The organism is Granulicella aggregans (assembly GCF_025685565.1).
Classification (GTDB): Bacteria; Acidobacteriota; Terriglobia; order Terriglobales; family Acidobacteriaceae; genus Edaphobacter; species Edaphobacter aggregans_B.
Map to the genome: position 1 here is coordinate 1840833 of NZ_JAGSYE010000001.1, position 461373 is coordinate 2302205.

Annotated in this window: 347 protein-coding genes, 3 tRNA genes and 5 pseudogenes (2 of these 355 running past the window's edge); 142 read left to right on the top strand and 213 right to left on the bottom strand. The window is 59.6% G+C overall.

What is annotated here, in order from left to right; genetic code table 11:
* On the top strand, window positions 1-1425 hold the 3' portion of the coding sequence (locus OHL18_RS07320; RefSeq protein WP_263374159.1) for an alpha-L-arabinofuranosidase C-terminal domain-containing protein. It extends 552 nt beyond the left edge of the window; 1425 of the gene's 1977 nt are visible here — the last part of the coding sequence; its start codon lies off the left edge, out of view; it ends in the stop codon at window positions 1423-1425.
* A 282-nt stretch (window positions 1426-1707) separates the two neighbouring features.
* Here the strand turns inward: OHL18_RS07320 and OHL18_RS07325 are convergent, their stop codons facing one another.
* Both OHL18_RS07325 and OHL18_RS07330 read right to left on the bottom strand, forming a co-directional pair.
* Window positions 1708-2781, bottom strand: a complete 1074-nt coding sequence (locus tag OHL18_RS07325) for a 3-deoxy-7-phosphoheptulonate synthase (protein ID WP_263374160.1) — start codon at window positions 2779-2781, stop codon at window positions 1708-1710.
* Between the two features lie 289 nt (window positions 2782-3070).
* Window positions 3071-4420, bottom strand: coding sequence for a M24 family metallopeptidase (locus OHL18_RS07330; RefSeq protein WP_263374161.1), 1350 nt, complete (start codon window positions 4418-4420; stop codon window positions 3071-3073).
* A 282-nt stretch (window positions 4421-4702) separates the two neighbouring features.
* Between OHL18_RS07330 and OHL18_RS07335 the strand changes: the two genes are divergently transcribed.
* The 4 genes from OHL18_RS07335 (at window position 4703) to OHL18_RS07350 (ending at window position 9507) form a co-directional block, all read left to right on the top strand.
* Window positions 4703-5452 (top strand): alpha/beta hydrolase, encoded by a 750-nt coding sequence (locus OHL18_RS07335; protein WP_263374162.1) that lies wholly within the window; start codon window positions 4703-4705, stop codon window positions 5450-5452.
* A gap of 216 nt (window positions 5453-5668) precedes the next feature.
* Window positions 5669-7846, top strand: a complete 2178-nt coding sequence (locus OHL18_RS07340; RefSeq protein ID WP_263374163.1) for a hypothetical protein — start codon at window positions 5669-5671, stop codon at window positions 7844-7846.
* A 360-nt stretch (window positions 7847-8206) separates the two neighbouring features.
* Window positions 8207-8944, top strand: a complete 738-nt coding sequence (gene cmk / locus OHL18_RS07345) for a (d)CMP kinase (RefSeq protein WP_263374164.1) — start codon at window positions 8207-8209, stop codon at window positions 8942-8944.
* Between the two features lie 362 nt (window positions 8945-9306).
* On the top strand, window positions 9307-9507 hold the full coding sequence (locus OHL18_RS07350) for a cold-shock protein (RefSeq protein ID WP_013581125.1): 201 nt from the start codon (window positions 9307-9309) through the stop codon (window positions 9505-9507).
* A 342-nt stretch (window positions 9508-9849) separates the two neighbouring features.
* Here OHL18_RS07350 and OHL18_RS07355 read toward each other — a convergent pair whose 3' ends face one another.
* Window positions 9850-10722: a hypothetical protein gene (locus OHL18_RS07355; protein WP_263374165.1), complete on the bottom strand. Its 873-nt coding sequence runs from the start codon at window positions 10720-10722 to the stop codon at window positions 9850-9852.
* Window positions 10723-10746: 24 nt separating this feature from the next.
* Entirely contained in the window at window positions 10747-11703 is a 957-nt protein-coding gene (locus OHL18_RS07360) for an MBL fold metallo-hydrolase (RefSeq protein WP_263374166.1), read from the bottom strand.
* A 360-nt stretch (window positions 11704-12063) separates the two neighbouring features.
* On the opposite strand from OHL18_RS07360, the gene OHL18_RS07365 reads away from it, so the two are divergent.
* From OHL18_RS07365 to OHL18_RS07385, 5 genes are all read left to right on the top strand, one after another.
* Window positions 12064-14580 carry a 2-oxoglutarate dehydrogenase E1 component gene (locus tag OHL18_RS07365; RefSeq protein WP_263374167.1) on the top strand — a complete coding sequence of 839 codons (2517 nt, stop codon included), beginning with the start codon at window positions 12064-12066 and terminating at the stop codon, window positions 14578-14580.
* Between the two features lie 355 nt (window positions 14581-14935).
* A complete protein-coding gene (locus OHL18_RS07370; protein ID WP_263374168.1) occupies window positions 14936-16306 on the top strand; it encodes an OmpP1/FadL family transporter in 1371 nt (456 codons plus the stop codon).
* Between the two features lie 499 nt (window positions 16307-16805).
* Entirely contained in the window at window positions 16806-17255 is a 450-nt protein-coding gene (locus OHL18_RS07375) for a hypothetical protein (protein ID WP_263374169.1), read from the top strand.
* 14 nt (window positions 17256-17269) lie between these two features.
* Entirely contained in the window at window positions 17270-17749 is a 480-nt protein-coding gene (locus tag OHL18_RS07380) for a hypothetical protein (protein WP_263374170.1), read from the top strand.
* A gap of 158 nt (window positions 17750-17907) precedes the next feature.
* Window positions 17908-18504: a Uma2 family endonuclease gene (locus tag OHL18_RS07385; protein ID WP_263374171.1), complete on the top strand. Its 597-nt coding sequence runs from the start codon at window positions 17908-17910 to the stop codon at window positions 18502-18504.
* 178 nt (window positions 18505-18682) lie between these two features.
* Here OHL18_RS07385 and OHL18_RS07390 read toward each other — a convergent pair whose 3' ends face one another.
* From OHL18_RS07390 to OHL18_RS07435, 10 genes are all read right to left on the bottom strand, one after another.
* Window positions 18683-19726 (bottom strand): NAD(P)-dependent alcohol dehydrogenase, encoded by a 1044-nt coding sequence (locus tag OHL18_RS07390; protein ID WP_263374172.1) that lies wholly within the window; start codon window positions 19724-19726, stop codon window positions 18683-18685.
* Between the two features lie 194 nt (window positions 19727-19920).
* Window positions 19921-20958, bottom strand: a complete 1038-nt coding sequence (locus tag OHL18_RS07395) for an energy transducer TonB (protein ID WP_263374173.1) — start codon at window positions 20956-20958, stop codon at window positions 19921-19923.
* A 138-nt stretch (window positions 20959-21096) separates the two neighbouring features.
* On the bottom strand, window positions 21097-21642 hold the full coding sequence (locus OHL18_RS07400) for an adenine phosphoribosyltransferase (protein WP_263374174.1): 546 nt from the start codon (window positions 21640-21642) through the stop codon (window positions 21097-21099).
* Window positions 21643-21924, bottom strand: coding sequence for an acylphosphatase (locus tag OHL18_RS07405; RefSeq protein ID WP_263374175.1), 282 nt, complete (start codon window positions 21922-21924; stop codon window positions 21643-21645).
* 3 nt (window positions 21925-21927) lie between these two features.
* Complete coding sequence (locus tag OHL18_RS07410) at window positions 21928-22305, bottom strand: hypothetical protein (RefSeq protein WP_263374176.1); 378 nt, start codon at window positions 22303-22305, stop codon at window positions 21928-21930.
* Window positions 22284-22640: a DNA-binding protein gene (locus OHL18_RS07415; protein WP_396274072.1), complete on the bottom strand. Its 357-nt coding sequence runs from the start codon at window positions 22638-22640 to the stop codon at window positions 22284-22286. Before OHL18_RS07415 ends, OHL18_RS07410 begins: the two co-directional genes overlap by 22 nt.
* 70 nt (window positions 22641-22710) lie before the next feature.
* Window positions 22711-23268: an elongation factor P gene (gene efp, locus OHL18_RS07420; protein ID WP_263374178.1), complete on the bottom strand. Its 558-nt coding sequence runs from the start codon at window positions 23266-23268 to the stop codon at window positions 22711-22713.
* A gap of 294 nt (window positions 23269-23562) precedes the next feature.
* Window positions 23563-24618, bottom strand: coding sequence for a hypothetical protein (locus OHL18_RS07425; protein ID WP_263374179.1), 1056 nt, complete (start codon window positions 24616-24618; stop codon window positions 23563-23565).
* Window positions 24615-25214: an anthranilate synthase component II gene (locus tag OHL18_RS07430; RefSeq protein ID WP_263374180.1), complete on the bottom strand. Its 600-nt coding sequence runs from the start codon at window positions 25212-25214 to the stop codon at window positions 24615-24617. Before OHL18_RS07430 ends, OHL18_RS07425 begins: the two co-directional genes overlap by 4 nt.
* 492 nt (window positions 25215-25706) lie before the next feature.
* Window positions 25707-26018 carry a UPF0175 family protein gene (locus OHL18_RS07435; RefSeq protein WP_263374181.1) on the bottom strand — a complete coding sequence of 104 codons (312 nt, stop codon included), beginning with the start codon at window positions 26016-26018 and terminating at the stop codon, window positions 25707-25709.
* Between the two features lie 130 nt (window positions 26019-26148).
* On the opposite strand from OHL18_RS07435, the gene OHL18_RS07440 reads away from it, so the two are divergent.
* Both OHL18_RS07440 and OHL18_RS07445 read left to right on the top strand, forming a co-directional pair.
* Window positions 26149-26433, top strand: coding sequence for a hypothetical protein (locus OHL18_RS07440; RefSeq protein ID WP_263374182.1), 285 nt, complete (start codon window positions 26149-26151; stop codon window positions 26431-26433).
* A gap of 143 nt (window positions 26434-26576) precedes the next feature.
* Window positions 26577-27671 (top strand): hypothetical protein, encoded by a 1095-nt coding sequence (locus OHL18_RS07445; RefSeq protein ID WP_263374183.1) that lies wholly within the window; start codon window positions 26577-26579, stop codon window positions 27669-27671.
* A 16-nt stretch (window positions 27672-27687) separates the two neighbouring features.
* Here OHL18_RS07445 and trpE read toward each other — a convergent pair whose 3' ends face one another.
* The gene (trpE, locus tag OHL18_RS07450) at window positions 27688-29205 is read right to left on the bottom strand and encodes an anthranilate synthase component I (RefSeq protein WP_263374610.1); all 1518 of its coding nucleotides are present in this window, start codon (window positions 29203-29205) and stop codon (window positions 27688-27690) included.
* A 303-nt stretch (window positions 29206-29508) separates the two neighbouring features.
* Here trpE and OHL18_RS07455 point away from each other — a divergent pair, with 303 nt between their 5' ends.
* Window positions 29509-30765 carry a Glu/Leu/Phe/Val family dehydrogenase gene (locus OHL18_RS07455; protein ID WP_263374611.1) on the top strand — a complete coding sequence of 419 codons (1257 nt, stop codon included), beginning with the start codon at window positions 29509-29511 and terminating at the stop codon, window positions 30763-30765.
* Between the two features lie 52 nt (window positions 30766-30817).
* On the opposite strand, the gene OHL18_RS07460 is transcribed toward OHL18_RS07455, so the two are convergent.
* The 3 genes from OHL18_RS07460 to OHL18_RS07470 all read right to left on the bottom strand — a co-directional run bounded on the left by OHL18_RS07460 (window position 30818) and on the right by OHL18_RS07470 (window position 36339).
* Window positions 30818-32344: an Ig-like domain-containing protein gene (locus tag OHL18_RS07460; protein ID WP_263374184.1), complete on the bottom strand. Its 1527-nt coding sequence runs from the start codon at window positions 32342-32344 to the stop codon at window positions 30818-30820.
* 383 nt (window positions 32345-32727) lie between these two features.
* Window positions 32728-33753: a hypothetical protein gene (locus OHL18_RS07465; RefSeq protein ID WP_263374185.1), complete on the bottom strand. Its 1026-nt coding sequence runs from the start codon at window positions 33751-33753 to the stop codon at window positions 32728-32730.
* A gap of 162 nt (window positions 33754-33915) precedes the next feature.
* Entirely contained in the window at window positions 33916-36339 is a 2424-nt protein-coding gene (locus tag OHL18_RS07470; protein WP_263374186.1) for an ABC transporter permease, read from the bottom strand.
* 448 nt (window positions 36340-36787) lie between these two features.
* Between OHL18_RS07470 and OHL18_RS07475 the strand changes: the two are divergent.
* A pseudogene (locus OHL18_RS07475) lies at window positions 36788-38010 on the top strand (alginate export family protein).
* A 101-nt stretch (window positions 38011-38111) separates the two neighbouring features.
* On the opposite strand, the gene OHL18_RS07480 reads toward OHL18_RS07475, so the two are convergent.
* Window positions 38112-39800, bottom strand: coding sequence for an Ig-like domain-containing protein (locus OHL18_RS07480; protein WP_263374187.1), 1689 nt, complete (start codon window positions 39798-39800; stop codon window positions 38112-38114).
* A gap of 246 nt (window positions 39801-40046) precedes the next feature.
* Between OHL18_RS07480 and pgsA the strand changes: the two genes are divergently transcribed.
* Window positions 40047-40766, top strand: coding sequence for a CDP-diacylglycerol--glycerol-3-phosphate 3-phosphatidyltransferase (pgsA, locus tag OHL18_RS07485; RefSeq protein WP_263374188.1), 720 nt, complete (start codon window positions 40047-40049; stop codon window positions 40764-40766).
* Window positions 40767-40865: 99 nt separating this feature from the next.
* On the top strand, window positions 40866-41042 hold the full coding sequence (locus OHL18_RS07490) for a hypothetical protein (protein ID WP_263374189.1): 177 nt from the start codon (window positions 40866-40868) through the stop codon (window positions 41040-41042).
* Between the two features lie 12 nt (window positions 41043-41054).
* Here OHL18_RS07490 and OHL18_RS07495 read toward each other — a convergent pair whose 3' ends face one another.
* The 4 genes and pseudogenes from OHL18_RS07495 to OHL18_RS07505 form a co-directional block, all read right to left on the bottom strand.
* Window positions 41055-42593 (bottom strand): fumarate hydratase, encoded by a 1539-nt coding sequence (locus OHL18_RS07495; protein WP_263374190.1) that lies wholly within the window; start codon window positions 42591-42593, stop codon window positions 41055-41057.
* Window positions 42594-42658: 65 nt separating this feature from the next.
* Window positions 42659-42853 carry a hypothetical protein gene (locus tag OHL18_RS23255; RefSeq protein ID WP_396274077.1) on the bottom strand — a complete coding sequence of 65 codons (195 nt, stop codon included), beginning with the start codon at window positions 42851-42853 and terminating at the stop codon, window positions 42659-42661.
* Between the two features lie 89 nt (window positions 42854-42942).
* Window positions 42943-43200: pseudogene (locus OHL18_RS23260) on the bottom strand (Uma2 family endonuclease); the annotation flags it as partial.
* A 37-nt stretch (window positions 43201-43237) separates the two neighbouring features.
* The gene (locus OHL18_RS07505) at window positions 43238-43978 is read right to left on the bottom strand and encodes a hypothetical protein (RefSeq protein WP_263374192.1); all 741 of its coding nucleotides are present in this window, start codon (window positions 43976-43978) and stop codon (window positions 43238-43240) included.
* Window positions 43979-44148: 170 nt separating this feature from the next.
* Here OHL18_RS07505 and OHL18_RS07510 point away from each other — a divergent pair, with 170 nt between their 5' ends.
* The gene (locus OHL18_RS07510) at window positions 44149-44694 is read left to right on the top strand and encodes a c-type cytochrome (RefSeq protein WP_263374193.1); all 546 of its coding nucleotides are present in this window, start codon (window positions 44149-44151) and stop codon (window positions 44692-44694) included.
* 203 nt (window positions 44695-44897) lie between these two features.
* Window positions 44898-45149: a PIN domain-containing protein gene (locus tag OHL18_RS23265; RefSeq protein ID WP_396274081.1), complete on the top strand. Its 252-nt coding sequence runs from the start codon at window positions 44898-44900 to the stop codon at window positions 45147-45149.
* A gap of 39 nt (window positions 45150-45188) precedes the next feature.
* Here the strand turns inward: OHL18_RS23265 and OHL18_RS07515 are convergent, their stop codons facing one another.
* Window positions 45189-46355, bottom strand: a complete 1167-nt coding sequence (locus OHL18_RS07515) for a DUF481 domain-containing protein (RefSeq protein ID WP_263374194.1) — start codon at window positions 46353-46355, stop codon at window positions 45189-45191.
* Window positions 46356-46443: 88 nt separating this feature from the next.
* Between OHL18_RS07515 and OHL18_RS07520 the strand changes: the two genes are divergently transcribed.
* On the top strand, window positions 46444-46596 hold the full coding sequence (locus OHL18_RS07520) for a hypothetical protein (protein ID WP_263374195.1): 153 nt from the start codon (window positions 46444-46446) through the stop codon (window positions 46594-46596).
* A gap of 9 nt (window positions 46597-46605) precedes the next feature.
* On the opposite strand, the gene OHL18_RS07525 is transcribed toward OHL18_RS07520, so the two are convergent.
* The 4 genes from OHL18_RS07525 to OHL18_RS07540 form a co-directional block, all read right to left on the bottom strand.
* Window positions 46606-47229, bottom strand: a complete 624-nt coding sequence (locus tag OHL18_RS07525; protein ID WP_263374196.1) for a cupin domain-containing protein — start codon at window positions 47227-47229, stop codon at window positions 46606-46608.
* Window positions 47230-47253: 24 nt separating this feature from the next.
* Complete coding sequence (gene treZ, locus OHL18_RS07530) at window positions 47254-49020, bottom strand: malto-oligosyltrehalose trehalohydrolase (protein WP_263374197.1); 1767 nt, start codon at window positions 49018-49020, stop codon at window positions 47254-47256.
* A 2-nt stretch (window positions 49021-49022) separates the two neighbouring features.
* Window positions 49023-51686, bottom strand: coding sequence for a malto-oligosyltrehalose synthase (gene treY / locus OHL18_RS07535; RefSeq protein ID WP_263374198.1), 2664 nt, complete (start codon window positions 51684-51686; stop codon window positions 49023-49025).
* A gap of 155 nt (window positions 51687-51841) precedes the next feature.
* A complete protein-coding gene (locus tag OHL18_RS07540; RefSeq protein ID WP_263374199.1) occupies window positions 51842-53716 on the bottom strand; it encodes a glycoside hydrolase family 15 protein in 1875 nt (624 codons plus the stop codon).
* Between the two features lie 240 nt (window positions 53717-53956).
* On the opposite strand from OHL18_RS07540, the gene OHL18_RS07545 reads away from it, so the two are divergent.
* Window positions 53957-56011, top strand: coding sequence for an alpha-1,4-glucan--maltose-1-phosphate maltosyltransferase (locus OHL18_RS07545; RefSeq protein WP_263374200.1), 2055 nt, complete (start codon window positions 53957-53959; stop codon window positions 56009-56011).
* 6 nt (window positions 56012-56017) lie between these two features.
* Here OHL18_RS07545 and OHL18_RS07550 read toward each other — a convergent pair whose 3' ends face one another.
* A complete protein-coding gene (locus tag OHL18_RS07550; RefSeq protein WP_263374201.1) occupies window positions 56018-56335 on the bottom strand; it encodes a BrnA antitoxin family protein in 318 nt (105 codons plus the stop codon).
* A pseudogene (locus OHL18_RS07555) lies at window positions 56310-56573 on the bottom strand (BrnT family toxin); the annotation flags it as partial. The pseudogene OHL18_RS07555 and the gene OHL18_RS07550, both read right to left, overlap by 26 nt.
* 139 nt (window positions 56574-56712) lie before the next feature.
* Between OHL18_RS07555 and treS the strand changes: the two are divergent.
* From treS to OHL18_RS07570, 3 genes are all read left to right on the top strand, one after another.
* Complete coding sequence (gene treS, locus OHL18_RS07560) at window positions 56713-60114, top strand: maltose alpha-D-glucosyltransferase (protein WP_263374202.1); 3402 nt, start codon at window positions 56713-56715, stop codon at window positions 60112-60114.
* A gap of 101 nt (window positions 60115-60215) precedes the next feature.
* Window positions 60216-61430, top strand: a complete 1215-nt coding sequence (locus OHL18_RS07565) for a hypothetical protein (protein ID WP_263374203.1) — start codon at window positions 60216-60218, stop codon at window positions 61428-61430.
* 82 nt (window positions 61431-61512) lie between these two features.
* On the top strand, window positions 61513-62343 hold the full coding sequence (locus OHL18_RS07570; protein WP_263374204.1) for a hypothetical protein: 831 nt from the start codon (window positions 61513-61515) through the stop codon (window positions 62341-62343).
* A 23-nt stretch (window positions 62344-62366) separates the two neighbouring features.
* Here the strand turns inward: OHL18_RS07570 and OHL18_RS07575 are convergent, their stop codons facing one another.
* Window positions 62367-62909 (bottom strand): GNAT family N-acetyltransferase, encoded by a 543-nt coding sequence (locus OHL18_RS07575; RefSeq protein WP_263374205.1) that lies wholly within the window; start codon window positions 62907-62909, stop codon window positions 62367-62369.
* A gap of 134 nt (window positions 62910-63043) precedes the next feature.
* Between OHL18_RS07575 and OHL18_RS07580 the strand changes: the two genes are divergently transcribed.
* From OHL18_RS07580 to OHL18_RS07600, 5 genes are all read left to right on the top strand, one after another.
* Entirely contained in the window at window positions 63044-64756 is a 1713-nt protein-coding gene (locus OHL18_RS07580; RefSeq protein ID WP_263374206.1) for a S53 family peptidase, read from the top strand.
* An 86-nt stretch (window positions 64757-64842) separates the two neighbouring features.
* Entirely contained in the window at window positions 64843-67191 is a 2349-nt protein-coding gene (locus tag OHL18_RS07585; RefSeq protein WP_263374207.1) for a xanthine dehydrogenase family protein molybdopterin-binding subunit, read from the top strand.
* 226 nt (window positions 67192-67417) lie between these two features.
* On the top strand, window positions 67418-67882 hold the full coding sequence (locus OHL18_RS07590) for a (2Fe-2S)-binding protein (RefSeq protein WP_263374208.1): 465 nt from the start codon (window positions 67418-67420) through the stop codon (window positions 67880-67882).
* A gap of 12 nt (window positions 67883-67894) precedes the next feature.
* The gene (locus tag OHL18_RS07595; RefSeq protein ID WP_263374209.1) at window positions 67895-68092 is read left to right on the top strand and encodes a hypothetical protein; all 198 of its coding nucleotides are present in this window, start codon (window positions 67895-67897) and stop codon (window positions 68090-68092) included.
* A 247-nt stretch (window positions 68093-68339) separates the two neighbouring features.
* Window positions 68340-69209 (top strand): FAD binding domain-containing protein, encoded by an 870-nt coding sequence (locus OHL18_RS07600; RefSeq protein ID WP_263374210.1) that lies wholly within the window; start codon window positions 68340-68342, stop codon window positions 69207-69209.
* A 70-nt stretch (window positions 69210-69279) separates the two neighbouring features.
* Here the strand turns inward: OHL18_RS07600 and OHL18_RS07605 are convergent, their stop codons facing one another.
* Both OHL18_RS07605 and OHL18_RS07610 read right to left on the bottom strand, forming a co-directional pair.
* A complete protein-coding gene (locus tag OHL18_RS07605; protein ID WP_263374211.1) occupies window positions 69280-69843 on the bottom strand; it encodes a nucleotidyltransferase family protein in 564 nt (187 codons plus the stop codon).
* Complete coding sequence (locus tag OHL18_RS07610; RefSeq protein WP_263374212.1) at window positions 69840-70991, bottom strand: XdhC family protein; 1152 nt, start codon at window positions 70989-70991, stop codon at window positions 69840-69842. The genes OHL18_RS07605 and OHL18_RS07610 overlap by 4 nt, the downstream gene beginning before the upstream one ends.
* A gap of 200 nt (window positions 70992-71191) precedes the next feature.
* On the opposite strand from OHL18_RS07610, the gene OHL18_RS07615 reads away from it, so the two are divergent.
* The 10 genes from OHL18_RS07615 (at window position 71192) to OHL18_RS07660 (ending at window position 92469) form a co-directional block, all read left to right on the top strand.
* A tRNA-Pro gene (locus OHL18_RS07615) sits at window positions 71192-71268 on the top strand.
* Between the two features lie 308 nt (window positions 71269-71576).
* Window positions 71577-72497, top strand: coding sequence for a tetratricopeptide repeat protein (locus tag OHL18_RS07620; protein ID WP_263374213.1), 921 nt, complete (start codon window positions 71577-71579; stop codon window positions 72495-72497).
* 148 nt (window positions 72498-72645) lie between these two features.
* Complete coding sequence (locus OHL18_RS07625; RefSeq protein ID WP_263374214.1) at window positions 72646-74778, top strand: family 43 glycosylhydrolase; 2133 nt, start codon at window positions 72646-72648, stop codon at window positions 74776-74778.
* A gap of 467 nt (window positions 74779-75245) precedes the next feature.
* Window positions 75246-79106: a TonB-dependent receptor gene (locus tag OHL18_RS07630; RefSeq protein ID WP_263374215.1), complete on the top strand. Its 3861-nt coding sequence runs from the start codon at window positions 75246-75248 to the stop codon at window positions 79104-79106.
* A 132-nt stretch (window positions 79107-79238) separates the two neighbouring features.
* Window positions 79239-80192, top strand: a complete 954-nt coding sequence (locus OHL18_RS07635) for a tetratricopeptide repeat protein (RefSeq protein WP_263374216.1) — start codon at window positions 79239-79241, stop codon at window positions 80190-80192.
* A complete protein-coding gene (locus OHL18_RS07640) occupies window positions 80189-81289 on the top strand; it encodes a tetratricopeptide repeat protein (RefSeq protein WP_263374217.1) in 1101 nt (366 codons plus the stop codon). Before OHL18_RS07635 ends, OHL18_RS07640 begins: the two co-directional genes overlap by 4 nt.
* Before the next feature lie 115 nt (window positions 81290-81404).
* The gene (locus tag OHL18_RS07645; RefSeq protein ID WP_263374218.1) at window positions 81405-82574 is read left to right on the top strand and encodes an arabinan endo-1,5-alpha-L-arabinosidase; all 1170 of its coding nucleotides are present in this window, start codon (window positions 81405-81407) and stop codon (window positions 82572-82574) included.
* Between the two features lie 323 nt (window positions 82575-82897).
* A complete protein-coding gene (locus OHL18_RS07650) occupies window positions 82898-87424 on the top strand; it encodes a hypothetical protein (protein WP_263374219.1) in 4527 nt (1508 codons plus the stop codon).
* Between the two features lie 39 nt (window positions 87425-87463).
* Entirely contained in the window at window positions 87464-91441 is a 3978-nt protein-coding gene (locus OHL18_RS07655) for a hypothetical protein (RefSeq protein WP_263374220.1), read from the top strand.
* Window positions 91442-91470: 29 nt separating this feature from the next.
* The gene (locus tag OHL18_RS07660) at window positions 91471-92469 is read left to right on the top strand and encodes a glycoside hydrolase family 5 protein (RefSeq protein ID WP_263374221.1); all 999 of its coding nucleotides are present in this window, start codon (window positions 91471-91473) and stop codon (window positions 92467-92469) included.
* Window positions 92470-92630: 161 nt separating this feature from the next.
* On the opposite strand, the gene OHL18_RS07665 is transcribed toward OHL18_RS07660, so the two are convergent.
* Window positions 92631-93527, bottom strand: coding sequence for a hypothetical protein (locus OHL18_RS07665; RefSeq protein WP_263374222.1), 897 nt, complete (start codon window positions 93525-93527; stop codon window positions 92631-92633).
* Between the two features lie 229 nt (window positions 93528-93756).
* On the opposite strand from OHL18_RS07665, the gene OHL18_RS07670 reads away from it, so the two are divergent.
* A complete protein-coding gene (locus OHL18_RS07670) occupies window positions 93757-95943 on the top strand; it encodes a winged helix-turn-helix domain-containing protein (RefSeq protein ID WP_263374223.1) in 2187 nt (728 codons plus the stop codon).
* A 39-nt stretch (window positions 95944-95982) separates the two neighbouring features.
* Here the strand turns inward: OHL18_RS07670 and OHL18_RS07675 are convergent, their stop codons facing one another.
* Complete coding sequence (locus OHL18_RS07675; RefSeq protein WP_263374224.1) at window positions 95983-98832, bottom strand: UPF0182 family membrane protein; 2850 nt, start codon at window positions 98830-98832, stop codon at window positions 95983-95985.
* Window positions 98833-99015: 183 nt separating this feature from the next.
* Here OHL18_RS07675 and OHL18_RS07680 point away from each other — a divergent pair, with 183 nt between their 5' ends.
* Window positions 99016-100722, top strand: coding sequence for an amidase (locus OHL18_RS07680; protein ID WP_263374225.1), 1707 nt, complete (start codon window positions 99016-99018; stop codon window positions 100720-100722).
* Window positions 100723-100850: 128 nt separating this feature from the next.
* Here the strand turns inward: OHL18_RS07680 and OHL18_RS07685 are convergent, their stop codons facing one another.
* From OHL18_RS07685 to OHL18_RS07705, 5 genes are all read right to left on the bottom strand, one after another.
* Window positions 100851-103163, bottom strand: coding sequence for a xanthine dehydrogenase family protein molybdopterin-binding subunit (locus OHL18_RS07685; protein ID WP_263374226.1), 2313 nt, complete (start codon window positions 103161-103163; stop codon window positions 100851-100853).
* A gap of 25 nt (window positions 103164-103188) precedes the next feature.
* Window positions 103189-104193 carry an FAD binding domain-containing protein gene (locus tag OHL18_RS07690; protein ID WP_263374227.1) on the bottom strand — a complete coding sequence of 335 codons (1005 nt, stop codon included), beginning with the start codon at window positions 104191-104193 and terminating at the stop codon, window positions 103189-103191.
* Between the two features lie 29 nt (window positions 104194-104222).
* Entirely contained in the window at window positions 104223-104879 is a 657-nt protein-coding gene (locus OHL18_RS07695; RefSeq protein ID WP_263374228.1) for a (2Fe-2S)-binding protein, read from the bottom strand.
* Window positions 104880-105047: 168 nt separating this feature from the next.
* Window positions 105048-108458, bottom strand: a complete 3411-nt coding sequence (locus OHL18_RS07700; protein WP_263374229.1) for a Ca2+-dependent phosphoinositide-specific phospholipase C — start codon at window positions 108456-108458, stop codon at window positions 105048-105050.
* A 104-nt stretch (window positions 108459-108562) separates the two neighbouring features.
* The gene (locus tag OHL18_RS07705; protein ID WP_263374230.1) at window positions 108563-112180 is read right to left on the bottom strand and encodes a TonB-dependent receptor; all 3618 of its coding nucleotides are present in this window, start codon (window positions 112178-112180) and stop codon (window positions 108563-108565) included.
* Between the two features lie 339 nt (window positions 112181-112519).
* On the opposite strand from OHL18_RS07705, the gene OHL18_RS07710 reads away from it, so the two are divergent.
* Window positions 112520-114007: a hypothetical protein gene (locus tag OHL18_RS07710; RefSeq protein WP_263374231.1), complete on the top strand. Its 1488-nt coding sequence runs from the start codon at window positions 112520-112522 to the stop codon at window positions 114005-114007.
* 85 nt (window positions 114008-114092) lie between these two features.
* Entirely contained in the window at window positions 114093-115181 is a 1089-nt protein-coding gene (locus OHL18_RS07715) for an aldo/keto reductase (RefSeq protein WP_263374232.1), read from the top strand.
* An 81-nt stretch (window positions 115182-115262) separates the two neighbouring features.
* On the opposite strand, the gene OHL18_RS07720 is transcribed toward OHL18_RS07715, so the two are convergent.
* On the bottom strand, window positions 115263-116396 hold the full coding sequence (locus OHL18_RS07720) for a patatin-like phospholipase family protein (protein ID WP_263374233.1): 1134 nt from the start codon (window positions 116394-116396) through the stop codon (window positions 115263-115265).
* A 315-nt stretch (window positions 116397-116711) separates the two neighbouring features.
* On the opposite strand from OHL18_RS07720, the gene OHL18_RS07725 reads away from it, so the two are divergent.
* From OHL18_RS07725 to OHL18_RS07740, 4 genes are all read left to right on the top strand, one after another.
* A complete protein-coding gene (locus OHL18_RS07725) occupies window positions 116712-118406 on the top strand; it encodes a hypothetical protein (RefSeq protein WP_263374234.1) in 1695 nt (564 codons plus the stop codon).
* A 46-nt stretch (window positions 118407-118452) separates the two neighbouring features.
* A complete protein-coding gene (locus OHL18_RS07730) occupies window positions 118453-119352 on the top strand; it encodes a M48 family metallopeptidase (protein ID WP_263374235.1) in 900 nt (299 codons plus the stop codon).
* 11 nt (window positions 119353-119363) lie between these two features.
* Complete coding sequence (locus OHL18_RS07735) at window positions 119364-119894, top strand: zinc ribbon domain-containing protein (protein WP_263374236.1); 531 nt, start codon at window positions 119364-119366, stop codon at window positions 119892-119894.
* Between the two features lie 132 nt (window positions 119895-120026).
* The gene (locus OHL18_RS07740) at window positions 120027-121745 is read left to right on the top strand and encodes a DUF2610 domain-containing protein (protein ID WP_263374237.1); all 1719 of its coding nucleotides are present in this window, start codon (window positions 120027-120029) and stop codon (window positions 121743-121745) included.
* Between the two features lie 218 nt (window positions 121746-121963).
* Here OHL18_RS07740 and OHL18_RS07745 read toward each other — a convergent pair whose 3' ends face one another.
* From OHL18_RS07745 to OHL18_RS07770, 6 genes are all read right to left on the bottom strand, one after another.
* Window positions 121964-122932 carry a sugar phosphate isomerase/epimerase family protein gene (locus OHL18_RS07745; RefSeq protein ID WP_263374238.1) on the bottom strand — a complete coding sequence of 323 codons (969 nt, stop codon included), beginning with the start codon at window positions 122930-122932 and terminating at the stop codon, window positions 121964-121966.
* A 165-nt stretch (window positions 122933-123097) separates the two neighbouring features.
* Complete coding sequence (locus OHL18_RS07750; RefSeq protein ID WP_263374239.1) at window positions 123098-126598, bottom strand: TonB-dependent receptor; 3501 nt, start codon at window positions 126596-126598, stop codon at window positions 123098-123100.
* A gap of 143 nt (window positions 126599-126741) precedes the next feature.
* A complete protein-coding gene (locus tag OHL18_RS07755) occupies window positions 126742-127197 on the bottom strand; it encodes a cupin domain-containing protein (protein ID WP_263374240.1) in 456 nt (151 codons plus the stop codon).
* Between the two features lie 34 nt (window positions 127198-127231).
* Window positions 127232-128110, bottom strand: coding sequence for a sugar phosphate isomerase/epimerase family protein (locus OHL18_RS07760; RefSeq protein ID WP_263374241.1), 879 nt, complete (start codon window positions 128108-128110; stop codon window positions 127232-127234).
* Window positions 128111-128148: 38 nt separating this feature from the next.
* Window positions 128149-129468 (bottom strand): Gfo/Idh/MocA family protein, encoded by a 1320-nt coding sequence (locus OHL18_RS07765; protein WP_263374242.1) that lies wholly within the window; start codon window positions 129466-129468, stop codon window positions 128149-128151.
* A gap of 82 nt (window positions 129469-129550) precedes the next feature.
* Entirely contained in the window at window positions 129551-130555 is a 1005-nt protein-coding gene (locus OHL18_RS07770) for a YncE family protein (RefSeq protein WP_263374243.1), read from the bottom strand.
* Window positions 130556-130673: 118 nt separating this feature from the next.
* Here OHL18_RS07770 and OHL18_RS07775 point away from each other — a divergent pair, with 118 nt between their 5' ends.
* Together OHL18_RS07775 and OHL18_RS07780 are read left to right on the top strand one after the other, a co-directional pair.
* Window positions 130674-131768, top strand: a complete 1095-nt coding sequence (locus OHL18_RS07775; RefSeq protein ID WP_263374244.1) for an FAD:protein FMN transferase — start codon at window positions 130674-130676, stop codon at window positions 131766-131768.
* 3 nt (window positions 131769-131771) lie between these two features.
* Entirely contained in the window at window positions 131772-133037 is a 1266-nt protein-coding gene (locus OHL18_RS07780) for a Gfo/Idh/MocA family protein (RefSeq protein WP_263374245.1), read from the top strand.
* Between the two features lie 71 nt (window positions 133038-133108).
* On the opposite strand, the gene OHL18_RS07785 is transcribed toward OHL18_RS07780, so the two are convergent.
* The 7 genes from OHL18_RS07785 to OHL18_RS07815 form a co-directional block, all read right to left on the bottom strand.
* Window positions 133109-134950 (bottom strand): ABC transporter ATP-binding protein, encoded by a 1842-nt coding sequence (locus OHL18_RS07785; protein ID WP_263374246.1) that lies wholly within the window; start codon window positions 134948-134950, stop codon window positions 133109-133111.
* Window positions 134951-135278: 328 nt separating this feature from the next.
* Window positions 135279-137561 (bottom strand): TonB-dependent receptor, encoded by a 2283-nt coding sequence (locus tag OHL18_RS07790; RefSeq protein ID WP_263374247.1) that lies wholly within the window; start codon window positions 137559-137561, stop codon window positions 135279-135281.
* 231 nt (window positions 137562-137792) lie between these two features.
* The gene (locus tag OHL18_RS07795; protein WP_263374248.1) at window positions 137793-138188 is read right to left on the bottom strand and encodes a hypothetical protein; all 396 of its coding nucleotides are present in this window, start codon (window positions 138186-138188) and stop codon (window positions 137793-137795) included.
* 23 nt (window positions 138189-138211) lie between these two features.
* Window positions 138212-139249, bottom strand: coding sequence for a flagellar motor protein MotB (locus OHL18_RS07800; protein ID WP_263374249.1), 1038 nt, complete (start codon window positions 139247-139249; stop codon window positions 138212-138214).
* 43 nt (window positions 139250-139292) lie between these two features.
* The gene (gene motA / locus OHL18_RS07805; protein WP_263374250.1) at window positions 139293-140174 is read right to left on the bottom strand and encodes a flagellar motor stator protein MotA; all 882 of its coding nucleotides are present in this window, start codon (window positions 140172-140174) and stop codon (window positions 139293-139295) included.
* Window positions 140162-141166: a sensor domain-containing diguanylate cyclase gene (locus tag OHL18_RS07810; protein WP_263374612.1), complete on the bottom strand. Its 1005-nt coding sequence runs from the start codon at window positions 141164-141166 to the stop codon at window positions 140162-140164. Before OHL18_RS07810 ends, motA begins: the two co-directional genes overlap by 13 nt.
* A gap of 109 nt (window positions 141167-141275) precedes the next feature.
* Window positions 141276-143258: a DUF2339 domain-containing protein gene (locus OHL18_RS07815; RefSeq protein WP_263374251.1), complete on the bottom strand. Its 1983-nt coding sequence runs from the start codon at window positions 143256-143258 to the stop codon at window positions 141276-141278.
* A gap of 120 nt (window positions 143259-143378) precedes the next feature.
* On the opposite strand from OHL18_RS07815, the gene OHL18_RS07820 reads away from it, so the two are divergent.
* The 3 genes from OHL18_RS07820 (at window position 143379) to OHL18_RS07830 (ending at window position 145972) form a co-directional block, all read left to right on the top strand.
* A complete protein-coding gene (locus OHL18_RS07820; protein ID WP_263374252.1) occupies window positions 143379-144149 on the top strand; it encodes a response regulator in 771 nt (256 codons plus the stop codon).
* Between the two features lie 71 nt (window positions 144150-144220).
* Complete coding sequence (locus OHL18_RS07825) at window positions 144221-144913, top strand: response regulator transcription factor (protein ID WP_263374253.1); 693 nt, start codon at window positions 144221-144223, stop codon at window positions 144911-144913.
* A 42-nt stretch (window positions 144914-144955) separates the two neighbouring features.
* A complete protein-coding gene (locus OHL18_RS07830; protein WP_263374254.1) occupies window positions 144956-145972 on the top strand; it encodes a YpdA family putative bacillithiol disulfide reductase in 1017 nt (338 codons plus the stop codon).
* A 9-nt stretch (window positions 145973-145981) separates the two neighbouring features.
* On the opposite strand, the gene OHL18_RS07835 is transcribed toward OHL18_RS07830, so the two are convergent.
* Complete coding sequence (locus tag OHL18_RS07835; protein ID WP_263374255.1) at window positions 145982-146848, bottom strand: ABC transporter permease; 867 nt, start codon at window positions 146846-146848, stop codon at window positions 145982-145984.
* Window positions 146849-146941: 93 nt separating this feature from the next.
* Window positions 146942-147883, bottom strand: coding sequence for an ABC transporter ATP-binding protein (locus OHL18_RS07840; RefSeq protein ID WP_263374256.1), 942 nt, complete (start codon window positions 147881-147883; stop codon window positions 146942-146944).
* Between the two features lie 155 nt (window positions 147884-148038).
* On the opposite strand from OHL18_RS07840, the gene OHL18_RS07845 reads away from it, so the two are divergent.
* Entirely contained in the window at window positions 148039-148287 is a 249-nt protein-coding gene (locus OHL18_RS07845; protein WP_263374257.1) for a hypothetical protein, read from the top strand.
* 180 nt (window positions 148288-148467) lie between these two features.
* On the opposite strand, the gene OHL18_RS07850 is transcribed toward OHL18_RS07845, so the two are convergent.
* From OHL18_RS07850 to OHL18_RS07860, 3 genes are all read right to left on the bottom strand, one after another.
* Complete coding sequence (locus OHL18_RS07850; RefSeq protein WP_263374258.1) at window positions 148468-149244, bottom strand: SDR family NAD(P)-dependent oxidoreductase; 777 nt, start codon at window positions 149242-149244, stop codon at window positions 148468-148470.
* Between the two features lie 113 nt (window positions 149245-149357).
* The gene (locus tag OHL18_RS07855) at window positions 149358-151010 is read right to left on the bottom strand and encodes an OmpA family protein (RefSeq protein ID WP_263374259.1); all 1653 of its coding nucleotides are present in this window, start codon (window positions 151008-151010) and stop codon (window positions 149358-149360) included.
* Between the two features lie 231 nt (window positions 151011-151241).
* Window positions 151242-151979, bottom strand: a complete 738-nt coding sequence (locus tag OHL18_RS07860) for a GvpL/GvpF family gas vesicle protein (RefSeq protein WP_263374260.1) — start codon at window positions 151977-151979, stop codon at window positions 151242-151244.
* Window positions 151980-152487: 508 nt separating this feature from the next.
* Here OHL18_RS07860 and OHL18_RS07865 point away from each other — a divergent pair.
* Both OHL18_RS07865 and OHL18_RS07870 read left to right on the top strand, forming a co-directional pair.
* Entirely contained in the window at window positions 152488-153771 is a 1284-nt protein-coding gene (locus OHL18_RS07865; RefSeq protein WP_263374261.1) for a KOW domain-containing RNA-binding protein, read from the top strand.
* Between the two features lie 197 nt (window positions 153772-153968).
* Window positions 153969-156920, top strand: coding sequence for a TonB-dependent receptor (locus OHL18_RS07870; RefSeq protein ID WP_263374262.1), 2952 nt, complete (start codon window positions 153969-153971; stop codon window positions 156918-156920).
* 59 nt (window positions 156921-156979) lie between these two features.
* Here OHL18_RS07870 and OHL18_RS07875 read toward each other — a convergent pair whose 3' ends face one another.
* Genes OHL18_RS07875 through allB form a run of 8 tightly spaced genes read right to left on the bottom strand, consistent with a single transcriptional unit; the run spans window position 156980 to window position 164828 of the window.
* A complete protein-coding gene (locus OHL18_RS07875) occupies window positions 156980-158344 on the bottom strand; it encodes an NAD-dependent succinate-semialdehyde dehydrogenase (protein ID WP_263374263.1) in 1365 nt (454 codons plus the stop codon).
* A 2-nt stretch (window positions 158345-158346) separates the two neighbouring features.
* Window positions 158347-159624 carry a M20 family metallo-hydrolase gene (locus OHL18_RS07880; protein WP_263374264.1) on the bottom strand — a complete coding sequence of 426 codons (1278 nt, stop codon included), beginning with the start codon at window positions 159622-159624 and terminating at the stop codon, window positions 158347-158349.
* Window positions 159625-159632: 8 nt separating this feature from the next.
* Complete coding sequence (allE, locus tag OHL18_RS07885) at window positions 159633-160367, bottom strand: (S)-ureidoglycine aminohydrolase (RefSeq protein ID WP_263374265.1); 735 nt, start codon at window positions 160365-160367, stop codon at window positions 159633-159635.
* The gene (locus OHL18_RS07890; protein ID WP_263374266.1) at window positions 160360-161646 is read right to left on the bottom strand and encodes an allantoate amidohydrolase; all 1287 of its coding nucleotides are present in this window, start codon (window positions 161644-161646) and stop codon (window positions 160360-160362) included. The genes allE and OHL18_RS07890 overlap by 8 nt, the downstream gene beginning before the upstream one ends.
* Before the next feature lie 9 nt (window positions 161647-161655).
* Window positions 161656-162525: a factor-independent urate hydroxylase gene (gene pucL / locus OHL18_RS07895; protein ID WP_263374267.1), complete on the bottom strand. Its 870-nt coding sequence runs from the start codon at window positions 162523-162525 to the stop codon at window positions 161656-161658.
* A 57-nt stretch (window positions 162526-162582) separates the two neighbouring features.
* Window positions 162583-162921, bottom strand: a complete 339-nt coding sequence (gene uraH / locus OHL18_RS07900; protein WP_263374268.1) for a hydroxyisourate hydrolase — start codon at window positions 162919-162921, stop codon at window positions 162583-162585.
* A complete protein-coding gene (uraD, locus tag OHL18_RS07905) occupies window positions 162922-163434 on the bottom strand; it encodes a 2-oxo-4-hydroxy-4-carboxy-5-ureidoimidazoline decarboxylase (RefSeq protein ID WP_263374269.1) in 513 nt (170 codons plus the stop codon).
* A gap of 8 nt (window positions 163435-163442) precedes the next feature.
* A complete protein-coding gene (gene allB, locus OHL18_RS07910) occupies window positions 163443-164828 on the bottom strand; it encodes an allantoinase AllB (protein WP_263374270.1) in 1386 nt (461 codons plus the stop codon).
* 62 nt (window positions 164829-164890) lie between these two features.
* Here allB and OHL18_RS07915 point away from each other — a divergent pair, with 62 nt between their 5' ends.
* From OHL18_RS07915 to OHL18_RS07925, 3 genes are read left to right on the top strand one after another with little or no spacing between them, the layout of a single operon-like run.
* Window positions 164891-165364: a nucleoside deaminase gene (locus tag OHL18_RS07915; protein WP_263374271.1), complete on the top strand. Its 474-nt coding sequence runs from the start codon at window positions 164891-164893 to the stop codon at window positions 165362-165364.
* 1 nt (window position 165365) lies between these two features.
* Window positions 165366-166703: a homoserine dehydrogenase gene (locus OHL18_RS07920; protein WP_263374272.1), complete on the top strand. Its 1338-nt coding sequence runs from the start codon at window positions 165366-165368 to the stop codon at window positions 166701-166703.
* 38 nt (window positions 166704-166741) lie between these two features.
* A complete protein-coding gene (locus OHL18_RS07925; RefSeq protein WP_263374273.1) occupies window positions 166742-168010 on the top strand; it encodes an alkaline phosphatase family protein in 1269 nt (422 codons plus the stop codon).
* Between the two features lie 2 nt (window positions 168011-168012).
* On the opposite strand, the gene OHL18_RS07930 is transcribed toward OHL18_RS07925, so the two are convergent.
* Window positions 168013-169050 (bottom strand): 6-phosphofructokinase, encoded by a 1038-nt coding sequence (locus tag OHL18_RS07930; RefSeq protein ID WP_263374274.1) that lies wholly within the window; start codon window positions 169048-169050, stop codon window positions 168013-168015.
* A gap of 71 nt (window positions 169051-169121) precedes the next feature.
* Entirely contained in the window at window positions 169122-169667 is a 546-nt protein-coding gene (locus tag OHL18_RS07935) for a hypothetical protein (protein ID WP_263374275.1), read from the bottom strand.
* A gap of 162 nt (window positions 169668-169829) precedes the next feature.
* Between OHL18_RS07935 and OHL18_RS07940 the strand changes: the two genes are divergently transcribed.
* Window positions 169830-170882: a hypothetical protein gene (locus tag OHL18_RS07940; RefSeq protein ID WP_263374276.1), complete on the top strand. Its 1053-nt coding sequence runs from the start codon at window positions 169830-169832 to the stop codon at window positions 170880-170882.
* A gap of 6 nt (window positions 170883-170888) precedes the next feature.
* On the opposite strand, the gene OHL18_RS07945 is transcribed toward OHL18_RS07940, so the two are convergent.
* The 3 genes from OHL18_RS07945 to moaA all read right to left on the bottom strand — a co-directional run bounded on the left by OHL18_RS07945 (window position 170889) and on the right by moaA (window position 175017).
* Window positions 170889-172694: a tetratricopeptide repeat protein gene (locus OHL18_RS07945; RefSeq protein ID WP_263374277.1), complete on the bottom strand. Its 1806-nt coding sequence runs from the start codon at window positions 172692-172694 to the stop codon at window positions 170889-170891.
* A 19-nt stretch (window positions 172695-172713) separates the two neighbouring features.
* Window positions 172714-173838, bottom strand: coding sequence for a sensor domain-containing diguanylate cyclase (locus OHL18_RS07950; protein WP_246408794.1), 1125 nt, complete (start codon window positions 173836-173838; stop codon window positions 172714-172716).
* A 126-nt stretch (window positions 173839-173964) separates the two neighbouring features.
* The gene (gene moaA, locus OHL18_RS07955; RefSeq protein ID WP_263374613.1) at window positions 173965-175017 is read right to left on the bottom strand and encodes a GTP 3',8-cyclase MoaA; all 1053 of its coding nucleotides are present in this window, start codon (window positions 175015-175017) and stop codon (window positions 173965-173967) included.
* A 203-nt stretch (window positions 175018-175220) separates the two neighbouring features.
* Between moaA and OHL18_RS07960 the strand changes: the two genes are divergently transcribed.
* The gene (locus tag OHL18_RS07960) at window positions 175221-176861 is read left to right on the top strand and encodes a hypothetical protein (protein WP_263374278.1); all 1641 of its coding nucleotides are present in this window, start codon (window positions 175221-175223) and stop codon (window positions 176859-176861) included.
* Window positions 176862-176873: 12 nt separating this feature from the next.
* Here the strand turns inward: OHL18_RS07960 and OHL18_RS07965 are convergent, their stop codons facing one another.
* The 6 genes from OHL18_RS07965 to OHL18_RS07990 all read right to left on the bottom strand — a co-directional run bounded on the left by OHL18_RS07965 (window position 176874) and on the right by OHL18_RS07990 (window position 183540).
* On the bottom strand, window positions 176874-177857 hold the full coding sequence (locus OHL18_RS07965; RefSeq protein ID WP_263374279.1) for an electron transfer flavoprotein subunit alpha/FixB family protein: 984 nt from the start codon (window positions 177855-177857) through the stop codon (window positions 176874-176876).
* Window positions 177854-178615, bottom strand: coding sequence for an electron transfer flavoprotein subunit beta/FixA family protein (locus tag OHL18_RS07970; protein WP_263374280.1), 762 nt, complete (start codon window positions 178613-178615; stop codon window positions 177854-177856). The genes OHL18_RS07965 and OHL18_RS07970 overlap by 4 nt, the downstream gene beginning before the upstream one ends.
* A 95-nt stretch (window positions 178616-178710) precedes the next feature.
* Window positions 178711-180678 (bottom strand): (Fe-S)-binding protein, encoded by a 1968-nt coding sequence (locus OHL18_RS07975; RefSeq protein ID WP_263374281.1) that lies wholly within the window; start codon window positions 180676-180678, stop codon window positions 178711-178713.
* A 103-nt stretch (window positions 180679-180781) separates the two neighbouring features.
* The gene (locus OHL18_RS07980; RefSeq protein WP_263374282.1) at window positions 180782-181066 is read right to left on the bottom strand and encodes a hypothetical protein; all 285 of its coding nucleotides are present in this window, start codon (window positions 181064-181066) and stop codon (window positions 180782-180784) included.
* A 169-nt stretch (window positions 181067-181235) separates the two neighbouring features.
* Window positions 181236-182861, bottom strand: a complete 1626-nt coding sequence (locus OHL18_RS07985; protein ID WP_263374283.1) for a hypothetical protein — start codon at window positions 182859-182861, stop codon at window positions 181236-181238.
* A gap of 406 nt (window positions 182862-183267) precedes the next feature.
* The gene (locus OHL18_RS07990; RefSeq protein ID WP_263374284.1) at window positions 183268-183540 is read right to left on the bottom strand and encodes a hypothetical protein; all 273 of its coding nucleotides are present in this window, start codon (window positions 183538-183540) and stop codon (window positions 183268-183270) included.
* 118 nt (window positions 183541-183658) lie between these two features.
* Here OHL18_RS07990 and OHL18_RS07995 point away from each other — a divergent pair, with 118 nt between their 5' ends.
* Genes OHL18_RS07995 through OHL18_RS08015 form a run of 5 tightly spaced genes read left to right on the top strand, consistent with a single transcriptional unit; the run spans window position 183659 to window position 187574 of the window.
* The gene (locus tag OHL18_RS07995; RefSeq protein ID WP_263374285.1) at window positions 183659-183841 is read left to right on the top strand and encodes a hypothetical protein; all 183 of its coding nucleotides are present in this window, start codon (window positions 183659-183661) and stop codon (window positions 183839-183841) included.
* Window positions 183842-183884: 43 nt separating this feature from the next.
* Window positions 183885-184607 carry an SIMPL domain-containing protein gene (locus tag OHL18_RS08000; RefSeq protein ID WP_263374286.1) on the top strand — a complete coding sequence of 241 codons (723 nt, stop codon included), beginning with the start codon at window positions 183885-183887 and terminating at the stop codon, window positions 184605-184607.
* 56 nt (window positions 184608-184663) lie between these two features.
* Window positions 184664-185359, top strand: coding sequence for a site-2 protease family protein (locus OHL18_RS08005; protein WP_263374287.1), 696 nt, complete (start codon window positions 184664-184666; stop codon window positions 185357-185359).
* A gap of 47 nt (window positions 185360-185406) precedes the next feature.
* On the top strand, window positions 185407-186516 hold the full coding sequence (gene trpS / locus OHL18_RS08010; protein WP_263374288.1) for a tryptophan--tRNA ligase: 1110 nt from the start codon (window positions 185407-185409) through the stop codon (window positions 186514-186516).
* Window positions 186517-186518: 2 nt separating this feature from the next.
* Window positions 186519-187574: a segregation and condensation protein A gene (locus tag OHL18_RS08015; RefSeq protein WP_263374289.1), complete on the top strand. Its 1056-nt coding sequence runs from the start codon at window positions 186519-186521 to the stop codon at window positions 187572-187574.
* A 56-nt stretch (window positions 187575-187630) separates the two neighbouring features.
* Here the strand turns inward: OHL18_RS08015 and OHL18_RS08020 are convergent, their stop codons facing one another.
* Window positions 187631-188176, bottom strand: coding sequence for a DUF2911 domain-containing protein (locus OHL18_RS08020; RefSeq protein ID WP_263374290.1), 546 nt, complete (start codon window positions 188174-188176; stop codon window positions 187631-187633).
* 130 nt (window positions 188177-188306) lie between these two features.
* Here OHL18_RS08020 and OHL18_RS08025 point away from each other — a divergent pair.
* The 3 genes from OHL18_RS08025 (at window position 188307) to OHL18_RS08035 (ending at window position 190174) form a co-directional block, all read left to right on the top strand.
* Window positions 188307-188383 (top strand) — tRNA-Arg (locus OHL18_RS08025).
* Window positions 188384-188705: 322 nt separating this feature from the next.
* Window positions 188706-189221 (top strand): SRPBCC family protein, encoded by a 516-nt coding sequence (locus OHL18_RS08030; RefSeq protein ID WP_263374291.1) that lies wholly within the window; start codon window positions 188706-188708, stop codon window positions 189219-189221.
* Window positions 189218-190174: a TIGR01777 family oxidoreductase gene (locus tag OHL18_RS08035; protein WP_263374292.1), complete on the top strand. Its 957-nt coding sequence runs from the start codon at window positions 189218-189220 to the stop codon at window positions 190172-190174. Before OHL18_RS08030 ends, OHL18_RS08035 begins: the two co-directional genes overlap by 4 nt.
* A 104-nt stretch (window positions 190175-190278) precedes the next feature.
* On the opposite strand, the gene OHL18_RS08040 is transcribed toward OHL18_RS08035, so the two are convergent.
* The 15 genes from OHL18_RS08040 to OHL18_RS08110 form a co-directional block, all read right to left on the bottom strand.
* Window positions 190279-190827: a serine O-acetyltransferase gene (locus OHL18_RS08040; protein WP_263374293.1), complete on the bottom strand. Its 549-nt coding sequence runs from the start codon at window positions 190825-190827 to the stop codon at window positions 190279-190281.
* 18 nt (window positions 190828-190845) lie between these two features.
* Entirely contained in the window at window positions 190846-191883 is a 1038-nt protein-coding gene (locus tag OHL18_RS08045) for a glycosyltransferase (protein WP_263374294.1), read from the bottom strand.
* Complete coding sequence (locus OHL18_RS08050) at window positions 191880-193031, bottom strand: glycosyltransferase family 4 protein (protein ID WP_263374295.1); 1152 nt, start codon at window positions 193029-193031, stop codon at window positions 191880-191882. The genes OHL18_RS08045 and OHL18_RS08050 overlap by 4 nt, the downstream gene beginning before the upstream one ends.
* 14 nt (window positions 193032-193045) lie before the next feature.
* Complete coding sequence (locus OHL18_RS23165; protein WP_317890471.1) at window positions 193046-193657, bottom strand: acyltransferase; 612 nt, start codon at window positions 193655-193657, stop codon at window positions 193046-193048.
* A gap of 16 nt (window positions 193658-193673) precedes the next feature.
* The gene (locus OHL18_RS08060; RefSeq protein ID WP_263374296.1) at window positions 193674-195086 is read right to left on the bottom strand and encodes an oligosaccharide flippase family protein; all 1413 of its coding nucleotides are present in this window, start codon (window positions 195084-195086) and stop codon (window positions 193674-193676) included.
* A 59-nt stretch (window positions 195087-195145) separates the two neighbouring features.
* Window positions 195146-197236 (bottom strand): GumC family protein, encoded by a 2091-nt coding sequence (locus tag OHL18_RS08065; protein ID WP_263374297.1) that lies wholly within the window; start codon window positions 197234-197236, stop codon window positions 195146-195148.
* Window positions 197237-197316: 80 nt separating this feature from the next.
* Window positions 197317-198357, bottom strand: coding sequence for a polysaccharide biosynthesis/export family protein (locus OHL18_RS08070; protein ID WP_263374298.1), 1041 nt, complete (start codon window positions 198355-198357; stop codon window positions 197317-197319).
* The gene (locus tag OHL18_RS08075; RefSeq protein WP_263374299.1) at window positions 198354-199679 is read right to left on the bottom strand and encodes a glycosyltransferase family 2 protein; all 1326 of its coding nucleotides are present in this window, start codon (window positions 199677-199679) and stop codon (window positions 198354-198356) included. The genes OHL18_RS08070 and OHL18_RS08075 overlap by 4 nt, the downstream gene beginning before the upstream one ends.
* 265 nt (window positions 199680-199944) lie before the next feature.
* Complete coding sequence (locus OHL18_RS08080) at window positions 199945-201126, bottom strand: WecB/TagA/CpsF family glycosyltransferase (protein WP_263374300.1); 1182 nt, start codon at window positions 201124-201126, stop codon at window positions 199945-199947.
* Between the two features lie 669 nt (window positions 201127-201795).
* Entirely contained in the window at window positions 201796-202863 is a 1068-nt protein-coding gene (locus OHL18_RS08085; RefSeq protein WP_263374301.1) for a glycosyltransferase family 2 protein, read from the bottom strand.
* A 40-nt stretch (window positions 202864-202903) separates the two neighbouring features.
* Window positions 202904-204181 (bottom strand): glycosyltransferase family 4 protein, encoded by a 1278-nt coding sequence (locus tag OHL18_RS08090; RefSeq protein ID WP_263374302.1) that lies wholly within the window; start codon window positions 204179-204181, stop codon window positions 202904-202906.
* Between the two features lie 297 nt (window positions 204182-204478).
* Window positions 204479-205399, bottom strand: coding sequence for a dTDP-4-dehydrorhamnose reductase (gene rfbD / locus OHL18_RS08095; protein ID WP_263374303.1), 921 nt, complete (start codon window positions 205397-205399; stop codon window positions 204479-204481).
* Between the two features lies 1 nt (window position 205400).
* On the bottom strand, window positions 205401-206276 hold the full coding sequence (rfbA, locus tag OHL18_RS08100; RefSeq protein ID WP_263374304.1) for a glucose-1-phosphate thymidylyltransferase RfbA: 876 nt from the start codon (window positions 206274-206276) through the stop codon (window positions 205401-205403).
* On the bottom strand, window positions 206273-207403 hold the full coding sequence (gene rfbB / locus OHL18_RS08105; RefSeq protein ID WP_263374305.1) for a dTDP-glucose 4,6-dehydratase: 1131 nt from the start codon (window positions 207401-207403) through the stop codon (window positions 206273-206275). Before rfbB ends, rfbA begins: the two co-directional genes overlap by 4 nt.
* Before the next feature lie 140 nt (window positions 207404-207543).
* Window positions 207544-208917: an O-antigen ligase family protein gene (locus OHL18_RS08110; RefSeq protein ID WP_263374306.1), complete on the bottom strand. Its 1374-nt coding sequence runs from the start codon at window positions 208915-208917 to the stop codon at window positions 207544-207546.
* A 295-nt stretch (window positions 208918-209212) separates the two neighbouring features.
* Between OHL18_RS08110 and OHL18_RS08115 the strand changes: the two genes are divergently transcribed.
* Together OHL18_RS08115 and OHL18_RS08120 are read left to right on the top strand one after the other, a co-directional pair.
* The gene (locus tag OHL18_RS08115; RefSeq protein WP_263374307.1) at window positions 209213-210649 is read left to right on the top strand and encodes a glycosyltransferase 87 family protein; all 1437 of its coding nucleotides are present in this window, start codon (window positions 209213-209215) and stop codon (window positions 210647-210649) included.
* Between the two features lie 4 nt (window positions 210650-210653).
* On the top strand, window positions 210654-211373 hold the full coding sequence (locus tag OHL18_RS08120) for a glycosyltransferase family 25 protein (RefSeq protein ID WP_263374308.1): 720 nt from the start codon (window positions 210654-210656) through the stop codon (window positions 211371-211373).
* A 4-nt stretch (window positions 211374-211377) separates the two neighbouring features.
* On the opposite strand, the gene OHL18_RS08125 is transcribed toward OHL18_RS08120, so the two are convergent.
* The 8 genes from OHL18_RS08125 to OHL18_RS08160 all read right to left on the bottom strand — a co-directional run bounded on the left by OHL18_RS08125 (window position 211378) and on the right by OHL18_RS08160 (window position 227174).
* A complete protein-coding gene (locus OHL18_RS08125; RefSeq protein ID WP_263374309.1) occupies window positions 211378-213816 on the bottom strand; it encodes a hypothetical protein in 2439 nt (812 codons plus the stop codon).
* A gap of 233 nt (window positions 213817-214049) precedes the next feature.
* The gene (locus OHL18_RS08130; protein ID WP_263374310.1) at window positions 214050-219491 is read right to left on the bottom strand and encodes a beta strand repeat-containing protein; all 5442 of its coding nucleotides are present in this window, start codon (window positions 219489-219491) and stop codon (window positions 214050-214052) included.
* Window positions 219492-220299: 808 nt separating this feature from the next.
* Window positions 220300-220701: a DUF2237 family protein gene (locus OHL18_RS08135; RefSeq protein ID WP_263374311.1), complete on the bottom strand. Its 402-nt coding sequence runs from the start codon at window positions 220699-220701 to the stop codon at window positions 220300-220302.
* Window positions 220702-220761: 60 nt separating this feature from the next.
* Window positions 220762-222399 carry an ABC-F family ATP-binding cassette domain-containing protein gene (locus OHL18_RS08140; protein WP_263374312.1) on the bottom strand — a complete coding sequence of 546 codons (1638 nt, stop codon included), beginning with the start codon at window positions 222397-222399 and terminating at the stop codon, window positions 220762-220764.
* A gap of 381 nt (window positions 222400-222780) precedes the next feature.
* Complete coding sequence (locus OHL18_RS08145) at window positions 222781-223293, bottom strand: VIT1/CCC1 transporter family protein (protein WP_263374313.1); 513 nt, start codon at window positions 223291-223293, stop codon at window positions 222781-222783.
* A 98-nt stretch (window positions 223294-223391) separates the two neighbouring features.
* Window positions 223392-224951, bottom strand: coding sequence for a DEAD/DEAH box helicase (locus OHL18_RS08150; RefSeq protein WP_263374315.1), 1560 nt, complete (start codon window positions 224949-224951; stop codon window positions 223392-223394).
* 523 nt (window positions 224952-225474) lie between these two features.
* Window positions 225475-225951: a peptide-methionine (S)-S-oxide reductase MsrA gene (gene msrA, locus OHL18_RS08155; protein ID WP_263374316.1), complete on the bottom strand. Its 477-nt coding sequence runs from the start codon at window positions 225949-225951 to the stop codon at window positions 225475-225477.
* A 263-nt stretch (window positions 225952-226214) separates the two neighbouring features.
* The gene (locus OHL18_RS08160) at window positions 226215-227174 is read right to left on the bottom strand and encodes a pseudouridine synthase (protein ID WP_263374317.1); all 960 of its coding nucleotides are present in this window, start codon (window positions 227172-227174) and stop codon (window positions 226215-226217) included.
* A gap of 258 nt (window positions 227175-227432) precedes the next feature.
* Here OHL18_RS08160 and OHL18_RS08165 point away from each other — a divergent pair, with 258 nt between their 5' ends.
* Together OHL18_RS08165 and OHL18_RS08170 are read left to right on the top strand one after the other, a co-directional pair.
* A complete protein-coding gene (locus OHL18_RS08165) occupies window positions 227433-227945 on the top strand; it encodes a PadR family transcriptional regulator (RefSeq protein ID WP_263374318.1) in 513 nt (170 codons plus the stop codon).
* Window positions 227946-227975: 30 nt separating this feature from the next.
* Window positions 227976-228311: a DUF2218 domain-containing protein gene (locus tag OHL18_RS08170; protein WP_263374319.1), complete on the top strand. Its 336-nt coding sequence runs from the start codon at window positions 227976-227978 to the stop codon at window positions 228309-228311.
* Between the two features lie 94 nt (window positions 228312-228405).
* Here the strand turns inward: OHL18_RS08170 and OHL18_RS23270 are convergent.
* The 6 genes and pseudogenes from OHL18_RS23270 to gcvH all read right to left on the bottom strand — a co-directional run.
* Window positions 228406-228606 (bottom strand): annotated as a pseudogene (locus OHL18_RS23270) (DUF3592 domain-containing protein); the annotation flags it as partial.
* A gap of 27 nt (window positions 228607-228633) precedes the next feature.
* Window positions 228634-228846 (bottom strand): hypothetical protein, encoded by a 213-nt coding sequence (locus tag OHL18_RS08175; RefSeq protein ID WP_263374320.1) that lies wholly within the window; start codon window positions 228844-228846, stop codon window positions 228634-228636.
* A 95-nt stretch (window positions 228847-228941) separates the two neighbouring features.
* Window positions 228942-230177, bottom strand: a complete 1236-nt coding sequence (gene scpB, locus OHL18_RS08180) for an SMC-Scp complex subunit ScpB (RefSeq protein WP_263374321.1) — start codon at window positions 230175-230177, stop codon at window positions 228942-228944.
* 185 nt (window positions 230178-230362) lie between these two features.
* On the bottom strand, window positions 230363-231997 hold the full coding sequence (locus OHL18_RS08185) for an inorganic phosphate transporter (RefSeq protein ID WP_263374322.1): 1635 nt from the start codon (window positions 231995-231997) through the stop codon (window positions 230363-230365).
* Between the two features lie 381 nt (window positions 231998-232378).
* On the bottom strand, window positions 232379-232729 hold the full coding sequence (locus OHL18_RS08190; RefSeq protein ID WP_263374323.1) for a hypothetical protein: 351 nt from the start codon (window positions 232727-232729) through the stop codon (window positions 232379-232381).
* Between the two features lie 2 nt (window positions 232730-232731).
* Entirely contained in the window at window positions 232732-233121 is a 390-nt protein-coding gene (gene gcvH / locus OHL18_RS08195) for a glycine cleavage system protein GcvH (protein WP_263374324.1), read from the bottom strand.
* A gap of 118 nt (window positions 233122-233239) precedes the next feature.
* On the opposite strand from gcvH, the gene OHL18_RS08200 reads away from it, so the two are divergent.
* A complete protein-coding gene (locus tag OHL18_RS08200; protein ID WP_263374325.1) occupies window positions 233240-234295 on the top strand; it encodes an alpha/beta hydrolase in 1056 nt (351 codons plus the stop codon).
* A gap of 1131 nt (window positions 234296-235426) precedes the next feature.
* On the opposite strand, the gene OHL18_RS08205 is transcribed toward OHL18_RS08200, so the two are convergent.
* The 3 genes from OHL18_RS08205 to OHL18_RS08215 form a co-directional block, all read right to left on the bottom strand.
* Window positions 235427-236854 (bottom strand): MATE family efflux transporter, encoded by a 1428-nt coding sequence (locus OHL18_RS08205; protein ID WP_263374326.1) that lies wholly within the window; start codon window positions 236852-236854, stop codon window positions 235427-235429.
* A gap of 218 nt (window positions 236855-237072) precedes the next feature.
* Window positions 237073-237495 (bottom strand): putative quinol monooxygenase, encoded by a 423-nt coding sequence (locus tag OHL18_RS08210; RefSeq protein ID WP_263374327.1) that lies wholly within the window; start codon window positions 237493-237495, stop codon window positions 237073-237075.
* Window positions 237496-237573: 78 nt separating this feature from the next.
* Entirely contained in the window at window positions 237574-237948 is a 375-nt protein-coding gene (locus OHL18_RS08215) for a tautomerase family protein (RefSeq protein ID WP_263374328.1), read from the bottom strand.
* A 185-nt stretch (window positions 237949-238133) separates the two neighbouring features.
* On the opposite strand from OHL18_RS08215, the gene OHL18_RS08220 reads away from it, so the two are divergent.
* The gene (locus tag OHL18_RS08220) at window positions 238134-238670 is read left to right on the top strand and encodes a TetR/AcrR family transcriptional regulator (RefSeq protein ID WP_263374329.1); all 537 of its coding nucleotides are present in this window, start codon (window positions 238134-238136) and stop codon (window positions 238668-238670) included.
* 30 nt (window positions 238671-238700) lie between these two features.
* Here OHL18_RS08220 and OHL18_RS08225 read toward each other — a convergent pair whose 3' ends face one another.
* The 4 genes and pseudogenes from OHL18_RS08225 to OHL18_RS08240 form a co-directional block, all read right to left on the bottom strand.
* Entirely contained in the window at window positions 238701-239930 is a 1230-nt protein-coding gene (locus OHL18_RS08225) for an MFS transporter (protein ID WP_263374330.1), read from the bottom strand.
* Window positions 239927-240256 carry a hypothetical protein gene (locus tag OHL18_RS08230; protein ID WP_263374331.1) on the bottom strand — a complete coding sequence of 110 codons (330 nt, stop codon included), beginning with the start codon at window positions 240254-240256 and terminating at the stop codon, window positions 239927-239929. Before OHL18_RS08230 ends, OHL18_RS08225 begins: the two co-directional genes overlap by 4 nt.
* A 133-nt stretch (window positions 240257-240389) precedes the next feature.
* A pseudogene (locus tag OHL18_RS08235) lies at window positions 240390-240848 on the bottom strand (cysteine hydrolase family protein); the annotation flags it as partial.
* Between the two features lie 38 nt (window positions 240849-240886).
* Window positions 240887-241339: a MarR family winged helix-turn-helix transcriptional regulator gene (locus OHL18_RS08240; protein ID WP_263374332.1), complete on the bottom strand. Its 453-nt coding sequence runs from the start codon at window positions 241337-241339 to the stop codon at window positions 240887-240889.
* 210 nt (window positions 241340-241549) lie between these two features.
* On the opposite strand from OHL18_RS08240, the gene OHL18_RS08245 reads away from it, so the two are divergent.
* On the top strand, window positions 241550-242500 hold the full coding sequence (locus OHL18_RS08245) for a S1/P1 nuclease (protein ID WP_263374333.1): 951 nt from the start codon (window positions 241550-241552) through the stop codon (window positions 242498-242500).
* 17 nt (window positions 242501-242517) lie between these two features.
* Here the strand turns inward: OHL18_RS08245 and OHL18_RS08250 are convergent, their stop codons facing one another.
* The gene (locus OHL18_RS08250; RefSeq protein WP_263374334.1) at window positions 242518-242913 is read right to left on the bottom strand and encodes a nuclear transport factor 2 family protein; all 396 of its coding nucleotides are present in this window, start codon (window positions 242911-242913) and stop codon (window positions 242518-242520) included.
* A gap of 109 nt (window positions 242914-243022) precedes the next feature.
* Here OHL18_RS08250 and OHL18_RS08255 point away from each other — a divergent pair, with 109 nt between their 5' ends.
* Entirely contained in the window at window positions 243023-243637 is a 615-nt protein-coding gene (locus tag OHL18_RS08255; RefSeq protein WP_263374335.1) for a nitroreductase family protein, read from the top strand.
* Between the two features lie 119 nt (window positions 243638-243756).
* Here the strand turns inward: OHL18_RS08255 and gcvT are convergent, their stop codons facing one another.
* The 3 genes from gcvT to OHL18_RS08270 form a co-directional block, all read right to left on the bottom strand.
* Window positions 243757-244911 carry a glycine cleavage system aminomethyltransferase GcvT gene (gcvT, locus tag OHL18_RS08260; RefSeq protein WP_263374336.1) on the bottom strand — a complete coding sequence of 385 codons (1155 nt, stop codon included), beginning with the start codon at window positions 244909-244911 and terminating at the stop codon, window positions 243757-243759.
* Window positions 244912-244971: 60 nt separating this feature from the next.
* Window positions 244972-245547, bottom strand: a complete 576-nt coding sequence (locus OHL18_RS08265; protein WP_263374337.1) for a mitochondrial ATPase complex subunit ATP10 — start codon at window positions 245545-245547, stop codon at window positions 244972-244974.
* 115 nt (window positions 245548-245662) lie between these two features.
* Entirely contained in the window at window positions 245663-246190 is a 528-nt protein-coding gene (locus OHL18_RS08270; RefSeq protein WP_263374338.1) for a hypothetical protein, read from the bottom strand.
* Between the two features lie 277 nt (window positions 246191-246467).
* Between OHL18_RS08270 and OHL18_RS08275 the strand changes: the two genes are divergently transcribed.
* From OHL18_RS08275 to glgC, 3 genes are all read left to right on the top strand, one after another.
* A complete protein-coding gene (locus OHL18_RS08275; protein ID WP_263374339.1) occupies window positions 246468-246611 on the top strand; it encodes a hypothetical protein in 144 nt (47 codons plus the stop codon).
* Between the two features lie 238 nt (window positions 246612-246849).
* A complete protein-coding gene (locus OHL18_RS08280) occupies window positions 246850-247209 on the top strand; it encodes a hypothetical protein (RefSeq protein WP_396274131.1) in 360 nt (119 codons plus the stop codon).
* Between the two features lie 268 nt (window positions 247210-247477).
* Window positions 247478-248740: a glucose-1-phosphate adenylyltransferase gene (glgC, locus tag OHL18_RS08285; protein ID WP_263374341.1), complete on the top strand. Its 1263-nt coding sequence runs from the start codon at window positions 247478-247480 to the stop codon at window positions 248738-248740.
* A 69-nt stretch (window positions 248741-248809) separates the two neighbouring features.
* On the opposite strand, the gene OHL18_RS08290 is transcribed toward glgC, so the two are convergent.
* Window positions 248810-249502 (bottom strand): hypothetical protein, encoded by a 693-nt coding sequence (locus tag OHL18_RS08290; protein ID WP_263374342.1) that lies wholly within the window; start codon window positions 249500-249502, stop codon window positions 248810-248812.
* Window positions 249503-249698: 196 nt separating this feature from the next.
* Here OHL18_RS08290 and OHL18_RS08295 point away from each other — a divergent pair, with 196 nt between their 5' ends.
* Window positions 249699-249911 carry a Sec-independent protein translocase subunit TatA/TatB gene (locus tag OHL18_RS08295; RefSeq protein ID WP_263374343.1) on the top strand — a complete coding sequence of 71 codons (213 nt, stop codon included), beginning with the start codon at window positions 249699-249701 and terminating at the stop codon, window positions 249909-249911.
* A gap of 41 nt (window positions 249912-249952) precedes the next feature.
* On the opposite strand, the gene OHL18_RS08300 is transcribed toward OHL18_RS08295, so the two are convergent.
* Both OHL18_RS08300 and OHL18_RS08305 read right to left on the bottom strand, forming a co-directional pair.
* The gene (locus OHL18_RS08300; protein WP_263374344.1) at window positions 249953-250894 is read right to left on the bottom strand and encodes an EamA family transporter; all 942 of its coding nucleotides are present in this window, start codon (window positions 250892-250894) and stop codon (window positions 249953-249955) included.
* 13 nt (window positions 250895-250907) lie between these two features.
* Window positions 250908-252266, bottom strand: a complete 1359-nt coding sequence (locus OHL18_RS08305; protein ID WP_263374345.1) for a VWA domain-containing protein — start codon at window positions 252264-252266, stop codon at window positions 250908-250910.
* A 251-nt stretch (window positions 252267-252517) separates the two neighbouring features.
* Here OHL18_RS08305 and OHL18_RS08310 point away from each other — a divergent pair, with 251 nt between their 5' ends.
* Window positions 252518-253573, top strand: a complete 1056-nt coding sequence (locus OHL18_RS08310) for a VWA domain-containing protein (protein ID WP_317890472.1) — start codon at window positions 252518-252520, stop codon at window positions 253571-253573.
* A 95-nt stretch (window positions 253574-253668) separates the two neighbouring features.
* Here the strand turns inward: OHL18_RS08310 and OHL18_RS08315 are convergent, their stop codons facing one another.
* From OHL18_RS08315 to OHL18_RS08375, 13 genes are all read right to left on the bottom strand, one after another.
* Window positions 253669-254343 carry a 1-(5-phosphoribosyl)-5-[(5-phosphoribosylamino)methylideneamino]imidazole-4-carboxamide isomerase gene (locus tag OHL18_RS08315; protein ID WP_263374346.1) on the bottom strand — a complete coding sequence of 225 codons (675 nt, stop codon included), beginning with the start codon at window positions 254341-254343 and terminating at the stop codon, window positions 253669-253671.
* A gap of 147 nt (window positions 254344-254490) precedes the next feature.
* Window positions 254491-255282, bottom strand: coding sequence for an imidazole glycerol phosphate synthase subunit HisF (hisF, locus tag OHL18_RS08320; RefSeq protein ID WP_263374347.1), 792 nt, complete (start codon window positions 255280-255282; stop codon window positions 254491-254493).
* A 4-nt stretch (window positions 255283-255286) separates the two neighbouring features.
* Complete coding sequence (locus OHL18_RS08325; RefSeq protein WP_263374348.1) at window positions 255287-255808, bottom strand: YcxB family protein; 522 nt, start codon at window positions 255806-255808, stop codon at window positions 255287-255289.
* A 9-nt stretch (window positions 255809-255817) separates the two neighbouring features.
* Entirely contained in the window at window positions 255818-256429 is a 612-nt protein-coding gene (gene hisH / locus OHL18_RS08330; RefSeq protein ID WP_263374349.1) for an imidazole glycerol phosphate synthase subunit HisH, read from the bottom strand.
* Between the two features lie 54 nt (window positions 256430-256483).
* Window positions 256484-256705 (bottom strand): hypothetical protein, encoded by a 222-nt coding sequence (locus OHL18_RS08335; RefSeq protein ID WP_263374350.1) that lies wholly within the window; start codon window positions 256703-256705, stop codon window positions 256484-256486.
* A 135-nt stretch (window positions 256706-256840) separates the two neighbouring features.
* Window positions 256841-257443, bottom strand: a complete 603-nt coding sequence (hisB, locus tag OHL18_RS08340; protein WP_263374351.1) for an imidazoleglycerol-phosphate dehydratase HisB — start codon at window positions 257441-257443, stop codon at window positions 256841-256843.
* 86 nt (window positions 257444-257529) lie between these two features.
* Entirely contained in the window at window positions 257530-257862 is a 333-nt protein-coding gene (locus OHL18_RS08345; RefSeq protein ID WP_263374352.1) for a GIY-YIG nuclease family protein, read from the bottom strand.
* Window positions 257863-257929: 67 nt separating this feature from the next.
* Window positions 257930-259039, bottom strand: coding sequence for a histidinol-phosphate transaminase (gene hisC / locus OHL18_RS08350; RefSeq protein ID WP_263374353.1), 1110 nt, complete (start codon window positions 259037-259039; stop codon window positions 257930-257932).
* A complete protein-coding gene (gene hisD / locus OHL18_RS08355; RefSeq protein WP_263374354.1) occupies window positions 259036-260295 on the bottom strand; it encodes a histidinol dehydrogenase in 1260 nt (419 codons plus the stop codon). The genes hisC and hisD overlap by 4 nt, the downstream gene beginning before the upstream one ends.
* Before the next feature lie 45 nt (window positions 260296-260340).
* The gene (locus tag OHL18_RS08360) at window positions 260341-260649 is read right to left on the bottom strand and encodes a DUF3592 domain-containing protein (RefSeq protein ID WP_263374355.1); all 309 of its coding nucleotides are present in this window, start codon (window positions 260647-260649) and stop codon (window positions 260341-260343) included.
* Window positions 260650-260691: 42 nt separating this feature from the next.
* On the bottom strand, window positions 260692-261570 hold the full coding sequence (gene hisG / locus OHL18_RS08365) for an ATP phosphoribosyltransferase (RefSeq protein ID WP_263374356.1): 879 nt from the start codon (window positions 261568-261570) through the stop codon (window positions 260692-260694).
* Window positions 261570-261938: a phosphoribosyl-AMP cyclohydrolase gene (gene hisI / locus OHL18_RS08370; protein WP_263374357.1), complete on the bottom strand. Its 369-nt coding sequence runs from the start codon at window positions 261936-261938 to the stop codon at window positions 261570-261572. Before hisI ends, hisG begins: the two co-directional genes overlap by 1 nt.
* Window positions 261939-262198: 260 nt before the next feature.
* Entirely contained in the window at window positions 262199-262729 is a 531-nt protein-coding gene (locus OHL18_RS08375; protein WP_263374358.1) for a GNAT family N-acetyltransferase, read from the bottom strand.
* 141 nt (window positions 262730-262870) lie between these two features.
* Here OHL18_RS08375 and OHL18_RS08380 point away from each other — a divergent pair, with 141 nt between their 5' ends.
* Both OHL18_RS08380 and OHL18_RS08385 read left to right on the top strand, forming a co-directional pair.
* Window positions 262871-263128 (top strand): ComEA family DNA-binding protein, encoded by a 258-nt coding sequence (locus OHL18_RS08380; protein WP_263374359.1) that lies wholly within the window; start codon window positions 262871-262873, stop codon window positions 263126-263128.
* A 233-nt stretch (window positions 263129-263361) separates the two neighbouring features.
* Window positions 263362-263997 carry a DUF4397 domain-containing protein gene (locus OHL18_RS08385; RefSeq protein ID WP_263374360.1) on the top strand — a complete coding sequence of 212 codons (636 nt, stop codon included), beginning with the start codon at window positions 263362-263364 and terminating at the stop codon, window positions 263995-263997.
* A 169-nt stretch (window positions 263998-264166) separates the two neighbouring features.
* On the opposite strand, the gene ahcY is transcribed toward OHL18_RS08385, so the two are convergent.
* The 4 genes from ahcY to OHL18_RS08410 form a co-directional block, all read right to left on the bottom strand.
* Entirely contained in the window at window positions 264167-265627 is a 1461-nt protein-coding gene (ahcY, locus tag OHL18_RS08390) for an adenosylhomocysteinase (protein ID WP_263374361.1), read from the bottom strand.
* Window positions 265628-265785: 158 nt separating this feature from the next.
* Window positions 265786-266397: a Uma2 family endonuclease gene (locus OHL18_RS08395; RefSeq protein ID WP_263374362.1), complete on the bottom strand. Its 612-nt coding sequence runs from the start codon at window positions 266395-266397 to the stop codon at window positions 265786-265788.
* A 50-nt stretch (window positions 266398-266447) separates the two neighbouring features.
* Window positions 266448-267758 carry an MFS transporter gene (locus tag OHL18_RS08400; protein WP_263374363.1) on the bottom strand — a complete coding sequence of 437 codons (1311 nt, stop codon included), beginning with the start codon at window positions 267756-267758 and terminating at the stop codon, window positions 266448-266450.
* Window positions 267759-267887: 129 nt separating this feature from the next.
* Window positions 267888-269015, bottom strand: coding sequence for a bifunctional transcriptional activator/DNA repair enzyme AdaA (locus OHL18_RS08410; protein ID WP_317890473.1), 1128 nt, complete (start codon window positions 269013-269015; stop codon window positions 267888-267890).
* Between the two features lie 156 nt (window positions 269016-269171).
* Between OHL18_RS08410 and OHL18_RS08415 the strand changes: the two genes are divergently transcribed.
* Window positions 269172-269591 (top strand): DUF3455 domain-containing protein, encoded by a 420-nt coding sequence (locus tag OHL18_RS08415; RefSeq protein WP_263374364.1) that lies wholly within the window; start codon window positions 269172-269174, stop codon window positions 269589-269591.
* Between the two features lie 42 nt (window positions 269592-269633).
* Here the strand turns inward: OHL18_RS08415 and OHL18_RS08420 are convergent, their stop codons facing one another.
* From OHL18_RS08420 to OHL18_RS08435, 4 genes are all read right to left on the bottom strand, one after another.
* On the bottom strand, window positions 269634-270050 hold the full coding sequence (locus OHL18_RS08420) for a hypothetical protein (RefSeq protein ID WP_263374365.1): 417 nt from the start codon (window positions 270048-270050) through the stop codon (window positions 269634-269636).
* A 126-nt stretch (window positions 270051-270176) separates the two neighbouring features.
* A complete protein-coding gene (locus OHL18_RS08425; protein ID WP_263374366.1) occupies window positions 270177-271073 on the bottom strand; it encodes a transglutaminase-like domain-containing protein in 897 nt (298 codons plus the stop codon).
* Between the two features lie 212 nt (window positions 271074-271285).
* A complete protein-coding gene (gene metK / locus OHL18_RS08430) occupies window positions 271286-272461 on the bottom strand; it encodes a methionine adenosyltransferase (RefSeq protein WP_263374367.1) in 1176 nt (391 codons plus the stop codon).
* A gap of 163 nt (window positions 272462-272624) precedes the next feature.
* A complete protein-coding gene (locus OHL18_RS08435; protein WP_263374368.1) occupies window positions 272625-273119 on the bottom strand; it encodes a helix-turn-helix domain-containing protein in 495 nt (164 codons plus the stop codon).
* A gap of 261 nt (window positions 273120-273380) precedes the next feature.
* Between OHL18_RS08435 and OHL18_RS08440 the strand changes: the two genes are divergently transcribed.
* The 4 genes from OHL18_RS08440 (at window position 273381) to OHL18_RS08455 (ending at window position 278784) form a co-directional block, all read left to right on the top strand.
* Window positions 273381-274910 carry a hypothetical protein gene (locus OHL18_RS08440; protein WP_263374369.1) on the top strand — a complete coding sequence of 510 codons (1530 nt, stop codon included), beginning with the start codon at window positions 273381-273383 and terminating at the stop codon, window positions 274908-274910.
* Window positions 274911-274985: 75 nt separating this feature from the next.
* Entirely contained in the window at window positions 274986-276053 is a 1068-nt protein-coding gene (locus OHL18_RS08445) for an acyltransferase family protein (RefSeq protein WP_263374615.1), read from the top strand.
* A gap of 61 nt (window positions 276054-276114) precedes the next feature.
* Window positions 276115-277206, top strand: coding sequence for an ABC transporter permease (locus tag OHL18_RS08450; protein WP_263374370.1), 1092 nt, complete (start codon window positions 276115-276117; stop codon window positions 277204-277206).
* A gap of 33 nt (window positions 277207-277239) precedes the next feature.
* On the top strand, window positions 277240-278784 hold the full coding sequence (locus OHL18_RS08455; protein ID WP_263374371.1) for a hypothetical protein: 1545 nt from the start codon (window positions 277240-277242) through the stop codon (window positions 278782-278784).
* Here OHL18_RS08455 and OHL18_RS08460 read toward each other — a convergent pair.
* Window positions 278781-279812 (bottom strand): hypothetical protein, encoded by a 1032-nt coding sequence (locus tag OHL18_RS08460; RefSeq protein WP_263374372.1) that lies wholly within the window; start codon window positions 279810-279812, stop codon window positions 278781-278783. The genes OHL18_RS08455 and OHL18_RS08460 overlap by 4 nt on opposite strands.
* Window positions 279813-279949: 137 nt before the next feature.
* On the opposite strand from OHL18_RS08460, the gene OHL18_RS08465 reads away from it, so the two are divergent.
* The 8 genes from OHL18_RS08465 to OHL18_RS08500 all read left to right on the top strand — a co-directional run bounded on the left by OHL18_RS08465 (window position 279950) and on the right by OHL18_RS08500 (window position 288748).
* Window positions 279950-281656: a hypothetical protein gene (locus OHL18_RS08465; protein WP_263374373.1), complete on the top strand. Its 1707-nt coding sequence runs from the start codon at window positions 279950-279952 to the stop codon at window positions 281654-281656.
* A 28-nt stretch (window positions 281657-281684) separates the two neighbouring features.
* Complete coding sequence (locus tag OHL18_RS08470) at window positions 281685-282977, top strand: hypothetical protein (RefSeq protein ID WP_263374374.1); 1293 nt, start codon at window positions 281685-281687, stop codon at window positions 282975-282977.
* A gap of 160 nt (window positions 282978-283137) precedes the next feature.
* Window positions 283138-283650 carry an ImmA/IrrE family metallo-endopeptidase gene (locus tag OHL18_RS08475; protein WP_263374375.1) on the top strand — a complete coding sequence of 171 codons (513 nt, stop codon included), beginning with the start codon at window positions 283138-283140 and terminating at the stop codon, window positions 283648-283650.
* Between the two features lie 836 nt (window positions 283651-284486).
* Window positions 284487-284951 (top strand): 50S ribosomal protein L13, encoded by a 465-nt coding sequence (gene rplM / locus OHL18_RS08480; protein WP_263374376.1) that lies wholly within the window; start codon window positions 284487-284489, stop codon window positions 284949-284951.
* Between the two features lie 102 nt (window positions 284952-285053).
* Window positions 285054-285449 carry a 30S ribosomal protein S9 gene (gene rpsI, locus OHL18_RS08485; RefSeq protein ID WP_184214416.1) on the top strand — a complete coding sequence of 132 codons (396 nt, stop codon included), beginning with the start codon at window positions 285054-285056 and terminating at the stop codon, window positions 285447-285449.
* A gap of 201 nt (window positions 285450-285650) precedes the next feature.
* Window positions 285651-286592: a 30S ribosomal protein S2 gene (rpsB, locus tag OHL18_RS08490; protein ID WP_263374377.1), complete on the top strand. Its 942-nt coding sequence runs from the start codon at window positions 285651-285653 to the stop codon at window positions 286590-286592.
* Between the two features lie 155 nt (window positions 286593-286747).
* Window positions 286748-287413 (top strand): translation elongation factor Ts, encoded by a 666-nt coding sequence (locus OHL18_RS08495; protein ID WP_263374378.1) that lies wholly within the window; start codon window positions 286748-286750, stop codon window positions 287411-287413.
* Window positions 287414-287566: 153 nt separating this feature from the next.
* Window positions 287567-288748, top strand: a complete 1182-nt coding sequence (locus OHL18_RS08500; protein WP_263374379.1) for an RtcB family protein — start codon at window positions 287567-287569, stop codon at window positions 288746-288748.
* 64 nt (window positions 288749-288812) lie between these two features.
* On the opposite strand, the gene OHL18_RS08505 is transcribed toward OHL18_RS08500, so the two are convergent.
* From OHL18_RS08505 to OHL18_RS08520, 4 genes are all read right to left on the bottom strand, one after another.
* The gene (locus OHL18_RS08505) at window positions 288813-290675 is read right to left on the bottom strand and encodes an APC family permease (RefSeq protein WP_263374380.1); all 1863 of its coding nucleotides are present in this window, start codon (window positions 290673-290675) and stop codon (window positions 288813-288815) included.
* A 103-nt stretch (window positions 290676-290778) separates the two neighbouring features.
* Window positions 290779-290988, bottom strand: coding sequence for a hypothetical protein (locus tag OHL18_RS08510; RefSeq protein WP_263374381.1), 210 nt, complete (start codon window positions 290986-290988; stop codon window positions 290779-290781).
* Window positions 290989-291711 carry a response regulator transcription factor gene (locus OHL18_RS08515; protein ID WP_263374382.1) on the bottom strand — a complete coding sequence of 241 codons (723 nt, stop codon included), beginning with the start codon at window positions 291709-291711 and terminating at the stop codon, window positions 290989-290991.
* 2 nt (window positions 291712-291713) lie between these two features.
* A complete protein-coding gene (locus tag OHL18_RS08520; protein WP_263374383.1) occupies window positions 291714-293156 on the bottom strand; it encodes a sensor histidine kinase in 1443 nt (480 codons plus the stop codon).
* Window positions 293157-293391: 235 nt separating this feature from the next.
* On the opposite strand from OHL18_RS08520, the gene OHL18_RS08525 reads away from it, so the two are divergent.
* Window positions 293392-296676: a TonB-dependent receptor gene (locus OHL18_RS08525; RefSeq protein WP_263374384.1), complete on the top strand. Its 3285-nt coding sequence runs from the start codon at window positions 293392-293394 to the stop codon at window positions 296674-296676.
* Window positions 296677-296761: 85 nt separating this feature from the next.
* Here the strand turns inward: OHL18_RS08525 and OHL18_RS08530 are convergent, their stop codons facing one another.
* Complete coding sequence (locus OHL18_RS08530) at window positions 296762-297109, bottom strand: hypothetical protein (protein ID WP_263374385.1); 348 nt, start codon at window positions 297107-297109, stop codon at window positions 296762-296764.
* A gap of 218 nt (window positions 297110-297327) precedes the next feature.
* On the opposite strand from OHL18_RS08530, the gene coaBC reads away from it, so the two are divergent.
* The 5 genes from coaBC (at window position 297328) to OHL18_RS08555 (ending at window position 302635) form a co-directional block, all read left to right on the top strand.
* Window positions 297328-298605, top strand: coding sequence for a bifunctional phosphopantothenoylcysteine decarboxylase/phosphopantothenate--cysteine ligase CoaBC (coaBC, locus tag OHL18_RS08535; protein WP_263374386.1), 1278 nt, complete (start codon window positions 297328-297330; stop codon window positions 298603-298605).
* Window positions 298606-298727: 122 nt separating this feature from the next.
* Window positions 298728-299615, top strand: a complete 888-nt coding sequence (gene panB / locus OHL18_RS08540; RefSeq protein ID WP_263374387.1) for a 3-methyl-2-oxobutanoate hydroxymethyltransferase — start codon at window positions 298728-298730, stop codon at window positions 299613-299615.
* Between the two features lie 6 nt (window positions 299616-299621).
* On the top strand, window positions 299622-300461 hold the full coding sequence (gene panC, locus OHL18_RS08545) for a pantoate--beta-alanine ligase (RefSeq protein ID WP_263374388.1): 840 nt from the start codon (window positions 299622-299624) through the stop codon (window positions 300459-300461).
* 104 nt (window positions 300462-300565) lie between these two features.
* Window positions 300566-301270, top strand: coding sequence for a UMP kinase (gene pyrH / locus OHL18_RS08550; protein WP_263374389.1), 705 nt, complete (start codon window positions 300566-300568; stop codon window positions 301268-301270).
* 201 nt (window positions 301271-301471) lie between these two features.
* Window positions 301472-302635 carry an acyltransferase family protein gene (locus OHL18_RS08555; protein WP_263374390.1) on the top strand — a complete coding sequence of 388 codons (1164 nt, stop codon included), beginning with the start codon at window positions 301472-301474 and terminating at the stop codon, window positions 302633-302635.
* A 104-nt stretch (window positions 302636-302739) separates the two neighbouring features.
* Here OHL18_RS08555 and OHL18_RS08560 read toward each other — a convergent pair whose 3' ends face one another.
* From OHL18_RS08560 to acpS, 5 genes are all read right to left on the bottom strand, one after another.
* Complete coding sequence (locus OHL18_RS08560) at window positions 302740-303954, bottom strand: lactonase family protein (protein WP_263374391.1); 1215 nt, start codon at window positions 303952-303954, stop codon at window positions 302740-302742.
* Window positions 303955-304120: 166 nt separating this feature from the next.
* Window positions 304121-305374 (bottom strand): lactonase family protein, encoded by a 1254-nt coding sequence (locus tag OHL18_RS08565; RefSeq protein WP_263374392.1) that lies wholly within the window; start codon window positions 305372-305374, stop codon window positions 304121-304123.
* Between the two features lie 143 nt (window positions 305375-305517).
* The gene (locus tag OHL18_RS08570) at window positions 305518-306729 is read right to left on the bottom strand and encodes a lactonase family protein (RefSeq protein ID WP_263374393.1); all 1212 of its coding nucleotides are present in this window, start codon (window positions 306727-306729) and stop codon (window positions 305518-305520) included.
* A 390-nt stretch (window positions 306730-307119) separates the two neighbouring features.
* On the bottom strand, window positions 307120-308205 hold the full coding sequence (locus OHL18_RS08575) for an MlaD family protein (RefSeq protein WP_263374394.1): 1086 nt from the start codon (window positions 308203-308205) through the stop codon (window positions 307120-307122).
* Between the two features lie 287 nt (window positions 308206-308492).
* Entirely contained in the window at window positions 308493-308870 is a 378-nt protein-coding gene (gene acpS, locus OHL18_RS08580; protein WP_263374395.1) for a holo-ACP synthase, read from the bottom strand.
* 134 nt (window positions 308871-309004) lie between these two features.
* Between acpS and OHL18_RS08585 the strand changes: the two genes are divergently transcribed.
* Window positions 309005-309370: a hypothetical protein gene (locus tag OHL18_RS08585; RefSeq protein WP_263374396.1), complete on the top strand. Its 366-nt coding sequence runs from the start codon at window positions 309005-309007 to the stop codon at window positions 309368-309370.
* Window positions 309371-309377: 7 nt separating this feature from the next.
* Here OHL18_RS08585 and OHL18_RS08590 read toward each other — a convergent pair whose 3' ends face one another.
* From OHL18_RS08590 to OHL18_RS08600, 3 genes are all read right to left on the bottom strand, one after another.
* On the bottom strand, window positions 309378-310895 hold the full coding sequence (locus tag OHL18_RS08590) for a UbiA family prenyltransferase (RefSeq protein ID WP_263374397.1): 1518 nt from the start codon (window positions 310893-310895) through the stop codon (window positions 309378-309380).
* Window positions 310896-311011: 116 nt separating this feature from the next.
* Entirely contained in the window at window positions 311012-311299 is a 288-nt protein-coding gene (locus tag OHL18_RS08595; RefSeq protein ID WP_263374398.1) for a hypothetical protein, read from the bottom strand.
* Between the two features lie 57 nt (window positions 311300-311356).
* Window positions 311357-312985, bottom strand: a complete 1629-nt coding sequence (locus tag OHL18_RS08600) for an adenosine deaminase family protein (RefSeq protein ID WP_263374399.1) — start codon at window positions 312983-312985, stop codon at window positions 311357-311359.
* 287 nt (window positions 312986-313272) lie between these two features.
* Between OHL18_RS08600 and OHL18_RS08605 the strand changes: the two genes are divergently transcribed.
* Window positions 313273-313347 (top strand) — tRNA-Phe (locus OHL18_RS08605).
* A 536-nt stretch (window positions 313348-313883) separates the two neighbouring features.
* On the opposite strand, the gene OHL18_RS08610 is transcribed toward OHL18_RS08605, so the two are convergent.
* The 10 genes from OHL18_RS08610 to OHL18_RS08655 all read right to left on the bottom strand — a co-directional run bounded on the left by OHL18_RS08610 (window position 313884) and on the right by OHL18_RS08655 (window position 331656).
* Complete coding sequence (locus tag OHL18_RS08610; protein WP_263374400.1) at window positions 313884-314090, bottom strand: hypothetical protein; 207 nt, start codon at window positions 314088-314090, stop codon at window positions 313884-313886.
* A gap of 297 nt (window positions 314091-314387) precedes the next feature.
* Window positions 314388-315509, bottom strand: coding sequence for a pyridoxal phosphate-dependent aminotransferase (locus OHL18_RS08615; protein ID WP_263374401.1), 1122 nt, complete (start codon window positions 315507-315509; stop codon window positions 314388-314390).
* Between the two features lie 24 nt (window positions 315510-315533).
* Entirely contained in the window at window positions 315534-318989 is a 3456-nt protein-coding gene (locus tag OHL18_RS08620; protein WP_263374402.1) for a TonB-dependent receptor, read from the bottom strand.
* A gap of 626 nt (window positions 318990-319615) precedes the next feature.
* Window positions 319616-321661 (bottom strand): M1 family metallopeptidase, encoded by a 2046-nt coding sequence (locus OHL18_RS08625; protein WP_263374403.1) that lies wholly within the window; start codon window positions 321659-321661, stop codon window positions 319616-319618.
* 195 nt (window positions 321662-321856) lie between these two features.
* On the bottom strand, window positions 321857-325084 hold the full coding sequence (locus OHL18_RS08630) for a TonB-dependent receptor (RefSeq protein ID WP_263374404.1): 3228 nt from the start codon (window positions 325082-325084) through the stop codon (window positions 321857-321859).
* 230 nt (window positions 325085-325314) lie between these two features.
* On the bottom strand, window positions 325315-326700 hold the full coding sequence (locus OHL18_RS08635) for a TlpA family protein disulfide reductase (protein ID WP_263374405.1): 1386 nt from the start codon (window positions 326698-326700) through the stop codon (window positions 325315-325317).
* Window positions 326701-326735: 35 nt separating this feature from the next.
* Entirely contained in the window at window positions 326736-328109 is a 1374-nt protein-coding gene (locus tag OHL18_RS08640; RefSeq protein WP_263374406.1) for a hypothetical protein, read from the bottom strand.
* A 1003-nt stretch (window positions 328110-329112) separates the two neighbouring features.
* On the bottom strand, window positions 329113-329562 hold the full coding sequence (locus tag OHL18_RS08645; RefSeq protein ID WP_263374407.1) for a c-type cytochrome: 450 nt from the start codon (window positions 329560-329562) through the stop codon (window positions 329113-329115).
* Between the two features lie 89 nt (window positions 329563-329651).
* A complete protein-coding gene (locus OHL18_RS08650; RefSeq protein ID WP_263374408.1) occupies window positions 329652-330095 on the bottom strand; it encodes a CHRD domain-containing protein in 444 nt (147 codons plus the stop codon).
* 49 nt (window positions 330096-330144) lie between these two features.
* Entirely contained in the window at window positions 330145-331656 is a 1512-nt protein-coding gene (locus OHL18_RS08655; RefSeq protein WP_263374409.1) for a lanthionine synthetase LanC family protein, read from the bottom strand.
* Window positions 331657-332509: 853 nt separating this feature from the next.
* Here OHL18_RS08655 and OHL18_RS08660 point away from each other — a divergent pair.
* Window positions 332510-333931, top strand: a complete 1422-nt coding sequence (locus OHL18_RS08660) for a sulfatase family protein (protein ID WP_263374410.1) — start codon at window positions 332510-332512, stop codon at window positions 333929-333931.
* 34 nt (window positions 333932-333965) lie between these two features.
* On the opposite strand, the gene OHL18_RS08665 is transcribed toward OHL18_RS08660, so the two are convergent.
* Window positions 333966-335477 carry a sulfatase gene (locus tag OHL18_RS08665; RefSeq protein ID WP_263374616.1) on the bottom strand — a complete coding sequence of 504 codons (1512 nt, stop codon included), beginning with the start codon at window positions 335475-335477 and terminating at the stop codon, window positions 333966-333968.
* Between OHL18_RS08665 and OHL18_RS08670 the strand changes: the two genes are divergently transcribed.
* Window positions 335443-335730, top strand: a complete 288-nt coding sequence (locus tag OHL18_RS08670) for a hypothetical protein (protein WP_263374627.1) — start codon at window positions 335443-335445, stop codon at window positions 335728-335730. The genes OHL18_RS08665 and OHL18_RS08670 overlap by 35 nt on opposite strands.
* On the opposite strand, the gene OHL18_RS08675 is transcribed toward OHL18_RS08670, so the two are convergent.
* From OHL18_RS08675 to OHL18_RS08690, 4 genes are all read right to left on the bottom strand, one after another.
* Window positions 335727-337094, bottom strand: coding sequence for an arylsulfatase (locus tag OHL18_RS08675; protein ID WP_263374411.1), 1368 nt, complete (start codon window positions 337092-337094; stop codon window positions 335727-335729). The genes OHL18_RS08670 and OHL18_RS08675 overlap by 4 nt on opposite strands.
* 47 nt (window positions 337095-337141) lie before the next feature.
* Window positions 337142-337612, bottom strand: coding sequence for a GlcG/HbpS family heme-binding protein (locus OHL18_RS08680; RefSeq protein ID WP_263374412.1), 471 nt, complete (start codon window positions 337610-337612; stop codon window positions 337142-337144).
* Between the two features lie 23 nt (window positions 337613-337635).
* Complete coding sequence (locus OHL18_RS08685; RefSeq protein WP_263374413.1) at window positions 337636-338076, bottom strand: rhodanese-like domain-containing protein; 441 nt, start codon at window positions 338074-338076, stop codon at window positions 337636-337638.
* 464 nt (window positions 338077-338540) lie between these two features.
* Window positions 338541-339722: a hypothetical protein gene (locus OHL18_RS08690; RefSeq protein WP_263374414.1), complete on the bottom strand. Its 1182-nt coding sequence runs from the start codon at window positions 339720-339722 to the stop codon at window positions 338541-338543.
* A gap of 1119 nt (window positions 339723-340841) precedes the next feature.
* On the opposite strand from OHL18_RS08690, the gene OHL18_RS08695 reads away from it, so the two are divergent.
* The 6 genes from OHL18_RS08695 (at window position 340842) to OHL18_RS08720 (ending at window position 350599) form a co-directional block, all read left to right on the top strand.
* Window positions 340842-344210, top strand: coding sequence for a carboxypeptidase regulatory-like domain-containing protein (locus OHL18_RS08695; RefSeq protein WP_263374415.1), 3369 nt, complete (start codon window positions 340842-340844; stop codon window positions 344208-344210).
* A 44-nt stretch (window positions 344211-344254) separates the two neighbouring features.
* Complete coding sequence (locus tag OHL18_RS08700) at window positions 344255-346582, top strand: arylsulfatase (protein WP_263374416.1); 2328 nt, start codon at window positions 344255-344257, stop codon at window positions 346580-346582.
* Between the two features lie 138 nt (window positions 346583-346720).
* Window positions 346721-347905, top strand: a complete 1185-nt coding sequence (locus OHL18_RS08705) for a pyridoxal phosphate-dependent aminotransferase (protein WP_263374417.1) — start codon at window positions 346721-346723, stop codon at window positions 347903-347905.
* A 60-nt stretch (window positions 347906-347965) separates the two neighbouring features.
* Window positions 347966-348970, top strand: a complete 1005-nt coding sequence (locus OHL18_RS08710) for a formylglycine-generating enzyme family protein (RefSeq protein WP_263374418.1) — start codon at window positions 347966-347968, stop codon at window positions 348968-348970.
* 3 nt (window positions 348971-348973) lie between these two features.
* Complete coding sequence (locus OHL18_RS08715; RefSeq protein ID WP_263374419.1) at window positions 348974-350101, top strand: sulfatase-like hydrolase/transferase; 1128 nt, start codon at window positions 348974-348976, stop codon at window positions 350099-350101.
* A 54-nt stretch (window positions 350102-350155) separates the two neighbouring features.
* The gene (locus OHL18_RS08720) at window positions 350156-350599 is read left to right on the top strand and encodes a sulfatase/phosphatase domain-containing protein (RefSeq protein WP_263374617.1); all 444 of its coding nucleotides are present in this window, start codon (window positions 350156-350158) and stop codon (window positions 350597-350599) included.
* Window positions 350600-351106: 507 nt separating this feature from the next.
* Here the strand turns inward: OHL18_RS08720 and OHL18_RS08725 are convergent.
* Window positions 351107-351604 (bottom strand): Lrp/AsnC family transcriptional regulator, encoded by a 498-nt coding sequence (locus tag OHL18_RS08725; RefSeq protein WP_263374420.1) that lies wholly within the window; start codon window positions 351602-351604, stop codon window positions 351107-351109.
* Between the two features lie 232 nt (window positions 351605-351836).
* Here OHL18_RS08725 and OHL18_RS08730 point away from each other — a divergent pair, with 232 nt between their 5' ends.
* Both OHL18_RS08730 and OHL18_RS08735 read left to right on the top strand, forming a co-directional pair.
* Window positions 351837-352754, top strand: coding sequence for a family 2A encapsulin nanocompartment shell protein (locus OHL18_RS08730; protein WP_263374421.1), 918 nt, complete (start codon window positions 351837-351839; stop codon window positions 352752-352754).
* On the top strand, window positions 352741-354621 hold the full coding sequence (locus OHL18_RS08735; RefSeq protein WP_317890474.1) for a family 2A encapsulin nanocompartment cargo protein cysteine desulfurase: 1881 nt from the start codon (window positions 352741-352743) through the stop codon (window positions 354619-354621). The genes OHL18_RS08730 and OHL18_RS08735 overlap by 14 nt, the downstream gene beginning before the upstream one ends.
* Before the next feature lie 264 nt (window positions 354622-354885).
* On the opposite strand, the gene OHL18_RS08740 is transcribed toward OHL18_RS08735, so the two are convergent.
* From OHL18_RS08740 to OHL18_RS08750, 3 genes are read right to left on the bottom strand one after another with little or no spacing between them, the layout of a single operon-like run.
* On the bottom strand, window positions 354886-355362 hold the full coding sequence (locus tag OHL18_RS08740) for a DUF6644 family protein (RefSeq protein WP_263374422.1): 477 nt from the start codon (window positions 355360-355362) through the stop codon (window positions 354886-354888).
* Between the two features lie 19 nt (window positions 355363-355381).
* Entirely contained in the window at window positions 355382-355879 is a 498-nt protein-coding gene (locus OHL18_RS08745; RefSeq protein WP_263374423.1) for a DUF6644 family protein, read from the bottom strand.
* A 51-nt stretch (window positions 355880-355930) separates the two neighbouring features.
* A complete protein-coding gene (locus tag OHL18_RS08750) occupies window positions 355931-356374 on the bottom strand; it encodes a DUF6152 family protein (protein WP_263374424.1) in 444 nt (147 codons plus the stop codon).
* 560 nt (window positions 356375-356934) lie between these two features.
* Here OHL18_RS08750 and OHL18_RS08755 point away from each other — a divergent pair.
* Together OHL18_RS08755 and OHL18_RS08760 are read left to right on the top strand one after the other, a co-directional pair.
* Complete coding sequence (locus OHL18_RS08755) at window positions 356935-357813, top strand: hypothetical protein (protein ID WP_263374425.1); 879 nt, start codon at window positions 356935-356937, stop codon at window positions 357811-357813.
* A gap of 51 nt (window positions 357814-357864) precedes the next feature.
* Window positions 357865-358653 carry an OmpA family protein gene (locus OHL18_RS08760; protein ID WP_263374426.1) on the top strand — a complete coding sequence of 263 codons (789 nt, stop codon included), beginning with the start codon at window positions 357865-357867 and terminating at the stop codon, window positions 358651-358653.
* 87 nt (window positions 358654-358740) lie between these two features.
* On the opposite strand, the gene OHL18_RS08765 is transcribed toward OHL18_RS08760, so the two are convergent.
* The 6 genes from OHL18_RS08765 to OHL18_RS08790 all read right to left on the bottom strand — a co-directional run bounded on the left by OHL18_RS08765 (window position 358741) and on the right by OHL18_RS08790 (window position 366324).
* Complete coding sequence (locus OHL18_RS08765) at window positions 358741-359283, bottom strand: peptide deformylase (RefSeq protein WP_263374619.1); 543 nt, start codon at window positions 359281-359283, stop codon at window positions 358741-358743.
* A 27-nt stretch (window positions 359284-359310) separates the two neighbouring features.
* Entirely contained in the window at window positions 359311-360264 is a 954-nt protein-coding gene (locus tag OHL18_RS08770) for a rhodanese-like domain-containing protein (RefSeq protein WP_263374427.1), read from the bottom strand.
* Between the two features lie 1091 nt (window positions 360265-361355).
* The gene (locus OHL18_RS08775) at window positions 361356-362762 is read right to left on the bottom strand and encodes an NAD(P)/FAD-dependent oxidoreductase (RefSeq protein ID WP_263374428.1); all 1407 of its coding nucleotides are present in this window, start codon (window positions 362760-362762) and stop codon (window positions 361356-361358) included.
* A 132-nt stretch (window positions 362763-362894) separates the two neighbouring features.
* Window positions 362895-363956: a sulfite exporter TauE/SafE family protein gene (locus OHL18_RS08780; RefSeq protein ID WP_263374429.1), complete on the bottom strand. Its 1062-nt coding sequence runs from the start codon at window positions 363954-363956 to the stop codon at window positions 362895-362897.
* Window positions 363957-364033: 77 nt separating this feature from the next.
* Window positions 364034-365107, bottom strand: a complete 1074-nt coding sequence (locus tag OHL18_RS08785) for a DUF3179 domain-containing protein (RefSeq protein WP_263374430.1) — start codon at window positions 365105-365107, stop codon at window positions 364034-364036.
* A 170-nt stretch (window positions 365108-365277) separates the two neighbouring features.
* Complete coding sequence (locus tag OHL18_RS08790) at window positions 365278-366324, bottom strand: 4Fe-4S dicluster domain-containing protein (protein WP_263374431.1); 1047 nt, start codon at window positions 366322-366324, stop codon at window positions 365278-365280.
* A gap of 182 nt (window positions 366325-366506) precedes the next feature.
* Between OHL18_RS08790 and OHL18_RS08795 the strand changes: the two genes are divergently transcribed.
* Both OHL18_RS08795 and OHL18_RS08800 read left to right on the top strand, forming a co-directional pair.
* Complete coding sequence (locus OHL18_RS08795) at window positions 366507-367019, top strand: hypothetical protein (RefSeq protein ID WP_263374432.1); 513 nt, start codon at window positions 366507-366509, stop codon at window positions 367017-367019.
* 6 nt (window positions 367020-367025) lie between these two features.
* Window positions 367026-368309 carry a cation:proton antiporter gene (locus OHL18_RS08800; RefSeq protein ID WP_263374433.1) on the top strand — a complete coding sequence of 428 codons (1284 nt, stop codon included), beginning with the start codon at window positions 367026-367028 and terminating at the stop codon, window positions 368307-368309.
* A 272-nt stretch (window positions 368310-368581) separates the two neighbouring features.
* Here OHL18_RS08800 and OHL18_RS08805 read toward each other — a convergent pair whose 3' ends face one another.
* Window positions 368582-369646 carry a cobalamin-independent methionine synthase II family protein gene (locus OHL18_RS08805; RefSeq protein ID WP_263374434.1) on the bottom strand — a complete coding sequence of 355 codons (1065 nt, stop codon included), beginning with the start codon at window positions 369644-369646 and terminating at the stop codon, window positions 368582-368584.
* Between the two features lie 212 nt (window positions 369647-369858).
* Between OHL18_RS08805 and OHL18_RS08810 the strand changes: the two genes are divergently transcribed.
* The 9 genes from OHL18_RS08810 (at window position 369859) to OHL18_RS08855 (ending at window position 384054) form a co-directional block, all read left to right on the top strand.
* Entirely contained in the window at window positions 369859-373005 is a 3147-nt protein-coding gene (locus tag OHL18_RS08810; protein ID WP_263374435.1) for a TonB-dependent receptor, read from the top strand.
* A 218-nt stretch (window positions 373006-373223) separates the two neighbouring features.
* Window positions 373224-373877, top strand: a complete 654-nt coding sequence (locus OHL18_RS08815) for a carboxymuconolactone decarboxylase family protein (RefSeq protein WP_263374436.1) — start codon at window positions 373224-373226, stop codon at window positions 373875-373877.
* Window positions 373870-375150, top strand: a complete 1281-nt coding sequence (locus tag OHL18_RS08820; protein ID WP_263374437.1) for an MFS transporter — start codon at window positions 373870-373872, stop codon at window positions 375148-375150. The genes OHL18_RS08815 and OHL18_RS08820 overlap by 8 nt, the downstream gene beginning before the upstream one ends.
* A 166-nt stretch (window positions 375151-375316) precedes the next feature.
* Window positions 375317-378493 (top strand): TonB-dependent receptor, encoded by a 3177-nt coding sequence (locus OHL18_RS08825; protein WP_263374438.1) that lies wholly within the window; start codon window positions 375317-375319, stop codon window positions 378491-378493.
* A gap of 1026 nt (window positions 378494-379519) precedes the next feature.
* Window positions 379520-380195, top strand: a protein-coding gene (locus OHL18_RS08830; RefSeq protein ID WP_263374620.1) for an IS6 family transposase whose coding sequence is annotated in 2 segments (ribosomal slippage) — window positions 379520-379644 and window positions 379643-380195 — 678 coding nt in all. Because the reading frame shifts where the segments join, the coding sequence is not laid out codon by codon here.
* A 715-nt stretch (window positions 380196-380910) separates the two neighbouring features.
* Window positions 380911-381474, top strand: a complete 564-nt coding sequence (locus tag OHL18_RS08840) for a hypothetical protein (RefSeq protein WP_263374439.1) — start codon at window positions 380911-380913, stop codon at window positions 381472-381474.
* Between the two features lie 288 nt (window positions 381475-381762).
* Entirely contained in the window at window positions 381763-382977 is a 1215-nt protein-coding gene (locus OHL18_RS08845; RefSeq protein WP_263374440.1) for a Fic family protein, read from the top strand.
* 162 nt (window positions 382978-383139) lie between these two features.
* Window positions 383140-383475 carry a hypothetical protein gene (locus OHL18_RS08850; RefSeq protein WP_263374441.1) on the top strand — a complete coding sequence of 112 codons (336 nt, stop codon included), beginning with the start codon at window positions 383140-383142 and terminating at the stop codon, window positions 383473-383475.
* Window positions 383476-383661: 186 nt separating this feature from the next.
* Window positions 383662-384054: a hypothetical protein gene (locus OHL18_RS08855; RefSeq protein WP_263374442.1), complete on the top strand. Its 393-nt coding sequence runs from the start codon at window positions 383662-383664 to the stop codon at window positions 384052-384054.
* Window positions 384055-384121: 67 nt separating this feature from the next.
* Here OHL18_RS08855 and OHL18_RS08860 read toward each other — a convergent pair whose 3' ends face one another.
* The 3 genes from OHL18_RS08860 to OHL18_RS08870 all read right to left on the bottom strand — a co-directional run bounded on the left by OHL18_RS08860 (window position 384122) and on the right by OHL18_RS08870 (window position 386290).
* The gene (locus OHL18_RS08860) at window positions 384122-384514 is read right to left on the bottom strand and encodes a hypothetical protein (protein ID WP_396274164.1); all 393 of its coding nucleotides are present in this window, start codon (window positions 384512-384514) and stop codon (window positions 384122-384124) included.
* A gap of 123 nt (window positions 384515-384637) precedes the next feature.
* Window positions 384638-385639 carry an amidohydrolase family protein gene (locus OHL18_RS08865; RefSeq protein ID WP_263374444.1) on the bottom strand — a complete coding sequence of 334 codons (1002 nt, stop codon included), beginning with the start codon at window positions 385637-385639 and terminating at the stop codon, window positions 384638-384640.
* A 195-nt stretch (window positions 385640-385834) separates the two neighbouring features.
* Entirely contained in the window at window positions 385835-386290 is a 456-nt protein-coding gene (locus OHL18_RS08870) for a VOC family protein (protein ID WP_263374445.1), read from the bottom strand.
* A gap of 656 nt (window positions 386291-386946) precedes the next feature.
* Between OHL18_RS08870 and OHL18_RS08875 the strand changes: the two genes are divergently transcribed.
* Together OHL18_RS08875 and OHL18_RS08880 are read left to right on the top strand one after the other, a co-directional pair.
* Window positions 386947-387639, top strand: coding sequence for an RNA polymerase sigma factor (locus OHL18_RS08875; RefSeq protein WP_263374446.1), 693 nt, complete (start codon window positions 386947-386949; stop codon window positions 387637-387639).
* Between the two features lie 15 nt (window positions 387640-387654).
* Window positions 387655-391362: a CHAT domain-containing protein gene (locus OHL18_RS08880; protein WP_263374447.1), complete on the top strand. Its 3708-nt coding sequence runs from the start codon at window positions 387655-387657 to the stop codon at window positions 391360-391362.
* A gap of 44 nt (window positions 391363-391406) precedes the next feature.
* On the opposite strand, the gene OHL18_RS08885 is transcribed toward OHL18_RS08880, so the two are convergent.
* Together OHL18_RS08885 and OHL18_RS08890 are read right to left on the bottom strand one after the other, a co-directional pair.
* A complete protein-coding gene (locus OHL18_RS08885) occupies window positions 391407-392744 on the bottom strand; it encodes a clostripain-related cysteine peptidase (RefSeq protein WP_263374448.1) in 1338 nt (445 codons plus the stop codon).
* A 149-nt stretch (window positions 392745-392893) separates the two neighbouring features.
* Window positions 392894-394078, bottom strand: a complete 1185-nt coding sequence (locus OHL18_RS08890; protein ID WP_263374449.1) for a phosphoserine transaminase — start codon at window positions 394076-394078, stop codon at window positions 392894-392896.
* 315 nt (window positions 394079-394393) lie between these two features.
* Between OHL18_RS08890 and OHL18_RS08895 the strand changes: the two genes are divergently transcribed.
* Window positions 394394-397066 carry a bifunctional YncE family protein/alkaline phosphatase family protein gene (locus tag OHL18_RS08895; protein ID WP_263374450.1) on the top strand — a complete coding sequence of 891 codons (2673 nt, stop codon included), beginning with the start codon at window positions 394394-394396 and terminating at the stop codon, window positions 397064-397066.
* 71 nt (window positions 397067-397137) lie between these two features.
* Here OHL18_RS08895 and OHL18_RS08900 read toward each other — a convergent pair whose 3' ends face one another.
* Entirely contained in the window at window positions 397138-400749 is a 3612-nt protein-coding gene (locus tag OHL18_RS08900; RefSeq protein WP_263374451.1) for a TonB-dependent receptor, read from the bottom strand.
* A 524-nt stretch (window positions 400750-401273) separates the two neighbouring features.
* Here OHL18_RS08900 and OHL18_RS08905 point away from each other — a divergent pair.
* Entirely contained in the window at window positions 401274-402650 is a 1377-nt protein-coding gene (locus tag OHL18_RS08905; protein ID WP_263374452.1) for an FAD-containing oxidoreductase, read from the top strand.
* 29 nt (window positions 402651-402679) lie between these two features.
* On the opposite strand, the gene metH is transcribed toward OHL18_RS08905, so the two are convergent.
* From metH to OHL18_RS08920, 3 genes are all read right to left on the bottom strand, one after another.
* The gene (metH, locus tag OHL18_RS08910; RefSeq protein WP_263374453.1) at window positions 402680-405409 is read right to left on the bottom strand and encodes a methionine synthase; all 2730 of its coding nucleotides are present in this window, start codon (window positions 405407-405409) and stop codon (window positions 402680-402682) included.
* Window positions 405406-406521, bottom strand: a complete 1116-nt coding sequence (locus OHL18_RS08915) for a homocysteine S-methyltransferase family protein (RefSeq protein WP_263374454.1) — start codon at window positions 406519-406521, stop codon at window positions 405406-405408. Before OHL18_RS08915 ends, metH begins: the two co-directional genes overlap by 4 nt.
* A 124-nt stretch (window positions 406522-406645) precedes the next feature.
* Window positions 406646-407077 carry an MGMT family protein gene (locus tag OHL18_RS08920; protein ID WP_263374455.1) on the bottom strand — a complete coding sequence of 144 codons (432 nt, stop codon included), beginning with the start codon at window positions 407075-407077 and terminating at the stop codon, window positions 406646-406648.
* Between the two features lie 418 nt (window positions 407078-407495).
* Here OHL18_RS08920 and OHL18_RS08925 point away from each other — a divergent pair, with 418 nt between their 5' ends.
* Window positions 407496-409835, top strand: a complete 2340-nt coding sequence (locus tag OHL18_RS08925) for a putative bifunctional diguanylate cyclase/phosphodiesterase (RefSeq protein ID WP_263374456.1) — start codon at window positions 407496-407498, stop codon at window positions 409833-409835.
* 13 nt (window positions 409836-409848) lie between these two features.
* Here OHL18_RS08925 and hflX read toward each other — a convergent pair whose 3' ends face one another.
* The 3 genes from hflX to OHL18_RS08940 all read right to left on the bottom strand — a co-directional run bounded on the left by hflX (window position 409849) and on the right by OHL18_RS08940 (window position 413938).
* Window positions 409849-411345: a GTPase HflX gene (gene hflX, locus OHL18_RS08930; protein ID WP_263374457.1), complete on the bottom strand. Its 1497-nt coding sequence runs from the start codon at window positions 411343-411345 to the stop codon at window positions 409849-409851.
* An 89-nt stretch (window positions 411346-411434) separates the two neighbouring features.
* On the bottom strand, window positions 411435-412286 hold the full coding sequence (locus tag OHL18_RS08935; RefSeq protein WP_263374458.1) for an NAD-dependent epimerase/dehydratase family protein: 852 nt from the start codon (window positions 412284-412286) through the stop codon (window positions 411435-411437).
* A 2-nt stretch (window positions 412287-412288) separates the two neighbouring features.
* On the bottom strand, window positions 412289-413938 hold the full coding sequence (locus tag OHL18_RS08940; protein ID WP_263374459.1) for a GMC family oxidoreductase: 1650 nt from the start codon (window positions 413936-413938) through the stop codon (window positions 412289-412291).
* A gap of 59 nt (window positions 413939-413997) precedes the next feature.
* Between OHL18_RS08940 and OHL18_RS08945 the strand changes: the two genes are divergently transcribed.
* From OHL18_RS08945 to OHL18_RS08960, 4 genes are all read left to right on the top strand, one after another.
* Entirely contained in the window at window positions 413998-416007 is a 2010-nt protein-coding gene (locus OHL18_RS08945; protein WP_263374460.1) for an ArnT family glycosyltransferase, read from the top strand.
* 41 nt (window positions 416008-416048) lie between these two features.
* Entirely contained in the window at window positions 416049-417233 is a 1185-nt protein-coding gene (locus tag OHL18_RS08950; RefSeq protein ID WP_263374461.1) for a glycosyltransferase family 2 protein, read from the top strand.
* Between the two features lie 172 nt (window positions 417234-417405).
* Window positions 417406-418503, top strand: a complete 1098-nt coding sequence (locus OHL18_RS08955; RefSeq protein WP_263374462.1) for a glycoside hydrolase family 88/105 protein — start codon at window positions 417406-417408, stop codon at window positions 418501-418503.
* A 71-nt stretch (window positions 418504-418574) separates the two neighbouring features.
* On the top strand, window positions 418575-419711 hold the full coding sequence (locus OHL18_RS08960; RefSeq protein WP_263374463.1) for a DUF4861 domain-containing protein: 1137 nt from the start codon (window positions 418575-418577) through the stop codon (window positions 419709-419711).
* Window positions 419712-419824: 113 nt separating this feature from the next.
* Here OHL18_RS08960 and OHL18_RS08965 read toward each other — a convergent pair whose 3' ends face one another.
* The 7 genes from OHL18_RS08965 to OHL18_RS08995 all read right to left on the bottom strand — a co-directional run bounded on the left by OHL18_RS08965 (window position 419825) and on the right by OHL18_RS08995 (window position 430691).
* Window positions 419825-422197: a GH92 family glycosyl hydrolase gene (locus tag OHL18_RS08965; RefSeq protein ID WP_263374464.1), complete on the bottom strand. Its 2373-nt coding sequence runs from the start codon at window positions 422195-422197 to the stop codon at window positions 419825-419827.
* Between the two features lie 22 nt (window positions 422198-422219).
* Complete coding sequence (locus tag OHL18_RS08970) at window positions 422220-423104, bottom strand: sugar phosphate isomerase/epimerase family protein (protein ID WP_263374465.1); 885 nt, start codon at window positions 423102-423104, stop codon at window positions 422220-422222.
* Window positions 423105-423114: 10 nt separating this feature from the next.
* Window positions 423115-424689: a GMC oxidoreductase gene (locus OHL18_RS08975; RefSeq protein WP_263374466.1), complete on the bottom strand. Its 1575-nt coding sequence runs from the start codon at window positions 424687-424689 to the stop codon at window positions 423115-423117.
* A gap of 30 nt (window positions 424690-424719) precedes the next feature.
* A complete protein-coding gene (locus OHL18_RS08980) occupies window positions 424720-425421 on the bottom strand; it encodes a gluconate 2-dehydrogenase subunit 3 family protein (RefSeq protein WP_263374467.1) in 702 nt (233 codons plus the stop codon).
* Between the two features lie 170 nt (window positions 425422-425591).
* Window positions 425592-426932, bottom strand: coding sequence for a DUF1501 domain-containing protein (locus OHL18_RS08985; protein WP_263374468.1), 1341 nt, complete (start codon window positions 426930-426932; stop codon window positions 425592-425594).
* Window positions 426933-426943: 11 nt separating this feature from the next.
* Window positions 426944-429148, bottom strand: a complete 2205-nt coding sequence (locus OHL18_RS08990) for a DUF1800 domain-containing protein (RefSeq protein ID WP_263374469.1) — start codon at window positions 429146-429148, stop codon at window positions 426944-426946.
* A gap of 187 nt (window positions 429149-429335) precedes the next feature.
* On the bottom strand, window positions 429336-430691 hold the full coding sequence (locus OHL18_RS08995; RefSeq protein ID WP_263374470.1) for a hypothetical protein: 1356 nt from the start codon (window positions 430689-430691) through the stop codon (window positions 429336-429338).
* 459 nt (window positions 430692-431150) lie between these two features.
* Between OHL18_RS08995 and OHL18_RS09000 the strand changes: the two genes are divergently transcribed.
* Window positions 431151-438974 carry a beta-1,3-glucanase family protein gene (locus OHL18_RS09000; RefSeq protein ID WP_263374471.1) on the top strand — a complete coding sequence of 2608 codons (7824 nt, stop codon included), beginning with the start codon at window positions 431151-431153 and terminating at the stop codon, window positions 438972-438974.
* A 15-nt stretch (window positions 438975-438989) separates the two neighbouring features.
* On the opposite strand, the gene OHL18_RS09005 is transcribed toward OHL18_RS09000, so the two are convergent.
* Genes OHL18_RS09005 through OHL18_RS09030 form a run of 6 tightly spaced genes read right to left on the bottom strand, consistent with a single transcriptional unit; the run spans window position 438990 to window position 445313 of the window.
* Complete coding sequence (locus OHL18_RS09005) at window positions 438990-439844, bottom strand: glycosyltransferase family protein (protein WP_263374472.1); 855 nt, start codon at window positions 439842-439844, stop codon at window positions 438990-438992.
* On the bottom strand, window positions 439841-440956 hold the full coding sequence (locus tag OHL18_RS09010; protein WP_263374473.1) for a radical SAM protein: 1116 nt from the start codon (window positions 440954-440956) through the stop codon (window positions 439841-439843). Before OHL18_RS09010 ends, OHL18_RS09005 begins: the two co-directional genes overlap by 4 nt.
* Window positions 440957-440966: 10 nt before the next feature.
* Entirely contained in the window at window positions 440967-442124 is a 1158-nt protein-coding gene (locus tag OHL18_RS09015) for a hypothetical protein (protein WP_263374474.1), read from the bottom strand.
* A 38-nt stretch (window positions 442125-442162) separates the two neighbouring features.
* A complete protein-coding gene (locus OHL18_RS09020; protein WP_263374475.1) occupies window positions 442163-443239 on the bottom strand; it encodes a glycosyltransferase family 9 protein in 1077 nt (358 codons plus the stop codon).
* 3 nt (window positions 443240-443242) lie between these two features.
* Window positions 443243-444277: a glycosyltransferase family 9 protein gene (locus tag OHL18_RS09025; RefSeq protein ID WP_263374476.1), complete on the bottom strand. Its 1035-nt coding sequence runs from the start codon at window positions 444275-444277 to the stop codon at window positions 443243-443245.
* 58 nt (window positions 444278-444335) lie between these two features.
* Window positions 444336-445313: a tyrosinase family protein gene (locus OHL18_RS09030; RefSeq protein WP_263374477.1), complete on the bottom strand. Its 978-nt coding sequence runs from the start codon at window positions 445311-445313 to the stop codon at window positions 444336-444338.
* 244 nt (window positions 445314-445557) lie between these two features.
* On the opposite strand from OHL18_RS09030, the gene OHL18_RS09035 reads away from it, so the two are divergent.
* Together OHL18_RS09035 and OHL18_RS09040 are read left to right on the top strand one after the other, a co-directional pair.
* Complete coding sequence (locus OHL18_RS09035; RefSeq protein ID WP_263374478.1) at window positions 445558-445935, top strand: hypothetical protein; 378 nt, start codon at window positions 445558-445560, stop codon at window positions 445933-445935.
* Window positions 445936-446127: 192 nt separating this feature from the next.
* On the top strand, window positions 446128-446622 hold the full coding sequence (locus tag OHL18_RS09040) for a hypothetical protein (protein WP_263374479.1): 495 nt from the start codon (window positions 446128-446130) through the stop codon (window positions 446620-446622).
* A gap of 641 nt (window positions 446623-447263) precedes the next feature.
* Here OHL18_RS09040 and OHL18_RS09045 read toward each other — a convergent pair.
* The 4 genes from OHL18_RS09045 to OHL18_RS09060 all read right to left on the bottom strand — a co-directional run bounded on the left by OHL18_RS09045 (window position 447264) and on the right by OHL18_RS09060 (window position 453214).
* Entirely contained in the window at window positions 447264-449438 is a 2175-nt protein-coding gene (locus tag OHL18_RS09045; protein ID WP_263374480.1) for a glycosyltransferase family 4 protein, read from the bottom strand.
* A 12-nt stretch (window positions 449439-449450) separates the two neighbouring features.
* Window positions 449451-450221 carry a glycosyltransferase gene (locus OHL18_RS09050; protein ID WP_263374481.1) on the bottom strand — a complete coding sequence of 257 codons (771 nt, stop codon included), beginning with the start codon at window positions 450219-450221 and terminating at the stop codon, window positions 449451-449453.
* 107 nt (window positions 450222-450328) lie between these two features.
* A complete protein-coding gene (locus OHL18_RS09055; protein WP_317890476.1) occupies window positions 450329-451357 on the bottom strand; it encodes an NAD-dependent epimerase/dehydratase family protein in 1029 nt (342 codons plus the stop codon).
* Between the two features lie 45 nt (window positions 451358-451402).
* Window positions 451403-453214: an aspartyl/asparaginyl beta-hydroxylase domain-containing protein gene (locus OHL18_RS09060; RefSeq protein WP_263374482.1), complete on the bottom strand. Its 1812-nt coding sequence runs from the start codon at window positions 453212-453214 to the stop codon at window positions 451403-451405.
* Window positions 453215-453849: 635 nt separating this feature from the next.
* Between OHL18_RS09060 and OHL18_RS09065 the strand changes: the two genes are divergently transcribed.
* The 4 genes from OHL18_RS09065 (at window position 453850) to OHL18_RS09080 (ending at window position 459890) form a co-directional block, all read left to right on the top strand.
* Window positions 453850-456408 (top strand): L,D-transpeptidase, encoded by a 2559-nt coding sequence (locus OHL18_RS09065; RefSeq protein ID WP_263374483.1) that lies wholly within the window; start codon window positions 453850-453852, stop codon window positions 456406-456408.
* A gap of 8 nt (window positions 456409-456416) precedes the next feature.
* Window positions 456417-457427, top strand: a complete 1011-nt coding sequence (locus OHL18_RS09070) for a hypothetical protein (RefSeq protein WP_263374484.1) — start codon at window positions 456417-456419, stop codon at window positions 457425-457427.
* 999 nt (window positions 457428-458426) lie between these two features.
* Window positions 458427-459581 (top strand): hypothetical protein, encoded by a 1155-nt coding sequence (locus OHL18_RS09075; protein ID WP_263374485.1) that lies wholly within the window; start codon window positions 458427-458429, stop codon window positions 459579-459581.
* 66 nt (window positions 459582-459647) lie between these two features.
* Entirely contained in the window at window positions 459648-459890 is a 243-nt protein-coding gene (locus tag OHL18_RS09080; protein ID WP_263374486.1) for a hypothetical protein, read from the top strand.
* 345 nt (window positions 459891-460235) lie between these two features.
* On the opposite strand, the gene OHL18_RS09085 is transcribed toward OHL18_RS09080, so the two are convergent.
* A protein-coding gene (locus OHL18_RS09085) for a tyrosinase family protein (RefSeq protein WP_263374487.1) crosses the window boundary here: on the bottom strand, window positions 460236-461373 show its 3' portion. The gene runs 437 nt beyond the window's last position; the window shows 1138 of its 1575 coding nt (coding positions 438-1575); the start codon falls outside the window, past its right edge — the gene reads right to left on this strand; the stop codon is at window positions 460236-460238.

Genomic DNA, 461373 nt, shown 5'->3' on the forward strand with positions numbered 1-461373 from the left:
ACCGTCATCACCCCCACCGCCACCGTGGACAACGCCCGCCTCACCCTCTACGTCGACGACATCGGCGACATCGACATGGACATGGTCTCGCTCTTCCCCGTCGACACCTGGAAGAACCGCCCAAATGGTCTTAGGAGGGACCTCGTCCAGCTCCTCTACGACATGCACCCCGGCTTCGTCCGCTTTCCCGGCGGCTGCATCGTCGAAGGCCGCCAGCTCATCACCCGCTATCGCTGGAAGACCACCGTCGGCGACATCTCCGAGCGCAAGACCATCATCAATCGCTGGAACGACGAGTTCGACTTCCGCCCCGCCCCCGACTACTTCCAGTCCTTCGGCCTAGGCTTCTACGAGTACTTCCAGTTAGCCGAAGACCTGGGCGCAAAGCCGCTGCCCATCCTCAACTGCGGCATGGCCTGCCAGTTCAACTCTAGCGAGACCGCCGCGCTCGGCCAGCTCGACGAGTACGTCCAGGACGCCCTCGACCTCATCGACTTCGCCAATGGCCCCGTCACCTCGCCCTGGGGCAAGCTCCGCGCCCAGATGGGCCACCCCGAACCCTTCCACCTCGAGATGCTCGGCGTCGGCAACGAGCAGTGGGGCCCGCGCTACGTCGAGCGCTACAAGATCTTCGCCGCCGCCCTCAAATCGAAGCACCCCGAGATCAAGCTCGTCGTCGCCGCCGGCCCGGCCCCATCGGGCGAACCCTTCGAGAGCATGTGGAAGACCTGGCGAGAGCAGCACGCCGACTTCGTCGACGAACACTACTACATGAGCCCCGACTGGTTCCTCACCAACACCCACCGCTACGATCACTACGACCGCAACGGCCCTAAGGTCTTCGCCGGCGAGTACGCCGCGCAAAGCTCCGGTCAGACCAGCCCGGAGAACCACAACAACTGGCAGACCGCCATCGCCGAAGCCGCTTTCATGACCGGCCTGGAGCGCAACGGTGACGTCGTCCGCATGGCCTCCTACGCGCCTTTGCTCGCCAACAAGAACGCCTGGCAGTGGAAGCCCGACGCCATATGGTTCGACAACCTCCACTCCTACGGCACAACCGACTACTACGTCCAGAAGGTCTTCGCCAACAACGCCGGCACCCGAGTCATCCCCATCACCCCGCTCGCAACCGACGGCCTCTTCACCAGCGCCGTCCTCGACGAACGCACCCACGAACTCATCGTGAAGGCCATCAATAACACCGCCTCCGAGATGCCCGCCGAGATTCAGTTGAAGGGAATCAAGCCTTCAGGCGAAGCTAACGTCACAACCCTCGCAAGCACTGATCTGAAGGCCGAGAACACCTTCGATGCGCCCACTAACGTAGCCCCGCAGCCATCCACCCTAGCAGTAACTTCGCCGACGGTCGCTGTAAAGCTGCAGCCCTACTCCCTCACCGTCTACCGCTTTCCCATGCAGTAGCCAAGGCCATTTTTTTGTCATTCCCGCAGGGAATCTGCTTCTGTCCTCAACGAGGCAAGCCTGCTCGTTTCGCCGGGCACCCACATCTCGCTTCTGAAATGTGGGGTGCCCGTGCGCAGCTCGAACCACATCCTCGCTGCCACCCAAACTCCGTCATCCTGAGCGAAGGCGCGAAGCGCCGAAGTCGAAGGACCCCGAGCGATCACACATCACCCATGCCTCCCGCACCTTTCAGCCCCGAACCGTGCGTCAACCATGACTTGCTCTTTGCCGTGGTTGGATCTAACTCCCTTGCACCCTCAAGTTCCGCCGAGCCCTCACCGCCCCGGCCAGCTCCCGCAACAACCCCACCGTCTCCGCCCAATCGATACACGCATCTGTGATGCTCTGCCCATACACCAGCGCCTTCCCATTCACCAGCGTCTGCGACCCCGCCACCAGATTGCTCTCGATCATCGCGCCCATAATCCGCCGGTCCCCGCCCGCTATCTGCCCCGCAACATCCCGGCAAACCGCACCCTGCTTGCGATAGTCCTTTCCGCTGTTCGCATGGCTTGCGTCGATCATGATCCGCGGCAGCACCCCGGCCTTCTCCATCTGCTCGGCTGTAGTCTTCACCGAGGCCGCATCGAAGTTCGTCGTCTGCCGTCCGCCCCGCAGAATGATGTGGCAATCCGGGTTTCCCGTCGTCAGCAGGATCGAAGCCTGCCCCGTCTCCGACGTCCCCAGGAATGTATGCGAGTGGTTCGCCGACAGGATCGCCTCAACCGCAATCTGCGTATTCCCCGATGTCCCATTCTTGAAACCAACCGGGCACGACAGCCCCGATACAAGCTGCCGATGCACCTGGCTCTCCGTCGTCCGCGCCCCGATCGCTCCCCAACTCACCAAATCCGCCACATACTGCGGCGAGATCATATCCAGATACTCCGTCCCCGCCGGAACGCCCATCTCCGCCAGGTCCAACAGCAGACGCCGCGCGATCCTCAATCCGTCGCTGATCTTGAACGACTCATCGAAGTATGGGTCGTTGATCAGCCCCTTCCATCCCAGCGTCGTCCGTGGTTTCTCGAAGTAAACCCGCATCACGATCATCAGTTCATCGGAGAGCTCAACGATCGCCTCTTTCAACAGCGCCGCATACTCCCGCGCCGCATCCGTATCGTGTATCGAGCACGGTCCCACCACGACCACCAGCCGGTCATCGACGCCATTCAACACATCGACAATCTGACGCCGCGCCTCGAACACCGTCCGCGAGGCGTTCTCTGTAATCGGCATCTCTTCTTCAAGAAAAATAGGTGGAAGAACAATGCGGCTGGACTTGATGCGGAGATTATTGGTTTGGTATGCCATGGTCGCTCATCAGGATACTAGGTCTACCTGATGTTGCGACAAACCGGGTGCCCCACATCTCGCTTTTGAGATGTGGGAAGAAGCGCCACAACTTTATCGCCCCTCACAAGACCCGTCATCTCGACCGGAGCGCAGCGCAGTGGAGAGACCCCCTATTGGCCTTTGCACTTGCACCTGCACTTTCTTTTGTCCTTGCCGTCATCCTGAGCGAAGCGAAGGACCCGCCACACCGCCCACATCACCACTCCCGCTCGAACCTTTCACCCGGCACTCGTGAGGTGACCATCTCCTAAGGCCGTACCAGATAAAACTCCATCTGCCGCGGCAAAAACGTCTTGAACCCGTCATCGGTCAGATAAGCATCATCCTCCTCCATGATGAACACCTTCTGCCCATCCCACTCCGGCACCGCCGTCGCCGAGTTCAGCTCAATCGAGATATACGACCCCTTCCGCATCTGCTTCTGCTCACTCGTCGTCGCCTGCGCCGCGCGATAGTCCAGCCCCGCACCCAGCCCATGCCCCTGGTCGCCAATCGGGTGCGAGTACACCTTCGCCTCGATCCCATCCGCCTTCATGTCCGCCATGATGTCGTTGTACACATCGCCCGCAAACCGCCCCGGCCGCGACCGCGTCATCAACGACTCCTGCAGCGTATTCGTGTTCTTCATCGCAGCCTTCAGACCCGCCGGAACATCCTTCTCCCCCGGCAGCAGAACATACGCCTCCTTCTGCCAGTCCGTGTTCAGCCCCATGCACGTAATCCCAAAGTCCAGATGCAGCACATCCCCCGGCAGGATCACGGTCGACTCCGGCTCCACCCCCAGGAATCCCCGCGAGGTCTTCGGCACCCGCCCCTTCCGCTGCAGCCGGATATCCGGCTGAAACCACGTCGTCACATCGTGGTATCCCATCTGGTCATAAAGCCATCGCCGAACGTCGCCCACGGTCGTCTTGCCCGGCGTAATCACCTCGTTCGAAAACGCCCGCTTCGTCAACTGGTCGGTCAACTCCACCAGCGTTTTATAAGTCTCGAACTCCTCCGGAATCCGCGTGTCCGAATACTCCTCGATCAGATCCGCCGCCGGAACGAAGTGCGCCTCCGCATCGCTCCCCAGGGTCTTCGCCAGAAACAGATAGCTATCATGCGTCAGCGACCGCTGTACCCCACGCCGCGCCCCAATCGAAAGCCCAATATGCGCCGGCTTGTATTGCTCATAAAGCGCCGGCAGCACCTTATCCGCAGGCTTCGGATCATCCTCCGTCTCGAAGAACCGCTTCAGGTTGTCTTCCGCGTACCCGGTCACTGCGATCTTCCGCAACGACGTCCCGGTGTCGATAAACACAAAGATGTCGCGATTCCCCGTATAAGGCCGAGGCGGCGCAATGTACTCGGTCAGCGGATCGTTATGAAACTCCTCATTCACCACGATCCACATCTCGATCTTGTGCCGCCGCATCATCTCGAGGATCATCCCCTGCCGCTTCTCGAGCCACCCCTCGCGAATCGCAATCTGCTCCGACCACGAAGGCAGCTTTACAACCGGCCAATCCTCGGCCGACTTGGTCGGCGTCTCCGCCGAGGCCACAGAAAGAACACCCAAAAGAGCGAGAACAGGAAACACAGAAGATGCACGCATGATCGCCAGTGTAACCGCGCCGCGCGACGAAAGGGGGATTCGACTGGTTGCCCCACATCTCGCCTCTGAGATGTGGGAAGCAGCGCCACAGACTTCGGGTGCCCCATCCATGGCTCGCCTTTGGCCATGGGTGGGACATTCGTGCGAAGCACGAACCGCCTTCATCTTCAGGGCAGCGTCATCTCGACCGACCAGCGGGAGTGGAGAGACCCCCGCATTGTCTTTCCCGCTCTGGTAATTTCGTCGGAGGGGCCTCAAGGTATGCGGAGTTTTTTAAAAATCATGGCAACACTCTGCGCCGTCTCCATCGTTCTCTATCTCGGCATCTGCGCTGCCCTCTTCATCTTCCAGCGATCGCTGATCTACTATCCCCAGCCGCGTTCCAATCGAAGCTCCAGCACTCTTCTCTCCGTGCACATGGGCGACACTACCTTCAACGTCTCAGCGCGAGAGAAGCCCGGTCCCAAGGCTCTCATCTACTTCGGCGGAAACGCCGAAGATGTATCTCTCGACATGCCGGATCTCTCAGCGACATTTCCTGATCGAGCCATCTACCTCATGCACTATCCCGGATATGGAGGAAGTCCAGGGACGCCCACCGAGAAGGGAATCATCGCCGATGCTCTTGCTCTCTTTGACCACATACATTCCCAGCATCAGAATGTCCTAGTCATAGGCCGCAGCCTTGGGACAGGCGTTGCCGTTCAACTAGCGAGCTCTCGCCCCATAGAGCGGCTCGTTCTGGTAACACCCTACGACAGCCTCACCGACCCGGCGGCCCAGAACTATCCCTACTTTCCCGTCCGCTGGCTGCTGAAGGATAAGTTCGACTCCTGGCGCTACGCCCCTACAATCACCGTGCCCACGAAGATCATTGCGGCCGGACAGGACGAAGTGATTCCGCGAGCGAGTACCGAGCGCCTCAGAACCCGCTTCACAAAAGCTGCAGTCTCTTACGTCTTCGTCCCCGGAGTTGGCCACAACACGATCTCGGACGACCCGACCTATCTATCACTGCTCAAAGCGCAGTAGGCCTGTTACCGCCGCGCCTTTCGCAGTCCGGCATCCGGCAAATGCGGTATCCTCATAACAGTGTGTCGCGCGCGTTCATCGCATCCCGCCCCCCACGGTTTCCCAAAAGAAACGTTCCGTTTTTGAAAATCTAGTTGTCCCCAGCGCCCCTGTTTCAGCCGCGCGAAGGAATGCTGTAGCCCGCAGACGCCGGTTATCCAGCAGGAAGGCACCACCTTGAGCACCCCCGCAATCCCAACCTCCGAACAGCTCGCCCAAGCCCGCCTAGCGCAGTGGCATCAAAATGGCGAAGCTCTCCTCACCTTCGAAAACCTTCGCAGCTGGATGAACGTCGCCGGTCTCGTCCTCTTCACTCCCCGCGCATCGCAGCTTCCGGCACCCGCGCCGTCCATGGTCGAAGCCGTCCTCGGTGCCCCATCGTCCGAGCCGACGCTCGCCGACATCGACCAGGCCCGCACCCTCCTCGCCCGCCTCATCGCCGAAGGCATCGCCGTCCCGCTCAACCTGCTCGGCACCCCCGGCGAGACCCCCGACTTCGTCGCCACCGCCCCCGTCTTCTCCTACATCTTCACCCTCCGCGGCGATAAGGCCTGGAAGCAGCCCCCGGCCACCAGCGGCGCGGTCAAAGTCTCCCCCCTCGCCGCCGCTGCCCACGAGATCCTCACCAAGCGCCCCGCGCTCTCCGCCTACGACCTCACCACCCAGCTCGGCAAAGAAGTCACCGAGTCCGCCGTCCTCCGCGCGCTCAACGAGCTCTGGGCGCACCTCCGTGTCATCCCCGTCCCCCAGCCCGACGGTCAGGCCACCCTCTGGGAGCTCACCAGCGCGCGCTTCACCAAGCACATCAAGGCAGGCGCGAACGCCGGACAGCCCTCCGCACTCTCGGCTCTCATCTCCCTCTACCTTGGCTCCGCCATGCTCGCCAGCGAAGAGGAGATTGAAACCTTCCTCTCCCCGCTCGCCGCCCGCTCCCGCATCCGCGACGTCGTCCACGCCCTCATGGGCGCCCGTGAACTCGAAACCCTAGCGCTAGACGGCCGCACCGTCCTCCACGTCTCCGGCTCCCTACCCGCCTTCGCTGTTCCCGAAGATCTCGCGATCGACGTCCACGCCAAGCCGCTCGGTGAGATCGAAGTCGACGCAGCCGCCCCGAACCTCCAGGACACCGACGCCCCCCGCATCAAGAAGTTCGTCGCCAAGCCCCGCAAGCTCGGCACCGGCTTCCCCTCGGACTACGGCCGCAAGTTCTCCGGAGCCCCGCTCGGCGAAAACGACCGCCCTACACGCGCTCCTCGCGCCGCGAAGCCAGACGGCACCCGTGGCTCTGATCCAGCCCGTCGCCCCTTTACCCGATCGGCCAAGCCCTTCGGCGACCGTCCCGCGAAGCCCGCATTCGACAAGCCCTGGTCCGAAGACCGCCCCGCCCGTAAGCCCCGCACCGACTCGGACGCGCCAGCAGCGGATGGTACCTTCACCCCGCGCCCTCGCCGCACCTCCAGCGACCGCCCCGCCTTTGGCTCCAAGCCCGCATTCGGCCGCAAGCCAGCCTTCGGAGCACGTTCCGGCTCCAACGATCGTCCCGCCCGCCCGTCGTTCGGCGACAAGCCCCGCTACTCCCCGCGTAGCACCGGCGACGACTCTCGTCCACCACGCCGCGAGTTCACCCCGCGCCCCGAAGGCGCAGAAGGCGACTCCCGCCCTCCGCGCAAGACCTTCTCCAAACCCGGCACCTTCGGCCGCAAGCGCGAAGGCGGCTTCGAGTCCCGCCCGCCGCGCCGCGACTTCAACGCCGGCCCCTCCGATCGCCCTGCACGCCCGTCGCGTTCGTTCGACAGCGGCGACCGCCCATCTCGCCCCGCCCGTTCCTTCGACGGTGGCGACCGCCCCGCGCGTCCGTCCGCCCCGCGCACTCCCGGCTCCTTCAGCGCACGTCCCCGATCTGCATCGGGTACCGGCTTCGGCAGCAAGCCCAGCTTCTCTCGTGACCGCGATAGCTCCGCAGGCTCAGGCGACCGTCCAGCGCGTCCAACCTACCGCAAGTTCGACGCCCCGCGCGAGCGGCCAAGCGGCCCGCGCAGTACCGGCGACCGCCCGGCACGTCCTTTCAGCAAGCCCCGCAGCGAAGAAGGCGGCTCCGACCGTCCCGCGCGCAGCTCCAGCTTCTCCGGCGAAAAAAAGCCTTACAGCAAATCCCCCAGCAGCTTCGGAGCCAAGAAACCCGGCAGCTTCGGCCCCAAAAAGCCCGGCAGCTTCTCCGCAAAGCCCCCCGGAACCTTCGCCAAGTTTGCCGACGGCAACAACCCCTTCCGTAAGCCCGGCAAACCCGGCGGCAAAGCCAAGTCCTTCAAAGGCAAAGCCACCGAAAAGCCCCGCCGCCCCCGCTCCGGCGAATGATGCTTCTCTCCAAAAGAAGCGTCATCTCGACCGGAGCGCAGCGCAGTGGAGAGACCCCCGCATTTCGCTTTTGCTAAGCCACAACTCCGTGCCCCATTCATCGCAGCCTCCGGGGTCCCCGGCGAACGTTCTTTGTTCGCTGGGGTGATAGAGCGATGAGTGGGTCTGCCACAGACTTCACGCGAGCTGCACGAACCTGATGCCAAGAGGGCACAGCTCTACCTCTTACTGATACACTCCGCGTTGACAAAACCCACAGATGCGAAGAGTGCTGATACACTCCGCCTTGCTTAAGGGCACGGCTTCAGCCGTGCCACCAGCTTTCATTCGAAGCGCGGCTTTAGCCGCTGAGGTACGCTTTTGACCGCAAACTCCTTCGCCCCCACCGAAAAAGTCCGGCCCACCCCCCGCCAGCGCCCCGTCATCGCCATCGACGGCCCCGCCGGTGCCGGCAAGAGCACCCTGGCCGCCCATCTAGCCCGCACCTTCGGCTTCCTCAACCTCGAGACCGGAGCCATGTACCGCGCCCTCGCCCTTAAAGCCATTGAAAACGACTTCGGCTTCGACGAAGAAGAGCCCCTCCTCGAGCTTGCCTCCCGCACCCGCATCAAGCTCGAGCCCCAGCTCGAAGGCAACATCGTCCTTCTCGACGGCACCAACGTCTCCCGCCGCATCCGCGACAAAGATGTCACCTCTGGAGCCTCCCAGATCTCCGTCCATCCCCGCCTCCGCGCCTGGATGGTCGCCGAACAGCGCGCTCTCGGCCAGGCCGGCGGAGTCGTCATGGAAGGCCGCGACATCGGCACCGCCGTCTTCCCCGACGCCGAAGTAAAGATCTTCCTCGACGCCGACCCCGAAGTCCGCGGCAATCGACGCTACCAGCAGCTGCCCGGCACGCCCGACGCCCCAACAGTCACCGAAGCCACCCTTATCGCCGAGATGCGCGAGCGCGACCAGCGTGACCGAAACCGCACGGAATCCCCCCTGAAACCCGCGCCGGACGCCATCCTCCTCGACTCGACCAACCTCACCCTCGACCAGGTCCTCGTCGAAGCCGAAAAGATCGTCCGCAGCCATCTGCCCACGACCCCGCAATAAACCGAAGAATACGAGACGTCATCTTGACCGGAGCCGCAGACAGCTTCATCGTCTGCGGCGGAGTGGAGAGACCCCCGCATTGGCTTCTGTCTTTGCTTCCCCTCAGCCCTCGCATCCCAAGTCATGCCAACAGATGCCTTTTGTAACCTGTTCGTTTCTCCCATAAATGCACAAAATCGGCTCCATGGTGCACCTAAAACGGTGCAACCAAACGATTTATAAAAATATTTCCACACTTTTCTTGCCAGAGATGCTAACCTTCAGTCATCGTTTGAAACAGATTGGTTTTCTGCAACTGCTGTATGTACGAACCCCGATTTGGATCTTGCGGCAAATTCATCAGCACTAAGGAAATAACGAACATGGAACAGGGAACAGTGAAGTGGTTTAACGACGCCAAGGGGTTTGGCTTCATCAGCCGTCAGAACGGCGAGGATGTATTCGTACACTACTCGGCGATCAATTCGAACGGTTTCAAAAGCCTTCAAGAGGGCCAGGCAGTGCAGTTCAACGTAGTCAAGGGACCCAAGGGTTGGCAGGCGTCTGACGTCCAGCCTCTCTAGTCTTTTGCCTCAGCTGTAACTCCGGTTTCGAAGGAGCTCGCAAGATCCGACTCGAAACCTCGAAGTACGGCTAACGGCTGCATTTCGCTTCAAAAAGTTTTGCGGGAGGGACGGCCAAGGCTGTCCCTCTTCGCCGTTAAGCACCCCCACAGCCTAGTCCCTGCCAGAAACGTCATCTCGACCGGAGCATCGCGGCCTCATCGCGATGCGCAGTGGAGAGACCCCCGCATTTGTCTTTGCCGTTGTCTGTTTCTGCCGTCATCCTGAGCGAAGCGAACGATCCGCCACCCCGCTCACGCATCACGACCGCTTGAACCCTTTCGGCCACAATAAGAAAACACCTCACTCCTTCACCACCCCAACCCCCACAATCGCCGCACTCGTCTTGAACTTCCGGTAGTCCGAATAAGCCGCCGTCAGACTCCCATTGAACTTGAAGAACAGCAGCACCCGCGCCTCGCCCTTCCCCTCCACCCGAGCCGGCAGCCACACCTCGCCGTTCACCTTCGTCATTTGCAAGTTGAAGTTCGTCCCCTCGCGGATGCTCGCCATCAAGCCGCCACCCACCTTGAACGAATCCACAAATCGCCCTTCGATCCGAGAGATTGCCTTGTCCTGCTCGTCCACCCAAACTGTCCCGGCCATGTCCCGGATCACGCCCTCGAACCGGTTCTTCGTCTTAGCCTTCGGATCGCCCGTGTAGTCGACCGCGATCGTATCCCGCCCCGCCATCTGCACCCGCCGCGCATTGGTGAAGCTCCCCAACTCCAGCAGCCGCGACACCGTCACCTCGTCATTCCCGCGCGGATCGGTCTCTTTCCCTTTGGCGTCTTCCTTCGCCCGCCGCTCGCTCGCCTTCGCCGCCTCTTTGTCGATCCGTTCGGACTCCTTCTTGGCCTCGTCCGCCGTCAGCTCCCGCCCATCCTTCTTCACCAGCCGCTCGACCGGAACCCCTTTGATCCAGAAGTCGTCATACTCCTTCACCTCGGTCTTCTTCGGCGATCCCTTCCCATCCACCTCCACCTCCGTCACCACGGCATGAAAGATGTAGTCCTTCCGGGCTTCTTCCGCCGCCCGCTGCTTCGCCTCTACCTCATGCATCAGCGCCGGAATATCCGGCAGCGGCCGCTCCGGCTTACCTGTCTCCTGAGCGCCAGCGGTCACCGCTACCGCCAGCACCAGCCATCCTGCCCACCTCAACCCCGCACCCATCATCCCTCAACTATAGCGATCAGGACCTTACTTCATCGCCAGCGGAGGCAGCCGCTTCACCCCGCGCAACTCCTCATCCGTCCGCCGAATATCCGGCTCCATAAACTCCGGAAATGCCCAGTCACCGTACTTTGCCTTGATCTGCGGCAGCACCGCCTTCACCACCGCATCGCCGTTGACTCCACCCGTTTGCGCCTTCGCAATCGCCTCCCGCAGAAACGCCAGGTAGTCCCGAAACGCCTTCACATCTCCAGCGTCGCCCGCCTTATCTCCATGCCCGGGAACAAACTTCGCCCCTGGATGCTCCGTTACCAGCGCATCCAGCGTCTCCACCCACTCCTTCGTCGAGGCATCGATCAGATTCGGCAGCGTCTTATTCCAGAAGAGGTCTCCGCAGAAGACCACATTTGACTCCGCATCCCACACCACAGTGTCTCCGCCCGTATGCCCCTTCATGTACCGCAACTCCACGCCACGCTTCGGCCCAAGAAACGCCGTCGCGCCCCGCTCATACGTCACATCGGGCAGATAGAGCCCTTCCACCATAGCCCTCTGCTCAGCTGTCGGATTCTCGCCAAAGAACTTCAGGTTCTCCGTCCGCTCCCATCCGCGCACGTTCTCATGCGCCATCACCACCGCTCCAGCCCCTGCGAACACAGCGTTCCCAGCAACATGGTCCAGATGATAGTGCGTATTGACGACGTACTTCACTGGCAGCGTCGCCTTCTCGCGGATTGCCTCCAGCATCTTCTTCGCCGCCGCCGGATTCTCAAACGTATCTACGACCAGCACGCCATCCGCGCCAATCACAAACCCCGCATTCGACCCCGACTCATCCGCCTTCGCCGCCGCATTGTCGATCGCCGCCCAGGCCCCGCCGCCTAAATCCTGCAGCGTAAACGGCGGGACCGCCTGACCCCACGCACCCGCCCCAAACGCCGCGCATAAAGCCGCCGCAACACCCATCACCCGAGCTCTAGTCATGCCACCGATCTTACCGCCAGCACCCCATTTCTTTGTCATTCCCGCAGGGAATCTGCTTTTGCCTTGCCTTTGTCCTTCTCCCGCCCCAAACGAACCGTCATCTCGACCGAAGCATCGCAGCCTCATCGCGATGCGCACTGGAGGGCCCCCGCATTGGCCTTCGCACCTGCCGTGGCTTGTTCTGCTTACTCGTCGCATTCCGTCTTGCATCCCCGCAGAGTTGTACTTCCACGGCACACCTCTCCCCTTTTCCCGCGCGATTATCGAATTTCATCACTCAGCGCCCCGTTCAAAGGTCTAGCATTATTCATAGGGAAAGTTGTGTGTTCACCCGCCACAGCTCCCGCGAGAAAGGAAGTCATGGCGACCACCCCCGGCACCGAACCCCAAACCTCCCCTGAAAATCAAACCGAGCAGGCCCGCGAACGCGAAGACGTCTTCAACCTCTTTCGTACCTGGGGCCATCTCCAGGCCACGCTCGATCCCCTCGGCCAGTTCCTTCCGCCTGAGCCCTTCCCCATCGCTCCCCCCGAAGGCGAAGCTACGGCGGAAGCCCGCAGCTTCTACTGCGGCACCATCGCCGCCGAGTTCATGCACATCGGCAACATGGAGCGCCGCCAGTGGCTCCAGGCCCAGATGGAGCAGACCTACACGCCGAAGAACCAGGCCCACATCCTCACCCAGCTCATCCACGCCGAGCTCTTCGAGCAGGTCATCCAGTCCCGCTATCTCGGCACCAAGCGCTTCTCGCTTGAAGGTCTCACCGTCCTCATCCCGTTCCTCGACTCCATCTTCGAGACCAGCGCCTCACTCGGCGTTGAAAGCGCCGTCTTCGCCATGAGCCATCGCGGACGTCTCAACGTCATGACCAACACCGTCGGTCGCTCTGCATCCGAAGTCTTCGCCAAGTTCGAAGACGTCGACCCACGCTCGGTCCTCGGCGGCGGCGACGTCAAGTACCACGTCGGCGCGACCGGCACCTACACCTCGCCCGAAGGCAAGACCATCAATCTTCACCTAGCCTCGAACCCGAGCCACCTTGAAGCCGTCGATCCCGTAGCCCTCGGCCGCACCCGCGCCAAGCAGATGCGCCTCGACATCTACGGCGCCGACAACTCCTTCGGCAAGGAAAAAGTCCTGCCCATGATCATCCACGGCGACGCCGCATTCGCCGGCCAGGGCATCTTTGCCGAACTCCTCGTCCTCGCCGCTCTTCCCGGCTACGAAGTCGGCGGCACCATCCACGTCATCGTCAACAACCTCCTCGGCTTCACCGCTCTGCCGGAAGAGTCGAACGCCTCCCGCTACGCCTCCGACCTCGCCAAGCGCCTGCCCATCCCCATCTTCCACGTCAACGCCGAAGATCCTGACGCCGTCGTCCGCGTCGCCGCCATCGCCGCCGAGTATCGCCACAAGTTCCACTCCGACATCGTCATCGACCTCGTCGGATATCGCCGCCACGGCCACTCCGAGGTCGACGATCCCACCGTCACCCAGCCCCGCCGCTACGCCATCATCAAGGACCACCCCGTCCTCTACAACCTCTACGCGAAGCAGATCGGCGTCGACCCCTCCGCCGAAGTCGCAGAGGTCCAGCAGCACTTCCTCGAAGACCAGAAGGTCGCCAGCCACGCCGACCACAAGCCCCGCCTCGCCAGCAAGCCCGCCTACTGGGATCCCTACCACGGCGGCGACTTCGAGCCGGAGTATGAAGTCTCCACCGGCCTCCCCGCCGACCGCATCGCCGAACTCGTGCGCCTCTCCACGCAATCGCCAGAAGGCTTCCACATTCACCCCAAGGTGAAGAAGCTCTTCGAGCAGCGCCTCGAGATGGGGGCAGGGAAGCGCCCCTTCGACTACGGTATGGCCGAGCTGGTCGCCTATGCCTCGCTCCTGCTCACCGGCTTCCCCGTCCGCCTCAGCGGCCAGGACTCCCAGCGCGGAACCTTCAACCAGCGCCACGCTGTCATGGTCGACATCGAAACCGAGCAGCGCTACATCCCGCTCGCCCACATGTCGGCGGACCAGTCCCGCTTCGAGGTCTACAACTCCATGCTCTCCGAGGCCGCAGTCCTCGGCTACGAGTACGGCTACTCCCGCGACTACCCCGAGGCCCTCGTCCTCTGGGAGGCCCAGTTCGGCGACTTCGCCAACGGCGCACAGATCATCATCGACCAGTTCATCTCCGCTGGCGAAGCCAAGTGGGGACTGCTCTCCGGCCTCGTCATGCTCCTCCCCCACGGCTACGAAGGCCAGGGGCCCGAGCACTCCAGCGCTCGCCTCGAGCGCTTCCTCCAGCTCGCCGCCCACGACAACATCCAGATCTGCCAGCCCTCCACCGCCGCGCAGTACTTCCATCTCCTCCGCCGCCAGGTCATGCGCCTCTGGCGTAAGCCCCTTGTCGTCTTCACTCCGAAGTCGATGCTCCGTCACCCCGACGCATCCTCCACCCTCGCCGACTTCGCCGCTCCTCGCTACCTCGAAGTCCTGCCCGACAACGCCGTCTCCGGCCCTCGCCGACTCCTCCTGTGCTCCGGCAAGATCGGCCACAACCTCCGCGTCGAGCGCGAGAAGCGCAAGGACATGTCCGTCGGTATCATCTTCATCGAGCAGCTCTACCCCTTCCCCGAAGCCGAGATTCAGGCCGCCATCGACCAGCACCCCAGCGCGCAGGAGATCGTCTGGGTCCAGGAAGAGCCCGCCAACATGGGTGCCCACACCTACATCATGCCGCTTCTAAAACGCCTGACCGGCGACCGCGCTCTCACCAGCGTGAAACGTAGCGCAAGCGCCAGCCCCGCCACCGGCTCCGCCAAGGCCCACGAGCTCGAAGAAAAGACCCTCATCGACCTGGCCTTCGGCACCACCACGCGCTAACCGCGCGATCTTTGCCGTCGTCTGTTCTCTTGTTTGTCATTCCCGCAGGGAATCTGCGTCTCACCCGTCTCCCACTTCGTGCCCCATTCATCGCAGCAGTATCGCGATGAGTGGGACATTCGTGCCCAGCACGAACCGCCTTGCTCCCCTATCCAAATCCGTCATCTCGACCAAAGCGAAGCGTAGTGCAGAGACCCCGCATTGGCCTCTGCCGTTGTCTGTTCTTCGCCCCACCAAACATCAATGCCCGAATTTGCGACACCTCAAAACTTGATACGTCCTTCGTGTCAATGACATAGACCGATGCCCCCCATAGACTTTTCCTGACGTCGCCAACCCGGCAGACGAAAAAACTATGCCAAATCGCCTCTCACGACCTGCCTTTCTTGCATCTCTCGTCACCTTGGCTTTCTCGCTCTCGTTCGCGGCGAACGCTCAATCCGCCGGAGCCCTCGGCAACGGTCTCTCCGCCGCCGCCGTCGCCCGTGGCGGCACCATGGTCACCGAGCACGCCTCTCCCCTCGACGCGGTCGAAGGCAATCCCGCCGGCCTCGCCGGAATCCACTCCCGCGTCCTCGACCTCAGCGGCCTCGCCCTCGTCGCCCACGGCACCTTCACCAACTCCGCAAACTCAGCAGCCGACCCCGGCACCCTCCGCGCCTTCTCCGGAGCTTTGCCCTACGCCGCCTTCGCTGTGCCTCTCGGTAAGCGTTTCACCGCCGCTGCCGCCGTCACTCCTGAGTTCCTCATGCGCGCCGCCTGGCAGTACACCGACCCCGCCGGAACCGCCGGCGTCACCTACGGCTCCCAAAAGCAGGAGTCCCAGTTCATCGCCATCCGCAGCTCCGCCTCCATCGCCTACGCCCCCAGCCGCAAGTGGTCCTTCGGCTCCAGCATCGGCCTCGTCTACAACAAGAACCTCCTCCACGCCCCCTACATCTTCCAGGAAGAGCCCGCCCTCGCCGGCCTCAAAGTCCTCCTCGACCTCCACACCAAGGGCTGGGGCTGGAACGGCAGCGCCGGCGCTCAATACCAGCCCAACGATCGCCTCGGCTTCGGCTTCGCCTGGAAGAGCGGCACCTCCGTCCCCAGTCACGGCTACGCCCAGGGCAGCGCCTACGCTCTCTTCAACGCCCTCGGCGTAGGCGCCGACCCCACCTTCCACTACCAGGCCGAGGTCGATAACCACCTTCCCCAGGTCGTCTCCGCCGGCGTCCGCTGGCAGATCAACCCCCACATCCGCATAGCCACCGAAGGCGGCTGGACCAACTGGTCGAACTCCTTCAACCGCCTCCCCGTAAAGCTCAAGGAGGGCACCAACGCCGTCATCAACTCCGTCGCCGGAAGCTCCTCCATCCGCGACTACGTCCCTCTGAGCTGGCATGATCAGGGCACCTTCCGCGCCGGCGTCGAACTCCCCGTCAAGCACCAGTGGACAGCCCGCGCCGGCTACAGCTTCCTTTCAAACCCCGTCCCTAGCTCGACCATCACCCCGCTCACCGCGGCCATCCTCTCGCACGGCCTCGCTACCGGTCTCGGCTACCAGCCCGAAGCCGGAACGCCCCACAACCTCCTCTCACGCCTGCAGTGGGACGCCGCCTACCAGCTCCAGCTCCCCGCCAACCAATCGGTCGGCATCAGCTCGCTCCAGGCGGGCGAGTACTCCAACTCCCACATTCACGTCCTCACCCAGTCGGTCACCCTCTCCACCCGCCTCAACTTCTGATCACTCGACCCTTGTCATCCTTCGACGAAGTCGGAGGATCTGCTTTCCGGGGTACCGAGTACTGGGTGAACTGCCTTTCGCGCCTACTAACGAAACGTCATCTCGACCGAAGCGTCGGACAGCTTCATCGTCCGTCGCGCAGTGGAGAGACCCCCGCATTAGCCTTCTTCACCACGCGCTCAAAAAATCCTGTCAAGCCCCTCGGCCCTCCGTGTACCCCGCAACCAAAACATTCTAAGACACTTAGCGCAACCAGAAATTTGCCCATTTACCCCACTCGACCTGTTACGATTTAAATAGAAATCAAGAAAAAACCCGGCCAATGCCGGGTTTCGTGCTTAACCGCCTTTGTTTTGTCGACTTTAGGACTTAACCCCTTTCTTTTGACGACTTTGACCCCAGACGCGCCAGCTATACCGCTGATTCTAAGCAACTTAGCCGTATCTACCCCCCCCTTTTTTCGCCAACTTTTCCACAGCCTTCCACAGGAGCATTCACCATGCCCTACGAACTCTGCCGCCACATTAAGTCCAACGGTCGCCGCTGCGAATCGCCCGCCCTCCGCGAAAAATCCTGGTGCTTCTACCACGAGCGTCTCCACACCCGCCATCGCTACATCCGCGAAGCCAAGGCCACTCTCCCCGACTCCCCGCTCCGTATTCCCTCCCTTGAAGACCCCGAGTCCATCCAGATCGGCCTCTCCCTAGTCGTCGAAGCCCTCGCCACCGGTCGCCTCGACGACAAGCGCGCCTCCGTCCTCGTCCGTGCCCTCCAGGCCGCCGCCCGCAACGTCGCCCACGTCAGGAACAGTCCTTACTACAAGTCGGTCGTCCGCGAGTTCACTCCCACACTCGACGGCCTTGCCCTCGCACCTGCCAAAATGAGCGACAAGACCAATAGGACCGACGTCATCGCCGACAACATTGCGGCAAAACTCTTTGGCGAATGAGATAAGCTAAACCCATGTACGAAGACTTCCACGTCACCGACCGCTGGACCGGCGAAGACCTCCACTGCTCCTGGAAGGGAACCGTGGTCGCCATCGCCACCCGCCACGCCGACGCCACCGACATCCGCTTCTCCGTCAAGGCCGGCTCCGAGCACCCCCGCGCCATCTGGATCGCCATGCCCAACATGGCATGGGTCGAGCAGAAGCGCCGCACCGGCAAGGTCATCACCGACTACCTCGCCGCCCAGACCGCCGGCCGCTACCTCAAGTCCATCATCGAGACCGGCTACGACAACGGTCGCGAGATGTACACCATGACCGTCGAAGAGGTCCTCCAGCACGCCGAAGCCGTAGTCCGCGAAGCCGGCAGCACCGACAACCTCCCCTCGCTCCCGGTGATTAACGAGAACATCAGCCCCGAGCGCGTCTTCGGCCGCCTCCCCGCCGACAACGCCGGCCCCGTAGTCATGCCCCCCGAGCACACCGTCCTCTAGCTCGGCGCATCGTTCGTCTACCATCCTTTGTTTGTCATTCCCGAAGGGAATCTGCTTCTGTGCCGGTTCGGCAACCGGGTGCCCCATATCTGGCAGCTTCATCGCCAGATGTGGGTTCTCGAGCCACCCATCCCCTCTCCGTGGCGTACACTCTCCCCATGAACCTCGCGTTCACTGAGTCCCAACTCCCCGTCCGCATCCGCTTCGAGCAACCGCTCTCGGACGACGCCCTCGCGCGCTTCTCCTCCGAAAATGACCCCCTCCGGATCGAACGCGACTCCAACGGAGAACTCATCGTAATGACACCCCTACACTCCGATAGCGGAGCCATCGAAGGCGAGATCCTCTTCGAACTCGCGCGCTGGGCACGTACCGACGGTCGCGGCAAAATATTCAGCTCGAGCGCCGGCTTCACCCTCCCCGACGGCTCCATGCGCGCTCCCGACGCCTCCTGGATCAGCCTCGCTCGCTGGAACGCCCTCACCCGCGCCCAGCAGCAAAGCTACGCTCCCATCTGCCCCGAGTTCATCATTGAAGTGCGCTCTAACTCCGACCGCCTGATCAACCTCGAAGCCAAGATGGAGATGTGGATCGCTAACGGCGCTGAACTAGCCTGGCTCATCGACCCTGAACGGAAGACAGTCTCCATCTACCGCCCCGGCGATAACCCCGAACTCCTTCACGACCCAACCTCGGTGCAGGGAACCGGCCCCGTAGCCGGCTTCGAACTCATCCTCTCCCGCATCTGGCAGTAGCCACCAATCCGCAGGTGCCCCACATCTCGACTCTGAGATATGGGAACGTAAAACCTGTCCCTCCCCAAACGAAAAGACCGCACCCAAAAGGGCACGGTCCTGTCGTGTTAAGGGCACGGCTTCAGCCGTGCCACAGAACTCGCTTTCGTATTGCGGCTTTAGCCGCTGAGGTACTTCTCTACTGCCCCAGCGACTTCAGATCGATCACAAACCGATACTTCACATCACCCTTCACCACCCGCTCATACGCCTCAGGCAGCTTCTGCACGCTCGTCAGCTCAATATCCGAAACGATATTGTGCTCCGCGCAGTAGTCCAGCATCTCCTGCGTCTCGGCCATGCCGCCAATCATCGATCCCGACAGCGACCTACGGTCCGCCACCATCGAGAACGCCGCAATCTCCAGCGGCACCTCCGGCAGACCCACCAGGCAAAGTGTCCCATTCAGCCGGAGCAGCGACAGGTAAGCATTCATATCGTGCGGCGCCGAAACGCAATCAATGATGAAGTCCAAGCTCCGAGCATGGGCCTTCATCGCCTGCGGATCCTTCGTCACAACAACCTCGTCGGCCCCCAGCTTCTTCGCGTCCTCCGCCTTGCCCGCCGAAGTCGTGAACAGCACCACATACGCTCCAAACGAGTGGGCAAACTTCAGCGCCATATGCCCCAGCCCGCCGAGACCCACCACGCCGACCTTCATCCCGGGCCCAACCTTCCAGTGCTTTAGCGGCGAGTACGTCGTAATCCCCGCGCAGAGCAGCGGGGCAACCGCCGCCAGATCCAGCTTGTCGGAGATTGTGAACGTGTACTTCTCATCGCAAACGATGTTGTTCGAGTACCCCCCGAACACCATCTCACCCTCATACGTCTTCCCGTTGTACGTCGGGACCATGCCCTTCACGCAGTAGGGCTGCGCCTCGGCCAGGCAGTTCTCGCACACCCGGCAGGAGTCGACCATCACGCCCACGCCCGCAAGATCGCCCACCTTGAACTTCGTCACCTCGGCGCCTACCGCTGTCACATGCCCGACGATCTCGTGCCCTGGAACCATGGGATAGATCGACCCGCCCCACTCGTCCCTGACCTGGTGAATGTCCGAGTGACAGATACCGCAAAAGTCGATCTCGACGACAACATCCTTCGGCCCCGGCTCCCGGCGCTCAAAGTCAAACGGCACCAATGCCGACTTCGGGTCATGCGCTGCATATCCATGCGACTTCATTGAACTCTTCTCCTCATTACGTTCTAAACCTAAACCCTTGTCATCCTTCGCCGCAGGCGGAGGATCTGCTGTTCGCACTCTTACACGGCATCAAGAAACGTCATCTCGACCGAAGCATTGCGGCTTCATCGCAATGCGCAGTGGAGAGACCCCCGCATTTGCCTGCGCCGCTGTCTCTTCAGATGCGAGACGTTCTATCCCGGCCCAAAGTTGTAATTCACTGTAATTGTAGTGTCGACCGAGCAGGGGACCCCATTCAACAAATACGGCTGATACTTCCACGTCCGCACCGCCACTAACGCCGAGATGGCCTCGGTAGCACTGGGAGCATCCAACACCGTCAGTTGATGAATTCGCCCATCAGTCCCGATGACAGCGTGAAGATGGACCGCTCCCGCAGTACGGCTCTGCTTATCTTCTACAGGAAAGACGGGCACATCTCCCGATAGCTTCTTGCCCGCGATCACACCGCCAGCCACCTTCGTCGCGCCGCCGCTGACCGGCTTCAACGTGCTGTCCGGATCGAAAAAATGCTCCTCCTCGATTGAGCCTGCGAGCGTCGCAATATGCCCTTTTGCCACGGCTCGTGCATCCGTGGAGATCAGGACATCCACGGGAACGCCCCGGCCCTGAAACGTCCCGATGCTGTTTCGCGCCACGTTCTTCGAGCCATACCGAAACGTATCGCGAAGCCGGTCCTTGTCCTGGTCGAGGCAGTAGGTCGGAAACAACCCCAGCGGAGGATAGGCGACATGCTTGATCGGGTGGTCCATCATGATGCAGTCGAGTTTCACTTTGCCAAAGCTCTCGACGCGCAGATCCGGCACGGCATCCTTCATCTCGTCCTCTGCCAGCGGATGCACGACCTCATCCCGCAGCCGTTCGAGTAGATAAGGGGCCGAAGGCTGGCCCTCAGTCCAGTAAATCTCTCCACCCCGCCGAAGCCTGGTTGCATTGTAGGAAGGCGACGTGTAGATCAGTTTGTCATTCTCAGGAGACCACCACTCTTCGATCGTCCCCTCTTCCGCGGTCGCGCCCTTCTTATCCAGCAGTTGAAAGGTTATCTTCAGATGCCAGGGCTTCAACGCCGGATCATCGATCGAGCTACTATTGGCCGCATCGTGCAGCCGCTTCGCCAGCGCCGCCGGATCAGCCGCAAACGCCGAGCTCGAAACAGCAACGAAACCCGCGGCAACCAGCCACTTCCAAAGGCAGTTCTTCTTCACTCTCACCCACTACGCTCCTAATGTCGTCCCTCTGAGTGAAACGAAGAGACCACGCATCTGCCTTTGCACGCCGTGCCCCACTCAATCGCAGCTTCATCGCGAATGAGTGGGACAGCCACGACTTTCTAAGTCAGGCCAACGACCCTACTCGTCATAGTGCAGCAAGCTGAACACGTCATACTCCTTGAACTTCGCCGCACCCTGCAGGAAGTCCAGCTCAATCGCAAACCCAAGCCCGACAACCTCGCCGCCCAGCTGCCGCACCAGCTTCACGGTGGCTTCCATCGTGCCTCCGGTGGCCAGCAGGTCGTCGACGATCACCACCCGCTGCCCGGGCTCAATCGCATCGAGATGTATCTCCAGCGAATCCGTCCCATACTCCAGGTCATAGGTCACCTTCGCCGTGGGAGCGGGCAGCTTCTTAGGCTTGCGCACGGGCACAAAACCAGCATTCAGCCGATAAGCGAGCGCCGGTCCAAAGATGAACCCACGCGCCTCGATACCCAGTACAAGGTCCACTTCCTTGCCAATGTAGTAAGCCGCAAACGCGTCGATCAACTGCGCGAACCCGGTCTTGTCCTTCAGCAGCGTCGTAATGTCGTAGAACAGAATCCCCGGCTTGGGGAAATCGGGAACGGTGCGAACCAGTTCCTTCAGCGGTTCGCAGTTGATCTTCTCTTTCAACACCATCTACCAGGCTCCTTCAATCTCAAATGGCCCCAGAGCCTCGCCTTCGCTCTCGGCCAGTTCATGTTCGATGACGGCATCGACGCGGCTGCCGCGCGAGCCCTTCTTCACCGCCGCCCGCAACTCCGCAAGCTCGGCCTCTGTCCCCATAGCGACAATCTCGACATGCCCCTCGGGAACATTCCGCACCCATCCGCGCAGCCCAATCTCCGCCGCCTCGCGATGGACGTACCAGCGGAAGCCGACGCCCTGAACGCGGCCTCTAACAAGAAAGTGAATCACCATAGGCTACGCGATCCGGTACACGTAGGCGGCCTCGATAAAGCGCCCGCCAATCATCTGCCCGCCGAGCCGCATTCCTTGCACGTTGGCAGTTTTTCCAAATATCTTGTGAAGCTCTCTGATAAAGGAATCTTTCGTCGTGAACAACATCAAAGGAGGCAGCAGGTGCGTAAAACGCCCCTGCAGAATCCCATAAATCTTCTCCGTGGCATCGAGTCGATTCATGGCATCAAGAGAAGGAGACGAAAGCACGAGCCGCCAGTCGCCGTACTCGGGAAACACGGCCAAAAGTGCCGTGATGCGCTTCAGGCCACCAGCGTCGAGCGCCGCCAGAACTTCGTTGCCCACGTTGATGTCGGGACCTACCAGCGTTGCTTGATCCATGGCAGCACTCCATCTCTCCGGCGTTCGATCGCCCGTATCAGGGTCTCCGCTTGATCTCTAGACCAAATGGCATAGCGGCTCTCTTCCGTCCATCGGCGCACTTCGTTCCAACTAGCCTCAAGCTTCAGATTCGCCTTCATCTCCTTGTCCAACTCGGCTTTCATCAACGCCAGATCGATAAGCTCAACAAGGCTATGAGTGAAGACCTTCCTTGAACTGATCCTATCGGGAAAGTCGTGCCGCCTAACCGCTTTTGCAAAGCATGCCTTCAATGCACATTCGATGGCATAACCGGCGAGGTAATAAGCTCCGCTAAATTCGCCAGCTTTCAGCAAAACCTTCGCCTCACGAATCCTTGCGTTGGACAATCTCTGGAGGTCGGTCCGATTCATGCACCAAAGACTACTACGCCCGGCTCATATACGAGCCTTCCGCCGTATCCACGCGAATCTTCTCGCCTTCATTGATGAACGGCGGCACCTGCACCACAAGGCCCGTCTCCATCTTCGCCGGCTTGGTCACGGAAGACGCCGTCGCCGACCGGATCCCCGGCTCGGTCTCCATTACCGTCATCTCAACGTGTGTCGGCAGTTCGATACCCACCGCCTTGCCATCATGGAAGCTCACGCTGATCGACAGGTTCGGCGTCAGGAACTCCACTGCGTCGCCCAGCGTCTCGCGCTTCAGCATCGTCTGCTCGAAGCTCTCGTCCATGAAGTAGTAGTCTTCGCCGTCGTTGTAGAGGAACTCCATCTTGACCTCGTCGACGTAAACGCGCTCGATCGGGTCGGGCGAACGAAAGCGCTCCACGAACATCGCTCCCGTGCGCACATTCTTCAGCTTCGCCTGGATGAACGCCCGCAGGTTGCCGGGCGTCCGGTGCTCCACCGAGAAGACCATGTGGAGGTCGTTGTTGTACTTGATAATCATGCCCGGGCGCATCTGCGTTGCGGGAATCGACATGGTGAAGGTACTCCTGATCTTGTGTATTTGTGGCGGCGGGCAGGTACTCGACAGCGCTCCAGTCGATCGCGCCAGAGCTCGATTTCAGCTCACGAACAGCACTCCAGCAACAAGCCCGCAACCTTACGATTGTAGCTCAACCGCTGCTGCCCGCTCCCCACAAGGCGGGTGCCCCACATCTCGATTCTGAGATGTGGGCTTCACCACGCCACGTCCACATCGAGGGCTCATACTCTGTGCCCCATTCATTTGCAGTCTCATCGCGAATGAGTGGGACTGCCCAGGAGCCTCGCTCTATCCGCCTCCAAACACCCGCTTGAAGAACCGCCCTATCCCGCCGAAGAACCCTGTCGACCTCTGCGCAGGCTTTGGCTTGGTATCCACCTTCGCAGCCTCTTTAGGATTCTCGTCTGCCGGCACGGGAGGCGGAGTCGGATTGTCTGCCTTGTACACCAGTGTCGTCGCCACCTGCGTATGAACCACCCCGGGCTCAGCCTGCGGCGGCGGTGGTGGTGGGGCAAGTCCCTGGCTCACTGCGGCAGGGAAGGGGTACTGCGCAGCAGGCTGTGGTGGCGTAGGTGTCTTCGTCCCCGGCAGCAACGAGAGATCCGGAGCTGCCTCGATTGTCTTCACCGGCTGGTCCGGGCAGCCGCAGGGCGAACTCTCGTTGTCCACCACCTCATGCAGATTGCCGTGCTCGAACAACACATGCTGTCCCGGAAGCACCCGGTAGTTGTCGTTGCCAAAGAGGCTGCCAATCTCCAACGTCGGGTGTTGCCCCATTCCCGCAACCCGGTTTTCGATACAGGTGTCCCCATTGTTCGCGACACGTACGCGCAGATCCAGTGGCCCGTCTTCGGAGAAACTCACCCGCAGATCCGGCGTCATCATTACGTCGCTCATCAGCACGCTGGTATGCAGCTCGGCCGCGCCACGATCCAGCGACACCATCAGCGGAAACCGTGTGGGGGCAACCGACGCGGCTGTTGCATCCGCCGTCGCCGGTTTACTGTCTGCAGATCCCGCAGGTCCAATCTCCTGCTTCGGCGGGGCCGAAACCACTGGATTCCCCGCCGTCAGATGAACTCCGCTGGTCGAACAAACCTTCACCGACCCGCCCCGGAACAACTCCACGTAAGCCGGATGGTCCTTCGCCGTCACCGTCACGTTGCCAAGCAGTACCGACCGCTGGTTATCGGTCGCCGTGGTTCCAGCAACGACTGCGTCCACCGTCGCCACGCTTCCGATCGGCATCTGAGCCCCGGCCTGCGGCGCTCCAGCGGCAAGAGCGAACGCCCCCGCCGCCATCCCTGTCCCTACAGCTCGCCGTGCCCCACGCCCAGCCTTCATTGCATCCTCAGGAAGTTCTCGATGATCTGCTTGCCATGCACCGTCAACACGCTCTCGGGATGGAACTGCACGCCCTCGATCGGCAGCTCGCGATGTCTGAGCCCCATAATCGTGCCGGGCTCATCGGCGTCCGTCGTCACCGCCCGCGCCGAGACCTCCAGCACCTCCGGCAGGTCCTTGTCCTCGACGATCAGCGAGTGATACCGGGTGCAGGTCATCGCCGAAGGTATCCCGGCGAAGATCGTCTTTCCGTCGTGCTCGACCTCGCTGGTCTTGCCGTGCATCAGCTTCTGCGCGCGGATCACATTGCCGCCAAACGCCGCCCCGATCGCCTGATGCCCAAGGCATACCCCCAGAATTGGCACCCGGCGCGGAGCATCCGGCCGCGCAAAGTGCTTGATCAGGTCCATGCTGATGCCCGCATCCTGCGGCGTACACGGCCCGGGCGAGATCAGGATCCGCTCGGGATTCAGCGCTTCGACTTCCTCGGGCGTCAGTTCGTCGTTGCGCCGGATCACCATCTCCGCGCCAAGCTCGCCCATGTACTGGACCAGGTTGTAGGTGAAGGAGTCGTAGTTGTCGAGAACGAAGATCATGGAATGCCTGTCTTTCTACGAATTGCGTCCTCACTCAGAAACCGCTGAAGTATCTCTTCATCCACACGGAAGCTTGTAGTACGCAATTTTATGAATGCTTCTTCTAGCGAGATCTCATCGATCTCTGCCGCGTCCGCCAAAACCCGCAGGGTTGAGATCGTTGCCACAGAATACATTGCGGCCACCCCTCTTGCCGCACGGTCGTCCGTCAATACAACCGCCGGTGCCATTTCAATCGCGAGCAGAATGGCCTCACGCTCGCCCCGGCCAAGAACCTCAATGTCTTTTGGAATGGGTCTGGCACCCAGTGGCGAAACGCGAACCCAGGCCGGAAGGTTTGTCGCAAAGTCCCGGACGGGCCCGGGAGCCCTGACATCCAGCAGTTCCGTGAGCACCCCTGGGGAAGAACGATCTCCGAATAAAGTATGGGCAAAAGACCGATCGCGCCGATCAACGTGAGGTAGTTGATCATTGTCGTATCCGCTATAACGATCATCCTTGTAGTTGTGCCGCCCGGCTTTCGCGCAGTGCCTGGCTCACCAGGCGCTCCTGTTCCAGCTCCTCGGGCGTGTACTCGATCCACACCTGCCGCGCCTTCAGAAAGCCGTCCAGCTCATAGCGCGTTGGGATGTCGAGCGCCTCCATCAACTGCCGCCCGGAGATGCGTTCCTCGCGGTACGCCTGCACCAGCGCGTCTTCCATCACCGCCCGCGCTGCGTCCTTGCCTGGGGGTAGGTACTGGCCGCAAGGCTGTCCGGAATGTCTATGGTGATCTGCACAGTCAAAGAATACACCCGCCTGCATCTCGACTGGACAGCTCAGTTGCCCCGCGCCCGCTCGATCGCGCCATCTTGACAGTCGTCACACAAGTTGATATTATTGATTTAATGGGTTTTTTATAGACTTCAACAGTGTCCGCCTCAGGAGGAGTGTTATGAAGCATAAGATTCTATTCGGCATCGCGCTCGCTTGCGCCTTGATCGGCACCTCAAGGCTCACCACACAAACCCAGCTTGTCAAGGGAAGCCCCGACTCGGCGAAGGACTCACTGTCCAAGCCACCCGAATCAGCGAAGGAGGACCTGTCCAAGGGTGACTCCAACGCGAAGGAGTCGTTGTCCAAGCAAACTTCAGATGCGAAGGAATCCCTGTCTAAGGGAACTTCAGATGCGAAGGAATCCCTATCTAAGGGAAACAGCGACGGTTTTGGCATTCTCTAAGTCAAGTCCTACAACCCTTCGCTTTCTGTATACGGACTGGCTGAGATCACACTCGAATGGCAAGACGAGGATCTCAGCCATATTTGCGTCTACGGTACCCAACGAACGATTGACCCTGACCGCAAACGGATTTTTCTGAGTCAATGATCGGCTCCCGCCATCTCTGGATCGCTCTCTGCCTCCTCGATTGGAGTCTCAGCTCCGTTCTTCCGGCCGCTGCACAACTCCATCGCTATTCGGGAGATGTTCCGGTCGTTGACAAGACGAGCGGAGATGAAGTTCTCGTCTACTATGCGAGCGAAACCGCCGCCCAAGGGCCGACCGTAGAGAACGCGCACATCATCGCCGGATGGTTGCGTCAGATTGACACCCCAGACGCACACTTGGAGTCCTCCGCGATACTCAAGGACATTGACGTGTTCCCAGGGGTCATTCAGGAAGAGATTGCAGCGCTACGGAAGGATCCCAACCATGGCAACTTCCTTCTCTTCTCCAACGATCTGACCCGTCAGGGCCATCTGTGGCTGGGTAGGCGCGGCAAACCCGCAGTTCTCGCCGACTTCCATTGTCAGGCCGTGGAGAACCCAGACCCCTTGATCGCATATAGCCCTCTGAGCACTTCCAATTGCCTGACGGCGGCCTTGCGGGAAGCGGCCACTCAGTTCCGGGTGGACCAGCACACCTTCACCGTCGTCTTGAATGGCCACGGCTATCAGGAGCGTTCCCTGGTTCCTCGTCTCTGTGTTTGGCACAACGAGATCACGCCTGACGTGCTTGCGCGCATCTTCCATCGAGTCGACCTTGCTTCAGCGCGAAACTTCCGTGCGCGCTATGGCATGTCGAAGCAGGAGCTGGTAGACACCTTGGGGACCTCAGTGCCTGACATGCACATACGGCTGGTCGAGCTGCACTCCTGCCACAGTTCGCTACCGCAAGGAGCGCATCTGCCCAAGAATGTCGATGTCCTGTGGGCTTATGACGGCAATGTCAACTACAAGACCATCGACTATGAAAGAGTTCTGGCCAACGCCCCGCAAGCAGGCCCTTCAGAAGCCTTCGACTCCTATTTCCTGCGAATTCAGCGCCGCGATACGTTGATCGACTGGTACAAAGGACACCGCGCGTTTCTGGCTACGGGGATTTGGTTCGTACCCCTGCTGGTCTATATCAGCGGGTATCTTTTCTTCCTCATGCGTAGATCTTTTGCCTCAAGACATCCGCTTCCACAGCAAGGTTAAGGTCCGAGCGTCTGCGTTACGCTCCCCGAGCCCGCTCAATCGCCCTCACCACCGCTCGCGCCTTGTTGCCGCACTCCACATACTCGTTCTCCGCCACGGAGTCCGCCACGATCCCCGCGCCTGCCTGGATGTGTCCCTGCTTGCCATCCATAAACAGCGTCCGGATGGCGATGCAGCTATCGAGATTGCCGTTGAAGTCCGCATACAGAATGCTGCCGCCATACACGCCGCGCCGTGTCGGTTCCAGCTCTTCGATGATCTCCATCGCGCGGATCTTCGGAGCGCCGCTGAGCGTCCCGGCAGGGAAGCACGCCTTGAACGCATCGATCGGCGCAAGCTCCGCCTTCAGCTTGCCCTCGACCGCGCTGACCAGGTGCATCACGTGGCTGTAGCGCTCGACGAACATCAGGTCCTTTACCTTCACGGAGCCGAACTCGCTTACTCTGCCTACATCGTTGCGTCCAAGATCGACCAGCATAATGTGCTCGGCGACCTCTTTTTCGTCCGCTCGCAGATCGGCCTCAAGCGCCCGGTCAGCTGCCTCATCCGCAGAGCGCGGACGTGTTCCAGCGATGGGACGGTACTCGACATTGCGGTCATGCACCCGCACCAGAAGTTCAGGCGATGCTCCCACAATGTGGCCAACGCTGGCCTTCTTCTTAGAACCCGCCACCGGTTCCAGACCGAAGCGCAGGAAGTACATATACGGCGACGGGTTCACGATCCGCAGAGAACGATAGACCTCAAACGCATCCACTCCCGGTTCGCAGTCGAACCGCTGCGAGAGCACGCACTGGAAGACATCGCCCGAAGCCACATACTCCTTCGTCTTCGCGACCGCCTTCAGGAACGCCGCCTTGGGCGTCCGCGCCGTGATCTTCAGCTTGCCCGCGATCTTCTTGCGACTCATCTTCGGCAGTGCCGAAGCTAACCGCTTCTCCAGCTTGTCCAGCCGCTTCGAAGCCCGTTCGTACGCGCCTTCCTTCGGCTGCCGCTTCAGGTCGGCGGTCACCATCAGGTGGATCTCTTTCTTGACGTGGTCGAAGGCGATCACCTGGTCGAAGAACATCAGGCACGCATCGGGCACGCCCAGCTCATCCTTCGCTAGCGAGGGCAGCTTTTCGATCTGCCGCACGACATCGTACGAAAAGAACCCTACCGCCCCAGCCGTAAACGGAGGCAATCCCGGCAGTCGTGCCGGGGTGTGTCCGCTGAGTGCCGACTTCAGCTCCTCGAAGATGTCGCCCTCGAAGCTCCGCCGCTTCCTGCCCTCTTCTGCAAAGATGGAAGTCCCCCGCGACACCATCTTCTTGTACGGCTCGATGCCGATAAACGTATAGCGGCCAACGCGCTCGCCACCCTCGACGGACTCGAGCAGAAACGCCTCGGGCGCCTCCGCCGCGATCCTCAGAAACGCCGAAACGGGAGTTTCAAGGTCGGCGGTAACAGTCCGGTAAACCGGAACCAGCGTATGAGATTTGGAAAGCGCTTTGAACTCGCGCGCGGAAGGGACGGTCTGATACTGGCTCGGCATGGCCTGTTCATCATAAATTGCCATGCCAATCTCATACTCCAAGCATCCAACTCTTGTGACGCAAAAGGGCCATCCGCGAGGATTGTAAGTCGTCTCCGCCGAGGCCTATACTGCGAAGTCGTCTCGCACCCATGACGCTGCGAGACGCAACTGCCGCACTTGAGGTGGACCACTATGGCCACGGAATCATTGATACCCACCAACGAAGTCAAAAGGAAAAAGGAAACGACCATGTCTGCAACTGCAACTACCGCTCAACCCACGACGCTTGAGCAAACCGCCCCCAAATCAAGCAAGAAACAGATGACCCTCGAACAGGAGACCAACCCCTGGGAAGCGCAGGCTTTCCGCTTCGACCTCGCTGCCAAGAAGCTCAACCTCGACCCCGGCATCTGGAAGGTCCTCCGCTACCCGCAGCGTGAGATCATCGTCCACATCCCCGTCGCCATGGATGACGGCACCATCGAAGTCTTCACCGGCTACCGCGTCCAGCACTCCATCTCGCGCGGCCCTGCCAAGGGCGGCATCCGCTACTCACCCGACGTCTCGCTCGACGAAGTCCGCGCCCTCGCCTCCTGGATGACCTGGAAGTGCGCCGTCGTCAACATCCCCTTCGGCGGAGCTAAGGGCGGCGTCATCTGCGACCCCAAGAAGATGTCTCATGGCGAGCTCGAACGCATGACCCGCCGCTACACCGCTGAACTGATCGAGTTCATCGGACCTGAAAAAGACGTCCCCGCCCCCGACATGGGCACCGACGAGCAGACCATGGCCTGGATCATGGACACCTACTCGATGCACATGCGCCAGACCGTCACCTCGGTCGTGACGGGCAAGCCAGTAAGTATTGGCGGTTCAAGAGGGCGTCGCGAGGCGACCGGACGCGGCATCTCCGTCGTCTGCGACTCCGCGCTGAAGTACCTCAACATGCCGGTGGAAGGCTGTCGCGTCATCGTCCAGGGCTTCGGCAACGTCGGCTCGAACGCCGCCAAGCTGCTGCACGAGAAGGGCTACACCCTCATCGGCATCACGGAGTTCGACGGCGCTCTCTACGACGCCAACGGCATCGACATCCCGTCGCTCACCTCGCACCGCAAGCGTGCTGGAACGATCAACGGCTTCGGCGGAGCGCAGGCCGTCGATAAGGACGAACTGATCACCCGCGAGTGCGAGATCCTCATCCCCGCCGCGACCGAGAACGTCATCACCAGCAAGAACGCGGCGCAGTTGAAGTGCCGCATCCTCTGCGAGGGCGCAAACGGCCCGACTACCGTCGTCGCCGACGAGATCCTCGCCGAAAAGGGCATCTTCGTCATCCCCGACATCCTCGCCAACGCCGGTGGCGTCACCACCAGCTACTTCGAGTGGGTGCAGGACCGCATGGGCTACTTCTGGACGGAGAAGGAAGTCAACGACCGTCTCGATACGATCATGTCCGCCAGCTTCGACGACGTCGTCGCCTACGCCACCGCGCACTCGGTCAACAACCGGATCGCGGCGTATATGCTGGCGATCGACCGCGTGGCCTACACCACCAAGCAGCGCGGAATTTACGCTTAGCTTCGTGCAATGATTGGTTCCAACAGGGCGTCCCTATGCAGGGACGCCCTTCTTATAGCTCTACCGTAAGCGCCACACTGGTTGAGACGTTCGACGTGGCCGTGCCGCCGGTGGTGCCTTGGGTATTGCTCGGAGCAGCACCGTTCACTTTGAAGGTGTAGTGACCCGGCGCGGTACCGAAGTCCGTGCAATTACCGCTGCAACCGCTCAGACCTGCGATTCCGCAGATAACCACCAGCCCAAGCAAGCGGTTGAACCATGTGCGACGCTTGCGCAGGAACAGGAGCACTCCGGCCAAAGCGCAGACGCCGCAACTCAGCACCCGACCCACGCCGGCTCCGGGCGTTTTTGACGCTGCCTGGCTGCCATAGGGTAGGTTCGAGCCGCAACCGTGCGGAAACGTCGTGCTCAGATTCAGCGTCGTCGACCCGCCACCGCTGGGGATCGTCGCATCGGTGAAACTGCAGGCGGACTCGTTGGGCATATCACTGCAACTCAGCCCGACCGGGCCCATAAACCCACCGAATGGCGTGACTGTTACTGTCAGCGTTGCCGTCTGGCCAATCAGCACAGAGACTGGCGTGGGGGTCACTGTAAGCGTGTAGCCATAAGGCGGCGAGGTGACCGCGTTGTTCACCTGCTGAACCAGAACAGGAGATACGCTGGACGAATTCGCGCTATCTCCGGAGTACATCGCCGTGATGCTGTGGGTCCCTACGCCGAGCGTCGAGATCGTCGTCTGCGCTACGTTTAGCGTGCCTTTGGAAGTCACCGGCACAGCTGCGAAGGTTCGGCTGCCATCCCGGAAGCTGACTGTTCCGGCCGGCCGATTGGTGGATGCGACGCTTGTTGAAACGGTCGCGGTAAAGGTAACGTTCTGGCCGGTAGCGGACGGATTGAGGTTCGACTCGATCGACGTCTCCGTGCCGGGAACGATCTGTTCTTCAATCGGGTTCGATTGCGATGCGAGGAAGTCAAGGCTTCCAGCGAACCTGGCGGTAATCGCATGTGGCCCCGGGGCCAGCGTGGAGGTAGTGAAGAACGCGGTTCCGGTCCCATCGAGGGCTGCGGTTGCTATCGGCGTCTCGCCGTCGTAGAAGACGACTGGACCTGTCGGCGGCGTGTACTTGCCTGAGAAGACGGCAGTAAAGGTGACCGGTTGCCCCTGCCCTGCCGGGTTGAGCGAAGATCGCAGCACGGCCGTCGTGACCTCGGGAAGCACGGTTACCTGGACTGCGTTTGAGGTCGATCCCGCATACACTGGATCGCCGGAGAAGACCGCCGTCAGGACGTGCGTGCCCGCATCAAATGGACCTCCAAAGCTCGGACAGTAGGTCTCCTGGAAGTAAGCCGGTATGGTGCAGAACGGTGTGGTGTCTTCGTAAAAGGTAAGCGTGCCTCCGATCGCCGAGCTGACCTGGGCGTCGCCGCTGACGGTCTGGCCGTATGTGATGACGATGTCGCTGATGATGGTGCGGTCAGAGATCGGTGGGTCCGGACACGGATAGTCGGTGGAACCCTTGACGCAGAGATAGAGTCCAACGGTGGTGGGGTAGAGGCCTGAATCCGCCGGATGCAAGGTTGCGCCTTCCGGACGAGGCGCGGGGGGGCGAACGCCGATCTGCGCGCCAGCTGAAGGTGAGGCAATGACTAACAGCAGAGAAAACCAGAGCAGACAGGCAATCGCAGGAACCCGTAAACGAGCGATAAGGCACCCCTTTGAGACTCAGCGTGTGAAGGTTGCGGGGACAATATCGCTTAGACGTGGCGAGACAAAGAAGGCAACGGATTCGGACTGCAATAGACCACGGACCTGCGGAGAGTCGATCCACAGCGACTCTCCGCAGGTAGGTTATAGCCTTACGCCGATGCCCGAAGAACTCATCCCTGTTTTGTGCCGCTGGGTATCAAATCCAATCTCCACCACCCATTCCCGCGTGAATACGCGGCCGGCAATTCTACTCACCACAGCGGCCCCACAGGAGCCTGGTTGAAGACCGGCTTCGGTCCCCCGCTGTTCGAGGTGTGGATCAGGGAAAGGTACGGTTCCACCGAGGGGTCGTAAGTCACCGTAATTCTTCCCGAACTTCCTGGAGATCCATCGAGGCCGTCCGTGCCGTCCGAACCGGCAAGGCCATCGCTGCCCGGTGGAATGCCGCTGCCGCCTGAGCCGCCGCGCCCGCCCTTGCCACCCTTTCCGCCCTTGCCACCCGCGCCGCCCTCGGCGCTGATCGTCAGCATGCCTCCCTGCGGATCGACCAGATAGAACTTATCTTTTCGTCCTGCTGCACTGACCTTGAACTGCAACAGCGGATGCGTGCCCGCGCGGAGCGTCGCCTGCACCTGGACGTCCGGCGCATCGCCTCCGTTGCCTCCGTTCCAGCCGCTGCCTCCGGGGCCGCCATTTCCGCCGCTGCCGCCTGGAGAAGGATTCGTCGCGTCACTCGAGCCGTCGCTCCCGCTGCTGCCGTCGGTCCCGTTCAGGCCATCGCCGCCGTTCGAGCCATCGGCTCCGTTGAAGTTCGCGGAAAACGCATAGTCATACCGCAGCGGAATGTCCAACTCCGCCTTGAGGTCCGGATGGCTGGGCACTGTAATCGTCACATGCCCGGTCTTGCCGTCTGTCTTCCTGGGATCATGCGGTGTGCTGACGACACCTTTCTTGTCGACGGAGACAACCGTGGGCACAACTACAAGGTCCTTCCACAACACCTTTCCCTTTCCCAGGCCTTCGGTAACGAGCACCTTGCCATCGGGCTGGGTGAACTTCACGACCAGCGAAGACTTCTCCCCGGGCGCTACGCCGGCAGGGTCCTTCGGCATGCTTGCGTCCATCGAGGAGACCGGGAGCTTTGCGATCTGAAGTCGCAAGCCCAGCTTGACCTTGATGCTGTTGCATCCGCTTAGAACTAGCGTTGGGAAAAGCACCATCAGAGAGAGCAGTCTTGAGGCGCGGCGGGGCGTTGGCAGGCAGGTACAGCTCTTCATTACTCTCCAATCAGACGAGGTGTAAGCGTTCAAGGCCGGGCTGTTCCACGCCCGATCGGCATGGTGCGTTTACGCGTGAGCCTCATGCAGAGTTTCGAGGCGACACCTCAAGAGGCTAGAGCTCTAAGGAAACCTGATCGCACCTTGAACTATCAGCACTGCTCACTCCGACCGCAAAGCCCGCATAGGCTGCACCGAAGCCGCTCGCTGGGCCGGTATCACGCAGGCGATCAACGCCGAAGCCACCAGCACCAAAGCAACCGACGCGAACACCGACACGTCGAACTTGCCCACGCCGTACAGCGTGCTCTGCATGCTGCGGTCCACGAAGACTGCGCCAATCAATCCCAGCCCCAGCCCGATCCCTGCGAGTACCAGACCCTCGCGAACAATGAGCCCCACGACGCGCGTTCGGTCCGCGCCCAGCGCCATCCGCAGCGCGATCTCATGCTTGCGCTGCGCCACTGAGAACGACATCACGCCATAGACGCCCAGCCCCGCCAGCAGCAGCGCAACTACCGAAAAGCAGACAAACAGCGTCAGCGTAAACCGGTCGTCCGACATCAGCCGGTCGCGCACCTCTTCCATCGAACGAGGCTCGGCCAACGCGATCTCCGGATCGACCGAATGCACCGCATCGGCAATACTCTTCGTCATCGTCGCTGGGTCATTCGCCGTCTTTACCGCGATGCCCGCGCCCGGCCATGGAATCTGCCAGAACGGGACCCGCATCTCCGGGTTGTCCTCGCGCAGGTCGCCGCGCCGGATGTTGTGATACACGCCGACGATCTGCCAATCCTGCGGCGGACCCAGCTTGGTCACGCCCGGGATCAGCTGCTCCACGGAGATGCGCTGCTGCAGCGGGTCGGTGCCGGAGAGATACTTCCGTACAAACTCCTCACTTACGACGGCGACCTTCACGCTCGATGCCGTGTCCTGCTCGGTGAAGCCGCGGCCCTTCACGATCCTGATGCCGAAGGTGTCGAAGAACGCCGGGGTCGCCATGCCGAAGCCCGTATTGGGCCGCATCGAAGGATCGTTGAAGGCAGGCTTGCCGACGATCGTGAACGGCATCCCAAAGCCGGCGCCGTAGAGCGGCAGTCCGGTCATCGCAGTGGACGAGGTCACACCCGGAACCGAGTTGATGCGATCGAGCATCTGGTGGTAGTAAGCGATGATCTTCTCCGGCTCCTTCGGCCGCGAGTCCGGCACCGGCAGGAAGAACGTCAGGATGTGGTCGGTGCGCACGCCGAGGTCGACGCGCAGCAGGTTCAGGAAGCTATGGATCGCGAGTCCAGCTCCGGCCAGCAATGTCAGGGCCAGCGCGAACTCGCCGATGACAAGGCCCTGCCGCAGCCGGTGCCGTCCCGCGCCGACGCCAGTTCGCCCACCCTCTTTCAGCGTCTCTGCGGGGTCGATGCGCGAGGCGTACCAGGCCGGAGCGCTGCCGAAGAGCACGCCCGCAATCGTCGTTGCGAGAAGCGTGAACGCCAGCACCGGAAGGTTCAGGTGCAGGTCGGCCTCCGTCGGCAGCGTGCCCTCCGGCATGATGGCGATAAAAGTCTGCAGCATCCCGTAGCCAACGCCAATGCCGAGCAGACCTCCGGCAAAGGAGAGCAAGAGGCTCTCCGTCAGAAGCTGCTCGAAGATGGTCCGGCGCGAGGCCCCCATAGCGCTGCGCACGGCCAACTCCTTCTGCCGCGCCATGCCGCGTGCCAGCAGCAGGTTCGCGACGTTCACGCAGGCTATCAGAAGGATGAAGACAACGGCTCCCAGTAGTAGCCAGAGCGTCTGCTTGCGCTCGCTCGGCAGGAAGTCGTTCTTCAGCGGTTCGACGAAAGCTCCCCATCCCTTGTTGCTCTTCGGGTTCTCCTCCGCGATGTGTACCGAGACGGCATCCATATCCGCCTGAGCCTGCTTGATGGTGACGCCCGGTTTCAGACGTGCGACCGAGAGTAGCCAATGAAAGTCATGGTTCAGTTGCTCCGGCTTGAACGCCAGCGGCACCGCAAGCTGCGGCTGTCCGCGATCGTAGGCTCCGGGTGGCAACACACCCACGACGGTGTAGGGCTCGCCGTTGATGCGCATGGACGTGCCGATGATCTTCGGGTCAGATCCCAGGTGCGCCCAGAGCTTATGCATCAGGATCACCTCGTGGTCGCTGCCGACTTTGCCTTCTTCCGGAAGGAAGTCCCGACCCAGGAGGAACGTAATGCCTATCATCTTGTAGTAGCCCGGCGTGACCTGCCAGCCGTCGATGTTCTCGGGCTGCTCCTTGCTGGCGATGTTGAAGGCCCCGCCGGTGAAGGCGTTGATGTCCGTGAAGCTGCGGTTCAGCCGCTTCCAGTCGGTGAAATCGCCCGCGGAGATGCCGTTGTGAAAGGTCTGGATCTTCGACCACACGACCACTAGTTGGTCCGGATTGGGGTAGGGAAGCGGAGCCAGCAACGTGGCGTAGTCCACGGTAAAGATCGCCGTGTTCGCGCCAATTCCCAGCGCCAGCGTAAGCAGTACCGTGATCGTCAGGCCCGGGCTCTTCCACAGCAGCCGGATCGTGAACTTCAGGTTGCGGGTCAACTTCTCCATCAGACGGCCTCGCGAGTCGTTCGAATCTGAGCGATTAGGGAATGCTTTGTGGGTGGACTGTTTGCCCGCTGGAACGATATCCGCCAGAACGCACTTATTTCAAGCCAGCGGCTGGGAATCCCCTACCTGCCTCGCGCCATGATTACTAAGTGGTACCCCGCTTCCTGCATATCCCTGGCGGTTTGACCGATAGGGAAGAGCTTGAAGACCATGCCCGCACGTTGGAGCATTCGACGGCTGCAACGTTGCAGCAACGGGAGACTCGACTATGAAGCACAACTTTCTATCCGCACACCCCGCTTCAAGGAGACGATTCGCTACCATCGCGTTCCTCCTTGCCCTCTTCGTTCTTTGCTGTGTCCAGGCCGGAGCCCAGACCTCCTACGCCGACTATCCGCAGAAGCGCGGAAAGACCCAGGGAATCGGCTGGGACGAGCTTCCTTCATGGATGACCCTCGCGGTTGAAGCGCGCAGCCGCACCGAAGGCCAGACATCCTTCAGCTACGTTCAGAATGCCGACCGTACCTACGACCTCACCCGGGTTCTTGGCAGCGTCGAAGTCCGGCCCACCAGCCACATCACCGGATATCTGCAGTTCATGGACAGCCACGCCCTCGGGCTTCCGCTGCACACCGTCTCCGCCAACATGCGTGATGTCTTTGACTTACGCCAGGGTTGGTTGAGCGCCCATGGCGACGCCGGTCGCGTTCCCTTGACCGCTCTTGCGGGGCGGCAGGAGCTCAAGTTCGGTAGCGAGCGCATCATCGGTATCAGCGACTGGACCAACATCAGCCGCACATGGGATGGCTTCGATCTCCGCATCGGCGACAAGAACCGCGTCGATCTCTTCAGCACCTCGGTCGTAACCGTTCATCCGTCCTCCCTGGACCTGCACGGTGCGGGCCTCACCTTCCACGGAGCCTATGCTTCGCTGACGCAATTCATACCCCATGTCCATCTTTCACCCTTCGTCCTCTTCCACGATGTTCGCGGCGTGACCGGTCTGCAGGGACTCAAGGGCAATGAGGTCGAGACGACGTTTGGATCAGAGGTCCAGGGCAACATGCCGGCGCACTTCTCCTACATGGCCAATGGGGCGCTGCAGCGCGGAAGCTACGCCAACGACTCGATTCACGCGGGCGAGGGCTTCGGCAAGCTCTACTACTCTGCCGAAGCGTTGCCGTGGCATCCGCGCCTCGGAGTGGAGATCGACTACGCCACGGGCAACGACCACAGCAATCCCCTGCGGTACGGGACCTACGACCAGCAGTATCATCGAACCACAACGCCTTCGGAAACGTGGACCTCTTCGGCTACCAGAACATTCGCCAGGAGCGGATCAACCTCGACATCGCCCCGGCACCCAGCTTCACCATCCTGGTGCAGGGCGGCTTCCTGAACGTCGCGGAGCGGAAGGACAGTCTCTACTCCAGTTCGGGCAGCGCGACCATCAAGGCCCCGACGGGGGGATTTGCCTCGAACGTTATCGGACAGGAGTTCGATGTCTCCGGCAAGTACGTCTTCCACGATTACCTCGTCGCCAACGTCGGCGCTGGGCACCTTTTCCCCGGAGCTCTGCTGCTCGAAAACAAACACGGTGCGGCAGAGACGATTGGATACTTCGGACTTACGTACCGCCTGCGGATCGATAAGGTCCGGGTGGATCGCTAGCCCGAAAAGGGTATTTGGGCTGGGAGACGCAAACATGCGCTCCCAGCCATTTTTCTGCCTTAAGATCGACCCGGACGATCGGGCACGATGATCGACCAGGGTTACAGCTTCACCGAGATCGCTACGCTGGTGCTTACGTTCACCGCATTTGAAGCGGTTGCGGAAGGCGCTCCGGTCGCGGTCCCGTTTGCCGACGAGGTTCCATTCACCTTCAAGGTGTAGCCGCCTGGCGGGGTTCCAAAGTCTGTGCAGTTGCCGCCGCAGCCGTTCAGCGCGAGTAGGCCGCAGGCAAACGCCAGCGCGAGAAGTGGCCGCATTCGCCTCATCCTGCGCCGCCGTCGCGGCAAGACAAGAACCAGCAGGCCTGCCAGCAGCGGAGCCGCATAACGCACTGTCGAAGAGGGATGGTGCAGCCCCGCCTGCCCGGTGAAGTAAGGTATGCTCGAGCCGCAGTCGTGCGGCGCCATGGTGCTGAAAGAGAGCGTCGTCGATCCGCCACCTGCCGGGATGACGGTCTCGCCAAAGGTGCAGGCGGACTCCGTCGGCAGGCCGGCGCAGCTCAATGTCACCGCCTGCAAGAAGCCGCTGACCGGAGTGACCGTCACCGTCAGGTCGACCGTCTGGCCCACGCCCATCGCCACGGGAGAGGGCGTTACCGTGATCCGGTATCCCGGCGGAGCCTGCGTCAGCGGATAGTTCACCTGTTGCACGTAAGGTGGAGAGACGCTCGCGGAGTTCGAGCCATCGCCGGAGTACGCTGCCGTGATGCTGTGCGATCCGAAGCCAAGCGTCGAGATCGTCGCTTGAGCCACGTACTGGCTGCCTCTCTGGACAATGGGCTGGGTTGCGAAGGCGATGTTGCCGTCTCTGAAGACGACCGTGCCAGAGAGACCTCCCGTCGCACCGGCAGCGGGCGCGATGCTCGCGGTAAACGTCACGCTGTCGCCGATGGCGGAAGGGTTCAGGCTTGAAGTGACAGCCGAGACCGTCGGCGGGGGCACGATCTGCTGCTTGAAGACGGGCGAATCGGCTGCGGGATAGAAGTCCAGCGCTCCGGCGTAAGACGCGCTGATGTTGTGGGTCCCGAGTGCCAGGGTCGATGTGGTGAAGCTGGCGGTGCCAGTGGCGTCGAGGGCGACCGGCGTTAGCGGCATACCGTCCACGGTGAAGACGACCTGCCCAGTGGGAATCGCTCCATAGCCGCCGGTTGCGGTAGCGGTGATCGTTACCGCTGAGCCGAGGGTTGCCACGGGCTGCGAACTGCTCACCGCAACCTCCGACGTGTCCTTCGACACCGAGACCGTAACGGGCAAGGCGCTCGAGGATGGGTAGGAAGGGTCTTGGGGAAACGTCAGCTCCGCTGTCAACGTGTAGTCGCCCACGTCGAAGATGGTGGCGTTGGACGGACAGGAGTTATCGATTCCGATCTTGAGCACGCAGATCGGCACTGGTCCCGTTCCCGGATCCTTATAGATGGTGATGGTGCCGAAGGTCAGGCTGGGCGGGCTGTAGGCGACGACACCATCGAGGATCTGGCCGTAGGTCAGTGTGATCGAGGGGATGTACCGGTTGTCGGAGAGGATCGGATTCGGGCAGGGGTAGGTGGTTGAATCGTCCACGCAAAGGTTAAGGCTCAGGCTCGTCATCTGCGGCGCGTCGTCGGGCAGAGTCGCTTCGGGCGTCGGCGCGGCGGCAGCGACTTGGATCTGGCCCGCTGCCGGAATCACGGCCGTCACGGCGAGCAATAGAAGAAGAAGGCGGCAGACGCAGATGGAGATTCGGGATTGCAAGGCGGGGAACCTTCCAACGATTCCAACCGTTTCAGACAGGTTGGCGAATGCGATCAGCACAACGGTATCACGCAGCCATGGCGCTGCAGCCCGTCAAATTCCCAGGACAGGGCTCCGCTGGAGGCAAACGCGTGAGGAAGTTGAACGGTCAACGCCGCGATGTGACAGAATGCTTCTATCTGCCTCCGTGCCTCCCGATCATTCTCCTCGGGCGGTGAGAGGGCGGACGCGGACCCTGATGACGCCATGAACCTCCCCAACTCCATCACGATGAGCCGGGTCGCCAGCGTTCCTCTGCTGATCTGGATCCTGTCGCCGGTCTTTCCTTTCACTGGCCACGGACACACCGGCCTGCTGGGCGGCGAGCAGGAGATTATCGCGTCCCTGGTCTTCATTCTCGCGAGCATCACCGATGGCCTGGACGGGTACCTGGCCCGTAAGCGCAAGCAGATCACAACCATGGGCATCCTGCTGGACCCGCTGGCGGACAAGCTGATGGTGTCCACCGCGTTCATCATCCTGGTCGCGTACACGCCCGGGCTGGTGCCGCCGTGGATCGCCGTGCTGGTCATCGGCCGCGAGTTTCTTGTCTCCGGCCTGCGATCGATCGCAGCCGCGGAGGGCTTCACCATTGAAGCCTCCGAGATTGGCAAGCTGAAGACGGTCATCCAGATCGTCTCGGTCGTCGCCTCCATCCTGGCGCACCGGTGGGACTACTGGCTCTGGTTCCCGAACTTCCATGGCGGATACGTCGTCGGCGTGCGCTTCATCGCGCTTACGGCCATCTACTGGATGTGCATCGTCTCCATCATCTCGGCGGTGGACTACTTCGTCGGCTTCTGGAAGAAGATCGACCACGCCTCGGACGACCGCCGCGCCCAGAAGAGCTTTGTGCTCTCGCGCAAGGCCAAGCCGGCGTCTCCGGCGGTTCCTTCAGGCCCGGAACGGACCTCGCATATCAGCTAACCGCTGCCGCGTCGGGATTTGCGAACGCGACGTGAAACGCTCTGTACGCTCCGGACACCATGAGACGAAAGCATCTCGAAACGATTCTGGAGAACGTCCATGTCTGAAGCCCTGCACTCTTTCCTGGTCTCTGTAAGCTGCATTATTGGCGCTGCAATCCTGATCCCAGGCATCGAGGCGCTGGTCAGGCGAATCCGTCGCACCGATGCGAGAACTGAATCTCCTCAGGTCATCCAGTTGACGCCAGTCCGGTCGCAGCGGCGTAGCACCTTCTAGGCAGCTGTCAAACTACTGCAGGATCGGAACGCCCGCCAGGCCCCCTGCGATGCGCGCCTTCCACTCCGCTGGCCCGGTATTGTGGACGCTGGTGCCCTTGGAGTCGACAGCCACCGTGACCGGCATATCGACCACCTCGAACTCGTAGATCGCCTCCATGCCTAGGTCTTCGAAGGCTAGCACGCGCGAGTGTTTGATCGCCTTCGAGACCAGGTAGGCTGCTCCGCCGACGGCCATGAGGTAGACGGCTTCATAGTCTTTGATGGCGGCGATGGCCTCGGGGCCGCGCTCCGCCTTGCCGATCATGCCAAGCAGTCCGGTCTGCTCGAGCATCTGCCGGGTGAACTTGTCCATGCGGGTCGCGGTGGTGGGGCCGGCCGGGCCGACGGCCTCGTCGCGGACGGCATCCACCGGGCCGACGTAGTAGATGAAGCGGCCCTTGAAGTCGACCGGCAGCTTCTCGCCACGGTTCAACATGTCGGTCAAGCGCTTATGGGCGGCGTCGCGACCGGTGAGCAGCTTGCCCGAGAGCAACACGACCTCACCCGGCTTCCATGTCTTCACGTCGTCGTGCGTGACCGTGTCGAGATTCACCCGCCGCGCCGTGTGGACGTCGTAGACCAGCTTCGGCCAAGCCTCGAGCGGAGGTGGGTCGGCCATCACCGGGCCTGATCCGTCGAGCCGAATATGCAGGTGGCGGGTTGCCGCGCAGTTCGGAATCATCGCGACGGGCAGGTTTGCCGCGTGGGTGGGATAGTCCATGATCTTGACGTCGAGAACTGTGGTGAGACCGCCCAGCCCCTGCGCCCCGATGCCGAGCGCGTTCACCTTTTCATAGAGCTCGATTCTGAGCGCTTCTATCTTTGATTTAGGCCCGCGAGCGATCAGCTCCTGCATGTCGATGGGGTCCATCAGGGACTCCTTCGCCATCACCATCGCCTTCTCCGCCGTGCCTCCAATGCCGATGCCGAGCATCCCTGGCGGGCACCATCCCGCGCCCATACCCGGCAGCGTCTTCAGCACCCAGTCAACGACTGAGTCGGAGGGATTGAGCATGGCGAATCGGCTCTTGGCTTCAGAGCCGCCGCCCTTGGCCGCGACGGTCACGTCCACCGCGCCGCCTTCGACCAGCTCGACCACGACCATCGCCGGCGTATTGTCGCCGGTGTTCTTACGGCTGAACGCGGGGTCGGCGAGCAGGCTGGGGCGCAGGGTGTTGTCGGGATCTTTCCAAGCCTGGCGGACGCCCGCGTCGACCATCTGCTGCATCGTCATCATGCCGTGCGCGGCGCTCGGCTCCCACTGGACGGTCATGCCGACCTTCACGAAGGCGGTGACGATGCCGGTGTCCTGGCAGATGGGCCGATGGCCCTCGAAGCACATGCGGGAGTTGATGAGGATCTGCGCGATGGCGTCCTTGGCCGCGTGCGACTGTTCGAGCTCATAGGCGCGGGCGAGGTTCGCGATGTAGTCGACGGGGTGGTAGAAGCTGATGTACTGGAGTGCGTCCGCGACGCTCTGGATGAAGTCGTCCTGCTTGATGAGTGCCATGAACCTAGAATCCTCAAGGAAGATTCTAGGCTGTGCTGGCTAGCGTTGTCGCTTCGGAGCGAGAACTAGGACCTTCGCTTGAGCGCCTTGAACGCCTCTTCTATGGAGACTTCGATTTCAGTTCCTTCGAGTCGGATTATGCCCTCGGCGTGCTCTGTCATTGAGTGGGCAGTGCAGATAAAGGCAGCGCGGGTCTGCGGATCGAAGATCCAGACTGCAGGCACAGCCATGTCGAAGTAGTCCTGCGACCGGCGGCGCATGGCGGCGACACTGTCGCGAGGCGAGAGGACTTCGATGCAAAGCAGCGGAGCCTCGGTGACGATCGGATCGTCAGAGCCGCCATGCGCACGACGCAGACATCCGGGATGCGGAATCGCGTAGGAGAGACCTGTACACGAACCTTGGGCAAGATGAGGACGCTCCAGGCTCTTTGCCGAGAACGCAGCAGGAAGTAGAGTTCGCCCTGCAGCTTTGAATGGTCCGTGTCGCCCAAGTTCCGCTCCTCGATCGCTCCATCAACATAGTCGACATCAGGCCGATACGTCGTGTTGAGGTACTGCTCGATCGAGAGGAGTCCGGGGACTTGGGTTGTGCTCGCTGCGGCCATGCTGCACCTCGCTGCGCCTTATTATGCTCCCAATTGCTTACTTGATTCGGCCAAACCTGTAGACCACGCCCATGTTGAAGCCAATGTTCGTTTGGAAGGTTCCGACATCGTGGCCACCGGTGGCCAGTGGGCCGATCGCCGACGTCCCAACGAAGGTGGTTCCCACGAAGGTCGGCGTGAACCGGAAGGCGAGGTTGGGGTAGAAGTTGTAGTCGAAGTTCACGCCGGCGGTGATGACCGGCCGGTTGGTGGACTTCCACATGCCGACCGTCTCCGACGCGACGCCCTTGTTGCCGCCGCTGAAGTTGCCAATGGCGAGACCGCCGGTGACGACGGCACTGATAGCGTACTTCTCGCGCATGCGGAGGCGGTACGTAGGGCCGCCCGAGAACATGTACTCGTTGATGAGCGGCCGGAACTGGCCGTTGAGCGCGAAGGCGTTGGGGATGTTGGCGTTGCCGTAAGAGCCGCGAACGTCGGCGGTGATGCCGAGCTTCGGGTTCAGGAAGTAGCTGCCGCTGGTCGCCCAGGTGACTTCATTATTGCGCTTCAGGTACTCGCCGGAGCGAAAGCGAAGATATCCGCCGCCGCCGGCTACTTCGTAGCGGTGCGTATAGGTGTCCTTGATGGTGCGGTTGATGCGTGCCTGCCGGTTCACGTTGGTCTCGCGCCGCTGCCGCTTGCTCTGCGCCTGTGCCGTGATGCTTCCTGTTGCCATGGCCGCGACGGCCAACACTGTGACAAACCACTTCGTTCTGCTTCCGAAAACAAACATCAAGAATGTACCCCTGCAAAAACCTTCGATTGAAAGCGGCATTTTATAGCCAGCTTCTTTTGATACGTTTGAGCGAGTGCCGCACTCCGGAGACCTATCTCCGTTGGGCCTGGACGCATACTTCAGACGCACACCTTCATTAGAACATCCCACAGCGGAAGGGCGGTAATCGAATGGCACGCAAAAAAAGCAGTTCCGGTGGCTTCGGCTGGGGATTTTTGCTGGGGCTGGTAGTGGCGGCTGCCGCAGCTTTCGCGTATTTCAAGTTTGGCATGACCCCTGCGCACGTGCCGGACAAGCCGCTTCCCTTTGAAAGAGCCGCCGCACCCGTATCTCCGCCGCCGGTTCCGCATCCCGAGCGCGCGATAAGGACGCCGCCATTCGGCACCAGCGAAGATGTCTTCGAGGCGGGCGCGCACATCTACAAAATCCGCTGCGCGAGCTGTCATGGCACCCCGGGTCATGATGGTGCTCTTGCCCTTTCCACGAACCCTCCCGCAAGGCAGTTATGGAAGCGGCACGGCGACGCTGCCGGTGTCAGTGGGCTGGAGCCGGGCCTGATCTACGGGAAGATCGCGGATGGGGTTCCCCAGAACGGTATGCCGGCTTACGCGGGCCAACTCTCCGAGACGCAGATATGGCAGGTGAGCCTGTTGCTGAAGAGCGCCGGGCAGCAACTGCCGGATCCGGTGATGGCAATATTGAAGGGGGCGAAGTAGATTTTGCGTCGTTGCAGCGATGGTTGACCGCGTGCGCCGGACGGCTACAAGTGGAGTAGCAGCGAGGCTGGCCATGACACTCGACCTTCCAGAGAACCTTGAAGCCGCGATCAAGCTGCACGCCAACTCGCTTGGTGTCTCTCCCGCTGGCTACATATGCGAACTGTTGCAGCGCGATCTCGCAGAATCGCTTTCGCCACAGGGTGCCGCTGTGCCGTTCAAGTCGGGGTTGGGAATGCTACGACGATCTGGTCGCCGCTCTAATTCACCCTCAGCATGTTTTTACAGAGGCGGCTCTTACTGTCGCTGTTGTTGAAGCCATGAAGCAAGTTCTGCGTGCTGAAGTTCCAGATATGCCTGACCGCATCATTGCGGCGACCGCTGCCTATCTCAACTTGCCTGTGATTAGCAGGGACAGACGAATCCTCACCGCGAAGTTGAAGACGATCTGGTGACGGGGAAGATTCCTGCGTCGCCAGATCGTCGTGATGCGACTACGGCAACGTGTACGTCACGCCCAGAACGAACTGGAAGCTGTTCTTCTTGAAGCCCGGTGCGGGGTCGTTGAGGAAGTTGTCGGTCGTGGTGAAGTTCGCTCCCAGCCGCTTGTAGACGGGTAGAACGATACCAGCGGTTGCGTCGGCCGAGTAGGCGTTGGAGTTGTTGAAGGCCGGGAGCGCGTCTGCGCTCTCGTTGAAGACGATGCCTCTGGGCAGGTTGCGGTGATAGATCTCCGAGATGGTCGAGCCGACCAGGTTCTGGTTGCTCGAGGCGGTCTCAAAGGTCTGTTTCTCATAGTGAACGTCGGCCTTCAGGTCGAGCTCCTGCTTGGGCTGCTGGATCACCGTCCATCCGATGCCACCGCCGTAGACCTGTTGCAGGTCGAGGCCCTGCGAGTAGTCGTGATTGAAGTTGAGGTGGCCGAGGCCGTAGAAGCGGGGCGAGAAGTACTCATCCTGCTCGAAGCCGGCGGCGAAGACGTTGGTCTTGATGACGGTATCGGGTGCGCCGGTTGGCGGATAGACCGGCTGAGTCAGCTTGCCGTAGGTCTCGGTGAAGTTGAGCAGGCTCTTGCTCTTCGTTGGCAGATACGTCACCTGAGGGATAGCGCGAACGAGCGCCGTGCTCGCAGTAAACGTCGAGCCGTTCTGCGTGGAGCGGACGAAGGTTGCGCCGCCGGTCACGTTGCCGTGCCAGCCCTTCCATAGCGGAACGTGGCCGAGCACCTGCTTGTCGTAGGTGGTCTTGTCGATGATGAAGTCAACGTTCTTCGGTTCAACGCTCTCAAGGGTGCCGGTGGAGCTGCTGAGGGTCACCTTGCTGTCGGCGTAACCGACAGTGCCCTCCAGCACATTAGTGGTCGGGGTCTTCGTGTCTTTGCGCAGCAGCGCGAACTGGCCATGCGTGCGGAGTTCCTTGATTTTGGCGAACGGCACGGTGATCTCTCCGGCCATGTCGCTCTTGAAGACGACAGAGTCGCCGGCGCCGCGCTCTACGGTTCCGGTAAGTTGATCGCCATTGGTGAAGATGAGCACGTCGGGTTCCGGCTTGGGCTTGTCCTGCGCGAAGGCCGCGGAAGCGAGCGACAGAAATACGACCAGCGAAGTAAGAGCGCGGGAGAGAATCAGCGATTGGATCGGATGTGGCGAAGTTGTCGTCATATGGGGTCCTTTCAAAGGTACAGTGCTGGCCGAGGCGAAGTGCCTGCGTGGAAGTAAAAGAGAGTAACCTGAGGCAGCGAGGGACAGCGTGCATCCAGTAGTGCGAAGCATTGGCAAGGTGTTGCGGCTGGTCGGGATCTCGAGCCCTGAAGACTCCGAGGTAAAGAAGACCTCTGCGGCTGATCCTCCCTCCTGGAAGACAGCGAAGCCGCCTGCCGAAGAGACGAAGCCGAACAAGTGAGGGCCACCACTATTTACCCGTCCAGTTCGGACCGATGAAGGCCCGCAGCGTCTCGCGGGTGGCCCATGGCGAGGAGCCTGCATACTTGATGATCCAATCGTCGCCCGCGCCAATCTTGACGCGGTCCGGTGTGAACTCCGGCGAGAGAACATTCGCCATCAGCGCATAGCTTGCGCCGTCATGCAGGCGCAACGCCTTCCAGCAACCTCCGGGCACGGCCACTAGAGGGTGTTCGCCAGCGGCGTAGTTGCGGCCAAGTGTGATCTTCTCCGTGCGGCCGTCGGGATGGAAGATGAAGTAATCGACGGGGCCGCCTTCGATCAGGATGTGGGTGTCGTCGCCCGCCAGCCAATGCAGGTAGTTGATGGGCCGCTCGCGCGTGAGCATGTAGTAGACCTGGCTCTGTACGGCGACCTTTTTCCCGTCTACATCGGTCGTCAATGCAGAGCTTCCTATCAAGCCGAGATAACCGGACTCCTTCGGCAGAACACTTAGTTTCAGGGTGCGGATGATCTCCGCCGCCCGCGCATCGCTCGTCTGCGCCGCGCACACAGAAGCCGTGCCAGCACAGAGACAAACCGCCGCCGATGAGATGGCCACAGCCGACAGGAGAGCGCGATAGGAAATCTTCATGGCTAAAGGGTATCGCGACGCGGTCTATTCAGGCGGCTGTTCTGAGCAGAGGATAGCGAAGGTGTTGGGAGGAAGCGTCACCTTCGCGTTGTTGATAGCAATCTCGTTCTTCGATTGCGCGAGGAGGTAGTAGCCTTCGGGCACGTCAAATTGCGCGTCCTTCAATCCGAGATTCGTCAGTACCTTTGCCTTGCCGCGTTCCATTACCAGCCACTTTTCGTCAGGCTCGAACAAGATCTCCGTATGAGCGGTATCGCCATCGTTCAGTGAAGGCGAGGCGCGGCGGATGTGGATGAGCTTCGTGAACCATGCCAACATCTCTGCGTGATAGCCCTCGTGGACCTCGTCCCAGTTGAGCTTCGAACGCTGGAAGGTCTCGGGATTCTCCGGGTCGGGGATCGCGTTCTCTTCCCATCCGAAGGCGGCGAACTCTTTCTTGCGGCCGGCGGAGACGAGCTTCGCCATCTCAGCGTCATCGTGATCGGCAAAGTACTGGAAGGGCGTTGTAGCAGCGAACTCCTCGCCTTGAAAGATCATGGGGATAAAGGGTGAGGTGAGGACGATGCCTGCTGCGACCTTGGCCTTGTCGAGACCTACGATGTGTTCCAGCCGGTCGCCGGTGGCGCGGTTTCCGATCTGGTCGTGGTTCTGGATGAAGCCGATGAAGTGATGGGCCGAGAGACCCACGACCGGCCTTCCGTGGATGCGCTTCCGATACTTTGAATACACGCCGTCGTATACGAAGATGTCCTTCAGCGACTTCACAAGCTTGTCCAGCGATCCGAAGTCGTCGTAGTAGCCCTTGCCGCCCGCCTCGCAGTGCAGGATGGTGAAGAGCGCATGATGGAAGTCGTCGCTCCACTGCGCATCCATGCCATAGCCTCGTGCCTCGCGTGGGGTGACGATGCGTGGATCGTTGAGGTCACTCTCTGCGATCAGGACGAGCCGGCGGCCGAGTGTCGCGCTCTCGACGTCGACCTCGGCCGATAGCTGCTCCATGAAGTGGAGCGCCGAGCGGTCCATGAACTCATGGACGGCGTCGAGCCGGAGGCCGTCGAAGTGGAAGTCACGCATCCACATCAGGGCGTTGTCGCAGAAGAAGCGGCGTACTTCGTCGCTGCCTGCCTCTTCAAAGTTGATCGCATCGCCCCAGGGCGTGACGTGCTTGTTGGTCACGTAGGGCCCGTACTTTCCCGTATAGTTGCCGACCGGGCCGAAGTGGTTGTAGACGACATCGAGCAGGACGGCGAGACCGCTGTTGTGGCAGGCATCGACGAAGCGCTTCAAGGCGTCCGGGCCACCGTAGTTCTCGGTCACGGCGAAGAGAGCGACACCATCGTAGCCCCAGCCGCGGTCTCCTGCGAAGGATGCGACGGGCATCACCTCGATGTGAGTGACGCCGAGCGCCTGCAGTTCGTGCAGCTTGGTGATGGCGGAGTCGAAGGTGCCTTCCTTGGTGAAGGTGCCGATGTGCATTTCATAGATGACCGCACCGGTAAGCGGCGGTCCCTGCCAGGTATGGTCGCGCCATTGGAAGGCTTTTTGATCGTAGATCCGGGAGAGGCCGTGGACACCGTTGGGCTGCCACTTGCTCCGCGGGTCGGGCCACGCTTGCGTCTCATCGTCAAGCACGAAGCCATAGTCGTCGCCAGGGCCGCAGGCGTCCACCGTTACGTGCCAGAATCCACGCTCGTCCGGTCCCTGCATGGGAACAAGGCGTGCTGTCTCGCCTGAGCCCATCTGGACGGATACTTTTTTCGGGCGCGGAGCCCAAAGCTTGAACTCGTGCATGCTTATTCTTCCTCTTTGGTGAGAAGGGCGACGGGGAACTCTGCAAGAAGCTTCGACAGCAGATGCGATCCGCCGAGCAGAGGCTCGTCGGTGAGGTGATTGTGCCAGCGTCCCTCGGGAAGCACGATCTTCGTGTCTGCCCAGTCGTTATTCAGGCTCATCGTCCACCGCGGAACGATGGTTGCTATGGAGTCTCCGCGCAGGAAGGCAACGGCGTGCTCTGCCTTCCTGCCGGTCGCGAGGATCGGGGTGTAAGCGGCAGTCTCGCCAAACCGCTCCGGATGCCGGCGGCGCAGGGTGAGCCCACGATGGATGGTCCAGAGCTTGGGCAGGCCTTCATCGATACGCTGCATGATCTGTTCAAGGCTGGCGACGTGAACTTCTTTGAGAAGACGGCGGCGAAGATCGTAGTTGACGGGGCGGCGGTTGTCGGGATCGACGAGGCTGAGGTCCCATAGCTCCGTGCCCTGATACTGGTCGGGAACGCCGGGGGATGTCAGCTTCAGCAGCGTCTGAGAGAGTGAGTTCATCCATCCTGCGCGCTTGATGCCTTCTACGAAGGTCTCCATCTCGGCGACGAAGCCCTTATCGGAGAGCGTGCCCTCGATGAAGGTGTTGACCGCGTCTTCGTAGTCCTTGTTGTTCGCGACCCAAGTGGTCTGCTCCTTGGCCTCGCGCATCGCCTTCTGCATATAGGCCTTCATGCGGTCAGGCGTGATGGGCCATGCCGCGATCAGCGTCTGGTAGTAGAAGTATTCCGTGCCCTTATCGAGAAACTTTGCGCGATAACGCGCGGTGTTCTCCGACCAGCGATAGATGGCATCGGCGAAGGCATCCGGTATCTCCGAGAGCACGGCCATGCGGGCGCGGACATCTTCGCTGCGCTTGGTGTCGTGGGTAGAGAGCGTGGTCATGGTCAGCGGATGGGTCGCCTGCATCTTCGTGTTGTAGGCGTGGAACTCCTCGATGGTCGAGCCCCCGTTTTTTTGGGATGAGGCCGAGGGATCTGCACCGACCTCGTTCATCGCGGTCAGCCGGTTGTAGCAGTAGAAGGCAGTGTCCTCGACGCCCTTCGCCATCACCGGCCCGGTGAACTGTTGGAAGCGGAGCACGAACTCGCTCTCTTCCTTGCCGGTCACCTGCATGGTGAGCACGTCGCGGAGGAAGTCGAAGAGGCCGCCATCGATGTCGCTTCGATTGGCCTTGGCGCACTCTGTGGCCGCGGTGATGATCTCGCGATCTTCCGTGGTCATCTCGTTGCGCGACGGCACGACGTAGGTGCGATAGACCTGGAAGCAGGCTGCAACCTCGCGGATGGCGCGGCGAATCTCCGCGCGGGTAAAGTCGCGCTGGTTGCGGTTGGTCTCGCAGATGTTGACGAAGATGGAGGTGAGGCGGTTCACGTCACTGCCCAGGGCCTCCTGGGTGACGGCCAGCTTTTTGTCGTGGGCGATGGCGTGGAAGTCGGTCGAGCGGTCGGTGAACTCGGCGTAGATCGTCGTCAGTTCGGCCACACCTTCGGGCTTCACCAGCAGGTTCAGCGCGACGTTTAGGAAGTCGTAGCCGCTGGTGCCGTCGACGGGCCACTCCTGGCGAAGGAACTCGCCGGGCTCCAGGATCTTCTCGCCTACGATCCAAGCATCGGGCGCGGCGGTACGAAGACGGCGGAAGTATTCGAGCGGGTCGCGGAGGCCGTCAGGATGGTCGACGCGAACTCCATCGAGCACGCCTTCCTTCAGCCATTCCAGCACCAACGCGTGGGTCTCTTCGAAGACGTGTTCGCGCTCGATGCGCAGGCCGATCAGGGTGTTGACGTCGAAGAAGCGGCGATAGCCGAGTTGCTGGTCGGCTGTCTTCCAGTAGGACAGCCGATAGTTCTGCTGGCTGAGGAAGTCGTCGAGGGCATCCTGGTTCGCGTTCAGTTCGGTGACAGCGCGTTCGATTGCCTCGCAGGCGGCGGGCTCCTCCACACAGAGGCGTCCAAGCATGCTGTTAAGCACGGTCTTGTCGCGATGCCGCGTCAGGATGAGGCGGCGATCCCAGTATTCGGGCACGGGAAGTCGGCCATACGAGGCGGCTAGAAAGCTGAGGACGTCGGACTTTGCGTACTCCGCGGCGCGGGGCAGGATGGCGGTCAGCGAGAGGGGCGAGGCAGGGAACTCCTGCTCCGCTGCGCAGACCAGGAAGCGGCTGCCGCTGCGAGAGACCTTGATGCCGCCCGATTGCAGAACGCGCCCGTACTGGTCTCTAAGAATCGGCACCAGAACCTTATCGCGAAGGCGTTCTTCCTGCGGCTGCCAGTCGATGTCAAAGAAGGAGGCGTACCGGCTCGAAGGGCCGTTCTCCAGAACGTCCCACCAATAGTGATTCTCTCGGCCAAGCGACATATGGTTGGGAACGATGTCGAGGACTTGCCCCAACTGCACCTCGCCGAGCTTCTCGCAGAAGCGCTTGTGCGCGGATGCTCCGCCGAGTTCCTCATTCACACGGCGATGGTCGACCACGTCGTAGCCATGTGTGCTTCCGGGGGCAGCCTGCAGGTAAGGCGAGCTATAGACATGCGAGACGCCGAGTTCGCGCAGGTAATCCGCGATGGATGCAGCGTTATCGAAGCTGAAGTCTTTGTGAAGCTGCAGCCGGTATGTCGATTGGGGAGTACGGGACATAATCTCACGCCTGAAGAGCAGGAAATGTTGATAGTGCGGGCATTTGCAAGCAGGATAGACGTTTAGACCGACGGCAGACGCACATCTGGCCCAGAGTTAATGTAAGAAGCTCAAACGCCGTTGGAGGTTGCATTCGCTTCGCAATGCCGGGAGGACTAGGATCGTTCGCCGGGGCTATTGGTCATCGCCGGGCTCCACTGCCCGGAGAGGGTAAACGCTGCGTGAATCTGTGCGATATGCGACAAAGCCTGGGGGAAGTTGCCGACCATTCTTTTTGCACGTGGATCGTACTCCTCTGAGAGCAGCCCGACATCGTTATTCAGTTTGAGCAGGCGTTCGAAGAGCTTTCTCGCCTCGTCTTTGCGACCGATGAGATAGAGGCTTGTGACCATCCAGTAGCTGCATGCGAGGAATGACCCCTCGCTGCCTGGAAGTCCATCCACCGACTTCTCCGTTTTGTATCGGAGGATGAACCCATCTTCCGTCAGCTCTCTTCCGATCGCATCGACGGTGCCGATGATTCTTGGATCGTCGGACGGTAGAAAGCCGACCATACCGATGCGCAGGCAGGAGGCATCTAGTTGCGTGGAACCGTAGGACTGAACGAAGCTGTTGAGCTTCTTGTTGAAGCCCTTTTTGATGACTTCGGCGTGAATCTCCGCGCGAACCTTCTTCCATCGCGGCAGGTCGGCGGCGTGGCCGTAACGGTCGACGGTCTCGATCGCGCGATCGACTGCGACCCAGGCCATTACCTTCGAGTGCACAAAGTGGCGGCGCGGCCCGCGGACCTCCCATATGCCTTCATCGGGCTGCTGCCAGACGTCGCATAGGTGATTGACGAGAGCAGCCTGTAGAGCACTCGAAGAGACACGAAGATCGTCATCGGCCTGCGGCGTGCGGGCAAGCGCGGCGGCGACTTCGCCGAATACATCGAGCTGAAACTGGCCGACCGCGCCGTTGCCGATGTTGACTGGCTTGGAGTTCTCATAACCCGGCAGCCAATCGGCCTGCCACTCCTTCAACTCGCGTTCGCCGCATATGCCGTAGATGGTCTGCACCTGTGCGGGATCGCCGGCGACGGCGCGCAGCAGCCATTTGCGCCACTCGATAGCCTCGTCACGGTAGCCGGCAAGCATCAGGACCAGAAGGGTGAAGGAGGTATCGCGCAGCCAGCAGTAACGATAGTCCCAGTTGCGAACACCGCCAAGGCTCTCGGGCAGCGACGTTGTCACTGCGGCGACGATGCCGCCGGAGGGACGGTAGGTCATCGCCTTCAGCGTCATCAGCGACCTCTTCACGGCGAGGGGATGATCGCCCTTGTAGGTGCACTGTGCCATCCAATTCTTCCAGTAGCGCAGTGTGCTGGCGAGGTTCTTCTCTACATTGAGCGGCCTCGGAACATTACCCAGGGAAGAACTATAGGTCAACGTAAAGGAGACGGTCTCGCCTTCCTTGACCGTGAATTCGCCCACGGTTGAAAGGTCCCTTCCCCTCAGGTGAATCTCGCCGTTACCTTCATGGCGGCCGCGGACCACGACCATGTCCGGGCCGGCGACTGCGCGCAGCTCGTGATCTTTGCGGGTCACCCAAGGCACGGTGCGGCCGTAGTCGAACCGAAGCGCGAGCGTCGTCTCCATCTTCACCTTGCCGCGCAGGCCACGCACGATCCGGATGACGTTGGAGTCTTCGCCTCGCGCGGGCATGAAGTCGATCAGCTTGACGGCCCCGGAACGGGTTTCGAAGGTGGTCTCGAGCACCATCGTCGGCCCGGCGTAGGTCCGATGAGTCGAGAGGATCGTGGCTGAGGGCGCAATCTTCCAGTAGCCGTGGTCGGCTGTGCCTAACAAAGCGGCGAAACATGCGGCCGATGAGAAGGTAGGTAGGCATAGCCAGTCGATGGATCCCGCCTTCGAGACCAGGGCCGCCGTCTCGCAGTCGCCGATGATGGCGTAGTCTTCAATGCGGGATCCGTGCAGCGGCAGTTTGCCTTCGGAATGGGAGCTTTTAGGGATGCGTCGTGCTTTCGGCAAGATTTCCTCGTTCAGAATCGTTCGGCGGGCGGTAATCGGGCGGCCTGTTCAGTCAGCAACCGGTTGGCGCGAATATGGCATCTCTAAAACGAGATACCGGTTCTTCCGTAGTTTGATGCAAACGGAGTGGCAGTCTCGAATACGGGATTTGAAGTCACGAAAAAGTAAGCTGCCCCGAAGTGAATGGAGCGAAGAGGCTCATAACCCAGTTGCACGCCCCCAGGCACTAAGGCATATCTGATGAAACCAGTAGAAGGCCGCAAGCGAGTTGTGATCGAGGCAGTGAAGCCGAACGTCGAGTGTGGGCGGTATCCGGTGCGGCGCTTCCTTGGCGATCGCGTGAGGGTGTCGGTCGCGATGTTTGGCGATGGCCACGACCATGTCGGCGGACAGTTGCTCTATCGGGTGAAGGGCGAGCGCAGATGGCGCACCGTTCCGCTCGAGGCCGAAGGGAACGACATCTGGTCGGCGAGCTTCGTCGTCGATCAGATTGGAGCGTGGCAGTATGCCGTGCAGGGATGGATCGATCACTTCGATACATGGAAGACCGACCTGCGCAAGCGGCTCGAAGCGCAGCCTGATCCGGCGAACCCCGTCTCTACGGACTCAGAGCAGGACATTCCTCTCGCCCTACGCTCAGGCGCGATCATTCTGGAGCGTGCCGCCAAGTTTGCGAAGGGGAAGGATTCCATTGCGATCCGCGAGGTGCAGTTGTCGCTGGAGTGGATGGCGGAACAGAAAGCGGCGGTCTACGAGTACCCCATTACGCCCGGCATCTGCGAGTTGGCGGCGAAGTACTTCGATCCGGAGCTGGCGACGCGAAGCGCCGATTTCGATCTATGGGTGGATCGGGAGCGGGCAAGATTCTCGAGCTGGTATGAGCTCTTTCCTCGTTCCGCGGCTGTGCTTGAAGAGGGCGAAAAACAGCGGCACGGCACCTTTGCCGATGTTCGTGAACGTCTTCCAGCGATTGCGGCGATGGGATTTGATGTGTTGTATCTGCCGCCTATCAGTCCCATCGGTGTGGCCTATCGCAAAGGTAAAAACAACAGCGTTACCGCGGAGGAGGGCGATGAGGGCAGTCCGTGGGCGATCGGTTCGAGCGACGGAGGCCACAAGGCGATCCACAAGAAGCTCGGAACGATGGAGGACTTCGAGGGGTTGGTCGCTGCGGCACGCGACCGTGGGATGGAGATCGCTCTGGACATCGCCTTCCAATGCTCGCCGGATCATCCCTGGGTGAAGGAACATCCTGACTGGTTCATCATCAGGCCTGACGGCACGATTCAGTATGCGGAGAACCCGCCCAAGAAGTATCAGGACATCTATCCGCTGAACTTCGAATCAGACGACTGGCGCAATCTCTGGGAAAACCTGCATGAAGTGTTCGAGCACTGGATACGGCATGGCGTGAAGATCTTCCGCGTCGACAACCCGCATACCAAGGCGTTGCCGTTCTGGGAGTGGGTGATCGCGGAGGTGCACACGAAGCATCCCGAGGTGATCTTCCTGGCCGAGGCGTTTACGCGCCCGCACGTGATGTACTCGCTGGCCAAGGCAGGATTCACGCAGTCGTATACGTATTTCACCTGGCGGAACACGAAGGCCGACCTGCAGCAATACTTTGAAGAGGTGACGAGGCCGCCGGTCAGCGACTTCTTCACTCCAAATCTGTGGCCGAATACGCCGGACATTCTTCACGCCTCTCTACAGGAGGGTGGACGTCCTGCTTTTATGCAGCGGCTGATCCTTGCGGCGACGCTGGGCGCGAGCTATGGCATCTATGGGCCTGCCTTCGAGTTGGGCGAAAATACTCCCGCAAAGAAGGTCAGCGAAGAGTATCTGAACAGCGAGAAGTACGAGATCAGGCAATGGGATCTCGATGTCCCCTATTCAATTGCGCCGCTGATTACGCGGGTCAATGAGATACGGCGTGAAAACGTGGCTCTACAGAGCGATCTTTCGCTCGAGTTCCACCCGGTCGATAACCCGATGGTGATGTGCTATCACAAGCGTGGAGGGGACAACATCATCCTGGTTGCGATCAATCTTGATCCGAAGAATGAGCAGGCCGGCTGGATCGATCTCAACTTGAAGTCTCTGGGCATTGCGCACGACGAGACCTTCGATGTGGAAGACCTGCTGACGGGGGTGCACTACAAGTGGCACGACCGAAGCAACTACGTGGCGCTAAGGCCGGATGTTATGCCTGCGCATGTCTTTCGGGTGACTCACGCGAAATCTGTCACGGGCGAGGTTACAAAAGCAGAACCAGCAGTTGATGTGTCCGAGTAGATTGCCTTACTTCGCTGAAGCTGATTTCGCTGCCTCCAGCATCTCGCGCCGGAGGATGGCGTTGATACGCGACTGATAGCCTTTGCCTTGGGCTTTGAGCCAATCCAGGACGTCCGCGTCGACGCGTGCTGTGATCTGGCGCTTTACGGGGCGGTAGAAGTGGCCGCGTTCAGCGGTGCGCCACTGCTCTTCGGTCATCTCGGGGGCATCCGTGGTGTCGATCTCGGTGTCAGGACGCGCTGCGAGTGCCTTGAGGTTCTGGCGCTGGGCCTCGGTGAGCGGCGGCATCGAGTTCAGTTCAAATCGAACGATCTTCGTCTTCATAGCGTCTCCTCTCTTTCGAGTTTGCAGCCCGTGCCAAGATGATACGGATTACCTCAATGAAGCCGTCGTCCTCTTCCTCCCGGATCGTATGGACGACCATAAGCAGAATCAGGCCAGCGACGATTCTGAAGGTCTGCCAGCGTTCCTCTCCGTCCACGATTCGCTCTTTGACCGAGAAGCAAAGCGGGTCGAGAAATGACTGTATGGCTTCCTCGAAGCTGAGGCCATGCTTCCGTTGATTCGCGGCGTTTTGGCTTCATCTTACTCAAATCGAACGCCAGTTACGAGTTCTCTTGTAATTACAAATTTGCAAGTATTCAACGATCGCGTTTGCGGTTGTTCCGCTAAGCGCATCTTATGGACTTTGGAGTGTGTACGTGAAGAAAGCCGGAAGCGCTACTGATCCACTTTGGTACAAAGATGCCGTTATCTACGAGATCCACGTCCGTGCGTTTCAGGACTCGAACGCGGACGGCATCGGAGACTTTCCGGGGCTGATGTCGCGGCTCGATTATCTGCAGGACCTTGGCGTGACGTGCCTTTGGCTACTGCCGTTCTTTCCTTCCCCGCTGCGTGATGACGGCTACGACATTGCGAACTATGTCGATGTGAATCCTTCCTACGGAACGATCGACGACTTCAAGCAGTTCCTCGACGCGGCGCACCTGCGCGGCATGCAGGTGATGATCGAGCTGGTCATCAACCATACTTCGGACCAGCATCCATGGTTTCAGGCGGCACGTCATGCGCCGCCGGGATCGCCTGAGCGCGAGATGTACGTGTGGTCTGAGACGGACAAGAAGTATGACGGCGTCCGCATCATCTTCACGGATACGGAGAAGTCCAACTGGACTTGGGACGATACGGCGAAGGCGTTCTACTGGCACCGCTTCTTCTCCCACCAGCCTGACTTGAACTTCGACAATCCGCGCGTCATGGACGAGGTGCTGAAGGCGATGCGGTTCTGGCTCGACATGGGTGTGGACGCGCTGCGGCTGGATGCGATTCCGTACCTCGTCGAGCGCGACGGGACGAACTGCGAGAACGTGCCGGAGACCCACGTCAAGATCAAGCAGATTCGCGCTGCTCTGGATGAGGAGTACAGCAACCGGCTGATTCTGGCCGAGGCGAACATGTGGCCGGCAGATGTGCGGCCCTACTTCGGCGATGGCGACGAGTGCCACATGGCCTTTCACTTTCCGCTGATGCCGCGCATCTACATGGCGCTGCGGCAGGAAGACCGCTTGCCCATTACGGACATCATGGCGCAGACGCCAGAGATTCCGGAGTCGTGCCAGTGGGGCTTGTTCCTTCGCAATCACGATGAACTGACGCTGGAGATGGTGACCGACGACGAGCGCGACTATATGTATCTCGCGTATTCGGCCGACCCGCGCATGCGTATCAATGTGGGCATCCGCCGCAGGCTCGCGCCGCTGGTCGATAACAATCGCCGCCGGATTGAGCTGTTGAACTCGCTCCTTCTTAGCTTCCCGGGAACACCGATTATGTACTACGGCGACGAGATCGGGATGGGCGACAACATCTATCTTGGCGACCGCAACGGCGTGCGCACGCCGATGCAGTGGAACTCCGATCGCAATGCGGGCTTCTCGAAGGCGGTGCCGGCGAAGCTATACTTCCCAGTCATCATGGACCCGATCTGGGGCTACCAGGCGATCAACGTTGAGGCGCAGCAGAGCGACCCTTCGTCGCTGCTGTACTGGACGAAGAACATGATCGCGCTGCGCAAGCTTTTCCGCGTCTTCGGGCGGGGCAAGCTGGAGTTTCTCGATCCCGAGAACCGCAAGATCCTCGCCTATGTACGCAGTCTCGAAGCGGATGGATTCGGCCCTTCGGAGACGGTGCTTTGCGTTGCGAATCTCTCGCGGTTCGCTCAGCCGGTGTCGCTCGACCTGCGGAAGTTCGAGGGAATGATGCCAGTCGAGATGCTGGGCTATGTCTCGTTCCCGCAGATCGGCAATACGCCTTACGCCATCACGCTGGCACCGTATTCCTTCTTCTGGCTGGAGCTGCAACCGGCTCCCGAGTTTGTTGAGACGCCGGTGGTGAAGAGCGACGAAGCGTCGCTTGCGAACTTGAATCTGATCGGCAAGAGTGAAGGCATCAATGCGATCCTCACCGGACCTGGACTGACGTTATTGCAGGAGCTTCTACCCAACCACCTGATTCGGCAGCGATGGTTTGGGGCGAAGTCCCGGACGCTTGAGCGTGTGCGCGTGGTGGACTCGGTTCCGCTGCCTCGTGCATCGGGTGCTCCTGCGGCCTCCACCTGCGCGATTGTCTTTCTCGAGATCACTTACGGGGACGGAGTGGTCGATACGTACCAACTTCCGCTCTGCATCAGCAGCGGCGCGGAGGTCGAGCGCATCCGGGAGAGTTCGGCATCGGCGATCATTGCGACGCTCGATACCTCGACCGGGCCGGCGATTTTGCACGACGGCGCGGCCGACGAAGGCTTCCGCCAGCGGTTGTTGACCCTGATCGAGCGGAGTGGCGATCTGCCGTCGGCGATGGGAAGAGTCAAGGGACGGAAGAGCGCGGCCTTCGACGCGGCGCGTGGCGAGGGGCCGTTGCCTGCTCGGACGGGATCGGCGGAGCAGTCGAACACGTCGATTCTGTATGACGGGAAGCTGATCATGAAGTTGTTTCGGCGTCTCCAGCCGGGCGAGAACCCGGATACGGAGATTGGCCGCTTCCTGACCGAGGTAGCGCACTTCACTCCCATCGCGCCGTTTCTTGGGGACATCACGAGTACCGGCGGACCTGATGAGGAGCCGACTACGCTGGCCATGCTGCAAGGGCTGGTGCAGAATGAGGGCGATGGTTGGCAATGGACGCTCGATGAGCTGTCGCGGTACTTCGATAGCTGCGCGACCTGTCCCACACCGCAGGACGTTGGGAGCTTTCCCGCGTTCGACCGCGACTCCGAGATGCCTGCGGCTGCGGACGAACACGCGGGCCTTTACCTGAAGAACGCAGCGCATCTGGGACGACGCACTGCGGAGATGCACCTCGCGCTGGCGACTCCGACCGATGACCCGGCTTTTCGAGCCGAGCCGTTCACTGCGGAGGGCCTGACGCGGGATGCGGCGAGGATCGAGACGCAGATCACCAGCAGCCTCGAGGCGCTGCGCCGCGGCATGGTTGGGTTTCCTTCGACGGCGAGCGAGTCCAGCGACAGCGAGAGCCTGTCCGATCTGGCCGCGCTGATCCTGAGCCAGCGCCGGGAGCTGCTGGCGCGGGCGCGGCGGCTTACAACCGTCGCACCTAATCTTGCTGGGAAGAGAATCCGCATCCATGGTGACTATCACTTGGGGCAGACGCTCCGGTCCAAGGCGGACTTCGTCATCCTGGACTTCGAAGGCGAGCCAGCGCGGTCGCTTGAGGAGCGGCGGATGAAGCAGTCTCCTCTGAAGGACGTCGCCGGAATGCTGCGGTCGTTCAGCTATGCCGCATACGCTGGACTGAGTGCGTTTACGCAGCGGAGACCGCTGGCCCAAGGGCAAGATGCGCGTCCGCTGGAGCAGTGGACGAAGCTGTGGGTGAACGCTGTCTCGACGGAGTTTCTGAACGCTTACAAGGAGACGATCGCGGGCGGCCCGGGCCTGATCGAAGATTTGGCCCAGGCGCAGGCGATGTTGAGTGCTTATTTGCTGGAGAAGGCGCTCTACGAGTTGCTCTATGAGTTGAACAACCGTCCCGCGTGGGTGCGGATTCCTCTGCTGGGCATTCTGGCGCTGCCGCAGTCGAGCTAGGGGAACAGAGCCGGCGGCCAACTGCGCTGTGCCGGATGACATCCATATTAGGATTAGCCAAAGTCCGTTGAGCAACACACGGCCGATTGCGGGAACGTTGAATGGCAGCCATATCGTCCGAAGTCAATACGAGCAGCACGGCAACGGCAGCGCCTACCAGTAAGTTGTTGGTAGTCCTGACTCCGCTGCCTCCCGAGGCTCTCGAAGCGACGCTGGGACGACTCAGTCTCGCGTTCATTGGCAACAACATTACCGTCTCAACGCCCGACCTGGGCACGGATGCGGCGAAGAGCCTGGGACAGGACTTCGCGAACCTCGACATTGTGAGCGACGCCCTGGCGGCGTCGCCGTCAGGCAGCTGGTTGTTGACCGCAGGGGACTTCGTGAACCTTTACAAGTCGCTTCAGGACCACAACGCCGTTGCCTGCCTGCTGCTGGGACCGGAGGCACAGACGCTCCGCGTCGAGGCGATGCGGGCGTTGGCCAGCGCTATCTCGAATGGTGGCGATCTTGCCGTGCCGCGTTACGCGACGGGCCCTCGTGAAGGCCTGGTCAACTCAGCGCTGCTTTATCCGGTCAGTCGCGCGATCTTTGGCGGACAGCCGCGGTTTCCGCTGGCGCTCGACCTGGGGCTTTCACGGCGGATGGTGGAGAAGCTGGCGACGGTTGCGCAACGCTTCACCGCCGCGAGCCAGGGCGATGCATTGATCTGGCCGGTTGCGGAAGCATGTTCCTCCGGATATAGCGTCATCGAAGTGGAAGCAGGAGCGCGCAGCCTGCCGCAGCCCGCCGGGGGCGACCTGAATGCGGTGCTCGCGCAGGTAGGAGCGTCGTTATTCGCCATGATCGAGACCAACGCCGCATTCTGGCAGAGGTCGAGAGTAGGTGGGGGACGCCAGGTGACGAAGTCTCCCATTGGTTCGGACGATATGCCTGATGTCGAGCCGATGATCGAGTCCTTCCGTGTGGCCTACAAGAATCTGCAGGAGATCTGGTCGCTGGTGCTGCCGCCGAATTCGCTGCTGGCGCTGAAGCGGCTCTCGCAGGCCCCCGCCGAGGCGTTCAAGATGGGAGATTCGCTGTGGGCAAGGATTGTGTACGACTTCATCCTTGCGTACCGGCTGCGTACGATCAACCGCGGACACCTGCTCGGCGCGCTGACGCCGCTCTATCTCGCTTGGGTGGCATCTCATTTCCTGCTGGCACGGACGGGCGTCGACCCGGAGGTGCATATCGAAGAGATGGCGCGCACCTTCGAGTCCGACAAGGCGTATCTTGTGTCGCGTTGGCGCTGGCCGGACAGATTCAATCCGTAGAGAAGTTGTACGTTCTGCGTTGTACGTTTTACGTAAAACCTACAACGCACAACGTGCAACCGTTTCACCAAGGAGTTCGCAAATGGCAACCATCTCGCTCTTGCTGCAGCAGACCTACCAGGAGCCCGCGTCTGATCCGACGGCGGGATACGTACCTTCGAGCGGGCAGTCGATCTGGGAGCATATGGGCGTGGCCCTGCACGACTCCATGTATCGCATGCTGTCATTCTTCAGCCGCCTGCTGCCTTCGCTGCTGGCGCTGATCCTGGCGATTGCGATTCTTACAGCGATCGGCGCTTTGCTGGCGTTTGTGCTGAAGCGAATCCTGGTCGCGCTGAAGTTCGATGAGCGGCTGGCGAAGAACCGGTCAGCGGATATCACTTCGTCGATCCAGGACTGGGCCCCGTCGCACAGCCCTACGGTGCTGGTAGCGCGGACTGTGTTCTGGCTGTGCGTGGTGCTTGGGTTTGTGGTGGGCATCTCGGCCTTCGATGCTTCCTATTCGAGCGCGTCGCAGATGTCTGCTTTCCTGTTGCCCTATCTGACACACTCGGTGGGGGCGATCATCCTTCTGCTCGTAGGCAATATTCTGGCGCGGTTCCTGGCGCGGTCGGTGCTGATCGGCGCGGTGAATGCGAAGCTGGGATACGCCCGGTTCCTCTCGCTTGGTGTGAAGTGGATGGTGCTAGTACTGACGGCGGCGATGGTGCTCGACCACCTCGGGGTGGGAGGCAACATTGTGGAACTGGCCTTTGGAATTCTCTTCGGCGGGATCGTGCTGACGCTCTCGCTCGCGGTTGGGCTGGGCTCGAAGGAGATCGTGACGCGGTCGCTGGAGCGGAGCGGGGACAAGCTTCCGCCCCGTCCGATGGAGATGCCGGTCAAGCCGTCGGAGCAACTGCGGCACTTCTAAGGACAGGGTGTAGGGGATAGGGTTTAGGGTGTAGGACGACCGCGGCCAAGAAGGATTGTGGGTTTGCCGCGGAAGTCGGTGCGGGCTTCTTCGGTGTAGCCGAGTTTCGCGGCGAGATTCAGGGATGCGGCGTTGCCGGGGTCGATAATGCAGACGCTTCGTGGGCTGCCAAAGTGTGCTTCTCCCCAGGCGAGGAAGGCGCTGGCTGCTTCAAAGCCGTAGCCCTTGCCGTGGGCAGCGGAGGCGAAGACCCAGCCAGCCTCCGGGATGCCGACGATGGAAGGTTCGATCCCGCGGTGGAACTCGGCGATTCCGGCTTCGCCGAGGAATGTGCCCGTGGCCTTTTCCTCGACGATCCAGTAGCCGTAGCCTTTCAGAACCCAGTGGCCGACGTGGCGAATCATGCGCATCCAGATCTCTTCTTCCGTAAGCTGCCGGCCCACGGTGAAGCGAGTGACGGCTTCCTCCGACCACATGGCAACGCAGTTTGCGAGGTCGTCTTCGCGATGGCCGCGAAGTCTCAGACGTTCGGTTTCGATGATCGGGGTGCAGGATTGCTTGAGCAAAACGGTGTCTCCAGAGTCTAAAAAATAATTTACGAAACTCGTCACTCGAGTGATGCGCTTCGGGGCTAACATTCACAGTTGTTTGGAAGCACCTAAATATTCTGACCTATGAAGATCGTGTGAGGAAGAAACCGATGGCAAAGTCGCCGCGTTTAGCTGAGCATCCCCGCAGCGTTCTACCCGGGAGCGAAAAGTCTCCCGTCGTCTCCATCTCGACCGATGGGGCTCCCGCAGCCAAACCGGCATCCGCCGCCGCGAAGATCACCGTCTCGGTAATCGTGAAGCGCAAGACCGCGCTGAAGACCAAGCGGCTGGGCAAGGACCGCGTAACCCGGGCCGAGTTCAACAAGCTGCATTCCGCTGACCCCGATGCGATCAAGCTGGTGAAGCAGTTTGCGAAGGAGTTCAACCTGAAGGTGGAGGCTGACCCGAAGCAGGTGTTGCGCCGCACGGTCCACCTGACGGGCACAACCGCTGATATGCAGAAGGCCTTCGGCGTGCAACTGATGCAGACGGTCATCAACGGCCAGAAGTATCGCGTGCGTGAGGGCTCGATCACGCTGCCGGCCGGGCTGATCGGCTCTGTGACGGCCGTGCTCGGCCTGGATAACCGTCCGCAAGCGGTGCCGCATTTTCGTGTTCGCAAAGCCATTGGCGCAGCCACCCCTGGGGACGGCGGCATCGAGCCTCATGCCGGATCCGCAGGCGTCTCCTACACTCCAGTCCAGGTCGCGCAGGCGTACGGCTTCCCCAGCGGTGCCAGCGGCACCGGCCAGACCATCGGCATCATCGAGCTCGGCGGAGGCTACCGGACAACCGATCTTACCGCCTACTTCAAGAGCATTGGGCAGACAGCTCCAAGTGTCACCGCGGTCTCGGTCGACGGCGGCAAGAACGCGCCCTCCAAGGCAAACTCCGCCGACGGCGAAGTAATGCTGGACATTGAAGTGGCGGCGGCGGTCGCGCCGGGGGCGAAGATCGTCGTCTACTTCACCCCGAACACGGACCAGGGTTTTATCGACGCGATTACGACGGCGGTGCATGACACGACCAACAAGCCGAGCGTGATCTCCATCAGCTGGGGCGGGCCGGAGTCGAGCTGGACTCCGCAATCCATGGCGGCGCTCGATGCGGCCTGCCAGACGGCGGCGGCTCTGGGCGTGACGATCACGGTGGCTTCGGGCGATAACGGATCGACCGACGGCGTAAGCGACGGGGCCAACCACGTCGACTTCCCGGCATCGAGCCCGCATGTGCTGGCCTGCGGCGGAACGATGCTCGAAGCGACCGGATCGACGATCACCTCAGAAGTCGTGTGGAACGAGCAGGCTTCGGGTGAGGGTGCGACCGGTGGCGGCGTGAGTAACGTCTTTCCGCTGCCAAGCTGGCAGTCGAGCGCGAAGGTCCCCGCACCTACGGTCGCCGCCGGCGGGCGCGGCGTTCCGGATGTCTCGGGCAACGCCGACCCCAACACCGGCTACATCATCCGGGTGGACGGGCAGACGTCGGTCATCGGCGGTACCAGCGCGGTCGCGCCGTTGTGGGCAGGGTTGATCGCTGTCGCCAACCAGATGAGCGGAACGACGGCGGGGTTCATCAATCCGGCGATCTACGCGGCGAAGGCGGCGTCGAGCTTCAACGACATCACCTTGGGCAATAACGGCGGCTTTACAGCCGGGCCGGGATGGGATGCCTGCACTGGCTTGGGATCGCCGAACGCTCCGGCGTTGATCAAGCTGCTCGGCGGGGTGATTGCTCCGCCAGCACCTCCCACCAAGCCTCCCAAGAAACCCAAGCCACCCAAAAAGCCAAAGGCCCCGAAGAAGCCAAAGGCCGCAAAGAAGTAGCGTGATCCGATCTGGGCGGGTTCGGTTTTGAGGGGTGGTTGCTTTGGCGAAATGCAAGTTTCGGTCTATGCTAACCAACAACCCTGATGAACCCAGCACTCAGCCAGATCGTCGGTACTTCCCCTATCCGTAAAGAGGGCCGCGCCAAGGTGGTTGGCGCGGCCCGCTATGTTGACGACATCACGATGCCGGGCATGTGGTACGGGGCGACCGTCCGCAGCACGATTGCGCGTGGACGGATTCTCTCGATTAGCTTTCCGCCAGGCATCCCATGGGATGAGTTCGTTATCGTCACGGCGGCGGACATTCCAGGCGAAAACTGCATCGTGCATCTGGCGAAAGATCACCTCTGTCTTGCCGATACCTTTGTCAATCATCCCGATGAGCCGATCCTTCTGTTAGCGCATTTCGATAAGGCTGTGCTTCCGGCTGCGGTCGCTGCGGTAAAGGTCATTTACGAAGAGCTGCCGGGAGTCTTCACCATCGACGAGAGCGAGGCGCCGGGAGCTCCGGTTATCTGGAGTGCCGAGAACCATCCTCCGAACACCTTCAAGACTTATCTGATGAACGCGGGCGATGCGGGCGACCCGGCGGTGATGGAAGAGATCTTCCGCACGGCGGACTTTGTGGTCGAAGGCGAGTATCGGACCGGAGCGCAGGAGCAGCTTTACATCGAGAACAACGGCGTCATCGGGGAGTACTCAGAGACCGATGGCGTTACCGTGACTGGGTCGATGCAGTGCCCGTTTTACGTCGTCCACGCGCTGGAGTTGGTCTTCAATCTGCCGGCGGAGAAGTGCCGCGTGATCCAGACCGAGACGGGCGGAGCGTTTGGCGGCAAGGAGGACTTTCCTTCGGTTATCGGATCGCATGCGGCGCTGCTGGCGATGAAGTGCGGACATCCGGTGAAGATCTGCTACGACCGTGGCGAGGACATGGCCGGGACGACGAAGAGGCATCCGAGCCGGACGCGGCATCGGACGGCGGTCTCGAAGGACGGCAAGCTGCTGGCGGGGGAGATCGACTTTGCGCTCGATGGCGGAGCGTACATGACGCTGTCGCCGGTGGTGCTTTCGCGCGGGACAATCCACGCTTCCGGGCCGTATCACTGGCCGCACCTGACTGTCCGGGCGAAGGCGATGGCGACGAACTTGCCGCCGCATGGAGCGTTTCGCGGCTTTGGAGCGCCGCAGAGCCTATTTGCGATCGAGCGGCATATGGACCAGATCGCGAAGGTCGTCGGCCTGACGCCGGAGGAGATTCGCCGCAGGAACTTCCTGGAGACGGGCGGACACACGGCGACGGGCCAGCATCTCGCCGACAAGGTCGACATGCAGGGGCTGCTGACGCGGGCTCTTGCGGAGTCCAGCTATCACGAGAAGCGGGAGCGCTTCGACCGCGAGAATCCTACGTCGACGATCAAGCGCGGAATTGGGTTTGCGGCGTTCATGCACGGCGCTGGATTTACGGGATCGGGCGAGCGGCGGCTGAACTCGCTGGTGGAGATTGAACTCACGCCGGAGGGGCAGCCGAGGATTCTGGTGTCGTCGACCGAGTTTGGGCAGGGGACGAATACGATCCTGTGCCAGGTCTGCGCGCAGACGCTGGGAATTCCGTATGAGGATGTTCTGATCGCGCAGCCGGACACGCATCATGTGCCGAACTCGGGGCCGACCGTGGCGAGCCGCACAGCGATGATCGTGGGCAAGCTGGTGGAGCGGGCTTCGCAGTCCCTTTTTGCGTCCCTCAACCCGTATCTGATTACGTCGCAACCCTTGTCATCCTTCGCCGCAGGCGGAGGATCTGCTTTTCGACAGGCCGCCATCGCCTATCTCGCCGAGCATGGATCGTTGAAGGCGAGTGCGAGGTATGAGTCGCCCGGCGACATCTTCTGGGATGACGACAAGTATCGCGGCGAGGCGTATCCGACTTACGCCTGGGCGGTTTATGTCGCTGAAGTGGCCGTCGATATGACGACCTACTTCCCTAGCGTGACCCAGTTCCATGCGCTGCAAGAGGTGGGCAAGGTGCTGCATCCGATCCTCGCGGCGGGGCAGATTGAGGGCGGCGTGGCGCAGGGCATCGGATATGCGATCTACGAGAAGTGCGTCTGGCAGAAGGGCCACATGGCGAATAACCAGATGACTAACTACATCATGGCGACGAGTGCGGACATTCCGCCGATCTATGTCCACTTCGAGGAGACGCCGACGATCCATGGAGCGTTTGGGGCTAAGGGGATTGGGGAGCTGCCGATGGATGGGCCGGCTCCGGCGATCCTGAATGCGATTGAGCATGCGACGGGAGTTTCGTTTACCGAGATTCCGTTGCTGCCGGAAGATATCTTTGAGCGGATGACGCGGACGCCTGCGGGTGGGACGGAAGAGCTTGAGCCTGCGATCGCGGGGCCTTACTTCAGCGAGGTGGGGGCGTGAGCGACCTTTATTTTTGGATTGCGATGGATGTCAACTTTCTTGCAGGCAGCATCTGGGCCTTTTGGGGCCCATCCAAACGCCACATCGATAGACTGCAAGCTAGTCGCCCAGAGTGGACGTATCCCTTTTGCCGTCAGTTCTTCTACGTGATGCGAACCCTGTTCGCGGCCCTAGCCATCGTCCTGACTTTCTATCTGGCTCTCCACGCGCGAGAGGTCGCGCAGTAATGACCATTACCCTAACCATCAACGGCGAATCGAAGACCATCACAGCACCGCCGATGAAGCGTCTCCTCGACGTTCTCCGCGAGGATCTGCAACTGACCGGCACCAAGGAAGGATGCGGCGAGGGGGAGTGCGGATCGTGCTCGGTGTTGATGAGCGGCGAGTTGGTGAATAGCTGCCTGGTGCCTGTGTTGCAGGCGGCTGGCGCGAGTGTCTGCACGATTGAAGGCGTGGCGGTTGAAGGACGGTTGAATGCTGTGCAGCAGTGCTTCCTCGAGGAGGGTGGAGCGCAGTGCGGCATCTGCACTCCGGGGATGATCCTGGCGACGCACCATTTGCTGGATAAGTACCCGCAGCCTGCGATGGCGCAGATTCAGGAGGGCCTGGCGGGAAATTTGTGCCGATGCACTGGTTACAAACGCATCTTCAACGCGGTAGAATCCTGCGCAAAGAAGTCTCATGCGTAGGAGGCATCTACGATGCATATCAACTATCTCCGCGACATTCCCCTGGCTGTTGGTGCGCTGATCCTGCTGGTAGGCTTTTATCGAAACGGGTTTGAGATCAAGGCGTGTTCTGATCCCGAGAGCCCGCAGTGGCTCTGTCGCCTGGTCTTCTTCTTTACCGGAACGGTGCTGGTTTGTTTTGGGGTGCTGGGGAATTACGCTCCTCACTAGGTGCTGAAAAGAACGTGGCATGAGCGTCTTACGTCTCATCCATGCTCTACCACCCCAGCGAACAAAGAACGTTCGCCGGGGACCCGGACGCCACATGGATGGGGCATCCGGGGTTTCATGTGGTTCTGAGAAGCAGGTCCTTCGACTGCCCCTTCGACAAGCTCAGGGTCCGCTCAGGATGACAGAGTTTCGGAAGTGCGCTGACCGAGAGTGGGCGAGGGGGAGCGCGGGGTGGTACAAGGTATTCATGCGATCGAATGTATTGCAGTATGACCTGATTGCGCCGGGCTCGCTTGCCGCGGTATTGAGCGCGATGGCAGGTTCGCCGGGAGAGTTCACGCCGATTGCGGGTGGCACGGAGTTGATGGTCGCCCTGGGTGCTGGGAGGTTGGGCGCAAAAAAGCTGGTCTCGCTGTGGGGTATACCGGAGCTTCGGTTCATTGAGGTCTCGGATGATACTGTGACGATTGGCGCGGGGACCACGTTTAGCGACCTGCGCAGGCATCCGGTGATTGCCGGTGATTTCACGCTTCTGGCGCAGGCGGCGAGTTGGACGGGTTCCATTGCGAACCAGAATCGCGGGACACTGGGCGGCAACTGCGTGAACGCCTCGCCTGCCGCGGATTCGCCACCGGCGCTGCTGGTGTATGAGGCGGAGTTGAGGCTGGTCTCGGCGAGTGGCGAGCGGATACTGCCTTATGGAGAGTTCCATCTTGGATACAAGAAGACGGCGCTGCGGCCCGATGAGCTGCTGCACAGCATCCAGATGAAACGTAACTTTGGCGGTTACGTTTCATATGCGCGCAAGGTGGGGACGCGGAACGCGCAGGCGATCTCGAAGGTGGCGATTGCGGCGCTGGCGCGGGTGACGGGTGGCGTGATCGAAGAGGTTCGGTTGGGAGCGGCGAGTCTTCGGGAGACTCCCGCGCGGCTGGCGGTGACAGAGGCTGCATTGACCGGCCGGAGCGTAGCTAAAGGCGATCTAGCGGAGACGATTGCGGCGGCGCGGACGGCATTGGCCGGAGAGTGCAAGCCGATCGATGACATTCGCAGCACGGCGAAGTATCGAGCGGCTGTGGCGGGGAACCTGGTCGAGGAGTTTCTGCGGGGGGTGTAGCGGTCGTGTACATCGCGATGCAGCCGCGATGAATGGGGCACAGGTTCTCGCTTAGCAAAGCTTGATGGGGTTATCGCTTTGCAGTGGAGTAGATCGTCTGTGCGCGTGCCAGGTCTTCTTCCGTGTCGATATCGAGGTCGCCGTTGGCAAGTTCCATTGCAGATACGTTCGAGATAAGTTGGCGGGCACCGATATCGCCGCGAAGCTCCAGCAGTTGCTCGAAAGTAGCCGCGGGAAAGTAGGCAGGAACACCTTTGCGTCCGGCATAGGACGAGGCCACGATGGCGGTTCTGTCTCCCACGATGGAACTCAGATGTTCTGGAGTCACTGCAGGCTGATCGCAGGCCAGGATGACCGCACCCTCAGCTCCGTCCCCGCCTGCTGCGAGGACGCCGGTTCTTATCGACGCCGCCATACCTTCGGGAGCGTTCGGATTGAACAGCATCGTAGCGAAGGGCAGCGAAGACAGTTCCTGGCCGGGTGCGACTACAACGTAAACGGGATCGAGGCCGGCGAGCTTCGCGACGCGAACGGTGCGCTCGAGCAGGGTCTCCCCGCCGAGCAGGATGTTTTGCTTGGGCTGGCCGAGTCGTCGCGATGCCCCCGCGGCCAGAACGATGGCAGCGACCTTCATGAGAGCGATGCCGTATCGAGAAGGGCCTGGGAAGCGGTGCCGTCGAAGGCGCACTGCGCCTGGAGGTAGCGTGAGGCTCCGCCCTGTTGGATCTGGGCGGCGACATCCCCTGCCGAGAGCCGTCGCGAGTCCCCAAGTCGACCCATGCAACGGGCGTGAGCCTCTGCGAGAACAGCGAGCGCGATAGCCTCCGGACCGTCGCCGCCGAGGTCGAGACCGACCGGAGCAAAGATTCGCTCGCAGCAGGTGGCGAGCGGCAGGCCACACAGGAGAGCGGCCTCGCTAACGAGGAGACTGCTGCGATGGCGTGCTCCAAGCACGCCGAAGTAGCGTGGAGCGATCGGCAGCAGGGCGGCCAACCACTCGCGATCCTGCTCGTAGCTGTGGGTCATCAGGACGACGGCGTCGTTTGAGGTGACGTGCAGCGACTCGAGGTTGCTGGGCGAGGCCGCGAAGACACGGACGGCGGCGGGAAATCTCTCCGGGCGCGCAAGCTGGGCACGGCCGTCGACGACGATCACCGTCCATCCCAGGAGCGCCCCCATGTTGACGAGAGGTTTGGTATCGTCGCCCGCGCCAAAGACGATCAGCCGCTGCGGGGGAGTAAGCCGTTCGCGGAAGATGCCCAGGATCTCGGGCTGCCCGGCGTCAAGAGAGCGGGCGATTTCGTCCGGCGAAAAGCCGTCGCTTGCGAACAAAGTCTCTCCGCAGCCGGAGATGACGGCGCGTGCAAACTGCGCCTGGTCGGAGGGAAGGCGGGTGAGGATGGTGAAGGAGTCGCCTTGCAAGGTAGCTGCCAAGGTCCGGACCAGGGAGTCGAACTCGGGAGTGCCGGCGGGCTCGAAGAGCAGGTCGACGGTGCCGCCGCAGCCGAGGCCGTAGGGAACTTCTGCGGTGTCGTCAAAGAGTGTGGAGTAGCGCTCGACTACTGGACCGCGACGGAGTTTCCAGAGGGCCTTGGTGACGACTTCGGCCTCGAGGCAACCGCCGCTGAGGGTGCCTGCGTAGGCTCCCGGAGTATTGGCTGAGAGCAGTAATCTTGCGCCGGGCTGACGGTAGGAAGAGCCCTCGACGCGAACGAGAGTGACCATGGGACCGGTCTCTCCCTGAGCTGCAAGGTCCACGATTTGTCGTCGTTCCATCATCATTGGATGTCATGGCCTGCGCACAGGTGGCGCGGTGCTTCCAGTGATCTTATCCTGACAGATAGGATGCGGCTGCAGGTGGCGCGTGCCGGGACGAAATCTCTGGTAAACTAAGGTGTCGGTTGGCGAGGCCAGCAGGTAGATTCCGAGTCTTCCTGAGCAGTGCGGCGGCGCACCTTTCACCGGCAAATTCCATCCATAGTCGGGGCGTAGCGCAGCCTGGTAGCGCACCTGCTTCGGGAGCAGGGGGTCGGAGGTTCGAATCCTCTCGCCCCGACCATTCAAAGAATCAACAAGTTACGCAAGTTGCGTCACTGCCTGGAATACGAAGGCAGGGGTCGACGTGTGCAAGCCCCGGCTTTGGCGCAGGTCATTTTTGGGCCTCTAGTTCAAACCAAGAATGAATGGCGCTGCCGTGATCAAAGGCCCGGATACCTACTTCACTTTGAAGCGTCTGCCCAAATCCGATTGAGCCTTGAGTGGGCACATGAAGTGACGCGTGGGAAGATGATGAGAATGACGGCCTGTACCTCACAATTTTCGCGACCTCCGGCACTGCTATTCGGATCGAGGTGCCTCTGGTTGGTCATGGCGACAGCTCTCCTGTTTAGTCGATCCATGGAAGGACAAGCCCGGACTGAACAACCCTCGTGGAAGCCAATCGACACTCCGGCTCCAATCGAAACTGCCCGGCGCCAGATCGGTGCGGGGGAGTTTCGCGACGCGGAGGCCGGCCTTCAAACTTATCTATCGACTCATGAAAGTTCGGCTGATGCCCACGCGCTCCTGGGTTATGCGGAGATGCGGCTGAATCAGCCGAAGGCGTCCTTACAGGAGTTCACTCGGGCAGCGCAGCTAAGAACACCTACAGCCCAGGAACTTCGCAGCGTTGGAGAGGACTACGCGCTGCTCGATGATTTCATCGACGCTGATCACTGGATGAGCCGGAGTCTTTCGCTCGATCCAAAGGATCCTGATACCTGGTACAGCCTCGGGAGGATCCGGTATTCGCTGCAGCGCTTTCAGGATGCGGTTCAGTGCTTCGAGAAGACGCTGGAACTGGTGCCGCAGAGTGTTAAAGCGGCGAATAATCTCGGGCTGGCCTATGAGGGGCTCAACCGGATCGACGATGCGGTGCGTGAGTATCGCCGGGCGATCGCGTGGCAGGCAGACTCCGCTCATCCTAGCGAGCAGCCGCTTCTGAACCTAGCGATCATCCTCATCCACCAGGACAAGGGTGGGGAGGCTCTTCCACTTTTGACACAGGCGGTCGCGATCGCTCCCGCAGATCCTCATATCCACGACCAGCTCGGTCATCTCTATTTGAATCGTGGTGCGCTGCCGGAGGCGCAAGCGCAGTTCGAAGAGGCCGTCTCGCTCGCTCCCCAGAACGGTGCCTATCACTTCCTTCTCGGGCAGGTATATCGGCGGAGAGGGATGTCCGCTGAGGCAAAAAAGCAATTCGACCTGGCGGCAGCGTCGGACGGGAATCACTCGTCACCGGAGTGAGCTTGCCGCGACAATATCGATTTAGCACTTCGACCGAGATTTGCGCGAAGTTTTTCGGCGCGAAAAGAATTGACAGCCGCGTGTGAAGTTGCGTAGAAACGTAGCGCCTTAGAGTAAACGTTTCCGCAACTTTCAAGGAGAAATTTCTATGCGCCTGTCTGCTCTTCGCATTGGCCTGATTTCCGCAATTTGTTTAGCTTTTATAGGGTGCGGAGGAGGCTCGAACTCGGCTTCGACGTCAACCCCGACAGTTGCCGTGACGCCGGGGACGGTGTCGTTGCCGGCGGGTGGGACGCAAACGTTTACCTCGACGGTTACTGGCAGTTCAAATCCCGTGATTACATGGTCGATCAGTCCCACGGTGGGGAGCATCTCGCTGAGCGGGCTGTACACAGCGCCCGCATCCGTCGCCACGCCACAGAGCGTGACCGTGACGGCGACGAGCGTGGCGAACCCGAGCGTGGTGGGAACGGCGACGGTCTTGCTGACGGTGCCCGCTCATCCGTCGATCACGATCAGCCCTGCGACTGTGACCCTGACCGACGCCCAAACGCAGGCGTTCACGGCCACGGTTCTGAGCGCGACCAATACCGCGGTGACGTGGTCGATCAGCCCGGAGTTGGGAAGCATCTCGACAGCCGGGCTGTACACGGCGCCATCCTCGGTCACGACGGCACAGACAGTGACAGTGACGGCAACGAGCGTGGCGGATACGACGGTCTCCGCATCAGCGACTGTATCGCTGGCTCTGCCAACCCCGGACCTGGGAACGTTGAGCTCGATCGATGACATCTACCAGTTCACCATGAAGAACGCGAGCAGCGGCTTGACGCTGGGGATCGCGGGGCAGAGCCAGGCGGCGGGTGCGGCGCTAGTGGACGAGAGTTCGACTGGTCCCGACACCCTGTGGCACGCCATGCCGATGGGGACGAACCAGCTTCAGTTCAACGTCGAGAGCATGCTGACCCACCAGGTGATGGGCATACAGTTTGCTTCCACGGCGTCGGGCGCTGCGGCACTGCAGTATGCAGACAACGGAACGAACGACCATCTTTGGCAGTATTTCAAGCTGAAGGACGGGAACTACCTGATCCAGAACGTGAACAGCAATCTTTACCTCCAGGAAGACACGACGGTCTCGCCGACGATCGTCGACCAGGGACCCCGCGCGGCCACAGGCACAGGCTGCGCTTGCCAGGAGTGGACTCTGACCAAGACCACGACGGCGGCTTACCCAGCGCCCAGGGCGGTCAATGGGACAGGCATCTATGTCCACGATCCCTACATGCTGAAGGACACAAACGGCACCTACTGGTTGTATGGAACTCACCAGACGATCGCTTACTCAACTGACTTGACGACCTTCACCTACACCACGTTGACCACGCCGAAGGGTGCCTGCACCGCGGCGGAAGGTACAGACTGGATCACCGATGCGAACCACTGCCCGATCATCGGGCCCGACTTCAGTTCGTGGGCAGGACTGCAGACACCGCCGGCAGGCATCGGCAATTTGGATATGGACGTGTGGGCGCCGAGCTTGATGTACAACAACGGAACCTACTATCTCTACTACTGCCTCCCCTATGAGCCTTCAACGGGCGCTGAGGCGATCATTGGAGTGGCGACGAGCACGACCCCCTACGGGCCCTGGACCGACAAGGGATTCGTGGTTTCGTCATGGACGAACGCGACCACGGCTCCTCCAAGCAACAGCTTGTGGAGCTTCAATGCCTCGACGACCTGGAACGCAATCGATCCGGCTCCGTTTGTAGATGCGAGTGGGAACTGGTGGATGTCGTTCGGGTCGTTCGAGGATGGTATCCACATCATCCAGCTCGATCCCTCGACGGGCCTCCCGCTGAGTTCGAATCCGACGCCTTACCCGATCATCGCTTCGCGAATTGGTGGTGAGGAAGGCTCCTTCATCTATCCGTGGGTGGTGAATGGGACGCAGTATTACTTCTACTTTGGCCCCATCAACGTATGCTGCAGCGCCACAAGCGCTTACCGGACAATCGTAGGGCGGTCGACCAGTCCGAATGGACCGTTTGTGGATCGGGGCGGACTAGATTTGAGGAACTCAGGCGGCACGATCATCCTGAGCACGCACGGGAATATCGTCGGCCCTGGAGGTGGGAGCGTGTTTACCGATACGGTCAACGGCACGCCGACTCCAACATTGGTATACCACTACTACGACGGCAACAATAATGGGACACCGACCCTTGGCATCAACCGGCTCAGCTTTACGTCGGACGGATGGCCCGTGGTGCAGTAAGGCAGCAAGCGGCGCAGCCCTGCTCCTCCCGACGAGAGGATCAGGGCTGCGTACGTACCCTGGCGAACAGGCTCGAGCCGGAGAGCTGCAGCCGATGGGCAGCCTTGTCACTTCATCCAAAGCGAAATCGATTAACTAGGGGTTGTGATTTGAGCAGGACGGATTGAGTGGGGTCAAAACCGGGGAAACGTTTCCCGCCGAAGTCTGCTCTCCGATAGGGGTGGACAGGAGCCTCAACCTTTCGGTGGAGATTTTCCTTGACAGTGCTTGTACAAGTGACCTATTGTTGCCCTCGTTTCCCTAGGTTTGGTTGCGGCAAGTTAAGTAAACGCTTGCTGAGCACTAGAACTTAGCGGCACACGCCAAAGCCGTAGAGGACTTGGACAGTTCGGACTCAACGATCGAAAACAAGTCCGAAAGTCACGAATGTAGAGGCGACGCTGTAGCAGGACTTTTAGGAGAGCCGAATGAAGAATCTCGCAAAAACCATCAAACTTATCTGCTGTGGGCTGGCTGCGGCGCTTGCCTTGGGAGCTCCCATGGCTCAGGCTCAGTCGACACGCGGCGTTCTGGCCGGCACTGTAACCGACGCGACGGGCGCTGTGGTACCCGGTGCCAGCGTCGTTGCTGTCAATGAAGCCAATGGAGGCCGGAACGAGGCGATCTCGACTTCTTCAGGCAGCTACCGTCTTCCCGAACTGCCCATCGGGGCATACACCGTAACCACCACGGCTGCAGGCTTCCAGATCGCCAAGGCGACCGGTGTCCAGGTGACCATCAACAGCGTGACCGCGCTCGATGTGAAGCTGCTGATAGGCTCCGCAACTGAATCCGTCACCGTGGACGCGAGCGGTCTGCGCATCGAGACGCAGTCTTCCGATATCAGCGGCACGGTTTCGAGCAAACAAATTGAAGACCTGCCGTTGTCGCTCGCAAGCGGTGTTGGCGGTCTTCGTTCGCCAGAGACCTTTGTATTTCTGCTGCCGGGTACGACGGGTCCTGGCAGTGGCACCTCAGGCAATACCGGAAACGGCGTGTTCTTCTCGCGCTTGAGCGGCGGACAGGCATATGGAGCCGAAGTCCTACTCGATGGAGCCAGCATCCAACGCAGCGAGAACGGCTCATCCTTCGATGAGACCTCACCGTCGATTGAGGCGCTCCAGGAGTTCAAGGTTACGACCTCAACTCCTTCTGCCGAGTTTGGACGTACGACCTCCGGTATTGAAAGCTTCTCGGTCAAATCGGGTACCAACAACTTGCATGGCACGGCGTACGCGATCATCAAAAATAACGTGTTCGACGCGAATAACTGGTTCAACAATGGCTATAAGGCACTCGATTGTCAGAATGTTGCCGAGATTAATTGCCAATACAAGAGACCGCAGGATAGCAAGTACGACTTTGGCGGAGTGTTGAGCGGTCCGGTTCGGATTCCAAAGTTCTATAACGGCCACGACAAGAGTTTCTTCCTCTTCGCCTGGGAGCAGTACAAGCTCAAGCTTGGTGCCGTCACCACCTCGACGGTTCCGACGGCTGCGGAGCGTGGCGGCGACTTCAGCGATATCCTCGGCGCCGCAGTACCTGGCGGAACGCCCTTCCCCGGAGTCGCCTATAACGTTCTCCTAAACCCCTGCACTGGACAGCCAGTTCTTTATAACCAGGTCTTCGACCCGTCGACGACGCAGCAGATCAGCCCCGGCATCTTCTGCCGCACGCCTTACGCTGGTAACAAGATTCCGACGGTTGCGTTGAGCCCAACAGCAGCGACCCTGATCAAAGGGCTTCCGCTGCCGAACCAGGCACCTACTTCTACCGACGTCTTCGGTTACACAAACAATTACTCTCAGGCGGGTGTCGCGCCGAACACCAATACCACCTATACGATCCGTATCGATCAGAACCTCTCCGATAAGAGCAAGATCTTTGCGACCTATAGCACGCGCCAGAATTCAAAGCTGACCGGTGCTCCGGACCTACCGGCACCGTTCAATAACAACGGCTACCCTCAGACCTTCACGACCCATTACACCCGTGCTGGCTGGGACTATACGATCAGCCCAAACCTGTTGAATCACTTAAACGTAGGCTATAACCGGACCAACAGCATCAACCTTGGCCCCACGCTCGGCTCAACGGATACCGCTGCGTCGGCCGGTGTGGCCAACGACTATTCAACGTTCTTCCCCGTCCTGGCGTTCCCCAGCCCGGACGCTCCCTCGAGCCTTGGCCAACAGCAGAACGGTCAGAACATCGACAACGGCATTCGCGGCAACGACAGCATCAACTGGCAGAAGGGCCGGAACAGCTTCAAGTTCGGCGTTGATGTCCGGTTCCAGCAGTACTCGGTAATCCAGTACAACCAGGACACGCTGAACTTCTACCGCGACCAGACGGCCGGCGTCAGCAATAGCTGCTGCGGCTCGGGTAACCCCTTCGCCAGCTTCCTTGTCGGTGAGGTTGGAAATGGCTATCAGGCAGTCTTCAACGACCATCCACGGTGGAACTCGCATTACCTCGCTGGATTCTTTGAAGACGACGTGAAGCTCACCAGCAATCTCACGCTGAACCTCGGAGTTCGCTACGACGTAGACCTTCCCCGTCATGAGGCACTTAACCGTACGTCCCATCTGAGCTTGACTGCACCGGATGCGGCGGCAGGCGGCTTGCCGGGTGCGCTTGAATTTGGCACCACCTGTCACTGCGACTCGTCGTGGACGCAGTCCTGGTATAAGGATGTTGCTCCCCGGCTCGGCTTCGCCTACTCCCTGCCAGGTACGAATGGCAAGGCAGCATTGCGCGGAGGCTTTGCGACGATCTTTGGTCCGCTTCAGTACAACGACTTTGGCAGCTCCATGGCCTTCGGTTACAACCAGAACAGGTCCTTCTTCCTGGGACAGACGGCTACAACGGGTGGCGCCTTCACCCCGGCCTTCCGCCTTGATTCAAACTCACCTGCGGACCCAACCAACTCGAACGTGGGCTTCCCGGCGGTCAGCTACGCACCGAATCTCGATCCAACGCAGTTGACGGCGCCTAACGGCCCCGGCAGCTTCGACGCGGTCGGCGGCGAGGTGATTCAGAAGAAGAATGGCCGTCCTTCGATGACCAACAACTGGAGCCTGCAGTTCCAGGATGAGCTCGCACAGGACTTGATCTTCACGCTTGGCTATATTGGCCAGGTGGCGCAGAACCTTCGTTCCGGCGACCTTTCGAACATCAACAACATCACCACGGACAAGTTCGCCCTCGGTGACCGGTTGGGCAACTCGGCCTACTACATTCCTCAAGGTGGATCGAACTCCGGTGTAAGTGCTCCATACTCCACCTTCCAGGGTTCCCTCGGCCAGGCACTACGTCCTTTCCCACAGTACGATTACATCGCGGGTGATTGCTGCCTCGAGAACCTTGGCCACTCCTCGTATAACGCCATGGTCGTCTCACTGGCTCGTCGCTTCCGCAACGGGTTCAACCTGCAGGCTTCCTACACCTGGTCGAAGACGCTTACCGATGCAGACTCGACGATTCCGTTCAGCTATGTCTCCGGCAATCAGTTGGAGCAGGCGCCCGGATCGGGCAATCTGAAGCTGGACAAGGCAGTTAGCGCACAGAATATCCCGCAGACGTTCTCGCTCAGCTATCTCTACCAATTGCCATTCGGTAAAGGCCGCAAGTTTCTCAACAACAACCGTCTCCTTGACTTTGCGATCGGTGGATGGCAAGTTGGCGGTATTCAGCGCTATCAGAGTGGACAGCCCATCGGCTTTGGTTGCGCGACTGGCATTCCTTACTACCAGAATTGCATCACGTTCACAGCTGGCCCTGCTGCCGCGACTGGATTTGCCAGTGCTGCGTACAAGGCGAAGAAGAACGGTCCCAGCGTCTTCAACGGCCAATCCTGGTTCAAACCTGCCTATCGTCCGCCATCGGCTCCAAACGGTCCGATTGGTCTCGAGAGCGCAGCGTTCATCGACCAGAACGCAGAAGGTCCAGGCAATCCACGTCCCTACTCCTCGGACTGCGGGAATCAGGCGGCGAATAACTACTGCTCGTTTGTTCCTTTCTCCTTCGGCAACCTGCCCCGCGAGACGGAAGCAATTACTGGACCGATGTACCTTTCGGAGGATGTCAGTCTGCTGAAAGACTTTGCAGTCACAGGGAAGATAAAGTTCCAGATCAAAGGTGAGGCCTTCGATGTGTTCAACCGGCATCGCATGGGGCTACCCTCTCTGAACCCGAATGACTCCATCTCGCAGACCGGTTTCGGTATACCTACCTATACCGACTATGGCCCGCGCAACATGCAGGTCTCTGGAAGGATCACCTTCTAGGGCTTGCATCGATAGATCACCGAAGTAGACGAGGGTGGAGCGATGCTTCACCCTCGCCTATTTCGACGCCAGGGTTTGCGGCAGGGGTTTGCCCCGCAAATCTTCGCAAAGATAGAATTCGCCTGTGCATCTATGTATCTAGCTATCCCGATACTTGCGGCGCTTCTCTTCGGCCAGGTCTCCGATGTCGCGGGAGTTCCGGGAGCCTTGGCGGAGGCACGGGATCTGCAAACGAATGGCAAGCTGGACAAGGCGCGAGACATCTATGAAAGAGTGCTTTTGCTGCGGCCGCAAGACTCTGAGGCACAGGACGGGATGTCTTTGACGAGCGAACAACTAGCCCTTCATGAGCGTGCTGCGGGACATATGGATATTGCTTTCAACATCCTTGTCCGAGCGCAAAGGGCTGAGCCGGACAATCCGCGAATTCTGCTCGATCTCGGCATTCTTGAAGACGAGATCATGCTCTACCTCGAAGCCGCGAAGACGCTCGAACACCTCGAGACACTTGGGGCGGTCGATCCCAACACGTACTACGCATTGGCTCGCACCGACCTGCATCTTGGCAGGCTCGAGCCGGCGGAGGAGCAGATGAAGCGGTACCTGAAGGTTCGGCCGGACGATGCTTCTGCCCACTATGGCCTGGGGAAGATCTATCTCCAGGGAGTTCAATTTTCCAAGGCTGAGACAGAGTTTAGAAGATCCATTGAGATCCAGCCAAAGCAGAGCGAGTCGTACTACGAGTTAGGTCAGGCGTTGCTGGACCAGAATGAGTTCGAGGCGTCGATGGCGCAGTACCAGAAGACTCTGGAACGAGATCCGCAGCACGGTGGCGCTTTGGCCGGGATGGGAATCGCCTATTTCAAACTCAAGCAATACGACGAGGCGAGGAAGTGGCTTGTGAAGGCGACCCTGGCTTCGCCTGACTACCAGCCAGGGCATTACTATCTAGGACTTACCTTGGGCCGCCTGGGGGATGCTTCCGCTTCGCGAAGAGAACTTGACCTTGCGACCCAGCTTGCAGCGAAAGACAATAAAGAAGCCGCAACGAGGATAACCATCCTCAATCCCGAGGCGCAGCCATGACCTTCCGCGTCTCCGTGTGCGCTTCCATCCTGACTGCTATCTTCCTTTCGACAGGCGCGACAGGCGCCGCACAAGACGCGCAGGAGATCCAATCGATGGATGCGGGCGCCGCCGCGCTTCGACGAGGAGATGCAAAAGAAGCAGAAGAGTCTTTTCGGCGCGCGCTTCAGGCGAACCCTGCCTCCGCGGACGCTTATCTCGGGATCGGACTAGCGGAGCTCCGCGAGAACCTGCTGGAGGACGCCGTCCGCTCTCTCAGCAAGGCGAGCGAGCTTAATCCCTCCCTGCCCAGCGCGCACATGTTCGACGGCATTGCGCTTTTTCAAATGAACTCTTTCGACGAAGCTGCGGATCAACTGCGGCAGGAGATCAAGCTTCAGCCGAAGAGTACAGAGGCGCTCACCTGGCTGGGGATCATCGAACTGCAGGCTGGCCATCCGAAGCAGGCGGCTGTGCCCTTCGATCAGGCAGGGACTCTTTCGCCTGCCAGCCCGAGTGTTTTGTATTACCAGGTGCGGGCACACACCCTCGCCGCCCAGGAAGCTTTCCGCGCGCTCGCGGCGATCGATGGCGACTCTGCGTATGTCCATCGCGCGCAGGCAGAGATCTATTCGGAGTCGCACCAACCTGATAAGGCCATCGACGAATACCAGGCTGCGATCAAGAAGGCGCCGCGAGACCCGGAGCTGTACGAGGCTCTTGGTGACGAGGAACAAAGAGTGAGTCATACAGCCGAGGCGGTAAAGGCCTACCAGGCGGAACTTGCACTCAATCCGGACAGCTCCATTGCTTTGTACAACCTGGGGAAGATTCAGGTTGAGACCGCCGATGCTGCTCAGGGAGTGGCGCTGCTGCAACGGGCCGCTGAAGCCCATGCTGCCGCGGCACCAACTCTCTTCTACCTGGGATTTGGTCTGGCGAAGCTGGGTAAATACGAGGAAGCAGCGAAGAGTCTGGAACAGTCTTTGGCCAGTTCGCCCTCGGAGATGATCCGGCAAAGAGATCTTTACGAACTCGTTCGGGTGTATCAGCGGCTGGATCGCAAGGCCGACTTACAGCGCGCTTTGGATAGCCTCAAAAGCCTGAAGAACAAGTGACCGGGGCGAATTAGTCGAATTTCAATATGCGTTGTCTCGGACGCAAATTGAGCCACGCCGTTTTTCCTGAGTTATTGAGATAAACCGAATGCGCCAAATGTAAGGGAGACATTAGATGGAAAAGATTGGAAAGTGCCGAAAGAACATTGCAACCATGGCTTTGAGCTTCCTGGCAGTGTTCGTAGTGCTCAGCATGTCCGGTCGACGAGCTCTGGCGCAGGATCAGAGCACAGCTCCTGAAGCCTTAATCCTTAGCGGACAGTTCGCAGGTACGCACGATCCCTCGATCGCCGTCGACCACGGAACGTACTATGTCTTCGCGACAGGGGCGGTCAGGCCAGATAAGAGCGAAGCTCCTCCCCCCGCGCCGGCCGCCGGACAGGCGCAGACGGAGTACGTCCGTCCTCATACAGCTCAACTGCCGCAGTTTCCCATTCGCTGCTCAAAAGACCTGCATGCCTGGAAGCGCTGTGGGGCTGTCTTCCCATCCATCCCGGAGTGGATCCAACAGATGAGTCCGAAGACCGAGGAGCTATGGGCGCCCGATGTCTCCTACTTCGATGGCTTGTACCACCTCTACTACGCCTTTTCTGTCTTCGGCAAGAACACCTCCGGCATCGCGCTCGCCACCAACGAGACGCTCGACCCGGCGAGCCCCAGGTACAAGTGGGTCGACCACGGGCTGGTGTTGCGCTCTCTCGCCACCAATGACTTCAACGCGATCGATCCGAACCTGATCCTCGATACCAAGGGCGAGGCGTGGCTTTCATTCGGCAGCTTCTGGACCGGCATCAAGATGCGGCATCTCGATCGGAAGACCGGTCTCCTGTCGACGAAGGACACCACGGTGTACTCGCTTGCCGCCCGCACACACGGCGGACTCACACAGCCGCGCAGCCCTGACCTGCCTCCCGATACCGAGGCCATTGAGGCGCCTTTCATCCTTCATCACGGAGACTTCTACTATCTCTTCGTATCCTGGGATCTTTGCTGCCGTGGTTTGAAGAGCACCTACAGCACCCACGTGGGTCGTTCCAAGAGCGTGACAGGGCCATACCTCGATCGCGCTGGGGTTCCGATGCTGGAGGGTGGGGGATCGCCGTTGCTGGCAGGGAACAAAGTATGGCTCGGCCCGGGCGGGGAATCGCTATTGCATCTTCCCGAAGAGGACATCATCGTCTTTCACGCCTACAGCGGAGAGGATGGCCATCCGGCGCTCCATATCTCCACGCTTGGCTGGACAGAAGGATGGCCGACAGCGAGGCTTGAGGGTGACAGGCCCTGAGTAAGGCAATGAAGTGAACATCGTGCAACACAACCCTGGTCGACCAGGTCGCCCACCAAGTCTTACTTGGGAGAGGATCTGGGATCACTATCGTCTCAAACAGCTGCCGCAAGCGGGCTCAGCCTGCTGACCGCGCGTCGCCGCCTCTCTAAACGAACCTCGGAACGCAGCCCGGCTGTGCCTGCGGATCCAGCTGCGGCGGCCTTTGCCGTTCTCGCACCGCGTTGAGAAAACATTGAGAAAATCTTGAGGCCGATTTTGAAGACCATTCTGCCTTGCGCTGTGTAGCTTTGCCGCACTGACAGGTTCGGATTGAGGCGCGAATGGCAGAGATTACTCCCAAGGCGAACACCAGCGTACAGATAGGCCCCTGTACCCTCGTCTACACCCCGACTTCAGCTCAGATGCTCAATGAGAATGGGATACAGGTGTGGGCCATCTCGGAGACCATGTTCCCTCCATCCGTGGTGGGGACGCCTCCAGTCGTCAGCGTGACGGTCAAGACGACCTCGCACACGATTCACCCGCCACCACCACCGCCTGGAGGCGGACTCCCACAGATCGAGCCGCCGGTCGCCGGTCTGACTCCTTCGCTGGCGCCAGCCACAACGATTACGAATACGACGATCACGATTACTATGAGCGGCGCTCGCTTCGCCGGAACCGACATTCCTGCTGATTGTTCGATGGTCATCATCCAAACTTCGAACAGCGACGACCCCGGCACAGGATTTCCCTCGATTAACTATTCGCAGACCTTTGGCGGCCTGTCCTTCGACGGAGAAGACGACGATTTTCTGGGATATCTAACAGTCACTGCGCCGATTCCAGCCGGGAACCTGAGCCTCCCGCAGTCAAGTTCGGCGACCCTCAACTCCGGAGCCGGGCTCACCGCTTCAATCGACATTGCCCCTGGATACATGAACATCTACTCCGGGCTGGACGGCAACCCGGTGGCTCTTGTCGACTCGACCGCAATCGGCAACTTCGGCGTGGCGACGCTGACCGTGGCGGCAACCCAGGGCAGCGTGGTCCTCAGTTTTCCGGCTCCAGCACCCGCTTTTCAAACGGCATTTACGATCCAACAGCCGGAGGGATGGCTGGTGCTGCCACCGGGGTCAGCGACTACGATTGGAACGCTGAGCGGGCCGGCAAGTGGCGGCAGCTTCGACACCGCTTTGATCCTGGCCGGCGAGGATGTCTCCGCGAATCTGAGCTTTGTCGGATTTCTTCAGCTAAGACTATCGGCGACCGCGGCGACCCAGACGCAGTACACGCTGAGTCTAGCCTCGGGACTTGCGCTTGCTGGCGATGCGACTGGCGCTCCGGTGCAGGTCTCGCTCATCGGCTGCCAGATAAATTTTGTCGATACGGGGACGACGTCCTCGCTCCTCCTGTCCGCGGGGTTCGCGACACTCAATCCGGCCCCGCTCACCACGGGGTCGATCGCACTTTGGCCGACGACCGGCAACATAGCCGGAGGGGTCACCCTGGATTTTTCGACGAGTCCAGCGACCGCAAGCAACGCGTTTCTCAATATCGCGCAGGCGCTTTGCTCGCTTCCCGACGCGCTTACGCGGCCGTTGGCGTGGACTGGAAATACCGGCCTTGCGCTGGTGACGACACCGCCGCCCATCGCCCCGGAGTATGCCAACTACGTCATTCTGGGAGGGGTCGCGGCCGGTGCGACCCAAGTGGTGCTGACGGGGATCAGCATGGAGGTGACGCGGACGGTCGACATGGCCATCGGGTCTATCACCTTCCAGAACTGCGGGGTGCAACAGGCTGGCGGAGGCGCGCTTTCCTTCGTGCAATGGGGCGGCGACCCGCAAAACTTGACGCCTTTCGTGACGGTCACTCTGCCGCCGCAGCACATCAGCGAGAATGCCTATCCACTGAACGATGACAACACGCCGCAGGGGACGCTGGGACCGCCGCCGGTGACCGCGCGTATGGCAGGGGCTACTTCGCTGCTGATGGAGTTGCAGCTGGAGGGTGCTGTTCCGCTCAGCGCGGAGACGTTGTTCGACTGGACGAGCAACACGCTGATCAGCCCACAGCCGGGATCGAACGCACAACCCGATCCGGCTTCGGCCATGGTGCTTGAACTGCCTTACCGGCTGGATCTGGCGCTTGATCCTGACGCGGGATGGGTACAGCCAACCGCCCCTGCGCCGGACGCAGCAACCAGTCCGCTTTGGCATGCGCGGCTCGGCGTGCAGCAGGGCCGCTCTGATGGCAGCGGCTTCTTCGTGAACGAGCGCAGCGGGCTGCAGAAGAACGCCCGCGCCATCTGGACCTATGACACCCCCGGCTCGGGATCAGCGTTTGCCGACGAAGCCTTGACGGCCACCAATCGCGAGGACATCGTCTACGAGACCGGGCAAACCAATCTCTCTGGCACAGGCATCGCGGTCGATCACCTGATCCTCAGTCCGCTCGGTGCGTGGGCAGACCTGCGCTCGGTCTGGCCGCTTGGCGTCCCTCCCGCAGGTCACTCCCTCTCGGCCTGGACGCAGCTCATCAGCCAGGGACGCGACCAGTACATCCGCGCCGTTACCGTTGGCTATCTGCTGCCGTGGGGGCACGTGGCTTCGGTGGTGGAGGTGGCCGAGCGGCGCTTCTCGAGCGATGCCGGCAACACGGCCTATCTCTCGACCAAGAAGTATATCGTCGTGGGCGAGGTCACGCGCACCTACATGCAGCAGCCGAGCGGCGCGCCCATGTTGCGAGACGCGGTGCTGACGCAGGTCGATTTGCTGACGCAGATCACGCCCGCGATTGACCAGGCGACCGGGGTCATCACGGTTCCCGGCGACGGTACGGGACCTGCCTTCGTGCCCTATGTCAATGGGCAGCCGTTCCTGTTCCACGCACGCGTCTATGATAACGACCAACTGGCGCAACCGCCGCGAAAGACCGCGGACACGTATCTGGCGGCCGTCTTCGTCGATGCAAGTTCATCGGACGCTCTGATCACCGCTGCGCTGAATGCCTTCAACACCGGCTCGACGGCTGCGGCTACAGCGCAAGTCACGCCCCATACCGATCCGCTGCCGACGGGCAGCCTTGTTCCAGGCCAGATATCTACGCTCTCGACGGCGGTGTTGAACGGCCAGAAGCTGGCACTGGCTACCTCAAACGTTCTGGGCGACACCACGCACGCTATCTCCAACCTGAGCATGCAGGTTTCGAGCCTGATCCCGGCGGGCGTTCCGTGGAACCTGGCCGCTCCCGTATCGAATTTTTATCCTTCGCTCAATCAGGCGCTGGTGACCCTCCCCGCAGTGGGCCTGCTGACCTCTGCCGCCCCGTCGAACGTGGCCGTCAGCTATCTTCCGCAGTACCTCAATCCACTGACCGACGGCAGCAATCCGGTCGATGCCTACATGGGGCTTGCAAGTCCAATCGCTGCGGCACTCTCAGGAGCGAAGGCGAATGGGCTGGTCGCACCCTCGCTCGCCATCAGCGGCCTGTCGCGTACCTTCGGGGCGCTTACCGGCGACCCCGGCAACCCCACCGCCCCGCTCGCCGGTCTGCTTGCCGGCGCTCTCAATCCGGCCAGCTTCTTCCCCAGCGACGCCAAGCTGTTGAACCTGATCCCATTCACGGATCTGGTCGGCGCGGTCGAAGGCCTCACGTCCTTCGATACGACGCACATTCCGCAGGTCAAGGTCGATACCAGCGATCCGACCAAGATCGTGGCGACGATGAACTGGCTGCCGACGCTGTCCTGGCCGCCGCAGACGTCAACTACGGGATTGACGACCGGCGGGGCAACCGTTGCCTCGCAGCAGAACACCTGGAACGTGCCGGGCGGTTTCGTCAGCCTGACGCTGAATGGCAACCTGGCCGGTAGCATCACGCTTAGCAGCACGATCACCACGCCGGTTACGCCTGGGCCGCTGCCAGGGCCAGTCCCGGCACCGATCCCTGCCGGTGCTCCGGTCAGCACGATGGTTGCGACCGTCAATAACTTCAGCCTCAACGTGCTCGATCTGGTCCAGATCAACTTCGACACGCTGACCTTCACTTCGACAACCGGCAAGAAGCCGACCGTGAAAGTAGGTCTGTCCGCGACGCCTTTCGTCCTGACCGGGCAGATCGACTTCCTGCAGGTCCTCTTCGATGCGATCGAAGCGCTGTTCGATAGCGGCCCGGCCATCTCGGTCGATGACGCGGCGATCACCCTCAGCTTCGAGTTCGCCGTGCCGGACGTGGGGATGGGGATCTTCGACCTGAGCGGCATCGCCATCGGCGTCGACGTGATCCTCTCGCTCAGCACCGATCCGGTGGAGTTCCACTTCCACTACGCCGGCCCCGATAACCCGTTCGATCTCGCGGTCGACCTGCTCGGCGGCGGCGGTTATTTTCTGGTGGATGCTTCAGACCTGCTCAACACCGCGATCACGCTTTCGGCACAGGCAGGGGCCAGCGTCTCGCTCGACCTCGGCGTGGCCAGCGGTTCGGTCTCGATCATGCTGGGTGCGTTCTTCCAGTCGTCCTCGACTTCGGGACAAGGTCCGCTACTCGGTGGCTACGTGCGTGCAGATGGCCAATTGAACATCCTCGACCTGATCACGCTGCACGTCTCTTTCTATCTCGGCGTCACGTACGCCCCGGAGGCGGGCATCTTGTGGGGCGAGTGCACGGTCACCGTGGAGGTCTCGGTCCTGTTCTTCCATCAATCCGTTTCGTTGAGTCTGCGCAAGCAGTTTCCCGTCAAGCTGCCGTCGGTCCCGCTGCTGGAGCACGCGCGGCCACTCGATGCGACTCCGCCCTGGCCGATTCCCCGCGACCAGATCATGAGTCCGGCCGACTGGACTACCTATACGCAGGCATTTGCCTGAAGCACCGAAGCGTTACCCGAATCAGAAAGAAGGCAGCCGATGGCAGTAGCAGCACCTGGGCAGATTACATGGACGGTCCTCCCCGCAGGGTGGGCGACGGACGGCTCTCAGAGCGTCAATCTTTCGCTGGTCGCCACACCGCAGCTAGTCTCCGCCGATCCGGTCGCGACCATGGCGGATTTTCCGCTCTTCAACGGTGCGACGCTGTGGCCGGACCTGATGGCGGCGTCGAGCTTCGTCGTCACCTTCGCCAGCATCGACAGCGCCACGCTGATACCCAATCCAGCGGCGATCGACTCAACGCTGTGGAAGCTGGTCTTTCCGGACACGCTGCCGGTTGCTGCGTTTTCGAGCGGAGCGGCCGCGGCTGTCGCGGCACAGACGACACAGAGCTACTCCGTCCAGACCAACCTGCGGTCGGTGCTGGGCGTGTACCACCAGACGCCCGTCTACGGCGGTGGCATCAACCGGGGCAAGAATCCGCCCGTGCTGGAGGCGGTTCCGGCCGCCGCGGCACGTACTGTTTCCAATGGCCCAAACGCCTCCCGGCTGGCCCACCTTGTCCCGGACACCGAAGCGGAGCGCGTGGAGCTGCGGACTACCATCCGCACACTGCGGGCCAAACACAAGGTACTGAAGCCGTCCCACTTTGAGGAGCATGCGGCGAAGTCCGCGGGCCGGTTCACGGCAGAGATGTTGCACTTTGCTGAGATGGATGACTACTACAGCCAGCTCTCGGCGGGTGCGGCGGCACGGTATAATGCCGCTACGCAGAACCAGACCGTACCTGCGCAGCCGCTGACCGCCCCTTCCTTTGATTTTCACGCGGCGCTTACCGCCATCTCTCGCTACCCAGCGCTGATGCGGGCCCTCGGACTCATCCTCGACTTCACGCTGCCGGTGAGCGACGTTGTGGCGATCGGCGTGGCCAACAGCCAGATGGCAATGTCTCCCGCTGCCAGTCCCGCGTTTGCTGGATACTCGTTTGTTACGCCGCAGACCCTTTATACCTACGATGCCGGAGCTCCGACGTTTTGCCTCGCCACGTCCGGCGCAATACCCGATCTCGCAGACGGCTACTTCGCCATCCCGCCGGACTACAGCGTTCCCCTGAGCCTGCGACTCGAGGCTCTGGCAAGCCTGCTCCCGGAGCAGGCGGCACAGTTCAAACGCGCGGTGGCGCTCGATGCGACGGCCACTCCCGCCCCGCTACCCGCGCCCAACACCGCAGGGCTCGGACTCGCACGCAGCGGCGAAAACGGCCTCGTCGTCACCCTCACCACCATGCTCCAGATGCAGGCGGCGCTGGCCACGTCGGCCACACCGCAGGCTCCGACAGTCAGTGCGGAGACGCTCGTACGCGGCTTCCGCGTCGACATGCAGCCGGCGGGCTCTACCACGTGGTACTCCCTGCACCAGCGCGTCGGGACCTGCACGTTCACCGCTAGCGGACGCCAACTGCAGTGGAACGATGAAGGCTGGGCGCAGTTGCAAGCCTTCAACCCCGCGCTCGACGGGCCTGCGGCAAGTCTTTGGACGCATGAGACGATCTTCCTCTGGCAGGGCTGGAGTCTCTCAGCACCGCGCCCAGGCAAGATGTCCGGCCAGGACGGCACGCTGCTCGACCAATCCGCTGCCGGCACGAGCAACCTGGAGTTCTCCGTTACGGCAGCGGCGCAGCCGGGGACGCTGCCGTTGCTCCGCTTCGGACAGAGCTACAACTGCCGCCTACGCACGGTGGATCTCGCCGGATACAGCCTGCCGCTTACGACGGCGACGGATGCACAGTTCACCACTAGCCTGGGAGCCTTCCTGCGCTATGAGCCGGCACCGCCGCCGGTGCTGCTGATGCGCGACTCCGCCGGGCCCGGGGAGACCAACGGGACGGTCGTGCTTCGCAGCGACTGGAACGCACCAGCACCGGGGGACGCTGAGCGCCTGATTGCGCCACCGTCCACCTCGCTGCACATGGCCGAATGGCATGGCGCACTTGACCTGAATGGCCAGCCCAATCCGGCGCTGTTCAGCGATCCAACCTTCGTGGCACGGCTGAATGCGTCGTTCTCCGCGCAGCCTTACGGGGCGACTCCGCCCGCTGTGCCTTATCTGCCGGACCCGACCGTGACCGGTGCGGTCCTCGACTTCACTCCAGCGACCACCACGCCCACCGATCCGGTAACAATGCTCGCCTTCGACGGGACGTGGCCTGCACTGAACTCGTCGCGGCTCATCCTGCAGGAGGGCGCGTTCAGTGTCGTCGTCGATCCGGTGGGTCACACGGTTACGGTGAGTCTGCCGAAGGCTACGACCTACAGCATCAATCTGACTGCGGGACTCTCGGCTACGAACCTGCTTTTGTTTGACTACTGGAGCCAGATCGCCTCGGGCAAGATCAATGTGGCCAGCATTCCGAACGCCATGACTGGAGCGCTGAATGGCCGGACGTCTCAGCTCACTCCGTCGCGCGTCGTCAACCTGGTCCACGCTGTGCAGCGGCCGCTGATCGTCTCCGCTTTCTCTGCCGGTACTTATATGACACGGCCGGGCACCTTCGCGCTTATGTTCAGCACGATCAGCCTCGACGCAGCCAGTACCGGCAAGGCCGAGGTTCTTGCTGCCTGGCAGGAGTGGGTCGATGACGGCGTCAATGCGCCCTATCAGCAGAGCTACCAGGGGAGCGTAACCCAGGGCATGGTGTCGTTAAGTGACGTGGCCTGGTATACCGCAGGGCAGTTCCCTTCTTCCGCGCTACCGTTCGTCGAGCACGAGTTCCATGACACCAAGGCTCGATTGGTGACCTATACGGTGGTGACCACGACACGCTTCATGGAGTTCTTCCCAACGTCCGTTACCGACGACCCGGCAAACGTGAGCCAGACCAGTCTGCCGCTGACCCTCAACGTGCCCACCGCCACCTGGCCGCCTGCGCCGAAGGTGCTCTACGTGGTGCCGCTCTTCGGCTGGCAGCAAAGTACCGACGGAAGCGGCAACCCGACGCAGACGAGGTCCTGTGGTGTTCGCGTCTATATGGATCGGCCCTGGTACGCGTCCGGCGACGGTGAGCAACTGGGTGTAGTGATCCCTGTGACGGCTCCGCCTCCGCCGGCGGATGGCGGTGGTGGCACGCCTATCCACGGCGGCGGGGGCGGAGGCGGCGGAGTTGGAGGAGGTGGCGGTCCGGTCGCTCAGACCACAGTCACCACTCCCCCTGCCCCACCGACCGCACCGCCCGAGGTCCCGGCTACCTATGTGCCCTATGTCACGCAGTGGGGCGCCGACCCAGCGATTGGTGGCGTTGCCATCCCTTCGCCGTTTACACCACTGCCGCAGCACTTTCCCGGGGGAACGCTCGCCCCGAGCGTCGACATCGGCTCGTTTCCCGGCTATCACTTTCAGGCTGCGGACACGGGTGTCGCCGTGGTTGCCTTTCCGGTTCAGTTTGAGCCACCCGATCCATCGAATCCGACTGCGCCGGCCGATCTGGGTGCGACCCCCAACAATGGCCGCTGGTACGCCGATATCGAGATCGACACGGGACAGGCTTACTTCCCATTTCTGCGGCTGGCGCTTACGCGTTACCAGTCCTATAACTCAGGCCAGGAGATCAATTCCTGCTCCGAGATCGTTCTTGCGGACTTCGTGCAGATCGCAGCAGACCGCAGCATGAGTCTGGTGTTTGAAACCACAGCGCCGCTCACCGCGAATATCGTCGTCACCGGTCCCGTGAATCCGAACGGCAACAGCTTCCAGGCCCAGCTTGAGATCGACCAGGGCACAAGCGGCTCACCTCTGTGGATGCCGGGCGAAGAGGTGGTTCTGGTGCCGGTGACCCGCTTCCCGAGCCCTGTAACTCACTGGATCAGGGCCATCACGCTGCCCGTCGCTCGCGGCACACAGCCCATGCGCATCGTGGTACGGGAGTATGAAAACTGGCCGGTCGATGCGCCGGGGCGAGTAGCGGGAGCGGCGCCCTCGTCTGCGCAAAGACTGGTCTTCGTCACCAGTTACACCTTATAGCGAAGATTCACAGGAGATACTGGAGCCCCATGCCCGAGCGCGACACGCTTTATACCTCAGGAAGATTCTTGCTAAGCCGCAGCGGAACCAAGGTCATACTTCGCGGAGTCAATCTTCCGCTGCTCGATGATTGGGCATTTCCTCCATCGAACTATCTCTCCGCAGTAGCGCAGAGCCATGCAAACGCCGTTCGCATCCAGTGGTATGTGAACTACGGGGATGCAGATCGCCCGGCCTACTCTCTGTCTGATCTCGACAACGTCCTGACGCAATGTGCGCAGGCAGAGATGATCCCGATCCTGATGCTGGCGGATCTTACATGCGCGGCGGATACGAGTCTGCTCAACTCGGAACTTGTTTCCTGGTGGACTTCGAGCGATGTGGTCGCGGTGTTGGCGAAACACGCCGCGTACCTCGTGATCAATCTGGCAAACGAGGTGGGCTTCTACCACTGGGCAGGGGATTCGCAGGCGGTTCTCGACGCGTATTGCGCGGACTACGCCACGGCCTTCCAGAGTATTCGGAGTCAAGGGCTGAACTGTCCGATCATGGTCGATGCGCCGGACTGCGGCACGTCGCTCGACGTCTTCCTCGCAGTTGGCCAACAGCTCATCGAGTCTGACCCGCAGCAAAATATCCTGCTCAGCGCACACGCCTATTGGGCCGGATACGATGGGATGCCCTTTATCCAGCAATGCGTCAATGCGGCGCTCCCCATCGTCTTCGGGGAGATCGCGAATCGGCAGGACGAGGTAGTAGACGGCCAGACGGTCTTTGGCTTCTACTGTCTGGATGGCACCGGCGAAGGTGTAACCCCGGCAAACGGATTCACCTACCAGGCGCTGCTATCTACGCTCTTCCATCACGAGACCGGTTGGCTCGCCTGGTCGTGGGGGCCGGACGAGTGCGCGGCGCGCATGTTGAGCACAGACGGAACCTCCGCGGCTCTATCGCCCTACGGAGAAGACATTCTCAACAACCCGAGCTATGGTCTTGCAACGACGAGTCATCGGCATATGCTGCTCTAAGGGCTAGTTGAAAGGCCCAATCACAGCCACGAACGAACGACCCCAGGGCTGAAGCCCTTTATTCCTTTAATCCTATTCGTGGGGCTGAATCCCCACGCTACTCCCAAAAGACTTCCCTCATAAGCTGTTAGAAATGTCGCCGAGAAATTGTGGTGTCGGCATCATCGAGAAACGGTGACGTCCATGTGCGCTGAGGGGTAGACGCCGCGTAGCGCAAGAACGGAGAAGTTGCTGAACGTATTGCCGCCGATCAGCTTGCCCAGCTCGGAGTCCGCTGCCGTGTAGAACGTAACCGACGAGGTGCCGAAGCTGATCGCTGGGAACAGCGTTTGCTGGCGCATCTTCAACCCCTCACGCGGGGCGTACCACCAATTGGCCAGAAATACAGTTGCAGAGTTTGCCGGCGGGGCCGTCTCCGGTCCATAGATGAAATAAGGTGGCAGGTTCCACGAAGCTGCTGAGACGAACAAGTTGCCGTTCCCGCTGGATGGTGCGGCGTACTCGTAGGTCAACTGCGGATCGAACCGCGCTGGCAGGCCTGCCGCAAGGAAACTCTCCACCAAAGCCGGGTTGTTGCTCACGTAGACGAGCGTGTAGTTATTGATGTCGCCGGTGCCGTCGGGTGCGACGATGTTGATCCCGATCTGCGAGAGATTGGTTGGCCGAGGACTGTGACCATTCACGGCGACCGAAGCGCAGCTGGTGGCGCGAATGACGATGTTTGCGGTTCCCTTGTCGGCACCGTTGATGACAAAGTCGCTCGGCACCAGGGGAGCTGCGTTCGCGAGCGAGATCGGACCTTCGCCCGCGAACTCCGAGCAGTTGGTAAAGTCCACCGAGAAGTCCGGCCGAGTCTGGGCGGAAGCCGTGAGTGCCAGAGTCGTTGAGATCAACACCGCGATCACTGAAGTCCGGGTCAGCATCCGACGGACAGGGTTGATCCGGGCGGGGGGACGGTCGCCAGCGGTCTGGGCGGCTCGCGCCTCAATGACACAGTGACAACCGTAACCCCAAAACGCAAGACCTGCGAGAATTCCGAACGAGATGAGTTCAGACATGAAGGTGTTCCTCCCTTGGATGAAGCGTGCTTCCGGTGCATGAGTCAGGCGTCGTCTACAAATACGGCATCTCGTGAGTGGACCACCGTCTGGACGACGAAACTGGTGGACGAAACGAAGTCCGGCTTGTCGTCACCATGAGGAATAGAGGAAAAGCGGCGGAAGATCTTCAGGGAATCCTCAATGTTTTCTCAAGGATTTCTCAAAGGTGTAGGAAACTGTTTCAAGCATGCGATTTGTATTCAACAACTTCATCCTCGACTCAGAGCAACGGGTGCTTTGGAAAGAGGGTGAGGCGGTCCCGGTATCGCCCAAGGTCTTCGAGACTCTCGAGCTGCTCGTCATGAACGAGGGCAGGATCGTGTCCAAACAGGAGTTTATGAAGGCGCTCTGGCCCGACAGCTTTGTCGAGGACGGGAATCTTACCCAGAACATCTTCATTCTGCGCAAGCTGCTCGGCACCTCAGAAGAGGGCCGATCTTATATAGAGACATTCTCCAGGCGCGGCTACCGCTTTGCCGGTACGATCCGGCGTGAGGATGTTCCCTTGGAGGGAGAGACATCAGCACCGGCCAGGGCGGTCTTCGAAGAGGGAAACTCCGATTCGACAAGCTTGCCGGGACTGGTCGACGACTTAGCGAGTCCGATCGAGGCCCAGGTATCTTCGCCGGCTGCAGGCCATCGCATGACGAAGCCTTTGTTACTGGTCTTCATCACAGCGTTCATCTTCCTTCTCGTCGCCGGATCTGGTCTCGCACTCCGCTGGAAGACTCGCATAAGAGTTGGAGCCTATCGACGCATCACGAATGATGGAAGAACCAAAGACCTGCTCAATACACCTTCGATTCTCGTGCCAGTCGGAAACGCGCTTTACTTCACGGAGGTGATCGGCGATCAGAGCATTCTGGCCCAGGTCTCAGCCGAAGGCGGCGAGATCGCGTACGGCATGGCTCCGTCGCCAAGGGTGCATGTGGTCGGGTTCCAGCAGGGCTCTCCCGGCACTCTCTTATTTGGCGCGAACTGGCCGATCGATGCCAACCAGCCGTTGCTGGGACAGGACATTTCGTCAGCAACAGGCTCGCCGGTCTTCAACCTTCGCGCACAAGACGCAAGCTGGTCGCCCGACGGCGGCAAGCTGGCCTACTCCCAGCTCGGCAATGTCTTTGTCCGCTCTTCCGACGGGAAGACGATCCAGGTCGCCACGGTCCGGGGACTGGCTTATTGGCCGCGATGGTCCCCGGATGGGAGCCGTCTCCGCTTCTCAGAGAGCTACCAGGGATTCCATGATCGGCTGTGGGAGGTAGACAGCGCGGGCGGAGGCCTTCACCAACTCTTCGCAGACCAGGCTGATAGTGATCACGTGTGCTGTGGCTCCTGGACGAAGAGCGGTCGAGCCTTCGTCTACCTCTCAGTTCAGACGAGCAATAGCAAGATCCGTATACGGACCGAAGACGGCGGGATCGGAAGCAGATGGACCCAGCAATCCCTCGATCTCTCCGCGGCTCCGCTCGATCGATGGATTGCGCCGTTGCCCGGTCCAGACGGCAAGCATCTTTTCGCCATTGGAGAGCAGCTCCACGGCCGCCTGGTGCGCATTGACCCCGCAACCCGTCGGCCTGAGCCTTTTATCGGCGGCATCTCCGCCGAGGGAGTCAGTTTCTCGCCGGACCACGAAAGCATCGTCTGGACGGCCTATCCTGAGGGGACGTTGTGGCGGAGCCGCAGCGACGGCTCTGGCCGGGTTCAACTTACGCAGGCACCGCTAGTCGCTCGCTTTCCGCACTGGTCGCCGGATGGCTCAACTATCGTCTTCACGGCAGCGAGCCCGGGATCGGACTGGCAACTCTACACCGTTCCCGCGAACGGAGGCGAGGTCAAGGTGCTGGTGCCCGAGTCGAGAGGTCAGGGGGTCGCATCCTGGTCGCCGGATGGTAAGGCCCTTGCCTTCGGACATCTCCTCGACCCGGCAGAGGCGCGAAAGCAGCCGCTCGATATCGAGATCTTTCACCTCGAAGATCGAAGCTCGACTCCCATACCGGGTTCGAAGGGTCTATGGACCGCGCGCTGGTCGCCCGACGGCCGGTATCTTTCGGCCGTGACCGAGGACAACCAGACGCTCCGTCTCTACGACATGCAGAAGGGCCTATGGAGCGATCTGGCGCACTCCAACATCAATGACGTCGTTTGGTCACCGGACAGCAAATCGCTCTTCTTCGATACCAACCTGGGTTCCGACCCGGCCCTTTACCGTGTGCGCCTGAGCGACCGGAAGCTCGAACTCTGGGCTACTCTCAAAGACCTTCGCCGAGCTGGCTTCTTCGCGCCCTGGCTGGGCATGGCACCGGACGGATCGCCCATCCTCCTCGAAGACGTAAGCATCCAGGAGTTGTACTCGATCGCATTGAACCTGCCTTGAGGCGCAACCGGCACGAGTAGGATATCTGCTTCTGTCACGCTATCGCTTCGCTGAATCAAGCCTGGCCAGATCGGACTTCAGGGCCTCAAGCTTCTGCCCCGCTTCAGCCAGCTTGCCCGCGGCAGTGAGCCGCTGATAGTCCCCGAAGTTCTTGTTTGCGTCAGCGATGAGGGCCTTGAGATCTGCCGGAAGCTGGCTGGACGTCTGATTGGTTTGCGGCAAGGTTATCGGCGAGGAGTTTGAGGAGCTTTGCGCAGGCAGAGGCGTTTCAGAGGCCGTCAGCGACGAGGCTTCGCCGCCAAAGAGAGCGGCAAGTGCAGCCTGGAAGGTGGTGCCGTAGGCGAGCTTATCCTGAAGTGCAAGCACAACAAGGCGCAGTTCCGGCATAGGGCTCTGTTGCGCCTGCAGATAGATAGGCTCGGCATACAGAAGGGCGCGACCCGTAGGAATCACCAGCAGGCTGCCGCGCAGGACGTGAGAGCCCTGCTGGTTCCAGAGTGTCAATTGGCCGGAGAGCTGTGCGTTCTGATCGATGCGGGCCTCGATCTGTTGCGGTCCATCGATAAGACGTGTCTTGGGAAAGTTATAGACGGCGGTGGTCCCGTAGGCCTCGCCATCGGAACGTCCCGCAATCCAGCCAATAAGATTGTTCCGATTCGCCGGGGTAAAGGGCAGTATCTGGACAAACTCCTCCTGCGTTCCACCGGGCAGCTTCATTAGGACGTAGTTAGGCTGCATCGGCTGCACAGACTGCTGGCCGTTCGCGTCGCTGCTGGTCTCCGTAGCGACGGTCCAAAGGTCTTCGCGATTGAAGAACACCTCTGGCCGGGTCATGTGATAAAGGCCGTAGACCTCTGCCTGGAGGCTGAAGAGGCCCTGCGGATAACGCGCATGGCGGCGCAGGTCGGCAGGCATCTTTGCGGCGTCGGTGAAGAGCGTCGGATAGATGCGGCGGTAGGCACCAAGCACTGGGTCTTCCGTGTCGAAGACATAGAAGGTTGTCGTACCGTTATAGGCATCGACCACAACCTTCACGCTGTTCCGTATGTAGTTAACTGGGTCGCCGCCCAGTGAGTAATGAGTGGAGTACGGGTAGCTGTCGGAAGTAGTGTAAGCATCGATGATCCATGACAGTCGGCCATCATCTCCAACCACCATGTAGGGATCCTGATCGAAGGTGAGGAAGGGCGCGAGCCGCGCAACGCGATCGCGGATGTTGCGGTGCATGAGCAAGCGGCTCTCCGGCGTTACGTCGTCGGAGAAGGGCAGCGTACCGAGGTCACCGTGATCGAAGGCGATGATGAGGCGACGGGCGAAGCCGCCCAGAGCGATGCCGCCTGTGCCCTGATACGAGGTAAGGTTGTTGGCCTGTCCCTGCGGATAGTCAAACTCCTGCTGTCGCGTTTTGACGTAGACGTCGGTGTCGGTGAGTTCGCCGAAGTAAAGTTCAGGGCGCGTCACCTTCAGGCCTGGCACCGTGCTCTGAACCGGCATGTTGCTGAGGAGCAGGTTCGGTAAGCCCTCCGGCGTGAATCCGTTGACCGGGTTCATGGTGATGCCGTAGCCATGGGTGTAGATCAGTTTTTCGTTGATCCAGTTGCGGCTGCTTACCGGCAGCTTCTCGACGTTGAGCTCGCGGACGGCGAGCATCTCCTCGCTGAGTTTGCCGTTCAGGACGTAGCGGTCGATATCGATGTCGGGAAAGTCGTAGTAAGTCCGGATCTCCTGGACCTGACGCAGCGTGTCCTGCAGCGCCCTCCAGTCCCAGAGGCGGATGTTCTGAAGCGTCGGCTGATTGTGGCTGGCGTCGGCGGCCTCGAGCGTCGCTTCGGCGGGAAACTCGCTTTGCGAAAAATGATCGAGGCCGTAGGCCTGCCGCGTCATCTCAATGTTGTGTGTGATGTATGGCTCTTCGCGGACAAGTTGATTGGGTTTGACGATGAAGTTCGCAACGTACCAGCCAACGACCGTCAACCCTCCATAGCAAAGGACCGCAGGCAAGACAGAGACAACGATCCCTGCGACGCGAGAGTCTCGCACGGCATTGATGGCAGCGATGATCGCGCCAAGAACAAGAGCACCTGCAACTAACAGAAGGCCGCCAGCCGTGATGTGGGCATCGGTGTAGTTGATGCCGTCGAAGAGCGTGTGATGGTCGAGAAGCAGCTCGAACCGCTCCACGAAGACGGTCATGGCAAGCACGAGGAGAAAGAAGGCAGCGGTGCAGGAGAGGCCGCGCCAAGGTGAGGGCGCAAGACTGAGCCGGCGATTATCCAGAGTTCGCGAGCCGCTGGTGATGATCAGGAAGAGAACAGCCACAGCACAGGTGGCGATCGCCAGGGTGAGAAGCCAGTCATCAATCATCCGCCAGGCCGGGAGAGTGAAGAGGAAGAAATTGAGGGGACGCGAGAAGATAGGGTCGGTGACGGGACCGGCGGCGTGCGGTGCGTACCAGAAGAGAGCCAGGGTGGGCCACTGCGACATCATCGTAAGGCCGGTCAGGAGCGCTACCACGATCGAGACGACGAGCGAGATCACACGCAAGGCAGGAGCAACGGAGAGGCTGACACGTTGGCCGCCGAGGACGATCGCATGGTTTGTGGGCAGATCCGCGTGATGTGAGCGGCGGATCAGGAAGAATGCACCATAGAGAACGAGGAAGGTGATCGCTGCCGAAAGCAGGAAGACGGAAGACTCGATGAGAAAGGTCTTCCAGAACACCTCGCCGTAGCCCAGCGACTCGAACCAGAGGAGATCGACCCAATCCGAGAGGACGATCCGGGCAACGATGAAAGTGACAAATAGCAGGGCGGCGATGACGACGAAGCGGCCACGACGACTGGGACGTTTTGGATTGAGATAGTCTGACGAGTCGATGAAGTCTGGCACCGGTCCTCCGCAATTGCCCTAAGGAACAGAGGCGATAGCGATTCTACAGGGCGCGATCAGGAGACGTTTTCGTGTGAGTCAAATTGCTCATCTCAGGACACGAGCAATCCTCCCAGATACCAGCAACAGAACGTAGGTCGAGTGTAGGCTAAGGTTCATCTAGCGTTTAAGGAGTCACTGCGCTTGTTCAAGAGCCTGCAATGGGTACTGCTCCTCTCTTTCTTCGCCGCCACTTCCTGCCTACGCGGCCAGTCGACACCTCCGTCCAAATCCGCTGACAGCGATCTCTTCGAGATTACGATTCCTCAACTTGAAGATCTCTACCGGTCGCACCGCTACACCGTGACGCAGGTGACTCGCTGGTATCTTGCACGGATCCATCGCTACAACGGAATCTACCGCGACATTGAGACCATCGATGAGCAAGGAGCCCTGGCAACCGCGGCTCGGCTCGACCAGCAGGGTCCGGGCGAACACCCCGCGCCGCTCTGGGGAGTCCCCATCGTCATCAAGGCCAATACCTCCATCCAGGGACTGGTGACAACCGACGGATGGAGGGGTTACACGATCCCTGGTCATGAACTGATTGCGCCGAAAGACGCGACGATCGTCGCCAGGCTTCGAGCAGCAGGGGCGGTTATCCTTGGCCATACCAACATGCCGGACTTTGCGGCATCGGACACCAACCGAAGCTCTTCGTTTGGTCGTACCGGCAATGCTTATGATGTCCGTTTCTCCCCGGGCGGCTCGTCGGGTGGAACGGTCACGGCGATCACCTCGAACGAAGCCGTCTTCGGTAACGGCACGGACACCGGCAACTCCATCCGCATGCCCGCTGCCACCAGTTCCGTCGTTGGACTCTTTCCTACGCGCGGCCTCGTCTCCATCTCCGGTATCGCTCCACTTGATTGGCTGCTCGACAACTCCGGACCGATCGCACGCGACGTAACGGATGCCGCCATCGCCCTCACCGTGATGGCTGGCCCGGACCCAGCTGACCCACGCACGGCTGACGCAAGATCAAAGGCCATGCCGGGGCCCTACACGAGATACCTCAAGCCAGATGCGCTCAAGGGTAAGCGATTTGGCGTCCCTGCCTTCATCCTTGCGGGTGCGGGTATTCCTTTTCAAGGCATCTGCCCGGAGTCGCCGGATAAATTCGCTGAGGATCGCAGGAGCGCCATCATCCCGCTTGAACCCGAGACTCGAGCAGCCTTCCTCAAATCGCTCGATGGTCTGCGTGCCGCGGGCGCTACGGTCGTCTTCTCGGACGACATCCTTCCCGACTCCTTCGCCGAGATCGCATCGCACGTCTGTACGTTTCCCTACATCAAGGAGGGAACGGAGAGGTTTCTCCGCACCTACGGTCCAGGCCAGTACCACTCCGCTGAAGAGTACGCCGCTGTCGTCGGTTCGCCACTGCCAAATACGATCCTGAATGGTATGAACGACGTCTCACGCAAAGATCGCGCACCCATCGTTGAGACGACACTCGAAGCCGATCCTAACGCTGAGGTCAATTACTTCAGGCCCCGTCGCGAAACCCTTGCCGCATACAATGAAGCGCTGAGCCGGTTCCACCTCGACGGCTTCGTCTACCCCGCCACACAGATGCCTCCGCCGGACGAGACCATGCCGCAGAAAGGCGAGTCCGGCATCATCAGCGGCGGCCCGCACTCCGACACATCATGGGTGAACATGATCGGTGTCCCTGCTATCGTCGTCCCCGGTGGCTTCTACCCGGACGGGCTACCTTTCGGACTAGAGATCTCTGCCAGCCCGTGGCGCGATGGTGATCTGCTCGGGTACGCCTACGCCTACGAACAGCAGACCCACCACCGGCGACCGCCTATTCTTGTCGAACAGGGTCTTCTGCCAAACGCGCGTTAGGTCCAGATCTTTGCGCTGCAACACCATTCCGGTCTCGTTCGAAGCAAGGATTCCAGACATCGTGGGAGACGTGAAAGTGGTTCTCGAGCGGCTCGGCGAGTGTGTTGGCGACAGGTCACAAGTAAGACTCAGGCATCACTGTATTTCGCGCCCAACAGGTCTTCGATACGCACCGGCACCTTGCGCACTCGAACGCCGGTGGCGTGATACACCGCAGCTGTGATTGCAGGCGCTACTCCAGCCATTCCGATCTCTCCAATGCCACGTGCGCCATATTCATTGATGACCACGTCGGGGATGTCGAGGAAGTGGACATCGATCTGCGGCGCATCGGCGATGGTTGGAACAATGTAGTCGGCGAAGTTGTCATTGATGGCGTGACCGTTTCGTTGGTCGTAGATGGTCTCTTCAAAGAGACCCATGCCGACGCCCATGACGATCGCACCCTCCATCTGATTCTTTGCCGTGCGCATGTTGAGGATGCGTCCCCCATCGACCACACTGACCACTCGGCTGACGCGCAGTCTCGCGATGCCCGGATCCCACTCGACCTCCACAAACTGCGCTCCAAACGAATGCGTGGAGTAGTCGCGTGCTTTGGGGTCGGCGCCGAGGCCGCCGCTCTTGCCATCTCCATTGGCGCTGGCGAGGTTGGCAAGCTTCAGAATTTCGCCGTAGGGAACACCGCTCGAAGCGGGTTGATCTTTGGCGTGTACACGTCCGGAGGTGAACGCAAGTGAAGCTGCTTCCGTTCCCTTGAAGGGAGAGCCCTTGGTATTGGAGGCGACTGTCAGGACTACCTTGGTGGCAGCGTTGGCGGCATCGATCACAGCGGGAATGATGGTCGATGTAGCGGTAGAGCCGCCGGAGGTCGGGCCCGGAGGTAAGGAACTGCTTCCGAGGACGACACTGATCTTGTCGACGGGAATGCCGGTCTTGTCGCTGACCATCTGGGCGATGACCGTATAAGTGCCCGTGCCGATGTCCTGCGTGCCGCAGCTCAGCCTTGCGGTGCCATCACTTTGCAGACTTAGCGAAGCTTCGCAGAGGCCGCGGTTCGCTCCCCATGAGGCAGCGGCGACGCCCCAGCCGAGGATCAGGTCGCCTTTGCGCATCGAGCCCACCTCGGGCGTGCGCTTCGACCAGCCAAATCGGTCTGCGCCGACCTGGAGACACTCCTTAAGGTGACGGGAGGAGAACGGCTTGTTCTTTTCCTCGTCCGTGAGTGTATCGAGCGAGATTCGAAGTTGAACGGGATCCATCTTGAGCTTGATCGCGAGCTCGTCCATCGCAGACTCGAGAGCGAAGAGACCCGGAACAGCGCCCGGGCCGCGCATGGGAGTTGGCGTGCCGACGTTGCGGCGCACTAGGGCGGAGGTCACCTTCAGGTTGGCGGTGCTGTAGAGAAACGGGGTTGCCTCTCCGCAGTTCTCGCGTATGTCGTCGCCGAAGCTGGTGTGGTTGCGGTAGTCCTGCTGCAACGAGAGGAGCTTGCCGTCGGCTGTCGCTCCCAGGCGCATCCGCTGTTGCGTGCGGGGACGATGGCCCGAGTTCGAGAACATCATCTTGCGGTTCAGCGTGAGCTTGACGGGACGGTTCAGCTTGCGCGAGGCAGCGGCCGCAATGGCCGAATGAGGCCACGGAAAGAGCTTGCCGCCGAATCCCGAACCGATGAAGCGGGAGATCACCTCGACGTTCTCTTTGGGCTCGCCGAGCACCTGGGCCAAGACCGTCCGGTGGTTCATGACGCCTTGCGAGGTCTCATAGAGCGTGTACTTCTTCCCGTCCCAGACTGCGACGGTGGCGTGCATCTCCATCGGGTTGTGGGTCTCGGCCGGTGTGACGTATACCTCATCGACCTGCACTGCCGCTGAGGCGAAGGCAGCATCCGTATCCCCGCGATGGCTGAGAACCTGCGGACCGCCGGGCTGGCCCTCGGGCGGCAGGGTGTCAGAGAGCACGGGACTTACGTTAAAGTTGGCCGGCTCGTAGTTCACGCGAACGGCGGCAGCGGCGGCCTGCGCCTGCTCGAAGGTCTCGGCGATGACGGCTGCGACGTACTGGCCCCAGTAAGAGACCGTCTCGTCTTCAAAGGCTGGCCGAGCCTCGCTGTTGCGGCCGCCCGAGGCGTTCCGGTAGAGCGGCATGATATTTCCGTGGTGCATGACGAGCAGGACACCGGGCATCCGCTCTGCTGCCGAGCTATCGATATTGCTGATCTTGCCGCTGGCGACCGAGGCGCGCACTGGCACCGCGTACACGAGTCCCGGGAAGTTATAGTCAGCGGCATAGCGTGCCGTTCCCGTCGTCTTCAGCGGGCCGTCGATGCGAGCAAGCGCTGCTCCGATGATGGCTGAGGGCGGGGGAGTTCCCGGCGGGACCACCTTGGGAGCTGCGCCTTCCTCACTGCCAATAAACTCGCCGAACTCTTCAAAGGTCATATTGAAACTCCTGCGGGAAAGGCTTCTAGGCGGTTTGAGTGGTGACGGTGAGAGCGCGCACAAGGCATCGTTTTGCGAGTTCCACTTTGAAGCCGTTCTCGCTGGCTGGTTGTGCGTCCTTCATCGCTGCTTCGGCCGCCTTGCGGAAGGTCGCGGCGTTGGCCGTCTGGCCTTGCAGTACATGCTCTGCTTCGTGAGAGCGCCACGGGACGGTGCCTACGCCGCCGAGCGCCACATGGGCTTTTTTGATCTTGCCGCTGTTTACGTTCACGACCACGGCTGCCGAGGTCAGAGCGAACTCGTAAGCGGCGCGATCGCGAAGCTTGAGATAGTGCGAGCGGGTGCCTGGCTCCAGAGGAGGAAGCGTGACACTGACGATCAAGTCACCTGGATCGAGAACTGTCTCCCGATGCGGGGTGTTACCAGGCTTGAGATAGAACTCCGCGATCGGAATGCTGCGCTTGCCCTTGGTGCCCTGCACCTGAATAGTCGCTTCGAGGGCAGTAAGCGCGACGTTTTGATCCGATGGATTGGTGGCAATGCAGTTCTTGCTGGTGCCTAAGATGGCAAGCATCCGATTGTGCCCGCCGATCGCCGAGCAACCGGTGTCTGGCTCACGTTTGTTACAGGCATGCGCTGTATCGCGGAAGTACACGCAGCGAGTGCGCTGCAGAAGATTGCCGCCGGTGGTTGCCATGTTGCGAAGTTGCGGCGACGCGCCCGAGAGCAATGCCTCTGAGAGCACCGGATAGTCACGCTGCACTACAGCATGGTGCGCGACCACGGCGTTGCGCGCTAGGGCTCCAATCACGAGGCCGCCACCTGGAGCCGGTTGAATCTGATCGAGCGGGAGACCATTGATATCCACGAGTTGATTCGGACGCTCCACATCCAGCTTCATCAGGTCGACAAGCGTCGTGCCGCCCGCGACGAAGCGAATGTCTGCGTACTGCTGTGCGGTCTTCGCCCGCGCCGCCGCTTGTATGGACTGGTCGATCGTCGTGGGCCGGCTGTACTCAAATGTCTGCATCGTTTACTCCATCCAGGGACGACCGTGCGTTACGCAAGACGACGCGCTGCCTGTACCGCGGCAACGATATTGGGGTAAGCCCCGCAGCGGCAGATGTTGCCGTACATGCCCTGCTTGACGTCGTCGTCTGTCGGGCCGATGGGTTCGGACTTTAGCGCGACGGCCGACATGATCTGGCCGGAGGTGCAGTAGCCGCACTGGTAGGCGTCGTGTTCGACGAACGAGGCCTGCATGGGATGCAGGTGATCTGGCGTGCCCAGGCCTTCGATGGTGTTGATCTCATCGGCGGAGTGCATGATGGCGAACGAGAGGCACGAGTTCACCCGCTGTCCGTTGACATGCACCGTGCAGGCACCGCACTGTCCGTGGTCGCAGCCCTTCTTGGTGCCGGGGAGGTTCAGGTTCTCACGAAGGCAATCGAGCAGCGTCGTGCGCGGGTCGAGATTCAGAGAGTGCTGCTCCCCATTGATCTTGAGCGTGACTGGAATGCTGCCAGCCGGTGGCGGGAGCACGTTCGTCTGGGCAGCTATTGGCGGCGCAGGCGCCGCTAGAACCGGCGAAGCGGTGGCCGCGAGACCGGCAGCGCCGAGGTGCGACAGGAAAGACCGGCGGCTTACCCGGTTCGCCGGGGCCGCCTCAGAGATTGATCTTTCCTCTTCGCCTTGCTCGGGGTTCGACGGGGGCAAGTGATCGTTGGCCAGGATGACACCTCACACAGAGAATACGTTCGCCGCTCCACGATAAGTTTCACTGAAAACTTTCAGGCTGTACAGGCAACACGGGGTCTAGAGAGAGCGTCATATGCGGCTCGTAAACACAAAGGGGCCTGCGTTTTCAACGAGTACATTGCCGATTTATTGTCGCTCACGAGGGATCTCATCATCGAGGTTCTGTTGGCTGCAAGCTGCAGGGGAGTTTACGGGATTGCATCGCGTCACCCTGGCACCTTCCGGCAGAGCTACTGAGAAGTGTCCGTCCCAACGCGCCGGCTCCGAGGACGGATAGTCAGTCGACAGGATCTGCGCTCCGCTGGCAGCCATCGTGTCGCGCCGCAGCGTGTCGTTGTTGCGTGCCTCGCGCGTGTCGGCGTCTGTGCGCGTGCGGATGAGGTAACCCTGGCGAACAAGAGCAGCGATGTCGCCCGCAGGCCCATCGTTGCGCTCGAGGAACGCGGCGTCAGGCTGGCCCGGTGTTGAGTTGGTGAAGAGTACACGGCCACGCAGCGAGGGGTGACCTTCGAGATAGAAGGGGCCGACATTCTTTTGATCCATGAGAAAGACGACCTTTCCCCGCGCACTTTCAAGGGAGGGCCAGCCGCCGGCAAGCACCGCCTGTTCGAGCGAGTCATAGGAGCCGCGCACGTCGTCCGGGGTGATGAGTTCATTGGCGGGGAAGACAGAGCGGATCTCGGCATCGAGCGCGTCGAAGGTAGAGGACGTGAAGGGCTCAGGTTCGGTTAACTTCAGGCCCTTCGGCAAGCCTTGCTTGGTCTCCACCAAGATGAAGATTGGGATGTGGCGCGGGTGAACGTGCGACCACTGGCGCACCTCTTCGAGGCACGCGGTGAAGGGCTGGCAAGTGCTGCGGTAGTCGATGTCCTGGACGTGCATGACCTTGAATCCGGGCTTCTCCATGATGTGGTCGGGATCGAACGGTGGGTCGGCTGGGAGACCTGCTGCTGCGGTCATCTGCGGACCTGCGGGATGCGCGTAGCGGCCGCCCTTGCTGTCGGCGAAGACATCCAGTTCAATCTGCCGCACACCAGCATCAAGTTGTTGGGTAAGCGGCGGGTGCTGGTAGTCGAGGCCCTCGAAGGCCTTGGCGTATTTGGCCTGCATCAGCTTCGCCTCGCTGGGCGCAATGCCGGCGTGGTAGCTGTTGTGGGTCCCGACGACCTGAATCTGGTTCAGCTTGACCGTGCCCGGAGGCAGGCTGGCGATAGTAGCCTTGTCCTCGGGCGCGTTCGAACGGAAAGGTTCTGTCGGAGCGGCCGCGCGGCAGAGAGGCGAATTTGCATCCGAGAGCGATGGTGGTGGCGTCTTGCGACCCCAGTCCGTGGGAGCTGAGCCCATCGTGAAGATCAATGTGCCACCCTCGGCGATCTGCGCGTGGCGGAACCATGCCTGGTCCAGCGGTTGTCCATTGAGCGTCGCCGATTGAATGTAGCGGTTGATGTGCTGCTCGTCGAGGTTCTTCGCCACGATGTGCAGCGTCTTGCCGGGAGCGACCTGCAGATCGGCCTCGGGAAAGCTTGGCGTGCCAATCAGGTAGATGTCCTGTCCGGCGTTGGGATAGAAGCCAAGCGAGTTGAAGAGGAACCAACTGGACATGGCGCCGGAGTCGTCGTTGCCCGGGATGCCGCCGCGCTGGTCGCCAAACCACTTCTCCAGTTCAGCGGTGATGACGTCGGTGGTATGATCGGGCCGTCCAGCGTAGTTATAGAGAACCGGCAGCAGGAAGCCGGGTTCGTTGGTCACGTCGAAGTGCTGGCGATAGAAGATGTTGTCGAGCCGTGCAACGAAGGCGCGATCGCCGCCCGCCATCTGGATCAGCTTGCGCACGTCCTGCGGCGCGTAGAGCGAGTACGTCCAGAGGTCGCCCTCGTAGAAGAAGTCAGGCCAGGTTCCGCGTACCTGAAGATCGGGTGCTGCCCAGGTGCCGTCAGGGTTGCGTGGGCGCAGGAAGCCTTTGAAGCCTTCAGCGCTCAGGTTCTTGTCCCAAAGGTTTTGCCAGTTGTTGGCGCGTGTAGCGAAGAGCTTTGCTTCGGCCTGATGGTTGAGTCCGCAGGCGACCTCGGCAATGGCGAAGTCGTCGTAGGCGTACTCCATCGTCCGTGATCCGGACCGCTCGTCGGCCAGCGTCACGTAGCCCTTGGCGTTGTAATCAAGGATGCCGCCGCGGCCTTCCTTCTGCGCGTTCGCCGGCGGAACGGAGGCGTCCTTCAGCATAGACTGGAAGGCGGTCTCGTAGTCGATGCCCTTCATCTCTTTGACCCACGCATCGGCGACGACGACGTTCGCATTGCTTCCACCCTGGGTGCGGCCGTTGTCGTTGCCGCTGCGAGCGTCCGGCATGTAGCCGGTGTGGCGATAGATATCGATCAGCGAGCGCACGAGGTCGCGCTGGCGGTCGGGCGCGATCAGCGTCAGCAGTGGGCCGGAGCTGCGATAGGTGTCCCACACCGCGTAGTAGTCGTCGTAGTAAGGCTCGTCCGACTTCCAATCCGGATTCTCGCCTGTGCGGTCGGAAGGCATCAGCATCGTGTGATAGAGCGCGGTGTAGACCTGCGTGGTCTTCGAGGCAGTGGCACCCTTAAGCGTGATCTTTGAGAGGGCCGCGTTCCACTGGTCGTGCGAGGCGCGCCGCACCTCATCAAAGTGCCATCCGGGTGTCTCTTCCGCCAGCGTCTTCCGCGCCTGATCCGTGCTGATGAATGAGAGAGCGACCTTGGCTTGGACCACCTGGCCCTTGCGCGCGGCGAAGTCGAAGCTCGCGCCCAGCGGCTGGTCGGAGGCAACCGTCGCATCCGCTGCGCTGGTCGGGTCGGCACCGGCCCAGGTGCGGGTTTCTGCAGCAGGAGTGTCGAGGGCAATCGCGAAGTAGACCTTGTACTCGCCGCCCTTGTTCCAGCCTCCGGCATAGCGCCCGACGCCGACTGCTTCATGGTTCGAGAGGATATGGACCTCGCCGCCGAGGAAGCGCTGCGACTCGGAGCCCGACCCCTTATCAAGGCAGTGCGCGATGTCGAGCGTGATATGGGCATCGGAGGCTGTCGCGAAGGTATAGCGGTGCAGGCCAACGCGGCGGCTCGACGTGAGCTCTGCACGGACGTTGTAGCGGGAGAGCGTCGCGGCGTAGTAGCCCGGATGATTGATCTCGTCGGTGCGCGGAGACCTGGTGTCCTTACGGTCAAGCGGGCCAGTCACCGGCATGACCAGGATATTGCCGTACTTACCCTGCGCGCCGGAGAGGTGCGTGTGGCTGAAGCCGAGGACACGGCCACCGCTCGTATAGCCGAATCCCGAGGCGCGGCCGTCGAAGGTCTCCATGTCCGGCCCGAGCTTCACCATGCCAAAGGGCGCGGAAGCGCCAACGAAGGTGTTTCCGCCCCAGTCCACGCCGAGGAAAGGATAGACGCTCTGCGTATAGTCTGCGCTCTTGGAGTGCGCAGCCGAGGGTTCGACAGCATGGGCCGCTGGTGCAAGGGCGGTGCAGAAGAGGGTTGCGGCAGCGAGGCACCCGATGCGGCAGGGAAAAAGGGACACGAGGCAGATCTCCTGAGAAGGGAAATTGAACGGTGAAAGAGACTCAGTTCAGGAAAGATGCGGGGCTAGAGATTCGCCAGCCCCGCATCAGAGATTCATCATAATTAGAACGAGTAGCGCAGGCTTGCCTGCAACGAACGCTGCAGGTTCTTGCTGGTGACCTTGCCGAAGGTTGGCGTCTTCGACCCGAAGAAGGTCGAGTCAACGTAGGTGGTATCGGGAGCGTTCCAGTTGGGATGGTTGGGGAAGTCGAACGCATCCACCCGGAAGTTGAGCGACTGACCTTCGAAGGTGGCAAACCGCTTCTGCAGCGAAGCGTTGAAGTAGTCCTGTCCTGGAGCGCGCAGAATGTTCCGGTTATGCTGCGTGGTAAAGGTGCCAGGCGCCGGCGTGGTAAAGACCTGTGCGCCAACCGTGCCGATGTTGAACCACGAGTTGCTGTCCGTTGAGCTGTTCGAGAACTTTCCATTTCCCTTCAGGCTTGCACCAGGAAGAAACTGGAGAAGCTGCGGGCCGCTTCCCGGGCCGACGCCGGCGATGTCCTGCGTCGTTGCGATCGAGAAAGGAGCTCCGCTCTGGAACTGATACACCTGGGTCAACTGCCAACCCGCGAGGCCCTGGTTCAGGAGATGACTGCCGCTCTTGAAAGGAATCTCGTAGACCGCGTTGAGCACCAGCACCTGGCGCACGTCGTAGTCCGACGGCCCGCAGATCGCCTTCGGATCGAAGGTGTTCGGAACGACGCTCTTTTGGAACGAGGCACAGTCGCGAGAGGATGCGAAGGTATACGCCGTGCCAAAGCCCAGCCCATGCGTGAAGCGCCGCGTGATGTCGACCTGAAGTCCCTGGTAGAAGGCAGTGTCACCTTGCTCCACAAGATTGATGGCCGAGTAGCCCTGATACGGACGCAGCGCGTTCGCCGAGATTCCCTTGTTCGCCGGATTGGTCAGCGTTCCCGGCTGAAGCTGGTTGATGTTGGCTCCGTACTGCTGGTGCAGAGCGTGACGACCGACGTAAGAGACCTCCGCAACCGTCTGGAAGCCGATCTGGCGTTCTACCGAGGCGTTCCAGATGTAGGCCTCCGGTTGCGGTGAGTTCTGGTCGATATCGCCGGAGAGCTGAGGGTATGTCCCATTGCTACCTGCGCCCGGATTGTCGGCCGTTCCGCTCGATACTGACGCCACCTGCTGGAGCGGCGGAATGCCGCCCGCGAAGACGAAGTCCGAGACGCCCTGGCGGTTGGTGTAGCGTCCGAATCCGGTACGGAAGACGGTCTTGTCATTCACCGAGTAGGCAACGCCGACGCGCGGCTGGAAGAGAAACTTCTGCACATTGGTATAGCCGCGCGGAAGGTTGTGGAAGAGGTTCGCATACTGGCCCGCAGCGGCGGCGGGGACGTGGCTCTTCGCACTGCCTGTAAAGCCATCGCCCCAAAGGACAGTACCGCTCAATGGATCGCCAGTACCTGCGATCGGGTTGCCCGTCGAAGGATTCACCTGGATGGCAGTCGACGCGTTGTAGTAAGCCGGGTCGAAGCTGCCGGCGTTGTTCCAAAGGCTGTAGTAGGGATGAATGCTGGTGTAGCGGACCCCGTACTCCAGGTGCAGCTTTGGCGTGGCCTTGAAGGAGTCCTGAGCGAAGAACTCGTAGAGATTGCCACGGTAAGGCGTCTCAGCCCGGGCACCGACCTCCGAATAGGTGTAGTAGAGACCGAGCGCCGCGTCGGCGAGGTCGTACCCTGTGCCAGCCTTGTTGTTCGTGCCGTTGAAGTCGAACTGGCCGTTCTGGTTGTTGGTCTGTCCGGCCGTCGAGGTGGAGAAGGCGATCTGGTCGCGGTCATTCTCTCCTGACCGTTCGTAGAGCGCCCCGGCCTTGATGGTGTGATCGCCGATTACGCGAGTGAAGGTGTCGGCATAGTCGAAGATCTCACCCTGCGAGTGCGAGGGATAGGCGCTGCCGTCCATCGCCGTGATACCGCTGTTGGTTGAGTCGAACTTGATCGTAGGAATCTTGTTGGGCAGGTCTTTCGTTCCGGGAAACAGGAAGGGATAGTTCACGCCGTACTTCGTGCGGTCGTAGAGACCGGTGGAGGTATCGATGCTCAAACGTGCCGCATCGTGGCTCGCCGTGAGCAGGACTTCGTTGAGCGTCTTCGAGTTGAGGGTGCGCACCCAGCTCAGCGAGCCGGTCTGGTTCGGACGGTCGTAGAGGCGCGGAACCGTGTCATAAGCCGCGGAGAACGGATTGTCCTCGTGATAGAAGAAGTGGATCAGGCGGAAGCGGATGTAGTCCTTGTCGGTCGGCAGGATGTCGAGGTTGCCACTGTCGATCTGCTGCCGAGCTGGGTACTTCGCCACCTGAAGCAGGTTGGCCGAACCGACCTGGAAGTTCGGCGTAGGGTCGGGGAAGATGGACAGGAGACCAACTCCATTCGGGCTGAGCCGGTACTGGGGGATGATGTTTCCGGGGAAGCAACCGGGACCACCGGCGGTCGGATCGCAGGCGAGGCCGGACTGTGGGTCCTTGATGTGCTGCGCGACCGAACTGAAGTCGCCGGTACGGAAGGCAGGATTCGGTACAGTCACGGGGTTGTTGACCGTTTGGGGATACTGGACGAAGCCCTCAGAGTAGAGGAAGAAGACCTTTCCCTTCGGGAGAAAGTGCGGAATGTACAGCGGCCCTGTGAGATTGAATCCGAACTGGTTGTAGGTGAAGGGCTGCACGTAGTTCGTCTTCAGCGCCTGCGGATAGAGGGGATTGCTGTTGTTGACGCCGTTGGTGTGGTTGCGCACCCAGGTATTGGCGTTCAGCACCGGATTCTGCAGGTACTCATAGGCGCTGCCGTGGAAGTTGGCGCCGCCGCTCTTGGTGATGATGCGGATCTGGCCACCGATCGAGCGGCCATACTCCGCTCCGTAGTTGGTGGCGAGCACCTGGACCTCCTGCACCGCATCAAGATCGGGCACGCCCACCGAGTCGCCGCTGGCGCGGATGCGGACGGCGACTGCGCCGTCGAAGGTGAGCAGGTTGTCGCGCTCGCGTCCACCGTTAATCTGGATGCTGCCCAGGCCGGTGCTAAAGTTGAAGCTCGAGACGTTGCTGGCCGCACCCGAGGCGTTCGCCGTGATCGGGCTTCCCGGGCCGCTGGTGATGCCGGCCTTGGTCAGCGCGGCGTAGATCGGGTTGCGACCGTTGATCGGCAGGTTGTCGATCTGGTTGCTGGTGATGACACGTCCCAGCGTCGACGTGTCGGCGTTCAACGGCGTCTCCTCGGCGGTCACCTGCACCGTCTCTGTGCCGGAGCCCACCTTGAGCGAGAGATTGACGGTCGAGGGCAGCGACGGGTCGACGTTGTTTCCGCGGACCGCCTCCACGGCAAAGCCGGTAGCGGCGACCGAGATGGTGTACTTGCCCGGCGCGATGCCGTTGACGCTATAAGCGCCGGAGGCGTTGGTGGTGACCGTGCGCGTCAGGCCTGTTGTCTCGTTGGTCACCGTGACCTTCGCGCCCGCAACAACCGCACCGGCCGGGTCGGTGATGGTACCGGTGACGGCGGAGTTGTCTGATTGCGCGTAGAGGGCAGCGGGCGGCAGGAGGATCGCGGAGGAACCAAGTGTTGCTGCCAGCAACGCAGCGTGGATGAGGCGCGCGGCCCATGACGAGGTTGGACGGCTCAGACGAGTACTCTGAGTGGAAGATGAAGATGACGGATGCGTAGACATGGTGCCTCCAAAGGGTTTGCGCCGAGACGATAGGCCCAGGTGGGTTGCGGGCGGTTGCGTCTTGCTCTCGCTGACTTGGCGTTGTCGGTGCGTTCCTCATCGTCGGCTCAGTTCCATGCTCCGAAACAGGGGTTTACACGGTGTAATCCGGTTGCGTACACGGTGTCTCTGGCTCGTTTCGTATTGATTCGGAGGGACTTACGGTTGTATGAAAATCCTGCTTGCCCCGTGTAGGCCTTACCCCCATCTTTCCCTCCTTTTACCGAACGTTCACCGAAAGGGCCTAAGTTTAGAGCTGGACGACACTTTACCTCCCGCTGTCTCTCTGAAAGGTCGACGATGCCCACAGCCTCATCCGGGAAAGAACCGCCGAGCCTATCCGTGGCGGTGCCCGCGAGAGTGCAGTCGGATCGGCGACGATTCCAGGATGATCCGCGTTGGGCCCTGGTGGAACGGATCGCCGAAAGCCGTAGCCTGGGCAAGTCTCCGCGGCTAGCCGAATTCCTCCGCTACGTCTGCGACCGTCAAATTCGAGGTCGGGATGCCGAGATCACGGAACAGCGCATCGGGGTGAAGGTCTTTGGGCGGCCCGAGGGCTACAACTCCAACGAGGACAATATCGTCAGGAACTATGCGCGCACCCTGCGCAAGCGCCTGGCCGACTACTTCCGCAGCGAAGGCCGGGATGAGCCCTTACTCATCCTGATCCCGCGCGGCGGCTACGTTCCGGTCTTTACTCCGCGTGGAGCGTCCCAGGAGTTGGAGACAGAGTTCGCCGAGGAGAACGACGCAACGTTGGAGGAGCCGTTGCCGCTCGACCCGCCGGCGATTGTCGCCGAGCAAGGACTGCCGCAGCTCGTCGACCATGTTGTTCCTGTCCGCGCGCCTCACGAGACGTGGCGATCCACAAAGGCCCTGGCCGCTGGCTTGCTGCTGCTCGTATGTGTCGGGATAGCTGGCTTTCTAGCAGGACGCGGCCACTTCGCCGGAGCGCTCCTTGAAGGCGAGACGACTCGCGCGAATCATCTGCTCTGGAGCGAGATCTTCCAGCCGTCGCGCGACACCTTTGTTGTCCCTGCCGATGGCGGCCTGGTCATGATGCAGAGCTTTATGCGCGAGAAGGTATCGCTTCCGGACTATGTCAATGGTGGCTATCGGTCCAGCGAAGAGATAGCGCGTGGCATGAAAGGTCTTCTTAAGGACAACTCCCCCGAGGACGAGGCGGCTTTGACCCACAAGGTCTCAGTCCTTGCAGCCAGGAGGTATACAAGCGTCGTTGATCTTGATCTGGCGGTAAAGCTGTCTCAAAGGGCGGAGGTCTTTCCGGATCGGCTGGTGATGCGATTTGCACGCGATCTGCGCATCGACGATCTTCGGGCCGGTAACGCAATCCTGATCGGCTCCAGTGACGCCAACCCGTGGGTTAGTCTCTTCGAGCGGCAACTGAACTTCCAGTTCTCGCGGGGCAACGAGTTTGGCGGCTCGGGCACGATCCTCAACACGCATCCGCTCCGCGGTGAAGCCGACCACTACGCCAGTATCACCGGAGACCCCGCAAATCGCACCTACGGCGTCATCGCCTACGTTCCCAATCTCGAAAACACCGGCCATGTCCTCATCATCGAAGGGGTGAACATGGCTGGCACTCAGGCCGCCGGCGAGTTTCTCCTGAACCCGGACAAGATGAAGCCGATGCTCGACCGGGCGAGGAACCGGCAAGGGAAGCTGCAATCCTTCGAGATCCTGCTCGGAACTACCAGTATCGGATCGAGCGCCTCGACTTCAACTCCACTCAGTGTGCGAACTCAAGCCGAGGCAGGCAACTGACGCGATCGCGCTCTAAAGCTTCTGAGTCTGACACCGAGTCCCACACGTCCAATCTCCGTCGATCAATCGGCTCAAGGACATACCCATGGAATACAAGACACTTGGCAACACCGGCCTGCTCGTCTCCACGCTCTGCTTTGGCACCATGACCATCGCCGGGGATGACGAGACAGCCCTCTCTGAAAATGGTGCCATCTGGAAGTCCATTGGCAACGTCGGGCAGGCAGGCTCTGACGAGCTCATCAAGGCGTCCTTCGACGCCGGCATCAACTTCTTCGATACCGCCGATGTCTACTCCGAAGGCCGCTCCGAAACCGCTCTCGGCCAGTCCTTCAAGAACCTCAACATCGCTCGCAAAGACGTCGTCATCGCCACCAAGGTCTACGGTCGCGTGGGCCCTGGCCGCAACGATGTAGGCGCATCCCGCGGGCATATCATGGACGCAGTCGACGCCAGCCTCAAACGCCTCCAGACCGACCACATCGACCTCTACCAGATCCACGGCAATGACATCCTTACACCCATCGAAGAGACGCTCAACGCTCTCGATACCCTCGTCCGCTCCGGCAAAGTCCGCTACATCGGCGTCTCCAACTGGCAGACTTGGAAGATTGCCAAAGCCCTCGCCATCTCCGAGTTCCGCAACCTCGCCCGCTTCGACACCTTGCAGGCCTACTACTCCATCGCAGGCCGCGATCTTGAACGCGAGATCGTACCTCTGCTCGAAGCAGAGAAGACCGGTCTCCTCGTCTGGAGCCCCCTCGCGGGTGGTCTGCTCTCCGGCAAATTCAGCCGCGAAAACCAGAAGCCCGAAGACTCCCGCCGTTCCAACTTCGACTTTCCCATCGTCGACAAGGAGCGCACCTGGAAGATCCTCGACGTCATCGCTCCGATTGCGAAGGCCCACAACTGTTCTGCCGCGCGCGTCTCTCTGGCATGGCTGCTTGCGAAGCCCGTCGTTACGTCGATCATCATAGGAGCCAAGCGCCCGGACCAGCTTGCCGACAACATCGCCGCAGTCGACCTCAAACTCTCATCTGAAGAATTGAAGCAACTCGATGAAGTCAGCACACTCCCGCCCGAGTACCCCGGCTGGATGCTTCCTTTCCAAGGCGCAAACCGTCTCGACCCGAAGATTCCTCGCCCCGGCACGGTGAGCGCCGAGGAAAAGTAAACAAATGCACGTGGGCCCAAGGAACGACGTGAACTCTGAAGAAACTGGGCGTCTTAAGCAAATGGAGCAGAAGGTCCTCTCTTAGAGGAAGTGCCCCGCCTTTACCTGCAACTCAGCCGCACGCAAAGCGATTGCGTGAATCTCCTTCATGCCAGCGGGATTGTCGATGCGCCGCATGGCGGTGAGTTGGCGGTCGGTGAAGTGTAGATTGAGATGCTCGCGCAGCCATGCAGCTTCTAGAGGTAAGTCGTAGCGCTGAAAGCGAAGCAGGGCCCTCCCCCCGAAGATCTCCCCTGCAAGGTCGCCAAGTTCGCTGTTGATCGGCCAGGGTTCGGGCGTATCCCCAAACCATTGCAGCAAGGTGAGAGCGAGCAACTGCCCGTCGGCGACTGTGTCCATTAAGGCACGGAGAGCGAGTCCTCCGGCGGTGAAGGGCGGTTTTGCGCCAGCAGGAAGGCGGCGGCGGTATTGTCCAGCTCCGATGGATAGCAAGATCAGATTTTCGGGGCCAACCTTCCATTGCAGACCAAAGGCTCGCGCCTGGCTCAGCATTAAGAGGGCCAGAGACGGATTGTTGTAGGGCGAGAGTCCTCCGTCAATGAATAGTGCCCGGTCGCTGCCCTCGATTACCTGCTGAAGCTGAGGGCGGAAGAAGCCAGGCGCGGCGGTGCTGGCGCGCACCATGTCCGCCAAGCGGTATCGGCGATTGCCGATAAAGTTGCCGTCGGGCGGGTCGTTCCAGAAAGGAGCACGGGGATTGTTGGAGATGAGCCAGGGACTGGAGGTGTCGAAGCGGCGTGCCATCATCGCCAGACCGGTGCGAATGCTTTCGCTCTCCAGGGTGCGGTCGCCGAACAAGTCATTCAATAGCAGCGTTAGGGGGGTTGCGTCGAAGAGGGGTGCGAGACCCGGAACCCGCCACCGTCTGCGCCGAAAGGCCTTTGGTGCCAGGTCGAGATACATTTGGGTGACTTCTGCAGCCGAGTATCCGATGGAGAGGCAAGCGGCGATGATAGCGCCGGTCGAAGTTCCGCCGACAAGATCAAACCAATCGCAGAGACGGAAGGCTGGGTCTCCGCCGCGACTCTCGCGCAACAGAGATTCGACGCGCTCCAGGAATGCGAGCTCGATGATACCCAGAGTACCGCCGCCATCCAAAGACAGGATTCGCTTTGGGCCGAGGCCGAGAAGATGAGCGTCGCTTTCTTTCGACATGGCGGCCTAAGAAATCTTCGGTGAACAAGAGGTCGACGAGGGTGCAAAGTCATTGCTTGCAAAGGGCGCGTTGACTTCGTGATGTGAGTAAGGATCGATGAGTTCTTGATTGCAGAAAATATAGCATAGCCTTTTCGGCATTTAAGGAAGCCGGTTCGTTCGGCGATGACTGCGGAACGATCATCAAGACCAGCCGATGGTTGGCGTTGCCAAAGATGCTGCCATTCTTGACAAAAGATTCCTGGATTCTTGAACGGCTCATCGTAGAATTCTCCTACGCTTATGGGCAAATCAACCCGGCCTCCGAAGAGTGCGGTGTCACTGGTAGTGGCAGTTTCAGGCCACCGTGATCTGTATCCCGAAGATATTCCATCGCTGCAAAAGAGCGTCTATGAGATTCTCAAGACGCTGCATGAGAGCTATCCAGATACGTCCCTGCTGCTACTGACCGGGCTGGCTGAGGGTGCGGATCGAGTGGCAGCTAGAGCCATGAAGGAGCTCGGCTTCCCCTATATTGCCGTGCTGCCGATGAATGCGGATCTTTATCGGATGGATTTTCAATCGCCTGAAAGTTTGGCAGAGTTTGACGGCATGCTGCAAGACGCGGCCGGAGCTCTGGAATTGCCGAACTGCGAAGGGGTGACCGATCACGATTTGAACTTTCCAGGCGCGCCGAAACGAACTATGCAATATGAGGCGCTCGGCCGATTTCTAACGCAATATAGCCAGGCGCTTATTGCAATATGGGATGGAGACCCCGAGGTCAAGCAAGGCGGAACTAATCATGTAATTCGCCTGAAGCTTGGCGACCTTACCGCATTTGAGAAGAGAGATGATTTCGCCACTCGAAGGGTCGGCACCGGGCCCGTGTACGTGGTGTATGCGCGCCGAAAGAGTTCCGAGGCTCCGCTCATGCCTCGCCTTGAGTCCACTGTGCGCTGGCCGCAGGGTGCGAACGAGGAGAGCTACTCCGAAGCGTATCGCTTGCTTAACCGGTTCAATCGCGACGTTGCGGAGGGCGGCGAGCCGCTGTGCAAGCGAGCAGAGAAGAGCCGGAACAGACTTGTGGAGGAGCACAAAGTGGCCGACTTGGCCATCAATATGGAATGGGCGGCTCGGGTCTACTCCTTTGCCGATGCTCTTGCGGATCGCTATAACTACTGGAGTATTCTTCGATGGCAGGTTGTCTATCTCCTGCTCGCGATTACAGGGGTTTTTCTAATTTGGGTGCACTTCAATGACCTGGAGTCGAATTGGCACCCGCTGGTGGCTTATTATGCGGGTTTCCTGGGTGTCGCGGCCTTTATCAGCTACGAACAAATTACAAAGAGACGGGAACGCCACGAAGACTACCGCGCGCTCGCGGAGGCGCTTCGCGTGCAATTTTTCTGGATGGTCGCTGGACTTCCCGATCTTGCGGCGGACCATTACCAGACTCAGCAAGCCGGCGAGATGGCCTGGATTCGCGACGCGATCAGCGAGTGCGCGCTGTATCAGCAACCCGCTGCCTGGAAGCCCGGCCATCGATGGAAGCCTGCACAAAGTTATCAACTTACGTATGCCTGGATCTCGGGGCAGAAAGAATTTTTCGCCGGCAAGAGCCTGCGCTACGACAGGCTGCACAATCGCTACAACACGATTGCTCTAGTAGCAGGAGCAATCGGAATTTCGATTCCGGTGGCAACATTTATTGCAGTCGTTTATTTCGGAATGTCAGATGGTCGCGCACACGGCACTCATATTGTGGCTGCGATTTTGTTGTGGTGGGCGGCTCTGGGCTGGAGTTATATTGAGCGGCGCGGCTGGGGATACCTGGCGCGTCAGTATGCACGGATGTATCGCGTGTTCAGCAAGTCCGAAACAGACTTGAGGAGCTTCGAAGAGCGAGGAAATTTTGAGTTTTGCCGGCTGACGATCTTTGAGTTGGGCTGCGAGGCTCTAGCGGAAAATGCAGAGTGGTTGGCTACTCATCGGGAACACAAGTTATCTCTAAAGATGCTGGTGGGGTAAGAACAAAGTTTTGCATCGCATCCCTCGCCGGAGGACAAACCGCGGTATGCATATTGCTCCGAATGACTTCACTCATCCGACCGACGAGGCAGCCCTGGATAATCTTGAATCGATTCCTCTGTTTGGGGAGTGTTCTAAAGCGTTCCTGAAGGTGTTCGCCGAAGAGTTCTTCTTTGGCTTGAACATGGCCCAGAAGATTCGATTGGGGCCGCTTCAACTTCCTAAGATCTATAGCCATTTGCCGCCGATCTGCGAGAAGCTGGGTATCGATCTGCCTGAGCTTTACCTCGAGATGAACCCCGCTCCGAATGCCTATACCTACGGCGATTCAAAGGTGTTCATCACGGTGACCTCCGGGTTGGTGGAGTTTCTGGATGAAGAAGAGCTGCACGCCGTGATCGCGCATGAATGTGGCCACATCGTATGCCGCCATGTGCTGTGTCACACGATGGCGGATATGCTGACGCGGATCGGCTCAAGCATCTTTGGGCCGTTTGCTGCGGTATCGCTTCCGGTGCAACTTGCATTGACCCATTGGGCTCGGTGCAGCGAACTCTCCGCCGATCGAGCTGCGGCGCTGGTGATGGGCAGCGGTGACCCGATCATGCGAACCATGATCCGGCTTGCGGGGGGTTCACGCGCGATCACCCAGGATGTAAATCTGGACCTGTACCTGGAGCAAGCGGTTGCCTATGATGCGCTGCGTGAGACTTTGTGGGACAGACTTCTGCAAGGCGTCGCGGTGATGCAGCAGGACCATCCTTTTCTGGCAGTGCGGACGCGGGAGATTCGCGACTGGTGCCAGACCGGGCGATTTGTACAGATGGCGGAATCGTTGCGAGTCCCACCGTCTGGAGAGCGTTGTGCGCAATGCGGCAGCCCGCGGCAACCGGGCTGGAAGTTCTGTAGCACCTGCGGTCGGCGCTTCGACGCGGCTGTCGCCTGAGAGGTTCCTAGATGGGCATTTTCAAGGCATCAAAAGAATTCGGAATAACAGTCCCCGACCTTGAGCCGGTAGCTGAGGCCGTGATGCAGCACTTTCGCGAACAAGGATACGATGTCTCCGGTGACCGGACTCTGTTGCAGGGCTGGGATATCAGTCTGCACAAGGGAAGTGCTTTCAAGGCAGTGCTCGGGCTGCAGAGCGCTCTGAAGATTCAGATTGAGACTGCGGGGACGGTGACCCAGGTGAGAGTCGGCATTGGGATCTTCGGACAACAAGCCATCCCTACGGCGATCAGCATGCTGGTCTTCTGGCCGGTACTCGTGACCCAGATCTGGGGCATGGTCTCCCAGGCGCGACTGGACCAGGAAGCGATAGACGAAGTGGGGCGGGAACTAGAGCGATGTGCCGGCACGTCGTCAAACTACACGACGGGAGGCTCGCACCCGTTGTTTTGTACTGCTTGTGGAGGGCAGCTAAGTGCGGGGATGCGGTTTTGCCCTCATTGCGGATTCCCACAATCAGGTGATTTAAGTCCCGGCTAAGTTTTGCTTTGGTGCTTGCTTCCTGACGTGTATTCTCGTTGCCATATCGTGGAACAACGTTGGAATGAATCTGAATTCCTATGTGCCTAGAGACTTTTGGACTTCGGAAGGTAGTTGGAGGCGGCTCCCAGGATGGCAGTAGTACCCGGTTTTGACTATGACATCTTTGTAAGTTACGCGCACACGGACGATTTGGTTGACGCTGCCGAAGGACCGGGAGGATGGGTCTTCCGTCTGGTGAATCTGCTAGAGCGACTTAGCGCAAAAAATGATTTTGTCCGAGCCTTACAAGGAAGAACGGTATTCCAAGCCAAGCCGGGGCAGCTCAAGAATATCTATACAGATCTGACGCTGGTCGATTTTAAGGATTCAGGCGATGAATTGCGATACTACACGGACATTATCGACGCCTTAAAAGAGACTCTATCCGCGTTTCCGAAGGCAGTAAGCTTTTCTTATATCGCCGCTGACGCCTCTGTACACGTAGGAGAATTGCTGGCGAACAGTCCTGAAAAAGCTTCAGGTGCCGAGCCCTATCTTTCAGAATCCCGCGCTTGGTTCGATCGACAAGGACTGATGACAAAGACCTCGACTTACTCAGAAGACTTTACTCAGTACTGCAAAATCTATAAGACGAGAATCAAGATGTACGGCGCAATGCACCACCCCGATCTGGCTCTCCAAGATATCAATACAGTAATGACGACATGCCAAGCAGTATTGGATAAATACCCTTGGGATATTTATCTCCGATATCAAATCATATTGAGCAATTACGAGGCCGGTAAAGCTCTGTTTGACGCTCATCGATTCAAAGAGGCGCTTCCGTATTTGAACTATGCCTCTCACTGGGGAGACAAACAAAGCACGCAGCTCTTGGCTAAACTGTACCGGGAGGGATTGGGGATAGACAAAGGAGATAAGCGCGCGCTGGAGTTGGACGCCTTGGCAGCAGGCCAGATTCTTACCAGTTACACAGTCCAAGCGGACTTCAATGGCGTGCAACAGCCGACCAAGTTTTATATCAGGGACTGGCCTTCCGAATATCCCTATGAGGGGATTGATGATCAGGCAATTTGGTTGAAGGAGGCGCGGGGTGCAACCTTCCCGCCTGATGTCATCGATTCGTTCCATAAGCTTGTAAAGATTGCCAAAGATAACAAGGTGTCGTTTCGAGAACTGACCGAATATGCCTTAAAATCCACGGACGATAAGGCTGAAAGAGCAAAGCCGGCACCTGTCAAAAGAACAGGCCCGAATGAGCGCGCCAGACCCCAATACGATCTAGCGCTGGGGTTCGGAAAGCAAGAAAAATGGCCCGAGGCCGCAAAGGCTTTGGAGGGGGCGCTAGTCCTGGATCCGGAATCCGCCGATATTTTGGAGCTTGCGGTCGGGCTCTATCACGACAAACTGTTCCTGTATAAGCGAGCATTCGAATTGAATGCTCGTCTTGTCGACCTCGGAACGGGGGCGGGGGACGACGATTTTGTAGAGAGTCATCTGACAACCTCTCGATTCGAGTCCTGCACAGTGCTTTCCGCCATTGATAGGGACAAGAGCCCTGAAAAAAGTCGAAAGCTGGTGATGATGGCCCTGAACTTCGCGTGTCTTTTCGGGGAGAAGAAGTATGGGGCGGCACTCAGCGCAGGCCGAAAACTTCGGGCGGATTTAGGCGGTCTTGAAAGAGTGGGCTGGAATTTTGCTGGAACCAAGCACTTTCTGGGAGAGGATAAGGCGTTTGCGAAGAAGTCCACCGACTGGGTCAGTTTGTTCGAGGCGCTTGAGGAAGGAGACGAGAAGAAGGCGCAGGCGGCGCTCACCGCGTTGGGAGTGCCAGAAGCGGGCAAGTAGCTGAGGGAGGTTGTGCCGCGTCATTCTCCGTAGCTGCTCGACTCTCTATGAATGGGTTAGCGCAGGCCAACCTGTAAGCACTTCCAAGGTGCCGCAAGAACTTAGCCCAGGGCACTTCCGGTATCGAGCGCGCAGCAAGTGCCCAGCCGGAGCCATTCAGCGAAGGAAGTCACTTTCGTCGCTTCCCCGGCTGACACTCGACAGAAGATGGATGCGCTTTACGAAAAAACTCCAGCCTGCTGAAGGTCTTTCTTCATGCCGTCCCAACTGATGCGCGTTGAAGCTTCCGGAGTGCCGCCGCCCTTCCAGTGGGTTTCCAGGTTTACCGCGTCTGAATAGCCGATCTTTTCAAGTGCACGGAACTGTGCTGCCCAGTCGATGTATCCCTTGTCGACCGGCGACCATACGATCTTCCCGGTGTCATCCTTGATGGCGTTTTTGACGTGGCAGTGATGGATGCGGTCTTTGGGGATTGCGTCCCAGCCGTTGGGGAAGGCGTCCAACTCGCCTCGCATAACCGCGTTCCCCGGGTCCCAGTTAAGAGAGAGATTGCGCGAAGGAACGCCAGCCAGTGTCGCCGCTGCCTCTCGCCCGGTTGCGGTGTTGCATGCGAACTCGTTCTCAAGGACGAGCATCACACTCTGGCTCGCTGCCTTTTCCGCCGCCTTCTGAAGTGCTTCGTTGATGCCGGCACGGTAGGGCTTCACGTCGTCGATGCGCCAGAAGTCGAAACAGCGGACCTTGTTGGTCTTGAATTGTTTTGCGAGTGAGATCGACCGCTCCAGCACCTCATCCTGGTGCTTGAAATTGACTTCATCTGCGCCGTGCATGTCCTCTTTGGTTCCGGCCCCTGACACGGGAGCTCCGGGCCAGTTGACCTTATAGAGCGGGCTACTGATGTCGGTGACGGTCAGGCTGTACTTGGCGAGTATCTTCTGCGCGTTGGCGATGTCGGCATCAGGGCTGACCTGCAGGTTCTTGCCCCATATCTCGCGGAGTTCGACATAATGCAGACCGAAGTCCTTCGCGATGACGTAGCAGGCGTGGTCGAAGTCCTGTGAGATCTCGTCGGAGATGACGCCGATCTTGAACTTCGAGGTGGCGGCCCAACTGCGCGCCGGCAGCAGTAAGGATGCGGAGACGCCGGCCGCGCCTGCAATGAAGTTACGCCGGGAGAGAGGATTCATTGGATCAAGCTCCTTATTCCGTATGAAGGTTTAGACGGCGGCATCGTCCCGGAAGACTGCCCGCTGGTGGATTAGTTTCAGTTCGGGGAGCACAATTGCAATCCGCAGGACTGAGGCGTCCGGCTGGCGGAGCGACCGAACGCCTCCATTTTCTCGTACAGCGGGTTAGAAGGTCAGCTTCACACCCGCCTGCAGGACGCGCGGACCTCCGACGCCGTTTACATTGCCGACTCCACTGCCAAGCGTGCCGGAGATCTGCCCGAGGTGCGACCCAAGCGAGCTGTTGGGAAGTCCGAAGGCAGGCGTATTGGTCAGGTTGAAGGCATCAAAGCGAGCTTCGACGGCAGCCTCACGAAAGACAGGAAAGCTTTTGAAGACAGAGAGGTTGTCAGAGAAGTAAGCGGGGCCGCGGAACTGGTTGCGCCCGGTGTTGCCGAAGACGCACGGTGTGGTGTTTGTCGCCGAATAGGCGACGCACGCGGCAGGTGCGGCGAATGCAGCAGGATTGAACCAGGACGCCGTACCTGCACCGGTCACGTTGTGCGTGACTTTGTAGGGGCCAATCTTGTTCACGGTCTGCGTGGTTCCACCCGTGGCACTGCTGGTCGAGACGGTAAAGGGCAGGCCCGAAACTGCGGACAGAATCGCCGAGACCCTCCATCCACCCAAAGCATATGCGGTAGGGCCAGAGTTGAAGTAGTGGTGTCCATGTCCAGCGGGCAGCTCGTAGGTTACGGTCTGCTCGAAGTTGCGCGTGCGGTCGAAGTCTGCGACAGCGTAGTTGCGGTGAACCGGACCGGCCCAGAAGAGCAGTCCGCCATCCTGCGCACCGGTCTGGTAGTTCTGCGCCTTTCCCCAGGTGAAAGCAGAACTAAATGCGATCCCATTGGTGAAGCGACGGGAGAGCTGTACCTGTAGCGATTGATAGTTGGTGGAATAACCGAGAAAGTACTCAGTTACCGAGGCAGTCTTGCCGAACGCCACCTTCAACGGATCGTACGCATTGCTCTGGCCATAGATGGTGGGCTGATTGATGTTTTGGGCGACGTCGATACGTGTACCGTGATTGGCGACGTAGGCGACCTGAAGTGACATGTCTTTCGGGAGCGCCTGCTGCAAGGCCACATTCCAGGAGGAGACGTACGCATTCTTGAAGTTCAGGGGGATGTAGAGGTTGCCCAGACCGATAGTGCCGTTGGCCGCGCTCTCTGTCAGGGTGCCGTCCGATCCGAAAGCAACGGTTGGAGTAGCCGGAATGCCGGTCACAAAGTTCACCACGCCGCCCGCCGGATTCAACGCGGGCCCGTAGGTGGGCGTAAACGTATAGTTCGTGCTGGTCTTGATCGGGTAATTGTAGGCGTAACTGTTGTCGACGAAAGGGACATAGCTGACACCGTATCCCGCGCGCACGACAGTTTGCTCGTTGACCCGGTACGAAGCTCCCAGGCGAGGAGCGAAGTTCGTGTAGTCCGTCTTCATGCCGAGATTCGAGGGGTTCCCATCGATGCCGGCCGCGACCAGTTGATTCGTAGCCGGGTTGTAGTTGACGAAGCCTGCGGCTTTCCGCGGCGTTGCCGGAGGGTAGAGCTCATAGCGAAGGCCGAAGTCGAGGGTGAGCTTGGGTGTTGCCTGCCATTTGTCTGAGACAAAGAAGAAGAACCACGTCTGCCGATAGGCCGGGAAGGTGCTGTTGGTGTCCTGGCCCACCGAGTAGGGAACGTCAAAGAGCACGCTGGCGATGTCGTTGGCCTGTCCGGTTGCGGATCCGTTGAATGCGGTAGCACCGGGAGCGGAGGTCTGGTTCTCGCTGAAGTAGAAGGTCCCAGCCGCGGCGTTGATGTTTCCCTGAAGAAGATCGTCGCGGATGCGCCGTACATCGACACCAGCCTTTAGGGTGTGGTTGCCAAGGATCTTGGTCCAGTTGTTCGCGGCGTCGATGTTCGATTCGGCGCGCAGCCAGGGCAAAGACTGTGAGTAGCCGATCAGAGGATTACCCGTGCCGTTTTCACCGTTGCCGGCAAAGTTGCTCACTTGAAAGGCGACCTGTCCGCTGCTGGTTGGGGTGTTGTCTGTACCATTCGGGCCATTGCCAGGGATGCCAAGGGTCGTCGCATCGTCTTTACCGTAGTCTGTCTGCTGGGCAGAGTTACGCAGGTGAGCGACGCCGAAGCGCACTTCCGTAAGCAGAGTTGGCGAGAAGGTGTGGTCGTAGTTGACACCGGTGCTATAGGCCGCCGCGGTTCCCGTCGCCTCGAAGCCTCCACCTGTGGGACCACCCAGAAAGGACCCGAAGAGGGGAGCCTGGAAGGTCGTCGTCTTCTGATGGCTGAAGCGTCCGCTGAGATGATTCTTATCGGAAATAGCGTAATCCGACTTGATGTCATAGCTGATTGAGTCCTTGCTGAACGGCGAGTTCTGAGAAAAGTTGTTTGTCGTAGTTCCGGCGATGTACTTGGCCGAAGCGAGATTCAGTTTCGGGTTTCTGGCAATGGCATCGAGGTCTTGAAGAACGGTGAGGCCAACGGGACTGATGCCAGCGTTCGAGAGGGGAATCAGGTTGCCGGTAAAGGGTGTACGTCCTGTGCCGCAGACTGCCCCGGTGCCGCCCGCGCAGGTCGCCGTGACGCCGGTGTTTGGATCGTAGACCTGGCCGCTGTATCCGCTCAGGTTCAAGACACCGCCGGCGGCGTTGTAGAACGGGATGGTGGTATTGACCGTCGAAGCCTCGTGGTCGGAGACGCGGAGAAAGTCGCCGAAGGCAAACAGCTTGTCCCTCAGGATCGGACCGCCCAGCGAGCCGCCTGTGTAGTTGTAAACGAGTCGCCCGTTCGGGCCTGTGGCGAAGTAGTTCCGCGCATTGACTCCGTTGTTCTCCATGCTTTGAAACGCCGACCCATGGAAGTTGTTGGTCCCCGATTTCAAGGTCACGTTGACGACCCCGCCAACCGCCCGGCCAAACTCGGCCTCGAAGTTGTTGGTGGTGATGTCTACATTTTGAATGGCGGCAGCCGGAGGAACGAGGATGATGTGGATACCCGTGCGCTGGTCATCATCGATACCTTCGATCTGGTAAAGGTTCACATAGGAAGACTGGCCGTTCGCATTCACCGAAAGATCATTATTAGCGTTGAAGAACTGCGAATTATTGAAGACTACAGGCGCCATGCCCGGAACCGTGTTGAGCAGAGACTGGAAGCTGTTGCCACTGCTGAGCGGAAGAGTGGCGATCTGGTGCTGTTCGAGAGATGTCGAGATGTCAGCGCGGTCCGTCTGTAGCAGAGGAGGCGCGGAAGTGACGGTAATGGTCTCGGTCGAACTTCCATTGGACAGGCTAACGTCAACGCGGGTCGTCTGGTTGGTCAGGACCGCGATGTTCTCCTGGGTCTCTTTCTTGAATCCTTGAGAGACGACGGTGACGGTGTAGGTGCCAGAGGGAAGATTCGGTTCGGTAAAGTTACCGCTCTCGTTCGTAACAGTTGTGTAGGTGACGCTTTGGCCGGTCAGGACGATCGTGATCTGGGCGTTGGGTACGCTTGCGCCCGTCGAGTCAGTCACTGTGCCGACGATGGTGCCGCTGACAGCCTGGCCATGAAGGAAGGTTCCTTCCCAAAACAGGATCGATAAGATTGCGAGCGAAAAGGCGAAGCTGCGAGCACGTGCGAGCATCAATTTCCTCCGAAAGTTTGGCAATGAAACTATGTGTCATTGGTCAGACCACGAGGAATTTACTCGCTGTATTAAACTTTCGTCAAGCGTATCTCTCTGGCAGGTACTCGATCGGCACTTCACAGGTTCGGCAAGGACGCTGCCTAATCGATTACTTTCTGCAGACCCACGGCAACCACAAAATAATTCGCTGGAACATTCCCCACGTTCTTCAATCCGTGCAGGACGCCAGATGCGGTGAAGATCACACCGCCGGGCTCGACATAGCCATGATGGCCATCGCTCGTCACCTCGAGTCTGCCTTCGCGGATCAGCAGCAGTTCGGAGTGCGTGTGACGATGCGGAGGATGCGGCATCTCGCCCGGAGGAAGCGTCGTCTCGTGGACTTCGATGTATTCGCCGGTCGCCAAAGTGCCGCGTATCACCGCCCGCGAAGCCATGCCATTCTTCCCGGTATGAACCGGCAATTTGTCGAACGCAAAGATTTCGGAGTGAGCAAGAGCAGGGCCTTCGCCAGACTGGGCTTCTGCCGAAATGCCGCCAAGGGCCGCGAATGCGGACAACGCAAGACCTAACTCACGACGATCCATCTTTTTCATTGAGAAACCGCTTTCTCCACTGCTCTAGTTTGGCTCAGGCGTGGTTTGCGTATCCGAGCCCTGTCAGTACACCGCGCATGTACGCAAAGCTTTCTATGACACCCGGCATGGGATCGTCACCATGGATCTCGTACTCGAGGTCGACAAATCCCGCGTATTTCGTGGCGATGAGCGCCTCGAAGATCTCGCGGACGGGCATCTTGCCCTGGCCCACAGCGACCTGACTCTCCTTCACCTTCATGTCTGCGAGGTCTTTCATATGCATATTGAAGAGACGCGGGCCGACCTCGTGGATAGCTTCGACGACATCGGTACCGGCGCGGGCAGTGTGGCCCACATCAATGCAACAACCGATGCGCGGGTCCATGTTCTTGATTAGCTTCAGGATGTCGAGCGGCGATTGCCAGAGCTTGTCTTCAGGCCCATGGTTATGGATCGCGATCCGGATGTCGTACTCCTTCACGAACTTCTCGACGCGAGGAAGGCTCGCGGGAGATGGATCGCCGGCAACGATGACCTTGATGCCTGCTCGTCTACAGTATTCAAACTTGCTGCGGATATCGTCGTCTTCATCCTTCGGAAAGTAGATCGCTCCAGCGGCGTGAAGCTTGATACCGGCGGCGGCGTAGTCGGCGACGGCCTGAGCCTCTTGTGTGGGATCGGTGGGCAGATGATCCTTCACATCTTTTGCGTTCAGGTCGGAGACATGGATCTGCTTCAAGTAGCCGATCATCTGCGAGCGGTTGAACTCGCGAAAGGTATAGCTGGCAATGCCGAGTTTGATGGGCAATGGCTTGCCGGTCTCCTCACGCGGAGCCGATGCAGCGGCGGAGAGGATTGCTGGGCTCGACAGGGCGGCTCCGGAGAGCGCGGCAGTACGAAGAAAGTTACGACGCGAAACCTGTGGCTTCATGGTTCTCCTAGGAGTGTTTCTCGACGAATGTGATTCTTCTAGACTTTGGGAGCCCAGCCCTTTTCATACTCGCGGCCCCAGTACTTCATCGCCTCGGCATCGTGCAGCACTTTACCGTCCGTCTGGTCCAGGTGAAGCTCTCGATTCGTCTCCCATGCGATGTTGGAGAGCTGAAGCATCGTGACTGCGACGTTGCCCTGCGCGACCGGCTGCCGCAGCTTCTCGCCCTTCTGAATGGCTGCGATGAAGTTGGCAAAGTGCGCGTCCGTCATGGAGTCGCGGCCCACCAGATCAGTCGACTCGGTCTTATTCCCTACCTTGAACTCACTCGTCATCTTGCCCTTCAGGTCGTAGATCTCATAGCCATCGCGATCCAATACGACAGTGCCCGTAGTTCCCATGATGGCCGAACCACGGTCGCGTCCGTAGTACTTCATCCCGTTGCAGCACTTGCCTTCCCACGCGATCATCGCATCGTCATAGCGGAAGCTGGTGGTCATGGTGTCGTAGAACTGCCAGTCATCCTTGAACTGATAGCGACCGGCGATCGAGGTCACGCTCTTCGGATAGTCGAGACCCAGCGCCCAGCGGCAGACGTCCACTTCATGCGTGCCGTTGTTCAGCGATTCGCCGGTGCCCCAGATCTTGAACCAGTGCCAGTTGTAGGGCTGGACGTTGTCGCGATAGGCCTGGCGCGGAGCCGGCCCCTGGAAGAGATCCCAGTCCAGCGTTGCCGGCACCGGAACTTCTTTGCCTGTGCCGATCGACTTCCGCACGTTGCTGTACCAGGCCTTCGCAAAATACGCGCGGCCGATCACTCCATTGTGGATCTTGTCGACAATCTCGATGCTGTGCGGTGAAGACCGCTGCTGCGATCCCATCTGCACGAGTTTCCCGGTCTTCTTCTGGGCTTCGATCAGCATCACGCCTTCAGCCGGATTGTGGCTGCACGGCTTTTCGACGTAGACGTGCTTGCCCGCCTGCACCCCGGCGATCGCCATCGGCGCATGCCAGTGGTCGGGCGTGGCAATCGTGATCGCGTCTATCTCCTTCATGGCGAGAATGTTGCGGAAGTCCTTTTCCGTCTTCGGAGCCTCGCCCATCTCGCGCTCCGTGCTGTCCGCAAACTTCTTCAGAATGTTGCTTTCCACATCGCAGACGTGGGAGATGCGCGCATTTGCCTTATTCGCTTTGAGCGACGAAAGGTGCGCGTAGGCACGGCCATTCAAGCCGATCACCGCGAAGTTCAGCCGGTTGTTCGATCCCATGATCTGGCCATAACTCTTCGCCGTCGACGCGATTGCAAGTCCCGCCGTTCCCAATGCAGCCTTATCCATAAACTCACGCCGTGTCATCATCTTGCTCTCCTGATTGTTCGCGTTGCCCTTAGTGACTTTGCTCGTAGAGACGAGCGAGAGGGAATGAAGGCCGCTCGAAATCTCATCGCGCCCACGCCAGACCATCCGCATTTTTGCCCGCTTGAATAAGGCCTGTGACCGCCCATGTACCAAGATCGATTGCCGCGACCTTGCTGCCGCATGAGACATAAGCGACTTTGCCATCGGGCCGTATGAGTATCTCGGTAGGGGTGTCAGGCACGTCAATCGTGCGCACTACTTTCGAAGATTGCAGGTCAACAACAGCGACCTGATGCGTAGTCCGCAAAGCCACAAGCAGCCATCGTCCGTCCTGTGTTGGCGCTGTCCCGTAGCCGATCGCGGGCAGAGGAATCCAGCCCTCGATCTTGTTGCTTGCAGTGTCGATGACCGCAAGCTGCGGCTTTTTCTGGTCGGCGGTAAAGACCTTCTTGTCGTCGTTCGAGATCGAGATTCGCTGCGTTTCGCCGGAGATCGGAATCACCGTAACTACCTTTTTCGCGTTAAGGTCGAGTACCGAAACAGTGCCGGGGCCGACGTTGGCGGTGTAGCCGAATCGGCCGTCATGAGACAGCGCCAGCATGTGCGATTGCGCCTGCCCCGTAGGGATCGAGCCGATTATCTTAAGCGTATCGGGATTGACGATGCTGATGCTTTGATCGAGCTCCGTCGTGATGTAAATCACGTTTCGGTGCTTATCGAAGACAGCGCAGTGCGGCCGCACACCGTGGCCGAAGTCGATCGTTCCCGAGACCTTGCGTTGCTTGAGGTCTACGACCGTGACAAGCTGGCCGTCGGTCCCCGGTTTGCCTACGCCGGCGCTTCCGTAGACCGGGACAAGTGCTGTCCGACCGTCTGGAGTAGCCACCACTTCGTGGCCCGTAATGCCGCCCACATCGACGGCGAGAGTTTGCTTGCCGGACGCGGGATCGATGAAGCTGAGGTCGTGGTCGCCCTGATTTACCACCAGCAAGGTCGCGTGATCGGTCGCTGGCCGGGTCTGCCCGGGCGGCGCGAGAGCGAGGAAGGCCGCTGCGGTGAAGGCGGCAAGACTAGGAGTTCTGTACATGGCGGGAAAGCATAGCACTACGAAACAACCATAAGGAAGTGGTCTGACCATAGCGCACAAAAATTGGTTTTGAGCGTAGCCTTGAAGGATGGCCAAGGCGATGCCATTGATGCTATGCATGCCCCCTCCCGGTCGCTGCGTCAGGATTTGTCTCGCCGCGATTGCACTATTTGTGGTGCAAGTTCCTCTCGGCCGTCGTGCCGGCATCGCCCAGGCACCCTCCTCTGCGACGCGGTTTCATCTCTCGCATGCGGCCATGGGCACCGAGTTCACCATCGACCTCTACGCGACCGATCAGCCGACCGCCGAGCACGAGGCAGATCTCGCCTTCGACGAGGTCGACCGGCTGGAAGATCTCCTCAGCAACTACCGGCCCTCGAGCGAGTTATCGCGGATCAGCCGCGATGCCGGGAACGGCCTGGTCGTCACCGATCCCGAGACCTTTCAGTTTCTCGCACGCTCACTCTTCTGGAGCCAGCGTTCCGGCGGTGCCTTCGACATCACCGTAGGTCCGCTGCTGCGCGTCTGGGGCTTCTACCAGCATGGGGGCCGAGTCCCTTCAGACGCGGAGTTAAGGTCTCTGCGGGATTCAATCGGCTCCGAGAAGATAGAGCTCGATGAGGAGAACCGCAGCGTCGTCTTCAAGAATCATCACGCGATGGATCTCGACCCTGGAAGTATCGGCAAAGGCTTCGCGGTGGACGCCGCTGTCCGCCTGCTTCGTGAAGCGGGTGTCCAGGCAGCGCTCCTCTCTGCCGGTGGAAGCACCCTCTATGCGATTGGAGCGCCGCCTGGCGAGAGCGGCTGGATCGTGAAAGTAGAAGATCCGCGTTCCACGGGCGTCACCGCGGCTACCGTCTTGCTTAGGGACACGTCGCTCTCTTCCGGAGCCTGCACGCAGAAGTTCTTTATCAAGGACGGCCATCGCTACTGCCACATCTTCAACCCTCAGACCCTGCGCCCCATGGAAGGCGTCTTGCAAAGTACCGTCATCAGCCCCAGCGCGACCGACAGCGATGCGCTCTCTACGGTCGTCTTCGTTCTTCCACCAGAGGCTTCGCGGCAGGTGCTGGCGTCGATGCCCAACACCGAAGCTCTCATCTTCCGTGGCCCCGCTCCGGTCAGCGATTGCATTGCCATAAACTGGCAGGGCCAGCCGTGTGCTCCGAAAAGTAGCTCGTTGAAATCTCCATCGCAGGAAAGAGGAAACTGAACCTTGATCAGCCGCCGTCAATTTACCCAGAGTCTCTCTGCTCTTGCCGTATCTGCCTCCACCGGCGTGCTGAACGCTTCCACCGAGGCCTCGAGCTTCGAGGCAGCCGAGACTGATGCGGCCCGTCAGATCGCTCCAGCAAAAGACAGCTCCCCGTTTCGGCTCGGAATCATCGGCGCGGGCAGTCGCGGACAGGAACTCATCCGCAGTTTTCTTCGTGTGCCTGGCGTATCGGTAGCTGCCGCCGCAGATGTCTACGAGCCCCGCTTCACGCAACTCAATCGCATCTGCGGGCACGAGGTAGCAGTGCATAAGGACTACCGTGCTCTCCTCGACCGCAAGGACCTCAACGCAGTCATTGTAGCCACGCCATTGGGCCTTCATGGAGAGCACGTTGTTGCCGCGCTTTCCAGCGGTCATCACGTCTACGGCGAAAAGGTGATGGCCTACACGGTCGAGCAGGCGAACGCCATCGTGACAGCGGCAGCCGAGAGCAAGCGCGTCTATCAGATCGGCCACCAGTACCGCTATTCGCCCTGGATCCGCGCGGCCGTGCAGCGCGTCCAGCAGGGAGAGATCGGCGACGTCACCCACATTATGGGCTACTGGAACCGCAACAACGATTGGCGACGGCCCGTCCCTGACCCATCGCTCGAACATCTCATCAACTGGCGGCTCTATCATGAGTGGTCGCTCGGTCTTATCGCGGAGTTGGGTTCACACCACATGGACATCGCCAACTGGGTCTTCGGCGAATATCCCGAGGCGGCACTCGCTTCTGGCTCGATCTGCCGCTATCACGATGGACGCGAGACCGACGACAACGTGCAGGCGATCCTCAGCTACTCGGGCGGACGCCGCTTCATCTTCACCTCCATCACCGACAATGCCAAGATGGGCGATCAACTCTGGCTCTATGGCACCAAGGGATCGCTGAACCTGACGCTTCAGGACGCGACCTTCTTCTATGAGCCGAAGAAGATCACCAGGCCGGTGGTTGCCGCAAGCGGAAAGGACGAAGGCGTTGTCACAAGTGCGTCCTACAACCCTTCGAACGAGATGCCTTATCGAGGCCCCGGCAAGCCGGTTGACGTATCCACAGCGGAAGATCCAACGACGGCTGCGACGCGCGCCTTCATCTATTGCGTGCGCACGGGCACCTCTCCTATCGCCGATGTAAAGGTTGGGCTAGGCTCGGCACTCGGGGTGATCCAGGCGAACGAGTCACTCCGAGTGCGGAAGGAAGTTCCGATCTCTTTGCACGGCTAAAGCTGGCGCAGCGTTCGCCGAGAAAAAGACGGTTCATCCGGGTTGAGTCTGCTTTGGCATGAGGGGCTTCTTCAGGAAGCCACCTCAGTGTCCAGAAGATCAGACTCCTCTTCGAACGTGTCAGCGTCATCCACAAAGAGGCCAAGCGCCTGTCGTTCGAAGAGTCTCCTGTAGGTGCCACCTTCACGCTGTACAAGTTCATCGTGCGTTCCCTCCTCGACCACGCGTCCGCGGTCGAAGACAAGAATTCTGTCGAGCATGCGCACGGTTGACAGCCGATGCGCGATCACGATGGAGGTCCGGCCTGCCATCAGGCGCTCCATCGCTTCCTGGATCAGCGCCTCGGACTCCGAGTCGAGACTTGAGGTCGCTTCATCCAGCACCAGTACCGGAGTATTCGCCAGGAAGGCCCGCGCCAATGCCACGCGCTGCCGCTCGCCTCCAGAGAGCTTTACACCGCGCTCCCCTACCTGAGTGTGATATCCCTTGGGCTGACGCTCTATGAACTCATGCGCATTGGCCAGCCGGGCTGCGTGCTCGATCTCTTCCATCGCAGCATCCGGCCTTGCATAGGCGATATTCTCCGCAAGCGTGCGATGAAACAGGATCGGTTCCTGCGGCACCAGCGCCAGTTGCTCACGCAGCGAGGCCTGCGTCACCTGTGAGGTGTCCTGTCCGTCAATGACGATCTTTCCGCTACCCACGTCATACAGTCTGTGCAGCAGCTTTACGAAGGTGGTCTTGCCTGACCCTGAATGACCTACCAGGCCAACGCGTTCGCCCGGACGGATGCGCAGGGAGAACGCGTTGAAGAGCGCCTCGACCTGCCCTGCGTAACAGAAGGTCACGTGGTCATAGACAATCTCGCCACCTTTCACACGGATCGGCCTTGCGTCGGCGCGATCGGAGACACCGAGCGGCTGGGAGTGGAAGTGAACCATCTCCTCCATCTCATTGGCCGAGCGCTGCAGGTTACGCACGTGCTGTCCCACGTCACGCAGGTAGCCGTGCACGATGAAGTAGCTTGTAAGCACAAACGTCATGTCGCCTGCGGTGGCGCGACCCTGCCACCACAACCATACGGTGTAGACGAGCACCAGGGTGCGCAAGCCCTGCAACAGAAACATCTGCAGACTGCCGTTAGCAGTTGCCTTTACCCAGGTTCGCGATGTGCGGTTGTTCCACTTGCTGAGGATCTTCGTCAGCCTACGGTCTTCGCGGCCTTCTGCACCGAATGACTTGACCACCGCGTTGCAAGAGATCGCATCTGCGATCGCCGCGCCGATTCGGGTGTCCTGCGCATTGGACAGCCGCGCCGCAGGAGCGACGTAGAAGAGCGACAGGGAAACCGAGATCGCGATATACGCCACAGCACCCACCGCCACGATGAGACCCATCCCCGGCCAGCGCAGACCGAGCAGCAGCGAAGCGCCCACCAGCACGAGCAGGGCAGGCAACATCTCGAGCAGCAGGATGTCGTCCATCGTGTCTACCGCCCACATGCCACGCGTGATCCGCCGCACGATCGCGCCTGCGAAGTTGTTCGCGTGCCAGTCGGTAGAGAACCGCTGCACCCGCCAGAAGGAATCACCCGCAAACCGGAACATCAGCCGCAGTGTCAGTCGAATGATTCCCATCATTCCGGCGTAGCGCAAAGCTGTCATCGCCGCGCCTAAGACCGCCATCATCACAATGGCGCGCAGAGCTTCATGCAGCGCGAAAGTACGTGTTGCCGAGTGAATTGCGATTGCATCCACGAGTCTGCCCGAATACACCGGCATCAGCAGGTCGGATACTGTGGCCGAGATCATGCACAGCGAAACCCATACAACCAGCAGCTTTTCACGCCGCCAGTGACGGAATAGGAAGGCGAGGACTTCGCGCATTGCGCCTTTGCTTGAACGTTCGTTCATGGATGACTCGCTTAAAACCAGAGGTCGAGGACAAGGTGTCCTAAGACCGATGCAGGTTGAGTGTGGGAAAGGCGAGCCAAATGGGCTGCCATCAAACCGCGCTGAGTTTCAGATTGGATGGAAGAAGTAGCTTAGCTGCGCGAGACGGGAAGGAACGCAGCCAAAGCTTTGGGGTCGCCGGGCATATGGAATGTCTTCATGGTTCCTTCCTTTCGTCGAAATCGATAGCGATAGCTTACCAAAGTTCTAAGATCGCCACAGCTTTTTCGTCTCGAAAAAAGAGAAGCCAGCCGGAGGTCTTGAGTCCGGCTGGCGTGTTCAGCGGCGACTAGAAGTGAAACCTGTAACGCAGCTCCGCGTAGAGCTGGCGCGGATCGTTGTAGTGGAAGCCGCCGAAGGTAAGGCTGCTGTCGAGCAGGACGCGACGGTTGGCCACGTTCAATGCGCTTACCGAGGTGGTGATGTTCTCGCCGAAGCTCTTGCCCACGGCGAGGTCGAAGGTGGTGTGCTGGGGCAGGTAGGCACCCAGGTACGGTGAGCCTTCGTCGCCCTGGGTTCCGTTTGAGAATCCGGAGCCGTAGTTGACGTTGGTGGAGGCGGTGATCCGCAGAGGCAGGGTGGCATTGAAGCCGACGTTGAGCGTGTTGCGCTGGTCGTGATCGACGGCGGAGTATTCGAAGCCGGCGTCGCAGGCTGGATCGCCGATGGGTGTGCAGATCAGGCCGCCGGTGATGTTGCCGCGCTGCTCGGCGATCTGGTTGGAGTAGGCGAGATGGGCCTGTCCGAACTTCCAGAGCCGCGGGCTGCGCAGGGTCAGCTCCCAGGCGCGGACGAGAGCACCGTCGACCGTGATAGGGAAGTAGATGCTCGATTCCCCGATGTTGGAGTGGTCGAGGAAGTTGTTGATGCGGGTCTTGAAGGTGTCGGCGTCGAGCAGCCAGCCTTTATAGGGAATCTGGACGCCGAACTGGTGCTCTTCGTCGCGTTCGCCGTGCAGAGGGGCGAAGCCGGTGTTGTTTTGGTTGGCATATGTTACGACCGGGCCGCTGGCGGTGAGCAGGGGTGGGGGCTGGTAGAAGCGACCGTAGAAGCCGCGGAAGACCCAGTTTAGCTTCGGAATGCGGACGGCTGCGCCGAAGCGCGGGTCGGTCTCGTTCTCGGTGAACTGACCTTGAAAGTGGGTCTGGCGCAGGCCAGCGATCAGGGTGAGCCAGGAGGTCGCCTTGAAGTTGTCGGAGAGATACTCCTCGATGACGCCGCCGGATGCGGAGTCCGTCTGAGAGACGGGCGCGTTTCCGCTGCCGTCGTTGAAGATCGCTCCGAAGAGGTAGTTGTCGTGCTGGCCGAAGCTGTAGAACCCTGCTTCGAGCGTGTTGCGTGCGATGACGGTGGTGATGGAGCCGTCGCCGCCGGCGTAGGTCGAGGAGCGCTTGTCGGTAGTGACGACCGGCGTGTCGGTCATGGGCGACTCATAGTCCGCCTTGTTGTAGTGGAAGAAGGGCGAGACGCGCAGGACGGTGGAAGGATTGAAGGTGTGCAGGTAGGAGAATGCTGCGAGGCCGTCGGTCTCATGCTGGCCGTCGCGCAGGCCGCTGGAGTTGTACAGGCCGTTCTCGAAGCTGTTGGGGTTGGGATCGTAAGGAATCTGGAAGTAGTCCTGACGGAGTTGGGTGACGAGTCGGAACTGGTCCGACTGCGTGCGGTTGTAGATGAAGGAGGCGAAGCCGCCGTAGCCGTTGGCCGCATCGTGAAGGACCTGGCCGACCGGTGGGGCGAGGCCGTAGTTGCTGCGGTTGCCATTCAGGCTGGCGTAGTAGGCGAACTTCTCGGTGTGGTCGCCGAAGTTGATCTGGTCGTTGGTCTGGTAGAAGTTTCCCGCGCTGACGACGAGTTCGGCCTGACGGTCGCGCTCGAAGCCGGTCCTCGGCACCACGTTGAAGACGCCGTAGGTGCGGTCGCCGGTGTCGGCGGTGTAGCTGCCGCGCTGGACCTCGATATAGTCGATGTCCTTGGGGTCGATCTGCGCGCCGACGTTGCTGGCGATGTTGGTGTTGGGGATCTCGACGCCGTCTATCTGCCAGGCGACCTGGTGGCCACCGTGCATGTGGAGCATGTCGTGGGTCATGTAGGCGCCGGGAACGTAGTCGGTGATGATGGCCATGCTGTTAGTGTGGTCGGCACCGGGAGTGAGCGCGACGGCTTCGCGATCGACCAGAGTGGTGGGCGTTGCGGTGTCGATGTTGGCGGCGGTGGTCTCGGTGGTGACGGTCTGCTTGACCGTGCCGACGGCGAGTTCGAAGTGCAGGATGGGCGAAGTTCCAGAGGCGAGCGCGATGCTCTGGCTCTGGGTCTCGAAGCCCTGGTCTGAGACGGTAATGATGTAGTCGCCAAGCGAAAGTGCGGGCACGGAGAACTCACCCTCGGAGTTGCTGGTGGCCTTCTGGGTGAAGTCTGAGGTGGCCGACTTTATCGTGATGGTGGCACCGGAGATGGGACGGTGCTGGGGGTCATGGACCACGCCGTGGATCTGGCCGAAGACGTTGGCTCGGGCGTGGATGGGTGCTAGTGCCAGGAAAAAGAGGAAGAGCAGATATTGTGCGGAGTTGCGCATAGGTGTTCCCTCGTCGTGAAGTTGACGGAGTTTGTTCGCGCTTGAGGCTGCGAGATGCACATATTTGAAGACTGGCTTGTCCTAAGACTGTCCTGTCCTAAGACTGTCCCGGAGACCGGTGGCCGTCCCACTCATCGCGATAAAGCTGCGATGAGTGGGGCACGGAGCTGAGGAACGGCCCAGAGTCTTGAGGTGACGAATCCTATGGGGGGCAGGCCAGAGCCAGTGGAATCAGGAGAGCGAGATTGCCGGAGGGCCGCGTTTCTGGCGGGAGCGGTCAGAGGAGATGCGGCGCTTTGATTCCGTCTGCGGGGTGACGGCGGGATGCGCGACGACGCCCGCGAAGACGGCCTGCGCCGTGGCGAGCGACCAGTCGGGATGCGATGTCGACGGAACGGACTTTGCGCCGTAAGGGCAGCGCTCGGAGATGCTGGGTGCGTTGAAGCCGGGGCGGTTGGAGGAGGACGCGCCGCTCATGTCCATGTCGGCGAGCATGCAGTGATGCTTGCCATCGCGGCGGCAGCATGCGGGACGGCTGAGATCGTCACCCATCGAGAGCGCGAAGAGCGGCGTAACCGTGGGAAGGCCCACGAGGATCGCGATCAGGATGGCGAGTAGACGTCGCACGAGTCGATTGTAGCAACGCGGACTTATTTCGGCTTGGGAGCGTCGGCCTTCTTCATCTCGCGTAACTGGTTCAGCTGGTCGCCCAGTTTGGCGGGTGATGCCGGGCTGGGCTTGGCACCTGATGCTGCGCTGGGCTTGTCGCCGGGCTTTCCGGTGGGGATTGCCGGGAGGTCGATCCTGCCTGCTGTTGGTGCGACGTCGACAGGCTTGGGTTTTTCGGCTGGAGCTGCGTTGTTACCTTTCTCCGCACCCTTCTCCGCGCCCTCTCCCTCCTTGCCTTCCGGCTTCTTTCCGCCTTCCATATCGAGGGTCTCCGGACCTTTGGTTCCTGCGGGAGCTTCTAGGAACTGGACGAGCAGGGAGACGCGGCGGTTGGACGGATCAAGTGGGTCGTTCTGGACGCGTAGCATCTCGTCGGCGTAGCCTCGGACCTGGTTGATCTGGTGCGGGCCGACGCCATCCTGCTGAAGCAGACGGCGGGCGGCGTTGGCGCGGTCAGAGGAGAGCTCCCAGTTGGAGTAGGTTGCGGTGGCGTTGCCCATGGGCTTGGCGTCAGTGTGGCCTTCGATCTGGAGGTGGTTCGGCAGCGGCGCAAGCTGCTTGGCGATGAGGCCGAGCAGCTCTTCGCCGGCGGGACTGAGTTTCGGGCTGCCGCTCTGGTAGAAAGTGCCATTCTTGCCTTCGATCAGCTCGATGCGCAGGCCTTCGTTGGTCATCTTGAGCTCAACCTGATCCTTGAGCTTGTCGAGTTCTTTCTGCTGGACGATGGCCTTTCTGATCTGCTCCTGCAGCTTCTCGACGCTCGTCTTGTCGATGACGACGGATGGGCCGCTGCCGAGGATATCGGTTCCCATCTGGCGGGAGGTTCCGCGCGGATCGTTGAAGTATCCGGCGATGGCCTTCTTCACCTGCGGGGTGGAGTTCATGAGCCAGAGCACGATGAAGAGCGACATCATGGCGGTGACGAAGTCCGCGTAGGCGACCTTCCACGCTCCACCGTGATGGCCTCCGTGGCCGCCCTTCTTTTTGATGACGATGATGGGTTGTACTGTCTCGCTCATGGGGATGTATCGTCTCCGCGCTCAGGTGCAGGTGGTCCAGGGTCTACTCGCCGCCGCTGCTGCCGCTGTTGTCGGCGGCGCCCTTGCAGGCGGTCTCCATCTCATTGAAGGTTGGCCGGACGTGCGCAGGGATGGCGCGGCGGGCCATCTCGATCGCGATGATGGGAGCGTTGCCCTTGAGGAACGAGAGCATCAGGACGCGCATGACGTGGAGGTACTCGTTGTGTGCGTCGGCGTTCTTGGTCATGTTGGCCGCCAGCGGACCCACGACGCCGTAGCAGAGCAGGATGCCGAGGAACGTTCCCACGAGAGCGGCAGCGACCTTCTTGCCGATCTCCTCCGGCGGCCCGCCGAGTGCGCCCATGGTGATGACGACGCCAAGCACGGCGGCGACGATGCCGAGGCCGGGAAGCGCATCGGCCACGGTGCTGAGCGCGGCGATGGGAGCGACGGCCTCGTGGTGATGGACCTCCATGTCGAGTTCCATCATCTGGTCCATGTCGAAGGGTTCGACGCCGCCGCTGATGGCCATGCGCAGGGTGTCGCAGACGAAGGCCTCCGCGTGATGATCTTTGAGGAAGTCGGGATATTTCTTGAAGATCTCGCTTTCGGACGGCTTTTCTACGTCGGCTTCTACTTCGATCAAGCCCTGGCGGCGGACTTTATTGAGGAACTCAAACATCATCTTGAGCGAGTCAAGATAGCGTTGCTTGCCGAAGGCTGATCCTTTGAGGACGCCGAGGACACAGGCGATCATGGCCTTGATAATGTGCAGGGGATTGGCGACGAGCAGGGTGCCGAGCGCGGCACCGATGATGGTCACGAACTCAGCTGGCTGTATGAGAACGGGGATCGGCCCATGTTCCATCAGGAAGCCGCCGAGTACTGCACCGAATACCACTACGAGGCCGACTATCGCGAACATGGATCTCCTTTTGCGGGAACGGAATGGCCGCTTCCATGGGTGACATGATTGCCGCCGGCGTAGACGCTGGCGTGCATGGCCTGCTGGGCTTCGTGCATGAGCCGGGAGAGCGTGTCTCCGGATGCGGCCTGCACCGCGCCGATGCTGGCGGTGAGGCTGATGCGGTCGCCCCACCAGCGGAAGTCGGCGGTGCGAGTCATGCCGGCGAGGTGGTGCGCGTGTTCCATCAGCATGTCGAGGGTGCGCTCGTGGGAGAGGACGAGGAACTCGTCGTTGCCCCAGCGGCCGATGATCTCCGAGGGCCGCAGCGCCTGGGCCAGCCGGTGTTCGACGATCTTCAGCATGGCTTCGCACGCATCACGGCCGTGAGTGCGGCGCATCTGCGCGGCCTGGTCGACGGTGATCCAGAGCAGGCCAAACTTCGTGCCGTTGGTCTTCCATTCGTGGAAGGCACCTTCGAGGCGCTCTTCGGTCTCGGGCTGACTGCGATGGAGGATGGGTGCTTCGCCGATCTCGCCGTGGGGAATCTCGTCGATCTCCTCGGCGGGGCGGAAGATAAGCACGGTCCCCAGACGCTTGCCGAAGGCGTCGCGCAGCGGCATCTTGCGCAGCATGGCAGGGAAGGTGTGGCCGAGGTGGTGTTTCATCTGGACCAGAACTGGCTTCGCGGCTTCGTCCTCTGCGGAGTCTTCGGGCCGGCCGTTGACCAGGTGCTTCTGGGTGTAGAGCTGTCCGGAGTACTTCGGCCCGGCGTACTCCTCTTTCGGGGCGGTGGCTCCCAGTGCGGGCTCAGTTCCGTGGCCGTCAGCGAGTTGGTAGAGGTCGCTGGGGCAGGCACGCGAGAGAACGTTCATGCGACGGTGGCCGGTGAGCGCCGACGCGGCTTCGTTCCAGTAGACGACGAGCGAGTGAGCATCGAGCAGCGCAACACCTTCGTCGAGGAGATCGAGCGTGGCCCCCAGCATCTCTATGCGTGTCGCAGAATCGACCATCACCGAAGTCCTCTCCCAGAGGCCTTATCGACCGGGGGGAGATGAACTTGACGTGGAAGAGATCGCGGTTCGGGAGCCGGGACGTAGGAGTTCTGTTTCGGCGGCTGGTTTACTGCTTGTCCTGCGACGCGGTCTTTGCGTCTCTTCGGACGTAAGCGAAGCTGACGGCCATCAGCAGCGCGCCTAGGCCGAGGAAGCTGGCGACGCGGTATCCCTGGCTGAGGCTGCGAACGTCGTAGAGGAAGGTCTTGAGGATTGCGATGACGAGAAGCCCCAACCCCTGCCAGCGAAGGAAGGCGCTGTGCTTCCAGAAGCCGACGGCGAGGAGACCGGCACCGTAGAGCATCAGGAAGGCGGAGATGGAGAGTGCGGTCTGGAGGGGAGTTTCTCCGCAGTAGTAGCAGGTGGTTCCGTGGGTCCAAAACGTTTCAATCTCGATGATTCCGGCCTGCAAGGCGATGAGATTGAGAGCAATGACGGAGATGCCGGCGAGTTGGAGCCAACCGGGGAAGATGGAAGTGTGGTCGGTCTGCGTTCCGTATTCGGAAGATGGATCCGGCTTCAGGGCACGCAGAGATATCCAGGTTGCAATTGCAAAGGCGAGTATGCCCGCGGCTTCAGTGGCGAATCGCCGGTTGAATACTGCCGTGTGAATTGAGGAGTCCAGCCAGTAGGGAGTGATGATCAGACCAAAGAAGCCGAGCGCGAGCGCAAACGAGGCGAGGCGGCGAAGCATCCTATGGACGTTTGCGCCGGTTGGGTCGTCGTCTGATTCCGCCGGCGATAGGTGTGCTGAGACCCAGAGCAGCGCCACGCCCTCGGCGAGCCAGCCGATGGTGATCCATCTTCCGCTGGCTTTCAGAGGGATCGCTATGGTGACAAAGAGCACGGCCAGCGAGAGGTGCACTGCGCGGGCAGCGGCCGTCTGCATCCGGCTGAGAGCGGGGAGGCGCATCGCTCCCAAATAAATTGCAGCGAAGAGCAGGGACATCCATGGAAGCGCCGCGTGGTTGCCGGAGTCTTCGAGGACGGAGTAGAAGGCGAGCGACGCGAAGACAGCATTCGTAAGCGGGAGAAGAACGTCCGAGATTGGCTCGGCCTCGATCTTGGTAGCTGGTTCACGCGTCACCAGGCGGAGTGGCACCGTGAAGAAAGCGGCAAAGAAAAGGCCGATAAACACGCTGGTTGAGGCGAGCTGATCCGCAGTATAAAAGCGGCTGTACCAGCCGATGAAGTAGACGATGGTTCCAGGAAGAACGGCCATCAGGAGTCGTGACCAGGACTTCGAACGTGCTGCCGCCAGCCGGACGAGGACGATCGTTGCGACATCGAGCGTAAGCAGGTAGCTGAAGAGGAAGACCTGGTGATTGCCGCCCGTCGACAGCAGGATGGGTGTGACGAAGCCGCCCGCGATGGCGTAGGCCGCGAGGAGTTCCGACTGCTGGGCCCATGCCATCCAGGCGTTCCATATCGTGACCAGCAACATGAGCCCGAACGCGGCGTTGGCTGGGAGCAGGTGATAGAGCTGGAAGCTGGCCCAGAGTGAGAGATAGAGAACTCCCGTGCCGACCGCCTTCAGTGAGTAGGAGAACGCAGCGAACTCGCGGCGGCGAAAGCGTTCTGACCACACAACAATTCCTGCGCCAGCGATGAGGCCGATGAGGATGCGACCCATGGGACCGATCCAGTGGTTATCCATCGCCAGCTTCAGGAACCACGTCGCGCCGATGAGGATGGCGACGATGCCGATGCGGTTGAAGATCTGCGAGCCCAGGCGATCTTCGAGAGATCGAGGCGGCTTTGCCGGAACTGCCTCGCCCGGCTCGGGGGCTTCGTGGCCGACGCCGTAAGGCGCGTGAATTACGAATCTCGCCCGGGAGCCGGCCAACAACGGTGGCGGCGGTGGTGCGATGGCCGTTTCAACGGGGAGAGAGTGGATGTCGGCTATCGCCTGCTCGAGGGCGGCGACGCGCTCTGTGAGCAACCTGACCTGTAACCCTAGGTACTCGATGTCCTTTACGGAGGCACCCGAACCTGCATCAGATGGGAAGTCAGACGGGTTATCGGAGGGGGAAAGATCTTCCGGAGCCATGGCTCCACTCTACTTGGGGCGGCGAAGAGGATGCACTTGAAATCGCCAATTCGCGAGGAGTCGAGCTCGGCAATGATAGCCTTTGGGGAAAGTCTGCCAGAAAGACGGAGCGATCGATCTTTGCTGATCCTGGTCATCGACGACGATGAAGTGAGCCGCGAGCTGCTGACTCTGCTGCTCGAGGTAGAAGGATTTGTGGTGGTCTCGGCCGCGTCGGGCGACGAGGGGCTATCTCGGCTCCGCGACATGAACCCGCAGCCCGAGGTGGTGCTGACTGACCTGCAGATGCCGGGCATCTCCGGGGCGGAGCTTGCCAGCGCGCTGAAGGGCGTGCTGCCCACGAACGTTCCGGTGATCGCCATGAGCGGCAGCGACTCCCGCCCGCCAGGAACCCCTGTTGTTGCACCCGCGGGTTTAGACGGATTTCTGCTGAAGCCTTTTTCAGTCTCTGACCTCCGCGAGGTGATCTCCAGCGTAGGGCAGGAGAGGGTACAGAGTGTCTCCTCACAATCAACACAAACTGCGGCTTCCGGCGAACAGGGTATTGCCGCGATCAACGAGGAGATATTTGGGAAATTGCAGGAGTTGATGCCACCTTCCCAGCTTGGCCAGATGTATGAGCTCTGCATCGCCGATTCGCGGAAGCGGCTGGACGCCATGCGCGAACTTCAGGCCGCGACCGATGACGAGGGCTACCGGCGTGAGGCCCACGCGATCAAGGGTGGCGCTGGCATGATCGGAGCGGCGGAGATCTATGACCTGTCGGCCGCCGCGGAGCGCGATGGCCTTGGCGGAAGTGCAGGAACCAGCGGGGTTACGACGCTGCTGGATCAATTGTCACGCGCAACGGAGCGGCTAGAGCGTATCCTTGTGGAACGATTGCGCGGGTAGCGGACGCTCGCGCGAACGTGACAGATTCTGTTAGGTTCCTTGTCTATAGCTTCCCGGGAGAACAATCCATCATGAAATCGATCGACCAGAACGGCGCTGCCTCCACGATCCGGATTGTAGTTGCCGATGACCACCCGGTTGTCCGTTTCGGGGTGAAGAACATTCTTACCAGCGGTGCTGGCTTTACCGTCGTCGGCGAGGCCGAAGACGGCGATGTCGCGATCACGGAGACGCTGGACAAGGAACCGGACATTCTTCTGCTCGACCTGCAGATGCCGCGGTTGCCGGGTCTCGAGGCGATGCGGGCGATCATGAGCCGCTCGCCACGCGTGAAGATCGTCCTGCTGACCAGCCTGATTTCGACGCAGCAGGTCATCGAGGCGCTGCAGATCGGCGCCCGGGGCATTGTTTTGAAGGACGCTGTGTCTGGAGAGCTCTCGGAGGCGCTGCGGGCTGTCATCTCGGGCGACTACTGGATCAACGGGCAGCGCGTCGTGAATCTGCTGAAGGCGCTGCATGAATTGATGCAGAAGGCTGCCGCAGTTCCCGAACGCAAGACGTATGGCCTGACTCCGCGTGAACTTGAGGTTGTGACCTGCATCGTTGAAGGCTGCAGCAACAAGGACATCGCCAAGCAGTTCAGCATCTCGGAGGAGACGGTAAAGCGCCACCTTTCGAATGTCTTCGACAAGACAGGCGTCTCGACCCGGCTGGAGCTGGCGCTGTTTGCGATCGCCCACAAGCTTGTCGAAATGGACCTGTAGCCCGTTGTCCGAAGACGCGAGCGCGATTCGATAGAATTGCGTATGAGCGAGTTTTCGGCGAATCACGAAGAGACCTACGACATGCTGGTGATCGGCGCGGGGCCGACCGGTCTTGCCTGCGCGATTGAGGCCAAGCGGGCCGGGTTCAAGTCCGTGCTGATCGATAAGGGCTGCCTGTGCAACTCGCTCTTTCACTATCCTGCGCACATGACGTTCTTCACTACGCCGGAGTTGCTCGAGATCGGCGATATCCCTTTTTCCAGCCCTAACCAGAAGCCGAACCGCATGGAGGCGCTCGAGTACTACCGCAAGGTAGCGGAGCACTACGCGCTCGATGTGCGGCAGTACGAGACGGTCGTTTCCGTGGCGGGATCGGACGGCGACTTCATCGTGCATACGACCGACCGGTTCGACCGCAGGACGAGACATCGCGCTCGCAAGCTGGTAATCGCGACGGGCTACTACGACCTTCCGAACTATCTGAATATTCCCGGCGAAGAGATGAGCAAGGTTCGCCACTACTACCATGAGCCGCACCCGTTCTTCGGACTGGACGTGGTGGTGATCGGCGGGAAGAACTCGGCAGCCATCGCCGCGCTTGATCTTTGGAGACACGGAGCCAAAGTGACGCTGGTACATCGTGGATCGGCGATGCATCCCCATGTGAAGTACTGGATTCTTCCGGACATCAATAACCGCGTGAAGAACGGCGAGATCACGGCGTACTTCAATAGCTCCGTGATCGAGGTGCGCGAGGATGACCTGACCATCGCGACGCCCGAAGGGCCGGTCACGGTTCCGAACCACTTCGTCTTTGCATTGACCGGCTACCATCCCGACTTCAGCTTCATCGAACGGCTCGGCGTGAAGCTGGACGCGGAGAACGACCGCTGCCCCGTCTGCGATCCTTCAACGCTGGAGAGTAATGTGTCCGGGATCTATCTTGCGGGTGTGATTGTGGCGGGAGAGCGGACGAACGAGATCTTCATTGAGAACGGAAGATTTCATGGCAAGCAGATCGCCGACGATCTGAAGGTGAAGCTGGGCGTTGCAGTCTGACGGGCTGGCTCAACCGATGACGCGTCTTAGAAAGCCCCTCATCCCGAGCCACGTCAGCGTGGTGAGAGCGACGCAGAGCATCAGGATTATCACAGCCGGGTTCATATGATCGAGTTTTGGGGTCAGCGCCGCGCGCAGGCCCTCGCTCATGTAGACGATGGGGTTGACGAGCACGCCGTACTGTAGCCACTTGATGTGCTTGAGCATCGCCCAAGGATAGTAGACGCAGCCGAGGAAGGTGATCGGGATGACGACCACGCCGAAGATCAGGCCAATCTGCGAGGGCTTCACGCTGGTGCCGATGGTGAGCCCGAGCGCGCCGGCTGTGAGACTGGCGAGCACGACCACGACGATCAGGAACGGCCAACTATCGACGTGCGTGACGGGATGGACGGCGGGGACGTAGTAGGCGAGTGGATAGACGATGCAAGCGGCGAAGACTGACTGCATGGCTGAGAAGACGATCTTTTCAATTGCCACGAAGGCGACAGGCAGCGGACACATGACTCGGTCGTCGATCTCGCGGGTCGAACCGAACTCGACGGCTAGGGGAAGCGCGACGGCTGCGATGCCGGAGAACATGATGCCTACCGCCATCAGTCCTGGCAAAAGCACGGTGGAATAAGAGATGCCCGAACTGGCCAGGGCCGCGGAGGGGTTCATCGCGGCGGCTGAGCCGTGATCGCCCATGCCTGGAATCACGTAGGTGAAGACAAAGAGGAAGAGCAAGGGGTTCATGCAGACGCGGATGCCGAAGGGGAAGAGCTCGCGACGCAGCACGTAGAGATCGCGGAGGTATAGCCCGAGGAAGGCGCGGGTGTAGAGCGAGGTCTTCGAGATCTTTGCCTGGGACGGGATGGCGATGGCTGTGGTCATTTTGTATCCGTGAGCTTCGGTCTTTGAAAACAACAGCAACGGCAAAGGAAGAAGCAGGTCCTCCGCTTCGCGAAGGATGACAAGGTGAGAGAGTTATTCGCGTAGGTCTCTGCCGGTGAGTTTGATGAAGACGGTCTCCAGGCTGGTTTCGGTGATGCGAAGATCGCGGAGGCCGTAGGGGGTGGCGGTGTTGACGATTCCAGCGAGCAGGCCATCGGTGCTGTCGGCGAAGATCCGGAGGCCGCCGGGAAGGGTCTCTACCGATGTAACACCTGGAAGCAGCCGCAGCGACGCGGATAGATCAGCGTCGCTGCCTTCGCTGGCTAGATCGAGGTCGTAGAGACGCTGCGCACCAATCGATTGCTTGAGTGCGGCGGGCGTGTCTTCGACAAGGATCTTGCCGTGGTCGATGATGGCGACCCGGTCGCAGAGTTCGTCGGCTTCTTCCATGTAGTGAGTCGTCAGGACGACGGTGATGCCCTCCTTGCGTAGCCCGGAGACAGCCTCCCACATGGCAATACGTGACTGCGGATCGAGGCCCGCACTCGGCTCATCGAGGAACAGCACCTTGGGGCGGTGGGCGATGGCACGGGCGATCTGCACTCGCTGGGCGAGGCCGCCAGAGAGCTGCGACGGGTAGGCACCGGTGCGCTCGGAGAGGTGGAACTGTTCGAGCAGTTGTTCGGTTCTCGCCTTCGCGTCGGCCCGCGAGAAGCCGAAGTATCGGCAGTGGAAGTTGATGTTCTCGAAGATGGTGCAGGCGCGGTCGAGCGTGTTGTATTGCGGGACGACGCCGATGCAAGTCCTTGCGACAGCGGCAGATCTGACGACGTCGATTCCGTTAATGTGGACCACTCCGGCCGAGGGCAGGGCACGGGTAGTGCAGACGCTGATGGTGGTCGTCTTTCCAGCACCGTTGGGGCCGAGCAGGCCGTAAATCTCTCCCTCGCGCACACCCAGATCAATGCCGTCGACGGCGACGACCCGCTGCTTGCCTTCGTAGATCTTCTTGAGTCCTTGAATCTCGACAATCACGCTAGGATATTCTCCGGGGCTGTTTCGGTGCAGGCTCGATTATAGGGATCAAAGCAAACTCTTTCTTGCCGCTCGAGACAGGAAAAGGGGAAGCCCGGCAGCTTTCGTTTGACAATGCGAAACCCGTTTTTACCGAAGGGGCGTAGAATTTGATCATGTCGAAGGGTTGGGAGAGCAAATCCGTCGAGGAGCAGCAGAACGTCGCTGCTATGCCTAAGCCAGTTGCCAAAGGAAACGTCGCTGAAGACGCAGAAAAGAAGCGGCAGGTTCAGGCGTTGACGATGCAGCGGGAGCGCATTCTCTCCGAGCGCACTGCAAGTCCGCATCGTCGGTCCGCACTCTCTGCCGCGTTAATCGATATCGAAGAGAAGCTCTCTGAACTGGGCTGGACGCTTCACCTCTAGTTGAGGACTCGATACGCTGGACGGACGGCAAAGGCAAGAACCAGAACGAAATGCGGGGGTCTCTCCACTACGCCACGCTCTACCACCCCTGCGAACAAGTACGTTCGCCGGGGACCCCGGTCTCTGCGCGGCTTCGGTCGAGATGACGGTTCTTATATACCGTTCAAAGGACAGGCGATATCAGCCGCGGCGGTTGAGAACCATGGAATTTCCCTGATCGATGCTGGTGATCAGCATGCTGTGGATGTTCACATGTACCGGCCGGCTGGCGACCCATACGATCGCATCCGCTACGTCAGAAGGCTGAAGCGGAGTGATATTGGCGTAGACCTTTGCTGCTTTCTCTTCGTCACCGCGAAAACGTACCCTGGAGAAATCCGTCTCGACCATGCCCGGGTCGATTGACGTGACCCGCACGGGCGTTCCCATCAGGTCGAGCTTCAAGCCTTCGCTGATCGCCATCTCAGCTGCCTTACTGGCGCAATAGACGGTTCCATTCGCATAGGTCATGTGCCCTGCGGTTGAGCCGAGGTTGATGACGTGGCCGATGCCGCGCTGCACCATGCGCGGGACGATAGCGCGGGTTACATGCAGCAGGCCCAGAACGTTGGTGTCGACCATCTCCTGCCAGTCTTCGGGGTCCTGCTCGTAGACCTTGGTCAGCCCGCGGCTGAGACCGGCATTGTTGACCAGGATATCGATGTCTCGCCATTCCTCGGGGAGTGAGTACAAGGTGCGCTCTACGGCGAGCCGGTCCGACACGTCCAGAGCGAATGCGTAGACGCCCTCGGCCCCAGCAGCTGTAAGCTCCCGCGCAAGCTCCTCCAAAGGATCGAGGCGGCGGCTGCAAATAAGGAGTCTGGCTCCCAGGTTCGCGAAGGCGAGCGCGGTCGCCCTTCCGATGCCGGAGCTAGCGCCGGTGATAAGAACTGTCTGTCCGCCAGAAGTGATAGCCATCAGTCTATGTTTTCACGTTCCTGGCAATTTCGTGTTTCGATGCAAGAAGAAAGGGAGAGGCAATTTGCCTCTCCCTTGTCAGTCTGTCCATGCTTTGCAGTTCGGTGCAAGATCTACTGCTGGGTTGGGGTTCCGGCAGGAGCTGCATCGGGACCGGTCTGCTGTGCCACTCCGATAGCGTCGCCCGAGACAACGAGCTGGACACGACGGTTCTGAGCCCGGCCCGAAGCGGTGGAGTTGTCCGCGACAGGATCAGCCTTTCCGTATCCGGCAGCGCTGATGTTGTTCATCGATACGCCCTGGCCGACGAGGAAGTCCTTGACCGAACCGGCGCGGTTTTCGGAAAGCTTCTGGTTGTAGTCATCTCCGCCGACGCTGTCCGTATATCCTTCAACCTGCAGCTTCAGCGAAGGATAGGCAGCGAGAATTCCAGAGACCTTGGCCAGTGCGACCTTGGTGTCCGGCTTCAATGTGTACTTGCCGGTGTCGAAGAGCACGTCCGACATGTTCACTATAAGGCCGCGAGCCGTTTCGCTCGTCTGAAGGACGCTGTTCAGTTGCGCTCGCAGCTGTTCGCGCTTGGCGTTCGCATCTTCCACGCTCTTATTTGCTTCGGCGGCACGGGCGCGGGCATCGGCTGCTTCTGCCTCTGCGCGAGCGCGTTCTGCGTCAGCCTTGTCTTTGGCGGCCTGGGCCTGAGCCGCAGATGCCTGAGCCTGGGCAGCGGCGATCTGAGCCTGCTGGGCATCGGCGGCAGACTGAGCCGCCTGCTGCTGCGCCTCCTGCTGGGCCAGATCCGAGTTGCGCTGACGTTCGGCAGCCTGCTTGCGCAGGGTATCAATGCGGGCGTCTTCGGCGCGCTGCACGACCTCGCGAGCAAAGGTAATCTCCATCTTGCGATCGCCATGCTTGTTCGCGTCCATGTCGTCGGCGTTCTTCAGGTCCTGAGCAGCTTCATGCATGATTTCGGGAGAATACTTATCGGCACCGACGGATTGGGCGATCCGGTAAGCGTTGTGCGCCTCATAGATCTCGAGCGGCGACTTCATGTCCCGAGTGATGGGATCAAGATTCGATTTCGCTCCGTCTGTCTCGGCGTACAGCCCACGGGGAAGAAGTGTGTAGTGAGCGTTTACCTTCTCAAGCACGCCGGTCGTCTTGTCTTGCTTGATGATGTTCTGCATCACGACGACGTCGCTGGGCTGGCTTACGGAGTAGTAGGGTTCGGCAGTCACAATCATGCCGAAGGACTGGAAGGCGGTGGTGACGTGGATGGTGTTTTTATCGTGGGAGGGCAGAATCTCGCCAAGATTGGCGGGGCGACCGTCTGGCGTGATCGCCCAGAGGACGTAGGTCAGATACTCGGGGCCGAAGCCGTTTGCCGGGGTGAGGCCCTTGAAGCTGGCATCGATGGTGATGCCGCCGCGCTCGCTCTCAACCTTGGCCTCGCCCTTTGCCATAGGCAGCAGAGCGGTTCCTTCAAAGCCGATGGTGGTTGAGCCGCTGCGGTGCAGGTAGTTCACCGCGTCCAGGTCGCGCTGAACGACCTTTACGCGATAGATATAGATGCCGTTCTGCTGGGTGATCTGGTTGTCCTGGGGCCGAGGCTGCGTCTGGGCAGTGGGGTTCAACTCCTGCGCGGACGAGACCTGCAGCGCTGCCATGGGGACAAGGAGTGAAGCGGCCAGGGGGGTGAGAGTTGCCTTGGCGAAGATATTAAGTACTCTGCGGGGGGACTTGATCTTTTTCGAGCTGTCGTGCATCATCTGTCTAATCTCCTTGCATCATGCCGGGCCGCTCGCGTGAAGTGTATTTTCCGAGGCGGCTTATGCCGGTGCAGTCTGCGTGCGCGCAGAACTGATGACAGGTACGATGCCCAGGTATCTGCAAAGGTAGTCCCATGTGTGCAGGCAGAATCAGCGATTCGAGCGAATATTCGCGCAAAGAGACCTCCCGTTTGGGAGGTCTCTTTGCGCGCCTGAGATGTAGTTTTTCGGCTAAGCGTTGTGTGTCGGTGTGGAGCTGCTCTTGTGAACGAAGTGATACGGAGGCCACGGGCCGGACAACTGCATGCGGCACTCTTTGAGTTGCTGGGTCGCCGACGAGTACTTGTTCTGATAGCGCTCGATGGTCTTGTTGTCGATCAGGTGCGCGATGTCGAGCAGCATCTTGCCGGAGTCAATGCGCTTGCAGGTGATCTCCTCTGCAATGGGCAGGAACATACGGTGCATCTGCAGGGATAGGGCGCGGGCCTTGGATTGGCGTTCGCGCTGGCGGCTCGCGCTCTCGCGCAGGCTGGTCAGGTATTGCTGCCCGACGGTCATGTCGCGGGCAGCGGTTCCGGGACAGATGTCGTCTACAAGGACCTTGAGGTGCATCTCGGCCTTGCCGCGAAGACGCTCAACGTTGGCGAGGAAGTGTCTCTGGTTCGAACGCACGGAACGCCTCAGGCAGTCGTCGTCGGCGAAGGTGGTGTTGAAGCGGAAGGGAAGGACGGTGGAGAGCTTGAAGCACTCGCCGATGACGCGGGCGTGGTCCTTCGCGACCTGCTGGTCGGTGCGGGCGGAGTCTTCGGCGCTGTGCTCGGAGACGATGACTGCCAGATCACCTGCGGGAAAGAGGAAGGTCTGGTTGCCGAAGAGTCCAGTGACCCCGGCAAGCGGAATGGGACGGCGGTGCCGGCCGAGCTCGGGAAAGACTTTACGTTCTGCGATGCAGTAGGCGTACCAGGACATTTTTCTTCGCTCCGGAGAACACTGAAGGGCTAACCCTGTCAGGAGTGATTTGTGGAAATGCGGCGCTGTACGGGGAACGGGTAACCTTCTAAGCCTTGGTTCGAAACGGTTTGAGGAGGAAAACTGTATCGAACCGAAACGGATACTATGCCTATGAAACGACGATTGGCAACAAATCTTTCTCGAGAAAACGCATTTAAATCACGTAAGCGATAACGCTATCGACGGCTGTCCGTTGAAGCCCTCAAATGTCCGCCGACCGCAATCACTTACTCGATCGCGAGACTTCTTTGATGACCCGGCCCAACCTTGCGGCATTCTGTCGCAATATATGGTCGCAAGCGGGAAACTTTCACCCACACACTTCGTCTCCTAATTAATTGAGAGTTACAGTCGCGCGGGCTCGTGCAGCCTGCGGAAGCCGATTTTTACAGTTACAGGCCAGAACTGGTTGTATGGGACTTGACCAGCCCGAGGTGTTCGGAACTATTAAGAGATGATTCAACCCATGATTGAAGCTGAAACCCAAGACGGAGTTCAATACGGATGCAGGCAGAGCGCTTGCGGGGGCAACTCGCGGCCTGAAGCTGCCGCCAGGCTGCTCTCTGCCACGCGGCGCTTGACGATGCAGGCCTGCATGACGCTCGCCCCGGTAGCCATCGCGATACTGGCACTGCCCGGGGGGTCGGGTCTGGCGTTCGCCCAGGCTACGGCTCCTTCCCGCCAGATCGGTACGGTGAAGCAGGTCACACCCAACAAGCTGATCATTGCGAACGATGCAGGGCAGAGCATCTCTGTAAGCGTCGTCGACGGGGCCAAGGTGCTTCAGCTTTCGCCAGGGAGCACCGACCTTAAGACCGCGCTGGCTATCTCTCTTGCAGACATCGAAACGGGCGACCGCGTTCTTGTGACCGGTCATCAGGATGCTCCGGACGCCATGACCGTCTCCCGGGTCATTCTGATGAAGTCCACCGATATCGCTCAGAAAAATGAGGCGGAGCAGGCTGACTGGCAGAAGCGCGGCACGGGCGGTCTGGTTAGCGCCGTCGATCCCGCCAGCGGCACGATCACCATCAGCTCGCGCGGCAAGAAGATCGCAGTTGAGACGCAGCCCTCAACCGTGTACCGGCGCTATTCCAACGGCTCGGTTAAATTCTCGGACGCAGTTGTAGGGACTCGGGACCAGATCCAGGTAGGCGACCAGCTACGCGCCCGAGGTGAGAAGTCGGTCGACGGAGGTTCCATCAAGGCAGAAGAGATCGTCTCCGGAGCATTTGAGAACCTGGCGGGAACGGTCACGGCGATCGATGCTGCTTCGCAGACTTTTACGCTGACAGATATTTCCACCAAGAAGTCGTATTCCATTGCAGTGACCGCCAACTCCAGCCTTCGCGCCCTGCCGCCAGACGCTGCCGCGCGCTTCGCTGCACGTGCAAGAGGCGGAGACCAGAGCGCCGGCGGTGCCGGAGCCGACAAACCCAAGCTGCCTCCGGCCGCCGCAGTTGCGGTCGGTGACCCTCATTCTGAAATAAGGGGTGCGGGAACAGGGTCGGCGGGCGGCGATCTCTCGCAGCTCGTAAATCGGCTTCCTCAGGGCTCGCTGAGCGACCTTCACACTGGCGAGGTCTTGATGGTCGTTGCCGAAAAGACGGCACCCGGCGGCGATGGGCTGATCGCGATCACAGTGCTCTCAGGAGTTGAGCCGATTTTGATAGCCACACCGAAGGGAACTGCGTCGATGACGCTGTCGCCATGGAACTTCGGCGGCGGCCAGGACGGCGGGGGCGCTTAGGCGATAGCCTGTATTTGTGGGTGAAACTGTTGCTGGGGCAGGCGACCCGAGATTTCGGGACGCCTTGGAGTGAGTCTCCGCTGGCAGGAAGCTTCCAGCCGGAAATCTGAAACAGTACCGCAAATGCAAATGTTGCCGGATCCCGCAACCGGGTTGAGGTGTACGCCCGAAAGCAAAATGAGTTCTAAGGAGTTTTGATGTCTGTTCGTTTCAGCGCCTCCCCCCTCTTGACGCTTCTGATCGCATCGGTCCTGATCGCTGTCCCTGTGACGCGTGCGCAAGCGCCCAAGCCTGTGCCAGCGGCTTCCTCAGGGGCGGCCCAGAATGGCGGGGCTGCCGCAGCGTCAGCGACCGTCAAAGGGACGATCGCCGATCCTGACGGTGCGGTGATCCCCGGTGCCACGATCACCCTTACGTCGGCGTCGGGCAAGGCAACCGTGATCACCTCGCAGGCGGACGGAACCTACCAGGCGACGAACCTGCGTCCGGGAACTTATTCCTTGACGGTCACGATGCAAGGATTCGCCACTTTTGTGAAGCAGGGTGTCCGCGTCACTGCTGGTCAGGCGATGACGCTCGACGCGAAGATGACGGTCCAGGCTGCAAGTCAGCAGGTTAATGTTACGGCCAACGGTGCCACGGTGAGCGTGGATCAGGACAGTAACGCCAGCGCGACGGTGATCAAGGGTAAGGACCTCGATGCCCTGTCAGACGATCCCGACGAGCTTTCTTCGGAGCTCTCCGCGCTGGCCGGACCGTCGGCTGGCCCGAATGGCGGCCAGATCTACGTGGACGGTTTTACCGGTGGCCAGCTTCCTCCGAAGTCTTCGATCCGCGAGATTCGCATCAACCAGAACCCTTTTTCGGCGCAGTACGACAAGGTGGGATACGGTCGCGTCGAGGTCTTCACTAAACCCGGAGCGGACAAGTTTCACGGCTTTTTTCAGGCCAATGGCAACGCCGACTTTCTGAATACGAAGAGCCCATTTCTAGGAACGACTGAGCAGGAGCCGTATCACACCATCTTTGTCTTAGGGAATCTGACAGGGCCGATTACGTCGAAGTCGTCATTCAACCTCGGTGGATCTCACCGTATCATCCAGGACAATACCGTATTCTTCGGCTCCATTTATGCGCTTCCGGGTTCGACTGCGCTATGCGCGCCCGGCGAAGCGGGCTGCACGGAGCAGACGAATGTCTCCATTCCGACGCTCTATCCGCAGGTCCGGACGGACTTCACTCCTCGGCTCGACTATCAACTGGCAGAGAAGAATACGCTAACCGTGCGGTATCAGTACGAGACGAACTCGCAACAGAACGATGGTACGGGAGGTCTTGATCTGCCGTCTGCCGGCTATAACCTGGATGCGACTGAGAATACGATCCAGGTGGTCGACAGCCAGATCTTCAGCGATAAGCTGATCAACGAGACGCGATTTGAGTACAGCCGGGACAAGAGTACGCAGACGCCGAACCTGGTGGCCCCCAGTGTGTCTATTCAGGGAGGCTTCACCGGAGGGGGATCGAGCGCGCTGACGGTCAACGATCACCAGGACCACTTCGAGGTGCAGAACTACACTTCGCTGGCACTTGCGCATCACTTCATCCGGATGGGTGGAAGGCTGCGGACGACGCGTGACGCCAACTTCAGCAACGCGCAGGCGCTGGGTGTCTTCAGCTACAGCAGTCTGGATGACTATAAGAACGGAGCGTCGCCATCACAGTACAAGGTGGCGGAGTATGCGCAGCCTTCGGTGAATGCGACACTTGCCGATCTGGGAATCTATGCGGAAGACGATTGGAAGATCAAGCCGAACCTGACGTTCAGCTACGGTCTTCGCTACGAGACCCAGAACCACCTAAAGGACCATCACGACTTCGCACCGCGCCTCTCTTTCGCTTACGGCCTGGGGAACAAGAGCAACCCGCAGACTGTACTTCGCGGCGGCTTCGGTGTCTTCTACGACCGGTTTACGCTAACCAACGTGATCACGACGATCCAGGAGAACGGTACGAACCAGCAGTTGTTTACCGTGCGATCGCCAGGCGCTGCGTGCACGCCGACTACCCAGAGTGCGGCAAACTGCGGGACGACCGCCGGGACTGCGGCTGCGCAGACGACCTACTCCGAAGGCCCGAACCTGCGCAGTCCCTACCTGATGCAGTTTGCGATCGGAGCGGACAGGCAGTTGGGCAAGATCGGAACGGTTTCGGTCAACTATCTGCACATGCGTGGCGTGCATCAGTTCAATAGCCAGAATGTTGACATTCCAGAGCTCGACGGTGCGACGGACACCTATGTTTCGACGGGCCAGGCGTATCAGTTTGCGTCGGATGGAGTGTTTACCCAGAATCAGCTTTCGATCAGCCCGCGTATCAACTATGGGAGATCGATCTCGTTGTGGGGGTATTACAGCCTGAACTATGCCAAGGCGGACAGTGCAGGTTCGGGGAGCTTCCCCTCGGTGGTGGGTAATTTGAAGGCGGATTATGGCCGCGCCAGCTTCGATACGCGGAACCGGCTGTTTATGGGGGGAAGCTTCTCGCTGCCGCACAGGGTTACCTTCTCACCGTTCATGGTGGCGACCTCGGGAACACCGTTCAACATCATCACGGGAACCGATTTGAATGGCGACTCGATTCTGACTAACGACCGGCCCGGCATCGTGACTTCAGCAACACCGGCAGCGAATATTGTGGTCACGTCGCACGGCAGCTTCGACGTCAATCCCGCGCCCGGCGTAGCCCGCATTCCAATCAACTCTGGGACGGGGCCGGCGGCGTTTACGCTGAACCTGCGGGTGACGAAGACGATCGGATTTGGCCCGGAGACGGGGACTAAGAACGACTCGCAAGGTCAGGGCGGTCCACCCCGCGGAGGACCGCCGGGCGGTCGTGGTGGTGGCGGACGCGGTGGTCCGGGTGGTGGAGGCCCCGGTGGATTTGGCGGGGGTGCGAACTCTGGACGGCGCTACTCGGTGAGCTTCGGAGTTCTGGCTGCGAACGTGTTCAACGATGTGGATCGCGGCACGCCGTCCGGGGTCGTTACAAGCTCGAATTTTTACCAGTCGACGGGGCTGGCGGGAAACATCTTCTCGAGCAACTCGGCTGTACGACGCATCACGCTGCTTGCGACGTTCAGCTTCTAAGTGGCTTCCCTCGAGATGACGAGTGTTTAGACAGGTTCTAAAGACGGCCATGCGGGAGGTTACGCGATGACGACAGTTTTCGCGTTCATAAACTCCCGCATGCCTGCCGCTGAGAGCTCTCGCCCGTAGCCTGAATGCTTGATGCCGCCGAACGGGAGCCGAGGATCGCTGGCGACCATTTTGTTCAGGAAGACCGATCCGGCCTGGATCTCCGTGACCATCCGCTGCTGCTCATCGGGGTCGCGCGTCCAGGCCGATGCGGCCAGACCGAATGGCGTGTCGTTCGCCATCTCGATTGCCTGGTTCAGGTCGTTGGCTTTGAAGAGGAGCGCGACGGGGCCGAAGATCTCATCGTGATATACAGAGGCGGTGCGCGGCAGGCCGGCGAGGACCGTTGGCTCAAAGTAGAAGCCAGGACCGAGGATGCGACGGCCTCCTGTAAGCAATTTTGCTCCGGCAGTGATGGCCGCATTGACCTGCTGGTCGAGGTTCTCCAGTTGGCGGCGCGTTGCCATCGGGCCTATCTGGGTTGCATCGATCATTGGGTCGCCAACCCGCATCGCGGCCATGGCGGCGACGAAGAGCCGTTCGAACTCGTTATAGATCGCGGCATGGACGATGAAGCGCTTGGCGGCTATACAAGACTGCCCGCTATTGATGCAGCGGGACTGAACAGCGTTCTCGACTGCGAGATCAAGGTCGGCCGAGCTCATGACGAGAAAGGGATCGCTGCCGCCAAGTTCGAGCACAGACTTCTTGATGAGCCAACCAGCCTGCGCGCCCACGGCGCGGCCCGCGGACTCCGAACCGGTGAGCGTTACGGCCACAATGCGCTCATCGGCGAGCACACCGTCAACCTGGCGGGTCTCGATCAGAAGCGTCTGAAACGTGCCACGGGGGAAGCCCGCACGGCGCACGAGTGATTCGATGGCGAGCGCGCATTGAGGCACATTTGGCGCGTGCTTCAGCAGGCCTACGTTGCCGGCCATTAACGCGGGGGCAAGGAAGCGGAAGACCTGCCAGAAGGGGAAGTTCCATGGCATCACGGCGAGGACGACGCCGAGCGGGTCCCAGCGAACGTAGCTGCGAGAGGCTTCGGTGGTGATGATCTCCGGCGCGAGCATGCGGACTGCGTTCTCCGCGTAATACCGACAGGCCGCGGCGCACTTGGCGAGCTCTGCGTGGGACGCCTTGATCGGCTTGCCCATCTCCGTTGTGATCATTTCGGCGAGCTCGACCGCATCTTCCTCAAGCAGGTTCGCGAGTTTCCGCATACAGAGCGAGCGATGGCTCATGGGAACCGCCGCGTAGCTCTTGAAGGCCTTGGAGGCGAGGTCGAGCTTCTGCTGGATCGCATCGCCGGAGAGAGGTTCGAAGCGCCGGATGAGCTCGCCGGTAGCGGGATTGATCGATTCAATGGCCATGATTACTCTGCTGCGAGTCTGGCGAGTGCGTGGGCGAGGACAAGTGTTCCACGTGCGATGTCCTCTGGTGAAGAGAATTCGTCGGGGCGATGGCTCACACCGCCGCGGCAGGGGATAAAGATCATCGCAATGGGAGCGATGCGGGCCATGAAGAGCGAGTCGTGATAGGCGCGGCTGACCATCTTCTTAGGTGAGATGCCAAGTTCCGCGCAGACGGCGTCGAGGGTTTCGACGATGTGCGGGGAGGATTGAGCGGGAGCGTCGGCGTTGACCAGCTCTTCTTCGAAGGTGACGCGGCGGCGGTCTGCGATTTCGGCGTAATCTGCGCGTACCGCCTGCATCACGGATTCACGACGCTCGGGATCGGTGTCGCGAATGTCGAGTTGAAGCACGACGCGGCTGGGCACGCTGTTGACCGCCCCGGGAAAGACGCTGCAGGTGCCGACCGTGGCGACGGTATCGCTGGTGCCGGATGCGGCGTTGGCGGCGAGGGCGTGGCGCTCGATGGAGAGAATAAGTTCGGAGGCGGCGCAGAGGGCGTCGCGACGATCGGGCATCAGCAGCGCCCCCGCGTGACCGCCGAAGCCGCTGATGGTGAATCGGTATCCAGCGGGCGCGGCGATGCTGGTGACGATGCCGAGGGGCAGGGCCTCGCGTTCAAGCAGCGGGCCCTGCTCGATGTGGAGCTCCAGCCAGGCGTGGTAGAAGCCTTGTTTGAGTTGAACTGACGCGAGGTCGCCTGAGAAGCCAGCGGCTTTGCGGACGTCGCTCAGAGTGCCTTGCGATTCTGCATCGAGCGTGTCGGGCATGGAGTCCGCGCGCTGGGGGTCTAGCGTGCCTGAGAGCAGACGGCTGCCCAGGCAGCCGATGCCGAAGCGGGTTGGCTCTTCTGAGGTGAGGAGAAGCAACTCGATGCTGCGGCGGAAGCGTTGGCCGCTGCGCTTCAGCGCCCGCATCGCTTCGAGGCCGCCAAGGACGCCGACTGTTCCGTCGTACATGCCAGCGTGCGGGATCGCGTCGATGTGCGATCCGGTGCCGACGGCGGGAAGATCGGGATCAGTTCCATGCCAGCGAATGAACGTGTTGCCAACGGCGTCCTCGCGGACGGAGAAACCCTCTGCGGCGGCGAGTTCCTTGAGCCAGGCGCGGGCACGCAGGTCGTCTTCTGTGAATACGATCCGAGTAACGGCGGTGCCAACGGGGCTGCGTTCGGCATGCGTAAAGCGGGCCAGTTCCGCAAGCTCTGCGCTGAGGCGCGCTCCGTCTATTTCAATCTTCATAGAGCACCTCAGCCGATGGGATGGCGATTCCAGTCTTTGTAGATCAGATACTTTGCGGGCTGTTTGCCCAGCGCTCCGAACCACTGCGGGCAGAACGGTGCCATCCAGATAAAATCGCCCGCTGTAACCGGGTACCAGTTGTCGCCAAGCCGATAGATGCCGCCGCCTTCGAGCATGAGCAAGCCGTGCTCCATGACGTGAATTTCGACCAGCGCGAGCGCCGCGCCGGGCTGGTAGGTCATGGTATTCACAGCGAAGTCGAAGCTGGTATTGTCAGGGAGAAGAACACGTACCTGAAGGTCCTCGTCTCCCATCAACGCGACCGAGGCGACGTTGTCTTCGTGGCCCACGAGCAGAGCCGAAGGGGCTGTCCCTTCGAGCGGCTCGTAGGGCTTTTCGATTACTGCGAGGACGGTCTTCTGCTGTGCTGTCAGCGTATGTGCAAGCCCGGGTGGAATGTAGGCGAACGATCCAGCGGTGAGCGTCTTGAAGCTGGTGTCGGTCGTGAGATCTGCAACTCCGGAGGTTACATATAGAAACCGTTGTAGCGATGTCGCGCCAAGCGTGCCCTGCGACTCGAGTTCTGCCGTGTATTGCGTGAACGCTGCGCCAGCGGCGGGAGCGACGTGGACGATTGCAGCGGCGTTGGTCATGCCCGGGAGCACGGTGCGAATGAATGTGTCCGGCGTCTGCAGGATGTGGTCGCGCTTCATGCTGCTGCGTGTGTGGCCAAGGTTATGCATGGGCCTCCGTGGCAGGTTGAGGTATCGCTTGGGTTACGTGGTTGGCCTTCAGAAGCTCGACAAAGACGAGAGACGTTGCAAGCGCGGCTTCAACATCCTCGGGTAGGACGCTTTCGTCAGGATGATGGCTGAGTCCGCCGGGGCTGCGGAGGAAGAGCATCGAGATAGGTACGCGTTCCGCGACGATGCGGGCATCGTGTCCAGCGCCGCTAGGCATGATGCGTGCGGGGGAACCCGCGGCTTCGGCTGCTTCGAGCAGCAGCTTCGAAAGCGCAAAGTCGGTGGGAACCGCGTCTTCATGCGATGAAGCGAGCACGCTGAGCTGAACGCCACGGACTTCGCCGGAGTTTGTTGCTGCCGCCAAGAGCGCATTCGCTGCCTTGCGTCGAATCTCATCGTCAGCGTGGCGGACATCAAGCGTAGCCAGCACTTCGCCGGCGATGACGTTGCCAGCTCCGGGTCGCGTCTGCACCTTGCCAACCGTCGCTGCAAGGCCGAGTATGGCCTTCGCGTGGCGCTCTACTTCGCAGATCCACTCTGCGGCGGCGGCCATGGCGTCGTGGCGCAGATGCATCGGAGTTGTTCCGGCGTGATTGGCCTGACCGCTGAAACGAAGCTGCATGCGCGTCTGGCCGACGATCGCGGAGACGACGCCGAGTTGCAGGTCTTCGCTCTCGAGTAGCGGACCCTGCTCGATGTGGACCTCAAGATAGGCGAATGCCTCGCTACTTACGACTGCCGCCGGAAACCGTGCAGGATCGAGCCCAAAGTCGCGAATGGCCGTCTCGACGCTGATGCCTTGTGCATCTTTGCGCTGCAGCGCTTCACCATTGAGTGAGCCTGCCAAGGCCATGCTGCCGAGATAAGGCTTGCCAAAGCGAACGCCCTCTTCTTCAGAGAAGCCGACGATCTCAATCGCGAAAGGAAGATGTTCTCCGCGCAGCTCTTCGATGAGCGCAACACCAAGGACGACGCCGAGGATGCCATCGAAGGCACCGGCGTTCGGGACGGTATCGAGGTGCGACCCCATGATGAGACGATCTACACTCTCGGTACTGGGGCCATCGTTGCCGGGATAGACGCCGCGCAGGTTGCCGACGGCGTCGATCCATACCGACATACCCGCGGCCTCCATCCAGCCGCGCAGCAGCGTATGCACCTTGTGCATCGAGGGCGCCAGGAAGGTGCGCGTCGTCTCGCCGGGAACTTCGGTGCAGGCGGCGATCTCGCGGCACCGGGCGATGATCTTTTCAGCGCGTTGTGTGGCGAGAAGCGGCATCAGTCTCTCTTATGCGGTCCGCTTGACCGTTGCCTGGATGAAGCCTGAAGGTTCATCGGTAGGTACGAAGATCTCGTTCGGATTCGCCTGACCAAAGCGCTCAAGATCGATCAGGATGTTGTGCTTGTTGGGCATGGTCAGCTCGATCTCGCTGACGCTGGGTGCGGCTTCGAGTGCGCTCCCTGCCATCGCGTAGAGAGTCTGTTGCACGGAGAGACTGATGTGGGCGGCGAAGGTCTTCAGCATGGCTTCGCGCAGCTTCGTCCGCTCGGCGTTGAAGTTGAGATCGTCCGAGGTATAGGTCCAGCTTGCGGAGAGCGAGGTCGCGAAGAGTCGGTCCGTCGTCTCTTTCAAGGTCGTCAGCGACTCTTTGATATAGCCGGTAAAGGCGGAGTTCGCTGTCTTCATGATGACCAGATCCGCGAGGCCCGATGTAATCGCGAAGTCGCCGCCCTGTGCGCGTTCGACGGTGGTTGTCTGCTTCTCGTCGCTGCCGCGCATGAAGCTGTCGGGATGCGGTTTGCCGTCAACGGTGAGTCGCTTCCAGAGGACGGACTCGATGTGAACCTCGGCCGAAGATACCTGCGGATTGCGGCCCAGCAGGAAGTCGACAAGCTCCTTGGCGTAATCTTCCATCGAAGTCGCTTTCGAGCGGCCGGCGACGTAGTAGACGGTATTCTTCATCGTATCGGTGGCGAGAATCTTGCTGTTATCGCCTTCGGTGTGCGCGGTCTTGAAGTCGCCCCTGAGGAGCACACGGACGTTCCACTCGTACATGTCACTGATCTGATTTGGGCCGTGCGCGTGGCGCGTCACCTTCACCAGTCGGACGCGGGTCTTGCCGTAGCGATTCTCCGCAAGCTGAAACTTCGAACTCATCGTGAAGGTTCCTTTCTTGTCCGGTGTGCTTCTGGGTTCTGTCTCTTAGAATATCGGCTAACTGCCGCGATAGGTGGAGTAGCCGTTGGCCGTCAGCAGTAAGGGAATGTGAAAGTGCTGTTCCGCGTCGCGAACCTCGAAGACGATCTCCACGAAGGGGTAGAGACCCTGGAGCCTTTGGGCCTCGTAGTAGATAGCCGTCTCAAAGCGCGCGCGGTAGAGACCTGCTATGAGCGGCTCGCCTGCGGGCAGGAGGTACCTCGCGCGGCCATCGGCGTCGGTCGTTGCGCTGTTCAAGAGCACCCATTCGGCTGATTGCCAGAGGGCAAGCGATACAGGGACATCCGCGGCGGGACGGCCCAGCGCAGTGTCGAGAATGTGCGTCGAGATGCCCATCTACTTCTCCTCCAGCCAGCGCTGCAGGCGAAGCTGCGTGATCTGGCGCTGCTGTTCCGCGGCTTCATGCAACTCGGTGACGGCATCGTTCTTCATGCGGGCTTCAAGGATGGCAAGGATCTCGCCTGCGGATCTTCCACTCGCGCAGACGATGAAGATTCGGCCAAACTTTTCTTCGTACAGCTTGTTGCCTTCGGCCAGCGCGAGCTTGGCGGCATCGTCGGCGCTCATGGCGGTGCCTTGCTCGGTCGCGGACCATGTCAACGACGTCTCGGTGGCGGCTTTTGCCTTCTGTTGCCCGATGCGGGGATGGCTGTCGAAGGCCTCCTGCCACGCAGCTTCGGGAAGGCTAACCCAGACGGCATCAGACGTGATGAGCAGGTGATCTTCGTCCGCGATGGGGCGGCGGGCTGTGAGTTCAGCCGCCCACGCGCGCGAGCCGCAGCAAGGAAGTATCTCCTCGGCGGCAAGGGTCGGGTCGATCGAGTTCCAGCGAGCAAGAACAGGATTCATGGGAGATGTCAGGATAACGCGAGTTCGCGGCCTTGGGGTGTGTCGGTTATCACGCCAGCGTGAAAAACGATTTCGCCGCGCAGGTAGGTCGCATGGACCCTGCCGCGAAGTTCCTCCCCGAGATAGGGCGAGACAGGATGGCGATAGTGAAGCGTGTCCGTAGTCACAGTGAACGTTGCGTCGGGATCAAAGACAGTGAAGTTGGCGTCGCGACCGGCGAGGATTGCTCCTACCTGGCCGCCGATGCCTGCGAGCGCTGCCGGGGCGGAGCTCATCCACCGGGCTAGATCGTCAAGCGAAAAGTTGCGTTTGCGACACTCCGTCCAAATGACCGGAAGAGCGACAGAGAGGCTGGCAATGCCGCCCCAGGCGAGATCGAAGCGGCCTTCGTCTTCGGGGTTCTGCACGGCGGGGCGCTTCATCTCCGGAGGACAAGGGGAGTGGTCGGTGACGATCATGTCGATGATGCCGTCGCGCAGGGCTTGCCACAGTTGATCGCAATTGGCACGGCTGCGAATGGGCGGAGCGCACTTGAAGAGGGTCGCACCGTCAGGAATTTCTTCCGCCGTGAAGTGAAGGTAGTGCGGGCAGCTCTCGACTGTGATCGGCAGCCCCTCGGCGCGCGCGGCTGCGAGATCATCGAGTGCTTGCCCTGTTGCGAGATGCACGATGTGCAGGCGGAATTTGTACTGGCGGCAGAGACGGATCATCAGGCGGATCGCTTCCACCTCCGCGTCGTCGGGACGCGATGCAAGGTAGGTCGCATACTTCCGCCAGTCGGCGTTGGCGCTTCGTAGTGCGGCAGTTGCTGAGTCGATTGGACCGGCTAGCTCGGCATGGACCAACAGAGGCAGGCCAGATTCGGCGATGGCTGGGAGCGAGGCCTCGAGCTGCTGCTGGTCGATCATGGTGAAGCCGTCGCAGCCGGGGTAGATGAGGAAGCACTTGTAGCCGGGCACTCCCGCGCTGGCGAGCGGAAGGATGTGCTGCTGGTTGTCGGCGACGGCACCGCCCCAGCTCATCCAGTCAACAAAGGTCTGGCCCTTGGCTGCGGCGCGCTTTACTTCGAGCGCGGCGACGGTCGTTGTTTCAGGTAGACAGTTCAACGGCATGTCGATCAGCGTCGTATAGCCTCCGGCAGCGGCGGCGCGGGTAGCCGTGTAGAAGCCCTCCCACTCTGTCCGGCCGGGTTCGTTGATGTGGACGTGGGTGTCGACCAGGCCGGGCAGAATGGCCATGTCGCCGAAGTCCTGCGTCTGTTCAAGCGGAGTCGCAAGCCCGGCGAGATCGTCTTTCGGGCAGATTGCAACGATCTTTCCCGCTTCGACCACGATCGCTGCGGGCACGGTGCCTCTGGGCGTGACTACCCGATTCGAAAGATATGCGTGTGCCATAATTTCAGTATCTCGCAGCTTGTTTTAAACACGCGCGTTTATGCGAGGAAGGGGATTGCACGATGCAGCCGAACCCGGTTTTTATGCAGAAAGCGATTGATCTGGCGACCGAAAACGTAACCAGCGGCGCAGGCGGCCCGTTTGGAGCTGTAGTCGTTCGCAATGGCGAGATCATCGCGACGGGCGTGAATTGCGTGACCGCGAACAATGATCCGACGGCACACGCTGAGGTCATGGCCGTCCGTGCGGCGTGCGAGAAGCTTGGTACTTTCCAGTTGACCGGGTGCGAGGTGTACACCAGTTGCGAGCCTTGCCCGATGTGCCTGGCTGCTATCTATTGGTCGCGTTGCTCGGCTATTTACTTTGGCAACACAGCACTTGACGCGGCGGATGTCGGCTTCGACGATTCGTTTCTGTATCACGAGGTGGTGAAGCCGCACAGCCAGCGCAGCATCCCTACCTCGCGGATGATGCCCGAAGAGGCCATCGTGACATTTAATACCTGGCGAGACCAGACGGAAAGAGTCGACTATTAGCATGACCACGAAGCAGACGAAGAAGTCAGCAGCCGCTAGTTCCGTGAAGGCTGTATCAAAGAAGATCCCTACCGCTTCGAACGTGAAGGTCGCCTTACTGGGGTTTGGCACCGTCGGAAGCTCGGTTGCGAAGGTGCTAGCGGCGCAGAAGTTTCCTGGCATCGAGCTGACCTATGTCTACAACCGCAACGTCGAGCGCAAGCGGACGTCCGAGGCGGCGAAGTTTGTGCCGAAGTCGACGGTCTGGACGGAGGACGTCAATGTTGTTCTCAACTCCAACGTCGATGTCGTGATCGAGTTGATGGGCGGCCTGATTCCTGCCGAAGGCTGGCTGCGCAAGGCGATGGCATCGGGCAAGTCGGTGGTCACGGCGAATAAGCAGTTGATCGCCTACAAGGGCGCGGCGCTGGCAAAGCTGGCAGCGGCGAATGGCGTACAGCTTATCTATGGCGCGGCGGTTGCGGGCGGAGTGCCGGTCATCCCCGGGATCGCGCAGGGACTTGGCGGCGACCAGATCAAACGCATCAGCGGCATCGTGAACGGGACGTGCAACTACATCCTTACCCGCATGGAGACTGGTGCCGACTACGCTACGGTTCTCGCGGATGCGCAGGCGTTGGGCTATGCGGAGAGCGACCCTTCGGCCGACGTCGACGGCTACGACGCGCGGGCGAAGCTCTGTATCCTGTCGCGCATTGCAATGCACGCCGAGCTGAATCCAGATGACGTGACGACGCAGAGCATCGCCGATGTCGATGCCATCGACTTCGCCTACGCGAAGGAGTTGAACTGCACCATCCGGCAGGTATCGAGCGCTCGATTTGCGGGCAGCCAGATCCAGGCGCGGGTTGCGCCGATGCTGGTGCCTCTGGCCTCGCCGATGGCGTGGTCGCACGGAACGCAGAATATGGTCGTCGCCAGCGGGCGGTTTGGCGGGGATGTTGTCTTCTCCGGCCATGGCGCGGGCGGTGAGCCTACCGCCGTCGCTGTCGTCTCGGACCTTCTAGCGGTCGCGCAGGGTTCGCATGCGGTGCAACTGCCGGTGCGCAAGCGGAACGTTACCGGCGAATTCATGGCCTCGCAATATGTGCGGGTGGTGGTGGATGACAAGCCGGGCATCGTCTCAGCGATCTCGGGTGCTTTGGCGAAGGTGGGCGCGAACATCGATTCCATCCTGCAACGACCGGGATATCCAAAGCATCGCTTGCCGTTTGTGGTCACGACCGAGCCGTGCCTGACCTCCACAATTCACAAGGCGTTGGCTTCCATCGCGAAGATGGATTGTATGCTGGAGACTCCGCTCTGCATGCAGATAGTCGACATCGAAGACAAGGGCTAGTCTCCTCAAACGCAGTCACCCGAGAAAAGGATTGATCAATGAAGCGCGACCTCAGAGTGCTGCTGCTGGCAGCGATCTTCACCGCTTCGTGCGCGGCGCAGGAGATCACCCCAGTCATTCGGGTGGACAATCCGCTCAACACAGCGGAGCAGCAGGCGAAGCACTACGTCATTCTTGTCTCGCTCGATGGGTTTCGCTACGACTATCCCGCAAAGTATGGTGCGCCGCACCTTCAGAGCATGGCTGTCGATGGCGCAAGCGCTCCGCAGGGCATGCTGCCCTCATATCCTTCTCTCACTTTTCCAAATCACCTCACCTTGGTGACAGGACTTTATCCAGAACATCACGGGATCGTCGCGAACAGCTTCTACGATCCGGCGCGGACACCTGAGCAAGGTCAGACCTACGTCTACAAGTCGAAGACGAATAGCGACGGAAGCTGGTACTCGGGCATACCGCTGTGGTCGCTTGCAGAGCAGCAGGGCATGCGCGCTGCGTGTCTCTTCTGGCCCGGTTCCGAGGCCGAGATCGCAGGCAAGCGGCCGTCGTTCTACGAGAAGTTCGACGACAAGCTGGACGATGCGAAGCGGGTCGATCAGGTGATTGCGTGGCTGGGCCTTCCGCCGGAGCAGCGGCCGCACTTCATCACAATGTACTTCTCGAACGTGGACCACGCCGGGCACACCTACGGCCCGGACTCGGAAGAGGTGCGCGCGGCGGTGCATCATGTGGATGACGTGATCGGTGCTCTACAGGCGAAGCTTGCGACGTTGAAGCTGCCGGTAGACCTGATCGTCGTCGCAGACCACGGCATGGTTGCGGTTCAGGGCGAGCCGATCGACCTGTCGAGTTTTGCCGATCTTTCGGACGCGCACACTGAAGGCTCGCTGATCTACGCGAAGGATGAAGCTGTCGCCGAGAAGATCTACGAGCAGTTCAAGGCTCATCCCGATACGCGATTCAGCGTCTATCGCCGGGCAAATCTTCCGAAGGACCTACATTACGACAGCAATCCGCGCGAAGGCGATCCGGTCGTGGTCGCGAACGGCCCTTACGAGTTGCGCACCAAGCCGCAAGCGCCAAACTGGGTGAACAGCAAGGGCGAGCACGGGTACGATCCGCTGAAGATGCCGGAGATGAAGGCCATCTTCTTCGCGGAGGGGCCGGACATCAAGCCGGGCGCGAAGGTCAACACCTTTCGCAATGTGGCGGTTTATCCCTTTCTCGCAAGGATTCTCGGGTTGACTCCGCCAGAGACAGATGGGCAACTGGACACGCTGAAGCCAGCGCTCAAGACTCTCAAATAGGGCTAAGGTTTTGGCTGTAGTCCCTTCACTATTGCGAGCAGATCTTCGCCCACGGTGCGTGTCTTAGCGATGGCGTCTTCGAGCGGGATGTCGGAGATGGTGGTGCCTTTGAGTACGACTAGGCGGCCAAACTTGCCGGCGTGGACGAGGTCGATTGCGGCGATACCGTAACGCGTCGCCAGCATACGGTCATAGGCGGTGGGCGTGCCGCCACGCTGGGTGTGGCCGAGGTTTACGCTGCGCGTCTCGTAGCCGGTGCGCTTTTCGATCTCCTCAGCCAGCGCCTGGCCGATGCCGCTCAGCCGCGCGTGGCCGAAGGAGTCGAGTTTGGTGCCGACGGAGCTCTGGCCGGCTTGTTCGGACAGCTTGGCACCTTCCGCGACGACGACGAGGGCGAAGCGTTTGCCGCTCTCCCAGCGTGCTTTCAGCAGCCGGACGACCTCGTCCATGTCGATAGGAACTTCCGGAACCAGGGTCACGTCCGCGCCGCCGGCGATGCCTGTGGTGATGGCGATCCAACCGGCGTCGCGGCCCATGACTTCCACGACCTGCACGCGGCTGTGGGCCTCTGTCGTTGAGTGCAGGCGGTCAACGGCCTCGGTCGCGATGGTCACGGCGGTGTCGAAGCCGAAGCAGACGTCGGTGCCGCTCAGGTCGTTGTCGATGGTCTTCGGCACGCCGACGCAGTGGACGCCGCGCTTCGCCAGTTCCACCGAGATCGACTGCGTATCGTCGCCGCCGAGGGCGATCAGGGCGTCGAGGTTGTGGCCCTGGATCACTGAAAGACACTTCTCGAAGCCGCCTTCGATCTTCTTCACGTTGGTGCGCGAGGACCGAAGAATCGTCCCGCCGCGATGCAGGATGCCGCTGGTGGTGGTCAGGTCGAGAGGCATGGTGCGGTCGTCCAGAACGCCGCGCCATCCTTCCATAAAGCCGATGAACTCGTCCCCGTAGTGCTGGATACCCTTGCGTACGACCGCCCGAATGACTGCGTTAAGCCCAGGGCAGTCGCCGCCGCCCGTCAACATCCCAATCCGCATCGCTGGTCTCCTTTTACAACGGGAGAATGATACCCCTGATTGCGAATCGCGGAGACGGGGCAACATTATCGCTACCGCTTTTTGTAGAGAATTCCTTCGTCTTCGTCCGGATCGCCGATGACATACCAAAAACGATAGGGAGCGGAACGTCCAAGCACTGTCATCACACCAGAATTTTCGAGAGGACAAGATGGAATGTCGCCCTTTTCGACTGGAGCTGCCTGAATGCTCATATCGAGTGTGACGTCCATATTCGAGTCATAGAGAGCCCATGTCCCTGTGCCTCTGTAGTTGCAATCAAGTGGTTTTCCGAAAGCATCGAACGCGGGCAGGTCGAATACTTCCAGCTTGTGGTCTGGATAGAGCGTAAAGCCGGAGTGATCTGACACAAAGATTCCACGCTTTTCGAGGTCCTCGCTCGTTACGCCGGACAATTGATAGTGGCCCGAAATGACTTCGATTGGGGGAATAGTTCTGGTTGTATTCCAGATGTTGATTGGCCCGACGAAGATAGATAGTAGACGCGTACCCATCATCATCGCGATGAAAAGGATAGGGAGGCAGATGATTCCAACTGGAACGAGCAGAAGTGAGTGCCAGCCCTTGTTGAGCCGCATAGTTTGTCCTGTGCTCCCTTAGTATCAGAGTAATTGACAGTGAGGCGACCGGATTTGATCGTTTGCTATCAGTGTCAGCTTCGCGGCGTCTTTTACCCTGATGCCGACTATTTGCATATCTAGCATTTTGGGCCAGCGAGTAAAGTGAAAGCAGGAGTTAGGATGAGTCGGGTTCGGAGTGGAGTCTACGCGGTCGTTTTTACGTTGTTGCTTGGTTCGATCGCCGCTCGTTCGCAGACCGTGATCCCGCAACCTGAGAGCTCCCAGACGCAGCGGCGCATACACCTCATCCTGAAGGATGGCAGCTACCAAGTTGTGACGAGTTACAGCGTTGTCGGCAACGTCGTGAAGTACGTCAGTGCGGAGCGCGGCGGCGAGCACGAAGAGATTCCTGTTGAACTGGTCGATCTCGACGCGACGCGGCGGTGGGAGAAGGCGCACACCCCGGTCGCTGAGGGTGGCGATAGGGGCCGTGCTCCGGTGCTCGACCCCGAGTTGTTGAAGGAGGAGCAGGAGCGGCGGTCGCTGACGCCCATGATCGAACCTGACCTTCGCCTGCCGGAGGACGACAGCGTCCTCGCGCTCGATGAGTTTCAGGGGAAGCCAGAACTCGTGCCGCTCACGCAGTCTGAGGGTGACCTGAACCATGTCACCGGTCACAGCGTGCTGAAGAAGGCGCTGAATCCGAGGGCTGCCGCGCATCAGGTGCTGACGCTCAAGGGCGAGAAGTCGTTCGTGCAGTTGCACGTGGATACGCCGGCGATCTACCTACGCATCGGCGAGGCCTCGGCACCATCGACGGGTGGTGCCCCTCTCACGGTGGATACGCATGGCGCTTCGAGCGTCAAAAGTGACAGCGACGTGCGTCCGGACAACAGCCAGTATGTTGTCGTGCGGACCGATGTCCGCGTGGATGCCCGGGTAGTAGCGAGCTTCAGTCTTGAAGCTCTCGATTCGGGGAAGCATATTGACGATGTCGTCGAGATGAACCAGGAGACGCTGACCGGCGGCCACTGGATGAAACTCTCACCCAAGCGCCCACTGGAGTTTGGCGAATATGTGCTGATGGAGGTGATCTCGGAGAAAGAGATCAATCTCGGCGTTTGGGACTTCGGTGTTCATCCACAAGCCCCGGAGAACCGCGACGTCATCAAGCCTGAGCCAAAGCGCAGAATCGACCTGGAGCGCCGCAGGCCTATCTCCGACCAGCAGTAGATGGAACTAGCGCGCCGAAGCTACCGTGGTCTGCGCGGCGATGAACTCACGCGCATGCATCATCTCGGGTGCAGCCGGATCGGCGTCCTTCCAGGCTTCGGAGAACTTCTGATATTCGGCTGTAGCCTTGGCGTTGTCGTGAGCGGCCTCGCTGCTGCGTGCCATGCCGTAGAGGCTGAATCCGGAGTTGGGGCGTTCTGCCAAAGCTGCGACGTAGGCCTGATGTGCTCCCGCCGGATCTCCCGCAGTAAGCAGGGCAAATCCCTCAGTCTCGCCTACCGGGCGGATGTAGGTAGGCGGCTCACGATAGCCTAGCGCCTTCTCCTCGTGCGCGGCCTGCTCAAAGATCACCTTGGCGGCAGGAAGTTGCTTCTGCGCCGCAAGGATCGAAGCGCGCAGCTCCAGCGACATGATGGAGAGGCTGGCCAGCATGGGTGCGGGCAACGCATCGGGCATCACGACTGCCATTACGGGTGACATCGGATCGTCCTTGTCGATCTTCTTCGGAGCATCTTTCACCTTCTGCGTCAGATGAAATAGCTCGGCGTCGAGCGCCGTCGAAGCCGTCTGCGCGGCTGCAAGATTGCCCGTATTTACGGCCTGCATCCCGGTGGCGAATTGCGTCAGTTGTCCGGCAAGGAAGGTGAGATTCTCGAGCTTCGCGTCCGGCTTGTTTGCTGCGGTAAGCTTGATCACCTCGCTCCAATCACCGGTGCGAAGAGCGACGGGAAGGAGCGGATCGATGCGGGAGATGCCGTCGCGCGGCGACTGGATGTAGAGTGTCTCGCGGAACTGTCCGCGGGCACCGGTCAGTTTGGCGGAGAGCATCGTTGCCTGTGCGAGCTTACCCTCTTCCATCAGGTTGGCGACGCTGTACATCAGGTTGTGCACGTAGTTCCAGTCATCGTCGACGGCGATATGTTGTTCGCGCATGTAGCTCTCGTCGGCAGTGGTGGAGGCGGCGAACCAGCGCTCGGCGTGGGCGTAGTCGCCTACGCGGTAGTAGATGTGGCCGGGCATGTGGACCATGTGTCCGGAGGTGGGTGCGAGGCTGGCCAGCAGAGCGGCGCTGGCCAGCGCCTGCTCGGGATGATTGCCCGGCTCGAGAGCGTGAATCCAGTAATGGTTTGCGGCGGAGTCGTTGGGCGTCTTCTTCAGTACCTCTGTCAGAATCGCGATGCTCTCCTTAGTTCCCTTCTTCGGTTCGCCCGCGTCGTCGTAGCCGTTTTGGAGGCTGATTGCGAGATAGATATTCGCCTGGGTGTCGTTCGGGTACTTTTTCACCAGTTCGCGGAAGATCGAGGTCTCTTTCTCGTCCATGGCCGGGGAACCATTCCCTGCACCCGATGCCTTGCGGGCCTCGCTGGCGGCCACGGCGGCGTCGATGTAGAGCTTGCCCATCTCATTGGCCTTGTCGCGAAGCCGAACCGCGTTGTCGAGCGCTGTACCGGAGTAGGCCGTCGCTCCGCTATGCCGGAAGATCAGCGCCTGGTGCAGCCCCCAGTAGCACATGGCGCAGTTGGGATCGACGCGGACTGACTGTTCAAAGGCGCGAGCGGACTCGTACTCCCAGAAGTCGTGCAGCAGGTTCAGTCCCTGGTCGAACCACATCTGGCCTTCTGGTGTGGAGTTGATCGCGATGTGGCTGTTTCCAATGCCTGTCATCTTGACCGGGACGGGAAGCTTCTCCGGCGGAGGAATCTCCTTCATCGTCATAGCTGCGCCATGCGAGGACATATCCATCTGTGCGGAGCAGGGCGATAACGGAGCGACTGCGGCGATTGTGAAGGCGAGAAGTGCTGCAGCTTTCATGCAGCCATCTTAGCCGGTCTCAGCCAGTTTTAGGACGATTGATGACGCGCGGGCCGGTCTGCGGCGGAGTCATTACTAGGCCACGTCCGGCGACGGCGACGTTGTTGCGCGAGGTGGCTTTGACCTCGTACATCATCTTGTCGGCGGAGCGAAGGATTGCGTGGACCGAGTTGCCATCTTCGGGGAATGTCGCAAGGCCGAAGCTGCCTGAGACGCCCAGAGAAAGGCCGCGGCTATCGAGGAAGCGAGCCTCGCGCAAGCGCTGGCAGATCTCCATCGTCGTGGCCATCGCGGCATCCTTGCCAACGCCGGGAAGAAGGATGACGAATTCATCTCCTCCGTAGCGATAAGCGGAGTTCTCCGGACCAGCCGCTCGTTTCAATAGATTGCCGACTTCCGCCAGCAGGGCGCTTCCAACCTGGTGGCCGTGCGTGTCGTTCACATTCTTGAAGCGATCGAGATCGACGAAGAGCAGGCTGAACTGCGTCTTCTGCACATTGCCCGCCAGTTGCACCTGTTGGTCGAGAGTCACGTAGAGGTGACGCGCGTTGAAGAGTCCCGTGCAGTCGTCGGTGATCGTGAGTTCCTGGATCAGATTCATCGAACGCGAATTTTGAATGGCGATGGCCGCGTAGTCGCAGAGGATTCGCAGGAAGGAGAGCGAGAACTCGCTCATCAGGTCAAGCTTGCTGTTCAAAAGTTGGATGACGCCGAGCGTCTTGTTGTTTGCGCGGACCGGAAGACAAGCGATTGACTGAATGTTCAGCTCCGGATGGTTTCGCGAAAAGACCGACCAGTGTGGGTCGAGAGCGACATCGGGAACGACCAGGGTATTGCCCGTCGCAGCAACCCATCCTGCGACGCCTTCGCCCAGCGGAACGCGCAATCCCTTCAGGGTTTGTTCGTTCTCGCCGACAGCGATGGCGTAGTAGAGTTCGGTGGTCGCTTCGTCTACCATCATCAGCGACCAGCGCTCCGGCCCGAAGAACGAAGCCATCTTGTTCATGATGGTGTGAAGGATCTCTTCGAGCTCAAGGCTTGAGGTAAGCGCGCGCGCTACATCATGGAACACCCTCAGGTGGTCCATCTGCGCACTATCGATCGCCTCGTAGTGCTGCTTCTTGCCGCCTAGAAATCCTCGCATGTACACCTCAGCTTACACCGATGACACAATTGCGGAAGTCAGATCTGCCTGGAGCCAAAGGGGAATTTACACGGAACTATTGTCGTGCTAGTGACATTGAAGAGATTCTGTAGTGAATCGCCGATCTTAGCCGCCGATGTGCACCATGTTGCGGGCAGGCTTCAGGAAACCTGCTTCGCCGATGTGGTGCCTTGCTTCCTTGCGAAAGACTACGTGTCGGATATACGCAGCTAGTTCCGAATCGGATCTGCCCTCGCGAGATTTTTTGTAGAGATCGTGATCGACCTGGGAGAAGAGGCAGGTCCGGATCTTCGAGTCCGAGGTGAGCCGAATGCGGCTGCAGTGCCCGCAGAAGGGCCGTGAGACCGGGGCGATGATGCCAATTTCTCCTACACCGTCATCGAAGGTAAACCGCCGCGCTGTCTCACTTGCGGCGTTCGGTTCGAGATCGACCAGCGGCCGCCACGCGTTCAGTCGGGCGACGATCTCGTCCATGGTAACGACCGTCTCCGGCTTCCAACTCCGATCTTCTTCAAGCGGCATCCACTCGATAAATCGGACGATGACGCCTTCAGCGCGGCTGAACTCCGCGAAGCGCTCAATCTGGTCTTCGTTGAAGCCGCGAAGGAGGACGCAGTTCACCTTCACCGGGCCAAGGCCCGCATCGCGAGCCGCGCGAATTCCAGCGAGCACTCGCTCAAAGCTGCGTGGAACCCGTGTGATGCGGGTAAAGGTCTCCGAGTCGACCGCATCCATACTCACCGTAATTCTGCTCAGGCCCGCGGCCTTCAGCGGCGCGGCCATCGCTTCCAACAGGTGGCCGTTGGTCGTAAGCGCAATATCCAGCAGTTGATCTGCTTCTCCGGACTCCAGCGAGGGATATGTTGTCCTCATCTGGGCGAGTTCGGCAACCATATCCACCAGACCGGCGCGCAGCAATGGCTCGCCGCCGGTGATGCGTACCTTTTCAACGCCAAGTGACACAAAGATGCGGATCATGCGCAGGTAGTGCTCAATTGGCAGCTCGGTGAAGTTGATACCCTCTTCGCCTGTCCTGCAATAGACGCACTTGTAGTTACAGCGGTCTGTCACTGAGATGCGAAGATCGGTGATCGCTCGACCGTGGCTGTCCGTCAGTCTCCCCTCTGCCGACGGGGCAGCGAGATCTCCCGCCATCATCGAGATGGGAGATGCGATCGAGATGAGCGTTGAGCTGGCCATTAGTATTAGATGCCGGGTTGTGGCGATGGATACAGCCGGACGATACAGCTCTATCTTGCCTGAAAGATACGCCGATGTGGGAATTCCGGTCGTGGGCCGCACGCGGCAACCTCTTATGGGATGCGTGATGGCCGGTCCGCACTGCTATCATTCGGCCTACCATGCCCGTCTTGCGTCTCGCCCAGCTGCTCACCCTGGCGATCTTCGGTGCGGACTTCCTGACGATGCTTGCGATGAACTGTCTGCGACTCCGGCCCTCCGCAACACCCTGGATATTCTTCCCTGCGACGGCGCTGTTTTTTACTCTTTGCCGAAGTTGTTGCTCGGTCGAACTTCAGCCTAGGCTCTCCCCGGCCTATGTCCGTCGACTCATCTGCGCCGCCATCGCCTTCGGAGGCCTATGCGCCGCAGTCCGATGGGCGTACGTCGCGGAGCCTTTTCGTCACCAAATTAGCGCGGCCGTCGGGGACGACCTGTGGCACATCCAGGAGCTGAACTCGCTGGTCAACTCACCCCGCTATCCTGCCGGATCCAGCTTTGTCCCCGCAAACTACCTCTCGTTCTACTACGCGTCGTGGATGCCTGCAGTAGCTCTCTACTTCGCCCTGCCGTTTCACTTCTTCACGCTCTCGACGGCGTTGTTTGCGGTGAACGCCCTCTACGATCTTCTCCTGCCGCTCACGCTGCTTGGCATCGCTCTGCCCCTGGCGAAGTCTCGCCGCCAGATGAACTGGGCGATTTATCTGGTGGCCTTGTGGTCCGGTGTACAGAGTCTCTACAGCGTGCAGCAGCCCTTCCACGATGACTCCTGGCCCCTGCGCGACCTCTTCGGTCTGAACCTCCAGTTCTCCAACTTCGCGACGCTCATGATCTGGGTCATCCATCACCTCTGCTCGGCGGTGGCGCTGCTGCTGGCGGACTCGATCTGGCGGGGAGGCAGGGAGTTCCGAAGGGTGGCCTTTTGCTCGGTACTGCTCGCGTTCAGCGTCAACAGCAGTGCCTTCGTGGTGCTTGGTGCTGCTCCGCTGCTGCTCTTTCTGCTGATTCGGGAGTCGCGCAGGGAGATGTGGCCTGCCGTTGCTTGCCTTGGACTGGCTGGCGCGCTCGCTGCTCCGCTACTTTGGATATACCTGCGAAAGCCCGAGGGCATCGGCTTCCAAATGCCGCTTCACCATGGCCACTGGATGCACCTGCCCAACTGGCTGGCGCTACCAGCAATCGACTGGCGCCACGGATTTGCTTCAGGACTCGCCCTGTTCCTGATCTTGCTCATCGTCCAGTTCTTCTTTGTGCCCTGGTTCATCGCTCGAGGATGGGGTGTTTTGACTCGCAGCGATCGTGCGCTGTCGGCGATCTCAGTCGCCTACCTGTTATCGACTTACTGTGTCGGATTCACCGGCGCAAACAACTATTGCATGCGCGGAGCCATCGTTCCCACAATCGTGCTTTGCTGGATCGCCAGCGCTCACCTGCCGCATCCGGGCAGCATCGCCGGCATCTTCCTAATCGCGGGAAGCATCGGAACCTGGCAGACGCTGGAGTATCAGCTGGTGCGTTCGGCGGCGCTCTACCTCAAGCCTCCGCCGTATCTCGCCGATTCAAGCGCGTTGCTGACTCTCAACCAGGATCGCTCTCGGACCACAATTGACCTGGCCACCGTGCCCGGCGTGCGCTGCTATCCAGCCGAGCTTCCGTACTACGTGCAGAAGATGCCGCTCGAACCCTGGCCGGTGGTGACGCAACCGGACAAAGAGCTGCAAACGCTGGGTCCGGCGGGGCCGTGGTCGTGGCAACGCCGTTGACGTTGCCCGTCCCTAACCCTTCGCTGCGAGAACAGCTTTGGTCAGTGCCGGAACGATCTCAAACAGGTCGCCCACAACTCCGAAGTCCGCAACTTCGAAGATCGGCGCGTTTTCATCTTTGTTGATCGCGATCACCGCTTTCGAGCCCTTCATGCCGACCAGGTGCTGGATCGCTCCCGAGATGCCCACTGCCAGATAGAGCTTTGGCGCAACCGTCTGGCCGGAGCTGCCTACCTGCCGTTCCATGGGGAGCCAGCCGTTGTCGCAGATGGGTCTGGAGGCCGCCAGCTCTGCGCCAAGCGCCGCTGCAAGCTCTTCGATGATGGGGATGTTCTCGGCCTCGCCGATGCCGCGGCCGACAGAGACGATGACCGGCGCAGCGGTCAGGTCGACGGTGCTGGCGGACTCGCGGAAGCGTTCACCGGGCTTGTTGCGGATCTGTGACGCCTCGATCGCTGGTGTCATTGCCTTGATCGGCGCTGTGCCTTCAGCGACACTATCCGCGCGGAAGGTTCCCGCCTGGATGGAGACAAAGGTCGGTGCGTCAGCCGTCTGCCGGTAGTCCGCGTTCAACTTGCCCTGCAGCAGTTGGCGCACGAAGACGGGCGAGCTGCCACCCTCCGCTTTGATCGCCACCACGTCCGAGATAAGCACCCTGCGAAAGCGTGTCGCTAGCGCTGGGGCGAAGTCGCGCACCTGGTAGGTGTGGGGAAAGACGACGTATGCTGGCGATTCCTGGCGGACGAGTTGCTCCAGCGCAATCACGTAGCCGTCGGACGTGTACTCGCCTAGAAGTTCATGCTCAACGTCGATGACTGTATCCAGCTTCTTTGTGGCAAGTTCGGAGCCGAGCGCAGCGACGCTCTTGCCGATCACAGCCGCCGAGCAAGGGATGCCCAGACTCTCTGCAAGCTGCTGGCCCGCGGCAAGCGCCTCAAAGCTCATCCGGTTCCATGTGCCTTCGTGCTGTTCGAGAACGACCAGAACTCCGCTCATATCACCCTCACTTCAAACTTCAGTTTCTCGACAAGCTGCGCGGCAATCTGATCCGGCGTTCCGGTGATCATCGTGGTTTGCTTCTGTTTTTCGGGCAGGTAGATGCGGGCCAGCTCCAGCGCTGTTGAGGTCACCGCATCAGCGGCAACGGTGCTGGTCTCTTTTGTCTTCGCCTTCTTGATGCCCATCAACGTCGCATAGCGCAGCTTGTTGCCGCCGGACTGGATCGTCAGCAACGCGGGCAGTGGCATGTCGACGTGTTGGAACCAACCGTCTTCTAATTCGCGCTTCACACGCAGACCGGTGTCCGTCTTTTCCACCTGCATGATGATCGTCGCGTGGGGGATGCCCAGAAGCTCTGCCAGCACAACGCCAGTCTGCCCAAGGCCTAGATCATCGGATTGCAGGCCGGTGAGAATCAGGTCAGGGGACTCCGCCTTCACGGCGGCTGCCAGCAACTCGGCGATGCCCAGCGTGTCGCGCTCGGCAAGGTCGTCTGCCTCGATGTGAATCGCCCGGTCAGCACCCTTGGCCAGAGCGTCGCGGAGTGTGCTGGTGACGCGTTCTGGGCCAGCACAGAGCGCGACGACCTCGCCGCCATTCTTCTCCTTCAACTGCAGCGCCTCTTCGAGCGCGTAGGCATCCGGCTCGTTGATGGTGTAGGCGAGATCGTCTTCGTCGATCCACTTGCCGTCAGCGGCAATGTGGATCTGCGCGTCGCGCTCGGGAACCTGCTTGATGGCTACGAGAATCTTCATTGCGTGATGCGCTCCGGGGCCGATTAGAAATGAATACTCATTCAGTGGGAGAGTTTAGCGCAGCCGAGCAGTCTTTGGCGAGGCCTGGATGTTTACTAATTCGGCAAAATTGGTGGCAGGTTACGAGCAGTCAGTTGCGCGATGTCCAAGAGTTGCGGCGGGGCCTTCCCATCCGGGGTAACGGCGGTTAGAGCATCCCGGAACATCGTGTTGCAGAATGGGCAGGCGGTGCCTACCCTCTGAGCCCCCGTGTCGGCTAATTCCTTTGCGCGGACGTGGCTGACCCGCTCGCCGTGCTCTTCGCCCAGGAAGGCGAGACCGCCGCCGGCACCGCAGCAGAAGCTGCGTTCGTGGCTGCGTGGAGCTTCAACAAGTGCGCCGGCTAATTCGACGATCTCGCGCGGCTGCTCGTAGACGTCTCGATAACGGCCGAGGTAGCAGGGGTCGTGATAGACGATGTCACCACCGTCGGACTGTTTCGGCAGGCGATCTTTGTGACGCGCCATGAACTCGGAGTGGTGCTCAATCTCCGGCGCAATGCCGTACTCCCGCCAATCATTTGATATTGTCCGGACGCAGTGCGGGCAGATGGCAACGATCTTCTGGACCTTGGCCGTTTCAAGAGCTTTCAGTCCGTGTTCCGCCAGCGTTTGGAAGACGAGGTCGTTGCCTAAGCGGCGTGCTGGATCGCCCGTGCATTTTTCTTTCTTCAACACGCCGAAGGTGGTTCCAAGGAAGTCCATGACGCGTGCGAAGTCGGCGATGATCTCGCGACCCTTGGGGTCGTATCCACCCATGCAGCCGAGCCACAGGCAGTACTCCTGCGTGCCGTCGAAGATGGGAATGCCCTGTTTCGCGATGAACTTATCGCGTTCGCTGGCGCTCAGACCGAGCGCATTGCCATTCTTCTCAAGCGCGAGGAAGAGCTTCGTTCCGTAGGTATCTTCCCACGCCCCGGTGTTGGTGGCCCCACGGCGGAGGCCTACGATGATTGGCAGATGCTGGATTCCGACGGGACACTGGAACTCGCAACTGCCGCAGGTGGTGCATTGGAAGGCAGCTTCCATCGAAAGATGGCTGCCGCTGGCCCCGTTAGCTGCAGTCTCGACCAGCAGCAGCGAATCAGACGCCGCGCCAAACTCGTTGAGGTATCCCCGCATTCCAAGGATGATCTCCTTCGGATTGAGTACCTTGCCGGTAGTGGCAGCAGGGCAGTGCTCGGTACAGCGGCCGCATTCAACACAGCTATAGGCCTGCAGCGCGATCAACTGAGTTACGTCTTTGCCGGCAACCAGGCCGAAGTCCTCATCTCCAGCGAGCGGTGGGATCTTCGAAAATCCATCGCGTTTGAGGAATACCGTCAGTGGACTGAGGACAAGGTGCAGGTGCTTGGTGTGCGGGATCAAGGGAAGAAAGACCAGCAGCGCCAGCGTGTGAGTCCACCATAGAGCTTTGATGGCAGGAGAGCCTTCAGCCGCGAAGAACGCACCAAGATAGGTCACCATCAGCAGAAAGATGAGAAAGGAGATGAAGCCGGACTCGTAAGAGAGTTTCTTGCCGAGCCAGATAGGACGGATGAAGAACCGGCGCACGAAGAGGGAAGTGATCGAGACGGCGACCAGCACCGCCCAGACGGCGGCAAAGTCGAAGTAGAACTTCCCGACGAGGCTCTCAGGCGGCAGGAAGCCCAGCCGCAGACCCGCGGCGAAGTGGTTCAGGCTGACCAGCGCGAACGCCAGAAAACCCCAGAAGACGAAGGCATGCGCGATGCCGGGAGCGGGCCGCTGCTCGATGACCTTAGCCTGGCAAAGGACCTCCCAGAAGAACTCCCACATTCGACGGCCGAGGGGGTGAAGGCTGAAGTCCTGATCTTTCTTTGCCTGCAGAATCGTCCGCAGGATGGGCCCGAAGCGCCAGAAAAAGAGTCCGCCTGAAAGCAGGATGCAGGCAGCAAAAAGGCCCATCTCCAGGACGGAGAAATGGGCCGGTTCTGCGAAGACAGGTATGAAAAAGGTGCCCGGCAACGCAGCCAGACAAGACGAAGCGGAGTGTACAGCCACCATCTGAACCCATCCCGCCGGGCGGCACCTGTACTGGCGCACCGCTCGCAATCACAACGACTGTAGCAGGAGGCTTTGAATTCTTCAGCGGCCAGCGAAAGAAAGCCTAATAGCTGATGAACTCGGTGCTCCCACGGCGTAGACGAAGTCCGGTAAGGCCGAAGAACGTCGCCAGAATCAGCGTGGTCGCGTTCCAGTAAGCGACAGGATGAGCCCAGCCCGGAGAGTAGGTAAGATCCTGACCCGTCCAAAGTGTCAGCAGCGTCGACACGATGAGGCACTGGAAGCAAATAACCAGGAAGAGCTGGCCACGACGGCGGCGCTTGTCCAGGTGTTCGACTTCGTCCGGGGTAAGGTTCCGTTCCTTCGGGCTCAGCAGCATGTTCGCCATCGGTCTTGTTCTCTCCTGCGTCGGTTCAGTACAGACCCATTAAATCACAGCTTGCTCATCTTGTTGATCTAACGGCTGCCGGTGCATTCGATTTGGGAGTTCCGTCTACGCAGCGAAGCATAAATGAATACTCATTCATCCGTAAAGCTGGAATCGATGAAGCCCTGCTCTACTCGTCCAGCGAGCGCCAGGCTTCGCCTACCCAGTGCTTTACCAGACGCAGGCCGGTTCTTTTCTCGTTGTCGACCGGCTGCTTTGCCCCATCGATCTCCAAGCCATTGCCACCCGGCCCGGGCCCCGGTGAATGCGCCAGGTAATCCTGGGCTGGCAAGCCGCCGTGTCGCGCCAAGATGGAGGTCAGCTGCGCCTCGTCGACACCATTCTTACGGACGAGCCAGCACTCCTGGTCGCCCTCCCATCCCGGTTCATGTTTCCAACTCCTGTAGCGGGTATTGCCTGCCGGCAGCAGCCAAAGCTGGTAGTTCGCCAGGTCCGCGCCCGCAAGCACATTCCGCGTCATGTGCTTCCATGTCCGGGTAGTGTAAGGGACATCCCAATCCGCGTGGCGGAAGCAGTCAATATCTCCGCCTGTGTAGACCAGGATCAGGTCCGGCTTGATCTGCTCCACGTCCGAGGGCTTGAAGAGCCGCTTTGCATAATCTGCCGTATTCAACCCCCAGGGGTCGTACACGGCCCAGTGCGAGTAGTACGTGACCAGCCCCGCTTCGCTCAGGATCAGCTTGCCGGGCGGCAGGTTCGCCATCTCCTGCGCGATCGCGCGCCGGTTGTCGTACTGCAGAACGTATGCGTACTTGCCTTCAGTGAACCAGATGCGTGCGATCAGCATCACCCACAGGAGCACGCTTAGACGCAGCAGCGTCGGTGCCTTCGGGCGCAGTTCCGTCCAGTTCATCGCGATCAGCAGTGCCGTCCCGATCGGTAGATAGATAAAGAACCGGTGGCCGACGTTCTGGTCGAGCCGCATGGCGAGGTAAAACAGGTTCGGCAGCACCACGATGCACAACAGGACAGCCCGGTTCCGTGCGTCAGCTAGACGCCCGCGCATTGCATACACCAGCACCACCAGCGAGAAGAGGCCAAGCAGCTTCCATTGCTTCAGCGAGGTCTCGACGAACAGATGCCAGATGCGCGGCGCACTTGCCTTCACCAGGAAGGGCAGCGGCAGCATCTGGCCGAAGTAATGCCAGCGCCAGACGAAGTAGCAGAGCCCCGGCACGACGAACAACGCCGTGTAAAGCGCCAGCCGCCTCAAACGAGCCGGATAGATCACCAGGCCGGCAATCAGCAAGGGAACGACAAATACCACCCCGTCCGGACGGAAGAGGCAAAGCACCAGGCCGGCGAGCGCCATCGCTGCATCGTTTCGTTGAAGAAAGAAGTACACGAACGCAATCAGCAGATAAGCGAACGGGAGGCTTGAAAATCCCCCGATAGCCGCCACGATCTGCGGCATCAGGGCGATGGTGCCCACGACAAAAAACAGGGAGAGCAACTTTGGCTTGCGCCCCGCGATCCGGATCAGGAGGTCTGCCAGTAGCAGAATCGAGGCGACGTTCAGCACCGCGACCAGCCACATCGGATCGATGTGAAGCTTCATGCCCAGCGAGATCAGCACCATCCAGGCGAAGTCGGTCGCGCCTTCAGCGCGCGGACCCATCGGAATGAAGGTGATGGCTCCATGGACGGCCAGGTTCCGGCTGAACTGGAAGAGGATCGCCGCATCTTCGGCCGGAAGGAACAGCTTCGGAGTCAGCAGCAGAAGCAGCGATGCCATCGCACCATACACTGCGATGGCCCAGACCAGTACCTTATCGAAAAGCGTCCATCCGGGAATCCGAGTTGGGTTCGGCCCTCGGTTCGGCTCAACTGAATTCAAATTGGCAGGGGAGTCCGACAGCAGCATGGGTGGTTGGCCTTTCCGGCTTCTTGCACATTGCAAACGCTGAGCTAATTGTTATTTGAATTAGGCTTCGGTGCGTCGATTATAGCAACGCGCTCCAAGCGTCCGACCGCAGGCGCAGAGACTCGACGTACTCCTCGGTAACCCGGCCAACAGGCTCGGCCTCAAGTCATCTGCGAAAGTTTTGGAAGGTCATGTAGCCCCGCCGCTGCTGACCTTCTTCGCCATCGGGCTGCCGGAGGGATCGATGGATCCTCTCCGGCAGCCCCGACTTTGTGCTCTAGAGGAACGCCACCGACTGAACGCTGGTCACATCGAACCGCTTGCGGCAGCGAATGTTCTTGCAGCCGAGCATGTCGTCGCGACGGACCATGTAGCTTTGGGCCTTGGCGAAGCGAGCACGGTCGCGGTCGTCGGCGCCGCGCGGTAACTGGGCCTTCTTGCGGCGAACCAGCCAACTCACCTCGTACTCTCCCGGCTGGCCGCAGTGCGGACAGGTCATCGTGTGGGTGCGGTTCTCGGGCCGTTCATCAAAAAAATCACGTTCTTCCATGCCTGATCTCCCCTGGGGTTACAGGCGCAACGGTGCAATTGCGCCTCCAGTATCTTAGGCCTTGTGCGGGCCAGAGTGAAGTAGGGGATAATGACCGAGGCTCTGGAAAGAAAGTGCGATGAAGAAGGCAAAAAAGAGGGTGTTCTCGATTGTGAAGGCGGTGAAGGAGAACGCGCGGGACCGCGTAGGCACGCCGCCGCCCGAGCGCGTGATTCCTGATCCGAAGCAGAAGCTCGCGGCGAAACCAAAGCATAAAGAGACGCTGGCCGACCTGCTGGAGAAGCGGGACGGCGACGTCTAACCCACCTGCGGCTATTGCCGCTTGAACTCTTGAACGGGGGATTATGTACAGGATCGGACTTACGGCAGTCGCGATTGCGGCGATGACGTTTGCGGCACAATCGCAGACGATTCAGGTGAACAAGGACAATCGGACGATCGCGATTACGACGACGGACGAGGCGCAGGCCGTTGCGGATCGGGCGGTAGTTTCAGTGGGCTACACCGTCTACGGGGCCGATCAGGATTCGACTTATGCCGAGGCTTCGAAGAGTTCGAACGCGATCATGAAGGCGCTGAAAGATGCTGGAGTCAAGCCGGAGCAGATTGAGAGCACAGAGCAGAACCTCTCGGGCATCGGCGATGAGGACAAGCCGCGATACAGCAAGGGGATTCGATTCGTGGCTTCTCAGGGATGGACGGTTACGGTGCCAGCGGATGCGGCTGCGGATACGCTGCATGTCGCGGTCACCGCTGGAGCGAATAACAGCGGGAACATCAACTGGCAGCTTGCGGATGACTCGAAGCTCGAGAGCGAGGCGGCGGAGAAGGCGCTGATTCACGCGAAGCAAATTGCGGAACGGATGACCAAAGGGTTGGGCGTAACGCTGGGGCCGCTCGTGTATGCGAGCAACCAAACACCCCCGAGGCCCGGGATCTTTGGAGTGCTGAATACCGATTCGGCGAGTATGAGCAGGGTGCTCAATAAAAATCTCAAGCCGCTGGCGATTCGACCGGAGAAGATATCGAAGTCGGCGACCGTCTATGCGGTGTTTTCGCTTCAGTAGCCTGCTGCACCTCCGGGCTTCCCGCGTCGAACTCATGCTTCCGATAAGCTGGAGGTATGAGTCAGGACGTTGCACTCGCAATCTTTGAATTTGTTGTTCTCCTGTTAGCGATCTCCATCCACGATGCGGCGCAGGCGTGGATGGCCGCCCGCCTCGGCGACCCCACCGCCAAAATGCTGGGCCGGATGACGTTGAACCCGGTCAAGCACTTCGACCTGCTGGGGACGCTGATCTGGCCGGCTCTGTTTATCTTCCGCAGCCCGCTGGTGCTCGGCTGGGGCAAGCCCATCCCCATCACGACTCGTAACCTCAAGCGCTACAAAGACGAGATGTTCATCTATCTCACCGGGCCGCTCGCGCATCTGGCGGCTGCTGCGGTCTGCCTGCTGATCCTGGTGGTGCTCAAGCACACAGTTGCCGGCACGACCGAATCGCTCGATATCGCCTCGCGGCTCGCCTTCCGCGACCCCATGGTCTCGACGCTCGACCTGCCGCCGGTCTTCCCCATTCTGCTGTTTCTCTATTACGGCATCCTCGTAAACCTTCTGCTCTTCGCTTTCAACCTGGTGCCATTGCCGTCGCTCGACGGCGGTAAGGTACTGCGCTATTTCCTGCCCTACAACGCCCAGCAGACCTTCGACAGCTGGAGCTTTTACCTCATGATCGCCTTCTTTTTCATTGGTTTCCGGATCATCCTCTTCATTCTTGTTCCCATGCTGACGATATTCGACAACGTCCTGAACGCGCTTTAGGTCAGGCCGATCAAGTACCATAAAGTTTTTGAGGAATTCGGCAGGGAATGACACTTTCGACGACTGAATCAGGGCAAAATCCGGCGAGCACCGGCGAACGGCCGCGCGTACTGAGCGGAATGCGGCCGACAGGAAAGCTGCATCTCGGCAATTACATGGGAGCGCTCTACAACTGGGTGAAGTTGCAGCATGAGTACGAGTGCTACTTCTTTCTTGCCGACTACCATGCGCTGACCACCGACTACGCCGACACCAGCAAGATCAAGGAGAACCGGAGCGACGTGCTGCTGGATTTTCTGGCGGGTGGCCTTGACCCGAAACTATGCACGATCTTCGCCCAGAGCGCGGTTCCGGCCCACTTTGAGCTTCATGTCCTGCTCAGCAACATCACGCCGCTCTCCTGGCTGGAGCGTGTACCCAGCTACAAGGACCAGCAGGAGCAGTTGCGCGAGAAAGACCTCGCAACCTACGGTTTCCTCGGCTACCCGCTGCTGCAGTCTGCGGACATTTTGCTTTACAAGCCGAAGTACGTGCCGGTGGGACAGGATCAGGCCGCGCACGTTGAGATCACGCGCGAGATCGCCCGGCGCTTTAACCATATCTACGGCGCGCGCGAGGATCAGGCCCTTGGATCGGCGCACTCCGATAAGGAGAAGCTGGCAGAGGAGCTCTCTTCTCCCGCTTCGATAATCCTTCCTGAGCCCGATGTACTGCTGACGCCCTCGCCCAAGCTCCCTGGCCTCGATGGCCGCAAGATGTCGAAGAGCTACGGCAACACGATTCTGCTCTCAGAAGAGGAGCCAGTGCTCCGGCAGAAGCTGAAGGGCATGGTCACCGATCCGGCGCGCGTGCGCCGTACCGATCCCGGCAATCCGGAAGTATGCCCGGTCTTCGATCTGCATAAGGTCTTCTCGAGTGAAGAAGTAAAGGCCGAGGCCTCTGAGGGCTGTCGCACCGCAGGTATCGGCTGCATCCAGTGCAAGGGTTGGCTGGCGGACGCGGTGGTTAGGGAACTGGTTCCGATCCAGGAGCGTCGTCGCTACTTCGAGGCCAATCCGGACGAAGTTGCGTCGATTCTGCAGGCAGGAAATGCGCGCGCCAACGAGCGTGCCAACCAGACGCTGCAGGAAGTTCGCGTCGCGATGGGTGTCGACTAGCCATGGCTGACGAGATTGTTCAAAACGAGGCTGAAGATCGCGGCGGTCGTGCAGACGTGAGCGGGGATGCAGGTCCTTCGACTCTGCTGCGCTCCGCTCAGGAAGACGTTTCTGAGGTGGTGCGGGAAGAGGTTAGTGCTGCGGCTCAGGAAGACGTTGCAGTGGTGTCTCAAGGAGAGCCGCAGGAGCCGTTTGCTTTGGAGCCTCGTCCCATCGCCGCGCCTCCGCCGGAGTCGAAGCGCAGCGACGCGAAGAAAAACTCGGTGGCCAAGGAAGAGGCGTCGCAGTCGCCGTTCTCCGTCACCGTGGGGCAGGTCTATGACGGCCCTTTCGACCTGCTGCTCGACCTGATCCGCAAGCAGAACATCGACATCTACGACATTCCGATCTCTCAGATCACGTCGCAGTTCCTCGAGTACACGCACCACTTGAAGCAGGTGGATGTGGATTCAGCGGGCGAGTTCATCTACATGGCTTCGCTGCTCATCCACATCAAGAGCAAGACCATGCTGCCGCGCGACCCGAGCGACGTTACTGGTGTGGACTCCGAAGACCCGCGGCGGGAGCTGGTGGAGCGTTTGCTCGAACACGAGCGCTTCAAGGCTGCCGCGCAGATGCTGATGCAGAAACAGCAGATCGAGGACGCAACGTGGTCAGTTCCCGGCATTCGCGAGTTCCGCGAAGATACCGGTGCTGAACGCGAGATTGCCGCCGACGTACCGGACCTTGTTCGGGTCTTTCAAGACATCCTGGCGCGGATGCGGTCTCGGCCAGTGTTGAATGTCGATGAGGAATCGGTGACTGTCGCGCAGATGATCGAATACGTAAAGCGCCGGCTGTTGATGGAAGAGAAGCCTGTCTCGCTGCGCAAGCTGCTGCACCAGACCCACTCGGAGCGCGCGCTGATCTGCATGTTTCTCGCGATGCTGGAGCTGGTAAGGCTACAGGCCGTCCTGCTGAATCAGCCTGCGTTGATGGGCGACATTCTCATCAAAAAGACGGAGAACTTTGACACGGTCTTCGCGGATCAGGCCCAGACGCGGGACGATTGGCGATAACGTCTATGGCGATCACCCACGTCTCAGAATCGAGACGTGGGGCAGCCGAATAGCGGCTACTTCGTGATCTTCACAAACTCGTCGGTCTTCTCCCAGCGCACGTGCAACTCGGTTGAGGTTGCCGTCGTGTTCTCGAAGCTGATCGACATGACCTCCTGCGGGCTGGACATCGGCTTCGCAGTCATCGGAACGCGGCCCAAGTCCTTGGTTACGTCATACTCCGTGCCCCACTGGCCCGTCTGCTTGTTGATGATCAGCAGCCACTGCTTCTCACTGGGATAGGTGTAGATCGTGTGCGTCCCGGCTGGCACCAGGAGGTTGCCGAAGTGCAGGTCGCTTGAGGTGGTCAATGTGGTGGCAGGGTTCGCGCCGGTGCGCCATACCTTGCCGTAGGGGACCAGGCCACCCACGATCTTGCGGCCGCGCACAGAGGGGGAGTTATAGGCGATGGTGATCTTGGCGTCGCCCATGGCGACGCTGGCGGTTGCGGCTGGACTGGCGAGAGGCTTGCTGGAGTCAGCCATTTGGGCACATCCCAGCGTCGGAACGGCGAGAGTGGAGCTGGCAAGCAGCAGCGTACAGGCTAGGGAGCGGAGAAACATTTTGGCGGGTCTCGCTTTCTTCGATTCAGCTAAACGAACGTCTCCGATGTTCAAGCGTGACGTGGCGGGTGTCAACTGCGGCTGTTTGCCGGATGGAAGTGCGGGGCGGCTCGTGCTAGGCTTAAAGCATGCACCCGTAGCTCAGCTGGATAGAGCGGCAGCCTCCGAAGCTGTAGGTCAGAAGTTCGAATCTTCTCGGGTGCACCACCTTCGCTTCTCAGCCACCTTAGATATTCTGTGTCTTCAAAGACGGGCGCCTGCGCAGGTGGTCGCTCACGCGCCTGCCTCTCGCATCGCACAGTCCTCGTGCGATGAAAACTCCGCAGTGTGGAATGCCTGCTCCTTACACGTCCACCTCTCAATTCCGAACGCGTTCAAATAATTCTTGACGTCCCATCGCCTCCAGGGCATGATTTGAACATGATCAAAAAGATCGCGCTGCCGACGATAGATTCGCTCGCTCAGACTCTCAGGCGGCTTGTTCAAATCGGCTCGATCCAAGCTGTGCAGGAAAGCTGAGCTTAGCGTCATGATCAGATTCGAAAAGACGACGGTCATCGATGCCCCAATTGAGCGTTGCTTCGATCTCGCTCGCAGCGTCGACGTGCACCTGGTCGCTAACGTCCACTCTGGCGAGCAGGCGCTCGCGGTTGGTGGAATCACCTCAGGCCTCACCGGCCTCGGCCAGCAGGTGACTTGGCGCGCGAAGCACTTCGGCTTCTGGCATGACCTGACCAGCGAGGTGACGCTCCTCGAGCCGCCATTCCATCTTCAGGTGACGATGATCAAGGGCATCTTTCGGTCGATGCAGGCTGACCATATATTTCGGGTCCTTCCGACTGGCGCAACCGAGATGAAGGACATCTATGCCATCGCTGCGCCGCTTCCCATCCTTGGACCGACTGCGGAGTTCCTCTTCCTGAGACGCTACATGCTGGCTCTTGTGCGCGAGCGCAATGCTGTGATCAAGCGAATCGCCGAGTCCGCGGAATGGCCACATTACCTTACTGCCGTTGAGACAAAGCGAAAGGATGTGTTGCAATGAAGATCGTCATTCCCGGGGGCACTGGGCAAGTTGGCCACATTCTCGCCCGCCACTTTCACCGGCAAGGTCATGCCGTAACCGTTCTCAGCCGTATCCCTCACGCCGCACCCTGGCGTGTCGTTGCCTGGGATGGTCTTACGCTCGGTCCATGGATAAACGAACTGGACGGATGCGAGGTCTGTATCAATCTCGCTGGCAGAAGCGTCAACTGCCGATACACTCCAGCAAACCGCCGAGCCATCTTCGAATCGCGTGTCCGGTCAACGCAGGTACTCAACCAGGCTATCGCTGCTCTGGCGAACCCTCCTGCCGTTTGGCTCAACGCCAGCACCGCCACGATCTACCGTCACGCACTGGACCGCCCGATGGACGAGGTCACAGGTGAGTTCGGCGGCGACGAGCCGGGCGCACCCGACACTTGGAACTTTTCGATTCAGGTGGCGAAGGCGTGGGAACAAGAGTTCTTCTCCACCACCATTCCTGGGACGAGGAAGATCGCGCTACGTAGCGCCATGACTCTGAGTCCCGACCGCGGCGGGGTCTTCGATGTCTTCCTTGGCCTGGTTCGCCACGGACTCGGAGGCACAACACTTCCGGGCAATCAATATGTGTCCTGGATCCATGAGGCAGACTTCATCCGTGCGGTCGAATTCCTCATTGAGCGAGAGTACATCGCTGGGGCCGTCAACCTTGCCTCTCCCCATCCGCTGCCGAACCGCAACTTCATGCGTATCCTTCGCCAGGAATGGGGCACGTCCATAGGCCTGCCGGTCGCTGGGTGGATGCTCGAAATCGGGACCTTATTTCTGCGCACAGAATCCGAGCTGATTCTCAAGAGCCGCCAAGTTATTCCCGGCCGTCTTCTCGACGCTGGCTTCGAGTTCCTCTATCCCGATTGGCCTGACGCTTCACGCGAATTGGTCATGCGATGGCGCGCTCGTTCTTCAATGTAGAGAAGAAACTTGTCCTGTCGGACGGACCCGCTGCGCGCGGGGCGGTCACTTCGTGACATGTTTTGGGCTTCGCGTGGTGCTCCCGCTGGTCGCAAGCAAGCTGATTACTGCGGCGTGAGTTCGTTCAACGGCATCGTTGTGGGTGCGGTCTCCGGCTTGCGTGGGCGAATCTTTGCCGGGACGCCGACAGCGATTGAGTTCGAGGGGACATCTGTAATAACTACCGCGTTTGCTCCAATGGCGACGTCATCACCGATCTTGATTGGCCCCAGCAACTTGGCGCCAGCGCCAATATCGCAGCGATTGCCAATCACCGGCGATCCGCGAATGAGTCGATGGCGCAGGCCGATCGTGACTCCATTGCGCAAGATGACATCATCGCCCAGCACGGCGTCGCCGCTCACGACGATGTCGAAGGCGTGCTCGATGACGAGGCGCTTGCCAACCACCGCTTCGCAGGGAAGCTCGACGCCGGTGACCATCTCGCTGAAGACCTTGAGGACTTTATAGAGCATCGAGAACGGCTTGCGGATCAATCCTGACTTGATCGTGTAGCGCCACTGCCCAAAGCGATAGGTCGCCATCGCCCACAGGCCACGGTGACCGATGTTGCCGCTGTAGGTGGCCCAGTCTTCCTTGAAGTCCTTGAACATCGCGAACGCTCCACAGGGTTATGGGATGGATTTGTACTCGATGATAGCCGCGTTGCCGCCGCGCTGGCGTTGCCGGCGATACCGAAGCTGGCCGAAGAAGATGGGAATCTGCTGCAGGTGTGAATGGACGCTGTATGCGGCGAGCAGTTTCGCGGATTCAGTTCTGCTTCGCACCTTCCTCGCGGTGCGTGTGAACAGGGCTAGCGCAACCAGCAGAAACAGAAGGATGGGTAGCAGCGACCACATCAGCAGCGAGAGCAGAACCGCGAACGCGGGCCCGCAGGTCCAGAAGATTCCGCGCGTCCAGTTGCTCTTGCTCTCGGCACGCCAGAGCGGATCGTTCGTGCTGGCGTACATCGAAGAGATCTCGGCATACGCATAGCCGGTGCGAACTGACCGCCGCCAGTACTGCTTGATCGTGTACATGGCGAGATCATGCAGTGTCATGGGGACATCGATGTGCAGGATACGATTGCCCAGTCCCCGCATGCGCCTGCAAAGGTCCGGCTCCTCACCCGCGATCAGGGATTCATTATAGCCGCCAACGCTTTCGAGCGCTGACCGGCGGACCAGAGCATCTCCTCCGAAGAAGATCGACCAACTGCTGCCAGAGCTCGACGCTGCGTTCCAATCCATATCGAAGATTGCGTTGTAGATCGAATCGACGGTGCGCATCTCGCGGCGATCTCCGTAGACGCCAGCGATGCTTTCATCCGCAAGCCGGGGTAGAGCAGTGGCCACAAACTCTGGATGGAGCAGCGTGTCTCCGTCGAGGAAGAGAATGAAGGGAGCATCCGTGGCGGCCCAGCCTGCGTTGCGACCGCGCGCCGCTGTCGTGGGCCCTTCGAGCACAATCGTCCGCACTCCCATGCTCTCTGCCAGTGCCACCGAGCTGTCAGTCGAGGAGGAGTCGACATAGATCACGTCCAGCAGGTCACCTGGGTAGTTCATTGCAAGGACAGAGTCGAGGCAGGCGCGGAGGCGCTCACCTTCGTTGCGTCCGATGACGACGACGCCTATGCGTGGAAGCGATGGGTTTGCAGTCGTGTCGCTCATACGGCTGTCTCGATCTCTGCGTTCGCAGGTTCGGCCTTCGGCGCGACGGCGTCAAGCATCAAAGCCTCCAGCGCCGCACCGGAGCGCTCCCAGGTGAACTGCTGGATGAGATCATGTCCTCGCCGAGCTAGTCGCAGGCGTAGCTCCTTATCGCGAACGAGCCGGATGATGTTGGCTGCTAGCGCTGCCGGATCTTTGATCGGACTTACCAGCGCGGTCTCGTTATCGATTGCAAATGCCTCGTCGGCGCCGCCGCGCGTCACGGCGATGGCACCGCCGCACATCAGGGCTTCGGCTGGTGGAAGCCCCCAGCCTTCGGTCCAGCTGGGGCTGATGAAGACTGCGGCACGGTTGTAGAAGCCATTCAACTTATCTTGTGGCGGCTGGTGGTGATACTCGACACCGGTGGGCAGATTGGGTGGCTCAGGATCGATGCCGAAGAGCGTCAGGCGCAGCTCTGGAATCGTCTGTCGCGCGATCTCAAAGGCCGCGAGTCCGTCAGCCGAACCCTTCCATTCCACGATGTGATAGAGCATCAGCAACTGGTGTGGATCGCGATCCTCAGACGGCACCGTCTGCTTGAAGCGCGAGAAGTCCATGCCGTTCGGGATCAGATGAGTCGTCAGTCCCATCTCCGTGGCAATGCGTTGCAGCCAGCCGGCGATGACAATCTTTTCCATCGGGGCTTTCCATGTGTCGAAGACACGCTCTTCAGGCCCGGACCACGTCTCGAGATGCTGAATCATGTAGAAGCGACGGCCCTTGCTGGCGGGATAGGTGACCGCCCATTCCGCAGTCTCCCATGCCGTGGCGACGACGATATCGGCGTCCGGAGTGTTCGCTGGCGATAGATCTTTCGTCCATGCCATGCCCACCCGGGGAGATACGGTGAACCAGTGGTCGGGACGGTAGCCGTTCGTCCATTTTTCCTTGAAGTAGCGTAGCCAGACGGTCAGCTTTGTCCTTGGCCCGAGAGATGAGAATGGTTCATCGATCCGCAGCAGGTTCGGATGAATCACCTGGACTTGATGTCCCCGTGCGGCGAGGAAGTTCGCATACTCATAGACGACCTTGAATCCCCCCGCCGGCTTGGACGCGGACATGGGAAGAAGGAACGTGATGCGAAGGGGATGCGCGCTGGAACTCATAGCTTGTCCGGGCGCTAGGCCTCGGAGCCCTCCTTGAAGAAGTAGGCGACGCGACGGGCGACGAGTTCAGGTTCCATCGCGGGATCGAATCCGCGAACGCCGCGCTTTGCGATCAGGTCGGCCCAGGGAAGATGTGCCGACTCCTCGATTCGCCGCGCCAAGAGCTCTTCGATGCTGCCAATTACGCGTGCCGGAACTCCGCCAACGACCGTTCCCGGAGGAACGTCTTTCGTAACGACCGCACCTGCGGCGACGATCGCGTTGGGGCCGATCGTGATGCCGGGCATGACGATCGCGTTATGCCCGATGAAGACGTTGTCCTTGATGCGCACCGCCCCCACCCCTTCAAGCGCGACGTTGTACGCACGGTTCAGCATCGCGTTCGAGCCATCATGGCCGAGTATGGTGCATGTCGCGAATTGGACGTTATTTCCCAGTTCTACATACTTTGGGTCCGAAAACTGAGTCGACATCAGGATGCTGCAGTGCTCGCCCTGAGCGTGGAAGACCTTTCGCGCGCGCAGGAAATCGGCGTATTCAACGCCGTCTGGCCCGCACAGCTTCAGGTAGAGAGAGGTGAGTCTCCCGGTCCTGAAGGCGATCTTTCTGACTAGATTCTTGAACATAATTCAGAGGCCCTGCTTATCCCAGAATGAGCTTCTTGACGAAATGGCCTATACCGAGAAATCCAAGGAACATGGCAGTCGAATAGATGTCCTGCCGCCAGACACTGACCTTCTCTTTCCATACCCCATAGGTCAAGACAAGATAGAAAGGAAAGTCTCCGGCTGCAACGCTGATGACTGCTCCACGAAGACCGAAGTGGGCGAAAGCGATGGGGAGTGAGAGGAACATCGTAGCGCAGAAGCACGCCGTTCCAATGGCGTTATACTTCGACTTTCCCAGTGCGAAGAGAATGTCCCCAATCGTTGCATACATCAACGTATGCCAAAGCCCGAGCGCGAGAATAGGGATCATCCATCCGGTATCTACATAACGCTTGTCGTAGATGTGCGTGACGATGAGACCGCCGAAGTTGACTACCAGGCTGAGGATCAACGAACCAGCGGCCAGCACGAAGAAGCGGTATTTGAGACAGTTCTTGCGAAACTCCGGAAGCGGCAGGTGTGTCATCTTTGCGATGAAGGGAAGACCCACGCGGTAGGAGAACTGCTGAATCACCTGCCGCGGGATGTCGGCAAAGGTGAACGCGACAATGTACACGCCCAGAACACTAAAGCTAATCAGCTTTCCCAGGATGAGTCGATCAGCCTGCGAGGCCAGATAGTAAAGCGCCGTACCGATCATGATCCACTTGCCGAAGTGGACGAGGCTGTGCACAGCATCTTTCTCCCAGGCGAAGGAGTTTCTCCTCCCTGGAAGAACAGCCGGAAGGTGACTGATCGAAGTCTTAAGCACAGAGGAGGCCAGTGATCCGCCTACAAGTGACCAGATGCTGTGGGTGGTCACTGCTAGACCGAACGTGACGAGGATGGTAAGGATCTGGCTGGAAAGGTCGATCATCAACAGCCGTTTGACACCGATGTGCCTGGCGGCCGTCATGAGGTTACTGCTCGCGAAGCCATCGATGACCGTGCTGAACGCGACGATAGGGATCAGCATGTAGAGCCGCGAATCATGATAGAGGTGCGCGACGGGAATCGTGAGAACCAGCGCGATGACCCAAAGGAGGCAGCCCCGAACCACCTGAATCGTCCAGGCGGTATCGAGGAAGATGGGCTCATCGCCACGTGGAGATCCAATGACCCCCGGAAGCAAGCCGATGTCAGAGATCAGCGTAGCTCCCTGTGTGATGGTCGCGACCAGCGCCATCAGTCCGAAGTACTCCGGCACCAGCATATGGGTCACTGCCCAATTGTTCACCAGGCGTAGTGACTGAGATACGCCGTATGATCCCGCGGTCCAAAGTGTCGCCTTCAGCGCTTTGCCTTCGAGATTGCGCTGGCTCGTTGCCTTGAGTACCTCGACAGCCGCAGCACCGCCTTCGATCTCTTCGGTGGTAAGCGGCGGCAGCAGCGAATCAGAGGCAGGCATTAGGCTCCTTGGGGCAGGCTGTTCAGAATGGGCGAGTCTTGGCCGCAGACGTATCCGGTCTAAGCAGCGCTCCGGCGGTAGTCGGCGATGGTCTTAGCCACATCGTCCTCAGCGCGCTTCTCGGTGATCCCGTTCAACACGATGGCGATGCCGGCGATCTTCAACCGTTCGAGGAGCCTTGCCGCGCGGACGAGTTCATCCTTCCGGGTCTCGCCGGAGTCGACAATCAGCACCGTACCATCGGCGGTGCGGGCAAAGTGCTCCGTGTAAGCCGAGGTAAACAGCGGGTCAGCAGCAACCAGGATCGTGTTGTAGTAACTGCGCGACCTGCGAAGCAGCTCAGCAACCTCCGACGCAGGAAGCGAGATAACGCGATAGGGATCCTTGTCGACCTCGGTGGAGAGCTGTGACGAGCCATCCGTCACGGACAGCAAGCGCGGATTTTGCTGCGCTGTTTCGGTATTGGATGCGACCGACGCCGACGTCTTTGCTGGAGGTTTCGATTGTCCCGGATGCAGGATGTTGACCACCAGGACACGAAGACCATTGCTCGCAAGCTCGGCTCCAAGCCGCTCCACAATAGAACTGGAGCTGCTGCGTCCTACGGACGGAAACACGAAGGTGCGGGCACCCGTGCGGCGATGGGCCTGGTCCAAACCGCCCGCCAGACGCAGGAAATACTCTCGCTGCATATCTGGCGAGAACTCCGAGTCGCTCAAGAGGAGTCCGATCGGTGGGAAGCCGACGACCTTGCGGATATCACGGCTGGTATAGATGTGCGGGTCTACCGCGTCGGCGATGAAAGCTGCCGCGAATCCGGAGATGAGGCACGCGATCAGCAGCGCACCATAAGCGATCGCCGTCTTACGCTTCACCGGGCCGTTGGGAGGCAGAGCCGCTGAGAAGAGGCGCACCGATCCGGGCGAATCGCCCTCTAGCGAGACGTTCTGCAGACGCGTCTCGACTACGCCTTCCATAGCCAGCAGACGGTCCACCTCGGACGCGATGAGCTGCGACTGCTGCAGTCTGGGACGGGCGGTCGATGCTTCCGCGGTTGTCTTCGCAATGTCAGTGGCGAGTTCGTTCTCCAGGCTTGTTGCACGCGCCTTGGCGGACAACGCCCGTTGCTGAATATGTGCTGCAGCCTTGCGAACTGCATCCCGATTGATCTGATCAAGTCGTTGATCAATCTCCGCGTTATCGTTCTGCATTTGGATGTAGGCGGGGTTAGTAGGCTTGAGACCCGTCATGAGCGAAAGGTTCGTCGCTTTCTTTGCGGTCAGCCCGGCTTTGGTGGCCGAGACGGTGCCATCAAGATTCACCTCTTCCTGAGCCGCCTGAAGCAGGGCCGGGCTGGGGGTACTCCCCGTGCCCAGGGAATGCAGTTCGGCGTCTGCCTCGATCGCCTTTTCGCGGGCATCGCCGTAGTCCCCGCGCAACTTATTGAGCCTATCGTCGAAGGGATTGGTGCCACCCGTTGGTTCATAGTGAGCCATGCCAATATCCTGCAGCAACTGGCTCTGCTTCTGCATCGCCGCGGCAAGCTGGCGTTCGATGTCTGCCTTGTCCTGCTTCAAGGTAGCCAGCTTTTGATCATGGCCAAATACTTCTTCGTCGCGCGCATCGGCAAGGTACTCCGATGTAATTTCGTTGACGAAGTCCGCAACTGTCGCCGGACGATCACTCTCAAGCGTGATCGAGACCTCGTAGCTATGTCCGACCTGTTCCACCTTCAAGGCTTTTTGAAGTCTGAGAATCTGGTTCTGCTCCGGCTCGCCAGGGAACACCGTCGGCCATGCCTGAGGGAACTTCCGTATCGCCTTCTGCAGCGTCTCATAGCGCGTGGCCGAGGTAATCTGTTGTTCCAGGAAGGAGTCGTACTGGCGGTCGTGGTCGTGGCCGTCGCCGCCCAGCGCTGTGGGGAAGACGGGCGACACGTAGACGACAGCGGTCGACTCGTACGACGGCTTCATGCGGTTGTGCAGCACCAGGCCGCCAAGCAGGCCCACTGAGAGAGCGACCCCGGCCGCTAGTTTCGCGTGCCGGCGGATGAGGTCGAGGGGCTGAATGCCAACCCGTACGGGCTCGCCGCTGGAGGACGCAGCTCCAGGTGGTGCGGCGATCGGGGAGAGCTCGCTGGTTGAGGGCATACTAGATCATTCTCCAGAGAAATGGATTTGAAGCATCATGCTTTGCATTTTTCCGTGCGTCGATCGACTACGACTCGCTTCTACCGCGTCAAGGTAAAGAGCGTCCCAATTCCGATGATGGGAGATATCTGCTGGAAGAAGTAGCCGGTCTTTGCTATCCCACTACGGGGTACGTAAATGATGTCCCCATCGTGCAACGCAAGATCACTTCCAGCCGGAGGACGAAGAAGGTCTTGGAACTTGATCGTCTGGACCTTCCCCGTTGAAGGTGTAAAGATCTGGATCGACGGATTGCCTGCCTTCTCCGTGATGCCACCCGCACCCGCTAGCAGGGTTGTCAGCGTGCTGTGGCTGGTTAGCCTTTCTGGCCCGGGGCGCATTACCTCACCCAGGACAGAGACAAGGCTTTCCTGATCCTCCGGAATGTAGACGATGTCGTTGCGCCGCAGCCGGATGTCGTTCAGGGCCCGCTTACTGTCGAAGCGCTCGCTCAGGTTCACATTCATCACCTTATCGTCGCCTCGGTAGATCACGCATCTGCGCGCGATCTGGGTTGATCTATCGGCATTAATGACAGATCCTCCACGCGTGACGGCTTCGAGGAGCGTAGGCGGTTGATCGAAAGTGATAATCCCAGGGTGCTCTATCGCACCAAGCAGCAGGATGTGGTTCGATCCGTACTTGGTTACCTGTACCGTGGAAGACATCTCGCCGCTGTAGTACTTCGAGAGGGCTGTATCGATAGCCTTGGCGGCGTCGTCACGCGACTTCTCCCCGATATTCACCGTCCCGACGAGTGGCATGGTGATACGCCCATCTGGGCCGATAACATGCGGCCCGCTCAACTCTGGCCTGCCCGCAACCGAAACGAGCACGTCATCGCCGCCACCGAGTAGATATTCCTCATCCGCGCGGGGCTGGCTGGCCTCGAAGTCGAGAGGGTGTCTCTGCAGGCCTGAGTCCTGCGGCGTAGTCCCGGTACTGGCTGCGGGGCTGTTGGTCTGGCTTGCCGGGTCAGCCTGGGAGAAAGCCTTTGAGGATACGCTCGCGAATAGAATTCCGCAGCCGAGCGCGGAGATTCGTACGGAGCGGCTAAGGAGAAGTTGGGGAGTGTGCTTCATGAGATCTCCTGGGTATGATTGGCGGCCTTGGCAGCCAAAATCTCCTGTGGCGCGACTTCGACTGCCGAGTCCCTTGTCGTGCGAACCCAGGTCGCGCCCTTTCCGGAGGCGCGTACAGCCGAAGTGACCATCGTGACCCGCCAGAACAGATACACCGGAGAGAGCAAGAGCGCCTTCAGGCTCCCTTTGCGGTCCGGGCTGACATTCACGATCGCGGCCATATGCAACAGAATCACGCAGAAAGCCACGAGCACGTAGCCACGAGTCAGACTCGTCGGGTACAGCAGGAGAAGCGCCAGGGAGAAGACCTCGAGGGCAAGGGGAAGCCCCAGCAGATCAATGAGCGGCTCGCTGAGTCTGATTTTGCCCCGCGCCACGTTGCCGAGGAGCCGGAAACCCCAGTCTCGCAGCAGGCGCAGACGTCCGCCCTCCCAGCGTGAGTGCTGACTGGCCGAGGTGCCGGCGGAGAGCGGCATGTCGCCCAGCACGAAGGCCTCCTCGATGAAGCGAACCTTGTAACCGCGCTCTACCAGCGACAGATGAAACTCCATATCTTCGACGATCGAGTGCGCGTCGTAGGCAACCTCTTCCAGCACCTCGCGGCGCATCGCGAAACCGTTGCCGAAGATTCCGCAGGACAGTCCAAGGTTGTCCCGTCCGCGTGCCCGCACCACGTTGATGCCGAGGAAGGCGAGCGAAGTCATTCCGGTTCGCCAGGATGCCGAAAAATTCCTGACTTGGTAACGGCACTGCACTACAGGAGAGGACGCAAGATGCTTCAGCACAACCCGAACAATGTTTGGCGAGACGGTCGAATCGGCGTCGACGATCATCACGGCGTCTGCCATGCCCGGGCCAAACGCGTACTCGAAGCCGTGCTTCAGTGCATGGCCCTTCCCTCTGCGTCCGAGGTCGTTGACGACCTCGACCCTGGCACCAGCCTTTCGCGCCAGCTCGGCCGTAGAGTCGTTGCAGTTGTGGGCGATCACCAGAATGTTGTCCCCGGCTCCCGTGGCCTCCGTCAGGCTTTGCACACAGCGGGTAATGCACAACTCCTCGTTGTGACTCGGAACGATGATCATCAATCGCTTCGGCGCCTTCGGAACGTCCGTGACGAAGTCGTGCCGATAGTTCTCGAGTTCGGCTGCGGTACCTTCAGAAGCATTCAGCGCGATCAGGCTGCCCGTGCCAGCCTCTTCCCGCCGGGCAGGCAACATCGACCCGATCGTGAGCAGGAACAGCTCGACCACAAGCGGAAGAGTGAGAAGCAGAAGAACCCATTTCAGGAAAACAGCGAGAGCCAGCAACACAGTTACTGCCATACGAACCTACATTCCCGAGACACCGCCACAGCCTTAAGGGTATGCGTCGAAACCCATGTTTTCAATAAGGAAATGCCGTCTTCGGTGCAGATTGCAACGAATGTGTTAGACGTATCGACGCAATCTTCAGCAGCCGCATGTCTGAAAGACTCGAGAACAAGAGCCCCCCGCTCAATTCGACCGCGACGCGATCGAATCTGCCAGATGGTCCCCTCCAGCTTCGATCTCCCGGCCTCAGGCGCGGTAACATCTGTGTGACGCTCTCTCATCGACCGACTTCCTCTTTGAGGAAAGGTCGCGGGGTCGTCCTGGGCTCAGCCGCCGGAGCCTTGGAATCGATTCGACGCAGGGCATCGGCCACCTTCGGCGCAAGACGGAACAGCCGTTCCTGCAAAAAGGCCGTCCTGAAGAGCCGACGCAGACTCGGCCGCATTCCTACCAGCCAGATATCCTGGTTGCGGTCGCGCATCTTGCTGCTCAAATCCACCAGGAAGCCCATCGCGTCCGCACCGATCGATGTGGTGAGATTCAAGTCCAGGATCATCGGCGAGTTCAGATCTTCGAGCTGTTCAAGAGCCTGGTCGAACTCCTCCACCATTTCACCAGTAAATCTTCCTACCAGCGTGATGACGAGGGCCTGGTTTTCCTGGAAGACCGAGATGCGGGAGAGTGCCGAGGTGCGCGGCTGCGCCGATACCGCCAGCATCTGCAACGACAGGTGACGCAGGATGCCGAGCGCGTTCCGGGTGTACCGGCTACCCAGGCGTCCTGGTTCCTTATAGAAGCGGTGCATCCACTCCAGTCCGGACTTCTGCATCCACTCCGGAGCGCGGGTATGGGTTCCGGAGAGAAAGTCGAGCGAGGCGCCCACGCCGATGCAGACGGGTACGTGCAGGCGGCTGCGATGCATCGCCAGCCACTTCTCCTGTTTCGGATTTCCGAAGGCCACCAGCAGGATGTCCGCGTCGGACTCTTCGATCATCCGCAGGATACCGACATGGTCCATGTCGTCGATGGAGCCAAATGGAGGAGAGAACCGGCCGGCAATCTGCGCTCCGGGATAGTTCCGCATGATCCATGCGGCAGCATCGCGGGAGCGTTCTTCGGTCGCCCCCAGCAGAAAGAGGCGCCTGCCCTTCCGTTGCGAGAGTTCGGCCAGGCGCGGAAGCAGGTCGGCTCCTGTCACGCGCTCTTTTAGCGGAGTTCCCATGATGCGCGAGGCCCAAACAAGCGGCATTCCATCGGGTAACACGAGATCGCAGCGCTGAAGGATGTCCATCAGTTCGTCGTCGCCGATCGCCTTCATCAGAAAGTCGATATTGGCGGTGGCGATCTGGTGAAAGCCGTCCGTCTCAATCAACTTGTCCAGTGCTTCGATCGTCTCGTCCATCGACAGGTTGTCGATGGGTACGCCCAGGATTGCGATTCGTTTGAGTCCGCCTCCCATGTTTGCTCCCGCCTGCAGGCTACTTGGTGTTCCATCGCGATACGCCGTTCTTGCGGCCCCCCGCGAGGCCGCGCCCCCGGTGCACGTCTGGATGTCTAACTCGATCTTCCGGCGAATGAACCAAGCCCCAGCTGGTTCTGTACCGCTGATCCGGGCTGAATCCGTGCTTGCCTCGGTCGCCGTGAGACTTTCGCCAGACAGGGAACTAACATGATGCTCAAAACTTTCAGTACCTGTATCATACACCGGAAGAAGATGGCTCTCCAATCTCCGGCACGTTCGAAAGTTCCTTCCCAGTACCTTCGGCATGCTGCCTTCCGCACAACAGTACATGCCTCGATTCGATAAGCTGGCGCGGTGATCGCGAGCGCAGCGCCAGCCATCACGATGCCTCTGACGATGCGGCGTGAAACTGCTCGTCGATAACCTCTCGCCGCCGCGAAGCTTCGGCGTTTTACCGTCACAATTGTCTTCGTTCGGCAACTGTGCCCTCCTCCGCAGCAGGAGATTTGGTTTCTGCTATGCCGTCAGACCGGCCTACATGTTTTGATCAAGATGGGCCCGAGACATGCGATGATCAAACTCATCGACCCCCCCAATCATGGATGCTGTAAATAGACCTGTCCATACATCTTTGGACTGCCTGGAATCCCACCCGAAGGGGATGAACTACCAGGGCTGCGGAGGCGAGACACGTCCACCCTTGGTCTCTTTCCAGGCTAGGCTCATTAAGCCCGCCAGCCGCTCCTGATTGCGGACCTCGCAGCGCGCTTCTTCCCCGCCTCGAAGCCGATTCCGCCACGCCCGCAGCAGATACCAGATCTCCTCGAGCCAGCGCACCGCGATCGCCGCCGACCCCTTGTGCTTTCGGTAATAAAGCAGGGTGCTGCGCATCCGCCATAACACCAGTTGCGCCCCGGTCTGCGACATCTCGAGCGTCTTGATCTGGCGGGAGGACTCGCCCCCCACATGGACCACGCAGATCTCCGGCCAGTACATGATCTTGTATCCGGCGCTCTGGATGCGCAGGCAAAGATCTACTTCCTCGTAGTACAGGAAGAACCTCGGATCGAAGAAGCCGTACCGGTGCAGGATGTCGGCCGGAATGATCGAGTAAGCGCCAGGCACCCAGTCGACCTCGGCAGCCTCCATCGGATCGGCCCAGGTTCGGTCGGCCTGACCAAAGAAACGGGATTTGGGATACTTGTCGGCTAGTCCGGAGATCACCAGCAGATTACGCATCGGGCTAGGGAACATTCGTGCCGAGGGCTGCAACTCCCCATCGCGTCCCACCAGGCGGCCGCTCGCGAGACCCACCGTCGGGTCGGCCTCCATTTTTTCCAGAGACAGGCAAAGGGTGTCACGCTGCAGAAACGCGTCCGAGTTCAACAACACGATGTAGCGGCCGCGCGCCGCGGCAAAGGCAAGGTTGTTCGCCCGCCCGAAGCCAAGGTTCTCAGTGCTCTCAATCACCCGAACCCAGGAAAACTCCTCACGCACCATGGCGGCCGAACCGTCGCGGGAGCAATTGTCGACTACGATCGTCTCCACAACCAGATCGCCGGTCGCGGCAGCCACTGAATCGAGGCACTCGCGCAACACGTCACGGGTGTTGAAGGACACGATAAGGATCGAGATCGCGGGCTTCGGGGATCCAGTGTCGTTTGCTTCGGTCTGCATGAGTGGTAGCGTTCGCTCCGTTGCCTTCTCGATCTTCGCTTCATCTCTGGCCCGCATCACGCGGCTCCAGACCTTGAGTGCCGGCTCTTGCGTTCAGTCAGGATGCAACCTCAGGAGCAGGGGTCTCCGGACTGCTCCCAATGACTCCGTGACGCTCGAATACTTTGCTGAGTTTTCCGATGTTCGTATAGAGATCATAGCTCGAAAGAACCTTTTCCCTGCCCGCCGTCGCGAGGGCCTTCCGGTGAGAAGCGTCCTCTATAAGAGACGCCATGGCCTCCGTCAGGTGAGTCTGCGAGGACGGAGGCACCAGCAGCCCCTGCGTTCCTGGTTCGATCAACTCAGGGATTCCCGCTACAAAGGTGCTGATGCAGGCTACCCGCATGGACATGGCTTCCATCAGTGCCACTGGAACTCCCTCGGCAAAACTTGGCAGAACAAAAAGGTCAGCCGTTCCCAAAAGGGCACGGGTTGCGGGGTGGCTCAGTGCGCCATGCAGCGTGACGGAACCCTTCATGTCATGGGTCTCGATGAACTGCTCGAGCGAGCTGCGTCCGTCTCCGTCGCCTACGATACTTAAGCGTACCTGAAGACCGCGGTCAAGCAGTTCGCGAATTGACCCGAGAAGTATCATTTGTCCCTTCGCCGGATGCAGCCGTCCCACGGAGACGATGTGCAGCGTCTCCCGCGCCGTCTCGGGCGGGGGTGTGAACACCGCAGTCCGAACGCCCAGCCGGCAGACCTCAAACTTGCCCCAAGAAGTTACCGGCGCAATCTTGTACAACTGGCTCCGGCAGAAATCGCTGATGCAGGTCACAAAACTCGCCTGCCGCAACTTCTGTTCCAGAAACGATGATCCTACGTCGTAGAACTCCTCCGGGCCGTGGATCGTCAGCGAGTACGGAATCTCCCAGGCGATCGACGTCAGCATGCCAACCGTCGCCACCGAGCCGCCGAAGTGTACATGGAGATGCGTGCATCCTCTCCGCTGCATCCATTCTCCCAGGAGAATGGCCTCTACGAGGTAGAAGAGGGAATAGGCCATCCCGGGAAGGTCCCAGGGCCGCAGCGCCAGCGCCGCCGACAGACCCCGCCTCACCACGCCCGGTCGACGGATGAGAGTCTCTAGCAGGATCTTCAGAATCCGACCCTTCGGCGTCTCCTTGATATAGAACGTTCGTGCCGCCTCGCGCATTTCGTCTTCGGGAAATCCCCCCGCCGGTGGGTGGATCGAGTTCACCGAAGCCGTCTCGATGGAGAACCCGCGTTCTCTCATGAGCAGGACTTCGTTCAGAAAAAAGGTATGCGAGATCGCGGGATACTGGCTCAGCAGGTAGGCGATGCGGGTCGGCCCGGAGTTCGAGGGGGTCACCACGTCAGTCTACCGTCCTGTCGAAATCTCGCAGTCCCACGAGGGATGTAGAGCGGGCAAACTGCGACACGGTCAGCCCAGCCGGGGACCGTATTGAGCCTTTGAGAGTCGATGACCAAGTCAGGCGACACCAATCCGTTCAAGTGAAGAGATAAGGGGAATTCAGAGTGTACGTTATCAGAAGCTGCAGCGACCGCGCATCGGCCGAATGGAGACTTTGGTCGCGTGCCGCTGAAGTCGCAATCCTTTTGAACCTAACCCTAAAGTTATAAAGAAACCATAAAAAGAGTCGATCCATTTTCAGTCGGTCGGCGTCGGCAACTGAACCTCCGCGATGACCAGTTTCAATGATTCCCGCCAGTCAACCGGCTTCCAGCCAAAGGCTTGTGTGATCTTTCCGCAGTTCAGGCGCGAGTTTCCAGGCCGCGTTGCGGCGGTGGGATATTCGCTACTCGGAATTCCCGTCACCTTCGCCAGGCTCGTTTCTGGCTCCAGATCCTGAAGCATCGCGATCGCCTCTCGGGCAAAGCCTGCCCATGTCGTCTCGCCGCCGCCCGCCACATGGTAGATCCCTCTAAATGGGGCGGCAGCCTCTCGCTTCTGCCCGGATCGCGCGATCACGTGTGCCGCCATCTGTGCCAGGCTCCGGCTCCAGGTCGGCGCTCCATGCTGGTCGTCGACGATTCGCAGTTCGGTCCGTTCACGCGCCAGCTTCAGGATGGTTCGCAGGAAGTTCTTGCCGGTAGCTCCGTAGACCCAGCTTGTCCGGAAGACTATCGCCGCCGCCCCACTCTCCAGCAGCGCTTGTTCTCCCGCCAGCTTGCTTGCGCCATAGACGCCAAGCGGCCCAGTAGGATCGTCTTCGACCCAGGGAACGGTGCCTTCCCCGTTGAAGACGTAGTCTGTCGAAAAGTGCAGCACTGAGGCTCCCAGAGCCTTCGCCTCAACTCCCATCGCTGCCACGGCGTCGCGATTGATCGCATAGGCCAGTTCGGGTTCGGACTCGGCCTTATCGACTGCGGTGTACGCTCCGGCGCTTACGATCCAGTCCGGTTTGGCGTCACGCACGAAGGCCCGGACCGAATCGGGATTGGCGAGGTCCATATCGGCGCGCAATGGAGCGATCACCTGGCCGAAAGGGGCAAGCGTGTGCAGCAGCTCGCCGCCTACCTGACCTGAGGCTCCTGTTACCAGAAACCGTTGCCCGGAGGATCGACCCACCCTAGTAGACCGTCTCTTCGAGTAGTCGCAGCAGGTATTTTCCGTAGGTGCTCTTCTTGATGTCTTCAGCCAGTGCCGTCAGCTCGGCCGCATTGATGTAGCCGAGTCGATAGGCGATCTCTTCAGGACACGCTACCTTCAGGCCCTGCCGCTGCTCGATGGTGTGAATGAAGTTCGAGGCTTCAAGCAGCGAATCGTGCGTCCCTGTATCCAGCCACGCCAGACCGCGTCCTAACACCTCGGTTCGCAGCTCGCCCGCGTTGAGATACCAGATGTTGACGTCCGTAATCTCAAGTTCGCCACGCGGCGAGGGCTTCAGGTTCTTCGCAATCTCGACAACGCGGTTGTCGTAGAAGTAGACGCCTGTCACTGCGTAGCGCGACTTCGGCTTCAGGGGCTTCTCTTCGAGGGAGACTGCACGGCGTTGATCGTCGAACTCCACCACGCCATACCGCTCCGGGTCCATCACCGGATAGGCAAATACGGTCGCGCCAGTTGTATGAGAGGCGGCGTCGCGCAGCGTCTTTGCGAAGTCGTGGCCGTAGAAGATGTTGTCGCCCAGCACCAGGCAGCAGCCCTCGCCCGCGAGGAACTCTTCGCCGATCAGGAACGCCTGTGCCAGTCCGTCCGGGGAAGGCTGCACCGCGTATTGAATCTCAATGCCCCACTTCTTTCCGTCGCCCAGCAACTGCTCGAACCGGGGTGTGTCGGAGGGCGTGGAGATGATCAGGATGTCGCGTATCCCAGCCAGCATCAGTACCGAAAGCGGGTAGTAGATCATTGGCTTGTCGTAGACCGGGAGAAGCTGCTTGGAGACGGCCTGCGTCACCGGATGAAGTCGCGTGCCGGAGCCGCCGGCCAGGATGATGCCCTTCATTTCGTACCTGCTTCCACCGCAGCAGCCACTGCAAAATCTGTTGACGCCTCGCTGCTCCGGTCGGCATAGTTCTTGCTCACCCACTGCTGATAGGCTCCGCTGGTCACGTCCTTCAGCCATTCCGGGTTGTCGAGATACCACTCGACCGTCTTGCGCATCCCGGTCTCAAAGCTCTCGGCAGCGTGCCAGCCTAGTTCGCCCTCAATCTTTCGGGCGTCGATGGCATAACGCCGGTCGTGTCCGGGACGATCCTGCACATACGTGATCAGCTTGCTGTGAGGAACGAACTGCGAATCGGGCCGCAGCTCATCGAGCAAAGCACAAACTGTATGAACCACCGCAAGGTTCGCCCGCTGATTGCCGCCGCCTACGTTGTAGGTCTCGCCCACGCGGCCACTCTCGAGAACCGTCGCAATCGCGCTGCAGTGGTCAGCCACGTAGAGCCAGTCGCGGACCTGCTGACCATCGCCGTATACCGGCAGCGGTTTGCCCGCCAGAGCGTTCAGGATCATCAACGGAATCAGCTTCTCGGGGAACTGGAACGGGCCGTAGTTGTTCGAGCAGTTCGTGATCAACGCTGGCAGCTTGTACGTGTGGACCCAGGCCCGCACCAGCATGTCCGATGATGCCTTCGAAGCGGCATAGGGCGAGTTCGGCGCATACGGCGTCTTCTCATGGAACGCCGGATCCTCCGGCGTCAACGTGCCATAGACCTCGTCGGTCGAAACGTGCAGGAACCGGAACTGTTCCTTCTCCTGGCCCGCCAGCGACTCATAGAACGCCCGCGCGCATCGCAGCATTGTGAACGTGCCATCGATGTTCGTCTTCAGGAATGCTTCGGGCCCCGCAATGGACCGATCAACGTGGCTTTCTGCCGCAAAGTGGACGACCGCCGAAGGCCGATGCTCAGCCAGCAGCTTCGCCACCAGCTCCCCATCGTTGATGTTCCCGTGAACGAAGATATGGCGAGGATCGGCTGCGATCGATGCAAGGTTGCCCAGATTCCCGGCATACGTCAGGGCATCGAGATTGACGACCGTCTGCCCCGCCGCAACCGCAGCGAGCACGAAGTTCGATCCGATGAATCCGGCGCCGCCGGTAACCAGCAGCGTCTTGTGCAAACTCATGGCGAATCCCTTTGTCTTGAGGAAAGTACATCGCTAGGTTACAGGCTGCGAGGCGAAATCCGCCTAACGAATTTGTTGTACACGCGGCGGGAACTGAAATTCAGCCCGGCCGGTCTCCACCAAAGACAAGGCCAAAGGCCTCAAGCGAAGACTCTCTGGAATGCATACTTTCCCGTCGCCAGGGGTACTTGGATCTCCTCGACAGAGCGGGTGGGGCGGATCGACATCGCCCAGCCAAACATCAGGAACAGGATTTGCATCATGGGGTCGCCCAGATACACCGTCGTCAAACTGAAGGCGGATGCGACGATCGCGCCCAACAGGCAGTAACAGAACAGAATGTCTTCACGATTTCGAAGGCTGATACAAAGCTTGATCAGTTGCCAGATCGCGAGCAGTTCCATCGATACAAAGAGAAAGACCCCGACGTAACCCTGCCACATCGCGACGCGGATGTACTCGTTATCGATAGACGTCTGGTCTTTGCTGTACCCTACGGTCCCGTTGCTGGCGAGCTCAGGAGTTCCCCACCCCCACAACCCGCCCTGGTCGATCAGCGGCCTATAGGTTGCAATGAGATTGCGGCGATAGCTGGCATTCAACTGGTCGCGGTCGGTCGTCTTGGTCTCGTCGACGTCGGTGTATTTGTTCAGCGCCACACCAGCGATGGTGATTGCCACGACCAGGCCACTCACCGCAATGATGGCGGCCCGCCTGCGATTACGCGAGAAGCCAATCGACGCCACGATCAGACCGAATCCGCAGCCGATCCACGGCCCGCGCGACTGCGTCATGAACAGACCCATGCACATAACCAGCGTAAGGTAGAGTGGCTTCCTGCGCGAACGGAAGAACCTCAGAAACTTCGAGGAGTTCCAGCTTCCGGTGCCGAACAACCACAGTTGCAGCAGCAGTCCGGTGGAGAAGATCATGCCTGCGGTAATGGCGTGACCATACGGACCAGCGATGCGCCCGAAGCCCCAGCGCGTCATGATCCCCCATCCGGACGGTTCGTGAGTCAAGCGCTCGACAAACGTCTGGAAGGGGTTCTTCTCCATCCGGTACTCCCACAGACTGACAAGGGAGACGACGGCAAGACACAGCACCAGGGTCTTCGCGAATTGCTTTCGCATCCCGGTCTGCTCAATCAGCGTCCGGCCTATGACGTAAGGAAAGAGGGTCTTCGAGACAATGAGGCAAAAAGCGTAGATGGAGATCTTCAGGTCGTGCCGGTGAGCATCCGCGTAGAACGCGCTGAAGGTATTCAAGACAATGCACATGTCCAGCAGCGTGAGCTTCAGCGTCCCATACCAGGCGTAGAACCCGATCAGCGCCAGGAAGAGCGTGACGACCGATGTAACGTTGAGAAACAGCCCCCCCATCCGGAACTGCAGGTACATGGGGATGATCATCATGCACGGCACGTATACCTTCAGCATCACACGCGCGGCAGGAGATGCGTTGAGCATTCCAATCGCGATCAGGGCCGGAATAAGGATGAGTGCTTGAACCATAATGGAATCAAATTCAGCGGCAAAAATCGGTTCTCGGTTGCAGGACCACTTCTCCGAGATACGCCGCCGGAGACACTTAAGATTCAGTTATAACCCGGCGCTTCAACGCCTTGTACTGCCAATTGGTTGTAGTAGCCTTCAGGTCCACAACGGAAGCCCCGCCGATCTTCCCCAGGCCTGTCAAATGCGACTTTCGTGCGAGCCTGTGAGTATCGCTTCCTATGCTAGACTGTGCCCTGCTGACGATCTCATTTTACATGGCCGGATGCAGCGCTTAACCTCTTTGCCGACAAACTTGCCGACAAGCTCCAGACGATCCCTATGGCTTGCACGACTCGCCGTCCTTCTGGGAGCGGCCGAGTTTCTTGTACGCGCTCTCGGCCGTGTCGGTACCAACTGGCTTAGCGATCTCGCAGCCCCCTACACCAGCTCAACCCTCTGGCTCGCCGGTGCCAATCCCTACAACCCATTCAAGTTCCTCTCCACCTGGCAGGCAAGGGGCGGCCCGAATCTTGGCTTGAGCGACTGGGTCTCCGGCACTCACTCCGTCTATCCTCCGCCCACGCTTCTGCTGATGACTCCACTGGCGCTGCTGCGCTGGAGCTCCGCCGTATATGTCTTCGTGCTGATTGGACTGGCGTTCTACGCAGCTGCGATCTATGGATTGCTGCGCGTTGGCTGGCCTCAGCACAACCGCTTCGCCGATCTCGTGAAGGAGCCCATGGCCCTTCTCTTTGTCGCCTTCGCGCTCGGCTTCGCTCCTGTTCACACTGCATTCCATTCTCTGAACATCGTTCTCATCGCATCCTGCACGGCGATCCTCGCCATTCTCACCTCTGTTCGCGGCGGAGTCCTCGCCTCTCAATTCGATGCCGTTTCGGACGCCCCAGCGAAGCCCCAAAGTTTAAGTGTGTCGAAGAGCGCCATCCTTATAGGATGCTGCGTGACTGCCGCAATTCTGCTGAAGCCGACCACCGGCGTCTTTCTTCTGCCGTGGCTCCTCTATACTCGCCGGTGGCGCCTGATCGCTGCGATCCTGTTTTCGTGTGGAGTCATCACGGCCCTGTCCCTCGCGCCCCTTGTTGCCCATCAGGGGGTGTCATGGCTCACCGACTATCGCGACAACGTCAGCTTCCTGTTTACCCACGGCGGTAACGCCGATGTCTCGCCCCAGAACACCGAGAACACGGACCGCATCGATCTTCAACTGGTCGTCTTTGCTCTGGTTGCGAACCGTACCTTCGCCTCCGCATCCGCCGCGCTCGTTTATCTCGTGCTGCTCTTCCTCTTCCTCAAGAGAGCATCATCGTCCAAGTCCATTGCGTTCTCTGAAGCAGGGAACAGGCCCTTCGGCCTGCCGTTGCTTGTCGCCGCCGGATGCCTCAGCCTTGGACTTCTTCCCAGCTACACCCGCATGTATGCGGCAATCGTGCTTCTCCCGCTTATTCTCTGGTGTTTCACCCATCTCCAATTCAGCTCCGCGCGCTGGCTCCTGCTCTTGCTCTCGGACTTCCTTCTCAACACCAGCGCGATTGTCAGAAAGCTGGGAGAAGCGGACGGCATCATCGCCCGCTCTCCTCGACTCTGGGATCTCACGCTCGGTGGCCACACCTGCTGGATACTCCTGGCGATTGGCATCCTGTTGCTATGGGCCGTGCGGCAACAAACTAACCCTGCGCAGGAAAGCTTCTATGCTGAAGTGAGTGGCGCTGCACCTGTTCCCCTGAGATGACTCCATGCCCCCGCTAACCGAAAGCTTCGACCTCATCCGGGTGATCAATCTCCCCGACCGCACTGACCGCTATAACGAGGTCACTCGCCAGCTTCAGGCACTCGGCCTTGAGTGGAAGCCTGGCAGCGTCGAAGTCTACGTCGCGACGCGGCCCACCGAACTGGCCGGCTTTCCCTCGCTCGGCGCCCACGGATGTTTCATGAGCCACCTTGGCGTTCTCCGGGATGCGCTCAACCGAGGCGTCGAGAACGTGCTTGTCCTTGAAGACGACTGTGATGTTCCTTCCCGAAACTGTGCCCTCGTGGGAGAGGTCGCGCTGGGCCTGAAGAAGCGCGACTGGCAGTTCGTCCACCTGGGACACATCGCACCCGTCTCGCCTCCGCCAGCGGGAACACCGCCCTCGCTCGTCGAGTTCAGTGGCCATCTGCAGAACCTGCACATGTACGGCGTTCACCGTAGCGCGCTCGCCCCGCTCGTCGAGTATCTCGAAGGCTGCCTGGTGCGGCCACCGGGTGATCCCGTTGGCGGTCCCATGCACGTGGATGGCGCGCTCACCATGTTTCGCGCCGCTCATCCCGAACTCGTTACCCTCATCGCACAACCTTCGCTCGCCGGCCAGCGAAGCTCCCGCAGCGACATCACCTTCGGGGCCTTCGAGTCCCTCCCCGGTGTTAAGCAGGCCATGAGCGTGGCGCGCAAACTCAAGAGCGCCCTCAAGCGTTAGGGTCTTAGCGCTTTGGGGCACATCCGTGGCTCGGAGCGACCAGTGACGTCATGGAAAATGGGGGTAGCGTGAGCGATCCCTTGCCCGGAACGAAGTCGTGCTCCACGCGACCGACGATCTTCACGTTTTCCTGATGTTCATTCGTGTCCGTAATTCTGGCCGAGGTTAATGTCTCGACGGATACCGTCCCCTGCGGCACGCACGCGCCTTCAAGCCCCACGGTTCGAGGCGTCGTTCGGCTCAAGTTCAACAGGATCATGGTGTCGGTCTTGCCGTCGGTAAATGCGAAGGTTTGGAGCTCATGGACGTGGTTCAACTCGATCTCGTCGTTGGCGCTCTTCGGCTGGTTCCACGTCGGATCGTCTCCGCTGATCATCGTCGTCAGCATGGTCGGGCGTATCGCGTGGTTCGCGAGCTGCTGCGCCAGGAACGATGGCCTTACCCGGTTCGTCGGGCCGCCCATATCCACCACCACTGCCCATACCGGCGAAGACGCATCTTTGTTTCTTCCCGAGGTGTCGTTGAAGTGATAGGAGCCGCCTCCAAGCTGGAAGGTATTCTGCACCTTGATGCCGTCGTCGCGCAGCATCAGCAGCATATGGTCTATCGACGCAATCCCCGCTCCCACCGACGGCACCGTCGAATCCAGACTGGCCTGGCTTGCTGTCCCACCGGTCGTCCCGATGTTCGTCTCATACACCGCCAGGTCGACTGGACGCATCGCCGTCGCCACAGCATTCGCCTGCTTATGAACGATTCCGTTGGCGGACGTGTCCAGCATCTGCGGCTGCGCGAACATCGGTCCGAAGATGTGTTCAGTGGAACTATCGTCGCCAAAGAAGGTGAAGGTGTAGGGAGCAATATCAAGAGTGTCGATGCCCTTCGCTTGATCGAGGATGGCCTTCGTCAGATAGGTATTGACGACCTGTCCATTGGCGATCAGGTCGAAGTGGCCCCCGGCATACGCTGGGGAGGAACGGACAAGTCCAAACACCTTCGTGATCCGGTCGGAGTAGGCATTCGCGTCTGCCATCGACTCTCCGGGCTGGGCCGTATTCCACGCCTCATTGCCGTACTCGAGATGGATCGTCTTGAACGTTTTCGTCCAGGGTTCGGGATGCCCGAGTGAGATACGCAGGGCTCCATACTTGGTCGTTGCGCCGCCACCCAGATACTCCATCAGGTTTGAGACATCCTTGTTCGACCAGCCCATCTGGATGGTGTACCAGGGCTCTGCTCCCAGCTTCTCGCAGAGTACGAGAAAGTCGTGCAGACCGATCGGTATGTCTGCCGCCGTTGAAAAATATCGGTTGTACCCGCTGACCTTGCGGCCTGTCTCGGGAGCGAGCATATTGTCGAGGTTGCTTCCCCAGTTTCCGCCGCTGTCCATGTAGCGCAGGACTCCGGGCTGTAGCCGCTGCAACGCGGAGACCACGTCGTTGCGGAACGCCGTACCGTTCGAGCCTGCCTCACTCAGGCTGACATCGTCGATCAGCGCCTCGCCGCCAATCACGGTAATTCCGAATGCGACCGTCCCTATCGCGCTGGTAGGCTCATGTGCCTCGAAGGGCAGGGAGTACTCCTTCCATTCAGAAGTCAGGGGGGCGTCCAAACGGAAGATCGGGCCATTGCCTCCGGGGCGCTCAGCATAGACGTTCAGCGACTTGTTTCCGCTGATGCCCTTGGCCTTGAACCGGACCACATAAGGTCCTCGCAGCTGGATATAAGACCGCCCCGGCGTCGAGTCGAAGTACTGCTTCAACGTGGCACCCTGGTCGCCGCGCGGTGCCTTCAACCGGACCGCCTGCTTGCCTGCAGTATGCGGCGGCAGGTCCTTCGACTCGATGGTGATCGTCGCACCACCGATCAGCTGTGCGTCCCAACCCGCCGTCGCGTAGCCATCGGTTATCTTGCGCACGACGATATAGTCGCCGGTGGCGGGTGCCTTCGCAGCCTGTGCGAACTGGATCACCGCGCCTGCCTGGGCGCTCGCGCCTGTACTGTGAAGGATCGTTCCGGTCGTTCCGGCGGCCGCTCCTGTGATGACCTCATAGCTGCCGCCATCCAGAAAGCCCTCTGGCCAGGATCCGTTATTGGCGCCGTCCGTGCAGGAGGTCGGTGTTACCTTGCCGCACGGAATCACGGTCTGCCACTCCAGCCCCTCGAACCCCGGGTTGCGGGCGACAAGATTCTTCATGATCTGTTGCGAGTCGTAGAAGTCCTGCCCTCCCAGGTTCATCCCCATCCGCTTCACGTCCTGATGAAGGATGGTCGGACTGACGTGAATGATCGTTGGGCCCTGCGCCGTCGCTAAGACGGGCGCCGTCACCATCATCGAGGTCAGCAGGGGAGCTCGCATCCGGCGCTTCAGCATCCACCAGGCGCCCAGCAACGCGACGATCACGATTCCGATGATGCCGGACTTGATCAGCTTCTTTCTCACATATCCTCCACGGGCGGGGCAAGTGGGACTGACTTATAAGCCGAACTTTCACAGCCCCACCTCGATACTGCCACACACGCGTGTTGTCCGGTAGCAGACTGTAAGACGCACGCGAGATCGTTCCGGACTGCTCTCCCTGCGCGATGGGATGAGGCTAACGCCGAAGGCCCCCGTCTTTTGACGGGGGCCTTCGGGTTAGGTACTTCGGTTGTAGACTTCGCGTCCGCCGGGTACTACTTCGGTGCGGTTGTGAAGCTGACCGGTGTCGTTACGGTTCCATTATTGTTGAAGGAGAAGAGCAGGAAGTAGTAGGTTGTGGCCGGCTTTAGACCAGTGAAGGTGTAGGTCGGGTTGGTGATGAGGTTGTTGTCATACGGCGTGGTACCGCTGCCGTAGCCCTGAGTCAATCCGTAGCTGACCCCATTATGGGCATTCTGCGTAACATTCCAGGATACCACAATAGTTGTAGAGGTCGCAGAAAAAGTTGGTTTGACGATCGCGAGCTGTGAAGATAGGGTCACTATCTTCACGCCCGAGATCGTTGGGGACTGAACACTGGTTGCGCGCACACCAGCCTGCGTGCCGCTTGCAGGCATCGTTAGAACGCCATCCGCCGAGATCGTGCCAGCGGTCGTCGTCCAGTTGACGGCAGAGGAGTAGTTGCCCGTACCGGTTACGGCAGCGGTGCAGGTTACGGTTGCGTTGGGAAGCGCGGACGATGCACTGCAGGTGACCTTGACCTGAGTGACCGAGGCCGCCGCAGTGATGGCTACATTAGCCACCGCGCTCTTGGTTGGGTCCTGCGCGCTGTTGACCGAGACGGTGACCGAGCTACCCGTGGTGGGCACCGTCAGTACACCGGCCTGGCTGATGCTGCCTGCGGAGGCCGACCAGGTCACTGCGGAGGAGTAGTTGCCTACGCCTATCGCGGACGAGGTGCAGGTAATCGTGCTGCCGGCGACAGCCGAAGCAGGGCAGATCACGCCTACGCTGGAGACGGCGCCGCTGAGGGCAATCGTAGCCGCCGCAGACTTGGTTGGGTCCTGCGTGCTGGTTACGGTCACGGTGACCGAAGACCCGGTGGTGGGAGCCGTCAGAACACCCGCCGGTGTGATGCTGCCAGCGGAGGTTGACCAAGTAACTGCGGAGGAGTAGCTGCCCAGGCCTATCGCAGAAGAGGTGCAGGTAGCAGTGCTGCCAGCAGTGATCGAAGTTGGGCAAATGACACCCACGCTCGATACGACACCAGTCAGCGTGATGGTTGTGGACGCGGACTTGGTCGTGTCTTGAGTGCTGGTCGCGGTTACTGTGACCGAGCTGCCCGAAGACGGAGCCGTCAGCACGCCGCCGGCGGTGATGCTGCCAGCTGAGGTTGACCACGTCACACCGGACGAATAGCTGCCCGTGCCTGTCACCGTGGCGGCGCAGGTTGTGGTGCCGCTAAGCGCCAGGCTCGACGCACCGCAACTTGTCGTGACTGCAGTGATCGTCGTCGAGGCAGCCGTGGTGGCCGTGATCGTCTTCGAGACGGTCTGGTTGTTGACGAACGAGTAGATCACCAGGGTGTAGGTGGTTGAGGGCTGCAGTCCGGTCAGCGAGTAGCTCGGCGTCGCAGTCAGGTTGGTGTCATAAGGAGTGGTGCTGCCGAGTGCCGCTGTGGCCCCGTAGGTGACTCCGCTATGTGCCAGCGTGTTGACCGTCCAGCCAACCGTTATGGAGGTGCCTGTGGTTGAAGTGACAGGATTGCTGATTACGAGAGGTGCGCTGATGGTGATCGTGCTCGACGCGGATTGGGTGCTGTCCTGAGCGCTGGTCGCGGTAATCGTTGCCGACGTGCCGCTTGCAGGCGCGGTGAAGACTCCGCCCGAGGTGATCGTGCCGGCCGAGGCCGTCCAGTTCACAGCCGAGGAGTAGCTACCGGTTCCGGTCACAGCCGCTCCGCAGGTCGTTGCCCCGCTCGGCGCCAGTGTGCTCGTCGCGCAGGTCACCGTAAGCCCGGTGATCGTGCTGGACGGGGTTACTGCAATCGTGGCAGTCGCAGACTTGGTGGTGTCCTGCGTGCTGGTGGCCTTCACCGTGACCGAGGTTCCGGTCGTCGGTGCGGTCAACACGCCGGCAGCACTGATGGTGCCAGCCGAGGTCGACCAGGTGACAGCAGAGGAATAGTTACCCGTTCCGGTAACAGCCGGTGTGCAGGCTACCGTTGAGCCAGCCGTAACATTGCTGGATGCGCAGGCGACGGATAGGGCGGTGATGGTGGACTGTCCGGTGAGCGAGATCGTGATCGAAGCCGACTTCGTAGCATCCTGCACGCTGGTCGCCTTCACGGTCACCGAGGTGCCGGTCGACGGAGGCGTAAGCAGACCCGTGGTGCTGATGCTTCCGGCCGAGGCCGACCAGTTTACCGAGGAGGAGTAACCGCCAGTTCCGGATACCGTTGCCGTGCAGCCAACCGTTCCACCGATGGTGAGGCCGAGGAGTGAGGGGCAGGCTACCGAAACTCCGGTGACCGTGCTCGACGTGCTGGCCGTGGTTACGGCGTACGTCGCCTCCACAGTCTGGTTGTTGATGAACGAGTACACCACCATGTAGTAAGTGGTAGCCGGTGTCAGGCCGGTCAGAGTAATGCTTGGTGAGGTTGACGTCGCTGGGTTATAAGGAGTGCTCGAGCCCAGTGTCGGAGTTGCGCCGTAGGTGATGCCACTGTACGCAACCATGTTCAATGGCCAGGAGACCGTAACGGAGTTGGTCGTTACCGTGCTCGAGGGCGTCCCCATGATCAAGACCGGAGACAGTGTAAGGGTGACGGTAGCGGACTTGGTTGGATCCTGCGTGCTGGTCGCCTTTACGGTCATGGTGGTGCCCGTTGTCGGCGCGGTGAGCGTGCCATTGCTGGTAATGCTGCCCGCCGATGCCGTCCAGGTGAAAGCCGAGGAGAAGCTTCCCGTTCCGTTGACTGTGGCGGTGCAGGTGGTCGTGGCGCCCTGATTGATTGCAGTCGATGCGCAGGTTGCCGTTACTCCAGTGATGCTGCTGTTCGCGATCGATATCGCGAACGTAGCCTTCTTGGTGGTGTCCTGGACCGAGGTGGCAGTGATGGTTGCCTTGCCGCTCGCAGGAATAGTGGAAGGCGTGCTGTAGTTGCCGTTGCTGTCGATCGTGCCGTTGTCCGCCGACCAGGTGATACCGCTGTTGTACTTGCCCTGTCCGACGACATTCGCGGTGCAGGTGGTTGTCGTGCCCGGGGAGAGCGACGCGTTCGCGCAACTTGCCGTGATGCTGTTGATGAGAATCGGTACAACCGGAGCGGCAACACTCACGACCGTCATCGAGTAAGGTGGCAGGGAGAGCGTCGAGCTTGCGGTTAGGGTCTGCGACGTCGAAGTGATCGCCACATTCTGCGCGGTTTCGTTATTTGCACCGGGGGTCGACGCGGTCAGCGTGCTGATCGTTGCCGCTCCCAACGGAGTGTTCAGGCCGGCAAAGTTGATCGGCAGGGCGGTGCTGCGGCTCAGGTTGAACAGGATGACGTTCAGCGTGTTGCCGTCAGTGAAGGCGAAGGTCTGGAGGTAGTGTGCCCCCGCAAAGCTGAAGTCGTCGTTTGTGGTGTAAGCCTGGTTCCACGTCGGATTGGCTCCCGTCTGCGACGTTACCAGCATCGTGGGCAGAATGGCGGTGTTCTCGAGTTGCTCGGACAGGAAGGTCGGTCTGACCCGGTTGGTCGGTCCGCCCATGTCGATGACTCCACCCCAGATCGGCGACTGCGTCGCGTTCGACCCGCCGGAGCCGACGAACGGAGCGCTTGGGCCTGCCAGAGCAAAGAAGTTCTGATCGGTAACCCCGAGGTCCCGGAGAATGGTCAGCTGGTTGAGAGCCGTGGAGATTCCAGCGCCTACGCCAGCTACGGTGCTCGTCACGAAATCCTGCGAGGCGGTGCCCTGAATGGTACCCATGTTCTCTTCGTAGATCGCGACTCGGGCCGGTGGATTGGCTGCTGCGGCCAGGACCGCGGTCTGGTTTATGATCCCGCCGACCGTGGTGACCCCCATTTCGGGCTCAGCGAACATCGGGCCGTAGATCGCTTCGGTTGACGAGACGTCATCGAGAATGCCGTAGTTGTATGCGGCGATAGTTACCGTGTCATAGTTGGTGCTCGTGGAAAGTGCCTGCTGTGTCCACGAGGGGTTCGCCTCAAATCCGTCCTGGATCAGATCGAACGCTTTCGCCGAGTAGGACGGGGATGACTTGGCCGTCGTAAAGATGACGCCTGCACGCTTGCCGTAAGACAGTGGGTCGGTCATGCTGGCACCCGGGTTGGAGGTGTTCCAGACTTCGTTTCCAAACTCGAGATGGATCTTGGGAAATACGGTAGTCCACGGGGCCGTCTGTCCCAGGGCTGCGCGACGCGCTCCGTAGGTCGTGGAAGTCGATCCGCCGAAGTAGTCCATCACGTTCAGCATCTCTTGCGTGGTCATGCCGGTGGGCATTGTAAACCACGGTTCGGCTCCGATTGTCTGGCAGAGGACCAGGTAGTCGTGCAGACTGAGCGGGATATCGTCACTCTCGGAGTTGTGGTTGCTGTATCCCGCCCGTTGACGGGCAAAGTCAGGCTGAATCAGGTTGTCGAAGGTGCTGCCCCAGTTTGTGCCGGAGTCCATGAACCGCAGAATGCCGGGCTTGAGCTTCTGTAGGGTAGCGACAACCTCGTCACGATAGACGGTGGGGTTGTTTGCGCCTGCAGCCGCCGTGAGGGCCACGTCGTCAATCAGCATGGAGCTGCCCGCAAGGTAAAACTTCAGAGCGATGGTCCCGGGGACATCAACGTCCTTCGCGGTAAACGTGTATTGGTAATCCTGCCAGGATGTGGTCAGTGTCACTACCTGGTCGAAGAAGGTGACACCAGGACGGCTCAGGTTAACCTCCACCTTGTTGCTCCCGCCGGTTCCCTTGGCGCGGAAGGTAATGGTGTAGGTTCCATTCATCTGCAGATAGGACACGCCATTGGTGCTGTCCATGTAGCTTGTAACCGAAGCCTGGTCCGTAGCGCCCTGGGTCACACGCAGCGCCTGCTTGCCCGGGGTGTTTGGGGAAAGATCAGAGAACTCTGTGGTGAAGGTCGTTCCTGCAGTTCCCTGCGGCCACCAGCCTGCGGCTGCGTTGCCGGGAACGGACATGCGTACAACGACATAATCGCCCACCGCGGGTTGCGTGCCGAGGGCGGGGAAGGTGATCGTCACACCCGTAGCGCCGATTACTGCGGCGGTGCTGCTCTTGACGGTCGTCGTCTGGCCCGTAGCCGCGCCGACAATAAACTCAGCTTGTGCGTTTGCCAGGAAATTCGCTGGCCAATAGGTATAGAGGTTGTCGTCAGTGCAGGTGGTCGCAGTGACGTACTCGCAGTGGAGGATCGACTGCCAGATTTCCCCTTCAAAGCCTGGGTTGCGGAACGCAAGGTTCCGCATGAACTGGCCGGAATCATAAAAGTTCTGATTGCCAAGTACCAATCCGATGCGTTTTGCCGTCTTAAGGCTCGGGGTGTCGGTGATGTTGATCGTCGTCGGAGTCGAAGCGGATTGCCCGAATGAGGACGCTATGGAGCAAAGAGCAAACAGCGCAATCGCTATAGAACGACCGAACATAGTGAATGTGTTTTGCTTGAGTCCTGAAATCTGCATGGGGGAGGGCTCCGTAAAAAAGTTAGTTAAGGCAGCGGATACATACTTCAGTGCTGAAAGTCCGGATGTTGAACCGGATACATTCACGCATGACGGAAAGTGGGGGCCTGCAATTCGGGACCTTGTTCGTCCTCTAAGCGAAATGCTATTTCGGGATCTCGCCGGAGAGAATGGCCGAATAGGAGTATCAAGTCCTACGAATGTGTTAGCTCTTTGTGGTTGATCTCTCAACGCGAAGCTCCTGTGTAGTGTCAGTTCTCTGGCCGTGGACGAAATTGAAAGATCTCTTTCACACTTCGGGAGAAGGGGCTTGGTATCGGTATCGCACTGCGATCTCGTTGGGCCCGGATTCAAGTTCGGCCAAGCCCTCGAAGTCACACACATAGCCAGTGCTTCCGGAGGAGGCTCACGTTCTAGGAGATGTCTGATTTAGTTATCAACTACAAGGCTAGAGGCGAAGGACCACTTCCACAATAGGAATTAAATTCCCGATTATTGAATTTTTGGGTCATGTAACACGCGATGACAAGCCTTAGCTCAATGTTTACATTGATTTAATGAGCATCTTCCATTTTGGTGCTGGGCGCGGGATACGGGCAAACAGGGGAGGTTCAAGCGACTGGTTTGGCCTCTGTATCGGCCCATAATTAACGAAGCATGATCTCGGTCGCGCAGTGTTTGGGCACACCAAAGTACCCCTCGTTTCCCGGGCTGGGGCACAGCAAGCGCAACTCGACCGTAATCCTTCGTTGAGGGGCGGCGCGACTCAACAAAGCAACCATCTTCGATGGCTATACGCCATAGCACTTCAGTGCAGGCGATCAGGAATGACGCCGTACTGAATCAGCAACTCGAACGGAACGATGCGCAGCGTATTCTCATGCGTCGCTTCGAGCACAACCGGGCATGCCGCTCCCGCCTGCTGCACCTGTAGCCAGCGCGCTGCACACACGCACCAGCGATCCCCGGGCTTGAGACCAGGGAATCCGTAAGCCGGCATAGGAGTCGACAGATCGTTGCCCAGCGCCTTCGAAGCTGCGAGGAACTTCGCGTCCACAACGCAACAGATCGTGTGGACGCCAAGATCGTCCGGGCCAGTCTCGCAACAACCGGTACGATAGAAGCCCGTCATCGGCTCGCAGCCGCAGGTCGCCAGAGGTTGACCGAGAACGTTCTTCCCCGGGGCTTTGATGGGCTCGCTGATGGCCATGGAACTCCTCTTACTTATTGCACCTCCACAATCAACCGGGAGGGTGTCGCAGTCAAGTTCCTACTTCGAGGCCATCGCAAGCTGCTGCTGATACTCCTCGTACGGCCCCTTGTGGTCGGTAATACGGAAGTCGGTCGGACCGCCCTCGAAGTGCCAGATACGTGTGCCGGCCTCTTCGATCAGGTCCTGGTCATGCGTCACCAGGAAGACCGTTCCCTCGTACTTCTGAATCGCCTGGTTCAGAGCATTGATGCTCTCGAGATCAAGGTGGTTCGTGGGTTCGTCCAGTACCAGCACGTTCGGCTTCTGCAGCATGATCTTGCAGAACAGCAGCCTCGCAGCCTCGCCTCCGGAGAGCGCATCGGTCTTCTTCAAACCCTCTTCGCCCTTGAACAACATCTGCCCAAGAATGCCGCGAATGTCTTCCTTCGTCGCTTGAGGATCGAACTGGTGCAGCCAATCCGATGCCGTCATGCCCAGTTGGATCGATCCCTTGTGGTCCTGCGCGAAGTAGCCGATCTGCGCCTCATGGCCCCACTTCACCATGCCTGAATCGATCGAGACGTCCGTCTCGTCGACGCCCGGGCCATTCGCCAGCAGAGCCTTCAAGAGCGTCGTCTTGCCCTGGCCGTTGCGGCCCATCAGGATCACCTTATCTCCGCGCGTGATCGCAGCGGAGAAGTTGTTGATGACGTGCTCGACCCGGCCGTCCTTCTGCTCGTAGCTCTTGTTCACGTTCTCGAACTCGAGAACGTTCTTGCCGGAAGGCCGCTCCATCTTGAACGAGATGAAGGGACGCGCGATGTTCGACCGTGCCAGCTCGCTGGTCGCGAGCCGCTCGACTTCCTTCTTACGCGAGTTCACCTGGCTCGAACGTGTACCGGCGGAGAATCGAGCGATGAAGTCGTTCAACTGCGCGATCTTCTTCTCGCGCTGCTCGTTCTGCGATTCGATGCGAGTGCGGACACTGGTCTTCTGGAAGACCATGTCGTCATAGCCGCCGTTGTAGGTGATGATCGTCTCGTAGTCGATGTCGGCGATGTGCGTACACACGTTGTTCAGAAAGTGGCGATCATGCGAGATCGTGATCACGGTGCCGTTGTACCGGATCAGGAAGTCCTGCAGCCAGTGGATCGACTCAAGGTCGAGATAGTTTGTCGGTTCGTCCAGCAGCAGCGCCTGCGGATTGCCGAAGAGCGCCTGCGCCAACAGCACGCGCACCTTCTGGCCGCCCTGCAGCTCCGACATCTTGCGCTCATGCAGCTCATCGGGGATGTCGAGCCCCTGCAGAAGGACAGCGGCGTTCGCTTCGGCCTCGTAGCCATCTTCATCGCCGACGATACCCTCGAGCTCGCCTAGCCGCGATCCGTCCTCATCCGTCATCTCGGCCTTGTTGTAGATGATCTCGCGCTCTTCAAGCGCCGCCCACAGAGCCTTGTTGCCCATGATGACCGTATCGATGACGCGGTAAGCGTCGAACTCATACTGGTTCTGCTTCAGGACGCCGATCTTGCGAGGCCGCACGACCGTGCCCTTCTGCGGGTCGATCTCGCCCGTGAGGCACTTCATAAAGGTGGACTTGCCCGCGCCGTTCGGCCCGGTCAGGCCGTAGCGTCGTCCGGTCGTAAAAGTGACGGAGACATCCTCGAAGAGCAGCTTCGAGCCGTAGCGCATGGTGACATTTGAGACAGAGATCATGGTTGTTCCTAAATTTCCTGGTTCAGAATTTGTGTTCAGAGTGTTGCAGAGAGATGTCGCGGCCGGGTGGCCTGATCCTAGTTTAACGGATTCGCGAGCTGCCGTTCGAGAAAAGAGTCGAAAAACGGCGCAGTGAACGCAGCATCTCGACAAAACAAGGCTTGAAACCCTCCGAAGTTCTAAGAAACTGTTTAGGAACCTCGCAGCTGGCTGATCTCCTGCTTCTCGAGGACGCAAGCCAAAGCAAAGACAAAGGCGAAATGCGGGGGGGGCTCTCCACTCCGCCGTGCGATACGACCGCACGGCTCCGGTCGAGATGACGAGTTTTTATACAGGTTCTAAGAAAACAGCCTAGATCCAAGTAAACTTCCTAGAACCCGCTCAAGACTGACCGATCAACACTCCCGCCGCAAAGACCAACCCGCCACCTACGATGACCTGCAGGCACGACAGCGCAAAGCTGGTCTTGAAGTACTTGTGACGGATCATCGCAATGACGATAAGTTCTGCCCCAACAACAACATAGGCCAGAGTCAAAGCGGTATGAACATTCCCAATCAGGAAGGGAAGTGTATGCAGGAAGCCGCCCAGGAAGGTCATGAATCCCGTGACCAGGCCACGAAAAACAGGATTGCCACGCCCTGTAAGTTCCCCGTCATCCGATAATCCTTCGGAGAAGGCCATCGAGATTCCCGCCCCAACCGCCGATGCCAGGCCGATCAGGAGGACCGTCCGTGAGTTGTGCGTGGCGAAGGCGGTTGCAAAGATCGGCGCGAGCGTGGACACCGATCCATCCATCAATCCTGCGAGGCCGGGTTGCACGATGCGGAGGACGAAACTCTTATCGTCACCGACGATCTCGGTAAGCTCATGGATGCCAGGGATATCAGACATAGCAGGAGTGTAAGTCCAAACCGTAGACCAAAAGGAAAAACCGCGTCGCCCCAATAAGGACGAAGCGGTTTCTATTGTGATCGGCTCTAGCCGGGATTTTACTGCCCGCGACGAGCCGGGCCCGAGCGGCTGCTGCCACCCGGACGTCCGCTAGACGAGCGGCCGAAGTTGCCGCCGGGACCGCGTCCGCCGGAGTTGCGTCCGCCGGCGAATCCACCACCGCCGCTACCTGACCGGCTGCGACCGCCGTTCGAGTTGCCGTAGCTATTGGTCGGTGTCGACATCGGGGTGACAGGCTCGTTGCCCTTCCAGGAACGAGTCTCCATCTGCATCAGGTCGGCCGGGCCACGCGAGGTGAGATCGACAGGCTTGTTGCGCTCTTCCTTCTCGAGGTTCTTGTCGGCCTCGCGCCACTCGAACTTGATCTTCAGCTCGCGCTCCAGCTTGCGGGCGTCGGACTTCTCCTGCGGCATGACGAAGGTGGTTGCAACGCCCTTCTTGCCAGCGCGGCCGGTGCGGCCGATGCGGTGGACGAAGTCGTCCGAAGCGTTGGGCAGGTCGTAGTTCACGACGTGGGCGATGTCATTGACATCGATGCCGCGAGCGGCAACGTCGGTGGCGACGAGAACGCGGTGCTTACCGTTTGCGAAGCCCTTCAGAGCAGCGGTGCGCTGCGACTGCGAGCGGTCGCCGTGGATCACGTCTGCATCATGGCCAAGCTTTTCGAGCTTCTTCGAGATACGGTCGGCGCCATGCTTGGTGCGCGAGAAGACGAGGAACGTACCCTCTTCCTGGCGCAGCATCTGGTCGAGCAGGCCGAGCTTCTGGTCCTGCATCACGGTGTAGACGCGAAGTTCAACACGATCGGAAGGCTTGGAGGTCGTACCAATCTCGATGCGAACCGGCTTGTTAACGTAGTCGCGAACGATCTCCCGGATGTTCGCGTCCAGCGTGGCCGAGTAGCACATCGTCTGGCGGGTCTTCGGGATCGCGCCAACGATGCGGCGAATGGCGGGAAGGAAGCCCATGTCCAACATGCGATCGACTTCGTCGAGGACGAACATCTCGACGCTGCTCAGGTTCACCGAGCGGCGGCGGAGGAAGTCCTCAAGACGGCCAGGCGTCGCGACGACGAGACGGGGACCGCGATCAAGCTGATCGAGCTGCGTGTTCTCGGAGAGACCACCGCAGACCAGGACCGCATCGCCCTTCGAGTTCGGGACGAGCTTGTTGTAGGCCTCAAGCACCTGCATGGCGAGCTCACGCGTCGGCAGCAGGATCAGGGAACGGATCGGGCCGCGCTTACCGCGCGTGCTCGGAACCGAGGTGGCGTCCATGCGCTCGATCATCGGGATCAGAAAGCTGAGCGTCTTGCCGGTGCCGGTGGAAGCGGTGGCGAGAATGTCGGCACCTTCAAGCGCCGGCGGAATCGCCTTGGCTTGCACCGGTGTCGGCAGGGTGAAGCCAGCAGCGGTGAGGCGGCTCTTTAAGGAGTCGGAGATTTTGAAGTCGGTGAAGTGAACATCCGCGACCAGCGGCAGGCCGTTGGGAGAGAGCACAGTCTCGGGAGCAGCTGCATTGTTCGTGGAGTTGTTCTGGAGGTTGTTTGCGGGAACAGCGGATGCTTCCATCTGTGGTTCGAGAGTTGCAGTAGTCAAGATAATCCTTATCGTTAGGTCGTTCGAGTTGGTCGTACCACTCGGGGCACACGACATGAGTCGTAGCTCTTTCAAGCGGCGTACCAAACAAATCAGGCCGTAGGGCCCAGGTATGCAGTCATGGATCTACTTTGTCAGCATTGCTATACCGGGAAGGTGAAGCGCTGCTGCTGCACGGCGAGACTCGTCCGATGACGAGGCCTCCAGCCAGAGCAACCAGCGCGGCTTCTGAGCGTTCAGGCTCTTATAGAAGGTCTGCGGTGGGTAGGGCGGTTCGCAGTCTCTGGCCAGAATCCAAATCCATTCGGAGTCTTTGCCTGCGATGCCCGCGCCGTTTTTAACCAGCGCAACCAAAGAATAGCACAGATTCCCGTTTGTCGTCATCAGGGACCGGTCCAGGCCTGCTTTGGGGAGGTTGCGAAACGTCACAAAATAAGACCAGGTGGCGCGTCCTTGCCGGCATTTCCGGCGAAATCGGTCCCGCCGGGAATGTCCGCAAGGACATTCGGGAGCCGACTTGCATTTATATGTGGCAACTGACCATGCCGCGCTTCTCCAGATACCGCTGGTGGTACTCCTCGGCCTTCCAGAAGGTCGTCGAAGGCTGCACCTGGGTCGCGATGCGTTGGCGATAGGCTCCGGATGCGTTCAGGTCGGCGATCTTGGAACACGCCTGCCGGTACTGCTCTTCACTGTTGGTGAAGATGGCGCTGCGGTACTGCGATCCCCAGTCCGGTCCCTGACGGTTGATCTGGGTGGGATCGTGTAGGGAGAAGAACGTGTCCAGCAACGTCTCGTAGCTGAGCCGGGATGGATCAAAGGTTACTTCGACCACCTCCGCGTGGCCGGTTCGGTCGGTACAGACTTCCTTGTAGGTCGGGTGTTCGAGCTCCCCACCCTCGTAGCCAACAGCGGTATCCAGAACTCCAGACATTTCGCTAAAACGGGCTTCTACACCCCAAAAACAACCTGCTCCAAACACTGCCTTTTCAATTGCCACGGTGCTGCTCCTGTTCTCTATGGAAAGGCTTTGTTGCCTGACTCTGATTGGATGCCGGCGACGCTACTTTGTCATCCGGCGAAGCGTGAAATCTTCTGTGAAAAGCTGGAGTAGATTCCTCCTCGAAGAGGACACTCGTCAAGTCCGAAGGGTTGAGAGGCAGCACGAAAGATGCGTCCGCCAAAAATCAGCGGCCGCCATCGGTGGGTGCGGCTCTGCGAGAGAAGTGTTGCGGGTAGGCAAATGCCCGGCCTGGAGCATCTCTAGCTCGGGCGGCGGGATGGTTTGGAGTTGGACGCGAAGGTGCGGCGGGGTGGAGCAGAACGCTTCTTGACCGGGGCCTTGAGCTGCGCGAACTCCGGGAGCTTCTGCTTGGGGACGACCTTTTTGCCGCTGGCAGCGCGGGAGAGCGCCATCACTTCGCCCGGCTTCAGTTCGCGAAACTCACCCGGCGGTATGTCGAGGCGAAGTGCTCCGTAACCGATGCGGCGGATCTTCTCAACGTGATGGCCGATCTCCTCGAACATCTTGCGCAACTGCCGATTGCGGCCTTCTGTGAGCGTGAGCTGATACCAGGGGTTGTCGCCGCCGCGTACGAGTTCGATCTGCGCGGGAGCGGTGATGATCCGGTCGCGGCGGCCTGCGCGTACTTCATCGAGCCGGCCGCGGTCGATCATGATGCCGCGACGGATCTGGTCGATGGCGGAGTCCGGCGGAACCCCTGAAACCTTGACCAGGTAGGTTTTTTCGACGCCGGCGGCGGCCTTTGAGAGCGAGTTGGCCAGTTCGCCGTCGTTCGTCATCAGCAACAGGCCTTCCGAAAGATAATCGAGGCGACCGACAGGGTAGAGGCGAACGTTGTCGCCATGTGGCCCGGACTTCGGCGCGGACATGAGGTCCATTACCGTGGGCCGCTTCTGCGGGTCGGTGAGCGTGGTGACGTAGCCGCGCGGCTTGTTGAGCATGTAATAACGCTGCTCTTCTGGGCCTTTGAGGAGTTTGCCGTCGACGCGGATGTGGTCGCGGGTGGCGTCGGCGCGGGTGCCAAGCTCGGTGACGGTGGTGCCGTTTACCTGGACGCGGCCTTCGAGGATGATCTCCTCGGCCTTGCGGCGGCTGGCTATGCCAGCCTGGGCAAGGATCTTCTGCAGGCGGTCGCCCTTGGGGACGGCGGGGTCTTCGGGCTTGATTTTTGGGGTGGAGGTGTTGGGAGACTTCGGCATGATTTCCAGCTTTCTGACTGCGGAGAAGCTCATCGCTGTCGGGTAGTGCTCTCTCCAGTGTAGCGGGCGGGGGTTGATCTTCGGGCGTTTCGCGAGATTTCTTTCGATATATCGAATTTTGACTTGCATCCGAGTGTGTTTCGATATATCTATTATTCAGATATATCGAAAGTGTATCTAGAAGGAGATTTACTTATGTTTGGACATTTTGGATTTGGAAGACACGGAAGGGGATTCAGGCACGGCGGGCCAGATTCCATGGACGAAGGAGAACACCGGGGGCGCGGTATGCGCTGGGGCGGCGGACGAGGATTTGGCCGGCCGTTCGATCATGGCGAGCTCCGCTTTGTGATCCTGGCCTTGATTGCCGAGAAGCCGCGGCATGGGTACGAGATCATCAAGGCGATTGAAGAGCAGTTTGGCGGGAGCTACTCGCCCAGCCCTGGGGTTGTGTACCCGACGCTGACGCTGCTGGAAGAGCAGGGAAACGCGACGGTCGAGGAGATCGGCGGCAAGAAGTCGTACACGATTACGGAGCAGGGCAAGGAGTTTCTCGCGGCCAACCAGGCGTTCGCTCAGGCGGCGATGGGTCGGATGCGCGGCAACGGGTTCCCGGATGGCATGGGCAAGCCGCCGCAGCTTATTCGGGCGGTCGAGAACCTGAAGATGGCGCTTCGGCTGCGGCACAGAAGTGGCCCGATGACCGAGGAACAGATTCAGAAGATTGTGGCCGCTCTGGACGCGGCAACTGTGGCCATTGAACGTGGCTGATGCAGTTCAACAGATGAAAGGAAGAAGAGGATGATTACTGATATTTCGACGTTGACGAAGAGCTCTGAGGCACGCGTGGCGACGGGGAACGGCAGCAGCTATCTGCGGAAGCTATGCCAGCACTGGGCGCACAAGTTTCCGGTCAAGTATGACGACACTCACGGGAAGATCGACCTGGCGGCGGGTAAGTGCCTTCTGTTCGCGGATGCTGCTGGGCTGACCGTGCGGCTGCTGATGCCGGAGGACGGCGATCAGGCTCGCATGCAGCAGGTAGTGGAAGAGCACATCAAGCGGTTTGCGTTCAAGGAGGAGTTGGAGTTTGTGTGGGGGGCGGTGGTTGCCGATCTGTCACTTTCGAAGGGGTAGAGCGAAGGCGGTCTCGCTTCGCTCGATGCCCACATCTCAGAATCGAGATAGGAGGCACCCAACTTAGGCTGCAAGTCGCCGTCGACTTGGCCTTCTAGGATGCGTTGGGTAAGAAGCATCCGACGACAAGGAACACCACGGCGATCCCTCCGCAGACCAGCGTGCCGCCCCAGAGTTGCATGAAAGTATTTATCTTCGCGTGTTCTGGAATCGACGGGTCATAGAGGACAGTGACGGATTGCCCTTTGCGAAGGGATGGTGGGTTTGTGCCGAAGTTCGATTGAACGCAGACCTCCTGGCCATCTGGAAGAGCGAACGTAAATCAAGGCTTGTAGATGGGGTCACCATCACTGTCCGTCGAGAGGGTGTTTTCTATGATCGTTCCTCTGGCGGAGACTGCCGACCTCACGAAGCGTCGCGTTGAGCGCGCGAGGAAAGCCGCCAAGATCAGCAGGATCGCGGCAACGTTCATGATGACAATCTGAACAGTTGAGAGCGCGTCTATGTTTGCCATGCCTGTATCAACCGAAAGCATACCCCAGCGCCTAAAGCCCCACTTATTCGATTGGCCCTTTTTGCCAAGGCTGAAGCCTTGGCCTACCTAGTGGCAAAAGCTCCAGCCCTGGCGGCTTATCGGGATTCTTTCGATTCGGCGGCTTCTTCTTCGGCTTGTTCCTGCTGGAGCTCGGCGTCCATGGCGGGGGAGTCGAAGGGGGCTTCTTCGCCAGGGGCCTGGTCGTATTGGGGTGGTAGGCCGGAGATGCGACCGTCTACTATGACCTCGTCGGCTTCTGTCTCGGCGGGGACGCCTGCGGAGGACTCGTCGGAGCCATCGAGTGGGATGCTGTCGCCGTCGGATTGAGGCTCGACGGAGTCTTTCTCTTCTTCTAGTTCTGCGGGTGACTCGGCTGTTTCGGATGACATGGGAATCTCCTCCTGGACCGGCTCGACATCGGCGAGCTCGCCGGCCATCTTCTCAAACTCTTCGATGCTGGGAAGCTCGGAGACGTCTTTGAGGCCGAAGCGGAGGAGGAAGTCGCGAGTGGTCTTGTAGAGGATGGGCCGGCCGATGACCTGCTTGCGGCCTGCGGTGGTGATGAGCTTGCGGGCCATCAAGGAACCGAGGACGCCGCCGGAGTCGACGCCGCGGATCTCCGAGATCTCGGGCGCGGTGACGGGCTGCTTGTAGGCGACGACGGCGAGGGTTTCGAGCGCCTGGAGCGAGAGCTTGAGCGGTGGTTTGAGGGACTTTACAAAGCCGCGGACGGCGTCGTGGTACTCGGGCTTGGTGGCGAGGCGGTAGCCGCCGGCGACCTCGCGGATCTCGAGGCCGCGGGCACTGGTGGCGTAGTCGGCGATGAGCTCGTCGACGATGGAGCGGAAGTAGTCGCGGAGACGGCGCTCACGGGCCTTCTCGTCCTGCTTGGCGTCGCGTGCGGACTTCGAGGCTTCCGGCTGCGGCGTGGCCTCTGACTGCGGTGCTGTTTCCGGCTCAGGATGTTCGGGGATGGGGGAATCTTCGGTTGGCTCGGGTTCCTGGGACGGGACGGTCTTCGTCGGAGCCGGTTCGGAGGGTTCGTGGTCGGCCAGATGAGGAACGGGAAGTTCGGTCGATTCCTCTGCATCCTGTGCGCCGGTCGCGCCTTCGATGTCAGCCTCGGGCAGCGACGGAGCCATGGCCTCGGCGGCGGGCTCAAGCTCTGGCGGGGGAACAGGCTCGCCATCGAGCGCGAGCGACTGCTGGGCGGAGTCGAGGTGGTCGAGTTCGGCCTGGGCCTCCTGCCCGAGCAGGCCGGTGAGCTGGGCCAGGGTTACCGGTTCTTCAGACGCGTAGATGACGGCTTCGATCTTTGCTTTAAGGCTCATGGTGTCAGGTGTAAGCATACCAACCCTGGCGGCAGAGGGTGTTTTTAGGGTGAAGGAGGGCGGTCTCGCTTCGCTCGATGCCCACATCTCAAAATCGAGATAGGTGGCACCCGGCGGGATGAGCTTTGGGGGCAAAAGGGAAGGCCCGCCGGGGCGGGCCTTCTGTGGAATCAGGTTCAGCAGGGTTACTTGGCGACGGTGTTGAAGAGCCAGAAGAGGCAGCCGGAGAGCAGCGCCGCTACGGGCAGGGTGAAGACCCAGGCGAGGGCGATGTCGCGGAGGGTGGACATCTGGAGGCCGCTCTTGTTGGCCGCCATGGTTCCGGCGATGCCCGAAGAGAGAACGTGGGTGGTGGAGACGGGCAGGCCGTAGGTGTCAGCGGCGAGGATGGTCGCCATAGCGACCAGCTCGGCCGACGCGCCTTGAGCGTAGGTCAGGTGGGTCTTGCCGATCTTTTCACCGACGGTGACGACGATGCGCTTCCAGCCGACCATGGTTCCGAGGCCGAGAGCGAGAGCGACGGCGACCTTAACCCAGGTGGGAATGAAGCGGGTGGAGGTGTCGAGGAACTTCTTGTAGTTGGCGATGATCTTCTTGTCGTTGTCGTTGAACTTCGGAGCGCCGTCGGCTTTGCCGAGGATGCGGAGGGTCTCGCTGGTGAGGTACATCTGGTTGCGGACGTTGGCCTGCATCTCGGCGGGGACTTTGCCGAGCGAACCGTAGAGGGTCGCCTCGTTCTTGATGTCGGTGACCATGTTGACGAGGGCGGGAAGGACGGCGGGCTCAAACTGCTTCTTACTGACGAACTTTTCGAGCTCGGGGCCAGAGTCCTGTACGACGGCATTGGGGTCAGCGTAGGCACCGATGGCTCCGGTCATCTGGCTGGAGACGGCTGCGAAGGTCTGAACCTGCGCGGCGGTGACGGTGTGGTTTAGAGCGTACGCGGTGGGGACGGTTCCGACGAGGATGAGCATGATAAGGCCCATGCCCTTCTGACCATCGTTCGAGCCATGAGCGTACGACACGCCGCCGCAGGTGAGGATGAGCAGGCAGCGGATGTAGAACGGTGGCGGCGCAGTGCCTTCCGGTGCCTTGTAGAGGCGAGGATCGCGGGCAAGGAGCTTGAAGAGGAAGAAGACCAGGGCAGCGAAGACGAAGCCGACGACGGGCGAGATGAGCAGCGCCTTGAAGACCTTGGTGACCTGCTCCCACTCGACGCCAGAGGTGCCGGAGTTGCCCTGCATCATCTGGTTGGCGATACCGACGCCGATGATGGAACCGATCATCGTGTGCGAGCTGGAGGCTGGGAGACCGCGCCACCAGGTGGCGAGGTTCCAGAGGATGGCGGCGACCAACAGCGCGAAGACCATCGAGAAGCCTGCGCCCTTGGAGACCTTGAGGATGAGCTCGACGGGCAGCAGCGTGATGATGGAGAAGGCGACCGCGCCGGAGCTGGTGAGCACGCCGATGAAGTTCATGATGCCGGAGTAGACGACGGCGACATGGGGCTCGAGCGAGTGGGTGTAGATGCAGGTTGCGACGGCGTTCGCGGTGTCGTGGAAGCCGTTGACGAACTCAAATCCGAGCGCGATGAAGAGGGCAAGTCCCAACAAGATAAAGGGGAAGACCGAGGCGCTGTGGACGATGGAAAGGTCGGCGGAGAGCTTGGTCCATATGTAGATCAGACCGGTGACGAGCATGATGGCAAAGACGATTCCGCCGACCTTGCCAGGCGAGGATTTTTTGAGCTTGGCGTCCAGAAGCGAGCCGGTTTGTGTCGGTTCGACCGGCGTAGGGAAGCTGTGTGCGGGAGTTGCCATAGGTATGTGCCTTGTCAGTCGCTGAGATGTGCGGTGACTAAGACACTAGGAGGGTTTTGCGAATGGAGTGTTACGGGAGTGTGAAGAGTGGCGCATGTTACTTAAGAGGGATTGCGGGATTGTCCGGAAGTGAAGCAAGTTTTACGGAAATATTGCAATGGAAATGTCACCCCCCAAAATGTTCCACGCGGAACATTTTGGGGGGTGACATCGGACCTATCCATCGACCAACCCTGATTTTTTCTCTAAAATTCCTCCATTCCCTCCGGATCGCGAGCTTTGGGCATCGGATACACCGGTTAGAATCTGCGAAAAAACGGCAAACTTGAGCTATGGCGTTTCACTCATCCAAGCGGCCTCTCTGGCACTGAACTGCTGGTGTTAGAACTCCCAGAACTCTTCGGCGAAGGAGAACTGACCGGCTACGGGAACTTCTACATCTTCTTCGCGGAGCGAGGCGCGCAGGATGATGCCGCTTTCGAACTCGATCTCGATGGCTTCGCCTTCTTCAAGGGTGGCGTTCGTTACGTCTTCGGTGAGGACGCCGCAGAGGACGTTGCGGTACTCGGGTTCGCCGAAGGCGTAGGAGCCTTCCTCGCGGAAGACATCGGGCCAGGTGAAGAAGGTCAGCGATGGTCCGCTGGCGGGTTCGCCGAAGTGGAGGATGAGGTGGTCCTGGATGAACTCGACGGAGGTGAGTTCGAGACCGACTAGAGAACTAAGATCCGCCATGATTAGTGGCCGGTCTCTTCGCTGGTGAAGGCCTCGTAGGCGGCGGCGTCGAGCAGGGCATCCGCCTGCGCGGGGTCGGAGAGGGTGAGCTTCATGATCCAGGTGTTGTTGGCGTCGGAGTTGATGGTCTCGGGCGCGGAGGTGAGGGTCTCGTTGATCTCGGTGACGGTGCCGGAGACGGGGGCGAAGAGGTCTGAGACGGACTTTACGGACTCGATGGAGCCAAAGGTCGCGCCGGACTCAAGGACGTCGCCGACCTTGGGGAGTTCGACGAAGACGATGTCGCCGAGGGAGTTCTGGGCGTAGTCGGTGATGCCGATCGTGCCGGTGGTGCCGTCGATGGCAAGCCACTCGTGTTCCTTGGTGTACTTGTAGGTTTCGGGATACGCCATAATCTTCTTCTCCGGGTCTTGTTGATGTGAGTCTGCGAGACCCAGTATAGCGGTATACCGGCCCTGTGCATCGATGACGAGCGCATGGTATGGTTGGCGCGATTCTTCAGGGGGAACGATGCGCGTTGGGTTTGTGGTGGTGGCTGCGATGTTGAGTGTTGGCGTGGCGATGGCGCAGCAGGCGGAGGATCTGTCGCAGATAAAAGACAGCAGCAAGATCGGGCCGGATGGGACGGCTTACGTGACGCGGGTGGTGCCGGTGCCGACGACGATCAGCCCGGAGGCGCAGAAGAGCCTGGCGCGGGTGGTGTCGGATGCGGTGGTGCCGTCGACGCTGGAGCAGAGGCGGACGGGGACAGACAAGTGGCAGAACGGCGCGGGTGAAGTTTCGAAGCAGATGTATCCGGCGAAGGTGCAGGAGTCGACGATTGCGGGCGTTCCGGTGCGGATTGTGACCCCGTTGACGGTGGCCGAGGGTAAGCGCGACAAGGTGCTGATCAACCTGCATGGCGGAGGCTTCAACTCGGATTCGGGGTCGCTGACAGAGACGATTCCGATTGCGAACCTGACGGGGATCAAGGTCGTCGCGGTTCTTTACCGGCTGGCTCCGGAGCATCCGTTTCCAGCGGGGCTGGACGATGCTGTCGCGGTCTATAAGGAGTTGCTGAAGACGTACAAGCCGAATCATATTGCGATCTATGGGACGTCGGCGGGGGCGATTCTTACCGCGGAGGTGACGGCAAAGTTGAAGCAGATGAAGCTGCCGATGCCTGCGGCTACCGGGATCTTTTCGGGGATGGGAGACTTCAGTCGGCTGGGGGATTCATGGTCGCTGTTTGCACTGAATGGGCTGTCGGGACATCTCGATGCGCCATCGGCTACGCCGCATGATGCGGAGTATGTGGGGACTACGGATTTAAAGGACACGGTGCTGTCACCGATCTATGGGGACTTGAGCGGGTTTCCACCGACGCTGTTTGTGACGAGTGGGCGGGACCTCTTGCAGAGTGGGACTACGACGTTGCACCGGGCTTATCTGCGGGCGGGAGTGGATGCTCGGCTGGTGGAGTTCGAGGCGCTGACGCATGCGTTCTGGAATGATCCGAAGCTGCCGGAGTCGAAGGAGGCGGATGAGATTATGGCTAGGTTTTTTGAGAAGGAGCTTGGGAGGTAGCGTCAGATGCGGAGACATCGGAGCAGAGTTGGGTCTGCGGCTGGAAAGAGTGGTTTTGGAAGACGTTGCCTTTGAGGGAAGCCGCAGCTTCTAGTGCGATAGCATAGCTGGCATGTTCGCCACTCTGATCATCGCTGCCATTCTCGCTCCGAAAACAGTCGAGCCCTGCCGTGTGATTCATGGCCGAGCCACCTACGGCACAATGAATGGAATGGTACGCATTTGGCATATTGGGACTCATCACACTTTTAAGCCTGACCAGTTGCGAACACCTGATACGGAAGATTTTTCACCATCCTGGCAGAAGGTCATTGATCTGCTTGCTTCAGGCGGGAAAGAACCGGACGTTTTCGCCCATAACCAACTCTTCGCGGATTTCTTAGTGTGCCCAACGCAGCGGTTTAGCAAAGGCGCTTCCCAACCTGCGCAAGTCCGATGCATCTACCATCCGCGTGTTGTATCTCGCGACCGGTAGGTGAGCAAACATTGATGATTCAAGAGACTTATTATCGCGGTGATACCGGACGTTCCTTCCTCCCGAAAGTCTGTTGGTTCTGGCGGCAAGAGGAAAGCAGATTCCCTTCGGGAATGACAAACAAAGTGGGCATGCCAGTGTGCTGTTGTGGCGGCTTGGCCCACATCTGGCGGTAAGGCATGCCTGATATGGGGCCCCCGGCCGGGAGCCGACATCGTAGATCAAGAATTGAGAGTGAATCTGAGATGGCGCGGATTTGGGTAGAGGGGTATACGGGTAGCGGAGTTCCTTTTGAGTACTGGGGACATAGTCCGATAGTGCGTCCTGAAGACCGAAACCTTATTCCACGAAACATGTTGAAGGTTGCCGTAGCTTCCTTCACATTTCGATTCGTTTCCATCGCGCAGATAAGGGACTGTCTCTTCTACTACGAGCAAAAGACCCATCCCAGCAGCAGAATTCTAACCAGTGGAGGTGACCACTGGGAATTCGAGAGGTGGTTTGAACGTCTTCCGATGTACTTGCTCGAAGACGCAAAGCGCGCCAAAGTAGTCAAAGCTCTACGGAGAGCCTTGGTTGTTGCTGAAGCAGGGGCTTTTGTGGAAGTGCTGCCCCCTGCTTGATCAACGGCGGTATGTGGGCAACGACGTGGCGGTCTAAATCTTCTGCTTTGCCCATTTGCCTTGGCCGAAGAGATAGAGAGAGATCAGCACGATCACAGACTGCGCTACAACTACGGAGGCGTAGACTCCGTTGACCTGTAGCCGCGTGTGCATGGCGAGGAACCAGGCGAGGGGAATCTCTACGATCCAGAAGCCGAAGAGGTTGACGTAGGTGGGGGTGAGGGTGTCGCCGGAGCCGTTGAAGGCTTGCAACAAGACCATGCCGTAGGCGTAGGCGATGTTGCCGCAACTGAAGATGCGCAGGCAGGGGATGCCGGTGCGGAGGACTTCGGGGTAGGACGTGAAGAGGCCGAGGATGAACGGCGCGAAGGCAATGAACACCAGGCCGACGGAGCCGAGGAAGACCATGTTCCAAAGGCCGGTTCGCCAGATGGCGTTGCGGGCGCGGTCGGGGTGGCCTGCGCCGAGGTTCTGGCCGACCAGGGTGGCGGCCGCGTTGCTCAATCCCCATGACGGCAGGATGGCGAAGATCACGATGCGGATGGCGATGGTGTAGGCAGCGAGCGCAGGCGCTCCGAAGAGGCTGACGATGCGGACGAGGCCGATCCAACTGGCCTGGCCGATGAGGAATTGAAGGATGCCCAGGGCGGAGACCTTGATGAGACGCCAGAGGACTTCGGCGTTCAGGCGCAGATGGCAGGCGAGGATGCAGAGGCGCTCGGTGCCTCGGGCGAGTCGATAGAACTGGTAGAGGACGCCGATGCCTCGGCCGGTGAAGGTGGCCAGCGCCGCCCCTGTTACGCCCATCCGTGGAATAGGCCCGAGGCCGAAGATGAAGATCGGGTCGAGGATCAGGTTGAGGATGTTCGAGACCCAGAGGAGCCGCATGGCGATGGCGGCGTCGCCGGTGCCGCGAAAGATGGCGTTGTTCAAGAAGAGCAGCAGCACAACGCCGGAGCCGCCGAGCGCGATGCGGGTGTATCCGCTGCCCGTGGCGACGAGCGCTGGCGAGGCTCCCATGGCGGCGAGGAGCTTCGGCGCTAGGAAGAAGAACGGCAGCCCCATCACGACCGAAGCGATGAGGCCAAGAAAGATTGCTTGAACAGCAGAGATGGCTGCGCCGTCGGTATCCTTTTCGCCGATGCGGCGGGCGACCATGGCCGTGGTGGACATGCCGAGACCGATGCCGACGGAGAAGACGATGCTGAGGACCGACTCGGTGAGGCCGACGGTGGCGATGGCGTTCGCGCCGAGGCGGCTGACCCAGAAGACGTCGACGACGGCGAAGAGCGACTCGAGGACCATCTCGAGCACCATGGGGATGGCGAGCAGGAGGATGGACCGGTTGAGGCTGCCGGTAGTGTAGTCCTGATGGCTGCCGCGCAGAGCCTCTTTGATGGACTGCCAGAGGGTGGGCTGGGGCTGAGGGCTGATAGAGGTGTCCATGTAAGTTGGAGACATAGTACCCCGGACGGCGCGGGACGAAGATCACAAGGGCTTAGGTTGCGTCGACATACTGCGATGCCGTCATTCTGAAGGCCAGCCAAAGAATCCCCGCATCTAGCTTGTGCTGGGCGCGCAAGCTTTCGTGGCTCTTACACAAAATGCCGGGATTCTTCCCCTTCGCTTCGCTCGAGGGTCAGAATGACGGTGTGAGAGGAGTGGCATGGAATGAATTCTTAGCTGATCGGCTTGCCGAACAGGACGTTGAATTTTCCGAATAGGACATCCAGACGATAGACGTGTGCGGGATAGGCAAGCATCTCGTCGAGTTCCGCAGAGCGGAGGAAGTTCTGGCCACCCGGGCCGACGTTGTGCGCGTTGCGCGCGGCGGCGTCGGGGAAGGCCTCGAAGATTCCAAAGGTCGTCTCGGAGTAGCGAGTGCCGAACCACGGGCCGGTGCCGGGTTCCTGCTCGACACCGGCAAGGATATCGCGCAGGAACTGTTCTACCTTATCGCCCTGGCCGGGCTTGGCTTCGAGGTTGATGGAATAGGCTTTACGTCCCGGGGTGTTGTCCTGACCGCTTACCACCCAACCGGGGTGGGCTTCGACTGCGGGGTTGATGGGATTGGGGCCGGATGTCTGGATTGCGCTGCTCATGTTGGTATCTCCGTTGGTCGGTTGAGTGGTCTGTAAAGCAGTCGGCTGGCGCTCGCTCCGGTCTATGCGGCGAGTCAATTACCAGGGTTCGCCGTTGCCGAAGGACCAGTCTTCGCGGTCGACGAAGACGAGGCTGATGAAGACGTCTTCGCGGCGGACGTTGAGGCGGCGGTTGAGTTCGTCGGCGATCTGACGGAAGAAGGCGACCTTCTGCTCCTTGGTGTTTCCGACGGTGCTGGTGACCTGGATGATGATGAGGTCGGGTGTGCGCTTGATGTCGAGGAAGTTGGGGTCGTAGACGAAGTTGTCTGGCTTGTGCTCGCCGATGACCATAAAGCGGTCGCCATCGGGTGCCTTGAGGACGCCTACGATTCCTTCATAGACGACGTCGGCGACGGTAGCGCGGTACTCGGGGGTTTTTCCTTGAGCGAGATCGATGCGTGCGAATGGCATATGAGACTCCTTGGGGTGAGGCTTTTGTTTCTGAAAACCTACCGGCCACTTGGTCGGTTAGTGAGTAGACGCTACCTGCCACTTGGTAGATTCACCAATTCGGAATAAAATTTGCAAGAGCTTCCCGCTCATCTTGCGGGCCGCAAAGAGGCGACAGAGTGAGTACGGATTCCCGGGAGAAGATTTTGACCGCCGCCAGATTGGTGGCGCAGGCGCATGGATATAACGGACTCAACTTTCGCGATCTGGCGGAGGATGTGGGGATCCGGGCCGCGAGCATCTACCACCACTTTCCGAGCAAGGCGAGCCTCGCTGAGGCGGTGGCGAAGCGCTATTGGCAGGACTTCGCGGCGGTCTTGGAAGATCTCCTCGCCAAATCGCATGATCCGATCGCTGCTTTGCGGCGGTATCCGGAGACGTTTCGCTGGGCGCTGGAGAACGAGAACCGCATGTGCCTGAGCGGCTTTATGGCAGCCGAATACGACGACCTGCCAGAGACGGTGCGGAAAGAGGTCCAGGCCTTTACCGACGTCAACGTTGCTTGGCTGAGTAAGGTCCTGTCGGCGGCGAAGGTGGTGAGCGGCAAGAAGGTTGAGTCGCGCGCGCGGGCTATCTTTGCGGCGGTGGCCGGCGCTCAACTGTTGGCGCGGAGTCGGGCAGATATCACTGTTTATGACGCCGTGATCAACAGCTATCGGGCGGCTGGGCTTCTACCGGAGTGATCGATCTGAAAGCTGCTCTCATGTAAATCGCTACTGGATAGCTAGTGGCTCTTTTCGACGGAGCAGAACGTAGGCTCCTACGAGAGCCGCGATGCATCCTGCAAGCGCCGCAATACCGAGTGTCCAGCGCGGGCCGAAGTGGTTGGCGACCCAGCCGAGGATGGGAGCGCCAATGGTCATTCCGCCAAGTCCCATTCCGAGTCTCAAGGCCATGACTCTTCCTCGCATGGAGCGTTCTGTCGCAAGCTGCATGATGCTGTTGGTGCCATTGGCGAAGATCAATACAGCTGCGCCGCTGAGCGCGAGAGCTGCGGCGAAGGTCCAGTATCCAGGAGAGAATGCGCCGAAGGTGCATCCCAGAGCGAAGACTGCGGCTCCGGCGAGGAGAGAGGCTGGGCTTGCTCGTTTCTGAGAAGCAGCGAAGAGAGCTCCTGAGAGAGTGCCTACGGCCATGATGGAGGAGAGCAGCCCGAAGCCTTGTGCGTCGGAGTGAAAGACGTTGACGGCCATGGTGGAGATGAAGATGGGAAAGTTGAAGCCAAAGGTGCCGATGAGCAACAGCATGAGAAGGATCGCCCTGAGGTCTGGCTTGCCCCAGACGTAGCGAAGTCCCTCGCGAAATCCGGAGGCGCTGCGATGTGCTCTTGCGCTGGCGCGCAGTTCGGAGAGGCGGAAGAAGGCCATCGACAGCAGAACGGCTGCGAAGGAGAGGCCGTTGAGAAGGAACGCCCATCCTATGCCGACCCTTGCGATGAGCAGACCGGCGACGGCGGGACCGATCATCTGGGCCGCGTTGAATGAGGTCGAGTTCAGTGCGACGGCGTTGGGTAGATCCTCGTCCCCGACCATCTCCGCGACGAAAGTCTGTCGCACCGGAGCGTCGAGCGCGGCTGCCGAACCCGACAGGAAGGCGAAGACGTAGACATGCCAGAGGCGGACGACTCCCGCGATGGTGAGAACTCCCAGCGCGAGGGCAAGCACGCCCATGGTTGCCTGGGTAAGTAGTAATAGCTTGCGCTGGTTGAGGCGGTCGGCGGCCGAACCTGTCCATGGCAGGAAGAGGAGCTGCGGCGCAAACTGGAGGCCCATCACGATGCCTAGCGCGGAAGCATCGTGATGGGTGAGTTGCGTGAGCACAAGCCAGTCCTGGGCGACGCGCTGGATCCAGGTGCCGATGTTGGAGATCAGGCTGCCCGCTGTCCATAGGCGAAAGTTGAAGCTCTTGAGAGATCGAAAGATGCCGGGTACTGTTTTCTTCATGGGCGCGAAGGCGCATTGCCGCCGTGGAAGTGTCCGAAGTGACGTGCAGCAAAGAGGCTGATGAGCAGCGCTCCGAGAGCGAACGCGAGGATGTGGCTTGTTGCGCGCGCATCAAAGATGCCGACGTGGGCTATCAGCAGATAACCCACCGCTGCGTTGAAGAATCCCCAGATGACGTTGACCGTTGATGAGGAGAGGCCTATGCCGGAAGGTTTGGCGAAGGGAGTCTGGAAGGCACGCCCCATCGTGCCGGAGACAAGATGAGGAATGGCGTTTGCGGCAAAGATTCCGCCAAAGAAGTAGGAGACAAGCCAGGGCCAGGTCATGATGCAGCGCTCCTTTGTTTCGACATGTTTCTGACAGGGTTTCGAGCAGCGAGATAATCTCTGTCGTTAACCCTGTTTCGCCGAGGCGAGGGAAGACGTTTATGAGGCTGTATTGGTGTGCCTCCGAGCGAATGTCGGTCATTGCGTCGGTTGCGAGGGTTACATTGAATCCCTGCTCGTAGGCCTGCCGGGCGGTGGCTTCCACGCCGACCGATGTTGCGATCCCGGTTACGACGACCTGGGTGATGCCTCGGGCCCTGAGCTGTTTCTCAAGGTCTGTTGTCGCGAAGGCTCCCCAGCTTCGCTTGGTGACGACGAGGTCGTTCGGCTGTTGATCGAGTTCCGGGAGAAGATCGGTCCAGCCATCAGGAAATGACATGTTGGTGCGCGGACCCTGCTCCGTCCGGCCCGGTGCCCGGCCCGCTACGTTGACCAGCACTACGGAAAGCTTCTTTGCGCGGAAGATATTTAGCAGAGCGCGCGTCCGGTCGATGATCCCGGCGATGGGATGAAGGAAGTCGCCAGTGGCGATGCCTTTCTGCAGGTCAATGACGATCAACGCGGTGTTGGGGTCGAGTGTTGTGACTGGCATGAGTCTGGTTTCCTCGGTGTTAGAGCGGACAGAGCGGTTCAGTCCTCGACGAGTCTGGTGAGCAGCTGGAGCGCGGCCTGAAGTTGCTTCTGCTCCTGGATGGAGAGCTTCCGGGAGATGGTTGTGGTGAGCCAGTCCTGGCTCGCGGCCCGGCGGTCTTCAACCCACTTCAGGTATTTGGGCGTGAGAGACATCAGGGTTTGGCGACCGTCGCTGGGGTCGGGCGTGCCACGCACGAGGCCGGACGTCTGCAGCGGCGTCACGATGGCGCTCATGGACTGCGGGCGCATGCCTTCAACCCGCGCCAGACTGGATACGGTGGCCGCACCGTCTTGTTCGAGGCGAAGAAGAACGGAGGCCTGTGACGGGGTCAGATCGTTGTCGCCACCCTGCTCGCGCACGCGTTGCTTGAGCTTGCGGAATATCGCACGGAGTTCAGAGGCAAGCGTCCAGGCGAGTTTGGGTTGCGGAGATGACTTTCGAAGGCTCACGAGAGCAATATCGCATATATACAGTTTAGCTGTAAAGTTTGTCTGTATATACTGAAGCATTCCTTTGGCCGGTTATCTCGTTGTCTTGCGGCGGGAAACGTTCGCACCGCATTGTTACTGTTCCGGCAATGGAATGCGTGTATACTCAGCGCGATTCGGCTCTGCTATTTTTTGCGAGAGATTTACATCGCGACTCTGGAGACTCCCCCGATGAAGCAACGAATTCTGGCATTGATCGTCATTGCAACTCTGTGCGCCGCACAGCCTGCTTTCGCATGGTTCAACGGCGGGCACGAGCTTGCCGCCTATATCGCTTACCAAAAGCTGACGCCTGCGACCCGCGCGCGTGTGGATGCGCTGATCAAGCTGAATCCCATGTATGGGCAGTGGACCGTAGATGTGGAGAACAGCAGGAAGCCGCTGGTTGCTTTCATGAAGGCCGCGACCTGGGCGGACTGCATCAAGCAGGCGAGCTGCGCGGCTGGTTACACGAGCGATGGTGGCAACACGCCTCCTGGCAATCCAACTGACGATCAGAACATCGGGTATGCCGACAAGCTGATGCACCAGTACTGGCACTTCGTCGATACTCCTTACTCGGCCGGAGCGCCGGGCCAGCCGGCGAAGACGCCCAATGCGTTGACCGAGATTGAGAAGCTGTCGGCTGCGATCGAGACGGATGAGTCTGACGACATCAAGTCGTACGATCTTGTCTGGCTGGAGCACCTGGTGGGGGACATTCATCAGCCACTTCATGCGACGTCGCGGTTCACCGTGAATCACCCGCAGGGCGATGCAGGAGGTAACTTCATCTACTTCTGTGCCAAGCCGTGTAGCGATGAACTGCACGCTTACTGGGATGGATTGTTCGGCGATACGCCTACTATTCAGCAGCTTTCAGAGAACGCGACAGTTCTGCTCGGCCATCCCAAGCCTGCGGGAGCGGAGTCTCTCGATGTTGCATCGTGGGTCACGGGCAGCTTCGACTTCGCCAAATCAGCCGTCTACACGACGCCGATCAGCGAGGACAATGATCCGACGGTGAAGCTTTCTCCACGCCCGGATGCGCACTATCGGTCGGAGGCAAATCGCGTTGCCAATGAACAGATCCTCAGGGCTGGCTACCGCCTGGCGAATCTGCTGAATACAAAGCTCAAGTAGACTGCAGCGCTAACGATTCAGGATCGATGGGCGAAGGCGACCGACGGGCCAGCGGTTTGGTCGGCTTCGTCCCCGAGATTCATGGCGGCGATGAGACCGCTCTTCATGGTGAAGAGGTGAAGGACTTCGCTGGCTGCGAGCACGTCACCTTGAAGGCTCTTGACGAGTTGATGCACCTGGACCCGAACCCTGTCTCCACCTTCTTCGATCATCGCGAGTGGTTCGACGTGGGGATCGAACTCGGCCCATTGCCGTGTCCAATAGGCGCGGATCTCTTCTTTACCGAAGATTTTGCCGCCCTCGGAAGCCTTGGGCCAGCTCACGTCTTCGGTCATCAGTGCCAGGGCACCGGCGATGTCGCGCTGGTTGAATGCGGTGTAGGCCTGCTCGATGATCGTGTTGGTGTCGGCCATTTATCCTCCCTGTGACGTTTGCGTTGAACTCGATTCTTATTATCGGGTCAGAGTGCGATTCAGACGAATCGTACGTGTGCTCTGACTCATCCCTTACGCAGGAGAGACAATGGAAAACCTCGAAGAAATTAAGCGCGCGCCGGCGGAACTTGGAATTCACGATTTGATTGCGAGCCGGTGGTCGCCGCGGGCCTTCAGCGATAAGCCTGTGAGCGCTGACGATCTGACCAAGATCTTTGCAGCCGCTTCATGGGCGGCTTCTTCCACTAATGAGCAGCCGTGGCGGTTTCTGATTGGTCGCAAGGGGGATGAGACGTTCGCGAAGATCCTCGATTCACTGGTTGAGTTCAACCAGTCGTGGGCGAAGAGTGCTCCGGTGCTGGTGCTTTCGGTAGGAAAGCTGACTTTTTCGCCTGGTCCGTATGGTGGCGGGGCGAACGTTTACGCGTTGCATGATACTGGGGCAGCTTCGGCGAATATGTCGCTACAGGCTGCGGCGCTCGGATTGCATACGCATGGGATGGGAGGATTCGACAGAGAGAAGGCGCGGGCGAGCTTCGGGATTCCGGAGGACTTTGAGATTGGGGCGGTTTGGGCGCTGGGGTATCTGGGAGAGCCGGGCTCGCTGCCGGAGGGGCTGAAGGCTCGGGAGCTGGCGGAACGGACGCGCAAGCCGGTGGAGGAGTTTGTGTTTCGGGAGTGGGAGGTTGCGGCGGAGTTGTAACGGTCTAGCAGCTTCAGGCCGGACTAGGAGGTGGTACCAGGGTTCCCACATCTGGCGATGAAGAGCGCCAGATGTGGAACTCTGCAAGAGCAGATTCCCTTCGGGAATGACAAAACAAATTACGTGGTTTTCTTCGGGCGTTTGTAGAAGGGGAGCGGTACTACCTTGGCGGGGACTAGTTGGCCGCGGATCTCTACTGCTAGCTCTGTGTCGACAGCGGTGTAGTCGAGCGGGACGAAGGCCATGGCGATGGCCTTCTTGAGGAAGGGTGAGGGGCCGCCGCTGGTGATCTCGCCGATGCGTTCGCCAGAGGGCGTGGCTACGGGGTAGCCGTCGCGACCGAAGCCTCGGCCGGTGATTTCGAGGCCGACTAGTTTGCGCTCGGGGCCGCGGGCTTCCTGGATGGCGAGGAGGGCGTCCTTGCCGACGAAGCTGGGCTTGTCGAGCTTGGCGTAGCGGCCGAGGTTGGCCTCGAAGACGTTGATCGTGTCGGAGATCTCGTGGCCGTAGAGGGCCATGCCGGCTTCGAGGCGGAGGGTGTTGCGTGCGCCCAGGCCGCAGGGGAGGATGCCGAACTCGGCGCCGGCTTCGAGGACCTCGTTCCAGACGCGCTCGCTGGTGGTTTCGTCCGAGGGGATGTAGATCTCGAAGCCGTCTTCGCCGGTATACCCCGTGCGGGCGATCATGACGTTGTAGAGATTGCCGGACTTGAGCGTGAGCTGGCCCCAGGTGAACCAGTAGTTCTTGATGGTGGAGAGGTCTGTATTTGTGAGTTTTTGCAGGGTTTCAGCCGCTCGGGGGCCCTGGATAGCTAGCTGGGTGTAGTAGTCGGAGAAGTCGTTGATGTGGACCGAGGGCATGTGGCCGATGGTCTGGCGGACCCACTGGATGTCCTTCTCGCGGGTGCCGGCGTTGATGACGATGAGGTAGTCATTGTCGGAGAGCTTGTGGACGATCACGTCGTCGACGAAGGTGCCGTTGGGGTAGAGCATGGCGGAGTAGTGGGCCTGACCGATCTGGAGCTTCGAGGCGTCGTTCATGCAGAGCTGCTGGACGGCGGCGAGGGAGCCGGGGCCGCGGAGCTGGATGTCGCCCATGTGGGAGACGTCGAAGAGGCCGACGGCGGTGCGGACGGCGAGGTGCTCGGCGGTGAGGCCGGAGTATTCGACGGGCATGTCCCAGCCGCCGAAGTCGACCATTTTTGCTTTGCAGGAGCGATGGGTGGCGTTTAGGGCGGTCTTGCGGAGAACGGGAGCAGCGGTGAGAGTGGCCATGTCGATCCTTCGCCGGCGACAGTTGCCGGAGATTTTAGGGTAGCACTTTGGAACGGCGTTTCAGTGCGGGCGGAGCTCGTCGACCTGATGTCGGAGAGCGGCGTAGATGGCGTCGGTGGGTGGGCCTTGAGACTGCCAGCGGACGTCGCCGCGTTCATCGACGAGGAGGATGTAAGGAGCATCGGGATTGGAGTAGTGGACGAGGCTGCGCCATGCCGATTCGTTGTCTGTGATGGGCAGGAAGTGAGGCTTGCCGCGATCGGAGACGGAGGCCTTGATGCGTCCTTCGACGAAGCCGCGAAGCAGCTTGGGGACGGAGGCGAGGACGGGCATCTCGTAGTATGCGACGTTGGGAGAGTCGTAGAAGTCGCCTGCGAGTTTCTTGCCCCAGGTGGTGACGGCGTCGCGCGAGTCCTGGCTGAAGCCGATGACAAAGATTCCGACCTTGCCGTGTAGCGCCTGCGGCAGGTCGACCTTTACATCAGCGAATGTGGTTCCGTGGACCGCGGGGATGCGATCTCCGCCTTGGGGAACGGTGGCTGCGCTGAGCGACGCCGATAGGGTGACGGTGGCAGCGATGGTCGCGGTTGCGGCACTGAAGCGCTTCCGAGGCCTGAGGGTGGGGTTTCCGGACATGAGCACTTGGACGTGGAGGGACCGGACGTTGTCTTACAAGTCGCCGGGGTGAGGCTGAGAAGTTGAAGTGGAGTCAAAATGCGGGAGCTTAAGTTTCGATATCTCACGCGATCCGCTATTTCCGGTAGGCGCGGACGAAGCTGCTGATGCAGAAGTAGCCGAAGACGGCGGCCATGGCGACGAAGGCGAGGAAGTGGAGGTGGTCGTCGTGGTTGATCGGGGTGGAATGGAAGTCGGCGCGGTGGGTCCAGGCGGCTTGACCGGCGAAGAGGGCAAAGAGGCCGAAGAAAGAGCCGGTGATCTCCAGCCAGAGCACGCCGGAGAGCTTCTTGATGGGACTCCAGACGGAGTCTCCGAAGCGCTTGCTGCCCCTGGCGACGTTTCGGCTGGTCTCGCGGGCCTTGACCCGAGCTTGAATGGTGACGTGCGCGGCTGTACGGGCGGCTTCTGCGATAGGGTCGCTGGCCGGTTGCGCCGCCCGTTGCGTCGAGGAGGCAGGTGGCGCTGGGCGAGGCGGCTGCGGCGCTGGCTTTCGGACGGGCGTGGGGTTTGGGGCGGTCGCGGCGTCCACGGCACCGGCGATTGCCTTTGCGGCATGGCGGGCACCGAATCCTAACGCGCGGCCGAAGCGAACGGAGTCCATGGGAGAAGTGTAGCGGTTTTGGAGGGCAGCTTGTCAGAGGGAGAGCGAGCGAATGGCGTGCTTGATGCAGAACGGCGGTCATTTCAGCCGCATACATCCCATTTATCCTCCCAAAAGACGCGAGGATGGATAGGGCACCCGAACCGGTAGGGCGCAGGTCAGATTGCTGGCGCTCTCCACTCGCAAGTCAGCGCGACGGCTGCAACGGGAGGCGGCGAGGTGGCATCCCACGTAACTTGCCGGTGTGATGCTCATGTGCCGGTCAGGAGAATACGAGATGAAGAAGGCTATCTTTTTGATTGGTGGGATTTGCGGTGTTGCCGCGGGAGTTGTCGTTGCCCTCGTGAGGCAGCCCAAGCCGGTAAAGCTTCTGGCACATCAACTTGAAGAGGCGTGGGCGGACTACCATACGGTCGCTTGACGGGCTGGCCTGGGGCCGTGCGAGATGTTCCTCGAATAGGGCATTGCGGCGGGCGGGCGACCCGCGTATCGTACATAGAAGTGAAGTGCAGGTCAGCCTTGCACGCAATGCCGTTCCAGCCTAGCTTTGCCCGGCGGAATACCCGATGCGTGGTCACTCGCGAGTTCCATCGCAGGACGTTCGATCTCAGTTGGTTCTATTTCGGACGGTTTCGATTGGAACAACAGGCAGCCCGGAGGTGGCATTGAATCAGAAGGTCAAAAAGCTCATTCAGAAGTTAGGCGAAGCGATCCACGAGTCCGTTTCGGAGTCGGAGAACATCGCTGGCGTGGTCAAGAACATTCGTGAGCAGGGTTTCGATGTTCTGCTGATGCTTGAGGCGACCATTGGTCTGAACGAAGTGGAAGAGGAAGAAGAGGTCACGGCGGAGGATTCGACCGATGAGCGTGCGGAGGGTCCATTCACGAAGAACGACTTGAGCTTCCTCCGGTCTTTGCGGATCAGCCTTTCTGAAAATGAGGTTGAGGCCGGCCCGAGCCAGTTGATGCCGCCGGGTTCTTCAGACGGTAGCGCAACCGGCGAGCACTCAGCTAACTAAGTCGTCTGCAGCCGGATCCTCGGGTCAGGCGATGTCGCTGTACTGTCCTTGATTTCGCTGGATCTCTCGGTGCGTCTGAATCGGTTAGGTAGCGCGGTCGCGGGGTGGGCGACGGTGCGACCCTTGTTGTCGGCTCACGGGCCTTTGCGCGGACGTAGTCCAATCGCAACTCTCATATGGTAGACTCCGGCATTCCTAGACGTGATGAAGAAATCCTGCATCGGACACTAGGACAGCTAAGTCTATGGATTGAGAGGTTGGCGAAGTTATGAGAGATACCTTAGGAGTTCTGCTGGCCGGTGGCGCAGGCGAGCGTTTGTTCCCGCTGACGCGCGACCGGGCAAAGCCGGCCGTTCCGTTTGCGGGCCAGTACCGGATCATCGACATCACCCTATCGAACTGCATCAACTCCGACCTTCGCCGGGTGTACATCCTTACGCAGTACAAGGCGCTTTCGTTGAACCGCCATATCCGTGAAGGCTGGGGGCCGGTGGTTGCGAATGAGCTTGGTGAGTTCATTGAGATCCTGCCGCCGATGCAGCGCGTGAGCAAGAACTGGTACACGGGCACAGCGGACGCGGTATATCAGAATATCTACTCGATCGGTGCCGAACAGCCGAAGTACGTGATCATCCTTTCGGGCGACCATATCTACAAGATGAACTACGGACTGATGCTTGATCAGCATCGGGAGTCTGGCGCGGCTGTGACGCTGGCTACGCTGCCCATCCGTCCAGAGGAAGTCAGACAGTTCGGCGTGGTGGAAGTGGCGCGTAATGGCGAGGTCACTGGCTTCGAGGAGAAGCCAACGGAGACCAAGATGCGGTCGCCGTTCATGCCGGAGATGGTGGACGCGTCGATGGGCATCTACATCTTCAATACGGACGTGCTGCTGCCGGAACTGATCAAGGACGCTGAAGATCCGACCTCGAAGCACGACTTTGGGCATAACATCCTGCCGAACATCCTGGGCAAGTACAAGATGTGCGCTTACAACTTCGTGGACGAGAACAAGCAGAAGGCGCTCTACTGGCGTGATGTGGGAACGCTGGAGGCGTACTACGAGGCGAACATGGATGTAGCGACGGTTTCGCCTACGTTCAACCTGTACGACAAGAGCTGGCCGATGCGGACACGGTCGTATCAGTATCCGCCGGCGAAGTTCGTCTTCGGTGAGCCGGGCAGAACGGGCATGGCGATCAACTCGATCGTCTGTTCGGGATCGATCGTCTCGGGAGCGGTGGTGCGGAACAGCGTGCTGTCGCAGGATGTGCGTGTGAACTCCTATGCGGATGTGGACTCGAGCGTGATCTTTACTCACGTCAACATCGGGCGGCACTGCCGGATTCGGCATGCGATCATCGACCGCGATGTGCATATTCCGGACGGAACGGTGATTGGATACGATCCGGTCGAGGACAAGAAGAACTACTTCGTCTCGCAGAACGGGCTGACGGTGGTGACTAGGGACTATTCGGTGTATGAGAATCCCGTGTCGCCGGACTTTCTGCAACCAGGGGGGACCTGGTAAGAGGTCGTTGGCGTCAAGAAGGTGGGCGGAGAGGATATCCTCTCCGCCCATTCTCTTGATGCAAGAGTCTTACTGCTTGCCGAAGCGGTAGATGACGCCGGCGGATATGGCGAAGAACTCGCGGTACTCGGTGCCGAAGTGCTCGATGATGAGATCGGGCTGGAGCCGGAAGGCGAGGTTCTTCGAGCGGTTGTAGTCGAGGCTGCCGCCGAAGGCTCCGATGGGCTTGGTGCGGTCGGTGTAGAGACCGACGTCATAGTTCGTTGGACCTTCAAACTGGCCATGGGCAACGCCAATGAGAGCGTGGTAGTCGACTGCGGCGTAGTGGTTTTTCGGTCCGCGGTACTGGACTCCGGCCATGCCCGCGTTCAGGAAGACGAGTTGGCGGCTGGGCCGGAAGCTGGCGGGGCTGGGCAGGACGGGGGTGGTTCCGCCCTCAAAGCGATAGTCGCCAGCGATGCCGAGACGGCTGGTCAGCCAGTAGGTGCCCATCAATTCGCCGCCGCCAAGGTTCATGCGTTTGGGAAGGTCCTGGCCGGCCTGGAAGTTCATGAAATTGATGCCACCGTAGACCTCGTACTTGTTGTCGTAGGTGGCCTGCGCTGCGGGGCCGATCTTTCCGTTCTGCGCCTGGGCTGAGGTTGCGAGTGTTGCCATTGCAAGGGCGGCTGCGGCAAAGGCCGCGAATACGGCTAACTTTCCTTTGGGCCCGGCGGTACGGCTATGCGCTTCTGCTGCCGGGGCGGTCATCAATCTCAGCATTGTTCTCCAGATCTGTCTGCGAAGTTTCGTGAATCGCGTTCTGTATCCAAGATATACCGTTTCGGCTGCATCTGGCCCGGTGGCGGCATCGTAGTTCAAGAGGGGCTGCTGCGGTGAAGCCGAAGCAGCGATCCTTATGCGACAATGAAGGCTATCGGCAGGCTTCTGCAGTAGGCCGGGAGTGGGAGAGTATACGATGGGCGATCTATTTCAACCTACGCACCTGATGGTGATTGGAATTGTGCTGCTGGTGCTGTTCGGCGGCAAGAAGCTGCCAGAACTCGGCAAGGGACTGGGCGAAGGGCTTCGTGGCTTTAAGGACGGCATGAAGGGTGTGACGGAAGACCCGGCCAAGCCTGGTGATACGGCCCACACGGTTACACCGAAGGCGGAAGAGTCCGTCAAATAGCGTTGTACGGTGTGTGTTTTACGTTGTAAGTGCGGCAGTCGCTAGAGAGTGATCATGACGACCGCGGCTGCGGCGATAGCCATACCGAGGCCCTGGCGCTTGCTGAGACGCTCCTTGAGGACGATGCCTGCCAGCAGGATCGTCGTTGTCGGGTAGAGCGAGGCCAGAACGGCTGCGACATCAAGGCGACCGGCGCGCGTGGCCGAGATATAGAGCATATTTCCGCAGGTATCGAGCACAGCGGTTGAGAGTGACCACAGGATAGCGGCTTTCGGCAGGCCAAAGACCGTCTTGCGCGAAGGCGGTGAGGCAACTCCGGCGGGGCTGTTCCCTGTCCGTCCCGCTCCGGCAAGCGTCAGAACGAGAAGGAGCAGCGAGCAGGTGGTGATGCTGCCCATGCGGGCGGTGGCCATCGGCCAGACGACGCCTCCGGCTCCTGCCATCTTCAGAGCGATGAAATAGAGGCCGAAGCCAGTTCCGGCAACGATGGCCAGAGCCATGGTGGACGAAGCGGGCGGCGCTTCAGGGTGTTCGAGTACGCCGGTGGGCGCGGCGGCGACCATCCATATGGCGATGCCTGCTATGGCGAAGCCAACGAGGCGGAGAACGCCGGGGGAGCCATCCGACGCGATGGCGAAGGTTGCCGGGACAGCAGCGGCGAGGAGACCGCTGACGGCTGCCGAGGCCCCCATGGCACCACGAGCCAACGCGATATAAAAGCAGGCGAGCGAGAGACCGCCAGTGACTCCCGCGCTGATGCCCCAGAGCAGCAGCGTGCCGTGGGGCATGCTGTCGCCGCGTAGGTGGGCGATGGTTGCGAGGATGCAGAGGCTTGTGAAGTGGCTTATGAGGATGACGCGCAAAGCAGAGCGCAGCGATCCGCCAGCGAGCTGCGCGCCCATGCCGCCGGAGAAGTCGCCTCCGCCCCATAGGACGGCGGCGAGCAGCCCCATGAGGACATTCGCTTGAATTGGAACGATCATGCTTCGCCCGCGCTTACTTGCCGGGCGGAGGCGTGGGCGCTGCCGGAGCGTTGGTGGAGGCGGGTGCATTGGGACTGACGGCGTCGATCGCGGAGGGATAGTAGCCGTCGCGAGAGATGACGTTCAGATTCGGGCGAAGGACTCGAACCTCGGTCTTGCGGTACTTGCCGTCGATGAAGGGCTCATGGGTGTAGTAGCCGACGGTGTACTGGGTGCGGACTTCCTTAGTGATCTCAGAGAAGCTCTCTTCGATACCCTTGGTGCGGAACTCGGAGGCCATCTGGCCGCCGGTTGCTGCAGCGTAGCGCGGGAGGATATCGTCACGCATCTGGAAGGGCATGTGGTAGCGGTCGAGGAAACCCAGGAACGGCGTGGCGGAGTCGCCCACGATGGTGCCGTATACCTGAATCTCGTGCGTCTGCAGGTACTTCACCACCTCCTTGAATTTGGCCTTGCTGCCGTACTCCTTGCCATCGCTAATGACGTAGATGATGCGGCGGCGACCGCGGCCGGTCTTGGTCAGGGCTACGGCGGCCTCAAGAATGGCGTCGTTGAGCGTGTGCAGTTCCTTGGGCGCGTTCAGCGTCATCCCGGGATTGTTGCGAACCGGTGAGGTGTTGGGGTCGAATTGGGAGTTGTTAATGACGGTCGTTTGGGCCAGAGGGCCGGTGGTGCCCATGATTGGATCGCGGCCCTTGCCCTTGGAGCGTTCGAGGACAGCGGTGACACGGGCGCTCTGCGCGGCGGTGAAGTCGGTCTGCATCTGCGGGCCGTTGTTGTAGGTGAAGATGGCGATCTGGTCATAAGGGGTAAAGGCACCCTGCAGCGCGGAGAGCGCGTTGTTGACCTTGGTCATGGTGTCGAAGGGGACGCTCTGGTCGATGACGAGGGCGACGGAGAGTGGAAAGGGATCCGAGGTGAAGATGGCCATGTGCTGGCGGACACCGTTCTCGTAGATGCGGACCTCGCGCCAGTCGATGCCGGGGACGAGGTGGCCCTTGGAGTCCTTGACCGTGAAGGGGGTCTGGACGAAGTTGACGGTCACGGGAGCCAGAGTGAAGGCCTTGATACCTTCGCCGGGTGCGGTGACTTCGGGGGCGGGCCCGTCATCGGCTGAGGGGGTGACCTTTTTTTGCGGGTCGGTGAGGTGGGGAGCGTCCGAGTCAGAGGGCGCAGGGCCGTCGCCGTTCGAGGTCGATGTGGTGCCGATGCCGGGGGTAACGTTGCCCAGATCCGGAATGGTCTGCGGCTTGGGAGCATCGGGAATGGCGGCGGGCTGGGACTGGGGCGCAGGCGCGGTCTGTTGTGCGACTCCGGCGTTCTGGGCGAGCATGAGGCCAGCCAATGCGGCCGCGATTACGTTGTGCTTCACTTTATCGATCTCCAAGGTCCCGGCATGCAGGTTTCCCGACTACCAGACTATCAGTGTGCCGCTAGAGCGTCATTCGCCGACGTAACTTGCGGTGGCCTAAAGGTTGGACGCAGGAGAGGGGAACTCCGTTGCGCGGAAGGGTGGGTCGCCGCAGTCGACAGAATCGTGAAATGACGCGGCGAAGGCTTGCTGACCCTCGGCGCGAGTAGAATTTGGCTGACTCCGGACGGAGTTGCACGTCTAAGGAGTGTATGCGCCTGCTCTCTGCTCTAATTCCGCGTCCCGGTCTTTCTCTCGGTCTGATGACCGTCCTTCTGCTGACCACCTCCGCGTTGCGTGCCCAGGAGGCACCGTCGCCTGGTGGGCCTCCGCCGCCGAGCACCGCCGCAGGCCAGCAGGAGAGCGAAGATTCGCCCGTAGCGACGCTGAAGGTGCAGACCAACCTGGTAAACGTGTACTTCTCGGTGCGTGACAAGAACGGGTTCATCACCAACCTGAAGAAGGATGATTGCTCGATCGAAGAGGACAAGGTTCCGCAGAAGATCAAGAACTTTACCCAGGAGAAGAACCTTCCGCTGACCATCGGGATTCTGCTGGACACCAGCGGAAGTCAGATGCACGTGTTGCCGCTCGAGCAGGAGTCTGGCGCACAGTTTTTGAAGGATGTGCTGACACCGAAGGACGAGGCGTTTCTGATCTCGTTCGACGTGAATGTGGACCTGCTGGCGGACTATACGAACTCGCCGCGTGAGATCAAGCGCGCTCTGGATAAGGCGCAGATCAACACCGGTGCGGGATCGGGTTCGGTGACTGGTAATGGCGCGGCACGAGGGACATTGCTATACGACGCGGTGTATCTGGCGGCGAATGACAAGCTGAAGCAGGAGGCGGGCCGGAAGATCCTGGTGCTGCTGACCGATGGCGGCGACCAGGGCTCGCAGGAGACGATCAAAACAGCGGCTGAAGCGGCGCAGAAGGCGAACGCGATCGTGTATGTGATCCTGATCGCCGACCGTGGTTTTTATAGCGGGATGGGGATGGGCTTCTCCGGGGACGGCGACATGGAGAAGCTGGCCAAGGACACCGGCGGGCGAGTGATCAACGTGGGCAACGATGGCAAGCGTCTGGAGGCAGCGTTTCAGCAGATATCGGACGAGTTGCGTACACAGTACCTGGCCAGCTACACGCCGACCAATGACAAGCAGGATGGGACGTTCCGCAAGCTGCAGTTGACCTGCCAGAAGGATCAGAAGGTGCAGGCTCGGCGCGGGTATTACGCGGTGGCGGACGCTTCGGGGGACCAGTAAGACAGCTGTGGCGAGACCCACTCATCGCGAAAGACAAATGCACGATGAATGGGGCACAGATTTGAGGTCACGGTGTAGGACTGAAGCGCAAGTGCTTAGGCTTCCATCGCTCCGGTGTAGACGGCCATTCCTGCGACGGCGTCGACGCCCATAGCGTCTAGTTCGTCGATCTCGGCGCGTTCCTTGATGCCCCCGGCAACGATCAGTTGACGGGCGGTTGTAGACCTGAGGATGGCGGCGACCTGCATGGGGAAGCCGGCCATGGTGCCTTCGATGTCGACGTGGGTGTAGAGGAAGGCCGAGCAAAAGTCTTCGAGCCAGGTGATGGCCTCTTCGGGCGTGAGGGCGACGGTGTCCTTCCAGCCCTTGATGGCAACTTGGCCGCCCTTGGTGTCTACTGAGAAGACGAGGGCGTCTTCACCGAGTGCTTTTTTGAGGCTGGCGGCGAAGGTCTTGTTCACTCCTTCGGGGCTGAAGAGGCTCGAGCCGTAGATGACGCGCTTGGCTCCGGCGTTGAGCAGGGCCTGGCCATCTTCAGGAGTTTTCAGACCTCCGCCAACCTGGCAGGGAAGACGCTTGCAGACCATCTCGATGAGGGCGCGGTTGTCGCCCTGGCGCATGGCGGCGTCGAGGTCGATGAGCTGAACCATGGGGTACTTCGAGAAGCGGTCGATCCAGTAGTCGAAGTCGTCGAAGGAGAGGGCGAGGCGCTGGCCCTGGATGAGCTGGACGATCTTGCCGCCCATGAGGTCGATGGAGGGGATGAGCATTTGTTCCTTTCAGGGTTACAAAAGCGAGGAGCAGATCCTCCGCTGCGCGAAGGATGACAAAGGGTGGTGTTGGTGGCGTTACAAAAGCAAATGCGGGGATTCTTCGCTGCGCTCAGAATGACGGCTTTCAATTTGGTGGTTGCGAATTTAGCAGGGAAGGCGGACGCTGATGCCGGCGCGCTGGAGTTCGGACTTTAGTGCGCGGGAGTCGGTGACGCCGAAGTGGAAGATGCTGGCGGCGAGCGCGGCGTCGGCTTTGCCGCCTCCTTCGTTGTGGCTGAAGACTTGAGCGAAGTGCGCGGCGGAGCCTGCGCCTCCAGACGCGATGACGGGGATTTGCACGGCGGCGCTAACGCGGGCGGTGAGTTCGCAGTCGAAGCCCGCCCTCATGCCGTCGGTGTTCATGCTGGTCAGCAGGATCTCGCCTGCGCCGCGCTGCTCGGCCTCGCGGGCCCAGTCGATGACACGCAGACCGGTGGGTTTGCGGCCTCCGCTGACGTAGACCTCGGCTTCTCCCACGGGATCTGACGATGAGGCGTTCCGTCGGGCGTCGATGGCGACGATGACGGCCTGCGCACCGAAGCTCGCGCCGATCTCGCCGATGAGTTCCGGCCTTGCGATGGCGGAGGAGTTGATGCTGACCTTGTCGGCACCGGCGTTGAAGACGGCAGCCGCGTCTTCAGCCGAGCGGATGCCGCCGCCGACGGTGAAGGGGACGAAGAGCGCGGCGGCGGTGCGCTTGACGGTGTCGAGCAGTGTCCCGCGGCCTTCGTGGGTGGCGGTGATGTCGAGCAGGACGATCTCGTCCGCGCCGGAGACGGCGTGGCGACGGGCGAGTTCGGCGGGGTCGCCGGCGTCGATGATATCGACGAACTGGATGCCCTTGACGACGCGTCCGTCGCGGACGTCGAGGCAGGCGATGATTCGTTTGGTCAGCATGGGCCTATCGCTTTCCGTTTTTATCCAGCCAGGCCCGAAGCTCTGCCCAAGCCTCTTCAGGCATTGCCCGTTTCGGGACGAATAGGAACTTTTTCTTGCTAACCAAGAGAATTGCGATCTGCTCGTCTTCTGCAAAGCCATAAAAAGCGGCAGGAAGAAATCGACCCTCGCTTCTTCCGGGAATTCGAGAGATGAATTCGTTTTCAGTAAGTTCGTGCGAGACCGAATGTTCTAAGCCTCCGCCGGGGCTGAGCTGTTTGAATATCCTCCGTATCGTTATTGGGCGCATAATGGCGAGGTACAATCCGAACCAAGCTAACCCAGCGAGAATGCCGCCGATTGAGGCGGGATATTTGAAGTGCCGAAAGATGACATCGTATAGCAAGAGCCCGAGGGAGAGTGCACCGACGATTGGCAAAATTACAATCCAGAGGAAACCATTGATGCGTCGCCAAAGCGTCTGTCTCATGAACAGGCGCTGCGCGGCTTTGAAGTCTGCCAAGGTCAGTACGTATTCATAGGTCATTGTGGCTCCTTATAGCTCGATGAAGTTCTTCAATACTTGCAACCCGACAGCGGCGGATTTCTCGGGGTGGAACTGGACGCCCATGACGTTGTCCTGTTCGACGGCGGCGGTGAAGGGACCTCCATAATTTGTAACTGCGGCGGTTGCTTTTACGATGGGCGCGCGCCAGGAGTGGGTGTAGTAGACGAAGCCGCTGGGGGCGATTCCGCTCAGGAGTTTCGAGTCTTCGCGGATCTCTTCGAGCGAGTTCCAGCCTACGTGCGGTGACTTGAGGTCTGTGCCTTCATACTGCGAGGGGAAGTGTTTGCAGGGGCCGGGGAAGTGGCCGAGACCGGCGGTGGCGGGGGCTTCGGTTGAGCCTTCGAAGAGCCACTGCAGGCCGACGCAGACTCCGAGGAACCAGGTGCCGCGGGCGACGCTCTCGCGGACTGCTTCGGTGAGGCCGAGGTCGGTGAGGAGCTGCGTGGCCTGGAAGTGGCCGACGCCGGGAAGGACGATCTTCGCGGCCTTGCGGACGAGGTCGGGGTCTTGCGTGACGGTGATCTCGGGCGCGTTAAGGTAGGTCAGCGCCTTGACGACGCTGGTGAGGTTGCCCGCTTTGTAGTCGATGATGGCGATCATAGTAGTAGCGAGTTAGCTAGAGGCAGCGAAGAAGCGCTGGCGGTGAGTGCTAGTTTATTCCCAGCCCTCTGGCTTCAAATGTGGGTGAGATTCATAAAGCGGTTCCATGAGCTTGAAAATGATGTCACAACAGATCGTCCCCACTGTGTTTACGTATGGCGTGACTTCATCTTTATCACCATCTTGTCTGACAAGGTAAGCCGAGTGGTCAAGCGCGGCGTAAGCCGCTTTGATTTGCTCCGCGACTGCTGCGGCAAGTTTTTCGTCTCGAACCATCGCTAAAAGTTCTCCATGTCTATCGATCCTGATCTCCTTCGCAGAAAGGTATGAAGTGCATTGGTGATGTCAGCATCATCGGGATTCTTCGCCTTCGGCTCAGAATGACGGCTGTTTGGAGGGTGCCTTTGTGATCTATAAGAGGCCCTTTGTGCTGGGCAACAAGTCCTTCATGCGTTCGTCGCGGCTGCAGGCTCCGCGGAGGGCGCGGGCGAAGGCTTTGAAGATGGCTTCGATCTTGTGGTGATTGCTGCGGCCGTACATGGTCTTGACGTGGACGTTGGCCTTGGCCCCGCGGGCGAAGCCGTCGAAGAAGTCGGCGAGGAGCTCGCTTTGGAAGTCGCCGACGAGGCGCACCTTGACCTTGTCGTCGACGACGTAGGCGACGCGGCCGGAGAGGTCGACGGCGGCGACGGCGAGGGTCTCGTCCATGGCCATGACGAAGTAGCCGGCGCGGAGGATGCCCTTCTTGTCGCCGAGCGCCTTGTTGAAGGCCTCGCCGAGCGCGATGCCGACGTCTTCGACGGTGTGGTGCTGGTCGACGTCGAGATCGCCGGTGCAGGTGAGTGTGAGGTCGAAGCCGCCGTGGCGGGTGAAGAGCTCCAGCATGTGGTCGAAGAAGCGGATGCCGGTGGAGACCTTGTATACGCCCTGGCCGTCGACGGTGAGTTTGAGGGCGATCTGGGTTTCGGTGGTGGAGCGTTTGATGGTGCCGGTGCGGGGCTTTGTCTTGGTCATGGGTTCACTCTGGTGTGGACTTTGTGTGCGGAGCCTAAGGGAAACGCAGATCCCCTTCGGGAATGACAAAATTGCCTATTTGCTTGTCATTCCCGAAGGGAATCTGCGTTGAAGAATTCAGACTCAGGTTCGTCGGGCATAAGTTCTTCCCACGTAGGATTGGCGGCTTCGATGAGAGCGATCTTCTGTGCCCGTGTCCATTTCTTAAGTTCTTTCTCGCGGGCGATCGCGTTATTGACGTATTGGAACTGTTCGCAGTACACGAGCCGGGTGATCTTGTAACGGGCGGTGAAGCTGCCGGGAGTCTGCTGCCGGTGTTCTGTGACACGTTTTTGAAGGCTGTTGGTCATGCCGATGTAGAGAATGTGCGAACGGTTGGAGAGGATGTAGACCCAGAATTGATACTCGTCCTGGCGCATCGGGGTTTTCCTTTGGCGTTTATGGTGGTGCGAGCGAAACGCAGATTCCCTTCGGGAATGACAAAAATTAGGGTGTGGGAGTCCATCCGATCTCGTTCAAGGATAGTTTGAGGGCTTCGAGGCCGCGGGTGACGTGGTCTTCGATGCCGATGGTGATGCGGACGTAGCCTTCGCAGCCGGGGTCGGAGGAGCGGTCGCGTAGGAGCACGCCGTGGGTTCGCATGGCTTCGCAGAGTTCCTTGTGCTTCGGGCCGATCTTCATCAAGATGAAGTTGGCGTGGCTGGGGAAGAAGTCTACGTTGAGTGCACCGAGGCCAGCGGCCATGCGCTCACGTCCGGTGGCGACCTGGTCTGCGTACCAGCGGACGTAGGCCTCGTCTTCTAGCGCGACGGGGAGAACGTCGAGGGCGATGCCGTTGATGTTGTACGGCGAGGCGACCTTGCGGACGTAGCGGATGAGGTCGGCGTTGCCGGCGATCATGCCGAGGCGCAGGTTGGCGAGGCCGTAGGCTTTGGAGAAGGTACGGCCCACAATCAAATTTGGGATGAGGTTGGGGATGGTGCTGATGTCGGCGAGCATGGATTCACCGTGGAAGTGGTAGTAGGCTTCATCGACGAAGAGGACGGCGTGGGGCGCGGCGGCGGCGATGGCCAGGAGCTGCTCGCGGGGGACAATGCCGCCGGTGGGATTGTTGGGCGAGGCGACCATGATGAGCTTGGTCTTGGGAGTGATGGCGCTGAGGAGGCGTTCGAAGGGGAATTGCAGCGTCTCGTCGGCCTGGATGCGGATCAGGTGCGAGGTCATCAGTTGGACGCTGACGTCGTACATGAAGAAGCTGGGCGTGGCGATGAGGGCTTCGTCTTCGGGTTCGAGGAAGGTGGCGCAGAGGAGATGGATGGCTTCGTCGACGCCGTTGGTGAGGAGCACCTGATCGGGGGCGAGGTTGAAGTGCGCGGCGACGAGGTGCTCAACGCGTTCGCGTTCGGGGTACTTGGTGAGGCCTTCGGATGTTGTTTGGAGGAGGCGCTCGATGACGCGCGGCGACGGGGCGAAGGTGTTCTCGTTGAAGTCGAGGCGCAGGGCGGTGCGAGCGGCGAGCGGCGGGTGGTACTCGGGCATGAGCTCTACGAGCCTGCGGGGCTTTATCGTCGTTGCGGGCGTTTGCGTGTCGGTCATTTCATCCTCATTCTTACGCTGGCGGCGTGGCCTGTCAGGCCTTCGGCATCGGCGAGCGCGGCGGCGTGGGGGCCAAGGGACTTGAGTCCCTTGCGGGTGTATTGCTGGACGGTGATGACCTTGAGGAAGTCCATGACGCTGAGGCCGCCGCGGATGCGGCCGTTGCGACCGGTGGGAAGGACGTGGTTGGGGCCGGAGACGTAGTCGCCCATGGCTTGCGGGGACCAGGGGCCGACGAAGACGGAGCCGGCGTTCTGGACCCAGTTGAGGTCGGCGAGGGTATCGACGGTGAGGTGCTCGGGGGCGAGGCGATTGGTGAGCTCGCGGGCTTCTGTAACCGTTTTGGTTACGAATATGTGGCCACGCGCGGCGATGGATAGCTTGGCCAGCGGATTTGATTTGGCCTGGAATTTTACTTCGGCGGCTACTTGTTTGCCGAGAGCTTCGCTGGTCGTGATGAAGACAGCGAGGGTCTCGGGGTCATGCTCGGCCTGGGCGACGAGATCGGCGGCAATGTCTGCTGGCTTGCCGGTCTCGCTGGTGACGACGATCTCGGTTGGGCCTGCGGGCATGTCGATGCCGCAGACGGTGGAGACGAGCTGCTTGGCGGCCGTGACGTAGAGATTGCCGGGGCCGACGATCTTGTTGACTGGCTGGATGGTTGTGGTGCCGTAGGCGAGGGCGGCGATGGCTTGCGCGCCGCCGATGCGGTAAAACTCGGTGACGCCGGCGAGATGGGCGGCGGCGAGGGTTTCCTTTGCCGGATTGGGGGAGCAAACTACGATGCGTTCGACGCCGGCGACTCTTGCGGGTGTGGTGGTCATCAGGAGCGTGGATGGCAGAGGATAGCGGCCACCGGGGACGTAGCAGCCTACGCTCGCTAGGGGGCGGACGATCTGGCCTGTGGTCACGCCGTCGGAATTAGTCAGCGTCCACTCTTCGGACTTCTGGGCCTCGGCGAAGGCGCGGATGTTGGCTTGGGCGGTGCGCATAGCTTGCTGGAGCTTAGCGTCCAAGGCATCCCAGGCTTGTTGCATCTCTTCTTGCGAGACAAGGATGGGCTGGCCTTTTTGGAGGGCGTCGAATTTCGTGGCGTATTCGAGGAGTGCTTTGTCGCCGCGCTTGCGGATGGCGGAGAGGATGGCGCGGACTATGGGCTCGACGCTTGCGGTGGAGACGGAGCCGCGCTGCTCGAGGGAGTCGATGGCGGCAGCGGCGGTCTGGGCGGTGCGTCCGTAGGTGCGGATCAGTTTCATTTGCGACGTTTACTCCAGGTAAAGGTTGATATGGCAGTTGCTGATCTAGCGCCTGAGGCTGAACCAAACAAGCAATAGCGCAGCGCCTGCAAGAGGTACAGCAACCGCAACCGCTACACGGTTGATTAACTTCTGGCGAGTTTCAAAGTCATTACGCTTCGGTTCGAGAGGGTCATACTTCACGACGAGTGAGTCGCCCTCATGTATTGAATCGAATGTATAGAGCGTGCCTTCGTAGATTTTGCCTTCGACTTCATAAGTAAACGCAACGATGAACTGCAGTCGCCCGCGTGGGTATATCGAATCAATATGGATAACTCTTCCGGCGGTTTGCTCCCAGTTAGTCTTTGGCATACGACCCCTTCTGAGGCTCTCAGTTATACGGCCCGATCTTTTCTAGATCACGACTTTGCTGAGTGGGTATTCGACGATGCCGGTGGCTCCGGCTAGTTTGAGTTTGGGGATGACGTCGCGGACGAGGGATTCATCGAGGATGGTGTTGAGGGCGACCCATTCGGGATCGCGGAGCTGCGAGATGGTGGGCGAGTTGAGCGCGGGCAGAACGTTGGTGACGGCGTCGAGGTCGGCCTTGCGCGCGTTCATCATGAGGCCGACGCGGCCTTGCGCTGCGATGGCGGCGTTGAGCATCAGGGAGATGTTGTCGATCTTGTTGCGCTTCCAGGCATCGGCGTAGGCTTGCTTGTTGGCGATGAGCTGGGTCTCGGACTCCATGAGCGTCTCGATGATGCGGAGGCGGTTGGCGCGGAGGCTGCTGCCGGTCTCGGTGACTTCGACGATGGCGTCGGCCAATGTAGGCGGTTTTACCTCCGTTGCGCCCCAGCTGAACTCGACTTTGACGGGGATGTTCTTCGAGGCAAAGTAGCGCTTGGTGAACTCGACGAGCTCGGTGGCGATGATCTTACCAGCGAGGTCTTCGGGCTTTTGGAAGGGCGAGTCTTCGGGGACGGCGAGCACCCATTTGACGGTCTGGCGGGACTGCTTGGAGTAGGTGAGGCTGGTGACGTACTCGACGTCGGACTCGTTCTCGAGGACCCAGTCGCGGCCGGTGAGGCCGGCATCGAGCGCGCCGTGTTCGACGTAGCGTGCCATCTCCTGGGCGCGGACGAGCATGCACTCGATCTCGACGTCGTCGATGGTGGGGAAGTAGCTGCGACCGCTGGCGAAGATGCGCCAGCCGGCGCGTTCGAAGAGGGCGAGGGTGGCGTCCTGCAGACTGCCTTTGGGGATGCCGAGCTTGAGTTTGTTCGCGGACATTACTTTGTCTCTCCTGATGCGGCGGTTACGGCGATGGGTTTGGTGAAGCAGCTTACGGTGCCTTCGTGGCAGACCAGGCCGTCGCCTTCGACTTCGACCTTGAAGAGGAGGGCGTCGTTGTCGCAGTCTGTCGATGCGGAGATGACGCGGAGACGGTTGCCGCTGGTCTCGCCCTTCATCCAAAGCTTCCCACGGGTGCGGGACCAGAAGGTGACGTAACCGGTTTCCAGGGTCATCTTGTAGCTGGTTTCGTTGAGAAAGCCGAGCATGAGGAGTTCGCCGGTCTTGGCGTCCTGAACCATGCCGGGGACTAGGCCGTCCATTTTGGCGAAGTCGATGTTGATTGGGTCTGTTGCGCCTGCGGTCATAAACGTCTCGCTTAAGTTTGGTTGGAGAAGTGGTTTCGAGCAGCAAAAAGCCCGCTCGCGATGTGCGCGTTAGCGGGCCTGTTTGGAATCCTGGTTTGGGGGTACTTAGTTCGCCGCACCGGATACAGCCGCCAACACGCTGGTCGCATGATGATGGTGGTGGCCACGGTGATGAAGAAGCAAACTCATGAGTTAGAGGCTAGACGGGAGCGGGATTGTTGTCAATCTCACTCTCCTTGATTGGATGAGGTACGACAAATTTATAGTTGCTTGTCCAGCACGACGAAGGCCAGGTCATTGCGCAAGGGAGTTCCGAAGCGGTTGTCACCATAAGGGAATGGGTGGGTTTCGCCGGTCAGTCGATAGCCTCTCCGTTCGTACCAGGCGATGAGCGTGTCGCGGACGTTGATGACGTGCATTTCGATGGTACGGGCACCGCGTTCTTTGGCCCACTGCTCGGCCGAGGCCAGCAGGGTGCGGCCTAGGCCGGATTTCTGCAAGGTTGGATCGACGGTGAGCGAGCCGAGATACCAGGTTTCGTCCGACTGAGGTTCGAGCCAGACGCAGCCTCTTAGGGGTGGCTGGGAATCCTCTTCGGCGATGAGCAGGAAGGATTCTGGTTTGGCTGCGAGATCTTCTTTGAGGGCGGCTTCGCTGGTGCGATCGCCGTCGAGATAGCGGGCTTCTGTGTTCCAGCTTGCGTTGGGGCCGGTGCCTCGGTAGGCGGTGTTCATCAGCGTTGCGAGCGCTGCGAGGTCGGTTGTAAGAGCGCGCCGAAGGGTAAGAGCCATGGTGCAAGTTTAACCTGTTCGTTGTTTGACAAGGAGATTTGCGTCACCTAGGCTGGCCGTACTTCACTTCGAGGTCACACCATGCAGCTTCGCCGTTTGATGGTTCTTCCCGCTCTTTTGCTTTGCCTAAGCTTTCCAGGGATGTCGCAAGCTCCGGCGGCAAAGGCTGGTCCCGCTGCGGCTGCCAAGGCAACGGCGGATGCCGATAAGCTCGACCTGAATACGGCGACTGCGGACCAGTTGAAGGCGCTGCCTGGAATCGGCGATGCGTATGCGAAGAAGATCATCGACGGACGTCCTTATACGGCGAAGAACCAGTTGACGACAAAAGGCATCATTCCGGCGGCGACCTACGAGAAGATCAAAGACCAGGTGATCGCGCACAAGGTGAAGAAGTAAACGCGATTACGAAACGATGACATTGTTTCGCGTGACGTTCCGGTAGAGTAGGTGCATGGAGGAAGGTGACGTGACCTTTTTCCGCATGTCATCCGATGCCAAGTCTTTTGACCCAATTTGAGAGCTCTGCGGGTCTCGTTCGTCCGATGCCCGGACGGCGGTGCTGCGCGCGGTTAGGTGCTTTGGCGCTGTCTGTAGCTGCGCTGACGGGATGTCAGAATCTCACGGCGGGCATGCCTGTTTCGCAAGTCCGAATCATTGACACCTCCGCTGACGCGCCGGACCTGGATATCTACCAGGGCGACGCCGCGCTTGCTTACAACCTCGGGTTCGGGACGGTGTCTTCGTACGTTTCGATTTCGCCGGGAGCTTCGACGGTGAGTGCGCATGCTGCCGGGACGAAGCAGATGTTGAGTTCCTTTCACGGCAGCTTTACGGCGTCGGGGCATTACACCGTTTTGTTGAGCGGAGGGCCGACGGGGACAATCTCCGAGACGGTGCTGGCGGACCAGAGCGTGGCTGCGCCCGCGGGCATGGCGTCGGTGAGAGTTCTTGATCAGGCGCGGCGCGGGACTGGCGATGTGGATGTGTATCTTGTGCGCGCTGGGTCGACACTGGCCGAGAGTCGTCCGTTCATTACGAACTCGGGCTTTGGAGAGAACGGCAGCTACATGAATGTTCCTGCCGGAGCGTACAAGGTGGTCGTCGTGGCTGCGGGTACGACGGTGCCGATCTACAGCGGGGCGACGGTGACGTACGGTTCAGGGTCGGCGCGGACGTTGGTCGTGCTGGATAGCCAGAGGATCGATGGGCAGAAGGTGCAGGTGGTGACGGCTGAGGACTTCGATCCGGGGGCTATGGTGGAGTAGTGCTAGCGGCTGATGCTGTTGCGTAGCTCAACGAATTCAAAAACGAAATGCGGGGGTCTTTCCGCTACGTCCGCAAAAGCGCGGACTTCGGTCGAGATGACGATCTCTGGTTGACAGAAAGGCCGCCGAGGATGTCGGCGGCCTTCGAGTTTGCGATTGATACGAGACTTTAGTAGCGGTAGGTTTCGCCCTTGTAGGGGCCTTCGACGGGCACACTAAGGTAGTCGGCCTGCTTGGGGCTGAGAGTGGTGAGCTTCACGCCGATCTTTTCGAGATGCAGACGGGCGACCTCTTCGTCGAGCCTCTTGGGGAGAACGTAGACGCCGATCTTGTAGGTGTCCTTGTTGGCCCAGAGATCGAGCTGTGCGAGGGTCTGGTTGGAGAAGCTGTTCGACATGACGAAGCTGGGATGGCCGGTGGCGCAGCCGAGGTTGACCAGACGGCCTTCGGCAAGGACGAAGATGCTGTTGCCGGAGGCGAAGGTGTACTTGTCGACCTGGGGCTTGATGTTGAGCTTGGTCACGTCCTTGAGGGCGTTGAGCGGCTCCATCTGAATCTCATTGTCGAAGTGTCCGATGTTGCAGACGATGGCCTGGTCCTTCATCAGGCGCATATGCTCGACGGTGATGATGTCGACGTTGCCGGTGCAGGTGACGTAGATGTCGGCGCGACCGAGGGTCTCTTCGATGGTGGTGACCTCGTAGCCTTCCATCGAGGCCTGGAGGGCGTTGATGGGGTCGATCTCGGTGACGATGACGCGGGCGCCGAGGCCGCGCAGCGATGCTGCCGAACCCTTGCCTACATCGCCATAACCGCATACGACGGCGACCTTGCCGGCGATCATCACGTCGGTCGCCCGCTTGATGCCGTCGACGAGCGATTCGCGGCAGCCGTAGAGGTTGTCGAACTTCGACTTGGTGACGGAGTCGTTGACGTTGATGGCGGGGACGAGCAGCGTGCCCTTCTCAAGCATCTTGTAGAGGCGGTGGACACCGGTGGTGGTCTCTTCGGAGACGCCGCGCCACTCCTTGGCGACATCCTGCCAGCGGGTCGGGTACTCGGCGTGAACCTTCTTGAGGAGGTTCTTGATGACGGACTCTTCGGTCGATCCGGAGGGAGAGTCGACCCACTTGTCGCCTTTTTCCATCTCGACACCCTTGTGGATGAGGAGGGTGACGTCGCCACCGTCGTCGATGACAAGCTGTGGGCCGAGGAGGCCGGGGCCGTTCGGATTCGGGAAGCTGAGGGCTTCGTTCGTGCACCACCAGAACTCTTCGAGGGTCTCGCCCTTCCAGGCGAAGACGGGGACGCCGGCGGCGGCGATGGCGGCGGCGGCGTGATCCTGTGTTGAGAAGATGTTGCAGGAGGCCCAGCGGACATCGGCGCCGAGGTCGACCATGGTCTCAATGAGGACTGCGGTCTGGATGGTCATGTGCAGCGATCCGGTGACGCGGACGCCGGCGAGGGGCTTGCCTGCGGCGTACTTGCGGCGGATGGACATGAGGCCGGGCATCTCCTGCTCGGCGATGTCGATCTCTTTGCGGCCGAAGTCGGCTAGGGTAATGTCGGCTACTTTGTAATCCTTTGCGATGCCGGGAAGGGCCGCTTTATCGAGTGTTGCTGTCGCCATGTGAGGCTCCTCAAGTCTTTTGTGTGGATTGCGTGGAGTGCGATCTGGAGATTCTTCTACAGTCCGATTTTATCGCTTACGCAAGTAAGGAAGCGGGCGAATCGACGGGGTGCGTTCTTTGGTAACGGAAGTTGCGAGAAGACGTTGACAGGATAAAGCTACGACTCGATCTCGTAGCAGCTCCAAACGTCGGTCGTGTTGAAGTGGAAGCCTTCGATGGGGCCAGTTCCAGGAACGATTTCGTCTGCGGTGGTGCGGGGCGGCTGCGTGGGTTCGTAGATGGTGACGGACTTTTTGTAGGGATCGATGAGCCAGGCTACTTGGGCTCCGTTGTCGATCCAATCCTGCATCTTGGCTTCTACGGCTTTGCGTCGGTCAGTCTTCGAGACGAGTTCGATAACGAACGCAGGGCAAAGGCGCGGGAAGCTCGAGAGATGTCTATTGGTGAGGCCTTTGAGTTGTTCCGGTGTGACATAAGCGGCATCGGGGGCATAGCAGGAGCCATCTTTCAGGAAAAAACCACCGTTTGAATCGTAGACGCGACCACGTTTGTGCGTCTTCCACCATGCGAGAAGCTGGAAGTTGATCTCGCTATTTCCGTTGCTGGTGAAGCCGCCTGCGGGAGCGTTCACAATGAGATCTCCTTCCTTGCTGCGCTCAAGCTGTATCCACTCGCTTTCCATAGCGGCGCGTTCGAAGTCTTCATCGGAGAGAGGGGTCTCCCAGCCGAGGCGAACGGGGAAGTCGGGAAGTTCGAGCTGTACCTGCATGCGGGCCTCCTGAGCAGAGTCTATGCTGAATCGCTGAAGTTCGGCACAAACTATTGTGTTGTCGCCGGTCCTTCGCGCATGGCGAGGCTGATCAGCGCGGCGACAACGGCCAGCCCGCCGATGACGAAGAGGCCAGCGGAAAAGCTGTGGGTGAGATCGCGTAGCAGACCAGTCAGGTAAGGGCCGGTGAATCCGCCGATGCCGCCGAGGATGGTGATGATAGCGACTCCACCGGCGGCTGCGCGTCCTCCGAGCACGCGGGTGGGCATCGCCCAGAATGGGCCCATGAGACCCCACCATCCCATGGTGGCGAGGGTGAAGGCGATGAGAGCGGCGAGCAGGCTATGGGCGATCGCGACCCAACTGAAGCCGATCGCGCAGAGGAGGAGGCAGAAGGCGATGTGCCAGCGCCGGTCGCCGGTGCGGTCACTCGACCAGCCGATGAGGACGGTGAAGATGGCGGCGGCCAGGTAGGGGAAGGTCGCGTAGCGGGCGATCAGGCTGGCGTCGCTGCTGGTGCCGGCGTGGACGAAGCTCTTGAGGACAAGCGGCATCCAGAGGTTCACGGTGTAGACGCCGATCTGCGAGATGAAGAAGACGACGGCGAGCATCCAGACGAGGGGGAGTTTGAAGGCGTCGAGAAGGTTGTGGCGGGCGGCTGCTCCGCCTTCGTTGCGATCGCGTTCGAGCTCGGTGTCGAGCCACTCTTTCTCTTCGCGGGAGAGCCAGTTTGCGTCGTCCGGCTTGTCTTTCAGCAGGAAGAGGACGGAGATGCCCATCAGGATGGTGGGCAGGCCTTCGGAGAGGAAGAGCCATTGCCAGCCGTGCAGGCCGGAGCGGCCTTCGAGCTTGAGCAGGAAGCTTGAGAGCGGGCCTCCGACGACTCCGGCGAGTGAGGTGGCGGTCATGAACTTGGCGATAGCGCGGGCGCGCTCGGCCGAGGGGAACCAGAAGGTGAGATAGAGGATCATGCCGGGGAAGAAGCCGGCCTCGCCCAGGCCGAGCAGGAAGCGCAGCAGATAGAAGCTGTGCGCTCCGGTGACGAAGGCCATGCCCGTGGCGACGATACCCCAGGAGATCATGATCCGGGCGATCCAGCGACGCGGCCCGAACCGCGTGAGCAGGAGATTGCTGGGGAGGTCGAAGAGCGCGGAGCCGAGGAAGAAGATGCCTGCGCCGGTGCCGTAGACGGTGTTCGAGAGGTGGAGATCGCGCTGCATGTCGGCAGCGGCGAAGCCTACGTTCACGCGGTCGAGGTACGCGAGGATGTAGAGGATGAAGATGTAGGGGATGAGCCGCCAGGTGATCTTGCTGTAGAGCTTCGAGGCGTCTATCGATTGAAGGGATTGGGCCGGGGGCATTTCACTAATGTAACTGGCGTGCCGATCGGATGAGAACACGGTCGTTTGCTGCCGCAAACGATACCCACTCATCGCAAAGACAGAAGCGCGATGAATGGGGCACCCAAGACCGAGCAGAGTCGAAAGGGACTAGAGGTGTTCGGCGGCCAGGATCTTCTGCTTGCGGTCGAGGCCCCAGCGGTAACCGGTGAGTGAGCCGTCTGAGCCTACGAGGCGATGGCAGGGAACCGCGATCGCTATGGGATTCGCCGCGCAGGCTGCGGCTACGGCGCGGGAGGCAGTGGGTTTGCCGAGCTCGCGGGCTAACTCTCCGTAGCTTCGTGTCTCGCCGCGTGGAATCGCCTGCAGGGCCTTCCAGACGCGCTGTTGGAAGGCGGTGGCACGGACGTCGAGCGGGAACTTGGCAGCGGTTGGAGACTCCGTGAGCTGCGATAGGACGAAGGCGACGGCTTCGGCTAGCCAGCCGGTGTTGCCTCGGGCCGGGGTCAATTGAGCTTTGTTGAAGCGCAGGCGGAGGTCGGCCTCGAGCTCCTGCTGGTCGCGACCGAAGAGGATGGCGCAGATGCCGAAGTCGGTGGTGGCGACGAGCATCTTGCCGAGGGGGGAGTCGGCGAGGGTGTAGCGTATGATCAGACCGGCACCGCCTTCGCGCATGACGCGTGGAGTCATGCCGAGTGAGACGGCGGAGTTTTCGTAGAGGCGGCTGGATGACCCGTAGCCTGCTTCGTAGATGGCATCGGTGACGCGCTTCTTGGGCTCGCGGACCTTGTCCTTGAACTTTGCGAGGCGCTGCTCTTTGGCGAACTCGCCTGGTGTGACGCCGAGGACGCGCTTGAAGCCGCGGAGGATGGTGAGGCGGCCGACGCCCGTAGCTTTCGCGATATCGGCGAGGCGGGTGCGCTCGGCGGCGTGGTCTTTCAGGTAGTCGGCGACGGTGGCGATGGCTTCGGCCTGCGGATCTGGCTTGTCAGAGACTCTGTCGGGTTCACAACGGAGACAAGCGCGATAGCCTGCGGCCTCAGCGGCGGCGGCCGTTGGGAAGAAGGCGACGTTCTTGCGGTTCGGCTTGCGGCTGGGGCAACTGGGCTTGCAGAAGATCTTGGTGGATTTGACGGCGTAGAAGAACTGGCCGTCGGCAGAGGTGTCGCGTGCTAGGACCTGCTGCCAGGACTTGCCGGGAAAGAGGCTTGGGACGTTGGCGGATTTGATGGGCTGCGAGGACATGACGGGATTGAGAGTTACGGTGGCTGTGCTCATTTCAGTATCGTGCATCGGACCGGCGATGGATACACTCCGGATTGTTCAGGGGAAGTGGGGCGCCACGTATGATCTACACTTTGGAGTATGCAAAGACTCTTGGGGATTCTTGTTGGAGCAACGTTTGCGTGCGCGGCGTATGGGCAGGATGCTACTTTGCCGCCGACAAATGAGCACGCGGTGCTTACAGTTCAGGGGCGTGGAGTGCAGATTTATAGCTGCAACCTGGTCTCTGGGACGGTTCAGTGGGTGTTCGTCGCACCGGCGGCGCGTTTGTTCGATAAAGACGGCGTCGAAGTTGGGACGCACGGTGACGGGCCAGTCTGGCACTTGCAGGATGGGAGTTCCGTCTACGGGCAGGTGGTTACGAAGTCTTCTTCGCCAGTCACAGGCGCTGTACCCTGGCTGCTCCTGAAGGGGGTAAAGTTCGATGGGACCGGGGTGCTGAGTAAGGTGGAGTTTGTGCGGCGAACGGAGACCAAGGGCGGCGCGGCTCCCGGTGGCGCGTGTGACGTTGGAGCGCTAACGCGGGTGCCTTATGAGGCGACCTACACGTTCTACTCCTCGAAAAATTAGTGGGTTAGGGAAAGGAGCAGAATGGCTGCTCCTTTCCGGTGACTAATTTTTCGGCGTGGGAGCTGGCGAGGCTGACGCCGTCTCCGGCTTGGCATCCGCGGCGGGTTGCGCTGCCTTCAGTTTGGCCAGCGAAGCGTCTACCCGGGTCTTGAAATCGTTAGCATCGTTGTTGACGAAGCCACTGAAGGCGGTCTGTACCTGCATCTCGCAGCCGGTGCCAGCAGGGTTGAGAAGAACCGTGTTGGTACGTTTCGCCGTGAGGTTCCCTCCGATATTGTAGGAAGCCGTCATCTCTTCGTTGCTGATGCCGATGATTCCGTACTTGCCGGAGAATTTGAGGGTGTCCTTAACCGCTGGCCAGAGTGTGGCGCAGGAGACGGTGTAGGCATCTTTATGAGTCTTAGCGACCGCTGGAACCGCGGCGGAGAGGAACAAAACTGGGATCAAGGCGCGCTTCATGGCTTCTCCTCTACGTGACTTCTGGAGTTCCAGATACGAATCAGCCGTCAGATTACACCAGATCGAAGCACTTTGGATTGGACCCGGCTGTGCTCGCAGGCGAGGTTGATTCGTTCGCAAACTGGATCATGACGAAACCGGAGCGGGCATACCGGGGATGGGAAGCTTGCTGCCTGACTCATCGACCTCGAAGCTGTCGACGTAGAAGTGAGAGAGGTAGGCGTCACCGAAGGACGTGGTGATGGCGACGTCGGCAGCATCGCGGCCAGTGGCCATCAGGACGCGACCGTAGCGGGAGTCGTTATGGCGCGCATCCATGGTCATCCACCTGCCGTCGAGGAAGACCTCGTACCAGGCGCTGAAATCTCCCGCGCCGCTGTAGGGGTGATTGATGTCGCCGAGATAGCCGGTGACGTAGCGGGCAGGGATGTTCTGGCACCGAGTTAGCGTGATGGCGAGATGCTGGAAGTCGCGGCAGACGCCGATGCGCTCTGTGTAGACATCCATTGCGGTCTTGGTGGGCCGTGCGGTCTGGTAGTTGAAGGCGACCTTGTTGTGGACCCAGTCGCGGATGGCAGCGGCCTTAGACCAGCCGGGGGAGGCCCAACTGAACAAGTCATGCGCAATCGCCACGAAACGGTCGACCTCGCAGTACCGGCTGGGCAGCAGGAACTGCAGGACCTCATCGGGCAGATCTTCGACGGGGGCCTGCTGCGCATCGGCGGCAATCTGGTCGGGGAAGCCATCATCCAGCGTGACGGCTGAGGCCTTCAGGCGGAGGGTGCCTGCTGGGGCGACGAACCGGGTGCACCGGTTGCCGAAGCTGTCGTGGTACTCCGTCGAGGGGACCAGCACGGGTTCGCCGGCAGTTTGGCCGGAGCCTGCTTCCTGGATCTGCTCGACGTAGAGGTGGTTTCCGCTTTGCAGGTCCGCTTCGAGCGAGGGATGCAGGTGCAGCAGGGCCACCATGGCAGTGGGATAAGACAGCCGAAACTGTATATCGAACTCAGATTGAATAAGCATCGGTCGTCCATTCATTTCGTGCATAGATGTAGCCAGGCCGCGTTTTTACGAGACATGACGTAGGTGTTTGGATGCAAATCGCGCGGCAGAAGGCAAACATCAACGCAGGAGGGATTACTTTCGAGTAGAAAGTCGCAAGGAGGGACGTTTTAAGGCATCAAAAAGCGGATGCGACCCATGTGGGCGCATCCGCTCTGTTGAGTGCCGCGCAGTTACTTTGCTGCGAGTTCGGCGGTGATACCGGCCTGCTCCGCGAGCGCGGCGGCCTTGTCGGTCTTCTCCCAGGTGAAGCCCTCGCCTTCGCGGCCGAAGTGGCCGTAGGCAGCGGTCGCCTTGAAGATGGGACGGCGGAGGTCGAGTGTCTCCATGATGCCCTTGGGCGTCAGCGAGAAGTTCTTGCGGACGAGGGTCTCGAGGAGATCATCGGCGACCTTGCCGGTGCCGAAGGTGTCGACCAGAACGCTGACCGGCTCGGCGACGCCGATGGCGTAAGCGAGCTGAACTTCGACGCGGCTGGCGAGGCCGGCTGCAACGAGGTTCTTGGCGACGTAACGGGCCATGTAGGCGGCCGAACGGTCGACCTTGGTCGCGTCCTTGCCGGAGAAGGCTCCGCCGCCGTGACGGCCCATCCCGCCGTAGGTGTCGACGATGATTTTGCGGCCGGTGAGGCCGGAGTCGCCCATGGGACCGCCGATGACGAAGCGGCCAGTTGGGTTGATGTGGTACTTGGTGTCGGCATCGAGCAGGTGCGCGGGAATAACAGCCTGGATGACGTTCTTCAGGACTTCAGCACGAAGCTGGTCGTTGCCGACTTCTTCGGCGTGCTGGGTCGAGATGACGACTGCGTCGACGCGGACAGGTTTGTGGTTGGAGTCGTACTCGACCGTGACCTGGCTCTTGCCGTCGGGACGAAGGTAGGCCATCAGGCCGGACTTGCGGACTTCCGAGAGCTTCTGGGCGAGTTTGTGTGCGAGCGAGATCGGCGTCGGCATCAGTTCGGGGGTCTCGTCCGAGGCGTAGCCGAACATCATGCCCTGGTCGCCAGCGCCGCCGGTGTCGACGCCCATGGCGATGTCCGGAGACTGCTTGTTGATGGTCGAGATGACGGCGCAGGTGTTGGAGTCGAAGCCATGGGTGGCGTCGTTGTATCCGATGGCGGAGACGGTTTCGCGGACGAGGGTCTGGAAGTCGACGTAGGCCTTGGTGGTGATCTCACCGGCGATGACGACGAGGCCGGTGCAGGTGAGGGTCTCGCACGCGACGCGGCTGTAGGGGTCCTGCGCGAGGCAAGCGTCAAGGATGGAGTCGGAGATCTGATCGGCGATCTTGTCGGGATGTCCCTCGGTCACTGATTCGCTGGTAAATAGAAAACGGTCACGCTTAGCCAAAACTGCTCCTTCGAAACGATCGGTCACTGATTAGAGAACGCAAAATTACTTAATACGCGGACGTTCTGACCCGACGGAGGAGAGGATGACGGATGCAGTCCAAGGGGATTGCGAGCGTCGCCGATCAGTTCCATCGAGGTGCGGAGGATCCAATCGTATTATTTTACATTTGCAGCGGCGCGAGGGCTACCAGGAGGGGCGAGGCAGATACCGGTTGCGAGATGCCGGCATGCTGATCGGGGTGCATTCTTGGCAGCAGAACGAACTTCCAGACGCAGGCGGCGAGCAGCGCGACAAGAACGGCCATGCCCAGGACGCCGAGCCATTTTCTGCTGTATCCAGAAGACTTTCCGGCGAGGCGGTTGTTTCGAACGTTCTCCGCAAAACCGGCCCAGTCGGGTTCCTGGCTGTCTGCAAGTCCGCTGGCGCGGTAGCTGGATTCGAAGCGTTCGAGCCAAAGTGGCTCGTCGAGCTGTAGGGCACGGAGGTAACTGCGGACAAAGCCTTTGCGGAAGATTCCGCCGGGAAGCTCGCGGAAGTTACCAGCCTCGACATCGAGCAGCTGTCTGACGGAAAGCTTCGTTGAAGCGCACATGGCCTCGAGCGAGACGCGACGCTGCTCCCGCTCCAGACGCAACTCGTGCCCGAATTGAACCATGCTCTCCGCTGTCAGCCACCTGGCGAGGACCTGTCAACGTCATTACTATAATATAGGTTTGCGTCTGGTTCTATAGCCCTGATGTGTCAGCGTTTCGTCCCAGAACGGAAGCCGGCTGATTACCAAAGGCATACAGGAGCTCACGGCCATTGCCTTGCCGCACCGCTGCCCTGAATTGTTATTGTTTTGCCACGCTGTAGGCTTTCGCCCGTGGTCGACAACCGCCGTTTCACGACTATGCTGGAGCCCTGAGCCGACCGAGTGCGCATCCCGTTTCCAATTCGAATCCCGCTTTCCTATAGCTGTGCGTTTGCGGTGTTGCTGTCTTTGATCCAGGTGATCGAGGGTACGCCGCTCACCTTCAGCCTGATGAGTCTGGCATTCATCCTGATCGCTACCGTCGCGTTCAACGTCGCTGGGGGATTCGCGCGTCCTTCCGGCTCCTATATCTTCTTTTACGCGATGTTTGCGGTCATCGTCGGGTTGACGTACAAGGCGATCCTTGGCGAACCGGCGGACTCGAATCTTCTGGCTCCCCAGACCACGATGATGGTGTATGTAGCCGGAATCTTCGGGATGTTATGCGTTGCTTACCTGAAGAACCTGGTCCTGCCCGCCAAGGGACTTCTCGACGACCTGACGAAGCGTATCGATCTGGATGGGGCGAGCATCGGCTGTGTGGTTGTGGGCTTTGTCATTTACTTTGCTGGCGTTCTGACGGTCAGGGGAGGCGAGACGGCCGAGGAGATCTACGCAAACAACTCAGGAACCGTGCTGAGCGCGCTGAATCAGGTGAACCACTTCATTCCCCTGGGACTGATCCTTGGCGTGACGTACACGATCAAACGGAGCAATGGCCGGCGATTCCTGAACGTGACTGTCACCGTGGCAGCGATCCTCTCCATGATCTTCTCCGGGATCATCGCGACCTCGAAGCAGGGCCTGTTCGAGCCGCTGATCTGCATCATGGCTGCGGCCGCGGCGCTGCGCTACCGGTTTTCGACGGGGCAGGTCGCGACGTTCATGCTGGGAATGGCCTTCACGTTTTATTACCTCGTTCCCTATATTCAGGCAGGAAAGGGCGTGGTGGCCGCGCCGACGTTCTCGCAGACGGCCGAGAACGCTTATACGCTGCTGACCGATCTCGAAGGCGCGCGGCAAAGGACGGCTGAAGCAGGGCGTGAGGCGATTGAGGTCGACGATTACTCGATTCATTACTTCAATACATCGCAGGGAATCTTCGACCGTCTCCAGATGATCTCGATTGACGATGCTCTGATTGACGTCACCGAGCAAGGACACGTCTTCGGTCTGATGCCGCTGCTCTACGACGTCTATAACCTGGTGCCGCACTTTATCTGGCCGGACAAGCCGCTGATCGCGCTGGGCAATATCTACTCGCACGAGATCGGGTTGGCACACTACTCGACGGCCGGCGAAGACGACAACACTACCGGCGTCTCGTTCAGCCCTACAGCCGACGCGTTCCATATGGCGCGCTGGACGGGCGTGCTGCTGGTCGCTCCGGCGCTCTGGTTCTGCTGCTTCTTTGTGATGGATTTCATCTGCGGAGATACTCGAAAATCTCCATGGGGGCTGCTGATGTTCGCCATGTGCGCGCACATCGCTCCAGAGGGCATGATGAACGGGCCGTTTTACCTGACGACCTTTGGCCCGATGGTGGTCATCTTTGTCACGCTGCTCTCGGTCTATGTGTTGCCAGTGATTGGAAATGTCTTGACGAGGCGTTCGCAGGTAGCTCTGCGCGAGGGCGACGTTGAGTTTCCGTAGAGGTTTCCCGCAAGGCATGGGGGATTTCGAAGTGATGGTCCGCAGATGCAACCTGGCGGGAGCGAGGTTGCCTTGGTGACTTCAGATAAGCCGGTCGTGGCCGAAGAGGTCGCCTCCCGTGATCGACGGCCCTATTACCCGCAACTGGACGGTGTGCGGGCGATCGCCGCCGTGATGGTGATGGCGTTTCATTTCTCCCAGACATTTGTTCCGATGCGATTGCTGATGCTGGGACAGACCGGGGTTGACCTCTTCTTTGTGCTCTCAGGGTTCCTCATCTCCACGATCCTGCTTAAAGCGCAGCATGCGCGATGGGAAGAGGTTCGGAACTTCTATGTTCGGCGATCTCTCCGCATCTTTCCGCTCTACTTTGGGTATCTTGTGGGCGCCAGTCTGCTTGGGGCCGGTGTTTCGTGGTGGTTCTGGGTCTACCTGCAGAACTTTCCCATGGCGTTGAACTATCCCTTGCGGGGGCCGAACCACTTCTGGTCGCTGGCGGTAGAGGAGCAGTTTTACCTGGTCTGGCCATTTCTGGTTCTCTTCCTTCCTAGACGATGGCTGGCAGGCGCAATGTGGGGAGCGATTGCGTTTTCTACGTTGCTTCGAATCCTAGTGGTTCACACCCAGGTAAGTCCTTTCTACCTGACCTTTACGCGACTTGATGGTCTGGCTGCCGGTGGACTACTGGCGCTGTATCTGCACCGCGGTCAGCTTTCGCGGGCGCGGCGATATTTCTTGCCAGGAGCGGCGGCCTCGGCGCTGTTGCTGGTGGGTGGAGCGTGGGCGTCGCACGGACAGGGGGTTGCCTGGGTGCAGGTGACGAAGTTTACCGCGGCTACGGGGATGTACGCCTGCCTGGTGGGTTGGCTCTTGACACACGATGGATGGATTGTGAACGGGTTGCTGGCGTCACCTCCGATGCGCGCAATCGGGCGGGTCAGCTATGGGTTGTACGTGTATCACCCGGCCATCATCGGAGTGATTGCGCTGCACCTTGCAGGTTTTTCGCTGGCTTCACGTCTGGCCGCCTTCGCGCTGCTGAGTTATGGGGTGGCGGTGGTGAGCTTCTATGGAATTGAAAAGAGATTTACGGACCTGAAGCAGCGTCTGGCACCGGAGATTCCGTTCGAGCGGGCCAGGTAAACAGGCGGTCGGCTGATCTCAAAGCCTAGAAGCGTGGCTCGGGCAGTTACACTAGGAGAGCATGAACAAACTGGTATTCGGCAATCTGGTACATCGTCCGCTGCGCTCGGTCATCAGCGTCTTCGCAGTCGCCATTGAAGTGGTGATGATCCTGTCGATCACGGCGATCCTGATGGGCAAGCTGAACGGCTTCAAGGACCGCACGAACGGGATCGGGATGGATATGTTCGTGCGGCCCCCGACGACGAATAACTTTGTTGGGTTGAGTTCGGCGAGCGCCTCGATCAAGATTGGCAACATCATCGCGCAGGTGCCACACGTCAAGGTGGTTGCGCCCGTAAACATCCAGATCACCGGAGCGCTCGATAACATCTACGGCATCGACTTCGCGACCTTCAACGCGCTGGCTCCGTACACGTTTCTGTCCGGCGGACCGTTCCAGGAAAAGTACGACATCATCGTGGATGAGTACGCGGCGGCGGGGAAGAAGGTAGGCGATTCGCTTACTGTGCTGAATCATCCGTTCCGCATCTGCGGCATCGTGGAGCATGGCAAGGGTGGCCGCAAGTTCATCCCGATCGATACCATGGGCCAGTTGACCGGGACCGAAGGTAAAGTCACGGCGTTCTACCTGAAGACCGACGACGCGCCGAAGTACGAGGATGATGTGAAGGCGGGCATCCAGGCGATCGATGGCTTGCAGGGTTATAGCGTTCTCAAGACGGCTGAGTATCTGGACATGATGACGCCGGCTCGGTTGCCAGGGTTCAACATCGGACTTGAGGTGGTGATCGGCATCGCGGCGGTGATCGGGTTCATGGTGATCTTCCAGTCGATGTATACGGCAGTGATGGAGCGGACGCGCGAGATCGGGATCCTGAAGTCGATGGGAGCGTCGAAGAGCTACATCATCGGGATCGTGATGCGTGAGACCGGGTTGCTTGCGGTCGCAGGCATCGTGGTCGGCGTGGTGGGGAGCTTCGCGTTGAGCGCGATTCTGCAGAACCGGTTCCCGACGCTCGACTTCGTGATCAATCTTCCCTACGTATGGAAGGCGGTCGTGATCGCGTTCGCTGGAGCTCTGCTGGGGGCTTTCTATCCGGCGCTGAAAGCGGCAAGCAAAGATCCGATCGACGCTCTGGCTTACGAATAGGCTAACGTTCCAGGCACAGAGGATTGTCTTCGCATGGTGAGAACATATCGGATCGTGATTCCCTTGCTGGCTGTGTGGCTGCTGGGATGGGTCTTTCTCTCATGGCCCGCGATCCAGGACGATGCGCTGATCCATCTCCGCTACGCGGACAATCTCGTCCGTTGCCACTTCATTACGTATGACGGCGTGCATCGGGACTATGGGGCATCAAGCCTTCTGTACGTGGCTTTGCTGGCGTCGCTGCGGGAGTTTTCGGCTTCGGCGAATCTGGCTCGGGGAGTCTCGAGCGCGGTTCATGTGCTGCTCTTTACAGGATTGGCGTGGGGATTCTGGTCGCGTGGCAAGAACTGGGGCTCGATAGCGCGCCTGGCTGCTCTGACCTTGCTGGTGATGATCGTTCTGCCGGGCGCGGTGCGCTGGCTGGATGATGGCATGGAGACGGGGATCGTGGCCGGATTCGCGACGGTGCTGGCTTGGCTGCTGCATGGCGAGAGCTCGCGGGCAGATGGTGACGGGGCGAAGCACAGCGCGATTCGATTCATCGCGATGGTGGCGCTGGGGTTTTTCACCGTGGTGCTGCGGACAGAGTTGTCGCTTCTTTGTGCCGTCGGGTTTTTGCTCCTGCTGGTTTCAATGAATGCGGGGCGGAACGGCAAAGGCAACCTGGCCGCAGGAGCGGGTTCGGCCCATCTCTTGCTGGGGGCGTTTGCTGCGATCGGATTGATCTATGCGACCATGCACACGCTGCTGCCGGACACTGCGTTGGCAAAGTCGCACGGGATTGCCCACTGGTTCAACCCGATCCACGATACGGCCGTGACGCTGGGTGGCGCGATGTCCTTTGGCGCGGGGATGCTGATCTTCTGGTTGATCACTCTAACGCTGGTGTTGATGCGGCGAGGCATCTCATTGAAGCTCCTGCTGGCGAACTGCTTCTTTCCGGTGGTGCTGGCGCTGGCGGCTTTGAGAGGGCAGGAGATTCAGGGCGTGCGGTACTTTGCGTGGACGTTCTTCTTCGCGATCGTCTGGAACATCCTTGAGCTTGGGAGCAGTGAAGCTGGCGATCCTCGAGGGCGGTGGCTGGTGTATGGGTTTCTGGTCTTGCTGGCGATCGAGTTACCGTTCGAGGCGATTGCGATGCATCGCGTCCTGACCCATCGCGGCGAGATGATGCGAGAGTTCGAGGCGGAGCGGTTGAGCCTGCTTCGGAATGAGCGGGGGATTGCTTCAGATATTGGTTACATCGGCTACTTTACGGGGGCGAAGATATGCGATCTCGCTGGGTTGGTGAATGGTCGAGAGGCTGCCCGGTTGAGCAGCCTGGAGCGGGCTCATGCGTGCGTGGAGACCAGCCCGGACTTTATCTTCGCAAACGTAAGCCAACTGGCCCCGCTAGCGCGGATGATGGACCTCTCACAATGGAAGGTCTGCGGGCGATATGAGTTCACGAACGTGACGACTCCTGACACGCACTATCTGGTGGTGCGGCCCAAGGTCGCTCCGGCGGCGTGCTCGGCGACGGCGGGATCGCCCGAGTCGCTCGAAAGCATCCTCCCAGCCGCCCCTGTCGCGCGCTAGATATCTTCCGTGGCTGTCTGCATTGCGGCCTGCACGGTCGCTGGAATGAGGGCGACGGCGAAGGGAAGAAAGATTCTGACCTCGTCGATCTTGCCTACGACACACCAGAGCAGAAGGAAGATCGTCGAGCCTCCGAGCAACGCCGCCGATGGGCCGGGCAGAGCTTCGCGGCGGCGAATGAAGAAGTTCATCGTCCAGGCCCAGGGCAGCATGAAGATCAGGAACGGAAAGATCCTGAGATGATCGGTGACGTTCAGGACTAGCTGGAAGACCGGAGTCGATCCGTAGCTGGCGTGGGGATAGGCGACGTGCATCAGGTAAAACTGGATGCCGCCGCTGAGCAGAACGCCTGCCAAGGCAGTCGCGGCCATCGTCCAGCGGGATAGCGAGAATCCCTTTAACCCGCTGAGGCAGACGAGCAGAAGGCCTAGATTGACTGCGACTGCGAGGTCCGCTCTAACCAGGCCCTGAGCGGAGGAGAAGAGCAATATGCCGGCGAAGGTCGCCCATGCGGGCCTTGGCCAAGAGGCATCCGGAAGCGGCGTTAGCAGCCAGAGAGCGGCCACGACGAGGGCGGCGGAGGGAAGTGTCTCTGGGCGTTGATACCAGATGAGCCAGGCGAGATAGAACTGAGTCATCGCAAGAAACGCCGCCGAACCGGCCCAACGAAGGGAGTTGCTCGCGGTACGGTAGAGGGCCGAGTTGCGCAGGAGTGAGTAAAGGAGAAAGACCGCCAACAGGCCTGAGAGGCCGTCTAGCAGCGTCATGGCGTGACGAAGGCCCACATGGCCGTGCGTGGCGATGAAGTTTGCCAGCCAAATCGCGCCCACTCGATATTGGTTGGGAGCGGCGGCGGTTCCGGCGAGCACGTCACGGAAGGCTTGCGGCTCGCTGTAGAACTGCCGGCTGTAGCTCCAGTAGTCGAGGAACGTTGCGGCGAAGACGATGCATGCCAGGAGGGTCTTCGTAATCTTTTCCGGAGACCGCGGATTCCGCAGGTTCGTAGGGGATTGTGTAGGAGCGGACATTAGGAGCGGGCAGGGGCCTTTCGCAAGAGGCTGCGTTGATGAAGCGCGGCGGTCGGTTTAGTTCCGTTACTATACAGGAAACCCAGACAGCTTCTTTTGACCTTGATCGGCGACAAAAATCGTCCGGAGACGCGAATTTGAACGTTGCCCCTACTGCATTACCCAACCCGAACTCCCACTCTTCAGCGGAAGACCGAAGAGAGGCGCAGTCCGGCGCGCGGCGCAGGAGAGATGCGCTTCCGGCGAGGCTGGCGCGATGGTGTCTCCTTGCAGTTGCGGCAGTCTTCTTCGCGTTTCACTTCGTTCATCTGAGCGCGGACTTCCCGAACCATTCGCCCTGGATGGACTGGTCGAAGTACACGGATGAAGGCTGGTATGGCGATGGAGCGATCCGGCAGATTCAGCTTGGGCACTGGTATCTTCGCGGGGATTTCAATCCGGCTGCGGCGCTGCCGGTGTGGCCGCTGCTGGAGTGGTGCTTGTTCTCGTTCACGGGCGTGAGTCTGATTGCGGCAAGGGCGCTTTCGGTCAGCGTGTTCGGAGCGACGTTGCTGGTTGCGTACCTATTGATGCGGCGGTGTTCGATCACTGGCCGGACCGGTGCGGACGGTTATTTTGCAGTGGCTCCTTCAGCGGGTGTTGCACTGCTTGCGGCGAGTCCTTTCTGCTACGCGTTTACACGGTTGGCTATTCTTGAGCCGTCGCTGGTCTTGCTGGGCATGCTGGCGTTACTGGCGGCGACGGCGGAGCGGCGATGGTTGGCGACGATGTCTCTGGGAGTTCTGCTCCCTGCGATGATCCTGACGAAGACGACCGCAGTGTTTCTTGTGCCATCGATCGCCTGGATGCTCTGGGCGGCTTCGGGGCATCGGATTATCAGGTTTTTTCGGATCGGGATTCCGGCGGCGATTGTGGCGGCTGCGATATGGGCCGGCTACTTCTACCTTGTCGTCAAGCCGCGATTTCTTGAGGACTATCGCTATCTCTTCAGCGCGAACGCGTACACGGGCATCACGCGAGAGAACGCCTGGGAGGTTGTGGCGACGACTGTTCGAGATGGGATCTGGATGGGGAAGTTGACCTATCCGGCGGCGTTGCTCGCTATGTTCGTGGCGGTGATCTATTGCCGAAGGCTATTTCGGAATCCGCTGATTCCCTCCTTGATGTTCTGGGCGTTCGGCTATGCTGGCTTCCTGGCGTATCACAACAATCTGCAGCCGAGATACTACCTGGTGATTGCGGTTCCGCTGACGATGTTGCCGGTAATTGTGGCGGAAGAGATCTATTTCGCGGCACCTGGATGGTTGACGCCTGCCCTGCCGATTGCGCGAGGCACGTTTGTTGCGATCACCGGAACGGCACTCGCGGCGATTCTTTCCGTGAACACGCTGCAGACGGCGAAGTTTATTGGTCAGCCGGAGTACACCTTTCTGGACGCAGCGAAGCGGCTGAAGGGCGTGGTTGAGGGCGACAAAGCTGCCCGGAATCACCTTGTGCTGTCGATCAGTGGGTCGGATCTATCGTTGATGACCGGGTTGCCGTCGATCTGCGATGACTTTGGAACGATGGCTCTCGAAGACCGCGTGGCCGCGTACAAGCCAGGGTGGTATGCGACCTGGAACCAGGTCGACGATGACAAGATGGACGCGCTGGCGCCGATGTATCACCTGCAGCGGGTTGCGGCGTTTCCGGCGTTCGATGATCCGGAGAGGAACCTGCTGATTCTGTACCGGCTCGATCCGCCGGTCGATGAGGTTCCGCGGCGGAAGCAGCACAAACTGGTCCCTAAGCGGCTCCAGACGGAGCTTGGGCAGCAGCCAAGCACGATCCAGTTGGCTCACTGAGGTTGTCGACGCGGCAGTTTGAACTACCGTGTCGCGTAAGCTGACTGAAGGAATGATGAACGGCTCACAAGCACTTACTGCCCGCATCGCACTTGGCATCGTGGCTGCCCTGGCGAGCGTGCTACTGACACTCTGGCCCAGGCTGAGGACCCTCTCGCAGGAGAGCTTCGACCGGATGGTCTTTGGGCTATTCGCATTGAGCAGGCTTGGACTCTTTGCGCTCATATTTCTTGTGTTTCGGATAGCGCCGCGCGGTGACGTTCCCGGGTACTACTTTGGGCAGGCACGGCAGGTGCTGGCGGGACTGCTGCCCTATCGCGACTTCGTCAGCAGCTATGCGCCGCTGCATCCGTATCTCGATGCGGGATTGATCTCGGCATGGCATTCGCCGCTTGCGATTGTGTTGTTCTCCGCTCTGGTTGAGTTAGCCATCCTTCCCCTGTGGCTGAGCGCTGGCAGAGTTTTTCTGCCGGAGGGGGAGCTTCGTGTAGCGGCGCTGCTCTACCTGGCCAGCCCGATCAGCCTGCAGTTCGTCATGATCGACGGGCAGGACAATGTGGTGATCGCGGTTCTGCTCGCGCTGTCGGCGCTGCTGGTGCTGCGGTCGCACGTCTTCGCGGCGGGGGCATCGTTTGGAGCGTCCGTGGCGGCGATCAAGTTCCTGCCGCTACTGTATGCTCCGGCGTTCTTCTTCTCCGTGCCGCGCCGGTGGAAGATGGCGGCGGGGGCGGTGGTGGTCTGCGGGGTGGTGTATGGCGGATTTCTGCTGGCGGGGGCGCCGATCCTGACCCCGCTGGCGGCGGAGGGCGATCTCTGGTCGGCGGGCGATCTGCCTTATGTGATTGAGGCGATCTTCGGGATCAGCGTTCCGCCGAGGCTGAGCGATGCGTTTGTGCTCCTGGTGCTGCTGGGGATCTTTGGGCTGACAGCCAGGGCGGCGCTTCGCGCCGATACTGCGACCCGTATGCGAACCCTGACCTACGGGATGGCGGCGCTGACGCTGGCGTTTCTGGTGTTTTCGAAGAAGTCGTGGCCGCCGTACCTGATGCTGGCGCTGTTTCCGGTTTGCCTGCTGGTCGTTGGCGGGGGAGTGGTTCGTGAGCGGTGGAAGGTGGCGGCTTTCGCAGTGTTTAGTGTCGTTTCGGTGACGGAGCACAGCTATTGGGCGAGTTCGCTGGCGCAGTTCAACTCGGCGAAGTTTCATCAGGCGCTGCTGGCGGGGGAGTCGGAGGCGGTTCTAATGCTGTTGCTGGAGTTGCTGCTGATTGCGGGGTATCTGTGGCTGCTTTGGGAGGCGGTGGGGCGGATTCGGAAGGGGTAGCACCTGAAGAGGCAGAATGCTCGAAAAGTTAGTTGTGGGCTTAGAGTAGGTGTCGCGTTGTGAACATTTTGCATTTCAAAGCTCGGAGCCATTCAAGCGTATGGTATCCTCTTGAAAGAATATTTTCGCTTAATGTTCGCCATTGAGCACGGGGAGGTGCATGATGTCGGCCACAATCCAAAAGCCAAACTATGGGCTTGCGCAATCTAGAGCGCTGGAACTTCTTTTCAATGCAGGGATCGGTGTGCCTCCTGTGAATCCGATTTCGATTGCGGAAGAAATTCTTAAGATTCCCGTTCGATTTGTCACTTTCAAAGCAAGTGAAAGCGAGCGAATTTCGGGATTCTATGACGGCGAAGATGACGTGATCGTTGTAAATCGAGATGAATTTCCGCTTCGGCAAACGTTCACAATAGCTCATGAATTAGGGCATAAAGTGCTCCATGAAGAGTGGGCGCGATCTTCCGAGTATCAAGTTCTTCTGCGAAATCCTCTCGAGCAAAATCGGGACTTCAGGGAGAAGGAAGCAGACGCGTTTGCTGCCAATCTTCTTATGCCCCGGTTCATGATGGACGAATATTACTCAGACCTATCACACTCTGAACTATCCCGGCTCTTTGCAGTGTCTGTCCCTGCGATCAAGGCACGTCTCTCATTCCTGTATGGCATCTGAACGGGACAAAGCCAAAAGCGCTATTACGAACACGGATTCCACTGATCCGGAACTGAATGCTGCTCTTGCTGACGCCGCCGGTCTGCAACATCGTCTGGCCGTCGAGGCTAATCGTCACAAAGAGGCCATGCGGACTGTTGAACTAGGCGTGATAGGGCGCTTGGTTGGTGGCGAAGCGAATTCACCTATCGCAGTGGCAACAATCGTAGTGGTCGCAGGAATAGCTGCGGTAGTCATCTCTGTGTGGATGGCCTCTCGAAGCCAAAAGCCAGAATCTGCTGAATATTGGTCGAAGATGGTCGAACGCTTCCTAGCGCTGATAATAAGCGGAATGTCATTCATATTCGGCCGCAGCGGTCGTCGTTAGGTTGCAATTTCAATTGCGGCCTCACCGAATGTCGATCCTCGTTGACTCTCCGGGCACTCTCGGCTATCTTTAAGACTCGCGCAGTCCCGCGTCTGCACGTCTGTGTCTTTCTGTCCTGCGGGGCAGGCTCTCCAGGCAGGTACTTCCAAGGGACAGCGGTGGCAGCAGCATTCGATGGATCCAGTAGGAGTCGCCGGCAGTTTGGCCGCCCCTGAAGCACCCATCCCACAGGCAATGCGCGTTCCAGCAGCCGGTTCAGCCCTTTCAGGCGTCCCGTCCTTTGCGTGATTCGAGCGATTTTGCTCATTCGCGCTGATCGGATGTGGTTTGGAATGTTTGAGTTCGGGGCGGATCCCAGGTTTCGCGGAGGGTAGCTTTTTGCCCCTCGCACGGTACTAAAAATCAGCACCACCTTTCTTCATGCACCACGCCGAACACTGAAGACGGCAGAATCAGGGAGTAAACAACGATGTCCACTACGATTCCGAGCGGAAAAGATATCAAGCGCAAGTGGTACGTACTCGACGCCAGCGGCAAGACGCTGGGCCGTCTCGCGACCCAGGCTGCTTCGATGCTCGCCGGCAAGCTCAACCCGCTCTACACCCCGTATATCGATATGGGCGACCATGTCGTCATCGTCAACGCCGAGAAGATCGTTCTGACCGGCTTAAAGGGTGAACAGAAGCTGTATCGCCGCTACACCGGGTTCCCCGGCGGTCTGCGTGAGGAGAGCTTCATCAAGCTGCTCGCCCGCCGTCCTGAGGCGATCGTTGAGCAGGCTGTGAAGGGCATGTTGCCGAAGAGCAAGATGGGCCGTCAGATGGCGACCAAGCTGAAGGTGTACAAGGGCGGACAGCATCCGCACCTGGCGCAGCAGCCGGTGCCGTATGAGTTCCACGCTTCGAACGCGCCGAAGGCAGCCGCTAACGCCTAAAGAGACATCGTTGTGCGATTGGGCTGATCGTTCGCCAATCGCTTGAGAGAGTTTGAGTTACGAGATTCGGGGCAACGCCCTGAAGCAGGTTTAAGGAGCAGTATGGCAGATCTGATCCAGTACTACGGAACCGGCCGTCGCAAGTCGTCGATTGCGCGCGTGTTCCTCCGTCCCGGCAGCGGCAAGTTCACGGTCAACAAGAAGGAAGTAGACGTCTACTTCGTGACCGCGCAGCAGCGCGCCGCCGCCAAGCGTTCGCTCGGCATCGCCGGCATCGAAGAGACCTTCGACGTCTTCACCACCGTAAAGGGTGGCGGCGTGATGGGCCAGGCCGATGCGGTAAAGCTCGGCATCGCCCGTGCACTGATGGAGTTCAACCCTGAGCTGCGTAAGGCGCTCAAGTCGGAAGGCCTTGTCACCCGCGATTCGCGTGGCAAGGAGCGCAAGAAGTACGGGCAGAAGGGTGCTCGCGCACGCTTCCAGTTCTCCAAGCGCTAAGTGCTTCGTTGTACGTTGTAAGTTTTACGTCGTGCGTTTTGCGTTCAACGGACCACTTACAACGTACAGCTGCTTCACTCGCATCACCCCCGGACCGCACTTTCATTCGGGGTAAGGAATTCAATCTCCCGAAGCTTGATTGCAAGGGATCAATCCAGGCACCGGTGGTTGCACCCGGCTGTCTTCACCAAGGAGCTCAATTTGGCAAACATCACAATGAAAGAACTGCTCGAAGCTGGCGTTCACTTCGGGCATCAGACCAAGCGCTGGAACCCCAAGATGAAGGAGTACATCTTCGGCGAGCGCAACGGAATTTACATCATCGACCTGCAGAAGACCTTGAAGATGTTCAAGGAAGCTTCGAAGTTCGTTACCGATCTGACCTCGACCGGCAAGCTGATCCTGTTCGTCGGCACCAAGCGCCAGGCCCAGGATGCGATCGCCGAAGAGGCGAACCGCGCCGGCATGCCGTACATCAACAGCCGCTGGCTGGGTGGTCTTCTGACCAACTGGGTTACGGTACAGAAGTCGGTGAAGCGTCTCCAGGAGCTCGACGACATGTCGACCGATGGCCGCTACGAATTGCTGACCAAGAAGGAAGTCATCAAGCTCGAGCGCGAGCGCAAGCACCTCTCGACGAACCTTTCGGGTATCAAGAGCATGAAGCGGCTGCCGGATGCGCTCTTCATCGTCGACTCGAACAACGAAGCGATCGCCGTTGCGGAAGCGCGCAAGCTCGGCATCCCGGTCGTTGCGGTCGTCGACACGAACTGCGACCCGACGGTTGTGGACTACGTGATCCCCGGTAACGACGACGCGCTGCGTGCGATTCGCCTGTTCACCACGAAGATCGCGGACTCCGCTGCTGAAGGCGTCCAGATGGTCTCCGAGCGTGCCTTTGCGACCGAGACTTCGGACATTCAGCCGATCGAGGTTGCTCCTGAGTACGTCGGCGAAGAGGGTGAGTTTGCTGATCCCGCTCTCGCTGAGGTTGCCGAGTCGGCTGGCGTTGCTGAAGCGTCGGTTGAGGACGAAGAGGTCGTTGACCTTGACGCCGTTCTCGGCGGAGGAATCCGCAAGGCTCCCGTTGCTGTCGAGAGCGAGCCAGAGCCGGAAGCCGTTCACGCAGAAGCCACCGCATAATCTGCCTCCACGAATGGAGCCGGTTACGCGCACAGCGTTAGCCGTGCCGTAATCAGACTCGATTAGTTTAGGTGGCGCGGGCAAATTGCCCGCGCCACTCCTACAAGTGCCGTCCCTAAGGGCTGGCCGAAGCAAATGCACTATCAAGGATGATCATGTCTACCGAGACCGCAGTAAAAGTTGATGCCAAGCTGGTGAAGGAACTCCGCGAGAAGTCCGGCGCGCCGATGGGCGACTGTCTGAAGGCCCTGCAGGAAGCCAAGGGCGATATGGAAGGCGCGTTCGTCGTGCTGCGCAAGCGCGGCATGGCTTCGGCTGCCAAGAAGGCATCGCGCTCCACGAACGAGGGCGCTGTGGGGACCTACATCCACGCTGGCGGTAAGATCGGCGTGCTGCTCGAGCTGAACTGCGAGTCGGACTTCGTGGCCCGCACCGAGGACTTCCAGGAGCTGCTGAAGGACATCGCCATGCACATCGCCGCCGTTGATCCGCGCTACGTGGGCAAAGACGAGGTGACCGAAGGCGACATCGAGCGCGAGAAGGAGATCTATCGCGCCCAGGCTGCCGCCAGCGGCAAGCCAGCGGCGATCGTCGAGAAGATGCTCGAGGGCAAGCTCGGCAAGTTCTACGAGGAGTTCTGCCTGTTGGAGCAGCCGTTCATCAAGGACCAGTCGCAGTCCATCGCGCAGATCATCGCGTCGAAGGTTGCCAAACTTGGCGAGAACATCAGCGTTCGCCGCTTCGCACGGTTCAAGATAGGCGAACCGAACTCGACCCTAGCCACGGCTAAAGTATCATCGGAGGAAGCACCCCAGGCGTAAGCCTAGCTTACTAACCCGTTTGACCAACAAGCCCAGGCGACAGCCTGGGCTTTTCATTTGCGTTCGAAGCGATTCGCGCGACGGCCGCACCCAGCCTGACTGGAAGATCGCGAGTCAACGCTCGTTGATTCCCGTCGAGAAAGGAATACAGCAATGCAGTTCATCGATGAGATCCCTGTTTGGGGAAAGCATGAAGACAACACGCTGGAGCAGGCGAAGGTCTGCGCGCGGCACGCGGAGTACTTCGCTCTGATGGCCGATGGCCATCTTGGTTACGGCGTACCGATCGGCGGAGTGATCGCCTCCGAGGGCCGCATCAGCCCCACCGCTGTCGGGTTCGATATCGCCTGCGGCAACAAGGCGGTGCGTCTCGACATTCCGGGTGCGGAAGTCCGTCAGAACATCCACAAGATCATGGATGATATCTGGCAGACGCTCTCGTTTGGCGTTGGGCGGAAGAACCGTGAGCGCAACGATGACTCACCGTTCGTCACTGACACGCACGAAGGCTGGAATACGGAAGCGGCGAAGCCTCTGCGGCACAAGGCGAACGCGCAGTTGGGGACGATCGGCAGCGGCAACCACTACGTCGACATCTTCGTCGACGAGCAGGATCGCGTCTGGGTCGGAGTACACTTCGGCAGCCGTGGTCTTGGTCATGGCATTGCGACGTGGTTCCTGAAGGCGGCTGGAGCGTCGGACGGAATGATGGTCGATCCTGTCTTTCTCGACGTTGAGAGCGATCTGGGTACGCAGTACATCCACGCCATGCAACTCGGCGGAGAGTATGCGTATGCCGGTCGTGACTGGGTCTGCGCGCGTGTTGCGAAGCTGCTGGGAGCGTCGATCGAGGAGGAAGTGCACAACCACCACAACTTCGCGTGGCTGGAAGAGCACAACGGCAAGAAGCTCTGGGTCTGCCGTAAGGGAGCGACGCCTGCATTTCCGGGGCAGCGTGGCTTTGTCGGCGGGACGATGGGCGAGATGTCCGTGATTCTCGAAGGCGTCGATAGCCCGGAGTCAGTGACCGCGCTCTACAGCACGGTGCACGGAGCTGGCCGTGTGATGGGACGTAAGCAGGCGACTGGTACTACCGATCGCAAGACCGGTGAGGTCAAGCGCGAGGGGCTCATCAAGCCGGAGATGATGCAGGAGTGGCTGACCCGTTCGAACGTCGTGCTTCGCGGCGGCGGAGTGGACGAGTCGCCTCACTGCTACAAGCGTCTGGATGAGGTGCTGGCGGCGCATGGAGAAACGATCCGTGTGCTGCACACGCTGACTCCGCTGGGCGTTGCGATGGCCGGAGCGAACGAGTTCGATCCTTACAAGGATTGAGTCTCTAAAGCAGCTTCAAGAGAAAGGCCCAGACTATGGTCTGGGCTTTTCATTTGAGGCGCAGCTATAGATACCAGGGGATGTTGATTACCATGATGCGCTGGTTGCCGCGCAACAGAAGCAGGAGCTTCAGCAGCTGTGCTCGCTGGTTGTGTAGAGGTGCCTGCCACCAGTGTTTTACGACCAGCTCAGGGACGAGGACGGCGATCTGACGGTCGGGATGTTCTTGCTCGATTTGGAAGATATGGTCAACCAGAGGCATCAGGACGAAGCGATAGGGCGAGGGGACGAAGACCAGCTTTGGCACCTCTCTGCCCGCCTGCGACAGGGGCGTGGCCACGTTGAGATTCCACATTGCGTCTACCTCGTTGCGGCACTCTTCGGCGTCTACATGGACGGCTTCGACGTGATCGCTTAGCTTCATGGCAAAGCGAAGGCCCTTCTCGGTGATGCGGGACCAGCGGTCGAGCGGAACGATGACCAGCGGCGATGCGAGGTTGTCGACACGCATGGGGCAGTCGGTGGTAGTGGCGGTCTCGACGCCTTTGTAGTGGCGTTTGATGCCCATCATCAGGAACATCAGTACGGGAATGAGGATGGCTACGATCCATGCGCCTGCCGCGAACTTCGCCACCAGAACGACGAGCAGCGTGATGCCGGTGGCCACGGCGCCGATGCCGTTGATGACCATCCGGTAGTGGCGGCCCGGGCCGGTCTGATTCTTCCAGTGGATGACCATCCCGGCCTGCGAGAGCGTAAAGGCCAGGAACGCTCCTATGGCGAAGAGCGGGATGAGGCGGTCCGTGATTCCACCGAAGGCGATCAGCAGAGCTGCGGTGAATCCCACCAGAGCGACGATGCCGTGGGAGTAGAGCAGGCGTCGACCACGGATCTTGAAGACGTGCGGCAGGTAGTCGTGCATCGCAATGGCACGGGTAAGACGAGGGAAGTCCGCGTAGGAGGTATTGGCCGAGAGTGCGAGCACGAGCAGGATGGAGGCGCTGCCGACGTAGTAGAACCAGCCGCGTCCGATGACCGCTGCAAGAAGCTGAGAGAGCACGCTCTGGTAGCCGGCGCTGGTGGGGTCGGTCGCGCCGATGCTGTAGGCACGGCATAGCAGGGCGATGCCTCCGAGCAGGACCATCAGCAGAACGATGATGATGGTCAGCGTCTTCTTCGCGTTGCGTTGCGTGGGTTCGCGAAAGGCTGCGACGCCGTTCGAAACGGCTTCGACTCCGGTCATGGCCGCGCATCCGCTGGAGAAGACCTTGGCCAGCAGCCAGAGCGAGAGCATCGACGTAGCGATGGGCAGGCGTGGCGGCGCGATGACGGGGATGGGATGTCCGTGGGATGCGATGACGCGGTAGGCTCCGAGTCCAAGGACGAACAGCAGTGTCCCGATGAACATGTAGGTCGGGATGAGGAACGCGATGCCCGTGTCCTTGGTGCCGCGCATGTTGATGAGGGTGAGGATGGCGAGGATGCCGAGGCAGAAGGCGAGGCTATGGGGAAGCAGGGAAGGGAAGGCGGAGACGAGAGCCTCGACGCCCGCGGAGATGCCTACGGCGGCGTTGAGGATGTAGTCGATCATGAGCGCAGCCGCGGCAAGGAGGCCGGCCGTCTCGCCCAGGTTTTCGCTGGCTACGGTGTAGCTGCCGCCGCCGTTGGGATAAGCCTCGATGGTCTGGCGGTAGGAAAAGAAGACGATGGCCAGCAGGCCGATAATGGAGAAGCTGATGGGGACGATGTGCGCGACGCCGGCCATGCCGAGCGGGATGAGCAGGGTGAGCGCTGCTTCGGGACCGTATGCGGCGGAGCTGAGCGCGTCCAGGCCGAAGACCGGGATGCCGGAGATGGGGCCAATATGCTCCGCTCGTTCTTCAGAGGTTGCGAGGGGTTTGCCGGCTACGAGGTGGAAGAAGGACATTTGTGCTCCGACCGTCCTTTAGAAGGACAGATGACAACCCCGGTAGACTACTGCGATCGCCATAAGCAAGTCGTAAAGGCAGGCAGCCATCTGCAGGCGTTCGTCATGCGGGGCGGAACGCGCGATAGACGAGGACGACGATGGCGAAGAGCACGGCGGCGAAGAGAATCATGGCTGCCAGTTCGGTCCAGCCGTTATCTTTCGCGGGAGGCTCATCGGAGTTGGAGATCTTCTTCGCCTTGAGAAAGAAGAGGAATCTGGGGTGAGCTTGGCTAACCTGCGTGGGCTTTTCATCGGCGGTGGATTTGAACATTTAGCGACCTGCCTCCTCTTTTTCGTCCAGGCTTGGCCGGAACCTGTAGCCGATGTGGCTCTCCGTCAGAATGTAGGCAGGGCGAGAAGGGTCGTCCTCGAGCTTCTTTCTCAGCTGATTGACGACGACGCGGAGGTACTCTCGCTCTGTGCCGTAGAGCGGCCCCCACACGGCGGCGAGTAGGCGATCATGACGCACTGGTCGGCCTGCGTGCTGCATCAGGTAGCGGAGTGTCTCGAACTCCTTCGGAGCGAGGTGGATCTCTTCGCCTCGCTTTTCGACGCGGCGGCGATCGGCATCGAGAGAGATTTCGCCGACGACGCTTAGAGGTTCAGCGCTGGCAAGCGGTGCATGCGGGCGGCGTATCGCGGCGCGAATGCGGGCGGTAAGTTCGCGGATCTGGAAGGGCTTGGTGACGAAGTCAGAGGCTCCCGCGTCGAGCGCTTCGACGATGTCGTCTTCCTCGTCGCGCACCGTCAGCATGATGATCGGAAGGCCGGGATGTTGCTGCGCGATGCGACGGCAGGTCTCGATGCCACCCATGCCGGGCATGTTGATGTCGAGAAGGACAGCGTTGTAGGTCACCATGCGGAGGCGCTGCAGGGCCTCTTCGCCGTTGTGGGCCTCGCCGACGGAGAATCCGAGGGCACCGAGTGTCTCGAAGAGGCTGCGGCGAATTCCGGCGTCGTCTTCGACGACCAGGATTCGATTGTTTTGTTCCATGGCTAGATGCCTCCTGCGATTCTGGGTAGCGCGATGGTGAAGGTGGTTCCGCTGGCGTGATCGCTGGTGACCCAGGCACGGCCACGGTGGGCTTCCGTGATGCGCCGCACGACGGAGAGTCCGATGCCGGTGCCCGAGATAGCGCGGGCTGATTCCGGGCCGCGATAGAAACGCTGGAAGACCTTCTCTCTCTCTTCCGCGGGGATGAAGGAGCCTTCGTTGTTGACGGTCACCAGGAGCTCCGAACTCTCTTCGAAGACACGAACGATAATGCGAGAGCCGGGCTTGCCGTACTTGCAGGCGTTGTCGAGCAGTTGCAGCAGGGCCATCTGGATGAGCTTTCTGTCTGCCTTCACGAGCTCTGGTTGGGGCGGGATCACCACTTCGATTGCATGGCCGGTAATCTCTGGGAAAGATGCCGCAGTGGTCTCCTGAACCACCTCATTCAAATCGATCGGCTCGCGCCGTAGCTTCAGGTCGCCGCCGTCGAGCCTCGCCGTCAGCAGCAGATGTGTGGCGAGTTCGTTCATCCGGCTCGCCTGGTGGTCGATCAGCGTGACGAGCCTTTGCTCGGTGCCGGAGAGCGTGTTCATGGCCAGCAGCCCGGAGCTTGAGGTGAGGATCGTGGTCAGCGGGCTTTTGAAGGCATGGGCGAGGCCGTCGAGGATTGCGGCGCGCAGTTGTTCGCTCTGCTTCGCGGCCTTGGCGTCGGCTTCTGTCGAGAACGAACGCGCTCTCTCTATCGCGACCGCGACCAGCGACGCGGCAGCGGTGATGGTCGCCGCGTCCAGCGCGTGGCCGGACAGAACGAGCGCTCCGATGGGCCGTGTACCTGCGCGCAGCACGCGCTGTGAGGTCGTGGTGGCTTCATCATCGTTTGTGGTTTCGCGATAGAAGGTTGAACGCACCTCATCGTCGGTGAGAGTGCATTCGCCACTGCGGGCGAGGTGAAGGTCGTAGGCGTTCCAGAGGGCGACGCCGCGTACCTGCAGCGTTGAAAGGATGATGCTGGTGAGGCGCTGCTCGATGGCTGCATCACGGTCGAGCAGGAGGATCTGCTGGCTCAATTCATAGAGCTTCTGCAACTGGTCGCGATGCAGTTCCGCCTGCCGGGCATGTCGGCTGGCCTGGTTCGAGAGTGTGCTGACGAGAAGCGCCGCAGCCTCGAAGGTGACAATGGCGATCCAGTCGCGGGAGTCCGTGATGTAGAGGACGAAGAGCGGATCGGTGAAGAAGTAGTCGAGGCACAGAACGGAGAGCACGGAGACGACGCTGGCTTCGAAGAAGCCCCAACGCAGGGCGATCGCGGCGATGAGGAAGAGGTGAAGCGACGTCGCCGCGGAGAGGTTCAGGTGCAGCCGAAACGCAAAGAGGGTGATCACAATGGCGATAGCGCATCCGGCTACCGCCTTTGCTAGCCTCTGCCGGATTTTGCCTGGTGCCACGATATGCTGTCCCATTGCGACTATAGCGAGAGCGTCATAAGCAAACCGTAAAGGAGAAGGTTATGCCTCGCTAACGGCATAAGAGGTTCACTGGAAGTGCCGGGTTTTTTGGCATATGAGGTGATTCAAAGTGAACTTCTTTAGAGGCTGTTCGACGCACGGGCATTTGATCGGCAGCACGAGATCAGCTATTTCAAAAGCAATTCTTTTACTCTTCCTCGTCGCATCCGCGGCGATGGCGCACGGACAATCCACGTTCGGCAGCATGCGCGGTACAGTGCAGGATTCGACTGGGGCAGCGATTCCCGGCACGCATCTGACGCTGCACAGCATGGATGAGAACACCGATCGCGCTGTCGACACCGATACCGACGGCAACTTCGTCTTCGAGAATGTGAAGGCCGGCAAGTACAGTCTGCGCGCGCATCGCGACGGATTCGCGGATACAGTTGTTTCGGGCATCTCGATTGAGGCACGGCAGGACCTGCGTATTCCCACCACGATGAATGTGGCCGCAGAGACCACGACGGTCGAGGTGACCTCGGGCGCCGACCAGATCAATTCGGAGAATGCGACGCTCGGTGATTCGAAGACCAACATTGAGATGACGCAGCTTCCGCTAAACAATCGCGCGACGACGACGAGTCCGCTTGGTTCGCTGGCTCTCTCGCCCAATGTGCAGACGGACAGTTCAGGCAACATCGCCCTTGGCGGCGCAAGTTCTTCGATGGTGAACTTCTCGGTCGACGGCATCTCAACGGCGAACGTTCGTCAGAACGGTGCGCTGCAGGACGCCTATCCTTCGCAGGAAGGTATTGCCGCTGTGAAGGTGACAGCGTTCAACAATAGCGCCGAGTTCTCGCAGATTGGCGATGTTACCTTCACTACGAAGAACGGCACCAACCATATCCATGGCAGCGCCTTCGAGTATCTGCAGAACCAGGCTCTGGATGCGAACCCTTATGGCTTTGATGGCAAGGCTCCAAAGAAGTTCAACACGTTTGGATTCTCACTGAATGGACCCGTCGTTGTTCCGTACCTCTACGACGGACACAGCAAGACGTTCTTCTTTGCGGACTACGAAGGGAATCGTCGCAGCACGGCGACGCTGCAGCAGTTCGTTGTGCCGACAGTGAAGGACCGCGCGGGCGATCTCTCCGACATTGGCGGTCCGCAGATCGCAGCGTCTCAGGTCAGTCCCACGGCAAAGGCTGTGCTGAACTATATCCCGCTGCCGAACGTGGGTGATGGATCCACTGCGAGCACGATCAACTACACGAACTTTCAGTCCACGCCCGCGAGAACGGATGGCGCCGACCTTCGCCTGGACCAGACGATTTCGAAGAAACAGTCCGCGTACGCGCGTTTCAGCCGCAAGAACATCACGGCAGACTATGCGAACCCCTTCCTGCCCAACGATATCGACTCTATCCACAACCGCAGCCTGCTGGTGTCGCATACTTACACCATCACGCCCAAACTGCTGAACGAGTTTCGTTTTGGGTTCACCAATGTCACTACAAGCGTGGACTTTCCTATCCAAGGTTCCGAGGCGCTGAGCCAGTTGGACCTGACGGGGGTTGATATCAGCCAACACCCGCTGACTCATGCGTTCCCGACCTTCAACTTCAATGCAGGGACGAACTTCACTCCGATCGGCCGCGACAAGGCTGGCGTGACGCAGTCGAAGACGCTGCAGTTCAGCGACAACGTCACCTACACCCTGGGCAAGCACACGCTGAAAGCTGGCCTTGATGTGCGGCATGTGCGGTACTTCGACCTGGAGAGCTTTGCCCCGGCGTTCGCCTCGGATGACTTTGGCAGCTTCACCTTCCAACCGAACTTCACGGGGAACGCGTTTGGAGACTTCCTTGAAGGTGCTCCAACCACGCTGAACTTCGCTGTATCCAGCCCTGATGTAGGTGGCACCGCGAACCAGTACAGCATCTTCGCCCAAGATGAGTTCCAACTGAGCAGCCGCATCACGTTGAGCTATGGCCTTCGCTGGCAGATTCTGCCTGGCTTCCAGGAGGATGGCGGCAACCTTGCGAACTTCGACCAGAAGAACAATGCGATCGTCGTTCCCGATTCACTGGCGGCGTACCTGACCGCCCAAAACATCACATCGTCGAATGTGGCGTTCCAACAGTCCTTCAACGCATGCAATCTGAACGTCAACAGCCTGCCTTGCACGAAGTATCTGACGGCGAGCCAGGACCACCTGCCGCAGAGTCTTCGCAATACTTACAAGGGCAACTTCCAGCCTCGGGTGTCCATTGCCTATCGGCCCTTCAACGATACGAAGACCGTGTTGCGGGCGGGCTTTGGCATCTACACCATGACGAACCTCGGACCATTGTCGTTCAACAACAGCGGTAACCCGACTTCGAACCTGCACACCTACTCCAACGTGAATACGGCTGGCGCGAACACGCCGCAGATCGTCTTCCCAAACACTGCGCCCCCAAGCACTACGGTGCAGATTGGCGGCGGCGGTCTTGACCAGGGAGTGGACCCGAACTTCCGCGATCCGCAGGCGAATCAGTGGAACGTTACCGTGGAGCGCGAGTTGACCAGCGCCACGGCGGTGCGTGCCAGCTACGTGGGTATGCATACCTACCGGCTGAGCATCACCGAGGACCTGAACCAGATCCCGGCGAGCACCACGCCGTTCACGACGACGGCAACAAGCCCTTACGTCGATCCGCGTTCGCCCTATACCAACTGGCTCGAGCTTTACACCACGCTGAACGCTGGCGAGTCCAACTATCACGCCTTTGAAGTAGAGGCGACCCATCGCATGCAGCATGGGCTCTACTACGAAGCAAATTACACCTACGCCAAGAACGTGGCTGACAACCAGGGCGATGCTCCCAGCTCCTTTGCTAGCGAGGTGAACTACGGTCTGCCGATCACGGATCGTTTCAATATCAAGAGGAACCTGGGTAATGTGGAGGGCACTCGCCGCAACCGGATGCTGCTCACGGGCGTCTATCAGCTCCCGTTCGGCAGCGGACGGAAGTACATGAACGCAAATCGCCTGACGGACGCCGTGATCGGTGGCTGGGACGTGACCACCATTGCGCTGCTGGAGACGGGCCCATGGCTCACGCCCAGCATCAGCAGCTCCGCGGACCAATCGAACACGAACGTGGTGAACCGTGGCGCTCTGCTCCGTCCGGATCGTGTACCGAACGGGACGGATGGAGCCGTGACGTACGACGGGCAATCGTTCATGGCTACTCCCGTCGGCGCCGGCAGGTTTGGCAACGCAGGAGTTGGTGTTCTCCAGGGGCCGGGAACGGCGACGGTGAGCCTGGGCGTGGCGAAGCAGTTCCTGGTGACGGAGCGGGTGCATGCACGGTTCGAGACGACGTTCACGAACGTCCTGAACCACACCAACTTTGCTCCGCCGCTTACTGCGATCGACAACTCTCTCTTCGGGCAGTTGACGGGGCCGCAGACGGCGGAAAACGCGGGGAACAGGGCTGGACAGGCGGCTCTCAGAATTGATTTCTAGATTTTGGGATTGCCGGAACAGCGGCGGACAAAAAGGATGGCCCGGCAGCGATGCCGGGCCAACTCATAAAGGTTTTTTCGAAAAGCTATACAGTAGCGTCCGCGACCTTGTTCTTGGTGCCGCCGTGGAACCACTGGCGCAGGCGCGTGGCAAAGGGGATGATCTCCGCGCCTTCACGGTAGACGCTCAGGTTGGCGGTCAGGAGGATGGCCAGGGCTTCGCGCTCGGCTGGACTGGTCTCTTCCTGCTTCACCAGCCGTGAATCGAGCAGGTATTCGATCGCATGGCTGACGGTCATAAGGGCTGTGCCCTGCTCGCGGGTGCGGCAGCGGCGCAATGTGGTTGTGGCGGAGGAACCGGCGCTTTGGCCGAGTGTGGTCTCCGTCGCTTCGTTGAACCCGGCAGTGAGGTCCCGCAGGGTTAGGCTTGCCAAATCCATCTTCAGACGCTCCAACGTGAACAGGGCATATTCACAAAACGCCTTATAGTAAACGCTTAACTAGACGATTGGCGAGGGTTTCAGAGTTTTTTTAGAAATTTATTTTGTTTCCGGAAAACTTTTTGGAAGATTGCTGCATCCCGTCTTGAAACCGGTAAAAATGAACCATTTTCGGTGCACTTTGTCGCCTGTGAGAACATCGTTGGGTGGGTATGAACTCTAAAATCGAGCTGGGAAAGGCCCAACGGCGGAAGGTGACCGTCGGAGTTTCGGGCGGCATTGCGGCCTACAAGGCGCTTGACCTGGTTCGCGCGCTGCAAAGAGCAGGGCTGGATCCCCATGTGGTGATGACACGGTCGGCGGAGAAGTTCGTGACGCCGCTCACTTTTGCGGCGATCACGGGGCATAAGGTCATCACAAGTCTGTGGGCGAAGCCGGGATCGGCTGCGGAAGCTCAGGAGAGTACGCTGGACTCCGCCATTGAGCACATCGCGGAGGCGCAGACGACGGAACTGCTGATCGTGGCCCCGGCTACTGCCAATACCCTGGCGAAGTTCGCGCGCGGAGTGGCAAACGACTTCCTTTCGACCTTGTATCTGGCGACCAAGGCTCCGGTGCTGCTCGCTCCGGCGATGAACGTGAATATGTGGGAGCATCCGGCGACACAGGCCAATGTTCGGCTGCTGGAGGAGCGCGGAGCGACGATTATTGCTCCGGGTAGCGGCTATCTGGCCTGCGGGATGACCGGTAGTGGCCGACTGGCGGAGACACCGTGCCTGGTGGAGGCGGTGCTGAAGGTGCTGGACCAGCGGAAGGATCTGGCCGGAGAGACGATTCTGATCACCGCGGGCGGGACGCGAGAGGCGATCGATCCAGTGCGTTTTCTCGGCAATCGTTCGAGCGGAAAGATGGGCTATGCTCTGGCGCGGGCAGCGCGTGAGCGGGGAGCACGGGTGATTTTGATCTCCGCCCCGACTGCGCTGGCGGTGCCTGCGGACTGCGAAGTTGTTCCAGTCATTTCGGCAAGCGAGATGCGCGCGGCGGCAATGCAGCATCTGGCGCAGGCGACTGTGGTGATTGGCGCGGCTGCGGTCTCGGACTTCCGGCCGGCGACGGTTGCCACAGAGAAGCTGCGGCGCAGCGGGCCGATGACCCTTCAGCTTGAGCCGACTGAAGATATCCTCGCCGAGGTTGGCCGGCGCCGGGCTCCCGGGACAGTTTTGATCGCGTTCGCGGCGGAGACTGATTCGGAGAATGCTGTCGAGAATGGGCGCGAGAAGCTGCTGCGGAAGGGCGCCGACGCGATTGTGGTGAACGATGTTTCGCTGCCGGGGCTGGGTTTCGACTCCGAGTCCAACGCCGCGACATTGCTGACGTTGGAGGGTGAGGTAGATCTACCGCCCATGAGTAAGTACGCGCTCGCGGGGCGCATTCTTGATTGTTTCGTGGAGTTGCGGGCGGCGACCTCAGCGCGGCTGAGCACGGTGTAACGCTTGCCACGAGACTTGCATAAGGGGTAGTCTCAATCTCGGTGATTGGCGGTATCCGGCCAAAGTCGCACACGCCTCCCGGCGAGCGACACGCGGTGGAACTGCACTGGGAGTCCACCGAGATGAGCCTTACTACGTTTGATCCAGAAGGATCTGCTGGAATCAAGCAGGCCAGTGGCAGCGCGGCGACCGCAAAGGTGACCGTACCTTCGCTTCAGCAGAAGAAAGAACTTCGCAACCCCATTACAGCCGTTACAGCTTACGACTACGCGACCGCGAGGTTGATCGACGAGGCCGGCCTTGACGTGATCCTGGTGGGCGACTCGCTTGCCATGGTGATGCAGGGGCAGCCGGACACGCTCGCCATCACGATGGACGAGATGCTCGTCTACACGCGCGGCGTTCGCAGGGCGGTGAAGCGTGCCCTGGTGGTTGCAGACATGCCCTTTGGCAGCTACCAGACCGATGAGCGCGATGGCGTTGCAAACGCCATCCGGTTTGTGAAAGAGGCCGGAGCCGAGGCCGTGAAGATTGAAGGCGGAGCGAACCGGGCATCGCTTGTCCGCCGACTGACCGATGCCGAGATTCCTGTGATGGGACATATCGGGTTGACGCCTCAGTCGGTGCACCGCATGGGGGGCTACAAGGTGCAGGGGAAGACACTTGCAGCCGTCGATCGTCTTCGGGGAGACGCCCTGGCCTTGCAGGAGGCCGGATGCTTCTCCCTTGTGCTGGAGGGGATGCCGCGCGAGTTGGGGACGATTCTTTCGGCAGAGCTCGAGATTCCTACGATTGGGATCGGAGCGGGGCCGGACACGGACGGGCAGATTCTGGTGCTGCACGATATGCTGTCGCTGACGTTTGCGCCGCCAGCGAAGTTCGTCAGGCGGTATGCGGATATCGGGACCAGTATCCGGGCGGCGATCGGGGAGTACAAGCAGGATGTCGAATCGCGCAGCTTCCCGAGCGAGGCAGAGAGCTACCATCTGCCCACGGGAGTACAGCTTTAGCCATCGATGCAGATCATCAGGACAATCGAGGAGATGCAGCGGTTGGCTCGGGGGCTGGGTCGCAAAGGGACGGTAGGACTCGTCCCGACGATGGGAGCGCTGCATGAGGGACACCTGTCGCTGGTGCGGCGCGCACGAAGCGAGTGCGATGCGGTGGTTGCGACGATCTTTGTGAACCCGCTGCAGTTTGGGGCCAACGAGGATCTCGACAAGTATCCACGGACCTTTGAGTCGGACTGCGAACAACTGGAGCGGGAGCAGGTAGATCTTCTCTTTGCGCCTGCACCGGAGGAGATGTATCGCTCTGGCGCAACGACGATCGTCGACGTTGGCGCGATAGGGACACGATTGGATGGCGCGTCCCGTCCGGGGCATTTTGTGGGTGTGGCGACCGTTGTGGCCAAGCTGTTCCACATTGCGATGCCGGACCGGGCTTACTTTGGGCAGAAGGATGCCGCGCAGTTGGCGGTGATTCGGCAGATGGCCAGGGACCTCAACTTTCCGCTCGAAGTGGTGGCTTGCCCGATTGTCCGCGATGAGGATGGGCTCGCGCTGAGTTCGCGGAACAGGTATTTGAGCAGGGAAGCGCGTGGGGCGGCGCTGATTCTCCCGCGGACCCTGGTTGCACTCGCAGAGAAGATTCGTGGAGGAATACGGGACAGCGGGGTCTTGAAGGACTCGCAGATGCGGCTTCTTGAAGGGGCGCGGGACTTCGAGTTAGATTACCTTGCGATTGTCGATCCCGACACGCTGCTTCCAGTGGCGGAAGCTCTTCCTGGAACATTGATCGCGATTGCGGGGACGGTGGGCGGGACGCGGCTGATCGACAACTTCATTGTGGGCTAGGACTGTCCTGCCGGACGGGCCCGCTTCGCGCTGTGGCGATCACTTCGTGACTTGTAGTCCGCTTCGCGGGGTGGTTCGGGGCGACCGTGAGATACTTAAGCGACATGTACAAGCGAGTTCTCCTCAAGATCTCAGGCGAAGCCCTGGCTGCGGGTAAGGGTTTTGGCATCGACGCGGTATTCATCCACAAAGTAGCGGAAGAGATTGCGGCGGTCCATGCCCTGGGCTGCGAGATCGGCATCGTGGTCGGAGGAGGGAACTTCTTCCGCGGCGTCGCTCAGCAGGCGATCGATATGGACCGCGTTGCCGCAGACCACATGGGCATGTTGTCGACCGTGATCAATTCGATTGCGCTGCAGGATGCGATTGAGAAGCGCGGGCTCTACTGCCGGGTGATGTCGGCGATCGAGATGCACCAGGTCGCAGAGCCCTACATTCGCCGGCGCGCGATGCGTCACCTGGAAAAGGGAAGAATTGTCATCTTCGCGGCGGGCACTGGAAATCCCTTCTTTTCGACCGATACGGCAGCGAGTCTGCGAGCGATGGAGATCAAGGCTGAGATTCTGCTCAAGGCAACCTCAGTAGACGGTATCTACACTGCCGACCCCAAGGTCGATGCGACTGCGACCAAGCTCGAGACGCTGACCTACATGGACATCCTGCGGTTAAACCTGCGGGTCATGGATCAGACGGCGGTCTCGCTCTGCAAGGACAACAATATGCCGATGATGGTCTTCAGCATGCGCGAGCAGGGAAACATTGTGCGCGTGGTCAGCGGAGAGAAGCTGGGTTCGCTGGTCACGGCCTAGCTCTGTGCTTGTCCCCACTGCCTTGTCTTTTACCCAATGTACCCAGATTCGGCGGGCGGCTTTGCGGTCTTTTTGCCTCTTCCGGTCGTCTCATAAGGAGGCGGCGTGGCGCCTGCGTGGGTTCCGTTGCATCCAATCTGCCAGCGCAATCCCTTGATACGGAAACAAACCGTCAATGAGTATGGAAAAGAGCACTGTAATTTGAGTTCCGCCCCAGCAATCCGAAAGGCCTCCCTCCCGGCGCTCACCGGACTTCGGACTCTTCTGGCCCTCTCGATCGTGTTCTTTCACTTCACGCCGCCGCACATGTCCGCTGTCGCGCCGATCATCGAGAACGGATACATCTTCGTCGGTTTTTTCTTCCTGATGTCGGGGTACATTCTCTCTTACAACTATGCCGACCGCGTGAATATGAACAAGCGCGAGTTCTGGCTGGCGCGGTTTTCGCGGCTCTATCCGGTCTACCTGTTCGCGCTGGTGCTTTCGTTCCAGATGCTGCGGAACGAGTGGAGCGCCCGCTCGCACACGGAGTTCTGGCAGGGTGTGCTGCTGACTCCCTTCCTGTTGCAGGGATGGTTGCCGAATCTTGCAACGTTCTGGAATACGGTGGCCTGGACGCTCTCCTGCGAGATGATGCTCTACCTTGCGTTTCCGTATCTTATCCGCGTTACGCTGCCGCGGCAGCCGTGGAAGTTGATCGCGCTCTTTCTTGGGCTTTGGCTGGCAGGGATGGTTCCACATGTCCTGTATCTGATCTTCAATCCGGACCATCTGTCGGCTCCGGCAGACCGCTATACGGCGACCTACCTCATGCGCGTCCTCAAGTACACGCCGCCGTCTTATATCTGCACTTTTCTTGCTGGCCTCATTCTCGGGCAGTTGCAATCAGTTCTGACGCTGCGACGACGCGAGCGGACTGCCATTGCGATGTTAGCTCTTGCGGCCATTGGGGCGGCTCTGTACGTGTTTCTGCCATCGTTACCCTACGTACTGCTTCATGGCGGCCTTCTGATGCCTCTGTTTGCGGCTCTGACCATCGGTCTGAGCGGGGTGAATCCTGTCGCAAGCCTCTTTGCTTTCGCGCCCCTGGTCTACGTGGGTCAGGCGACATTCTGCCTGTATCTGCTGCATTTCAACGCGCTGGTGCTCCTCCAATCGAACCATATTACGGAGAAGCTGCATCTTGAGGCGTACGATCCCTGGCTCTCCTACGCGGCTGTGATCTTGCTGGCGCTTGCGGCCCATCGCTTTATCGAAGTGCCGGCGCGGAAGTTGATTCTGCGCTCTTTCGGACGGAAGGAAGCTATCGTAAAGAATGAAGTTGCAGAAGGCGCATTGAGCGAATTGTCCTACAGCCAGAGGTAGAGCGACTGGCGGAAGAAAAGGCAACTTGACAGCCGTGAAAACAGGAATGGCCCCGCAGTTTGCGGGGCCATTCCTGTTTTGCTGCTGCTTTCCGGTGGTTCTAATTACCGCTCCAGCACCTGGGTGGGGTGTGAGCCGTTGGCCACGATCACCACGCTGGTTGGTGACCCTGCGGAAGGATAGGGCGTGTTCTGGATCCCGGACAGGGCCCCCGTGCTCGGATTCAGTTGCAATCCGCTGACCGAAGCTTCCTGGAAGTTCGAGGTGTAGAGGTAGATGCCGAGTGCGGGATCAAGAGCGATGGCATTTGGCCCGGTGCCCGTCGTGACGCTGGTGCCAGCGACGCCGGATGGAGTTCCGTTGGAGACGTTCAGAGCGTAGGCGCTGATCGTCTTCGCGTTGTAGTTGGAGACGTAGATGTATTCTCCACGGGGATCGACCAGCAGGGCAACCGGATAGAGCCCGGTGGCGAACGGGCCGTTGACCATGGGAAGGAGTGTTCCTCCGGCCAGGACGGTGTAGCCAATCAACTGATTCGCGGCTTTATCCGTGACATAAACGAAGCGGCCGGTGGGATCTTCGGCGATGGCGCTGGGCTGGACTCCTGCCGCGTATCCGGCGAGTGCGGTAGTCCCTGTGACTGGCGTCAACGCGCCAGAGGAGGTGTCTTCCGTGAAGGCAAGGACCTGAGGCGTGGTGGGATCCTGCGAGACGACGTAGACGGTCGGGTTGAAGTTGGCTATTGCGACCGACACAGGATTGTTCGCCGTGTTTACGTTGACTGCAGCGCCAAGGCTGTTGTCACTGCCGATGGGAAATACACTGATGGCACCGGCACCTGAGGTGTTGGTGCCCTGGTATTTGCAGGTTACGAAGAGGAACTTACCGGCCGTGTCGATGGCGATGGCGGTAGGAGTGTTGCCGGTGGTCGCGGAGGTGCCCTTTGAGGTGAGCGTGCCATCGCTGCCAACTGCGAACTCCTGCACATTGGAATCGCCCTGGTTGACGACATAGATGAACTTGGCGTTTGGCGCGGCGACGGAGGCGACAGGATTCTTTCCGGCAGTAGGCGGGCTGTTGACGTCACCGATCTGGACCAGAGCGCCGGACTGGTAGTCCACCGCGTACTGGTTAATGACACCCGGTGAGCTGCTGGTCGTCGTGACGTAGAGATAAGCGAGCGTGTAGTCACGGGTGCAGGCGGTCAGGCCGAGGGCCACCGAGAGAGAGGCGATCGAGGCAACGGTCTTGATGGCTCGGGAGACTGTACGTGTGGTCCTGATACTGGACTTGGTCTGGCCCGTCTTCTGAAGGTACATGCGCTTCCTTTATCCAAGGGGCCGTCGGCCCCCTTTGAAAATATCTTTGCGAAACTCTACGGAATCGATGGTTCCGGTGGCCGGCTTCGGTGAACTGTGGGTCTCAGCCGGGCCGGCATGCCTGTCTCGATCCTACTAGAACGGCAGTCGAAGCTAATACCCTGACCTAATAACCAGGCGTCGGGTTCGGAACCGTGATCGCGCAGATTGGTAGTGTGGCGGCTTCGTAGGGAGAGTGGAAGATCGGCCTCAGTGATCCGTCTGACTGGATCTCCTCTCCTACGACCGAGTTGCTCAGCGAGCCGGAGGCGTAGAGATACTTCCCGCGCGTGGGTTCTACCGTCACGCAGGTAGTTCCGTTGCCTGCGGCCGTGCTGGCTGCAGATGTGGAGGTGACCGGCGCGCCGTTCGAACCCAGGTTGTATTCGCCGACGGTACCGTCGTAGTTCGCCACGAAGAAGAGCTTGCCGGTGGAATCGAAGGCCATGCCGCGAGGGCCAAGCCCGGTGGGCGCGGTTCCATTCGCGATCGCCGACGGGATACCGCTTGCAGGTGTGGTGTAACTGATCACGATATTGCCGGTGCCATCTGTCACATAAAGGTGGGTGCCGGAGGCATCGGTGGCTATCCCGCTGGGCAGAGTGCCTGTTGCGAAGCCCGAGGAGGGCTGATTGGCGGAGACAATGGTCTCACCGGCGACTGGCGTCAGATTCCCGCTGCCATCGGTAGAAAAGGCGAACAAGTTGAGCGTCGTGTCAGAAGCCGAGGTAGACGCGGAGTTTGTCGCCGCTGAGTCCTGAGCGATCACATAGACCGTGCTTCCACCGTTGCCGACCGCGATTCCCACGGGAGCACGACCGATGGAGAAGTTCTTGATCGCTCCGAGAGTCCGATCCGCGTTGATCGGAAATACGCTGATTCCGCCGGGACCCGGGCTGGCTGTCGTGAAGCCGGCCTGATACGTGTAGGCCACGTAGAGGAACTTGCCGTCAGGCGATATGGCGACCGAAGTCGGGAAGCTCCCGGTGTCATAGGTGTTCTGCGGATAGAGTTTTCCATCGGATCCGATGAGGAAGCTGACGACGTTGCTATCGTCGTGATGGATGACATAGATCGCCGGAATAGCCAGGCCTGCTGGCGTAGCCACGAGGCCGGAGGGCTTGCGTCCGCCCGAGGGAATCGGGGAGTCAGGCAGGAGCGTAAGCTGGCCGTTCTGGTAGTCGACGCGGTAGGCGTTGATGAGGCCTGAAGTCAGGCTGGCCGACGGAGCGTAAACCCAGGCCAGGGTGTAATCGTGGCTGCAGGCGGTGAGGCTGAGGCTGAGCGCGAGAGCTGCGGCGGATGCCGCCTTGGGTAGCCAACCTCTCTGGCTGGGCGGTTGAGAGTTCGGCCCACGGCTTATGTTGCTGACTGACTTCATGTATTTCCTTGACTCCGGTGCAGGCACTGCCCGCTGAAGATGCTGAGGTCTTTCTTTCGACTCTCTGAACCACTTAGCCCAGAAGCAGAGGGGCGGCGTCGAACACTTCGACGCCGCCGACTCTTACATACCGCTATCCACGATCAATAACCCGTGTTGGCGCTTATGACGAGGCAAGTCGGGTTGGCCACGGTCGGGAAGGATGAGCCGCGATCCAATGCGCTAAGTGCGCCCGTCTTAGCGCTGATACGTTTGCCGGTCACAGTACCCGAGTTTGAATCGGAGGTGTAAAGGTACTGCCCCGTCGGATCGATCGCCATGCAGGTCGGTCCTGAGCCTACGGCGTAAGGATTCAGCGTGGGGTCACCGCCCGGTCCGAGCGCCCCCGTTGAAAGGATGGTGAAGACTGAAACCGAGCTATTCGCGTAGTTGGTGTTCGGTGTCGACTTATTCAGCACGAAAAGGAACGGATTCGTCGCATTGCTGGTGTTCAGTGTCTGGTCGGGATAGCTTGTTCCGGCAAGGTTGGGAACGGTTCCGACATTCACCGTAGAGAGCGAGCAGTTGCTGCCTGCAGTGTAGGGAAGAATCGTTCCGGGGCCGCCTGCCGTCGATCCGGCATCGGTCACGTAAATGTAGCTTCCGTTTACGTTGACGGAAGTAGCGTTCGCGGTGCCCAGAGCGAGGGTAGAGTTCGTCGGCTGGGTCAGCTGCCCGTTCGAGGAGCTGAGAGAGTACGGGAAGACCGTCTGATCGCCGGAATCAAGCGTATAGATGCAGCTTGAAGAAGCGCGCATCTGAATGGGGTGATTGCCGACCTCAAAATAAGTGAGCTGGGTGCCGTTGGCATCCTTCACCTGAGCGTTGGTGATGAGAGACGGGCGTCCAGTGTTCGGGTCGAGTGAGAACGCCGTGATGGAGCCGTTGAAGTTGGTCTTGCCGTCGTAGTCAGGTGCCTGCTGGTCAAGGACGAAGAGATAGTTGCCCGTGCTGTCGGTCGCGATCCAGACGGGAACCTTACCTTGGCTGGAGTACGACTGCTGATAGCTCAGAACTCCGTCGCCGCCGACGCTGAAGAGCGCGATGTCGCCGGCGGTCGTGGAGCTTCCGCCATTCAACACATACAAGTAGCGGCCACCGGACTTCAGTGCCAGCATCACCGGGTTGGCCCCTCCGGACGAATACGGGGAACCAACAGTGGCGGTCAGATTGCCGGTGAAGTTGTCGATCTTGAATCCACCGATCTGGCCCGTCGACTCGCCAATTTGCGAACCGATGACCCACATGAAGCCGACGGTCCCGCCTCCACATGAGGTCATACCCAGACCCATTGCTACCGAAACCAACAAGGCCATTGAAATCCGGCCAATCCTGCTCAACGTCATGCGCTTCCTTAATCCTCGCGAGTGGCCGGAGTGCGCCACCACTTTGCTGCGAGCAATTCTGTAGGGATACGATCCTTGGCCAATTGTAGAAGGTGACGCGAGTTTATGCCACCCGGAGGGCTAGATTGTCGGCTGGTTTGCAAGTGAAGAGACGTTTGTTTCCATGGAACGGTTAGCAGGTCGGGCAAGAAAGCAGAAGGCCGGGCTGATGTGCCCGGCCTTTTGCGAAGCGATTGCGATGGGTGCGGAGGAGTCGATCTACCGGTCTCGGCAGGATTTCGCCGTTCTCGGCGGTTGACAGTCAATGCAGCCACAAAGCCGAACCATGCCAACTGCGGATCAGGGTCAACCTCGCCTGCGTTAGAAGATCTTCAGGTGGATGGTCAGGTACTTCTTGGGGTCCTTGCGGATGGTCGTGACGAGGTTTGTGCTCTCGGAGAGCAGCTTATTCAGATTGGTATAGGCCTCATCGTCGGTGGCGAGTTTGCCAAGAGTACCCTTGCCGCTGCTGACTCCAGCCACCAACGTGTTGACCTGGGTGAGAGTATCGCTCAATTCGCTGCGAAACTTCGGGTCCTTCAACATCAGGCCGAGAGCGCCCTTGCCAGCGTCGGCGTCCGACATGATGGAGTTGGCGTGGACGAGCGTGGAGTTGAGGTTGTTGTAGAGGGTCTCATCCTTGAGCAGTTTGCCGGCTGTGCCCTGTCCCTTATCGAGGCCGGAGACGATATTGTCGAGCTTGCCCAGAGTGGCGTTGAGGCGGTTGTAGAGAGCGTCGTCGCTGATCAGCTTGCCGATCGTGCCGCGTCCCTGGTTCAGATTGTTCGTGAGCGTGTTCAGCTCACTCACAGTGGCGTTGGCCCTGTTATACAGACCGGGATCGTTAATGAGCATGCCGATCGAGCCCTTGCCGGACTGGAGGTTGTCGACGATATTATTTGCCTTGGCGAGGATGACGTTGAGGCTTTCGAGCGTGCCCTGGCTTGCCTTCACGACGTCGGTGAGGCTCGGCGTCTCGAGCGTCTTCAACTCGTCGCCATCCTGGAGCATTGGTCCCGTCGCGTACTGGCTATTGATGTCGACGACAGTGTCTCCCAGCACGCCGAGAGTGGAGAGCGCGGCCTTCGAGTCCTTGTGAAGGCCTTTCTGATACTTTCCATCGATCTTCATCGTGACTTCGACTGGCGTCAGATGGCGCTGGGGGTCGGTGACTACATTGACGGCCTTGACCGTTCCGATGGTGACGCCTTGCAGATTGACCGGAGCTCCGACCTTGAGGGCTGCGGAGTTTTCAAAGTAAGTGGTGATCGTCAGCTTGTGCGAGAAGACACCCAACCCAGAGGAACTGGTGATGAGAAAGAGGAGCGTCGTCAGGATGACTACAGCGATGAGGACAATTACGCCAACCTTCAATTGTGACCATCGAACTTCCTGCTGGCTTGGCATATCTCCCCTTATATCCTGCTGTGGTCTGCGTCCTAAAGCGAAATCGTACTCACGGCTTCCGCGGCTCTCGATCGCGCGGCGAATGTTTGATCAAAGCTGCCCCGGGCAAACTTTAGCTTTGAGCTGAATCGGAGAATGAGCAGTTTCGTCTTTTCAGCGAGGATACACGAGTGTCGAGACATCCTGGAGAAGCTTCAACTGGGTGCGCCGTTCCAATATGGATGCCGAAATTCGAATGGAGGTTTCAAAAGTGCGGCGTTTGGCGGGGCGGAAGGAGAGTGTCGTACTCAGTCTTCGAGCACGACCACGGCCATGGCGACGTCACGGCTATGGGTGAGGGTCAACGCAGCTGTTCGTACGCCGAGTTTCAAAGCGCGTTCGCGGGCGCGGCCCGTCCAGTGCAGAGTGGGCTTGCCGCTGAGCTCGCGACGCACTTCGATCTCCGGCCAGGAGATGCCGTGGCTGATGCCGGTGCCCAGTGCTTTCGCCCCAGCCTCTTTCGCAGCAAACCGCGCGGCGAAGCTTTCGGCTGCATTGCGCTTTCTCTGGCAGTAGGCGATCTCTTCGGGAGTGAAGACGCGGCGGAGGAAGCGAGTGCCGAATCGGTCGATACTCTTTGCCACGCGCGCAATCTCGATCAGATCGGAACCGAGGCCAACTACCATTTATCTCTCCCGCCGGGTCTTGCCCAGTCTGTCATGTGACCTATGTACCTGAAAACAGCTTCACGAGGACCGCATCGGGGTCCGATGAACAGTCTAACGGCCAAGCAGACAGAGCCGGGAAGGAAGCTCAGCGAATGCAGGTTCTTGACATCCAGGGCTACAGTTATGAACCGAGCGAGGGCCTGCTCCGCACCCTCAATCGTAGCCTCGTCACCTCTGGTGGATGGATCATCGACCGGAGGCCCATCTCCTCAACGAACTACGAGTTCACTCTCGAGATCGAACTGCGCTTCGTGCTGGATCTCTACGCCGGAGTGATCGCTTCGGGCGTGGAACTGACCCGGGCCAACCACCTGGCATTCACTGATCTCTGCACCTGCAGGCTGCACCTGCGGGGCAGCAGCGAGCTTCGTCAGATCATCGGCATCCGGCTCGAGGTTTGCTTTCTAAGTCAGCAGGGCTCGAACGCCCTACTGCACCCCGGCTATAGCGTTGCTTGAAGCAGCCCTACAAAGCAGAGATCACGATGATGACGACGAGAGCACCCAGCAAGAGGCTCCGCTTGTCCGTGATCGCATAGACGACCGGATCTTCATCGAGCTCGCCGCGCGATGCGAGCAGCCAGAGGCGGCTGATCCACAAGAGCAGGACAGGCAGCAGCAGCCATAGTCGCGTGGTGTGCGTGTAGAGCGGCTCTGCGTTCAGGCCGGAGATGTACTGCGTCAGGACGAAGACGGAGACGTAACCGCTGGCTGAACCGAAGCTACGAAGCTGTTCGATGTCGGAGATGAGGTAGCCGCGACCGTTTGCTGGAGCTGCTCCCCGAAGTCTCAAACTTTCAAGTTCCGCAAAACGTTTGACGAAGGCGAGCGAGAGGAAGAAGAAGATGCTGAACGCCGCCAGCCATGGCGAGATGGGAATGCCCGTGGCAGCTGCGCCCGCGATGATGCGGATCGTATAAAGGCCCGAGAGCACGATGACATCAACCAGCACCATGCGCTTCAGGGAGAAAGAGTATGCCGACGTGGTGACCGCGTAGATGCACAGCCACATCACGAACTTGTAGGGCGCCAACAGGGTTTGTGACGAATCAATCAGGGTAACGATGTTGGGCAGCAGGAAAGCGAGTGTGAAGGCTGCAAGAAGAAACAGGACGACCACGGCGACGCCCTTGATCGCTGAGAGATCTCCGGACGCAAAGGGCCGACGGCGCTTCTTCAGGTGCTTGCGGTCAGCTTCGATATCCAGAAGATCGTTGACGATGTAGGTGCCGGAAGCGCAGAGGCCAAAGCTGAGGAAGGCAACCAGTGTCCCGGTAATGAGGCCGCCGTTCCAGCGGTGCGCGAGCAGTAGCGGCAGGAAGATAAGGATGTTCTTCGACCACTGATGCAGCCGGATCGCCTTCAACCATGCCTTTAGTGTGGACGCCTTGTCGATGAAGCTGCGGACAGGCGTGACCTTCGCGCTGCGAAGGCCTGCTTTGAGTCCAGCCGTGGGATTGGCGACCATGGGTGCCTGGCAGTGGGTCAGCAGTGGAATGTCCGGCGAAGCGTTGCCGATGTAGCAGAAGTTGTCGCCGAAGCGGTCGCGGAAGGCAGCCAGCTTATTTTTGCCGGCAAGGTTCACGGCTCCGTCGGAAGCGAGAACCCCTGTAAAGAGGCCGAGATGATCGGCAACGCGCTCGGCGAGAGCCTTGTCCGCGGCAGTGGCCAGGTAGATCGCTCTTCCTGTCGCGTGCTCCTGCTCGAGGAACTGAATCAGCTCGCGGTTGTAGGGAAGATGGGTTACGTCGAGCGTAACGGCTGAAGTGATGTGCTTCTTGAGCGCGGCCTTGCCTTGCATGAGCCATCCCGGCAGCTGAAGCAGGGCTTGCGGCTTCTGACGCGCGAGCGCCAGTGTGGAGTCGACCAGGGTGTCGGATTTCACGAGGGTGCCATCGAGGTCGACGCAGAGCGCGACATCGAGCGGTAACGCCAGACCATCGACGATCGTTGCTTCAGGGAGTAACGCCGTGGGTGTGTCCATGGGGATCGACATATCCTTTCGGGGTTCTGGGGCTGACTTACCTTATTATCGTCTATCTGTTGCTCTTACGGACGATTTTGGGGCGTGCAACTTCAAGGTCAGCGCCCGTGGATCTGTCACCACTGATGGGTTGCGAAGCCGACCTTGAGAAAGAATCCTGCAAGCGCGGCAAGCACCAGGGCAATCGTAAGAGGCAATGCCGACGAGGCGAACCGCTTGCGTGCCGCGCCTACCAGGAGCAGCAACAACCATGCAAGCAGCATGAAGAGGATGCCATCCCAGGCGAAACTTCTTGCTCCGGATAACTGAGTCTCTATGTGAAAAGGGTGATAAAAGACGCCGCCGATGACATCCAGCAGGAGAAACAGCGAGAATTCCGCAACGATGGCAAGAAGCTTTTTCATAGATGACTTCCGAGCTGACTCTGTTTCCAAGAAAGTTGGACGTCAAGAGATGGGAGATTACTGCACGGTGGACTCGAAGATGTGGAAGCGGTGCTCCAGTTGCCATTGCTGACTTGCTTTATCGCTATTCTTCAGGAACTCGCCGCATTTGCCCTTCGGCTCGTCTGCTCCAATCGGTTGACCGGCGCAGGCAGCGACGACCGCGGTGAAGCGGTCGTTCTGCTGCCAGAGGCTGTCGCCAGCGAGGAAGCTGTGCTCGAGGCCGGTACGCACCATGGTCTTCAGCTCGGTGTAGCTCAGCCCGTACTCCATGGCTGCCCGGGTGTACTCGTGCGTCATGTCGATGCGGCTCACGCCTTCGTCGTCCGTAGAGAGGGCGACTGGTACGTGCGCCGCGAGATAGTCAGGCAGCGGGTGGAATGGAGCTTCAATGCCCAGGATGCCGTCATTCGAGGTCAGGTTGATCTCCGCCATGATGTGGCGGTCTGCCATCTCCTTGAGCAGCGCTTGCGGGTCGTCCTCGTACATGACATCGACCCCGTGGCCGATGCGCTCTGCATGGCCAAGGTCGATCGCCTCGCGGATATGGAAGCGAAGTCCCTCGGGCGGAACCAGGCCGGGTGCGAGCTCGCCGGCGTGCAGGCTGATGTGGACCTTGGGATAGACCGAGTGGAGATAGTCGAGTATCCGCATCTGGCGGCGATACTCGCTCATTGCCATGTAGTCGTCCTCTGGCTGGACGAAGTTCAGGCCCACCACGTTGGAGTCGGCGGACGCGACCTCGAATCCCAGCAGCGTCTGCGCAAAGACCTGCTGCGGAGAGTTCGAACGGAGGATCTGATAGAGGAAACGGATGGTGACCGAGCATCCAGCCTTTGCGTCGGGCTGACCGCAGTGCTCGATCTGGTTGCGGTCGGCGAGAGCGTCCGCGTACTCGCGCCGGTCAGTGGCCACTTCATCCCGCAATCCGGCAGCGAGCAACTGATCGCGCAGCTTGCTGAGTTCCGCCGGGGACGTTCCTGTAACGTCGTCTTCGGCGGTGACACGTGCTGAAGCGGGTCGCGCCGGCCAGCCCGCTTGATAGCCCAACTTCGCGGCTGCGGAGAAACTGGGGGTTTCCATGATCTCCAGATACTGCTCGTTCTGAGCGGAGGCGCGAGTCGCAACCTCATCCAGCCACTCTCCAAGATGATTCTTCTCGACGCCTCCGAAGCGGCCGAAGGTATCGAAGAACTGGTCGTGGCCACTCCTGCCGCTGACCGGCACAAAGCTGCGCATGGAGAAGGTGTCGATCAGCGACTTGTACAGCTCTTGATTCTTGAAAGCGTCCGCTGCGGGAACCGAGCCCTCCGCGCACACTGCTTGCGCCGGCAGGCCTTTGGAAGTTCCGACGTTCTTCTCGAACTTCATCTTTGAAAGGTTCACACACAACAGATCAGCGGCTGCGTCGCGAAGAAACGTCTCCGCGTAGATGGCACCCGAGAGATGCATGTGCAGGTCCGCCCCCTTCGGCATCCGTTCAATCAGCGCGTGTAGCGCGAGTGGATTCTTGCGCGTCGCCTCAAGCGTTCGGGAGGTCTTTTGTTCCAGCGGCGTCGACGCACTGTTCTGTCCCAGGACGGATGTCCCGATGGCTGCGGTCCCAAGTGATAGAGAGAGAAGAGCGAGGCGGATGACGCGAGGCATGAGTTGTCCTTTTGCGGGCAGACGTCGTAATTCAGAGTTGCGGTCGGTGACCTGAGGAACGGATGGCACCAGAATACCCGACGACTGGCCTGGCGAGTACCCCAGGACAGAGTTTGGCGGCGAGGCGTTCCGTTGCTATACTGAAGAAGTCGTTTGGGCCGCTTGCGTGCACAGCGGTCAGCTACTCTGTCCTATCCCCAACAGGCAGGCTGGTTTTACAGACGCAGAGAATGTGTGCGGGCGACCTTGGCGGCCCCGCGACACTCGTTGTTTTACACATCAGCCAAGGCCAGATAGCTCAGTGGTAGAGCGCGGCCCTGAAAAGGCCGGCGTCGGCGGTTCGATCCCGTCTCTGGCCACCACTTCGAATCAACGACTTACGAGCTGGTCGCAGAAGCGCTTCACTCTAGGGGCAAGCCTGATTTTCGCCCTAAGTTGCTTATTTTGAATAACATATTTTTTGGGCACTCAAAGGGCTGGCGTCTAAGACTGCACTTTCTAAGTAATTCATTTTGAGGGACTTATCGAACCCCCAAAATCGCAACCGTTCACAGACACATATAAGACACATTTCTGGTACGGCACAGGCAGTTTCATGCCCAATTCATCGGGGTTTTGTGCGTTCCGGGCGAGACACTTTTCGATTTCTTTGGCCTTTTTCAAATTGAGCAGGTCTTGAACGATGACTTTCATCCAACGCGGAAGCGCTTGCCGGCCCTGCTGCAGGTTATGCCGAATTGAGCTGGCTTGCTGAGGATGAGTGAGTGCCTTGCGGAGGCGGGTGGTCCTCGCCATAGATGGCGTGGGAGAGCAGGACATGATCGCCCGCCACATGGCAAGGCAGGATGTGCTGATCGTGGCCATGCCGAAGCGGAAACAGAGCGCGGAGTTCGAACCTTCAGTCGCAGCAATCGACCGCTCGAGCGCGTTGACCGTGGGGGTTGGCTACGCGGGAGTAGCCGTAGCCCTTATTCACGCCCACGGTTTCGTGGACGCATGTCGCGGTCTGATGGATAGGGAAGAGAATGGATTTGGACTGGCTCTCGTAGACACGGTTAGAGTGAATGACGAGAGTAGACAGTTGGAAGGCAGGACGGTCGGACATAGGCCTCTCCTTTGAGAGCGGAGCACGAATAGCGTATGGCTGGATGATTGCGCTTAGCCTCAGCCGGCCGCTCAGAAAAGAGAGAGTCTACCTGTCTTTTTATGGCTTGATGCCATCGGGGTACGCACGGCCATAACGTTTCGTGCAATGCACGGGAAGTTATTTTGAGTCATGTCGGATTGCGTTCCTTCTGTATGATCACCAATTCCATCGCTGCGCTGCAATAGCGCCTGCCAAGAACGAAGGCCCGCTCGAGCTGCAAGCGGGCCTTGCAGGATCGGTTGGGTTGGCGGACCGCTACACTGTTCCGGGTTTGAGGACCTGTTGCAGTGCTCTTCTCGCCTTGTCGTTTTCCGCAGCAGTTCCGATCGTGATGCGAACCCAGTTGTTATACGGGGGAAAGGCGCGCGCGATTTGAATGCCGCGGTCTAGCATCGGCTTAGCAACGTCGTCATGGGGTCGGCCCGCGTCGAAGAAGATGAAGTTGGCTCCGGAATTGGTATGCGGCAGATGAAGCTGCTCTAGAAGGGCGAGCCACTTCTTCCGTTCGCTGGCGACGGTCGCGCGAACGGTCTCGACGTGCTGCTTGTCCGCGAGCGCGGCTGAGGCTGCCGCCATGTTCAGACGCCCAAGGGATTCGGCATCGCCCAGCCCCTGCCCGCGCAACGTTGCCCCGAGCTTCTTCGGAACAAGCGTGTAGCCGATGGGCAGGCCTGCGAGGCCGTGAATCTTATCGAACGTGCGAAAGACGAGAACGTTTGCGCCATCGCGTACGAGCGACACGGCAGACCTTGCCTCGAAGTCCTGCGTGAACTCCAGATAGGCTTCATCCACGATGACCGGTGCCTGCTTTGAAGCTTCACCGAGAAAGGCCTTGAAGGCGTGGCTATCGCTGACCGTGCCAGTTGGGTTGTGAGGGTTGATGAGGTAGATGGCGCGGGTTTTTGCGCTTACCTTTGACTGCAAGGCGACAAGGTCGTTCTCATACCTCTCATTGAGAGGGACAGGAACACCTACTCCGCCAACGTGAGAAGCTGCGTCGATCAGGGCGAGGTAGCCGGGGGTCGAGTAGATGAACTCGCCTCCCGGGCCGCCGTCGCTTCCGAGGTAGAGGCCCAACGCTCCGAGGATCTCGCCGAGTACAACCTGATCTGCGTCGATGCGTTCGTAGGCCGCGATCTGTTCGGTGAGGTCCTGTGCTGCCTTGTTGTCGCCGTAACGGGAGAGGCGTGATAGCTCCCGTTGAATTGCTGGAGCTACGTTCGCTGAAGCCCCGAAGGCATTCTCGTTGAGATTGAGATGCACGAGATCCTCGTGACCTCGTGCATCTGGAAGAGCTTCTGCTCCGTTTGTAAAGATGCCGGCGGCGAGCGCAAGGCCGGAGGTCTTTAGAAGGGACCTGCGTGTCAAAGATTCCATGATTCTTCTTTCCTTCTTTGTTGTTTAGAATCCGATGCGCAAGCCTAGTTGGAGGTAGCGTGGGAAGTTCGACTGGGTTGTGATCTTGCCGAAGTTGGCGCTGCCGAAGGCCGTGTTTGGACCCGCGAAGTAAGGAGTGTTGAAGGCATTGAAGGCCTGGGCACGGAACTGTAGGTTGGCGCGATCGCGGATGGGAACGCTCTTGAACAGGGAGATGTCCCAGTTCTCTAATCCCGGACCGCGGAGCGATGTGGTGCGCGGAGCATCACCAAACGTGTAGGCAGCCGAGGTGGTGAAGGCCGCCGGATTGATGTATCCGTTTAAGCGGTCGTAGAGACTGCCTTTGGTCCCGAGCGACGTTCCGCGAACCAGGTTTGGACGCTGCACCCCGTTGCCGGCGATGGAACTGTTGGGATTGCTAGTCTGACGGATGGAGACGGGGAAGCCAGCCTGAAACGTCGGAAGCACGTTGAGCTGCCAGTGCCCGATCACCTCGTCGAGCCAGCGGTTGCCGGTCGCATACTTTTCGCCTGCACCGACGGGAAGGTCGTAGAGCACGCCGGCGACGAAACGGTAAGGCGTATCGGTGACCGAGCGAGAGTACTCGGCTTCGAGGTCGTAGACGTTCTGTGGAGCGGCGAAGCCGGGACTCTGGATACTGTTCGTTGCGGCGAAAGACGAGTCGTTGTTGCGCGACCACGTGAACGATGTCACGAGGTTCAGGCCGTGACCGGCTCGCTTCTCGGCCTTGATCAGAAGAGCGTTATAGTCGGCGTGGGCAGAGCTCACGAAGAGGTTGACTGACGTGAACTGGGGGAAGGGACGCAGAGTCTGGGAGCGGGCGACGGTCGCTTGACCGAGGATGCCTGCACCACCCGCAACGTAGTCGGGGTTCGGGACCTGATCGCTGAGGGCGCTCCCCTGAGCAAAGTTCGAAGGATTGAGCTGGTTGATGTTGATCGGCGTGCTCGCTCCGGGCGAGGGCGAAAGGTTGGTTGAACGCGCGCCAATGTAGGACGCATCGAGAGCGATGTGCCAAGGCAACTCGCGTTCCACGCCAACCGAGAACTGCTGCACGCGGGGCGCGTGGAAGTTCTGGTCGTAAGATGTTACGGAGTTTCCGACGCCGGTAAGCAGACCGGCGGAGTTTCCAGCCGGCTTCTGCAATCCTGCTGGAAAGGGATTGCTGAGAGTGTTCGCCGGGGTCTGATCGTTGTCGTTGCTTGCGACATACGAACTTGTCTGCGTAAAGCCGGGAGCGAGCGCAGCGATGGGGTCATAGCGAGTAGGCGCATAGAGAATTCCGTATCCACCGCGAACGACCGTCTTCGGCGTCAACTGATAGGAAGCACCGAGGCGAGGAGCAAACTTGGTGCGCGAGAGGCTGCCGATATCCCGCTGGTTGCCGTTCACGCCAGCGAAGAGAATGCCGCCCGTCACCTGCGTGCCACTGGCAAGATTCGCGGTTGCATTGCGGTCGAAGCCAACGGCGAGCTGGTTGTTGTCTTCCTTCAAACCGGTCTCTGATTCCCAGCGCAGGCCAAGGTTGAGCGTAAGCTTTGAGTTCACGCGCCAGTCATCCTGTGCAAAGACTGCGTTGTAGTCGAGGTAAGTCTTAAGCGGAGTCGTGATGTCGATCTGGCCGGAGATGGGGAGCCCAAGCAAGAGGTCCGCGATATCTGAGCCTGACTTGCCGTCGGAAGAGTTAGGATTCGCCTGCGTGAATGCTCCTGAGAAAGAGTAGGTGCCAGGAGCGTTTCCGAAGTCCTGATAGTTCATCCGGATGCGGCGGTACTCCGCGCCAAAGGTGAGGTTGTAGCGACCGATCGTCTTCGCCAGCGTGCCATTCAAGATCTGCGACTTCCAGTTGTCGAGCTGGCTGGTGTTCTGGCCGAGCTGATCGTAGTTGGCGAAGAAGATTGTCGGGAAGAACTTTGACTGGAGCTGATTGGTGAGCGTGGTGGGAAATCCCAACGCTGCCGGATCGAAGCCCTGGCTGACCTCGGCGATGAGGTTGGGGAAGCGGTTCGTTCCGTATCGCGCCGTGACGACGGTGGTCGGATTCAGGATCCATGTGCTGTTCACCTGGATGGCATCGACCTGGCGGTGATAGGTGTAGGAGTAACTTCCTGGCAGCGTGTGCAGCGGATTGCCGAGCGGCTGGAGCGCCTCGTAAAAGATGTACGAGCCACTCACGTTCCACCAGGGACGAATCTGCTGATCAATCTTTGCGGTCACCTCCTGCGCGTGGTCGCGGACGTTGTCAGTACCGGTGTAGCTGTTGGTGCCGGGCGTGGGCGAAGGGAAGTAGGACGCGATGTTGCTGCCGATCGTATTCAGGTTGGTGATCTTGTTGCCGGCGAAGGGTGTGCGATGAACGCCTGACGCATCGGTAAACGTGTCGTTCGGGTTATAGATGACGTGCAGGCTGCCATCTGCGTTGAAGGTCTGCGAGAAGTCGCCCGTGCGCTGCAGATCGGTAGGGACGGTGAATGTCTGTGTGTAGGGCGAGGTCTGAATGTAGCCTTCGGAACCGATCCAGAAGAATGTCTTGTTGCGGCCGTCGTAGACATGCGGGATGACAAGGGGGCCGCCGAGCGACGCACCCCAGTTGTAGTACGGGCTGTCGGGGCGAGGCGTGCCGGTACGATTGGCAAAGAAGTCATTCGCCAGCCATTCAGTCTGGCGAGTCTCGCCAAAGAGAGAGCCGTGAATCGTGTTCGAGCCGGAACGCAAGAGCGTGTTGAATACACCCCCGCCGGTGCGGCCCACCTGCGCATCATAGGTGAGGGCCTGTACTTTCACGTCCTGGATTGATTCAATGGTCGGGATGACCACGGGACGATTATTTGTGTCTGTGATCGGCACACCATCAATCAGGTAGAGGTTTGATCCTACCGGGCCGCCTGCTACCGATGTGGCGGACGTGCCATTCTGATCAGCAAATCGAATGAACTGCGGATTGCCGGTATTTACGAACACTCCTGAAAGCTTCGCGGTGATGAAGGGGTTGCGGCCGAGGACCGGGGTGTCTTCCAAACGCTTCTGGTCGAAGTTCGTGCTGATCGAAGCTGTGGAGCCATCGACGAGGGGAGCATCGGCAGAGACCTGCACCCTATCGGTCGAGGTCGTTACGGAAAGCGAAATATCGATGGTGAGAAAGTCCTGTGTCGCGACTATGATGTTCGTTCTGTCGGCGTTGCCAAAGCCAGTCGCCGTAACATGCAGGGAGTAGGTTGACGGACGAAGAGCATTGAAGACATAGACGCCAGCGCCGTCGGTCCTGCTTTCGCGTATCTGGTGGGTGGCTTCATCGGTCAGCGTAATTTGCGCACTTGGCAATGCGGCTCCGGTTGCGTCGCTTACAGCGCCTCGAATCGCTCCGTTATACGTTTGGGCGAAGGCAGCTGTTGACGCTATAACCATCCACACGACGGCAGATAGAACACTTTGTAGCTTGAAATGTCTCGAGTGATACATATGGCTCTCCTGGGAAGTGGTGCGATCTTCTTGGCCGATCCGCGGCACGGTGGGAGTGCTCCATATAAATCCATCGAAGTGACGGACTACCGTGACATCGGAAGCTTGTTTTGTTTTTTGAGGTGAGAGGGAAGCTAGCGACAGGAACAGAACGCCGGGGCACTCGATTCAGAGGTACAGGCATCTGAAGAGCAGCAACATGGCGTGAAGTTGGTCGGCATGACCCAAGGATAGATGGACATCCGCCAAGAGGTCAATGCGCGGAGCCTTCGTAGCGCGGGGACTTCGATGGTCGCCGGTCCCAGGACGCTTCCTCATGCATCCTGATTAACCACGGAGGCGGCGCGATGAGCGAGCTGTTAAGCTGACACGCGCTCTCGATCAATATCAGCGTTCAACGCTGCCAGGAATAGTGTTCTCTATCCCTGCGTGAAACTCGAAGCAATGCTCGATAGCTCTAAGGCACGGTGTCCTTACGAAGACGCGACGTTGAAACCTCGAAGCCAGTAGAGACTAGTTCGACCGCTGGGATGAGGTATCTGTCCACTGTCAAAGAGTGATGGCCTCGCGCAGGCTAGGTGGAGACCTGAGCCGATGCCTTCGGCAACCACCTGAAGACTCGGCTGCTATGGCGTAGTAAACGTGTTGTTCGACCGATCGTCGTCCGGCAGGAAGTGGTCGGGATCGATGGTGGCCGAGGCGACTGGCTTTCCAGTCTTGAAGGTGAAATTGCCGACACCCTTCTGCAGCCAGGCTTCGGCGGGGAGACGGATGCGGTCTTTCGTTCCATCCTTGTAAGTCACCTCAAGCGTGGCGGGCAAAACAAGCTGGCGTAGGTTGGCCACGGTGACGACGACTCCCTTTGCCTGATCACCATCCACATACTTTACGTCCTTGACGGCGAGATCGAGCGTCCAGTTGTTTTCATACCAGCCGCGCCAGAAGTAGCTGAGGTCCTCTCCGCCTTCACTCTGCATCGCGCGGAAGAAGTCTGATGGAGACGGGTGCTTGTAGGCCCAGTCGCGGATGTATTTGCGGAAGGCCCAGTCGAAGCGCTCGGGGCCGAGGATCTGTTCGCGCAGAAGGACATTGCCGTAGGCTCCCTTGAAGTATTGAACGGGATGGCCGAGTTGGCCGGGGAAGGCGTCGGCGGGAGTAAGGATGACCGGTGCCTGTGGGTTGTCGAGGACCTTGAGGATGGTGTCCTGGGGCTCGCCACCGGCAGAGTATTCGCTATCGCGCTTGGGGGCGTACTTGCCGTGGGCGTAGTCTTCGGATTCGAAGATGTCGATGAAGGTGTTGAAGCCCTCATCCATGAAGGCGTTGCGGCGCTCGTTGGAGCCGACGATCATGGGGAACCAGTCGTGGCCAATCTCGTGCGCGGTGACCCAGAAGAGGAAGTCGTCCTTGTCGTGGATGCCGTCGAAGACGACGCCCGGATATTCCATGCCGGTGGAGAATCCGGCGACGCTGACCGCCGCTGGATACGGGTAGGGGAACCAGCGCTTCGACATGTTCTCGACTGTGTCTTTTACGTATTCGGTGGAGCGGGTCCAGGTGTTGTCGCCGACGCTCTCGAGGGGGTAGACGGACATGGCTAGAGGGATTTTGCCTGCTGGCAGCGCGTTTGCGGGGTGGTCGTCCTTGGGCAGGTTGATGCGTGCGGCATCCCACACGAAGGTTGGAGAGGCGGAGAAGACGACGTCGCGGGTGTGGTCCATGCGGAAGTGCCACGTAAGGGTGCCGCTTTGTTTGGGGCGGCTGGTGGGGTCGGTGGTCTCTTCGGGCTTGCGGATGTAGACGGTCTTGTCGGAGTGGCGGGCTTCTTCGAGACGGGCGATCTCGGTCTTGGTGAGGACTTCGGCGGCGTTGACGAGCTCGCCCGAGCCCGCGACGAGGAAGTTCCACGGAACGTTGACGTAGTAGTCGAAGTGGCCGTACTCGAGGTAGAACTCTGCGCCAATGTAGGGCAGCGTGTCCCAGCCGCGGAGGTCATCGTAGACGCATATGCGCGGATACCACTGGGCGATGTCGTAGATGTCGCCGTGCTCGGCAGTGCCCCAAGAGGTGCGTCCGCCCCAGAAGCCGGGGATGGTGTAGTGGTACTTGATGCGGATGCGAAGCTTCGTGCCATGTGGCTTCATGGGCGTAGCGAGCTTGACCTGCATGCGAGTGTCGGAGACGAGATAATCGGCCTTGATGAAGCGAGGTGCGGGTGTCCCATTTTCGATCTCGACGGAGTCGAACTCGATGCCGTTGGTGATGCCGCGCTCTGGCCTCGCAGGTGCAGCTCCTGCGGGCGTGCCGGCCTTGCGGCGCTGGTCGCCACCGATGGGCGTGCCGAGGTTGTGCCCGCGAGAGTCGTTGCGGTAGATGTTCTGCTCGAGATGAATCCAGAGACTGGTCAACGTGTCTGGGCTGTTGTTGGTGTAGGTGATGGTCTCATCGTTCGTCAGTGCCTTCGCCGTAGTGTCGATGCTGGCGTGCATCTCGTAGTCGGCTTCGTTCTGCCAGTAGGAGGGGCCCGGGGCACCGTTCGATGAGCGATAGGCGTTGACAGGCTCGGGCAGGGCGAGCGGGGCGAAGGTCACGCGTGGGTCGTAAGTGCTCTGTGTCTGGCAGAAGGCGACAGCGGTGGTTGCGAATAAGGTGATGAGCGATAGACGAGACAACGTTCCTGCAGTCATGGACGAGATCTTTCTCGGAGTTTCGTAGAGTTGAATGGGATGAGCCGGTAGCTCTTGATACGTGCGGGCATTGGGTAAAGTCGCATGCTTTGTGTTGTGCTTCCACGCAAGCGTTCGTGGAGATAAGCAAAGGCCGGAAGCTTGCGCTTCCGGCCTTTGCGGTTTGCGTGTTCGAAGGCGTCAGAAGCTGACCTTGAAGGCGAACTGGATGTTGCGCGGCTCGCCCTGGCCAAGTCCCGGAGCCAACGACGAGTAACGGGTTGCGGAGAGCACACCGAAGCTCGAGCTGGTCAGTGTGCCGCTCGGATTTGCGAAGTTCGACTGGTTGGCGAAGTTGAAGACCTCTGCACGGAGTTCTGTGCTGATCCTCTCAGTAACAGGCGTCACCTTCACGAACGACAGATCCACGTCGCCGAAGCCGGGTCCGATGATGCTGTCACGACGCTCGTTGCCGAATGTGCCCGAAGGCGCAGGGGTCCAGGCAGCTTTGTTCAGGTAAGAGTAAGTACGGCTCTTGGTCGTGGCGGTGGTGACCCGCGGAATGCGGGCCTTTACACCGGCGACGCGGTTGGGACGGTCGCGGCTCGCTTCGCCTGAGCCGCTGGTATTCGTTCCAGCCAGGATGTTCACCGGCGTACCACCGGCAAAGACAAAGAGTGCATTCATTTCGTAGCCCCGAGTCAGCCGAGGTGCGAAGTTGGTGAACTTCGGAATGGTGTAACGAGCGGAGCCGGTGAAGTTGTTGCGCACGTCGAAGGTCGACAGACCGTAGTCGCTCCGAAGATTGGTGCTGTCCTGCGGTGTGGTGGCGCTTGACGAATCATCAAGCGACCTCGACCAGGTGTAGTAGACCTTGGCTGAAAGTCCGTGCCACTGGGCCTGCACCAGCGACACCTGCAGCGAGTTGTAGTTTGAGTTTGCCCCGCTATTCACCTGATTGATGGCCGTCAGGTAGGGATACTGCGAAGCGAAGGGACGAACGCGAGCTGCTGCGTTGGTCGTGATGGGGTACTGATTCAGGTCCGCTACGTAGGCGAGGTGGCGTCCCACGCTGCCGGCATAGGTGACGGTCAGCAGCGTGTTCCTGGCGAGCTGCTGCTCGACGTTCAGGTTGTAGTTCTGCATGTAGGCAGCGCGGTAGTTCGGATTGATGGCCAGGATACCCAGCGAAGTGGTCGGCTGGCCGTTCGTGCCGAATTGCACGCCGCTCGGGAAGGTACTTTGGCCGAGCACAAATCCTGCTCCTCCATTCACCGTGATGGCAGCATTGGCATCGCCGGGGCTGCCGAAGATACCGGCGCTGGCACCGTTGCCCACACTGTTGTAGACGAACTGGCCCACCGTCGGCTGATCGTAGAACCAGCCAAATCCTCCGCGAAGAACGGTAGTGGGCTCCTTGAACGGCGTGAAGGCGAAGCCGACACGCGGAGCAACATTGGTGAGATTCCGTTCGTAGAGCGGGGCTTTGAAGTAGCCGCGTGCGGGCGTGAAGTTGTAGATGGAGTTGCGATCATCGCTGACGGCACCTGGGTAGCTCCAGCGCACACCGTAGTTCAGGGTCAGACGCTTGTTCACCTTGAAGTCGTCGGCGGCAAAGACGTCAAAGGTGTTCACGATGTAGACGCGCTCCGGGTTATTGCGCAGGATGGTTGCGCCGGAAGCAGTATCTCTTGTAAGGCCAGCCACAAAGTCCGCAACCTGGACCCCCGTGGAGCACTGGTTGAGGCTTGTCTTGTCAGAGGTGATGGCTAGCCCAGCCGCCGTGCACTCCGCATCCGTTACGGGGTTCGCTCCGTTGTTGGTGTAGCGCGTGCCGTCAAAGTTAAACGTACCGCGACCATTGACGTAATACGCGACGTCCAGATTCGCGTGACGATACTCGCCGCCGAACTTGAGCTCGTGGCGGCCTAACGAATAGTGCAGCGTATCGTCGATGTGACCGGTGACGTCCTGGCGGCCAAGAGGCGGTGTTGCGCCCGTGTAATCGAATGATCCGACGTAGAACTGAGGAGCGCCGGTAGCCAGCACCCCCGTAAGACCGAGATTCAGGCCGTCACCCTGCACGTTGAAGCTCTGGTTGCGGTCGTTGAACTTTTGCAGGAAGGATTGCGCGGCAGCTGTGACCTGGTTGACGATCTTGCTGTTGAACGTGCTGGTCTGTGAGATCTGGAAGTTGTGGATGTGCATCGGTGCCGTCTCGAAGTAGTCGGCGAAGTGCGAGCCTACGTCCGCGGACTGCTTGCCTGTGGTGCCCAGGTAGTGTGCGGAGATGCTGTATTTGTCGTTGAAGTTGTGGTCGAGCTTGATGATGCCGTTGTAGCTGTTGTACGTATTCACGCCGTTCGACTGGTACTGGTTTACGTAGCCGGTGGACGCGCGCGACACCGCCGGAAACAGCAGGGTGTACATATTGAGCGCGACCTGATTCTGCGCGATACCGCGGCTTGCGAGCAGGCTCTTACCGGCTGCGATCCAGGTATCGTTCAGGACGGTATCCGCGAGGCTGTTATTCGCCTGCGCGATCTGCACTTCGCCAGCAAGGAAGAAGAACGTCTTGTCCTTGAAGATGGGACCACCCAGGGTGAAGCCACCCTGATGGTTCCGGATCTCCGGGATGCGGCTACCTACGGCTACGGACGGGCTGAGCCACGCGAAGAGTTCGTTCCGATCGAAGTAGAAGACGTCGCCGTGAAGGTGGTTGGTACCGGTGCGTAGCACCATGTTGCTGTTCGCTCCGCCGTTACGGCCCTGGTCTGCTTCTCCGGCTGCCTGCAGCGAGAATTGATCGATCGCTTCCACAGGAATAAGTCCGCCAGCGATACCAGCGATACCGCCCTGGTTCGAAGCCACCTGATTTGACCACGGATCGTTGTTGTCCGCGCCGTCGATCTGGTAGTTGATGCCTGCAGTACGCGAGCCGTTTACGGTGTTCTGGCCAAGATACGGGTTGATGCCAGGAGCAAGTTTCACCAACTGCATGAAGCTGCGGCCGTTGAGAGGGATCTGCTGCACCGATTTTTGATCGACGACGGAGACGAGCTGGCTATTGGTGGTGTCGAGCTGCACGCCCGATGCCTGCACGTCGACTACCGTGGCTTCGGAGCCAGCGGCAAGCTGGACCTTCTGGTCGCGAACCTTTGAGACTTCGATGACGATGTTATCGAGCGATTGGGCCGAGAATCCCGGAGCAGTGACAAGCAGCTTGTAGGTGCCCACAGGAAGTTCGGGAAAGCTGAAGTTTCCAGTCCCGTTGGTCTTGATGTCCGAGGCATCGTTCGTCGCCAGATTAGTCAACCGGACGGTCGCGTTGGGGATGGCTGCGTCGGAGGCGTCCACCACGGTGCCGGTGAGCGAACCTCGAAAGGTCTGTGCGCCTGCGGCCACAGACAAGATCAAGACCGTAGTCATGGCCAAAAGAGACCTGATTGATGATCGAGAAGAAAATATCATTACTAAATTACCTCCTGAAAATGTTGCGAGTCATGCCAATACCTGCCACCTTTGACTGTGGCAAGTCCTGCGCGATCTCTTGTCTGCGCAGATACGATCTCTTCAGATGTGGAACTGTTGGATATTTCGAGGTGGGGATGGGCGTGCCTGCGAGGAGCAAGTACGCCCATCTGTGTTGGAGGGGATTCTTATTCGCCTGCCTTCGTGTGGACCACTTCTGCCGGAGTGGCCTGTTGGGTTGCGTTCTCAGCGAGCAGCTTCTCAATCGTGGCGGTGAACTCTGCCTTTAGCTGGTCGTTGAACTCTCCGCTGGCTGGAGATGCGAAGCCTGAGTGGACACCCTTCACCAGGCCATCGCGTCCGATGAAGAAGGTCGCCGGCCAGGTGTTCAGATTGACGGCTTGAGGGACTTTCTCCCACAACTCAGCAGGTGCGCCGGCGATCAGATAGGTGTACTCAACGCCATACTGCTTTACGAAAGCATGTTCACGGTTGAGTTTGCCCTGTTCCTCGGGCTCTTCGAAGTCGAGAGCGACGATGGCGAGACCCTTGTCGCGATACTTCTTATCGAGCTGAACGAGATACTGTGCCTCATCGTGGCAGTTGGGGCACCAGGTGCCGGTCACGATGGCGAGCACAACCTTGCCCTTGAAGCGAGGATCATCGTTCGATACGAGCTTTCCGTTGACGTCGGGGAAGTTGAAGGTGAACTTCTCGTTGACGTCACGAACGGTGGTGTGGGTTGCGTAGTTCTCTGGTTCAGGCAGACCCTTGGCGCGGGCTACTTCCGGACGATATGCAATCAGCTTCGTCGTATAACGGCTGTCGGATGGCTCCTCGTTGTACTGCTTGGTGGCCGTTGTAGTGGTTGTCGCTGGGGCTGCTGCTGCCTTGGGGCGAACGGCGTTCTGAAGTATCTGTAGCGTTCCGTCGGGCAAAGCCGACACCTCGATAACACCGGGGCGGGAGCCATCATAGTGACTTAGGAGCCACTTGCCGTCCTTGTATGTTCCGCTGTAGGCACCAGTATCCCCGTCGACGCGAAGTATAGAGGCCGCAACGTCTGCTCCTCGCTGTTCGACGATGAAGCGAAACGCCTTCTCTCCCTTGGACGTGGGACTCTCGAGAGGGACCTCCCATGAGCCAGATATCCTCGGAACATCAGTCGCTGCTGTCGTTGCCTCAACGTGACGTATGGCCTGGAAACCATAGCCGCCGGTCGCTCCGCGCGACTGGGTGACGACGTCACCGACGAGTTGACCGTCCTTGAGAGTAGCCGTGATGGTGGTCAGGTAGTGTTCGACGTTGAGCGTTAGTTTGCCATCGGCGAAGGTCGCGCTGGTGGTGCCGTCGTAAGGCAAGAATCCGTCATAGAAGGTACCCTTCAACGACGGTGCCGAGCCTGAGATATCCAGGCGAAACGGAATCACGTTGCCATGGTTGATCAGGCTGGCATCCCAACGGCCGTCAATAGCGGCTGGGCCTGTCTGGTTCTGGGCGGGGGCCTGGGATATGGTGGCTCCGATGCTTCCGGCTATCAAGAGGATATGTGCTGCCCGCAAAGCTGTTCTCATCGTTCTTTTCCTTTCTGTGAGCCTGCGTGAACTGCTTACCCCTGAGGAACAGGGACGGAGCGCCTGCCAGCTATATGCAGGCGGTTGGACTTTGCATAGGTACTCCACTCTTCGGGGAGGCCCTGCTTGGTTGCGAGTAAAATTTCGAGGATCGCCTGGCGGTCGGCTGCGGAGATCCTGGCGAAGTCGGGGCTATGGTCTTCGCCAGTCAAGACCTGTAGAAGGCGGTGGTAAATGTACAGGCGAGCCGGGTCGGGAAGGGAATCGAACGACCTGGTATAGATGAGATAACTGCACGGATACTTGAACGTTCTCGTATGTAGGTCGAAGTCGCGAAGAGAGCGGCCTTTGGCATCGCGCACTCCGCGGGCGGTGAACTTCTTCGCGAAGGAAGAGGATCCTTCTATTTTGGCGGAGGGAGGAAAGGGCGCTTCATTCGCGAATAGCAGATAGCGCAGCAATTGCTCCGCAGGCCGCTCATACTGCTGGCGGGCGCTGTCGCCTAGAGGCGTGTCCGTGGGGAGTCCTTCGCTCTTGATGCGATTGGTCTGAGCATAAAGAGCGAGGCGGGTCTTGTAGTTCGTCAGCGTGATGAGATTGTGCATCTGGGTCTGATGAGCCAGCACAAGGTGCGCGACGACATCACTGTCGGGTGCAAGGTAGGACGACTTATCGAACGGCTGAGAGAGGGAGACGATGTGCATCGTGTCCGTCTGATCGGCCGGTCCATTCAGGTCCTTGTCGTCAACGGCTCCATTGCCAAGGTGTGTCCGGCCGCCGAGCTTGCCGGTAACGTACCAGCCACCCCAGCGCTCGTCGAAGGGTGTCTCCTGATCGATGATGAAGGACTTCGTTCCTGGAGCCTGGGTGCCTGTCGTCGTGGGGTAGATGGAGCGAAGCAGAACGCCAGGTACCCCGCGGGTTCCGGCTGCAATGTGGCATTGCGTGCAGTCGAGTTCGGCGCGCTGGAAGGTGGGGTGATCGACTTTGTGTTCGTCGAGAAGATAGAAGATGGCTCCCTGTTGCGGGTCAAAGGAGATAATCTCGATCGCCTTTCCATCATGTACGGAGCCGACATAAACGTCGTCGCTGAAGTAGAGCGCGCGCGGATGGTCTGGGGAGATCTTCTTATATTGAAAGCTGGTCTTAGAAAAGACGAGAGTCTGAGAGTTGACGGGAACGTTAAGCAGCTTCAATACCGACTTCAAGTACCCGTGTCCTGGCTCGTACTTTAGGCTACTGGTGCCTGCCGTGAGCTGGCGTTCGAGCTGCGCTACAGGGTCGCTCAGGTCGTCTGACCGATAATTGATCGGGGCTTCGCTGAACGGAACATATCCCTGATTGCGAACCGCAATTTGAGCGTACACATGCAGGTTGGACCAACCTGCGAGCGCGAACGTGCAGACCAATAAACCCTGGATAATGTATTGGCTTCTTTGCGAAGGCGAGAGATCACGCTGGACTGCAGTTTGTGTTCTCCGGAAGGTTAATAAGCGCTTCAGTATTCTCACGAAAATTATCCTTAGGCTCGTTGAAAACGCACCGCCATGAATGCGGGACGGCGCATTTCTATTCGCAAATGCCGGAGGATAGTTTTACGGTGAGCACGCATCAAAGAGGCATGCAGCAAGTGAAAAACCCGCTCCAGCATGGCTGGCGAGCGGGTTTCGATATCACGAAGGATCCAAGAGGATCAACTTCTAGTTATCGAAAATAGCTACCCATGCGCCAGCGAATTTGCATGGCGAACAACAAAGTGTCATGGATGGCATGCGCATAAATTGAAAATACAGATGACTAGACTTACTGTCAATCCGAGTGTTGCCGAAAATGAGGCGGATGCAGAAGCAAAAGTATCGATTCAATTTCTCGGCCTTGTCACCGCGACGTGATGACGCTTACCGGAATACGAAGGTGGATCGTCTTAGGTGGCATGCAGGTACGGTCGCTACAGGATTGATAGCGAATGCTAACGGGGATTTCACCGACACCGGAGGCGCGTCGCTTTTGAGCCGTACCGGAATATTGAGGAAGAATTCTGTCTTGTAGACAGTGGTTTCGAGATTAAAGCTTGTATCGCGAAGCTTGAGTGGATCTGATTCGTCTATCTTCCCGTTCAGGGACGCGATGAGGTTTTACTCCAACGAAGCTTTCAGAGGAGTCGGGCCACCTTCGAGCTGAGCGCTGCCATAGACATGCCAGCCTTCTTTGATATGAGCAGCTATCCGCAAGGCGCTGGTGGTGCCGCGATGAACGGCATGACTGGAACCGTCTTCGACGCGCCATTGAACAGGATCCGTGGGCAACTGGCTATGGCCAGGTACGCAACTGGGCAGGAGGATGGCGGACATCAAGGCTGATGCAGAGAGTAAGCGCATGGCGGCGGCTCCCCTTTGAATGAGATAGACGAGGCTATGGTTTGGGCTCGAAAGTTGGCGGACTCGTATGACCCTGGTGGCAATTGCCGCAAGTCAAGGGCTCCGCATAACGCCTGTCACCTAGCTGCGCGAGATAGCGGTTGTTGATATCGTTCGTCATGCGGATCATCAGGCGAGCGGTATCTTTCATGGGGTTAGCATCCGAAGCGAAATCCATCTTCTTTGTCTGGGTGTTTTCTTCGTGGCAGTAACCGCACGGAGCACCGATCGCCTTGGTGTAGCTCTGCATCAAGATACGAAGGTCCTCGGCGGAGATATCTTTCGAAAGCGCTTTAAGGTTTACGGGCTTGGCATTAGCCCCGGAGATGGCCACCGGCGCGGGTGGTGAAGACGCCTGCTTTTCAATGGTTTGGGAAGTTGCGCTTTGAATCAGGCCAGCCGCTGTACAAAGTAGCAGCAAGGCCTTTATGTACTGCGTCTTCATTGCCTTCCTTTCAATCAGGGATGTGGTGGTTGTCGGAGCGGGCGCACACGTAGGACAAGTCAGTTCGTGCGCGCCCGCGCCGGTTTGGACTACTCCGACTTCACAATTTGGCCACGAACTTCACCACCCGGATTGGCGCTGGTGTGCAGGTTGAAGTACCACTTGCCATCCAGCAGGTCCTTTGCCTGTTCCGGTGTGATGGTGGCTTTACCGTCGAGCGGGCTGGCGATAGGCGTTACCTTAATGGGAAGCTGTGGTTTGGCGTTCGCGCCTTCCGCGGCCGGTCCATGGAAGTGCGCGGCAACGGCAGGCCCGGTCAGGCCACTGAACTCAATGTGGTACTTGAATTCGTTGGTATCTGTGTCGAGAGTGCCAGTCAACGTTCCCGTTCCCGCGACGTCCTTGGCAGGCACTTCTGAAGCGCCCTTTATGTCAGCCTTGAGATTCACAATGGCGGCATGTGCTGCGAGAGAGGCAAAGGTCAGTGCGGATGCAGCGACCAACGAGCGAAACGTACTTTGTAGATTGATCAAGTGTTCCTCCTGGTAAATAACGCCAAAGCACTTCTAAGAAAAATTGTTGTTACGGCTCAAAGACGACTGATGGGGCTGTCTGTTCGTATGCCACCGAAGCCGCCGTCGACTCCGAGCGACTCGTTGGGAAGGGATTGTCTGGAAATCCGATGGTCTGATATTTCCCCTTTTGAGCAAGCGAGGCCTGGATCAATGCTGCACCGACTCCTGCCGCCCCGATCGAGTATCCGGTCTCTGCCGAGACATCAGCGGGCTTCACGCGTGTCCATGCCTGATACCAGCGCGCTCCTTTACCGTCGAAGTTCGTCTGATGGCTCAGCGTGTGTTCCGCAAGCTTATTGGCATAGGCATAGTACTCAGGCTTGCCAGTAGCAGCCCAAAGACCAAGAAAGAAACTCGTGAGACCAGCCGTGCCGCAGCATTGGCACACGACATTCCAGAGTCCGGGTGTTTGATTCTCCGGAACCTCGCTTTCGATCACGCCGCGAGCCAGGCGCTCTGTCCAGTCCAGGTATGACGGATCCTCTGTCACCTTGTATAGCTGGTAGAAGAGCCGTGCCGTGCCCGCCGGACCGTGGCAGAATCCGAGGTAGTAGACCTCCCGGAGATCCGGGTAGCGATAGGAGATGAGAGCTCCTGTACCTTTTTGCGTGGCGATGTTTTGTAGGTGAAGTGCACCTTGCGTTGCGGCGTAAAGAAAGCGCTTGTCGCTGGTCTTCTCATAGAGCCGAGCGAGCACATAGGCGACGCCTGCGGTTCCCATTTCGAAGTTCGGGAAGTACGTTTCGTCGGGAAGGCCTAGCGCGGACGATGGCACTCCCTTCCAACTCAGCCCACCGCCGGGATAGGGTCGCCCCGCCGACAGCAGGCGCTCACCAGCCCGCGTGGCTGCCCTCGCATAATGCTCATCCTGCAGGGCCTCGCTGGCGTAGAGAAGGTACAGGATGACGCTGCCATCGCCGATGATGCCAGGCGCGGAGGACCAGGCAAGGCCGTTCGGAATAGTCTTTGCGGAGCCGACGATGTACTCGGTCGCGGCGATGGCAGCCTGTTTGTAATGCACGATGCTCGTAGCCTTCCATGTTTCGATCAGTGCGAACGCCACGCCTGCAAGTCCGTTGTAAAACGAGAATCCCAGACCCGGAATCCGCTCATGGGCGGTCGAGTCTTGATTCCACGTTGCCGCCAACACATCGGCACCTTTTTTCGCGTCCTCCAGGTAGCTGGCGTCTCCCGTTGCTGCGGCCAACTCAAGGAAGAAAAGTACCACTCCTGCACCGCCACTATAGATCCCATTGATTGGAGAGATGGTCGTGAGCTTTTCCGGGTGATCAGGTTCTGGAAACCACCGAAGTCCTTCCGGTGTAGTTCGTTGAGCTGATCGGATCCATGCCGCCGCATCGTTCGCGCCTGCGAGGTAGTCGACGGTGTTTGTGCTGGGTACGGCGGCAACTCTTCCCGTGGGTTCGCTCCATGCCGAAAGCGTCGGCGCAATAGCGGCCGTGATCGCTCCCGTTGCAAGAAACGAACGCCTTGATAATTTGCTTCTGCTCTGATGCATTTCCATCTCCCGCGCTGTGGGGCCCGCAGGCCACCGGTGCAATCTCTGAAGGAACTAAGAGAGAAGGGCGTTACAACACTCATGAAGCGGGAGGTAGGAGAGTCGGGTCTCTGGGGTGAAGTGAGTCAGTGGGAGCATGTTGTCCTGGTCGAGAAGCTTTCAGCTAATGCCTTGAAGGCGCGTGGATCAAGTGCTGAACGATCGAACTCAAAAGACGAGCGACCTCTTCAGCTATGGCCTAGCCAAGAGTGGGACAACAGGTGAGTCGCGTTGGAAGTAGATTCAACATCGCGTCTAGGCGAAGATACAACAGCGTGATCGATCCTGCAAGCTGGAAGCCAGCGCGGATCCGATAGAAGATGCACGAAGGTTGAGCTTGACACTCTACTTGGTCCCAACCTAACGTGGTCTTATGAAGTTTCAAGCCCTCAAGTTCTGTTGTCCGGTCGCTCGTTCGTCCAGCGATCAGGATGCAGCGTGGCTGCATATTTAGTTTCGAAGCAATATCTCGAAATCTAGGAAGCCTGCTCGCCACTCTGGCGCAGCAGGCTTTTCTACTTAAGGCTTGATTGAGAAAGAGAGCTTAGATGATTTCCGATAGTCGTACCTCACCCTCTCCGGGGCCGTCGTATTCACCGCGCAGCCCCGTTCTGCGGGCTCTGCTGGTGGCTTTTGTTGTAAGCTTCGTGCTGATCCACGAGGTCTTTCATCGGTTGTTCAGGAGCGAATCTGTGGCTGCATCGCTGCCCGCTGATGAGGCGAATGCCCACCTTGTGCGAGATACGATCCAGTAGCCACGATCGAACTGGCAGGCAAAGCATGATTGGCGGATTTGTTGGGGGAGAGAGGTTCTTTGAAGTTCTTGTTACAGAGTCGACGAGGCTTTATCAAGACCGGGGCAGCGGCTACCATCGCCTCCAGCGCTGGCACCTTCCCTGCTCCCGCAACGCCCCGTGATAACGGGCGATACAACATCATCTACCTGCACTCTCATGACTCCGGTCGATACCTGCAACCGTATGGGCATAGTGTCCCCACACCGAATCTGCAGCGGCTTGCTCGTCAGGGCGTGCTCTTCCGCAACATGCATAGTGCTGCTCCGACGTGTTCGCCAAGCAGGGCTGCCTTGCTGACGGGACAGTCTGCTCATGCTTCCGGCATGCTCGGGCTGGCGCATCTGGGCTGGGGACTGCATGACTACAAGCAGCATATTGTGCATACCTTGCGAACTTATGGATATACCTCGGTCCTCGCAGGCGTGCAGCATGTTGCCGCCGACCCGAAGGTAATTGGTTACGAACAAATTCTGCCGCACGCCACGACGAGTGCCAAAGATGTGGCACCCGCGGCAGTAGATTATTTGAAGGGCCGGCCTCAGACGCCGTTCTTTCTCGACATAGGATTTTTCGAGACTCATCGCGAGTTTCCATCGCCGGTCGATAATCCCGACTACATACAGCCGCCAGCGCCTCTTCCTGACAACTCCGAGACACGACGTGATATGGCAGGGTTTCACGCCAGTGCGCGCGTGCTCGATAAAGGGATTGGAGTGATCTTGAATGCGCTCGAGGATGCCGGACTGCGGAAGAACACGATCATTGTCAGCACTACTGATCATGGGATCGCGTTCCCAGACATGAAGTGCAGTCTGCGCGACAGTGGAACGGGTGTGTCGATGATCCTCAGTGGACCGGGCGTCTTTTCGAAGCCTGCGGTCTCGGATGCTTTGCTATCGCAGATCGATCTGTTCCCAACTCTCTGCGATGCACTCGAAATTCCTAAACCGGCGTGGCTTACGGGCAGGTCATTCCTGCCGCTGCTGCTTGGGACGCAGACCTCTACAAACGATGCAATCTTCGCAGAGGTAAACTACCACGCCGCGTACGAGCCGAAGCGTTCTGTAAGAACCGCTCGCTGGAAGTACATCCGCCACTTCGACGATCGTCACCAGGTGGTTTTGCCGAACTGCGATGACGGGCCAAGCAAGAGCTACTGGCTTGCGAACCAATGGAAGGCAACCGAGGTCGTCGCCCACGAAGAGTTGTACGACCTTGTCTTCGATCCAAACGAGCAAAGAAGCCTCATCGACAGCAACCAGCCTGATGCTAGAGGAGCACTTGTGGATCTACGACAACGGCTTGATAAGTGGATGAAAGACACACGCGATCCTCTCCTAGATGGCCCTATTCCGCTGCCCGCAGGGGCACACATCATGCCGCAAGATGCTGAGTCACCGAAGGAACTCAGCCAGTACGTGCCCAAGACATTCCGATAGATTGCAAGGCCTGCCGAGCTGTAAAACTACCGGCTCAAACTCCGCTGGCCTTACGAGACCGTGAGATACGCTCAAGGCTGTCGCGCAGCTTCGACTTGAGGTCGGCTGAACTCGCACTCTGCGCGAGGTTCTTCACTTCGTGGGGGTCGGATTCATAGTCATAGAGCTCCTCTCCTTCCGCTGCGTTCTCACCCCACATCGTGTAGCGGTATCGCTCGGTGCGCAGTGAATACCCCATGACCGGGCCGGTCCCGATTCTTCTGCCGACCTGCGAGATCGACGGATGTTCCCACGGCGCATCCGGGTTCGAGAGTAAAGGCACCAGGCTTCGCCCGTGAAGATTGCCAGGCGTTCCTTCAAGCTCGCAGAGTTCGGCCAAGGTGGGATGGATGTTGAGGTGCTCAACGGTTCTTCGGCAGGCTTTTCCCTTTGCGGAGACACCGGCTCCCGCTAGGAATAACGGCACATGGACGGAAGCGTCGAACAGCATTGTCTTCTCCCATTGCCCATGCTCGCCAACCATGAAACCGTGATCCGACCAGAAGACGATCGTCGTGTTCTCCGACAGTTCAAGCCGGGTGATAGCGTCGAGCAGCCGCCCGACTTGCGCATCGACGAAGCTGATTGCGGCGTAGTGTGCGCGGATCGCCTCACGGTGTTGCTGCTCGCTCATGCCGTAGTTCGGGTTCGATGATAGATAGGCGAGATGTGGTGCTGCTGTCAGTTCCGCAGGATCGAAGGGAGGTAGCTGGATGTCGCTTAGGTCGTACAGGTCGAAGTATTTTGATGGAACGATGAACGGCACATGAGGGCGGAAGAATCCCGACGCAATGAACCATGGATCGTTTCTGTGCTCTTCGATCATGGCGATGGCGGACTCGGCCACCATGTAGTCGGTCATCACTTCGTCGCCACCGTCGGAGGCGTGCCCGGCAATCGCAATGCCAAGATCGCCGTTCTTTGAAAACGGAAGAGTTGGCGTTCGGCCATCCTGCGCGATGCGAATGCCGGATGGCCCTTTGCCTCCATGTGACCACGGGAGTGACTTGCTGTCAGGATGTGATGTTCGTGCGGCTGCACGGTTATATTGAGCGGCCGCCATGCCAGCGAATATCTTTTCCTGTGACGCGTAGAAGGTCACCAGGCCTTCGTCGTGGGTACGGTCATAGCCTGCGGGATAGCTGCATGCTTGCCAGCTTGCTGCGTCATCAAAGCCCGGGGTGCCAATCTCGCTGGGATTGTTGTAGTGGTAGATTTTGCCTGCGCGGGCTGTGAAGTAGCCGTTTTTCTGGAACAGTTGCGGCAGCGTGACCACGTCTGCAGGAACGGTCTTTCGGAAATCGGTATTGAGGTCCCAGACTTTCGTTGTGTCGGGTGCGAGGCCAGTCATGAGCGAGGTCCGGGACGGCGCGCACAGAGGATACTGGCAGTAGTTCCTTTCGAACCGAACACCAAGCTTCGCCAGGCGGTCCAGATTCGGCGTCTTGACCACTGGGTCTCCGAAGCTTCCAATGCGCGGTGTCAGATCATCGCAACAGATGAACAGAACGTTGCGCTTCTTACTTGCGCGTCTGCTGACTGTTGGTGCTGCTTCAGACGACGGGGCGGCTGGAGCAGCGAGAGCACTTGCGGCGAAGGGCATCGCGGTAGTACCGGCGGCTATAAAGGCTCGTCTGCTTAATTTGACCTTCGTGCTTTTCTCTGGCATCTATGCACCTAAACTTCTTCTAACAACGTTCATCTTGAGTCAGATCGCTTCGAGTCTGCTGCGCGAATCACAGGCAAGTCTGAATGACTAGACGGGGTCGGGATACTCCGGAGAGGGCGTGTGCGTCTCCTTGATGTAACGCTCAATGCGGTCGACGATCTCTGGATGCTGCGCCGCGACGTTGATTGTCTCTGAAGGGTCGCGACTCAGGTTGTAGAGTTCGAGTGGGCCTTTACGTCCATGGCGAACAGCCTTCCATTGGCCCCATCGTACTGCCTGTTCGAAGCTGGGCTCGTAGAACTCCCAGTAAAGAAATCTATCTTTACCTTTCAACCTGGGATCGAGCAGGAATGGCTTGAGATTGACTCCGTCGCCGGGTCTGGACGGGGCTCCAGCGAGAGCGAGAGCGGTGGGCATGAAGTCGGCGAAGAAGATGGGCACATCGCTGACGCTTCCAGCAGGAATATGTCCCGGCCAGCAGGCGATAAACGGATCCCGGATGCCGCCTTCGTAGACATCGCGTTTGTAGCCGTGGAGGATGCCGTTCGAATCGAAGAAGTTGACGACCTTCGTCTGTTGAGGTGTTGGCTCGGAGCGTGGGCCATTGTCGGAGGCGAAGAAGATGACCGTATCCTGGTCAAGACCCGATGACTTCACGGCGTCGAGGATTGCGCCGACGCCGTTGTCGAGATGCTCGATCATGGACGCGTAAGTCTTCTCGTCGTCATCCCAGGGCTCGTTGACGTAGCTGCCGAAGTCTGGGGCGAGGTACGGGCTGTGCGGCGCATCGTAGGCAACATAGAGGAAGAATGGCTTGTCTGCATGGCCGGCGATGTAGTCGACCGCGTCCTCGGTGACGATGGTGGTCCCGTAGCGGCCTTGTTTGCCGCCTGCATTTTCGGGGACATCCACGAGGTCGGTGTTGTGATAGCGCTGCGCGGCATAGTAGCCCTGCGTGCTTCCGGTTTGAGTGAGCCACCCCTTGAATGTCTGGAATCCATGGCGGGTTGGGATGGCGGCGGGGTCATAACCGTCGAGATGCCACTTGCCGAGTAGCGCTGTGTCGTAGCTATTTTGCGCGAGGAACTCAGCCACGGTATGGTCTGCATCGGTGAGGCTGGCGCGACGAATCTCTTCCTTTCCTTTGAATCCAACCTTCCCGCCCGCAAGGGCAAAGTTGTCGCGCACGCGAGTATGTCCTGTGTTCAACCCTGTCATCAGGACGCTGCGAGAGGGAGCGCAGACCGGGGCTCCCGCGTAAGCCTGCGTGAAGCGCACACCTTCAGCCGCGAGCCTGTCGATATGGGGAGTCTTGAACTTCTTCTGGCCATAGACGCTGGTGTCCCCGTAGCCCATGTCGTCCGCAAGGATGAAGATGATGTTCGGCTTGCGACGACTGCCCGTCGCGCCCGCTTGGGCTAACGGACTGACAACGGTGGACGCTACCGCAGCCATTGCGGACCAAAGGAAGCTGCGACGGCTTTGATCCTGAGAACTACACATCACTTCGCCGACTCAAGAAGCTTGGCGATGCCGGCGCTCGCACAGACCTCATCCTTCTCGCCACCCGGGGCACCACTGACACCGATGGCGCCGATCACGTCGTTGTCGACACGAATGGGCACTCCGCCGGCGGCTCCGACCGTCCCTTCGATGAGAGGCGGTGGCGTGGGGGAGGCGGCCCAGGCTTTGGCTGTCTCAGCCGAGGTTCGCTTGAACGTAAGAGCGGTATATGCCTTGCGACGACTGTGCTCAAGCGTATGAGGACCAGTCCCATCGCCCCGGAGTTGGAACTTAATGAGGCCGCTGGAGTCGAGAATTGTAAGACTGACGTGGTAGCCATCCGCATGGCATTTATCGAGTGCCGCATGTGCGATCGACAGGGCGCCTTCCGTGGTCAAGGTCTTTTGTGCGATGACGCCCTGGGCCATGGAAAGTGCCGAAGATGAGGTCAACATAGCGGAGAGAATCATAAATGACTTCAAGCTTGCTCTCATTACTGGGCTGCTCCTGTCGTGATATGTTGCGGCGCGGGGAACTTTTGCACGGCGCCGCCCTCCGCTTCGTAGGTCTGGACACCGATGGCTCCGGCTACGTTGAAGCCGTGGCCTGCAAGCAGGTCTGCGGCTACGCCGGCGCGGGCTGCATGATTGGAGATGGTGACGATGACCTTGTCCCTGGGAATCTCATCGAGATGATTCTTGAGGTCGGCAATCTGGACGTTCAGATAGACTGCGAAGCCGCCAATGGCCGATATCTCGTCTGGCCTGCGGACATCGATCAGGAGAAGGTGATCGGGGTGCTGAAGCAGTGTGTCAAACTCTGCACGTGTAAGCTTCTTCGCCTTGGATTCGATAGACGCGGCGTGTTGGACTACAGGTGCCTGCTGCGCGAAGGCCGTCGTGGAGAGCAGGGCGGCGAGGATGATTCTTTTCATGCTTCGCTCCAATATTGGTTTAGAGACTGGTGTGAACTCTGAACGTATCGTCCGTATCGAGATAGGCGAAGACGGGACTGCGCCTCTTGCGGTGGAGACTGTGATCACAGTCGTCTTAGCAGGATGCGCGAGGCGCATCACAGCGATATGCGTATACGGACGTTGTATTAAGCGACGGGAGCTACAGGCTATGCACCTTTGATAGGGGAGGGGCCAGTGTCAACAACAATACTGGCGAGCATTAGTCCGGGGAGGAAACGGAACGCGCGTGCTCGTCGCTATTAGATCTTGTTGGACGAAAGATGCCATGACTAAATTGATTTACCCATACGCGATAAGTCCTGTCAAGAGGGGACGATTGTCCGCTGTCAATCGTTGGAAGCAAATAGTCGGATGGCGGGCAAAGCCTCCTGAAGTTCCGACATTAATTCTTATCTGCACTACTCGGAGAGAGTGATACAACTTCACTCTTGGAACCTGCGCTGGAATGCGGCTCTTCTTTTTTTCAGCTGCGCGGCCCGCTCACGTGGACTGCACAAGACGATTCCGCTTGGAAGGTGCGCAGCAATGTCCGCACGCTTGACCAGGACGGAGTGGACTTCGGGATCTTCGTCCAATTGGTGCAGGCGCTGCCAGCGCAGCATGATGAACCCTTCCTCCAGGCCCGCCGTGTCTACCCAGTTTGCGATGCCAGGATCGAAGGCCGAGACCACGAGCGTGATCGTTCCATCGGTATTCTTGAAGGCCTGGTGATTGTTCAAGCTGCTTTGATGTTCCCAGTAAGCTGGCGATACACCCCAGACATTGGTGATCGGAAGAGTAGTGTAACCAGCGCCGCCGGGGTTAAGGGTTACCACTAACGCCTCGTCTTCCTGCAGGCGGAAGTGCCCTAGCGCATTGCGTTGTGTGACGAGGAAGCCTGCCTTGTCGCCGGGCTTGCCGGGTTGGGGCAGAACGTTCACGGGCACCTTGAAGACGGGCGCTTGAAGGTTTGCGATGACGTGGTCGAGCAGCGTGCGAAGTCTGGTGACAAAGGCATGTTCAAGAACATCGTCCGTTGGCTCAGCATCAGGGGGCGGCCCTGAGAGGCGTTTGACTTCCAGGTTGTCGGCGCCTTCTCTGCTCCAATCCGCTAGAGTATTGCGAATGAGCAGCGAGTCTCCGCCTTCGGTTAGCTGGATGTGGTTCGGTCTTCCATTGGCTGGTGAGCTGTCGAGGGTGATCGTATACGAGCCGTCGGGAGCAACCTGAAGCTGATCATGCGCGATATTCGCGAGGGTGCGCCAGCCATCGAGGTCGCTGAAGGAATAATTCGAATCGATGGGGCCTGGGGCGTGGCGCCTCCCGGTGATGACATAGCTGGAGCTGGCCTCTAAGGGCACAAGGAAGTACTGCGTGTCTGGATTATCGATGCCCCATCTTCCTCCGGGGACATCCGTGCCGAACCATGTGTGAGGAGGCATGGAGACTTGCACCACATGCGGACGCCTTGGGTCGCCGTCGATCGTTTCGAGCGCCACGAGAAACGCCAGTTCTTCGATGGAAGAGTGAGCCTGCTTCAAAGTAGAAGGAAGTAAATTAGGCCATCGTTCCTTCCACTTGGTCTCGAGCGATTGCAGCTCCTGCTGAAGATCAGGTCTGGCCAAGAGACGTATCGCGTGGCGCTCCAGCTTGGCCTGATCCTCGCCGGTTGGCGCGGCGGAGTGGCTCCACGCTCGTCGGCTCGCTTCATGTTGTCCGTACGCGGGGATAGCGCTCACGAGCGGGAGAGCCAGCCATAGAAAGAGCCAACGAGATGCACGAAGCAATAGACAGGGCTTCAAGAAGCCTCCTGGGGCAAGATGCATGCAAAACAATTGTGTGGGGGACGCTTTGGAGTGTCTAAGCTTGGGTCAGGTAACAACAACGCAGCCTGGCATCCGAGTGTCTTGAATGGCTACACCCGGGACGGCTCGCTGTGACGTTGAAGTGCGTAGATAGCATTGGCTCAATGCTAGTCGATTCGTACCGATGTTTATCAATCGATTGCTTCATAGCCAGGTTTGAGGGCTGTCTTTGCGCAAACTGAAAGCCGCCGCGCGCAGGTTTCATTAGGACGCGCGACTGTCCGTAGATGAACTAACCGGAACAGAAGCTCTGCTTGTGCTCCGGCTTCCATTTACAGGTTCGAATGGGCTTTCTGTAACGACTTCCATCAAGTCTGAAGACTCATCAAAAATGGTCAAGGTCATCTCTTCTTGAGCGATGAGAAAAAGTCTGTTCCCAGAGAAGGTGTTGACATATTTCGCTGGTCGCTCTACGCTTCGGTAAGCCACTCAAGTCTTCACAGGAATTCCCATGCTGTGTGCCGCCCTATCTACGTGTCTCTGTTGCTCGGCCTGTTGTCTGCGCCGCGCCGGAATATGTTGTGGGCACTGCCGCTGAATTCTCCTGATTGAGATAGCCGTCAGACAGCAGCCGCCCACCAGTCATCCTGGTGGTTTTTATTGGCAGCACCTCGTCGATGAGCAACGCTTCAGCCGCCACCGAATCCTCATAGTCTTGATATCCAGCCATATGGTGTCCCAGAGCAATTGATGATCCGCACGTACTGCCAGAACTGTTGTCCGACCTCCATCGCTTCAGCGCGACTATGCGCAATCTCGTCAAAATCTATCGCCGCATTGTGTTGACCCTCAGATCAACATTGCCGGCTCTAGAGCCCACGAGATCCATCTCGTGGGCTTTTTACTTTCCTGGAACAACGTGTGACTTAGGAGCCAATTATGACTCATCCATTATTTTTCAAGCGGCGGAGGCTTGCGCGGCTTTTGTTTGTCCTCACCCTTGTGATTGGAGCTCTTCGAGCAGACGCGCAGAATAGCGCCGCGATCTCGGGCTCCGTGCAGGACAGCCAGAAGGCGCAGGTTTCCGATGTAAGAGTGACGGTGACCCGCACCGAGACCGGGGACGTGCATGAGGCAAAGACCGACAACTCCGGATTTTTCTCCTTCCCGGTCCTTCTTCCCGGTCACTACGATGTGAAGGTCGAAAAGGACGGATTCAGTCCACAGGTCAAGTCTGGAATCGAAATCTTTACGGGGCAAACGACTCCGGTGAATTTTGTCGTCAAGCCAGGGCAGGTCGAAGAGCACATCGATGTGCAGACGGATGCTGCGATCCTGGATACAGCGACATCGTCGGTCACGGACACGATCGAGAACAAAACGATCACGAACTATCCGCTGGTGGATCGGCGCGCGACGCAGCTACAGCGGTTGAATGGCTTCGTTGTCGGCGGCGGTACTGGATCCGGCTCGTACTTCGCGGTCGCTGGCGGCCGGGGCAACAATGCAAACTACACGGTAGACGGCGGAACCACACAGAATCTATTGCAGGGCGTGCCGACTCAGATGTTCGACCTGCCCATCGACTCGCTGCAGGAGTTCAGCCTGAGCGTGAGCAACTACACGGCAGACCTGGGGCGTTCCGGCGGGGGAGTCATTCAGATGACAACAAAGTCGGGGACGAATAGTTATCACGGAAGTGGTTATATCTACTACCGCAGCCAGAACCTGCAGGCGATACCAGCATTCGCTCCCACCAATCCGTTAACCGGCAAGACGGTCAATGCTCCGCTGCAGTATAAGCTCTTTGGCGCAAGCATCGGCGGTCCTGTCAGAAAAGATAAGACCTTCTTCTTCTTCAGCTACGAAGGCAAGGTAGAGACGGTCAACAATGCGGTCAATATCAGCGTTCCGACCGCGGCAGAGCGTACCGGTGACTTTTCGGCGATCTCGACGCCGATCATCGATCCCAATACCGGCGTGCAGGCGATCAGCAACGGAGTCTTGAATGTGCTGCCTCAGTCGGAACTCGATCCTTATGGCGTAGCGCTGGCCTCGTACTATCCATTGCCCAATGTTCCGGGCGCTGCGATCAACAGCAATAACTACTACGCGAACGACCCAGAGCCAGAGCTGTACAACGACTACGTCGCGCGTATCGACCACACGTTCAACGGGAAGAATTCGGTCTATGGCCGTTTTCTCGCGCAGCCAGACCATGAGAATATCGCCGATGTCTTCCCGACGCCAGGGACGGACGTCTATGGCGTTTTGTCGCATAACTACTACTACAACCCGTCAGGAACCTATATACACACTTTCAATGTGTCGCTGTTGAACGAGGCTCGAGTCACCTTTACGCGTCGGCAGTCGCTCTCAATCAGCCATGGAGTGAACTCTGCAGCGGCGACGCAGCTTGCGCTGCCGGGAACGAACCCCACCTTCTTCCCTGGCGTGACGGTCAACGGGCTTGCGGCGATTGGCAATAACTCGCAGCAGCAGAGGCTGCAGACGCCAATCATCAGCAACGAATATACGGACAATCTCTCGTGGCAGCGGGGCAATCATCAGTTCAAGTTCGGCGTGGACTATCGCACCTCAGCCGACGGCGATCTTTACTCGCCCTCTGGCGGAGGCTTCTTCACCTTCACCAACACGGGTATCAGCACGAACACGGCAGCCGGAAGTCTCGCAAGTCTTCTTCTGGGCCGCGTAAATACGGCGAGCCGGCAGGAGACAGAGTACCTTCACTCCGATGCCTGGAGCATCGGGATTTACGCGCAGGACAACTGGCATGTGAATAGTCGGCTGACGTTGAACTATGGGCTGCGCTGGGACCTCGATTCGCCGCGTTATCTGAGCAACAATCGCCAGAACGGCTTCAACGCGACGGAGATCAATCCTGTGTCAAGCACGCCGGGCGTAATTACATTCGCGGGCATCAACGGCCAGAGCAAGTACGCGAACAACTTCGATGACGCCTTGTTTGGGCCGCGTTTCGGCTTCGCCTATACGCCGCGAGAGCACAGCGTGGTGCGTGGCGGCGCGGGCGTGCTGTATCCGGGCGAGTACGACCAGGCGACGCCGATTGTGCTGAACACGGGCTTTTCGAACGCGGTGACGATCTCCTCGCCCAACTCGGGCGCAGGAACACCGGCGTTTCTGTTGAAGGACAATGCGACAGCGGGGACAGGGCTGGCTGCATTCCCAACCACGGCGCAACTGACGCCAGGATACGGCGCAGTCCCGGTGGGTGGGAAGGCGTATATCGCGCCGCAGTTCATCGCGCCGCACCGGCTGACGGGATACTTCTACCAGGCGAACCTCGACGTACAGCATGACTTCGGCGGCAACCTGCTGGTGGACATTGGCTACCTGGGGACGTTCGGTCACCATCTGCCAAGTCCATCGGCCGAGGGAATCAATCAGATCACGCCCGCGAACCTTGCACTGCTGGCAGCGAATCCAGCGGCCTACAAAGCATCAGGCACGCAGGTTCTTCGGCCTTTTCCTCAGTTCAGCAATGTGCAGAATCTTTACCCGGACATTGGAGCGTCGAAGTACAACGGCGTGAACTTCGGTGTGCAGAAGAGATACAACAAGGGCTTCCAGTACCAGGTGAACTATACGTACTCGAAGTTTCTGGACAATCAGACCTCGCGCAGCGAACTTGCTGGATATCCAGGAACGAACACCTACACGGACTACTACAATCCGCAGGATCGCTGGGGCCTTTCGGGCAACGATGTGCGGAACCGCCTGATCGCGAATGGATTGCTGGAACTGCCGATTGGCAAAGGCAAGCTGGTGAATGTGAGCTCGCGCTGGCTCGATGAGACTGTCGGCGGATGGTCTGTAAGCGGGCTTGCGGAAATCCACTCGGGTACCGCGCTGAGCGTGATCGACGCTACGAACAACACGGGATCCTACTCCGATGGAGTTCGACCGAACCTGGCTGGCGATCCCAACAGCCTGGGGTCGTCGCGACCGCGGGCGCAGAAGATCGCCGAGTGGTTCAATACTTCGGCTTTCACCCAGAACGCGCAGTACACCTTCGGGAACGCTCCCCGTACCTTCGGTCGCGGTCCTGCTTTGGTCACCTCAGACTTTACGTTGTTGAAGCGGGTTGCGCTCCACGAGCAGCAAGGAGTCGAGTTCCGCCTTGAGGCGTTCAACGCGTTCAATCACGCCAACCTGGGCAATCCGAACACCACCTTCGGCAATGCCAACTTCGGCAAGATCAATACGCTGCAGGGCGGCACCACGCCATCGAGAACCCTTCAGTTGGCCGCTCACTACACCTTTTAACCAACCGCCGCAAGCACTTAACCTGATCTTCCCTTGAGGACGCAATGAACAATCGGTTCTTCTTCGGCGCGGCCACGGCGCTCACGCTCGCACTCGCCACTTCGATATCCCCGGCTCAAGCTGTTTCGGCAACTGGAATCGCACCACCACCGCCTGAAAACGTAGCGTCGTGGCCTGCAAATCCACAGGCTCCGAAGAACGTCCCGAATGTCGTCGTAATCCTCATCGACGATGTCGGCTTCAGCGCAACTTCGACCTTTGGCGGTGTGATCGAGACGCCAACCTATGACCACCTGGCCGCGAACGGACTTCGCTACAACGCGTTCCATGTGAACTCGCTCTGCTCGCCGACACGGGCTGCGTTGCTGAGTGGCCGCAACAATCATGAGGTGGGCTTCGGCACCGTGGCGGAGGCTGCTGCCGGGTATCCCGGATACGACGCACACTGGTCGAAGGATGCTGCTTCGCTGCCGGAGATCCTGAAGCTGAACGGATACAGCACGGCGGCCTTTGGCAAGTGGCACAACACCCCATTGTGGGAGGTAAGCCCAGCGGGGCCATTTGATCGTTGGCCTACGAACCGCGGGTTTGAGCACTTCTACGGATTCATCCAGGGTTATGACAATCAGTACTATCCACGCCTCTTCCGCGACACCGTAGCCGTAGAACCGCCGTCGACTCCGGCGCAAGGCTACAACCTCACGACAGACATGTCCGACGAAGCGATCAGATGGCTGCACGCTCATGATGCAGTCGCTCCGGACAAGCCGTTCTTTCTCTACTACGCACCCGGTGCCGTTCACACTCCGCTACAGGCACCCAAGGAGTGGATCGCGAAGTACAAGGGTAAGTTCGATGAAGGCTGGGACAAGGTGCGCGAAGAAACGTTTGCGCGGCAGAAGAAGCTGGGCGTGGTCCCGGCAAACGCGGAGCTGACGCCGCGCCCTGCGGGTCTGCCTGCGTGGGATTCGCTGTCGCCGGATGAGAAGAAGCTGCTCGCCCACCAGGCAGAGGTCTTCGCCGGATTTGCGGCACAGGCCGACTTCGAGGTTGGCCGCGTGCTCAAAGCCATCGATGAAGAGGGCAAGAGCGATAACACCATCGTCTTTGAGATCTTCGGAGACAACGGAGGCAGCGCCGAAGGTGGCCTGCACGGGACGGACCTGCTGGATAGCGCGGGTGGTAACGCCAGCATCCAGGACCGGCTTGCGGTAAGCGACGGGTTAGGTAGCGAGGTCTTCATGAATCACTACGCCGCAGCATGGGCGTGGGCGCTGGGAACGCCGTTCCAAGGCACCAAGCAGGATGCCTCGCACCTCGGCGGAACGCGCGACCCGCTGATCGTTTCGTGGCCCGCACACATCAAGAGCGTTGGCCAGCTTCGCAGCCAGTTCCAGCACGTGAACGACATCGCGCCAACGATCTATGACGTTGCCGGGATCAAGTTCCCGGAGAGCTATGAAGGAGTGAAGCAGATACCGCTTGAAGGTTCGAGCTTCGCCTACACCTTCGATCATCCTGACGAACCAAGTCACCACCACATCCAGTACTTCGCAACGAGCGGTAACCGCGCTATCTACAAGGATGGCTGGTGGGCGGGCAATCGGTACGCCTCCACCTGGGAGCCTAGAGGAGCGTTCAGCCTTGGGCCGCATAACGATATCGATCGTCATCCGTGGGAGCTTTACAACCTGAACGAGGACTATAGCCAGGCACACGATCTTGCGGTGAAGTATCCGGAGAAGCTGAAGGAACTCGAAGCGCTATTCAACGAAGAGGCGACACGCAACCATGCGTTTCCGCTTTTGCCGGAACTGAGACCGCAGCCCGCGCCTTCGCTCAACAAGACTGTCTTCGTCTATCGCAGTGGAGTGGAGCGGCTGCCGAATCCAGTAGCACCAAAGATCGTGGGGAGGGCGCATGAGATCACGGCTGATATCTTTCTTCCTGCAGGTGCGGGTGATGGAGTGATCTTCGCTCAAGGCTCACGTTACGGCGGGTTCACGCTCTTCATTAAGGACCGTCACGTCGTCTACGAGGTGAATGCTTACGGCAAGAGCTCCGGACGTATTGTCTCGACCGATGCTTTGCCGGATGGCCCTGCTCATATTGTGCTCGAGGTGCTCCCTGATCCGGCACCAGCCGGTGCGGGCGGGGTGACGATCCTTGGGCCGCGCGGCGTTCGCGCCGGAAAGGTCTCTCTCGCGGTGAACGGCAAGCAACAACAGGAGGTATTTGCGAACCTGCTGGGAGCCTCGGGGACGGAGACTCTTGATGTTGGTAGCGATCTTGGCTCTGCCGTGAGTAAGGACTACACAAGTCCGAATCGCTTCACGGGAACGATCGAGAAGGTCCAGCTCGAGTTGAAGTAATGCGCCCCGTTGAGGTGGGCAGAGTTGCGGACAGCCCTGAGTTTCGCGCTGTTCGCGACCTGTCCTGGGCAACGCGGATAAGGCAAGACGGATAATGGGATGGAAGCATTACCCTAATCACGATGACGAGAGGTGTCTATGTCCACGATTGCGCCAACGATTGCGCCCCGGCTCCGTCTGAGTGAGATCGCACCGGCGGTCATCCAGTCTGAGATTCGTGCGATGTCGGTGGAGTGTGATCGCATCGGAGGTATTAATCTTGCACAGGGCATCTGCGACACGGAGTTACCGGGCGTGGTGGCCGAGGGTGCGACGGATGCTATTCGCGACGGGTTCAATATCTACACGCGACTCGACGGCGTCCAGGTGCTCCGCGAAGCCATCGCCGCCAAGCTGCAAACCTATAACCATCTGACGGTCGATCCTCAGTCGGAAGTCCTTGTGACCAGCGGCGCAACTGGCGCGTTGTACGCGTCACTGCTTGCACTGCTCAATCCGGGTGACGAGGTCATCATCTTCGAGCCGTTCTATGGATATCACGTAAGTACGCTGATCTCGTTGCGGATGAAGCCGGTCATCGTTCCTCTTGCGGAGCCGGACTGGCAACTCGATCTGGATGCGTTGCGCGGCGCGATCACCTCGAATACCCGCGCCATCATCGTGAATACGCCGTCGAATCCGTCTGGCAAAGTCTTCGGGCGCGGCGAATTGGAAGCGATTGCGGCGCTGGCGATCGAACACGATCTCTTTGTGTTTACCGATGAGATCTATGAGTACTTCCTCTTTGAAGGCATCGATCATTTGTCGCTTGCCACGTTGCCGGGGATGAGGGAACGGACCATCACCATCTCCGGACTGTCGAAGACTTTCAGTATTACCGGCTGGCGCGTTGGCTATCTCGCGGCATCGTCACGATGGATATCAGCCATCGGCTACTTTCACGATCTAACGTATGTATGCAGCCCAGCACCGCTGCAGTTCGGCGCGGCGGCGGGCTTGCGTCAGTTAGCGGACAGCAGTTTTTATACCGATCTGGCGAGCAGCTATGAAGCGAAGCGCGACCAGTTGTGTGCGGCTCTTGAAGACGCAGGCTTGCAGCCTTACGTGCCGCAGGGCGCCTATTACGTGTTGGCGAATGCGGAACGGATTGCGGGCGCAAATTCCAGCGAACGGGCTCGAGCGCTGCTGCGAGCAACAGGAGTGGCGTCCGTTCCAGGATCGGCCTTCTTCCGGCCAGGTCTAGGGGATCACCTGCTGAGGTTCTGCTTCGGCAAGCGGCCAGCCGATCTTGACCTGGCCTGCGAAAGGTTGCGGGAGTTTTAGCAGAACGAGTAAGAACGGCTCTTTGCAGGGCGTCATGAAGACTGGAAGACGAGATCAGTGATGGTTGAAGAATCTTCAAAGGAAGAGAATGGTTGCTGTTGTGCACCGAGCGCTAAGGATGCTGCAGGGCAGACTGCGACGAAGCTGCAAAGTGCGGATGTCTCGTCCGTCTGCGAACCGCGCGACGAGACGCTGGCCCGCATGGTAGCGCTGCCGGGCGGCACATTCCTGATGGGCACAGAGAATACGGAAGGCTTTCCAACAGATGGCGAAGGACCGGTGCGAGCCGTGACGCTCGATCCGTTTCTGATTGATCGTCACTCAGTTACGAACGATCTCTTCGGTAAGTTTATTGCAGCGACTGGCTATAAGACGGAGGCCGAGCGATTCGGATGGTCGTTCGTGTTCTGGAGCCACATCCCGAAGATGCGATTCGCGCAGCTCGTGGAGGACACGGTCGCGGCGGCTCCGTGGTGGTGCCAGGTGCGGGGCGCGAGATGGGACGCACCCGAAGGCCCGGGATCGGATGTGCGAAAGCGCGGTGATTATCCGGTGGTGCACGTGAGCTGGAACGATGCACAGGCCTACTGCGCGTGGTCCGGACAGCGGCTGCCGACAGAAGCAGAGTGGGAGTACGCGGCGCGAGGCGGCCTGGAGCAGAAGCTGTATCCGTGGGGAGACAAGCTGCGGCCAGGCGGAGAACATCGCTGCAACATCTGGCAAGGGGAGTTTCCCAAGGAAGACACAGGCGATGATGGATACGCCGGGACGTGTCCCGTCGAAGCGTTTCCGGCAAATGGCTATGGGTTGTACTCGATTACGGGCAACGCGTGGGAGTGGTGCGCGGACTGGTTCGACGCGGAGTTTCATCGCACAGCGAGTCTGGTGAATCCGCAGGGTCCACCGCAGGGTGTTGCGCGGGTGATGAAGGGCGGGTCGTTTCTCTGTCACAAGTCGTACTGCAATCGGTATCGCGTCGGTGCGCGGACTGGGAATACGCCGGATAGCTCGACGGCGAACATCGGGTTTCGTTGCGCGCGATCAGTTCCGAAAGCAGGGGAGTAGTGAATGAGTTCTGAGTTCAATCGACGTGACTTATTATCTTTGGGGGGTGCGGGCCTTCTAAGTGGCGTTGCTGGTGCAGCTGGTGTCGAATCGCAGGTGACGCAGCAGCAGGTCACTTCGACCTTTGAAGGTGCTGCGATCGGCCGGCCGAAGAACCTTATCCTGTTTATGCCGGATGAGATGCGCGCCGATAGTCTCGCCTGTTACGGGAATCCAGTCACGAAGACTCCGAACCTGGACAAGCTTGCGCAGGAGGGTGCGCGCTTCGATCAGTGCCATGTGCAATATCCCGTGTGCGGAGCTTCGCGCTGTGCCATGTTGACGGGATGGCCGACAAGCGTCCGAGGCCATCGGAGTCAGTACTACTTTCTGCGACCGGAGGAGCCGAATCTCTTCCGGTATCTTCGGCAGGCTGGATATGACGTGTTCTGGTTCGGCAAGAACGATGCGCTGGCGGCACAGAGCTTCTATGAGAGCGTCACGGAGTGGAGCTCCGCAGGTGCGCAGGTAAATGCGGGTTCGACTGCGCCGAGGAACCTCACGCCGGGTTCTATTTCCATGCTTTACAGCCCTGGATCGAGCGATCGCAGAGAGACCGGCGACTACAGGCTATTGCAGAAGGCCATAGCGATATTGGAACGCACGCAGAAGGAGCGACCGTTCTGTATCTTTCTGCCGCTGTTTGAGCCGCACCCTCCTTATACGATTCCCGCCGATTTCTACAACATGTACTCGCCATCGTCGTTGCCGCCGCTGGCACCGCCAGGATTGAAGAAGAAGCCCGACTACTACGCGGGGATTCGAAAGAGATATGGTTTGGATAAGTTGGACGACCAGATATTCCGTAAGATCCGCGCGGTCTACTACGGGCAGGTCAGTTATAGCGACTGGCTGCTAGGTGAGCTGCTGGCCGCTTTGGACAAGACGGGCCACGCGAGCGACACGGCCCTGTTCGTGACCTCGGACCACGGCGACTACGCTGGCAACTATGGCTTAGTGGAGAAATGGCCCAGCGGGCTGGAGGATTGTCTAACCCGCGTGCCTATGATCGGCCGCGTCCCGGGAGCGAAGCAGGGCGTTGTGGGTACTGACATGGTCGAGATGTACGACGTGATGCAGACGTTTCTGTAACTCGCAGGCGCACGCGCGAACCACACCCACTTCTCTCGAAGCCTGTTGCCGCAGATGCACGGAGCAACCGGAGATAAGAATCGCGCGGCGTTCAGCGAAGGCGGCTACAACATCTATGAGCCGCAGTGCTTCGAGCCACTGGGTGCCGGTGGCGAGGTGTACGAGGGCAAGATTGGCCTGCAGATGGAACAACCTGTTCTGGTCTCGCGGAGTTCGATGATCCGCACTCAGACGCACAAGCTGATTGTCCGGCCACAGGGTCAGAGTGAGTTGTACGACTCCATTAACGATCCAGGCGAACTTAATAATGTCTACGATAAGCGGAGCTTTGCGACAGTGCAGTCGGAGCTGCAGGAAAAACTGCTGACGCACTACATCCAAACGACAGGTATTGCGCCCACAGATAAGGACGCCCGTGAAGCGCCGCCCTTCATCTCCACGAAGCAGAGTTTGGCCGCCGCGGGGTGGCAGGCGTCGGTGTTGGACGGGACAGCTTAGGACTATGAGTCGTAGAGAGCTTCGTGTGAAGAGCAGAGTGGCTGCGGTCGCGCTTGCCTCGCTGGGGGTAGATACTGACCTGGCCGGAGGCTCGCTCCATGCCGAAAACGATGGGGCAATAGTGGCCATAATCGCTTCGGTTGTCAGAAGCGATCGCATGGATAATTGCCTCTGCTCTGAAGGATTTGTGTCTCACGCGCTATGGGCCAGCAGGCCGCCTGTACCACCTCATCCGCACCCGGACCGTTCTATTCGCCGCGAAGCCCCATCCTGCGGGCGCTGTTTGTGACTCTGGTTACAGGCTTCGTGCTGTTTCACAGGGGCTTTTATTGCTTGTTCAAGAGCAAGTCTGCGGCTATATCGCTGCCCGCCGATGAAGCGAATGCTCGGCTTGCGCGCGACAGTATCCGGTAGCGACGATATAGCGAGCTGGCAACGCGTGATTGGCAGATTTGCTGGAAGGAGATGTACTTTTGAGGTTTTTGTTCCAGGATGCGAGGCACTCCCCTACGAAGGCCTGCCCTTGCGTGATTGTCTCTTGTCACGAGCCGAAGGCAGGATGCTGTTCCAGGGGACGGGAGAAGCAAGGATCATCGAAGTGTTCGTTGCGACATAGGGCATCATGGCATCGATTACTTCCTCCATGTGCCCCACATCGCGGACAGCTACCTGCACCATGAAGGACTCGGCCCCGGTAACACGATGGCACTCCAGCACCTCGGGTAAGGTCTTCACTAGAGCGGAGAACTTTGCCAGCTTGTCTCCCGCGATGGTGACCTTCACGAAGGCGCGGACCGGGAGTCCAACCTTGGCGGGATCGACCATGGCGCGGTATCCGAGGATGATCTGACTCTCTTCTAAGCGCTTGACGCGCTCGATGACTGCAGGCGTGGACAGTCCTACCCGGCGGCCCAACTCGGCGGAGGTGATGCGGGCGTTGGTCTGCAGTTCGGCGAGTATCTCGCAATCGATGCTGTCGATGGGGGATTCAGAGGAGGGGATCATGGGTCTCCGTGCTGCTAAAGGCCATACATTCCTGCACCTTCATATTATTAGGTACGAATAGGCGATCTCAGGTCTTTCTATCGCACTTTGCCAAAAATACAGCATGTGCCTCATTCACCGCCGATCGATCTGTGACTATGATTTGAAGTGAAAGAGGGTGTGTTGTCACGTCTCCCTGTGCCGGCACACAGCCTCGAGAATTCTTACGCAAGACCGACAAGGAGCAACTCCCGTGGCCACAAACGAAACCCGTCGTGCAGTTGGCGACGCAGCAGCACGCCAACTAGCCAACACTACAAAGACCGCTCCCCAGCTTAGCGCCATCACTCCTCGCTGGCTCGTTCAGCTTCTCTCCTGGGTTCCGGTGGAGTCGGGCACCTATCGCGTCAATCGGGTCAAGAATGAATCGGAGATCGAGGTCGTCTGTGGCTCACGCGATGAGCGCAAGCTGCCTGAGACCTTCGTCGACTATGAGGAGAAACCTCGCGAGTACACGCTGAGCGCAATCTCAACCATCGTGGATGTCCACACGCGCGTCTCAGACCTTTACAGCCATCCGCACGACCAGATCCGCGAGCAGCTGCGGTTGACGGTCGAGAAGGTCAAGGAGCGGCAGGAGAGCGAACTGATCAACAATGCGGACTACGGTCTGTTGAGCAATGTCGATCCAGCCTTTAAGGTGCAGACGCGCAAGGGATCGCCTACGCCCGATGATCTGGATGAGTTGATCGCCAAGGTGTGGAAGGAACCGGCGTTCTTCCTCGCTCACCCCACCGCTATCGCAGCCTTTGGCCGTGAGTGCACCCGCCGCGGAGTTCCTCCGCCAACAACGACCATGTTTGGCTCGCCCTTCCTGACGTGGCGCGGTCTCCCGCTCGTCCCTTCGGACAAGCTGGGCATCGATGCCGCAGGCAAGACCAATATCCTTCTACTGCGCACTGGCGAGAAGAAGCAGGGCGTTGTCGGACTCTTCCAGCCCGGACTCCCCGGCGAGCAGACGCCTGGCCTCTCCGTGCGCTTCATGGGAATCGATCGCAACTCGCTCGCCTCGTACCTGGTGTCGCTGTATTGCTCGGCGGCTGTGCTCACTGAAGACGCGTTGGGCGTGCTCGAGAACGTAGAGGTTGGCAACTACTATGAGTACAAGTGATCAGGACAAAGCCGGAAGCTTCTCGCCGGTGATGATTGAGGATGTTGCCGGCGGTGAGCTGCCTGCAGGTCTGCCAGATGTAGCGGCCCTCGCCCAGATGGCGAACGAGTTCTTTCGTTCGGCACCTGGGCAGGCGGGGCCATTTGGCGGCAACCAGTTTGGCGGCGCTCAGTCGGCGGTGACACTACCAAGCATGGCCCCGCAGTTTGGGGCTACGCCTTCCTCGTTCGCTCCGCCATCTGCCGAGAGGCTCCCAAGCGAGGCCGATGTGCAACGGCTCTCAGGCAGCGCTCCCTCAGCTTTTGAGCTTTCACTCGCCGCGGCTCCAGTTTCGCCAAATCCCTCATCGTTCTCCGGTGCGGGGTTTCCGCAGAGTGCTCTAGCGGACACTATTGCTTCTCCGTTCTCGCAGCCGATGCCTGTGTTCGACTTGCCGTTCCCGAACTTCGAAGCCGCGCTGCCAGCTATTCCACGCATGGCCGCGCTGCCTACGGAAGCCGATGTGACGGCGGCTCTGAACTCGGTCTCGTCCTTCTACTTCCTGGAGGATGCGGGGGCGCTTTCGAAGCCAACGCAAGCCAAGGCTGATCGACCTGCTGCTGCGGCAATCTCTCCTTCGCTTCTGCCGGACCTCCAGTTGCCTCGCAAGCAGTTCGATGTAGACTCTGTGCGCCGCGACTTCCCCATCCTGCAGGAGCGCGTCAACGGCAAGCCTCTCATCTGGCTGGACAATGCAGCCACGACGCAGAAGCCGCAGAGCGTGATCGATCGCATCTCGTACTTCTACGAGCACGAGAACTCGAACATTCATCGCGCTGCGCATGAGCTCGCAGCACGAGCAACCGACGCCTATGAAGGCGCACGCCAGAAGGTAGCGCGCTTTCTCAACGCTCCTTCAACCAACGAGATTGTCTTCGTGCGTGGTGCGACCGAGGCGATCAACCTGGTTGCAAAGAGCTGGGGCAAGCGGCATATCGGCAAGGACGACGAGATCATCATCAGCTGGATCGAACACCACGCGAACATCGTCCCCTGGCAGATGCTTGCCGCGGAGACCGGTGCTCGCCTGCGTGTCGCTCCTGTCGATGACGATGGACAGATTCTGCTGGATGAGTTTGAGAAGCTGCTGAATCCGAAGACGCGTCTTGTCTCGGTCACGCAGGTCTCAAACGCGCTGGGTACCATTACGCCTACCCGTCAGATTGTGCAGATGGCGCATCGCTACGGAGCGCGTGTGCTGGTCGATGGAGCTCAATCGGTCTCGCACATGAGCACTGACGTCCAGGCACTCGACTGCGACTTCTTCGTCTTCTCTGGCCACAAGGTCTTCGGGCCTACGGGCATTGGCGTCCTCTATGGCAAACCTGACGTATTGGCAGACACTCCGCCATGGCAGGGCGGCGGCAACATGATTGTCGACGTCACGTTTGAGAAGACGATCTATCACGCTCCGCCGGCGCGCTTTGAAGCTGGAACGGGCAATATCGCCGATGCGGTTGGACTTGGTGCCGCTATCGACTATGTTGAAGGGCTTGGCATGGAGAACATCGCTCGCCATGAGCATGACCTTCTGATATACGCGACGAAGCTGTTGCAGACGGTCCCTGGCCTGCGCCTGATCGGAACAGCAAAGGAAAAGGCAAGCGTCATGTCCTTCGTCCTGGAGGGCTACAAGACCGAAGAGGTCGGCGCGGCTTTGAACAAAGAGGGAATCGCTGTGCGCTCCGGCCATCATTGCGCCCAGCCCGCTCTACGACGGTTCGGCGTCGAAACCTCTGTGCGTCCTTCGCTTGCTCTTTATAACAATTACGCGGATGTCGACGCGCTGATTGCCGTACTGCGCAAGCTGAAGAACGGCGGAGCATAGCTCCTCGGGTTAAACCACAATTCGCGATAAAGAGAAGCAATACCGGAACAGAAGATCCATCTCTGTTCCGGTATTGCTTTGTGCGGTGGAACCCGGCTTGATCGCTGAAGCATCGGGCGATTGTTGCTCTCCGAACAGAGGCCGGCTTTTAAGTAGCAGCAGCCGGTGACTAAGAAATGAGGAATGCTTCGAATGCGACGACCGGGGCATCCCCCGCTCTTTGTACGGATCACAACGTGATGGTCTTAGACGCTCGATACGTAGTTAGATCAGTCCGATCGCGCGTCCCGCGATTCCGACTCCGCACCATAACAGCAAAGAGACAACAGCGACGACTCGTTGAGACAGGTTGGCCTCTGCGCTGGCGCGGAGAGCTGTCCTTCGATGCACGGTGAAGTAGAACACTACCGCTGCAGCAAGAAGCGCCATCTTCCAACGGAAGGCAGGACTGTAGTAGCACTTCAGGGCTTCTTCCGAAAGCAGGCCGATGCCGGAGAGGATCATCAGCGAGAGGCTGATGAGAAGGATGCGGCCGAGGTCACGGCTGAGAATGGCGGCGGACTCGCCTTTGAGGCTGATGCCGAGTAGCCTGAGATCGAGCAAGAGAACGGATCCGCCCAGTGCGGCAAGCGCGACGAGATGCACCATCTCGATGACCGCGAAGGCCCATTGGCTTGTCTGCGTAAAGTGGCCAATGGGCGATTGCGCCAACGCCTCGAACCAATGATGCGGTGAGAACAAGATGATCCTTTCTAGCGTTCTAGAAGTACGCGATCGCGCGACCGGCAACGATGATGCCACCCCAAAGCAGAAGAGATGAGCACGCAGCCACGCGTGCACGCCAGGGCGAGCGATGCTGAAGCTCCCATTCAGCCACGCGGCGGTAGACAGTCGTATGGAAGATGAGAGGGTTGAGGCCCACCAGTACGAGCAGCACAAGCTTCACACGGAATGCGGGATTGAAGTAGTTCTTCGCGGCCTCGGCCCAGAAGAGCAGGAGGCCGCTGGCGAGCATGACGACGAATCCGGCCCATGTGAGCGGAAGCACGGCGCGGGCGATGCGGGTAACAGGAATCTCCCGCAGAATCAGGCCAAGCATCCGCAGATCAAGGATCGAGATCGTCCCTACGAGCAGCGTAATGAACAGGACGTGGACCGATTCGATTACGGAGAACGCGTAGTCGGACTCGCGGATCATGGTGCCGATGTGCGAGTCGTAAAGTGTCTGGCAAAGATGCAGGAGAAGAGGTTGAGTCATAGGAAAAAGGCTGGCGCCGCGTGATGCGTCGGCGCCAGGGTTCGATGACTCCTAATTCTTCTTGCCAGGAAGAGCCCCCTGGTCCGTGCCGTTGTCGCCGGGGCCACCATCACCGGGGCTTCCACCGTAGACCGAGCGGCCATCCGGAAAGGTGACTCGGCGAGCGTCGATGAGATGGGAGCCGTCCTTCGCGCGATAGCCATCGACGACGATAGTGTCTCCGATCTTGAGGTCGCCCTTCTTCCAACCGCGGCGGCTTAGAGCGCCAGGGCCTGCCCCCTCGCAGCCCCAGTTCTGAGTCTTACCCTGTGCATCGACGATGTCGACGTAGAAGTATGAGTGGGGATTGGTCCACTCCACCTTGGTGATCTTGCCTACCAGTCGCGTAGGCTTGGAGCCGTCGAACTCGGCCGCAAAGGAGTGATGAGCGTATGCCGGGACTGATGAGAGCAGTGCGGCGATGACGAGCGGGACAGCTGAAAGTTTGACGTTCATGCCAGATCCTTTTTTTAGGGTTGAAGAGGAATGCGGCTACTTCGTTGAAATAAATTGTTCAGCAAAATAAGAAAGCCCACTCTCTTCGGAATGGGCTTGCGATCGGTTGCACTCTGACTGTTCTTGCAAAGAGTTTTGTAGTCTCAGGAACTCAATTCTCTCGCGGTCGCGTGCACATCGAAGCTGTCCATTCCATGGAGAGCGCGCCGCGACAACAAGACTTTACCGAGAGCAGGAACATATCCGAACTCTAGTCAAGGCGCGAACCGGTGTCAAGCAACGGGCTTGACTGCATGGCAAGGATCGGCTAACTTCTTCGAATGCCCCGTATCTCTCTGATGCGCTGTTGTCGACTCTGTCGCTGAGTTTTTCTCGCGAGCAGTTTCCTGCGTCCCGCGCAGCAACGAGGCACTTTCCTCTTATTCAAATCTTCCTCCGCACAACTATTTTTCTTTCGCAGCAGTGCGAGGAATTTTCTGCAGGCATAGCGTATCCCGGGCGCTTGTTCCGGAGTGAAAGGAATTCCGTTGAGCTTTTCTACGTGTTTCAGAGCGGTTGCAGTGTCGACCTTGTTCCCCCTGATTACAGCGCTTGGAATACACGCGCAGACTGCAGCCAAGCCCGCGCCGGTAGACGCCACAGGCCGGGAAAACTCTCCATTTTGGCGCAATGAGGCCGACCTTCCCAAAGGGCCCGCGCCACGACTCGGATCGCACCCGGACCTTTCCGGTTACTGGATACCTTCGCACGCGAAAGCCGATACGCCAGTGGGCAATCTGGGCAAGGATTATCCCGGCTATAAGCTTCCATTTACGCCAGCGGGAGAGAAAGCGCATAAGTTCAACGTGGAGCACACGGTCGATCCCGAGGCACTGTGCATAGTTGGCGGCTTGCCTCGGCACAACGCGAGCGGGCTGCCATTTCAGCTACTGCAGGGGCAGGACCACGCTGTCTTTCTTTACTGGTACACGACTTATCGCCTGGTGCCCTTTGATGGACGCAAACACTCCGAAGATCCTGATCCTTCCTTCTTCGGCGAAGAGATAGGGTCGTGGGATGGAGATACCTTTGTGGTCGATTCCATCGGCTTCAAACAGGACCGCACCTGGGCCGATGAAAACGCCGATCCGCATAGCGACGCACAGAAGGTGACAGAGCGGTGGACGCGGCCGGACATTGGGCATCTGCATCTCGAGATGGTCGTGAATGATCCGCTGTTTTATACGGAGCCGATCCACTATCAGCGCACTTGGCTTTTGGGCAAGCCAGGCGACGAAGTGCGGGAGTATTCGTGCTCAGAGGACAACGTCGATGGACCGCACCTTGGCCCTGGGCCAGGCCTTATTGGTGCTGATGGCCAACGTGGATACGACAAGCTGACGCCACTGCCACCACCACCGTCGAAGGACCACCCTGCGGTGACATCCATACCGGACTAACAATTCTTCGTGGGTCGAAGCTTCAAAGTAGTAGGAACGAGAAAGAGATTTATGGCACCTAAGATTTCACCCGGCGGTTGGAACGCACCCGCGACCATTGCAGCAATTATTACCCTTGGCAGCGCCCTTTCGTCGCCGGCGCAGGCGCACACCAAGCCTGCTCCTTCTGCCGGTGTGGAGGAGCTATGCTCGATCACCTTCGATAAGGATGTTCTGCGTCCGGCGCGTGTCGAGAACAGCGCAGCCGCCTGTCTCAAACAGGCTGCCGAACGCCTCAAGACCAACCCGGACAAGAAGCTCGTTCTGGTTGGGGTGAAGGATCCTGCAAAGGACCATGAGCCAACGGGCGCTGGCTCAGACCGCGAGGAGGAGGATGCAAGTGGCTTCGATGTGCGTCTCGAAGATCTCTCGGCTTACCGGGCGGTCAATACGAAGTGGTATCTCGTGAAGTACCTTAACGCAGATCCGAAGCGCATCGTGCCAACAACCGACGAGACCTACTTTGCCCAGACGGTGACGTTCTACCTCGTGCCTGCTTCAGCAGACTTCAACCATAACTTCCTTGGCACAACGAAGACGAACGAAAAGCCTTGCACCATCACGCCGTGCTATTCACCCGACGAAGAGACGCTAACGCCGCAGCATCGGCCGCGGATTCTTACGGGCGCAGTGGATGGATCGCCCGCCGAGATCGAAGCGGAGAAGAAGGAGCTTGCTGCTCTGCAGCATCATCACAAATCGATCGATATGGAAGGCTCGGCCGGAGAGGTCGCGCTGACACCGCTGCCTGAACCGCCGACGCCTGAGCACCCTGCGACCGTATCGATCGTGCCCCGGTAGTTGCTTATACGCCTTAGTGGCTAGAGCGCGACAGCATCACTGCGCGCTACGGAATTGCTGCGCAAGCTCCGAGGATGACTTTGACTTCTAGTGACGGTTGTATTGGTCCAGGGAGGAAAAGCTGCGGCTCCACATTCGGTCGAGATACAAAGTCCCTTTCAGGTGATCGATCTCGTGTTGGAGGATGCGTGCGTACCATCCCTCAGCTTCGATCTCCCGGAGCTCTCCGGTCTCGTTGAAGGCACGGACTCTGACTCTGTAGGCGCGGGGCACCAAGGCCACGAAGCCGGGCAGGCTGAGACAGCCTTCGAAGAAGGTTAAGTCCGGAGGCGATAACGGCTCAATCTCTGGATTGATCAGGACGTGGAAAGGCACGGGAAGGCGTTCTCGTTCCAGCAGTTCCTCAGGTGTAAGAGTGGCCTGATACTCCGCTTTGTCCTCGATGATCGCCAGTTGCAGCGGCTCCCCGATCTGCGGTGCGGCCAGGCCAACACCAGGAGCATCGGCCAGGGTCTCGCGCATGTATTCGATCAACTCGCGAATCCGGTTGCTACCGATCTCCTCGGCTCGAAGCGGCATTGCCACGCCGCGCAGCACAGGTTCACCGGCACTGGCTATCTTGAGTCGCATCTGCGTCACTACTCCTAGTCACTACTCTTAGGATTGCTGCAAGGTTGCCAGACCTGCTTTGCGCCATGCATGAAATCCACCGACTACGTCCGTTGCGCGCCAGAGCCCGAGATCCTGAAGCGCCGCGGCAGCGAGGCTTGAAGTGTAGCCTTCGGAGCAGAACACGATCACCTGAAGGTCATGATCGGTCGCGACCGGGAGGCGAGCGCTGGACGCAGGGTCGAAGCGCCATTCGAGCACGTTGCGCTCGACGATCAATGCGCCGGGAATACTCCCCTCGATAGTGCGCTGGCGCTCGGGGCGAATGTCAACGAGGATTGCCCCTGAGTCTGTCACCGCGTCATAGGCTTCGTCGGGGGATAGCCGCCGCAATCTTGCACGCGCGGCTGCAAGCATCTCGTCAATCGTCGAAGCATCGCTCTGCTTCAAGGCTCCAGGTCTTTGGTTTTGCCAGTCACGATCAAGCGCCTGATTGCTAAGCGATTGCGCACGCTCGGAAGCGCGCTCACGCGGAATCAGTTCACTGCCGTCCAACTCATATTCGTTCATCTCGTCGAGCGGAGGCGAGTACGCATGAATGCTTACGGCGGGTGCGAGGGAGACGTTTCGGACGTCGTGCGCGTAATCAGAGCCGAACGCCTGCGGCTGGCCCGGATGGATCACATGGGGCTGCTCACCGAATCGATGCTCTTCAAGCGTGCCGGTTGAAATGACAAAGGCTCCGGCGGAGTCGCCGTGGTCGTGGAAGCCGGTAGATTGCCCGGGCAGCCAGCTGATCACCCAGATGTCATAATCCGTGCCGTGGTGCAGACGCTCGTACCAGCGCTCGTCGGTGCGCAGACGCACCCGATCGATCCATCCATCCGACGATGCGAACTGTAAGACGATGTCGGCGAGCTCTTCAGGTGTCTTCAAGGTTGAGGCTGGTAGCAGCGATGTATTGTTCTTCGTTACAAAGGCTTCTTGTGTTGCGAGGTGCATAGCGTCTCTCCAGCGGCTAAGCCGCCATACAACAAGGTCGCGTAGGGATGCGCACCTCTTGACGGCTCTATGGGCAAACTATGGGAGTAATTCGGGAGAGTTGCTGAGATGGCGTCTCAGAGATATCTGAGAATGTCGCGGCTCACCCAAGAAGGGGTTGTGGGCAGCGACAACATTGAAGAAGAACAAGCACCATACCACGACGCTAGCATGGGCTGAGGAACCGGGTCAATCTTCTGACCCTCGACAAAAGTGGTACGCAAGTCGCACCGGCGGCTCCATCGAAGGCTAGAGGTCGACGAGTCTGCCAACTCTTCCGTGAGGTGCACATGCCTCGAGGCCCAGTGATAACAGCTCCGCCATCGTAGTAATGCTCGGCTCATTCGGTCGCAGCGAATCAGCCGCGCATGTTGCTGTGCATTCGTATTGTCCCGCTTCGCGTCGAGCTGCCTTTCGGTTTTGCAACCTATTCAGTTGGACGATAAAATCCACCCGGATTTCCCCCCATACCTATGCGCGAGTTGAGTCTCTGAGGATCCGATGGGGAAACGTGTGGGTGGGACGGTCGACCTCATGCCCGCGAAAAACCCGGTTAACTTGCTTCTTATGAAACATCATCGTCCCTGGGAGGCTTTCCCGGCGACCTGCCTTTGATCAGGCCTAAGATTCAGCCAGTTCGCCAAGGAGCTGCACCTCGAGGATGCAGCGGTCAATCGCCTGAGCGTGAGCCTCTAACATCCCGACGGAGGTTCATGACGGCTGAGGCCGGAGGGTTCTAAGCGACGCGCCTCAGCCTTGAAACCTTCGCTGCCGATGTCCATTTGGAGATTAGTTGCCGGAGTTCTTCATGTTATGACCAAGGACAGCAACTATACGTAACGGTTTTTATCAGGCGTTCTGGATAATTCCAAGACAATGAGTTATTGCGAATGCGGTCCTTATAGACGTTATCGGATGTAGAGATATCCTCAGCCAGGCCAGCCGAAGGTCGACCCGCAGAGCAGCGAGGATGGGATGCGAGTTTCCCAATGATTCAATCCCAGAGAGCACCTTTGGTGAGCATGCCATGACGGAAGTGAACAGCATTGCCGTTACCTCTGCAGATGCAGTCCACGGCGTTTCTCCCTATGGGAAATGCGTTCCTGGCCCGATGTGAGTTCGGCGGAAACGGGCTGACATGTTCGACCGGATCGGCGTTTCAAGAGGCTTGAGACCCGAAAAAGTCCCCAGGCAGCCGCACGCAGCGTGATCATTGCCGAACATAGAACTACTGTTCCAAGCAGCTTCCTTGGACGGGTGCGCGAGTACACCACGTTCGTGAGCCATGCGGGAACGGTGTAAACCCGCGCCGTGAGGAAGATGCCAAGAAAAGAGCGGACTGGAGACTCGTAATAAAGCTTCTCGATCAGACTGTTGAAGTAGCGCCCCATCCCGCTTACACGCATGTCGTAGACAAATCGTGCAAGCGCCGGAATCTTCTCTCTATGCTGATACCGGACGATGAGCGCGCTGCCCTCTTCCGCGTGACGCAACGCAGCCGTCACGCCGTTTCCGGTAATCGGGTCTGACTGAGACGCAGCCTCACCGATGATGATCCAGTTGGGGCCACAGACACCGCTGTAGGTCCGGCAGAGAAATGACGTAGCGGCCACATGCTCGACCGGGGACTGCTCGGTGATCTCCGATAAGCGCGTAAACCTGCTCATCTGCGTTGAAAGTATCTCGGCGTTGCTCAGCCCCGCAGCGCGCTGCTGCTTGGCTTTTGATCCGGGTGCGACATAGCCGATGCTGCTTACGCCGGGGCTGACTGGAATCTCCCAGATCCATTCCATGTACTCGTCCCCGGAGCTGAGCGTGTAGAGGGTAGTGCCTTCGACCCATTCGTCGGTAGGAAAGTGGGCCCACAGCGCAATCTTTCTCGGTCCGTAAGACGCCGATGGAAGATTGAACTCTCGTCCAAGCAGGCTTGCGGCCGCGCCGGACGCATCCACCACCCAGCGAGGACGAATAGCACGTGCGCCGGAGGTCTGCACGGAAAGAATCCTGCCATCGCGGACCTCGAATCCGATGGCACGTTCGTGCAGCGTCACCGTTCCCTGGGCGCGTACCTCCTCCTGCAACAATGCGTGGATCTGCAGTCGGTCCAGGTGCAACGTGCGCGTCTCAACGTTCCAGGGACGCTCGGCGAGCCACGCCCCAGGAAGGAACTCCTCCTGCGTACCATCCACAGCCGTCACAGTGATGTGACGCTTGAAGGTCGCTGCCCCGGTGCTGACCAGCTCTTCCATCGGAAGTCCGAGCTGCGCGAACAACAGCGGTGCCGACCAATCGAGAGATTCTCCAATAATTTTCGTGAAGTTCTCTCGCGGTTCAAGGCAGATCACCTTCAGGCCTGCGCGGGTCAGATGGATCGCTGCAGCGAGCCCGGACAAGCCGCCGCCGATGACGACAACGTCCGCCTGAACTTCTGTATCGATCTCTTGTAGTGCGTCTAGCATGTGTTTTGGAATTTACAGAGAAGCCTGCACCATTTCAGGAATAAAGCTACAAGACTGCTCTAGAGTTGAGTATCCATCGAAAGGTTGAGACATGCGAAAGAATCGACGTGGTGGGCATCTCTTCTCTCTGCGTTAAGACGATGGAATATTCTCCGGCAGGTATCGCCGCGCTCGGCTCATGGCGAAGTCGATGGAGCCGCAAATGATCAACGTTGCCAGCGAGACCCAAAGCACCGGCGGGGGCAACGGTACCAGAACGATTGTGCTGATGAACTCCAAGGCGATGAGGAACAGGAGAAGATGCACGATGGAGTGCCTCTTCATCTGCGAGCAGATCAACGCCCCAAGCGGCGCCGCAACGACGGCTATCGGGACAGCCGCAAGCCAGTACCCCATCACGGCAGGCGAGAAGTCCTTCAGCAGGAAGAGATGGAGCAGGAAACCGGGAATCGTCACCATGGTCATAAGGACCACGGTTGTGGGCGTGACGATCTTTTCGTCGACGCGAAACAGCAGCACCATGACCATAAAGACAATTGAATTTTCGCCAGTCCCAACGAGGGCGCTGACCACACCGCCCAGCAAACCTGCGAGGACAAGAATCATCTTCTCTCTTGGGCCGAAGATCGGCATCGCTCGGTTGCGAAGAACGTCTTTCTCTCGATTCACTAGCAGGAGCGCTACGGCCATGCTGCTCACCAGCACGGTGAACGAGGTGCGCACAAAGATCGGCGGGATGCGAGGCGCAACGAAGACGGCCCCAAGCGCGACTCCCAGAATGCCGGGTACCCCCGCATAGAGCCAAGCTCTCCGCTCAATCGGGATGCGGAGGTACAGGATGCTTACAGTCGCGGCACCCATCCCGATGCTTTGGATGGCAAGCGAAAAGTTTCGCGCATCGCGCGGCGCAATGTGAAGCAGCTTGGTGAAGATCGGAAAAGCGATGGCTCCGCCGCCCTCACTGGTTCCACCGCCGACGAGAGAACCGAAGACCATCGTCAGTGCCACCCGCCAATCCACAAGCAGGTGATGAATTGCGAGACGGCCTCCAAAGACGAGCCACGCAATCCAGACAATCAAAGCGACCAGAAGACTAAATTGGATCGCTCTCTTTGCGCGGCGCGGCGGTGCTGTCGATGCTTGAGATAGTGGCAAAGCTTCGAGTTCGGGAGTCGTCATGCGCAGGCGGGGCACCAGGTTTCATCTATCTCGAAAAGCGGAAATCACGGTACGTTTGAAGGGAAGTTTATAGCACGTCCCCGGAGTTCTGCTCAGCCTCGAAACAACTGCGTCGCGGGGTGGTGATTGAGCCAGTCGAACCAGTAGTCCTTGTTACTGTCTATCGCCTGGAGGCACTGGCCTGCCAGTTTGCCTGAAAGTGCGCATCCCTCGAAGTTCCAATCACTTCCTGTCTCCGCATCACGCATGATTCTTCCAGCGCCAACGGTAGAGATGAAGGTCATCGGAGCCGACCCGAGTCTACCCTTGAAGATGCGAATCGACGATCCGTCGGGGCCCATGGCGATAAGAATAGGGAAGTCGCCAACCTGGTCCTGGACAATCTTCGCGGCAAGAATAGACTTCAGCGGATAGGCCTTACTTAGACCGGCGTTCGTCACCCCCAGGATCAGCTCGTGGGGCGGAAATCCAGACTTGCTGGTGTCTATGACCGTGTGGGTCTTCTCGACATGCTTCTCCCAGTCCTTCGGGTCGTACTCTGACACATATTTCGGATCTGGTTTGAGGACCAGACCTGCCGGCTGCTCGGCCCGCCATAGCGCGAAGGTCAGCTCATCGCTATGGATCAGGCTCAGATGCTGCCCTTTCCATGGCCCGAAGATCGCTTCGCCTGTGCTCTGCTGCCAGATGCTGCTGGTCTCTTCATCGCGCATCAGCGCATTCCCGTTATTGATGCCCGCGAGACGAAAGTGCAGCGTCCTGCCATTGAGCGTGCGGCTCCATACGAGACCGGTGTGGCACAAGGTGCAATAGGTCACAGCGAGAGGCTTGCCCCCGACCACATCGTTCACGATGTGGTGGTAACCCATCGTACGGATAGGGTAGGCTCGTGCCTCCCCATTGATCCTGACCCCAAGCACCTTGTCGTCGGAGTCGACTTGGGCAGATGCGGGGTCGGTGAAGGACGGTGACGCATAAGGATGAAACATCACTTCGAAGATATTGACGTTGGTGAGGGCCGCCCCGGCGATCACGAGTAAGCAAAGGGCCAGCGTCGCCAGTCGCGGCAAGACCCGCTTCGATCGTGCCCACACACGAAGTGTGATTGCGACAACGACGACCGCCGCGATGGCAGAGACCCACGGACCGAGAGACCGGATCGTCAACGCTGCGCTCAACTGAGAGTAGCGTTGAGGGCGGAATGGCCGGATCACGTACATCGGGACCGCGAGGCAGACAAATGGAAGTGCTGTGAACAACGAAGCCAGCCAGATGTCCGCGCTTACCCTAGGTCTGCCGATAGTAAGAGGTCTCTGTCTCTCCTTCTCCGCCGCAATCACTGGTATGCCTCGTGAGTGACAGGTTGAGATGGAGGAACATGACTGCTATCAGCCTTGTCCGCCATTCTTCGAGCCATGGTGGCGAGCAGCTTGGGTCGCACATCCGGTCGTGTCCAGGGACACTCAGCAATGCAGATGCCGCACGATGCGGCCTCTGCGAAGTAGGGAATGCACTTGTCGAAGTTCACATACCAGCGCTCCACACCCCGGACCATCTGCTTGTCTTCCGAGATCGCGCCGGGGGGACATGCGCGCGTGCACACCTGGCAGTTAGTACAGAAGTCATCCGCGCCGAAGCGGCTCGGACCGGTGGCCACCAGTGGCATGTTTGTGGTCACGCCCGCGAGCCGCACGCCTGATCCAAACTTCGGGCTGATCAAGGAGCCATGCTTGCCCAACTCGCCCAGGCCGGCAGCGATCGCCGGTGGTATAAGCACCAGAGCACTCGCTGAAGGTCCAGGGTACGGGTTGGCCGTGTATCCCTGCGAGCGAATCCAGTTGGCCACAGCGTAGGAAGACCGCGTGCCCTTTGCGTACTGATCGCCAATATCCACAACACCAACTCCGTTCGTCTCGTCCGACGGAACTTCCTTCAAGCGCTCGTAGTTGTGCGCCAGCCCAAGCACGATGACCCACGGCTCCTCGACGGTGTAGCCTTCGAAGACATAGAGCGGGTCCATTGCCGCGATGCCCACCGCGTCTGCTTCGTGCGAAAGAGCAAAGGCGGTGACCTCAGCCGAAAGCTGCTCGGCAGATGCGGTGTTCTGCTCCTCGGCGACCGGGATGAGCTCCGGGTAACTGTAGGCGGCCATGAAGGCCGGCCCCGAATCAGGGCAGGCGCGAGAGCTCTGCCGGGCGACGACCTGGAGGTCGCCGTAGGGATGCTGGTCGGGAGGATGCCAGAAGAAAGGCGATGGCCGACGCGGCGTCTCCTCGCCTAAGCCGTTGATCGGATTTCCGGAGACGCGCAGTAGCTCCAGGGTCTCGGGCCTCGGGCTGTAGGTACCTCGTTTTGGACGTCGTGGGTTCGGCTGATCGGGCATTGGAAGAACCTGCAGGGTGAGTTCGGAAGCGAAACTATTTTAGGCAGAGGCTGCAAGCCTCGCATCGACCGAAAGGTTGAGATCGCCTTTGGAGTTGAAACTTGTTTCGCCCCGTTGCGTCAGCCATGGAATGAATGGATCTCCTGCCCTGAGTGAGCTTCCGCTGATTGGTATACTTTGCCATGGGCCAGCCTCGCACCGTGCTGCTCTTTGATCCGAATGTTGTGCCGCACTCCTGGAACGAGCGGATGGCACCCGGCGAGTACGCGGTTCTTTATTCCAGGCATGAAGCGTCGCCGGATAATGCCTCCGGAGCGCCTTACTGCAATGTCTTCACAACCCTTGCCGAGGCGAAGGAGTTCGCGAACAGTGAGGTAAAACGATCAAGTACGTTGCTCTGCCGGATCTATGGAACCGCAGGTCTTGGCGGGCCGCCCCTGTTGGAAGTTCGCGGAACAGACTACCGCGGGGAAGGCGAAATGTCGGCGGCCTTTCGCAGATGGTTTGGCTCCATTCTGTTCTTCGGTGGTTTAGGGCTCATTTTGCTGGACTGGGCATCTGACTTCAGGCTCACATGGCCAGCTACATTGGGGGTCCGGGCTTTCCCCTTAGGACTTGTCCTTCTGCTGACGGAAGCGATCATTCTTTACGGAAATCGTCGTACGACCAACCGTGGGCAGATGCCTGCGCTATGAGGGTGCATGACACTTTTACTCATTCAGATGGCGGTCGTTTTGCTGACGGCGCTGGCTTGCGGGTGGGTCGCGCGGAGACTCGGACAGGCTCGGGTGATCGGCGAAATCGTGGGTGGAATCCTGGTGGGCCCGTCAATTCTTGGCAGGTTCGCACCACATGTCTCGGCTCGGCTGTTTCCTCAAAGTTCGCTCGCTTCCTTTGAGATCCTCAGCACCATCGGCCTTGTCTTATTTCTGTTCTTGATCGGCAGCGAACTGGACTATGAACATCTGCGCAGGCAGCGCTCCACGGCGCTTCTCGCCAGCGCTATGAGCATCCTCTTTCCTTTCCTGATGGCCGTGATGGTCGCCCATTACCTGCGGATCCGGTTCGCACCGGACGGGATTGGCAATATCCCATTCGTACTCTTCCTCGGCATCTCCATGAGCATCACCGCGTTCCCCGTGCTCGCTCGAATTCTGGAAGAAAGGGGCCTGCAGTCCACGCCTCTCGGAGCCACGGCACTGATGTGCGCCGCCGTGGACGACGTCTGCGCGTGGCTCCTCCTCGCGTTAGGACTGACGCTTCTTCCCCATGCTGGGGAGGCGACGCCGCTCACCATGCGCTTTCTATGGCTCGGCATTTACCTAGCGGTGATGCTCGTCGTCGTCAGGCCGCTCGGCAGCTGGGTCGCTCGACGCCAGAGCGAGGCAGGTCTTTCGTATGAAACACTCGGTGTCGTCGTGGCGACTGTCCTCGCCTCGGCGGCGGCGACAGAGGCAATCGGAATCCATCCGCTCTTCGGAGCGTTTCTGGCCGGCATATGCTTCCCTCGCATTGAGAGATGGCAGACTGCGGTGCGCACTCGCCTCGACACGATTACGTCGATTCTCCTGCTGCCGCTGTTTTTCGCGCTCACCGGGATGCGCACCCGGCTCGATCTGCTCTCCGGTACTAGCATCTGGCTCTGGACCGCTGTCGTGTTGGCGGCTGCGGTGGCGGGCAAGATGGGGGGCGCGATCATCGCCTCCAGGCTGACTGGCCAGTCATGGCGGGATGCAATGGCGCTGGGAGCGTTGCTCAACACACGCGGTCTGGTCGAGTTGATCGTGTTGAATATCGCTTATAACGCGCACGTCTTTTCGCCCACTTTGTTCACGATGCTCGTCGTGATGGCCCTGGTGACCACCATGATTACGAGTCCGATACTCAACCTGATCGGCATTGAAAACCGCAATCAGGGAACGCGCGATCTGGCGATGATGCCGAACCGTGCGCAATCCGACGTTTCGCCCGGTGAAGCAGCCTGACCAGAAAGTCTCCATCAAAAGCATGAGATCAAAACCTTCCTTCGTGTTGAGTACAACGCCCGGCCCACCGCGTACGCTCTGGCTGTCACTGGGAAGTCCAGACGCATCTCGATGGCGACGAAGACCTGGTCAAGAGCGTGAAGCAGGACTTCCAAACTGCGTCGGTCTCTCCCAAGCTAAAGGCTGACGGCTATCGTCAGCCTGCAACGCACTAGTTCAACGTGGGAAGACTTGTCCGAGTCTTCCCACGTAGCCGCACCCTATTCGTATTGCTAGATCCCCAACTCACGAGCTGCCAGTTCGGTCCCCTCTACCCTGGAGCGGATTTTGCTGAAGGCGGTCTCGCGGGCCGTCGAGATATCGTCCGCAAAAGGCGCGAAGCCACAGTCGTCAGTGGTTCCGAGCTGATCCAATGGGAGTATCGAGGCGGCTTCCAGAATCCTGTCACGCACCTGTTCCGGGGTCTCGATCTCCGGATTGATCGGATCGACGACGCCAATGAAGACAAGATGGTCCGGTCCGAGCACCTGCTTAACCGTTGCCAGAACACGTTTGCGGTCCGGCTCACTCGCCATCTGCAGATAGAAGCGACCGACGTTCAATTTGAAGAGTTCAGGCAGCAAATCGGCATAGTCAACATCGGCGCTATGGGTTGAATCATGATCTCCTCCAGGGCAGACATGAACTCCGATGTGGCGGCGCTCCTCGGGGGTGAACCCCTCAAGCACCTGGTTGTTCAGCCCGACGAAGCTGCGCAACAGACCGCCCTTCGGATCGAGCTTCAGCGACAACCTTGCCTCGGTGAAGTCGATCTGTACGCTTGCGGCACCCGCGCTAAGTGCTCCTCGAATATCCTCCCTCGCCTCTGCAACTAAATCCGCAACAAAAGCCTCGCGTGGAAATCCCGGTATCTCCTGCGACGGGTACAGGAGGCTCATCGCAGACGCGGAGATGACGGCCTGCTTGATCGGTCGTTGCGTGTGTCCTCGCGCGGCCTTCAAATACCGGGCCGCATGCACGCCATATCGGAATGGACCTCGCGTAAGGCGCGGTAATTGGCGTATATGGCCATCGGCAAATGGAATCACGACCCCATCCGGCGCGAGATTCGTGAGGCCCGTCAGAGCATAGGTGGCGAAGCTTGGCTTCGTCTGTTCGCCGTCGGTGATTACCGGTGAGCCAGTCTGCTCAAGGCGCTCAATCGTCTCCCGCAACGCCTTGGCGTACTCCTCCTCAAGAGCTGCGGCGCTAAGTTGATCTGCATGAAATGCAGCGATGGCAGTGATAAGTGAGGCCGGGCGAGGGATGCTGCCAATCTGTTCGGTCTGGATAGCCATGCTGCGAAGTCTAGTGTGTGAAACAAACAGGGCGCATCCATCGGAGGGTTGACTTGCAGGCTGAGTAGGCAGCGAGGAGGAGACGCAACTCCACCTAGCGGCTGACTCCGCATCATCCCTGCGGCTGAGGCGCAGCTCCTCCACGTTCCGCATAATTCAGACCTGCGAATTGAACCCCAATTTTTTCCATTGAACTCTTCCAAAGGATTTGTATGACCTCGTCTCTTGCGTTGCTCTCTGCTCGTGCCACAACCTATACGAAGGCAGCACCCGTATCCCTTCGTGCCCGCCTTCGCCTGACAGTTCTCTTCGGATTTGCTCTCTTTTTTATGTCGCTGGCTCCCGCCTATGGGCAGCAGTTCGCAACGCTCCGGCTTACAGTCGATGATCCGCAGGGAATCGCCGTGGCGCAGGCAAAGGTGACTATCCGCAACTCCGATACGGGCGTTGTCCGCAACGAAGCTTCAGACCAGCGCGGAGTCGTCTCGATCCCCGGCCTCTCCGCAGGGCAGTACACCGTCACCGTCGATGCGGACTCATTCGCGTCATATCAAGCTCCGCTTGTCTTGACCCTCGGGCAGGTCGCCGATCTTCAGGTGTTGCTGCGCATCCGTACCAACACCGAGCAGGTTGAAGTTCGCGACACCGCCCAGGGCGTCGACAAGGAGCGCATCGAAGGCAGCCAGGTCATCGAGCCGAAACAGATCTCTGACCTTCCCATATCCGACCGTGACTTCATCGACTTCGTCTTACTTACTCCCACCGCCACAGTCGGACGTAACTCCAGCACGGGTGCGCAATCGGCATTTCAAGAGACCGTCCTTGAGGTCAGCTTTGCCGGCCTGCGGGAGACTCATAGTGTCTTCTACGGTCTCGATGGCGTGGACGATACTACCCTGGTCTCGGGCGTGCAGCGCGTCAGCCCGTCGCTCGATTGGGTGCAGGAGTTCCGCGTCGTCAGCGGGCCCGATGCGGCTGGGTCTGGTCTTAGCCTGGGCGCGGCAGTCAACACCATCACCAAATCTGGCACCAACGATCTTCACGGATCGGTCTACGAGTACATTCGCAACAACGCCGCGAATGCCAACAACTTGCTCTCCGCACCCGGCTTTGACACGCTCCGCTTCAACCAGTTCGGAGCCACTGTCGGCGGCCCGCTGCGCAAGGACAAGGCTTTTTACTTCCTCGGTTACGAGGGCCAGCGACGCGCACAATCGCCAATCTACTCTCGCTTTATTCTGAAGTGCATCGACACAGCAGGCTGCCTCGGTCCCGGCACTCCAAGCATCAATCAGATCAAGACCAGCCTCGGTCTTTCGCCGGAGAACCTCGGCTCCATCCTCCAGATTGGCGACTACAACAATGCCTTCGGAAAGTTCACCGATGTTCTGAACCAGCGCAGCACGCTGTCCGTCGGCTATCTCTTCGCGGACGTGCATAACGGCAACACGCCCGCTGCTTCACCCGGCCAGGGCTTGCCCTCGAGCTATCGTGACAACCGCGTCCACGACCAGACGGCCTACGCAAACTTCTTCCACGTCATCAGCAATCATTGGACCTCCGAGAGTTCCGTGAACTTCGGCCGCAGGATTTTCTATATGAATCCTGTCGGCGCTGGCTTCGAGCCCACGATCAACGTCGCGGACACTCTCTACAGTGGCGGTTTCCTTGGGGGCGTCGACTACTACAGCGAGCACCACTTCCAGGCCAAAGAAGCACTGGCCTATACACGCGGCGAACACACCCTCAAATTCGGCGCAGAGCTGGAGCCCGGTTGGTTCAGCGCACAGACTCCCTACTTCACGCCTGGCGTAGGCATCTTCAGCCCGCAGAGCTTCTTCGGCACCGGTCCCTTCGCCGCCTTCGGTCCCGGAACCGCCGTCCAGTTTCTCTTCCAGCAGACCAAGGCTGACTTTGGCCAGCAAGTGCCGCAGCGAAATGTGCCCTTCACGAATGGCTTCTATGACGGCCCCGACGGTCCCGCCCACCAGGCAGCAGACCAGGTTGCTTTTTGGCATAAGCTTGTCGGCCTCTATGTTCAGGATCAGTGGAAGGTCAAACAGAATCTAGTGCTCTCCGCTGGTCTGCGCTACGATGTCGACTTCCTGCCGTCGGCAAGCGACCTCAAGATCGTCGGCCAGATGAACCCCACGAACTACGGTAATGTTCAACCCCGCGTCGGCCTTGCGTATGGATTCCGCAACGGCAAGGGCGCTGTCCGTTCCAGCTTCGGCCTATATACCGGCTCGCTCGAATACAGCAGCCTGGTCAACGGCTGGCATGGTGCATCGCCATTCACCACGATGAATCAGCCTTTGCTGCCCACCTTTGCCAACCCAACGCGAGACCTCGTCGGCTTTGGTCCTGCGGGCATGGTTGGAACTGCCGGTCCGGTTCTCGCCGGCGCGGCTTTCTCGAACTTCACCCACAACGGGATCTATCCGGCTCCCGGAATCCTGAAGCAGTTTCCACTCGGCTTCACCGTACGCAAGTTTCCCTCCAGCTACACGGAACAGGCGAACCTCGAGGTCGAAAACGAACTTGGCGGGAAGTGGTATCTAACGCTTGGATATCACTATGTACACGCCATCCATCTCAACAGCTCGAATACCATCAACGGCACTCCGGCGGGCTTCCTTTCCGATGGGCGACAGAAGTTTACGCCTGCCGACCCGGCCTTCGGCTTCGTCTTGTACGACACGCCATCCGGCTGGTCCATCTACCATGGCGGATCCGTCACGCTGCGCAAGGAGTTCAGCCAGCACTTCAGCGTGCTCACCAACTATGTCTACGGCAAATCGATCGACCTTGCTACTGAAAATCAGCTTCAGGATGAGCCGCAGGACTACCTTCAGCCTCAGCTAGACCGCTCCGTCAGCGACAACGATGTGCGCCATCGCCTCGTCGTCACAGCCCTCGCAGAAACTCCCGAGACCTGGAGCGCGCCATTACGCGGCATCCAGCTTTCCATGCTGAACACGCTGCAGAGCGCACAGGCCTACAGTATCCTTGCCGGGTCCGATATCAATGGCGACGGCTTTCCCTTCAACGATCGTGTCGGCAACATCGGACGCAACACCTATCAGGGCGCCCCGTACTATGACACCGATCTTCGCCTCCAGCGTCTCTTCTCACTCAGTGAACGCTACAAGCTGAACGCCAGCGCTGAGGCGTTGAACGTCTTGAACCGCGTCAACGTGCAGGATGTCGACCAGGTTTACGGCGCGGGAGAGTTCGGCGGTGCGATCCCGAAACACTACGGCGACGGCGTAACCAGCCCGGCCAATCCGACCTTCGGTTCGCCCACCTTTGCTGGAGCGGCCCGGCAGATTCAAATTTCAATCAAGTTGAAGTTTTGACTTTGCCCAAATCTGAGTCTGGATGCTGTGATTGAACGCAAAGCGGGTTAGCCTCTGGTGTCTCCGAACTGGAATCGCCAGGCGCTAACCCGTTCGTGACTAGGGCAGTTGCAATGCCTCACGGCTTTCAAAGCTGAGTCCATCTAAAGATTGAGGACAATGCCAATCGGGCTGCGTAGCATTCTCGTGTCCGCGACTCACATCGCCTTCCAACAACTATGACGATCTCTCAAGACCAACACACTGCGCGGCGCGAAGAACCGCACCCGATTCAAGCTGCGAATCTCGAAGTAGTAAATGAGGCGAACGCTTCTCCCGAGATCAAGCGCCTGTACCAGCAGTTTCGCGAAGACTTTGGCCGCCCTCAGGTGCCAGGCATTCTGCAGTGCTTCGCCACGCACCCGCCGCTGCTCGCCCATATGATGGGCCTGGCAAAGTCGATGCTCTTTGTGGACGGCGCTCTCGGCCGCCAGCACAAGGAGATGATCTCCACCTTCGTCTCCGCAACCAACAGTTGCAGCTACTGTACAGACAGCCACGCCTATTCCTTCCGCATGCAAGGCGGCTCGGCACCAACTCTGGACGCAGTGCTTGCCTGCGATGCCGAGTCTCTCTCGATCACAGCGCAGGAGCGCACCCTACTTCGGTTTGTGAAGAAGATCACAGAGGAGTCGCAATCCATCGCTCCCTCGGATATCGAGACGATGCGACTCGCTGGTTGGACGGACCTGCAGATCGCCGAGGCAATCCATGTGACCGCCCTCTTCGCGACGTTCAACCGCGTTGTAAACGCATTCGGCTTGCCTTCGCAGGAGCTGCTGAAGCAATTCGAGCAACCGCAGCAGGAAGTGGATGATGCTTCCCATGCCTGAAACAGTCCTTGCAAAAGCGAACGATGAAAGTTCGATCCACTATCCCGGCTGGAGTGTAGCGACCGCTGCGTTCGCTGGCGTCATGACGAGCTTCTCGCCGATCGTGCCGTACACCTTCAGCCTCTTCCTGAATCCTTTGCACACGGCCTTCGGCTGGAAGCGGGAGGCGCTCGATGGCACCTTCGCGATCGCTGCCATCACCGTTGCACTAGTGTCCCCTTTTATAGGCATGCTGCTGGACCGCCTTCCTCCCCGGCGCATCATCCTGCCGTGCATCCTGGTGTTCGCTCTTGCTCTCGCTTCGCTCAGCCATCTGAGCGGAAACATCAGCCAGTTCTACTTCACCTTCTTCATGCTCGGACTGGTTGCGAACGGGACCGCTCAGTTCGCTTACACGCGCACGATTCTTACCTGGTTTCAGAAGCGCCGCGGTTTCGCGCTGGCTTTGATCCTGACCGGCAGTGGCGTCGGCTCGATCCTGATTCCACCGGCCACGCAATGGACGATTGCACATCACGGCTGGCGCAGCGCCTATCTGCTGCTCGGTGGGATCGCACTCCTCGGACTGCCACTTACCGCGCTTCTCGTCCGCAATCGTCCGTCCGCAGCTCTGCCGCATGATGAACCTGCTGTCTCAGGTGTCAGTGTGAAGGGGGCCTTCGCGAGCACGGCATTCTGGGTCCTCTGCGGCATCACGGTACTCTCCGCCTTCAGTGAAAACGGGCTGGTCACGAACCTCGCCGCCATCCTCACGGATCATGGTGTCACGCCACAAAGCGCCGCACTCGCTCTGTCGGTGCGAGGCGGTGCCGGCATTCTCGGAAGGCTTGGGGTTGGCTTTCTCATCGATCGATTTTCTCCACAACGAATCCAGACCATGATCCTCATCCTGGCAGCGGTCGGGACGTTGATTCTCGCCTTTGCAGGATCGCCGGCCGTTTCGTTGCTTGGGGCTGCTCTGCTTGGTGTCGGTCTTGGCAGCGAAGCAGACGTTCTGCCCTACCTTCTCGCGCACTATGTCGGTCGAAAGAACTTCTCCGTCCTCTATGGACTGACATGGACGGCCTACGCCATCGGAGGAGCCACGGGACCTATGTTTGTCGGCCATATGTATGACGCCGCCGGGTCCTATCACTCGAGCACCATCGCTCTTCTGGCATTGATCGCATTTGCAGCAGCAGGCGTAAGCCTGCTGCTGCCACGCAGGAAAGGCGTAGCCGGGAACATGGGTGGAGCAGCCTTTGTGGAGAGCCCAATCTCGCTTGAGGAATAGCGGTCGAACGCTCCTTTACGCGCAAAACCATCCGCCTCGTGACTCGTGAATTTCCACCTTTCGATGGATGAAGAAGCTGATCGGCTTCCCTATGATTGCGGCTGATCTTCACAGTTCAATGGTCGAGCGCAAGCAACCACGAAGTCGCTTGCTCCGGAGTCCATGAATGCGTCGCAGCACTTCTCTCATCCTCTCTCTTTGCTTGTTCGTTTTCTTTTATATTGCTGACGCCCAGGTGCCAACCGGCATCATCAGCGGCACGGTTCGCGATTCCAGCGGCCTTGTCATTCAGGGCGTTGTGATTCGCGCCACAAGCCAGGGCCAGGGAAGCGTCCGGCTCGGTGTCACAAACTCCGATGGCTCCTACTCGCTGCCGAACCTCGCGCCCGATCTCTACACGCTCGACATCAACTCTCCAGGTTTGTCGAGCAAGCACTATACGGATGTGAAGGTAGAAGCAGGGAAGGCGCTCACCCTCGACGCTACTCTTGTCGTCGCCGGACAGAATAGCGTCATCGACGTAACTTCGGCGGCGGCTGCGGTTGATCTCGAGCAGTCCATGGTCCAGGGTCAGATCGGCGCAGAGACAATCCAGAGCATCCCGCTGAACGGACGCAATTTTCTCGAACTTGCCTACCTCATCCCCGGCAATCGGCCCGCGCCCATCTTCGATCCCACCAAGACCAACACGCTTGAAATCAGCTCGACCGGCGGCTTTGGACGTGGCGGCAACATCACCATCGACGGCGGCGACAACAATGACGAGATTGTAGGCGGCACGCTGAGCAATCTGCCCGAAGACTCCGTCTCCGAGTTTCAGATCGCCACGGCGCGTTTCACGGCCCAGGTCGGCAGGTCCGGCAACAGCATCATTAACGTAGTGACGCGAAGTGGCGGCAATAACCTGCACGGGTCTTTGTTCTTCTTCGAACGCAATCGTCACCTGCAGGGGCTTCCTGCTACCTTTGATCGCACGCAACCGGTGCCGCGATTCGACCGCGAACAGTTCGGAGGCTCGCTTGGCGGCCCTATCCTCCGCGAGAAGGCTTTCTTCTTCACCTCGGTTGAAGATCGCAACCAGAACGCCGCGTTACAAACTGGAACGCGCGACTTTACCACCGGCACTATCCGCAACACGTCCGCCGGAGCGCCCTTGCGCGACGTTCTCCTCTCCAATCGGCTTGACTACCATGCAAACGAGAAGAACCTGTTCAGCCTCCGCTACAGCTTCAATCGTTCAACTGAGACTGCCATCGCCAGCGCCTCCGCATCCACTCCACAAAGCACCGCAGCCGAGCGGCAGAACTCGTTGAACCGCTTCCACTCCGTGGTGGGTTCATGGACTACAGTCCTCGGCACAAATAAGACAAATGAATTCGCCGTCCACTTCGATAACTTCTACAACAGCGTCCCCACCTTCCCGCAAAACGAGTCCCTGACCAACCCCCAACTGAACTTAACAAATGAGCTCATCTTCCCCGATCTCGCAGACGGAGCGAACTTCAACATCCCGCAATCGACACACCTGAATCGGGAGCAGCTTCGCGATAACTTCACGATCTCGCTTGGCAAACACATCCTGCATACCGGCATAGAGTTTCAGCACTACCGCAACAGTGGCGAGATCAACGTCTTCGGCACCGGGACCGTCATTCTGACAACGGACTTCGGCTTTGCGGATCTCAACGGAGACGGCGTCGTCAACGATCTCGACATCCCCGTCGCTGTCGGGATCCACAGCTCCGCACCAATCGCACCGGTGCAGTTGCCGCATGTGCTGAACAACTACACCGCCGGCTATGTGCAAGACGACTGGCGGGTGACCCCTCGTCTCACGTTGAACCTTGGTCTTCGCTATGAATACGATTCCAATGCGACCGGCCAAAGCCGCGATCATCTACCCTGCCCAACCTTGACGACGATCACCGCAACTCCCTGTACCTGGATGGCAAACGTAATTCCGCTGATCAAGAATCCAGATCTGAAAGACTTCGGCCCGCGCGTCGGCTTCGTCTTCGATCCATTCGGAAGCGGCAAGACCGCTCTCCGCGGCGGCTACGGTATCTACTACGACCGGATCATCGTTGAGGCGGGCGCAAAGGAGATTATCCAGAATGACCGCGCGTTGACGGTCACACAGTATGCGGGCTCCAGTTGCACCAACCCGAATATTCCCGCACCGGCCAGTCTCGACCTATGCTTTGCGCCCGGCTCTTCGTTTGCCCCTGGCAGCCCCACGATCAGTAACGCCTTCAGCGGCCCGCACCAGACCGGCGGAGTCGGCATCGTGGCCCTCGGTCCCAACTCCCATCACCCGCGCTTTCAGCAGTTCTCGCTGGGCGTTCAACAACAGATTGGAAGCAATTGGATCGTGACTGTCGACGGGGTTCACGTCTTCGGCGAGCGTCAGCTCATCGGCAGCCTGCTTCGCAACACATCGTCCACATCGCCTTACATTGCCTGCCCCGGCAGCAACAAGCCTTGCATCATCACCGATCCCGCTACGGGTATCTCGGATAGCGTCACCATCCTCGACTCATCCGCAAAGAGCTGGTACGACGGTCTGCTGGCCAGCGTCGGTCGTAAGTCAGCGGCCGGTCGCCGCTATGGATACGAGTACCACGTCAGCTACACCCTCTCGAAGACCTTTGACTACTCCAATGACGATCAACTTGAGAATGGCAATCAAGACGAACAGGTGAACCTGGTGGAAGGTACCGCGGGACTTCGTCGCGAGAAGGGCTACTCCCTCACCGACGAGCGCCACCGTCTCACCCTTTACGGTGAAGCGAAGCTGCCCTACGGCTTCTCCGTCGCACCCATCTACACCTTCGGCTCCGGAGTCGCCGCGGACACCTTCATCCCCGGTACCGCCAGCAGCACGACGGGTGCCAGCGGCTCGCGGCTGCCCTTGCTACCGCGGAACGCTCTGGGTCGCGAGATCAAGAACAGCGATCAACTCAACGCGGTCATCGACCGATGGAACGCACTGCCGGCATGCCCTGCGACGACTCCCTGTAATGCCGGCGGCCAGCTGGCCCATGTTCCGGGCGGAATCAACTTCCTCAGTCCGTTCAGCTCGGTCGATCTTCGTCTCCGAAAGGCATTCAACCTGCATGATCGCGCGACTCTCAGCTTGATCGGTGAAGGGTTCAACCTACTCAACGAGGTGAACGTTCGTGGTACCTCAAACGCTAACTTCGCAGGCCGAGACATCTCCATCGGAGCTGCATCCACCGCCCCCGTCCAAGCCAATTTTTACAACGCAGTGACTACCGCAGGTGGCTTCTTCGGATCGGGTGGCCCTCGTGCGTTCCAATTGGCAGCGCGCCTTGAATTCTAAGACTTTCGCGTAACGCACTCTCGGATACGTACACAGTGACTGAAATGGAGCAATCGAGAGTTATTACCGAAAAGAAGACAGACCTGAATGGATACCCAGTGGCGGCCTACGAGACCACGACATGAGGCTGGTAACCGGCGACAGCATCTATTTGCTTGACGACAAGTTCGAGGTTCAGAACTACTGTGACATGCCGTGGCTGAAGATTCATCCGAACTCATTGCGTCGCACAAAAAAGAAGCGTTCTATAGCGACATGCAAGTGTTCGTAGCCATGCTGACTCCCACTTAGACCACCTATGGGCAAGAATCATTCGTTGGGGATGAGTGTCATCTCCAACGAAACGACTTCCCCGACCGGGACCATGAGTTGCTATTTCCTGACAGCCGGGTACTGAGCAAGGGCGTTTGCAGGACGTCCCACCCCCCGGTCTCGCGGTGGCTCGCGCAGCTTACGTGTCGACGGAATCGCTGGTATCTTACCGTCGGATACGCGGGTCCTTTTACCGGAAGACAAGCTATACGCCTAACTCGCATCGCTGGACCTTCATCCGAGCGGACCATGAGCCGGGGAGTTCGGTCTCTAGGAACGCCGTGGCCACCTGCAGTTCAACGGAACTTGAGCAAGCATAAATTCAACCAAATGGTTGAGTGACAACGCGACTTCGGGCCTTGTATACCTTTCATCATGAAATCTGCCCTTATAACTCTGTGGTCCAGGCTTATGGTGATCAGGTCCCGATGCCCCATCGCGAAGTACTACGGCGTATCCGCCAAGGGCCTATAAACGTAGATTGGCTGTAGAATCTCGAGCAAACCCGTTCAGCACCGTTACTCTGGGCGTGGAATTCGCCGAATGAACCGGTGTGCCCGGCGTCAAGGCTGCCGTCGCAAACCCTGTCTTTCATGCCACCGAAGTTCGCATCAGCATGCTGCCATTTAGGTTCTGTCGCAATAGCGCGCTTTGCTATTCTTTGTGCTTAGGGCGAGGGGTTGGAGAGCGATGAGACAGACGTTGAATCCAGAGATGGCAAAGGTCTTAAAGCGCTTGCACTATCCTCTGGCTGTGATTCTGGGCTGTGTTCGCTGGTATAGCGCGTATCGGTTGAGCCTTAGGCACTTGGAAGAGATGATGGCCGAGCGCGGTTTTTTTTGATCACTCGACGGTGCACCGCTGGGCGATCAAATTGTTACCAGTCCTGAAGAAGGCGTTCCGACACTCCAAGCGCAAGGCCGGAAGGAGTTGGCGAGTGGACGAGACCTACATCAAGTTTAGGGGCGAGTGGAAGTATCTGTACCGTGCGGTCGAGGAGGCAGGCGACACCGTCGATTTCTTGCTGCGGGCGCATCGCGACAAGGCCGCGGCACGCAGGTTCTTCGAACAGGCTGTTGAGCGAAACGGCGCACCCGAGAATGTGACCATCGATAAGAGCGGCTCGAATGTGGCGGCTCTGGAAGCAATGAACGGCGGACGAAGGAAGCGGATCGTCGTGCGTCAGGTCAAGTATCTGAACAACATCGTTGAGCAAGACCACCGTGCCATAAAACGCCGAACCAGACCGATGCTCGGCTTCAAGGATTTTCGCTGCGCCCGCATCCTTCTCTCCGGCATCGAACCCATGCACATGATCAAGAAGGGGCAAATGAAAGACGGCGGCAGGGGACAAACCCCTGCACAGCTGTTCTACTCCTTGGCAGCATAATTAGCCCGACCGCATCCGCCTTTGATCGTCCAAGCATCCTTATCGCGACAGAACCTTCCCGGACGGTCTCATACGTCACTCGCACATCGCGCACAGCTATCATCTCTTCGAGATTGCGATAGCTCAGAGAGAAACGAAAATACAGCCAGACGCAGTGCTCCACTGCTTCGATCGGAAAGCGATGACGGCGATACCGTTCAGACCTGCTCATCACCTCAGCTTCTCACATCCATTAAGTTGACAATGCCCGTAAAAGAGGTGAGTCGGTAAATATGGCACTTCATGCGCAGGCCGCGTTCGTCTCCGGACCGTGCAAGAAGACGCTTGCCGACTTTCGGGTGCTTAGTGACAGCTTGAATGATGTGAGTCAAAGGTGTTTCGAGACACATATAGGACACATTCTTGCCCCCAAAAGGCACCTCTGAGTACCACTCGGCACTACAACTCAGCTAATTCCCGATTTTTATTATCAATAGCTTACGTTGATTCTAAAACGCTTAGCGAAATTGGAAGGCGGCCCTGAAAAGGCCGGCGTCGGCGGTTCGATCCCGTCTCTGGCCACCACATTCTAAAGCACTTAGCTTGCTCTAGTGTCATCGCTCCAGTCCGCTCTCAGTCCGCATTTGAAGACGTGTTAGAAGCCATTTCTGTAGCTGCTTGATGATCAGGGACTTACCGCAAATCATCCGTTTCGTATTCGTCGAGTTCCGCGACCTTGAACCTGTCTGTGGCCGGCGGCCCGCGTCAGTCTGTCTTGCGGCCCATCGAATTGGAGAAGCCCGCCCTCGCCGAGGCGATTCACAAGGAAGCACTTTTCGGAGCGCACCGATTGTTTGATCCGGCCGCAGGTGTGGAGCGAGAGATCGACGGCGACACCCTGACGGTGCAACAGGAGCGCGGCAACGCTCAGATTCTGCTCAACGAGCAGGGCTCCATACTCGTAACGCTCCCGCTGGAGCGCTCGGAAAGCATGATGGCGGAGCTGATTTACGAGCGAATTCAGAGCCAGTGCGGTGAAGCCTTAGGCTTTGCCGCGTGGCTCCTCGATCACATCGACCCGACTCAGCGCCTCAGCCATGTGGCAGTGGCATTGAGCCTTTCGAACGCCGAACATATGGCTTGGCGCACGCAGCGGGAGAGTGAAGCCAGTCCCAACCGCATGAGCATGGGAATGGGCGGGGATAATAACAGCGCCGTTCACGTCAATAGAACGCGGTCAGCGTTGAGACTGGACTCAGCCCGTCTGGTTGAGGATCTGATTGTTCCATTACGCCGTTAATGGCGATGAGGGATGCAGGGATTATTTCGGATTGGAGTCGCTGTCGTTACCACGCGATAACACCAGGCTTGAATTGAAACATAAGTCAGTCCACGTCTTTATTCTGATTGGCACTGATGGATTCGCCTCGAATCGAGGCGCGGACTGAAGCGTCTCTGTATCTGCAAGTGATCGGCAACCTATCCAATCTAGCGGACATTTATGCGGACATTTATGCGGCTCATTGTCGGCCTTGCATTTCTGCATGTACATGGTAATGATTGATTTATACTCATATTTGGAGCGGTCATGGAAGCGGACATTGGAGCGGAAGACCGAGGTGAACTGACTTCGCTTATGGACCCGTTGCTGATCAGCGATGGCTCACGCCACCGCCCTGCGCTCACGGATCTTGCTTTTGACCTCACGCAGAAGTCCGCAGGTTTTCGTCGCAGCCTCCCGCCGAGTCTGCTCACGTCGCTCGCCACGCTCGTGCGTTCCATGAATTGTTACTATTCCAACCTTATTGAAGGTCACGATACGCATCCGGTGGATATCGAGCGGGCGCTCAAGAATGACTACAGTACCGACGCGCACAAGCGCGATCTGCAGCACGAAGCCAAAGCGCATATCACGGTTCAGAAGTGGATCGACGAAGGCGGCCTGAATGGCGCGCGCGCATGTACTGCCGAAGGTATCCAGGAAGTCCATAGGCGCTTCTGTGAGCTGCTGCCGGAGGATCTGCTCTGGGTAGAAGACCCCTCCACCAAAGAGCGCCACCGGGTTGTCCCCGGAGAACTGCGAGGCAGGGATGTGCAGGTCGGCCGTCTTGTTGCCATCAGCCCTGGCTCCGTGCCCCGCTTCTTGCAGCGCTTCGAGCAGGTTTTCAGTGGCCTTGGCAAAACCGAGTCGATTCTCGCGGTTGCCGCCGCGCATCACCGATTGCTCTGGATACATCCTTTCTTGGACGGCAATGGCCGAGTCGCACGACTGATGTCCCATGCCATGCTGCTTTCAACACTCGATACGGGTGCTGTCTGGTCCGTCGCCCGGGGCCTTGCTCGCAACTCGAAACAGTACAAGGATCTTCTGTCTTACTGCGATATGACGCGCCGCAACGATTTGGACGGACGCGGCAACCTGAGTGAAGAAGCCCTTGCGGAATTCACCCGCTTCTTCCTCACCGTCTGCATCGACCAGGTCACCTTCATGGAAAGTCTTGTACAGCCAGCACATCTCAGGGCGCGCATCCTGCTCTGGGCGGAAGAGGAGATAAAGTTGGGCACCCTGCCCGCCAAATCCGGCAGCATCCTTGAGGCGATCCTTTATCGCGGCGAGCTTCCGCGCGGCGAAGCCGACTCCATCGTGAGCACCGGACCTCGTCAGGCACGCAGGATTGTCTCTGCGCTTGTGGAGCGCGGTGTTCTGGAGTCCGAAAATCCTCGCGCACCGTTGCATCTCACTTTTCCTGCGACACTGGCGCATCGCTGGATGCCGGGATTATTTCCGGAAAAAGCAGCTTAGAGACGCAAGATGCGGTCGCCTGGCTCAGGAGGCAGGTCGACCCCTCCTCCGATGTTTATCTGTGATAGATTCTAAAGTCCTTACAAAGCCAGCGAGGGTCGCCTAAGCGCCTCGAAGTCGCCCTGATCATCCCAATGTGTCGGGAGTTTTGGATAATTCCCGGTGGAAATTGTTCGCCTTTTATTCTCCTATAATCGCTCCATGGGCGAGCGAGCATTGCCGGTAATCTGCGATTACGTCATAGGGTGCAAGTGCCGTTCGGAGCCGATCCCGGCCATGGTGGAAATACCGCCTGCATCCTGGATCGGCGACGACTGCCCCCTCTGTGCGGCAAGGCGGCACTACTTCCCGCAGGAAATCTTCCAAGGACAGCTGTCGATGCGCCTCATCCGTAAGCCGGTCCGGTCGGAGAGAGAGTTAGAAGTGGGCGAGATGAAACGTGCGGTTGCGCGCGAGGAAGAAGCCCGGGTCCGTGACCGGTTTGTTCGACGCTTGTGATCGCTGCCGTCCGGTTAGCGAAAGACGAGAACATCAGCAGGTCCTCTCCCCGGGTTTTTAGCGTAATTTCCGACTCGATAGCACTCGCAAGGGCGATTCTGGACAAGGTTGTTCGCTGAAACCACCCGCCTTCCAAAAATAAACTTGAGTACCTCTCTGGTTGTATGTTGACACGACTCGATCTTGATGGTCCACGCGGGCAAGTGGATCTTTGCCGAGTTCCTGCGGCTCGCGTGGAATGCCGACAGAAAGGTCATCGCTGAAACAATCGCCGATATCATCCAGCTGGAACACTCGCTTATTCACGAACTCGATGGCACCCCGCTGATCCTCGATCAGAGTGTCAGCGCCCCGGAAGAGATCCTGCTTCTGTTGAATCATGCTGAAGGCCACAAAATCAGCAAAGATAAGCTGACTCAACTTGCAAAGAACAATACTCCTAAATCCGTGGCGACTGCCATCTCTCGTCTTACGACGAGCAATGAGATCAGAACGACTGGCGTAGCCGGTGAAGTGGCATTGACTCCGAAAGGCCAAAAGCGAGTTATCGAGAAGGTCATTCCCAAGCTCAAACGCTGAGCATCCCTCCGGCTCTTTCGGCTTGGCCTGAGCCGAACTCGCGGCAAACCCCTCCAGTACCCCTCGGTTACAAAGCATCCACTGCTGGCGTAAACGATCTGCCCCCAACGCTTGCTTTAAGTCGTGCCATTCTGCCCGCCTTACTGCGATTTCGCTCCGCGATTGCGGCTCGGAATTCATCGCCCGTCTTCTTCCACCAGGTCATCTCCACGGCTTCGATAGGGGCTCGCGCATGCTTGCGCACCAAATTTACCTGCACGCCCATATCCGACAAACCGTTCACTTCCAAGAGGGCTGGTTTTATTACGAATCTCATGAAGTTATCGCCGCGTTCGTATGCATCGGGAGGAACACCGACCAATTCTCTGAAACGCTTGATCGGGATGATTTCTACGCACCTGTCCAGATTCGTTCGCAGGCAAATCATCTCGTAGAGTGCAATGGCATACTTGCTCGACATCGAATAAGAAATCTCACACCGGATGCGTCCCCAACGGTTTGACCGCGCCAGAATGTCACGCAAGTCGCGAGGTATGCCATCGATCCTCAAGTCACCGCAAGAGAGGGAATCTGACTGCTCTCTTCAGGAAGAAGCGGCGCGCCCGAGATCGACCGCTTTGGTCAGGCGCTCCCAATTGCCATGGGCAAATAGTTCCTTCTCTTCGCGCGAAAGAACTGCTTCGTTGAGGAAGGAAGCTCCAGCGCCTCCCGGACGGTACTGGTAAGGATAGTCGGTGGAAAACAGGATGCGCTCCGGTCCGACAATTTCAAGCGTGCGGTGAAGATAGGACTGATTCCACATGCCACTCGGAGTGACGTAGAGATTGTTTCGCATGTAGTCGGCGACGGGCCTTTGCAGCTTCGCAACTCGCGCGAGCGAGTTGAGCCGCTCTAGGTAAAAGAGGACAACCTCGCCCCAGTGGCCGAGGATGATCTGCAGATCAGGGTATTGATCGAAGACGCCTGCCAGCATCAGCCGCACGAACTGGATGCCGGCCTCGTAGTGCCATCCCAAAGCGAACGTCGCGAACGCCGTGTCGATCAGCTCTCCAAATCCGGAGTAGTAAGTGTCTCGAACTGCGCGTTGCGGGATCTGCGGATGCACGAAGACAGGAACGCCGAGCTTCGCGGCGGTACTGAATAGAGGTAAGAAGTCCGGGTGATCCAGGTTCTTGTCGCGGGTTCTCCCGCAAAGCATCGTTCCAACCAATCCGAGCCTCTGCACTCCTCGCTCGAGCTCGATTGCGGCGTCCGCCGGAGAGGCAGTGGGCAACGTGGCGAAACCCTGGAACCGCTTGGGGTACTTCGCTATGGTGGCCGCGACGAGGTCGTTGGTGCACCGCGCCAGAATCAAGCTCTCTTCCGGGTCAAGGTTATGCAGAGCTGGCGTAGTGACCGAGAGAACCTGCACTTCCACGCCGCTTTCGTCCATCAAGGCTATCCGGCCCTGCCCGAGGTCATCGAGCCGCTCTTCGATCTCGCCACGGTCAAACCCGGCGGTACCTTCCTGCCCAATTGCTGATGTCGCCCATGCGGCACGAATCTCGGCGGTGAGGAAATGCTCTTCGATCGCAATAAGCTTCATTATTCTCTGGTCTCTTCCATCCGAAGTTTGGTCTGGGGCAACTGCGGGGCAACCTCAACAATAGAGGGGACGCCTCTTCCAGAGGTGTTGAGGACAATTACATCGTGAGCCCGAGTTCGCGCAAACCTCGCAGAGTCTCGATTCGAAGAACACGCTATGCTGCGGGGGTCACCGTGCTGCATAGCGTTAGCGCTTCTAGCTCGCCTGTGCAGCCGCTTCAAGCGTGGGAAGGTCCATCTTGATCATCCCCATCATGGCTTGCATCGCTTTGGGATGGCTGATCAACTGGCCGATATTTCTCGGCACGACCTGCCAGCAAAGTCCGAATCGATCCGTGAGCCAGCCGCAGGCCATTGGTTTGCCGCCTTCGATCAGCTTGTCCCAGTAGCTGTCGATCTCTTCCTGGGAGTCGCAGCGGACGAAGAAGGAGAAGGCGGGGGTGAGTTGATACGAGGGGCCGCCGTTGAGAAAGACCATCTCCTGCCCTTGAAGCTCGATAGTGATCGTGGCAATCTTGCCGGCGGGCCATGGCCCTACACCTTTGGAGCGCACCTCATCGAGCTTGCGTGCGTGCGGGAAGACGTTCAGGTAGAACTCGGCGGCTTCTTCCGCGTTGTCATTGAACCATAGAAATGGCGCAAGGTTATTCATGGCGGCATACTACCAGACCGGAAGTCATGTCACGCAAATTGGCTTTCTGCAGCTGATGATGGACACCTTTGATGGGCTGCGCTTGCAGTCGTATGTCAGATTGGCAACGCCGAGGTTGCACTCAGGACCGGCGCTTTCTGCGTGCCATCATGCGGCGCCGCTTGCTTGTTGTCGCCACGGCGATCTTCCGGAGCAGGTTTGCTAACTGCTCCGCCGGACCCCTTTCGTGTTCGTTCACTTCGAGACGATCAAAGCAGGTCGCCGCGCCGCGAAGTGATCCGGTAAGACCTCCCATCGGACGGTCTTCGAAAGGGGTGGGTGGAGCAGAGCTGTCTTCGGTTACAGGAACCTGCCGCCTCTTGCTGATGCTTCCCCATGGGGGCAGGAAAAAGGGTGAGCTGCCGGGAGAGAGGCGCATGAAAACTCGACTCGATCGTTCGCGCATGATCCTCGATTCTTTCGCCTAGAGGCAGACTTCGAATCTCCTCTTTAGCCGGAGTGATCCGTAGCGAGGTCGAAGAGTTCCAGCCTTGCCTGCCCAGTCGAACTTGTTTCTATCGTGGAAAAGACGAGGGAATCGGCGGTTTCCCTTTGCCCTAACGGGCAAACATCAAAAAGAGGTTGCTTTCATGTAAACTAGCGATCCCGAGGGCCCGTTGATTCTAGACAGGGAGATGAAGACGACGGAGCTTATCAGGGCGTGCGCCGAATCCGGTCATGCCGCGCCCTGGGAGGCTTTCGTGCTTCAATATCAGCGCCCTATCAGCCTTTCCGTCCTGCGCACTCTGCGCCGCTGGGGGATATCCGCCCCCGACATCGTCGAGGACCTTGTCCAGGAGACTTACCTGAAACTCTGTCACGACCGATGCAGGAAGCTTCTGAGGTTTGCGACTGACCATCCTCACGCAGTTAGCGGGTACATCAAGACTGTCGCCACGAACGTAGCCCACGATTACATCAAGTCGCAGAGGACCCAGAAGCGCGGAAACGGAGAGGTTGGTCAATTCTCCGGCCACCTGGAACCCGAAGCCGGGCGTGATAGTTCGGGCGGCGCAGAGTCGATCCGCGCCGCCATTCTGATGCGCGAGATCGACGAGTGCCTGGTGGAGTGCACGGAAGGCACTGCCCAGGCGCGCGACCGCCTTATCTTCTGGCTTCACTATCAGCAGGGAATGACCGCCACCGCGATCGCAGCCATCCCCGCTATCGGACTCACAACAAAGGGCGTAGAGAGCGCCATCTTCCGGCTTACCCGCCAGGTGCGGCTCCGGATGACCTCCAAGACGGGCCCGCCCGGCAGCCGGTCTGGTTCGACGGCAAAAGGATTCGGGCGCGCGGAGTCGTACTAGACAGGAGAACTGCTCGTGAAGAGGCCATCGGAGAAACATCTCGATGACGCGGAGATTGTAGTCCTGGTGTTGTCGCGGGACTCCCACGCGCCAGATCCGTCGCAGTCCCTGAAATTCCCGACGAACTTGACGGAAAGTCACCTGGAGACCTGCAAGGAGTGCCAGCAAAGGGTGCATATGTATGAAGAAGATCGGGAGATGCTCCGCAGCCTGAATGCGGGAGGTCTTGAGGTAGTCGAGCCGGCGCCGCACGGTTCCTCCTGTCCGCCGGGTAGCGACTGGATGGCAGTCGTTACGAACGTTCTGGTTCCGGCAGATGCAGTCGCTCTTTTAGAGCACGCGGCTCGCTGCGCCCATTGCGGCCCTCTGCTGAAGGCCGCCATCGAAGATCTTCAGGACGAGACCACGCCGGAAGAGGCCGCGATTCTGGCTTCGCTGCCCAGCAGCACTGCGGCGGGACAGGCCGCGATCGCGGCGAACCTGCGAGCAAGCTCGCCGCCACCGGCCAAGAACGCTCCCTGGGCCAACTTGTCCATCACGCGTCTGGGATGGGGGATGAAGTTCGGTCTGGCCGCAGCAGCGGTCGTCCTGATCGCCGTAAGCGCGGGAGCGATCCAACACTATTGGAAGAGCTCTTCTCCAAATTCCTTGATCGCCCAGGCCTACTCCGAGAACCGGACCATCGAACTCCGCATCCCGGGCGCAAAGTACGCCCCACCCAAAGCCCAGCGCGGAGCCGACACCTCGAATCTCGATCGTCCCGGGTCGCTTCTTCGAGCGGAGTCAGCGGTCGCCGATGGACTCCGCAAGCGGCCCAATGACGTTGCTCTGCTCGACGCAGAGGCCCAGGCAGACCTTCTCGACGGCAACTTCGAACACGCTTTGGAGATCGCCCGGCGAGCGCTCGAGACGGAGCCGGATTCTGCGGCTGCGCTGCTTGACCTGAGCACCGCGTACTTTCTGCGAGCGGAACAGAACGATGGGGACGAACATGACTATGCTCTCGCCATCGAATACCAGAGCCGAGTGCTGGCGAAGACACCCGACAATCCGGTGGCGCTTTACAACCGTGCCGTCAGTGAACAGCGCGCGTACCTTTACGATCGCTCCGCTGATGATTGGAAGCGCTTCCTCTTAGTGGAGCGCGATCCCGCATGGCTGGCGGAAGGGAAGCGGCAGTACGACGCGTTGCTGCTCCTGATGAAGAGATCGAGCCAATCCGAAGCCCCTCCGATGGGGCAACTCCTGCAACTGTCCCGATCGCTAAGGGCGCACAACAGTCGCGGAGAAGAGACGGAGTGGCCACGCACGCAGGATGAAGCTTACCTGGATCTTGCACTGGAGCAGTGGCTTACCGCGGCTGCCGGTTCTAGTTCGGTGAAAAGTGCCAACGCACGGGATAACGATGACGCGCTACATGCTCTGTCGGACGAACTGAGCCGGCGGCATGGAGATGCATGGCTTGCGGACCTTCTGGCTTCTCCCCATACACCGCTCTGGGCAGAGGGAGTTCGGGAGTTCTCTGCAGCGGTTCGGCTCATCGCCGAGGGTGAACCCCGGCAGGCAGTCACGCATGCCCGGCACTCCCTGGAGGACTTTCGCAGAGATAAGAACGAAGCGGGCACTGCGGCGGCATCGTTTGAACTGGCGCGTTCGCTGGCTCATTCGCAGATGGGCAGTCAGTGTCTGCCGGTTGGACTGGAGGGCCTTCACGCCCTTCGAGGACACCGGTATCCCTGGGTTCAGACCCGAATCTTCTACGAGCTTTCGACCTGCTCGTCGCTGCAAGGCAATCCCGAGGCCGCGGAGCAATTCGCCCGGCGCGGCGAGGCATCGGCTCAGGCCGCCGGCTATCCAGTGCTTGCGCTGGTCGGAAGATTCTTTCTCGACGGCGTTACCTCTCGCGCGGTGGCGGAGTCGGACTCCTGGAACCGCATGAGGGCGGGTCTTCGTGACTATTGGAGCTCTGGATACCCCTCCTTCTGCGGAGGCGAGTTCTTCGTCGATATGGGATTCGCCGCAAAAACCGAGCATCTTTGGAACTTTGCCGAAGCTGCCGAGCAGGAAGCGCTCCTGAAGAACTCTGAAGGAAGGGATCTTGTGGTGAAGGCATCCGGGCACGCCAGTGTTGCTCAGGCAGCCCTGGCTGCGGGGGATGCGCGGCTGGCTGACTCCGAGTTCGACAGAGCGGCGGCGATGTTTGCCACGCTGGGCAAAGACTCGCAGGTTGCGCGCGCGACGCTTGAGATCGAGCGAGCCTCGTTCGAGGTACGGCAAGGCTGGTTGGCGAAGGCGCGAGTTCGCCTCGACGATGTTCGGGACACTGTTGCCTCGGCCAGCGACCAGTCGACGGAGACGCTCTATCGAGAGACGCTCGGTGAGCTTTACCTCCGCTCCGGAAAGCCTGAGTTGGCTGAGGAACAGCTCCTGCAGGCGATTCGGTTGATTGAGCAGGGTAAGAACTCGCTCTCGTCAGAGACGGAGTTTCTCACCTGGCAGCTCGACAAGGCTCAGACCTACAGGCTGCTACTCGAGATCTACAGTACCCGCGATGGCGCGGAAGCACGCTCACTCGCGTTTCTCGAGTGGTACCAGGGAGAACCGCTGCGGATGGCGCCTCACGCTGTCCGGACCCTCGCATATAACCCTCTGGAACAGGAGGCGATTCCAGCGTCCGGGGAGACGGATCTGATGAAGCGCCTGGTTCGGGCCGCACCCACTTCGCCGACACTTGTGTGGGCATCTTTCCCGTCCGAACTCGTCATCTGGGAGCTCGATCGGAACGGCGTCCATCGCGTCCGGGTCAACGTGGCGGCGCAACTGCTTCAAGCCACCGCGACACGCTTCGCCCGCTTGTGCGCCGATCCCAACTCCGACCTGATCGCGCTCCATCGCGATGGCCGGCAACTCTACGCGTGGCTGGTTGCTCCGGTTGCCGATCTTCTGCCGCAGTCCGGCGGCCTGACCATTGAACCCGATGTTCCGCTTCGTGGCATCCCGTTTGCCGCGCTCCAGAGTCCGGCTGGAAGCTATCTGGGTGACCGCTTCGCGATCTCCGAATCTATCGGCCTCTTTTATTCCCAGATAGCGCGTCCTGAGGTTCAGATCACGCCGAGATCCGTCGCCCTCTCCATCGGAGATCCATCGCCGGGTGAACTGGTTCGGGTCAATCGACTCCAGCGTCTACCGGATGCAGACCGCGAGGCCGAAGATGTCGCCGCGCGATTCGATCAACACTTCCTGCTGCAGGGGAGTCGAGCCACTCTTGCAGGCGTCGCGAAGCTCCTGCCTCGTGCGCAGATCTTTCACTTCGCCGGTCATGCCGTGACGCGTGGCCGTGAGCCAGGGCTGCTGCTGGCATCTGCACCTGGCGATAGGAAGCAGTCGATCCTGTCCGGCCGCAGTGATCTCTCATCGCAGGACCTTCAAAACCTTCAACTCGCTGTTCTCTCCGGATGCGAGACAGCGATGGCGGATCAAGGGATGGTCGATCCCGGTAGCCTCGTCCGGATCTTTCTTCGTTCCGGAGTGCCTCGCGTCGTTGCCAGCAAGTGGCGCGTGGACTCCCGGGCAAGTGAAGAGACTATGGGGAACTTCTATACGAGATTGCTGGAGGGAGAACGGACATCTGCCGCCCTGGCGGACTCCGAACGCGCGATCCGCTCTAACCCTGCTACCGCGCACCCTTTCTACTGGGCCGCATTCGCATCGTTTGGGAGCTAGTGCCTCACGCTCGATAGCAAGGCGGCTGGCTCATCCCCCGAAAGCTATACGCCCTTGGGGATCTCAGGAAGGAAGAAGCGAACCAGCGTCGACCAGCCAGTGGACCGGTTGAAGTCCAGCTTGATGTATTCACTCCACAGGATCTGGTAGCTCTTGATGGGCAGCGTCGAGCCTCCGGGCAGCAGCACGCTCTTGTCCGGAACGTGCGGAGGTGTCTTGACGCCTCCACCCTGGGGCACCGGCAAAGTCTCGGTTGCGGCTGGCTGAACTGGAAACGCAGTAGGCGACGCTGCGGCAACCTGCTCCGGGTCGAGGTCTCTCGGGAAGTAGAGGCCAAGCCCGTGGCTGTTGATCATCTCGTCCTTCGGAGCCGCGCGATGATGCAGGATATAGAGGTGGTGCAAGGCACCCTCCGCGTGCTGGTAAATCTCCGAGGACTTCCCGAAGGACTCGGTCAACTCCGTAAGGAAGACGAAGAGATCAATGTACGCAGGCTCTGATTGGGTCCTCGAAAACTCGCGGGCGCGAACGATTCGATTCATCGTTGTCTCTTCTACGAGACCCGCCAGGAGTGCCCGCACCAAATTCTTGAACTCTGCCGCGAACGCATCGCAGGCAGAAAGCTTCAAGGAGCTTAGCGAGGCCCGCGTAGAATCTTTGGCCGGATCGTAGGCTGCGACGTATTTGTCCACAATCAAGCGAGCAAGTGTTTCAGCGTCGATGCCGGGAGTGGTCTGCATCCCCCCAATGATCTCGCGATAGGGAAAGCTCGCGTCGGGGATGTCTTCGTCCGACGACACCATGATCTCCACCGATTCGCGGACCTCGTGAGCGATCTCAGCGAGTCCCATCAGGCACGCGTCAAGGCCAAGAACATCGATCTTGCGGCCTATCATCTCCGTGAAGTTCTTGAAGATTCGAGCCAGCTCAATGTTCTTGACGTAGATGTTGGCGTCGCCTGCGTCGAGAGAGTCCTTCACCCCTGGCGTAGCGGGACGAACGACGTTTGCCGCTGACGCACTGTCCGCTGTCGCGTATACGTAGACGTGATCGAGCCCGGCACCATGCCCCCAAAGTACGAGAAACACCGGAGCGTTGCCGCTGCTCTTCTTGTGTTCTTCGGCTGCCCAATCGAGGAAGTGCTCGAGTCGCTTCGCGCGATTGGCAGTGTAGCCGGCAGGTGCCTCCCACTCGAGGGTCTTGTGACCGCCTGCGACACGGAAACGCGCCGCGGAGTCCTGGTCGGGGCCATCGAACTGAACCAGGATCTCGGAGTTGCCGATCCGGCTAGCCTCGACCGTCTGACGAAGGCTGACCAGCGCATGGTCGAACAAGCTGTTGTCCGCCGCGATGTACATCAGAATCTTCCAGGACTTGCTCATGCCTCAATAAACGGCCAGCGAAAACGAATCTCTTTTGGGTGTAGGCGATAGTCGGCATGCGGGAGCCGTTGCAATTCGATCAAGCCGGAAAAAGCCCGCAGGCGCTCTATTCCTAGCGTCTGCGGGCCGATAGTCCTTCGATGAGATCTTTAGCTAAGCTTCGTTTTGGACGCCTCAAACGCGTAGTCAAGCCATGCGAGAAGCGATACGAGATCGCTCGTCTCAACGGTCGCTCCGCCCCAGATACGCAGCCCTTGCGGCGCATCACGGTACGAAGCGATATCGAAGGCAACACCCTCCTGTTCCAGCAGACTGATCACGGATTTCAGGAAAGAGGCCTGTTTTGCTGGCTCCCAGGTTACGAACTCGGGATGAACGATCTTTAGGCAGATTGAGGTGCAGGACCTTGTCTCTGGCTGCGTCGCGAGAAAATCGACCCAGGTGCCCTGGTTCTTCCATTCGACGATGGCCTTGAGGTTGCTCTCGGAACGTCGAATGAGCTCCGGCAAGCCACCGACGGACTTTGCCCAGCGCAGGCCATCGAGCGCATCCTCGACCGCGAGCATTGAGGGCGTGTTGATCGTCTCGCCCTGAAAGATGCCCTCGATCATCTTCCCGCTCTTGGCCACGCGGAAGATCTTCGGCAGCGGGCGCCCGGAGTTGAATGTTTCAAGCCGTTCGACTGCGCGTGGGCTCAGTACGATCATGCCGTGTGCGCCCTCGCCGCCCAGCACCTTCTGCCACGACCAGGTCGTAACGTCGAGCTTCTTCCACGGGAGGTCCATAGCGAATGCGGCGGAGGTCGCGTCGCAGATCGTAAGGCCCAAGCGCGCATCGGAGATCCAGTCGCCGTGCGGCACACGGACACCCGAGGTCGTGCCATTCCAGGTGAAGACGGCATCGCGTGCCGGGTCGACCTTCGCCAGGTCCGGGATATCTCCATAGTCGGCTTCATAGAGGTTGAGGTCGGTCAACTTGAGTTGCTTGGTGACGTCCGTGACCCACTCTTTGCCGAAGCTCTCCCAGGCGAAGACGTCGACACCGCGCGCTCCCAGCATCGTCCAAAGCGCCAGCTCGACGGCACCCGTATCCGATGCCGGGACGATGCCGACGCGATAGTCAGCCGGGATGCCGAGGATCTCGCGGCTCAGCTCGATGACCTCCTGGAGCTTCTGCTTCCCGGGCTTTGAACGGTGCGATCTTCCGACCAGTGCATCGGCGAGTGAGGCGACGCTCCAGCCCGGCCGCTTGGCGCATGGGCCAGAGGAGAAGTGGGGGTTGGCAGGCTTATCTACGGGCTTGTTGGGCAGGGGCTTATTTGGCAGTTCGGACAATGGTCTTCCTTCCGGTGATGTACAGATGGTTGCGCCGCCGATGTCTCGCGAGAGTTTGCCTCAGGTGCGACAGGCACCGTGACTTGATCTATGGCTGAACTTGATCGCCATAGCAATCATTTTACGGCGTAAGCCTGCCTCATGAGGCTCCGTTTACACAACTGCACTCTTGCGATGGATACGATAGAGCAAAGCCATCACTGTGCATCTTCTTTCTCGAAAGGCCCTTACGTGACTTTGCCCCGTATTCGCTACCCCCGCGGTCTGCCGAAATCCGCGTCGCGACTTCTCTTCTGTTCCATCGCCTGTGGTGCTGTGGCGTCCGGACAGGGGGTTGCTCCTGCGAACGGCAAAGCACCCACTGCGACTCTGCCCAACGGTCGTCTTATCGAGCCGGAGGGAGCATGGGTAAAGGTCGCTCCGTATCCCTACACGCTTGCGGTAAGGCCCGACGGGGATCAACTGGTGATGCCTTCGATCGGTTGGCCGTTCTCGCTGAACATCGTGGACCATCCGCAAAACGAAGGCGACCGTCTCGCGAAGGCTGTGACCCAGAGAATTCCATCAGGCCCGAAGAGTGATCCGGAGATCCAGGTCCATACGGGTGTCGTCTACTCCCCCGATGGCTCTTTGCTCTACGACACGACCGGCGACACCGGAGCGGTCCATATCTTCTCCACCGCTGGCTGGAAGCGCGTTGCGGTCATCTCGCTGAACGGTCTTACGGCTGGGCAGAGCTTCGCCCACAGCTTCTCCGCCGCGATTGCTCTGAGCCCCGACGGCCAGCGCCTTTATGTGCTCGATCAGGCAAACTGGCGCGTGGTGGTGATCGACACGAAGACCCGGCAGAGGGTGGGATGGTTCCCGACCGGGGCCAATCCCTTCTCGATTGTGCTCTCGCCCAACGGCGAACGTGTCTACATCACCAACTCTGGCCTCTTCGAGTACAAGCTGATCGCCGGCGTAGAAAAAAAGGACGTTCTCCACACCGGAATTTCGTTTCCTCCATCCGGCTATCCGTCCAAGGCCGCGCGTGAAGGCGGTCGGGTCGAAGGTCACGATGTCCCCGGCCTGGGAGATGAGAACGATCCCCGTGGAAGTTCGTTATGGACATACGATGTCGGCGATTCAGCGAATGTAAGGCTGATGGCCAAGCTTCGTTTGGGGAAGAGGATTGGCGAAGACAACAAAGATGCCGCAATGAGCGCAGTTGGCGGAGCATCGCCCACGGGCGTTGTTGCTGCAGATGACCGCGTCTATGTGGCGCTCGCGCATCAGGATGCGGTCGCTGTCGTCTCCGCCGATGGCGCGAAGATGGTCGACGAGATCGCGCTCACGCCGTTCACGGGCGATTCGTTTCTTGATCGCCAGGGCCGTCCTCTGCGTGGCGTCATGCCGGCGGGTCTCGCCTTGCATGGCCACCGGCTGTATGTGGCGGAGGCTGGCATCAATGCCGTCGCGGTGGTCGATACGGTCTCGAATCAAGTAATCGGCCATAAGCCCGTGGGATGGTTCCCAACTGCGGTCCAGATATCAGCCGATGGCAAGGTGATGTACGTCGCGAATACAAAAGGCAAAGGGAGCGGTCCGAACGGTGGTGCCGCATTCCATCCCGTAAACACTGGGAACTACATCGGCGAATTGGAGTTTGGCAGCTTGTCCGTAGTCCCTGTCGCGGATGAGACCGAGTTGAAGGCTTCGACGGAGAAGGTCGTTCGCAACAACCTTGCCGCGGCATCCGCGAACTCGCCGCTGCCTCGTCTGAAGCATGTCTTTCTCATCGTCCGCGAGAACCGCACCTATGACGAGATCCTCGGCGATGTGGCCGGTGCGGATGGCGATCCCAAGCTCGCTCGCTGGGGCATGAACGGCTGGTTCTCCTCGACGCCGCAGGACAAGACAGTGAAGGTGACCCCCAATGCGCACGCTCTGGTTGAGAGGTTCGGCACCAGCGACCGCTTCTTTGTGGATAGCGACGTCTCAGCCGACGGCCATCGCTGGATCATGGGTGCAGCTCCCACGCCGTGGTTCCACGTCGCATGGACTTCAAACTATGCAGGACGCCGTAGTGGCGATGAGTTCAGCGAGGCTCCCGGCCGCCGCGCGATCACCGGTGGCTCGGACGCCCCCATGCCCGAAGACGAGCCGGAGTTCGGGACCATCTGGGAGCACATCGCCGATAGCGGCCTTCCTATCCGCAACTACGGCGAGGGCCTTGAAGTGGAAGGCGGCCAGGAGATCGACGGGACCGCTCCCACGGGTCAGCGCATGGTTCTCAACTCGCCGGTGCCGAACCCGGTCTTCACCTCGAGCGACCGCAACTTCCCGACCTTCAATCTCGGCATTCCGGATCAGTTCCGGTTCGATGAGTTCGCGAAGGATTTTACCGAGATGCTGGCAAACGGCGATGCGCCCTCGCTGATCGTGATTCGCCTCCCGGGAGATCACACGGCAAGCCCGCGCGCCCGCGATGGATACCCTGACCGTGGATCGTACGTCGCAGATAACGACCTCGCGCTGGGAAAGATCATCGAGTTCCTCTCGCACAGTGCGATCTGGAAAGACTCTGCCGTCTTCGCTAGTGAGGACGACGCGCAGGGAGGCGTCGATCACGTCGATGCGCATCGCAGTGTTCTGGTGGCGGCAAGCCCCTACAACCGTCGCGGAGTCATCTCCCACCGGCACATCAGCATGGGGAGCATTCTCAAGACGACCTACGAACTCCTCGGGCTTGGCCCGTTGAATCTCGAAGACCGATTGGCCGCCGATCTCAGCGATATGTTCACCACGACTCCTGACCTGGCTCCGTATACTGCCGTCGCTCCGGATGTTCGAATCTTCGATCCGCTTAAGGCGCGCATCGCCCGCCCGAAGAACGCCGAGCAGGCGAAGGAGTTGCTGGACATGGATGATCCGGAGGAGATCGCCGCTGAGGCACGGCGAGAGGCGAAGGCCGCTCGGAAGGCAGCCCAGGTAGCAGTGAAGTAGTATTCGGAGAGCAACAAAGAGAGGGGAGGCCAGTTGGCCTCCCCTCTCTTTCTGCAAGTTGTAGTGAAGGGCTAGAAGTCCAGGCGAGCTGCGACCTGACCGCTGCGGGCTCCGCCGTCGTTCGCGCCGAGTAGTCCGGATCCGATGACTCCGTTGATCCGACCGAAGGACGTTGAGCTGATGTCGAGGTTCGGGTCGCCGAGGTTGGTGTGGTTGAGAACGTTGGTGAAGGTGCCCTCGATGCGCAGGTTGGCGCGTTCCGTGATGGCGAACGCCTTGCTGATGCCGGAGGAGAGGTTGACGGTTCCGGGGCCGACGATGGAGCCGACTCCGGCGTTGCCGAAGCGGCCGATCGGCGACCCGTAGTTGGTGAACGAGCCGTCCTTATTCTTCACAATGCCGAGTCCGGTGGTGCAGGCCTGGCCGCTGTTCGTGACATAGCCGGGAAGGCCAGGGCAGGTGAATGCGGCTGAGTTGACCCATGCGTTCCGACCTTGATTGGAGGGCTTGACAGCAACGCCGGCGACGCGGTCGGGATACTGATTGCGGTGACCGCCGTCGAAGCCAGTCTGGGAGCCGGTAAGGCCCGATCCGGTGCCGGAAGGGTCACCCTGCCCACTGCCGTAGAAAGGCGTCTCGAACGGACCCGACTGCCAGAGGAAGATGTTCGAGATCCGCCATCCGCCGATCGCGAGATCTGCGAACCGCGAGACGTTGGAGCCGAACTGCTTGCCGCGACCAAAGGGAAGGTCGTAGACCATGGTGGTGTTCCAGAGGTTGCGACGAGTGCCATATACGTTGCCGTAGTCGATGCGCCGGTCGAGGATGGAGGTTGCGCGGTTGCCGCCGTTCTCGCCGGAGAAACCGCCGTTGTTCGCAGGACCCTGGTTGTCGGCAAGCGCCTTGGCGAAGGTGTAGGAGGAGTCGAACTGAAATCCGCGCTGGAACCGGTGCGAGAACTCCGCCTGCAGCGAGTTATAGCTGGCGTTGGCGCTGGTGTCGCGGGTGTTGATGCGGCCCCAGTTGGGGAATAGCCGGGCGCTGAGCGGCTGGTTGTTCGCTGAGACAGTATTGGAGAACGGAAGCGTGTTCTCGTCCGGAGCGTAGACCAGGTGGTGCGTCTCCGAGCCGATATACGAGAGACGGAAGGCATAGCCCGCGCCGATGGAACGGTCTATGCTGAACGACCACTGCTCGGTGTAGGGGTCCTTCCAGTCGATGCTGTTCGCAGTACCGAAGTAGTCCTGTCCGTAGTTTGTTGTACCGCCGCCGTTACCCGCGCCGGCAAAGATGTTCGGCCACTGGTAGCCCGGAACGCCATTGGTGAGGGTGTTGGTGTACTGCGTCGTTCCGGCCTGCAACGTGCCCGTAAGCGAGTAGAAGCTAGAGCCGAGCAGGTTGTTGTTGTAGATGCCGAAGCCGCCGCGGACCGACGTCTTGTCGTTGTTAAACGGCTTGTACGCGAAGCCGAAACGAGGCATGAAGCGCAGGTGCGGATACTTCTTTAGGCCGGCAGGGTAACCGCCCTGGCTGTTGGAGAGCACCGGCATACAGGCCGCACCGTTGATCGTTGCCCCGCCAGATGTGGTGCCGTAGGGAGTGCAGGCATTCGCGCTGAGCAGGAAGTCAGTGTTCAGTAGGTCGGCGTGGCCGTCCGGATAGATCGCCGCGCCCGAGCCAGCAACCGTGGGATCGAAGTTGCCGATATCGCCGTGAACGTCATAGTAGCCGGGATGTAGTTCGTACCGCAGGCCGTAGCTGAGGGTGAGGCGGTCGTTGAGCTTCCACTGGTCCTGCGCGAAGAAGTCGTAATGCTTGGACTTGCCGTCGTTGTCCTGGCTGACGACGTCATAGAAGGTCGAATAGGGCAGACCGGAGAGGAAGTCAGCAAAGTCGACTCCGGTGAAAAGGCCGCTGCTGTTGCCGCTCGAAGGGTTGTACTGGAAGGTTCCGTAGTTGTCCGAACCGTTGAATCCGAGGGGCGAGACCGCCTCCAGGGTGCGGATGTCAAAGCCGAAGCGCATGCTGTGCCTGCCTTTGTTCCAGGTCAGCGAATCGGCGTAGACGTAGGTGTCGGAAGTGTTGACCGAACTGAGACGGTCCGCGTTGAGACTGCTTACGTTGTGGAAGTCCAGCTCCGGTATGCCGTTGTAGAAGAGGTTCTGGAGCCCGTTGAGGCCGAGACCTTCGGTAAAGGTCTTGCCATCGAAGCTGTTGCTCTGACCGCTGCTCGAACGGGTGAATCCGAAGCTGAACTCGTTGATCAACTGCGGAGTGATGGTGTAGTTTGCGCTGATCTTGAGGACGTTGTTGAGGTTGGTGTTTACCGCTGAAGGGACAGCCAGCGGTTCGGGGCTGCTGCTGGGGTAGTTCTTATACGTGTAGCGTCCCCAGACGAGAAACTTCTGGTTGGAGCCGATGTACTGGTCGCCGCGGATGTCGAACTGGTCCGAGTGCTGGCTGGCGTCCTTGTTCACCTGATAGTTGGGCGTGTTGTCGTCGACGTATACGGTGGGGTCGCCGACATTGGGGTCGGGGTAAAGCGAGAGCAGCTTTTGCGCTGCCGCGTTGATCGCGGGTAGCTTGAAGCCGATGTTGTTCCCGTTCAAGTCCGTGAGTCCCATGAATCCCGGCGAAGAGTACTTCGAGAAGTCACCCTGCTTCAGCAGCGTGCTGGGAACCTTGAACTGCTCGGTCTGCTGCGCTGGACGTCGCCAGCCTTCGTAGTCGCCAAAGATGAAGGTCTTGCCGTGGCCGTTGTACAAGTGGGGGATGACGACAGGGCCGCCAAAGCTGCCGCCATAGGTGTTCGCGACAAGCTTGGGCTTTTGGGTCGTGGTGACGTAGGTGTAGGGGATGGCATCAAAGCCCGCAGTCTGGTAGTACCAGAAGGCCGAACCGTGGATGATATTGCTTCCGCCCTTGGTGGTGATGGTGACTTCACCCGGGGAACCGAATTCGGCGTTGTTCTGGGCACCGTCGGTGCGGATCTCCGAGATAGCCTCAGTGGAAGGGAACGCGTCAGCGATCGGCTTGTCGCCGCCGGCAGCGCTCTTGATGGTGATGCCGTCGACGGTCACATCGGCTTGGAAGGGAAGGCCGCCCTGGAGGGAGAAACTACCGTGGCCGTCCGACTGTACGCCGGGCAGTGTGCCGATGATGTTGTAGGCGCTGGTGCCGGTTGAACTGGCGCGGGTGTTCACAGGAAGATTGGCAGCCTCAGCGGCAGAGTAGACCGCGCTGACGGTAGCGTTCTCGGTGTTGATCGCGCCAATCGCTTCAGCCGAGACGGTGACCTCCTGTTGCACGCTGCCGACGGTGAGGGCGGGGTCAACGCGGAGTTCCTGGCGGGCCGTGAGGACGAGGCCAGAGGTGGTCCACTTCTCGAATCCAGCTAGAGTGACTTCAATGCTGTACTTGCCGGCCTTGGCGTCTCCGAACTGGAAGTCGCCGGAATCATTCGACGTCGTGGTGCGGACGGTGCCCTGGTCAAGGCTGGTGAGCACGACACTTGCGCCGGGGACGACCGCTCCGGCGGTGTCTTTTACCGTACCGATAATGCTGCCTTGAATCGACTGGGCGAGGGCCCCGTGGCCGGACAGCAGGACCAGGACAATCGCCGCAAAGGACGCGAAGATCTTCCAGTATCCGCATCTGGCGAACGTTGGATGTGAGATGGACAAGACACTTACCTCCAGAAAAAAGATTGATTTTGTTGATGCACGGGACGAGAGAGAAGAGACTTCGTCCGGGCCGATCTAAGTGCAAACAGCTCTATAAAAGGGAGAGTTCAAATGTTGGAATAGACACTTCCGCAAAACTCGCAAGTGACTTGCGGCTCTTGACCAGCTTGATCGAAACACACTCCAAAGATGGCAGCAGAGCCCGTCCAGCAAATTTTCGGATGTGCTTAGGGTAGGTGCCTGAGATTACCCTCACGTTAATTCTGTCGGCTCAAAGGAGGCCAAAGGAAAGACTTCGAATGCCTCCCGCATCGTAGAAAGACGCTCGCTGCCAGTTTTCCTGCAATTCGCGGTGAAGACGTAACGATTTGCTCTCATTCGACTTGAGGTTTACGGTTATCTCACCAACAGAACAGGACAGGATGGTTGATTCCGCTTCAAAGGATCGAGGAGCATCTCGTGGTCATTCTCTCAACTCTTCCGATCTTCGCCGTCATGACCGCCATCCCGGTCTTGAGGGCGAGATGACGACCAACTACGACGCAATCGTAATTGGTGCCGGACAATCTGGCCCCGCTATGACTGCCCGCCTCTCCGCGGCTGGAAAGAAGGTCGCGCTCATCGAGAGGAAGCTGCTTGGAGGCACCTGCGTGAATGTGGGATGCACGCCTACGAAGGCGATGGTCGCCTCGGCGCACGCGGCTCACATCGCGCGGCGTGCCGATGAGTTTGGAGTGATTGCGTCCGCTCAGGTCGGCGTGAACTTGCAGAAGGTGATTGAGCGCAAGAATCAGATCGTCACCAACTCACGTGCGGGCCTGGAGCGATGGATGAAGGGGCTGGACAACTGCACGCTCTATCGTGGCCAGGCGAGCTTCGAGTCGGCGAGCAGCGTCCGTGTAGGCGAAGAGTTGTTGGAGGCGAAGCAGATCTTCCTGAATGTTGGCGCTCGTCCGGTGATCTCCGTTGTGGGAGCCGACACTGTGCCTCATCTGACGAGCACCACGATACTGGATCTGAAGGAGCTGCCTCAGCACCTGATCGTAGTCGGCGGGAGCTACATCGGCCTGGAGTTCGCCCAGATGTTTCGCCGGTTTGGGAGCGAGGTAACGGTGGCGGAAAAGAACTCCCGTCTCCTCTCCCGTGAAGATGAAGATGTTTCGCAGGGAATAAGAGAGATTCTGGAGGCGGAAAGGATTCAATTCCGTGTCGACGCAACTTGCATCCAGCTCTCGCAATCGAACGGCAAGGTGGGCGTAGGTCTGGACTGCACCCATGGTGCCCCGGAGATAGACGGTAGCCACATCCTTCTGGCCATTGGACGGCAGCCGAACACCGACGACCTAAACCTTGCCTCTGCTGGGGTCGCGACTGACGAGCGCGGCTACATCGTCACCGACGAGCACCTTCGCACCAGCGTGGATGGGATCTTCGCAATGGGGGACGTCAACGGTCGCGGTGCCTTCACGCATACATCGTGGAACGACTACGAGATCGTCGCTGACAATCTCCTCGACCACGGCACGCGTTCGACGAAAGATCGCTTCCCCGTCTATGCCTTGTACATCGATCCGCCGATGGCACACATTGTCATGACGGAGGCCGAGGTACGCAAGAGTGGCCGTCCGGCTCTGATCGGCAAACGGGCGATGACACGCGTAGGCCGCGCCGTTGAAAAGGGCGAGTCGCAGGGATTCATGAAGGCGCTTGTCGATGCCGAGACACGACACCTTCTTGGAGCGACCATTCTCGGTGTTGGCGGAGATGAGGCAATCCATTGCCTTCTGACGTGTATGTATGCGAAGCAGCCGATCGATCTGATCGCGCGTTCCGTGCACATCCATCCGACCGTCTCGGAGCTGATTCCCACCATGCTTCAGGAATTAAAGCCACTTGTATAGCAAGCGGAATGGATCGTGCCACAGGGCGGCTATGCAGTGGGGTCATAGTTCAGGTTCTGCCCCAGCCATCTCTCTACCTCGGCGATCGTGAGTCCCTTGCGTTCGGCATAATCCATGACTTGATCTTTGTCGATCTTGCCCAGGCTGAAGTAGCGCGACTTGGGATGCCCGAAGTAGAGACCGCTGACGCTGGATCCCGGCCACATAGCGAACGATTCGGTGATGCGGATTCCTGTCTTGGCTTCGACGTCCAGCAAGTTCCAGATAGTGCCTTTCTCCGTGTGGTCCGGACAGGCAGGATAACCGGGCGCGGGCCGAATGCCGCGATAGGTCTCTTCGACCATCTGCGACGGCTTGAGATCTTCCGTCAGGCCGTAGCCCCAGGCGTCGCGCACCTGCTTGTGCAACCACTCCGCGAAGGCTTCGGCAAGCCGGTCTGCGATGGCCTCGACCATGATCGCGTTGTAGTCGTCGTTCGCAGCGCGGAAGGCATCTACAACTTCCTTCAGGCCAATGCCGGTCGTTACAGCAAAGGCTCCAATGGAATCGGTAAGGCCCGTCTCCTTCGGAGCGATGAAGTCGGCGAGGGACCGGCAAGGCTCGGAGCCCTCACGATTCACCTGCTGGCGCAGGAAGTGGAACTTCGTGGTCACCTCTTCGCGATTCTCATTCGCATACAACTCGACATCATCGCCAACAGCATTGGCAGGGAACAGGCCAAAGACTCCACGTGCGGTCAGCAGCTTCTTCTCGATGATCTTGTCCAACAGCACATTGGCATCGGTGAAGATCTTCCGCGCCTCCACTCCCGTGCGTTCATCCTCAAGGATTCGCGGATAGATTCCCTTCATGCCCCAGGTGTGGAAGAACGGCGACCAGTCGATGTACTCGCGCAGCGTCTTGAGCGGAACGGATTCAAGGACGCGGACGCCGGTGAAGGCGGGCACGGGAAGATCGTTGGCGCACCACTCGATCGGCGACCGTCTTGCGCGTGCCGTGGCCAGCGGGATGGCCTTCAGCTTCGGCGCGGCATGGTTTCTTCGCAGAGCCTCATAGTCGGCGCGGTGCTGCTCGACGAATGCTGCCTTGCCGTCCTCGCTCAACAGGCTCGTCGTTACGGGCACGGCACGGCTCGCGTCGAGAACATGGACGACCGGCTGGCTGTAGTGTGGCGCGATCTTCACGGCGGTATGCGCGCGGCTCGTCGTGGCGCCGCCAATCAGCAGTGGCAGCTTGAACCCTTGCCGCTCCATCTCGCTGGCAACATGCACCATCTCGTCGAGCGACGGCGTGATGAGGCCGCTCAGTCCGATCAGGTCGACCTTCTCTTCCTTGGCGCGCGCCAGAATCTTCTCCGACGAGACCATCACGCCCATGTCGATGACCTCGTAGTTATTGCAGGCCAGCACCACGCCGACGATGTTCTTGCCAATGTCGTGAACGTCGCCCTTTACAGTCGCCAGAAGAATCTTTCCCTGTGCCTTCACCTCCTGGCCAGAGGCGATCAGCGCTTCTTTCTCGGCTTCCATGTACGGCGTGAGGTGGGCTACGGCTTTCTTCATGACGCGGGCTGACTTGACCACCTGCGGCAGGAACATCTTGCCCGAACCGAAGAGATCGCCGACGACGCTCATACCCGCCATCAGCGGGCCTTCGATCACCAGCAGAGGCCGTCCCAGCCTCACTCGGGCCTCTTCCGCATCGATCTCGATGTAGGTGTCGATTCCGCGCACCAAAGCGTGTGACAACCGTTCTTCGACGGAGCCGTTTCGCCACTCCTCTGTCTTCTTCTCCGTTGCTGCACCGCTGCTCGCTCCGCGCAGCGTCTCGCCGTACTCTACAAGCCGCTCGGTCGCATCGGGACGCCGATTGAGCAGAACGTCTTCGACCAACACCTTCAGCTTCGGTTCGATCTCTTCATAGACTTCGAGCATGCCGGCGTTGACGATGCCCATGTCCATACCGGCAGCAATCGCGTGATAAAGGAAGGCCGAGTGCATCGCCTCGCGCACTTTATTGTTGCCGCGGAAGCTGAACGAGATGTTCGAGACGCCTCCACTTACCTTGGCGTGGGGCAGGTTTTCTTTGATCCAACGCGTGGCGTTGATGAAGTCGACCGCGTAGTTATTGTGCTCCTCCATGCCGGTCGCGACGGTCAGGATGTTTGGGTCAAAGATGATGTCTTCCGGCGCAAACCCGACCTCGTCGACCAGTATCCGATAGGCGCGTTCGCAGATGCGGATCTTCTCGTCGTAGGTCGCTGCCTGACCCTGCTCATCGAAGGCCATCACGACAACAGCAGCGCCATACTTCATAACGGTAGAGGCGTTCTTACGGAACTTCTCCTCGCCTTCCTTCAGCGAGATGGAGTTCACAATTCCTTTGCCCTGCAGGCACTTCAGCCCCGCCTCGATGACCTCCCACTTCGAGGAGTCCACCATGAAGGGCACCTTGGCGACTTCGGGCTCGCTGGCCAGCAGTTGCAGATAGCGCGTCATCGCGGCGACGCCGTCGATCATGCCCTCGTCCATGCAGATATCGATGACGTTGGCGCCGTTCTCCACCTGCTGGCGCGCGACGCTGACGGCCTCTTCGTACTTGCCCTCTTTGATCAGCTTGGCGAACTTCGGCGAGCCCGCGACGTTGGTACGCTCGCCCAGCATGATGTACACGCCCTCCTGCTGCGTGAACGGCTGCGAGCCTGAGAGTCGAAGCGGCTTGAACTCTATCGTGTCGACTGCACGATCACCTACGCTCACGCCGCACGCTCGCTGTCGAATGCGGCGGCGGTCTTCAAGCGGCGCGGCTCTTTATCAACCAGCGCCTTCGCGATGGCCGCAATATGGTCTGGCGTGTTGCCGCAGCATCCGCCGGCAATGTTGATCAAGCCAGCCTGCGCAAACTCGCTCAGGTATCTCGCCATGTCGGGCGGCCCAAGATCAAACCCGGTCTCGGAGAGCGGATTCGGCAGACCTGCATTCGGATAGCAGGAGATCGCCACATCCGCCTTCGCGGAGAGTTCGCTCAGGAAGGGATACATCAGGTCGGGCCCAAGCGAGCAATTCAGGCCCACAGACAGCGGCTTCACATGCTTCACCGCGTTCCAGAAGGCCTCTGTCGTTTGCGCGGAGATGAGCGTCTCGCCGCCACGTCCCACTGCTGCCGAGATCATCACTGGCAGTTCCTTGCCGTCGGCGTCAAAGACCTCGCGAATCGCTACAAGCGCAGCCTTGGCGTTCAGCGAATCGAAGATCGTCTCGACCAGCAGAAGATCCGATCCTCCTGCGATCAGCGCCCGCACCTGCTCCATGTAGGCGGTCTTCACCTGATCGAAGGTCACGACGCGGAAGCCAGCGTCATCCGCATCGGGTGAGTTCGACAGCGACACGGTGAGCGGCCCAATCGCTCCCGCAACAAACCGCTGGCGTCCTGTTTCATTGCCGACGCGGTCTGCCCACTCCCGGCACTGACGGGCAGAGGTCTCGTTGATCTCATAAGCAAGCGCGCTCAGCATCGGATCTTCGATGATCTTCTGATAGAACTCAGGATTCTTGCGTCCGCCGTGCTCGCGCGGGTCGTCGACGAAGAACTCGCTCTGGGTAATGCTGGTCGCGCCAAACGTATTGGTCTCGATGATGTCCGCGCCCGCCTCCAGAAACCGGCGGTGGATGTCGCAGATCATCTGCGGCTGGGTCAGCGAAAAAAGATCGCCATTGTTCAGCATGTCCTTGGTTGAGTCGCGGAAGCGCTCTCCCCGGATGTCCGCCTCGGTCATGCCGTAGGTGCGGATCGTCGTGCCCATCGCGCCATCGATAATGGCGATTCGTTCTTCAAGCACCTTCTGAAGAGGATGCTGCTGGGTTTTGCTCATTTTCCCTCCTCAGCGCGGGCCATCGTGGGCCAACGGCACTGATCCCAATAGGCCATCTTTCCATCATATCGAAGGAGGGCGCCAACGAGGAGCAGCGGTCCCGCAGGTTGGCGCTTCGTCAGCCTCAGTCGGGAATCTCCCACACTCGCAGGGCATGTTCGTGGAGGTCCATGTCGACTCGATCGCCCCGGAACTGGACACCCTCAAGACGGAGCCTGCCCTTCTGCTCCTTCGCAGCCGTTCCCGGCAACTTGATCTCGCCGCCCGCGCCAAGAACACGATGCCAGGGAAGCTGATCGGGAGGGTCGGTGCGCAGCAACCGAGCAACTGCACGGTGATACAGCGGGTAGCCCGCAGCGGCCGCGACCTTGCCGTAGGTGCTGACTTTGCCGGGCGGAATGGAGAGGATGACCCTGCGAAACGCTCGGTCACGGTCACCTTCATCAGGAAGCCCTTCCTGGTATATGGAGCGTCGCGGCTTCTCTCCATGCCCGTGGAGCGTCGTGATCAGGATGCGCGAGCCTTTGGTCGGCGTGCGCCGTTTTGTCTCTTTCATGAATCTCTCCAACAGTAGCGATCGCCTCGAATGCATGACGAAGGAGGGACGGTAGACGACCCCCTCTCGCGGTTCGCGCCCTTTCGGACCGCGAGGCCTCGAGCTAAGCCTCGTACTTGTTGCATTGTTGCCCCCATCATTGCACTTTACGGGGATTGTGAGGGTTCCTGCCTCTCCCTACTCTTACGAATGCAGCCCATTTGGACGATAGGTTCCTCGGGGGAAGAAATCGAGTAGACGCGGCTCCAAATCTCTCTCGCAGAACCAGTCCCGGGCCTTGTATCAGCAACTCCGCTGCACGCAGTAAATCGGTCGCATGGACTCAAGCGAACTCAAGCGCCGGTTGTAAGTATCCACAATCTCAGATGGGGGCTCGATACCGCAGCCGAACCACAGGCGAAACCAGGTGCATCAGATCATGGAATCTCAGGCAGCCGAACTCCCAGCAACAGCGACTCCCGTTCTGCGCCTGCCTGCCGACCGGGCCGCACGGGGTCTGCTGTTCGCTGCGCTCACGGTCCAGGCTGTCCAGGTTGGAATCCATCTTTTCGTGCCGCATCCGGCCTTTCCGGCAGATGTGATGGAGTTCCTCGCTGCCTCGATGAGTACTGCGGTCTGTTTTTACAAACTGCGGCATGACCGGTCGAGCCGGCATCTTTGGCTTGAGCTTGGCATCGCCTTCTTCATCTGGGCAGTCGCTGAGATCCAGTTCGCGTTTGCTGCGCTGCACCCCGGAGTTACCGAGTCGGCCTTCAGCGACCTGCTCTGGTTGATCTACGCTTTCCCGTTGCTACTGGTGACGTCCTACACGCCGCAATCATCGCGAAGAGACCCGGCAGGCTGGCTGGACGCAGCGCAGGCTTTTGTCTTCTTCTGCATTCTTTTTGCCCTCTTTTTTCCGGCACCTGGAATCATCTCGCAGGCGATCTCGGACGTGGTTCAAGGGGTCGCGTTGCTGCTGGTGCTGATCCTTCGATACTGCATCGCGGAGCCTGGGCGCGACCGGGCGTTCTTCCGCAACCTCACCACCTACATGGTGGTCTATCTCGTCTTCTGCATCCTCTACTACCTGACGACCAACCATGGCTTCGCGGTCGGCTCATTTGTCGAGCTCTGCTGGAGCGTCCCCTTCACCTTCTTCTCCGTGATCGCTCTCTGCACGGACCTCTCAGGAAAGGAGGAGAGTGAGTCGTTCTGGGCGGCACGCGTCGCGCGCGCCGGCTATATCCAGGGAGCGACTGCGCTCGGCCTCGCAGTGATGTCCCTGGCAGGGGCAGCGGTCCTTGCCTACCATCGGCCGGTGCCCGGTGCCGTGGCTCTGGGAGTGGCGTTCCTCCTGTTTGCGGCGAGAACCAGTGCCAGGGAGTGGCAACTGCAATCTGTCCACTCGCAGTTGAAACGCTCTGTACTGCGCGACCCGCTCACTTCGGTAGCGAATCGAACGTTGCTGGACACAGAGATTACCCAGCGGCTGGCGCGTCTCTCGACGGCCCAGAGCGGATCGACGGCAGTCCTCTTCGTTGGACTGGATCGATTCAAGACCTTGAACGACTGCCTCGGCCATATCTTTGGCGATCTCCTGCTGCAGCGGGTCGCGGACCTGCTGACCGCCAGCGTCCGCAAGCAGGATCTGGTAGCGCGCTACGGCGGCGACGAGTTTGTGATCCTGCTCAGCGGGGTCGACGTCAAAGAGGCGGAGGCCTTCGCGGAGAGGGTACTCGGACAGCTCCGAAGCCCTCTTCATCTCGAAGGCCGGTTGCTGTACCTGACGGCAAGTATCGGGTTCGCTATGAGCACGCCCGGCACCAATGCCTCATCCATGCTGCAGGAAGCTCACTTCGCCATGCACCACGCCAAGAGGTCCGGCAAGGACCGGGCCCAGGTCTTCGAACCGGAGATGCTGCGGATCCCACAGTTCCGGCTTGGGATTGAAACCGACCTTCGCAAGGCCCTTGAGGAGGACCAGATCAGCGTTCATTACCAGCCGATCTTCTCGGTCCAGACGGGAGAGATCGAAGGTTTCGAGGCGCTCGCTCGCTGGCATCATCCGGAGCGCGGGCAGGTTTCCCCCGCAGACTTCATCCCTGTCGCCGAGGACACCGGGATGATTATCGATCTCGGCAATCAGATTCTGCTCAAGGCCTGTAAGCAATGCCGCGAGTGGAATCAGCGGTTCGGAGCTGCCTGGACGATGAACGTGAACGTGTCGGCGCACCAGTTCGCCAGCCCGAAGATTCTCGAACAGATTGTGCACACTCTCTTCCAGACAGGGTTGGAGGCAAGATATCTGAAGCTGGAGATCACGGAGTCTGTGCTGATCAGCGGCTACTCGCACGTGGAAGAGGTGCTTGCGGAGGCGCGGAAGCTCGGCATGCAGATCTGCCTGGATGACTTTGGGACGGGATACTCCTCGCTGAGCTACCTGCTGAACTATCCGTTCGACGTGGTGAAGATCGACCAGAGCTTTGTACGGCATCTCGATGAGGACCCGAGTCGCGCGGATGTGGTACGCACGCTCATCTCTTTGGCACGGAGTCTGAACAAGCACATGGTGGCAGAGGGGATTGAGCGCTCTGAAGAGATGGACTGCCTCCGTGAGTTCGGATGTGAACTGGCCCAAGGCTATCTCCTGTCCAGGCCGCTCTCCGCGGAAGCGGCCACGACGCTGCTCCAGTCCCAAAATAAGATCGTGACAATGCGCTCATCCTCATCATCCGAAGACCGCTATCTTGGATCGGAGATAAGCGCGGCGTCCTGACAAGGAGCAACGATCAGGCTGATCGGTCGCGGAAGCGACGATACCGGCCAAGCAGCGATGCTGGGCCTCGCGCCCGAAGGAAGACCAGGTTTCCTTCAAAGCGCTTCTCCTCAATGATCGCTCCGCCTTCGAGCGAGGCAAGGATTGCCCCTTCGGATTGTGGCAGGCGGAAGGTCGATTCGACCACGGGGTCGACCACGAGCGCAGCATCAATCGCAGCCAGCAGTTTGTCTAGCCCACTCTTGCGCAGCGAGGAGACAGGAATCGAGTCGCCATCGTTCAACAGGTGTGAAAGATCCTGCGGTGCGAGGAGATCGACCTTGTTCAAGACCTGGATTACCGGCTTGGTCGAAACTCCCAGATCGCCGAGGACTTTTTCTACCTGTAACTTTTGCTCGTCGCGCATGGGACTTGACGCATCCTGGACGTGGAGAAGGATCTCGGCGCGTTCGACCTCTTCGAGAGTCGCCCTGAAGCTTGTGACCAGCGTGTGGGGCAAGTTGCGGATGAATCCGACCGTGTCTGAGAGCAGAATCTTGCGGCGGGAAGGGAGCTGGAGCTGCCGCAGCTTGGGGTCGAGCGTGGCGAACATGCGCGATGACTCCAGCACCCCCGCTTCGGTAAGTGCGTTGAACAACGTGCTCTTGCCGGCGTTCGTGTAGCCCACCAGCGCGACGACCGGGACAGGGACTGCTTCGCGGCGCTGTCGCTGCTGGTAGCGAATGCGGCGGACGGCTTCGAGCTGGCTCTTGATGTGGTCGAGACGCAGATTGATCTTCCGGCGATCGGTCTCGAGCTGCGTTTCGCCAGGGCCGCGGGTACCGATACCGCCGCCAAGTTGTGACATGGCGCGCCCACGTCCGGCGAGCCTCGGCAGCTGGTACTCAAGCTGGGCAAGCTCTACCTGCAACTGGCCTTCGCTGGTCTTGGCGTGGCGGGCGAAGATATCGAGGATAAGTTGCGAGCGGTCGATGACGTGGCAGGGAAGCCGGGCTTCAATATTGCGAAGCTGCGATGGCGACAGGTCATGGTCGAAGAGAACGAGCGAGGCGTTGGTGGAGGTCACCACCTCAACGATCTCGTCGAGTTTGCCCTGGCCGACAAGACTGGAGGGATCGGGCTTCTGGCGACGCTGGACAAGCGTTGCGGCAATCGTCGCGCCGGCCGAGCGTGCCAGCTCTTCAAACTCCGAACGGCTGGCGTCGAGATCGAGCGTCGACTCCGCCAGATCTGAGGACTCTTCTTCTCCGGCCACTACCGCTGCCGCAGTCCGTGCAAGCCGAGCGGCCGTGGTGAGCTGCTTGCGTTTGCGGAGTTCGCCTGTAAACTCGACCACAACCAGCACTGCAAGCTCCTGTTGAGTCTGCGAGGTTCGCAGCTCGCGGGCAAGGAGCGCTGCCTCCTGCGCTTCGCTGGCTTCGACGAGACTCCGGCGAACGGTCTTCCCGCGACCGCGTCGCGATTGCTTCGTCTCTTCTGTAGCCTCTTGTGAGGCCTTCTTACTCGTCAAATTCTTCTCAATTCAGGGCCACGCCCTAGCTGCAACTGCCTTCATGATACCGAACTGCGACAGTCTAGATGCGTCGTTCGATCGTGGAGTTACGCAGGCGTGCCGGGATAACTTCGTCTTGCGAGTCCCAGCTGGTTTGCAGGTGTGAAGTCCGGCGACGGGTCCTGGAAGACAAGGCTGAGAACGCTATCGCTGCGAAAGTTCAACTTCGCGCCCATCAGCTCAGCAGCTTTCAGGCCTGCATAGACGGCAGGCCAAGGGACGGGCAGCAAGGTGACCTTCTTCCCTTGCTTTCTGGCGATGTCCTCGATCAAGTCCCGAAGCAGCCAGGGCACCTCATTCGCCACGGTGATGGGCGCGCTCACCTTTAGCCCCCCTGCGACGGCCTTTCTGATCGCATCGCCCAGATCGTCCTCGTGGACCAGATACTGCGGATATCTGCCGGATCCGATCATGGGGATCATCGATCCCGACTCGACTTGCTTCGTGAGAGCGCCAAACATGCCGCCAGGACCGGCTCCCCACACCAACCCAGGCCGAATGACGATACCACCCGGTCGATCGAATACCATGCGTTCCACGCGCAGCTTGCTTTGACCATAAGCCGAACGGGCACCGGCAAACGCGCTGATAGACGAAATAAAGAGAATGCGTTCTACGCCCGCTCGATCGGCAGATTCGAAGAGCTGGCGCGACCCCTCCACATTCACACGATCATTCTCCTCGGCGTTCGGATGGGTGAAGTCCCATGCGGCATGCACCAAAACCTTGACGCCGCGACTGCGAAGTTCCTCGGAGATCTCCGTAGGGTTTTGCATCTCCCAGCGAATCGAACCAGCGGCCTCGCGGCGCGATATAGGAACGACTTCCATGTCACGCTGGATAGCCGAAGCGAGCCGTGAGCCGACATATCCCGAAGCTCCTGTGATCGCACATGTCATGCTTAGCCCTCCAATGCCGGTGCCAGAGTCCCAATGCGATGTGCATTGGCCATGGCGGTAAAGGTGACCGTGGTCGCCGCGATGCTGGACATTACGGTCGAATCGACCGCGTGGACGCGCTGGAGACCTGCCGGACGCCCATAAATATCGCTCTCGTTCGGCGAGGGATGGTCGCTCATCGGAAAGACGCCGCCGCTATGGAATCCCCGGCCCGGAACACCTGGACGCATCAACGGAGCCAACGGCAGCGCACCGAGCGGCCCATGCAAGCCCGCCAGCTTGCGTACGACCTTCCGCAGGATGGCGTTGACCTCCGGGGATTCTTCTCCTGTGACACGTAATACTTCACCCTCGCTCGACTTATGCAGCGCCAGACTGACAGGGCGGGAGTGGCGGGAGTGCAGATATCCCTGAAAGAGGAAGAGACGCGAAAAGAATGCTTCGCTGGGAAACACGGCACGCAGCGGCCCCAGCATCTTGGCGACTGGCTGCTCGAAGAGCTCGTTATAGGTGTAGCCCTGCAAATGGATCGTATAGGGGCTGACCTTGCCATCCTGGATCTCGACAAACAACTGCGCCAGCGTATGCAGATCCTTGCGGTGGAATGGGCTGATCCCACGTTTCCTCAGCATAGGCAAAAGGAAATACTGGGAGTCCTTCATCTGCACCGGCTGGTCGTAGCGGTTGAGCGAGCGCAGCAGGATCGCCGTCGTCGCCATCACCCCGGCGGCAAGATACACGCGCGCCCCGTAGATCGATAGGTGCTCCCCAGTCTCGGTCTGCGCCTCGACCTGCACCTCGTTGGCCATCTCGCTTACGGCGGTCACGGTCAATCCTGGACGATAGCTGAATCCCGGATGGTCACGAAGCTGTTCGACCGCGTCGGCGCTCGACCAGATCAACCGGTAGGGACATCCATACATGCACAGGCCGCACTTCACGCAGTGGCCCGGTTTGTCGAAACCAGTAGCGTTGACGGCAAGCCGCGATCTCCCGAAGGTGACCCCCGCAGCCTTGATTCTGTCCGATCGCTTTCCCCAATCGGTCACCATCGCCTGCGCCTGCTGGCTTGGCGGAAGCGGCCTCTCGTACTCCGAGTAGGTAGGAAATTCGCGCTCCAGATCGTCCTGAATCGACGCTACCGGCATGAACTTTGCGACTGCCCGATAGTGTTCCGACAAGTCGCGAGTGACTACGGGCCAATCATCCATATCGGCTTGGCGATACGGCATTACGGCCGAGCCCCAGACGTTGCTCAGGCCGCCCTTCGCGCAGGAGGGCTTGCTGTCCGCGCCGTGACATTCGACCGCAGTCGCCCCACGTGAAAGCCGGTAGGGGTAGTCCGAGCCATAGGCGAGTTTCAGCGGGATGCCATCGACACCGGCATCCATCTTCGCTCTCAGGAAGGAGGTCTTTTCATCCGTCCAGGAGGCTGGTGCTATAGTCTGAAGCCCGCTCACCTTCTCCGCGGCGGCGTGCTCCAGATCCAATCCGGCATCGATCATCTCGACCCGGCAGCCACGCGCCAGAAGCGCCATCGCGCAGGAAACGCCAGTCGGCCCGGAACCGACAACCAGATGGATGGGCTGCATGGTGGTGATTCTAGACCATGCAGGCGGCTGTAGTTCATCGGCCTCAGCCAATAGGCCCATGCTATGCTCATCCGTACAAGAATCATGCCGGTCCTGAAGATTGCAGCACTGGAGGAAGTGTGCCCGCCATTCTTGTCGTTCTTGCATGCGCCTTGCTTGCGCTGGGCTTCATTCGGCGCGGTTCCGGACTTCGACAGGCATTAATCTACTCAAGCATTCCTCTCTCGATCTTTATTGTCTTTTCAACGGAGACGTTGAGCGTCTTCCATGCTCTGACAAGGACGTCCATTCCAGTGATCTGGGTCGTCTTCGCGGGGGGCGGGTTTCTGTTCTCCCGAGTGCCTCAGACAGACCACTCTGCTCACTTCGAACCTCTGAAGGTCTGGCGTGATCTCGATCAATCGGAGCGTTGGATGTTGGGCGCGCTCACGCTGATCGCAGGCCTTGTCGGCCTGACCGCTCTGCTGAGTGCACCGAACACCTGGGACGCTATGGAGTACCACATGCCCCGCGTGGTGGAGTGGATCAGCAATCGCGGCGTCCAGTTGTATCCCACCATCGACCATCAGCAACTGTCGATGCCTCCTTTCTCTGAGTACGCGATCCTTCACCTTCAACTCCTCTTTGGTTCCGACCGGCTGGCCAACATGGTACAGTGGCTTGCTTATGTCGGCTGCATGTTGGTAGCCTCGCTGATCGCTGCTGAACTCGGCGGTAACAGGCGAGTCCAGATCCTGGCTGCGGTCATCAGCGGCACCATCGAGACGGGTATCCTCGGTGCCTCCGGAACGAAGAACGACTACACCCTCTCTTACTGGGTCGCCACTGCCGTTCTGCTCCTTCTGCAATGGAAACGGCAGCAAAGCTGGGCACTCACTCTGGCTATCGCTTCTGCGCTTTCACTGTCTGTGTTTTCAAAAGGAACGGGCTATGCATTCCTGCCGCCGCTCGTCCTCTTCTGCTTCTTCATGTGGAGTTGGAAGGCGCAGAAGACGTTTCTGCTCCGACTTCCTATCCTCGCGCTGATCTGCGTGATGGTCAGTGGGCCTCTGTGGGCTAGGAACCACGAGTTCAGCGGATCGATCCTCGGTCCGCCGTTCTTTGATGGTGCCGGACCTGACGAAGGAAGAATGTACGGTAACCGGCACCTTACTCCGACGCGTTCGGCGGCGAATGTTCTCCGAAATATCGCTTTGAACCTTGCGGTTCCGGTCGGCAAGGTCAACGCCATCACGACGAAAGTCTTCTCCATCGCAATTCACGCTTTGGGTGTGGAACCGAGCGACCCATCGCAATTGGTCCTCGCTCAGAGCGGCTATCTTCCCCCCTTCAACATCGAATTCCGGCCGTTCAGCGAAACCCAGGCTAGCAATCAACTGCACTTCATTCTGCTGATTGCTGCGGGAGTGCTCTGTCTGTGGAAGCGGAAGCAGTTCAGCCGGGACACGCTTCTCTTTGCCTTCGGGATCGCTGGCGGCTTCGTCCTGTATGCGATCCTGCTGCGATGGTCTCCCTGGAATGCGAGATACCAGCTACCCGTCTTCGTCCTCGGCGCGTCATTTTCTGCGCTGGTTCTGGTGCGCATCACGCCCCGGTGGACATCTGCCATCGCGGCATGCCTGCTGCTTCTCGGAGTTGCTCTATCGGTCAAGAACTCCTCGCGGCCGCTGGTCGACCGTCAGTACAGCTTGATCACCTCGCCGCGGGAACGGACTTACTTCTTCGACCATCACTGGGACTCGGCGGACTCCTTCATCCAGGCGGCCAGGGCCGCTAGCGGTAAGTCGTGCAACTCGATTGGCATCGACGCCAATGAGAATCACTTCGAGTACCCGATGATGGCGCTGCTCAACCGCGACGGCCGGCAGCGAAGCATCAGCTACGTTGGCGTTCACAATTCGACGATCGCCTACAAGCATCCCGCGCAAGTCGCCCCCTGCACGGTGGTGTGTCTAAGCTGTGCCCTAAGGCCGGAGCAAGGAACCTACCAGAAGCAGTTCAAGAGTATGGAGACCTTCGGCGACATTCTTGTCTTCAGCGACCCAATCCCCAGCGACGCCGTGAATGCAGTGAGCGCCCTCTATCCAATTCTCGCTGTAACGCAAAAGGCGCAGCCGTTTCATCCATAGGCTGAACTAACATTCCCTGTAGTCCGTCAGGCGAAGAGGCAATGACCGAAGATCCAGAGGTTCCATCTCAGAACACAAGCGGCGGCGTTCTCACCATCGTCATGCCGTGTCTGAACGAGGCGGAGACGCTTGCCATCTGTGTGCAGAGTTCTCTGCGTGCGCTGCGTGAAAACGGCATCCCGGGCGAGGTAATTGTGGCCGATAACGGCAGCACGGACGGCTCACAGGCCATCGCCGTCGAGAACGGCGCGCGCGTTGTTCCGGTGCCAGTCCGAGGCTATGGAGCCGCATTGACTGCGGGGATCAAGGCGGCCAATACTCCGTACGTGTTGATGATCGATGCGGATGACAGCTATAACTTCAGTCACGCTCCTCGATTTCTCGCTGAACTTGAAAAGGGAGCGGGCCTGGTCATGGGAAACCGGTTTCGCGGCGGCATTGAACCCGGCGCCATGCCTTTCCTCCATAAGTATCTTGGGAACCCGGTTCTGAGCCTCATTGGAAGGATCTTCTTTCCTTCGCCGGCGCGTGACTTCCACTGCGGCATTCGCGCCTTCTCAAAAGAAGCCTTTGAGCAGATGGACCTGCACACGACGGGTATGGAGTTCGCCAGCGAGATGGTGGTTAAGGCATCGCTGCTCGGCATCCCGATCGCGGAAGTTCCGACAACGCTGAAACCAGATGGCAGAAGCCGCGCACCTCATCTGCGTACATGGCCGGATGGCTGGAGGCATCTCCGCTTCCTGATGATGTACAGCCCGCGTTGGCTCTTCCTCTACCCCGGCTTGCTGCTTACTTTCCTGGGGCTCGCGGGAACGATCTGGCTGTTGCCCCATGCTCGGACGGTGGGTGAGGTGCGTTTTGATGTCAACACCCTCGTCTACGCTACCGCTTGTCTCCTGCTCGGCTACCACACCGTCTTCTTCGCGGTCAGCGCTAAGGTCTTCGCTGTGACCACGGGTCTGCTTCCAGAGAACCCCGAGTTCTCGCGCTGGTTCCGTCTCATCAAACTCGAAACCGGTCTCGTCGTCGGGGGGCTGACATTCATCATCAGTCTGCTCGCGGCTGTCTGGGCCGTCGCTTACTGGGAGCACTCTGGTTATGGTCCGCTCCACGTGGAACAGATGCTCCGCATTACTCTGCCCTCGGCGACAGGAATGGTCTTTGGCCTGGAGACCTGTTTCGCCAGCTTCTTCCTCAGCATGATGGGGCTACGGCGGCGATAGCATAGCCGCCTTGCGTCTATCGCTGTACGGTGTGCATCATGGTTCTGCAATCGCGCTCCGCTGATGAAGTGGCAAACTTTCGCGCGACCAGGGATTCGTGCCGGCCATGTTGAGAATTTCGAAACGCAGGATTGCAGTTCTTCTTACCCTTTGCACAATGCTTTCAGCGTTTGTGAGCGTCTCCGTATCTGGACAATCGGTCAAGGAGGTTCCGGCAGGAGACGCCCCGGTCGATCCGGGACCGCTTGCCACGGAAATCTCAGGTTCCGTGAAGCCGGCGGCAGTCAAAGCGGCGATGCGGAAGGTTGCGGATTGGCAGACGGCGAGAATTGCAAATCTCCCCAGCCAGGACTGGACCTTCGCCACTCTTTACGTTGGGTTGCTCGCGGCGTCCGATACCCTGAAAAACCCGGTCTACGCCGACGCTGTGAAGAAGGTTGCAGAGCACTACGACTGGACTCTCGGCCCTCGCGAGTCGCATGCGGACGATCAGGCCATCGGGCAGTCGTACTTGAAGCTCTATGAAGAGCAGCCGGATCCGATTCGTATCGCGACTCTGAAGAAGCAGTTCGATAAGTTGAGGGTGACGCCGGACGAACCAGGCAAGCCAGTCTGGTGGTGGTGCGATGCACTGTTTATGGCGCCCCCGGTGTGGACAGGGCTCGCGGCGGCAACCCATGACCCACGCTATCTCGACTACATGGACCATGAGTGGCACGTCACTTCAGACCTTTTGTGGGACAAGGAGGAGCGGCTCTTCTTTCGCGATGCAACCTACTTCGACAAGCGCGAAAAGACTGGCCACAAGATCTTCTGGTCGCGCGGGAATGGCTGGGTAATGGGAGGGCTGGCGCAAGTCCTGGAGCGTATGCCCGAAAAGGACCCTCGCCGCGCCTTCTATGTAAAGAGGTTGCAGGAGATGGCAGACTCAGTCGCAGCGCTTCAGTCGAAAGACGGTCTGTGGCGGCCGGGCCTGCTCGACCCCGGGGACTATCCGTTGCCCGAGGTGTCGGGCTCGGCATTCTTCGTCTACGCGCTTAGCTGGGGAATCAACCATCAGGTACTCGACGCGAAACGCTTTCGTCCTGTCGTGGAGAAAGGCTGGGCGGGCCTCGTCGCGCATATCTACAAGGATGGGAGGCTCGGCTGCATCCAGCCCATCGGCGCTGCGCCGGGAGCTTATACGGCGGGATCCAGCTATGTATTTGGAACCGGAGCGTTCCTTTTGGCGGGCTCCGAAGTAAGCAAGATGAAAGCAGTTTCTAAGTGATCGCAGGTAAGATCTGTTGTGCTCTGCTGCTTACAGCTCTAGCTGTCTCATGCGAGGCAGAGCAGGGGATCGTGGTCGAGATTAGAAATCCGACTCCGGTGGCGAGGCGCAGTGAGGTTGTAGAACTGCCGCTGGCCGACATATCGCGTCGGCTGCATGTGGCCATCGGCACCCCACTCGTGGCTCGCGTTCATGGCCTCAACGAAGAGCTTCCAACCCAGATATACGCTTCGGAAGTCGATGGCAGGCCAGACCAGTTGCTGGTTCTGGTCGACCTGTCTCCGGCCCAGAGAACGAAGCTTGATATCGATGCGGTGCCCGAAGCTCCGAAGTTCGAGCCGAGGGTGCAGGGCCGGCTGGTTCCTGAGCGGATGGATGACTTTGCCTGGGAGAACGATCTGGTCGCGTACCGCGTATACGGACCCGCGCTGCAGGCGACGGGCGAGATCGCCTCAGGGATCGATGTGTGGTCGAAGCGCGTGCCGGACTTCATCACGAAGAGCTGGTATAAGCGCGATCGCGAGGGTGCCCGCACCCACAACCCGGAGCTCTCGTATCACCGGGACAACGGGCAGGGGTTGGACTCTTACGAGGTGGGCAGCTCACGCGGATGCGGCGGAACCGCGGCTTACGTCAACGGTGTTTTTTATTCTTCGAAGAACTTCACCTCGGCGAGAATATTGGCGAGCGGCCCAATCCGGTTGGACTTCCTGCTCGAATACGATCCTTGGAGTGTGGGCGGAGGGACCGTCCGCGAACTGAAGCGAATCACGCTTGATGCGGGTTCGAGGCTGAACCGAATGCGATCGACCTTTCGCTTCGAGGGCGCAGTGAATGACAGTACAACGGTGACCGTGGCCGCCGGCATAGCGATGCACAAGGATGCAACTCTGCATCAGCCGGGATCGGCGATCGCGTCGGTGTGGGACACGCCTCAGCTTGCCAGTGCTGGGCGAATCGGAACTGCGCTGGTGGTGCCGTCTAATGAGAAAGCCCGCTTCACATCCTTGCCCATTCAGGGCAACGTCGCCGGGAACGCCTTCTTCCTCTTCGACATCAAGAGCGGCGAGACCATCGACTACTACGCGGGGAGCGCCTGGTCGCAAGGTGGAACGCCCACCCAGGGTGATTTCGATCGGGACCTGAAACAGAAAAAGATACGTTTGGATCAGACGGTAACTTATCGATGGATCGGGGCGCGGAAGTAATGAGCTGATGGCCGCATCGAGAGACAGATACCAATCAGGTCGGCGGCAAGGTAACTGATCCGAGCATAGCCTCTTCCTCACCAGTGATCTCAGCCTTTGTCACAAAATTGCCATTACTGTTTCGACATGGAGAACGGCATCTCCAGGGGTTCTCGTGACCAGGTCGCCTCCGCTTTCGGACTCATCACGAAGCGCACTTCGCCGCCAGCCAGCAACTCCTCGTGCCGAAGATACATGCGCGCCAGAGGCTTACCATTTAAGGTGACGGACTGGATATATGCATTCTGATCGCTCAGGCCGTCGGCAACGATGTGAAGCTTCTTTCCATTTGGAAGATGAAGCGTAGCTTCGCTGACGAACGGCCTCCCGATCACGTACTCATTCGAGCTAGGCGCAACCGGATAGAACCCCAGCGACGTAAAGATAAGCCACGCCGACATCTGCCCAAGATCGTCATTTCCCACCAGGCCATCGGGAGCGGGACGATACTGGGATTCCACGATATGCCGCAGCCTCTCCTGTGTACGCATGGGTTCGCCGGCATAGTCGTACAGATAGGCCAGGTGATGGCTCGGCTCGTTCCCGTGGATATACTGGCCGATCATGCCGCTGATGTCTTCCACAGCGGCGTAGTCCTTCATATCAATCTTCGCGTCGAACATGGCATCGAGCTTTGCCACCAGCTTCTGCTTGCCTCCGAGCAGATCGATCAAGCCCTGAACGTCCTGCGGCTGATACCAGGAGTATTGCCACGCATTGCCCTCGGTAAAGCCGCTTCCGCTGCCTGCTTTCGCCGGATCGAAGGGCACGCGGTACGTGCCGCTGGCAAGACGCGGCTCCACGAAACCATCCTTCACATTGAAATTGTTCCGCCAGTTCCCGGCGCGAAGCGCAAACTCAGACGCCACGTCCGGCCTCTTCATCGCATCGGCCATGCGGGCGATCGTCCAGTCATCGAAGGCATACTCCATGGTCTTCGACGCGGCCTCGTCGTCATGATCAACCGGCACGTAGCCGAGCTTCATGTAGCTACCCAGGCTCCCGTAGGGAGCGTACGTTGCGCTCGCCACCATCGCCTTCAACGCCTGATCGGCATCGAAGCCGCGGATCCCCTTCATGTAGGCATCCGCGATCTCGGGCACAGCGTGGTAGCCGATCATGCACCATGTCTCAAGGCCCTGCTCCTGCCAGATCGGCAGGACGCCGAAGGGGCTGTACTTTTGCGATGCCAGCATCGAGTTGACAAGGTCACTAGTGCGCTCCTGCGGCTCGAGCAGCGTCATCAGCGGCTGCTCTGCACGGTAGGTGTCCCACAGGCTAAGGTTCGAGACGAAGTGGAAGCCATCGGCATGATGGACCTGGTTGTCCGGAGCGCGATAGCTGCCGTCCACATCCATGCTGAGATTGGGCGACATCATGGCGTGATAGAGCGCGGTGTAAAGGTTCTTGCGAACGTCCGCAGATGCGGAGAGATCGATTGTGCCAAGCTTAGCCGCCCACATCGAAGTGGCAGCGGCATGAACAGCGTCGAAGTCGAACCCCGGCACCTCGGCGTTCATGTTGGCGATAGCGCCCTCCTCGCTCACCGAGGACAAGGCGACCTTGAGGACCAGCGGGGAGCTACCTGGCTCGAAGTCGAAGACCGCAATCAAACCGCGACCCTCAACGGCCTGCGTATCTTCGGGTGAAGTCCCCGGCGTCTTGAAGCCCTTGTACTCCACCGGCAGAGGTTCGCGGTCGTACAAGCTGTGCCGCAGCAAAGGTTGCGAGAAGCGCATCGCGAAATAGAGCTGCCTGCCTGGGGCCCATCCACGGGTCTCGCGCATGCCGGTTACAGTACCGTCCTCGCGTACGCGAAGCCGAGACCACAGCACTTTGCCCGGATAGTTATAGATGGAGGATCGCAGGTCCATCAGAAGATGTGCGGGTTTGCCAGAGGGGAAGGTGTATCGATGCACTCCTACTCGCGCCGTCGCCGTGAGCTCTGCGTGAACGCCATAGTCCTGCAGATCGACCGCGTAGTAGCCCGGCTCGGCATGCTCCTGCTTATGACTGAAGCGCGAGCCATATCCGGACATGGGCTTCTCTACGTCGCCGGGTTCAAGCCGCACCTCGCCGGAGATGGGCTGAACTAAGAAGTCGCCCAGATCAGAGTGGCCGCTGCCCGAAAAGTGAGTATGCGAAAAGCCGAGGATCGTGGAGTCCTCGTAGCGATAGCCCGACGCCCACTTGTAGCTCTGCTTGAAGGGGCGGATCTGCGTATCCGGCGAGAGCTGGACCATCCCGAAGGGAAGCGTTGCTCCGGGAAATGTGTGCCCCTCAGGCCCGGTGCCGATGAAGGGATCGACCGCGGCAAGGCGATCCATCGATGCGGCGTTGGTCTGAGCTCCGGCAGGCAGAGGACTCCACGCCAAAGTAGTCAGCAGGATAGCGATTGAAGCCAGACGGAGTGGGCCGATGAGAGCGGAGGACTGCCTAATCTTCATGTCCTCTATTATGTCTGAGCGCTCAGCCTTTGAACGCGCGAAGATAGTCGGCGTCGACCTTGAGCGATTCCTTCCACGGCATCGTGAAGGCTTCCTGCTCCACAAACGCATACTCGATGTGCTGAGACCGCGCAGCTTCCGCGAAGATCGGGTGGTAGTCCACGCTGCCGCGCCCAAGCTCCGTCACCTTGGCGTCATGCGACTCCGGCGACGGCTTTCCCGTGAGAACAAAGTCCTTCACATGCAGCATCGAGATGCGATGCGGATTGGCCTTCATCAGCTCGATCGGATTCATCCCAGCAACAGAAGCCCAGCCGCAGTCAAGCTCGAAAGTCACTTTCTTAGGATCGGCAAGACGCAGCAACTCAAAGTAAGGAACCTTCCCATCGATAGCTGCAAACTCCCCAACGTGATTGTGATATCCGAAGCGAATCCCCCTGGATTCAAGCTTCGAACCCATCTCGTTGAACTGATCGGCCATGTAATGCCAATCATCAAGCGTCATCGGCTGCGAAGCTGTCGACGGATCACGATGACCAGGACTGGCGCAGATGATGAACTTTACACCCAGCTGCTTATCGTAGTCCGCAACCTCATCGAACCGCGTGTGCAGATCGTTGAAGCCGTGATGTGCGCTCACGCAGCGCAGGCCCGTATTGTCGAGCGCCGCGCGCACTTCGGCAGCACTCATTTTCGGCAGGGCAGCAGCCTCGACCACGGTAAAGCCCGCCGCACTCACGCCCGCCAGCGCGCCTGCGAAGTCCTCGCGCATCTGGTCCCGCACCGAGTAAAGCTGGATGGCCAGCGGCAGACCCAGCGGATTCGCCATGGCGATGCCACGGCCCAAACTCATAGCTGCAACCGAAGCAGCACCACCAACAAACGTCCTGCGCGAGATAGCCTTCACTTCATCTCCTCTAAATGCTTTGGGTTGCCAGTTGATCAGCCAGATACTCGGAGGCGCGCATCGAGAGCGCCAGGATCGTCATCGTTGGGTTCTGCCAGCCAGCGCTTACAAAGCTTGCGCCATCCACTACGAACAGGTTCTTGTGGTCGTGACTTTGGCACCACTTGTTTAGCACACTCGTCTTTGCGTTGTCGCCCATGCGGCAGGTGCCCACTTCGTGGATGCTGTAGCCAGGCGGATTGGGAACATGGTTGCTCGACAGGACCTCGAAGCCCGCTGCTTCGGCAACGGCCTTGCTTACCTCCACCGCGTCCTTCGCCATCCTGAACTCGTTGTCGGTATACTTCGTCTCGATACGCAGGACGGGGATGCCCCATGAGTCCTGCTGTTGCGGATCGATGCGCACATGGTTCTCGTGGCGTCCAAGCACCTCGCCCATCATGCTGACGTAGAACGCACTGCCGTGGTACTCCGCAAGCTTCTGCTGCAGTGCAGCCCCGTAGGCCGTGAAGTTCCGTGGATCCAGAGCTCCCGTGCTGCTGGTGACGTTCAATGCATAGCCGCGCAGGAAGCCATCGTGCTTCTTGTCGATGTTGCGAAAGCGGGGCACGATCGCACTGCCGCCCATCACCGGACGTCCACCCTTGCCGTTCCGCCCCTCCGGCACCGAGCACACAATGCCGGGGCCGTAGACCTGGTCCATCAAGTACCGGCCCATCACGCCACTCGAGTTGCCCAGATTCGAATTCATCAATAGCCGCGTGCTCTCAAGCGTGCCTGCGGCCAGAACCACCACGCGCGCTTTGACGTGCATCTCCCGGCGAGAGAGGCGATCGACAAAATGACAACCATCCGGCCGGCCGGTATTTTTGTCCACCGTAATCTGGCGGACGACCGCATTGGCAATCGAGGTCAGCTTGCCGGTCCGTTCAGCATCGGGAAGAAGGAGGTTCACCGAGCTCGCCAACCCATCGCGCCCCTGTGCCCGGCGCTGCTTGCAGAAGGGCATCTCGTAAGTCTTTCCAGACTTGACGAAACGATGCATCGACTCGGACCACGGATCGTTGTCGCCAGCGATGAAGTTTCCATTGGGCATCTGCGGCGGGCCATCCTGTGCTCCCGAGACCTGAAAGATCTCCTCTACCCGCGAGTAATAAGGAGCAAGGTCAGCAAGGCCGATGGGCCAGTCTTCACCAAATCCATCGTGCGATTTTCCCTTGAACTCAAAGTCGCTCAGCCGGAACGACTGCCGCGACCAGAAGAGCGATCTGCCGCCGAAAAGCCGCACCCGAACCCAGTTGTAAGGGTTTGCGGGATCGAAGGTATACGGAACCTCCTGCTCATCGACCCATACATTCGCATTGAACTCATTAGCCTGAAAGACATGCTCTAGGCGGCCCGGCGGCCTGAAGCCGCGATGCGGCAGTTCGTATGCAGGCTTGCGTTGCGCGTCGCGTGCCACATCTGCCACCGGCCCGGCGTTGAGCATCAGGCAGTTTGCGCCCTTCTCCGTAAGTACCTTCGCAGCCATACCTCCAGCGTGCCCGGAACCCACGATCAACACATCGAATATCTTCTCTGTCATTTTTTGATTGCTCAGCTTGGCTCCGTTGCCTCAACGCGGATAGGAGGGCATCCCTTCCGCAGCCTTTGCCGCCGCCGTGACATGCATGGGCCTTTCGTGGCGATAAGCTATCTCCGGCTCAATGGGCGACCAGTACAGGCCACCTGTTACCCAATCCTGTCCAGCAGCCACACTCGCGTCGTCCCATTGCTTGGAGTTGACCGTCGCAGTGCGTATGTCCTCGTGCGCGATATTGATGAAGTCGGCATGCGTCTCGGTTGGAGGATGGTCAGACATCCACGCTCGCAACCACGGCTCGATCAGCGTATCCGCCTGTGCGCTATCCAGCTTTGCGAACGGAAGCCGATACTTCGCTCTCGCCTCTGCGTCCAGCCAATCGAGACCTTCGCGATAGAGCTTCTTGCGAGCGTCTGGCGAAGCCCCGACCAGGTAGTCCAGAAAGACCGGCGTTCCCGCATCGGACGCGCCTGGCTTGCCTGCCAGCGGAGGCAGCAGCAGATCACATAGCCGGATGAGACTGGCCATTTGCACGGGAGAGAAAAAGCTTGCTTCAGCCGTCGCGACTGCGTCCCCTGCCTCGACGACCGGCAACGGTGTCCGCGGATTCAGGCCGAGCGTCCAAGGCACAGGTGCCGGAGGCGGCGGGGCAGGATTCGCTGCCTGCTGCCCAAAAAACGCTCTTGGCGCAACTCCCGCTAGGACAGCAGTTCGGACGAAATCACGGCGCAGCACGAGTCCTCCTCAAACAGCAAAAGACTACACTCCCGCGCAGACCAGCGTCCAATGGACCGGCCAGCACAAGCTTCGCTACCGGTTTTGGTTCAAGCCTCGTGGCTGAGAAGGCTCCGCTTGATCAGGCCCAGTATGTATCTCCGAAGCCCGCCGCGTTCGAGAGAAGCTATTTAGATAAAGCCGAGATTGCTCGTGGCGAAGCTACCGATGTTAGGGAAGATGGTAGGCAACTGTGAGGCGCTGACGCCAAACCATTGTGCGAGAGTGGCGGCATACTGGGCGGAACCGGTGGTCGGCACCCAGCGGCCGTTGGAGCCTGAATCGTCAGGACCCGCGAGGGCGAGGGTCGGGAACGTTCCATACATCTGACCACCTTTGACAGCGCCGCCAAGGACGATGTGGTGAGAGCCCCAGGCGTGGTCTGTGCCGGTGTTGGAGTTCGGCTGGAAGGTGCGGCTGAAGTCGGACATCGTGAACGTGGTGACGTTGGAGGCGACGTTCAACTCCTGTGTCGCCTGGTAGAAGGCGGCGAGGGCAGGGCTGATCTGGGCAAGCAAGCCGTTCTGCAGGGTGAGCTGGTCAGAGTGGGTGTCGAAGTTGCCGATACCGGCAAAGAATATCTGGCGGTTCACCCCAAGGGCCGATCGGACCTGAATAATCTGAGCGATCTGTTGAAGCTGTGCGGCGAGGCCGTTGTTCGTTGGGAAGGCGGTCTGCAACGGTGCGACGGACTGAGTGGCAGCGGTCAGAATCTTCGCGTATTTGTAGGCGTTCGTCGTGATCGAGTCGTCCGCCTGGATGAGGCTGAGCCCGGAGTCGAAGGTAAGCAGTGCCTGGGCGGTCGCTAGCTGAGCGCCGCACTCGGTGGTCCCCTCGGAGCAGCTCGCGCCGCTGACATTACCCGGGCTTACCGAAACCGGAGTGGACGATTGACCGTTGCAGAAGAGGGTATCCCCGGCGACAGAGGTGATCATCGGAATCGTGGCGTTGGAGTTGTAGCTGGCTGCGAGAGTGTCGGCGATGCGTCCTGCCCAGCCGGTTGGCGTCGCTCCGCTGGCGGCCGCATTCTGCCACTCCAGCTGCTGGTCAGGATGCGAGAAGAGATTGGAGGGCAGCGACTGATTGGCCATGAACTGGGCCCGGGTGGTGGGCTCGACCAGTGTGCCAACGTTGGCGACGATCGCAGCGTTCTTGTTATTGAAGAGTGTTGCGATGTCAGGGAGGTTGGGGTTGAGGGCGAAGTTGGGGAGCGGGCCTAGCTGAAGAAGCTGGTTCTGCGCGATGGCAAGCGGGCCACGGATCGAGGAGTAGTTGTTATAGCCGGCAGTGTCAAAGGGGACGAACGTGTTGTTCGCATCGTTGCCGCCATAGAGGAAGACGCAAACGAGTGCCTTGTAGTCCGGAGCGGATTGAGCAAGCGCGTTGAGCGTGCCAAAGGGACGCATTCCAGCCGCGCTGCCTGCAGCGGCAAGTGAAGCACATCGTATGAAGCTACGGCGATTGACGGGCATTTGGCTCTCCTCTAGTGCTCGATCTTGTACTGGGTCGAAGTAACGACGAGATACGTCGCGACTCGAACGCGTTCGCCCATGTCGGTCAGTGGGGTGATGTTGTTGACGATGGCCGAGCGCATGTCGGAGGACATCTGAGAGTGAAGGAAGAGCGTGCCCAGTGTGTCGACAAGGTTGCCAGGATTGGAAGCGATCACGCCAAGGGGGCTTGTAGCGGATAGGTCCACGTTGAACCCGCTGATGCGGTTGTAGACGACGCTGTTCGCAAGGGAGAGTCGGAGGATGGCTGAGGCGGTATTCTCCAGGCCGAACTCAGGCGCGTTCGTCGTGGTACCGGGGACGACATATTCAGGCGGGAAGAAGTTGAAGACGCTGGCGGAGGCATAGGGCTTCTGGCCCAGAGTGAAAGTGTAGTTGCCGAGGGTGCTGAAGGAAGCGTTGGCAACGACGTCATTGCCTGCAACCGTGTCGTTGTTGGTGAAGCCCAGGCCGCGAAGAAGATCAGTCAGCCATAAGACGGGTTCGCGAAGATGACCGCCCTCGACGGTGGGATCGGTGTCTCCGGCGCGCGCCTCCTGATCCATCAAGATGGCGGTAATGACGGCCTGCATGTCGCCGCGAACGCCATTGCCGTTGTTGGCGAAGACAGCAGCGACACGGGCGACGTAGGCAGGACTCGGATTCGAGGCGACGAGGTGTTGGATGAGCTGACGGCAGACGAAAGGGCCGACGTTCGGGTGATTGAAGATATTTTTAAGCGCCCCGTCGAGGTCTTGTTGAGCTGTCTGGCCGGTGGGAAGAGTCGCGCCATCCAGGAGGATCTTCGCGCCCGTATCATGGGCGCTTTCGACCGCTGCCATGGGCATGATGTAGTTTGCAGCGCCATTGGGGAATTTGGTTGGGCTCCCCCCCGTAGACGTGGCATAGGTCCAGCCGGTGTAGGCGCGGGCGAAGGCCTGCACCTGGGCTTGCGTGTATGTAGGAATCGGGTTGCCGCTGCCGTCGAGTTGAGGAGTGCCGTCGGTATTGAGAAGGTTCAGGCCCAGGGTAAAGAGCTGCATCAATTCGCGGGCATAGTTCTCGTTGGCGATCTGCGTGACGCCATTGACCGTACCGGGCTTGTTGCTGTTGAGCATGTTCAGATAGGCACCCATGCCAGGGGAGAGGGTGACGTCGTTCATGATGGTGGAGAAGTTGGTGAAGGCGTCATTCGCAAGGGTGTTCTGGAAGGCCACAACAGCCCGGGCATTATCGGTGTCGGTGGAGATGACAAACATCTCGGAAAGGGCGAAGGCCACGCGCTGACGGAGTTGGTCGGGAGCTGTGAGGGTGGCTTGCCACCACTCCGACTGAAGGCACGGGACCGTTGTCTTGGTGCAGGCCGTAGGCGGCGGGTTGGAGATGAGGGCGAGGGTCGTCGGCGGTGTCTGAAACTGCTGATTGAGGTACGCAGCTAGACCGATGTTCTCGACGTTCTGGATGTCGGCGGTAGTGGGGCCGAAGGTCGCCTGGTCAAGCAATCTGGCGGCTGCCGTCGCTGTTGCCTGGGTGAACTGCGCATTGAAAGAGTTCGACGACACGCTGCCCGGATCCGGATTCACGACGGTCACCGGCAACGTCGTGGCACCTGCTGGAAGTGTCACGCTGGCGGTAGCTGTGAGTTGAGTCGCAGAGACGAAGGTAGTGGGAAGCAGGTTGCCCTGAAGCTCGACTTGCGCTCCGCTGACAAAATCCGTCCCGATAACGGTGAGAGTGTAGTTCGGAGAGACGCCTGTGACGGTAGCGGAGTTCAGGACCGGAATGGGATTGAGAACGGCTTCCGCCAGTGAGCCCGATACAGCGGTGTTGGCTTGGCTGACTGCCGTAATGATCACAGTGTTGGGTGAGGGCACTTTGCTGGGAGGAGTGTAGAGGCCAGTGGAGGAGATCGTCCCCGTGGCAGCGGACCCTGCAGCGACTCCGTTCACCTCCCAGGTGACGGTGGTATTCGAAGTGTTCGCGACTGTCGCCGATAGCTGCACAGTAGAGCCGAGGCGAACCTGCGAGCCTCCGGTAACCGTGACCGTGATGACAGGCTGTGGCGGAGTAGAAGGCGGACTTGTAGTCGTGTTGCCGCCCCCGGAACAGCCGGCGACCTGAAAGGCCAGAAAGGCCGTGGCAGCGAAGACGTAACGATGCTTCCGGGTGCACGGGGGGTGCTCCACGTGAGTGGCCATGATTGAAACTCCGCGGACTCATAGATAGCGGGGTGTGACGGTCGGTCCCCGGTGTTCAGTCGGCAACAGCGTTAACGGGATTGTTGACACGAAGTCGCGGTTGCGATGCAAAATATATCGAAGACACGCCACAATGGGTGGGCACCGGACCACAAGGGCCCCGTTACTCCAACTATGGATAGGCCACCTACCAGCAGTCGCTTGCGACGACATGTGGCGGCCCGTGTTTCCCCTCAATCACATCCGTAGACAAAACGACCTCTATGTTCTCCCGATTTTGCACGGAGAGTGCCTCGGTCCAGGTTCGCAAGGCATCTTTGTCGGTTACGAACTCTGCCGCCGCTTCGGTGCCACTCTTGCCGATGCCGGCAATGACGATGACGAGCTGTTCGATCTGGGGATCGAAAAATCTCGCCACGATCGCATAGTCGCGGGAGGTGGAGAGAGCGCTCTGTGAATTGTCGAACTGCCATCGCGAGTCGGGATGCTGGGTGTCTTGAATCTCGTGCAGCGAATTGCTGAGAGCTCCGAATCGGAAGCGAAGGGTAGAGGTGAGCCGCATGGTCCACATGTTGTCGAAGCCTCCGATCAGGACGATCGGCCCGCGGCGGAACTCTTCGATCGTGGTCTCGGCGGCGCTCTGCGTATGCAAGGGGAGGGAGTGCTGCGCGAGCACGCTCACAACTTCGCTGTAGCTGACGACATCGCTTATCGAAACCATATTCGAACGGATCATGGAGTTGAGCACGGTCTCGCCGCCCTGCGGTAGCTGCGCGAGACTCGTCGGGGAAAGATCGTTGCCATGAGTGTCGAACGAGTGAACTCCGAGGACAATCATCGCCGGCGCTTTGGAGCGGAGTATTGGCCCCCAGAAGAAGGTCATACCGGCTTCCTGTCTGCGTGCGTTCGCGACGTCGACGAGCGTGACGGAACTTAGCGCGAGAACCACCAGCGTTCCCAGTGCAAAGATCGCTTGCATGCGCTTTGAACGAAGAGGGCGGCGCTTCGCATCTGCGGGAGATGCCTCCAACTCAGGCGCAGAAACGATGTTCTCGGGGATCAATGGCGCGGTGACCGGGAGCGGGCTGTCCAATAGATGCGCTTCGGGTGTGCCTTCGAAGTCTGGATTCACAAAGGGCAGGGGTGTCGTTTCATGCGGCGGCAGGAAGCGCAACGCATAGGACCCCAGTGGAAGATCCAGGCGTAGCTCATGGTCATGATTTGGAGACTGGTAGTACTGCGCGATGCGCTTGCGCACCTCGCCGGCCGTGATACGTACCACCGGGTCGGCATTCGTGTCATAGTCGGCGGGTCTGCCGAAGACCTCAATGCCGAGGGTACGTTCCTTTAGTGCATCCATCCTTCCCAGTAGGCTCTGTTGGACGAGGTACCGGAGTAGAGCGGGATAACGCTTGCTGTTGCGAAAGTGAGTGCTGCTCACCACGCGTTCCAACTGCTTCTGGACCTCTTCGGGACTCTCCCACGCAGGGCGGCCCGTGCTGGCTTCGTCTTCAGCAATCGTACCTAAAGCCGTCGATGACATAACACGCCCTTCCCAGGTCTTCAAGACAACAGGTCAAGCATCCCCGTCGATGGTCACATTTTTGACCGCCAACAGTAATCACTTCAGTGAAACCACCGTATCATACGTCGTTGTAAACAAAACAATACAAGGGCCGTACCGACAAATCACCGGGTAATTTTTGCCCGATACCGTAACAAACCTTCCTTATGGGTGGGGAGCGCGGTTAGGGTGTGACTTGTCATTGCATTTTGAGTTTTTGCATGGCTGCCGCAACCGACTTACTAGGCGCAGCGCGATCCGACCCCTTAGCCCGAGCTGTACTCGGAGGGGCTCAATAGCGCGAAAGTTGCATCATCGCCGTCCGTCACTGAACCTGTTTGCTGCACTAGGATTGCGAGAGACCGTTCTGTCATCGCCTTGCTTCTCTGCTTTCTTCAGTTATCCCCTCCCTTAACTGCTGTTCTGAAAGGCATCGCGATGAAAGAACTTCGCATAAGCGTAGTGGTCATACCCAGGTTTAGCGTGATTGAGGTGGCCGGCGCTCTGCTGCTACTCGTCGTCTCGATGTGTTCGATAGCCATGGCGCAGCAAGTGGAATCTTCGCTGCCGCTCTCGCAGCGGATGACAATCGACCTGGCCGCAGGCGTGCCGGAGTACATCGCGAACGCCGCGTCGGCCTCCAATGCGCCTCAGAGCAACTGGTGGTTTGAGAACACGGCGAACGAGACGGCCTACTCGACCCAGGGCTTTGCGGAGAGCAGCGACTCGAGCGCCAAGTGGCAGCAGGTCGGTCTGCCCTACGACGCGAACATCCCGAGGACGTTCATCAACCAGACCTCCGGCGGCGGGCAGGGTTCTCTGACTGGCAACGACAATTGGTACCGGCTTCACTTCAAGGTCGACCCGAAGCTCGCCGCGCGCAAGTTCATGCTGGAGATTGAAGGTTCACACACCGGCGTGCAGATTTACGTTAACGGAACCCTGCTACCCGGTATCAGCGCGGTGGCTGCCGACGCGAAGGCGACGCACGTGATCGGATTCGTGCCGGTCGCCGTGGATCTCACACCGTATCTGCATGCTGACGGGATGACGGATAACGTGATCGCCATCGATGTGTCGCGAGGCAGCACGTGGTTCGAGCAGCCCAACTTCTCCGGTGCATTCCGGTTCGGCCAGGCCATGGCGGGATTGTTTCGCAATGTGAAGATGTTCGTGACGAACCAGGTCCATATTCCGATCAATGTCTACTCCAACCAGAAGACCTGGGGCACGTATGTAGGGACGGTCTCGATCGTTCCCGCAGCCGATGCGACTGCGACAGCCGCTTCAGCGATTGTCGAGGTCCAGACCAATGTCCTGAATGAGTCGGCGACGACGCAGCAGGTCACTTTGACGACGCAGGTTGTCGATGCGAACGGCGACGTCGTGGTGACGGCCCCGCCCATCACGCAGCCCGTCGCTCCGATGACCTCCGCCAGCTTTCCTTCGACGGCGCAGGCGATGTTTCAGCAGCAGATTACGGTGCCGAACCCAACGCTGTGGTATCCGAACAACTCGACCTTCGGCAAGCCTTATATGTACAAGGTCTACCACATCGTCAGCGTCAATGGGACAGTGGTCGACTCAGCGCAGAGCCCGCTTGGAATCCGCACGATCACGTGGGATAACAACCTGCCCTACTTCAACGGTCACGCCACGTACCTATGGGGTGCTTCCGGTCGTTATGACTATCCGGCGCTGGGTTCGTCGGTTCCGGATGAGCAGGTCTGGCGCGACATGGCGCAATTTGCTGCCAGCGGAGGCAACGTCTGGAGGCCGGGCCATTCGACCAGTAGCGAAGAGTTTGTCGAAGCAGCTGATGCATACGGAGTCATGATCGACCAGCCGAGTGGTGATGGCGAAGGCAGCTTCACCAATCCTTCAGCGGACGATACAACGCTGAAGACCGAGATCCATCGCGACATGATCATCCGCGACCGCAGCCATCCTTCGATCCTTGATTGGGAAGAAGACAATGGCGGCAACAACATCAGCCTTGTGAACACGCTTTATACGCTTGAAGCGGAGTGGGACAACATCAATCCGCGTCAGCAGGCGACGCGGGCCTACTTGCCCGCCTACGCAGACTTTGTCGGACTGCAGGAGTGCGATGGCGCGGGCTGTGAGTCTGGCATCAAGAATAGTAATCCCACAAAGCCCGCGTTTGGTGCGGAGTACTGGGACAACATCGGCACGGGGCGAGGCCTCGCCTACGACAACGAGTTGGCGTTTGCCGCGCCTTATCTGAATGACTGGCGTCAAGGCCGCGTGAACAACGCCTATGGCATGGCGCAGTGGTACTTTGCCGATACACCGGGCGAGGTAAGCCTGTGGTCTGAGTATCAGAACATCGTCGACAACAGGATCGATCCGACGACCGGGCAGAAGGTCGACAGGTCGAACTACGTTCGTTCGCTCGGATACTCGATGGTCGACCAGAACCGGTTCCCGAAGCTGCTGTATTACATCTACCAGGCAAACTGGGTCCCTTTTTCGATCAAGCCGGTGGTCGCCTTGGCGCACCACTGGAACCGCGCCTATGAGTACACACAGGGCACGCCGATCCAGGAGAACGCCTTCAGCAACTGCCCCGCCGTGCGGCTGCTCATCAACGGAGTGAACAAGGACCCGCTGACCGGCGCAACGCTCGCAGACCAGACACCCAACCCATGGACGGTGCAGTCGGAGAATGACCTGACACAGAACACTACGGTGATGCCGGGCCAGGTGCACTGGATGGTGAACTGGGCCGCGGGCACGGTAACCGCCGAGTGCATCGACAACAGCGGCAACGTGGTAACAAGCGCGACTGACTCGCGAACGACTGCGGGTGCGGAGAACAAGATCGTGCTCAAGGCGGTCTCCGGGTTAGTGAAGCCGGACGGAACCAGCTTCCAATGGACGTCGAATGGATCGGATGCTGCCTTTGTGGTGGCTGAGGTTGAGGACGCACAGGGCAACATCGTGCCAACGGCCGCCGATAACGTGACCTTCTCGGTAACAGGACCCGCGCAATACATGGGCGGCACGGAGCAGGTCGTCGCGAGTCCTTTGTTCACGAGCTATTACCAGGACGCGTTTTCGGAGGCGAACAGCAACGTCATCAATGGCGTGCCGTATGCCTTCTTTCACTCGCCGGGCGATCCTGAACTGAACTTCGAAGGAGGCCTGACGAAGATCGCGCTTCGCAGTACCTTCACGCCCGGAACAGTCACCGTGACGGCTACAGCACCCGGCCTGACGAGCGGAAGCGTTCAGCTGACCTCCGTGGCGCCCGCACCTCCAGTGCAATCGCAGCCACCGGCGATCATTGTGCCGCCGATGAGTCAGTCGGTAACGGCGGGTTTCCCGGCGACCTTTACTGTCGCGGCCAGTGGTTCTGGATCATTGAACTATCAGTGGTACGCGGGCAACACCCCCATTGCGGGCGCGACCTCGACGAGCTACACCACGCCTGCAACCACAACCGCGAACAACAATGAGACGTTCATGGTGACGATCACCAGTGCGAGCGGGTTTGGTGCGGTCACATCGAATCCCGTGACGCTCAGTGTTGTTGCGCCGGCCAACACGGTCATCACAACTCAACCAGCCTCGCAGTCTGCCGTCGTAGGACAGACGGCGACGCTGACCGTGGTTGCCTCGGGCTCTCCGACCCTGAACTACGCGTGGTACGAGGACAACACGCAGGTAGCGAATGGCCCGCAGAACACCTTCACGACGCCAGTGCTTACAGCGGCCGGAACGCACACGTTCTACGTGATCGTGAGCAACCCGCTGAATAAGGTGCAGTCGGCGAACGCAGTCCTTACGGTCAACGCCGCAACGCCCGTGAGCTTCCTTACCCAGCCTGCGAGCCAGATCGCCGCAACGAATCAACCGGTGCAACTGACAGCGACCGTGGCTGGCTCCGCTCCCTACACCTACCAGTGGCAGTTCACGCCGCAGGGCGGGCAGACGTCAATCCTCGAAGCGAACACGCAGCTCTCGAACTCGATCTCCTACGTAATTCCGGCTATGAGCGCGGCCAACGTAGGAACGTACACCGTCACGGTGAACAATGCAGCGAACGTTCCTGTTACGAGCGCAGCCGCGAAGGTTACGCTGGCTCCTCCAGGGAACAACCTCGCGCTCGGCAAGCTGGCCACTTCAAGCAGCACACAGAACGCCTGCACCGATGCGACCACTGCGCCACCATATACCGGCGCAGGCTGCCTGGGCGCGGAGAACGCCGTGGATGGCAATCTCAGCAGCCGTTGGGGTTCGGCCACCGCAGGCGCGCCGCCAACACCGGCAATAGCGGGCGTCGATCCGTCATGGCTACAGGTGGACCTTGGTTCGGTACAGCCGTTCAACACGGTCGTCATTACGTGGGAGGCGGCCTACGCGGCCCAGTACCAGATCCAGTACACCAGCGCCGACCCCGCAACCAACCCAGTATGGAGCGTTGCCACAACCAATAACTCGGGCGCAGGCGGAGCCGAGACGCTTACCTTCCCGACGGTACAGGCTCGCTACGTTCGGATGCTTGGCAAGGTGCGAGGCGGCAACTACGGCTACTCGATGTGGGAGTTCCAGGTCTACAACATCCCTCAGCTTGGGGCGTCGACAGAGCGTTATAGCGTCAGCGCCAGCAACCCGGCGTTGATCGTCGATAACCTGCTTGGCCTTACCTGGACGAGCACAGTCAAGACCAACCCGGTGATCGGTTCGCAGTTCACGGGAGTCGACGCGGCGGCATATTGCTCGAGCATCGGCATGAGGCTTCCAACCCAGGCCGAGGCGCTCGACATCAGCGGCATCAATAATTCGTCGAAGGCGTTCCCAGGCGCATGGAATACCTGGACTTCGACGGTCGATCCGAACAATGCAAGCCAAACTGCGATCGTAGGATTCGACGGCAGCGTGGAAGAGAAGGTGACGAACAACTGGCCCGGCGAGACGCTCTGCACCATGGGCACATCGTCGGCACAGGCTGCAGCGATCCAGACACAACCTCTAGCCACGAATGCTGCGGTTGGGCAATCGGCCATGTTCACGGTGGCTGCGACAGGGAAGCCGTCGCCAAGCTACCAATGGCTGGAGAATGGCAACGTCATTCCCGGTGCGACCTCCGCAACCTACATCACGCAGCCAGTTGCAACGACAGACAGCGGCTCAACTTTCAGTGTGATCGTGCAGAACGGCGAGCGCACCAACACCAGCACCCCAGTAAAGCTAACGGTCGGAGGCAGCACCGGTGGTGGAGCGACCGCACCGGTCATCACATCCCAGCCATCCAGCCAGACGGTGACGGTCGGTACGGTCGCGACCTTCCGTGTCGTTGCCACAGGAACCGGAACGCTGAGCTTCCAGTGGCGGAGGAACGGCGTGGCGATTGCAGGAGCCACGGCCAATGCCTACACAACGGCGGCAACGGTGGCGTCAGACAACGGAGCGCAGTTCAGCGTGGTTGTGAGCGCTAACGGCTTGTCTACGACCAGCGGCACAGCGGTGCTCACCGTCGGTGCAAGCGGCAGCACAGACGGCGGAGGCAACGATGTGGTTGCTATCGACGCCGGCAGCCCCACAGCAGTCGGTAGCTTCGCGGTCGATACGATGTGCGCCAACGGTTCGGAGTTCGACCCGGGCCAGGCAATCACGATACCCACCGGAATCGCATCGATTGCGGCACCGGAGAAGGTGTATGAGAGCGCCTGCCAGGGCAACCAGACGTTTGTTATCGGCGGCCTCGTCTCAGGCAGCAGCTACACCGTTGTGTTGCACTTCGCGGAGCTGTACTTCACGACCGCGGGCTCCAGGCAGTTCAACGTAGTCATCAATGGATCTCCGGTCGCAGGGCTACAGAACTTCGATATCTTTGCCGCCGCCGGCAACGCGAGGTTCACTGCTGTAGTGAAGTCAATCGCCAACGTTACGGCCATCAACGGGCAGATCATGATTGCCTTTACAAGAGGAGCTGCGGACCAACCGATGTTCAACGGCATCGAGATACAGGGCGGAACGGCGGCGACCACGCCTGTCACCTCCGGTATTGCCATCGACGCCGGAAGTCCAACGGCCATAGGAGGCTATTCCGCAGACACGATGTGTACTGCTGGCTCAGAGTTCGATCCTGGCCAGAGGATCACAATTCCCGCTGCCATCGCATCGAGCGCAGCTCCAGAGCAGGTCTATGAGAGCGCCTGCCAGGGCAACCAGACCTTCACCATCGGAGGGCTGGTTACGGGCAACAGCTACACTGTGGTGCTCCACTTCGCGGAGCTGTACTTCACGACCGCAGGCTCGAGGCAGTTCAACGTAGCCATCAATGGATCTCCGGTCGCGGCGCTGCAGAACTTCGATATCTTTGCTGCAGCGGGCAATGCGAGATTCACCGCAGTGGTGAAGTCGATCGCCAACGTGACAGCGGTCAATGGCCAGATTGTGATCGCCTTTACCAGAGGCGCGGCTGATCAACCGATGTTCAACGGCATTCAGGTCCTGGGTACTACGGCAGCACCTCCGACTCCAACCGCACCCACGATTACCGCGCAGCCGAAGAGTGTGACCGTCTCTGCGGGAACAAGTGCGACCTTCTCGGTCACGGCAGGTGGAACAGGGCCATTCACCTACCAGTGGATGAAGAGTGGTATCTCCATCTCCGAAGCAACCAGCGCCACCTACACGACGCCACTAACGTCCACCACGGACAACGGCAGTTCGTTCACCGTTACCGTCAAGAACAGTGGAGGCTCAACACTGTCGAGCGCAGCGATATTGACAGTGACTACGGCAACCGCACCGACGATCACCTTGCCACCCGTAAGCCAGACGGTAACAATCGGCCGACCAGCCGTGTTCACGACGGTCGCTACGGGCTCAGGGACACTCACCTATCAATGGTCGAAGAACGGCACGCCGATCGCTGGCGCGACGAGCGCCACCTACACTACGCTGGGAACGACGGCCACGGACAACGCCGCCACCTTCACTGTGGTTGCCTCAAGTGGTGGCGTCGCGTCCGCGCCGTCGGCGAAGGCTGTCCTGACGGTGAACACCGCCAATCCTTCGACGGTTACCTATCCCGGAGTGATTGGGACTGATCTGAACAACAATACGAATGGAGCATACTCCGACAGCCAGATCTACGTTGAGGTCCTCGGGAACAATCCCGCAAACGGGAATGCGCTCTCGTGGGTGGGCGCCGATGGGAGCGTTCATGCGGCGAGTGTTGCCGACAATACGGCGGCAAACCACTTGACTGGACCCGACGGCAAGAGCTATCCCGCCTATTCGTTCACACTGGCGCAAAGCAAGCTGCTGAAGCTGCCCGCTCTGAGTTCTGGCCGCGTCTACATCTCACTGGGCGCCCCGATGTATATGCCGATCATGCCCGCTCCGGTAGGAGCGCCTCTCGGATACGCCGGGGCAAATCCGCAGAATGCTACCGATCCAAACCTCAAGACGCACTACGACTGGTATGAGTTCACAACCGGACTGAACTCGGATGGGACACCGAACATCTACATCAACACGACGCAGGTCGACCAGTTTGGCTTGCCTTTGTTGCTGGATGTCTGGGATGCGTCGCCGGAGATCAATGTAGGCGGTGTTGTTACCAACCACGGACAGACCGGCATCAATGAGTCCGTAGCCGCGCTCGATGCAGAGTACGCAGCGCAGACTCCGGCGGCATTCCACGTCAACCCGGTGTCGAACCTGCGAATTCCCGCCCCCGCGAAGGACACCTTTGCCGCGGGAGGGGCAAACGATACGTACTTCGATAGCTATGTCAACTCCGTATGGAGCTACTTCGCGACGAACACCCTGACCATTTCGCTGAACAATGGCAGCCGTGAATTTGTGGGCAACACAAACGCCACGCAGTTCCAGTTTGTAGAGAAGAACCTGAACAACGGAGCGTATGTAGGAGGCAACTACATCGTCGGCAAGCCAACCACACCGGAGATCCTCGCGTGTGATGGCGTGTTCAACAACGATGGCAACAACGGCAACGGTGGTCCACAGGCAGGCGGAACGCTGGCCATCGAGGTGCAACTCTGCGCGGCGTTCAATCGTCACGTGGTCGAGACCCCGGCCCAGTGGAGCGTGCCCGCGGACTTCTACCTTGCCGCGCCTGCAAACTACTACGCGCAGTTCTGGCATAACCACAGCGTCGCGGGACTCGCATACGGCTTCCCCTACGACGATGCGAGCGGCTTCAGCTCCACGATCCAGTCATCGCATACGCAGCACATGGCGTTTGGCATTGGCTGGTGAGCGAAGGAGATCTGTTCATGCGGTATACAAGCGGGCCTCTGCTTCATCCCAGTTGCGCCAACCGGGTTGTCCGGTGCCATTGACGAAGTGCAGAAGATAAGGGTGCAACCGCGCTGAGTCGGGATCAAGCGAGTAAGTTTCGTCATAACGGTAGGAAGAGGGAGTCGCTTCCTTGCGCATCGCATCCGAAAGGCCGCGCATGCCATCCACGATGTAGTTATACTTCGGGGCTAGCGTCAACTGGTCCTGGAGACCGAACTTCCAGACCGTCGCGACCAGAGTCCCCTGATCGCGAGTCTTCCACTTGGGATCTTTGAAGATCGAGAGGGTGGAGCTGTGCCATGTGTCGAGAAAATCGGTGGACTCCGAATCGAACAGAAAGACACCACCATTCCAGTGCTGCCAGTTCTGATCGGAGACAACCACCCCAAATTTTGAGGCGATCGCCTCTCGCAGATGATCGCAGCTTCCGCTTGTGCAGGAACACCGCACGGCGAATCGGCTGAACTTCGAAAGACGAGTGTGATCGGCAGCGAAGGTGACCGGTCCTCTCTTGCGTTGAAAGATTCTTTGCACGCCCTCGTGAACGGCGACTACGTCGCTATCGATGTAACAGCAGATGCGCTCGCCGACATTGACGATCCTGTGCAAGCCAGTCTTGAGCACGATGCTCGCCTGATGATTGTCAAACTCTTCCGGGACATCGACGCGTATGACCTGGTCGTGTTCAATTGTGTTGTCGTAGCGCGCGGCCACCACGACCACTTCCTGCCTCGTAAATCTCTTGAGGAATCGCAGCGAAGTGTTGACCTGGTCGATGTGGGTGTTTCCAGTCACAGCATAAGCAAATACATTCGCGCATCGACTCATTGAATGGCAGCTCCCTGAATGACTTGCACGTTGGGAGGGATCACGCCGAGGCAACGCTTCCTCAGCCGGTCAATTTCATTCTCCCAAACAGGATAATTTCCCCCCATCGCCAACTTGAGCATGTGTCCCTGTTTCTCCATGATGTCTACGATTTGGCTGAGATCGTCAGCATCAAGCGTATAAAGGCTCAGGTGTGGCGGGCGGCGGACGATATTCACCCACACCACGCACTCCATCTGCTCGCAAAATACACAGAAATCTGCGAACTCCTGCCAGTTCCGCCGCATCAGGCAGTAGGTCAATCCGAAGGTCGTTTTGTTGAGCCTGGAGTAGCTTCGGAAGCGCCTCACATTTTCCATGACTTTGCCATGATCGGCGTTTACCCGGATGTCTTCGTAGGTCTCTTTGGACATCGCGTCGAGCGAGACAACGATCCCAACCGGCATCGAATCCAGGACCCTCTCGACCTGCGAGTTATAGTGTGTGCCGTTCGTCGTCACGGTCACGGGTAAGCGGATGCGCTCTTCAAGCAGCATCTCCCAGACTCGGAAGCACTCCGTTTGGAGAAACGGTTCGCCTCCGAGAAACTTGGCTTGCTGCAGATGCGGGAGATAACTGCGGAGCTCCTCAAAGAACTTATCGCCGTAGACCCGGGGAATCGGGGGCAGCTTTTCACGTCGCTGACGGATTGCGGAAGAAGACTTTCCGTCGCACATGACGCATTCAAGATTGCACTGGTTGCTGATGGAAAACTCCATGAGCTTCGGCCACTCCGGGGTCTCGGAGGTCACGGTGAACTTATCCCACTTGGTAATGGGCGCATGGAGGAACTGTCGTGTGCTCAGGTGCCACTCGCAGAACTGACAGCCCCGCTTGAAGTCCAGCCGCTTGACTGCGGATCGTATCGCGGCGATCGCGGTACCTTTCCATATCTCGTCCAGCGAGTTCCTCGTCACATTTCCCACGATGTTGGACCAGTTATGACAGCAGACACGCACGTCTCCCGAGGTATCGAAGTAGAGCGACGTATACGGGGCATAGCATCCGGAAAGAAACGCCTGGTTGGAGAGGTTTCGTGTCGCATCGAACGCCGAGATGGTTTCCTGGTCCATGGCTCACCTCCTACTGAAGCAAAGTCTCGACCGCGCTTAAGACCTGTGCGCCGGTGATGATCCTGGTCGGCTGAATGACGATCCGATGGCCAAGGCAACCCGTCTCGGTGTTGTCCAGCAGGATCTCCGGGTGCTTTCTCGCGACCTCGCTGCTGACGAGGTGCAGAGCGCATTGCTTTGGCTCGTCGTACCATGTGGGCGAGTGTCCCAGCCATATGCCCACCGTTGGGAGATCTCGTTTTGCCATGGAAAGATGGAACGGCCCTACCGGCACGCCGATGCTCAACGATGCGAGGTTCAAGATGGCCTTGAGGATCAACCCGAATGGAATCGTGCTCTCCTGTACCGACCCAAAGATATCCGCAAAACTGAAGCAGTTCAGTCCCTTGGAACGCAAGGTGTGATCGTCTTCGTAGAGACGGTCTTCCATAACGAGAAAGACCCACTTGCGGTCTTTCTTCAGGAGCAGGCGCATGAAGTCGCGACATTCTTCGCCTTCACGCTGTTTTCCGGGAGGCATATCTTCCCGCCAGCAGTGACCCCAATTCTTGTTGATCGCGGTGTATCCATTACGGGAAAGGATGCACAACTTTCTATCCCCAAATCCGGTGACATTTCGCAGCCGCGCTTCAACCCACGCAGCAAGCCAGGGAGCAACGTTGAAGTTGATGCCATTGATCAGTGGCACATTCGATTCGATTACAGGAAAGCTCGAACGAGGAGCGATGTAACGCGCAAGGTTCCTCGCCTTCGTATGGTAAGGGAATGGCTGCCGACCTACGGTTTCGGGGTAGCTCGTCCAAAGAAGAGTGCTTATCTTGTGACGCCGGCACACCTCATGAACTGACCGGGGCAGCGATACCGTCTTCTTCTCTCCATTCATCTGGTCGTAAGTCAGACCGAAGTGGCGCAGATTGAGCGCGCCGCCATCGCCAGAATGGACCGCAGGCGGTCCGCCGGCGAACACCGGCGAGATATAGTCGCTGCCGTCCATGAGCGAGAGATAGTCATCCCCAAACCGAGTGATCCAAAGCTTGTTGCTCGGATCCAGAAGTGGCAGCACATATCCGAGGCCAACAAGATCGCCGAATCCATGCGGCCAGTACACGAGTACGTTCCGGTTGCGAATGGACGAGTAGCCGCCTCGATCGTGGGAGAACAGCTGCATGGATCTTGACTTCGTATGGATATCCAGATCGAAACTCATCATGAAGGAGCCTGTGCTATTGCGGCATGTTGCCATTCGTCTGCGGTCTCTTCGAAGACAGTTCCGTCCTGCCGATCGTCCAGGGCGACAAGTGTCCGCCGCGCCACCCTCATCTCGTCGTTTGAGAGGTAGCTGAGGAGTCCACCGTCGAAGTAGCGTTGGATTGCGCGAACCACAGCGGCCGTGTCCAGCATGTTCATGCATCGCGCCACGTTGCCGAGTGGATCGACACAAAGATCTTGCGCCGATTCGAACTTCTGTTCGTCGCCGATGAAGTGAGTGAGAGTTCTATTGCAGCCCGTGGTTTCGCAGCAGGGAAGCGCGCCGATCGTGTGCAGAAACTGGTGCGTCGGATACCGCTGCCAGTGAAAGGATTGACTACCTCCGGCGACGACCGTACAGGCTCGGTTCGGGGCGAAGTTGCTCGTATCGATAGCGGCGGCAAGATGCATCAATAGATTCGGCGAAGTGAGCACCCCCTGCGCGTGATGCACCAGACGGACCAGCTGACGCAGATCAGTCTTCCCGCGTAGATCGATGACCGAGTTGAGGGCCTCTCCGTCGTCCTTGCCAGTCCCAACCTGGACAAAAAGGATGCGATCGCGGAACTCGTCAACGACTGCCTGGTACCTGTCGGGAGGCCACCTTTTGGTGCTCGCTTTCGAACCTCCGCCGGTAGATAACAACCAGAATGGGATTCTGTCGCCGGTGAGCTCCTGGACCTGGGAAAACCATGACCGTTCTTTTCGAGAGAGATGAAGATCGCCCCGGAAGATCGTTGGCCTGATGTTGACCCCGGGCAGTACGGAGAAGTATTGCAGTAGTCCCGGCAATAGCCGAAACGATGCCTGTTCCTTCTCCGATCGGGACGGGGGCGGGCAGTCAAGAGGAACTACATCCGGATCGTGCTCGTCCAGTTTCGAAAGGTAGGGGTTGTTGAGCCATATCTCCGGGCAGTCGGTACGGACGTCTGTCTCGAACTGCCCAGGGGACAACTTGTGCAGATCGCGGACGGCAGCCGTCAGCATGACGTTGGCACTTGGGCCGTAATTGCAATAAAGAAGGAATCGCCGCATCGTCTACTGGACCATAGAGGTCGAAATGGATTGGGCTGATGGTTGCCGGACTGCCGGTTGTGCTGCGCAAAACTGATCGGATGTGAGATAGGCGTGACGGCCGCCTTCGAAGTATCTCTCGATCGCGCGGATCACATCCTCACTGGCGATCATGTCCATGCACCGCGGCATTCGATCGACAACATCGACGCAAAGATTTCGAGGCGCATCCTTTTCGCTTCCATCGCCCATGGGCAGAGTCCTGGACTTCCAGCATCCGCCTTTTTCGCAGCAAGACAGAGCTCCTACGGTATGGAGAAATTGATGATGAGGATATGCCTCCCATTGAGGAGGCTCACGTCCGCCGGCGACCACCACGCAGGGCCTCGATCGTTCTTTCCCCGCTTTCGTTTCGACGGCTGCGGCCAGATGCATGAGGAAGGTAACGCCGCAAACGACTCCCTGCGCGTGATAGACCAGGCGCACCAATTGACGAATGTCTGTCAGCCCGCGGAGGTCGATCACACCGCGAAGGGGCGGATGATAGTGGTGCAGCTCCCCGACCTGCACGAACTGAATCTTCCCATGGAAGTGGTCGACTACCTGCTGATACCGGTCGCTATTCCACCATTTTGCGGTGAAATCGTACTTACCTCCGGCGGCGATGACCCAGAACGGAACTTCTGTCTTTGTCCGCTCCTGCACCTGGGAGATCCAGGCCTTTTCTTTGGGGTGCAAGTGAATCTCGCCGGCAAGCTTTTGGGGGACGACATGCAGCGAGAGCTTGTCATTCAGGAATTCAGTAAACGCTTCGACGAAGTGATAGGGACTTTCGTTGCTGCGATGGATCAGTGGATAGTTGCACTGCAGCGTGATGACCTCCGGATCATCCGTCTGCAATGGAGTAAGACGCGGGTTGTGCTGCCATAGCTGGTCGGCGCTGGTACGAACGTCAGTTAGAAACTCACCCGGATAGCAGGCGTGCAAATCCCTGACGGTCGCCGTGAGCATGAGAATATCGCCAGGGCTTTGATTATTCTTCAGTATCAGCTTGCGCATTTAAATATCGGCTCCGCACAATGCATCTTCTAGCTGGACAGGGTTCTTCGTGGCGCGATTAGTCAGTGTCATACTTATAGCCCAGAGTCAGGGAGTTAACCATATCCGCCGGCGTAACGGTGTCGGTCGCCGTCGTCCAGGGGAATATGGGATCCGTGAGGTTATGACCAGCTGGTCCCTTGCTGATCGGCACGTATCCCCTGCCGAACCCACCGGCTTTGCTGGCCTGCCAGAAGTTCCAGAGCCGGTCCATGTTGCAGTAATGCAGGAAGAACACCGGATCGTTAGGGCCGGTCACCGAAGCCATGCTTCCCCCGATCCAGGTGCGGACCAGGTTGTTCATGCCGAAAGGAACCCAACCCTCGCAGCTATTTCTAAATCCACTTGTCGATGCGCTGCTGAAGTCGGCGACATCGTAAGGTGTGAGGCCAAGACTTGCGTTCACCTTGGCGGGGCTGGGTAACGGCACGCCAGATGCCGACGTGCCGCGACCGAGGGTCCGGCGCAGGAAGCTAGATGGCAGGGGCTTGCCGTTGGCATCCAGTTCGACCGTCGTCCAACTGCCCCCATCCAGTACAGAACGGAATGGACCGGTTCGAACGCGGTTCGAGTTGGCTGGGTCCCCATCGCCGCCCATGAGAGCCGTTCCCCAGATTGACGAAGATGCCGGAGGAGCGGCCCCGGAGTCGGCGGCCCAATTCCAGTAGGGCATGGCGAAGCCAGGCTCAGCCATGGCCACGGCAAGGTCCCTCTCCAGCCGCAAGACGAACTCGCGATGCCAAGGGAAGAACGCCGGTCCGCTACCGGCTGCGTTCCTGTACGCCACGGCGGCTGCTGGATTGGTGGCGTTGGGGAGAGGGTCTCCAGGAGCAGGCGTACTCTTCATCGCTGCGCTCGCATGCAGGGTCACATAGCTGTCGTATTTGCCCGCAGACTTAAGCGAGAGCAGCGCGTTCACAAACTTCGCCTGCTGCGCCGCAGATAGATTCAGGACGTTTTGACGGATTCTTAGTCCTGACCCGGAAGAACTACTCATGCCCGATCCGGACGATCCGGTGGAACCAGACGACTGACCACTCCTGGAAGACGTTGAGCTCAACGAATGGATTGAACTGGAAGAACTGGATGAGCCTGGCTTCAAGGAACTTGACGAAGTCGATGACTTCGGCGAACTGGAGGAGCTGGATGAAACAGGTCTTGCCGAACTCAAAGAGCTGGAGGAACTTGATGAACTCGGTTTCGAAGAGCTAGAGGAGCTAGACGAGCTTGGTTTCGACGAATTGGAGGAGCTGGAAGAACTCGGCTTCGATGGCCCCGAAGAACTAGACGAACTTGAAGAACTCGGCTTCGATGAACTGGAAGGGCTTGACGAGCTCGATGAGCTTGGTTTCAACGAGCTGGAGGAGCTAGAAGAACTCGGTTTCGATGACCCCGAAGAACTAGATGAACTTGAAGAACTCGGCTTCGATGAACTGGAAGAGCTTGACGAGCTCGATGAGCTTGGTTTCAACGAGCTGGAAGAGCTAGAAGAGCTTGATTTCAATGAACTCGAAGAGCTCGACGAACTCGGCTTCAATGAACTGGACGAACTGGGTTTGGCGGAACTGGAACTCGGCTTGGCAGAAGTGGAGCTCTTTTTGCCACTGCCCGAACTGTGATGGCTAGACTGAGAGCCGGAGCTGTCACCCGAGCTGCTGTCGCCGGAACTATCCCCGGAGCTGTCTCCTGAGCTGCTGTCTCCGGAACTATCCCCGGAGCTGTCGCCTGAACTGCTGTCGCCGGAGCTATCCCCGGAGCTGTCGCCTGAACTGCTGTCGCCGGAGCTATCCCCGGAGCTGTCACCTGAACTGGTGTCGCCCGAACTGCTGTCGCCGGAACTATCCCCGGAGCTGTCACCTGAGCTGCTATCGCCGGAACTATCCCCGGAGCTGTCTCCTGAGCTGCTGTCGCCGGAGCTATCCCCGGAGCTGTCTCCTGAGCTGCTGTCGCCGGAGCTATCCCCGGAGCTGTCTCCTGAGCTGCTGTCGCCGGAGCTATCCCCGGAGCTGTCACCTGAACTGCTGTCGCCCGAACTATCCCCGGAGCTGTCACCTGAACTGCTGTCGCCCGAACTATCCCCGGAGCTGTCGCCTGAACTGCTGTCGCCGGAGCTATCCCCGGAGCTGTCACCGGAACTGCTGTCGCCGGAGCTATCCCCGGAGCTGTCACCGGAACTACCATCTCCCGAGCTACTGTTGTCAGACCCGCCATCTCCTGAGCTGCTGTTGTCAGACCCGCCGTCTCCCGAGCCGCCGTCTCCCGAACTGCTATACGCCTCATCGTGCGGGCTCACTAGCCGCTCTTGAATCTTGGGCATCTTCAGCGAAATGGAGACTGCCGGAGCCGAGGAATCAGTCGCTACGGGAATGTCCGCGGGTAGCAGCGGTGAATCACCCTCGTCATAAGTTGGATCGAGGGTTACGTTGAGCGAAGTTGCATACTCCTTGGTCTCGACAATCTTGCAGGTTACGGAGGACTCCCAACGAATTGCCTCGATGAGATCCCGCAAGTCGTCGTCATACATCCGGATCGACCCGTTCGTCGCATAGAGAAGCTTGCTTGCCGTGTTCGGAGTGCCGCCCTGGATGACCAAAACATGACGGCCATTCTGGTCGGCAATCGCAGCCTCGCCACGCACCGGCTCCAGGGCGATCATCCCTGCCTTCCCGAAGGTCGCCGAACTGTAGGCTGTGCCGCGACCTGTCCGGACGATGCCCCTCATCCGGTACTCTCCGGTGGGCGTATCGCCGTAGGGCAACCTTGGGCTGCGAGTGGGATTGCCGTGTTCGCTGGCGGCGAAGTCGTTGGCCCTTCCACACACGGGGAAGGGACCAGATATCAGGCGGCCTGAATCGTCATTCAGGACGAGTCTACCCACGCGATTGCGGTCAGACGGAAGATCGATTTTTAGAGTGGCCATGATTGCTTTCCTTTAGCTTTCGCTCATTCAGCCTGCGAGCAAGCAGCAGTAATTGTTGACCATCTGCCCCATGGAGAAACGCTGCTTCACAGTATTCCTGGCCGCCCGGCTGATCGAATCTGCAACCTCACGGCTCTTCAAAAGAATCTCTATCCTTGCTGCCATCTCCTGAGGATCGGAGACAACGAATCCATCTACGCCATCCTCAATCAGTTCCTGGTTGGATGGGGACACCGTCACCACTGCCGGAGTGCCTGCTGCCATCGACTCGAGGACCGCATTGGAACAGCCTTCCCCTGCGAAGGCCGTGACGAAGACCCGGAACGACTTAAGCTGCGAAGTCACGTCGTTGGTGGCACGAACAAAGTGGACACCCTTCAACCCCAATTCGGCTATCCGGCTCAGGAGAAACTCCTTGTACTGCTGCCTTCCGGTTCGGGTATCTCCCACGATGGTCAAAGAAGCTTCCTTATATCGCCGCGAGACAATGGCAAAGGTATCGAGGAGAAACTCAAGCCGGTTCTCGGGCACGATTCGTCCGCAGGTGCCAATACGCATAGCCGCTTCCGCAGGCGCGCTGCTGGCCTCTTCGTCAAACTCCATGGGTACGCCGTTTCGAATCACGACCACTTTGGCCTTCGCGTCGGTCAATCGCGGATTGACCGTTCCCACATCGCACTTGCACACAAACCGGTCCAGCCGATTCAGATACTCCGACTCGGTGTAGGAAATCCGGCGCTGAAACGCCCGCGTTTCATCGAGTTCCCTGAAGAGTGTTCCCCCTGGGCTGACATCCACGATGCGCAGGTCAGTGGCTGAAAGAATCTTGCTGACCAGCAGCTTTACCGAAGCGTCTGCGTTCCAAAAACAAACAGTCTGAACACGAAGCTGATCAATCACATCGAACACACGCGCGGCTGTGTCGACGACGTTCGCCGGGTCTCCGAAGGTGAATAGCCGGATGGATGCCCGCGCAATTTCGTTCAGAAAATCTCTTCCATGGATTGCTCCCAGCAGACAGACTGCGACTCCGCTCTTGTCCGGCATGTGGACGAGAAGGTTGGTAAGGGAGCGCTGCGCTCCGCCCATATTCAGGTTGTCGGTGACGAAGAGAACTCCGGACCGGGGCTCACGCTGATCGACGCCATACGCATTGAGAAAGGACCAGATGCGCGGAACGAGATCGGGATAAGCTGGCTTCTCCGAAACTACGCGTGCCTTGGACTGCAGGCTCAACAGCGCGTCAACATAGGCCACGATGTCTGAAGGGTCGCGTACCAGGACTGAGCCATCGACAAGAGCCTCCGAGTTGCCCCCTGCATCGGCTGTCACCACGGGACACCCCCACTGCTGGGCCTCCAGCAGGGCAACGCTGAGCCCTTCGAACACGCTGGTATTCAGGTAAGCGTCAAAAGCGGAGTAGTAGGCGTCAGCTTCTTCAACAGAGCCGGGCAACAGGACATCGTCCTGAAGGCCCAACTCTTCGACCAGCCTGCAAAAGACATCGTAGGTCACGCGACCGTAGCCGTAGTCGTGGTCCCAGGAGCCGAGGATCATCAGCTTTGCTGGGCGGGATCTTCGCACCTGTGCAAGAATCCGGGCCGCACGCGGATAGGCCTTCTGAGCCTTGAAGCTGCCCACCATCCCGATAAGAAATGTGCCGCTGGGAATATGATGCCGCTCCCTGATCCAGATCCTGTTTTTTGTCGCCTCTTGATTCAAATACCAACGTTGCAATTCATGGCGAATCGTGATGATGGGTACCGTGCACCCCGATTCCTTCATCTCGGCAGCCACGGATCCAGCGACCGCCACAACGAAGGGAACATTTGAAGCCGCATACGAAGTTGCCGGGTCCTGCCAGCCTTCCCGCGCGTTATGGATTACGGGCACGGTCTGCACTCCAACTCGCCACAGCACCTCGAGGTCGCGCACAGAGATCAAATGCGTAAACAGGAGTTTATTTCCTGAACGAAGCACTTCGGAGGCCACCTCCAGTAGCTTCGCTTCACGGGTTGCAGCCTTCCATGGATGAAGATAAAACAGGTCTGATGCCGGCAACTTATAGGATGGCTCCAGGCTCCATAAGACAAACAGTCTTCCAACAACTCCGCGATCTCGAAGGGCAGAGATGGTCTCACAAACAATCCTCTCAGCTCCACCGAGAGCTAGGCTCGCGATCATGATGTTGAAACTTTTCATAGAAGTTCTCTTCTAAAGCCCATGCTCCTCGTAAAGTCGAGCCAGCGTCGTAAAAGGTCGCGCATGATTCTTGTCCGGAACGTTCTCTGCCATCTTGTATCCCTTGTAGAAACCTGCGTTGGCTTGCAAGGTTCTCCAGCACTCATGCAGCCAATGAATAATGTAGAAGTGCCCGGGAATCGGAGTGTCTCGCTCTATGAAGTCTTTTACACCTTCCTTCCAAGACTCCGCGTTACCGAGATCGTCGCGAATGTACTGTGCTAATCCAAGTTCGCGCACCGTGGTGCTCAGGGCGCGATTTCCGAAGTGCCAGTCGCCGTTTTCGTTCAGATCGCGGGACGCTCGCGCATAGGTCAGCTCCATAAGCCTGCTCGCCGGCGGACACTTCATCAGGTTGCCGACCGCACCCAGACGATGGCTCCGAAATAGATAAGGAGTGGAGAAGTCGAGCGGTCTCAGGCAAGTTACGTCCATGTCAGCCCAATATCCTCCATGCTCGTAAAGCAGCTTGTAGCGGAACAGATCGGAGAACCCGGCGCAGCTTCCAACCCCCAGTCCGCATTCGCGATCCACGATTGACCGCTTGAAGACACAGTCTGCAGGCAGAATCTCAGCGGCATCCTTCACTGTTACCCCCATGGGTAGGGGGCAGCGAATATCGGAATAAGTCCAGAGAATGAATTGGTGCCCTTGTTCCACAAACGAACGAATGGTCAGCAACTCCAGCTTGGATAGGTTGGCCCCTATCCAAAGGCCGTGGACAATGGAGTTCGACTCGTGCATTGAATCCTCGGGAGGAAAATACTGCTTCTGGCGGTGGTCGAATACGACGGTTGAGAGATAGTGCTGTCAATCTTGAAATCGCTACAACTTATGTCGAATTATTAAATTTAGCCCCGTGCGTGCGCGGCAGTCCTGGCACACATCCATTGCCACTGGTGGGATATTCCGGCGCTCAAAGATACTCTCGGAAGATATCCAAGATGCTTATGCGCCTTCGAGATGTCCGCCTCAGTCTCATAGGGGTCCCCTCGCTGCTCGCGGCAAGGAAGTCGAAGAATGCGCTGTCCGGTCGCCTCCTCGATGACAGACAGACACTCGTTGAGCGTGACGGACTGCCCCCCGCTGATGTTGTAGATGGATGGCCCCTGGCCTTCGTTCATCGCTGCGAGCGTAGCATCGACAACATCGCCAACATAGGTGAAGGCGCGGCGCTGCGTTCCGTCTCCAAAGATGGGAACCGCGGTATCCGTCATCGCCGCATGAAGAAGTTTGTGGATCGCCATATCCGGTCGCTGGCGAGGTCCATAGACCGTGAAGTATCTAAGGATCGTCATGGGGAGCGAGTATCCCGCGCTATATGCGAGACACAGCCCTTCCGCTCCCAGCTTGGTGGCTGCATAGGGCGACAAAGGGTGAGGAACAGCACCTTCGGTAACGGGCCCGGATGCCTGACCGTAGACCGAAGAAGAAGACGAGAAGATGAAGCGACGGACCGACTTGCCGACTATCAGCTCGAGCAATCTTTGTGTGGCACGAAGGTTTCTGCTGAGGTAGATATCGAAGGAGTGCGACCAACTGGAGCGCACCCCCGGCTGTCCCGCCAGATGAAAGACAAAATCGATGCGGGGTGGAAGATCTTGCCCGGACAGGTCGTTGATATCCTCTTCCAGAAGGGAAAATAAATCCCAACGGAGTAAGGAATCTAGGTTCTCGTGCTTTGTTTCCGTGGAGTAATAGTCATTGATATTGTCGATGCCTAAGACTCGATATCCCCGTGTAAGCAGAGCTTCGGCCACGTGGGACCCAATGAATCCCGCCGCGCCAGTCACGAGGCACACCTGAGGTTCGGAAATTCTGCGGACTGTGTCCGAGCTCCTCATCGCATTCGAAGGCATGAATATCTTTTCTCGATTCATTTCCAAATTCACAACCGGTGTTTTGTTCTATCGCTCTAAATCGCATCAATCGTAGCTATGCTTACGAGCTTTCTCGTTGCCGCTCCAATAACTATTGAGACTTAGCGTCTGTGCCATCGCGAAGCGGTGAAGTCCCTCAAGAAGGACGCGTTCGTCGTCCGACAAATTGGGATGCCAGATGTCGACAATAAGTACCCTACGCAGCTCATCGGTATGGTTCCAGGCCTCGTGCGGGTAGCTGTCATCAAAGACCAGGCACTTTCCCTCTTGCCATCGGCGGGTCTCGCCGCCTACTTTGATCGCACAGTCACCTTGCGGCACCTGGATCCCAAGATGGCAACGCAGTCTCATGTTGGTTGGTCCCCGGTGAGGCTGAATCACTGTATGGGGGCTCATCTTGGAGAGATACATCAAACCCGCCAGTGTTCTGACCGTGTTGTGCCCTTCGATAATCCGGCTGATGGCCGGGCACATCGCCGTATTCCCCTGGTTCTTCCGGCCCCGCTCATAGAGCATGAAGACATCCCACGAACCTGTTCGCTTGATGCTCTTCTCGTGCTCCTGGTGATATGAATGATCGCCGAGAGCCAGTACCTCGGCGCGGATCTCTTCGAAGTTAGCTTCGAGCGCTGCCACGATCGCGAAGGATTGCGGGTCAAAAAACGGCTGTGAGGGCAGGTCGGGAAAGTGAAACATCTTTGCGTCCGGGGGATGGTTCGCGAACAGGCTGAGATATCGCTCGAAGCGCCGGGACAGGACGAAAGTGGAAGTAGTCTCAGTGCCCTGATTCGCGACTGGTTGCGGGACGGGAGCTGCTTCCGCCTTCTTCTCTTGCGACCCTGCCGGAGTCTCGGAGGCCTGGGGTTTTGCGCCTTCAAATCTACGGGTTAAGTCGGCGAAACGGCGATTGAGGACTGCGGTAAAAGGACGTCGTCCCTCGGAAGCCAGTCGATCCAGTGCGCACGCAAGCCACAACCACTCTCGATAGCTGAGTCTCTTGTCCCAGGCAAAGCCTGTCGCAAGTAGCTGTAGCTTCGCGGTGGAACAGAGTTGCACCGTCTCTGGTAGATCGCCCATCTGAAGCGCAAGGTAGGCTCGCCAGAGGGTTGGCTCGGCCCATACCGGGCAAGTGAACGATGACTCAATAAATCGTTCCGGGGCCTGATTGCGGTCGCCCGCAAGCATGGCTTCCAGTCCACGTAAGTAAGAGTCTCGGGCCTGTCGCTCCTGATCTCGAGAGGGGATCTCGGTCCTTTCTGGCAGAAATCCGGGTCGAAGCGAGTCGGATTCCAAGTGCGCGGCCAACCCTGCCAGGTGGTGCAGAAAAACTCCCGGCCCTGCGTTCGGGCCCTGCGCTTGCTCGGCCTCATTGGCCATGTGAATCAACAGAAGGGCGTCACGATCCTGCGGGTTAAGTGTCTCCAGCAGAACGCCGGAATCGGAACGCACCTCAAGCTCATCCGCTCGGTTGTTGGTATTCGCTGCACGATCCAGGGCTGCGAAGAGCCTCTGCCGCGGCAGTGTGCAAAACAAAAAGGCCGCCCGTTCTGCCGCAATGCCCGCAAAGCAACGCACCATTTCGCGGTCGGAGAATGGGATGAGCTGTCTCTTGTAGACATCGGTCGAATAGATACTGTGAAGCGCCCCGCCATTCTGGATCCAGACCGGACAACCCCAGCGCGCCAGTATCTGCCTCGTCTGAAGCAGGTGCTGGCATAGCGAATGAGCGTTCGCGTGTCCGAACGTGTCCGCGCCCAGCTTCTCAAGAAAAGTCTTGACCTGCTGATGTTCGGGGGCCGAATCGATCGTTCCCTGTATAACGGAGGGCGCTACGGGCATGAAAAGTGTCGCAGACATGGGTCCTCACCGAGTCAAGAATGAAGCTTGATCGAAAGGCAGATGAAGAATTCAAGGGAGCCCAGAATCTATGGTTCAATTCGTAACGCGAAGACACTCTTGAAGAAAATGGCCTAAGGCAAATCTCAAAAGGGCGCATTGCTTCAGGCCGTCCTTCAAACAACAGCGGGTTAGAGATCGCTTCCGGTCTCGATTGAAGCGGAGCGACCAGGAAACCTGCGCCGAGTTTAGGCTGCAAGACTAAGGCATTCTTTGCGAATGTCAAGTTTTTAAGTTTTATGGTGCGAATATAGTGCGTTTTTCCATCTAGCTTGCGCTGCCCGAACGAGGCCACAAAGAAATTCTCTGCGATGCAGATATTTAATGAGCAGTATTATTCTTCGCAGGGTTTGTATTCCACTGGAAATCGTGCTAGCCTCCGTTGGAGTTTCTGAGGACCTCCCCTGCAGGCTCCTGTGATCTATGAGAACGGCCGCTCGATGTCCCTGCCGTTTGTGCCGCTGGATCATGACCGCCGATGTTGCCCTTGCGGCAGAGCTGGCAAGGTCCGGCTATGGAAACGTTCAATCTGGGCCGGGTGGATATCCCACAGGTTTGTGGGCTGAAGGTTAGAACGCCAGCGGAGGAAAGCGCTCATGCTCACGATTGATGTTGTTCTCGGGTCGGACCGCAATCGCGTGGGGCGGCTGGTTTTGAAGGATGGTGCCGGCCGGACGGTTGCGGGTCCGTATTCGGTATGTGGCAGGGCGAACGACTTCGCGGCGAGCGAACATGGGAACCCCACCCGCTCCGCGCTGCAGCACTACGGAGACACACCGACGGGCGAGTATCAGATGCGAGCCATCGTGCGAACCGGCCGCGGATCAGCTTACGACGCGGCGGTCTTTGGCAAGTTCGGCATGATTACTCTGGTGCCTGTGCGCGGTCAGGCGGCCATTGCCGACCAGAATGGCCGCCACGTTCTGGCGATTCACGCGGGCACTCCCAATCCTGCGAGCAAGCTTCTCTACGCAACGAACGGCTCGTTGAGGATGTTCGATGAGGACCTGCGGGAGTTAATAGAAGCTCTGCGGGGCGAGTCGTCGGCGATTTGCCGGATCGCCGAGACCAATGAGTTTGCCACTTCGCTCAGCGTGACCCTGGATCCGACGTTCGACGAGGGTGACCCGCCGTTGCTGGCGACGGATCTGCCGAAGGTGATCGCGGTGCCCTCGGCTGAGGTGCGGGCCTCGCTCACATCGTCGAAGGTCAGGGAACACCTGGTCAGCCCCCACGACGAGGCGTACAGCAGCTCCGGCGATAGCTCTGGCGACAGCAGCTCCGGTGATAGCTCTGGCGACAGCAGCTCAGGTGATAGCTCTGGCGACAGTAGCTCAGGTGATAGCTCCGGCGACAGCAGCTCAGGTGATAGCTCTGGCGACAGCAGCTCAGGTGATAGCTCTGGCGACAGCAGCTCAGGTGATAGCTCTGGCGACAGTAGCTCCGGTGATAGCTCCGGCGACAGCAGCTCAGGTGATAGCTCTGGCGACAGTAGCTCCGGTGATAGCTCTGGCGACAGTAGCTCCGGTGATAGCTCCGGCGACAGCAGCTCCGGTGATAGCTCCGGCGACAGCAGCTCAGGTGATAGCTCTGGCGACAGCAGCTCAGGTGATAGCTCTGGCGACAGCAGCTCAGGTGATAGCTCTGGCGACAGCAGCTCAGGTGATAGCTCTGGCGACAGTAGCTCCGGCGATAGCTCCGGCGACAGCAGTTCCGGCGACAGCAGCTCCAGTAGTAGTTTTGGTTCCGGTGGCAGTGGTGGTTCCGGAGGCGGTTCCAGTTCCAGCGGCAGCTCCAGCTCGAGCGCCTGCAGCATCACCGGTATTACACCGACGAACGCGTCACTGTTCGCTGGCGAACCTCAGTTGTTTGCGGCACAGGGAAAGAATCTGGATTCCGTGACCTGGAGCACGAGCGCGTCGGCTAACCCGGCAACCGGCAGCGGCCCGCATTTTACAACCAGGTGGGGCGCTACGGGGAATCAGACTGTGACGGCGACCTGTAGCGGAGTGAGCAAGTCGGTCACAGTCAAGGTCCACTCGCTCGATATCCAGATCAACAACACGACAGCCACCAATGACGATCTGGTGGTCTTGAACAGTACCCATCCGGTCCATCAGTTCAACGTGAACTGCCAGATGAGGCTCGTTGGCCCTTCGGTGGGCAATGTGACGGTCGTACTGGCAAATCCTGATGGGCGACTCCGCTTTCCGAACCCTGGAGACACCACCGTCAGCCTCACGTTGGACGCCGGCGGGGCCTTTTCCGCATTCCAGATCTCCGGCGCTGCCGCGAGCGCTGCCGTGAATGACGCGGTCATTCATATCCACAAAGACACCGCCACCGGATCGGAGATCACCACCAAGAACGTTACGGTCGTCAGCTTTGATTTGGCGGCCGTCCCGCTCACGCAGGGTGGGAACTATAGTTTTGTGGGAACTGTGTATCAGCCGGCAGGGGCCGCCGTGTCCTTCACTTCGAGCGCCCGGATCCGGCCTGCTGGTGTCGACTGCACGGCACCACAACTGACGAACCTTCGAATCGCGATCATGCAGGAATGCAGCATTAAGTTGATCAACACCACCTGGGACACGCCCACGGTCGCCTGGCTGGCCGCAGCGACAACGGGAACCACCGTCACGGTTCCAACCACGACGCGGAGAACCGTTACCTATGATCCTAGTGTCGTCCAACCAGTGAACGACGGATTGGATGGTGCATATCCCCTTTACGACAAGTCAGCCACAGCGTTGACCCCTGCAACCGGCTGTTCGGGAAGCGGAACGGCGGCAAGCAACGATGCTCCGCAACACTCTGCGAATCTTACTTTCTCTGAAACCCAAAACGACTCCGCCGGGGTGGCGGTTGCGACTGTGACATGGAGCAATCGCGTCAACACGACCAGGGTGCAGCACTTCCGGACATTCTGTGTTGTCTTCGACTCGACAAACCCAACAGCGGATGATTCGTTCTTCTCGCTGCGAGAAGCAATCTGGGATATCAATTTGGATAGCGCCGCAGCGGCTCAGCATGCAACGGTCAACGCCGACGGCGCTGCCACAGCCAACCCTGCTACCGGTGTTCAGTCAAACCATGCGCCTTTGACGACGACTGACAATCCAGTTGGAGCGGCTACGACAACGTTCACCAAATGAGGCAAACGATGAGCGACAGCGACATTCTGGCAGCCACTCCCGAACAGCACCTCCACGATCTCCGTGCGGTCTATGACATGGCGAATCTTCGCCTGCAGCCTAGTGAAAATGCGGGTGATGGCCCCTGGTCGGTACTGCATATTATTCCGGAGGCCCACAGTGGTTCAGAAGTATCGATAGGAGTCGCCCGCAATATTGAGACGGGAGATCTCGTCGAAGCCGCTACCGGAAAGCCAATTGCCCCAGGAACACCTGTGCAGCCAGGCACGATCGAGGAAGGCTCCTGGACTGTGACTACCAGGATCGGCGTCCCAAACGGAGTGCAGAGCGGACACTACAGGTGGACACTGCCTACTGATTATCGCGACCGGAAGCTTGCACCTGACGACATCTACCGCCCTTTCTCATCGGGAGGCAATGTACTCTGCAGGCACAATCCCCAGGTTGCGGGCGTGGGACAGTTCGATTCCGTGAGCCTTCTTCCTTCGGGATGGGAGACCCAGGTCCAACCGGCCCTTGACGCACTTCAAAAAGACAACGTGCTGACCAGGTCGCCGACCTCCGACGCGGACAAGACTTCTCTCAAAAAGCTGCTGACCAGCGACAACTCAATCACCTCGACGGTTGCGTTTCGTTCCCTGACCGAAACCGGAGCCCTCGATCCTCCGGCCACACAACAAGCCATCTCCGCCGCTTCCGGCTATCGGCGTGCAGTAATGATGTACGTGGCACTCGCACACGCTCCAGCCACCGGGACGTCCGGCATCGCCGAGCCCGCGTTCGCGCCGGCTGTTCAAGGCAGCGCCAGCCCACAGGATGACCGATCTACCGCCCTCGCCCTCGCCGCAGTAGCGTTATTTCATAAGGGGTTGCCCAGCGGCACGCTAAGCGTGGCGCTTCTGAACGGCATCCGCAGTCGCTCAGCTCCGTCCATCGCGGGGGAGAACGCTCCTTCAGTCGCCAAACAGGCTTCTGATCCCTACATCGAAGAGCTACTTAAGACAGCGCAGATTCTGTGAACCGCGAGCAAGTGAGAGCGCAGCCCTTCGCGGGTGAACACTCGGTCCACAAGAGCGCTCCTGGATTCTTGGGGCTGGATCCCTGGGACAAAGGAGGAGACCCAAGTGGCTACTGTTTATATTCGCGACAATATCTCCGTTGATCAAAGCCTGTTGAACACCTTGCAGGCTCAGGATCCGGCCAGCGACTTGGTGATCTTGATTGCGAGGGTATGCACTGCCGGTCCGCTGTCGGGATTTGTGAACTACACGATTGCCGCCGATGAGTTTGTAAGTCAAGGCAGCCTTTCCGCTCCCCCGCTGAACCTCGATACTCCCGCCTCGATTACGCTGCTTGCCAAGACCATCTCCGGTTCATTGCAGTTGACTTGTCCTGGCGCGGAAGGCCCCACGGGTGCGCAAGGGGCAAGGGGAGATCCGGGCACGGCGGACGATAACAACGGCAGCGAAGGTGGAGAAGGGGGTACTGGCGGGCAAGGCGGCCCCGGTGGATCGATCACCGTTTATTTCGGGACTGCAACATCAGCTCCGCACGGCCTCTCAGCTGGCGGTCCGGGTGGTCCCGGTGGCCCGGGCGGCCCAGGCGGCCCAGGCGGCCCTCCATTCAAAGGCGGAGGGGGCATATTTGGGTACGGCAAGCCCGGACCCGTTGGGCCGAAAGGACTTCCAGGGCCGCGGGGCCCCAGTGGGAGCGTATCCATTGGCCGCGTTGACAGTAGCGAGGTCTGGGGATCCCTTGACCCCGCACAATATCCCCCATGGGCCGCTTATCGGGTTCAGGTTGGGCAGCATCTTTTCGGCAGTACACTCCGGCGTCGATGCTGGCTGCAATTACAGAGTTCCAGACCGCACTGCAGTTAGACCCAACCAATACGGAAGCGGCCTTCCTGCTGAAGCGGCTCGTACAGCAGCAAACGCCCTCGGGCCTGCCTCGCGATCTCGACATCGTCCTCGACTTCTCTCTTGATTTCATCTCCGCAACCGCTTATCCAGAACCTTTTGAGCGCGTATCAGAGCTACCAGAGCTCTGCCGATACCGATCAGCTTTTGAATGCGTTGCTACAGTATCTGCAATTGACCCTGTCGACACTGAAAGACCAGTTGACCCAGGCAAAGACCTTCGGAGTGCCCGAAGCCCAGGCCGGTTTGACCGCGGCCCAGCAACAGAGCAGTCTTCTGCAGAGCCAGATTGCGACGCTGAAACAGCAGCTGGCCTCCAGCAGCAATCCGTTCTCCTTCGGCAACATCGTCAGCACCATAGGCATCGTAGCGGGCGTCGTGGCGGGGATGTCGACCGGGGCGGGTGCTATCGTCGCCATCGCAGCTGGCATCGCAGCCGTGGAGACGGATGCGGCTGACGGACAATCGCAATACCTTGCTGCCGGCGGCGATACTGCCGATCCCAGTTCTATCGGCGGCGGCTTGGACACGCTGCTGAACAAGGGAAAATCGCTAATCAACCTTGGCAAGACGCTGAGCCAGGTCAGCGGAGGCGATACGACTGGAGGCCAGCTTAGTCAGCTCGGGGAGCTCACCAAGGAGAGCATGATCGCCAACCTGCGCGAACAGCAGGAGCAGGAGCAACTGGATTCTGCGAACCTACTTGTGACTCAACTGACCAACGAAGTCAACGACGCGCAGAATCTCGAGGCAAACTGGGCTACCGCAGTGAATGATCTCAATGCGCTTACAGGTCAACTCCTCCACTCTTACCAACTCCTCTCGGATCGGGTCACCAACGACGTCTTTCAATCATTCCGTGCTTTGGAGGTGTACCAGGTCCAGCCCATAAGCGTTCGGTTCGATTATGGTCACATATCCCCGGACCTTGACCAGTCGCCTTACTCAAACCCCGCCGTCCGCGCTGGTAAATACGGTGCGGTTCTCGCGTTCCTGCCCAGTTACGTGGCGACGGCCGAAGATATCTACAACCAATTGAACACGGGCGAGATAACGGGCTTTGATGTCGTGCATCCCCTGGTGCCTGTTTTCATCACGGACACCGCCTCGATTGAGCAGTTCACGACCAGCAGAAGTTTGCAATTCAGCCTGACGGATGCCACCGGACTGCCGCCCGACGTCTTCGAGATGAAGGTCGTTGGCATAAGTCTGGAGTTGTTGGGCGCCGCGTCTGAAGATCCGGTGAATGTCTAGATTTCGCACTCCGGCCATTGGTTGATGCTCAGTCATACCGACCAGAAAACTATCGAATTCAACCTTTTGCCGCGCGACGAGGCCATAGGCTTCTCTAGCTCCGCTACAGGGCTGAGCGGGTTCATACCGGCGGACACGACGCAGGTCCCACCCTTCAGCTTTTGGGGACGTGGCGTGATGGCGAAATGGCGGTTATATATCGATGATTCCACCGTGATCGACACTTCAGCGCTTACCGCCATCAATATCACGTTCTCTGTAAGTGGTTATAAACTCCAGGGGACAGCAGACCTCGAGGATCTCTCGTAGACCGCAAACTTGCGCCAGCAGTCCGTGTCGAGTGCCCGTCGGCTTGAGCCGCTAGTTTGCTGATGGTCTTCAGTGATCGTTTCCGCAAATCGTTGGACTTCGCCGTTCAGTCTGAGGCCAGTTGTATTGAGCCACTCCGTTTGCTAGTTTGGCGTAGATGCCGCCGCCAGTGTCCGAAGAACTCAGCAGTCTCCTTGAGACTCTCTTCCGGTCGGAATCGGGCCGGGGTCTAACCGCGCTTGGGCGCCTCCCCGGAGATCTGAAGACGGTCGCCGATGGTCACAGACAAGTCCGCTGGCACGCGTACCAGACCAAGGTCAGATGCGAGCCGCCTTGCGGCTGACCTCAGTTGGCTTGGCGAAGCTCGATGGTGCCGACCTGCACATTGGCCTCCGGACGGAAAGCCCTCAGGACCTCTGGCCGGATGGCCTGCGGCGCTGCCGCCGCTCCAGGAGACCCAATCGGCACGCGACCGTCGGTGGCCTCAAACGTGATGGTGACGCCGGCGGTCGTCGGGGATACGTTCAGCGCTCGCAGCTGGTCGGAGAGATCGAACTCCAGCGTGCGGACGCTGGGCTGATCGCGATGGTGGAAGGCGTTGAACCAGTTGATCGTTCCCACAAACTGCCGCTCGCCGGGATTGCCTTGCTTCGACACGTATACGTTCAGCAGTGTTCCTGGGGGGCTGTAGGCCTTGACGTCGCGCAGCACCAGGATGCTGCTGGGCGTCGCGCCGACTGGCTTTACCAGCGCCTGCATCTTGGCGACCGGTACCGCAATATCGACCGTGATATGCGGCCCATTGATCGGCAGCGGCTTGGACGCGCCTACAACGTTAGGGAAACGTTCTTCTGTCGACATGATTTGGAATGCTAATTCCGCGTGGCGGACAGGCTGCCGCGTCACCTTGCGTGAACAGGAGGCGACATTTTCATAAACGTAACCCAAGCTTGTGGAGTCTAAAAAGTCGCTCACCGGCCTGGTCTGTAGATTGCCGGTTTCATCCGGAAAGCTGAAGGTCTGCGCCTCCCATGGCTGGCCCGTGGGTGTGGGATGCAGGTTCTGCCAGCAGGCGAAGATGCGATCGATGTTGGCATGGTGCGAATAAAAAATGGGATCGTTGCCAGCAACCGGCACGTCGCCCATATCCGCAACCGGGCAGGTGGGCCCGACGGCGCAGTGAACATAGCCATGGATGCCAGTCTCAACGCCGTACTCGAAGCTGAGGTAGTTTGGATTTCTCAGTGCCGCGTCGATGTTGGTCGAAGTTGCACTCAGAGTTGAGCTTCCGTTCATCCCGGGGTCGCGCCTCGGGTCGTACATCGTCGAGGAAGTATTGCGAAACTCAGCCGGAATGGCTTCCTGAGCGGAGTTGGTGTAGTCCCAATAAGGCAGACGCAGTGTATTGTCCTGCGCCGCCCAGCGCAGTACGCGCTCAAAGTAATACAAGTACATGCGGTGCCAGCCAAAGAAATTCGCCTGC

Coding starts and splice junctions, on each gene's coding strand:
- OHL18_RS07325 (WP_263374160.1), bottom strand. CDS start 2,781: ATGGCATACCAAACCAATAATCTCCGCATCAAGTCCAGCCGCATTGTT.
- OHL18_RS07330 (WP_263374161.1), bottom strand. CDS start 4,420: ATGCGTGCATCTTCTGTGTTTCCTGTTCTCGCTCTTTTGGGTGTTCTT.
- OHL18_RS07335 (WP_263374162.1), top strand. CDS start 4,703: ATGGCAACACTCTGCGCCGTCTCCATCGTTCTCTATCTCGGCATCTGC.
- OHL18_RS07350 (WP_013581125.1), top strand. CDS start 9,307: ATGGAACAGGGAACAGTGAAGTGGTTTAACGACGCCAAGGGGTTTGGC.
- OHL18_RS07355 (WP_263374165.1), bottom strand. CDS start 10,722: ATGATGGGTGCGGGGTTGAGGTGGGCAGGATGGCTGGTGCTGGCGGTA.
- OHL18_RS07360 (WP_263374166.1), bottom strand. CDS start 11,703: ATGACTAGAGCTCGGGTGATGGGTGTTGCGGCGGCTTTATGCGCGGCG.
- OHL18_RS07365 (WP_263374167.1), top strand. CDS start 12,064: ATGGCGACCACCCCCGGCACCGAACCCCAAACCTCCCCTGAAAATCAA.
- OHL18_RS07370 (WP_263374168.1), top strand. CDS start 14,936: ATGCCAAATCGCCTCTCACGACCTGCCTTTCTTGCATCTCTCGTCACC.
- OHL18_RS07375 (WP_263374169.1), top strand. CDS start 16,806: ATGCCCTACGAACTCTGCCGCCACATTAAGTCCAACGGTCGCCGCTGC.
- OHL18_RS07380 (WP_263374170.1), top strand. CDS start 17,270: ATGTACGAAGACTTCCACGTCACCGACCGCTGGACCGGCGAAGACCTC.
- OHL18_RS07385 (WP_263374171.1), top strand. CDS start 17,908: ATGAACCTCGCGTTCACTGAGTCCCAACTCCCCGTCCGCATCCGCTTC.
- OHL18_RS07390 (WP_263374172.1), bottom strand. CDS start 19,726: ATGAAGTCGCATGGATATGCAGCGCATGACCCGAAGTCGGCATTGGTG.
- OHL18_RS07400 (WP_263374174.1), bottom strand. CDS start 21,642: ATGGTGTTGAAAGAGAAGATCAACTGCGAACCGCTGAAGGAACTGGTT.
- OHL18_RS07405 (WP_263374175.1), bottom strand. CDS start 21,924: ATGGTGATTCACTTTCTTGTTAGAGGCCGCGTTCAGGGCGTCGGCTTC.
- OHL18_RS07410 (WP_263374176.1), bottom strand. CDS start 22,305: ATGGATCAAGCAACGCTGGTAGGTCCCGACATCAACGTGGGCAACGAA.
- efp (WP_263374178.1), bottom strand. CDS start 23,268: ATGTCGATTCCCGCAACGCAGATGCGCCCGGGCATGATTATCAAGTAC.
- OHL18_RS07425 (WP_263374179.1), bottom strand. CDS start 24,618: ATGAAGGCTGGGCGTGGGGCACGGCGAGCTGTAGGGACAGGGATGGCG.
- OHL18_RS07430 (WP_263374180.1), bottom strand. CDS start 25,214: ATGATCTTCGTTCTCGACAACTACGACTCCTTCACCTACAACCTGGTC.
- OHL18_RS07435 (WP_263374181.1), bottom strand. CDS start 26,018: ATGCAGGCGGGTGTATTCTTTGACTGTGCAGATCACCATAGACATTCC.
- OHL18_RS07440 (WP_263374182.1), top strand. CDS start 26,149: ATGAAGCATAAGATTCTATTCGGCATCGCGCTCGCTTGCGCCTTGATC.
- OHL18_RS07445 (WP_263374183.1), top strand. CDS start 26,577: ATGATCGGCTCCCGCCATCTCTGGATCGCTCTCTGCCTCCTCGATTGG.
- trpE (WP_263374610.1), bottom strand. CDS start 29,205: ATGCCGAGCCAGTATCAGACCGTCCCTTCCGCGCGCGAGTTCAAAGCG.
- OHL18_RS07455 (WP_263374611.1), top strand. CDS start 29,509: ATGACCCTCGAACAGGAGACCAACCCCTGGGAAGCGCAGGCTTTCCGC.
- OHL18_RS07465 (WP_263374185.1), bottom strand. CDS start 33,753: ATGAAGAGCTGTACCTGCCTGCCAACGCCCCGCCGCGCCTCAAGACTG.
- OHL18_RS07470 (WP_263374186.1), bottom strand. CDS start 36,339: ATGGAGAAGTTGACCCGCAACCTGAAGTTCACGATCCGGCTGCTGTGG.
- pgsA (WP_263374188.1), top strand. CDS start 40,047: ATGAACCTCCCCAACTCCATCACGATGAGCCGGGTCGCCAGCGTTCCT.
- OHL18_RS07490 (WP_263374189.1), top strand. CDS start 40,866: ATGTCTGAAGCCCTGCACTCTTTCCTGGTCTCTGTAAGCTGCATTATT.
- OHL18_RS07495 (WP_263374190.1), bottom strand. CDS start 42,593: ATGGCACTCATCAAGCAGGACGACTTCATCCAGAGCGTCGCGGACGCA.
- OHL18_RS23255 (WP_396274077.1), bottom strand. CDS start 42,853: ATGCGCCGCCGGTCGCAGGACTACTTCGACATGGCTGTGCCTGCAGTC.
- OHL18_RS07510 (WP_263374193.1), top strand. CDS start 44,149: ATGGCACGCAAAAAAAGCAGTTCCGGTGGCTTCGGCTGGGGATTTTTG.
- OHL18_RS07515 (WP_263374194.1), bottom strand. CDS start 46,355: ATGACGACAACTTCGCCACATCCGATCCAATCGCTGATTCTCTCCCGC.
- OHL18_RS07525 (WP_263374196.1), bottom strand. CDS start 47,229: ATGAAGATTTCCTATCGCGCTCTCCTGTCGGCTGTGGCCATCTCATCG.
- treZ (WP_263374197.1), bottom strand. CDS start 49,020: ATGCACGAGTTCAAGCTTTGGGCTCCGCGCCCGAAAAAAGTATCCGTC.
- treY (WP_263374198.1), bottom strand. CDS start 51,686: ATGTCCCGTACTCCCCAATCGACATACCGGCTGCAGCTTCACAAAGAC.
- OHL18_RS07545 (WP_263374200.1), top strand. CDS start 53,957: ATGAAACCAGTAGAAGGCCGCAAGCGAGTTGTGATCGAGGCAGTGAAG.
- OHL18_RS07550 (WP_263374201.1), bottom strand. CDS start 56,335: ATGAAGACGAAGATCGTTCGATTTGAACTGAACTCGATGCCGCCGCTC.
- OHL18_RS07565 (WP_263374203.1), top strand. CDS start 60,216: ATGGCAGCCATATCGTCCGAAGTCAATACGAGCAGCACGGCAACGGCA.
- OHL18_RS07570 (WP_263374204.1), top strand. CDS start 61,513: ATGGCAACCATCTCGCTCTTGCTGCAGCAGACCTACCAGGAGCCCGCG.
- OHL18_RS07580 (WP_263374206.1), top strand. CDS start 63,044: ATGGCAAAGTCGCCGCGTTTAGCTGAGCATCCCCGCAGCGTTCTACCC.
- OHL18_RS07585 (WP_263374207.1), top strand. CDS start 64,843: ATGAACCCAGCACTCAGCCAGATCGTCGGTACTTCCCCTATCCGTAAA.
- OHL18_RS07590 (WP_263374208.1), top strand. CDS start 67,418: ATGACCATTACCCTAACCATCAACGGCGAATCGAAGACCATCACAGCA.
- OHL18_RS07595 (WP_263374209.1), top strand. CDS start 67,895: ATGCATATCAACTATCTCCGCGACATTCCCCTGGCTGTTGGTGCGCTG.
- OHL18_RS07600 (WP_263374210.1), top strand. CDS start 68,340: ATGCGATCGAATGTATTGCAGTATGACCTGATTGCGCCGGGCTCGCTT.
- OHL18_RS07605 (WP_263374211.1), bottom strand. CDS start 69,843: ATGAAGGTCGCTGCCATCGTTCTGGCCGCGGGGGCATCGCGACGACTC.
- OHL18_RS07610 (WP_263374212.1), bottom strand. CDS start 70,991: ATGATGATGGAACGACGACAAATCGTGGACCTTGCAGCTCAGGGAGAG.
- OHL18_RS07620 (WP_263374213.1), top strand. CDS start 71,577: ATGGCGACAGCTCTCCTGTTTAGTCGATCCATGGAAGGACAAGCCCGG.
- OHL18_RS07625 (WP_263374214.1), top strand. CDS start 72,646: ATGCGCCTGTCTGCTCTTCGCATTGGCCTGATTTCCGCAATTTGTTTA.
- OHL18_RS07630 (WP_263374215.1), top strand. CDS start 75,246: ATGAAGAATCTCGCAAAAACCATCAAACTTATCTGCTGTGGGCTGGCT.
- OHL18_RS07635 (WP_263374216.1), top strand. CDS start 79,239: ATGTATCTAGCTATCCCGATACTTGCGGCGCTTCTCTTCGGCCAGGTC.
- OHL18_RS07640 (WP_263374217.1), top strand. CDS start 80,189: ATGACCTTCCGCGTCTCCGTGTGCGCTTCCATCCTGACTGCTATCTTC.
- OHL18_RS07645 (WP_263374218.1), top strand. CDS start 81,405: ATGGAAAAGATTGGAAAGTGCCGAAAGAACATTGCAACCATGGCTTTG.
- OHL18_RS07650 (WP_263374219.1), top strand. CDS start 82,898: ATGGCAGAGATTACTCCCAAGGCGAACACCAGCGTACAGATAGGCCCC.
- OHL18_RS07655 (WP_263374220.1), top strand. CDS start 87,464: ATGGCAGTAGCAGCACCTGGGCAGATTACATGGACGGTCCTCCCCGCA.
- OHL18_RS07660 (WP_263374221.1), top strand. CDS start 91,471: ATGCCCGAGCGCGACACGCTTTATACCTCAGGAAGATTCTTGCTAAGC.
- OHL18_RS07665 (WP_263374222.1), bottom strand. CDS start 93,527: ATGTCTGAACTCATCTCGTTCGGAATTCTCGCAGGTCTTGCGTTTTGG.
- OHL18_RS07670 (WP_263374223.1), top strand. CDS start 93,757: ATGCGATTTGTATTCAACAACTTCATCCTCGACTCAGAGCAACGGGTG.
- OHL18_RS07685 (WP_263374226.1), bottom strand. CDS start 103,163: ATGACCTTTGAAGAGTTCGGCGAGTTTATTGGCAGTGAGGAAGGCGCA.
- OHL18_RS07690 (WP_263374227.1), bottom strand. CDS start 104,193: ATGCAGACATTTGAGTACAGCCGGCCCACGACGATCGACCAGTCCATA.
- OHL18_RS07705 (WP_263374230.1), bottom strand. CDS start 112,180: ATGTCTACGCATCCGTCATCTTCATCTTCCACTCAGAGTACTCGTCTG.
- OHL18_RS07710 (WP_263374231.1), top strand. CDS start 112,520: ATGCCCACAGCCTCATCCGGGAAAGAACCGCCGAGCCTATCCGTGGCG.
- OHL18_RS07715 (WP_263374232.1), top strand. CDS start 114,093: ATGGAATACAAGACACTTGGCAACACCGGCCTGCTCGTCTCCACGCTC.
- OHL18_RS07720 (WP_263374233.1), bottom strand. CDS start 116,396: ATGTCGAAAGAAAGCGACGCTCATCTTCTCGGCCTCGGCCCAAAGCGA.
- OHL18_RS07730 (WP_263374235.1), top strand. CDS start 118,453: ATGCATATTGCTCCGAATGACTTCACTCATCCGACCGACGAGGCAGCC.
- OHL18_RS07735 (WP_263374236.1), top strand. CDS start 119,364: ATGGGCATTTTCAAGGCATCAAAAGAATTCGGAATAACAGTCCCCGAC.
- OHL18_RS07740 (WP_263374237.1), top strand. CDS start 120,027: ATGGCAGTAGTACCCGGTTTTGACTATGACATCTTTGTAAGTTACGCG.
- OHL18_RS07745 (WP_263374238.1), bottom strand. CDS start 122,932: ATGAATCCTCTCTCCCGGCGTAACTTCATTGCAGGCGCGGCCGGCGTC.
- OHL18_RS07750 (WP_263374239.1), bottom strand. CDS start 126,598: ATGCTCGCACGTGCTCGCAGCTTCGCCTTTTCGCTCGCAATCTTATCG.
- OHL18_RS07755 (WP_263374240.1), bottom strand. CDS start 127,197: ATGAAAAAGATGGATCGTCGTGAGTTAGGTCTTGCGTTGTCCGCATTC.
- OHL18_RS07760 (WP_263374241.1), bottom strand. CDS start 128,110: ATGAAGCCACAGGTTTCGCGTCGTAACTTTCTTCGTACTGCCGCGCTC.
- OHL18_RS07765 (WP_263374242.1), bottom strand. CDS start 129,468: ATGATGACACGGCGTGAGTTTATGGATAAGGCTGCATTGGGAACGGCG.
- OHL18_RS07770 (WP_263374243.1), bottom strand. CDS start 130,555: ATGTACAGAACTCCTAGTCTTGCCGCCTTCACCGCAGCGGCCTTCCTC.
- OHL18_RS07775 (WP_263374244.1), top strand. CDS start 130,674: ATGCCCCCTCCCGGTCGCTGCGTCAGGATTTGTCTCGCCGCGATTGCA.
- OHL18_RS07785 (WP_263374246.1), bottom strand. CDS start 134,950: ATGAACGAACGTTCAAGCAAAGGCGCAATGCGCGAAGTCCTCGCCTTC.
- OHL18_RS07790 (WP_263374247.1), bottom strand. CDS start 137,561: ATGCGCAACTCCGCACAATATCTGCTCTTCCTCTTTTTCCTGGCACTA.
- OHL18_RS07800 (WP_263374249.1), bottom strand. CDS start 139,249: ATGAGCGAGACAGTACAACCCATCATCGTCATCAAAAAGAAGGGCGGC.
- motA (WP_263374250.1), bottom strand. CDS start 140,174: ATGTTCGCGATAGTCGGCCTCGTAGTGGTATTCGGTGCAGTACTCGGC.
- OHL18_RS07810 (WP_263374612.1), bottom strand. CDS start 141,166: ATGGTCGATTCTGCGACACGCATAGAGATGCTGGGGGCCACGCTCGAT.
- OHL18_RS07815 (WP_263374251.1), bottom strand. CDS start 143,258: ATGGCTCCGGAAGATCTTTCCCCCTCCGATAACCCGTCTGACTTCCCA.
- OHL18_RS07825 (WP_263374253.1), top strand. CDS start 144,221: ATGAAATCGATCGACCAGAACGGCGCTGCCTCCACGATCCGGATTGTA.
- OHL18_RS07830 (WP_263374254.1), top strand. CDS start 144,956: ATGAGCGAGTTTTCGGCGAATCACGAAGAGACCTACGACATGCTGGTG.
- OHL18_RS07835 (WP_263374255.1), bottom strand. CDS start 146,848: ATGACCACAGCCATCGCCATCCCGTCCCAGGCAAAGATCTCGAAGACC.
- OHL18_RS07845 (WP_263374257.1), top strand. CDS start 148,039: ATGTCGAAGGGTTGGGAGAGCAAATCCGTCGAGGAGCAGCAGAACGTC.
- OHL18_RS07850 (WP_263374258.1), bottom strand. CDS start 149,244: ATGGCTATCACTTCTGGCGGACAGACAGTTCTTATCACCGGCGCTAGC.
- OHL18_RS07855 (WP_263374259.1), bottom strand. CDS start 151,010: ATGATGCACGACAGCTCGAAAAAGATCAAGTCCCCCCGCAGAGTACTT.
- OHL18_RS07860 (WP_263374260.1), bottom strand. CDS start 151,979: ATGTCCTGGTACGCCTACTGCATCGCAGAACGTAAAGTCTTTCCCGAG.
- OHL18_RS07865 (WP_263374261.1), top strand. CDS start 152,488: ATGATTGAAGCTGAAACCCAAGACGGAGTTCAATACGGATGCAGGCAG.
- OHL18_RS07870 (WP_263374262.1), top strand. CDS start 153,969: ATGTCTGTTCGTTTCAGCGCCTCCCCCCTCTTGACGCTTCTGATCGCA.
- OHL18_RS07875 (WP_263374263.1), bottom strand. CDS start 158,344: ATGGCCATTGAATCGATCAATCCCGCTACCGGCGAGCTCATCCGGCGC.
- OHL18_RS07880 (WP_263374264.1), bottom strand. CDS start 159,624: ATGAAGATTGAAATAGACGGAGCGCGCCTCAGCGCAGAGCTTGCGGAA.
- allE (WP_263374265.1), bottom strand. CDS start 160,367: ATGCATAACCTTGGCCACACACGCAGCAGCATGAAGCGCGACCACATC.
- OHL18_RS07890 (WP_263374266.1), bottom strand. CDS start 161,646: ATGCCGCTTCTCGCCACACAACGCGCTGAAAAGATCATCGCCCGGTGC.
- pucL (WP_263374267.1), bottom strand. CDS start 162,525: ATGAGTTCGAAGTTTCAGCTTGCGGAGAATCGCTACGGCAAGACCCGC.
- uraH (WP_263374268.1), bottom strand. CDS start 162,921: ATGGGCATCTCGACGCACATTCTCGACACTGCGCTGGGCCGTCCCGCC.
- uraD (WP_263374269.1), bottom strand. CDS start 163,434: ATGAATCCTGTTCTTGCTCGCTGGAACTCGATCGACCCGACCCTTGCC.
- allB (WP_263374270.1), bottom strand. CDS start 164,828: ATGGCACACGCATATCTTTCGAATCGGGTAGTCACGCCCAGAGGCACC.
- OHL18_RS07915 (WP_263374271.1), top strand. CDS start 164,891: ATGCAGCCGAACCCGGTTTTTATGCAGAAAGCGATTGATCTGGCGACC.
- OHL18_RS07920 (WP_263374272.1), top strand. CDS start 165,366: ATGACCACGAAGCAGACGAAGAAGTCAGCAGCCGCTAGTTCCGTGAAG.
- OHL18_RS07925 (WP_263374273.1), top strand. CDS start 166,742: ATGAAGCGCGACCTCAGAGTGCTGCTGCTGGCAGCGATCTTCACCGCT.
- OHL18_RS07930 (WP_263374274.1), bottom strand. CDS start 169,050: ATGCGGATTGGGATGTTGACGGGCGGCGGCGACTGCCCTGGGCTTAAC.
- OHL18_RS07935 (WP_263374275.1), bottom strand. CDS start 169,667: ATGCGGCTCAACAAGGGCTGGCACTCACTTCTGCTCGTTCCAGTTGGA.
- OHL18_RS07940 (WP_263374276.1), top strand. CDS start 169,830: ATGAGTCGGGTTCGGAGTGGAGTCTACGCGGTCGTTTTTACGTTGTTG.
- OHL18_RS07945 (WP_263374277.1), bottom strand. CDS start 172,694: ATGAAAGCTGCAGCACTTCTCGCCTTCACAATCGCCGCAGTCGCTCCG.
- OHL18_RS07950 (WP_246408794.1), bottom strand. CDS start 173,838: ATGCGAGGATTTCTAGGCGGCAAGAAGCAGCACTACGAGGCGATCGAT.
- moaA (WP_263374613.1), bottom strand. CDS start 175,017: ATGATGGCGGGAGATCTCGCTGCCCCGTCGGCAGAGGGGAGACTGACG.
- OHL18_RS07960 (WP_263374278.1), top strand. CDS start 175,221: ATGCCCGTCTTGCGTCTCGCCCAGCTGCTCACCCTGGCGATCTTCGGT.
- OHL18_RS07965 (WP_263374279.1), bottom strand. CDS start 177,857: ATGAGCGGAGTTCTGGTCGTTCTCGAACAGCACGAAGGCACATGGAAC.
- OHL18_RS07970 (WP_263374280.1), bottom strand. CDS start 178,615: ATGAAGATTCTCGTAGCCATCAAGCAGGTTCCCGAGCGCGACGCGCAG.
- OHL18_RS07975 (WP_263374281.1), bottom strand. CDS start 180,678: ATGGTGGCTGTACACTCCGCTTCGTCTTGTCTGGCTGCGTTGCCGGGC.
- OHL18_RS07980 (WP_263374282.1), bottom strand. CDS start 181,066: ATGGCGAACATGCTGCTGAGCCCGAAGGAACGGAACCTTACCCCGGAC.
- OHL18_RS07985 (WP_263374283.1), bottom strand. CDS start 182,861: ATGGCATCGCTGCTTCTGCTGCTGACTCCGAAGCTGTTCCTTCCGGCC.
- OHL18_RS07990 (WP_263374284.1), bottom strand. CDS start 183,540: ATGGAAGAACGTGATTTTTTTGATGAACGGCCCGAGAACCGCACCCAC.
- OHL18_RS07995 (WP_263374285.1), top strand. CDS start 183,659: ATGAAGAAGGCAAAAAAGAGGGTGTTCTCGATTGTGAAGGCGGTGAAG.
- OHL18_RS08000 (WP_263374286.1), top strand. CDS start 183,885: ATGTACAGGATCGGACTTACGGCAGTCGCGATTGCGGCGATGACGTTT.
- OHL18_RS08005 (WP_263374287.1), top strand. CDS start 184,664: ATGAGTCAGGACGTTGCACTCGCAATCTTTGAATTTGTTGTTCTCCTG.
- trpS (WP_263374288.1), top strand. CDS start 185,407: ATGACACTTTCGACGACTGAATCAGGGCAAAATCCGGCGAGCACCGGC.
- OHL18_RS08015 (WP_263374289.1), top strand. CDS start 186,519: ATGGCTGACGAGATTGTTCAAAACGAGGCTGAAGATCGCGGCGGTCGT.
- OHL18_RS08020 (WP_263374290.1), bottom strand. CDS start 188,176: ATGTTTCTCCGCTCCCTAGCCTGTACGCTGCTGCTTGCCAGCTCCACT.
- OHL18_RS08030 (WP_263374291.1), top strand. CDS start 188,706: ATGATCAGATTCGAAAAGACGACGGTCATCGATGCCCCAATTGAGCGT.
- OHL18_RS08035 (WP_263374292.1), top strand. CDS start 189,218: ATGAAGATCGTCATTCCCGGGGGCACTGGGCAAGTTGGCCACATTCTC.
- OHL18_RS08040 (WP_263374293.1), bottom strand. CDS start 190,827: ATGTTCAAGGACTTCAAGGAAGACTGGGCCACCTACAGCGGCAACATC.
- OHL18_RS08045 (WP_263374294.1), bottom strand. CDS start 191,883: ATGAGCGACACGACTGCAAACCCATCGCTTCCACGCATAGGCGTCGTC.
- OHL18_RS08050 (WP_263374295.1), bottom strand. CDS start 193,031: ATGAGTTCCAGCGCGCATCCCCTTCGCATCACGTTCCTTCTTCCCATG.
- OHL18_RS23165 (WP_317890471.1), bottom strand. CDS start 193,657: ATGTTCAAGAATCTAGTCAGAAAGATCGCCTTCAGGACCGGGAGACTC.
- OHL18_RS08060 (WP_263374296.1), bottom strand. CDS start 195,086: ATGCCTGCCTCTGATTCGCTGCTGCCGCCGCTTACCACCGAAGAGATC.
- OHL18_RS08065 (WP_263374297.1), bottom strand. CDS start 197,236: ATGCCCTCAACCAGCGAGCTCTCCCCGATCGCCGCACCACCTGGAGCT.
- OHL18_RS08070 (WP_263374298.1), bottom strand. CDS start 198,357: ATGAAGCACACTCCCCAACTTCTCCTTAGCCGCTCCGTACGAATCTCC.
- OHL18_RS08075 (WP_263374299.1), bottom strand. CDS start 199,679: ATGGCAGTAACTGTGTTGCTGGCTCTCGCTGTTTTCCTGAAATGGGTT.
- OHL18_RS08080 (WP_263374300.1), bottom strand. CDS start 201,126: ATGGGAGGCGGACTCAAACGAATCGCAATCCTGGGCGTACCCATCGAC.
- OHL18_RS08085 (WP_263374301.1), bottom strand. CDS start 202,863: ATGCGGGCCAGAGATGAAGCGAAGATCGAGAAGGCAACGGAGCGAACG.
- rfbA (WP_263374304.1), bottom strand. CDS start 206,276: ATGAAGGGCATCATCCTGGCCGGCGGCTCCGGCACGCGACTTCATCCG.
- rfbB (WP_263374305.1), bottom strand. CDS start 207,403: ATGAGTTTGCACAAGACGCTGCTGGTTACCGGCGGCGCCGGATTCATC.
- OHL18_RS08110 (WP_263374306.1), bottom strand. CDS start 208,917: ATGGTTCAAGCACTCATCCTTATTCCGGCCCTGATCGCGATTGGAATG.
- OHL18_RS08120 (WP_263374308.1), top strand. CDS start 210,654: ATGCCCCCGCTAACCGAAAGCTTCGACCTCATCCGGGTGATCAATCTC.
- OHL18_RS08130 (WP_263374310.1), bottom strand. CDS start 219,491: ATGCAGATTTCAGGACTCAAGCAAAACACATTCACTATGTTCGGTCGT.
- OHL18_RS08135 (WP_263374311.1), bottom strand. CDS start 220,701: ATGGCCATCAGCGAGCCCATCAAAGCCCCGGGGAAGAACGTTCTCGGT.
- OHL18_RS08140 (WP_263374312.1), bottom strand. CDS start 222,399: ATGATCTCTGTCTCAAATGTCACCATGCGCTACGGCTCGAAGCTGCTC.
- OHL18_RS08145 (WP_263374313.1), bottom strand. CDS start 223,293: ATGTCTGATATCCCTGGCATCCATGAGCTTACCGAGATCGTCGGTGAC.
- OHL18_RS08160 (WP_263374317.1), bottom strand. CDS start 227,174: ATGCCGAAGTCTCCCAACACCTCCACCCCAAAAATCAAGCCCGAAGAC.
- OHL18_RS08165 (WP_263374318.1), top strand. CDS start 227,433: ATGGACGAAGGAGAACACCGGGGGCGCGGTATGCGCTGGGGCGGCGGA.
- OHL18_RS08170 (WP_263374319.1), top strand. CDS start 227,976: ATGATTACTGATATTTCGACGTTGACGAAGAGCTCTGAGGCACGCGTG.
- OHL18_RS08175 (WP_263374320.1), bottom strand. CDS start 228,846: ATGCTTTCGGTTGATACAGGCATGGCAAACATAGACGCGCTCTCAACT.
- scpB (WP_263374321.1), bottom strand. CDS start 230,177: ATGAGCCTTAAAGCAAAGATCGAAGCCGTCATCTACGCGTCTGAAGAA.
- OHL18_RS08185 (WP_263374322.1), bottom strand. CDS start 231,997: ATGGCAACTCCCGCACACAGCTTCCCTACGCCGGTCGAACCGACACAA.
- OHL18_RS08190 (WP_263374323.1), bottom strand. CDS start 232,729: ATGGCGGATCTTAGTTCTCTAGTCGGTCTCGAACTCACCTCCGTCGAG.
- gcvH (WP_263374324.1), bottom strand. CDS start 233,121: ATGGCGTATCCCGAAACCTACAAGTACACCAAGGAACACGAGTGGCTT.
- OHL18_RS08200 (WP_263374325.1), top strand. CDS start 233,240: ATGCGCGTTGGGTTTGTGGTGGTGGCTGCGATGTTGAGTGTTGGCGTG.
- OHL18_RS08205 (WP_263374326.1), bottom strand. CDS start 236,854: ATGTCTCCAACTTACATGGACACCTCTATCAGCCCTCAGCCCCAGCCC.
- OHL18_RS08210 (WP_263374327.1), bottom strand. CDS start 237,495: ATGAGCAGCGCAATCCAGACATCCGGCCCCAATCCCATCAACCCCGCA.
- OHL18_RS08215 (WP_263374328.1), bottom strand. CDS start 237,948: ATGCCATTCGCACGCATCGATCTCGCTCAAGGAAAAACCCCCGAGTAC.
- OHL18_RS08225 (WP_263374330.1), bottom strand. CDS start 239,930: ATGAAGAAAACAGTACCCGGCATCTTTCGATCTCTCAAGAGCTTCAAC.
- OHL18_RS08230 (WP_263374331.1), bottom strand. CDS start 240,256: ATGACCTGGCCCTGGCTTGTCTCCTACTTCTTTGGCGGAATCTTTGCC.
- OHL18_RS08245 (WP_263374333.1), top strand. CDS start 241,550: ATGAAGCAACGAATTCTGGCATTGATCGTCATTGCAACTCTGTGCGCC.
- OHL18_RS08250 (WP_263374334.1), bottom strand. CDS start 242,913: ATGGCCGACACCAACACGATCATCGAGCAGGCCTACACCGCATTCAAC.
- OHL18_RS08255 (WP_263374335.1), top strand. CDS start 243,023: ATGGAAAACCTCGAAGAAATTAAGCGCGCGCCGGCGGAACTTGGAATT.
- gcvT (WP_263374336.1), bottom strand. CDS start 244,911: ATGGCCACTCTCACCGCTGCTCCCGTTCTCCGCAAGACCGCCCTAAAC.
- OHL18_RS08265 (WP_263374337.1), bottom strand. CDS start 245,547: ATGTCCGGAAACCCCACCCTCAGGCCTCGGAAGCGCTTCAGTGCCGCA.
- OHL18_RS08270 (WP_263374338.1), bottom strand. CDS start 246,190: ATGGACTCCGTTCGCTTCGGCCGCGCGTTAGGATTCGGTGCCCGCCAT.
- OHL18_RS08275 (WP_263374339.1), top strand. CDS start 246,468: ATGAAGAAGGCTATCTTTTTGATTGGTGGGATTTGCGGTGTTGCCGCG.
- glgC (WP_263374341.1), top strand. CDS start 247,478: ATGAGAGATACCTTAGGAGTTCTGCTGGCCGGTGGCGCAGGCGAGCGT.
- OHL18_RS08290 (WP_263374342.1), bottom strand. CDS start 249,502: ATGCTGAGATTGATGACCGCCCCGGCAGCAGAAGCGCATAGCCGTACC.
- OHL18_RS08295 (WP_263374343.1), top strand. CDS start 249,699: ATGGGCGATCTATTTCAACCTACGCACCTGATGGTGATTGGAATTGTG.
- OHL18_RS08300 (WP_263374344.1), bottom strand. CDS start 250,894: ATGATCGTTCCAATTCAAGCGAATGTCCTCATGGGGCTGCTCGCCGCC.
- OHL18_RS08310 (WP_317890472.1), top strand. CDS start 252,518: ATGCGCCTGCTCTCTGCTCTAATTCCGCGTCCCGGTCTTTCTCTCGGT.
- OHL18_RS08315 (WP_263374346.1), bottom strand. CDS start 254,343: ATGCTCATCCCCTCCATCGACCTCATGGGCGGCAAGATCGTCCAGCTC.
- hisF (WP_263374347.1), bottom strand. CDS start 255,282: ATGCTGACCAAACGAATCATCGCCTGCCTCGACGTCCGCGACGGACGC.
- OHL18_RS08325 (WP_263374348.1), bottom strand. CDS start 255,808: ATGACCTATGAATACGTACTGACCTTGGCAGACTTCAAAGCCGCGCAG.
- hisH (WP_263374349.1), bottom strand. CDS start 256,429: ATGATCGCCATCATCGACTACAAAGCGGGCAACCTCACCAGCGTCGTC.
- OHL18_RS08335 (WP_263374350.1), bottom strand. CDS start 256,705: ATGGTTCGAGACGAAAAACTTGCCGCAGCAGTCGCGGAGCAAATCAAA.
- hisB (WP_263374351.1), bottom strand. CDS start 257,443: ATGACCAAGACAAAGCCCCGCACCGGCACCATCAAACGCTCCACCACC.
- OHL18_RS08345 (WP_263374352.1), bottom strand. CDS start 257,862: ATGCGCCAGGACGAGTATCAATTCTGGGTCTACATCCTCTCCAACCGT.
- hisC (WP_263374353.1), bottom strand. CDS start 259,039: ATGACCGACACGCAAACGCCCGCAACGACGATAAAGCCCCGCAGGCTC.
- hisD (WP_263374354.1), bottom strand. CDS start 260,295: ATGAAACTGATCCGCACCTACGGACGCACCGCCCAGACCGCCGCTGCC.
- OHL18_RS08360 (WP_263374355.1), bottom strand. CDS start 260,649: ATGCCAAAGACTAACTGGGAGCAAACCGCCGGAAGAGTTATCCATATT.
- hisG (WP_263374356.1), bottom strand. CDS start 261,570: ATGTCCGCGAACAAACTCAAGCTCGGCATCCCCAAAGGCAGTCTGCAG.
- hisI (WP_263374357.1), bottom strand. CDS start 261,938: ATGACCGCAGGCGCAACAGACCCAATCAACATCGACTTCGCCAAAATG.
- OHL18_RS08375 (WP_263374358.1), bottom strand. CDS start 262,729: ATGGCTCTTACCCTTCGGCGCGCTCTTACAACCGACCTCGCAGCGCTC.
- OHL18_RS08380 (WP_263374359.1), top strand. CDS start 262,871: ATGTCGCAAGCTCCGGCGGCAAAGGCTGGTCCCGCTGCGGCTGCCAAG.
- OHL18_RS08385 (WP_263374360.1), top strand. CDS start 263,362: ATGCCTGTTTCGCAAGTCCGAATCATTGACACCTCCGCTGACGCGCCG.
- ahcY (WP_263374361.1), bottom strand. CDS start 265,627: ATGGCGACAGCAACACTCGATAAAGCGGCCCTTCCCGGCATCGCAAAG.
- OHL18_RS08395 (WP_263374362.1), bottom strand. CDS start 266,397: ATGCAGGTACAGCTCGAACTTCCCGACTTCCCCGTTCGCCTCGGCTGG.
- OHL18_RS08400 (WP_263374363.1), bottom strand. CDS start 267,758: ATGCCCCCGGCCCAATCCCTTCAATCGATAGACGCCTCGAAGCTCTAC.
- OHL18_RS08410 (WP_317890473.1), bottom strand. CDS start 269,015: ATGAGCACAGCCACCGTAACTCTCAATCCCGTCATGTCCTCGCAGCCC.
- OHL18_RS08420 (WP_263374365.1), bottom strand. CDS start 270,050: ATGAAGCGCGCCTTGATCCCAGTTTTGTTCCTCTCCGCCGCGGTTCCA.
- OHL18_RS08425 (WP_263374366.1), bottom strand. CDS start 271,073: ATGCTTATTCAATCTGAGTTCGATATACAGTTTCGGCTGTCTTATCCC.
- OHL18_RS08435 (WP_263374368.1), bottom strand. CDS start 273,119: ATGGTTCAATTCGGGCACGAGTTGCGTCTGGAGCGGGAGCAGCGTCGC.
- OHL18_RS08450 (WP_263374370.1), top strand. CDS start 276,115: ATGAACAAACTGGTATTCGGCAATCTGGTACATCGTCCGCTGCGCTCG.
- OHL18_RS08455 (WP_263374371.1), top strand. CDS start 277,240: ATGGTGAGAACATATCGGATCGTGATTCCCTTGCTGGCTGTGTGGCTG.
- OHL18_RS08460 (WP_263374372.1), bottom strand. CDS start 279,812: ATGTCCGCTCCTACACAATCCCCTACGAACCTGCGGAATCCGCGGTCT.
- OHL18_RS08475 (WP_263374375.1), top strand. CDS start 283,138: ATGATGTCGGCCACAATCCAAAAGCCAAACTATGGGCTTGCGCAATCT.
- rplM (WP_263374376.1), top strand. CDS start 284,487: ATGTCCACTACGATTCCGAGCGGAAAAGATATCAAGCGCAAGTGGTAC.
- rpsI (WP_184214416.1), top strand. CDS start 285,054: ATGGCAGATCTGATCCAGTACTACGGAACCGGCCGTCGCAAGTCGTCG.
- OHL18_RS08495 (WP_263374378.1), top strand. CDS start 286,748: ATGTCTACCGAGACCGCAGTAAAAGTTGATGCCAAGCTGGTGAAGGAA.
- OHL18_RS08500 (WP_263374379.1), top strand. CDS start 287,567: ATGCAGTTCATCGATGAGATCCCTGTTTGGGGAAAGCATGAAGACAAC.
- OHL18_RS08505 (WP_263374380.1), bottom strand. CDS start 290,675: ATGTCCTTCTTCCACCTCGTAGCCGGCAAACCCCTCGCAACCTCTGAA.
- OHL18_RS08510 (WP_263374381.1), bottom strand. CDS start 290,988: ATGTTCAAATCCACCGCCGATGAAAAGCCCACGCAGGTTAGCCAAGCT.
- OHL18_RS08515 (WP_263374382.1), bottom strand. CDS start 291,711: ATGGAACAAAACAATCGAATCCTGGTCGTCGAAGACGACGCCGGAATT.
- OHL18_RS08525 (WP_263374384.1), top strand. CDS start 293,392: ATGGCGCACGGACAATCCACGTTCGGCAGCATGCGCGGTACAGTGCAG.
- coaBC (WP_263374386.1), top strand. CDS start 297,328: ATGAACTCTAAAATCGAGCTGGGAAAGGCCCAACGGCGGAAGGTGACC.
- panB (WP_263374387.1), top strand. CDS start 298,728: ATGAGCCTTACTACGTTTGATCCAGAAGGATCTGCTGGAATCAAGCAG.
- panC (WP_263374388.1), top strand. CDS start 299,622: ATGCAGATCATCAGGACAATCGAGGAGATGCAGCGGTTGGCTCGGGGG.
- pyrH (WP_263374389.1), top strand. CDS start 300,566: ATGTACAAGCGAGTTCTCCTCAAGATCTCAGGCGAAGCCCTGGCTGCG.
- OHL18_RS08560 (WP_263374391.1), bottom strand. CDS start 303,954: ATGTACCTTCAGAAGACGGGCCAGACCAAGTCCAGTATCAGGACCACA.
- OHL18_RS08565 (WP_263374392.1), bottom strand. CDS start 305,374: ATGAAGTCAGTCAGCAACATAAGCCGTGGGCCGAACTCTCAACCGCCC.
- OHL18_RS08570 (WP_263374393.1), bottom strand. CDS start 306,729: ATGGCCTTGTTGGTTTCGGTAGCAATGGGTCTGGGTATGACCTCATGT.
- OHL18_RS08575 (WP_263374394.1), bottom strand. CDS start 308,205: ATGCCAAGCCAGCAGGAAGTTCGATGGTCACAATTGAAGGTTGGCGTA.
- acpS (WP_263374395.1), bottom strand. CDS start 308,870: ATGGTAGTTGGCCTCGGTTCCGATCTGATCGAGATTGCGCGCGTGGCA.
- OHL18_RS08585 (WP_263374396.1), top strand. CDS start 309,005: ATGCAGGTTCTTGACATCCAGGGCTACAGTTATGAACCGAGCGAGGGC.
- OHL18_RS08590 (WP_263374397.1), bottom strand. CDS start 310,895: ATGGACACACCCACGGCGTTACTCCCTGAAGCAACGATCGTCGATGGT.
- OHL18_RS08595 (WP_263374398.1), bottom strand. CDS start 311,299: ATGAAAAAGCTTCTTGCCATCGTTGCGGAATTCTCGCTGTTTCTCCTG.
- OHL18_RS08600 (WP_263374399.1), bottom strand. CDS start 312,985: ATGCCTCGCGTCATCCGCCTCGCTCTTCTCTCTCTATCACTTGGGACC.
- OHL18_RS08610 (WP_263374400.1), bottom strand. CDS start 314,090: ATGTCCGACCGTCCTGCCTTCCAACTGTCTACTCTCGTCATTCACTCT.
- OHL18_RS08615 (WP_263374401.1), bottom strand. CDS start 315,509: ATGGAATCTTTGACACGCAGGTCCCTTCTAAAGACCTCCGGCCTTGCG.
- OHL18_RS08620 (WP_263374402.1), bottom strand. CDS start 318,989: ATGTATCACTCGAGACATTTCAAGCTACAAAGTGTTCTATCTGCCGTC.
- OHL18_RS08630 (WP_263374404.1), bottom strand. CDS start 325,084: ATGACTACGGTCTTGATCTTGTCTGTGGCCGCAGGCGCACAGACCTTT.
- OHL18_RS08635 (WP_263374405.1), bottom strand. CDS start 326,700: ATGAGAACAGCTTTGCGGGCAGCACATATCCTCTTGATAGCCGGAAGC.
- OHL18_RS08645 (WP_263374407.1), bottom strand. CDS start 329,562: ATGAAGACGCAGTACATAAAGGCCTTGCTGCTACTTTGTACAGCGGCT.
- OHL18_RS08655 (WP_263374409.1), bottom strand. CDS start 331,656: ATGCATCAGAGCAGAAGCAAATTATCAAGGCGTTCGTTTCTTGCAACG.
- OHL18_RS08670 (WP_263374627.1), top strand. CDS start 335,443: ATGCGCGGTGTCAGATCATCGCAACAGATGAACAGAACGTTGCGCTTC.
- OHL18_RS08675 (WP_263374411.1), bottom strand. CDS start 337,094: ATGGCTGCGGTAGCGTCCACCGTTGTCAGTCCGTTAGCCCAAGCGGGC.
- OHL18_RS08680 (WP_263374412.1), bottom strand. CDS start 337,612: ATGATTCTCTCCGCTATGTTGACCTCATCTTCGGCACTTTCCATGGCC.
- OHL18_RS08685 (WP_263374413.1), bottom strand. CDS start 338,076: ATGAAAAGAATCATCCTCGCCGCCCTGCTCTCCACGACGGCCTTCGCG.
- OHL18_RS08695 (WP_263374415.1), top strand. CDS start 340,842: ATGACTCATCCATTATTTTTCAAGCGGCGGAGGCTTGCGCGGCTTTTG.
- OHL18_RS08700 (WP_263374416.1), top strand. CDS start 344,255: ATGAACAATCGGTTCTTCTTCGGCGCGGCCACGGCGCTCACGCTCGCA.
- OHL18_RS08705 (WP_263374417.1), top strand. CDS start 346,721: ATGTCCACGATTGCGCCAACGATTGCGCCCCGGCTCCGTCTGAGTGAG.
- OHL18_RS08710 (WP_263374418.1), top strand. CDS start 347,966: ATGGTTGAAGAATCTTCAAAGGAAGAGAATGGTTGCTGTTGTGCACCG.
- OHL18_RS08715 (WP_263374419.1), top strand. CDS start 348,974: ATGAGTTCTGAGTTCAATCGACGTGACTTATTATCTTTGGGGGGTGCG.
- OHL18_RS08720 (WP_263374617.1), top strand. CDS start 350,156: ATGCACGGAGCAACCGGAGATAAGAATCGCGCGGCGTTCAGCGAAGGC.
- OHL18_RS08725 (WP_263374420.1), bottom strand. CDS start 351,604: ATGATCCCCTCCTCTGAATCCCCCATCGACAGCATCGATTGCGAGATA.
- OHL18_RS08735 (WP_317890474.1), top strand. CDS start 352,741: ATGAGTACAAGTGATCAGGACAAAGCCGGAAGCTTCTCGCCGGTGATG.
- OHL18_RS08745 (WP_263374423.1), bottom strand. CDS start 355,879: ATGACTCAACCTCTTCTCCTGCATCTTTGCCAGACACTTTACGACTCG.
- OHL18_RS08750 (WP_263374424.1), bottom strand. CDS start 356,374: ATGAACGTCAAACTTTCAGCTGTCCCGCTCGTCATCGCCGCACTGCTC.
- OHL18_RS08760 (WP_263374426.1), top strand. CDS start 357,865: ATGGCACCTAAGATTTCACCCGGCGGTTGGAACGCACCCGCGACCATT.
- OHL18_RS08765 (WP_263374619.1), bottom strand. CDS start 359,283: ATGCGACTCAAGATAGCCAGTGCCGGTGAACCTGTGCTGCGCGGCGTG.
- OHL18_RS08770 (WP_263374427.1), bottom strand. CDS start 360,264: ATGCACCTCGCAACACAAGAAGCCTTTGTAACGAAGAACAATACATCG.
- OHL18_RS08775 (WP_263374428.1), bottom strand. CDS start 362,762: ATGCTAGACGCACTACAAGAGATCGATACAGAAGTTCAGGCGGACGTT.
- OHL18_RS08790 (WP_263374431.1), bottom strand. CDS start 366,324: ATGCCCGATCAGCCGAACCCACGACGTCCAAAACGAGGTACCTACAGC.
- OHL18_RS08795 (WP_263374432.1), top strand. CDS start 366,507: ATGGGCCAGCCTCGCACCGTGCTGCTCTTTGATCCGAATGTTGTGCCG.
- OHL18_RS08800 (WP_263374433.1), top strand. CDS start 367,026: ATGACACTTTTACTCATTCAGATGGCGGTCGTTTTGCTGACGGCGCTG.
- OHL18_RS08805 (WP_263374434.1), bottom strand. CDS start 369,646: ATGGCTATCCAGACCGAACAGATTGGCAGCATCCCTCGCCCGGCCTCA.
- OHL18_RS08810 (WP_263374435.1), top strand. CDS start 369,859: ATGACCTCGTCTCTTGCGTTGCTCTCTGCTCGTGCCACAACCTATACG.
- OHL18_RS08815 (WP_263374436.1), top strand. CDS start 373,224: ATGACGATCTCTCAAGACCAACACACTGCGCGGCGCGAAGAACCGCAC.
- OHL18_RS08820 (WP_263374437.1), top strand. CDS start 373,870: ATGCCTGAAACAGTCCTTGCAAAAGCGAACGATGAAAGTTCGATCCAC.
- OHL18_RS08825 (WP_263374438.1), top strand. CDS start 375,317: ATGCGTCGCAGCACTTCTCTCATCCTCTCTCTTTGCTTGTTCGTTTTC.
- OHL18_RS08845 (WP_263374440.1), top strand. CDS start 381,763: ATGGAAGCGGACATTGGAGCGGAAGACCGAGGTGAACTGACTTCGCTT.
- OHL18_RS08855 (WP_263374442.1), top strand. CDS start 383,662: ATGGTCCACGCGGGCAAGTGGATCTTTGCCGAGTTCCTGCGGCTCGCG.
- OHL18_RS08860 (WP_396274164.1), bottom strand. CDS start 384,514: ATGTCGAGCAAGTATGCCATTGCACTCTACGAGATGATTTGCCTGCGA.
- OHL18_RS08865 (WP_263374444.1), bottom strand. CDS start 385,639: ATGAAGCTTATTGCGATCGAAGAGCATTTCCTCACCGCCGAGATTCGT.
- OHL18_RS08870 (WP_263374445.1), bottom strand. CDS start 386,290: ATGAATAACCTTGCGCCATTTCTATGGTTCAATGACAACGCGGAAGAA.
- OHL18_RS08885 (WP_263374448.1), bottom strand. CDS start 392,744: ATGAGCAAGTCCTGGAAGATTCTGATGTACATCGCGGCGGACAACAGC.
- OHL18_RS08905 (WP_263374452.1), top strand. CDS start 401,274: ATGACGACCAACTACGACGCAATCGTAATTGGTGCCGGACAATCTGGC.
- OHL18_RS08915 (WP_263374454.1), bottom strand. CDS start 406,521: ATGAGCAAAACCCAGCAGCATCCTCTTCAGAAGGTGCTTGAAGAACGA.
- OHL18_RS08920 (WP_263374455.1), bottom strand. CDS start 407,077: ATGAAAGAGACAAAACGGCGCACGCCGACCAAAGGCTCGCGCATCCTG.
- OHL18_RS08925 (WP_263374456.1), top strand. CDS start 407,496: ATGGAATCTCAGGCAGCCGAACTCCCAGCAACAGCGACTCCCGTTCTG.
- OHL18_RS08935 (WP_263374458.1), bottom strand. CDS start 412,286: ATGACATGTGCGATCACAGGAGCTTCGGGATATGTCGGCTCACGGCTC.
- OHL18_RS08940 (WP_263374459.1), bottom strand. CDS start 413,938: ATGGGCCTATTGGCTGAGGCCGATGAACTACAGCCGCCTGCATGGTCT.
- OHL18_RS08950 (WP_263374461.1), top strand. CDS start 416,049: ATGACCGAAGATCCAGAGGTTCCATCTCAGAACACAAGCGGCGGCGTT.
- OHL18_RS08965 (WP_263374464.1), bottom strand. CDS start 422,197: ATGAAGATTAGGCAGTCCTCCGCTCTCATCGGCCCACTCCGTCTGGCT.
- OHL18_RS08975 (WP_263374466.1), bottom strand. CDS start 424,689: ATGACAGAGAAGATATTCGATGTGTTGATCGTGGGTTCCGGGCACGCT.
- OHL18_RS08985 (WP_263374468.1), bottom strand. CDS start 426,932: ATGCCCGTCAATCGCCGTAGCTTCATACGATGTGCTTCACTTGCCGCT.
- OHL18_RS08990 (WP_263374469.1), bottom strand. CDS start 429,148: ATGGCCACTCACGTGGAGCACCCCCCGTGCACCCGGAAGCATCGTTAC.
- OHL18_RS08995 (WP_263374470.1), bottom strand. CDS start 430,691: ATGTCATCGACGGCTTTAGGTACGATTGCTGAAGACGAAGCCAGCACG.
- OHL18_RS09000 (WP_263374471.1), top strand. CDS start 431,151: ATGAAAGAACTTCGCATAAGCGTAGTGGTCATACCCAGGTTTAGCGTG.
- OHL18_RS09005 (WP_263374472.1), bottom strand. CDS start 439,844: ATGAGTCGATGCGCGAATGTATTTGCTTATGCTGTGACTGGAAACACC.
- OHL18_RS09010 (WP_263374473.1), bottom strand. CDS start 440,956: ATGGACCAGGAAACCATCTCGGCGTTCGATGCGACACGAAACCTCTCC.
- OHL18_RS09015 (WP_263374474.1), bottom strand. CDS start 442,124: ATGCAGCTGTTCTCCCACGATCGAGGCGGCTACTCGTCCATTCGCAAC.
- OHL18_RS09020 (WP_263374475.1), bottom strand. CDS start 443,239: ATGCGGCGATTCCTTCTTTATTGCAATTACGGCCCAAGTGCCAACGTC.
- OHL18_RS09025 (WP_263374476.1), bottom strand. CDS start 444,277: ATGCGCAAGCTGATACTGAAGAATAATCAAAGCCCTGGCGATATTCTC.
- OHL18_RS09030 (WP_263374477.1), bottom strand. CDS start 445,313: ATGAGTAGTTCTTCCGGGTCAGGACTAAGAATCCGTCAAAACGTCCTG.
- OHL18_RS09045 (WP_263374480.1), bottom strand. CDS start 449,438: ATGAAAAGTTTCAACATCATGATCGCGAGCCTAGCTCTCGGTGGAGCT.
- OHL18_RS09050 (WP_263374481.1), bottom strand. CDS start 450,221: ATGCACGAGTCGAACTCCATTGTCCACGGCCTTTGGATAGGGGCCAAC.
- OHL18_RS09055 (WP_317890476.1), bottom strand. CDS start 451,357: ATGAATCGAGAAAAGATATTCATGCCTTCGAATGCGATGAGGAGCTCG.
- OHL18_RS09060 (WP_263374482.1), bottom strand. CDS start 453,214: ATGTCTGCGACACTTTTCATGCCCGTAGCGCCCTCCGTTATACAGGGA.
- OHL18_RS09065 (WP_263374483.1), top strand. CDS start 453,850: ATGCTCACGATTGATGTTGTTCTCGGGTCGGACCGCAATCGCGTGGGG.
- OHL18_RS09070 (WP_263374484.1), top strand. CDS start 456,417: ATGAGCGACAGCGACATTCTGGCAGCCACTCCCGAACAGCACCTCCAC.